Source organism: Frankia sp. R43, assembly GCF_001306465.1.
In the GTDB taxonomy this organism is placed as follows: Bacteria; Actinomycetota; Actinomycetes; order Frankiales; family Frankiaceae; genus Parafrankia; species Parafrankia irregularis.
In genome coordinates, this window is sequence record NZ_LFCW01000002.1 from 1 (window position 1) to 461,373 (window position 461,373).

Below are 461,373 nucleotides of genomic sequence, written 5' to 3' on the forward strand. Positions count from 1 at the left end.
CGGTCCTCAAGAACTGGCACATATTCGACCGTTTCCGCGGCTGCCCACGCCGCGTCGGCATCTTCGCCCAGGCCGTCCTCGTCCTCTCCAGTGAGGGCCTTTAGGAAAATCGACTTTGAAAAGGCTCAATGTGGTGATCGCGCCGCGCAAACTAGCGAGGAAGAGGCTCCTCGGTCCAGCCGAGCTGCATCACTCCGATCGCCGGGCATTGTCCCCACAAGACACAGCCTTTGATCGGATGAATGCCCTGTGTCGCATGCGCAGGACGCTTTCGGACCTTGGCGGCCCCACCGTACCGGCCGACGGACACCAAGAGCGCCCCGACCTGCACCGAGTGGCGTTTCCGCAGGTCAACGACCTACCGGAGTGGAGTAACCCTGGCGGCGAGAGTGGCGGCGGCCACGGCCCGATCGCTCGCGGAGGTGATCGGACGACCGATCACCAGAAGGTCCGAACCGTCCGCGAGCGCCCGTTCCGGGGTTGCGACACGTGCCTGGTCGGCCTGCTCCGAGCCCTCCGGACGGACCCCAGGTGTGATGAGAGTCACAGTTTCGCCGAGCTCTCCGCGGACCAAGGAGGCCTCTTTCGGGCTGCAGACGAGAGCCCTCGCGCCGGCCTCCACGGCAAGCACGGCGAGTCTGCGAACGGCGTCCGAGGGCGGTCCCGACAGGCCGATGGAGGCGAGCGCGGCGGCATCCAGAGAGGTGAGAACCGTGACCGCGGTCACGTGGACCTCGGGCGCCGCCTCGACCGCGGCCCTGATCATCGCGGCCCCTCCGGCCGCGTGCACCGTCACGAACCGAGGCGCCAGGACGGCCAGCGAACGCATCCCGCCGGCGACCGTCGCCGGGATGTCGTGCAGCTTCAGATCGAGGAAGAGCTCCGGTGCGGATCCGGCCGGCCCGGCCGGATCGGCCGGACTCGACAGTGCGGAGTGGTCACCCTCCGTCAGGGATCCGAGGGTGTGGCCCGCCCCGGCAGACCCCACCGAACCCGCCTGAACCAGCAGACCTTCGTCACGCAGCGCATTCACCACCGCGCCACCCTCCCGAAGGAAGAGCTCCAGGCCGATCTTCAGGACGGCGCAGTGTGGCGCGACCGCGCGAGCCCAGTCCAGCGCGGTGGCCCCGTCCGGGGCGTCCAGCGCGACCGCGATCGGCGGCCGGCCGGCCGGTGGCACCCACAACCGGCCCGACCATGAATGGCTCTGTGACGTCACCGGTCGGCCCCCTGTCATCCATCCACCACCCATCCGAGCCAGCGCCGGTCCGGCCCGGCACCCATCCGAGCCGGTGCCCGCACGGGCGGCACCCGTGCGGGCACCGCCGTCACTTCTCCCAGGCCGCCCGCAGCGCGGCGTGGTAGTCCTGCAGCGGTCGCACCCCGAGCTCACCCCGAACGAGGGACTCGATACCCTGCACGCACGCGGCAGCCGCCTGGATGGTCGTGATGCAGGGAACCCCGGCGCTGACGCAGGCGGTGCGGATCTCGTAGCCGTCCAGCCGCGGTCCGACACCCCAGGGTGTGTTGATGACCAGATCGATCTGGCCAGAGGTGATCATTTCAACGCAGTCGATGAGGTCCTCGCTGGGAGCCCGATGCTTGCCCAGGACCACGGCCTTGACCCCGTTGCGTCGCAGCACGTCCGCCGTCCCGGCTGTCGCGTAGACGACGAAACCGAGATCCGCCAGCCGCTTGATCGGGAAGATCATCGCCCGCTTGTCGCGGTTCGCCACCGAGACGAACACCCGTCCGAAGGTCGGCAGCGACGCGTACGCGGCGGCCTGCGACTTGGCGTAGGCCGTCCCGAAGCCGTCATCGATGCCCATCACCTCACCGGTGGAACGCATCTCCGGGCCGAGCACGGTGTCCACTCCGTGGCCTCCCGCGTCGCGGAAGCGACCGAAGGGCAGCACGGCCTCCTTGACGGAGATGTGCGAGTCCAGCGGCAGTGTCGCGCCGTCACCATGCGCCGGCAGCAGGCCCTCGGCCCGCAGCTCGGGCACCGTCGCGCCGAGCATCACCCGGGCCGCGGCCTTGGCCAGCGGGACCGCCGTCGCCTTGGAGACGAACGGCACGGTCCGCGAGGCCCGCGGGTTGGCCTCCAGGACGTACAGGACGTCGGACTGCAGGGCGTACTGCACGTTGAGCAGCCCGCGCACGCCGACGCCCTCGGCGATCAGCCGGGTCGACTCGCGGATCCGGTCGAGCTCCGAACGCCCGAGGGTGATCGGGGGCAGCGCGCAGGCGGAGTCACCGGAGTGCACCCCGGCCTCCTCGATGTGCTCCATCACTCCGGCGAGGTACAGCTCGGAGCCGTCGTAGAGCGCGTCGACGTCGATCTCGATCGCGTCGTCGAGGAAGCGGTCGACCAGCACCGGGTGCTCGGGCGAGATCTGCGTCGCCCGCTCGATGTAGTCGCGCAGCATGGCGTCGTCGTAGACGATCTCCATCCCGCGCCCGCCCAGCACGTAGGACGGCCGTACCAGCACCGGGTAACCGATCCGGTCGGCGACGGTTCGTGCCTCCGCGTACGAGGTGGCCACGCCGTGCGGCGGCGAGGGCAGGTTCGCCTTGTCGAGCACCTGGCCGAACTGGCCGCGGTCCTCGGCGAGGTGGATGGCCTTCGGCGGAGTGCCGGCGATCGGCACGCCCGCGTCGGCCAGCGCGGCGGCGATGCCGAGCGGGGTCTGGCCGCCCAGCGAAACGACCACTCCGGCCAGCGGGCCCGCCTGCGACTCGGCGTGGATGACCTCCAGCACGTCCTCGACGGTCAGCGGCTCGACGTAGAGGCGGTCGGCGGTGTCGTAGTCGGTGGAGACCGTCTCCGGGTTGCAGTTGACCATCACCGCCTCGTAGCCGGCCTCGGACAGCGCCATCACCGCGTGGCAGCAGGCGTAGTCGAACTCGATGCCCTGGCCGATGCGGTTGGGCCCGCTGCCGAGCACGATCACCCGCGGGCGGTCGCTGGGCGCGACCTCGGTCTCCTCGTCATACGACGAGTAGTGATAAGGCGTCTCGGACGCGAACTCGGCGGCACAGGTGTCGACCGTCTTGTAGACGGGACGGATCCCGGCCCGATGCCGGAACGACCGGACCACGTCCTCCTTGGTGCCCAGCAGGGCCGCGAGCTGGGCGTCGGAGAAGCCGGCCCGCTTCGCCCGGCGGATCCCCTCCGGGTCACGGGTCAGCGACGCGGCGATCTCGTTGAGGTAGACGATCTGGTCGACGAACCAGGGGTCGATGCCGGTCTGCGCGGTCACCTCGGCCGGCTCGGCACCGGCGAGCAGCGCCTGCTGCACGCAGCGCAGCCGCCCGTCGTGCGGGACACGTGCCTCGGCGAGCAGGTCCTCGACGGACTCGGTCGGCGTGGTGAAGCTGAACGCGAGGCCGGGCTGCTCCATCGACCGCAGCGCCTTCTGCAGCGCCTCGGCGAAGCTGCGGCCGACCCCCATCGCCTCGCCGACGGACTTCATCGTCGTGGTCAGCGTCGTGTCCGCCCCCGGGAACTTCTCGAAGGCGAACCGCGGCACCTTCACGACCACGTAGTCGAGAGTCGGCTCGAAGGCGGCCGGGGTCGTGCGCGTGATGTCGTTGGGGATCTCGTCGAGGGTGTAGCCGAGCGCCAGCTTCGCCGAGATCTTGGCGATCGGGAAGCCCGTCGCCTTCGACGCCAGCGCGGAGGAGCGGGACACCCGGGGGTTCATCTCGATCACGACCTGGCGGCCGGTGGCCGGGTCGACCGCGAACTGGATGTTGCACCCGCCCGCGTCCACCCCGACCGCGCGCATGACCGCGATCGACATGTCGCGCATGCGCTGGTACTCGCGGTCGGTCAGGGTCAGTGCCGGCGCCACCGTCACCGAGTCGCCGGTGTGCACGCCCATCGGGTCGATGTTCTCGATCGAGCAGACGACGACCACGTTGTCGGCGCGGTCACGCATGAGCTCGAGCTCGAACTCCTTCCAGCCGAGCACGGACTCCTCGACGAGCACCTCGGTGGACGGGCTCGCCGCCAGGCCGAAGGCGGCCATCCGGCGCAGTTCCTCGACATCGTGCGCGAAGCCGCTGCCGGCGCCGCCGAGGGTGTAGCTCGGACGGATCACGACGGGGTAGGAGAACTCGTCCGCGGCGGCGAGGCACTCCTCGACCGTGGTGCAGATCGCGCTGCGGGCGGTCTCACCGTCCACCGAGGCGACGATGTCCTTGAACGCCTGCCGGTCCTCTCCGGAGCGGATGGCGTCGATGTTGGCGCCGATCAGGAGCACCCCGTACTGCTCCAGCACCCCGGCGTCGTGCAGGGCGACCGCGGTGTTGAGCGCGGTCTGGCCGCCCATCGTCGCCAGGATCGCGTCGGGGCGCTCCCGTTCGATGATCTTCGTGACGATCTCGGTGGTGATCGGCTCGATGTAGGTCGCGTCGGCGATCTCCGGGTCAGTCATGATCGTCGCCGGGTTGCTGTTGACCAGGATCACCCGCAGGCCCTCGGCCCGCAGCACCCGACAGGCCTGGGTGCCGGAATAGTCGAACTCGCACGCCTGGCCGATGACGATCGGCCCGGAGCCGATCACCAGCACGGACCTCAGGTCCTCGCGCCTGGGCATCAGGCTTCTCCCCGCTTCCGCCTGCCGGCAGCCATGAGGCCGCAGAACCGGTCGAACAGTCCGTGGGCGTCGTGCGGGCCAGGCGCCGCCTCCGGATGGAACTGGACGCTGAATGCCGGTACGTCCAGGCAGGTCAGACCCTCGACCACGTCATCGTTGAGGGCCACATGACTCACCGCCACGCGCCCGTAGGGCGTGTCGGTGGTCCCCGTGAGCGGTGCGCGCACCGCGAAGCCGTGGTTGTGGCTGGTCACGGCGATCCGGCCGGTCCGGGTGTCGGCGACCGGCTGGTTGACGCCCCGGTGGCCGTAGGTCAGCTTGTACGTCTCGAACCCCAGCGCCCGGGCGAGCACCTGGTTGCCGAAGCAGATCCCGAAGACCGGGACGCCCGCGTCGAGCACGCCGGTGAGCGTCTCGACCGCGTAGTCGGCACTGGCCGGGTCACCGGGCCCGTTCGAGAGGAAGACGCCGTCGGGCGAGAGCGCCAGCAGCTCCTGGGCGGTGCTGCGGGCCGGCAGGACGTGCACCTCGCAGCCCAGTGCGGCCATGGAGACGGGCGTGTTGCGCTTGATGCCCAGGTCGAGGGCCGCGATCCGGAAGACCGGCAGGCCCGACCGCGCCTCGACGACATACGGAGTGGTGGTGCTGACCTCCGGTGCGAGGTCGGCACCCACCATCTCGGGCGAGGCCTGGACCCGTTCCAGCAGCGAGTCGAGATCGGTGTCGGTGCTGCTGATCCCGCAGCGCATCGCGCCCCGCTCGCGCAGGTGGCGGGTGAGCGCCCGGGTGTCGATCCCGCTGATCCCGACCACGCCGGCGTTCTCGAGCTCCTCGTCGAGGGTGCGCTGCGCCCGCCAGTTCGACGCGAGCCGGCTCGGGTCGCGCACCACGAAGCCCGCGACCTGGATGCGCTCGGACTCGTAGTCCAGGTCGTTCACACCGGTGTTGCCGATGTGCGGCGCCGTCATGATGACGATCTGCCGGTGATATGACGGATCGGTGATCGTCTCCTGGTATCCGGTCATTCCGGTGGAGAAGACCGCCTCACCGAACGCCTCGCCGACCGACCCGAAGGCCTCCCCGGCGAAGCTCCGGCCGTCCTCCAGCATGAGCACCGCCTGCCGGCCCGTTCCCGGCCGCCCGCCGTCCGGCGGGGCAGGCTGCCTGTCGAAGCCGCTCACCGGCTCACCTCTGCCCTGTTCCTGCCACTCGTGCCGGTGATGTCGCTTGTCACCCGTCTGGTGGTCATCGTCGTTACTCCCATCCCGGCACCCGCTCGCCCGTCGGCGACGACGGCGGCGGGGGTACAGCGAACGCGTCGCGATCCGGGTCAGGGGACCAGCCCGCGGCCGGAGCGCCGGCCCACGGCTGGCGCGCGGCATCGGCGGGCTGACCGCCGTGATAGCCGGCCGCACCCGGCCCGGAATACTGCCCCGGCCGCTCCCGCTCGGGAAGGCGCCCCACCTCGTAGGCACCGGTGTCGTAGCCGCGGGTACCGGGCGGCACGGCGCTGTGGCCGGCCGTTCCATAGGCACCCGTGTCAAACCCGCCCTGGTCGAACCCGGCGGTGTCGTAGCCGGCGGTGTGGTAACCGCCCGTGTCGTACCCCTGCGTCTCATACGCGCCCGTGCTGTGCGCGCCCGTCGCAAACCCGTGCGCGCCCGTCGCATGCCCGCCGGCCACCGGGACGCCCCCCGTCTGCGCACCTGCGGGGTAGCCCCCGGTCGGATAGCCCCCGGTGGCCGGATAGCCACCTGTGGGGTATCCGCCTGTGCCGGGCACCGCCGTCTCCTGGGTGCCGCCGCCGGCGAGCGAACCGCCGTAGGAGACCACGCCGTGGGCCCCCGTACGCCGGATGCCGGTGGTGTGGGCCTCCACCTCGTGCGATCCCGTGTGGGCCGCGCTGGTCGGAACGGGTCCCGTCGAGACCGGACGGGTCGGGACGGGACCGGTCGGCATGGGACCGGTCGGCATGGGACCGGTCGGGACGGGCGACGTGCTGGTCGGCCCGCCCAGGTGGGGTGTCCCCACCGGATGGCCGGCCGTGCCGTTCGCGGGCAGCCTCGGCTGGTTCCCCGGCAGCGGATTCCCACTCCGCCGGCGGGGCTGGCGACCGATCACCGGAATCGGCATCGTGGCGGGACCGGGACCGGGACCGGGACCGGGAACGCGGCGGCCGGCCGCACCGGCACCAGCCGCCTCGGGACTCACCGCCCCGGGAGTGGGCGTCGGACGCGGCGTCGTGACGCGCGGCCTCAACCTGGCCCGAACCCGCGGCACCGCATGCGGCGAGGTGATGTCCCCGGGCAGTGGCGCCGTCGGCATCGGCCCGATCAGGTCGTGGACGGATCGCACGACCCGGGGCTGGCGCGCCCTGTCCTCGCCGCGGAACCCGGTCTCCAGCTCCCGGCCGTCAAAGGACCAGGCGACGACCACGAGCCGGCTCGGCGCGGCGACCTTCCCCGCATGCCCACGCTCGAGCCGGGCGCCACGCACGGCCTCGCGGGGAATCCAGAAGGCATGGCCGTCGCGGTCGACCCGGACGCCCTGCTCGTAGACGGCGATGTAGTCGCCGTCGTGCCCGGCGAGCCCGCGGGCCGCGATCCACTCCCGCCAGTGCCCCGCGTCGACGGTGCCGAGATACCTTCCGCGCAGCGGCGCGGCCAGCACGTTCCCGGTCTGCTCCGGCGGTTCGGGCAGGTCCGGCAGGTCCTCCTCCTGCTCCTGCGCCCGGCCGCTCCAGGCCCGTCGCATCGCGCCGACGAAGGCCACCGCGAGCAGCAGCAACCCGAAGGCGAGCAGGAGGTGCAGGGCCGCGCCACTCGGTCTGCCGACCGCGACGACCGGCCCGGCCAGGGCGAATGGCGCCATCCCCAAGGCGGGGGCTCCGCGGGACGTCAAGCTCATACGATCTTCCCGTCGAGCACGGTGGGACGGCCCCGGAGGAAGGTCGCGCGGATCACCCCGGGGAGCGTGCGGCCACGGTACGGAGTGTTCGTGCTCCGGCTGGCGAAGGCAGCAGGGTCGATCACCCGCTGCGCCTGCGGATCGAGCAGTGTGAGCGTCGCGGACGTACCCACCTGCGCGAACTGCGCGACGTCCAGCACGGTGTCGGCCACCCCGCCGATCCGCGCGGGCGCGGCTGCCATGCGGTCGGCCACATCGGACCAGTCGAGATGCCCGGTCGTGACCATCGTCTCGATCACCACCGACAGCGCCGTCTCGAGCCCGAGCATCCCCGGCCGAGCGGCGGCCCACTCGGTTTCCTTGTCCTCTGGTGCATGCGGGGCGTGATCAGTTGCCACACAGTCGATCGTGCCGTCCGCCAGCCCGGCTCGCAGTGCCTCTGTGTCGGCTTTGGTGCGCAACGGCGGATTGACCTTGTACACCGGGTCGTACGAAGCCACCAGATCTTCGGTGAGCAACAGGTGGTGCGGGGTCACCTCGGCGGTGACCCGCCACCCCTTCGCCTTCGCCCACCGGATGATCTCGACCGAGCCGGCCGTGGAGACGTGACAGACGTGCAGACGCGAGTCGACATGGCCGGCGAGCAGCGCGTCACGCGCGATGATCGCCTCCTCGGCGACCGCGGGCCAGCCGGGCAGGCCGAGGCAGGCGGCCATCGCGCCCTCGTTCATCTGCGCCCCGGCGGTGAGCCGAGGCTCCTCCGCGTGCTGCGCGACCACGCCGTCGAACGCCTTGACGTACTCCAGCGCGCGGCGCATGAGCAGCGCGTCGGACACGCAGTGCCCGTCGTCGGAGAACATCCGCACCGCAGCCGCGGACGTCGCCATGGCTCCCAGCTCGGCGAGCTGGGAGCCGGCGAGCCCCTTGGTCACGGCACCGACCGGACGCACCTCGCAGTGCCCGGCGTCCTGGCCGAGCCGCCACACCTGCTCCACCACTCCGGCGGTGTCCGCGACCGGGTCGGTGTTCGCCATCGCGAACACCGCCGTGTAACCACCCAGCGCCGCGGCCCGGGTGCCCGACTCGACGGTCTCGGCATCCTCGCGCCCAGGCTCGCGCAGATGTGTGTGCAGGTCGACGAACCCGGGCAGTGCGATGAGGCCCGCGCCGTCGACGATCAGCGGGCCGCGCCGGGTTCCGCCGGCCGCACCGTCGGCGGCGTCCGCGACGACGCTGGTGTGCTCACCGCCGCCGGGCGGCGTGACCGCGGCGATCCGCCCGCCCGCGATCACCAGGTCTCGGGGGTCGCCCCCCAGGGGACTGACGCCACGCAGCACGATCACCGATGTCATGTGGTCTCCCGGTCGGTGCCGCCACCCAGCAGCAGATAGAGGACGGCCATCCGGACGCTCACCCCGTTGGCGACCTGGTCGACCACCGTCGACCGCGGTGAGTCCGCCACGGAGGAGGCGATCTCCATGCCCCGGACCATCGGCCCGGGATGCATCACCAGCGCGTGCTCCGGCATGAGCGCGGCACGGTCCGCGTCGAGGCCGTAACGCCGGCTGTACTCCCGCTCGCTGGGGAAGAACGCCGCGGACATCCGTTCCCGTTGCACGCGCAACATCATCACGACGTCGGTCTTGGGCAGCACCGCGTCGAGGTCGTAGGAGACCCCGACCGGCCACCCGTCGATGCCCAGCGGGAGCAGGGTCGGCGGCGCGACCACGGTGACCTGCGCACCCAGCGTCGTCAGCAGCCAGATGTTCGACCGCGCGACCCGGGAGTGCAGGACGTCCCCGACAATCGTGACGGCGAGCCCGTCCAGCCGGCCGAGCCGGCGGCGGATCGTGAAGGCGTCGAGCAGGGCCTGGGTCGGATGCTCATGCGTCCCATCCCCCGCGTTCACCACGCTGCCGTGCACCCAGGATGCGAGCCGGTGCGGCGCGCCACTGGCCGAATGGCGACAGACCACCGCATCCGCCCCCATGGCCTCCAGGGTCTGCGCCGTGTCCTTCAGGCTCTCGCCCTTCGACACGCTTGACCCTCGCGCCGAAAAATTGATCACATCGGCCGAGAGTCTCTTGGCGGCGACTTCGAAGGAGGTGCGGGTGCGGGTGGAATCCTCGAAGAAGAGGTTGACGACGGTCCGGCCGCGAAGTGTCGGCAGCTTGCGGACCGGCGCGTCGGCGACCCGCGCCATCCGGTCCGCCGTGTCGAGCACGAGCAGCGCGTCGTCCAGCAGCAGGTCAGCGGTGGAGAGCAGGTGGCGTTTCACACCCACCGCCGAGGTCCGCTGCGGCGCCTGCTCGCGGGCGCGGTCACAGCGCGTCCGCGGAGACGATGAGCACGGCGTCCGCGCCGTCGACCTCACGCAGCCGAACGGCGACCGACTCGCGTCGCGAGGTGGGCATGTTCTTCCCCACGTAGTCAGCTCGGATCGGGAGCTCGCGGTGGCCTCGATCGACCAGCACGGCGAGCTGGACCGCACGCGGCCGGCCATAGGCCGAGAGCGCGTCGAGCGCGGCCCGGACGGTGCGGCCCGAGTACAGGACGTCATCGACGAGAACGACGACCATTCCGTCCACTCCGCATTCCGGGATCTCGGTCACCTCGAGCGGGCGAACCCCGCGCAGCCGCAGGTCGTCCCGGTACATCGTCGGGTCGAGCGAACCGACCGGCAGATTCACGCCTTCGACCGCGGCCACTCTGCGCGCCAGCCGCTGCGCAAGCGGAACACCACGGGTCGGGATGCCGAGCAGGAGCACACCGTCACCGCCCGAGGTCTTCTCCAGTACCTGGTGCGCCATCCGGCTCACAACCCGGTTCATATCGGCGGCGGAGAGCACAGTACGGCTCAATCCAGGCCGGTCGGCACGCCCGCGCGGCCCGGCCACGGCGTCATCGTCGCTGGTCCGGCCCACCACGTCCACCGCGCCGTCGGAGTCCTCAGCAGGTGGGCGCGAGGTGGCCCCGGGCATGTTTCCGGGTGTGTTACGGGCAGGATCGCCTTGCGCGGCCGCAGCCACGAGGTGTCCCTCCTTCCCCGCCTCACTGGACGGTCCTTAAAGGAGCGGTCTCCGCGACCGTACCAGCCAGGTCAGGAGCTGCGTAGCCGGTCAGTGCGGCATGGGGGGCGGCGGCGGGGAACACGTCGTCCTCACACGGACGGGTCCCGCACACGACTTCACAAACCTCGGCGAGCCGTTGCCGAGAGTGACGTGAATCACGATGCTCCGTATACCGAGGACTTCAATCGTCACTACACGTCACCGTAGGCAGACGACGAGCACAGATCCTCACCGTAGCCGGGAAGTGCCGACAGCGCTAATGCCGGCCGCAACCGGAAGGCTACAGAAAGTGGTACAAAGAAAGAGGCGACACGACCCCCCGGGTGTCGAGTCTCAACCCGGCGGGCACTACTATCGGTAACCGCCGGCGGCAAGAGCCCTCGGTTCCAACTGATCGACCACGACAGGAGTGGGCACTTCGATGTCCGACTATGCGAAGGCGCTCGGTGCTCGGCTGCGCGCGATACGCACCCAGCAGGGGCTCTCGCTCCATGGCGTCGAGGAGAAGTCGCACGGTCGGTGGAAGGCCGTCGTGGTGGGCTCCTACGAGCGGGGGGACCGCGCGGTAACCGTCCAGCGGCTCTCTGAGCTGGCCGAGTTCTACGGCGTTCCGGTCGGCGAGCTTCTCCCCGAGGGCTCGACCGTGGCGCCGCTGGAGCAGTCGCCGCGCATCGTCCTCGACCTGGAGCGTCTCGCGCAGGTTCCCAAGGAGCAGGGCGGTCCGCTGGCCCGGTACGCGGCCACGATCCAGAGCCAGCGCGGCGACTACAACGGGCGCGTGCTCTCTATCCGTTACGAGGACCTGCGCTCCCTCGCGGTGATCTACGACACCTCGCCGAGCAAGCTCACCGAGCAGCTCGTGTCGTGGGGCGTGCTTTCACCCGAGCAGGGCAGCGAGCCGGCCGCGTCCGACGCCTAGGTCCAGGTCCGGCACCTGACCGGGCGCACCAGAACGTCGCACCGCCAGAACATCGCACGACTCGCACGAGGGGCAGCTGGTTCCGGGGGGTACCGGCCGCTCAGCATTGAAACAGCAGGCGAACCAGCACACGTACGCCAGCACCAGTAGTGATCTTCTCTGGGGGAAGACCCGGTACGTCACAGCGGTGACGTACCGGGACACCACGGCTTCCGAGCCCGCCAGCCGGATCGAACCGTCACCCGGCTCGAAACCATCACCCGCGAGCGGACTCCCGCTCCGATCAGCTCACCGTCGGCTGATCAGCTCTCGGCCGGCTCCGTGCGCGTCGCACCTTCGGCCCGCGCCACATCCTCGCCAGCCTCCGCCGGCTCGGCCGATTCAGTGCCCTCCCGCAGCAGCTCGGGCTTCTCCTGCAGCAGGCTGGCCAGCAGACCGTTCACGAACGCGGGCGACCGCTCGGTGGAGATGGTCTTCGCCAGCCGCACCGCCTCGTCGATCACGACGCCGTCCGGCACGTCGGTCCGCCAGAACAGTTCGAGCACCGCGATCCGCAGGATGTTGCGATCGACCGGAGGCATCCGGTCGATCGCCCACCCCTGCGCATGGCTGGCGATATGGCGGTCGATGTCGCCAAGATGCGCGACCACGCCCTCGACCAGGTCGGAGGCGTAGTCAGGCACCGGGGGGTCGGACTGCGCACGGCGGGCGGCCAGGGTCTCCATCGGCCGCAACGACCGCATGTCCGCCTCGTAGAGAATGTCGAGCGCGCGCTTTCGCGCCTTGGACCTGGCGCTCAGTTCGTCACCCGACCGAGGTACCGACCATCGCGGGTGTCGACCTTGACCTTCTCACCCTTGGCGATGAACAGCGGAACCTGGATGTTCGCGCCCGTCTCGACGGTCGCGGGCTTGGTCCCGCCGGTCGACCGGTCACCCTGGACACCCGGGTCGGTCTCCGAGATGATCAGCTCGACGCTGGCCGGCAGCTCCACGTACAGCGGTGCGTCGTCGTGCAGCGCCACCGTCGCCGTCGTGTTCTCGAGCATGTAGTCCGCGGCGGTGCCCACCACGTCCGGCGGGACCGGAATCTGCTCGTAGGACTCACTGTCCATGAACACGAAATCCGCGCCATCCCGGTACAGATAGGTCATCTCGCGACGGTCCACCGTCGCTACCTCGACCTTGACGCCGGCGTTGAAGGTCCGGTCGACGACTTTGCCGGAAAGCACGTTCTTCAGCGTCGTCCGGACGAACGCCCCGCCCTTGCCCGGCTTGACGTGCTGGAATCCGACGACGTTCCACAACACCCCGTCGATGTCGAGCGTCATGCCGTTCTTCAGGTCGTTCGTTGTCGCCACTGCGCGTGTCTCTCCGTTCCGGTCGCCGCCCGGTCGATCGATCCGTACTCGATCGCCAGCCTGTCGCTCGTCACCGTTTCTGGCCGCGGCAAAGTCTACAGATCCGGATCGCCACTGCCGCACAGGCCAACTGGTGGCGCTTCGAGAGCTGGCGGCCGGTTCGCCCGCCGGACCGCTCGCTCCCAGTCCGCTCGCCGTCAGTCCGCTCGCGTCAGGCCTCCACCACGGGCGCGCTTCCCGCCGCGACGGCCCGATACGCTGCGATCAGGTGCTCCGGCTCCGGATCGTCGAACGACCGTGCCCGGCCCAGTGCCTCCAGCACGACGAAACGCAGGCGGCGCCCGCGTGCCTTCTTGTCGACCCGCATCGCGTCGAGCAGGCTCGGCCAGCGGTCCCCGCGGTACTCCACCGGCAACCCGATCTCCCGCAGCAGCTCACGGTGGCGCGCGGCGGTGGTGTCATCAAGGCCCGCGACCCGCCGGGAGAGCTCCGCGGCGAACACCATCCCGACCGAGACCGCGGCGCCGTGACGCCAGGTGAAGTTCTCGATCTTCTCGATGGCGTGCGCGAGGGTGTGACCGTAGTTGAGGATCTCCCTGCCCCCGGCCTCCCGGGGGTCCCCGGACACCACCGCCGCCTTGACCCGGATCGAACGCTCCACCAGCTCGGGCAGATGCGCCGCCCCGGTCGGATCGGCCTCCAGCAGCTCGAGGATGCGCGGGTCCGCGATGAAACCCGCCTTGACGACCTCGGCCAGGCCGGCCTGGACCTCCACCGCGGGCAGCGTCGTCAGCGTCGTGAGATCGCAGAGGACACGCAGCGGCTGGTGGAACGCACCGACCAGGTTCTTGCCCGCATCGATGTCGATACCGGTCTTGCCACCCACCGCGGCGTCGACCATCCCGAGCACCGTCGTCGGCACCTGGACCACGTCGACACCGCGCAGCCAGCCCGCGGCCACGAATCCGGCCAGATCGGTGGTCGCCCCACCGCCGAGGCCGACGACGAGGTCGTCCCTGGTGAAGCCGAGGCGCCCGAGGGTGTCCCAGCACTCACCGGCGACCCGGAGCTGCTTGGCCTCCTCGCCGTCGGGCACCTCCACCGCGTGCGCCTCCGCACCCGCCTGCGCGCGCAGCGCGGCGACAACGGTCGTGGCGGTGGCCCGCAACGCACGTGGGTGGATGACCGCGACCCTGGTCCGCCCCGCGGCGACCACATCCAGCTCGCCGAGCACCCCTTCGCCGAGCACCACCTCGTAGGAGCGGTCGCCGGCCGGGGCGACCTCGATCCGGACCACATCAGAGACCTTCGTCGCCGGCATCAGCGGCTCATCCTCCCCGCGAGTTCGACCAGGATCGCCGCCACGACGTCCTCGACCTCGAGGGCGCCGGTGTCAACCGTGAGGGCGGCCACCTCCTCGTAGAGCGGGCGCCGGGCCTTCAGCAACGCGGCCAGCCGGGTACGCGGACCCTCGACGAGAAGAGGCCGGTCACGGGCGAGCCCCACCCTCCTGGCCGCGGCGGAGGCGCTGACATCGAGGTAGACGACCCAGTGCCCGGCCAGCTCGGCGCGGACGTCGGCGTCGAGCACCGCCCCGCCGCCGAGCGCCAGCACGCCGGTGTGCTCCGCCAGGGCCGCCAGCACCGCGGACCGCTCGGCCGCGCGAAAGTACTCCTCGCCGTGCTCGACGAACACGTCGGAGACACTCATCCCGAGGTTGGACTCGACGTCCAGGTCGGTGTCACGGAACTCCACGCCGACCCGCCGCGCGAGCGCCACCCCGACCGTGCTCTTCCCCGCGCCCGGCGCGCCGACCAGGACCGCGAGCGGACCCGGACGAACCTGCTCCGTGGAGCCCACGGCCGCACCCGCCGCCGCCCCGCTGCCGGCCACCTCGCTACCCGCCTCCCCACTGCCGGCCACCGCGCTGTCCGTGGCCGCCGGGGCCTCGTGCCCGGTTCGCATCGTCAGCGCACCGCCAACGACTTCAGGTAGCCCTCGCAGTTGCGCCGGGTCTCCTCCACGGAGTCCCCACCGAACTTCTCCAGGGCCGCGTCGGCCAGCACCAGCGCCACCATCGCCTCCGCGACCACCGCAGCCGCGGGCACGGCGCAGACGTCGGACCGCTGGGCGATGGCCACCGCGGGCTCGCCGGTGGCCACGTCGATCGTTGCCAGTGGCCGCGACAGCGTCGAGATCGGCTTCATCGCCGCGCGAACCCGCAGTGGATCGCCGGTCGTCATCCCGCCCTCGACCCCGCCGGCCCGGTCGCTGGCCCGCCGCACCCGCAGGCCGGGCCCCTCGACCGGCTCGATCTCGTCGTGCGCGACCGACCCACGCCGCCGGGCGGTGCGGAACCCGTCACCGAACTCGACGCCCTTGATGGCCTGAATGCCCATGAGCTCGGCCGCGAGCCGCGCGTCAAGCCGGCGGTCACCGTGGACATAGCTCCCCAGCCCCGGCGGGCAGCCATAGGCGAGCACCTCGACGATGCCGCCGAGCGTGTCCGCGTCGCGGTGCGCGGCGTCGATCTCGGCGACCATGCGCTCGCTGGTGGCCGGGTCCGCGCAGCGCACCGGGTCGGCGTCGACCACGCCGAGCGAGACCGGCGGCGGCGTGCCCGGCGGGACCTCCACCGCGCCGATCGCCACGACGTGCGAGACGATCTCGATGCCATATGCCTGGCGCAGCAGCGCCTTGGCGACCGTGCCCAGCGCCACCCGCGCCGCGGTCTCCCGCGCGCTGGCGCGCTCCAGCACCGGCCGCGCGTCGTCGAAACCGTACTTCTGCATGCCGGCGAGATCGGCGTGACCCGGCCGCGGGCGGGTCAGCGGCGCGTTGCGGCCCAGACCCGCCAGCTCCTCCGGGTCGATCGGGTCGGGCGACATCACCTGCTGCCACTTCGGCCACTCGGTGTTGCGAACGACAATGCTGACCGGCCCACCGAGGCTGACCCCGTGGCGAATGCCACCGAGCATCTCGACCTCGTCACGCTCGAACTTCATCCGCGCGCCACGGCCGTGACCGAGCCGGCGGCGGGCGAGCTCGTCTCCGATCTCCGCGCTGGACACGCGGATCCCCGCGGGCAGCCCCTCCACTGTCGCGACCAGAGCGGGGCCGTGGGACTCCCCCGCCGTCAACCAGCGCACCATGGGACCAGTCTTTCACGGCGCTCAGCCGAGGGACGACCGCCCGATACCGCACATAGCCGGACTGACCAGGTAAATCACACAGACCAATCCGTCGGGGCACCCGTCAGCCTGCCGGGCCCCAGCCCGTGCCGAGCACCGCGACCAGCGCCCCGATCAGCAGAAACGGCCCATAGGCAATCGGATCACGCCGGGACACCCGCCGCAGGATCAGCAGGGTCAGCGCGGTGATCCCCGCGGACATCGTGGCCGCGACCAGCCAGAGCGCGACCGCCGGCCAGCCCAGCCAGCCCAGCGCGAGCCCGAGCAGACCAGCCGTCTTCACATCCCCGCGACCGAGCCCGCTTCCCGGCAGCAGGTACAGCACCCCGTACGCCAGCCAGGCCGCGAAGCCCGCGAGCAGCGCCCGTGACAGGCGGTCCGGGGAGCCCTCCGCCACCGTGGGAACGACGAGCAGTGCCGCCAGCACCGCGTACGACGGCAGGACGATCCGGTCGGGCAGGCGATGGACCCGCAGGTCGACCGCGGCCAGCACGACGCCGACGACCGCCAGGTACAGATAGGCGGGCAGCCGGCCCGTGTGCGGATAGACGGCCGCGCCGACCGCCGCGAGCACCGCGACGGTGACCACCCCGAGCGCGAGCCGGTCGGGCACCGCTCGCCGCGGCGGCACACCGTCCACCGGCCCGAAGGCACCGACGACCGACGGAAGCACGGGCACCGGCAGTGCCGCGCAGACGACGGCCGCAGCGGTCACCGCGGCCGTCATCGCACTCATCCGCCAGAACCCGGACCGGCGGCCACCGGATCACCCGCCGGACCAGCCGCCGCACGGTCCGCGTCCGTCCCCGCGGCCAGATCCGTCCCCGCAGCCAGATCCGTTCCCACCGCCGGGCCGGCGTTGCGCGCGGACAGGGCGGCGAGGCCGGCGGCGAGCAGAACACCCTCATCCACCGCGCAGCCGGTGAAATGTCGCACCTGGCCGACCGCCTGACCGGCCAGAACCTCCAGGCCGCCGATGACCCGGGCACCGGAGCGGTACGCCGACGCGGCCAGCGCTGTCGGCCAGGGGTGGTAAAGCAGCTCCAGCAGCGGGCAGGTCACCGGCCACGCCTGGCGGGCCAGGGTGTCGGTCACACCGGCCGGAGTCGTCGAGATCACCAGATCCGGGCCGGGCGGCACGCCGCCCGAGAGGATTCCCCAGGGCAGCGGCGTCACCGCGACTCCGAGCCGGGCACCGATCCCGACGAGCTCCGCGACCGCACCCGGGCGGCGGGCCACGATGGCGACCCGGGGTGTCCCCGCCCGCGCGAGCGCGGCGACGACCGCACGGGCGGTCCCGCCCGCCCCGAGCATCAGCGGCTGGAGCGGAACCGCCCGGCCCAGGAGCCGACGCAACGCGTACCCGACCCCGTCGACGTCGGTGTTGAACCCGGCCAGGTGGCCGTTCGACCGCACGACCACGGTGTTCACCGCGCCCAGCAGCGCGGCGGTGGGATCGACCTCGTCGAGCAGCTCGACCGCCGCCGTCTTCAGCGGCATGGTCAGCGAGACACCGGCCCAGCCGGGCTCGTCGCGCAGGCGCCCGAGCATGGCCGGCAGGCCGGCCTCGTCACATTCGATCGCGGTATAGGTCAGATCGAGACCGAGACGGGTGTAGGCGGCCATGTGCAGCGTCGGCGAGAGGGAGTGCCCCACCGGCGCACCGAGCACCGCCGCGCGGCGAGCGACCGGGCCCACCCCGATGGGCGCCGCGCGGTCGCCTGAGCTGATCGCCACGGTCTACTCCGATCCTCCCTGGCGGCGGTACTCCGCCATCGCCTCGTCGAACTCCGCCTGGGTGGCGGCGAACCTGGTCTCGTGGGTCTGGGGCATCGAGACGAAGTAGAACCAGGGCCCGTCCGCCGGCTTCAGCGCCGACTCCAGTGCCCAGGTGCTGGGGCTGGCGATCGCTCCGGGCGGGAGCCCCTGGACGGCCCGGGTGTTGTACGGGTTGTTGCTGCGCAGCTGCTCCTGGGTGAGCCTGCCCTCGTACTCGTTCAGTGCGTACCGGGTGGTCGAGTCCATGTCGAGCCGCCGGAAGCCGCCGGATTCGTCCGCCAGCCGGTTGTAGATGACCCGGGCGACCTTGGGACCCTCGTCCTTGTTCGCGACCTCCTTCTCGATGATGGAGGCGATGATGACGATGTCGTGCGGCGTCTCACCCAGCGCCCTGGCCTGGGCGACGAGATCGGTCTTCTGCGCGTAGGCGTTGAACCGGGCGACGGCGTCCTTGAGCACGTCGATCGGGTCGGTGCCCGGGGCCACGTCGTACGTGGACGGGAAGAGGTAGCCCTCCAGCGAGTTGCTCGCGTAGTCGGGCAGCCCCAGCGAGCTGGGATCCTTGGCCAGCGCCTCCAGCTCGGCCATCGGCCGGCCGGTCCGCGCGGAGAGCTCCTGGAGGACCTTCCGGACCGTGTCCCCAGGGTTGATGGTGTAGCGGAACAGCGCCGAGGACGCGTCGTCCAGCAGCGCGTCCAGTGCCGAGGCCGCGCTCATCTTCTCGCGCAGCCGGTAGGTGCCCGGCTGGATCGACAGGGCTCGGCTGTCCTGGGTCGCCACGTTCACGAAGGCCTGCCGGCTCGCCACCACATCTGCCTTGACGAGCGTCGCGGCGATTTCGGACGAGGTGGCACCCGCGGGGATCTGGATGACGACGATGCCCTCACCGCCGCCGGCGTAGTCCGCGGCGGGCTCGCCGCCGATCCGGCCGATGACCTTGCCGACACCGATGATCCCCGCTCCGAGAAGCACGGCGACCACGACCAGGACGCCGATGAGCCGCGGCAGCGCGCTGCCCGACCGGCGCTCCCGGGCGCCGTCCGGCCCACCGCGACGGCGGCGGCCGGAGCCGCGACCGTCGCCGGACGGGTCGTCGTCGTAGCCGTTCTCACCGTCGTAGGACCCGTCATCGTCGTAGTCGTCGCCGTCGTAGCCCTCAGCGCCGTCGTAGCCGTCGTAGGGCCCGTCGTCATAGCCGTCGACGTCGTCGTAGGGCCCGTCGCCGCGGACGCCCCGGCCACCGGCGGCGGCTGACGCGGCCTGCGGGCCGGTTCCCGGCGCCGGCCGACGCTGACCGGGCCCGGACGCCGCACCGGCGCGCCGGCGCCCCTCGCGGCGCCGGAGCTCCTCGAAGTCGTCGTACTCGTCGCCAGCGGCGCCGCCGAACAGGCCGTCGAATCCGTCCGCGCCGCGGCTCACACCGAATCCTGCGGCCGCGCGGCACCGTCCGGCGCGGCCCGGCTGGCCGCTTCCCGGGCCCGGCGGATGTCCAGGTGGTGCTGGAGGATCTGCACCGCTGCCTCCTGATCCACAAGCTCACGACGGGCCCGCGATCGCAGTCCGCGCTCAGCCATGCGGCGATGAGCCACGACCGTGGTGAGCCGCTCGTCAACGAGACGGACCGGTACGGGCGCGACACGCGTCGACAGCACCTCGGCGTACTGCCGTGCGCGGCGGACCGCCTCACCCTCCTCACCGGAGAGCTGACGCGGCAGACCGACGACAACCTCGACAGCGTGCCTGTCCCGAACGATGTCGGCAAGCTCGTCGACGTCCTTGTGACGACGACCTGACGCATCCCGACGCAGCGTGGTGACCGGCACGGCCAGCAGACCGTCCGGATCACTTGCCGCGACCCCTACCCGCACGGAACCGACATCGACGCCGATCCGGACGCCTCGGCCGGGTTCCTCGGCGCGGGGCGGCGCCTGGTCCGCCTCCCGCGCCGCGCCGGGGCCAGCCTCAACCCCGGCACCGGCGCCGGCACCAGCGCCGGAGTCGGGCGCGGCAGCGGGGTCAGGCCCGGGCACCGGGGTGTCGCTCACGCGCCCTGGTCGGCGACCAGCTCGCGGATCCGGGCGAAGACCTTCGGGATCATGGAGGCGTCGCCCCGGCCGCCCTGCGCGACATCGGGCTTGCCGCCGCCCTTGCCCCCGAGCGCGGCCCAGGACTGGCGGATCAGGTCACCGGCGCGCAGACCGCGCCCACGGGCGGCGTCATCGGTCGCCACCACGATGGCAGCCCCGTCGGCCTCGGTCACCACGACGACCGCCGGGCGCCCGGCCAGCCGGCCCCGGATATCCAGCGCCAGCAGCCGGACGTCGTCCGCAGATGTGCCGGCCGGCGCCTGGGCCGTCACGAGCGCGACCTCGCCGACGGTCTCCGCGCCGGCGGCGAGCGCCGCGGCCCCGGCCAGCACGGCCTGCGCCCGCAGCCGCTCCAGCTCCCGCTCCGCGTCGCGCAGCCGGCCCACGATGTCGGCGACCCGGTCGGTGAGCTCGTCCGGACGGGCCTTGAGCGCGGTCGACAGCTGCGAGACGAGCACGTGCTCACGGGCCAGGAACCGGAAGGCGTCGATACCGACCAGCGCCTCGACCCGGCGTGTCCCGGCGGAGATGGAGGACTCGGACAGGAGCTTGATCGCGCCGAGCTGGGCGGAGCTGGACACGTGCGTGCCACCGCACAGCTCGCGGGCGTAGTCGCCGACGTCCACCACCCGGACCTGGTCGCCGTACTTCTCGCCGAACAGCGCCATGGCGCCCAGCCGGCGGGCCTCCGCCTGGGTGGTGACGTACCAACGAACCTCCAGGTCGCGCAGCGCGACCTCGTTGACCTCGTCCTCGACGTCGGCGAGGACCGAGTCGGGCACCGCGCCGAGGGCATGGAAGTCGAAGCGCAGCCGGCCCGGCGAGTTCAGCGAGCCCGCCTGGGTCGCCGACTCGCCGAGCGCGCGGCGGAACGCGGTGTGGACGAGGTGCGTGGCGGTGTGCGAGCGGGACACCGCACGGCGCCGCTCCACGTCGACCTCGACGGCGACGTCCGCGCCGACCCGCAGTTCCCCGCGCAGCACCTTCACCCGGTGCATGACCAGGTCGGGCACCGGCCGTTGGACGTCGAGGACCTCGCACTCACCGCCGTCGAAGCGGATCACACCGAGGTCCGCCTCCTGGCCACCGCCCTCGGCGTAGAAGGGCGTCGTGTCCAGGACGATGCCGACCTCGTCGCCCTCGCCGACCGCGACCCGGCTGCTGCCGTCGCCGATGCCGACGATGCCGACGACGCCGGACTCCCGTGTCAGCTCGGTGTAGCCGGTGAAGGCGGTGGGCCCGGAGGCGGCCAGAATCGGGCGGAACGCCGACAGGTCGAGGTTCCCGATACGCCGGGAGGCCCGGTCCGCCTTCGCCGCCTGGCGCTGGCGTTCCATGAGCCGGCGGAAGCCGGCCTCGTCGACGGTGAGCCCCGCGTCGGCGGCCATGTCGATGGTCAGGTCGATGGGGAACCCGTAGGTGTCGTGCAGCCGGAACGCGGACTCGCCGCTGAGCTGCGCCGAACCGCTGGAGCGGGCCTGGGTCACCGCGGTGTCGAACAGCGTGGTCCCGGTCCGCAGTGTCTCCAGGAAGGCGGTCTCCTCCGCGACCGCGACCGCGGTGATCGCCTCGGCCTGGTCGACCAGCTCCGGGTAGATCGGCCCCATCGCCTGGCGGACCTCGGCGAGCAGCTCCGCCATCACCGGTTCGCGGGCGCCCAGCAGGCGGGCGTCACGAACCGCCCGGCGCAGCATCCGGCGCAGCACGTAGCCGCGGCCCTCGTTGGACGGGGAGACCCCGTCCGAGATCAGCATCGCGGCGGTGCGGGTGTGGTCGGCGACGACCCTCAGCCGGACGTCCGCGGCCGGGTCCGCGCCGTAGCGGGCACCGGTGAGCCGGCCGGCGGTGTCCAGCACCGGGCGGGAGATGTCGATCTCGTAGAGGTTCTCGACGCCCTGCAGGATGGTCGCCATCCGCTCGAGACCCATGCCGGTGTCGATGTTGCGGGCCGGCAGGTCCCCGACGATCTCGTAGCCGTACTCGCTGCCCTCACCTCGCGCGTACTGCATGAACACGAGGTTCCAGATCTCCAGGTAGCGGTCCTCGTCCGCCTCCGGGCCGCCGTCGCGCCCGTATTCGGGCCCGCGGTCGAAGTAGATCTCGCTGCACGGGCCGCACGGGCCCGGCACACCCATCGACCAGAAGTTGTCCTTCTTGCCCCGGCGCTGGATCCGCTCGGCGGGCAGCAGGGTGCGCCAGATCGACTCGGCCTCGTCGTCGTCGAGGTAGACGGTGGCCCACAGGTCGTCGGGGTTGAAGCCGTACCCCTCGGTGACGAGCTCGAAGGCGAACGGGATCGCCTCGGCCTTGAAGTAGTCACCGAAGGAGAAGTTCCCGCACATCTGGAAGAACGAGGCGTGCCGGGCGGTGCGCCCGACGTTCTCGATGTCCACGGTCCGCACGCACTTCTGCACGCTGGTCGCGCGGCTCCACGGCGGGGTGAGGTCGCCGACGAAATAGGGCTTGAACGGCACCATGCCGGCGTTGACCAGCAACAGCGTCGGGTCCTGCGCCACCAGGGACGCGCTCGGGACCACGGTGTGACCCCGCTCGGAGAAGTGGTTCAGAAAGCGGCGGCGGATCTCGGCCGTGTCCATCGGTTCACGTCGTCCAGGGTTGTCGGGATGTGTCGGCCGGCCAGGCGACCGGTGCCGGCTCCGCAGCCGGGATCGGCCGCCGCCGGATGGGAGATCAGGGCCTGCGTGCCCCCGGCACCAGGCGCATCGTCTGCTCCGGATCAAAGCCGACGGGCGCCGGGGCGGTGAGGTGCTGACCGCTTCCGGACGGCTCGCCACCAGCCAGGTCACCCGGCTGCCCGGGCGCCTCAGGCTCGTCGAGACCCAGTGCGGAGCGGATCTCCTCCTCCCGTTCGGCCATGGCCTGAGCCACGTCGGCGGCGAACTCCCGCATCGACTCTACGAGAGACCCCGCCAGGCTCGTCGGCGAGAGCGCCGACACGGCGCGAGCCGCCTGCCGCACCACGAGGACACCCGTGGCCGCGCCCAGCGCGACGTAGAAGACCCGGGTGACCATCAGCGCCCACCGCCCCGGCCGTCAGCTCCGACCGCGGTGGTCTCGGGCGCACGCCGGGCCGACCGCCGCTGCGCCTTCTCCGCCTTCATCTGGGCGGAGACCCGAGCCGTGACGTCCGCCTTCGTCCGCTTGGCGACCGCCTGGCGCACGCCGTAGCTGAACGCGGCCACCCGCACCACGGGACCGCCCAGCGTCGCGGCGAAGATCGACGTCAGGGACGAGACGTTGGTGGTCACCGTCTGCACGTTCGCCGTGATCGCGTCGATCCGCTCCAGTTCCTTGTTCACATGGGCAAGCGCGACGTTCACCTCGTCGACGGTCGCTCCCGCCTGCCGGACCCGGGCAGTGCCCTCGTCGATGACCACACCGGTCTGCCGCACCCGGGCAGCGGCCTCGTCGAAGATCTTGCCGAGCTTGAACAGGACATAACAGGCGAAGAGCACGAGCACCGCGAACGCCCCCGAGGCGATCAGGCCCGCGACCGCACCACCGGACATGTACTTCGCCTCCATTGCTTTCGGTAACGCCTTGCCCAGACGGCGCCCGCCGTCTGGATGACGCCTGGCCGTGCCCCGCCGAATCACACCTCTCACGGGTGACGTCGAGGTGACCGCACACCCGCCCTGAGGCGCGCCTGCGGCCGGACGGGTCCGACCGGCGTGCCGATGCTGCTCGTCAGTGACCTTACCGACCAGGGCGCGCAGACCTCCGGTAACCCCCGGGCCGTCCGTGTCCGTCCCGGACCGGGCAAGGCGGGGCCCGCTGTTCAGCCCGCCGGGTCCACCGGGGGCCCGGGAGGGCGTCCGCGCAGGACGCCCCGCAGGAACTCCACCCGCTCGGTGGCCCGCCGCTCGAAACCGTGCCCGGTCGGGCGGTAGTAGTCCGAGCCGGCGAGGACGTCCGGTGCGTACTGCTGACGGACCACCCCGTCCGGGTAGTCGTGCGGATACCGGTAGCCCGCGCCGTGGCCCAGTCGGGAGGCACCGCGGTAGTGGGCGTCACGCAGATGCGGCGGAACGGGACCGAGCCGACCCGCCCGCACGTCGGCCGTGGCGGCGTCGATCGCGGTGATGACCGTGTTCGACTTCGGCGCGAGCGTCAGGTGGATCACCGCCTGGGCCAGCGCGAGACGGGCCTCCGGCAGCCCGACCAGCTCCAGGGCCTGGGCGGCCGAGACCGCGACACCCAGGGCACCCGGGTCGGCCATACCGACGTCCTCACTGGCCAGGATGATCATGCGGCGGGCCACGAACCGCGGATCCTCACCCGCTTCGAGCATCCTGGCCAGATAGTGCAGTGCCGCGTCGACGTCGCCGCCACGCATCGACTTGATGAACGCACTCACCACGTCGTAGTGCTGATCGCCCTCCCGGTCGTACCGGACCGCCGACCGGTCGACCGCCCGTTCCAACAGCTCCAACCGGAGCGGGACCGCTTCTCCAGCGCTGTCACCACCACCGGTCGTGTCGATGTCGGCGTCGGAGTCGGCGTCGGCGTCGGCGTCGGCGGCACCGCCGGTGTCGGCGTCGCGGGCCGCGGCCAGAGCAGCCTCCGCTCCCGCCTCCAGCGCGGTGAGCGCGCGCCGGCCGTCACCGCCCGACAGCCGCACCAGGTGGTCACGGGCTTCCTCGGTGAGCGTGAGGCGACCGCCGTACCCGCGCGGATCGGCGACGGCACGCTCGACCAGATCCGCGATGTCCGCGTCGGACAACGGTTCGAGCGTGAGCAGCAGCGACCGGGACAGCAGCGGCGCGACGACACTGAAGAACGGATTCTCCGTTGTCGCGGCGACAAGGGTCACCCAGCCCTTCTCCACCGACGGGAGGAGGGCGTCCTGCTGGGTCCGGGTGAAGCGGTGCACCTCGTCGATGAACAGGACGGTCCGCACACCCGACATGAACAGCGTGTCCCGGGCCTCGTCGATCACGGCCCGGACATCCTTGACGCCCGCGGTGACGGCGGACAGCTCCCGGAACCGGCGGCGGGTGGCCCGGGAGACGATGTGCGCCAACGTGGTCTTGCCCGTCCCAGGCGGCCCCCACAGCACGACCGACGTCGTGCCACCGCCCTCGACCAGACGACGCAGCGGGCTGCCCTCCGCGAGCAGGTGGCGCTGCCCGACGACCTCGTCGAGACTGCGCGGACGCAGCCGGGCGGCGAGCGGGCCCGACGCGGCCAGCGTGTCCGTCACGTCGGCGTCGAAGAGGCTCACTCACGTACCGTACGGCCCGCCAGCCCGCCGCTCGTTCGGCGATCAGGAACCGGATGGGTAGGCGCCGGCCGTGCCGGTCCATTCCGTCGACGGCCGCACACCGGCCGGATCGACTCCCTGCGACCAGTCGGGCCGATCCGGCCAGGCCGGCTGCCCCTGTGCGCTCGGCTGCCCCTGTGAACGCGGCTGTACCGGTGCACTCGGCTGCACCGCGACCTGCGGCGGACCGGGTCGCTCAGCCCAGGCAGCCGGCTCGACTCGACCAGCCGGCTCGGTTCGGCCATGCTGCCCCGCTCGGCCATGCTGCCCCGCTCGACTGTGCTGCCCCGGTCGACCAGGCTGCCCTGCCGAGCCGGACCACGCCGCCGGACCGGACCGCGATGCGCCGGAATCCGCCCAGGACGACGGCGCCGCGTCGGGTGCCGCCGGGGCGGCGGGCCGACCACGGCGATGCTGGCTCTCCCGGTCCGCCCGCGCCCGCGTGAAGGGGTCGGTATATGTCACCCCGCCGAGCGCCGCGAAGATCACGACCGCGAGCACCGAAAAAGCGATCACACAGACCAGCAGGGCGAGCGTGATCGGGTCCGCACCCGATACCGGTTCGGGAAGGACTGTCGCCGAAACCCGCGTCGCAGCCATGGCCGTGTAGTGCATTCCGCACACCGCCACGGCCATGATCGCTGAAGCGACCACCACATGCCAGGCGGTCACCACCTGGAACGCGATCCACAGCGCCGCGAGCGCGGCACCGATCGCGATGGCGATGGACAGTGCCACCAGCGTGGGCCGATAGGTGACCTCGCTGCCGACGTGCATGGCCGCCATACCGGTGTAGTGCATGGCGGCAACGCCGAGACCCGCGATCACTCCCCCGGCCACCAGGCGCAGCACGCTGTCCGGACGCCGGGCGACCACGGAAAGGCCCACCGCGGAGAAAACTATCGCGATCAACAGCGACAGGCCGGTGAGCGGCATGTCGTAGCGTGGGTCACGATCCGCGACCTGGTAACCGATCATCCCGATGAAGTGCATGGACCACACCGCGCCGCCGCCGAGCGACACCGCGGCCAGCGCGGTCCAGGTAAGCCGGGCACGGCCGACCGCATAGGGCACACGCATCGAGCAGACCAGCGCGGCGAACGAGCCGATCGCGGCGAGCAGCACCGAGACCGCCACAAAGAGCAGGTCCTGGCTCGCATGTTGATGGGCGACCTGCGCCGTGATCAATTGTTCCCCCCATAGGGCAAGCGAAAAGACGCCCATTCCTAACACAGGTTCTCAGATAGCGGCAATGAGTCATCTGATTATGCCCAAGTGGTGCACTTGACTACTTTCCGTGACACCGGTGATCAAATTAGGGACTTCAGTCCTACCGACGACACCCCAGATGACCCTTGCATGGAGATCATCCGTGGCGCGACCCCGAAAATATAGTCACCCAAGGTAGCCATTAACTACTCTTCGCAATCATCGTGCGGTCTGAACTCCGTCTGCCGTCAGGGGACGTCGAATGTTTTTCACACGCACCCGGGCAGGGTATTCATAGCAGCATTGTTCAGCGCCACCCGAGCCGCCACGGGCGACGTTCCGTCGACAACCACCGAATCCGGGCCTGAAATGCGCCGCGACCGGGTGCGACAGGCGGTGGGGGTGCGCCCCCGGTCGCGCGTATTGGCCGCCGCGGAGCGGTCGGGGATTTGCGACATGAAGCGACATGTGGGATGCGCCTGGCCCAGAGGTGCCAGCCGCGTCCGCGTTCGCCGATGGGATGGGACACACGTCCAGAAGGACGTCGCACCGAACCGGCCGACCTGCCACGCCTCCCCAAGCGGGCCACCGGGTGCTGGTAGAAGCCAGCATCGCCAGTGGAAACCGCAGAGGTAGGTGCATTCCCTGCTGCGCGTGCATCGTCCGGTGACGCTTCTGGGCCACCATCGCACCGACCGCAGGACCTGCGCAGATGGCAATGAGTCGCCTGCTGCGCCCACACGGGTAGCTGCAATCGGTTGACTGGAGGCCCTTATCTGGAACACGCTGCCGAGGCCGGGGGGCAAAGGCCAGCGCCGGGAACCGGGAACTCTCCGGGGGCGGCGTGGAACACAGCCGGAAAGGAAACTCATCACACTGTGGGTGTCACCTGGCCCCGACCGCGACAGCGCGTCAGCGGCGAGGATGACAGCCCGCCGTCGGAGCAGTCATGGCCGCGTCGGAATGTCCACGCGGGCTAACGAGTACATCCGGAGGAAGAGCAGTGTCTGACGGTCTATCGCCGATCAGCCGGAATGCTGTGCCCGGCGCCCTCCACGGTCCGGTACGAAGCACTCCACGCGGGGGGGCACCAGTATCCGCGACGGGCATCGGTGGGCACGCCACCGGTGGTCGGCCCACCACGAACCGTCGTCCCATGCCCGGGCATCGCCCCGGCGGCCATCACAATGGCGGGCACCTGGACAACGGCCACCACCTCGATGACGGTGCCGTCAGTCTCGCGGTCGGCGGGCCCGGGGAGTTCACCTCCAGGCTGGGCCAGCGCACGCTCGCGTCCAGGCTGGCCCGCACCATCGAGCTGGAGATCATCCGACGCGGCTGGCCGGTCGGGGAGGGCCTCGGCTCGGAGGCCCAGCTCATGGAGCGCTATCAGGTGGGCCGGTCAGTGCTGCGGGAAGCGGTGCGGCTGCTGGAAAGCCGCTGGGTCGCGCGGCCCCGTCCGGGCCCGGGTGGTGGTCTCGTCGTCACCGCCCCCGACCATGACGGTGTCCGTGACGTCGCCCGGGTCTACCTGGACTTCGCCCGGGCCCGGCCTGAGCACCTCTGCGAGACCTGGTCGGCCCTCGAGGCGGTCGCCGTCCGCAGGCTCTCCGAGCAGATCGACACCGCGGGCCTCACCCGGCTGCGTGGCGCGCTGGAGCCCACCGCACCCGGCGCCAGGGCCGCCAGCCCACGGGCCCGCTCCCGATCGGTCGGCGCACGTTCCGGTCCGGTCACCGCGGGAACGCCCGGCGAGGCGTCCGTACTGCTGCACCTGGAAATCGCCCGGCTCGCCGGCAATCCGGCAGCGGAGTTGTTCATCCGGGTGCTTGCTGACCTCGCACACCCGCATGACGAGACCGAGCGGCTCGGGCAGTGGTGGCAGCACCCGCTTCACGCCGAGATCGTCGACGCGATCACCCGCGGGGAGGGCGCTCTCGCCGAGCACCTCGCCCGTTCGTGCATCCGGCGACATGTCGAAGAGGCAACAGCCCACAGGCACTGACATCGATGTCAGGTTCCGATGGCCACGCCATCGGCCCGCTCCCGGACAGGCGTTTTTGCGGACGCCGAATGCAGTTGTCTTCCGATGGCATCGAAGCGTGCCACCCGTCGTGGCCGGCAATGCGGACCACGACGGGTGGCACAGCCGGCCATGGTGCGCGAACGAAGCCCCCGAGCCGCGACGAGTAGTTCGCGGCACGGAGGCTGGTTCGGTGCCACGTGTGACGTGACGCGCCACCGATGTCGCAATCACCGGTGACATCGGTTGCCGGGCGGCGTGCCGGCCGCGGTGAAGCGGCCGTCGCGGCGAACAACCGGTCGTCGGACGACTGTTTTTTCCGACCGGCAGTGCCACCCGGCCGCGGTACCGGCTGCCGGGTATCCACGGTGCATTCACGAGCGGTGCGCCTTTTCCATCTCACGGGCCCGTGGTCCAGGGTTGCCATCGCGAGGCGGGGTGGGGCGGCGCGGCTACGAGTCCGAGGAGCCGAGAATTCTGGCTGTTCCAGCCACCAGAATCCTCAGGCCCTGCCCGACAGCAAACCGCGGGTCGAGGCGAGGCGGGACCATGTGTCCGAGGAGCCGAGAATTCTGGCTGTTCCAGCCACCAGAATCCCCAGATCTTGCCCGGCAGCAAACCGCGGGTCGAGGCGGGGCGGAACGACGAAAGGCCTCAGCTCTTCGAGTCACGACCGTGGTGTGATCAGTGCGTATGCACCAGGCGGTCAGCCGACGGCCCGGTGCACGCGCACCAGATCAGCGAGGTCCGGCGAGACGACGGCGAGCAGCTCGCGGACGCGGCCCGCGGCCGGGGCCGCCAGGCCGTCGTAGACCTCGGCGAAGACAGTCCGAGCCTCGCGCCGCGGCCAGCCACCGGGAAGGAGCTCGATCGGCAGGTCCGGATCGAGGGTGGGGAAACGAGCCCAGGACTCCATCACCGCGGTACGTGCGGCCAACGCCTCGGCACCGTGGACGCCCCCGCTGCGGACTCGTTCCAGCAGCGGCTCGTAGGCGCTGATGAAATCCTCGTAGGCGCGGGCCAGCTCGCTGAGGTCCCAGGCGGCCATGGGCGGGCGCGGGTCCGTACGGCGGGCCTCCGACGTCGTGATCAGAACGGTCGAGGCCGTGACGCCCAGCTCCGCGAACACCCGGCGCGCCGCCTCGCCGACAAGGCGCGGTGTCACCCACATGCCGTCATAGAGCGGGGCGAAGCCGAGCCAGCGCAGCCTCGCTCGCACCGCGTGCCGGACGTCCCGCTGCCCCTCGGGGATCGAGAAGGACGCCACCGTCCAACGCCCATCCCACGGATCGTGGCGAAGGCCGAACGTGAGGATCCGGTTCATCGACACGCGGATGGCCGCGCAGGCGTCCGGAGCCAGACCGTAGTAGGTGTTCCGCCCGATCCTGGAGGACTCGAGGAGACCACGCCGGGACAGCCGACTCAGCGCGGCTCTCGCCCCGACCGTGCTGACCTCGAAATCCGCGAGCAGGCTGACGAGCACGACGGACGGGATGTGCTCGAGACGGTCGACCCAGTAGTCCCCGAGCAGGGTTGTCAGCAGATGCTGTGGCTGCGCTCCGGCCTGCACACGGGGCAGATCGACGAGCTCGGCCGGTGGTACGTGCACCAGACTCTCGCTCGCCAGCTGAAGATGGGGCCCTCGGACAGCGGAGAGCCGGCCACGACCCGGATCGCGGTCGCGACCAGCAAGCCGCGTAGGCGCTGTCACGTCATCAAATTTTACGAGCCCTCCGGGGCGTTCCGTGCCCTTGGTCCGGATCTCCTGTGGTCTCGGTGCCATCGGTCACCGAGAGCGCAGCGCATCGGTGCGTTCCGCGACCGTGTACGGGCTCTGAAGCCGCCTGGTCACCGCCACCGGTGGTGGCCTGATTCGTGGCCTTGTTTGCGGCCCGGTCGTGGCCCGGGTCGTGGTTGGGACGGACCACGACCCGGGCCGGGAACCCGCCGGAGGGTGGGGGGATACCTCCGCCGGGTGGGCCGGGGATGCCGCTCGGACCGACTCCCCGAGGACATCACCGCCGCCCTAAGCGAGCCTTAAGAGCAAGTCAAAAGAGCCTTGGGCCGGCCGGAGCGTCACGCACTGTTGACCTTGCCGATGAGCAGCGTGACCGACGCGACCCTCCGCGTGGGCGACATCGACCTTTAATGGAGTCGATGTCTACCGACCGCTACATCGAGCGCGTTACGTCCCGGGAGGCGACGGTGAAGCGGCCCGCCACGATCCGGGAGGTCGCGGCGCTGGCCGGCGTCAGCGTCAGCACGGTCAGCAACGCCCTGGCGGGCCGCCGGTCGGTGAGCGGCGAATCCAGCGCACGGATCCGGGCGGCCGCACATCGGCTCGGCTATCGGCCGGGCGCAGCAGCCACCGGCGCGGCCCGGACCCAGACCCGACAGGCGATCGGGCTCATCGTCCCCGACGCCCGGAACCCCTTCTTCGCACAGGTCGCGCACGGGGTCGAGACGGTCGCCCAGTCGTTCGGCTGGGCCGTGTTCCTCGCCAGCACCGATCTCGACTCCGCGCGGGAGGCCGACTACCTCGACCGCCTGGCGGGTGCCGCCGACGGTGTCCTGGTCTGTTCGACATCCGGCCAGGCCGATCAGGTCCAGCACCTGGTGGACAGCGGTGTCGCGGTGGTGGTGTGCGACGAGCGCCTGGCCGTGCGGGGCGCTGGCGGGGTCTTCTCCGACGACGAGGAGGCCGGCCGGACAGCGGCCAGGCACATCCTCGACCGCGGAGCGCGCCGCATCGCGATGATCCGCGGCCCGGAGCACCTCGAGACCGCCCGCGCACGCCGGTCCGGCTTCCGGGCCGAGCTGGAGGTCGCGGGGCGTTCCCTGCCCCCCTGGAGGTCCCTCGCGAGCGACTACACGATCGATGGAGGACGCTGGGCCGCCGACCAGATCCTCGCCTCGGATCCGCGGGTCGACGCGATCTTCTGCGCCAACGACCTCCAGGCCGTCGGCGCCGCGCGGGCGATGCGCCACGCGGGCCGCGGGGTACCCGAGGACGTGCTGGTGATCGGCATCGACGGGATCGCCTGGGCCGAGCTCACCGAGCCGTCCATCACCTCGGTGAGCCGCCACCCGCACCAGCTGGGAGCCGAGGCCGCGCGGTTGCTGATCGAGATGGTCGGCGAGGACGCCCACGCCCGCGAGCTCATGCTGCCCGTCTCACTCGTCCAACGGGACAGCACGCGCCGAGTCGGCGGGAACGGTCGAACGGGCTAGTCGGCCCAGTCGGCCTAGACGGGCTGTGCGGGCTGTGCGGGCGAGGGTGCGGCGCCCGTGGGCCGGCGCCGAGGCCGGAGGAGGCGGTGGGAGCAGTCCACCAGATGGCGATGGAACTGTTCGTCGTCCAGCGCGGTGACTCGTGGGTCGAGCCCCGCGCCGCGTAAGCCGGCCAGCAGCATCCCCGCCGCCATCAACGCGCCGACGTCCGGACGCGGGCCGGTCAGTAATGTCATGAGGCGCTCCGCCAGTGCGGGATAATCGGAGCGGTCACGCAGAATTGCCGCGCAGGTCGGATCACCCTGCATCAGGCCGTACAACGGCCGATTTTCGATGACCAGATCGGCGAGGCCACCGATCACCGCCTCGACCTGTGCGGATCGTGACCGCTTGCTCTCCGCGACGGCGGCCACCTCCGCCAGCTGATCGAGCGCCGGCCGGACCACCGCGAGCACGATCTCGTCCTTGCTTCTGAAATGGTGGTAGACGGCGGCTTTGGTAACGCCCATCGCGTCCGCGATCATCTGGAGCGAGGTTCCGCTGACGCCTCTGTCGGCAAACAGATCCAACGCCGTGGCGCGCAGCTTCTCCCGACCGGCGCTCACTCCGTCCCTGTGATCGACCAGCTCGACCGCCATGATCTTCCTCTCCCCACCGATCAGGAAATGTGCCCGGCCCGGCCCACTCCCGCCGGCACCGCGACCGATCCCGCAGTTCACGGACCTGTCCAGGCGAGATCGGCGGGGCCCATTGTGGCGTACCACCTGCCTTTCCGGGGCCACACCCGCAGATAGAGCCCATTGCCGGACCAGGCACCGCGTGGGACGGCCGGCCGTGATCCGGGCCGATCGATCGACAATGCGCGGCGCCCACCGGCCAGCCCGATCGACCTGACCGACCGGTCGGCTGGTTCAACGCGCTTCAGGTCGGTTCCGGCCCGTTCTGGCGAGCGCCTGAACCGATTACGGGGACACCCGAAGCCACCATCAGGCACCGCCAGAGGGTCATCAGCGGGTGCCTATCCGAGGGTCCGGCCGGCCGACCGCGTGAAATCCGCGACGAACGCGGGCGATCCGCCGCGAGGAGATGAATTGTGGGCACCGTTCTCTACCGCCTCGGCCGGTCCTGCCACCGGCATGGACGGACCGTTCTGGGGCTGTGGCTCGCTCTGCTCGCGCTGGCCGGCGCTGGCACCGCGGTGTCCGGCGGCTCGCTCGACCAGTCATTTCCACTGCGAACGGAGCAGGCGACACAGGCCGCGCTGACCGGGGCGGCGGCGCTGCCCGGAACAGACTCCCGGCGCGGGGCGGACCTGCTGCTGCAACGCCGGGCCCCGACCCGGGCCGACGCCGCGACCGCCCGGATCGTCTTCAGCCTGGACGAGCGAGCCGAGGCAGACGCGGCCGCCGGGGCAGACGCAGCCGCGAAGGCAGGCGCAGCCGCGGCGCTGACCGACTCCCCCTATCGAGCGGTGATCAGCAGGGTCGTCGCCGCGCTGGGCCGGGCTCTGCTGGTGGCACACGTCGGCGACCCATTCGCCGCCACCAGCGCCGAGGCCGCGCAGGCCGGCCTCTCCGGTGATGGCCGGACCGCCTACGCCCTCGTCACCTACCGCGTCACCAGCCCCGAACTGACGGCGCAGGCACGCGACGCGCTGCTGACCGCGGCCGAGCCCGCACGGGCGGCCGGCATCACGGTCGATGTCGCGGGCACCGCGGTGGCAGGGCACCATCCGCTGCTGGACACCCGGCCCTCCGGGCTGATCGGAGCGGCGGTCGTGCTCCTGCTCCTCACCGGCGTTCTCCTCGCGTTCGCCCGGACCGGCGCGGCGCTGGCCACCGGGCTCCCGCTGGCCGCGGGCCTGCTCGGCCTCGTCGTCAGCCTGGGCGGGATCGGGCTGGCAGTCGGCCTGGCCGGCCTCGGCCCGACGGCCGCCATGCCGGCGTTGGCAGTCGGTCTGGCCACCTCGGTCGGCTGCTCGTCGTACGTCCTGGCCAGGCTGAGACAGGAACTCGCCGCCGGGCACTCGGGCGCCGAGGCGGCGGGACGGACCCTGCGGACCGCCGGGTCGGACGTGATCCTCGTGGGCCTGTTCGCGATGCTCACCTCGAGCACACTCGTCCTGCCCCGGGTACCGGTCCTGACCGCCCTGGCACTGTCGACGGCCGGCGCGGTGGCCCTCTCCGTCTGCGTCGCGCTCACCCTCCCGACGGCCCTGCACGGAGCCGGCAGGGCCGGCCGCGCCGGGAGAGTCGGCCACGCCGGGAACGCCCAGGTGGCCCACGACACCCACCGCGATCACGGCGTGAGCGGGGAACACGGCGGGGGCAGCGCTCGGGTGATGGTCCGCCGGCCGCTGCCAGCGCTGCTGGGAAGCCTGGTCGTGCTCGCCGTCCTCGCGCTCGCGGTGCCCGGGCTGCGGCCGGGCCCGGCCGATGACGGTTCCGCCGGGCCGACGAGCACGCAGCGTCGCGCCCACGACCGGATCAGCACGGCCTTCGGGCCCGGGTTCAACGGCCCGCTGCTCATGGTGATCGAGGCGACGGGCGGGGCCGACCCCGTCGCGGCGGCCGGCCGGATCCGCCCGACGATCGCCGCGCTGACGGCGGTCGCCCTGGTCGACGAGCCACAGAAGCTGCCCGGAACCGACCTCGCGACGATGACCGTGATCCCGTTGACCGGCCCGGACGACCCGGCCACCGCGGACCTGCTGCGCGCCGTCCGCGAACACGCGGCGGCCCTCGCCGTCACGACCGGGGCGACGATCACCGTCACCGGCCCGACCGCGATCGACCTCGACGTCTCCCAGCGGCTCACCGCCGCGGTGCCGCTGTGCCTCGCCCTGCTCGGTGGGCTGACGGTCGCCCTGCTGATGCTGGCGCTGCGCGGTGTCGCGGTGGCGCTGCTGGTGGCGGCGGGTTCGCTGGCGACCGCGGCCGCGGCCCACGGTGCCGCGACCGCGGTGCTCCGGTGGGGCCCGCTCGCCGAGGCACTCGGGCTCAGGCCGGCCGGATCCGTCACCGCGGTCCTGCCGCTCCTCGTGGCCGGGCCGCTGAGCGGCCTCGCGACCGGCCACCTGCTGCTCGGGCTGTACCGCCTCCGGGCCGAGCGCCCACGGTCGGGACACCCACAATCACGGCATCCACGGTCGAGACGTCCCCACGACGCCGTCGCCGCCCGGTACCGGGAGGAAGGCCGGGCCGCCCTGGCCGTCGCCGCGGTCGCCGTCGTCGTCTTCGCCGGGCTCGCCCGGTCGACCGATCCGATCATCCGGACGACCGGTCTCGTCCTGGCCTTCGGGCTCCTGGTGAACGCGCTGGTGGTGCGCCTGGTGACCGTTCCGGCTGCGCTTGCCCTGCTCGAGCGCGGCGCCTGGTGGCATCCGCGCCTGCGCGGCCTGCCCGGCCTGCGCGGCCTGCCGGGTTCTCCGGATTCCTCGGATTCTCCGCGAGCGGCGCCGGCGGCACCGGCGGCGCCAGCCGGGGAGACCGAAGGGCACCACGCCTTCGATGAAGCTTCGGACATCCCGGAGGCGGACATCCCGGAGGCAGCCGGCCACCCGGGCGGCATCGGCCAGACCGGCCAGGGCGACCGCACCGGCCAGGCCGCCCAGGAGCTCGTCCGCTCCTGAGCGCCCGGTCAGATCTCCCGGTCAGATCTCCCGGTCGACGGTGAACCGCCGCAGGCGCAGGCTGTTGCCGACGACGAACAGCGAGCTCGCCGCCATCGCCGCGCCAGCCAGCATCGGGTTCAGCAGGCCCGCCGCCGCCAGCGGAAGTGCTGCGACGTTGTAGGCGAAGGCCCAGAACAGGTTGCCCTGGATGGTGGCGAGCGTCCGCCGCGCGAGCCGGATCGCGTCGGCGGCGGCCAGCAGGTCCCCGCTGACCAGCGTCAGGTCGCTCGCCTCGATGGCGACATCGGTGCCGGTGCCCATCGCGAGCCCCAGATCGGCCTGCGCGAGCGCGGCGGCGTCGTTGACGCCATCCCCCACCATGGCGACGACCCGCCTGCTCTCCTGCAGGCGCCGCACGACCTCGATCTTGTCCTCGGGCAGGACCTCGGCGATCACGTCATCGGGCGCGATCCCGACCTGGGCCGCGACGGTCGCGGCCACCGTGGCGTTGTCGCCTGTCAGCAGGATCGGACGCAGCCCCAGGCCACGCAGCTCACGGACGGCAGCGGCGGACGTCGGTCGAACCGCGTCGGCGACCGTGAGCACGCCGCGGGCCCGCCCGTCCCAGGACACCGCGACAGCGGTACGCCCCTCGGCCTCGGCGTCCCGGGCGACCTGGAGCAGCTCGGCCGGCAACGGCTGTGAGCACCCGTTGAGCAGCCTGGGCCGGCCGACCAGCACGGCATGCCCGTCCACCATGCCCCGGACCCCGAGGCCCGCCCGGTTGGCGAACTGGTCGACGGCGGGCAGCTCCTCGTCACGCCGGGCGGCCGCACCCGCCGCGGCCCTGGCGATCGCACGTGCCACCGGATGCTCGGAGGCCCGTTCCAGCGCACCGGCGAGCCGGAGCACCTCGTCGCGGTCCTCCCCCGGGACGGTCACGACGTCCTGCAGGGTCATCTCGCCGGTGGTGACCGTGCCCGTCTTGTCCAGGACGATCGTGTCGGCCCGCAGAGTCGACTCCAGCACCTCCGGCCCGCGGATGAGGATGCCGAGCTGCGCGCCGCGTCCCGTTCCGACCATGAGGGCGGTCGGCGTCGCGAGCCCCAGCGCGCAGGGGCAGGCGATGACGAGCACCGCCACGGCGGCGGTGAAGGCGTAGGTGAGCCCGCTGTCCCGGCCGGCCCAGTAGCCGAAGGTCGCGACGGCCAGGGCGACCACGACGGGGACGAACACACCCGCGACCCGGTCGGCGAGGCGCTGGACCGGTGCCTTGCCGTTCTGCGCCTGCTCCACGAGCCGACCGATCCGCGCGAGCTGGGTGTCGGCTCCGACCCTGGTGGCCCGTACGACGATCCGGCCGCCGGCGTTCACCGTGGCGCCGGTCACGGCGTCCCCGGGGCCGACCTCCACCGGTACCGACTCCCCGGTGAGCATCGAGGCGTCCACCGCGGACGTGCCTTCGACCACATTCCCGTCGGTCGCGATCTTCTCGCCGGGACGGACAACGAACAGATCACCCGCCCGGAGCTGGTCGATACCCACCCGTGACTCCCGGCCGTCGCGGAGAACGGCGACGTCACGGGCCCCGAGCGTCAGCAGGGCGCGCAGGGCCGAACCGGCTGCCCGCTTCGCCCTGGCCTCCAGGTACCGGCCGGTGAGGATGAAGGCGGTGACGCCGGACGCCACCTCCAGGTAGATGTTGCCCCCACCGCCCCCGTGGGTCACGGTGACACTGAATCCGTGGGTCATTCCGGGCTCGCCCGCGTCTCCGACGAACAACGCGTACAACGACCATCCGAACGCGGCCAGTGTGCCCATCGACACGAGCGTGTCCATCGTCGTCGTGCCGTGGCGCAGGTTGGTCCAGGCGGCCCGGTGGAAGGGCCAGGCGCCCCACAGCACGACGGGTGCGGCCAGCGTCAGCGACAGCCACTGCCAGTAGTCGAACTGCAGGGCCGGGATCATGGCGAGCGCCACCACCGGCACGGTCAGCGCGCCGACGACGATCAGCCGCTCGCGCAGCGCACGCACCCGGGCCTCGGCGGCACTGTCCCGCAGCTGGACGGCGCTCGGAGCCGGCGGGGCACCGTTCCCACCGACAGCAGGAGCACCACCGGTGTCCGCCGCGCCGCCCGCCGCCGCCGTGCCACCCGCGTCCGGCACGGCGCCGGCGTCCGCCGCGCCTTCGGCCGGACCCGGTTCGGCGGCTACGAGCTCAGGCGGGACCGATCCGGGCGTGGATCCGGCGTCAGCCTGCGGTGGCACCGGGGGTGGGGGTGGGGGCTGGACGGGCACCGGCGGCAACGCGGCCGCGTACCCGGCCGCCTCGACCTGGGCGACCAGGCGCTCGGCGGGCAACGCGGCCGGGAAGCTGACCTTCGCGATCTCCGTCGCGTAGTTGACCGTCGCCGTGACGCCCTCGATCTTGTTCAGCCTCCGCTCGACACGGGCCGCGCAGGACGCACAGGTCATCCCGCCGATGACCAGGTCGACCTCACGTCGTTCGGTGGCCAGCGGGCTCATCGGATCTCCCAAAGGGACATGGAGTGGGGGGCAGGGTCAGGGTCAGTGCACGTGCGCTGGGGTGGCGGTTCCCGCGGGCCGGGTCGGGCTGGTGGTCCGGGTCGGGCTGGTGGTCCGGCCCGCCGCGACGTCCATCGTGATCTCGGCGGTACGTACCTGCCCGCCATGCTTGAAGTCGAGGTAGAGCCGGTAGGAGCCGGTCGACGGAAACCGCGTCGCGAAGGACAGCTCCGGGCTTTCGTCCGCCGCGACCGACGCACCGTCGGTGTGGACATGGCCGTCGCCGTCGTTGTCGCCGCCCCCGTCGCCCGGATGGACGTGCAGGTAGGCGAGATCGCCCTGGCGGATCACCACCAGATGACCGAGCGCGCCGAGGTACTGCTCGAGATCGGTGACCGGCCGCCCGTTGTGCGCGACCGTGAAGGTGAGGGTGCTCGATTCACCCGGCTCCGCCCGCCCCTGCATCGTCACGCTGTAACCGCCCGTCAGCGTCACATTACGTGTCGGCTCGGGAAGTACGGCGGGACGAAGGTCGCCGGCCACAGTGAGGTCGGTACCCAGTGTGATCCCGTTCGTCGCTTCGGCGTGACTCCCGGTTCCCGTCGACGCCGGGACGAAGTCCACGAACACCCGGTAGACGCCCGCCGCGGCCAGCCGGAGCGGGACGCTCCACGTTCCGGCGGCGTCACGGGTCGGGTGCAGGTGCTGGTAGCCGGTGAGATCCCGCCGGACGACGATCAGGTGGAGGTCGGCGTCGTGGGCGCGGGTGAAGGCCGTCACGGGTCGGCCGTCGGCACCGAGGATGCGGAAGGTGTAGGCGCTCGAGCGCCCGGCGGGCCAGGTGAGCTCAGCGGGATCGAGCGTGTAGCCGCCGGCGGAGATGGCCAGGCCACCCACGGCGGCCGCACCGTCGCCGGTGCCGCCTGTACCTGCCGCGCCGCCCCCCGCTCCGGCGGAGATCCCCTGCCCGGCGCCGCCGGCTGGCCCCGCCGAGTCCTGCGACGGTCCGATCGTCGTCCCGACCACATAGGAGACACCGAAGAGCACAGCCAACGCGAGGCCGAACCCGCCGATCCGGGTCATAGCGTTCATCGTGCGTCCCTTCGCGCGGGCTATCGAACTACTCGTCCGTACGGTACATACCCCCAGGGGGTATAGGTCAACGATACGGGCGGATCGGTGGCGGCACTCTCACACCTTCGGACAGCGCCTCACGCGCTCTGGCCGCCATGCCCGCCGGGCGGTCCGGGCGGGCCGGGCTGCGCCGGAAGTGGCCTCGCGGCAGGATCCGGACGGCAGGGAAAGGACAACGCACTGTCCCGCTCGGTACTAACACAGGACGCCCGGGGCCCCGGCGAACGACAATAGGAACCTCCGACGTTCCGGGCACGGAGGCCCGGGGTGAAAGGAGGGCATTCCTTTGCCTGAGGATTCTCGACCCTTTCCGCCGGGCACCCTGCCCGCCCGGCTGAACCCGGCGCTGCGCCAGCAGCTTCTCGCCCTCGGGGGGATACGCCACTACCCACACGGTGAGATGCTGATGCGGGAGGCCGAGCCATACGGCGAGGTCATCCTGCTTCTGGACGGCTTCGTGAAGATCACCGCCAACGGCGAGGAGAACAGGCTCGCCTTCCTGGTCATCAGGTCACGGGGTGACATCCTGGGCGAGATCAGCGCGATGGAGCAGGACACTCACACCGGAACCGCCACGGCAGCCGGCCCCGTGGTGGGCCGGGCGATGAGCGCCGCGGCCTTTCGATCGTTCCTCGAACAGAATCCGCCCGCCGCTTTCGCGGTCGCCGAGCTGGTCGCGAACAAGCTGCGCAACTCGATCCGGCGCAGGGTGGAGCATGTCGACGGCTCCGTTCGTGGCCGACTCGCCCGGGTCCTCATCGAGCTGGCCACGCTTTGGGGCCGGCCAGCCGCCCGCGGGGTGCAGCTCGCCGTCGGTCTGAGCCAGCCCGAGCTCGCGGCACTGGTCGCCGCCGACGAGCGATCGGTCAACCGCGCTCTCGCCGAGCTACGGAACATGCAGGTCGTGGACGTCGGCTACCGACGGGTCATCGTCCTGGACCTCGAGGGCCTCGAACGAGTGGCTTTCGGAAACAACAATCGACCGGGCGGGTCCAGCAGCTGAAGACGTAGAAAACATCTGGCAAAGAGAACCACGGAAAACCCACCACCTGGAGTACCCAGGGCGTTCACATGATCGCTTTTTGCCCGGAGGTCGTCGGATTGGCCTGGATGGCCGGCCGGCCGGTCCGCGTGACGGGGGATGTCGCGCGGGCCCTGGAGATTACGCGCGGGCGGTTGCGGCCCTGTGGGCGAGGGCCCGCGGCGCGGCGGTGGGGGCCCGCGGCGCGGCGGTGGGGGCCCGCGGCGCGGAGCTTGTCGCACGGCGGCATGGTGACCCGCGGGTCCGCATGGTCCGGGGCAGACTGCTTCCACGCTGGGGCCGGCGGCCGGGTCCGACGTTCGCCCGACCGGCCGACCACGATTCTCTCCATCGCCGCGCGTGGCCGAAGCGGCCGGTCTCACTCCTGCGGAACGGCACCGAGCAAGATCATTTAATCGTTCATGCGGGTGAGGCTCCCGCGGCTCGCGCTCCACGAACGCGGCTGGGCCTGAGCGCGGCGGCCCGGGTGGGCGAGTCCGCAAGAGTGAAGGATTTTGGTCGTTCCGACAACCAAGATCCTTCACTCTTGCGGATTACCAAGCGGCCCCGCATCCCTTTTGCGCCACTTGTGGCGATTCCTGGTGCTGCGTGGCGGTGCGGGATACCCGGTGGGTGGCCGGGTGACGGGTCCGGCCAGGCAGCCGGCCGGCGCTGACGACACCGGTCGACTGCCTACCCGTTCAGCCGCCCCTGGGCCAGGCGGCCCCAGCACTCGGACCGGGTGGCCACGGTTACTGGTCGGCAACCGTCACTGGTTGGCAACCACCACCAGCCGGCCCGGCCCCGGCGAACCCGACCCCGGCGAGCCTGGCGACCCCGGCGAGCCCGCCGTTCGAAAGGCCTCGGCTCAGGCCACAGGCGCCACAGCGGCACCGGCAGCGGCCCCCGGAACGGGGCCGGCGCCGAGCTCACTCGCGAACCATTCGATGGTCCGCAGCAGCCCGTCACGCACGTCGATCACCGGCTCCCAGTCGAGCTGGCGTCGCGCGAGGGTGATGTCCGGCCGACGCACCATGGGGTCGTCTCCCGGCCGGGGAATGAACTCGATGGGCACGTCGGCGCCGATGAGCTCGACCACGAGCCGAGCGGTGTCGATGATGGACATCTCGTGCGGGTTACCGAGGTTCACGGGGCCGGACAGGCCGCTGCGCAGCATCCGCACGATGCCTTCGACGAGGTCGTCGACGTAACAGACCGAACGAGTCTGCAGACCGTCCCCGGCCACCGTGACGGGCTCGCCGCGCAGGGCCTGCGAGACGAACGCGGGAATGGCCCGGCCGTCATCGGTCCGCATCCGCGGGCCGTAGGTGTTGAAAATACGGATGATCGCCGTGTCGATCCCGTGCCGGTTGCGGTACGCGGTGGTCAGGGCCTCGGCGAAACGCTTCGCCTCGTCGTACATGCTGCGCGGCCCGATCGGGTTGACGTGCCCCCAGTAGGACTCCTCCTGCGGGTGCACCAACGGGTCGCCGTAGACCTCCGAGGTGGAGGCGAGCAGGAAACGCGCGCCCTTGCTGCGAGCGAGGTCCAGGGCGTGGAGGGTGCCGTGCGAACCCGCCTTCAGCGTCTCGATGGGATATCTCGCGTAGTCGAGCGGCGACGCCGGCGACGCGAACTCCAGGATTGCGTCGACCGTACCCGGCACGGTCATCTGCTCAGAGACATCCTGCTCAAGCAGCTCGAAGCCGGGCCGGCCGAGCAGGTGCTCGATGTTGTTCTTCCTGCCGGTCAGGTAGTTGTCGACGCAGACGACTTCCTCACCGTCGTCAAGCAGCCGATCACACAGATGACTTCCGAGAAAGCCCGCGCCTCCCGCGACGACGACACGCATAGCCGAAAACCCCCAGTACTGTCTACTCAAACAAATTCCGACGGACTGCCTGGCGCCTACTGCCAGTCACCAGTCAGCCACAGCAGCGGGGCGTCCGGTGGGCCCGAACCACGAGACGATCTAGCCGCGGCCCCGGGCTGGACCGTGAACCTGGTGACGAGCGATCGCCTTGAGGTATACCTCCTCGCGGCGTGCCGCGATGACGTCGGGGTTGAGTTCGGCGGTGCCCGCCCGGCCGCGCAGACCGACCGTGGCCGCGTGAGCTGCGTCTGTCAGGAACGGCTCCAACGCATCGGCCATCGCGTCCGGATTCTCCGGCGGCACGACGGCGCCGCCGTTCCAGCGCGCAACCCAGGCCGAGACGCCGGTCGTCGCGGTGGCGACCACCGGGCGCGCGGAGGCCATTCCCTCCAGCCCCGCGATGGAGAAGCTCTCGAACCGGCTCGGCACCACGACCACACGCGCCTCCCCGTAGAGGCCGGGGAGATCGGTGCGCGCCACGTGGCCGTCGAAGCGGACCGGAACGCCCAGCTCGGCCGCCCTGCGCTCCAGCCAGGTCCCGGTCTCGACACCGTCGACCCGGCCGGACGACTTCCCGACGAAGATGACCTTGGCGTCGATTCCCCGCTTCTGCAGGCGGGACGTCGCGTCGAGCAGCACGTCGAGGCCCTTGCGCCATTCCAGGCGGCCCACGACCACGAGGTTGGGCCCGGTGTGCTCCGCCGTCGGAACCTCGGCGAACGACGCGTTCTCGAACGGGTACGGGATCACGTCGACGTCGGTGTCCGGCCGCAGCCAGTCGAGGTCGCGCAGCGTGTCGACGAGAAGCTGCGACGGCGAGGTCCGCGCGTCGGCGCGCAGCGCCGAGAACCGGTCGACCTTGTCCGCGATCTCACCCTTGCGGGTCAGCTCCGGATCACGCATCCGGACGTCCATCATCGTGGGCGTGTGGAGGTGGATCACCAGCGGAGTACGCCGGCCGAGCGCGGTGAACAGGCCGCGCGTCTCGCCGTCCTGGGTCTCGATGACGTCGGGCCTGATACCGCTCTGGCGCAGCCAGAACCCGTATGACACCGCCAGTGAGGCCCGCAGCGACAACGAATCCCGCGGGTGGTCCCGACCGGTGATCAGTTTTGCGGCGGGCCCTAGGTAGCGCGTTACCGGCGCCCGCAGCAACGGACGGCGGTGAACGTGCACGCCGTCGAAGACATCATCACGAACAGCGCGCCCCTGCGTGCACAGCACATGAACCTCGTGCCCCCGCCGCGCCAACGCGTGCGCGATGTCGTGCGTGTACACGCCAGCACCATCCCAGATGACTGGTGGGTACTGTTCGCACAAAAAAGCAATCCGCATGCACAACTCCAGGCGACCGTCAGGCCATGTATCTCCGGGAGGCACATGGTAGTACCGATGCCTGGGCTACCGATCGGCACCCACCACCAATCCCACGTCAATACCCTGACGTTAGGGACGGGTACATCTACTCGCTTGTAGAAGGTCCGGAGGACTTCCCTGGAAATTCTCCGCTCCGTATTCGAAACAAGCCTGGACGCACCCATTGCAGCGCCGGGGGAACAAGCCGCCACAAGGAAGAACGACGCAGCGCGGCGCCGTGTTCGGCGGCCCCACCGGACCGCCGGGAGCGCCGCATCCGACCGGGGGCCGAACCATTCCCCCAGCCACCGAAGGGCCGTCACAGGGACCACCGGAAAACACTATCCGCTACCTGTCACACACCCTCGGCTCCCACCGGGCCGCGCCGCGGCGGCCGGGGCACCTGGGCGCCACCACGCATCGTGATCCGCGCCACGTCGGCGGCCGAGGAACACCGGGCCGGCCGCGCGGGATCGCGGCCGCTTCGCGCACCTCGCCCGCGGGCAGAATGGGGTGTGCCCCCCGAGAGCCCGGACCCGGAACAGGAACAGGATGTGAACCTGGTCCTCGCCGCCGTGGGGCCACGCCTGCGCGCGCTGCGCAGGCAGCGCGGCCGGACACTCCCCGAGGTGTCACGCAGCACCGGCATCTCGGTCAGCACGCTGTCCCGTCTGGAGTCCGGCCAGCGCCGGCTCACCTTGGAACTGCTGCTTCCGCTTGCCCGGGCCTACCAGACCCCGCTGGACGAACTGGTCGGGTTGCGTCCCGCCGCGGACCCCCGGGTGCTCCCCCGGCCGGTCGAGCGAGCCGGGCTCGCCTTCGTCCCGCTGACCAGGCGACCCGGCGGGCTGCAGGCATTCAAGATGATCATTCCGGCGGGGTGGCCCCTCTGCGCGGAGGAGCCGCAGAGCCACGAGGGATACGAGTGGGTCTATGTGCTCGCCGGGCGGCTGCGGCTGACTCTGGGCAGCCAGACCGTGGTGCTGACGGCCGGTGAGGTGGCCGAGTTCGACACCCACCTCCCGCATGCTTTCAGCAATCCGGGGCCCGGCCCGGTGGAGGCGATCAGCATCTTCGGGCCGCAGGGCGAGCGCCTGCACGTCCGGGCCCGGCCGGCGAGGGCTTCCGCTGCCCGCGGCGAGCCGGCCCACGGCGCGCCAGCCCACAGCGCGCCAGCCCCGGACAGGTCGGCCAGGCCAGACAGGCCAGCACAGGGCGAGTCAGCCGGCGCCGACCGCTCCGTATAGCCGCGAGTAGGCGCCGCCGTCGGCGAGCAGCCCACCGTGGGTGCCTTCCTCGACGACCTGCCCGTGGTCCATGACGTAGATGCGGTCGGCGTCGCGGACCGTGGAGAGGCGGTGCGCGATCACCAGGCAGGTCCGGCCGATGGCAAGCCGGTCGAGCGCGGCCCGCACGGCCGCCTCGGAGACGGTGTCCAGCGCGGAGGTGGCCTCGTCGAGCACCAGCACCCGCGGTGCTTGAAGCAGCACCCGGGCGATGGCGAGCCGTTGCCGCTCCCCTCCGGAAAGCCGGTAGCCGCGGGCACCGACCCGGGTCGCGAGGCCCTCGGGAAGGCGGTCGAGCAGTGCCGAGAGATGCGCCGCGTCCAGAGCCTCGCGCAGCTCGTCATCGGTGGCGTCGAGCCTGCCGTAGCGCAGGTTGGCGGCGATGGTGTCATGGAACAGGTGCGGGTCCTGCGGGACGACGCCGACCAGCGCGTGCAGCTCGGCGGCGGGCATCTCGGCCAGATCCCGCCCGCCGAGCCGGACGGTTCCGCGCTGGGGCCGGTGAATGCCGCTCGCGAGATAGGTGATGGTCGTCTTGCCGGCACCGCTCGCACCGACGACGGCCGTGGTCGTGCCCGCCGCCGCCCGCAACGTGACACCCCGAAGGTTCCACGCCTCGTCCTCGGACGCCTGACCGGGCACAGCGCGGCCGGGAGCAGCGCGGCCGGGAGCAGCGCCGTCGGGGTCCGGCGTCGCCCGGTCGTAGGAGAACCAGACGTCGTCCAGGCTGAGGTCAAGGGCCTGGGCCCGCGTCCGCGGCCCCGCCGGCTCAGGCCCACGGGCGCCGACCCGGGCCACCGTTCCCTCCCGCGGCACCGCCCGGGCGGTGGGCGCTCCACCGACGGGACGGCTGCCGGCGGGAGGGCTGCCCGTGTGAAGGCCGCCGCTGTGACCACTGCCGGCGGGCTCGCCGTCGGTGGGGAGGTCGAGCAGGGCGAAGATCCGCCGGAACGAGGCTCCGGCCGACGACAGCTCCGACTTCAGCTCGACCGCCGACGCCAGCGGCCCGAAGGAGACCAGCAGGGCACCGCCGAGCGCCGCGACGGTGCCGAGCGTGGTGCGTCCGGTCGACACCAGCCAGGCACCCAGCGCAACGACGACGATCATCGTCACGACGATGCCGAGGTTGACCACGAGCCGTACCCGGGAGGTCAGCCGGGCCTGCTCCCGGGCCGCTGCCAGCAGTGCCTCGCCAGCCTCCTCGAACCGGGCGCACTCGTAGTCGGCCCGGTCGAACAGCCGGACGTGCAGGGCACCCGATACGGACGAGGTGTCCGCCACCTGGGCCATCAGCTGGCCGTCGAGCTCACGCTGGCGCTGGGACAGCACCGCGAGACGCCGCCGGCCCGCCTTCATGATCAGCAAGGTGGCCGGGGCGAACACCATCACCGCGAGGCTGAGACGCCAGTCGAGCACGAACACGACGGTCAGTCCGACGGCGATGTCCGCCACCCGGCAGACGACCGCCTGCACGATCGCCGAGATCGCGTACTGCGCGGAGACCACATCGGTGGACATCACCGTCATGACCTCGCCCTGCTGGCTGCGCGGGAAGAAGCCGAACGGCAGGTGCTGCAGGCGTGCGTTGACGGCCTGCCGCATCCGCACCGTGATCACCGCGCCGAGCCTGGCGATCAGCGCCATCCGGGTCGCCAGTACCGCCGACTCGAACACCAGCAGCGCGCACAGCAGCAGCACCGGGGCGACCAGGTCCTCGATCCGGCCGGTGGGCAGGGACCGGTCGATCAGGTGGCGCAGCAGGAACGGGCCCGCCGCGACCGCCACCGAGCCGATGACCGACAGACCGACCAGGGCGGTGACGACCCGGCCCTGGTCGGCGAAGAACGCCAGGCTCCGCGCGGCTTCCCCGGTGCCGGTCAGCCGAGCGACCACCTGGGCGTGCAGCCTGGTCACCCGGGTGGGCGGAACGGACCGTTGCGAAGGAAGCACGACGCCAGACACCACGACGCCAGACACTATGCCGCCCACGCCGTCCCATCGCCGCCTCCCCCGCCCGGTCCACGGGCTCCCCCACCCAGCCCGGGCAGAGGTGGTGATCAGGTCAGGTCAGGTCGGCATCGGCGTGAGGCGGGCGTGCAGGTCCGCGGCGAGGGCCGCGGCGTGTGGCTCGTTGAGCATCGTGTGGTGCTCGCCGGGGACCGTGACGACGGTGGTGTCACCGGTCAGGTGGCGGCTCCATCCGTCCCGTGCCGTGTCGTTGTTGTCCTCGGCGAGGTAGAGCAGGGTGCGGCCGGCGTAAGGGCGCACCTGGTAGGAACGGCTGACGACCCGGGCATGGTCGAAGAACGCGTCGAACTGGGAGAGGCCGGAGAAGCGGACGAGACCGGTGAGCGGCAGACGGGCTGCCTTGCGGACCTTCGACACGCTGGGCAGCAGCCGCTTCCACGGCGCCGGGGAGCGATCGGGACTGCGGGTGCCGGGCACGGTGCCGACCGCAGCGCCCCCTGGGGAGCGGGCACCGGAGCGGGCACCGGCCGCGGGCGCGTTCGCGTCGGCTGCGGCGGCCGCATCGGCGCCGGCCCCGCGTGCTGCCGGGGGCAGCCGGCTGTCGAGCAGCGCCAGCAGGGCGACCTCGGCCCCGGCGTCGGTGAGCAGGTGGGCCATCTCCAGCGCGACGAGGCCACCGAAGGAGAATCCGACGAGGTGGTAGGGCCCGTCGGGCTGGACCAGCCGGAGCACCTCGAGGTGGCGGCGGGCATGACGCTCGACGCTCCAGTCGGGGAACGCCCGGTTCTCCAGGCCCTGGGCCTGAAAGCCGTAGACGCGGCGGCCGGCGCCGAGACGGCGGGCGAGCGCGACGAAGTTGATGGCGAGGCCTCCGGCACCCGCGACGCAGAACAACGGCGGCCCGGACCCCTCGGTGCTCAGCGGGACGCAGGTCGGATGGGTGGGCAGCGCCCGGTGGGCCGCCGCGACCCGCGCGGCCAGGGCCTCTACGGTGGGTGCCTGCGCCAGGGTGGAGGTCGGCAGGCGCACTCCCAGCCGGGCCGAGATGTCGCTCAGCAGCTGTTGGGCCAGCAGCGAGTCACCGCCGAGCTCGACGAAGTCGTCGTCGAGACCGACATCGTCAACCTTGAGGGTCTGCGCGAACAGGTCGCGCACGGCGATCTCCCAATGGCTGCGGTCGGTCGGCGCGCGGCCCGGCGCCCGCGGTGGCGGCTCGGGCAGCGACGTCCGGTCGATCTTGCCTCGCTCGTTGCGGGGCAGCTCGTTGAGCAGCACCACCGAGGCGGGCACCATGTAGGCGGGCAGCTTCTCCCGCAGCAGGCCGCGGACCATGACCGCGGCTGCCTTGACCGTGCCGGCGCACACCACGTAGGCGACCAGCCGCGGGGGCTGGTCCGCCGGGCGCCGGGCCACGACCACGGCCTCCACGATGTCCGGCGAGGTCAGCAGCGCGGCTTCGATCTCGGCCGGCTCGACCAGGTAGCCGCGGATCTTCACCGCGGTGTCGGCGCGGCCCAGCAGCTCGATGCACCCGTCGGGACGTCGCCGCGCGAGATCACCGGCCCGGTAGGTGACCATCGGCCCGGCCGCGCCGGAATCGAGATCGCCGCGGGCGGGACGGAAACGGTCGGCGGTCATCCCGGCCGCGTTCCAGTAGCCGCCGGAAAGGTAGCGGGAGGTGACCGACAGCTGCCCGCTGGCGCCGTCGGGCAGCGATTCACCGGCCTCGTCGACGATGTCGATGTCCTTGCCGTCGACGGCCCATCCCGCCGGCAGCGGCCCGGTGGGAATCTCGTCATCGGACCGCACCGGAAAGAACGCCAGGGACGCGGTCTCCGTCGAGCCGGACCAGTTGTAGAACGTGCACGTTGCGGGCAGATGCGCGCGCAGCGCGGCCACCTCGCGGCCGTAGACGGCCTCGCCGGAGCTGGTCACCGCGCGCAGGCTGCCCAGGACACACCCGGGCTCCGCGGCGCCGGTCAGGGCCCGGATGAGTGACGGGGTGAGATGCAGGGTGGAGATTCCGCGGTCGAGCAGCCATCCGGGCAGCGCCGCGATCCCCCGGGTGCGCGGGTCGAGCGCGTGCAGGGTGGCGCCGACCAGCAGCCCCCAGAACATGACGGTGATGCCGGCCGCGAACGCGACCGGCAGGACCAGCGCGACCTGGTCCGTGGCGTTCATGCCGACCACGTCGATCCCGGCGCGCAGCTCGTGCAGCACCGTCTGGTTCCGCCAGACGACCCCTTTGGGGACACCGGTGGACCCGGAGCTGAAGACGACGAAGGCCGGATCCGCGGGCAGTGCGAACCACCCCGGCAGCGGATCCTCCGACACCGCCCCCGAATCCGCCGCCGAGTCGCCCGCGGCGGGAACCGGGCCGGACGCAGCTCCCTGCTCGCAGACGGCTCCGGCGGGGTCGAGGAGCACGGCCTGGACCGGTCCGGCCGCGGCGAGAAGACCCTGGTGCCGGGTGTCGGTCAGGCAGGTGGTGACGCCGGCGAGCTCGAGGATCTGCCCGAGCCGGGCCGGCGGCAGCACCGGGTCCAGCGGGACGAACGGCCGGCCGGCCTTCAGCACGCCGAGCATCGCGACCGTCGCGGGAACACCCTGCTCCAGCAGGATGCCGACCGGGCTCGCGACGCCATCCACGCCATCCACGCCGTTGACGCCTTTGACGCCTTTGACGCCTTCCATGCGGCCACCGGAGCCGACCAGCAGCCGGGCCAGCGCGGACGAGCGCCAGTCCAGGTCGGCATAGGTCAACGCGGTCGCGTCATCACATATCGCAAGCACGTCCGTACGGGCCGCGACGATTCGCGAGAATCGAGCCACGATCGACGGGTAGGGCGCCTCGAGACCGGCTGCCGGGATGACCAAGGGCTGTGTGCCCACCATTTCTCAGCTTCCCCGCCCATCTGCTCTGTTCACGGCCATTCGAAGCATCGCCGATCGTACGACCCGGATACATCCACGCCCACCCACTGGTGCCACCATCGACGCACCTGTCCGGCCCTTTCGTGAATATTCGCGGTGGCCAGCCGGGGCCTGTCAGATCCAGGACAGTCCGCATCTGGACGATCGAGCATCGGGAGGACGACCATGACGGAACCGCCCATGACCCACCGGGTCTGGGTCGACCTGGGTGAGCGCGGATATCCGGTCGAGATCGGCCCCGGTGTCCGGCGGCTTCTGCCGGACGTCGTGGGTCGGATCGGAGCGGCGCGGGTCGCGGTCGTTTCGGCCCGTCCCGACCTTGACGCGGTTCCCGATCCCGGGGTACCGGCATTGCGGATCACCGCACGGGACGGCGAGCACGGAAAGACCCTCGCCAATGTCCAGGAACTCTGCGAAGGATTCGCTTCCTTCGGTCTTACCCGCTCAGATGCTGTGGTCTCCTGCGGCGGCGGCACGACCACCGATGTCGTGGGCCTCGCGGCTGCTCTTTACCACCGCGGAATCGCGGTTATCCACCTGCCGACGTCGTTGCTGGCGCAGGTCGACGCGAGTGTCGGCGGCAAGACGGCGGTGAACCTGCCCGCCGGCAAGAACCTGGTGGGTGCCTACTGGCAGCCGAGCGCGGTGCTGTGCGACACCGACCACCTGCGCACGCTGCCCGCCCGGGAATGGACCAACGGCTACGGCGAGATCGCGCGGGCCCACTTCATCGGCGCGGGTGACCTGCGCGGACTCCCGGTCGCGGAGCAGATCGCCCGCAGCGTCGCGCTCAAGGCCTCGATCGTCGCCCGCGACGAACGCGACGGCGGGCTGCGCCACATCCTCAACTACGGGCACACGCTCGGACACGCGCTGGAGATCGTCACCGGCTTCGAGATGCGGCACGGCGAGGGCGTCGCCGTCGGGACGGTCTTCGCCGGCCGGCTGGCCGCCGCACTCGGCCTGATCGACGAGGCGCGCGCCGCCGAACACCTGGACGTGGTCGCGCACTACGGGCTCCCGACCGCGCTGCCAGCGGATGTGGACATCGCCGATCTCGTCACGGCCATGCGGCGCGACAAGAAGTCGACCAACACGGGCCTGACCTTCGTCCTGGACTCGCCGGAGGGGCCCCGGCTGGTTCCCGACGTCCCGCCGGACGTGGTGGTCAGCACCCTGGAGGCGATGGACCGCGACGAGGACCGGGACCATCACGGGGCCAGGGACAGGGCCCGCGACGGGGAGAGCGAACGATGCACGGTGTGACGACCCAGACCACCCCCGTGGCCCAGCCCGCCCACGCACCTGCGGCCGACCGGCTCCCGCGGACGATCACCGGGGCGACCCGGCTGTTCGTCGTCGTCGGTGACCCGGTCGTCCAGGTCCAGGCACCGATGCTGATGAACCCCGTCTTCGCCGAGGTGGGACTGGACGCCGTCCTCGTCCCGGTGCACGCCCGGCCGGAGGACTTTCCCGCCGTGCTGGCCGGGCTGCGGGCGATGGCCAACCTGGACGGCATCCTGATCACGATTCCGCACAAGGTGGCCGCGGCGGCGCTGGCGGACCTGCGCTCCCCCGCGGCCGCGATCAGCGGCAGCGCCAACGTGCTGCGGCGCGAGCCCGACGGGCGGTGGCTCGCCGACAACTTCGACGGCTCCGGATTCGTCCGGGGCCTTCGGCGGGCGGGGCACCGCGTCGCGGGCGCGAACGTGCGCCTGATCGGTGCGGGCGGGGCCGGCAGCGCCATCGCCGTCGCGCTGCTCGAAGCCGGCTGCGCCGGCCTGGCCGTCGTCGACCCCGACCGGGCCCGGCTCGCCGAGCTGCTGGGCCGGCTCGAGCCGCACTGGCCCGGTCAGGTCACCGCGGCACCACCCGAAGGGCCGGGCGCGCCGGGCACCGCGAGCGTGATCGATCTGATCGTGAACGCCACACCGCTGGGCCTGCGCCCGCAGGACCCGCTGCCGTTCGACCCGACGACGCTGCCAGCGGCCTGTGTCGTGGCGGACATCATCATGAAGCCGGCCCGGACCCGGCTGCTGCAGGCGGCGGACGAACGCGGCCTGCCGACCCATCCGGGCATCCACATGCTGGCGGAGCAGGTCGACCTCTACCGGGCCTTCTTCGACCTGCCCGGTGCCCGGTGACCGGCCGGCTTGGCATCGACGTCGGTGGCACCAAGGTGGCTCTGCGGCTCGAGGTCGCCGGCCAGCCACCGCGCGAGACGATGTTGCGCTGGGCGGCCGGGGCCACCGCCGAAGCGGACCTGCGCGCCCTGGGCGAGGCGGTCACCGGGCTGTGCTCCGGATGGGGCGAGCCGGTCGGCGCGATCGGCGTGGCAATGCCGGCAACAGTCGATCATGAGGGACGGGTCACGGCCTGGCCGAGCCGGCCGTCCTGGACCGGCCTGGACCTCGGGCCGGCGCTGCGGAACCTCGTTCCCGGCGCGGCGGTGGCCCTCGCCGACGACGGCGATCTCGCCGCGCTGGCCGAGGCGGAGCACGCGGGCGCGGCGAACCTGGTCTACCTCGGGGTCGGCACGGGCATCGGCGGCGGTCTCGTGCTGGACGGGCGCCTGTGCCCCGGGCCGGCCCGGGGCTCCTGCGAGATCGGGCATCTGATCATCGCCCTGGACGGACCGCTGTGCCGATGCGGACGTCGCGGCTGCCTGCAGGCCATCGCCTCCGGACCCGCCACGCTGCGCCGTGCCGGTGACCTGCGCGCGGGCAACCGGCGCCCGACCGACGGCGCCGAAACCGGCACCGGCACCGGCACCGCAGCCTCCGAGACCGCAGACGCCAGCACCGCAGACGCCGAGGTGGACTATCCGGAGCTGCGGGAGGCCTGGGGAGCGGGTTCGGACTGGGCCCGTACCGCGGTCGGGATGACCGCGGCGGCGCTGGCAGCCGCGGTGGCCGGTCTGACCGAGCTGGTGCGGCCCGACCTCGCGGTCATCGGCGGCGGCTTCGCCGACGGGCTGGCGGGATTCGTCGACGAGGTCGCCGCGCGGACCCAGGCCCTGTCCCGGCCCGGTCACCCCCCGGTACCGGTCCAGGCCGCCCAGCTGGGCGGCCTGTCGTCGCTGGCGGGCGCGTTGCTGCTGGCCCGCACCCTGGACGCGACGTCCGGCTGACAGGTCGGGCCGCGGAGTGCGGGCGGGGACTGGGCCTCAGACGGGCTGGTAGGGCCGCGCTGTGAGCAGGCCGAGTAGTTGCGCCGGGGTGTGGGTCACCCAGTCCGGGGCTGCTGCCAGCAGTTCGTCCTGGTCGGTCTCTCCCCACATCGCGGCGATGGCACGGACCCCGGCCGCTCGGGCGCTGCGGATGTCGGTGACGGCGTCGCCGACCATCACGGCCTGCGTCGGTGCGACGTTCAGGGTGTCGAGGGCGAGCTGGACGATGTCGGGTGCCGGTTTGGGGTGGGCGACCTCGTCGGAACCGATGACCCGTACGAAGCAGTCGAGGATGCCGAGCTGGGCGAGCAGGTCACGGGCCCGTGGGCCGGCCTTGCCGGTCGCGACGGCGAGGCGTGTCCCGCGGTCGAGCAGGCCGGTGAGCAGTTCACGGACGCCGTCGAAGAGCACGACCTGGGACGAGAGCCGGTAGCTTTCCCGGACGAAGGGGCCTTCCATCTCCAGGGGCAGCCCCATGATCTTCATGATGTCGGGGAAGTAGCGGCCGAGGTGCCGGTTGTACTCCTCGAACGGGGCCGGGCCCGGGCCGACGACCTCGGCGTAGGCGAGGGTGAAGGCCTGCCGCATGACGGCGTGGCTGTCGACGATCACGCCGTCGAGGTCGAACACGACAGCTTGGATGTCCATCAGGTGCTCTCTCCGGGCTTGGTCAGGACGGATTACGCCAGTCGTCCCGGTCAGGGCGCGACGGCGAACTGCGCCGGGTGCGCGTTCGCGGGCTGCCGGCTCCGCGCCGAGTCATAGATCCGTTCGATGGCGGCGATCGTCGACCGGGCCTGCGCCAGCGCGAGTCCGTGCCGGTCCGGGTCGCGTAGCAGCCCGGGGAGCTCGTCGAGCTGGCGGCGGTACTCGGTCCCGACCGGTTCGGTCGCGACGTCCACCGGGGTCGTGGTGCCGGCCCGGGTCCAGGACAGCGACGACGCGGGGCGGCGGTTCGGGCTGAACCCGAACGTGCAGTGCAGCTCGGCGGAGCCGGCGCTGCCCTCGACCCGGATCACCGTGGCGTCGAGGGGTTCATGCGACGCCCAGCTCGCCCGCAGGCTCACCGACACCCCACCGGCACTGACGAGGAACGCCCGGGCGGTGTCCTCGACATCACCACCCGAGCGGGTGGCCGCGCCGGCGGGCTGACGCCACACGGCGCCCCAGGCGGCGTCCGCGACGAAGTCACCGGAGATCGTTCCCACCGCCTCGACGAACCCTCCCGGCCCGGCCAGGGGCACGACCGCGTCCAGCAGATGCCAGCCCAGGTCGACCAGCGCCCCGCCACCGGCCAGGTCACGCCGGGTGAACCAGCCCCCCGCATCAGGAACCCCGTGCGCACGCACCCAGGACACATCCACATGGCGGAGGGTCCCGAGCTGCCCGGCCAGCGCGTAGAGCGCCCGCAGGTCGGCCCGCAGGCAGGCCGCGCTCCCGGCGAGCAGCACCGCACCACCGGCCCGTTCCGCCGCGGCGAGCCGGTCCGCCTCGGCGGTGCTCAGGCAGACCGGCTTCTCCACGAACACGGGGATCCCGGCCTGCAGCAGCCCCGCGGCGATCGGGCAGTGCAGATGGTTGGGCACCGCGACGACGGCGAGATCGACGTCGTGCCGGCTCAGCTGGTCGGGATGAGCGAACACGGCGACCGGCCCGGTGCTGTCGAGTTCGGCGCGGATGGCCGGGTCGGGATCGACCAGCGCGGCCACCTCGTACCCCGGATGCTCCCGCAGCCGGGGCAGCCAGATCGACCGGCCCGCCCAACCCAGCCCGACCACCGCCACCCGGATACGCCCAACCCCAGTCTCACGTTCACGTTCCGGTTCGGGGGACGTCGGGCTCACGCGGCGGCCAGGGCCTGCGCCAGGATCTCCGCGATCGCGTGCATCTGCTCCTCGGTCCCGAGCAGCGTGCGATGGTGCAGCCAGATACCGTCCGCGCCGATCGCCTCCACGTTCGGGCACCGCCCGGCGATCTGATCGACGGTCTCCTGCGGCGCCCCGGTCTCCCAGAAACCGGCAGACCGGTAGATCGCACGGAACGCCGCGAACGCGGGCAGCCCACGCTCCACCAGGTCATCCACCAGCGCGTTACGCCGATCCTCGTCGAACCCGGGCAGCCGGAACATCGCCATGTAGTGCGGATTGCGGTCGCAACGCGGGTCCCGGCCCTGCGGGACGACCCCGGGGATCTGCCCGAGCAGACCGGCGAGAAGCGGCCACCGCTGCTCCCGGAGGTCGATCTGCCCCCCGAGCCGGGCGAGCTGGGCCCGCAGCACCGACGCGGAGAACTCGTTCATCCGGAAGTTCGACCCCGACGTCTGGTGCAGGTACCGACGGTCGGTCCGCGGCCGGCCGCAGCTGTGACGCAGGAACGCCTGCTCGAACTGGTCCGGGTCGCAGAACGTCACCGCGCCGCCCTCACCGGCGGTCATCAGCTTGCCGTTCTGGAAGCTGAACGCCGCGATGCCTCCGTGCTCACCGACCCGGCGGCCCTGCCAGGTAGCCCCGTGCGCATGGGCTGCGTCCTGGATCAGCGGCACACCGGTGTTCGCGGAGATCTTGCCGAGCGCGTCCATGTCACAGAAATGACCAGCCATATGCACCGGCATGATCGCCGCGGTGCGAGGAGTGATCGCGGCCTCCACCGCGGCCGGGTCCAGGCAGTACGTGTCGGGATCGACGTCGACGGGCACCGCCACCGCACCCAGGCGCTGCGCCGCCTGCGACGACGAGATGAACGTGAAACCAGGCACGATCACCTCGGTACCCGGACCGACCCCGAGCACCTGCAACGCCAGCTCCAGAGCATGCGTGCCGTTCGTGACCGCCAACGCGTACGGCGCACCGTGGTACTCGGCGAACTCCCGCTCGAACGCGTCGACCTCACCACCACCCATCCGCCACCACTGACCCTGATCCAGCGCACGGACCAGCCCAGCACGCTCCGCGTCATCGAACTGCGGCCAGACCGGGAAGTCAGGAGCCGTCCGTGGGCTGTCGCTCATCGAGCCACCTCTTGTTGATGTGTACGGATGGATACCGGTCGGCGGTGCTGTCAGCCGCCCTGCCTGCCACGTCGACGCCCGCAATCAGGGCGGCACGATACAGGGCAATTCTTCCGGAACGTCAGACAACCAGTCCGAACTACCGGGCAACAGGAATGTTGCCGCGAAAGCCGACCACTGGCGCTGTCGCGATGTCGACACGGCCGGCCGCCAACACCAAGGAGCTTGCGGAGGTGGTCAGAACGGAGTAGAAGCGGTATCGCCCAGGCTCAGGTCCGGAACCGGCGGAAGCGCGTCCTGTTATAAACACCGTGCCCGGACCACGTGCCACACACCTGTAGAGGTCATCGTGAGCAGTCTTCTTCTCCTGAACGGCCCGAACCTGGGGATTCTAGGCCGGCGCCAGCCCGAGATCTACGGGACGGCCACCCTGGCCGACATCGAGGCCGCCGTCACCGCACGGGTGGCCGACCGGGGTTGGAAGGTCGTCTCGATCCAGCGCGAGTCCGAGGGCGAGCTGATCCACGCCATCCAGGACAACTACGACTCGGTCGGCGCGATCGTGAACCCAGGTGCGCTGATGGTCGCCGGCTGGAGCCTGCGGGACGCACTCGCCAGCTACCCGCGGCCGTGGATCGAGGTCCACCTGTCGAACGTGTGGGCACGGGAGGCGTTCCGCCACGAATCAGTGATCTCCCCGCTGGCCGCGGGGATCATCGCCGGGCTCGGCCCGCTCGGCTACGAGCTGGCCGCCGACGCCCTGCTGCGGCTCGCCCCGGAGTCCTGAGAACGGGCGTTCCAGGATTCGGCCCGCACAGCGCCGGCGGCGGTCACCCGATGGTGTCGCGGGCCCGAGTCGGCGGAGAAACGTCCGGAGGACCAACCCGGCACCGGGACACCACGCGGAGACGGGCACAGCGGGCCAGATCGCCGACCTCCGGTCCGGCGCGACGGCCGGAAAGACCGGTGCCGGACCGGGCGGTCGACCAGCCCAGGGCGGGCACCGGACCGGCCCGGCGCCGGCACCGGGCCAGGACAGGCGCCCACATCAACCGGCCGCCGGCCGGCCCGCCGGCGGCGACCGGCCCAGCGCCGCGGGCCCGGCCGCGACCGCCTGCGTCAGAATTCGTGCGCGCACCGCAAACGCACCAACATCGGCACGAATGTGTGTTGCCGGATCGTCACGCTCAGGAAGTACGGATCGCGCCGAAATGAGACGGTCGCCAGTAAAGTTTCGTGAGTGTTTCGACCGGACCTGGAAAGCCGTCAGATTTCCCTGCCCGAGCCCACCGTCGAGCTCCCGGCGGACCTCCTGGATCCGCTCGCGAACGTCATCGCGGAGGTTTTTCCCCAGCTGGTGGCACGGATTCCGCCCACGCCCGCGGCCGAGCTCGGTCGGATCGGCGCGGCGGAGCGGCCCACGGACCGCCCCGGAGCCCCGGTTCTCACCGCGCTGCGCTCGGTCGGACCACGCCTGCCCGAACGCCTGCTCGGTGCCCTTGAGCTGGTGGTCGACGAGATTCCGCTGCACGCCCCGCGCGGCCTGACCGCGGCGCTGGCGGGTGCCCCACCACGGCCCGCAACCGCGGCGGCCACCCGGGCACTGACTCCCGCGGACGAGCCCGAGGCGGTCACTGCCGTCGCGCAGCTCGACCGGATCAGCCCCGGTGCCTGTGCGCTCATCCATTCCTACCTGCACCGCCTGCTCGACCATCCGGAGATCGCCCCACTGCTGGTCGTGGACGACCGCGTGTTCGACGTCGACGACACCGCGGGCTGCGCGGGCGACCGGTTCGGCGTCGCCCGCGACAGCGCCCGCGACGACGACGAGGGGGTCGGGCTGGCCGGCGACGAGGCGGCCGACGGGCCCGCCGACGAGGCGACCCTCGCCGCCCGCCACGGTGCCGCCCACCTCGCGCTCGCGGTGGCCGTCGCCACCGCCGTCCTGCGCGAGCTGGCCCCGCCGTCGCTGGGTGCCGAGGCCCCGGTCGTCGTCGGCACCGCGGTCGGCTGCGCCGTGCTGGTGCTGCGGGGACGTCCCATGCCGGACGCCTACCCGGCGGCGCTGCTCATGCGCAGGCGCGCGGACTACCGGCTGCCCCGCCAGGTGATCGGCTGCGTGCACGTCGAGGGCCACACCTTCGGCCTCGTCGAGGACATCGTCGAGCCCGCAGCCGAGCCCGCGGCCAAGGCCGCCGTGGAGGACGCGGGCCGCGCGCGGCCGGCGCCGGACTTCCACCGCAACGGGCTCGTGGACGTCGTCGCCGGAGGGGCCCGCGTGCGCACCGGTGTGGGCACGGGCCGGGTGAACGTGTCCCTGCGGGTGCTGGCCGCGCCGCCCGGGACGCCCACGCCCGCCGAGGCCGCCGCGTGGGACGAGATCGTCGAGGTCAGCTGGACGGCCGGCGCCGGCGCCGCGTCGGTGGTGGGGGCCGTGACCAGCCGGGCGGCGGCACCGCCGGACGCGCGTTCCCTGTTCCACCAGACACCGCCCTGGCCCGGGGACTACCGCCTGCGCGTCTGCGCCCGCGGCCGGGACGGTGCCGGCGAGGACGAGACGTACGAGCTGGCGCTGTGGGGCGCACCCGCCGCGCCGGAGGTCGTCCACCAGCGCGGTGACCAGTTGGGCCACCGGCTGCGCGGCGAGGAGCTCCCGCCGGTCACCTCCCAGCCGGAGACCAGGTACCGGTGGGTACGCCGGCGCAGCGAGTTCCGCGAGGCCGCCACGTTCACCGTGGTCGTCGGAGCGACGCCGCAGGATGTCGTGCGCTACTTCGACGCCGACCCCGACGCCCCGTGCTCGCTGGCGCGGCTGCGCGCCGAGGGGCGCACCGACCCGTACCTGCTGGTCCTTCCGCTCGCGGGCGCCGAGCGCGCGGTGCTCGCCGTGGAGGCGAACGGCCTGCAGGGCTCGCGGCACGCGGTGCTGTCCTCGGTGTCCCGCCAGGGCCTGGCCGCGAGCATGTTCTGGAACATCAACGCGCTAACCCGGCTGTCACTGGCTCAGGGCGGCGAGGTGCTGGCCGCGTTCGAGCCCGGCCCGGACGCCGTTCCCGACGTCGTCCTCCCGCTCCTGCGCGACCTCGACCTGACCGGAGCGACCGACCGGGTCGCCAAGGGGCTCGTCGTCGTGGAACGGTTCACCGGCCACGAGATCCGCCCGGAGCAGGTGCAGCAGATGATCGACAACGACGTGGCCTATCTGATCAACCAGCCCTGACCCTTCAGAGCGGCTCAGTCGTCGTCCGGTGCCGGTCTCGGCACCAGCGGAAGGTCGTCCTCAACCGCTGGGCTGGGGCCGGGCACCGGCGACTCGACCTGAGCCGCGGTCCCACCGACCCGCGGCGGGCCGACCGGTTGCGGGCCCGCGGTGGCGAGCGCGCCGGGCTGGGGCTGATGGGCGCCCGGCTGGGGCTGATGGGCGCCGCGCAGCACCGACGCCACCGCGGCGATCAGCCCGAGCGCCGCGGACACGCCGAACACGACCACCAGGCCGTCCTGGAACGGGGCGGAGATCAGGTGCGGGAAGAACTCCCGCCCGGTGATCGTCGCCTGGTGCTCGGGAGCGAGCAGGTCCAGCGAGCCGGTTCCGGCCAGCAGATGCTCCACCGGATTCAGACCGAGCACGGCGGCGAACAGCGACGCGACCGGCGGCAGCGCACCGACCTGCTGCGCGACGTCCGCGGGCACCCCCTCGGCGCTCAGCCCCGAGGAGAAGGCACCGGGCAGGCTGCCCGCGAGCCCGGCGATCATCAGGGAGAAGAAGACACCGATCGACAGCGCGCTGCCGGCGTTCTGGAACGTCGTGCGCATGCCCGAGCCGACGCCCCGCACGGCTGCCGGGACGCTGCTCATGATGGACGCCGAGTTCGGCGCGGCGAACATCCCCGAACCGACGCCGATGGTGGCGATCAGCAGGGCGAACGTCCAGTAGGTGAAGTCGACCGGCAGCAGCATCAGGCCGACGTAGCCGCCGACGGTCACCAGCGCACCGGACGTCGACAGCCCCCGGGCCCCGAAACGGTCGGACAGGAAGCCCGACAGCGGGCCGGCGACGAGGATTCCCGCTGTCAGCGGGAGCAGGTAGATGCCGGCCCACAACGGCGTGTCCTCGAAGTCGTAGCCGTGCAGCGGCAGCCAGATGCCCTGCAGCCAGATGATCAGGACGAACTGCAGGCCGCCGCGGGCGATCGACACCGCGAGCCCGGCGATGTTGCCCGCGGTGAACGCCCGCAGCCGGAACAGCGCGAGCTCGAACATCGGCGCGGTGAACCGTCTCTCGATCACGACGAACGCGACGAGCAGCGCGGTGCCGCCGATCAGCATCGCGAGCACCGTGGGTTTCGTCCAGCCCATGGTGTGCCCGCGGTAGGGCTGCAGCCCCTCGGTCACGGCGACCAGGATCGCGCCGAGGCCGACGGCGAAGGTGATGTTGCCCCACCAGTCGAACGGCGCCCGCTCCGGCTGTTCCCGGCGGGCCGGCTCCCGCAGCTTGAGGTAGGCCCAGATGGTGCCGAAGACCCCGACGGGAACGTTCACCCAGAAGACGGCCCGCCAGTCCCAGACGGCGAGGACGCCGCCGGCGACCAGGCCGATGAACTGCCCGGCGATCGCCGCGACCTGGTTGATGCCGAGCGCGAGGCCGCGCTGGTCGGCGGGGAAGACGTCGGTGAGGATCGCCGCCGAGTTCGCCGCCAGCATGGAGCCGCCGACCGCCTGCAGCACCCGCCAGCCGATCAGCCACATCGCCGCCGACCCCCCGCGCAGCGGGTCGAAGGACAGCAGGATGGAGGCGACGGTGAAGACCACGAAGCCGGCGTTGTAGATCCTGACCCGGCCGAACATGTCGCCGAGCCGGCCCAGCGGCACCACGAGCACCGCCTGCACCAGCCGGTAGCCCATGATCATCCAGAGCAGGTAGCTGACGTTGCCCGGGGCGAGCGGGTCCAGGTCGATACCCAGGAAGATCGGCGGCAGCGCGATGAGGATGATCGACCCGTCCAGCGCGGCCATGAACACCGCCGCGGTGGTGTTCGCCAGGACGACCCACTTGTACCGGGAGTCGACCGGAGCACTGGCGGCCGCCATCGCCCTCACAGGGCGTGAGCCAGTCGCTCCAGCAGGGGCGCCGCGGCTTTCAGGCAGGCCAGCTCGGCGTCACTGAAACCGTCGGTGAGCGCCCGCGCGAGCTGCTCGATGCGAGCGTTGCGCCGCTCCAGCAGCGCGTCGCGACCGGCATCCGCCAGCGACAGGATGACCCGCCGCCCGTCACCCGGATCGGGCCGCCGCTCGATGAGGCCGCGCACCTCCAGACCGCTCAGGATCGCTCCCATCGACTGTGGGCTGATCGCCTCCTGCTTCGCGAGTGCCGCGGCCGTCGCCGGCCCGCCACGCTCCAGCCGGACGAGAGCCGCCGTCTCCCCCGCCGTCAGCTCGCCGGGTGGCCGCGTGATCCGCAGCCTGCGCACCAGCAGGCTGAGGCTCAGCCGGAGCTCGGAGGCGGTCTGGAGCACCTCGGCCGCGGCAGCGTCCGCACCGGAACCCGATCTGTCGCCGTCAGCCATATTGCCAGTATGAACTTATAAGTTCTAGCTGACCAGCAGTGAACCTCAGCAGTCCGTCGGGACGTCGCCGGGGTTGATGTTGCCTCCGGCGCACTCCACGAACGCCGCCGGACCTCCGAGCGCCCGGCGGCCCGGCGGCCCGGCGGCTCGGCGGCTCGGCGGCTCGGTAGCCCGGTTTGACGAGTCGCAAGAGTGAACGATTCTGGTCGTTGCGACGACCAGAATCGTTCACTCTTGCGGGCCACCAAGCGGCCCTGCGCCCCTTTTATCCCTTTTAAGCCGCTGCGCGGCGGTGCGAGATCCTCGATGGGTGGCCGTGCGGGTGCACCTGTGCCGATCGGGATGGATCGGGAGCGCCTGCCAGCAGCATCGGCATACGGTGCGAAGCATGTCTGACAACCCACCGGTCGTCCTGGTCCACGGCCTCGGCTCGTCGAGCGAGCACGGCTGGCGCGGCGCCGGCTGGATCGACATGCTGCAGGAGGCCGGCCGCGAGGTCCTCCTCGTCGACCTCCCGGGGCACGGCACCTCCCGCCGGGACACCGACCCGGAGTCCTACGCGGACGCCGCCGCCGAGATCGCCGAGGCCTTCGCCGGGCGCGGCCCCGTCGACGCGGTCGGCTTCTCCGCCGGTGCGCACCTGCTGCTGGAGTCGGCGGTGCGGGGGCTCGCGTCCTTCAACCGGCTCGCCCTGATCGGGCTCGGCCCGCGCATGCTGGAGTTCCGTCCCGAGCAGGGCCGTGCCTTCACCCCGGACGCCTCGGACGGCACCGACGTCCTGGCCCGGGTGATCAAGGGGCTCGCCCGCCGCGCCGGCAACGACATCGACGCCGTGCTCGCGTTCGCCCGCCGGCCGACCGCACCGCTGACCGCCGCCGGCCTGGCCACGGTCGCCTGCGAGGTGCTGGTCGTCATCGGCGAGCGGGACACCGCCGGCTCCCCGGACGAGTTCGCCGCCCTGTTCCCGAAGGCCACCGGACGGACCATCGACGGCGCCGACCACTACTCCGTGCAGGCCCACCCCCGGGCGATGAGCGCCGTCTTCGACTTCCTGGGCGTCTGAGTCCGGACGCCGGGTGGCGCCGCCGAGGACGCGGAGGAGGCGGAGGAAGCCGACGCGCCGGCTTCCGACCGCTGGCCACACCGGCGCGAAGAGGCGGCGCGGCGTCAGCTGACCGCCAGGACGATGGCGGCGCCGAGGCCTCCGAGGCCGACGGCGAACGCCATCTCGGGCAGCCCACCGTCGCGCCGACGGAAGAAGCGGTCGAGCGCGAGCCGCCCCGCGCCGATCGCCGCCACCGCGGTCGCGACCACCGCGATGCACAGCGGATACTCCATGCCGCCGTTGGTTTCCCACAGCCCGTGCGGCACGGTCACGATCATCGCATTGATCATCACACCGATCACGGCCGCCGCCGCCAATGGGGTCAGCAGGCCCGCGGCCAGGCCGAGACCACCGAGGAGCTCGCCCGCACCGGCCATTCCGGCGAAGAACGTGCCGGGGTGGTAGCCGAGCTGGGCGAACCCTCTGCCGGTCGCGCTGAGCCCCTCGCCGCCGAACAGGCCGAAGAGCTTCTGTGCGCCGTGCCCGGCAAGCAGCAGGCCGAAGGTCAACCGCAGGAGCAGCAGCCCGAGGTCGGCGGCGGACACGGCCGCGGGCCGCGAGACGCGGCGGGCCCCGAGGGTTGCGGCCGGGGTCGCCGACCGAGCCGGGAAAGCGGCCGGGGCCGGGGGGGGGGGTCGGGCCGGGGTGGCAGGCCGGGCCGCCGTGGCAGGTGGCGGATGGTGAGGCGTCCGGTGCCGCTCGAGAAGCTTCATGTCGAGACCTCGATTCTTCAGGCACACATGGCGATGCTCCGGTCACTGGGATGTTGCCCCGGGACCGGGGCGGTACCACCGCACCGCGTGGCACACCCGGTGGGACGAGCGCCACCTGGCTGTTCGGCTGCCGCGGAAGCCCGTCTGTGAATAAATCAGCGACATGTCTGCCATGTGCAGATCCCGTGTCACCCGATGGTTGACCATCCCGCCGATGCTGGTGGGGCTGGTGCTGGTGGGGGCCTGCGGATCAGATGGCCCGGCCGCCTCCGGCCCCGCGCCGTCGGCGCCCTCGTCGGCGACGACTCCGAGCGGCCCGGCCTCCCCGGCGGACACTCCGCCCGCGCCAACGACCGCGGCGGCGACATCCCCGACGTCCTCGGCCCCGGCGGCGACATCCACAGCAGCGACATCCCCGGCGGCGACGTCGTCCGGGACAGCGACGGCGACGCCGACCGGCCCGCCGATCCTGCGGCCCGGCGCGACCGGCCCGGAGATCCTGGAGCTGCAGCGGCAGCTGATGGCGGCCGGCTACTGGCTGGGCACCCCGGACGGCACGTTCGGCCTGCTCACCCAGCAGGCGGTGCTCGCCGTGCAGAAGACCGCCGGCATCGGGCTGGACGGGCTCGTCGGGCCGGCGACCCGAGCCGCGATCGCCCGCGGCGTGCGGCCGGACGCACGCAGCACGCAGGGCTTCGTCCTGGAGGTCGACAAGGGCCGGCAGCTGCTGAAGATCGTGCGGGACGGCCACGTCGAGACCACGCTCAACACCTCGACCGGCACCGAGCAGATCTACTACCACGACGGCGTCCAGTACCTGGCCGACACACCTCCCGGCACCTGGCGGATGTTCCGCCAGGTCAACGGGGTCGACCACGGCAGCCTCGGCGACCTCTACCGGCCGAAGTACTTCCACGCCGACGGCATCGCCATCCACGGGTACGCCTCGGTTCCGGCCCGGGCCGCCTCGCACGGCTGTGTCCGGGTGACCAACGCCGCGATGGACTGGCTGTGGTCATCGGGCAACGCCGAGATCGGCACCACCGTCCTGGTCTACTGACGGCCCGAGGCGGCGAGGGGCAGCCGGTGCGTGGTCGAGCGACCTGCCGCTCAGGTGGACAGGCCCGCCGCTCAGGTGGGCAGGCAGGTGTAGTGGGCGACGACCTTGGTGATCAGGCCGTCGGCGTCGACGAACAGGACGTCGGCGACGAGCCGGCCACCGACGCCCCGCATGTAGATCAGGATGCTGTCGAGGCCACGCATGACGTCGACGATCTCGAACCGCAGGCCGGGGTTCGCGGCGAGGGCGGTCTCGAAATAGGTGCGTGCCTCGCCCCGGCCCCGCACCAGGTTGCTGCCGACGAGCTTCTCGGCGAGCGGGGAGACGAATTCGACGTCCGCGCTGTACAGGGCGAGGATCCGGTCGACATCATGCGTGTTCCAGACCGCGATGTGGTGCTCGGCGAACTCGACTGCGCTCTTCTCCGTCCACGGCATGCCGGCAGTCTCCCCTGTTTCGCACCGCGGCGGTCCGCGGTCCGCGTCCGGCGATCTCGGCGGAGGTGTCGTGTGGGGCGCGGGTCATGGCGGGCCCTGGGCCAGCGCACGTGCCGGCGGGCGCTGGCATGCTGGGACGGGCGACGCGCGGCCACCACGCGCGGCCCACGCCGGAAGTCGTGCGACGACGCGATGACGCGATCAGGTGAGAAGGAGCCACAGCGAATGACGACGTCCGCTGCCGGTGCCGACCGTGCCCAGGTGATCGGGGACGTGTTCGGGGCGGCCTTCGGTGAGCTGATGGCCGCGGAGCCCGGTGCCTTCCGCCGCAAGTTCCGGAAGATGGCGGCCTCGCCGTTCGCCTTCTACCGGGGTTCGGCCGCGCTGTTCTACACCGATATCAACGGCCTGGACGACCCGTTCCTGAACGAGCGGACGAGCCGGGTCTGGATTCACGGTGATCTGCATGCGGAGAACTTCGGCACCTACATGAGCAGCAACGGCGTGCTCGTGTTCAACGTCAACGACTTCGACGAGGCGTACGTCGGGCCGTTCACCTGGGACCTGCGCCGCCTGGTGGCGAGCCTCGCCCTGCTCGGCCGGGCGAAGGCGCTCAGCGACGCCGTCATCACCGACCTGGTCGAGGCGTGCGTCGGCGCCTACCAGGAGAAGATCCGCGCCCTCGCCGAGGGCGGCTCGTCGGCCGACCTGCTGACCCGGACGTCCACCGAGGGTGTGGTGCACGCCTTCCTGCAGACCGCGCGGCGCGCCACCCGGGTCGCCCTGCTCGACGAGCTGACCGTGGTCGAGAACTACGACCGCCGTTTCGCCCACGTCGACGGCGTCAGCGCGGTGGATGACGAGACCCGCGCGAAGGTCATCGCCGCCTTCGACCGCTACCTGGCGACGGTGCCGCCGGGCCGGCGCACCCGCCCGGTGGAGCTGACGGTGAAGGATGTCGTGCTGCGGCGCGGTGTGGGTATCGGCAGTGCCGGGCTGCCGTCCTACAGCATCCTCGTCGAGGGGCACACCGAGGCACTGGACAACGACGTCGTGCTGTACATGAAGCAGGCACAGAGCCCGGCGGTAAGCAGGTTCGTCCCCGACGAGCGGATCGCCGGCTACTTCCACCACCAGGGGCACCGCACCGCGGTGTCACAGCGGGCGCTGCAGGCCGACAGCGACTCCTGGCTGGGCTACTCCGAGCTGGACGGGATCGGTCAGCTCGTCGCCGAGGTCTCCCCGTACGCCCAGGACCTCGACTGGTCCGAGGTCAACGAGCGCGACGAGATGCTGGGCCTGGTCGCCGACCTCGGCCGGTCGACCGCCCGGATGCACGCGGTCGCCGACGACGAGAGCGACCACGACCTGGTGAGCTTCTCCACCGAGGACGCCATCCACGAGGCGATCTCGGCGGACCCGAAGGGGTTCACCCTCGCCATGGTCGAGTTCGCCCACGACTACGGAGCCCAGGTCCACCGCGACCACGCCCTGTTCGTCGACATGTTCCGCAACGGCCAGCTCATCGACGTCGACTGAGCCTGCACCCCAGGACCTAGTGGTACCGTTTCCTGTACCACTAGGTCCTGGGAGTTGCCATGGCTGTCACCGCCAGCGAGGCCCGCAAGCGCCTGTTCCCACTGATCGAGCAGGTCAACGCGGACCAGGAGCCGGTTGAGATCGTCTCCAGGCACGGCACGGCCTTCCTGGTGTCCGAGCAGCAGTTCCGGTCCATGCAGGAGACCGCCTACCTGCAGCGCTCACCCGCCAACGCCGCACGCCTGGCCGCCAGCATCGCCGAGGCGGCGGCCGGTGCCGTGGAGGAACACGAGCTACGGGACTGATGCGGGTCGTTTTCACGTCCCAGGCCTGGGACGACTACACATCGTGGGCGGACGACCGGAAGATGCTGCGCCGCATCAATCGCCTGATCGAGGAGTCCGCGCGCGACCCGGCGATCGGCATCGGCAAGCCGGAGCCGCTGACGCAGAACCTGTCAGGCTTCTGGTCACGACGGATCACAGACGAGCACCGTCTGGTCTACCAGGTGCGCGGTGACGACCTGATCATCATCCAGGTCCGCTACCGCTACTGATCCTTCTCCCTCTCTCGCCGGGCGGGCGTAGAGGGCCGTGAGGGCCGCCGCGGCCATGGTCATCGCCTCGCGCAACTCCGGTGGCTCCAGGACCTCCACCTCGGCGCCGAGAACGAGCAGGTCTCCACGGGCGTGCCGGATCGACTCGATCGGCAGCCGCGCGCGGACCCATCCGTCCGCGTCCGGCGTCTGCGCCGTGCTCCGCAGGGCCCTCATCACGGCGGGTGCGAGCCGGAAAGGCGCCATCCGCAGGCCTTCCGGGGAGAACCGCACGGTGGCCGTCGCCCGGTAGACATCCGCCTCGTAACGAGCCGTCCACCCGGCCCAGAATGCAGCCAGATCGAAATCGTCCGGACGCGGGAACGTGCCCGGCAGCGTCTCCAGGTGGTGGATCTTCCCGACCCGGTAGACCCGGACGGCATCCCCGGCGGCGGCACCGGCACCGGCCTTGGCTGCCGTCGCCGTCGCCGTCGCCGTCGCCGTCGCGGCGACCAGGTACCAGGTACCGCTCTTGAGGACAACGCCGAGCGGCTCCACGTCCCGCACCACCTCCTGGGGGGAGCGCCAGCGCAGGTAGGTGAGCCGCAGCGGGCGGCACTCCCAGACCGCCCCGGCCACCTCGGCCAGGTGCGGCACGGGTTCGACGTCCCGGAACCAGCCCGGCGCGTCGAGGTGGAACAGTCGTCGGGCGTGCTGGGCCCGCTGCCGGTTACCGGACGGGAGCGCGGCGAGCAGTTTGCGTTCGACGGCGGCCGCGCCCGGGCCGAAGCCGAGCGCCTCGGCCGCGGCGGGGAGCCCGGCCAGCGGCAGCGAGTCCGACTCGCCCGCGGTCAGGCCCGTCAGGCTGGTGCGATAGCCGCCCAGCAGCCGGTAGCCGCCCGTCGACCCGCGCTCGGCCACCACCGGGATACCGGCCCCGGCCAGCGACTCCACATCCCGGTAGACGGTGCGGACCGACACCGCCAGCTCGTCGGCGATCTCCCGGGCCGTCAGCCGCCCCCGTGCCTGCAGCAGGAGCAGGACCGAGAGCAGGCGATCTGCGCGCACCGGCCCATCATCCGCCGCGATACCTGACAGAGGAAGTCAGATATCGCCGTCAGGATGGGACGGCGGCGGTGCTCCTGGTAGTGGCACCGGCGCGTTCCGACACCGTTGAGCAGAGACGAGCAGAGGTGGACCAGTGAGCGAAGCGACTGGACCGGTGGGAACAAAAGCGACGAGCACGGGCGTGAGCTGGCTCGGGCTGATGCTGGACTGCCCCGACGCGAAAGCCCTGGCGGAGTTCTACGGCGAGTTGACCGGCTGGGGTGTGGGCGGTGCTGACGAAGCGGGTGCCTGGGCGTATCTGACACCTCCGGGTACCGAGATCATGTTCGGGTTCCAGCGGGTGGAGGGCTACCAGCCGCCCCGCTGGCCGGACCAGTCCGCCCCGCAGCAGTTCCATCTCGACTTCCGGGTCACGGATCTGGCGGCCTCGCTTGAGCTGGCCGAGAAGCTCGGCGCGACGCAGGCCGAGTTCCAGCCGGGCGGGGACCGCTGGCGGGTGCTGCTCGACCCGGTCGGTCACCCGTTCTGCCTCTGCCCCCCGGCGCCTTCGGCCTGACCCCGAGCCCCACCGCCACTGCCGCCGACCGAGGCCGCTGCTCCCGAGCAAGAAGGGAGGACTACGGCTGCGACAGCAACCGAAATCCTCCCTTCTTGCGGCTTATCAAGCGACTCCGCGTTCCCTTTGTCGATATTGGTGTGAATTGCGCGCGCAGCGCCGTGACGCGGGATCCCCGGGCGGTCGGCGGGCGGCGGGTGGGCACGGACCACAAGGTCAGGTTTCGGTGGCCTGGGCTCCCGCCACTCCTCGGGGATCTCGCGACGCACTCCGGAACGACGAAGATCGCCCGCCCTTTCCTTTGTTTCCCATGCGCCGTGCCCCCCGTGTTTCCCGGGCCCCTGTTTCCCGTGCCGCGTGCCCCGTGCGCCATGGCCTCGTCAGGCCCGGGCCGGACTCGATCGGAGCCTCCGCGCCCGCGCGAACGGCTAACGTCCACGATGAAACGGTCGGGTCGGGTCGGGAATCGGGCCGGGATGCCGCGGCGGCGCTCGGAGCGGATGCGGGGGATGTGGGTGTCGGTACAGGCAGCGGGACCACGGGCCGGGGCGGCTCGGGCTTCGGCGGCGCGCACGGTGACGGTCGGCGTCGGCGGTGCGTCCAACGAGGTCATCGTGGTCGGGGATGGGGAGCCCGTGGTCCTGGTCGCGCATGCCTGGGGTGCGTCGGCGCGGGTCATGCTGCCGACCGCGCTGGGCCTGCCCGGGACGAAGGTCGTCGTCAACTTCCGCGGCTACGGCGGCTCGTCACCGCGACCCAACGGCTGGACGTACCCGGAGCTCGCCGACGAGCTGGCCGCTGTCGCCGCCGAGTTCGGGGCGACGGCCGCCCTCGGGCAGAGCATGGGGGCGGGCGCGCTGCTGGCGCTGGCCGCCCGGGAGCCGGGACTGTTCACGACGCTGGCGCTGCTGCTTCCACCGGCGCTGGACGAACCGATCCCGCCGGACGTCCTGGAGATCTTCCGGCGGATCCACCTCGCCCGGCACGGCGGTGACGAGGACGAGCTGCGCGCCGAGATCGCCACCTCCATGACCTCGCAGCTGCACGGAGTGCGGGGCTTCGACGTGTACCTGCGCGCCTACGCGCTGATGCTGACGGCATGCTCGCCGCCGACGGAGCTGCCGGGGAACGCCCCGCTCGCCGACCGCGCGGCGCTGGCCCGGGTGGGCGCGCGGGCGCTGGTCGTCGGGCAGGACGGCGATCTCATCCACCGCATCGAGGTCGTGGGCGAGGTCGCGGCTGCCCTCCCGCACGCCCGGACGCACGTCTTCCCGGCGACCGCGCCGATGTGGAGCGACCGCCGAGCCCTGCGCGCTCTGCTGACCGCGCACTTCGGCTGACCGCGCACTTCGGCTGACCGCGCACTTCGGCTGACCGCGCACTTCGGCTGACCGCGCACTTCGGCTGACCGCGCACTTCGCCACCGGGCCAGCGGACCGCTGACACCACCCCCGGCTGCCCTCGCAGCCTGCCCTCCCACCACGGCGAGGTCCGCCGGCCTGGGGCCGGTATGTGCCGATGTGGCCGCCGTCAGCCAGGTTCCGCAGGCCCCAAAGGGCACCGTGTAGGGTCTTGTGTCAGGTCGAGGGGCGCTGCAACGGACGGGTTCCGCAACGGGCCAAGGTCCGCCACGCTCGGCTGGAACCTCTCCGTAAGGGCGCCTCCCCCCACAGGGAGGTGTGTGTCTTGGCGGTGTCCGGAACCCTCGACAACCTGGTGAGCGGTGCCAGCGCGGATTCCCCCGGTACCGGCCCCTCCGGCACACCCGGTGCACCCGGCGCGGGTGCCATCACCGCGAGTGAGCGGGCACTGCGGGAGCTGCTCGGGCAGCGGGTCGCCGTCCTCGACGGGGCCTGGGGCACGATGCTGCAGAACGCCGGCCTCACCCCCGCCGACTACCGCACCGAGCGGTTCACGGACCATCCGAAGGACGTCACCGGTGACCCGGACCTGCTGAACCTGACCCGGCCGGACGTCATCCTCGACGTGCACCGGCAGTACCTGGCCGCGGGCGCGGACATCACGACCACGAACACGTTCACCGCCACCAGCATCGGGCAGGCCGACTACGGCCTGGAGTCGCTGGTGCGGGAGATGAACGTGCAGGGTGCGCGGCTGGCCCGCCAGGCCGCCGACGAGGCGGCGCAGATGTCCGGTACCCGGCGGTTCGTCGCCGGGTCGATCGGGCCGCTGAACGTCACCCTGTCGCTGTCGCCGCGGGTGGAGGACCCGGCCTACCGGGCGGTGACCTTCGATCAGGTGAAGGCCTCCTACGCCGAGCAGATCGCGGCGCTGGCCGAGGGCGGCGTCGACCTGCTCCTCATCGAGACGATCTTCGACACGCTGAACGCGAAGGCGGCGATCGCGGCGGCCCGCGAGGTCGCCCCGCAGCTGCCGCTGTGGATCTCCGTGACGATCGTCGACATGAGCGGGCGGACGCTGTCCGGGCAGACCGTCGAGGCGTTCTGGAGCTCGATCGCGCACGCCGAGCCGCTGGTCGTCGGGGTGAACTGCTCGCTCGGCGCCGAGGAGATGCGCCCGCACGTCGCCGACCTGGCCCGCCTCGCCGGCACGTTCACCGCCTGCCACCCGAACGCCGGCCTGCCGAACGCGTTCGGCGGCTACGACCAGACCCCGGAGGAGGCGGGCCGGCTCATCGGCGGGTTCGCCGCCGAGGGCCTGGTCAACGTGGTCGGCGGCTGCTGCGGAACGACGCCCGCGCACATCGCGCGGATCGCCGAGTCGGTGCGGGGCACCGCGCCGCGCGCGCTGCCGGAGCTGCCGGCGACAACCCGGTTCAGCGGCCTGGAGCCGTTCGAGATCGGCCCGGACACCGGCTTCGTCATGATCGGCGAGCGGACCAACGTGACCGGTTCGGCGCGGTTCCGCCGGCTGATCGAGGCCGACGACTACCAGGCCGCGATCGACGTGGCGCTGGAGCAGGTGCGCGGCGGGGCGAACCTGCTGGACGTCAACATGGACGCCGACCTGCTCGACAGCGAGCGGGCGATGACCACGTTCCTGAACCTGCTGGCGACGGAGCCCGAGGCCGCCCGCCTTCCCATCATGATCGACAGCTCGCGCTGGAGCGTGCTCGAGGCGGGGCTGCGCTGCGTGCAGGGCAAGGGCGTCGTCAACTCGATCAGCCTCAAGGAGGGCGAGGAGCCCTTCCTGGCGCAGGCGCGGCGCATCCGCGACTTCGGCGCCGGCGTGGTCGTGATGGCCTTCGACGAGCAGGGCCAGGCCGACACCACCGAGCGCAAGGTCGCGATCTGCGCCCGCGCCTACGACCTGCTCACGCAGAAGGTCGGCTTCCCGGCGACGGACATCATCTTCGACCCGAACGTGCTCGCGGTGGCCACCGGCATCGCCGAGCACAACGGCTACGCCAAGGCGTTCATCGACGCGCTGCCGCAGATCAAGCAGCGCTGCCCCGGGGTGCGCATCTCCGGCGGCATCTCGAACCTGTCGTTCTCCTTCCGCGGCAACGACGTCGTCCGCGAGGCGATGCACTCGGCGTTCCTGCTGCACGCCGTGCGCGCCGGGCTCGACATGGGCATCGTCAACGCCGGCCAGCTCGCGGTGTACGCGGACATCCCCGCCGACCTGCTGGAGCTGGTCGAGGACGTCCTGTTCGACCGCCGCGACGACGCCACCGACCGCCTCGTCGCGTTCGCCGAGACGGTGAGCGGCAGCGGCACGAAGCGGGTCGTGGACCTGTCCTGGCGCGAGGCGCCGGTCGCGCAGCGGCTCTCGCACGCGCTGGTGCACGGCATCGTCGACTTCATCGAGGCCGACACGGAGGAGGCCCGCGCGGCGGCGGCCCGCCCCCTCGACGTGATCGAGGGCCCGCTGATGGACGGGATGAAGATCGTCGGTGACCTGTTCGGCTCCGGCAAGATGTTCCTGCCGCAGGTGGTCAAGTCCGCCCGGGTGATGAAGCGCTCCGTCGCCTACCTGGAGCCGTTCATGGAGGCGGAGAAGCAGGCGCTGCTCGCCGCCGGCGGTTCCGTGGACGCCGACGCGGGCCGCCGCGGCAACGGCCGGGTGGTGATGGCGACCGTCAAGGGCGACGTCCACGACATCGGCAAGAACATCGTCGGCGTGGTGCTGGGCTGCAACAACTACGAGGTCATCGACCTGGGCGTGATGGTCCCGGCGAAGGTCATCCTCGACACGGCGGTGGCCGAGGGCGCCGACGCGATCGGCCTGTCCGGGCTGATCACCCCGTCGCTGGACGAGATGGTCGCGGTGGCCGCCGAGATGCAGCGCCGCGGGCTGAAGCTGCCGCTGCTGATCGGCGGTGCGACCACGTCCCGCCAGCACACCGCGGTGCGCATCGCGCCCGCCTACGACGGCACGACCGTCCACGTGCTGGACGCCTCCCGGGTCGTCGGTGTGGTCTCCGACCTGCTGGACGACGACCGGGCCGCCGAGCTCGCCATCCGCAACCGCGCCGAGCAGCAGGAGCTGCGTGAGGCGCACGAGCGGCGCCAGCAGCAGCCGCTGCTCACCCTGGCCCAGGCCCGGGCGAACCGTGAGCAGGTCTCGTTCGACGACCTGCCCGTGCCCGCGTTCACCGGGCTGCGGGTCGTGCGCCCGGGGCTCGCCGAGCTGCGCGCGATGATCGACTGGCAGTTCTTCTTCCTCGCCTGGGAGGTCAAGGGCAAGTACCCGGCGATCCTGGAGCAGCCGGTCGCCCGCGAGCTGTACGACGACGGGAACGCCCTGCTCGACCAGATCATCGCGGACGGCAGCCTGCGGGCCGAGGGCGTGTACGGCTTCTGGCCGGCCGTCGCCGACGGCGACGACATCATCGTCGACGTCGCCGCGGCCGGCGCAGGCATGTCGGGCACTGGCGCGTCCGGCACCACCGCCACGGTCGAGCCGACCGTCTCGGCCACCGACGGCCGGCTGCGGCTGGCGATGCTGCGCCAGCAGACCGCCAAGCCGGCCGGTCGGCCCAACCGCAGCCTCGCCGACTACGTGGCCCCGGCCGGCGACCACCTCGGCGCGTTCGCGGTGGCCATCCACGGCGCCGACCAGCTTGCCGCCGAGTACGAGGCCCGCCAGGACGACTACCGGTCGATCATGGTGAAGGCGCTGGCCGACCGGCTGGCGGAGGCCTTCGCCGAGTACGTCCACCTCGAGGCCCGGCGGGCCTGGTTCGAGCCGGGCTCCGAGCCCGCGCTGGAGGACCTGCACGCCGAGCGGTTCCGCGGCATCCGGCCCGCGTTCGGCTACCCGGCGAGCCCGGACCACAGCGAGAAGCGGCCACTGTTCGACCTGGTCGGCGCGGACCAGGTCGGCATGGGGCTGACCGAGTCGTTCGCGATGACCCCCGCCTCCGCCGTCAGCGGCATCATCTTCGCGAACCCGGCGGCGCGCTACTTCACCGTCGGGCGCATCGGCCGCGACCAGGTCGAGGACTACGCCACCCGGCGCGGCATGAGCATCGCCGAGGTCGAGAAGTGGCTGCGCCCCAACCTCGCCTACGACCCGCAGTAGTAGTCGGTCGTCGCACCGCGCTGCCGCGGGTCGTTGCGCCTGGCCGCTGCCATGGTGTGGGATCCGCGGTGGCGGGGTGGTCCGGGTGCCGGGGGCGGCCCGCGCCGGGCCCCTCCGGGCGGGAGGCGCCAGGTGGGCAGGTCGTCCGGACCGAACGAGCGGTCCGGCGGATCCCGGCGACCGGGGCGCTCCGACGCACCGGAGCCGCAGGAGCGGACGGAGTCCGCGGAACAGGCGCCCGATCGGCTGGGACGCTACCGGCGCAGGCGGGACTTCCAGGCCACCCCGGAGCCCGCTGGCGACGGTGCGGGCTCCGGTCCTGCCGGCGCGGCACGCTTCGTCGTGCAGCGGCACCGTGCCCGCAAACTGCACTACGACCTGCGGTTCGAGATGGGCGGGGTGCTTGCCAGCTGGGCGGTGCCCCGCGGCCCGACCCTCGATCCCGCGGTGCGGCGGATGGCCGTGCACGTCGAGGACCATCCCGTCGAGTACCTGGACTTCGAAGGGGTGATCCCGGCCGGGCAGTACGGCTCCGGCGATGTGATCGTGTGGGACATCGGCAGCTGGGTCCCGCACGGGACGGATGATCCGGTCGCGGCGGTCGCCGCGGGGGAACTGCACGCGGATGTGTTCGGGCGGAAGCTGCGGGGCCGGCTCGTGCTGATCCGTCAGCAGGAGCCGCGGTGGCTGCTGCTGCACAAGCGGGACGCACAGGCGGTGCCCGGCTGGAACCCGGAGCAGCACCCGCGGTCGGTGCTCAGCGGTCGTACCAATGACGAGGTCCGCGCCGTGCCCGACCGGATCTGGCGGTCCGGTGCATCCACGGCGCAGGCCACCGAGCGGACCCGCGCACCCGCGCCCGGACGCGCCGCCGACGCCACCATCACCACCACCGACGGCACCACCACCGACGGCACCGCCACCGACGCCTACGCCGCCACCGACGCGACGGATGGTTCAGGGACAGCGGGCGGCGCCGGGTCCGGTGCGGCGGCGCCCGCGGTGCGCCCCCCGGGGGACGACGAGCTGCGGGCGCTCGACGAGCTGGGGGCGAACGGTGTCTGGGAGGTCTTCGGCCGGCCGCTGCGCCTCACCAATCTCGACAAGGTGCTGTTCCCGGCGGGAACGGAACGGCCTGCGGCCACCAAACGGGATCTCGTGCGCTACGCGGCCCTGATCGCGCCGACCGTGCTGCCGTACCTCACCGGCCGGGCTCTGAACATGCACCGTTTCCCGAGCGGGGCGCAGGCTCCCGGTTTCTGGCACAAGCAGGTCCCGGCGCACGCGCCCGACTGGGTCACCCGCTGGCATCCCCCCGGGGCCACCGCCGGCCGGACCACCGAGCACCTGGTCGTGGACTCACCGGCGACGCTGGTCTGGGCGGCCAACTTCGGGGCGCTGGAATGGCACGCCTGGACGGCGCCGGTGACCGCCGCGGAGCAGCCGTCCTACGCGCTCATCGACCTGGACCCGGGGACGGGCACAGCCTGGGAGGACGTCCTGGTGCTGGCCCGGCTGCACCGCACAGCGCTCGCGCACCTCGCCGTGCGGGCCGGGGTCAAGGTCACCGGACGCCGGGGCCTGCAGATCTGGGTTCCCGTCGCGCCCGGGCCGGGCTTCGAGCAGACCCGGGACTGGGTCGAGCGGCTCTCCCGGGCGGTCGGCGCCGTCGTCCCCGAGCTGGTGAGCTGGAAGTGGGAGGTGCGCGAGCGGGCCGGGCGTGCCCGGCTCGACTACACGCAGAACGCGCGGAACAAGACGCTGGTCGCCCCGTACAGCCCGCGCGCCGCCGCGGGTGCGCCGGTGTCGGCGCCGATCGACTGGGACGAGCTCGACGACCCGACGCTTCGCCCCGACAGCTTCACGATCCGCACGGTACTGGCTCGTCTCGCCGAGCGCGGCGACCCCTTCCGCGTCGTGCTCGACGGCGGTCAGCCGCTGCCACCGGTGGCCTGATTCACGCAGACCAAGCACGCAGACCCAGGCACAGGCACAGGCGGCTGCACCGGAACCTCAGCCCGGGTCGCTCAGTCGTCGCCCTCGATCTGGCTGATCTGCATGACCGGGGTGATCGTGGTGTAGTTCGACAGGTCGGAGGCGATCGCGGTGCTGTCGGCCTTCATCGCCGTGCTGAGGGCGTCCATCGAGTCGAAGCGGAAGTGCGCCGCCGCCACGTAGGGCCCGCGGATGCCCCGGTCGACCTCCACCTGGGTCAGCCCCCACATCCTGCAGGCCATCGGGATGTGCTTGTTCAGGTAGTAGTCATGGTCGAACGTCGCGCCCTCGGTCTTCGGGTACAGCACGCTGAGCCGGATCACGGCGATGGCCTCCTCGCTCGCGGCGCGCGCCGGATGCGTCGCCTTTTTCCCAGCTTCCCGCAGATCCCCCGATCGGCGCATCTTTCGTGGCAGACCGGGCCCGCCCGGCGGCCGCGAAGTAGTCCAGCGTGGCGCGCGTCTTGGTCTGCTGCGGGCCGGTGAGGTCCACCCCGTGCCGGCGCAGGACGTCGGCGGTGCGGGCGGCGACCCGCAGGGCCTCGGTGGGGGCGCAGCGGGTCGACAGCTCGACGATGCGGGAGCCGTCGGGGTAGGTCCACCGCTCGACGAGCAGGCGGCGGCCCAGCCCGTCCGGGCGGATCTTGGCCCGGCGCACGTCCACCGGGCCGAACACCCGCAGCTGGTCGAGGTCGAGACCGGTGGGCAGGCGGGCGCTGAGCAGGCGCAGCTGCGGGCGGGTGAACAGGCGGTGCAGGCCCCGGCCCTGGGCCATCACCCGTTCGACGTCGTCGGCGCCGAGGCGGGCCCGCAGCGCGCCGGAGCAGACGTAGTAGCCGGGCATTCCGTCGACCTCGACGACGAAGTCCTTCGATCGGCGCAGCCGCCGGGAGACGTCGCCGGGAACCATCGGACGCAGCTTGACCACCGCGTCGTCCGGGCCGCCGACGATGCTGCGGACCCGGGCGACCGCGCCGTTGCGGTGCAGGGCGCGGTCCGCGGTGTCGAGGTAGAAGACCCGCTGCCGGCGGCCCCGGGTGAAGTCGACACCGAGCGCCGCGCAACAGCTGTCGTGGGCGTCCACCGGGACGACCAGCTTCAGCTCGACCCGGTCCACCTCGCTGGCGAGCTCCAGCAGCCGATCGAGCTCCTTGTCGGGCAGCTGCCAGAACCGCTGGGCGGCCAGCCGCCGCCGAGCCGACCGGGCTCCGCTCGCCGCCATGGACCCGGCCTGCGCCCGACCGCGGGAAGGACCACGCGACAGGCCGGGCAGGCCGGACGCGCGGGACACCCGCAGCACGCGCAGAGCGCCGGGACGGTGAGGTTTCATCGTGAATGATCGTAGAGAAGCGGGCGGCAATTCACCCAGCAAAGGGGCTCATTTTTCTTCCAGCCTGGGCTTGACAGGAGGAAATACGTGCACGGGCGGACGTGCCGCCCGTGGTCCCGGTCAGCTCCCCCGCGGATCGGGCTCAGTCGTCGGCGAGGCTGATGGCCTGCTTCGGGCAGGCCGCGACGGCCGCCTTCAGGTCGGCGCGCAGGTCCTCACTGGGCTCCTCGTCCAGGATCACCAGATAGTCGTTGTCGTCCAGCTCGAACACCGACGGCGCGATGCCCACGCACAGCGCGTTGCTCTCACACAGCTTGAAATCGACTACTACTCGCATGCTGACCTCCGTCAGACAGACAGTCCGGACCCGGATGACGCCCGCTGTCCCCCCGGCGCCGGCTTCCGCCGCCGCCAGGGTGTCCGATGGACGCCATCCTCGTCATCCTTGCGCGCACCTGCTCGGTGTGCGGAGGTCAGGCTACGACCTCTTCGCCTACGAGGGTGGTTCGGTGCATCAGTCTGCGGGACGTGGCCGTGTACGGAATTGCCCGGTGCAGCATGCCGGTGTTGTCCCAGATGACCAGGTCACCCGGGCGCCAGTGGTGGCGCAGGACGAACCGGGGCTCCGTCGACCAGGCCAGCAGCCGGTCGAGCAGGGCCCTGCTCTCCTCCTCCGGCCAGCCGACGACGTGGCTGGCGGTGACCCCGACCAGCAGGGACTTGCGGCCGCTGCGGCGGGTCCAGACCAGCGGGTGCTCCCGGCTGGGCACCCGGGCCCACAGCGCCCGGGTCCTCTCCGACGCGTCCGGCTCGGCGAGGCGCTGGGAGGCCGCGAAGCTGTGCACGACGCGCAGCGTGGCGAACTGGGCCTTCTCCTCGTCGGTCAGGGCGTCGTAGGCGGCGTAGGTGTTCGCGAACTCGGTGTCGCCGCCCTCGTCGGAGACCTGGCGCGCCGTCAGCAGGGTGGCCTTCTGCGGCAGCTCGTCGTTCGCGCCGTCGATGTGCCAGAAGAACGTGCCCCTGCGGTACGCGGCGAGCACGCTCTCGGCCGGGTCAAGGGTGATCTTCGAGACCTCGGGGAGCCCGTCGATCCCGCCCGTCGGCGCGACCACGACGGTGCCGAGCAGGCGGCTGAAGGCGACCAGATCGGCGTCGTCGATGTTCAGCTCGCGGTAGACCACCACGCCGTGCTTCTCCAGCAGCGCCTGGCACTGGGCCGCCGCCACCGGATCGACGAGCTGGTGACCCGCCAGGCCGGCGACCTCGACGCCGACCTCGGGGCTGATCGCGGACACGGTCGCGGCCATGGCAACTCCTACTCGGATCGTGCTGTCTGGATCGTCCGTGCGGTACCGCCCCGGCCGGGCGCCGGGGCGGCGGGCCGTTCTCGGCGGTGGCTCGCGACGCGCTCAGTCGTGGCTCTCGTGGAGGTCGTCGTCGAGCGGCAGGTCGAACGAGCTCATCATCATCGCCAGCATGTCGTAGGTGCCGGTCGTGAAGATGATGTCGAGCAGCTGCTGGACGTCGAGCTTGCCGGCGAGGAACTCCCACGTCGTCGCGCTGATCCCGCCGTCAATGATCAGCTCGTCGACGGCACGGAGCAGCGCCGCGTCCAGCGGGTCCAGGAAGGGGGCGTCCGGGCCCCAAGCGATACGCGCGATCTCGGCGTCGGTGAGGCCGAGATCGCGGGCCATGATCACATGCTGGGCCCACTCGTAGGCGACCTTGCGCACCGTCGCCACCCGCAGAACGATCATCTCCCGCTGGCGCAGCGTGAGCGTCGTGCCGCGCAGGATGTGGCCGTTGAACGTGAAGAACGCATGCGCCAGCTCGGGATGATGGGCCATCGTTCCCAGCGTGTTCAGGGCCTTCGAGCGGCCCTCGGTGGGCAGCGGAGGATGCCGGGGCGCCTCCGGGGTCATCGCCGCGAGGGCCGCGCGCATCTCCTTCGGCCACTCCCGCAGGGGACGCGGTTCGATCCGTGCCATGTCGACGGCTCCTCTGCCCTCAAACCCAGAACATGCCCTTGAACCCAGCACACGCCCGACAACCAACCGTGATAGCCGTCACACCGGACGCCTTCAGGCCATCATCCCCGAGCCCGGCCCCGGAGGCACGCGATTGATCGAGCCGGCCCGGCAGATCGATCGGAGCCCATGCGATCACAGCCGATTCGACCGACCCGCGATACTGCGGCCAAAAAATGCCTATCACCTGGGCTTCAGCTGGTCAAGAGCCGCGGATTCGACCTTCAGCCGGCCATCGAGACGGGTTCGGCAGCACCCGCACTGGCCGCTCTTACCATAGCGCTCCCAGCCGCTGTAAGGAAGTCTGAGAGAACCTCATATGTCTGGTTCGAGAATGACACCACCACGCACCTGTACCGCCACCCTGGGCTCACGGTGAGGCCTGGACCGGGGCCGAACCGCGCACCCCCGACAGGGCTCCGTAGCCGGCCGCGGACGACACCTGACCCGACTTCCTTCTGCCGATTTTGACATGTCAGTTGAATTCTTTGAATATGAGAAGCTTGTTTCCGCTCGGTGTCGAAGCATTTTTGCAGCCGCGCCCGTCGGCACGACAAGATCTCCGGGCGAAGTTTCCCGATCGGTTCTGGAGAAATTCTGCAGGAGCTCCTCGGCCGTATCGTCGCCAGCCACCAGTTTCATTCGGCGACGGCATCCAGGACGCTTCCCGGATTTCTGCACACTTCCTCACCGAGGCCTCCCCGGGAAGGCACGGGCGCCGACTCGCCCCCTGCCGACACCGGGGCAAGGACCCAGAGGATTTCGGCCGCCGGAGATCCTGCCGCACAATCCCCGCCGCACCCACCTAGCCACAGCTCGAAGATCCGACGATTCTGGCTGTTCTGACGACCAGGATCCTTCGATCTGTCCCGGCAGCAGCTGCAACCCGAAGACGCAGGCCGGAGATCCGACGATTCCGGTCGTTCTGACGACCATGATCCTCAGGCCTTGCCCGGCAGCAACGGCTGTCGGGGCTCAGGATTTCGCCACACGCTCTGGAAAGACCAGAATCTTCGACTCCTCCGGCTCCGGCCGTGGGGTGCGTGGGTGCCGCGGGTTCAGCCGCCCCGGACGAAGGGGTAGATCCGGGTGAAGTCGGCCCCGGCCTCGGCGGCGGCGAACTGCTTCCACAGCCGCGCCGTGACCGGAGCGACCACCGGGGTGCGGCCGACCTCGCCGACGGCCTCCAGCTCGCCGACGGCCTCCAGGTACAGCGCCACGTCCTTGGCCATCAGCGTGTTGGCGAAGCCGGCGGCGTAGCGCCCGGTGAGCACGTGGTGGGGGAACTTGTCGCTGGTCGCCGTGTTCTGGCCACTGGCAGCGTTCAGGACGTCCAGCATGGTGGCCATGTCGAGCCCGGCCGCGGTGCCGAACGCGACAGCCTCGCTGGTGGCGATGAGCGCGGTGGCGGAGAGGAAGTTGTTCGCCAGCTTGAGCGCCTGGGCGAGCCCCGGCCGCGCGCCGACCCGCCGGCACCGGTCGCTCAGACCGGCGAGTACGGGCCCGACCGCCGCGCAGTCGTCATCCGAGCCGGCGAACATCACCGCGATCGTGCGGGCGCGCGCCCCCGCGACACCGCCCGACACCGGGGCGTCGACATAGCCGATGCCCGCGCCGGCCAGCAGTGCCGCCACCTGCCGTGCCGCCGCCACCCCGATCGTCGAGGTGTCCACGACCCGGGTGACCCGCCGGGGCGACCGCCCGGCGATCCGCTCGGCGACCTGGTGGCTGGCCGCGCCGTCGGGAAGGCTGAGCACCACGACCTCGGCCCGCCCGGCGACCTCGGCGACCCCGCCGGCGCCGGCGGCACCGGACGGCACCCGCTCCGGACCGGCCGGGTCGAACGCCACGACCTCGTGCCCCGCGGCGACCAGGTTCGCGGCCAGGGCGCCGCCCATGCTGCCCAGGCCGACGAAGCCGACCACCGGCCGGCCACCCGAACCCGCGTCCGTCATCGCACGTCCCTCCCGCCACCGTCTCCCGCGGCCCCAGCCCCGGCGCAGCCACAGCCACAGCCACAGCCACAGCCAAAAGTACACGTCTACGTATATTTGACGTTCATCACAGCAGAGGCTGGCGGGGACGGCAAGCGGCAGGAGCCTCGCAGGCCGTCGCGCCGGACGATCAGCGCAACGGCTTGACAATAAGTATACGCATCGGTGTACTTATCGCATGAGGTCGGAGGCCGAGGCCATCGAGGTCGGCACCAGCGGAGCGAGTACCCCGCAGGCGCGCACCACCCGGGCCGGCGCCGCCAGGGCCGACACCAGCGGTCCCGACACCACCGATCCCGGCACCACCGGGGCCGGGGCGGCGGGGCGGTCCCGCACCGGGCGGCCGACACCGACCGAGGCCGCCGAGATCACCGCACGCCTCCGTCGGGCGGCCGTCGAGATCTTCCTGCGGGACGGCTACGACCGGACCACGATGGAGGCGGTCGCGCAGGCCGCGGGGATCACCAAGCGCACCCTCTACGCCCGCTTCCCCGACAAGCGGACCCTGTTCCTCTCCGTGATCTCCTGGGCGCTCGCCCGGCACGAGAACGACCCGGTCGAGCTCGACACGGTGCCCGACGACCTGGCCGAGGGCCTGACCGTCATCGCCCGGTCGCTGCTGGCCCGGGCGGTCGACCCCGACCTCGTCGCACTGCACCGGATGGCGATCGCCGAGGCGGCGCGGTTCCCCGAGTTCGCCGCACATTCCCGCACGCTCGCCTGGTCGCCGCGGCTGCAGGCGGTCATGAGCCTGCTGCGCCGGCACATCGAGCGGGGCACGATCGTCGTCGACGACGTCGAGATCGCCGCCGAGCAGTTCATCGCCCTCGTCAGCATGTCTCCGGCCTGGCTCGCCACGTTCGGCGTAACTCGGGATCCCGAGGTCAGCGAGCGGCACCTGCGCCACGCGGTCGCGCTCTTCCTCAACGGAGTGCGCCGCCGGGACGACGCCGGCCTCCCGGCGTCGCGGTCACGTTGACGTCTGACGCGCCGACGCGCCGGCGGCTTTCCTCGCCGGCTACTACCCAGGAAAGGACGTGATCGAGATGGCCGGGAACCCTGCCGGCAAGGTCGCCGTCGTCACCGGTGGCGCCTCGGGGATCGGCCGCGCCTGCGCGGTACGCCTCGCCCAGGACGGCGCCCGGGTGGCGGTGCTCGACCTCAACGGCGACGAGGCCGAGGGCGTCGCCGAGGAGATCCGGGCAGCCGGCGGGACGGCCCTGTCCGCCACGGTCGACGTCGCGGACCGCGCGAACATCGACCAGGCCCTGGCCGACGTCCGCGAGCGCCTCGGCCCGGTCGCCATCCTGGTCAACTCGGCCGGCAAGGAGGGCTTCAAGCGCTTCCTCGACATCACGATCGAGTCCTGGACGTCGATCCTCACCGTCAACCTGACCGGGACGTTCCACTGCTGCCAGGCCGTCGTCCCCGACATGGTCGAGGCCGGATGGGGCCGGATCGTCAACATCTCCTCCTCCAGCGCCCACAGCGGCCAGCCGTACATGACCCACTACGTCGCCTCGAAGGCGGGCGTGATGGGCTTCACGAAGGCGCTCGCGCTGGAGCTCGGTCCGGCCGGCATCACCGTCAACACGATTCCGCCCGGGTTCATCGACACCCCGATGACCCGCCGCAACGAGGAGCGGGGCTTCTTCGGCTCGACCGTCGACGAGCTCGCGGCCCGCACACCGGTCCGCCGCGCGGGGCTGCCGCAGGACATCGCCGCGGCCTGCTCGTTCCTCGTCTCCGAGGAGGCCGGCTACATCACCGGCCAGGTCATCGGTGTCAACGGCGGCCGCAACACCTGAGCCGGCCGGGCCGCCGACCACGCCGGTCAGCAGGCGGCTGACCGGGAGGACCGAGGATTGTGGAGCTGACCGGGCCGAGCTGACCGGGCCGAGCAGAACGAGCGCGGGCCCCGTCCGGAATGTTCCGGACGGGGCCCGCGTCGCTGTACAGGTGCGCGCCGGTCAGCGGCGGCTGGAACCGCCCCGCGGGACGTCGCGGAACGCGACCCCGCGGTCCAGCGCCTGCTCCCGCGGCATGCCGAGCACCCGCTCGGACACGACGTTGCGGGCCATCTCGGTGGTGCCACCGCCGATGCAGCTCACCTGCCGCAGCAGGTAGTCGTTGCCGCATTCGGCGGTCGCGCCGTCGGCATCCTCCCAGGCCGCGCCCGTGCCGCCGGCGATCTCGAAGGCCAGCGTCGTCGTCCGCGCGGCGACCACACCGGTGAACAGCCGCCCGACGGCCGCCGACTGGTCCGGGATCCGGCCGGAGCGCAGGCCGGCGGCGACCCGCTCCTGCAGGGCGTGGGTGACGACGTCGAGGGTGCGGCCCTCACCGATGAGGTCCCGGGCCAGCGGGTCGTCGAGGCGGCCCGCGTCCCGGGCGATCTCGACGAGGTGGGCGGCGCGGATACTGCCGCGTGCCCCGCCCTTGGGAATGGTGACCAGGGGCGAGTTGTGCAGCATGCGCTCGTGGAACATCCACCGGGTGCCGACGGTCCAGCCGTCGTCGATGTTGCCGACCCGGTCGGAGTCCGGCACCCGCACGTCGGTGATGAACTCCTGGCAGAACTCCTTGTTGCCGTTGAGCATCTCGATGCGGTTCACCTCGATGCCGTCCTGGTGGATCGGCAGGATGAAGACCGTCAGTCCACGGTGCTTCGGCACGTCCCAGTTCGTGCGGGCGAGCACCAGGCCCCAGTCGGACCACCAGGCGCCGGTCGTCCAGATCTTGGAGCCGTTGAGGATCCAGTCGTCACCGTCCCGGACCGCCGTGGTCAGCGCCGCGGCGACATCCGAGCCCGCGCTCGGCTCGGACAGGAACTGCATCCACAGTTCCTCGCCCCGCAGGATCGCCGGGATGTGGCGGCGCTTCTGCTCCTCGGTGCCGAAGTCCAGGAGCACCGCGGCGCACGGCGAGAAGGTCGGCGCCTGGATCTCCGACGGGTACTCGTACCCGGAGATCTCCTCGCTGAAGGCGGCCTGGTGCTCGGGGGTGAGGCCCTGCCCGCCGTACTCCTTGGGGAAGCAGATGCCGGCGAAACCCGCGTCGAAGAACATCCGCTGGATCTCGCGCTGGCGAGCGATGGAGGCGAGCTCCTCCTCATCGCTGTGGCTGGCCCGCATCACGCCGACCAGGGCGTCCGCTGAGAGCGGCGCCAGGTTCGAGCGGATCCAGTTCCGCGCCCGGAGCCGGAAGCTCTCGACGTCCTCGATGTCGCTCGCCGTCGCGGCGCTGCCGCCTGTCGCGCCCGTGCTCATGCTGACCTCTCCTTGAGGTGCTCGACCACACCGGCGATGCGCTGCCGGTGCTCGGCCGGTGTTCCGAACAGTGCCCGGTCAAGCACGACCCGGCGCAGGTAGAGGTGCAGGTCGTGCTCGAAGGTCACACCGATGCCACCGTGCATCTGGACGCAGTCCTGCAGCAGCTCGGACCCGTAGTCGCCGATGAACGCCTTGGCGATGCTGACCAGCTCGGCCGCGTCGGGCGACTGGGCGTCCACCGCGGCGGCCGCCTTGTCACTGATGGCGTGCGCCGCCTCCAGCCACGACTTCATGTCCGCGAAGCGGTGCTTGAGCTCCTGGTAGGAGGCCAGCGGCCGACCGAACGAGTAGCGCTCGAAAGCCCACTGGACGGTCAGGTCGAACGCGGTCTGCATCGCGCCGACGCTCTCCGCGGTCAGGATCACCAGCGCGATCTGGAGCTGGCGCTCCACCTGCTCCGCGGCACCGCCCAGCTCACCGACGACGGCGCTGCGCGGCACCCGCACACCGTCGAACCGCACCGTCGAGAAGCGCCGGGTCAGGTCGACCGTCTTCAGCGGGGTGATCGTGATCCCGGGTGCGTCGGTCGGGACCAGCACCTGGGTGAGGCCCTCCTCGGAGCGCCCGGTGACCAGCAGGTACCCGGCCTGGGCGGCCGACTCGACCGGCCGCTTCACCCCGTCGAGGACAATCTCGTCGCCGTCGACCCGGCAGGTCAGCGTGACCGTGCCCAGCCGGTCGTTCGGCGCCGGCTCCGTGTGCGCCCACGACGCGATGGTCTCCCCGGCCAGCAGCCCCTCCAGGACCGCCAGGTGCGCCTCACCGCCGGCCGCGCTCAGCGCCGCGGCGACGACGTTCGCCGATGCCAGCGGGCCCGGGGCCGACCGCACGCCGAACTCGTAGGCGGCGATCGTCAGGTCGACCAGGGGCGACCCGCTGATCGACCCACCGCCGTGTTCCTCCGACACCAGCAGGGACGTCCAGCCGAGCTCCGCCCCGGCCTGCCAGTAGCCCGCGTCGAAGCCGGCGGGGTCGTCACGAAGCGCCCTGATCCGGTCGACCGGGACGCGGTCGGTCAGATACCGGGCCGTCGCCTCCCGCAGGACTTCCTGATCAGCGTCCAACTCCAGCAGCACAGTCTGATACCTCCAACTTGCTCGAGCCCTCACGCGACATCCAGGTCCGCAGGAGGTGACAAAAACTTATAGGCGTATTTGACCGGCGTTCAACCCTTGCCGCGACATCGGACGTCCGGACCCGGAGCGGACCCCCCAGCAGCAGCGATACTGGCCTGCGCCGGGTGCCGCCAGCAGCCGACCAGCCCCGCAACTGGGACGCCGGTCAGCTCACCCGTCAGCCGTTCCGGCGGCAGCCTCGGCGGCGCTTCCGGCGACCGTCCCGGTGGCGCTTCCGGTGGCGCTTCCGGCGCTTCCGGCGGCGGTCCCGGTGGCGGCCTCGTCGTCCGCGCCGATCTCGAAGTCGTACTCCAGTGGGACGATCGACCGGTACGGCAGAAAGGCGAGCTCCTCGTACGCCCCGCGGTGGGCCGGGTACCGGCCGACGGCCCGCCAGTACACCCTGGCCCGGTCGATCCGCTCCATCACGGCCGCGGGATCGTCCTCGCACAGCAGCAGGTGCAACACCAGGTCGGAGGCGTCGGAGGCGCCCCGTTCCTGTGCCGACGGCCCCTGGCCCGGATCGACCCCCGGCGCGGCCCCCGAATCAGCCTCCGGACGAGCCGCGTCGTCGGCCCAGCCCAGCCGGACCGCGGCGAGCACGCCGGGCACCGCGGCCAGGTCGGGCAGGTGCACCCGCTCCCACCAGTCCACCGCCTCGCCCAGCCGGTCGGCCGACGGCGCCCGCCCCAGCGCCACGATCACCCCGCGGTGGGCCAGGTACGGCACGGCCACCGGACGGACCAGGCAGCCGGGGCGGGTCCACGCCGAGGTGACCCGCCACCGCGAGTTGTGCCGCGCCCGGCCGGGCCGCCAGAACCGGCCGGAACGCAGGATCGTCCGGTCCAGCGCGAGCCAGCCCTCGCGGGCCTGCTCCCCGCACATGTCGAGCGGCCCGCCGAACCAGTAGGTGGTCAGGTACGGCGGATGCCCGCCGAGCAGGTCCGAGCGGACGATCCCCGGCGCGGCGCGCAGGTCGCGAGCAGCCACGTAGCGGCGGCCGGCCAGCACGTCCGGTTTGGCGAGGTGCTCGGGCATGTGATCGAGGTCGTACCAGCGGTTGTACTCCGCGGTGAACTCCGCCGGGATCTCCAGCAGCGCGAGCATCATTCCGGTGATCTCCACACCAGCCCCTTCCAGTCGCCCGTTTCACCCTGGCACCCGGCGACCGCACGGGCCCGGGACGCCACCGGTCGCCGGTGTTTGGATCTGTTGACCCTCGGTGTGCTGGTGTGGGTCAATGCGGCATCGGCACCGAATTCCGGGGGCCGTCGATCACGGTTTGCATCCGTCCGCCTGCTTCCGGCGAAGGAGACCGATGCGTCCCGAGCATGTTGGGTACGACGTCGTCGACGATCACATCGGTGTCATCACGTTCCGCCGACCCCGCGCCGTCGAGGAGCACGGCGCCCGCGGCGCCCACCACGCGCAGCTCCTGCGCGAGCTGGACGACGCCTGGCAGACCGCCGCGGCGGACAGTCGGGCTCGGGTCATCGTGCTGAGATCAACCGGCCCGAACTTCTTCGCCGGGCCGGGCGGCTCCGGCGACCGCGCGGGAGCCGGTGCCCGCGCCGGAACCGGTGCCGGTGTTCGCGGCAGCGACAGCGCGGTGGGCGCCGCGGCCGGCGCGTGCGGTGGCGACCACGACTGGGAGGTCCGCCAGCAGCTCCACTACGCCCAGGTCTGGCGCGACATCCCGAAGCCCGCGGTCGCGGCGGTCCAGGGCCGGTGCATGGCCGGCGGGGTGTTGCTCTGCTCCCCCTGCGACCTGGTCGTCGCCGCCGACGACGCCGAGTTCGCCCGCCCCGTGACCGGCACGGGCGGCGGCACGGCCACGGCAGGCCGCACGGCCACGGCAGACTGCGCGGTCACGGCGGACGGCGCGGCACAGGCAGGTGACCCGGTCACGGCAGGCGGCCCGGCTTCGGTGGGGGGCCCGGCTTCGGTGGGGGGCCCGGCCGAGGCAGGCAGCTCGGCTTCGGCATGCGCCATCCTGACCGCCGCGCAGGCTCAGGACCTCGGCCTCGTCACCACGGTCGTGCCGCTCGCCGCACTGCATCGCACAGCCCTCGCGCTGGCCCGCGACCTGGGCGCGAGCCGGTGACCACCGAGGCCGTAGCCACCCGGCGAACGCCGCTGGACGCCTGAGCGTGATGGCCAGGGAGGCTCGCACCGCAACGCAAAACCGGTAGTTCACACCAAAAGGCCCGCAGACTTGCCTGGCGACCCGCAAGAAAGAAGGTTCTTGGTCGTCGGAACAACCGAAATCCTTCACTGCTGCGACTCGCCGAACCTCCGCTGGCCTCAGGCGGCGCGGGCCCGCCGGTCGTCCAGGACCACCACCAGCGCGACGAGCGCCCACACCGGCACTGCCGCCAGGACCGCGAACCAGGGCAGTGGCAGGCCCGCCGCGGCCGCGGCCGCGATGGCGGCCAGTGCGCCGCAGGCGATGATGACGACGCCGAGGCCGGTGATCGGGAACGCGTGCAACGGGGCGTGCAACACCCACACCAGCAGCAGGAACACGATGACCGGCAGCGCGATCGCGAATCCGACGACGCCGTCGGACACCTTGATGTGGTGGACGAGCGTCTCCGCCGCCACCTCCAGACCGGCACCCAGCGCGGCCAGCGCGGCGAAGACACCGTAGTGGCCGTAACCCCAGCCGAACGCCCGCTCCGGGTGGCGGGCCAGCCCGTGCCCGGCGGGGGCCGCGAAGTACAGCCACCAGCATCCGAAGAGCAGCAGCAGACCGCCGGCACCGAGCAGGACGGTGTCGGTGGTCGCGCCCGCCTCGACGGCCGGCGCGAGCGCCCGGGACGCGGCCAGCACGCTCTCCCCGAGCACGATGATGACGAACAACCCGTAACGCTCGGCGATGTGATGGGGATGCCAGGACGTCCGGGCGGCGCGCTCGGCCCACGGCGGGACGGCCAGCTCCAGCGGCACGAGTACGAAGAACGCGATCAGCCCGGCGGTGTCCGGCAGCGCGAGCCGGGCGAGCCAGCCGGCCTGGATCACGGCGGTGCCCAGCGCGTAGCGGTACGCGGTCGCCCGGCTGGCCCGATCGCCCCGACCGGCACGCACCCACTGCGTGACCATCGCGACCCTCATGATCACGTAGCCGACCGTGACGGCGGTGTAGTCGGTGTCGTCGAAGGCGGCCGGCACACCCGCCGCGAGCACCAGCACCCCGGCCATCTGCAGCAGGGTCAGCAGCCGGTACGGGACGTCGTCGCTGTCATAGGCGGAGGCGAACCAGGTGAAGTTCATCCAGGCCCACCAGATGGCGAAGAAGACCATCACGAAACCGACGACACCGTGGCCCAGGTGGTCGTCGGCCACGGCATGCCCGAGCTCCGCCGCCGCGGCGGCGATGGCCACCACGAAGGTCAGGTCGAACAGCAGCTCCAGCGGGGTGGAGGCCCGGTGCGGCTCCTCGGCGGAACGCGCACCCATCGGCAGCCGCCACCGGCGCCCGGCGGCCGGGCTCGCCGGTTCACTCGCCGGTTCAACGGTCTCCGGCATACACGCCCCCTTCGTGGTCGGTCGCTGTGGCATCGTCGCCTACCGGCAGCGAGACGCCGAAGGCGGCGCCGCCCTCCGGGGCGTGGCCGGCGAAGGGGGTGCCGCCGAGCCGGCGGGTCAGGCCTGCGACCAGCGCGAGACCCACCCCGGTCGAGACCGGCCGCCGGCCGCGGTAGCGCTCGAACAGCGCCGAACGCTCGAAGGCGACGGCGAGGTCGTCGTCGGTGAGGCCGGGACCACCGTCACGGACCTCGATCACGGCGGTGACCGGGGCGGCGACCGGGTCCGCGCGCAGCGCGATCACCACCGGCTGGCCGGCCGGCACCACCCGCAGGGCGTTCTCGGCCAGGCCGTCCACGATCTGGCGGAACCGCATCGGATCGGTGCGGGCGGTCACCGGTGCGCCGGGCAGCTCGACCCCGAGACGGACACCGGCAGCCTCGCAGCGGGGGCGCCAGACCGCGGCCGCCTCGGACACCAGTGCCCGCAGGTCGACCTCGGCGAGATCGACGCGGAAGTCGTCGGCGCCGAGGCGGGCCAGGTCGAGCAGGTCGCTGACCAGCCGGTCCAGGCGCTGGGCCTCGCCGAGAATGATGCGCCCGGTGCTGGTGACGTCGGCCGGTTCGGTCACGCCGTCCGCGAGGGCCTCGGCGAAGCCCCGCACCGCGGTCAGCGGTGTGCGCAGCTCATGCGAGACGGACAGCAGGAACCTGCGCTGGCGGTCCTCGCTCTCGGCGAGCGCGGCGGCGAGACCGTCGAGCGCCGCGCCGACGTCCGCGACCTCCGCCGGCCCGCAGCGGGTGGTCGCCGGCTCCGCGACCACCCGCTCCGAACGGCCCACTCGCCCCAGACCTCCCAGCCACCCGGGACTTCCCAACCACCCGGGACGGCCCGCCCGCCTCGGACCTCCCGCCCGCTCCGGGGCCACCTGCGCCGGGGCCGCATGCTCCGAGGCCAGGTACTCCGAGGCCAGGTACTCCGGGCGCACGGCGGCCCGCGGGTCACGGTCTCGGCGCCCGGCGGCGAGCTGGTCGGCGACCTCGGCGAGGCGCCGCAGCGGCCGGGCGAGCCGGCGGGCGAGCAGCAGCCCGACGGCCGTCGCCGCGGCGAGCCCGCCGGCCAGCGCGATCCCGAACCGCCGCAGCATCGCGCCGGCCAGCTCACCGTTCTCGGCCGCGGGCTGCACCAGCGCGATGGCCCCGCCGCCGTCGAGCGGCCTGGCCGCCACGATCACCCGCCGGCCACCGACCGTGCGCGCCGCGCCGACGTCCTGTCCGGCGCCGATCCTGGTGAGGACGTCCGTGGGCAGTGCGAGGCCGCGGCCGGCCCCGGGGCCCTGGCGGGTGATCGGGCGGCCGTCGGCTGTGACCCGCACGAAGGTCACCCGCTGGGCCGCGATCGTCCGGGCCACCCCGGCTCGCAGGTCCGCCGTGGCGTTCGGCCGGGCGAACAGGGTCGCGACGACGTCCGCCTGCCGGCCGAGCGCGCGGCGGGCCTCGTCGTCCGCGGCGCCCCCGACCAGACCGGCGAAGATCGTTCCGGTGAGCGCCACCGCCAGCACCGCGACGGCGGTGGTCGCCAACGCGATGCGCGCGGCGAGGCCCACGGGCCGCCGGCCGTCACGCATCGGCGGTGTAGCCGACGCCGCGGACGGTGCGCAGGGGGCTCGCCGGGCCGAGTTTCGCGCGCAGCTGCGCCACATGGACGTCGACGGTCCGGCTGCCGGCCGCCGCCTGGTAGCCCCAGACCTCCGCCAGCAGGCGGTCCCGGGTGTGCACCAGGCCGGGCCGGCGCATCAGCACCGCCAACAGGTCGAACTCGGTGGCGGTCAGGGTCACCTCCCGGTCGCCGGCCATCACCCGGCGGCGGTCCACATCCAGCCGGACCTCACCGGCGCGCAGCAGGCGGCCCGGTTCGGAGCCGAAGCCCGAGTCCGAGTCCGGGCGGCTTGGGCTTGGGCTCCGGTCGGGAGCCGGGTCCGGGCTTGCGCTCGACCTCGGGTGGTCCGTGACCGCGCCGGGCGACGACGAACCCCACGCTGGCGTATCCCGCGCCGGCGCTGCCCTGGCCGCCGCCGCGGGCCCGGACGTGCGCCGCAGGACGGCCCGCAGTCGGGCGACGAGCTCCCGCGGGGAGAACGGCTTGGTCAGGTAGTCATCGGCACCGAGCTCAAGTCCGACGACGAGGTCCACCTCCTCGTCCCGGGCGGTCACCATCAGCACCGGAACCCAGTCACCGTCGGCACGCAGGGCGCGCAGCAGCTCGCGGCCGTCCAGGCCGGGCAGGCGGACGTCCAGGATCACCGCGGCGGGCGCGAGGGCGCGCGCGGCGGCGAGGCCGGTCGGGCCGTCGGTGCGGATCTGGACCTCGAAACCCTCCCGGGCAAGGTACATGCGGATGAGCGCGGCGATGTGCGCCTCGTCCTCGATCACGAGGATCAGGTCGGCGCGGTCGGCGCTGTCCGCGGGCACGCGGGTATCCACCGGTCTGAGTGTGCTTGCCGTGGTCGGCCGCGCCGGCACCGGCTGCGCTCGCCTCCCTGTATCGACCTCGCGGTCCGTGCCCAACCGCCGCACGGCGACCCACCGGGGATCCCGCGCCCCCGCACAGCGCGCGCAATTCACCCCACTAGCCGCAAACAGGACAAATGGTCGCTTGACAACCCGCAAGAAGGAAGGACTTTGGTCGTTGCAGCAGCCAAAATCCTTCGTTCTTTGCTCGGTGGACGCGGCGGCCCGAGGCTCGGGATTCCGTGACCGGACCGGATGCACCCGCACGACAGGCCGGTCAGAGGAACGCCAGGCGGGGAAGGCGTGCGTCCGAGCCGAGGACGACGTCCGCCTCGGTGCCGAGCACGCCTTCCAGCAGGGTCGCGTACACCGAGCGGAAGTCGGTGGTCACCCGCAGGTCGCCGTCGTCGAGCGCGGTGAGGCTGGGCTGCTCGCCGAAGCAGCCGCCACGCACCGGGTGGCCCAGGATCAGCACGGGGCCCGCCGTTCCATGATCGGTTCCTCCGCTGGCATTGGGCACGACCCGCCGGCCGAACTCCGAGTAGACCATCGTCGTCACCGCGCCGGCCCGCGGGTCGGCGGCCAGGGCCCGGTCGAAGCGGGTCAGCGCGGCGTCGAGCTCGCCGAGCAGGCGGGCGTGGGTGCCGCTCTCGGCGGCGTGGGTGTCGAAGCCGCCGAGGCTCACCGAGTAGACCCGGGTCGGGACCCCCGCGGCGATCGCCCGGGCCACCAGGTCGAGCTGCACACCCAGCTCACCGCCATCACCGCCGTCATCCCCGGCTGCGCCGGCACCACCGGCACCACCGGAAGCGGCGTCGTCCCCGCCGGGCGCCGCGCCCTCGAGCTGGCCGGAGGTCCCCGCGGCGCGCTCGGGGGCGTCGGCCAGCACCGGCCCGAGCGCTCCGGCGACCGTGAACATGTCGGCCCCGGACCGCGCCACCCGGGCCCGCAGCGGGCTGTCGGCCGGGTCGGGGCGATACAGCGTCCGCAGCAGCTCCCCCGCCCGGCCGTCCGGCGCGGCGAACTGGCCGGTGGGGACGGCCGCGCCGACCGCGTGCTCCCCGACGAGCAGTGGCGGGAGCGTCGGCCCGATCGCCAGCGCGAGCAGCGGATCACCGCCGGACGACCCGGCCCGCGTCGCCGTGGCGTCCAGCCACCGCCCGATCCAGCCGGAGGTGGACGCCGTGCGTGGCGACGCCGACTGCCAGATGGCCATCGACCGGAAGTGGCTGTGGTCCGGATCGGGGTAGCCGACTCCGGACACGACCGCAAGCCGGCCCGCGTTCCACAACCCGGCGAGGCCGGACAGCGCCGGGGCGAGCGCGAGGCCGTCGGCGAGCGGGTGGACGTCCTGGGCCGCCGCGGCGAGGTCGCCGCGGGCGGTGCGGTACGCCGGGTCCTCGATGGGCACGACGGTGTCGAGCCCGTCGTTGCCGCCGTAGAGGGTGACGATCACGAGAATCCCGGTGCCGGCCGCGAGCGGTCGCCGGGTCGCCGCGTCGTGCAGGACATCCCAGCTGACGGCCCCGGCCCCGGCGGCGACGGCCGCCGCCCCGGTCACGCCGGAGGCGAGGAGGAAACGGCGGCGGCTCAGCGGCATGGCGGTCCTTCCGGTTCGGGACGGGGTCGCGGTTCGGCAAGGCCGCGGTTCGGAGCCGGGCCGCGGTTCGGAGCCGGGCCGCGGTTCGGAGCCGGGCCGGGGTTCGGAGCCGGAGCCGGGGCTGCGGAGCCGGAGCCGGGGCCGGGTTTCGGGGCTGGGATCGGGATCGGTCAGGTGACGACGTACTCGGGCGCGAGCAGGGCGAGGGTGACCAGCTGCCGCGGGTCGTCCCGGGCCGCCGACAGCGCGTCGCGGGTGCGGGTGCTCCACGCCGGCACCGAGAGCAGCCGGGCCGCGGCGTCGACCCGTTCACCGGGCGGGACGTCCGCCACCGCCGACAGGTCGGCCAGGCCGGTGACGGCGGTGGCGAACCGGGACCTGGTCAGGCTCGCCGCTGTCGTCAGCCAGGCGCCGCCGGCCGGCCAGCCACCGACGCTCGGCGGGATGAACGGGACCTGCCCGAGGCCGCGCAGCACCGCGATCAGGCGGCTCGGCGCCGCCGCCCCCGCCGCACCCGTCGCCGCCCCCGGCTCCGGCACCGTGAGCCGCAGCGCGCGGAGCACACCGACGACGTACTCCACCGGCTGGACGACCAGCTGCCCGGCGGTGGCGCGCAGGCCCGGCGCGAGCAGCAGCGCGCGCAGGGCCGCGCCGGTGTCGAGACCGGGACCATAGGCGGCCAGCAGCCCGGCGATGGCCGGATCGCCCGGTGCCACCGGTGCCGCGTACCGGCTCCACAGCCGGGAGCACACCCAGCGTGGGGACGCCGGCGTGTGCGTCACCAGGTCGATGACGTCCTCGCCGCCGAGGTTCCCGGTCTGCCCGAGCACGGTCTTGGTGCCGGAGTCATGCTGGCGGGCCAGCACGGTGAACCGCCCGGACCGGTCGGCCCGCCAGCCGGTGAACGCCCGCGCGGCCTCGCGGACGTCGGTCTCGCCATACGCGCCGATACCGAGGGTGAACAGCTCCATCAGCTCGCGGGCGAAGTTCTCGTTCGCGTTGGCCTTGACGTTGCGGCCGGCGTCCAGCCAGAGCAGCATCGCCGGATCCTGGGCGACCGCGAGCGTCAGCTCGTCGAACCGGCCGCGGCCGGCGCGGCGGAGGATCTCGTTCTGCGCCAGCATCAGGGCCGGTGACCGCACCTTCTGGATGGAGGTGGCGAAGTGGCCGTGCCAGAAGAGAGTCAGCTTCTCGGTGACCGGGTCGGCGGTCGCCACCATGCGGCGCAGCCACCAGCCGATCAGCGCCTCGGTGCGCTCCCGCAGGCCTTTCGCGTAGGCGGCACGGGCCGCCTTGTCGGCCAGGTCCGGGGGTCGGTGGTCGGCCTCCCGGTCGAGGTCGGGGGGTGCCACCGCGGCGGGATCCGGGCGGTCGCGTGCTCGTAGCAGGGCGTCGACGGTCGCCTCGAAGCCGGCCTTCTCGGCGGCGTCGAGCTCGTCCGGGCGGGCGCCGAAACCGGCCCGGCGGAACAGCAGCGCGAGGGCCGCCCGGCCCTCGGCCGGTGCGGGCGGGCTGGCGGCCCGGCCCGGTGTGGCGGCGGTTGGGCCGGATGTGGTGGCGAGAGCCATGGCACCGAGGATGGCGGCGCGACATCAGGAACCGGCGAGGGTCCTGTTCGGGTTCGGTAAGGATCCGAATCGGCCCATGCCGGGCGCGAGTCGCCCGCGTGAGGCGTTTCGCGACCGGGTCGGCTGCCGTCCGGGACGCTTCCGGACGTGGCGATCTCACCGTCTCCGGATCGGCGTCCCATCACCGGCGCCGGTTCCGGCACAGTCGACGAATGCGACGCCTTCGGGGCTCCCGCGTCGGCGACGGGTTTCCCCGAACGGCCCATACTGTCACACTCCGCCACCGATTAGCATACGGAATGCGATGTTCGTCTTTGGCGAATCAGATGCGCAGCGGCGCCCGGCGCGGGATTGTCTGTCATGGCGGATCCGCCGGGTCCCGCCGCCGTCCCGCTCAGCCTCGTCCAGTGGAAGGTCGACCGATGCACTTCGAACTCACGTCGGATCAGGAGCAGCTCAGGGCCGGGGCGCGCGAGCTCGCCCGCAGCTTCGGGGACGACTACTGGGCGGACAAGGACCAGAAGTGCGAGTTCCCGTGGGAGTTCTACAACGCGTTCGCCGAGGGCGGCTGGCTCGGCATCGCCATCCCGACGGAGTTCGGCGGCGGCGGGCTGGGCATCACCGAGGCGGCGCTGCTGCTGGAGGAGATCGCGGCGTCGGGCGCCGGCATGAACGGGTGCAGCACGATGCACCTGACGATCTTCGGACTGAACACCATCGTCAAGCACGGCAGCGCCGACCTGCAGAAGGAGATCCTGCCGAAGGCGGCGGACGGCTCCCTGCACGTCTGCTTCGGGGTCACCGAACCGAACGCCGGTACCGACACCACCCGGATCTCCACGTTCGCCCAGCGGGTCGACGGCGGCTACGTGATCAACGGCCGGAAGGTCTGGATCACCAAGGCCGGCGACTCGCAGAAGATGATCCTCATCACACGGTCGACGAAGCGTGAGGAGGTCACCCGCCCCACCGACGGCATGACCCTGTTCCTCATCGACATCGACCGGGACAAGATCGACCTGCGGGCCATCCCGAAGATGGGCCGCAACGCCGTCTCCTCCTACGAGGTGTTCATCGACAACCTCTTCGTACCGGACAGCGCCCGTATCGGCGACGAGGGCAAGGGCTTCAGGTACCTGCTGGACGGGCTCAACCCGGAGCGCATCCTGCTCGCCCACGAGGCGCTGGGAATCGGGCGCGCGGCCATCGAGAAGGCGACCCGGTACGCCAAGGAGCGGGTCGTGTTCGAGCGGCCGATCGGCCAGAACCAGGGCGTCGCCTTCCCGCTCGCCGAGGCCCAGATCCGCCTCGACGCCGCCGAGCTGATGGCACGCCAGGCCGCGTGGCGCTACGACCAGGGCCTGCCCTGCGGGCCGCAGGCGAACATGGCGAAGTGGCTGTGCGCCGAGGCCGGGTTCCAGGCCGCCGACCAGGCCGTCCAGACCCACGGTGGGATGGGCTACGCCCGGGAGTACCACGTGGAGCGCTACTTCCGGGAGTCCCGCGTCATGCGGATCGCGCCGGTCAGCCAGGAGATGGTGCTCAACTACGTCTCCCAGCACGTGCTCGGCCTGCCCAAGTCGTACTGAGCCCCAGGCCCCGGATGGCCGGCGGGTCCCCTCCCGCCGGCCCCGGGAGCGCCGGGCTCAGGCCCGGGTGGAGGAGACGAACTCCAGCAGGTCGGTGCTCAGGCGTTCCCGATGGGTGGCGGGCAGGCCGTGCGGACCGCCCTCGTACACCTTGAGCGTCGCATCCTTGATCAGCTCCGCCGAGCGCTTCCCGCCGACCTCGAAGGGAACCACCTGGTCGTCGTCGCCGTGGATGACGAGGGTCGGCACGTCGAACGCGGCCAGGTCCGGCCGGAAGTCCGTCGCCGAGAAGGCGGCCACGCACTCGTAGGAGCTGCGCAGGCTGGACAGCATGCCCTGGGCCCAGAAGGAGTCGCGGGCCCCCTGCGAGACGTTGCTGCCGGGCCGGTTCGCGCCGAAGAACGGGCCGTCGGCGAACTCACGGTAGGCCTGGGCGCGGTCGTTGACCAGGCTGGTGCGGATCCCGTCGAAGACCTCGATCGGCAGGCCCTCGGGGTTGTCGTCCGTCCGCAGCATGAACGGAGGCACCGCGGAGACCAGGGCGACCTGCGCCACCCGGAACGTGCCGTGCCGGCCGATGTAACGGGTGACCTCTCCCCCGCCCATCGAGAACCCGACCAGTGTCACGTCGTGCAGATCGAGGTGGTCGATCAGGGTCGAGAGGTCGTCGGCGAAGGTGTCCATGTCGTTGCCGTCCCACGGCTGCGACGAACGGCCGTGCCCGCGACGGTCATGCGCGACGACGCGGTAGCCGTGGGCCGCGAGCGCGGCCGCCTGGGACTCCCAGCTGTCCGCGTTCAGCGGCCAGCCGTGGCTGAGCACCACGGGACGCCCCGTGCCCCAGTCCTTGTAGTAGATCTCGGTTCCGTCCTGCGTCGTCACGGCCGCCACGATCGTCCCCTTCTCCGCGTGGGTGGGTGGGGGTTACCTCCCCCTCCCTCACGCTAGGCCCGCCCACGGGAGAACGCGCACCGATCAGGCACCGACCGGCACCGCTCGGGCGGGGCTCGGCGGGGCTCGGCGGGGCTCGGCGGGGCTCGGCGGGGCTCGGCGGGGCTCGGCGGGGCCGGCCGGCGGCTGCGCGAGCAGCCACCGGCCGGCTCAGGCGGCTGTCAGGCCGCGGCGGGGCGGCGGCGCCACGGCCGGAGCAGGCCGCCGGGATCGCGGGCGACCACGCCCGTCACCGCTCCCGAGACGGCACCGCTGACGGTGCCGGTCATCATCGCCGTCACCGCGGCCGCGGCGGTGGGCAGGCGCTGGGCCGGCACGCTGACCCGGGCCCGCGGGGCGCAGTCACGCAGCGCGGCGAGCTCGTCCAGCCACAGCTGCGCGAACCGGTCGTGGTTCGGCACGCTGTCGCTGGCGACGACCATGACGCCGACCCGGTCGTCGACACCGAACATCGCCACGGCCAGATGCTGGCGCCCGACCAGCAGCGGGCCCATGCCGATCAGGCCGGTCATCCGCCGGCCGGCGACGGACAGCGGGCCGCGGATGGTCCGCGCGTTGGTCGCGACCAGCGCCATCTTGCTGATCTGGGTCGGGTAGCTGCCGACACTTGCGAGCATGCGCTTGCTGGCGTACCGCGCCATGGCCGGGAAGTGGGCCCGCTCGACCAGGCCGAGGCCGCCCTTCTTCATCCGCGCGGTCGCCTCGGCGGTCCGGGCGAGACGCCGGGCCGGGTCGGGCTCGCCGCAGTACAGCGGAACCCGCACCCCGGTGTTGTAGTTCGACAGGACGTCCTGCTCGGCCAGCGTGCGGATGCTCACCGGCATGAGCGCGTGGACGGGGCGTGACCCGCTCTCCCAGTCGGCCGGTGACCAGGCGCGCAGCGCGCCGGCGACCGCGGCGAGGTACACGTCGTTCACGGTCACCCCGTGCTGGCGGGCGATCGACCGCAGGGTGCTCAGCTCGGTGGTGACCCAGCTGTGCCGCGCGGGGCCGGACGGCGGGCCGCCCCAGCCGGCGAGGCGGCGGGTCGGCAGCAGGCAGCCGATGCCGCGGCTGACGAACTTCGCGTACTCGACCGGGCGGGGGCGGCGGATCGTCTCCGGCAGGCCCAGGTCGATCCGGTCGCTCTCCCCGAAGAGCAGGTACATGACGCGGTAGAGCGCCATCCCGTCCTGCTGGATGTGGCTGGAGCGGTAGACCATCGCCGTCCGGGTCGCCGCCGGGTCCGGGTCGCGAAGCAGGTAGAGCTTCCACGGCGGCCGGGTCATGTCGACGGGCCGGCTGACGATGCTGTCGACGGCCGCCTGCAGCCGGGCGTCACCGAAGCCCGGGTCCCCGTCGGTGCATGCGTCGGCGGCGGCGCCTTCCCCTGCGCCGGCACCGGCGTCGGCACCCGCGTCGGCACCGGCACCCGCGTCGGCGGGCGGCAGGTCGACGACGACGATGTGGTGGTCGAGGTCCACCCCGGGGTCGGAGACCCAGCGGGTCTCCTTCGCCGAGGATCCCCGCTCGGGCGACCAGATCGTCACGGTCTCCAGCCGGTCGGTCAGCATTCGCGCCCGCGGGTCGCGCAGCCGTTCGGCGATGTGCGCCCGCAGCTCGTCGATGCCCACCTGGGGACCGTCGAAGAACAGCAGGGCGCCGATGTCCTGGTGCTCCCCCGGATTGCGGTCGACGAACGCGAGATACGCCCGGTCGCCGGGGGTCAGCGGGCGCACGTGCGCCGGCGTGTAGTCGGTCTTCCTGAGCGCGCCGAGCAGAGCCATCAGACGCTCCCCCAGCCCGTCCGCGGGCGGTGGGTACAGGTCTGGACCGTCCGGCCCTCAGCCCTGACAAATGAGCGCAACTGTGCGCAAAACGTACCTATACCCATGAACCAATTACAACTGGTCACTAACGCGGTGAGCGTGGCTGTGTCGGACGTCTCCACGCCAGCGTTGTGACACGCACGGCAAGAGGGTTGTCGCAAGTAGCGATGAAGAAGGGTGAGCTGCGGATACGCCGCGTTCCCTCATGACAACGGTACAACCGGCCCGCGGGCACCTAGGTGGCTCGGCACCGGCGCGGCGGCGGCGAGCGGCTCAGTTCCAGTGCGCCGCGGGGCTCATTCCCAGTGCACCGCGAGGCCGTCCCGACGCCCGAACCGCTCCAGGTGCGAGCCCACGACGTCCTTCACCACGTCGAGCTCCTCGGGTCGCCCTTCGGCGGAGCCAGGCGTTCCGGGCGGGTCCGGGCCTGGGCCCCGTCACCCCGACCACCTGCCCGGATATCCGCCGGTAAAAGACCCGGCCCGACCTGGGACGGGAAGGCGACAACACCGGAGGGCACCTTCGGCAGGCACTCCCGAGACGCTGGTCACAGCCCTCCAGAAGGCGCCGCAGAGCGTGTTCATCCAGGATTCCCTCCGGCGGGGGCCCCGATTCCCGGCCGCGCCGGACGAGCCGGCGGCCACGGCGCCTGCATCGCACCGTCCTAGGCCTTTCTCCCCGCGAACGGGCCGCCCAACCACGAGCCGCCAGAGCCCTGACCAGGCATAACCCATGCCCGCGCCGGGTTCGGGACGAACCCGGCGCGGCAACGGAAATCGGTTTCAGCCGCAGCGGCGACCTTCTTTTCCGGCAGCTTCCCGAGTTCCCCGGGCTTTCTTCCGACGGCCGGCCACACCATTCTCCGGCGATTTCCGGCACGGCTCCGCCCAGGCCCCAGGGTGATTCTGAACACGATCCGCCCCCGCACCCGAGGCGGAAAATCGGTTGGCAGCGACCGACCACCGCCGCAGTTCTGGTCCGCCACCACAACCGCCTCCGCCACCAACCGCCGAAGGTGGACCTTGACGATCCTCGACGCCAACACCACCCCCGGGCTCGCCGGGCAGCCGAGCTCCCACGGCCCGCGGCGCGACGCCGCGCCGCTGCTGCCCGAGCGTGAGCCGGTCCGCGTGCTCGGAACGGAGGCGGCCGGCACGGTCGACCCCGACCTGCTGCGCGATCTGCACCGCCGCCTGGTGCTGGGGCGCCGTTTCAACCAGCAGGCCACCACGCTCGCCCGGCAGGGCAGCCTTGCGGTGTACCCGTCGTCCACCGGGCAGGAGGCGTGCCAGATCGCCGCCGCGATGGTGCTGCGCGAGACGGACTGGCTGTTCCCCACCTACCGCGACACCCTCGCGGTGATGGCCCGGGGCGTGGCGCCGATGGACGTCCTGGCGCTGATGAGAGGTCACACGCACTGCGGCTACGACCCGCGCCGGTACCGGACGGCCCCGCTGTCGACCCCGCTGGCGACCCAGGCCTGCCACGCGGTCGGGCTCGCGCACGCGGCCCGGCTGCGGGCCGCCGGCGATCCGGGCGGTGGTCACGACGTGGTGGCGCTCGCACTGATCGGCGACGGCGGGACCAGCGAAGGCGACTTCCACGAGGCGCTGACCTTCGCCGGGGTGCTCAACGCGCCCGTGGTCTTCCTCGTGCAGAACAACGGCTACGCGATCTCGGTGCCGCTGGCCCGGCAGAGCGCGGCGCCGACGCTGGCGCACAAGGCGGTCGGCTACGGCATCACCGGCCGTCTGGTCGACGGCAACGACGCGCCCGCCGTGCATGCCGTGCTCGGCGCCGCCGTCGAGCACGCGCGGTCGGGCCGGGGCCCGGTCCTCGTCGAGGCCGTCACCTACCGCCTGGACGCGCACACCAGCGCGGACGACGCGACCCGCTACCGGACGTCCGAGGAGGTCGAGGCCTGGCGCGCCCGCGACCCGCTCACGCTGCTGGAACGGCACCTGCGCGGCGCCGGCCTGCTCGACGACGCGGGCCTGGCCGCCGTGACCGCCGCCGCCGAGGAGCTGGCCGCCTCGATGCGGGCCGCGGTGGCGCGGACGGAGGAGCCCGACCCGCGCTCCCTGTTCGCCCATGTCTACGCCGAGCCGACCAGCCAGCTCCGGGAGCAGGCCGCGGCCCTGGCCACCCGGCTCGCGGACGAGGCCGCGACCCCCACGACCCCCGCGATCCCCGCGACGCACACCGAGGCCCGGGCATGAGCGGCGCCGGCGGAACGACCATGGTGCAGGCCCTCAACACCGCGCTGCGCGACGCGCTGCGCGAGGACCCCGACGTGCACCTGCTGGGTGAGGACGTCGGCGCCCTCGGCGGCGTCTTCCGGGTCACCGACGGGCTCGCCGCCGAGTTCGGGACCCAGCGCTGCCTGGACACCCCGCTGGCCGAGGCGGGCATCCTCGGCACCGCCGTGGGCATGGCCATGTACGGCCTGCGCCCGGTCGTGGAGATGCAGTTCGACGCCTTCGCGTACCCGGCGTTCGAGCAGCTCGCGTCGCATGTCGCCAAGATGCGCAACCGCACGGCGGGCCGGCTGCCGCTGCCCGTCACGATCCGGATCCCGTACGGGGGCGGCATCGGCGGGGTCGAGCACCACAGCGACTCCAGCGAGGCGTACTACGCCCACACCCCGGGCCTGCATGTCGTCACGCCCGCGACGGTCGCCGACGGCTACGGTCTGCTGCGCGCCGCGATCGCCTCCGACGACCCGGTGGTCTTCCTGGAGCCCAAGCGCCTGTACTGGTCCAGCGAGCGGTTCCCTCCGACCGCGGTGGCGCCGATCGGCCAGGCGGTGGTGCGCCGGCCCGGCACCGACGCGACCCTGCTGACCTACGGGCCGTCACTGCCGGTGTGCCTGCGGGCCGCCGAGGCCGCCAGCGCCGAGGGCCTGGAGCTCGCCGTCGTCGACCTGCGCTCGCTGGTGCCGTTCGACGACGAGACGGTCTGCGCGGCGGTGCGCGCCACCGGGCGTGCCGTGGTGGTGCACGAGTCGGTCGGGTTCGCCGGGATGGGTGCGGAGATCGCCGCCCGGGTGACCGAACGCTGCTTCCACCACCTGGCCGCCCCGGTGCTGCGGGTGACCGGGCTCGACATCCCGTACCCGGCGCCGCTGCTCGAACATCACTACCTGCCCGGCGTGGACCGGATCCTCGACGCCGTCGCCCGACTCCAATGGGAGCAGTGACCTCCGTGGCCGCGGTACGCACCTTCACCCTGCCCGATCTCGGGGAGGGACTGACCTCCGCCGAGATCGTCCGCTGGCTCGTCGCGGTCGGGGACGTGATCGTCATCGACCAACCGGTGGCCGAGGTCGAGACGGCGAAGGCCGTCGTCGAGGTCCCCTGCCCACACGGCGGTGTGATCACCTCCCTGGCCGGGCCGGCCGGGAGCCAGCTCCCGGTCGGCGCGCCCCTGGTCACCGTGGCCGTCAGCGAGGCCGTTGACGAGGCCGCCGCGGGCGAGACGCCGGCCGGCCCGCCGCAGCCTCCGGTCGGCCCGGCACAGCATCCGGTCGCCCCGGCGCAGGATTCGGTCGCCCCGGCGCAGGCTTCGGTCGCCCCGGCGCAGGCTTCGGTCGGCCTGGCTGCCGCGCCCGACGCCGGCGGTCCCGATTCCGGGGGCCCGGGCAGTGGCGGCCCGGGCAGTGGCGGCTCGGGCAGCGTGCTCGTCGGGTACGGCGTCCGGGACGAGCTCGGTGGCTTCGGCACCGCGGGCAGCACCGCGGCCGTGACCGGTGCGCCGCCGCCCCGGACGGGCGCCAAGGTCATCTCACCGCTGGTCCGCCGGCTCGCGCGCGACCACGCCATCGACCTGACCAGGCTCACCGGCAGCGGACCGGACGGCCTGATCCGCCGTGGGGATGTCGAAAGCGCCATCGCCGCCAGCCGGTCCGCGCAGCCGACGACATCCACGCATCCGGCGGCATCCGGCCAGCCGGCGACGTCCACCCAGCCGCCGGCCGGAGCCGGGGCCGGCACGGGCGCCGGGACGGGCGCCGGGACGGGCGCGATCACCGGGCCCGTCGGTTCCGCGGAACCGTCCGTCGTCGCCCTCAGCCCGCTGGCCCGGCACGCGGCGGAGACCTTCGTCCGCAGCCGGCGCGAGGTCGCCGAAGCCACCTGCTGGGTCGATGCGGACGCGACCGCCCTGCTGGCGGCCAAGAAGGAGCTGAACGAGGGCACCGGCGCCGGAGCCGGGGCCGCGGACGGTGCTGCACCGGCGGACGGCCCCATCGGCCTGCTCGCGATCATCGCGCGGATCTGCGTCGCCGCGCTGCTGCGCTTTCCCGACCTGAACTCCCAGGTCGTCACCGATCTGGACGGGCGGGCGACCGCGGTGCGCCGCCACGGTGCCGTCCATCTGGGCTTCGCCGCGCAGACGCCGCGCGGCCTGGTCGTCCCGGTGGTCCGTGACGCGCACGCCCGCAGCACCGCCGCACTCGCCGCCGAGATCACCCGGCTGACCGCGGCGGCCCGGGCCGGCCGGCTCACCCCCGCCGACCTCGCCGGCGGCACGTTCACGCTGAACAACTACGGCGTCTTCGGCGTCGACGGTGCCACGCCGATCATCCACCACCCCGAGACCTCGATGATCGGCATCGGCCGGATCATCCCCCGGCCGTGGGTGGTGGACGGGGCGCTGGCGGTCCGCAGCGTCACACAGCTGTCGTTCACCTTCGACCATCGGGTCTGCGACGGGGCGACAGCGGGATCGTTCCTGCGGTTCGTCGCGGACGCCGTCGAGGCGCCCGCCCGCCTGCTGAGGTTCCTTTGACGACCCGCCCGGTCCTGCCGGTGTTCGACGTTCCCCGGCAGGCAGGCGACAGCCGCCGCCGGCCCCGTCCGGGAAAGGATCTTTTGCCTGCTCACCCGCAGCGATGCACCTACCTCGGGCCGGAGGGGACCTTCACCGAGGCCGCGCTGGGCACGCTGCCCGAGGCCACCACCCACGAGCTGTTCCCGTCCGCGACGGTGGCCGCCGCACTGGACGCCGTACGCGACGGCGACGCCGCGGCGGCGCTCGTGCCGATCGAGAACTCGGTGGAGGGGCCGGTGACCGCGACCCTCGACGAGCTCGCCACCGGCCAGCCGCTCACGATCCGTCGGGAGGTCCTGCTACCGATCAGCTTCGCGCTGCTGGTACGTCCGGGCACCACCCTGGACGACGTCAAGAGCGTCACCGGTCATCCGGTCGCCCAGGCGCAGGTGCGGCGCTGGCTCGCCCGGCACCTCCCGCACGCCGTGTGGGAGTCGGCGGCGTCCAACGCCGAGGGAGCCCGGCTGGTCCGGGACGGCCGCTACGACTGCGCCTTCGCCGGCGAGTTCGCCGCGCGCCGCTACGGGCTGGAGGCCCTGGTCACCGACGTCAACGACGCCGCCACCGCGACGACCCGCTTCGTCCTGCTCGGGCCGCCGGGCCGGGCCGCGGCGCCGACCGGCCGGGACAAGACCTCGGTGGTCGTGTGGCCGGAGGCCGACGGCCCCGACGCGCTGCTGGAGGTGCTGCGGGAATGGGCCGTGCGCGGGGTCAACCTGCTGCGGGTCGAGTCCCGGCCGACTGGCGAGGGCCTCGGCCGGTACTGCTTCTCCATCGACGCCGAGGGCCACATCGGCGACCGGCCGGTCAGCGAGGCCCTGATGGGCCTGCACCGCATCAGCCGCAAAATCCGCTACCTGGGATCATACGAACGCGCGGACCGGGCGGACGCGACGATGCAGGCCCGCCGGGCCGAGCGGAGGTTCGCGCTGGCGGCGGACTGGCTCGCCCGGTGCCTGCACGGTCTCGGCGACAACACGGAGCCCTGACCTGGGAGACCGCGGCGGGGAACGGGGGTGGGTGGCGTGGTCGGTGGCGGCCCGATGTCCGGGGTGCGCGTGCTGGAGGTCGCCACCCATGTGTTCGGGCCGGTGGCGAGCGCGGTCCTGGCCGAATGGGGTGCCCAGGTCGTCAAGGTCGAGCATCCCGGGACGGGCGATCCCTACCGGGCCCTGACCACCGTCGGCCTGCATCCCGAGTACCGGGGAGTCGATCCCTACTTCCAGTCCGCGAACCGGGGGAAGCGGTCGGTCGGCATCGACCTGACCCACCCGCGGGGACGCGAGCTGCTCGACCGGCTCCTGGCCGGCAGCGACGTGTTCGTGACCAACCTGCGTGAGGGCGCCCGGCGCCGGCTGGGCATCGACGTCGACGACATCCGCGGGCGGCACCCGTCGATCGTCTACGTCCGGGCCAGCGCGTTCGGTGCCCGCGGGCCGGACGCGCACCGCGGCGGCTACGACGCCGGGGCGTTCTGGGCCCGCAGCGGCATGCAGCACCTGCTCGGCGCACCGGGCACGGCGGGTGCGGCGGGTGCGGCGGGTGCGGCAGGCACGGCGGACGCGCAGTGGCCGGGGCCGCCGCGGCCGGCCTTCGGGGATCTGGTCGCCGGGCTGGCACTGGCCGGCGGGGTCAGCGCCGCCCTGTACCGCCGGGCGACGACCGGGGAGGGCGCGCTCGTCGACGGATCACTGCTGGCCGCGGGCCTCTGGCAGGTTCAGCCGGACATCATCAACGCCTGGATCGACCAGGCCGAACGCTCAGCCGCGGAACCCGCCGGCGGCTCCGCGGAACCGGACGGCAGCACCGAACCGGGTGGCAGCCTGGAACCGGCTGGCAGCCTGGAACCAGGCGGCTCCGCGGAGCCTGGCGACACCGTAGATCCCGGCGGCACCGTAGATCCCGGCGGCACCGCGGAGGAACCAGACGGCACCGCGGAACCTGGCGGCTCCACCGGCGCCCGGTCCGTCCGGCGCCGGGCCTGGAATCCGCTGATGCTGCCGTACCGGACCGCCGACGGCCGCTTCGTCGCGCTGATGATGCTGTCCCCGGACCGCAACTGGCCCGCGCTCTGCGATGCCCTGGGCCGGTCCGACCTGGCCACCGACCCGCGTTTCGTGGACCTCGACGCCCGCCGCCGCAACGCCCCCGCCTGCGTCGACGAGCTCGACGCGATCTTCGCCGCACGCCCGCTGGCGGCCTGGCGGGAGGCCCTCGCCGGATTCGGGGGCGAATGGGCGGTCACCCAGCATCCGGGTGAGGTGCACGATGATCCGCAGGTGGCCGCCAACGGCTATGTCACCGAGGTCCAGACGGGCGGCGGCTTCGGGATGCCGATGGTCACGACCCCCGTGCAGTTCGACGGACGTCCAGGAAGCCCTACCCGCGCGCCCGAACACGGCGAGCACACCGAGGACGTCCTGCTCGAACTCGGGCTGACCTGGGAGGAGATCCTGCGCCTCAAGGAACATGGCGCGATCCTCTGACAGCAGCTCCCCCGTGCCCGGCGGCCCGACCCACCCAGGCTCGGGCTCGGCTCGGGCTCGGCTCGGGCTCGGGCTCGGCTCGCCGGAAGAGTGAAGGATTTTGGTCGTTCCAAGAGCCAATATCCTTCGCTCTTGCCCGGCAGCAACAGCAATCCCGGCGGCAACCCTGAGCTCGCGAGTTGCTGTCGGCTCCCCAGCGACCAAGATCCCGGGCGGTGGCGGCCAGACGATCGGTTGGGCGCAACTACTCCCCTGTCAGCCACAATGTGGCTAATCTCACCGTCTATGACGCGGGACGAGCACAACGGGGCGCTTCGGCCGTACCAGGCGGTGCGGCCGTCGGAGGAGTTACCCGTCACGTCAGCGTGGTGGAGCCACCCACTCACCGGGCTCCTCGCCGCGATCCGCGCACGGCCCGCTGGTGCCGCGGTAACGGCTGGAACCCCTGGAACCACCGGAACCACCGGGGCCGGACGCTCCGAGGCGGGGGCCGGCCGTGCTGGCGCCGACCTGGCCGGCCGGACCTTCACCGGCCGGAACCTGCGCGGGGCAGACCTGCGCGGGGCCTTCCTCAGCGGCGCCGACCTGCGCGGAGCGGACCTGCGCGGGGCGTGCCTGCGCGGTGCCGATCTGCGGGACGCCGACCTGAGCAGCGCCGCGCTGTCCGGCGCGGACCTGCACGGGGCGCTGCTCGTCGGCACCTATCTCAGCCGCGCGGACCTGCGCGGCGCCGATCTGGGCCGGGTGTACCTGCGCCGGGCCGATCTGCGTGGCGCCTTTCTCGGGCGCGCCGACCTGCGGGGAGCGGATGCCGCCGAGATCGTCCTGCGCGGTGCGGTCCTGCGGGGCGCCGATGCGACGGACGCCGTCCTGGACACCGCGGACCTGCGGGGGGCGGACCTGCGTGGGCTCCGGCTGGCCGGTGCGCGCCTGCTCCGCGTCGATCTGCGCGGGGCGGACGTCCGTGACACCGACCTCGGCGAGGCTGTCCTCTGCGCCGCCCGGCTTGATCGACTGCGCTGGTCCACGACGACGACCTGGCCCCGCGACGAGTGGGCTCACCGGGTGCGCTCGGCCTCCCATCGGACCTCCCCCGACGTGTTCGAGGTCGTCGACGGCTCCGCGCGCTGACCCGCGCCGGTTCCCTTCCTCGCATGACGCTTCGGCCTTACCAGTCGAGTCCGAGACGGGTTCGTCCTACGATCTGCTGATGAGGCTGAGCCTGATGAAGCTGAACCCGCGGCGCACGACCACGGTGTGTGCTCCGAGGTCGGCCTGATGGGCCTGTTCCGGCGCCGCCCCGACGCGGCGCGTGACGACGATCCGGCCCCGACCTTCGGCGGGCGGACGCTGAGCCGGCTGTTCGGTGTCTCGTGCACCGAGTGCCGGCTCGGGCCGGCGTCGTTCACCCGGGTCGCGGCCGAAGCCTACGCCTGGGCCAACACCCACAACGAGCTGCACCACCCGGCCAGATCCTCAGCCCGGGTCGTCACGCACCGCTGACCACGGCTCACGACTCACGGACCGCTGACCACGGGCTCACCCGCCGCCGACGGCGACGGCAGCCGAGCGCGGTGCCTGGTGAGCGAGAGCCAGATGTTCGCCGGCGAGGTCGATCACGATACCCGACCCGTCCGCCACCTCGCCGGCGACCAGGGCCCGACCGATGCGGGTCTCGACCTCCCGCTGGATGAAGCGGCGCAGCGGCCGGGCGCCGAACACCGGGTCGAAACCCTCCCGGGCGATGAACTCCCGGGCCTCGTCGGTGATCTCCAGTGTGATCCGACGCTCGGCCAGGCGGACGCGCAGGTCCGCGAGAAGCAGGGTGACGATCCGCTCGATCTCGACCAGGGTCAGCGGCTTGAACAGCACGGTCTCGTCGAGCCGGTTGAGGAACTCCGGCCGGAACCGCTCCCGCAGCTCGGCCGTCACCCGGGAACGGGCCTCCTCGTCGATGTCCCCGTCCGGCCCCACCCCGTCGAGCAGCCACTGCGAGCCGATGTTCGAGGTCATGATGATGACGGTGTCGGAGAAGGAGACCGTGCGGCCGCGGCCGTCGGTGAGCCGGCCGTCGTCGAGGACCTGCAGCAGCGTGTTGAAGACGTCGGCGTGCGCCTTCTCGATCTCGTCGAGCAGAACGACGCTGTACGGCTTGCGGCGCACGGCCTCGGTGAGCTGGCCGCCCTCCTCGTGGCCCACGTAGCCGGGCGGCGACCCGATGAGCCGGCTGACGGTGTGGCGCTCCTGGTACTCGCTCATGTCGATGCGGATCATCGCGTCCTCGGAGTCGAACAGCGCCTCGCACAGCGCGCGGGCGAGCTCGGTCTTCCCGACGCCCGTCGGGCCGAGGAACAGGAACGATCCGACCGGGCGCCGCTGGTCGCGGATGCCGGCCCGGGCCCGGATGACCGCGTCGGCGACCAGCCCGACGGCCTCGTCCTGGCCGACCACCCGCTCGTGCAGGATGTCGTCCAGGCGCAGCAGCTTCTCCCGTTCGCTCTCGACGAGGCGGGTGACGGGGATGCCCGTCCAGCGGGACACGATGTCGGCGATCTCGTCCTCGGTGACCTGCTCGCGCAGCAGCGGCTGGCCCTGCTGGCGCCCGCCGAGCCGGTCCTCCTCGGCGGCGAGGCGCCGGCGCAGGTCGGGCAGCTTCCCGTGGCGCAGCTCGGCGGCGGTGTTCAGGTCGTAGGCACGTTCGGCCTCCTCGGCGCGCCGGCGTACCTGCTCGACCTCCTCGCGCAGGTCCCGCACCCGGCGGATCGCCTGGCGCTCGGACTCCCACCGGGCCCGCATGGCGTCCGCCTCGGCCCGCAGGTCGGTGAGCTCCTTGCGGAGCTGGTCGAGCCGGGCGACGCTGGCCGGGTCGTCCTCCTTGGCCAGCGCCGCCTCCTCGATCTCCAGCCGGGTGACCCGTCTGGTGGTCTCATCGAGGGCGGCGGGCATGGAGTCGATGTCGGTGCGCAGCATGGCGCAGGCCTCGTCGACGAGATCGATCGCCTTGTCGGGCAGGAACCGGTCGCTGATGTGGCGATGCGACAGCACCGCCGCCGCCACCAGGGCGCCGTCCTGGATGCGCACCCCGTGGAAGATCTCGAACCGTTCCCGCAGCCCGCGCAGGATCGAGATCGAGTCGGCGACGGACGGCTCGTCGACCGCCACCGGCTGGAACCGGCGCTCGAACGCGGCGTCGGACTCGATGTGCCGGCGGTACTCCTCCACCGTGGTCGCGCCGATCAGATGCAGCTCGCCGCGGGCCAGCATCGGCTTGAGCATGTTCCCGGCGTCCATCGCGCCTTCGGCCGCACCGGCACCGACGACCGTGTGCAGCTCGTCGACGAACAGCAGGATCCGGCCCTGCGCGGCCTTGACCTCGGCCAGCACCGCGGTGAGCCGCTCCTCGAACTCCCCGCGGTACTTCGCCCCGGCGATCAGCGCCGCCAGGTCCAGCTGGAACACGATCCGGTCGCGCAGCCCCTCGGGGACGTCCCCGTGGTGGATGCGCTGGGCGAGGCCCTCGACGATCGCCGTCTTGCCCACCCCCGGGTCACCCAGCAGCACCGGGTTGTTCTTCGTCTTCCGGGAGAGGATCTGGATCACCCGGCGGATCTCGGCGTCCCGCCCGATGACCGGGTCCAGGCGGCCTTCGGCCGCGGCGGCGACGAGGTCCTGGCCGTACTTCTCCAGCGCCTCGTAGGTCGCCTCCGGGTTCGGCGAGGTCACCCGCTGGTTCCCACGGATCCCGGTGAGGGCGGCGAGCAGCTTCTCCCTGGTCACACCGCTGCCGGTCAGCAGACGCCCGGCCGCGGTCGTCGGGCCCTCCTCGGCGAGGGCGAGCGCGAGATGCTCCACCGAGACGTAGTCGTCACGCAGCCGCGCCGCCTCGCGGGCGGCGGTGTCCAGCAGGCGGGCCATCCGCTGGGTCACGTACACCTCGCCCGGGCGCGCGCCCGGCCCGGACACCCGCGGCCGCCGGTCCAGCTCGGCCGTGACCGCCTCCGCCAGCGCGGCCGGGTCGGCACCGACATCCGCCACCAGCCGCCGGACGAGGCCTTCGGACGGTTCGAGCAGCGCGGCGAGCAGATGCTCGCCGTCGACCTCGGCGTTGCCCTGCCGGACGGCGCGGGCCTGGGCCTCGTCCAGCGCCTCGCGGGACTTCTCGGTCAGCCGATTCATGTCCATCGATGCAGCACCTCGCCTCGGGCGGGTCGGTCGGCTCGCAGCAGCCGTTCCAGATCGTCGATGCGGTCGAGCAGGTCGAGCACGACCCCGGACGCCGTGTAGGTGATCCCGAGATCGCGCCGCAGCCGTTCGATGCGCCCGGCGCGGGCCACCGCCCGCGCTTCCAGGACGTACCGGCCACCCGGGTCGGTCTCGGCGTCGAGCAGGCCCAGCGCGACCAGCCTGCGGACCAGGTCGGGATGCAGGTGGGTCACGGCGCAGAACGCGTCGAGCTCGAGGCGGTCGGGGCCGCCGGGACGGTCCGCGCCGCCAGGGCGGTCGGGGCCACCGGGTCTGTCGGGGCCACCGGGTCTGTCGGGGCCGCTGCCCGCGGGACGGTCGCCCCGCGGCTGGACCCGGACGAGCAGCGCGTTCATGCCGCCTCCCTCACCGTCATGCCGCCTCCCTGGGGTTGAAGGAGGAATCCCGGGCGAGCTCGCGGAACAGCTCCGTCTCACGTTCCGTCGGGCTGGCCGGGACCATGATCCGAACCTGCGCGTAGAGGTCACCGCCGCCCGGTTGTTTCCGTCCGGGCAGGCCCCGGCCTCGCAGGCGCAGCCGGCGGCCGCTGGAGGTGCCCGCCGGCACGGCGAGGCTCACCCGCTCGCCGTCCGGCGTGCCCAGGCTGACCGTGGTCCCCAGTGCGGCCTCCCACGGCGTCAGCGGCAGTTCGGTGTGGACGTCTCGCCCCTCGACCCGGAACCGCGGGTCGGGCAGCAGCCGCACCACCAGGTACAGGTCGCCGGCGCTCCCGCCGCCCCGGCCGCGCCCGCCCTGGCCGGCGAGCCGCAGCCGCTGGCCGTCGCGGATGCCCGCGGGGATCGTCACCTCGATCTCCCGCGGGCCGTCGGCGCCCGGTAGCGTCACCCGGCGCCGCCCGCCGTGGTACGCCTCGCTCAGGGTGGCCTGGATCTCCGCCTCCTGGTCGGCACCGGGCACCGGGCCGGCACCGCCCCGCCGGCGGGAGAAGGCATGCGCGCCCATGCCGAACAGGTCGCCGATGTCGAACCCCTCGAACCCCTCGAAGCCGCCGCCGAATCCCCCGTCGAAGCCGCGAAAGCCCTCGGCGTCCTCGAAACCGAACCGCTGGCCGGCTCCCCCACCGGCTCCACCGGCCCCGGCCCGACCGCCTCGGCGGGCGCCGGCCCGCGCCCCTGCCGCCCAGTGCTCCGCCCCTTCGGGGACGCGGCGGAAGTCGGCGCCGAACCGGTCGTAGCGGGCCCGGGCACCCGGGTCGGAGAGCACGTCGTACGCCTCGGACAGATCCTTGAACCGTTCCTCGGCCGACGGATCGGAGTTGATGTCCGGGTGGTACTTCCGGGCGAGCTTGCGGTACGCCCGCTGGATCGCGTCCGCGTCGGCGTCCCTGGGAACGCCGAGGACCTCGTAGAAGTCCTGGCCGGTCGCCCCGGTCGCGCCGGTCGCGCCGCCGCTCACGGCGACGTCCCCGGCGGCGTCCAGGCCGGTCGTCCCGCCGACCTCGGCCCCGCCGGCCTCGGCCCGTCCGGCCGCGGCGATTCCGGCCGCGGTGCTTCCGGCCGACGGCCCACCGTCCATGGCGTCTGCGGCGCACGTGGCGCCTGCGCTGTCTGCGGCGTCTGTGGCGTCCCCGTGTGCGGGCCGGCGCTCACCGCGACCGACGCGGGCCGCAGCACCCGGCCGTCCGCGGCGAACCCGGAACGCAGGACGTCCATCACGGTGCCGGCGGGTGGCGGGTCCGGTGTGGCCGAGATGTCGACCACCGCGCCCACCTCGTGCCGATTCGGGTCGAACGGGCCGTGCTCGTCGTCCAGCCGGACGACACCGCAGCGGCGCAGCGCCTCCAGCGCGAGCTGGCGCACCCCGCGCACCCCGTCGAGCAGCGAGCCGGGGTCAGCGGACGCGTGCGACAGTGCCAGCTCAAGGTGATCGAGCACGGGCAGCCAGGCGAGCACGACCCGGTCCCGCTCGGCGGTCCGGGCCGCCGCCAGCTCCCGGCCGGTGCGGCGGCGGAAGTTGTCGAAGTCGGCCAGCGTCCGCAGCTGTCGGTCCCGGCATTCCTCCAGCTCGACCGCCAGGTCCGGCGCCGCCGGTGCCTTCTCGGGACGCCCGTTCTCAGTCATCGCCGCGGGTGGTGAACTCGGCGTCGATCACATCGTCACCTTCCGCGCCGCCCCGTCCAGCACCAGCCCCGCCAGCCTCACCGGGCCCGCCGGCCGCTCCGGCTCCCGTTCCCGCTCCTGTTCCCGCGGAGCGACCGCCGCTCGGCGCCGACGCCGTCTCCCGCGCCGCCGCCGACGGCAGGCCGTAGAGCACCTGCTGAAGATCGTTCACCAGCGGGCGGACCCGGTCGAGATCGGCCCGCTCCTCCAGCGCCCGGCGGGCATCGGTGATCAGCTGATCGGCACGGGCCCGCTCGTGCACCGGCACCTCGTCGCCGAGTTCCGTCAGCCGACGTTCCACCTGGTAGACGATCGTGTCGAGCTGGTTGCGGGCGTCGGCGTTCTCGCGCAGCGCCGCGTCCTCCGCACGGTTGCGCTCGGCGTCGGCGACCATCCGTTCGATGTCCTCCGACGGCAGGTTCGTGTTCTCGGAAATGGTGATCTGCTGTTCCGCGCCGGTGTCGGCGTCTTTCGCGGTGACCTTCAGAATGCCGTTGGCATCGATGTCATAGGTGACGTCCACACGGGCCTCGCCGCGGGCCGCCGGGCGTATTCCCTCCAGCCGGAAACGGCCCAGCGTCCGATTGTCCGCGGCCATCTCACGCTCGCCCTGCAACACCACGATGTCGACGGCCGACTGGTTGTCCTCGGCTGTCGAGAACGTCTCCGTGCGCCGGGCGGGAATCGTGGTGTTGCGCTCTATCACCCTGGTGCTCACACCACCGAGCGTCTCCACTCCGAGCGAGAGCGGGGTGACGTCGAGCAGCAGCACGTCGGACACCTCGCCCTTGAGCACCGCGGCCTGCACGGCGGCACCGACGGCGACGACCTCGTCCGGATTGACGGTCATGTTCGGGTCCTTGCCGGCCGTGAACCGGCGCACCGCGGCCTGCACCGCCGGCATTCTGGTCGCACCGCCGACCAGAATGACCTCGTCGATGTCCTGCTCCGCGGTCTTCGCGTCCTTCATCGCCTGGCGCAGCGCGGGTGTGCACCGCTCCAGCAGGTCGGACGTGCTCGCCTCGAACTGCGCCCGGGTGAGCGTCGTGCTCAGGTGCTGGGGACCGTTCGCGTCGGCCGTGATGAAAGGCAGACTGACCTGCGTCTGGGTGACCGACGAAAGCTCGATCTTGGCTTTCTCCGCCGCCTCGAACAGCCGCTGCAGCGCCTGCGGATCCTTACGCAGATCGATACCGGACGTCTTCGCGAAGTCGTCCGCGAGGACGTCCACCAGGCGGCGGTCCCAGTCGTTGCCGCCCAGGTGGGTGTCACCCGCCGTCGCCCGCACCTCGACGATGCCGTCACCCACGTCGAGAACCGAGACGTCGAACGTGCCGCCGCCGAGGTCGAACACCAGGACGGTCTCATGTGACCGTTTCTCCAGCCCGTAGGCGAGCGCCGCCGCAGTCGGCTCGTTGATGATCCGCAGGACCTCCAGGCCGGCGATCCGGCCGGCGTCCTTGGTGGCCTGTCGCTGCGCGTCGTTGAAATAGGCCGGTACGGTGATCACCGCTTCGGTGACCCGCTCCCCCAGGAACCGGCCGGCGTCGTCCACCAGCTTGCGCAGCACCATCGCCGAGATCTCCTCGGGCGCGTACCGGCGCCCGCGCACCGCGATCCGGACGGCGTCGTCCTTTCCCGGCTCCAGATCGAAGGTGACGGTCTTGAGCTCACTGGCCACCTCGCTGTAACGGCGGCCGATGAACCGCTTCACCGAGGTGATCGTGCCCTTCGGGTTGAGGATCGCCTGCCGGCGCGCCAGCTCACCCACCAGCCGCTCGCCGCTCTCCGTGAAGGCGACCACCGACGGTGTCGTGCGCGAGCCCTCGGAGTTGGGAACGACGGTCGGCTGACCGCCCTCGACGACCGCGATAACCGAGTTGGTCGTCCCCAGGTCTATTCCAACAGCCTTTCCCACAATGTCCTCCCGCTGGGGGATCGTCCTGCGCAGCGTTGCCACCGAAAACGGGCGGTTGCCGCCGAAAGCCGTCACGGGCGCGCACCTGGCTCGCGGGTTTTCCAGCACCCGTGGGAGAACCACGATCACCGGCCGCCGTCGTCTGTGTCACCGGACCCGCCGATGCTGTCTCACCGGACCGATGGCGCCTGACTGTGCGATACCACTGGTTGCCGCCCCAAAACTCGGCGAGCGTTCGGTGGGCCGTAGCGGCTCCTGCCGTACCCGATCAGGCCGATCAGGCCGCCTGCGCCCGCCCGAGTTGCCGGTCGGACGGCGCGGACAGACCATCGCCAGGTAGCCGACCGAGGGCATCGAGGGAGGTACCACGATCATGTCTCATCCTGTGCGCGCCGGGGGCGACCGACCGCTCCCGACCGTCCGCTGGGACCCGTTCCGCGAGATCGAGGACGCCTGGAGCCGAATGGGCAGCCTGCTCGGTGACGTCGTCGGAGGCGAACGCCGGCCCTACGGCGTCCTGGCCGGCCGGACGCCCGGCCTGGACATCGAGGAGACCGACGACGCCTTCATCGTGGAGCTGGAGCTGCCCGGTGTCCGGTCCGAGGATCTGTCGATCGACCTGCGGGACAACGAGCTGACGGTGAGTGGCGAGGTCAGGGAACGGGAAGCCCGCGGAACCCTACGCCGCCAGGGCCGGCGCACCGGTCGTTTCGAGCACGCGATCGCCGTCCCCGGCGAGGTCAACCCGGATACGACAACCGCCAGCCTCGACTGCGGCGTCCTGACACTGCGCCTGCCGAAGGCCCACCGCAGCCAGCCCCGCCACATCAGCGTCTCCGAGCCGACGTCCACGGAGACGTCCACGGAAACGACGTGACGTTCCCGGGAGCGGGGCATCCAGATCGGGGTCAGGCTTCGCCGGGCGTCGAAGCGGACACCTCGGCGAGCAACGCCCTGGCGTTCCGCGTCGAAGGGTGATCGGGCCCGAGCACCCGCTCCCGATCAGCGACAACACCCTCGTACAGCGCAACCGCGCGGTACCGCGTCATCCCGCAAAAGCTGCGAGACCGCTGTCCAGAACACCAGGGAGGACGGCGCACCCCACGGGAGCGCCGCCGCCGGAAAGCCGGTGTCGACGAGCAGCACACGCGCTTACGCGGGATCAAGAAGCGGTCGGAGAGGGCTCGGATCTGTGGGCCCGACCGGCCTTGTTCCACCCCGCTGAACCGCTTCCGGTGCGGGTGATAAGTACCTGTTCGTGGCATTATTCGTCCGTCACCGCATCGACGCGACCATGGCTGACGTCCTGGCCGCCCTGCTCGCCGTGGCCATCGGGGCCATCGGGGCCATCGGGGCCATCGGGGCCATCGGGGCCATCGGGGCTACCGGGACTTGGTCCCGCACCCGCCGCCGGTCGGCGGACGTCTCCGGATCCCGGCTCACCACCGGTGCCAGCACCGGAGCCGCCAGGTGGGGACAGCTCGAGGACGGCCTGTTGTGCCTGTCGGTGCGGTCCGCCTTCCACCTGCTGCTTAGCGCCGCCGAGGTTCCCCACGGAAGCGAGGTCGCGATCTCCGCGGTGACCCACCCGGACATGGTGCGGCTCATCGAGCTGCACGGACTGCGGGCCGTCCCGGTGGACATCGACCCCAACACCCTCGCCGTTGACGAGCGGGCGCTGGACGCGGCCATCACCGAGCAGACCCGGGTCCTGGTCGTCACGCACCTCTTCGGCGCACGGTCATCGATGGACGCCGCCGCGCGGGCAGCGCGCGACCACGGTCTTCTCCTCGTTGAGGACTGTGCGCAGTCCCTCCAGGGACCGGACGACCGGGGTGATCCGCAGGCCGACGTGTCCCTGTTCAGCTTCGGGCTGCTCAAGACCGCGACCGCGATGGGCGGAGCGGTCGCCTGGGTACGCCCGCCCGGGCTCGCCGCCGCCATGCGGGCCCGGCAGGACGGCTGGCCCGAACAGTCCCGGCGCTCCTACGCATCGAAGGTGCTCACCTGCCTGGTGGCGCTCGTCGCGTCCCATCCGGTGCCGTACGGGCTCCTGTTCGGTGGGGGGCGGCTGGACCCGACCGCTCTGGTGCGTTCCCGGGTGCCGCGGGACGAACCCGGCTTCACCCGGTGGCTGCGGCGCAGGCCCTGCGACGCGCTGGCCCGCACCGTCGCCCGGCGGCTGGCCCGGTTCCCCTCGCACCGGCTGCGCCGCCGCACCGAGGCCGGCGAGGCATTCGCCGCCGCGCTCGGCCCGGGGGTGCTTCGCCCGGGTGCCGCCGCGCCGCAGCACACCCACTGGGTCTTCCCCGTCACCGTTGACGACCCGGATCGCGTGGTCCGTGAGCTGCGCGCCGCCGGCATCGACGCGACCCCCGCCACCAGTCAGATCGCCGCGGTCGAACCCGCGCCGCCGGGCGCCGCCCAGGTGCTCGCCGGCCTGATCTTCCTCCCGGCCTACCCCGGACTGCCCGCGGCGCGGCGGGACCTGATGGCTGCCGCTGTCGCCACCGGCGTGGCGTCAGGGGTGCGCGGCGGCGAGGGCCGGGTGCGGGATGCGGTCGTGGGCGGCGAGGGTGACGATCGCGCGCACCGTCACGATGCCGCGCCATTCCACCGTCTGCGCCGGTGACCATCCGAGCCAGCCGAATGTCCACCCGCCGTCCGTGCGCTGCCCCTGTTCGAGCTGGTCCAGCCCTGCACCGATCTGCTCGTCGCTGAACAGGGCCCGGCTGCGCAGCCCTGGCCGCGGGGACAGGTCCAGCGCGGTCAGCCGCTCGCCCTCGATGCCGCCGGGCACCGGAACCGAGCCGTCGGCTCCGATATGGGGCCGCAGTGCCTCGATCGATCGCCTGGCGCGTTCCGCGTCGGGTGCCCGGTCGAGAAAGTCCAGCGCGAACTTCAGCACGTAGCCGCCGAGCGACTCCGGATCCGCCAGGGCCGCCCAGCACCATTCGGTCGCACGCTCCAGCCACATCCGCGTGGCATCGGCGGCGCGTGCGCGCGGCTCGACACCGGAGAGCAGCTGCCCCAGAGCACCCGCGAACGCGAACGTCAGCTGGGATCCTCCTTCGCTGGGCACCATCCACGGCGCGTGCGGATGGGCCGCCGCACCGGGCAACACGAAGGGCACACCGCCATCCGGAAGGGCGATCGCCGCCACCCAGGCAGCGGCGCCGGCCACCATCGGATCGGCCGGCGCGCCCGCGGCTGCGAGCACCTCGATCGCCTGCAGGGCCGCGGTCGGCTCGCTGCCCGGGGTCCGGACGTCGGGTTCGAGGGCGTGCCCGAAGCCGCCGTCCGCGTTGCGGTAGGCACGCAGCGCGTCCAGCACCAGCGCCGCCGGCGCGCCGTGCAGGAGCCGGGCCAGTATGTGCCGCTCCAGCAGGCGGCCGTTGGCCAGCACGAACTGCTCGGCGGATGCGATGTCGACAGGCATGCGGGTGACGTTAGGCCGCGGTCACGGTGGCGTCTTCCAGAAATCGGACGGCCGTGGTCCCGGTCAGGCGGCGGACCTCGTCGTTCATGTGCGACTGGCTCGCATAGCCGGCGGCGACGGCGACGGATGCCAAGGAGAAGGAGAACGAGTCTGGCCCCTGGATGAGTGTCACCAGCCGTCTCAGCCGCGCGACCCGGGCGAACATCTTGGGGCCGTATCCGACCGCACCCAGCATTCTGCGGTGAAGCTGACGCTCGCCGACCCCGAGTTCCGCCGCGACGACCGAGACCCGCGCGCCCGGATACGTAAGGTGGCGCACCGCGGCCCGGACCAGCGGGTCCGGGCGGGCCGTGGCCCGGCGGGTCACCACGTCTACCAGCAGCTCCAACCTGCGCGCCGGGGCAGCCTCGGCCAGCCGGCCCCGAAGCTCGGCCGTGCTGTCGCCCGCGTTCCGGGACGCCTGACCACCCCAGAGAAGATCCACATCGATCTGGAGATCACGTACATCGCACGCGGGGGCACCGAGCACCACGCCTGCAGCGCCAGGACGCAGCCGGACGCCGGAGGACAACGCCCCCGCAGGCAGCGCCACGTCGCGGAAACGGGTGTCGGGCCCCGCCACCACCAGCTCACGCCCGGCGAGCCAGATCAGATCGACGCATCCGTCCGGCACCACCCGCTGGACGTGGTCACCGGCCGGCTCCTGCTCCCACAGGCAGGCCACCACCGGCGCCACGGCACCGGGTGGCTGATATTCGCGGTACACCGACATCACCTCACGGCATGCAATCACACGTCACACCCGAAGCCAGACGCCCGGAATCTCGGTATCAGCAATGCCGACCCACATAGGACCGGTTCCAGCCGAGTATGGTCCCTTCATTCTCCGGCCCAGCTTCGAGGAGACCACGGATGAACGCACGCCGGATTCTCTCCGCCATGACCGGTCTCGCCCTGGCCGGCGGGCTGGCCGCCTGCGGCTCCTCGACTGACAGCCAACCGGACTCCGCGCGCACCGCGGGGATGGCGGACTCCCGGGCCGCCGCGCCGACTCCCCGGCCAGCGCCACTGGAAATCTCGTTCGCCGGCCCTTCGTTCGACACCGGCACCGCCAGCGACGTCCGGTTCGCCACCGACGTCTCCTGCGGAGCGGACCGGCTCAACGCCTTCGACATCGCGCTTCCGGCATCCGCGCGGACATCCGCGACCGCGTCGGCGTCCACGTCGGCCCCTGCCCCTGCTGGCGCTGCGTCCGCTGTGCCGCTCGTCATCTATCTGCACGGAGGCGGGTTCATCAACGGGGACAAGTCCACTTTCTGGACGAACGGGTTCGACGACCCCGCAGCCACCGGTTCGACCCCGGCGCGGCTGCTGTCCGCCGGGACGGCGGTCGCCAGCATGAACTACCGGCTTCTCGGAGCCGAGGACGACGAGGGTGTCATCAAACCGATGACCGACGTGGCGCGCTGCCTGCAGTACATCCGCTACCACGCGGACTCGTTCGGCATCGATCCGAACCGGATCGCCCTCCTCGGTAACTCGGCGGGTGCTGGCACCGCGCTGTGGCTCGGCTTCCACGACGACCTCGCGGACCCGGACTCCACCGACCCCGTCGCCCGGATGTCGACCCGGCCACAGGCCGTCGCGGTGAACCAGACCCAGGCCACCTACGACATCGTGCGGTGGGGTGACGACGTCTTCGCCGACTACGCCGACCAGCTCAAACCAGGTCTCATGAAGCTCATCGAAGCCGTCCCCGAGGGCAGGCGCATGCTCGCCTTCTACGGGATCAAGCAGTTCGGCGACGTCACCCGGCCGGACATCGTCACCTATCGGCACAACGTCGACATGCTCGGCCTGATGGACGCCTCGGACGTCCCCTTCTGGGCGGCGAACACCAGAACGCCGGAGGCTCTGCCGCTGGGTGCCGACGTCATGTTCCACCACCCCTGGCACGCCCGTGCGCTCTCCGAACGCGCCGAGCAGGTGGGCCTCGACGCGACCGCCACCTGGGGAGAGGGCAGGACCCCGCCGATCTCCGCGGTCGACTACGTGCTCCGCGCGCTGAACCGCTGAACCAGCTGAGCGCACGAGCCGAGCCGCCTGTCAGCCCAGTGCCGCTCCGACGTTCCGACGCCAGACAGCGGGGCAGGAAGAAACGGGGGTTTTGCGCGGCGCAGGAGCAGTCAGCGGGTGGAAGGGAGGGGCGAGATGCTCTTCCAGAATCGCGAACATGCGGGGCAGGAACTCGGCCGACGACTGGCGTATCTCCGCGGCCAGCAGGTGGTGGTCGTCGGTCTTCCGCGAGGAGGTGTCGTCGTCGCCTACGAGGTCGCCCGGGCGCTCGGCGCACCGCTGGACGTCATCGTCGTCCGCAAGCTCGGTGTACCAGTGCAGCCGGAACTGGCGATGGGCGCCATCGCCGAGGGAGGCGTGCTGGTCGTCAACGACGAGACCCGGCTGCTGACCAGCATCACCCCGGCCGATCTCCACGCGGTGGAAGCCCGCGAACGGGTGGAGCTGGACCGCCGGATCCGACGCTTCCGTGGATCGCAGCCCCGGGCGCCGTTGGCCGGCCGCACCGTGGTCGTGGTTGACGACGGGATCGCGACCGGCGCGACCGCTGCCGCTGCCTGCCAGGCGGTCCGGGCTGCCGGCGCCACCCGGGTTGTCCTCGCCGCCCCCGTCGGTCCGCCGGAACGGATCGCGTGGCTGCACCAGTTCGCCGAGGAGGTGGTCTGCCTGGCCACCCCGGACGAGTTCTTCGCCATCGGCGCCTTCTACGTCGACTTCACCCAGACCGCGGATGAAGAGGTCACCGACCTGCTGCATCGGGCCGCCCTCATCGCCGCCCCGGCGGCCGGTCACACCGTGCATGCCAACGGGACCGCAGGCACCGCGAGGACCGGTGGCGCATCGCCGGCGCATGCCGTCGAGGTCCGAATTCCAACAGACACGACAAAACTGAGTGGCGATCTCACCGTTCCCGACCATCCGCACGGTCTGGTCGTGTTCGCCCACGGGAGCGGCAGCAGCCGCCAAAGCCCACGCAACCGGTACGTCTCCGACGTCCTGGTCGACGCCGGCCTGGCCACTCTGCTGTTCGACCTGCTCACGCCCGAGGAGGAACTCGACCGGGAGAACGTGTTCGACATCGACACCCTCGCCCGCCGCCTGATCCGCGTCACCCGCTGGCTGCGTGAGGAGCCCGATATCGCCTACCTTCCCGTCGGATACTTCGGTGCGAGTACCGGCGCCGCGGCGGCTCTGTGGGCGGCAGCCGAGTTCGGCCCGCCAGTCACCGCTGTCGTCTCCCGCGGCGGGCGACCAGACCTGGCTGCATCCCGGCTGGCTCGGGTGTCCGCCCCCACACTGCTGATCGTGGGTGAGCGCGACGAGCTCGTGCTCGACCTCAACCGGGAAGCGCAGAGTCAGCTGCGGTGTGAGAGCCGCCTCGCGGTGGTACCTGCTGCCACCCACCTGTTCACGCAGCCGGGCGCCCTGGAGGCGGTGGCGGTGCTGGCCCGTGACTGGTTCGTCCACCATCTGGCCCTGGTCGGACATTCCAGCTAGCGGACCTGCCGAAACGAGTAGGCGGCCCGGCACCACCCGCACGCGCAGGCCACTCACCACGGTTGATCGTTTTCGGTGGTGGTGCCGTGGTCGATGGTGGTGCTCTCCCCGTCGAGATACGAATGCGGTCGGACCTCATAGCGGCGGCCGGTCGGACTCGTCCAGCAGAACACCCCCGGCCGAGGCTGGACCACCCGCCACCGACTGTGATGACGCACCCGATGATGCCGCCGACACAACGGCCCCAGATTCTCCACCAGCGTCTTCCCACCCGCGGCGTACGGCCGAGTGTGGTCCAGATCGCAACGCCACGCCCCACGGGTGCAATGCGGAAACGTGCAACACGGGTTCCGGACCTGCACATGACGCCTCTGCCCCGGACTCGGATACCGCCGCTCTCCCAGCTCCACCAGAGAGCCCAGCCCATCGGTGAGCATCCGCCGCCACGTCGACGCAGGCCGTGACGCGATCTCCCGCGCCACCACCGCGGGAATCGGCCCGTACCCCACCAACTCACCGGGATCGGCGTCCAGGCCGAGCAACGTCCCGATCGGAACGATCACCTGCACATCCGCACCTGCCGCACCCGCCGGCCCGGGCTGCCCGTACCGGCCCAGGATCAGATCCATCAACGTGTCCGCACGCACCTCATCCCGACTCCGACCGTCCTCTTCGGCCCTGTCCACGATCGTCGCGTCGGCGATCCGTTCGATCCGCTTCCGGCAGGCCAACGCGCCGTCCGCGGGCAGCAACGCCCCCAACACCGCCATCCCGTCCTCCTCCGGCTCCACCCACACCCGCCGCTCCCGACACCGCTCCTCAGACCGCCGCGCCGCACCCTCCGGATCGATTTTGATCACCCCCCGGCGGCACGCCGCCGTGAACGACCTCCGATGCGCCCGCGGCCCCTTCGCGAGGACGTGGTCCACGACCCGGCCGGCAAGCCCGACATCCAACGGGGCGGTCGCACGTTCCAACGACGTCAGCCGCGGCAGGTCCAACACCCCCGCCGCCAACGCCTCCAACCCGGCCGGGATCCGGCGGACCACCTGATCGGCGAAATCCAGATGCCACTCCGCCGACCCCGTCGAGATCCGCATCACCCCCGCCACCTCACCCGCCACCACCGAACCGAACAGACCCAGCTCGTCATACCCCTCCGGCGGCCGGGCCGCGGCAAGCTCCGCCTGCACCCGGATCGCCACCGCCTGCGCCGCCGCGATCCCCGCCACCGCCACCCGAAGCCGCTCCAGACACTCGCTCAACCACCCCTCGAACACCCGATGAGCGACCGGAACCCCCACCTCCGGCCCGCCGCCGGGAACCGGCGGGCCGGTCGGGTCGGTCGGGTCGGTCGCGTTGATGACGATCGAGGGCGTGCGGGGGGCCATGGCACCACACCTCCGGTCCGGAAACACATCGAACGGGCGTTCGATCACACTGGTGATGCTAAACCCGGAAACGACCGCGAAGAACGAGCCGGAGAACGGAGGACACAACGAGTTCACCGGCCACCCAGACCGCCTTGACAGACAGATCCCCAGCCGGCAACCTCGCATCAAGCACGGATCCCACATCCGAATTTCGGCGGGTAATCAATGAAAAGCCGAGGCCCTCCGGCGACACCGGAACAGGAACACCACTAAATAGGTTAAATCTTCAGAAATCGATCAGATAGCCGTCTATCTCCAGTGCGCCGATTCGCCCTGCGGACCGACCTTGAGGTAGACCTCGACGAAGATACGGAACGCCCCTACCCTCCCGGAGATAACTGCCTGCGGGCTGCACATCAACCCAGCCGGTGAACTCGCATGAAATCTCGCCGTATTCCACCGAAGGAATCGACTTGTTAGCCCCCAAGATATTTCAGCATCTGAAGGACTATCGTCAGGCGTCGAAAATCCGACCGCCCCATCAACCAACTTTCGGTGAAGCGGGCCGGAAGAATTCCGGTCCGCTCGAGCTGGGCCCCAACTCGTCATGAACGGACTCTGGAGCGATGACGGTTTCCGGCGCGGGTGGTGCACTCGCCTGCAGGCTACGTCGGTACCCGGCGTTTCGCCCGACCTTTCGGCCACGGCGTCGCCGTTCTTGCGGCGAAGCCGGCGCTCACCCGGAAGCGGATGCAGAGGCCGAGGTCGCCGAAGCGGAGGCGAATCCGCCGGATGCCGGGGCAAAAGGTGGGCCGGATGTGGACGTGGCAGTGACAGTGGCGGCGACGTCTATCGCGGCACGCACCATGGCTGCGACAGCCGGCGAGCGGGAGTTTCGCGGCCAGGCCACGGCGAGGGTGGAAGGAGCAAGATCGCGGACAGACCGGTAGGCGATGTCCGGCCTGGGGTGGCGCCGGACCAGCGAGGCAGGGGGAAACCAGACGATCCTTCCCAGCTCGACCAGGCTGAAGATCTGCGCGAGGTCCCGAGGGCGGTCGGCGGCCGGAAGCACCGCCGGAGCCGCCACGGAAGCGACGGACGAAGCCGGGGACGGAGTGTCAGCCGCCGCAGGCCGGTACCCGCCGGCCCCACTGACCACCCCCGGACCTCCCACGCCAAAGCCTCCCGCCCCCGGGCTTCCCACAGCAGGGCTTCCCACAGCAGGGCCCCGCACGAGAGGGCCTCCCGGAGGGACACGGCTGGGATGGTCGGCCAGTCTCGAGTCGGCCTGGTCGGCCGGCGATCCGTCCGGTAGGAGCCTGCCGGCGAGGTCGGCCAGGTACAGGTCGGGGCGGGCGGCGAGCGGGTCGGTCGCCGCCAGCGCCACCAGGCGGGGTTCGGTCAGCAGCGGCTCGAACTCCAGGTCGCGATCGTCGAAAGGTGCGGGAAGCAGCGCGACGTCGGCCCGGCCCTCCCGCAGCGCCGGGGCCTGTTCATCCCGCCCGCCGAGGATCAGATCGACCGGGATGGCCACGTCCGCACGCTCGTAGGCAGCAATGATCCGCGGTAGCAGGCCGGCGTCGTAGTCGGCTTTGAGCGCGAGACGCAGCCGCGGTTCGGGCAGGCCGGCGTGGCGGGCTCGGGCCGCGGCGGCACCGACCGCGTCGAGGGCGATCCGGGCGTCCCGGAGCAGGCCCTCGCCGGCCGGGGTGAGCACGACGGAGCGGGTGGTGCGTTCGAGCAGCCGCACACCCAACTGACGTTCCAGGTCGCGGATCGCCCTGGAGAGCGGGGGCTGAGCGATTCCGAGCCGGTCGGCGGCCCGCCGGAAGTGCAGTTCCTCGGCGACGGGGAAGGCACACGAAGTAGCCTTTTAACATGACAAAGTTGGACGGACTGAAACTGGGCTTGTACCGCCGGTATTCGCAGCTCACCGGGGGTGACGACGCGCTAGAGCGCCAGGACGAAGACGGCCACGACTACGCCGAAGAGTTCGGCGGTGAGGTCGTGGAGGTCTACGAGGACAAGAAAAGCGCGTGGCGTAAGAAGCGGGTCGTGCAGCCGGACGGCACGATGGTCTTGCGGGTGATCCGGCCGGACTACACCAGGATGCTCGCCGACCTACGCGCCGGAGAGATTGACGGTGCCGTGGTCTACGACCTGGACCGTTTGACCCGAGACCTGCGCGACCTGGAAGACGCGATCGAGGTCGTGGAGCTGTACGGCCGTCCGATCGTGGGCCCTGGTGTTGATCTCACAACGGATCATGGCCGGGCGAACGCCCGCGCGCAGGCCGTCTCAGCGAACAAAGCGAGTCAGGACACCTCACGGCGGGTCAAGCGAGCGCACCGCCAGCAGGCCGAACGGGGCGTACCGGTCGGTTCACGCCGCCCGTTCGGCTGGAAGGCCGACAAACGCACCCTAGAGCCCGCCGAGGCCGAGCCGCTTCAGGCCGCGATCCGGAGGATTCTGGCCGGTGTACCGGTGGCCGCGATCATCCGGGAGTGGAACGACGCCGGTTTCCTGACTGCCCGGGGGGCCCGGTGGCGTAAGGCCACATTGGTGAAGATCCTGCGGAATCCACGGATCTGCGGTCTGCGTGGCCGGGGCGTGCAGACGGTGAACAAGCACGGTCAGATCTCCGAGCGGATGGAAGTCGTCACCCGCCGGATCCGCCAGGACGGCAAGACGATCACCGTGCCCGTCGTGGGCCAGTGGGAACCGATCATCAGCGTGGAGGAATGGGAAGCGTTGACCGCCATCATCGGCGACCGCACGAACGGCGACGCCAGGCACAACGCCCGCCGCTACCTACTCACGGCGATCCTGCGATGCGGGCTGTGCGGAGGGGCCATGCGATGCTGCCCACCCGCCGGAACCCGCAAGTCGAACACCTACCAGTGCTACGCCGTCACCAACGGTGGATGCGGACGCGTCGCACGCAACGGGCCCCTGACCGAGCAACACGTCCTTGCCGCAGTCTTCGCGAAAGTCGAGCTGGAGACCGCGCAGGCCACAGCCGACATCGCCCCGTGGGGCCGGCAAACCGAACTGGACGACGTCCGAACCACGATCGAGGAGACGAACGCGGCCTGGACAGCCCGCCCGCGCCGCATCGACCCGCAGGACTACTTCACCGTGCTGTCCGACCTCCGCGAGCAGGAACGCGGACTAGTCGCCGATCGCAACGCCTACCAGGTAGCCGCCGCCAAGGCCCATTCCCGCCCCGCCGACATCCGGGCCGAATGGGACGACTACACCCTGCCCCACCAGCGCGCGATCATCTCCGAGCACCTGCACGCCGTGGTCGTGCACCCAGCAGGTAAGGGCAAGCCGTTCAATCCCGATCTGCTCGAACTGGTCTGGCGCGACTAGCCACCGTCCTCCGCCAGGACCAGGCCCAGCAACGCCGCCACCCGCCGCCGTTTCTCCGCCGACCACACCGGAGCCTTAGCCGCCTGCACCCGCCCCCATTCCTCCGCAGAGAGCACCGCAAGCCGACTGTCACCGGAGGTAGAACGCCGCCGCCGCCGCGTAACCGGGCCGGTCGATCGCGGGTGATCGGCAGCCCGCCCGCCCACCCGCACCGTGGTCGGCTCCCGCGTCTCGGTATCGGCCGGGGCAGTGGCCACATCATCCGAAGAACGATCACCGGAACCGTCGGTGCTCTCCTGCTCGCCAGCCACCAGCCCAACCACGACCACCGGGCCCGTGCCAGCATCGTCGAGGTCATCGAACAGCGACGACTGAACAGAACCTCCGGAACTCATCGTTCGGCCCGCCACGTGCCCACCAGGCCAGCAGCCGCCCGTGACGATGGCAACTCGGGAGGGTCAGCCCCGTACCCGCCGAGATGCAGCCCCCGACCGGCATACGTCCACGCCCCGAGAACGATCGTGTTCTCATCACCCTCCAACCGGCCGAAAGCGTCCACCGGGATCCGGCCCGCCATCGCCGCCCCGATCGTGCGGGACCACACCCGCCGCACCGCCCGCAGCGCCGTGAAGGTGGTCGAGTACGCCCGCGACTTCGACAGCCAGTGGCCGCCAAACCCCATCTGGTGAGCCCAGCGGATCAGCCGGGGAATCTCGCCGGAGTCCCGGCCCAGCGCCGCATCCAACGCCGCCGCGAAGGCCACGTCACGACCCAGCCGCCAGCAGGTCTCCACCAGCCGCCGCAAGTGCGGAGGCAGCGTCAGGCGCGCCAGCGCGGCCAGCGACCGCACCGGATGATCCAACGCCCCACCAGCCGCCGCCGACTTGGTGATGTACTTCGCCAGGTAGTTCGCCACCGCACCGCTAGCCGCCGCCCCGTCCAGGGTGATCCGACGGATATCGACCTGCGCCCCCCAGCGCACCGCCCAGCCGACATCCGCGACGGCGCCGAGCGTGTCCACATCCGGATCAGGGGCAGGCACCGCCACCGCACCCACAACACCGCGCAGCGCGTCCGCGACCAGCTCACCCGCCGCCCAACCCGGAGGAGCCGAGCCCGGCCCGCCGGGACCGTCCACCCGGATCACGACATGCAGGTGCACCACGCCCCGAGCCTGCATTTCGGCGACCTTCACGAAGCTCATCCGGGCCGAGCGGCGTAGCCCCGCCACGGTCAGACCGGCCGACGCCGCCACCGCGGATTCCGTCGCGTCCCGCGTGACCTTCCACAGCTTCGGAACCAGCGCGTTCCACACCACCGACCGGCCGTAGCCGTAGCAATCCGGGCAGAGCGGGGACCCGAGCCGGGAATCCGCCTCATGATGCCGCTCATGACAGCCCGCCGGACGCCCGTGCGGGCACAGGCCCCGCCGAGGATGACACGCCCGCACCGGCCCGCCCTTGCCGCCCTTCTGACGGCGGGAATGCACCGGCCCGAAGGACGGCGCGGTCAGAGTGACGAACCACGCCGGATGCGTCGTGACCGTGTCCGGCACGCCCTTGCCACCCGCGAGCCCGGCCAGGACCAGCCGCCGCGCATCCCGCTTATAGGTGGCCGAGCAGGCCGGGCAGGCACTCTCCCGCCGGTTGCCGCACCGCACATGCAGCACCCCGCCCGGTTGATCCGAGCTGGTGAACGCCCGGCGGATCTCACCGGTCCCAACATCCACGTGATCGACATGGCCCGACAGGCGGATCGGCCGGGAACAGCCACCCGCGACCGGCCGGTTTTCAGGCAGGCTCACGCCCACATCCACGGACACCACACCGCGCCCTTTCACCCGCACAGCCCCCACCAGCCCAGACCCGGAAACCTCACAGGTCAGGCCAGCCGGAGACACGCGGAAAGAAAGCAGGAACGAGAACAGGGGAAACCGGAACGGAAACCGAACCCGACGGGCTTTCCGCCGTACACCCATCCCACACCGAAACGCCGGCACCATGCCACACACAAGAACGTGCTAATAGTCGGCACACGAATGGCACACGAAAAGGCATTCCGACCGGCGCCAGACCGGCACCGGGACAGGTGAACGCGCGGAAAAGCCGCGCAGGCTCAGCAGTCCCCGGCTACCCGCTCACCCCACACGCGGCGGCACCCGGCAACAGCAGCGGAACACGGCACATGCGCACCCCAGACGGAACATCGACACGACTGGACGTGGGGCACCGACGGTGACCCACGGTGCAGCAGCCCGAGCCCGGTCCGTGCCGCTCCCAGGCGGCGCAAGGTGGACAGCCCGACAAATGGCGTACTGCCGTACACAGAAGAAGACCATCACGGCGCAGGGTTCAGAACCCTCAGGCGCCAATACCCACTATACCCGGGCCAGCCGAACAGAAACCAGCGAAACGGCGAAAACGCCACCACCACACACCACAGCCCCGGGGCTGTCCCACGTCCACGCACGATGACGACCCCGGATCACCTCCGGGTGCCAGCACCGCACCACGGCAGATCAACGGGGTCGTCAGCTCAGACGATCACACACCTGTGTCACACGGCGGAGAACACCGCACGCCACCGTCAGGAACCCACACCACCGCCAGCCCAGGCGACAGGCCGAGGAACGATGATCTCCACCACCGTCACGAGCCGATCCGCCTCCCTCGTGACCACCCGCACCGGATACTCGACAACCTTCAGGTCAGGCGGAAGCTCGTCCTCCGACAGCAACCGTCCCGCCGTCACCACCTTCCCGTCGGCACCCACCTCAAGTCTCATCGCGCGAAGCACCGCCGCCATATCCAACGCGATCGCGGACTCCTCCGGCGTCAGTCCCGGGAGATGGACGACCACCACGCCGACGAAACTCAGCCCGATGACACCCACGCCCGCCCGGATCAGATCCACCTCGTCCAGAGGGAGGAAATCGAAACCCGCTATCGCCTCGCCGATCTGACCACGTCCGCGCTCCAGACCACCGATCAGAAGCCCTTCACGGTCCGGAACCTGGGGTCTCACCAGGTCCTCAGCCCGAACCTTCCAGGAACCTTCCACCTCAAGAGGCACAGTCTCACCACCACATGGTCGTAGGCGAAAATCCTTGTCCACAAGCACACCGCCGGCCCGTACCAGGCCCAGACACCCATCCTGAGAACGGCCAGGGATCACGCGGTGACGGCGGCCCCGAACCCGCCGGCCAAGGGGGGAAGAGGCCGGACACGTTCAGGGCCGCCAGCTCAACAGGCGGGTCACCCCACCGACGACGGCCACCGTTCCCGGAACCTGTCACCAGGCGACACCCGCGTCCGGAGCATGCCGCCAGCGGCGACGTAGTGAATCTCCCAGACGTCGAACGGCACGACGATCCCGTTGTCGGCTATCCGCACGCGATGCGTCGTGAGCGTCACCCCGGGCGGGGTCACGTCCGGATTCGGTCGCGTGGCCGCCATCACCACCCGCGACCCGTCCGAGCCCCGCAGCCGCCGCAGCTCCACGCCGACCGCCCACGCCGCCCGCGACGCCATCAGCGGCGTGAACCGCCGATGCAGCATCACCAGATCAGCCGAGTCGAAGTGCGAGATCCTGATCGCCGCCCCGACACTGACGTCCTCGGCGACCTCCATCTTGACGGACGCCACCATCCCCTCACCGTCGAACGCCTCCGGTCCGGAGAACACCCCGACGATCAGCCCGTCGGACGGCACCGGCACGAACGTCGGCAGGCTCCCGGCGTCGAACCGCCAACGGGCCTTCACCAGATCGACCCGGCCTACAGGGTCGCGATGACCCCCCGTCCATAGAACGGCAGCACCCGGTACGTCTCCGGTGGAATCGCCAGGTCCGCCGCATAGCTGGCCATCGCCCCCAGGTCCGGAAAAGGAGCCACCACCCGAGACCCGGGCACCACCAACGCCCACGCTCCAACCGGCCACACCAGCCCCGACCTGACGATCAGACTGCCCGGACCCGGACGCAGACCCGTCATCGCCGTCATCGCCGGTCGGACTCGTCGTCCTCGTCGTCCTCGAATACCGGGCAGTCGTCGTCATCATCACCCCACCCCCGAACATCGTCCTCGTCGTCATACGGCTCCTCCTCCCGCCCATCGTCACCCCCCGGATCCGCCAGCCCCCCGAACTCCCCGGCACGCAGGGCTCTCAGGAACGCCTGCCACTCCACCTCCGGAACCAGCAGCGGAGGCACGTCCGCACGGCCCGCCTCCCGCAGCGCCACCCCCAGCCCGCAGACCGACGCGACCTCCAACGCCGCCGGACCAGCACCCGACGCCCGACGCCACACCAGCGGCTCACCGCACCACGACGGCAACGGCACGTCGAACGCCGCGCCCAGCACCTCCAACAGGTCATACGTCTTCACACACACCCCCAGGACTCAAGGACGCAGGCAGCCGACGCCACCCGCCAGGACAGCGGCCCCGAGCACAGCCAGGACATGGGTGGAGTCGTCGCCCGACACCGCACCCAGGACCGCCCAGGAAACACGCCGGCACCAGCCATCCGGACCAGCACCGGCATGCCCCCTGACACGGCGCCAGCCGAGGAGCCGACCTCAGCCCGACCAGAACCGCTGGCATCACCATGCGCGACCACAAAGGAGCATTACAGTGACGCCTCGGGTGCGCTTCCGGGTCATCTGCGTGACGGCGCCTTCGGGCCATTCGGGCGACATGGCATGCCTTTTGGATGTCACTTTGGTGTCATCTGAATGCCGGCTGCGCCTCATCCGTGTCCTTGGGTGACTTTCGGTGCGCCTGTCGGCAGCATGGCCCTACCTGTAGCCAGCAGCGGAACCCCCGCCTGACCCTCGGGAGGCGATGTGACCACGCCACGTCACGGCAGCACCGAAACCCAGCTCGCCCGACTCGTCCGAGACCGGAACTGGACCGTCGACGACCTCCGTCATACCTACACCGCGACCAGCAAGAAGATGGAACTGAACAACACGGTCAGCGATCGGCAGGCCAAGCGGTGGCTGGCCGGTATGTCCACCCCGCATCCGTCAGCCCGTCGGGTCCTTCAGGAGATGTTTCACCTCCCAATCAGCGATTTGCTCGCCCCCGCAGACCCTGGTTACCGTGAAAGCCAAGGTCCAACCCCGCCAGCCCTGTCACCCCGTCGCCACCCGACACACGTACAGTCGGAAGACGAGCCGCAGGCGCGCGAGGAGGTGAGTCCGTCGCGACGACGTGATCTGCTCGGCACCGGCGTCATCCTCGCCGCATCCGCCACCACCGCAAGCGCCGCAGCGCCTGTGGATGCCACTACCAGGGCCGCCGCAATCTCCCGCGCCATCGCCACATCCGAGCCCGACCCGCTCAGCGTCGCCCAGCTCCAGCACGGCATTCAGCGCCTGAACCAGATCTACGCCACCACCCCGCACACCGCTCTCATCGGTCCCGTCGAAGATGCCTGGGATTTCGCCGAAGCCCACCTCGAATCACGGGTCACCGGCACGAGTCGCCGCGATCTCGAACTTCTCGCAGGCCAGTACTCCTTCTACCGGGGCTACCTCGCGTTCGACACCGGCGACGACGACGGTGCCCTTACCTTTCTCGTCCTCGCCGCACAGCATGCCCGGGCAGCCGGGAACCCTCTGCTGGCCGAGTCCGCCGCCCTCATCCGTTCCGCCGTCGCGTTCTTCCAGAACGACTTCGACACGGCCGCCACCGTCGCCGCGAGCGCCCTTGAAACCGCGCAGCCTTACACCACCCCCCTGCTAGCGGCCGCCGCAGCCCGAGCGCACGCCCAGCGCGGCGACGCAAACAGCGCTCAGCAAGCTCTCGACACTATGCGCGACAACGTGTGGACCGGGCGACCGCTGTTTGGTGGAGAAATCGGTGACGAGGAGCACTGCGAGGGCTACACCGCTGTAGTTCTCGGCTACCTCCGACGCGGGAGCGAGGCCGAACCACACGCACGACGATCCCTTACCCTCCTTGAGGGCACCGGCCGTTACATGTCGGCAGCGGGATCACATCTCGCACTCGCCCGCGCACTTCTCTATCGCGACCGACCGGACCCCGAACAAGCAGCCGCAGCCGTCATCGACGCCATCAACATCACCGACGGCAAGGACTCCACCATCCGCCGCGCCTCAGGCATCTACCATCGCCACCTCTCCACCAGACCAGCATGGGCAGCGCTCCCATCAGTTCGAGATCTTGGCGACCGCCTACCCGCCCCACGTGAATCCTCAGGTAAGACGATCGTCTGACACAGACGGACGCCACAGCAGGACATGGCGCATCATGATCGCCGTCGCTAATCTTCTGTACGGTTTCAAGGCGCCCCTACGGGGCGCGCGGATGCCCTGCCGCACACGCCGTGCGCGCCGCACTCGCCACGCCCGGCCGGGCTCGCCGCACGCGGCGGGGCCCCGCCTCCCTTCGGTCGGCTCCCCACCGGTGCGTCGGCCTGCCGGGTGTGTCGGTGCGTCGGCCCGTCGGAGCGTCAGACCACCCGCCGCACGCCGGGAAAGGCCGTAGCCTGCGGTTCGTGAGAGATACGGACGCCCTTCGGGCGCCTCATACCCGGGGCTACGCCCCAAGGCCGCGGGACCTGACGGAGCGCGGTGTGTGCGGTTGACGCTGGTGTTTTCTGGGGCGCTGCCCCAGGCCCCGGCCCTCTCTCTGGAGGAGGGGGAGGGAGGGGCGGCGGATGTCCGCTGATCGCCTCCGCCGGACGGACACCCAAGGGGTTACCCCGGAACCCCCGACCGCGCAAGAGCGCACAGCACCCAGCAGGCACCGGCAACGTTGGCGCTCATGCACGGCCGGAGAACCCGGGGTAAGGCGCGGCCTGCCCGACCGACGGAGGAGATCAGCTCAGCCCGGAGTATGTGAAAGACAAAACCTGTCGTGGCGTAGAGTTCCGCCGACGACAAACGGCCGGTAACCGTGATCCGGGTTACCGGCCGTTCGGGTGTCACCAGGCATTACACGGTCAGAAGCGAGGCGACCAGCTCAGCGCCGACCGGATCAGCCGTGTCGGTTCCGTCCCGGGCCACGAGCAGCCGAACCCCGGCACGTCGCACCATCGCAAGCGCGGCCAGCTGGCCCGATTCCGTCTCGGCAAGGCGGTCGATGCTGTCGACCACGACCACGTCATACCGGCCCGCCCGGACCAGCCTCAGCGCCGCCCACCAGGCCCGCAGCCCCGACCCGAACTCACGCACCGCACCACCAGCGGCCCAGCCCCGCGCCGCACACGCCGAGGTGAACACGTCCCGCTGCTCGGCACCGTCCCCAGGACCGGTGTGCCGGGTGAAACTCAGCGCCCGCACCACACTGCCGGCCATCACCGGCCCCCGTCCCGACGATGCCGACCACCCGGGAACCCGGACACCTGCGCCCGGTACCACAGAGAGGCCATCGTGCCGGCCAGGGTCACCGAGTCCCACCACTTGCCCGCCACGTCCAACGGCGCGTTCGGGTCCACCATCACCCGCACCCCGCCCGGCAGCAGGAGCACCGGACGCAACGCGGCGTACTGGGTGTGCTTCGGCAGCTGAATCTCAGCGTCCTCCGCCGGATGCGCCTGCAACAGCACCTGTAGATGGGACCGGCTATCACCGGCCGTCCCGTATGGCATCATGACCATGGGTTCCACTCTCCTGTTCGCGCAGGATTTGGGATCAAGGCCCGGGAATGGTGCTACCAACACCGTCCCGGGCCGCTCTATTCAATTCCCTTTCATGATACCGGCCCACGGCGCGAAAGTCCGCGATTCCGGAAATTCGCAGAGCCAGGCAATTCCTACCTGCCGGCCGCAGACAGGGAGCCCCCGCGCGTCCGGCCGACCGACGCCGAGCGATCAAGCCGACCCGAGACCCACCGGCCGATAGACCCCGAGACGGCCAGCACCTCGACAGCCCATCTTGTGATCCCCATCACTCGCGATGGTGAATATGCAGGTCAGAGCCCTGTAGATCGGCCCGACCAGAAACCTACTTCGCGATCCTTGTGCACGGCAACGAAGTACCGAAGCTGACGCACCTCCAAGTCACTCATATCTGGAGGGTATCAATGGGGATCGAGATGATCCTTCTGGTTCGCCTCCTCCCGACGTTGACTGAGCCTGCGTGGGGCGCCGCGCATCGCACGACAACCGGGAGTCATTCATGATCGTTGTCACCACACCCACGGGCAACATCGGCCGGCAGGTGCTCGCGAACCTGCTGCGCGACGGGGAGGCCGTCCGAGTGATCGTCCGTGATCCCAGTCGGCTCCCTGGCCAGGTACGCGACCGCGTGGAGGTCGTCCGCGGCTCACACGGTGACGCCGACGTCGTGAACGAGGCGTTCGACGGTGCCGCGGCCGTCTTCTGGCTGGTACCGCCCGACCCCAAAGCGGAAGATCTCAAAGCCACCTATCTGGAGTTCACCCAGCCGGCATGCGACGCGTTCCTCCGCCATCAGGTGCAGCGGGTCGTCGGCGTCTCGGCCCTCGGTCGCGGAACCGCACCGGCGCTCGCCGGGAACGCGGGCCTGGTGTCGCTCTCACTGGCGATGGACGATCTGATCGCCGCCACCGGCGTGAGTTATCGGTCGCTGGCACTGCCGTCATTCATGGAGAACATGCTGCGCCAGGCCGCCGTCATCCGCGGCCAAGGGGTGTTCTTCCTCCCCCTGGACGGAGATCGGCGCCTCCGGGCATGCGCCACCCGCGACATCGCCGCTGTCGCGAGCCGGCTGCTTTCGGATGCGTCCTGGAGCGGGCAGGAAAGCGTCGCCGTACTCGGTCCCGAAGACCTGTCCGCCAACGACATGGCGCGCATCATGTCGGAGGTACTCGACCGGCCGATCCGCTTCCAGCAGCTCACGGAGGAGGAGTTCCGGGCGACGCTCGCCAGTCAGGGCCAGTCCCAGGCCATGATCGAGGGCATGGTCGACATGATGCGGGCCAAGAACAGCGGCCTCGACAACGCCGAACCGCGAACGCCGGAATCCAGCTCACCGACCAGCTTCCAGCGCTGGTGCGAGGAGGTGCTGCGTCCGGCCGTTCTGGGCTGAGAACCAGTCCTTCGCCAGTCAGCTTCGTCAGGCAGCTTCGTCAGGCAGCGCGGCCGGGTAGCGCAGCGAGCTGCCCGGCACGCACCCGCTCCAGCATGGTCGCGACCGTTCGGATGATCTCGGGGAGCGTGTCGCGCATCCCGGCCGCGGCCGACTGGTAGCTGTCCAGATCGACGACGCCGGCACCGGCGAGCAGGCACACCGGGTCCGCGAGCCTGGATTCCAGCCAGATGACGGGATCGTCCGGAAGCCGCCGCCGCGACTCCGGAAGATCCACCCGGAACACCGCATCATCGCCAGCGGCCCGCCGTGCGGCAGGAACCGATCCGAACCGCGAGAACCGCGACTGACGTTCGATGAGCCGAAGCTCCACCCGCACACCCCGCTGGGGCTCCGGCTCCGGCTCCGCGTCCGGCGGCGACTCAGGCGGCGACTCGAGCTGAGGCTGAAGCCCCAGCCCCATCTCCAGCTCCCGTTCCGGCGGCGAATGCGGCGGCAGCCCGGGTTGCGGCCGCGGACCGGATCCCGGGCCTTTCTGGTTGCGAGCAGCCTCGGATTCGGTGAAGCAGAGATCTTCGACGATGACGGCAAGCCCGTCGAAGCAGAACATTGTCAGCATGTCCCCCGCCCTTCTATCGGCGTCGAGCCGGCACCTTGCGGCGTCCGACCCGTCGGCCCGATGCTGGCACGCTACGCGCAGGCCCGTCCGCCGCACACGGCACCCTTCACCGACCCGAAACGACCTGGTTGCAAAGACCAGCGGCACGACCTCCGCCCGAGGAGCGGTCCGCCGCTCCGCGCAACACCACGGTCACAACACGCCGCCCCCGACAGACGGCACCGCGGCGAAACGCCGGAATCAGTACACGTCGCGGACATAGCGCCGATCGGCGGCAAGCTGTCGGACGTAGGCCACCGCATCGTCGGCATCGAGATTGCCGTAGGTAGCGACGACATCGCGCAATGCCTGATCCACGTCCCGGGCCATTCGGGCCGCGTCGCCGCAGACATACACATGGGCACCGTCGTTCAACCAGGTCCACAGCCGCGCGCCCTGTTCACGCATCCGATCCTGCACGTAGATCTTGGCCCGCTGATCGCGGGAGAACGCCAGTCCCAGCCGGGTCAGGGTGCCGGCGGCGGTGAACGCGGCCAGCTCGTCGGCGTAGTAGTAGTCGGTGGCCCGGCGCTGTTCACCGAAGAACAGCCAGTTCGGGCCGGAGGCCCCGCGGGCCTGGCGATCCTGCAGGAACCCGATGAACGGCGCGATGCCAGTCCCCGGACCAATCATGATCACTGGCGTCGCGTCATCGGCTGGCGGGCGGAAGTGCGGTGCGGGTTTCAGGAAGACCCGTACCGGACATCCCGGCTCCGCGGCGGCAAGAAAAGTGGAGCACACGCCGCCGCGGGGGCGGTCGTCACTTCCCGTGAATCGAACAACGGACACGGTCAGGCTCACCGTCCGCGGATCCACCAGCGGCGAGGACGAGATCGAATACAGCCGCGGCCGCAGCGGGCTCAGCACCGTGAGCCAGTCTGCGGCATCCGCACGCACCGGGTGCTCGTTGAGGACGTCGACGGCCTGCCGTCCCCATCTCCATTTCTCCAGCTCGAGCTGGTTGCCGGGCCGCAACAGGGTGCGCAGGTGAGGGTCGTCGGTACGGTCGGCGACAAACCGGAGCAGATCGGGCCGGACCGTGGTGATGTCCAGGCTGTGACGCAATGCCGCCAGCAGCGGCAGTCGCCCGTTGTCGCCGGTCTGGACGTCGGTGTGCGGGTCGAGACCGGTCGCGGCGAGCCACTCGTCCACCAGGGCGGGACTGTTCGTCGGCCAGACGCCCAGGGCATCACCCGCCCTGTATTCCAACTCACCGCCGGTCAGGTCAAAGGTGACCTTTCGCACCTCCTTGCTCGAACGATCCGTGGTCAGAAGACGGTTGCCGAGCAGCGTCACCGTCCGGGCGGCGCCAGCCGACGCTGACCCGGACGTGACCCCGGCGCCCGCCCCAGCGCCAGCGCCAGCGCCGACCCCGGCCCCAGCCCCAGCGCGAACGCCCGCCCGAGCGCCGACGCCGGCCGCAGACTCGGTCACGGCCGCGGTCGCGGTCCCGGCCCCGAACCCGGTTGCAGTCGTGGTCGCCGACGGATCACAGCTCGCGCCGGCCGGCCCTGGGGACGCCGCCCGCAGCGCCGCCATGACCTCCTCCAGCCAGTCGTCCAGGGTGCCGATGTAGTCGGGTTCGCAGTCGACCCGGCCGACGAGCCGCGCCGCGCCGAGCTCGGCCAGGCGTCGGTCGAGACGACGCCCATGGCCGCAGAAGTCCGCGTAGCTGGAGTCGCCGAGCGCCAGCACGGCGAAACGCCGACCGTCCAGGCGCGGTGCGTCCGCGGCACTCACCGCGTCCCAGAAGCGCGCGCCGTTGTCCGGGGCGTCGCCGTCGCCGAAGGTGCTCGTCACCACCAGCAGGTCACCCGGAGCGAGGAGCAGGTCGCCGGCCGGAGCGGCCATGTCGTGGAGGTGCACGTGCCATCCGGCGTCCCGCAGCCGATCCCGCACGGTGGCCGCGGCGTCTTCGGCGTTGCCGGTCTGGGAGGCCCACAGCACTCGAACCGTGCTGTCCCCGCTGGCCCCCCTCTCCCCCCGCACGTCCGGGTCCGCGGTCGCGACGTCCGGGATCTCCCGCCTGACCTGGCTTGGCACCGACGGAACTCGCGGCGCGGGTGCGGCCAACCCGGCGGCGAGGAAGCCGTTCACCCACTGCAGACGCCCCGCGTCGAAGGGTGCGTCGGTGGGCAGGCGCGGCGGCTGGCCCGTGGCCGGCGGCATGGTCGCCAGCGCGGAGAGGAAGCCGGCGAGGTACTGGCGCTGCGGGTCGGTGAGGTCCGGTGGGCCGAGGCCGACACCGAGCGCCGCGCCAAGCGTCTCGATCACAACTCGCGCCACGGGTGCGGCAGCCGGCGCATCTGCCGCACCCGCTCCGGGCCCTGGTGCAGCCATCGGCCCCGCTGGCCCCGCAGGCCCCGCAGGTGCCGCTGCTGCCGCTGCTGCCGCAGGCCCCGGTGGCCCCGGTGGCCCCGGTGGAGCCGATGGAGCCGATGGAGCCGATGGAGCCGAAATGGTCACCGATGGTGCTGGTTCGGTCACCAGCGAAGCCGGTGCGGCGACCCTGGTCAGGGAGACCGCGCAGACCTTCAGCTCGGGCTGGAACGAGACCGGGTCGACGGCGTCGCTGGTCACCGCGTTGATGCTGAGCTGGGCGCCGAACAGGTCGTTCCAGTGAAACGGCGCGAAGCAGCCGCCTGGCAGCACCCGGTCCGAGACGACCACGGGCAGCACGGCGCGGCCACGGCGCGAGGCGATCTCGATCCGGTCATCGGCGGTGACCCCGAGCGCGGCGGCGTCCAGCGGGCTGATCTCGACGAACGGTCCCGGATTGAGCCTGTTCAGTTTGGCGACCTTGCCAGTCTTGGTCAGGGTGTGCCACTGGTGCGCCAGCCGCCCGGTGTTCAGCAGGAACGGGTAGTCGTCGTCGGGCAGCTCGGCCGGCGGCAGGTGCGGCCGGGGATGGAACATGGCCCGGCCGGTCGGCGTCGGGAAGCGCAGCGCGGGGCGGGTGCCGTCGGCTCGTTCCAGCGTCGGCTGGCTGACACCGTCGTTGCGGTAGCGGATCGGGTTGCGGTCCGCGGAGCCGGGGGCGGCCGGCCACTGCACCGGCCCCGCCCGCAGCCGTTCGTAGCTGACGCCTCGCAGGTCGTAGCCGGTCGCGGGGTTGCGGAAGGCGCGGATCTCGGCGAAGACCTCCTCGGCGCTGGCGTAGTCGAAGGCGTCGGCGAAGCCCATCGCCGCCGCGACCCGGGCGATGAGCTGCCAGTCGGGCAGGGCCGCACCGGGCGGGTCGACGACCGCGCTGGTCAGGGTCAGGTTCCGCTCAGAGTTGATCATTATGCCGTCCGTCTCCCCCCACATCGTCGCGGGCAGGAGAACGTCGGCGTGGGCTGCGGTCTCGGTGTCGGCGTAGGCGTCCTGGACGACGACCAGCTCGGCCGCGGCGAGGCCGTCGAGCACCGTCGAGCGGTTGCCGACCGACGCCACCGGATTGGTACAGATGATCCAGCAGGCCTTGATCTGACCGGCGGCCATCCGTTGGAACATCTCGACGGTGCCCTGACCACCGACGTCCGGCCGCAGGGTGCCGGCAGGCAGGTCCCACTGCCGCTCGACGAACGCCCGGTCGGCCTCGACCTGCACCGAACGCTGACCGGGCAGGCCTGGTCCCATATAGCCCATCTCCCGGCCGCCCATCGCGTTGGGCTGGCCGGTCAGCGAGAACGGCCCGGCGCCGCGCCGGCAGATCGCCCCCGTCGCCAGATGCAGGTTGATCAGCGCGTTGGTGTTCCAGGTGCCGTGGGTGCTCTGGTTGAGACCCATCGTCCAGCAGCTCACCCAGGTCGCGCCCGCGTCGGCGATCCATCCGGCGGCGCGGCGCAGGTCCGCTTCGGTGAGCCCGGTCAGTTCGGCGACTGTCGACGGCGGGTAGTCGGCCAGGAACCCGGGCATCTGCTCCCACCCGTCGGTGTGCTCGGCGATGAAGGCCGCGTCGAGGTGACCGCCCTCGACAAGCAGGTGCAGCAGCCCGTTGAGCAGTGCGAGATCGGTGCCGGGACGGATCTGGAGGAACAGGTCCGCCTTCTCCGCGGTGGCGGTACGCCGCGGGTCGACGACGATCAGCCGCGCACCGGCATGAACCCGTTCCATCAGGCGCAGGAACAGGATGGGATGGCAGTCGGCCATGTTCGACCCGATGACCAGGAACACCTCGGCGTGGTCGAAGTCGTCGTAGGAACCGGGCGGGCCGTCGGCGCCGAGAGACAGCTTGTAGCCGCTGCCCGCGCTGGCCATGCACAGCCGGGAGTTCGACTCGATCTGGTTGGTACCCAGGAAACCCTTGGCCAGCTTGTTCGCGAGGTACTGCGCCTCCAGGGTCAGCTGACCCGACACGTAGAGCGCGACCGCATCGGGGCCGTGCTCGTCGATGATCGACCGCAGCCGGTGGGCGACCGTGCCGACGGCCTCGTCCAGCCCGACGTCGACCGGCTCGCCGCCGCGCCGTGGACGAATCCGTGCCGTCCCCAGCCGGCCCGGGGCCGCGAGCATGTCGGCGCTGGTCGCGCCCTTCGTGCACAGTCGGCCCCGGTTCGCTGGGTGCGCCTTGTCCCCCTTCACCCGGCTGACCTGGCGACGGCCGTCCGGCCCCGCGGCGATGTCGAGGACCATGCCGCAGCCGACCCCGCAGTACGAGCACACTGTCCTCGTCGTCCCGGACGCGGTCACCTACTCCCCCTCCGCAAGAAGTCGACACCCGGAATGACACATCGACGGCACCACCCGAATCCAGCCGATCCCGGCCCGAATCCGGCCCGAATCCGGCCGGGACTGCCGGAACAGCCGGGCCGGTGCGCCCGGATCAGACCATAGGATGAGCGCGTTTCACCGGTGTCACACCGACCCGGTCCGCCGATTACCGCCACCGCACACCGACCGTCATGGCATTGTGAACCCACCGGCTCTCACCGCCTGCCCTCGCCCGGTGAGAGCACTGTTTTCCCGCCGTGTAATGACCGGCCAAGCGCCCCGAAACAGCCGGCTCCTAACGTGCTGTCGCGACAGGTTCTGCCCGACGTGTTTCGCGAATCTCCCCCGAGGAGCCCCCATGAGCGCGCCCAGCACCGGCAGGAATCCGGACCGGCGCACCAGCCGGTCCGGACGATGGATCGACGACTGGCATCCGGAAGATCCCGTGTTCTGGAACGAGACCGGGCGCCGGATCGCCCGGCGCAACCTGGTGCTGTCGGTCATCGCCGAGCACTTCGGGTTCTCCGTATGGGTCATGTGGAGCATCCTGGTCGTCAAGATGGGCGCGAACGCCGACGGCGGCCCGGGCCCCGCCGGCTTCGCGCTGACGATCGACCAGCAGTTGTGGCTCGTCGCGGTGCCGTCCGGGGTCGGAGCCTTCCTCCGCCTGCCCTACACCTTCGCGGTGCCCGTCTTCGGCGGCCGGAACTGGACGGTCTTCTCCGCGCTGCTGCTGGTCGTCCCGTGCGCGCTGATGATGTGGGCGGTGCGCCACCCCGAGCTCTCCTTCGGGACGCTGCTGATGATCGCGGGAGTCGCCGGGGTCGGCGGTGGGAACTTCGCCTCGTCGATGACCAACATCTCCTTCTTCTACCCGGAGAAGGAGAAGGGCTGGGCGCTCGGGCTCAACGCGGCCGGCGGCAACCTCGGAGTCGCCGTGATCCAGAAGCTCGGCGCGGTGGTCATCGCGGGCGGAACCGGAGCGGCACTCGCCCAGATCGGGCTGATCTACATTCCACTGGCGATTGTCGCAGCGGTCGGCGCACTGCTGTTCATGGACAATCTCTCCGAGGCGAAGGCGGACTTCGGTTCCACCGCGTCGGCGGCCCGGCGCGGCCAGACCTGGATCATGTCCTTTCTTTACATCGGCACCTTCGGCTCCTTCATCGGATATTCGTCGGCGTTCCCCGCGCTCCTGAAGAACCCGGCGCTGTTCAACCGGCCGGATTTCGCTCTCGGCTACGGATTCCTCGGCGCGCTGGTCGGTTCGGTCGCCCGCCCGCTCGGCGGGAGGCTCGGCGACCGGATCGGCGGCGCGAAGGTGACCGTCGCGGCCTTCGCGGTCATGACGCTGGGCGGTCTCGGCGCGGTGGCGTCGATCGGCCGCCGGGGCGGAATCCTCGACAGGCCGAGCTTCGGGCTCTTCTTCGCCTCGTTCATGCTGCTGTTCCTCGCCAGCGGCATCGGGAACGGCTCGACCTACCGGATGATCCCGGCGATCTTCGCCGCCCGCGGGGCCCGCAACGGCGGAACCGCCGAGGCCATGCTGCGGGCCCGGCGGGAGGCCGCCGGTGCCATCGGCATCTGTTCCGCGGTCGGAGCCTTCGGCGGCTTCCTCGTGCCGATCATCTACGCCGAGTCGAACAAGGCCTACGGGACGATCGCCCCGGCCCTGTGGGTCTATGTCGGCCTGTTCGTCGTGATGGCCGTCGTCACCTGGCTGTGTTACCTGCGCCGCGGCGACATCGGCGCCCGGCCGAGCCCCGCGGCGACACCGTCGCAGGTGCTGGCGGCGAGCACGCACTGACCCAACGGGAACACCCTGGGCCGGAACGAGGCGGAACGGAGGGGTGGACAGCTGCGCGGCGGGCTGTCCGCCCTCCTTTCAGTAGCCGCGGCGTCAGTAGCCATGGCGTCAGTGGCCGTGGCGTCAGTGGCCGCGGCGCCTCAGTCGGAGATGCGGTAGACGGTGACCCGTTCGAAGGAGACCGTGGCACCCGGACCAGGCAGCATCACCCGGTACTCGTACTGGTCGTCCACGCTGTCGCAGGTGAAGCCGATCTCGAAGAAGGCGAACGTGGGCGTGAGCTCACCCGCCCGCAGGTCGCGGGTGGCCAGTTTCTCGCGCCGCAGGTGCACATACACCTCGATGCGGGCGATCGGCGTGTCGGCGGGGAGGTCGACATCCGGGTCGAGCTCGGCGGCGAGCCGGAACGTCGCCCGGTATGAGCCGCGCACCGGCAGCGTCTCGCGCGGCCCGTAGACGAGGGCCTTGCGGCTCTCCGAGATGTACCCGCCGCGGATGACCCGCCCGACACCGATGTCCGGCAGGTCGACAAGCTGGCCGACCGCGGTCTCCATCGGCGGCATCTGGCTGCCGAAATACCGCATGACCACCCTGCCGACCAGGGGCGGGGTGTCGGACCGCTCGGGCAGCAGGCTGTCGCAGATCTGCATGATGCTTCGGGCGTAGCCCTCGGTGGTGGTGTCGCGGTTGCTGTCGTAGATCGACCTGGCCAGGTCGCGGATGCTCGTGGTCAGCCGGTTCGTCAGCCGCCGGGCGTTCTCCGCCTGCCGGTTCACCCAGATCGCGTAGCCGAAGGACAGCACGCCGATCACACCGAAAGCGAAGTTGAGCGCGTCCACCGTCAGCGCCCCCAGGCCCTCGACCGCGGACGCACCGCGGCTATCGGAAAACGGGCCCGGCACCGACACGAAAAACGTCCGAACCCCACATACCTGATCGTAGTATCCCGATCGCCGACGCAGGTCGCGGAGCGGTCGCGGCTGCCGCCCCTGCCCCGCCTTCACGAGCGGGGCGGTTCCGCGGGTTGGCGCGAGTTGGCATGATGGCCTTCTCATCGCCGAGACCGGCCATCGGGGCTGGTCTCGTGCTGCGCGGGCGGAAAGGTGCGGTCTGATGCCTGCTGCCGGCTATTCCGGGACTCCGCTGGCGCGCAAGCTCGGGGTCAGGGCGGACAGCCGGCTGGTGCTGGCTGCCGCTCCGCCAGGCTGGACCGTTCCCGACCTACCGGGCGGCGTCGAGTACAGCAGCGTCGCGCGCCTGGACGACCTGGTCCCCGGACCGGTCGACGTCTGTGTGGCCTTCTGCCGGGAGGCGAGGGACGTGCGCCAGGCCGCCGATTCCTTCCGCGAGTGCGTCCGGCCGGCCGGCGCGCTGTGGTTCGGTTGGCCGCGCAGGGCCGCCGGGCATCGCAGCGACGTCACGGAGAACCTCATCCGGGAGGTCGTTCTCCCGCTGGGGCTGGTCGACGTCAAGGTCGCGGCGATGGACGCGGACTGGTCGGGTCTGAAGGTCGTCTGGCGCAAGGAACGGCGCTGAGCGGTTACCAACCCGGGGTCCGTGCCGAGGCCGCCCTCCGAGGAGCCGGCGAGAAGGCCGGCTCCTCGGGGTGGTGAACAGGCCGTTGAACGAACAGGGCCTTGAACAGAGTGGTGACCTCGCCGGTCGCGGCGGCTAGAGGCGGCCGGGGGTACGGATGTCCTCGGGGACCCAGTCGGGGTTGCGGCGCTGGGAGAAGGCAAGCCAGCCCTCGCGGGCCTCGGAGCCGAAGACGCTGCGGTCCATGGTCATGCGGTCGTAGGTGCCGTAGTGCGCCGCGATGACCCGCTTGACGTCGGCACGCGCCCGCGGGGCGCCGCGGCAGCAGGCGCGCAGCGCGTCGAGCGCGACATCGCGCACCTGCTCGTGCGGGACGACCCGGGCGACCAGACCCCAGTCCAGCGCCTCCGCGGCGGTGACGACCCGGCCGGTGTAGAGCATGTCCTTGGCCCGGGCGGGGCCGATCTGGGCCGGCAGGTACTGCGCGTAGCCGGTGTCGGCGATGCCGCGGTAGACCTCCGGCGCCCGGAACGTGGCCCGCTCGCTGGCGACCGCCACGTCGGACATCATCGCGATGAGCAGGCCACCACCCTGGGCGATGCCGTTCACGGCGCTGACGACCGGCTTGCGGGAGTGCCGGATCGCGTCGAACGGGGTGTTGTCCATGCCGAAGAGCATCGGGCCGCCCCAGTCGTCGGGGGCGTTGTGGCCCAGGTCGCCACCGGGGATGAAGACGTCGCCGGTTCCCGTGATCAGCAGGCCGGCCAGCTCCGGGTCGTGGTTGACCCGGTCGACGGCGTAGCGGATGCCGAAGTACATCGCCGCCGTCAGCGCGTTGCGGGCCTGCGGCCGGTCGACCGTGCAGACCGCGAGGCTGCCGTGCCGCTCGAAGCGCAGGAACGGCGTGCCCAGCCAGTCCCCCTCCGGAGGGAGCGGCCTGCCCGCCTGTTCCGCCGACCTCGCACCGCTGGCTTCCTCGCCCATCCGCCCACTCCCGCGAAGTTGGATAATAAATTCAATGTAGCCTGCCGGCCGGATCGAGCGCACGCTCCCGCCAGGGCCCAGCCGTCGCGGGTGACCGGGGCCGCCGACAGCGACCCGCCGGCGGCCACGTCCAGGTCGCCGCCCGGCGGGCACGGCAGCGGGCAGCGGGCAGCGGGCGATACGGACACCTCCTACTCGCCCGGTAAACAGGGTCGGAAGGCCTCCTCCGGAGCTTCCGGCGCCAAACCTCGAAAACCCCTCCGGCGACTTCGAAAAAATCATCATGAGGGCCACCCTGTTCCCGTATCGCGGGAATGCAAACAAGGAATTCCGGCGCTACCGTCAGGCTATGACCCAGAGCAAAGTGGCGCCGCGCCACGGAACGATCTCCGAGCCGGCCTCCCGGGCGAATATCTATCTTGAGGATTGGCAGGCCAACGAACTCGAATCAGGGAAGTTCTTCCCGGCGACCGAGGGCGGGCTGAACGACCCGTTCGCCCCGGACGACATCCCGAACGAACCGCCGCCCGCCGACGGGAAGATCGCGAGCGCTGGCCAGGATTTCGCCGCCCAGCTGGACAGGCCGGGATCGGACTGGCAGAAGCACCCGGTCGGCGCCGGCCAGGAGCTCTCCGTCACCTGGACCTTCCACGTACCGCACCGGACCCGGCGGTGGAACTACTTCCTCACCCGGCAGGGCTGGGACCCGAGCATGCCGCTGAGCCGGTCCCAGTTCGAGACGGCTCCGATCGCCGTGTTCCAGAACAGCGGGCAGCCGTACTGGTCGGCCGAGGATCTCGAACCGGCGGACCCGACCCGGCACACGTTCACGCTCCCGCAGCGGCAGGGCTACCACGTCCTGCTCAGCGTGTGGGAGGTCGCCGACACCGCCAGGGGCTTCTACCAGGTTATTGACCTCGATTTCACCGGGTGAGACCACCGCCCTGTCCGCCGGCCGGCCTCCCGGTCGGCGGACAGCGTTCTGCCCGGGCCGGAAGGGCAACAGCCAAAGCGGCAACAGTCAAAGCAGAAAAGGGGTTGGTAGTAATGCACGACGTCGACCACGGACGACTGGCATGACCGCGCGAACCGCCGCCGACGCGCTGCGCGAGGCGATGATCGGCCGGGGCGGGCCGGAGGCGACCGGCTGGGCGGGTCCGCTCGAGCTGCCCCCCGCGCCGCGCGCGGGAGCCACCGTCGCCGTTCTCGGTGCCGGGGTCGGCGGGCTGACCGCGGCCTACGAGCTCGGCCGGCTGGGCTACCGGTGCACCGTGCTGGAGGCCTCGGACCGCGTCGGCGGCCGCAACCGCACGGCCCGCAACGGTGACGTGCTCCGCGAGATCGGCCCGACCGGGGAGCTGGTCGTCACGCACGAGTGCGTCTTCGACGACGATCTCTACCTCAACCTGGGCCCCGGCCGCATCCCGTATCACCACCGCCGGATGCTGGACTACTGCCGGGCCTTCGGGGTCGCCCTCGAGCCGTACATCATGGAGACCACGGCGAACGTCATCCACCTTGCGGACGGCCGGATCGTCCGATGGCGCAACCGGCAGGTCGCCAACGACACCCGCGGGCACCTCGCGGCGATGCTCGCCGAGCACCTCGTGCGGCGGGACGCCGCGACCGGGGAGCTGCTCGACCTGCTGCGGGTGTTCGGCCAGCTGGCGGGCGACCACAGCTACCAGGGCTCGACCCGCTCCGGGTACGTCGAGGATCCCGACGTGCACGACTGGCCCCTCCCGGCAGAGCCGATCCCCTTCGCGGACCTGTTGGAGTCGGGTTTCTGGAAGCACAGGTTCTACCAGCCGCTGGACTATCTGTGGCAGGCCACGATGTTCCAGCCGGTCGGCGGGATGGACCGCATCGTGACCGCGTTCGAGCGGGAGATCAACGACAGGTTCGGCGACATCATCGAGCGCAACGCCGAGGTCACCGCGATTCGGCTGCTCGGCGAGGGTGGGGTGGACGTCGAATACGTGCGGGAGGGCAGCGCCCGGAAGCTGACCGCGGACTACTGCGTCAGCAGCATCCCGCTGCCGGTGCTGCGGAACATGTCCACCAACTTCTCCGCCGAGTTCGACGCGGCGCTCCATGCCGTCGAGTTCGCCGACACCTGCAAGGTCGGGTGGCAGGCGGAGGAACGTTTCTGGGAGAACGACACCGACCAGATCTACGGCGGGATCAGCTGGACGAACCATCCGATCACCCAGGTCTGGTATCCGAGCAACGACTACTTCTCCCCGGCGGGAACGGGCACCGTCACCGGCGCCTACAACTTCGCCGACGTGGCCAGGAAGTTCGGCGATCTGGAGCCGCTGCAGCGGCTGGACCAGGCCCGCGCCGGCGCGGCGGAGCTGCACCCGACGTTCGCCGACAAGAACATCGTTCCCACCGCGAAGGGCCTCACGATCGCCTGGCAGAAGGTGCCCTACCAGCTCGGGGGCTGGGCCGACTGGGACCCGGCGGACGCGGAGCACATGGTGGCCTACAAGGAGCTCCTCGAGCCCGAGGGCGACGGGCGCTTCTTCATGCTGGGCGACCAGTGCTCACCGCTGCCCGGCTGGCAGGAGGGGGCGATGATGTCAGCCCACTACGTGATCGGCCAGATCCAGGGCGTCATCCCGCTCACCGTGCCCGAAACGGTTCGGGTGCCCGATTCGGTCGCCCTGACCCAGGGTTCCCGCTGACCCGCTGACCTGACCCGCTGACCCGCCGACATCCCCGGCCCGTTCAGTCCCGACGGTCGGGTTCAGTAGTGCCAGTCGTCACCGGCGGCGGTGTCGACGGCCCCGCGTTCAGGTTCGAAGGCCAGCCGGTAGCCGCGTTTGGCCACGGTCTGGATGATGCGGGGGTCCCCGAGCGCGGAACGCAGGCGGCCCACGGCCACCTCGACCGCGTGCTCGTCTCCGCCGCCGGGCGGCAACAGCTCACGCCGGGTGATGACATGCCCGGGCCGGGCCGCGAGGCGGCGCAGCAGCGCCATGCTCGTCCGGCTGAGCGGGACGAGCCGCCCGTCCACGACGACGGCCTGGCCGCGCAGGTCGAGCCAGTGGTCGGCGACCGGCAGCACCCGGCCGCGCCGGCGCGGGATCTGCTCGACGATCTCGCGCACGAGGGCGCCGAGCCGCGCCCGGGGCGGCGCGATCACCGGAATGTCCCGTTCCAGCAGCGGTCCGGCGGTCACCGGACCGACGCAGGCCGCCACCACCGGGCCGAGCAGCGCCTCGCGCACGGCCTCGCCCAGCCCCTGCTCGTCCGCGCTGCGCAGGAAGCTCACCGCGGCCGGCGCGCTGGTGAACGCGACCGCGTCCAGTTCGGTGGTCGCGACCGCGTCGATCAGCCGCCGCAGCGGGGTGACGTCCTCGGGCCCGATCCACCGGTAGACGGGGACCTCGATGACGTCCGCGCCGGCCAGCCGCAGCGTCTCCACCAGGTCCGGAAGCGGTTCCCCGTGCTGCTGCACCGCGATGCGCCGGCCGTCGAGGTCGTCCCGCTCGATCAGGTGCTCCAGCACCTCGCTGGACGACTCCGATTCCGGCGACCAGGCCTCCCGCAGCCCGCTCGCGCGGATCGCGCCGCGGGCCTTGGGGCCGCGGGCCAGCAGGGTCGCCGAGCCGATCGCCTTGGTGAGCGGATCCAGCAGATCCCAGGCGTCGGCGGCCTCCATCCAGCCGCGGAAACCGATCCCGGTGGTGGCGACGACGACGTCCAGCGGCGCGGACAGGCACCGCTCGGTCGCCTGGCGCAGCTCCGTGTCGTCGGCCAGCGGGACGATCCGGATCGCCGGGCCGTACAGGACCCGTGCCCCGCGGCGTTCGAGCGCGGCACCGAACTCCTCCCGGCGGCGCGCCGCGGTGATCCCGATGGTGTAGCCGGCCAGCGGCTCGACGCCGGTGGAGCCACCAGTCACGTCGCATTCACCTCAACCATTCCCTCGCGGCTGCGCACCTCGTAGACGGGTACGGTGACCCCTTCCGCGTCCAGGCACTCTCCGGTGCGCAGATCGAAGACCTGCTTGTGCAGTGGAGACGCTACCGTCCGCCGCCCCGCCCGGCTCCCGACGATGCCCCGGGCGAGCACGCAGGTGCCGGTGAACGGGTCCCGGTTGCCGAGGGCGAACAGCTGACCGTCGTGGCAGCGGAACAGCGCGACCTGGACATCGCCGACGAGCGCGGCGACACCGCGCTCCGGCAGCAGGTCGTCGTACCGGCAGATCGCGGCCCACGTCATGGTTGCGTCCTTTCCCGTCATCGGGCCGGTACCCCCGCCGGGACGCCGGTAGCCGGAACAGAGGTGGCTGGGGCAGAGGTGGCTGGGACAGAGGCGCCTGGGGCACCGGCAACCGGGAGGCCCAGGAGAACCGGCCGGGGCTGGCCGCGTTCCGTCACGAAGGTGATGGTCGGGTCGGGGGTGTCCGGGGCGTTCACGAACGAGACGAACCGGCTCAGCCGCGCCGGGTCGGCCAGGACCGCCGCCCATTCGTCCTCGTAGCCGCCGACGTGTCGCTCGATCGCCGCGTCGAGCTCCGCGGCGATGCCCAGGGCGTCGTCGACGAGCACCGAGCGCAGGTAGTCGAGGCCGTCCACCTGCTCACCCCCGGGGCCGGTGGACAGCGACTCGACCCAGCTCGACGTCCGCTGCAACCGGTCGGCGGTGCGAACGTAGAAGACGATGAACCGGTCGATCGTGCGGACCAGGGTCTCGGTGTCGACGTCGGTGAGCAGGAGGTCCGCGTGCCGGGGCCGGAACCCGCCGTTGCCGCCGACGTAGAGGTTCCACCCGTTCTCGGTGGCGATCACGCCGATGTCCTTGCCACGGGCCTCGGCACATTCACGCGCGCAGCCGGAGACCGCGGCCTTGATCTTGTGCGGTGACCGGATGCCGCGGTAGCGCAGCTCCAGCGCGATGGCGAGGGCGAGGGAGTCCTGCACGCCGTACCGGCACCAGGTCGAGCCGACACAGGACTTCACCGTGCGCAGTGCCTTGCCGTAGGCGTGCCCCGACTCGAACCCGGCGTCGACGAGACGGCGCCAGATCGCCGGCAGCTGCTCCAGCCGGGCTCCGAGCAGGTCGATACGCTGCCCACCGGTGATCTTCGTGTAGAGGTCGAAGTCCCGGGCGACCGTGCCGATGGCGATGAGCTTCTCCGGCGTGATCTCACCGCCGGGAATCCGCGGCACGACCGAATAGGTGCCGTTGCGCTGGATGTTGGCGAGGAACGCGTCGTTGGTGTCCTGCAGCGCCGCCTGCTCGCCGTCGAGAATGTGGCCGTTGCCGAGGCTGGCGAGAATGGATGCCACGACCGGTTTGCACACATCGCAGCCGCGGCCCCGACCGTACCGGTCGACGAGCTCGCTGAACGTCGCGATCCGCTCGACCCGGACCAGGTCGAACAGCTCCGCCCGCGAACAGTCGAAATGCTCGCACAGCGCCTTGCCGACGGTGACTCCGCTTTCGGTGAGCAGCGTCGAGAGCAGCGGAACGCACGACCCGCAGCCGGTGCCGGCCTTCGTGCACGCCTTGACCTCGGCGACGGTGGTGAGACCGGACCCGGCGATCGCGGTGTCGATCGCCTCCCGCGTCACGGCGTGGCACGAGCAGACCATCGCGTCGGCGGGCAACGCCCCGACGGACCCGTCACCAGGCCCGCCGCCGGCACCGGCACCGCGCGGGGCGAGCATCGCGAGCGGGTCCCCGGGCAGCGGGCGGCCGACCAGCGGACGCAGGGCGGCGTACCTCGACGCGTCCCCCACCAGCACTCCACCGAGCAGGGTGGTCGCGTCGTCGGAGACGACGAGCTTCGCGTAGGAACCGGCGACCGGATCGTTGACGGTGACTTCCAGCGCGCCGTCGGTGGTGGCCAGCGCGTCGCCGAAACTCGCGACGTCCACGCCGAGCAGTTTGAGCTTCGTGGCGGTGTCCGCGGCGCGGAACTCCGCGTTCCCGCCGGCAAGCCGGTCGGCGAGCACCGAACCCATCGCGTAGCCGGGAGCCACCAGCCCGTAGACCGTGCCGTCGATGCAGGCGCACTCCCCGATCGCGTGGACGGCGGCGTCGGCGGTGCGGCAGCCGGCATCGACCAGCACCCCGCCCCGTGCGCCGACCGCCAGCCCCGCGTCCCGCGCGAGCTGGTCACGCGGACGCACCCCGGCGGCGAACACGACCAGGTCGACGGGCAGCTCGGTGCCGTCCCCCAGGGTGACGAGCCTCGGTGCGGCCTGGTCCGGCGCGGCCTGGTCCGGTGCGGCCTCCGTCACCGCGGCGGCGAAGGTACCGAGATGGACGGTGACGCCGAGCTCCTCGACCAGCCGGCGCAGCAGCGCGCCGCCGCCGGAGTCGACCTGCAACGGCATGAGCCGCGGGGCCATCTCGACGACGTGCACGGCCAGCCCGAGCAGCCGCAGCGCGCGGGCGGCCTCCAGCCCGAGCAGCCCGCCGCCGACCACCAGCCCGACTCGCGTGCGTGCCCGCCGGGCGGCCGCGTGGATCGCCTCCAGGTCGTCGAGCGTGCGGTAGACGAAACAGCCCGGCAGGTCGGCGCCGGGCACCGGCGGGACGAACGCGGCGGAACCGGTCGCCAGTACGAGCGCGTCGTAGCCGACGGTCCGTCCGCGGCTGGTGGTGACGGTCCGTGCCGCGCGGTCGACCGCGATGACGGCCTCGTCGAGATGCAGCCGGTAACCGTTGCCGTCGTAACAGCCCGAGGCGACGAGATCCAGGCTCTGCGGGCTGGCTCCGTCGAAGTAGGACGACAGTGCGACCCGGTCGTAGGCTCGCCGCGGCTCCTCCCCGAAGACGGTGACCTGCCAGTGGCGGTCGACGTCCCGTTCCCGCAGCGCCTCGACGAAATGCTGGCCGACCATGCCGTTGCCGACCACGACGAGACGGCGGCCCGAGTTCGTTTCCATGACCAGTCCCCACGCGCCCGGATCCGTCAGGCCCGGCTGCGGCCATGGTCGCCAGGCCCTGTTATGCCGAGCGCGCGCAGGCGTTAACTCGTGGGCAAGGAGATCTCACCACCGCCGGGCGGGCGCTGTGCGCGCACTGCTGTACGCGCACGCTGTGCGCGGCACTGCTATACGCGGGTTCCGCTGTACGCGGGTGCTGCTGTACGCGGGTTCCGCTGTACGCGGGTGCTGCTGTACGCGGGTTCCGCTGTACGCGGGTGCTGCTGCGCGCCGGTGTCAGTGGCCGGTGGGGAGCCGGCTGGTGACGCCGTCTAGGAAGATCGCCATGCTGTGCGCGAAGACGGCGTCGACCGGCGCGGACAGGTAGACGTCCCCGGTCTCGCGGAGCGCCGCGACATCATCGGGGGGCAGGCGGTCGAGCAGCTCCTCGAAGCCGGCGCCGGCCGGGACGCCGCTCGGGCTGCGGCCGGAACGGCTGCGCTGGATGGTCGCGGCGCCCGCCACGAGCTCGATCATGGCGATGGTCGTGTACACGGCCTCCGCCCTGGGCAGCCCGGCGGAGTCGAAGGCGGTCACCGCCGCGTTGACGAAACGCAGCATGTTGGGGCCGTAGCCGTGCATGTTCCGCCCCGCCGCGTCGGGAAGCGGCTGGTTGAGAATGACCCTGCGCATCTCGCTCATGAGCACTTCGATGTCGGCTCGCCAGCCGCGGCCGGTGCGCCCGATCCGGATGTCGCCCATGACGTGGTCCCCGATCAGCGCGATCAGTTCGTCCCGGCTGGCGATGTGCCGGTAGAGCGAGGCGTTGCTGGTGCCGAGCCGCTCGGCGACGGCGCGCACCGTGAGGGCGTCCAGCCCGTCCTCGCGCAGGACGTCGAGGGCGGCTCCGATGATCCGCTCGGTGGACAGCCCGCCGAGCCGCGGCCGCCGGCGGCGTTCGAGGTCCGAGCGCTGGATCCACCAGCGGGCCGAACCGGGCTCGTAGCCCACGGATGCGCACGCCACGAGGCCGTCCGAGTCCACCTGGACAGTATGCAAGATCCGCTCCGATACTCACACGGCAGATAGGTGAATGCTGGTCGCATTGGGGCCGGCCGGCCCGGGCTGCCACCCGGATCGGCCACCCCGGCCGGCCGCCCTAGCCGGCCCGGTGTGCGGCGGCGAACGCACGCAGCTCGCGGGCGACGTCGGGGCCGGACGGCTGGTACATGATCTCGCTGAAGCCGGACGCGGCCAGCCTGTCGAGCCCGTCGCGGATGTCCGCGGGGGCCCCGACCATCGTCCGGGTGTCGATGTGGCCCAGCAGAAGGTGGTCCCGCTCGGTGAGGTGCGTGACGTGGCCCTCGAAGCTGAGCAGGTGGCGCTCACCCTCGGGTGCGAGGGCCTCCAGGGCCGCCCGCCACTGCTCGCCGCCGGGCAGCCGGTCCACCGCCGACGCTCCCCCGACGGCGTGGGCGGTGTGCCAGGGGATCACCCGCCAGGGCCCGATGGCCGCACGCACCCGGGCACACTCGCGGTCCTCGCCGGCGTCCAGCACGGTGCCGGTGACCATCGTCGCGGTCGGCAGCGTGGGGTGCACGGGGCCGATCGTCCCGTCCGCCACCTCGGGGGCCCGCCGGTTGCCTCGCGGTCCGAGCACACTGAGCCACAGCGGGACCTCGACCGGCCGGGGCGCGGCCATGCCGGGCCAGTGCAGCATCCGGGCCGGCGCTCCGTCGAGCACGACGGTCTCGCCGGCGAGCAGCCGCCGCAGCGAGCTGACATAATCGACCATGGCGTCCAGGGGCATCGCCGGCTGGCCGATCGCCATCCGGGCGGTGTAGCCCGTTCCGAAGCAGGCGCGGAACCGGCCGCCGGACAGCCGCGCGATCGTGGCGATGCCGGACGCCATGGTCATGACGGAGCGCTGGGTGGGAATCAGGACGGCGGTCGCGAGCCCGATCCGCGTCGTGCGGGCCGCGGCGAGCGCCAGATGGGCGAACGGATCCTCCCACAGCGGGGCCGAGTCGAAGATCCACACCCGGGTGTACCCGAGCTCCTCCGCGAGGACGGCGAGCTCCGCGAAGTCGGGGCCCGGCGGCAGCCCGCAGGATAACTCGTACTCGCTCACCGGAGTCATGAATCCGTTGTACCGGTCCGGGCATCCGGTCGGAAGCCGAACCGCCGATTTTCCGGACCGCTGGTCCGTTTTCTGTGGCGGCTGCCGGCGTGGCGGGGCATACTCCCAGCACCGGCCAGCCTGGCCTGCCGGTCGCACGGTAGGCCCAATCGGTGACAGCATTCGACCATGAACGTACGTTCAGGTGAGGAGCCGCCGGTGCCCAAGGGGTATGTGATCGTGACCGAGACCATCCACGACCCGGCCGGCATGGCGGCCTACAGCCAGCTCTCCGGCCGGTCGCTCGCCGAGTACGACGGCCGGGTCCTGGTGGTCGACGACGCTGTCGAGATCCGTGAAGGGTCCTGGCCGGGCAGCCGGACGGTCGTCATCGAGTTCGCCTCGGTCGACCAGGCACGTGCCTGGTACGAGTCGGAGAGCTACCAGGCCGCCGCCCCGCTGCGCCAAGCCGCGGCCGACTGCAGCGTCGTCATCGCGGCGGGCTTCGTCCCACGGCCCACCCCGGCCCCGACCGCGACCGCGACCGGCTGACCCGCCCTCCCCCACGCCCCCGCACCCCTACACCCACCGACGGGATGAGGATTCTGACAACGATGATGACGAGCCCTTCTGCCACCCGGTGCCAGCGATGACGGCGGAGTCAGCGCGCATCTCGCCGCTGCCGGTCGAACAGTGGAGCGACGACGCGGCGCAGACCCTGCCCCGCTACTTACGCCGGCCGGAGCTGTTCGCGCCGGACCGCCCGAACGCGCTCCCGATGCCGACCTCGCTGCGGCTGTTCGCCCACCACATCCGGCTGACCGAGCCCTGGCTCGCCTTCTCCGAGGTCCTCGTCGGCAAGGATTCGGTGCTGGACCCGGCGCACCGCGAGCTGCTCGTACTGCGAGTGGCCTGGCGAACCCGCTCGCAGTACGAGTGGATCCACCATGTCCGCATCGGTCGGGCCTGCGGCGTCACCACCGAACAGATCCACGCCATCCCCCAGGGCGCCGAGGCCGAGGTGTGGACGCCACTCGAACGCGCGATGATGGCCGCGGTCGACCAGATGATCGACCGGTTCCGGGTGGACGACGAGACCTGGCAGGTGCTCGCGTCCCATCTCGACAAGCCGCAGCTTCTTGAGCTCTCCTTCGTCGTCGGCAGCTATCTCTGCCTGGCGCAGGTGTTCAACAACGTCGGTCTGGAGGCGGACCCGCCCTCCGAGCCCCTGGACGCACCGGCACTTCCGGCGCTGGGGGACTGACCGCCTATGACGACGAATCAGACGACCAACCAGACGACGCATCAGCGGACCGCGACGAGGGAGTCGACGACACGCGACCAGCTGCTCGACGCCGCCGAGCAGCTGCTGCTGGAGGAGGGCTACGCCGCCGTCACGTCGCGCCGCGTCGGCGCGCGGGCCGGGCTCGCCCCACAGCTGGTGCACTACTACTTCCGGACCATGGACGACCTGTTCCTGCAGGTCTTCCGGCGGCGCGCGGACGTCGGGCTGGAACTGCTCCGCGAGGTGCTGCGCTCCCGCCCGACCCTGCGGCAGCTCTGGGACCTGCGCGAGGCCGGGATCAACACGACCATGCGGTTCAACCTGGAGTTCATGGCGCTGGCCAACCACCGCAAGGCGATCCGCTCCGCGATCGTCGAGTACTACCGGCAGTACCGGCAGCTCCAGCTGGACGCGTTCACGGCGGCCCTGGCGGATCTCGGCGTCACACCGGAGCGGTGCCCCCCGCTGGTGGCACAGCTGGTGATGGTCGGCGTCACCCAGCTGGTCGCCATCGACGAGGAGTTCGGGCTGGGGGCCGGCTACGACACCGTCCTGGCCTACCTCAATGATCAGATCGGCGATCTCACCCGCGGCCACGCGCAGGCACAGGCGCAGGCGCAGGCACAGCAGCCGCCGGGGCCGTGAAACGAGCGACGGCGGCCCGACAGACGGGTGAAAGCGGCGTGCAGGTGCGGTGAAACCGCGGGCAACTACCGTCCCGGGTGTCAGTTTCCCTCCCTTCCCACCCGGAGGAACCCGCTTTGGGAGCCGTACCCGCAGTCCAGGCCCGCGGCCTGGTCAAGACGTTCCGTGAACAACGCGCGGTCGACGGAATCGACCTCGACGTCCGCCAGGGCGAGATCTTCGGAGTTCTCGGCCCGAACGGAGCCGGCAAGACGACGACCCTGAAGATGCTGGCCACCCTGCTGCCGATCGACAGCGGGCAGGCCGAGATCTTCGGGGTCGACGTCGCCGCGCATCCGAACCGGGTGCGGCAGCTCATCGGTGTCACCGGGCAGTACGCCTCGGTCGACGAGGATCTCACCGCCACCGAGAACCTGTGGCTGTTCGGACGTCTGCAGGGGCTGCGCGCCGCCGACGCACGTTCGACGGCGCGGCGCCTGCTGGAGCAGTTCGGCCTGCAGGAGGCCGCCGACCGCAGGATCGCCGAGTTCTCCGGCGGTATGCGCCGCCGCCTCGACCTGGCCGCCTCCCTGATCACCCGCCCGCCCCTGATCTTCCTGGACGAACCGACCACCGGCCTCGACCCGCGCACCCGCGGCCAGATGTGGGACACCATCCGCGGCCTGGTCGCCGACGGCTGCACCGTCCTGCTCACCACCCAGTACCTCGACGAGGCCGACCAGCTCGCCGACCGGGTCTGCGTCATCGACCACGGCCGCAAGGTCGCCGAGGGCACCCCGGACGACCTGAAGTCGCAGGTCGGCGAGTCGACCCTGCAGGTCCAGCTGGAGTCGGGGGCCGACCAGGCCGCCGCCGCCGAGGTGGTGCGCCGCGTCCTCGCCGAGGAGCCGGTGCTCACCCCCGAGGCCGGCCGGCTCAACGTCCCGCTCCCGGACGCCGACCGGGCCGCCGACGTGCTGCTCGGCCTGCGCGCCGCCGGGGTCTCCATCCGCTCGGTCAGCGTCGCGCGGCCCACGCTCGACGAGGTGTTCCTCGCTCTCACCGGTCATGACGTCCCGGCGGACGGTTCCGGCACCGACAGCACCGACGACATCGGCGACGCTGATCACGCTGACCCCGCCGGCTCCGCTCTGGAGGCTGCACGATGAGCACCACCACCGACGCCGCCACCACGGCCGCCGGCACCAGCTCCGTCATCGGCGCTCCCGCGGCTGCGCCGCTCGCCGGCCGGTCACCGGTCAGGCCGCTCGACACCGAGGCCGCGTTCGCCCGGACCAAGGGCCGGGTCGGGGCCGGGGACACCGTCGTCCAGACGTTCGCGATGGCCTGGCGGGCGCTGAAGAAGATGCGCCGCAACCCGGAGCAGTTCTTCGACGTGGCCCTGCAGCCGCTGCTGTTCACGGCGATGTTCGCCTACGTCTTCGGCGGCGCGATCTCCGGCGACGTCGACAGCTACCTGCCGTTGCTGATTCCCGGCATCGTCGCGCAGACGGTGCTCACGACCTGCATGGCCACCGGGACGCAGCTACGCGAGGACATGGACAAGGGCGTCTTCGACCGGTTCCGGTCGCTGCCGATGTCCCGGGTCGCGCCACTGGCCGGTCCGATGGTCGCCGATCTGGTGCGTTACGTGACCGCCGCCGTGCTCACCTACCTGATGGGCCTGCTGCTCGGGTACCGGCCGGGTGGCGGTGTGCCGGGGGTCGCCGGTGCGGTGGTGCTGGCGGTGTTCACCGGCTGGGCGATCGCGTGGGCGTTCACCTGGATCGGCACGATCGCCCGCAGCGCCCGCAGCGTGCAGGGCATCTCGATGATGATCCTCTTCCCGCTGACGTTCCTGTCCAACGCGTTCGTCCCGGCGGACACCCTGCCGGGCTGGCTGGAGACCTTCACGAAGGTCAACCCGGTGTCACATCTCGTCTCCGCGACCCGGGACCTGGCCAACAACGGAACGGTCACCGCCCAGGTCGCCTGGACGCTGCTCACCGGACTCGCGGTGATCGCCATCTTCCTGCCGCTGTCCGTCGCCAGCTACCGGCGAAACCTGTGAGTGCGGGACGAGGCACGAACTCCCGGCGTGCTCCGTCGTCCTCGCCAGACCCGTAGTCCCCGCGTTACCCACCAGACGCAACAGTGTGTCCCGAGCCTCATCGAACAGCTCCGCACCGCGACGCTCGCCGAGGCCTGCCTCGACCGCCGACAGCAGGCCCGGCGCGCATCGCTCGAGCAGCTCCGCCACCCACTGCCAGTGCAGCGGGCTGACGACCGACACGTAGTCGAACCGCCGCGCGGCCACCAGCAGCCGGACGACGTCCTCGATAACGCAGTCCGCCGCGCCAGTCCTGCCGACAGCATCACTGGCGTCGCCAGCGCCGCCGGCGCCTTCTGCCGCACCGGCACTGTCTGCCCACGTCCGAAGGCTCCAGGCCGCGGTCGCGAACAGCGTGGTACCCACCACCGGGTAGTCGAGGTAAGCCGACGCAGCCTCCAACAGCCTGGAGCACCGCGTCAGGCAGGACGTATACAGCTCACGACCAACCGAGACCTGCTCGTCGCCGGCCGCGTACCGGCTGAACGCGGCCAGCGCCACCGCCTCACCGAACAGCAGCCAGGGCTCCAGCCCACTCTGCGACACCCCGGGCAGCGTGATCAGCCGCGTCCGCCGCGCCACCATCAGGTACTCGCGCAGCCCGTCCGATACCTGGCCGCGGGCGGTCATGAGCTCCGCCCGGGCCAGGCCCACCATCATCCCGCCGAGCAGCAGCTCGTTCTCCGGCGCTGCCGCTCCGCGGGCAGCCTCCCCGGCCTCGACACCCAGCCCGGCCAGGAACTCCTCGGCCTCGTCGAACTGACCGCGGCTGATGGCGTCGACCGCGAGCAGGGTCCGCAGGTTGGCGGCGTCGTCGAGGGCACCGAGCCGGCGCAGGACGGGCAGGGCCGCGCGGGCGTGGACCCGCATCGCGGCGGGCTGGCCACGCCGCAGGCTCAGGTTGGCGAGCTGGGTATGCATACCCGCCGCCAGCCACGGACCGTCCTCGGGCCGGGTCAGCTCCAGAGCCCGCCCCGCGGCCTCCACAGCGGCCGCCGAATCGCCGGCGTTCTCGTGCAGATGCGTCAGCCAGACCAGGGCGAGCATGGCGCAGTGGCGGTCACCATCACGAACGAGCCGTTCGAGGGCCTCCCGATTGTCACTGTACGTGTGCCAGCTGGGCTGGTCGGGAGCCGGATCGACGGCCAGCAGCAGGCGCACACCGGCGGCGACCCGCGGATCGCCGGCCGCGTCCGGGCCAAGTCTCGTCAGCAGCTCGCGAATCTGCGCGGCGTCGCTGTCCCCGAGGGCAACCGCACTGCTCAGCACCGCCAACGCCGCGGCCCGGGTGACCGGCACCGCCCGGGGCGGCGGCTCCCAGCCACCGAACGCGTCGCCGATCGCCCCGGTCAACGTCAGGATCCGCGTGTGCTCACCGCGAATGTCCCAGAACCCGGCCAGCACCGCGACCAGGGCCATCACCGATTCGAGATCACCCTCGGCCAGGGCCGCCCGGAGCTCGTCGGTGAGGTTCGCCTCCTCGGCGGCCACCGCATCGACCGCGTCGAACTGCCCCGCGCCGTAGAGGCTCTCGCCCTGGCGCAGCGCGTAGCGCACCGCCCAGGAGCGCCGCGACCGGCGGGCCGCGGCGAGACCGCCGGCCTGGGTCAGCCGCAGCAGGCCGAACTCGCGGACGGTCTCCAGCATCTGGTACCGCACGCCACCGACCGCCTCGCGCACGCTGAGCAGCGACTGGTCGACGAGGCTCTGCACCACGTCGACGACGTCGACGTCCAGCTCCGGCGCCTGTTCCGCTTCCGGCCCCGAACCCGGCCCCGGCCCCGGCCCCGGCCCGAGGATCTCCTCGGCCGTGTCGAGGGTGAAGCCGTCCTGGAAGACCGCGAGCCAGCGCAGCGCCTGCCGCTCAGGCTGATCGAGGAGGTTCCACGACCAGTCGATCACCGCGAGCAGGGTCCGGTGCCGGTCCGGCGCGCTGCGGTCCCCGCCGCGCAGCAGGGCGAAGCGGTCCGCGAGGCGCCGGTCGATCTCCTCGACCGACATGACCCGCACCCGCGCCGCCGCCAGCTCGACGGCCAGCGGCAGGCCGTCCAGCCGGGCGACGACCGCCGCCACGGCCGCGTCGTCGAGGCGGACACCGGGCCGCGCCGCCACCGCACGTTCACGGAACAGCTCGAGCGCGTCCGCCGACGAAAGCGCGCCCAGCGGATACACCCGCTCACCGCTGATCGACAGCGGCGCCCGGCTGGTGGTCAGCACCCGCAGGTCCGCGGTGGTCGCGACGAGAAAGGCGACCAGCTCCGCGACGGCGGCCACCAGATGCTCGCAGTTGTCGAGCACGAGCAGGCTGGGCCCGCTCGACAGCTGCTGGGCGATCCGGGCCCGCAGGTCCGCACGCTGCGGCGGTGTCAGCACGGTACGGCTGCTGACCGAATCGCGGACGCCGAGCGCGGAGCCGACCTCGCCGAGCAGATCCTCCGGCGCGGCGACACCGACCAGCTCCACCATCCGCACCACGGGCAGCGTGCTGTCCCGGGCGAGCACGTTCGCGAGCCTGGTCTTGCCGAGCCCACCGGGACCGACGATCGACACCACCCGCGCCCCGGTGAGCATCGCCCGCAGCCGCTCGATGTCCCGGTCGCGCCCCAGCAGCGGGGTGGCATCGTGGCGCAGGCCGGTCCGCACGGCGGGCCGGTCCGCCGCGAGCAGCTCCTGGTGCACCCGGGCGAGCCCCGGACCGGGACCGGTGCCCAGGCGATCCCGCAGGTCGCGGCGGTAGAACTCGAAACGCTCCAGGGCGGCGGCGGGGCTGCGGACCACGGCCTCGCTGCGCAGCAGATCGGCCAGCAGTGCCTCGTCGTCCGGCCGGCCGGCAACCGCCTCCTCGAGCAGCGGCAGGGCCTCGGCGTGCTCCCCCGCGCGGCCGCGGGCCTGGCCGAGCACGGCCCGGGCCGTCGCCAGGTCGGCGGTGGCGGATCGGCGGACGTCCGCGAGCGGGCCGTCGGTCAGGGCGCTCTCCTGCGCTGCCCGCGGCCGGGCCGCCCCCGGCTGGCCCGCCACCAGCTGGGCCCCCACGAGGGGCTCACCCAGCGCGAGCGCCTGGCGGGCCGCGACGGCGGCGGCGAGGGGATCACCCGGCAGCAGCTGGCCGGCCTGGACCGCCAGCGCGGCCAGCAACGAGCTGTCGATCTGGTCGGGTGCCAGGTCGAGGCGGTAGCCGCCGCCGTCGCGCACCACCAGACCGGCGCCGAGGATCGTCCGCGTTCGCGACACGACGACCTGCAGGCTCTTCACCGCGTTGGCCGTCGGCTCCCCGCGCCAGATCAGGGCGGCCAACTGCTCGGCCGGCACCGGCCGCCCACCGGCGGCTGCCAGCGCCGCGAGCAGCGCCTGCGGGCGGTCGCCAGCGACCGGAGTGCCGTTCCAGCGCACCCCGTCAAGCAGGATGAGGCTCACGCCGCCCACGCGGATCAGTCTAGGCGGGCCCTCCGCTGTCGAGCCCAGGCCCGCCACCGCCCGCCCGAGCCCATCTCAGGCCGGGAGGAGGTCGATCGAACCGGGACGGAAGGAGTCGGGGTCGGCGGCGGCCCAGTCCGCCGCCCAGGCACGCGGCGGATCGGCGAGGAGCTCCCCGGGCTCCAGCCAGTCGAAAAGCTCGGCGTAGCTGCGGGTGTCGGTGTGGCTGACCCGGCGCAGCAGCATCTCGGGGCCGAGCTCGCCGGGGCCGGCACAGCCGAGGGAGGCCATCACCCGCACCGCCTGCTCGACGGTCGCCGCCTGGTAGCGCCGCACCCGCTCGCTCTTGTCCGCGACGTCCAGTGCACGTGCCCGGCGCGGGTCCTGGGTGGCCACTCCGACCGGGCAGGTGTTCGTGTGGCAGCGCTGCGCCTGGATGCAGCCGGTCGCCATCATCATCGCCCGCGCCGCGTTGGTGTAGTCGGCGCCCTGCGCGATCCGCTTCACGATGTCGACACCGCTGGCGACCTTGCCGCTCACCCCGATCCGGACCTGCCCGCGCAGGCCGACGCCGACCAGCGCGTTGTGCACCGTGATCAGGCCTTCGGTCAGCGGAGTGCCGACATGGTCCTCGTACTCCAGCGGAGCCGCGCCGGTACCGCCCTCGGAGCCGTCCACCACGACGAAGTCGGGGGTGACCCCCTCGACGACCATCGCCTTGCAGATCGCCAGCAGCTCCCGCCGGGTTCCGACACACAGCTTGAACCCGACCGGCTTGCCCGCCGCCAGCTCCCGCATCCGCGCGATGAACAGGACGAGCTCGCGCGGGGTGGAGAACACCCGGTGATGCGCCGGGCTGATGCAGTCCACGCCGAGGGGCACCCCGCGGGCCGCCGCGATCGCGGGGGTCACCTTCGCCGCCGGCAGCACGCCGCCGAGGCCGGGCTTCGCGCCCTGGCTCAGCTTCAGCTCGACCATCCGCACCGTCGGCAGCGCGGCGACGTCCTTGAAGCGGGCCGGGTCGAAGTCGCCGTCCGGGGTTCGGGTGCCGAAGTAGCCGCTGCCGATCTCCCAGACCAGGTCGGCGCCGTGCCGCAGGTGGTACTCGGTCAGGCCGCCCTCACCGGTGTCGTGGGCGAAGCCGCCGGCCGCCGCGCCCCGGTTCATCGCCAGCACCGCGTTCGCCGACAGCGCCCCGAAACTCATCGCGGAGATGTTCAGCAGTGCCATGTCGTACGGCTGGGTGCAGTCGGGCCCACCGATCCGCACCCGCGGCGGCGGCGCGCCGAGGTCGACGGGCACCGGGGCGGTCGAATGCGGCAGGTACTCGTAGCCGACCTCGTTGACGTCCCGCTCAGTGCCGAACGCCTGGTCACCGTGGATGCCCTTGGCCCGCTGGTAGATCACCGTCCGGGTGTCGCGGTCGAACGGGCGCCCGTCGTAGTTGCGTTCGATGAAGTACTGCTGGATCTCCGGGCGGATCTTCTCCAGGGCGAACCGCAGATGCCCGAGCACCGGGTGGAAGCGCAGGATCGCGTGCCGCCGCTGGGTCACGTCATGCACCGCGAGCAGCAGCAGTGCGGCGGCGACGCCGACACCGGCCCACCAGCCCGCCGACACGAACAGCGCCAGTACGGCCCCCACCGCGACCAGCGCGGCGAGGAGGAGAACCGTCGCAACGGGCAACATCGCGAACCGTGCCCTTCCTGCCCCGGATTCCGACCGACGCCCCGTTGCACCCATCGGTCTGATCGGGCCCGGTTCGCCAGTGTCCGCGGCAGGTCCGACGGTATCCCCGCTTTGCTCCGGCCGGGCTGCGCCGACAGCGGACGGCCTGCCGCCATCGACCTCGCTCGACGCACCATCGACACCGGTCTCCGCCGCTCACCGCCGAATCAACAGCGGTCGCCACCGATCCGCTCTGCTCACGGCGAATCTGCCTCAGGCAGAGACCGCCCCGGGGCGCGAGCGGCGGTGCCTACCGTGCCGGCATGGACGTCGTCGAGCTGGTCCCGGACCTCTACTTCCTGCGCTTTCCCGTCGGGCACGTCTACCTGTGGCGGGACCCGGACGGCCTCACCGTGATCGACGCGGGTCTGCCCGGCTCCGGGCCGCACATCGCCGAGGCGATCCGCGGGCTCGGCTGGCATCCGCGGGACGTCCGGCAGCTCGTGCTCACCCACGGTCACGTCGACCACGCCGGCGCGGCGGCCGAGGTCGCGGCCTGGGGCGAGGTGACCGTGCTCGCCCACCAGGCGGACGTCCCGCTGGTCGAGGGGCGCGCCGCGGCCCTGCCGCCGGATCTCGCCGACTGGGAGCAGGCCCTGTACGACCAGGTCCAGGCCGGCCTGCCAGCCGCGGCCGCCGAACCCGTTCCGGTGCGGGTCGATCGCCCGCTGGCCGACGGCGACATCGTCGACATCGCCGGCGGGGCGCTGACCATCGCCACGCCGGGGCACACCGCCGGCAGCATCGCTCTTTACCTGCCCGGGCCGCGGGTGCTGTTCGCCGGCGACATCATGGCCCGCGACCCGCAGTCCACCGACCCGCGGACACCGGTCTTCCCCGGCGTGTTCAACGTCGACCGGGCCGAGGCCCTCGCATCCTTCGCCAGGCTGGCGGCACTCGACGTCGAGACCGCCTGCTTCGGGCACGGCGACCCCCTCGCGAGTGACGCCGGAACCTACCTGCGCGCCGCCACCGAACGCCTCTCCAGGCCCACGCTGTGAGCACGGGCCTGGAAGGATGAATCACTGTGACGGATGAATCTGCGGCCTTATCCGCTGCCGTTCCCGGTGGCCCCGACTTCGGCCGGTTCGTGGAGAACCTGCGCGAGCTGCTCGACGCGGTGGCCGACACCCGCCCGCCCGCCGCGGTCGTGACCCAGGTCGCCGACCAGTTCGCGCAGCTCAGCGCACAGCTGCGGCAGTTCGCGGTGCCCGAGGCCGAGCGCGTCACCGGGATGCGGCTGGACCTGGACGGTCGCGGCCAGACGATGGTCCCCCCGGTGATCTGGGACGAACGGGGCGGCGACCGCGCCCTGGCCCGGGTGACGTTCGGGCGGCACTACCTCACCCTCGGCGGGGCGGTGCACGGCGGCGCCATCGGGCTGGTGTTCGACGAGGTGCTGGCCATGCTGGCCAACCATGAGCGGCCGTTCGCGCGGTCGCTCTACCTGAACGTCAGCTACCGCGCGCTCACCCGGGTCGAGGTGGGGCTGCGGGTGGAGGCGACGGTCGACCGAGTCGAGGGCCGCAAGCTGTTCCTCAGCGGCCGGCTGTTCGACGGCGAAACCCTGTGCGCCGACGCGGAGAGCCTGTTCATCCAGCTCAGGCCCGCGGGGGCGTAGGCGACGCCCCCGGTCAGGGGGCAGCAGGTCAGGGGCGGACGAGGACCTTGAGGGCGGTGCGGGAGTCCATGGCACGGTAGGCGTCGGCGACGTTGTCGAGGGTGACGGTGCGGTCGAACACCCTGCCAGGGTTGATCACGCCTTTGAACACCTCGGGCAGGGCCTGCTCGAGGTAGGCGCGCACGGGTGCCGGCCCGCCGGTGAGGTAGACGTTCTTGCCGAACAGGGAGCCGAAGCCGACCGGCGCCTCCTCGTACTGCGGCACGCCGACCCGGGAGATGATCCCGCCCGGACGGACCACGCCGTAGGCCTGCTCGTAGGCCGGCAGGTAGCCGACGGCCTCGATCACCACCGGGCTGCCCTCCCCGCCGGTGAGGTCGAGCACCCTGGCGACGCCCTCCTCGCCACGCTCGGCGACGACGTCGGTGGCACCGAACTCCCGGCCCAGGTCGGTGCGGGAGGTGTGCCGCCCCATCAGGATGATCCGCTCGGCGCCCAGCTGCTTCGCGGCGAGAACCGCGGACAGGCCCACCGCGCCGTCCCCGATCACCGTCACCGTCGAGCCGGCGGCCACCTTGCCCATGTGCGCGGCGTGCCAGCCGGTCAGGTAGACGTCCGACAGGGTGAGCAGGGAGGGCAGCAGTGCCTCGTCGACGTCGCTGGGGATCTTCACGAGGGTGCCGGCGGCCTGGGGCACCCTCGCCAGCTCGGCCTGCACTCCCCCGGCGCCGCCGCCGCCGTACCAGCCGACGTTGAGGCATGAGGTGTGCAGGCCGTCGCGGCAGAACACGCAGGTGTTGTCGGAGAAGGAGAACGGGGAGATGACGAGGTCGCCCGGCGCGAGACCGGTGACCTCCGCGCCGATCTCCTCCACGATGCCGATGAACTCGTGGCCCATCGGGACACCCTGCTCGGCGGCGGGCATCGAGTGGAACGGGTGCAGGTCGGACCCGCACACGCAGGCCAGCACCATGCGGACGACGGCGTCGGTCGGTGCCTCGATCTGCGGGTCGGGCACGTTCTCGACGCGGACGTCGCCGGCTCCGTACATGAACGTCGCGCGCATGTGCTGTCCGCCTCCTGATCCCGGGGTCCCGCACCGGGTGGGCGGGTCGACCTCAATGTAAGAGACCTCTAACATTGAGGTCAAAGCGGGATGGAACACATCCTGACCAGGCCTTTCGCGGCAGATGATCGGCAGATGAGCGACAGATACGAACGAGAGCGGGGGCATCGGGCGTGGCAAGGCGGGCGACCTACCACCACGGCGACCTGCGGGCAGCGCTCGTCCAGGCCGCGCTCGAGCTTGTCAGCGCGAACGGGGTCGCCGGCCTCTCGGTCGCCGCCGCGGCCCGCCGGGCAGGCGTCAGCGGCGCCGCTCCCTACCGGCACTTCGCCGGCCGGGCCGAGCTGCTGTCCGCCGCCGCGACCTTCGCGGCCCGCCAGCTCTCCGAGCTGATGCGTGACGCCGTCGAACGAGTCGGACAACCAGCGACCGGCGGGATCACACCCGCCGTCGAGGTACTCGCCGAGCTCACCCGGGTCTACGTCCGGTACACCCTCACCCACGGCGCCGGCTTCGAGCTCATCTTCGCGGACGAACTCCAGGACTTTCCCGACCCGCCGCGCCGCGACGCCACTCGCGAGCTGCATGACCGCCTGCTGTTCCCCGCGCTGGCCGTCACCGGCGATCCCGACGACGCGGGCCATCTGCTGCGGGCGCTGGTCGCCACCGCGCACGGCTACGCCTACCTCCCGCGCAGCGGGTTCATGCGCGGCTTCGACACCGGTTCCGCCCGGGTGGCGGACGAGGCCGCCGAGGCGGTGCGCACGCTGGCCCGGGCAGCGGCCGGCAGCCCACCCGACGGCCACGGCGGGGACTGATCGGCCTGCGGATACGGTCGTTCACCGTCGGCATCCCCCACCTGCCGACGCACCAGGAACCCGCATGCCGCCGCACCACGAGAAGGAGAACCGGTGCCGACCATTTCCCCGAGCCACCGCGACCTGCTGGAGTCCGGCCACACGATCAGCCTCGCAACGGTCGGAGCCGACGGGCTGCCGCAGGTCACCGCGATCTGGGCGATGCTGGACGGTGATCATGTCCGCACCTCGCTGCACCCGAGCCGGCAGAAGTACCGGAACCTCGTCGCCCGGCCGCAGGCGACCATCTTCGTGATCGACCCGGCCAACCCGTACCGCACGCTGGAGGTCCGCGGCACCGTCGAGATCACCGAGGACACCGATCTGGTGTTCCTCCAGCGCCTGCTGGCCGTCTACGGCAGCGACCTGGAGCACTTCCAGGCGCCGGTCGACGGGCGAGTGGTGGTCACGCTGCACCCCACCCGCGTCGTCGAGCTCGGATAGCGGATGGCGCCGGGCGCGACGCGACGCGGTTCCGCGGAACCGCGCCCGGCTCCGCGGAACCGGCGCGGCACCGCCGGCCGGGTGTCAGAGCACGACGGGCAGCCTGTGGTAGCCGCGGATGGTCGCGGTGTGGATCAGCTCCGCGCCGGACAGGTCGACATCCCAGCGCGGGAAGCGGTTCAGGATCTCCTCCAGTGCGATCCGGCCCTCGATCCGGGCCAGGGCGGCACCGAAGCAGTAGTGCACGCCCTTACCGAAGGTCAGGTGCGCGTCGATCTTCCGGTGGATGTCGAACGTGCCCGCGTCGGGGAAGGCCCGCTCGTCCCGGTTCGCCGAACCGGTCAGCAGGGTGACGATCTTCCCTTCCTCGACGTGCTGCCCGTACAGCTCGACCGGTTTCGCCGCCACCCTGATCTGGATCGGTGACGGCACCTCGTACCGCAGCGTCTCCTCGACCGCGTTCGGGACGAGCGACCTGTCGGCCACGACCTGGGCCCGCTGGTCGGGGTGCTCGGCGAGGACCTTCCCGAGCCAGCCGATCAGCCGGGCGGTCGTCTCGACCCCGGCCGCGTAGAGCATGCCGACGTAGTTGAGGATCTCGGCGTCGCTCAGCCCGCGTTCCTCGCCGGTGAAGACGTCGGTGAAGCGGGCCTGGATGAGGGTGGTGAGGAAGTCGTCCGCCGGGTTGGCTCGACGGAACTCCAGGAACGGCGCGTACGGTGCCCCGATGCTGGGCAGCCGCTGCTCCTCCTGCGGCTTCTCCTCGGTGAGCCGGGCCGACTCCTCCACCTTGTCGCGCAGGCTCAGCAGGTACTCGTCGGGAATGCCGACGAGGGCGCCGATGACCCGCATCGGCAGGTGGCCGGCGAAATCCTGCACCAGGTCGAAGCCACCGCTGCCGACGAGCGGGTCGAGGTACTCCGCGCACAGCTCCCGGATCCGCTCCTCCAGGACCTGCACCCGCCGCGGGGTGACGGCCCGGCTCAGGATCAGCCGGTGCATGTCGTGCTCGGGCGGGTCCTCGGCGATGAAAAGCCCCGGCGGTGTCGGTAAGCCGGCCTTCACCATCTCCATCAGGATGCCCTTGGCGGACGTGTAGCTCTGCCAGTCGACCGAGGCGGCCTCGACGTCGGCGTACCGGGAGAGCGCGTAGAAGTCGTACCGCTCGTTGTAGTAGAGCGGCTGTTCCGCCCGCATGCGCTTCCACACCGGGTAGGGGTCCTGGTCGATGTCGAAGTCGTACGGGTCGTAGTAGATCTCGGTCGCGGTGCTCACGCTGTGCTCCTGGCTTCCGTCGACGTGCGTCTGCGCGGGTGTGCGGGTGTGCGGTACCGGCCCCGGGGGGTCACACGGGCTCGCACAGGGTCTTGATCTGGAGGTACTCCTCGAAGCCCAGCTGGCCCATCTCACGGCCGATGCCGCTCTGCTTGTACCCGCCGAAGGGGACGTCCGGCCCGTAGTAGATGCCGCCGTCCACGATCATCGTGCCGGCGCGGATCCGGCGGGCGACCGCCTTGGAACGCTCGTGGTCGCCGGAGAAGACCGCGCCGGAGAGGCCGAAGATGCTGTCGTTCGCGATCCGCACGGCGTCGTCCTCGTCGTCGAACGGCAGCGCGACGAGCACCGGCCCGAAGATCTCGTTGCGGACGATCTCGGCGTCCTCGGGCATGTCGGCGAACAGGGTCGGCTCGAAGTAGTAGCCACGGTCGAACCGCGACGGGCGCCGCCCGCCGAGGACAGGCGTGCCACCGGCCGCCTTCGCCCGCTCGACGATGCCCTCGACGCGGTCGCGGTGGCGCTCGCTGTTCAGCGGGCCCATCACGTTCGCGGGGTCGAGCGGATCACCGTAGGGCACCATCGACAGCATCTGGGCGGCGAGCTGGACGCCCTCCTCGAACCGGGAGCGCGGCAGCAGCAGCCGGGTCAGCGTGGCGCACCCCTGGCCGGCGTGGACGCAGACCATGAAGGTCGACATCCCGATCGCGGTCGCGAGGTCGGCGTCGGCGAAGACGATGTTCGCCGACTTCCCGCCGAGCTCCAGGAAGCACTTCTTCACCGTCTCCGAGCCCAGCTTCATGATCCGCCGCCCGACCGCGGTGGAACCGGTGAAGCTGATCAGGTCGACGCGCGGGTCGGTGATGAGCTCCTCACCCCGGTCGTTGACCGAGCTGGTGATGATGTTGAGAACGCCGGGCGGGATGTCGGTGTGCTCCGCGACGATCTTTCCCAGCGCGCTGGCACACCACGGGGTCGTCGGCGCGGCCTTCAGGACGACGGTGTTCCCGGCCGCGAGCGCGGGGGCGACCTTCGCGAGGTTCACCTGGGTCGGCTGGTTCCACGGGGTGATCGCGCCGACCACCCCGTAGGGCTCGCGCTCCGTCCAGCGGCGGGAGCGGAACTGCTCGATCTGGCCGATGCCGTGCGCCTGCGTGAACTCGTAGTTCTCCAGCAGGTCGGCGACCCAGCCGATGCCTTCGACCGGCCGGTCGAAGGTGGAGCCGGAGATCCTGCTCGGCAGGCCGACCTCGGCCGTCGACATCGCCTTGAACGGCTCGGCGTGCTTGGACAGCGCGTCCTGCAGCTGGCGCAGGCAGCGGACCCGCAACGCGACGTCGGTGCTCCATGTGGTCTCGTCGAAGGCCCTGCGGGCGGCCGCGATCGCCGCGTCCACATCGCCGGCGGAGGCGTCCGCGGCGACGCCGATGGCGGCCTCGGTAGCCGGGTTGATGTTGTCGTACGTGGCCCCGCCGTCCGCGTCGACGAGCTGGCCGTCGATGAGCAGTTTCGCGATGTCCAGGCCCGCGTAGGTCATGTCCTTGCTCCTGTCAGGTGAGACGTGTTTCAGGCGAGCGGCGTGTCAGGCGAGCGGCGTGTCGGGCGAGCGAGGTGTGCTCGTGGCGGACGACGTGTGCTCGTGGCGGACGACGTCGGAGACCGCCCATTCGGTCTGGCGCTTCGCCGCGGCCGACGGCGGGCTCAGGCAGTCGGGCATCGCGACGGTGCGGCCGGGGCGGACGTCCGCCGACCAGGTGACGGCGTTCCCGCCCTCGGCCCAGGTCAGCTCGGCCCGGGTGCCGTGCACCGACCCGCTGCGGGGGCGGTCCAGCACACCCCAGCCCTCCCGCCGCAGGACCTCCAGCTCGAGTGCCTGCACCTGCGGGTCCGCGAGGCCCGAGCAGCCCCGGTAGTGGCCGGCGAGCCGCTCCGGGTCACCGGAGCGGCTCAGCACGGAGTCGACGAGATCGAGATCGGCGAAGGCCCAGCCGGTTCCCTCCGGGAGCACCAGGCACACCGGCGCGAACCGATGCCCACCGAGATGACTGGCCCGCCACAGGTTCACCCCCGGCCGCACCCCGGCCGCCTCCAGTTTCACGGCCAGGCCCGCGCCGAGCCGGCCGCAGCAGGCGTCGCGGCGGCCGTGCCCGCACACCAGGACGTCGACAGCGGGGATCTCCAGCGCCGACGGGCCCGGGTCGGCCGCCGCCGCGACCAGCTCGCCGACGGTGTCGTACAACGAGCAGCCGACCGCGCTCTCGAACCTGCGGTATCCGGCGAACCCGGCCTCACCGGGCCTGCGGGCATGCAGAATCACCCGCCGTTCCTCCCCGGCAGGGCGCTGCTGGGCGGGGACGACGGCCTGCAGCCGGTAGCCGGGCGGACCGACGAGTGGCTCCAGGGCGGCGGCCTGGGCGCTTTCACCGACGTCCCGTGGCCATGGCAGCGGGATCTCGACGAGCAGGAAGCCCGGGTACGTTCCGGCCGTGCCCGCCGGCGACATGGCCGCCGCCCGCGCCCAGTCGGAGCATCTGATCTTCGCGTCGGGGTCGACGTCGGGTGGGCGGACCCCTGCCGTCACGTCCATGCCGTCAACCGGCCGGATGGGCGTTCGGCGCCGGGGCCTGGACGAGGTCTCGGCGCGAGGGCGGGACCGGCGGACTGGTCCGCCAGTCGGCGACGCCCTGGTCACCCGGCTGGCCCACCGGCATTCCGCCCTCGTGCACCCAGGCCCAGTGGGAGTGGTTGAGCTCGTGGAGGGTGAAGCAGGCGTTCAGCGCGTTGTAGAAGCCCATGTTGTCCACGCTCTGGTTCACCGACTCCTTGATGAGCAGGGCCGCCATGGTGGGGATCGAGGCGATCCGCCGGGCGAACCGCAGTGCCGAGTCATGCAGCTCGGCACCCGGGAAGACCTTGGAGACCATCCCGAGGCGCCAGGCCTCCTCCGCGTCGATCGAGTCGCCGGTGAGGAGTAGCTCCTTGGCCCGGCGCGGGCCGAACTCCCAGGGGTGCGCGAAGTACTCCATGCCGCACATGCCGAGCCTGGTGCCCACCATGTCGGCGAAGGTGGTGCCCTCGGCCGCCACGATGAGGTCGCACGCCCACATCAGCATGAGGCCCGCCGCGTAGACCTCGCCGTGCACGGCGGCGATGGTGATCTTCCGAAGGTTCCGCCAGCGGCGGGTGCTTTCGAAGAAGTGGTGCCACTCCTGCAGCATCAGCTTCTCGGCGCCGTGGCGGGTTCCGCCGTTCACCTTTGCCGAGGGATGCTGGTTCGGCCCCGGGTGCATGTCCTCGCGACCCTGGCGCGAGCCCATGTCGTGGCCCGTCGAGAACATCGGGCCGTGGCCTCCGAGAATGACGACACGGACGGTGTCGTCGGCCTCGGCGCGCAGGAACGCGTCGCCCAGCTCCACCAGCAGGCCGCGATTCTGGGCGTTACGGGTCCCGGGGCGGTTGAGCATGATCCGCACAATCACCCCGTCGTCAAGCTCCTCGTAGGTGAGGTATTGGTAGCGCGAATCGACGGGTGCTCGACGCGCATCAGTAACAGCACAGTTCGAATCGGTCATCGAGTATTGCGGCTCGCTCATGGATGCCCTTCCCTCCGGGCGGCGCGGTCCGCTCGTACCAGTCTCCCAACACCGGAGGAGACAGGTCCCCCACCTGCCGCCTTACCGTCCATATTTACACTAGGTTCAAGTACATGTACTGTCAACCCGGTCGCGGGCAGGACCGGCATGGCCCCATTTCCCCACGGGGGGTCGAGATGCCGATCCGCCCCGGAGCAGACCTGGGCAGGAAGAATCGGAGGGCGCGGAGCATGACCGAGACAGCAGCATTTCGCTACGACGGAAAGCGGGTTCTTGTGGTCGGGGGGGCCACCGGTATGGGCGCGGCGGCGGCCCAGGCGGTCAGCGCGCTCGGCGCGGAGGTCGTGGTCATGGACCGCGCCCCGGTCGACTATCCGGTCGCCCGGCAGATCACCGTCGACCTCACCGACCCCGACGCGCTGGACACCGCGATCGACCAGGTCAGCGGGCCGCTGCACGCGGTGTTCTCCGCGGCCGGCATCGCCGGCGGGCCGGCCGTCATGCGGGTCAACTTCATCGCCCACCGCCATCTCGCCGAGCGGCTGGTCCAGGACGGAACACTGGTCCCCGGCTCGGCGATCTGCATGATCTCGTCGGTGGCCGGGCTCGGCTGGCAGAATCACCTGCCACTGCTGGTCGATTTCCTCACGACGCCCGACTACGCGTCCGCCGATGCCTGGGTTGACGGTCATGACGGCACCTGCACCTACATGTTCAGCAAGCAGGCGATCAACGCCTACGTCGCCCGCGAGTCCTATCCGCTGCTGGCGAAGGGAATTCGGATCAACGCGGTCTGCCCGGGGCCGACGGACACCCCGCTCGCCCGTGCCAACACCTGGCTCGGTTTCGACGAGCAGTACCGCAAGGCGACCGGCACAGCGCCGTTGCGGGCGGACGAGATCGCCGACGTGATGGCGTTTCTGAACAGTTCCGCGGCCGCCGGTGTGAGCGGCGTCAGCCTCCTCGTCGACTCCGGTCACGTGATGTCCTCGATCGGCGGCTCGTGGGAGACCGGCCGCCCGGTCATCGAGTTCCTGATGACCCAGCGGTCGGTCTGACCCCGGCCGACAAAAGCGGCGGCCCACCGGTTTCCGGTGGGCCGCCGCTTTCTTTTCTAGAACCGCGGGGCGGCCGGATTTCTCGACGGGAACGGAGGGAGGTCCAGCAGCGACAGCACCCCCGGCTCGGCCGCGCAGACCCGCGGAACGGCGTTGACGACGCTCATCGCCGACGCCACGGCCACCGGGTCGCCCGAGTAACCGGCCGGCGAGGAGATCTTCAGGTCCAGGGTGATGCCGGGCAGGCCCTCGACGACCGCCCGGTAGCCGTCGCCGGAGAATCCCAGCTCCGCGAAGTCGTTCTCCCGCAGTTTCTCGACATGCTCGACGACGACCTTGGCCACGCCGCCGACCAGGCCCTTGACGCGGTACCTGACCCCGGCGATCGTCCCGGCCGGAATGTGGCCCGACGCCACGTCGAATGCCTCGTCCGCGTAGCTGAGCGTGTGGTCCTCGACGATCTCCTCGATCGTCACGCCGATGGCGTCGGCCAGCAGGTGCAGCGTCGTCGCGTGGTACCTGGTCGTCACGCCGGGCGCGAGGATGGGCGAGCGGGCCGCATCCCGCTGGCCGAAGCCGAAGAACTTCGTGATGCCCTCCCCCTCCCAGTAGGCGTTGTTCATGAACTGGTACATGTGCACGCTGCTGACCTCACGGGCGAGCGCCAGCGCGGACAGCGCGAGGCCCGCGGTGCCGTAGCCGGGGTCCATCCCGACCGTGACGATCGACGACCCACCGTCGAGGCAGGCCTGCTCCAGCTCCTTGTAGAGGTCGTCGTCCTGCGCCTTCGGGTACACCAGGGTCGGCCACCACAGGTTCACGACGTTCTTGCCGGACCGCAGGATCCGCAGCAGGTCCCCGAACGTCTCGCTCGGGTCCTCCACCCAGTTCCGTCCGACGGTGAAGCAGACGCAGTCGGCGGGCGTGGCCAGCAGCGCTTCCTTGTCGCGGGTCGCGGCCACGCCCAGCGGGCCTAATCCGCACAGTTCGCCGACATCCCTGCCGTCCTTGTGCGCGGAGTGGGCCCAGGCGCCCACCAGCTCCAGATCGGCGTGGCCGAGGATGCCCGCCACCGCCTCCCTGGCGACGGTGCCGGTTGTCCATTGGATGACGCGGTACGTCACGGTGTCCTCCGCTGTCCGAGGGGCTGGGGTGGTCCGGGGGGCTGGGGTGGTCCGGGGGGCTGGGGTGGTCCGAGGGGGTGCGCGGGGCTCACCGGTCAGGTGACGGCACCGTCGATCTTCATCTGGATGATCTGCTCGTCGGTGTGCCCGAGCTCCCGGAGCAGGTCGTCGGTGTGCTCGGCGAACTGGGGGGCGCGCCGGGTGTCCGGCGGCAGGTTGTCGAACTGGACGGGGTTGGCGACCAGCGAACGTTCCTTGCCCTCGCTGTCGGGAAACGTGCTCAGGTAGCCGTTGGCCTGCATCTGCGGGTCGTCGAGGATGTCGAGCGGGCCCTGGACCGGGGCCCACGGGCCCTCCATCGTCTGCAGGTGGTCGATCCAGTGCGCGTACGGCTTCTCGGCGATCGCGTCGGCGATGTACCGGCCGGCCTCGGCGGAGTTGGCCATGAGCTTCTGCGCGGTGTCGAAGCGCTCGTCCGTGACGAGATGCTCGAGACCGAGGTGGCGGCAGACATCCGGGAAGTAGCGGAAGGCCTGCGGCATCGTGAAGTTGATCCACCGCCCGTCGGACGTCCGGAAATGGCCCACCGTCGGGTTCAGCGCCACGTTCATCATGGTCTGGTTGAGCGGCACGGGCTCCTTCGCGGCGCCGGTGAGCGCCGCGTTGCCCAGGTCGAGCCCGAAGGCCCAGGCTCCGACGCTCATGAGGGAGACGTCGACGACCGAGGGCTGGCCGGTGGTCGCGCGGCCGTAGAGCGCGGCGGCGATGCCGCCGGCGATGGTCATGGCGCCCATCGAGTCGCCGTAGGCGCCGGCGGGCATGCTGACGACCCGCGGGCTCTCCGGCGGGGTCACCCCCCAGGCGCTGCCCATCCGGCACCAGAAGGCGGAGCCGTCGTAACCACCCTTCTCCGCCCACGGCCCACGCTGCCCGTGCGCGGACCCACGGACGAAGATGATGTCCGGGTTCGCCTTTCGGATGTCGTCGACGTCCAGCCGCAGCCGGCGGCGCGCGGCCGGGAGGAAGTTGGTGAGAAAGATGTCCGCGTCACGGCACAGTTCGAGCAGGACGTCGTAGCCCGCAGGGGTGGCGAGATCGAGGCCGATGCTGCGCTTCCCGCGGTTGGGATGATCCATGATCGGCTGGAATGTGCCGTCCTTCGGGTGGTTCACCATTCCCCGCTGGGCGTCACCCGCCACGGCATGCTCGACCTTGATCACATCGGCACCCCACTCGGCAAGAATTCCGCCTGCCGCAGGGGTGAACGTGAACTGGGCGACCTCAACCATCTTGACGCCCGCCATCGGCTGATGCACTGGCTCGCACTCCCTTCCCTAACGGCCTGAAAGCCCGCCGGACGCCGGCCACCCCGGCCACTCCCTCGACACCATAGTTAGACTGAGTCAAAGTATGCAAGGGCCGTCCGCACCCCGGGGACGGGCGCGGCGCCAGCCCGGCACCGGACCCCCGAGCTGCACCGGGCCCCTGCCGACAACAGGGAGGCCCACGAGCCGACCCGTGCGACCACGGCACCCGGACCGAGCCGGGTCGCGCCTCGGAGGCGGGGCAGACGCCACCAGCCCTCCCAGCACATCGGACCTGGACAGAGGGTTGTGCGACCCGCGCCCACCTGTTAAAAAGTAGATCTCGCAAAATTTGACTCAGTTCAAAACTGAGATTCCTCCAGAGACGGAAACGGACAAACCGCACCCGACGGGCCGGCACGGCCCTCAGCGTGGGGCGGGCCAGTCTGCGGCGGGTCAGTGCGCGGCGGGAAAACCTGCCGTGGCCGATGAGCGCTGCCCAGAAAACACCGATGAGCCTGCGCCTGGCGTGTCCCGGGCCAGGCCAGCCGGAAACAAAGGAAACCGGCCGAAACGCCGGTTCCGTGCTGCCGTCACAAGAGTCTCCCGTTCCTTTTCACCGGGAGAACACCGGGAAGGGAAGTCCGATCATGAAGAATCGCAGGGCACTCGCGGTGATCGCCGCGGCCGGTCTGTTATCGGCCGCACTCGCCGCCTGCGGTGGCGGCTCCGACGACGAGGCCGCCGCCGACACCGCCGGCCTGGCCGGTGACCCGATCGTCGTCGAAGTGATCACGCCGCTGTCGAGCGTCAGCCCACCCGTCGAGGTCTACCACGGAGCGCTGGCCGCGGCCTCCGCGGTGAACGCCTCCGGCGGCATCAACGGCCGGCCGCTCACCGTCAAGGTCTGCGACGCCGGCGGCACCGACGGGCCGGCGAAGGCCGTCGAGTGTGCCCGCGACCTGGTCGCGGACAAGACGATCATCGCCGAGGTGGGCGACTACGAGGCCTACCAGGAGCAGGTCAACACGATCCTGGCCGCCGCCGGTGTTCCCAACATCGGCCCGCCGCCGCAGAGCCAGTCGGTGCTGAACTCCACGAACTCCTTCCCACTCGCCGGTTCCGAGGGCGCGGCGCTGGGCACCGTCCTGGCCGACGCCGGAGCCAGGAAGATCCAGGTCGCCTACACCAACATCGCGCAGGCCGCCTCCGCGGTGCAGTTCAACGAGGTCTCCCTGGAACGCGGCCGCGACATGAAGATCACAGGCAGCATCCCGATCGACCTGACCGCCACCGACCTCACTCCGGCCGTGACCCGCGGCGCCGACGGCGACGGGGTGGCCCTCGCCGCGATGCCCACCCACCTCGCCGCCTGGCTCACCGTGGCCCGCGGGGGCGACTTCGACCAGAAGATCTCCGCCAGTGCGTCCTCGCTCGTGCCCAGCGCGCTGTCCGCGCTCGGCGACAAGGCCGACGGTGTCCTCGTCTCCGCCGGGCTGCCCATCGTGACCAGCGACGAGCCGGGCATCGTCCGGTTCCGCGACGAGATGGCCAAGTACCAGCCCGGCAAGATCATCGACCAGGTCAGCCTCTACGGCTGGCTCGACACCTGGGCGTTCGCACAGGTGGCCCGCACGATCGACGGACCCGTCACCCGCGAGTCCACGCTGAAGGCGTTCAGCAACCTCAACGACTTCAACGTCTTCGGCCTGCTGCCGGACGGCTTCTCCACCACAAAGCCCTTCGACACCCTGCCCGGGATGCCCCGCCTGTTCAACCAGCAGATCGTCGAAGGCGTCGTCAAGGACGGCAGGCTCCAGCAGACATCCGAGGGCTACGTCCCCATCTTCACCAAGCCGTGACCGCGACCAGCGCGGGCGGCGGGAACCGAGGGGTAGCGCAACGATGATTCGCTTCGCCTTGCTCGGCCTCGGCCTGGGAGCCATCTACGCCCTCGCCGGCCAGGGCCTTCTCCTCGTCTATCGAGGCTCCGGCGTCGTGAACTTCGCGCAGGGCGCGTTCGCCGCGGTGGGCGCCCTGGCCTTCTACCAACTGCACATGGAGGCCGGCGTCCCAACCGCGCCCGCCGTCGCGCTGGCGCTGGCGATCTCGGGGGCCGTCGGCGCCCTCATGCACCTGGCGGTGATGCGCCCACTGCGCGACGCACCACCGCTGACCAGGGTGATCGCGACCCTCGGTGTGATGGTGGTGCTGCAGCAGGCGGGCCGCATCGTCTTCGGCACCGAGGTGCACATCGTGGGGTCGTTCCTTCCCACCGACAGCGTCCGCCCGTTCGGCGGGCCGGCGGTGGGCGCGGACCGGCTGGTCCTGCTCGCCATCGCGGTGGTGATCTCGGCGGTCCTGTGGCTGGTCTACCGGTACAGCAGGTTCGGCGCCGTCACCGCCGCGGTGGCGGAGAACGAGCGCGCGGCACAGCTCACCGGCCACTCCCCGGACGTGGTCGCCGTCATCAACTGGACGCTCGGTGCCATGCTCGCCGGGGCGGCCGGCATCCTCATCGTCCCGATCACCGGGCTCGACATCAACACGCTCATCCTGTTGATCATCCCGGCCCTGGCCACCTGTGTGGTCGCGGCGTTCGCGTCCTTCCCCATCGCGTTCGCGGCCTCGATGGTCATCGGCATCACCCAGTCCGAGATCACCAACTACGTGAGCGCCGCGGGCTGGGGCGAGGCCGTCCCGTTCCTGGTCGTCGTACTGGTGCTGGTCGTGCGGGGTCGCGGCCTGCCGCTGCGCAGCCACGTCAACGAGGTGCTCCCCGAGATCGGGACCGGTGTGCTGCGGCCCGGCCGGGTCGCGGCCGTGGTCGCGGTGGCGACCGTGGTCATCCTGTCGACGCCGGACAGCTGGACGGACGCGTTCACCACGACCATCATCGGCGCGATCGTCTGCGTCTCGCTGGTCGTGGTCACCGGCTACGGCGGGCAGCTCTCGCTGGCGCAGTTCGCGTTCGCCGGCTGGGGCGGCTACGTGGCCTCGCGCCTCGCCGCCGAACACGGGCTACCGTTCCTGCTGGTGCTGGTCATCGGCGTGGTCGCGGCGGTCCCCCTGGGCGTCGTGGTCGGCCTGCCCGCGCTGCGGACCAGGGGCATCCACCTGGCCATCGCCACCTTCGGCCTCGCCTACTCCCTGCAGGCCGTCCTCTTCCAGAGCGTCCCGCTGACCGGCGGTCTGGAAGGAACCGTCGTCGAACCCGCCTCGCTGTTCGGCTGGGACGTCGACCCCGTCAGCCACCCGAAGCGGTACGCCGTCGTCTGCCTGGCCGCGCTGCTGCTGGCCGCCGTGGCAGCCGGCAACATCAGACGCGGGCGGTCGGGCCGGCGGCTGGTGGCCGTGCGCGGCAACGAACGCGCGGCCGCCTCGCTGGGCATCAGCGTGTACGGCGCCAAGCTCGTCTCGTTCGCGCTCTCGGCGGCCATCGCCGGGCTCGGCGGCGTCCTGCTGGCCTTCCAGTCGAGCTACGTCGACTTCAACCAGTTCAACGTGTTCAACTCGATCGCCGTCGTCATCAACACGGTCATCGGCGGCGTCGGCTTCCTGCTCGGCGGCGTCATCGCCGGTGCCAGCACGTCGGGCGGGCTCACGTCCAAGATCTTCGGCGAGATCTTCCCGAACGGTGACATCAACCAGTACGTGACGCTCGCGCTGGCCGCGCTCCTCGCGCCCACTCTGATCAGCTTTCCCAACGGTTTCGCGGCCCGCATCGCGGGCTGGCGGCCCCCGGCGGCACTCACCGCCCGCCTCCGCGGCGGAGCCAGCCATTCCAGCGGCGGCGCCAGCCGTTCCAGCGGCGGAGCCGTCCCGCCCGCGGTCGCGCACCGGGTGACACCGAAGGTGCTGCGGGTGCAGGACCTCGCCGTCCGCTTCGGCGGCGTCCACGCTCTCGGCGGTGTCTCGATGGAGGTCCGGCCCGGCGAGATCGTCGGCCTCATGGGTCCCAACGGGGCCGGCAAGACCACCTTCATCGACGCCGTCACCGGCTTCACCCGGCTGTGGAGCGGCACCATCCAGCTTGACGACAGTCGGATCGACGCCCACAACCCGCGCCGGCGGGCCCTGCTCGGCATCGGTCGCACCTTCCAGTCGCTGGAACTGTTCGACCAGCTCAGCGTGCTGGAGAATCTGCGCACCGCCGCCGACCCGCGTGACTCGATCGCCTACGTCACCGATCTGGTGCGCCCCAGGCGCACCCAGCTCACACCGGCGGCGCGCTCCGCGGTCGAGATGTTCGCGCTCGCCGACGATCTCGACCGCCTGCCGTCCGAGCTCTCCTACGGGCGCCGGCGCCAGGTGGCCATCGCCCGGGCGATCGCGGCCGAGCCCTCGGTCCTGCTGCTGGACGAACCGGCCGCCGGCCTGAACGAGTCGGAGACCCACGAGCTCTCCGACCTGCTGCGCCGACTGGCGGACGAATGGGGCATCGGCATCGTCCTGGTCGAACACGATGTGCCAATGCTCAACCGGGTCTGCGACCGGCTGGTGGTCATGGACTTCGGCAAGGTCATCGCGACCGGGACCCCGGCCGAGATCCGCTCGGATCCCCGGGTGATCGCCGCCTACCTCGGCACGGAAGAGCCGGAGATCGAGGGGTCCGCGGAGCACAGCGGTTCCGCGGAACCGCCTGAAGCGGTCCACCCGGCCCGGCCGGCAGGTGCGGCGGAGCCGGCCGCCGGCCAGGACGTCGCCGCGGTCGGCCGGGAGCTCTCCGGGTGAACGGAGCCCGACAGCCAGTGAATCGGATCAGGGAAACCGAAGGGCCGGTGTGAGCATGGAAAAAGAAGACATGATCCTCGTCAGCATCGACGATCATTCGATCGAGCCGCCGGACATGTACGAGCGGCACGTGCCCGCCAGGTACCGGGATCTGGCGCCGAAGGTCATCCGCAACGACGCGGGAATCGACCAGTGGGTGTTCCAGGGCGTGGCGACGTCCACGCCCTTCGGGATGGCCGCCACGGTGGGCTGGCCGGCCGAGGAATGGGGCCGTGACCCCGGGACCTACACCGAGCTGCGACCCGGATGTTTCGACCTGGGCGCGCGCGTCGACGACATGAACGCCAACGGCGTCCTCGCCTCGATGTGCTTCCCCAGCATGGCCGGTTACAACGCCCGGACGTTCGCCGAGGCACCGGACAAGAAACTCTCCATGATCATGCTGCAGGCCTACAACGACTGGCACATCGACGAGTGGTGCGCGGGCGCCCCCGGCCGTTTCATCCCGATCGGAATGCTCCCGATGTGGGACGCGGAGCTCGCCGCGGCGGAGGTGCGCCGGCTCGCCGCGAAGGGCTGCCGGGCCGTCAGTTTCCTGGAGGCGCCGCACGCGCAGGGCTACCCGAGCCTGCTGTCCGGCTACTGGGATCCGATGCTGCGGGCCGTCGTCGACGCCGGCACCGTGCTCTGCCTGCACATCGGCGGCGGGATGGGCCTGCTGAAGCTGCCGCCGGAGGCCCCGCCGGACCACTCGATCATCCTGTCGACGCAGATCATGACGCTGGTCGCGCAGGATCTCCTGTTCGGCCACGTCCTCGAGAGGTACCCGACCCTGAAGATCGCCTTCTCCGAGGCCGGGATCGGGTGGATTCCCTTCTACCTCGAACGAGTCGACCGGCATGTGAGGAACCAGGTGTGGCTGCACAACGACTTCGGTGGGCGGCTGCCGTCGGAGATCTTCCGCGAGCACGTGCTGGGGTGCTTCATCACCGACCTCTCCGGGCTCAAGGCCCGGCATGACATCGGCATCGACATCATCGCCTGGGAATCCGACTATCCGCACACGGACACCACCTGGCCCGAATCGCCCGAGCTGCTGTGGGGCGAGCTGACCGAGGCCGGCGTCACCGAGCTGGAGACACACAAGATCACCTGGCAGAACGCGTGCCGTTTCTTCGAATTCGACCCGTTCACGACGATTCCGCGTGAGCAGGCCACTGTCGGCGCGCTGCGGGCCCGGGCCCGGGCCGCGAACATCGACACCACCCGCATGCCGAAGGACGAATGGCGGCGGCGCAACGAGGCCGCGGGAATCGGGGTGCTGGCCCGATGAGTCAGCTCGCGGGAAGGAGTCAGCTCGCGGGAAGGAGTCAGCTCGCGGGCAAGGTGGTCGCGGTCACCGGGGCGACCAGCGGATCGGGCCTGGCCGTGGCCAGACGCTTCGCGGCCGAAGGCGCCTCGGTGGTGCTGCTGGCCCGGGGGCCCGACCGCCTCAAGGCCCTCGTGGACGAACTCGGGCCGGGCACCGTGGGCGTGGCGACCGACGTCGGTGATCCGGACAGCGTGCGGAGCGCCTTCGGTGCCATCGAGGAGCGGTTCGGAAAGCTCGACATCCTCATCAACAACGCGGGCCTGCACCGCCCGTGCCCGTTCGACGCGCTTTCCGACGGCGACATCATGGCCCAGGTCCGCACCAATCTGCTGGGCCCGGTCTACACCTGCCGGGCGGCGATTCCGCTGCTGCGGGCGGCCGGTGGCGGCGACATCATCAACACCTCGTCCGAGGTGACGATCGAGGTCTTCCCCTTCGAATCCGTGTACCGCCTCACCAAGGCGGGGCTGGAGGCGCTCGGCCAGGCCCTGAACCTGGAGTTCGAGAAGGAGGAGATCCGGGTGACCACCCTCATCCAGGGCGTCGCCCTGGGCGAGGGCGGCGGGTCGACCGACTGGGAGAACCACGGGTCGCACAGCGACCTCGTGTGGCCGCGGCTGCAGGAGGAGGGCACGATCCGCCGGGTCATGGGCAAGCACGGCGGCCAGACCGTCGAAAGCGTGGCAGACGTCCACGTCTTCATCGTCACGCGGCCGCGCGGCCAGAAACTCGACGTCATCCGCGCCCGCAGCTACTGACCGTCATTCAGGAGAAGCCGTGGCTGATTTCCACGACGCCGTGCCGGTTGACTGGATCGGTCCGGGCGAGACCGCGACCGTCATCGTCGACGGATTCCCGGTGGCTGTCGCCAACGTCGACGGCGAGTACTTCGCCTTTCAGAACCTCTGCCCGCACCAGGGCAGCGTGCTGGGCGGGCGCCCCCTGGACCAGGGGTGTTTCATCATCTGTCCCCAGCACGCCAGCCGGTACGACGTCCGTACCGGCGCCTGTGTCCGGCCCTCGTCCTCGGACGGGTTCAACCAGGATCTGATGGTGTTCCCGACCCGGGTCGAGGACGAGGTCGTGCAGATCCAGATCTGACCCGCATCTGGATCAGTCCCGGGTGGCTGGCCGGTCGGTAACCACACCGGCCGGCCAGCCACCCGCAGGTCACGCCGCGGTCGCCCCGCCGAGGTAGGCGCCCTCGATCCGGCGGATGTCCCGCGTCGCCTCCTCGGCCGGCCCCGACCACACCACCCGTCCGCGCCTGAGCACGCAGGCCCGATCGGCGACCGCCAGTGCCTGGCGGGCGTGCTGCTCGACGAGCAGGACTCCCGCACCGCGGTCGGCGGCCTCGCGCAGCGCGCGCATGAGACGCGTGACGATCTTGGGTGCCAGGCCCAGCGACAGTTCGTCGGCGAGCAGGACCGCGGGTTCGGCCGCCAGCGCCCGGGCCGTCGAGAGCATCTGCTGCTCGCCCCCGGACAGCAGGCCGGCCCGGCGCCCGAGCAGCCGTTCCAGTTCGGGAAACAGCTCCAGTGCCCGCTCGACGGGCCCGGGACCGATCCGGAGGTTGTCACGCACCGAAAGCCGGGAGATGACGGAGCGTTCCTCGGGCACGACACCGAGTCCACCCCGCACACGGTGGTGCAGAGCCGCCGTGGTCGGCTCGCCCCTCCATCGGATCTCACCACCGAGCGCCGGCAGTGCGCCGGAGAGGGTGAGCAGGGTGGTGGTCTTTCCGGCCCCGTTCGGGCCGAGCACGACGACGATCTCACCGGGCCGGACGTCGAGATCGACATCCCGGACGCAGGGGACCCGTCGATACCCGGCGCAGAGGTTCTTCGCCTGCAGGACGGGAGGCTCTTCCGCGCTCATCTCAATCCGTTCCCTCGAAAGAATATTTAGACCAAGTTGAATTAGTGTGAGACCTCGCACGCGGCGGCGCAACCGTGGCCCGACAGCCCTCCGGAAGCCTCACCACCCGAACCCACCGGGCATGGAGATCGAATCCCCAGGCCGCCGCCCACAGCCACAAGGATCATGGAGTGACTCTTGCATACTTAGACTCGGTTTAACTAAGCTCGCGAAGCGGACAGGCGGGCGGAACGCCCGGGAGCCGAACCGACATCTCCTACCCGCGGGACAACACCGCGCGGACTACACAAGGAGCCACCGCACGTGAGCTTCACGATCGATCTGAGCGGAAGGACGGCCGTCGTCACCGGCGGCGGTCAGGGCGTGGGCCGCGCCGCCTGCCTGACCCTGGCCGCGGCCGGCGCCAGGGTCCTCGTGAACGACTTCGTCGCCAACCGGGCGGAATCGGTCGCCAAGGAGATCGAACAGGCCGGCGGCGCCGCGGCGGCCGTCCCGTTCGACGTCTCGGACTACCAGGCGGTGACCAGGTCGATCAGCGACGCGGGCGTCGACATCCTGGTCAACAACGCGGGTAACGCGGGGCCGGCGATCGGGGACGCGACCGCGCCGGCGTCAGGCGGGCGCGGCCCCTCGGTCAGCCTCGGCGAGTTCACGAACACCGAACCAGCCGACTGGGAGCGCTACTTCGCCGTGAACCTCTACGGCGTCATGAACTGCACCCGGGCGACGCTCCCCCACATGATCGCCGCCGGTCACGGTCGGATCATCACGATCGTCTCCGACGCCGGCCGGGTCGGCGAGCCGCAGATGGCCCCGTACGCCGCGGCCAAGGCGGGTGCGGCGGGGTTCACCCGAGCGATCGCCCGGGAGGTGGGGCGGGACGGGATCACCGTCAACAACATCGCGCTCGCCACCGTCGACACCATCGGGCTCGCGGACATGGCTGCCGGGTCACCCGAGATACAGCGCCGCGTCGAGCGCCAGCTGCGGCGTTACATCGTGCCCCGGCTCGGGCAGCCGGATGACGTCGCCGGGCTTGTCACCTTCCTCGCCAGCCCCGCCGCGTCCTGGATCACCGGTCAGACCTATCCCGTCAACGGCGGTTACTCGGTCAACCTCTGACCACGCCCACCACTGACCGCCCCCACCACTGACCACGTCCACCACTGGCAGGCGCGGCACCAGCCCCCGAAGGGAATGAGAACCGGCATGGATCCCGATCTCTCCCCCGATCAGCGGCTCCTGCGGGAGACCGCCGAGCGGTTCATCGAGGCGAGCCTCCCGCTCGGGAAGCTGCGCGAGCTGATCGACGCCGGCGGTGAGGTCGGCCCGGCCTACCGGCGTGCGGCGGCGGAGGTCGGCTGGTTCGCCTTCCTGGCTCCGGAGTCCCTCGGCGGCGGGAGCGTCTCCGATGCCGGTGTCCTGGACACCGTCGTTCTCGCCGAGCTGCGCGGCCGCTACCTGCAGCCGGGTTCGTTCATCGACACGAACCTGGCCGTGGCGACACTCAGCCGCGAGGGCTCCGAGGAGCAGCAGGCGAAGATCCTGCCCGACCTCATCACGGGCGAGGCGGCCCTCGCGTGGGCCGTCGCCGACCCGTCCGGCGACTGGTCCGGGCCCGCGGGAGCGCACGCGCAGACGGTGTCCGGGGGGTACCGCCTGACGGGGCGCAAGGGGCTGGTGGTGGAGGCGCAGTCGGCGCAGTGGCTGCTGCTGACGGCGAACACGACCGAAGGGCTCACCCAGTTCCTGCTCCCGGCGTCCGCACCAGGCGTCGGGGTGGAGGTTCTGTCCGGGCTGGACCTGACCCGGCGGCTGTGCGAGGTCCGTCTCGACGACGTCGTGGTGGACGACTCCGCCGTGCTGGGCCGGCCCGGCCAGGCCGGTGCCGCCGTCGACGCGCAGATCCGGCTCGCCGCGGTCCTGGGCGCGGCGGAGTCCGCCGGCGCCATGCAGTACCTGTTCGACCTCACCCTGCAGTACTGAGTCGAAAATGACTCAGGGTGAGGCTGTCAGGGTGACCTGGTGGCCGAGCTGTTGGAGCTGGTGGACGAGCTTGCGGGTTTGACGTTCGGGGTCCTGGCGGCGTTGGTAGTAGTCGGGGCCGAGGTCGCGGTAGGTGGTCTGGTCGTGGAGCAGGTGCCAGGCGATCACGAGCATGGTGTGGGAGACCGCGACGAGGGCGCGTTTGCTGCCGCGGCGGGTGGCGATCCGCCGGTAGTGGGCGGACAGGTAGGTGGTCTTCGACCGGGACGCGGAGGAGGCGGCCTCGCCGAGGGCTCCGCGCAGCCAGGTGTCACCGCGGCGGGTGCGGCCGGAGTAGTGCTTGCCGGCCGACTCGTTGTTCCCGGGACACAGCCCCGCCCAGGACGCCAGATGTCCGGCGGTGGGGAACCGGGTCATGTCACCGCCGGTCTCGGCGATGATGATCTGCGCGATGCGGGCGTTGATCCCGGGGATGCCATCGAGGCGGTCGACCGCGGCCGCGAACGGGGCGATCTCGGTCTCGACCTGGGCGGTGAGGTCGGTGATGGTGGCGGTCGCGGCGTCGATGCGGCCCAGCATGGTGGTGCAGAGGAAGGCATGGTGGTCGTCGAACCGGCCGGTGAGCGCGTCACGCAGAGCGCCGATCTTCCGGCGCATTCCGGTGCGCGCCAGGTCCGCCAGGACATGTGGGTCGCGTTCACCGGCGATGAGGGCATCCAGCATGGCCCGGCCGGAGACACCGAGAATGTCGGAGACGAACACCGACAGCTTGATCCCGGCGTCCTCCAACACCCGGTGCAGACGCTGGATCTCGCGGGTGCGTTCCTGGGTGACGACGGTGCGGTAGCGCGTCAGGTCCCGTAATCGCCGGATCGGTGGGGGCGGAACGAAGCTGGGCCGGACCAGGCCGTGTTCGATCAGCCTGGCGATCCAGGCGGAGTCGGCAACGTCGGTCTTGCGGCCGGGGACGTTGCGCATGTGCCGGGCGTTGAGGAGCTGGCAGTCGAAGGCGTCCTCAAGCAGGTAGAACACCGGCTTCCAGTAGTCGCCGGTGGCTTCCATCCCGACCACGGTCACCTGATGCGCGGCCAGCCAGTCCCGTAACTCCAGCAGCGCTGGTGTGGTGGTGGCGAACGTGCGGACTTCCTGCCGGCGGCGTTTCCCCGGACCGGGGATCCGGATGCAGGCCTTCACGTCGGCCTTGCCGATGTCGAGACCGGCGCACCGCTCGACGAGTGTCTCCACTGGCCACCTCCCACCGTGTGTCAGGCGGGACGTCCGGGGAGACCGACCAGGCGAAGAAGAAGCTGAGTCACGTGCTCGCAGCAACAGTCACGGGTGCCTGAAGGCGGCCTCCAGCGTCCGACTGCAACCCGGGCTCACAGCACCAAGTACTAACGACGTCGACCGAACGCCCCACCACATTTTCACCCTGTCCCGGGTGGCCCCACCAGGGGCCATGACGGACTGCAACGCTTGAGCGAACTCGGTGCCGTGGTGCGCATGGAGCGATCTATCGGGGGAGTGCGGGCCGGAAGCCAGGGCTTCGTCTACGGAATCGCCGGCCTCGGCCAGGCGGTACTCGCACTCGACGCATCCGCGGCCGGCCGGCACCGCCGAACCTGGGAGACCAGCCCCGCTCACCAGAACCATGTGCTGGCGATTACCGAACTGGCGGTGTCGCTGGTCGTGGCCACGCGCGCCGGCCGGCTCGAACTCCTGGACTTCCAGCCGGAGCCGGCCTGCTGGCGTACGTTCAGCGGCTCCGCGGTTGAGTCGGTCACGCTCAAGCCTGATGCCTTCGTTCGGCTGGTTATCGGTGACCTCGAGCGCAGCGCCTTCGTCGAGATCGATCTGAGCAGCGAGAGCCGGACCGTGATCGCCCGCAAAGCCCGGGTTTACGCGGCTTACTGGCAGACCGGCCTGGAAGCGCAGCGTCACGGCGTCTTCCCCGAAGTGCTGTGGCTGGTACCGGATGAGCGGCGTGAAGCCCGGATGCGTGAGGTGCTCAGCCGGCTGCCCACAGCTGCTCAGGCGCTGTTCGCGGTCGCGCGCCGCAGCGACGCGGTGTCCTACCTCGGCACGTTGCCGGATGCGGCGACGGAGGCCGGGCGATGACGGTGCGCACAGATCAACTGCGCCGAAACCAGGTGATCGTCGGGGACGCGCTCACCCGGCTCGCCGAGCTGCCACCGTCGTGTATCGACTGCGTGATCACTTCCCCGCCCTACTTCGGGCTCCGTGACTATGGGCATTCCGGGCAAATTGGGCTGGAGTCGAACGTCGAAGCCTGGGTGGAATGCCTACGGGTGGTGGCCCGCGAGGTCGCTCGGGTGCTCAAGCCCGGCGGCAGCTTCTGGCTAAACCTGGGAGACCAGTATGCGAGCGACGCTGCGGAGGGGGCGATCAAGAAGAGCCTGCTGCTCGGACCGCAGCGGCTGGCCGTGGCGCTGGCCGCAGACGGCTGGATCGTGCGCAATCAGGTGATCTGGGCCAAAACGAATCCGATGCCCTCCAGCGTGGCCGATCGCCTGAGCCCAACACACGAGGTGCTGTACTTCCTGGTCCGCGCGCCCCGATACTTCTTCGATCTTGATGCCATCCGAGTGCCGCCGACCAGCCGGCCGCCGCGTCCGCGGCCGGCGGTGGCTGCTCGGGAGTATCCGCCCAGGGAAGCGGCGCCCGAGCGATCCGGCCTGAGCCGCAACACCGGGCTTGATCAGCTGAAGCGTCTGGGTCGGGGTAGCCATCCGCTCGGGCGCAACCCCGGGGATGTGTGGTCACTGGCGACTGGCGGGTATCGGGGCGCGCACTTCGCCACGTTTCCGATCAAGCTTGTGCAGCGTCCGCTGCTGGCGACGTGCCCGGAGCAGGTATGCGCCGCCTGCGGTCAGCCATGGCGCCGTGTGCCGCTCGACCGGCAAGCGCTGCGGCCGAAGATCGGGCAGCTCAAGCCGGACTGCGGGTGCGACAGCGAGGTGGTGCCCGGCGTCGTCCTCGATCCCTTTATGGGCAGCGGCAGCGTTGCGCTCTGTGCGCAGGCGCACGGCCGGGACTGGGTCGGTATCGAGCTGAACCCGGTGTACGCGGCGCTGACGAGGCGGCGGCTGGCGGATGCCCGTCAGCCCCAGGCTCAGCGGTGATGGCAGCTCACCCGAGGTGCCGCGCCGGGCGCCAACGGTCTCCTTGGGGCGCATTCGCGTTCGATTTTCGTGCGTTGCTCGTCTTGTCACGTTCCGTGATGTGTGTAAATATAAAGGGAGTTAACGAGGAAATTTTCATGTCAAGCGGTGCAACGCCCACCCCATTTTCCAAGCTGCTGCGGCAGCGACGAACGGATGCCGGTCTCAGCCTCTACGAACTGGCGAGGCGCAGCGGCATCGATCGTTCGCGGATCAAGCGCATGGAAGACGGGGATATCAAGGTCCCGATCGTCGAGATCGTGCACAAGCTGGCGCTCGCGCTCAATGCGGACATTGAAGATTTCTACGATGCTTGCTGGGAGACGTCGGGGCAGCCGCTACCCAGCATGCCCACGTACTTTCGAGCGAAATTTGACCTCCGATCCGACCAGATCGAAGAGGTTGAGCGCTATGTCGATCGCCTCCGCGAAGGCCAAGGGCCCGGCGCGCCAGGCCGCGAAGCACCAGACGGGTAGCTCCTCGGCGAATACGCCACTCTTCTCTAATTAAAGAAAGGAAACTGCCTATGGATCCAAAAATCCAGAGCGGGCTGCTGCATGCCGTCCGCGAGATCATGCCCCGCCGGGCACTGACGTTTCGTGAGGCCCTGGCATCCGCGGAAGCGCAGGCCAATAAGGTACTGCTCTCCCTCGACGTCACCGAGCCGCCCCTGCCCGATCACCTGATCGAGGAGCTGCCGCAGGTGGAGGTGGTGCGGCGTGCCTGTGACGAGTCGGGGCGGACTGCCTGGGCGCACGGCCACTGGCTGATCCAGCTGGACAGCGGCGACTCGCTGACCCGGCAACGGTTCACGCTGATGCACGAGCTGAAGCACGTGCTCGATGCTCCGCTCGCTGACTGTGTGTATCCCGAGCTGAGTGTGGCTCAGGTTGAACGGGTGTGTGATCACTTTGCGGGGTGCTTGCTGATGCCCAAGCGCATGGTGAAGCAGCTGTGGTGGCGCGGTATCCGGGATCCCGAGGATTTGGCCGATTTCTTCCAAGTGAGCCGTGCGGCTATGGCGGTTCGGTTGCGGGTCTTGCGGTTTTCGTTGGGACGGGTCCGGGCTGTCCGCCATTTGGTCCGAGATTCTTCAAAACTCGCCGGAAGTGGGATATCCTGCCAGGTCCCGTGAATTCGATTTGGGGGCATGGAAAATATAATTCAGACGAAAGGGTGAAAATATGGACGAAAAAGATTTGCCGATCTACACCGAGCATGAACAGGGGCTTGACCAGGACCGGGATGCCCGTGCCCCGGCGACTCATCGTCGTTCGGCGTACGGATCGATCTGGGCAAGTGAGCGCAAGGCCCTGATCGCGCAGCTCAACGGCGGTGATGGGGCTGCCGCTGATGCCCTGCAGTTGCTGCGGGGGCGCAAGCGCCTTGGGGCGGATATCGCCGCCGACTACATGCCGAAGGCGGTCACCTACTACCGGGTCAGCACCGAGGAGCAGGCGCGTAAGGGTGGCGAAGCCTTGGGCTACTCCATCCCCGAGCAGCGCGACGACTGCCGGGCCAAGGTTGCCCGACTCGGGGCAACGCTAGTCAAAGAGTTCGTCGAGGCCGGTGACTCGGCACGGAGCATGAACCGCCCGCAGCTACAGGAGCTGCTCAAATACATCAAGCGGCACCGGATCGACTTCCTGGTCGTCCACAAGATCGACCGCTGGGCGCGTCAGAAGGAAGACGACGTGGTGCTCGGGATGCAGCTGGCCAAGGCGGGCGTCAAGCTGATCTCGGTCAAGGAGCAGATCGACGGAACCCCGTCCGGCAAGCTGCTCTACAACGTGCTCGGCAGCGTGGCTCAGTACCAGTCCGACAACTTGGCGCACGAGGTGCTCAAGGGTATGAGCCGTAAGGCGAAGGGTGGTGGCACGCCGTTCCGGGCGCCGCTGGGATACCTCAACCACCAGGAGTTTTTGGATGGGGCCGACATCCGGACGATCATCACCGATCCTGAGCGTGGCCCGCTCATCCGGTGGTGCTTCGCCGAGTTCGCCACCGGCCAGTGGACACTGCGCACGATGTGCGATGCGCTGGAGGAGAAGGGGCTGCGGACCCGACCGGTGGGATCGGCGATGCCGGCGCCAGTGAGCATCAACAGCCTGTTCAACATCCTGCACAATCCGTACTACATGGGCATCGTGATGTATCAGGGGATGTATCACGAGGGCAAGCATGAGGCACTGGTGGATCCGTCCACCTGGCTGCGGGTGCAGGATGTGCTGAGCGCTCACCACCTCGCGGGGGAGAAAGATCGGAAGCACCCGCATTATCTCAAGGGCACGATTTGGTGCTCAGCATGCGGACGAAGATTGGTGTATAGCCGCAACACCGGCAACGGTGGCACCTATGAATATTTCATCTGCACCGGACGGAAAACCCGGCAGAAGGGCTGCGAGCGGCGGCAGGTCCGGCTGACCGCCATCGAAGCCGGGGTTGCCCGGTTCTATGAGGGCTTCCAGCTCTCGCCGACCCGGGTGGCGCAGATCCGCGAGGCGGTGCGGCAGGAGCTGGCAGTGGAGCGGGCCGAGGCTGAGCGGACTCGAGTGCGAGCGGCCCGGCAGATGACTCGGATCGATAGCGAGCGGCAGAAGCTGCTCGGCGCCCACTACGCGGGCGCGGTGCCCTTGGACCTGCTGAGCAGTGAGATGGAGCGGTTGACCCGAGAGAAGGCGGCGGCACAGCGGGAGCTGACGTCGGCTGACGCCACCTTGAGTGATCTTGAGCTGCAGCTGGAGCGGGCGTTGGTGGTGGCGGGCAGCTGCGAGGAGCAGTACCTAGTGGCGCCGCCGGCGGTAAGGAGATTGATCAACCAGGGTTTGTTCGTCAAGTTGTTCATCGGCAGTGACGGCGCTGTGGAGCGGGTGGCTTTGACGGAGCCGTTCGCGGCGCTGGTGGGAGAAGAAGGAAGCGCCTTCGCCGGGGCCGAGGGTGCGGTGGTTGATCGTGTGGTGGATGAGGATGTGCTGGCGGAGGGTGGCCCCAGCGGGCGGGCGCCTGAGGCTAGGCTGCAACCAGCGGCCGTGTTCGAACGTATGTTTGAAGATGAGGGCGATAGTGGGACAGGGAGGACATGTCTTGGTGTGCATGTCCAATTTGTGGTACCCCGGGGGAGGCTCGTACAGCATCTACGCAGAACCAGCTCAAAACGAGCCTGATCGTGTCGGCCCGCGTACCCGCGCCTATCACGCCCAGTGACGGATCCCGGCCGGTAGCGGCGCGGGCGCTGACCGGGGGCGGTGCCTGATGGCCGCGGATGGCGCCGCCGTGATGGACGGTCCGGCTGGGGTGCGGTCGGCGGCAGGAAGTGACGTGGCGGTCACCCTGGTCACGGTGATCATGATTGTGGTCGTCGGGCTGACGTTCGCCTTCGGATTCGGCAACGTCTTCCAGCTCGGGCTGCGTCTGGGAGTGCCGGTCTGGGTCGCGCCCCTGGTGGCTCCGGCGGTCGACTTGTCTGTGGTGGGCCTTTTGCTGGGCACGCGGCAGCTGGCGTTGCAGGGTGCTCCGCCGGAGCTGCTGCGTCCGGCGCGGCGGCTGCTGGTGTTCTCGCTGGTTATCTTGAGCTTCACTATTGATCAAGGCTGTGACCTGGGTGTTCGCGTCGAGGACGATGTCGTCGACGCGAACACCCGAGATCGTTTCCTGCTGTTCAGCACGGTCCGATCGTTGTGGGAGAGTTTTCTGGGATGTTCCGGCGTGGTCGGCTGTCCGCGTGTCCGGTGGGTGGTTTTCGCTGGTCGCCGAGGGCGTGGGCGAGTTGGCGGCGTAGCCGCTGGTTGTCGTCGGCGAGTTCCCGGTTCCGTTGCAGGGCTGCTTCCAGCCGGGCGAGCAGCGCGGCCTCGGAGGCGCGCTGGCGGGTGGGGACGGGCGGGGATGGTGTCTGCCTGGTGGCGGCGCGGAGGCGTTCGACCTCGGCGCGCAGGTCGGGCTGGGTGTAGAGCCAGGACCGGGAGACGCCGGCTGCGGCTGCCGCGGACCCGAAGGTGACGGGGGCGCCGGCGCGGTCGAGCTCGCGCAGCGCCTGGGTAGCGCGGGCGCGGGCCTGGTCGTGCCGGCGGCGGGCGGCGGCGGTGATGGGGGCGGTGTTGTCAGGACGCATCGGCGACCGTGTCTTTCTGCCTGCTGTCTTCGGTGAGGGCGGTGATGATTTTCTCGAGGTTTCCGGCGACGCGGCGGTTCATCTCGGCCAGGCGCTGCTGGCCGCGGGCTTCGGCGGCGGATATGATGTGCAGGGTCTGCTGGTGCTGCCGGCGGTGTTCGGGTAGGAATTCCGCGGTGGTGAGGAAAGTCGGGCAGGTCAGGCAGGCGTTCGCGTGCGGGCAGTTTTTCTGTACCGGTAGGCCGCAGTAGCCGTTCGGCAGCGCCTGGGTGGCGCGGGAGATCCGCTGTTTCGCCCAGGCCGCCTCGGCCAGGGGCCCGTCCGGGTCGAGTGTCACTTCCTGACCGTGGGCGTTGACTTTGCGGGCTTTTTCCCAGTGGCGGCGCACGGTGGTGTCGTGTAGCCGGGCGTAGTGGGCGGTCATTTCTGGGGAGGTGTGGTCGAGTATTTTCCGGACGACTTCCTGGGGGACGTCTCGGTTTATCAGTCTGGTTCCGAGGGTGTGGCGCCATTGGTGTGGGGTCAGGTGAGCTGGCTGGTTGTGTTCGTCGCGGATGTCGCAGCGGGTCAGCCAGCGGGCGAGTGCGGTGCGGTAGGTGGAGCTGGCGAGTGGTTTCCGGCCGTCCGGGTTGGCTTTCGTCTTGGGAAACAGCGTCGGGGTGGTGTCGGGCCACCGGTCGGTGACGCGGCGCTGCTGCCGGGTGATCTCGGCTTCGAGTTCTTCGTCGATGGGGACCAGCGCCTCCCGTTTCATCTTGTGGTTGAGATAGCGCAGGTAGGGGGCGCCGTCGGTGTCCCGGACGATGCAGTCGACCGGGAGTTGCAGTGCGTCGCCGATGCGTAGGCCAGTGTGGATGAGGATGAGGGTGACGACGCGGCTGGCCGGGTCGTGCCAGCGGGCGAGGTTGTCGGGGTGTTCGACCTGGGCCATGACGTGTTCGGCCAGGGCACGGGGAAGCAGCTGGGGCGGGGCCGGGTAGTCCTCGGTGAAGAAGACGGCGCTCGCCGGCAGCGAGGTGTCCCAGCGGTGCCGGCGGATGGCCTGGAAGAAGGCGCCCAGGTAGCCGATGGTCGTCCCGTGGGACGACTTCCCGCCCAAGGCCTTGTGCACCTCGGCGAGATAGCGTTCGAGGATCGGCCTGTCCACCTGGGCCAGGGAGTCGATGCCCTTCGCGGCGAGGAACACGGCGAAACGCACCAGGGCCGCCAGCGACTGCCCGGCCGCGTTCTCACTCAGGCCGCCGCCGAGCCGCCAGCGCAGCCACCGCTTCGCGAGCCCGCGCAGCCAGGGCTGGGGTATCCGGTCGAACCGCAGGTGCCGGTGGAACTCGGTGATCCCGAGGTTGTGCAGCCGCCAGACGTCGCGGGGATATTCGACGTCCCAGCCGCTGCCATAGGTGAGCTGTTCGATCTGGCGGTGCCCGAACAGCAGCAGGGCCCGGGCGGAGGTGCCCGAGTTCGGTCCGCGGGGCCCGAACCGGTCCCGCCAGGTCTGCTCCGTGTGGTCGAGCAGGGACGTCGCGCCGCTGCGGGCCAAGAAGTGCACGACGGTCTGGACCAGAGTCGGGGTGGTGCGGATCTGCGCGTCGTCGCGGCGCCGCTGGATGACGTACTGCATCTCCAGCCGCAGCTGGGGGCCGAGCCGGCGCAGATCGATCTGCTCGACGCGCGGTGTCCAGTCGCCGTAATCCCGGGCGAACTGTTCGACGTCGGGTTTCCCGGCCTGGCTCCACCGCGACGCGTGGGTGACACACAACGGGACGCTGCCCTGCGCCCACAGGTCGCAGTAGGTCACCCGGCAGGGCTCGCGTGGCACCGAGGGGTCGACCGACGGCAGCTGGCCCAGCCAGGTCGCAAGCTCCGGGCGGCCGGCCCGTGCGTAGACGTGCTCGTGCGCCGTGCACAGGCCGTAGGCATGACGTCCGTTACGGCAGGTCTCCACCCGGCACGAGGCCAGGGGCGCACGGCCGCGCAGCGCCGGTGCGGTGGTGACGAGGAACGACGTCAGGTCGGGCCTTCCCGCGCGCAGCCATCGCTGGTTGTGGCCGACGCACAATCCTTGGCTGCGACTGGTCCGTTCGCAGCCGGCGACCGTGCAGGGTGGGCCGCCGAAGACCGGGTCGGCCGGGTCGATGGTGAGGACCTCGACCCGGAACTCCGCGCGGACCGCGGCCATCAGCGTGGCCGACAGCCCCGCCCGGCCTGCCGCGGGCGCTCCGCCCGCCGGCCTGGAACCGGCGTGGGGGCGGCTCATCGCACATCGCCTTCGTCGTCGTCGCAGACGGTGGCGGACAGCGTGACCCGGACCCGGTTGCGGTAGGCCGCCGCGTGCAGATGGGTCACCCCTGCGCCGGTGCCGGGCTGGTGCTCGCCGAGCGCCAGCGCGGCCCGCCAGGCATCGAAATCCGCCCGCACCCGCGCCGCCGGCACCAGCCCGCCGACCCGGCCGGACAGCGTCGCCCCGGCCGGCCCCACGGTCCAGGCGAGCGCCGGTAGGCCAGGGTGCTCGGCCAGGATCCGCCCCAACTCGGCGGCGGCACGGCGCTGCCAGCCAGCCTGCTCGGCGTGGATGATCTCGTAGGCGGTCACAGGGCCACCTCGGTCCCGGTGAACCAGCCCGCCGCCGCAAGCGCCCGCCGAGCGTCTTCCACGGTCAGGTGCCCGTAAACCGTCTGCGTGGTGGTGACGCTGGCATGGCCAAGTAAAGTGGACACCACTTCGACAGGCACCCCGTCGCGAAGCAGCCGGGTGGCATAGGTATGCCGGTACCAGTGCGGGTCAAAATCGATCCCGGTGCGTTTCCGCAGCCTTTTCACCAGATCGTAGGCGGCCGGGTAGGACAATGCCTGCCCACGCGGTTCGGCGAACAGGTTGACGAACACATAGTCGGAGTCCAGATCCCCGTACTCGCCATGCAGGTAGTCCGCATAAAGGCGGACCAGGCCGGCGCTCACCGGGACCACCCGCCGCCCCCGGGATTTCGACCGTGCACCGTTATCGTTGTCCCGCGGGACAACGATAACCTCGCAGGCAGCCGCGTCGATATCGTCATGCCGCAGGCCCAGCGCCTCGCCGACCCGTATCCCGGTGTCGTAGAGAACAGCGAACAGGAAACGGTCCCGCAGCCGGGTGCAGGCGTCCAGCACAGCCTGCACCTCGGCCGCCGCCAGGACCCGCGGCAGCTTCTTCGCGGTCTTCAACGCGATCGTGCGCCGCGGCTGCGGCCTGCCTTTGCCGATGTGATGCAGGAACGGCTTCCACCCGCCGCGACGGCCCGGCGGCCCCCACGTCGTCAGCAACTCGCCCAGATCCACGCCATGGCGCACCTGGTAGGCGTAGAACGCGGCCAACGCCGACAGCTTCCGGTTCACCGTCGACGCCGACACCGCCGGCTCCACCGACGGCAGCACCGCCACCCGCCCGTCCCGGCCCGCCGGCGACAGCCGCAACCAGGCCACGAACTCGCCGATGTCCTCCAGCCGCACCTCCCGCCAGTCCAGCCCCCGCCACCCCAGAAAGACCCAGTAGTCCTTCAGATCATGGGCGTAGGCCTTGACCGTGTTCGGAGACCGCTCGATATCGCTGAGATAGGCCAGATACCGCTCGACCGGTTCGACCGGAGCGTCGTCGACACCCAGGACAGTCCACGAATCCACCCGGGAACCGGGCAAGGCCACCCGCTGGACATGCATCCGCTCCTCCTCCACCTCATCCACGTGCTGGACGAGGTGGAGATAACCATGTCCACAAGGCAGATCATCGGGCCTCGAACGCCCGTCCCGGACACCGAAGACAGAGCTACGACAGCTTCAGATAACCAGCGTGGTGACGCTGGCGTTGAACATCGCCGAGCCGGTGATCGCAGGGGACTACGGGAAGGCCGCGTTCGACGCGGTCGGCCCGGCGCTGCTTATCGGCTGGTCCGAGGTTGGCCCGGGGCTCTTGCGCGCGATGCGCCACCCCACCACCCTCCACCCCGTCGTACAGGACGCAGCGATCTCTCAGTCCGGGTCCCAGCCGGAAGAGCCCGAGGGGGTAAGGGTGTCCACCACCGTGTCGGCGCCATCCGGAGGCGAGATCCCCCAGGCCGAGGCGGCGGCGGTTCCGTCGCAGCGCGCTCCCGGCCGGCCGAGCACCGTGGTGCTCGACGGGTCGCTGTTGGAACGGGCGCGGCGTGAGGATGCCCGCTACTGGGAGGAGCACCGCCGGCCGATCTCCTCGGATGAGCTGCGCAAGCGGCTGAAGGTCGGCTCGAAGCGGGCTCGGGCTCTGGTCGCGCAACTACGCACCGAGGCCCATCGAGTGTTGGAAGAACACGCCCCCAACGCCGACCTGCCCGAGGTCGGTACGGCCGCGCTCGCGTCGGATGCCGACGACGGGGCCGCGGACAGGTTGCTGGCGGCGGTCGGGCCGGCTGACGACATGGTTGATCTCGGTCCGGTGGATCCGGCCGGGACGGGTGTGCTGGCCGCGGTCGGATGACGGCCCCTGCCCTGACGGGTGGGACGGGGGTGGACCTCGTGCGCGTGTGGGCGGCGTGTCCGGGCGCGGACACGCCAGCCCGCTCACCCCCCGACCGGTCCCGGCTGTCGGCCGGTTCTGCCTACCTGTCCGTCCACCGCCGCTCGCATGATCAGCTCTTTGGGGAGACCCTCGACGTGATCACGAATCCTCCGCAGCAGACCTACCTCGGCCGCCGCACCTACACACGACCCGCCGCCCGCGTCGTGTCCAGCAGTGAGCATCAGTTGTGGCTGGTCCGCCATCTCACCCCCCGGGACCGGTGGATCACGCGGATGATCCACGAGCATCGGGTGCTGACCACCCACCAGATCGTCGAACTGAGCTGGGTCACCCGCCGGTCAGCGAACCTGCGCCTGCTGGAGCTCTACCGCTGGCGGATCCTCGACCGGTTCCAGCCGCTGGCCGTCAGTGGCTTGTCGCCCATGCACTACGTCCTCGACGTCGCCGGCGCCGCCGTCCTCGCGCACGAGGACGGACTGGACCCGAAGAAGATCGGCTACCAGCATGACCGGGCCATGGGCATCGCCCACTCGTTGCACCTGGCGCATCGGGTCGCGGTCAACGGGATGTTCACCCGGCTGGTCCTCCACGCCCGCCAGCCCGAGGCCGCGGGCCGGCTGGCGGCCTGGTGGTCGGAGGAACGCTGCGCCCGCTCGTTCGGGGACATCGTGCGACCTGATGCGTATGGCAGGTGGGCACACGGCCGCGCCGAGGTCGAGTGGTTTCTCGAACTGGACTTCGGCACCGAAGCGCTCCGCCGTCTCACCTCCAAGATCGACGCCTACGACCGTCTCGCCAAGTCGACCCGCATCCACACGCCGGTCCTGATCTGGACCACCACCCTGCGCCGCGAAGCCCGCCTCCGCGAGGTCCTCACCGAGGCGCTGCGCAACCTTGATGACCCGGCGCGGGTACCGGTCGCAACGACGGCCGCGGACCTCGCCGAACCCGACCAACACCTGGACGCCACCCTGACCCGCTGGCTACCCCTCACCCGGCCCGCTACCGGTCGCCTCAGCCTGGGCCAGCTGGCCGACCTCTGGCCTCCCACCGCTAAGCCCTTGACGGACAACTCCATAGCCGACAGCGACCCCGGACGCCCGACACGGCTCCATCCGCCCCAGCCGATGCCACCTGCCGGTCCTGATCCCCAACTGCGCGCGGCCTGACCGCAACTAGCATGGCCTGAAGGGGCGCTGCCATCTGCGCACCGCGCCAGGTGGCAGCGCCTCTCGGCTCGAATGGGCATGGCTGCCGCAACTGGCAGGCCGGTCCGCCGGGTCTTCGGCCCGGATGTCTGATGCCGTCTGGGCGGGTGGGAGTATCTGGATGTGCGGTAGCGAGCCACGAGGATGGCGGTGATCGTTTACGCCGCCGGCGCGCTCGCCTGCCGCAGGACCTTGCGTACGGACTGCCGCCGTTACTATCTGAGGTGATAGCTGTTGTCTCCCTCGCTGGGGCCGAAGCCTCGGCGCTGCCGCGGAACACAAAGCCGCTGCCGTCGGGCGTCGGATCGATATCGGTGTCGCGCTCTGCAGCGCGAGCGTTCGTAGTGCCCCGATCGCAACCTGTTCGATGGGGGTGTCGTGCACGTGGCGTCGTGATCCCCGGAGCACCGTAGGCTCGGGTGCGTTCACACACGTCCGCAGGCAAGCGCCTTGCCTGGCTGAGGCAGCATCGCGAGTCCTCTCTCGTCGAGCGCCGGGACGCCGGTCTCGAAATGTGGGGGTTTTCCGTGGTGGACTCGGCGCCGCTCGATCGCCTGGTTCGGGCGGGCCTTCGACGGGGTGATGGACAGCAGGCGTTGGGGTCTCCACTGACAGCGGCCGCTGAGCAGTTCCAGGCACGTCGAAGCGGTCTGTTCGTCCCGGCCAGCTCCGCTCCGTGGCCCATCGATCTGATCCAGTCGTTCGCCACCGGGACCGAGCTCCTTGGGCAGCCGATGCCGCCCGACGACGTTGTTGTCCTGGTCAGACGGCGGTCGGTTGCGCAGACGCTGGCGTTCTGCGGCTATTGGTTGGCCGCCATCGAGGCGGCCGACGACGACGTGGCTATTGATCGGGAGTACGTCGAGAAGTACTTCGTGCAGTTCGACGACGCGGACATCGCGCCGCGTGCCAGGAGGCTCATCCGGCAAGGCAGTCGGATCTTGATTCCGCAGGCTCTTCTCCTGCTGGCGAAGCTGGCGCTGCTAATCAGCCCAGGCGAGCCACCGGCCGACCATCCCGATACCGACATGCCGCTCGTGGGGGCGCTGGTGGGCATGTCCGACTACCTGGACGGCAGAGGGAAGCACCGCTTGGCTGCCGCCGGCAGCCCGTGGGGATCGGTGCCGGCCGATCTGTCTCTGGAGCTGGTGGCCAACCAGTACTTCAACTCCGGCTACGACGACAAGTCACTGCTCGCACGGTTCCGGCGGATCTACCTGCAGCTCATGCCCGAGCTGGCAGCGCAGGAGCCGCAGCGGTACCTCGACTTCGACCGCGAGTTCCTCCAGACGACCGGACTGCCCCTGCGGAACGTCATCATCGTTGCCCTGACGGCGTGGGCATTTGCTACCAGGAGGCTGCCGTTGGTCGGGCTGAACGCCTTCGAGGGTCTGCTGCTCCCGGCGGACGAGATCAAGGCGGTCCTGGACCTGCTCTCGACCGATCGCGCCGCCGCAGTCGCGAAAGTCACCAAGGACGAGAACGAGTTCGGCTTCGCCTGGACGTTCTCGGTCTTCAGCCGGCACCCCCTGTTCCGGCTCGGCGACGACACCTACATCGTGGTGTCGCCGCGGCTGCTGGCCGACCGGGTGCTCGGGGGCCTGATCTACTGGGACGTCGCAGGCTGGGACGGCACCCACCTGAACACCCAACGCGGGAACAAGCTGCGCAACCTCGTCGCCGACGCGGTCGAGGCCTACGTCGGGGAGGTGCTGCGCGCGATCGCCCCGTCAGCCGGCGGGCAGCCGCGGGTCTACTCGGAGCAGGACCTGCTGAAGGCGTTCAGCATCAGCAAGAAGGGCGGCCAGAAGGTCTGCGATTTCGTCGTCGACTATGGCGACGCCTTCGTGCTGGTCGAGGTGAACTCCCACCGGCTCACCCGCGCGAGCGCCGTCGGAGGATCGACTACGGCCGTTGATCACGACCTCGAGATGTTGATCTTCAAGCGGAAGGCCAAGCAGTTCGAGGCCACGATCAAGGCGTTGCGGGAGGGCGAGTCGAGGCTGACCGGACGCCCGGCCCCGGCGAGCCGCCGCTACCACCCGGTGCTGGTCACCGACGACCAGTTCCCGAACTCCCCGGTCACGCACAGCCGGATCCAGGAACGCCTGGCCACCGAAGGTTTTCTGCAAGGAGCCGGCATCACCCAGCTGGAGGTGCTGTCGCTCGAGGACGTCGACCTTCTGGAAGGGATCGCCGAGAGCGGCGGTCCGACAATGGCCGACATACTTGCGCGCAAGGCACAGGGAAACCTGCGCAGCATGGACCTGGCCAGCTTCGTGCGGCGGGAGGCACAGATCGCGGTCCGTTACTCCGATCGGGTGTCGCGGCAGTCCTCGGAACTGCTTGCCGAGACGCTCGGTGCCGTCAGGCTGCCCGAGGATCGTCTCCTTGACGGCGAACCCGAAGCGCCGAATACTATATAGGGTGGTGTTGCCGCTACCATCCGCTAGATGGGTGATGATCGCACAGATCCGGCTGCCCCGCTGCACGTACCAAAGCCGCCCGACCCGGCACGCGAAGAACAGGTCCTCACCGACTGTCGGAGCTGCTTCAGGTTCGCGGTCGCCTACCGCGAACGGGTCATGAACGCCCTGCGCCAGGCCACCCGCTGCGACCAGGCCTCCAAGGCGATCTGATCGCCTCGCATCCGCAGTGTGAGGCCACTGCGCGAGACCCACTAGATCGCCAACGCGCTGAGGTGGTCGCCTCCGTGCCCCCGTCGCGCGCCCCGGCCGGACCGCCCGCGCCACCCAGGAGCGCTCAGGCGCGGGCACGGCGATCCTGCGAGGAGATGTCGGCTGTTTCCGGTCCCTTCGCCTTGAGTCGATCCTCGGCGTGCGGGTAGACGCCGCCGCGACGCAGAGGTTGCCGCGCTGGCCCGCAGCAATGTCCGCGAAGCTATCGGTCCTGGATTTCTCGCCCGGGCGCACCAATGTCTGAGGCCGTCACTGGCTGAGGAGGAGATCGAGCAGGGCGCGGGTGGCGCCGGCGATCAGGCCGGTAACGGCGGCTCGGGCGAGGGCGTGGAGGTCGCGGTGACTTGGCGGGGTGGGGCGGGAGGTCGTCATGGGATGGCTCCTTGCTGTTCCGCGTCGAGCGCGGCTATCTCCAGTCGACCGGCCGGCTGGTGTGATCGTCGTGGTGGCAGAGACGGACCGGAGATGCGGTGCAGAATGGCACTAGGCGCGGGGTTTCCGATGTTCCGGTGACCGGAGCAACACCGGAATCGCTGAGTACCGGGCGGGGGCAACGGGGTGGCAGACGACGAGCCTGTGGGGCCGGTCCGTGACATGTGCGTCCTGCTCAAACGAATCATGCATTCGGGTCATCGCAGCGTCGAGTCGGTGCGCGAGGCTTGTGGATACGGCAGCGACTCGCAGGTTTACGAGATTCTCGCCGGGGGGCAGCGGCTGAAGTCGCCGCCGCCGGAACGACGGGTGCTGGCCTGGATCGCCTGTTGTGCCCGTGGAGATGAGACGCTGTCGGGTCCGTGGGAGCAGGAGTATCGGGAGCTGCTCGCCGAGTACCGACGGCAGAAGGACCGAAGACGGGTCGCCGGCCCTGGCCGGGCTTCCCTTCTGGCGTCGGACGGTGCGGGCGGTGTGGATGGTGACGGCCCGCCGTTGGGTTGGCGGCGGGTGGCGGACACGGACCCGTATCGGCTGGGTGTGCACCGTCCGATCCGGGCGGGCGGGTTGTCGGACCTGGATTTGCCGGCGTACGTGCAGCGTGACGTAGATCAGAGTGCGGACGGCGTGCGTGCCAGGCTCGCTGCTGCCGCTGCTGCTGGATCGAGCGGCTTCGTGCTGTTGGTTGGGGACTCGTCAGTTGGCAAGACCCGTACCGCCTATGAGGCGGTTCGTGCCGAGCTGGCCGACTGGTGGCTGGTACATCCGGCTGACGCGGTGGGGGCCGCGGCGCTGGCTGGCCTGCGGCCAGCCAGGCTGGTCGTATGGCTGGACGAAATTCAGAAGTACCTGGAGCAGGGCGACCGGCTGACTGCCGCGATGCTGGGTGAGTTGCTGGACGGGCCGGGGCCTGTCGTAGTGGTCGCGACGATCTGGCCGGATCGGCTCGCGCGTTACCTTCGGCGCCCTGAGCGGAACAGCGACCAGGACCCCTGCCGCGAGAAGCGCGAGCTGTTGGAGCTGGCCTACCAGGTCCAGATCGCCCCCGATCTCAGCCGCGCCGAATACGCCCGTGCCGACCATGCTGCCCAGACTGATCCCCAACTGCGCGCGGCGCTTGCCACGACGGGCTACGGGCTGACCCAGACCCTGGCCGCCGCTCCGCAGCTGGTCGCCCGCTGGGAACAGGCCAAGAGCATGGACGGCCCCAGCCGTGGGCCCTACCGCTGGGCGTTGCTGACCGCCGCATTGGACGCTGCTCGCCTCGGTGCCCGTGCACCCCTGACCGTCGACCTGTTGCACGCCGCCGCGGCCGGCTACTGCACGGCCCGAGAACAGGCGCGTGCCCCTGACGACTGGTTCGAAGACGCTCTCGCCTACGCCACCGACAACACTACGATGCACGGTGCTGCCGCGGTCCTAGACCCGGTCGGCCCTGGCGGCATGGGGGAGATCAGCGGTTACGCACCCGCCGACTACCTTGTCCAGTACGCCACCCGCACCCGCCGCGCCGAGCGGCTCCCGGCCAGTCTCTGGATTGCGCTGCGCGAGCACCTCACCGACTCCGCAGACATCAGCCGTATTGCCAGCGCCGCATACAACCGGCGCATCTATGCCGTCGCTGTCCCCCTCTTCAAGGCCCGCGTCGACGCCGGCGACAGTATGGCCGCGTACTGGCTGGCCGGGCTGCTTGCCGATGCCAGCGACATTAAAGGCCTGCGGGTTCTCGCCGCTCGTGGAAGCCCGGAGGCCGCGTACAGCCTGGCCAGCCTGCTTACGGAAGCCGGGGACCGCGAGGGAGCGATCGACGTACTAAGCATCCGTGCCGACGCCGGCGACAACCAGGCCGCACACCGCCTGGCCGGAGTGCTGGCCGACGCGGGCGACCAAGAGGGCCTGCGTGCTCGCGCTGATGCCGGCGACCGGATGGCCGCCGGCCGGCTGGCCGACCTGCTGGCCGATGCCGGCGACGTCGAAGGTCTGCGCATCCGTGCCGACGCCCACGAGTCGCGAGCCACCGATCATCTGGCCAGCCTGCTGGCCCAAGCTGGGGACATTGAAGGCCTACGCGCTCGCGCCGCCGCCGCCGACGAGCCAGCCTCCGATCAACTGGCACGATTGCTGACCGAAGCTGGGGATCGCGAGGGAGCGATTGCCGTCCTACGCAAGGTCGCCGGCACCGACACTGGCCTTCGCACCTGGTCGGCCGCGAGCCAGCTGGCCCAGTTGTTGGCCGATGCTGGTGATGTGGAGGGCCTGCGGGCTCGTGCTGACGCCGGCGACCCGATGGCCGCCGACAAGCTGGCCGACCTGCTGGCCGATGCTGGCGACATCGAAGATCTGCGCATCCGATTTGAGGCTGGCGGCTGGCAGGTCGCTAACCACTTGGCCAGGTTGCTGGTCGATGCCGGGGACCGTCAGGGAGCGATCGACGTTCTCCATGTTGTCGCTGATGAGGGCGACGATCTCGCCGCTGACCGGGCAGCAGCGCTGCTAGTGGAGGCTGGTGACATAGAGCGCCTGCGTGCTCGCGCTGATGCTGGTGACCCGATGGCCGCCGGCCGGCTGGCCGATTTGCTGGCCGATGCCGGCGACGTGGAGGGCCTCGTCGCTCGCGCCGATGCCGGTGACGAGCAGGCCGCTGAAGTACTGGCGAAGTTGCTGGCTGGTGCCGGTGATGTGGAGGGCCTGCGCGGTCGCGCTGACTCCGGCGACCAGACGGCCGCCTACTGGCTGGCCGACCTGCTGGCCGACGTCGGCGACGTTGATGGTCTGCGAGTCCTTGCTGACGCCGGCGACGGACCTACCACCGACCGACTCGCCAGACTCCTCGCGGAGGCTGGCGATGAACGGCTTCTCCGTTTCGGATTCAACCCGGACGGTACCGTAGCGAACAGCAGAACCTGGTGAACCGGCCTAAAGGCCCCGGCGGACAGCACTGGTCATGGCGCCTCAGTCGACCACGTAGTGGTGAAGCAACGATGGGCTGGTCGTAGTACTGGCGGTCGGATGGTAGAGCAGCCAGCCGACGGTGTGCTCGTCAGGTAGGTCGACGTTGGTACCCCTCATCCCAGTCGCGCGTGGCCCGGGTGTGTGGACCGGGAGCAAAGTCCGGACCGGTGCCCTCGTCGCTGTCCGGGATGCCGCAGGGATGTACCGGAGATTGGCGGAGCTCGACCATGGTCCTTTGCCCCGGACGTCGATGGCTCACTGAGTAACCTCACCGGCCGGCAATTGGATGCTGGAGAGCGAACCGAAGTGGTGGCCGTTGCCTGCGAAGCCGGTGACCTGCCTGCCAGTTGGCTGGAACGGATCCGAGCGGGCTCGGTAGCAGCCTGGCACGGGCACCGACGACCTTCCCGACGTCCCTACGGATGCCGGAGAACCAGCAGGCCCGAAAGGCGTGGACGAGGCCAAGATGCACTCGTTACACCGCAGCCGCGGTGTGGGGGACCGCGAATGGTGTCTTCCCGGTCCGTCGTCTATCGTGTGTCCGGCCCGGCGTATGGAGTTGGCCCAAGCCGCACGCAACTGCGTCAGCGGAGTTCCGCCGAAGGCGCACAATGGGCGAGTGCAAACAGATGGGTCGATGACCCTTGAGATCGTCGACGGCGACGACAGGTCAACTGTCGAACGTCTGATTGGCTTTGAGAGATTCGAGTGGCTCCACCTTCCGGCGAGAGTTGGCCCCACTGGAAGGGTCGGTCGGGCTGGTTCGGTGAGTTGTGGCCCCACCTGGAGCGATGACGGTGGGTGACGGCCAGTAGGCCGGGTGTGGGCCGTCTTGCCGAGTTCGGCGCGGCGGGTCCGGGACGGCCCGATGATCGGCGTGCACGGCGGTGGAGAAGGGCCGGTCGGTGGCGCCGAAGTCAAAGGTCGAGTTGTTCGCGGCGATCCGTCGGGACTCGCGGGTCGAGGGCCTGTCGGTGCGTGCGTTGGCGGCCAAGTACGGGGTGCATCGGCGGGTGGTGCGGGAGGCGTTGTCGGGAGCGTGGCCGGCGCCGCGGAAGAAGATGGCGCCTCGGGGTTCGCGGTTGGATCCGTTCAAGGCGACGATCGACGAGATCCTGCGGGCGGATCTGGATGCCCCGGTGAAGCAGCGGCATACGATTCGGCGGATCTTCGATCGGTTGGTCGCGGAGTGCGAGATGGAGGGCGTCTCCTATTCGACGGTCGGTGACTACGTCACGAAACGGCGCAGAGAGGTCCGCGTCGAGGCGGGACGGGGGCCTGCCGAAGTGTTTGTCCCGCAGCGCCACGCTCCCGGGATGGACGCGGAGGTCGATTTCGGCGACGTCTGGATCGTGCTTCGTGGGGTATCGACGAAGTGTTTCCTGTTCGTGTTCCGGATGTCGTACTCGGGGAAGGCGGTGCACCGGGTTTTCGCGACCTGCGGTCAGGAGGCGTTCTTCGAGGGGCATGTCCACGCGCTGCGCACGTTGGGCGGGGTTCCGCGGGGCAAAGTGCGTTATGACAACCTGACGGCGGCGGTGTCGCGGGTGACGTTCGGGCGGACCCGAACCGAGACGGATCGGTGGGTTGCGTTCCGGTCGCATTACGGGCTGGACGCGTTCTACTGCCTTCCCGGCCGTGAGGGCGCGCATGAGAAGGGCGGGGTCGAGGGCGAGGTCGGCCGGTTCCGCCGCAACCGGATGGTCCCGGTTCCCGAGGTCGACTCCCTCGACGAGCTCAACGCGATGATCGACGGGTGGGATGTCGAGGACGACGGCCGGCGGATCGGAGCGCGGGCGCGCACGGTCGGGGAGTACTTCGCCGTCGAGGCGCCGCTTCTGGCCCCGCTGTCAGACGACGAGTTCGCGACGGCGCGGCTGTTCACCCCGCGGGTCGACCGCTACGCGCTGGTGACGGTCCGGATGAACCGCTACTCGGTGCCGGTCCGCCTCATCGGCCGGCAGGTGAGGGTCCTTCTTTCAGCGTCCGAGCTGGAGATCTACGACGGCCGGGCCTTGGTGGCTCGTCATCCCCGGCTGATCGCCAAGGGGCAGAACAGCCTCGATCTTGATCATTACCTGGAGGCGCTGGTGCGCAAGCCCGGCGCACTGCCGGGGGCCTCTGCACTTGAGCAGGCCCGCGCGGCAGGCCGGTTCACTCCGGTCCATGACGCCTGGTGGAAGGCCGCCCGCGCCGCCCACGGCGACGCGGCCGGCACCCGCGCCCTGGTCGAGGTGCTCCTGCTGCACCGGACGATGGCCCACGAGCATGTCGTCGCTGGGATCGCCTCAGCGCTGACCGCCGGCGCGCTGACCGCGGACGCGGTCGCCGTCGAGGCCCGCCGGGCGGCCCAAGCCGACACCGACGCCGAGCTGGCCGCGCCGCCGGTCGACAGGACAGCACCGCAGGTGACCTCGCTGACCGCGAAGCGCCTCGCCACCCTGCCCGTCGACAGCCGGCCGCTGCCGTCGGTCGCCGCCTACGACCAGCTGCTTCGTCATCCACGCACCCGCCAGGGAGGCACGTCATGACCGTCCAGCGCACCCGCGGCTTGACCGACCAGGCCGCCGACGCCGCCGTCGACACCGCCTGCCGGGTCCTGCGCCTGCCCACGGTGCGCACCGTGTTCCCCGCCACCGCGGACGCCGCCGAACGTGAGCACCTGTCCTACCGCGGCTTCCTCGCGGAACTACTCATGGCCGAGTGCGACGACCGCGACCGGCGCCGTTCCGAACGGCGCGCCAAGGCCGCCGGTTTTCCCCGCCAGAAGCTGCTCAAGGACTTCGATTTCACCGCGAACCCCGCGATCGAACCCGCCGTCATCCACACGCTGGCGAAGTGCGACTGGATCCGCAAAGGCCTGCCGCTATGCCTCATCGGCGACTCCGGCACCGGCAAGTCCCACCTGCTCATCGGTCTCGGCACCGAAGCCGCCCTCGCCGGTTTCCGTGTCCGCTACACGCTGGCCGCGAAACTCGTCAACGAGCTCGTCGAGGCCGCCGACGACAAACAGCTCAACCGCACCATTGCCCGCTACGGCCGCGTTGACCTGCTCTGCATCGACGAACTCGGATACATGGAACTCGACCGGCGCGGCGCCGAGCTGCTCTTCCAGGTCCTGACCGAACGCGAGGAGAAGAACAGCGTCGCGATCGCCTCCAACGAGTCGTTCTCCGGCTGGACGAAGACCTTCACCGATCCGCGGCTCTGCGCCGCGATCGTTGACCGCCTCACCTTCGGCGGAAACATCATCGAGACCGGGACCGCCTCCTACCGCTGGGCCACCACCCGCGGCGGCAAGCAGACCACCGGCTGAACGCCGTCAGGAGATAATGACCGCGTGGTCGGTCGGGATCTCGAACACCTCGCCGCGGATGATGACGGGAACATCCTGCTCGCGTTCCACCCGGCCGGAGACGATATCGGCGTCCGCGACGCACCGCTGACCGTCTCGCTGGTCGCACTCTGGCACGACGGCCGCCTGCTGCTCGTGTTCAACCGACAGCGCGCCTGCTGGGAACTGCCGGGCGGGATGATCGACCTAGGCGAAACACCACGCCAGGCAGCCATTCGCGAGCTGCACGAGGAAGCTGGCTGCCAGGTCGATGATCTGACCTTCGCTGGCTACGCGCGGTTCGCGCTTGGCCCCGAGTAACGCGCCGAATACGCCGCGATCTACGCCGCGCACGCGACCCCGAACAAACGCCTTCGCCCCCGAACGACGAGATCACCGCGATCACGCTCGCCCGAGCCGCATTGCCCTAGCAACCTGGGCTTCCGCACACCGATCAGAATCACTCTGGCTGCCTGATCTCGTTGCCAACCGGGCAGCGGCAGACAGCGGCGAACACGCACCGTCACGGCCAGGTGGGGCCAAAACTCGTTCCCCAACCAGCCCCGGAAGATCGACAAGTGGGGCCAGGAGCCGCTGGAAGATGGGGCCAGAATTCGCTACCGGAGCCACTCGCCGGGACCCTGATCAAGCCAGGGGCGGACGGCGTCCAAGAGGTCAGAGCCGGTGAGCAGATCGGTCCCATCCGGGTGGGGACTGGAGAGGTCGCTGCGGGTCGTGTCAAGGACCGATTTGACGACTGCGTCCGGGTGCCAGGGTAACTGGACACCGCGCTGGCCTGGCGAGACGGAGTCCATACCGATGCTGGCGCGGTCGAGGGGCTTGGAAAGGCCGCATAGCCTGGTGAGGGCTTCAGCGAGGAGATCGGGCATGACGCCGCGGGGCTGCTCGCCGGAGACCCACCGGCTGATCCGGGAGCTGTCGGGCGCGGCGTTCACCGGAGGGCGGCGCTGTCGGGCGAGGCGGCATACCTCGTCGGCGACCTGCTGGTAGCTGCGGCCCGACTTACCGATCCAGTGCGCGAGAGCGTGATTGCGTTGCCGGTGGGTACCCGTCACCCGCGCCTCCGACGGGGTCGATTGCATGGTGGGAGCAGGAGACGTCTGTCGACGTGTACGGGTCTAGCCAGACGTCCGGCCACCGACCGGCGGTGCCGGCGACCAGACACCACAAGGATCCCGCACAGCACCCCACCACACATTCCACGGAATGAGAAGATTTCGTTCCACCCACGGCAGGCCCATGACCTGCGACAAGAGCTTGTGGCACGGCGAATTGTTCGTGTTCGCGAGCGGGAATGGTCGCCCATTCTCCGAGTTCGCCACTGACACGGACGGTTGGACGCGCGGAGTCCCGATCTGCCGGTGTCGGTGGTGCCGACCGCTCGCCAGCTCGTCGTGAGCTGATTAGCCGACTGTCAAGACCGTCCCGACGCGGTGGGCTCGGATGCGACGAATCGACGATGGGTCGCCATACGCGCGGTCGGTCGGCCCGATTCGCAGCGGACTCCGCAGTGACAGCTCGCCAGGCGCAGCGTCGGACGCAAGACGTGTCCGCAGGCAACCCGCAGTGGCGGAAGGACTCGGAAGGCAGCGGCCTGGCGGGTTCTGCTCGTTCTGGGCCCGAGAAACGGGATCGAGTCAGGCCGAGGAAGGCGATTTCCGTGGACGCGATCAGTGACATGGTGCCGGAGCATGCTCGGGAGCTGCTCAGGTGGGATCGCGAGCATCTGTGGCATCCGTGGAGCCCGGTCGACGCCCGGTGGCCGCTGATGGTGAGCGGCGAGGGATGCTTCGTCACCGATGCCAGCGGGCACCGGTATCTGGACGCGCGTGCCTGCACGCTGAACGCCGCGCTCGGTTACGGCCACGCGGCCATCATCGACGCCGTCACGGCGCAGATGACCCAGCTGATGACCTACGACCTGTCCTACGGGGCGACCAGTCCCGCGATCACGCTCGCCCGACGGCTGGCGGCCATGATGCCAGGCCCGCTCACCCGGACGTTCTTCACCGGGTCAGGGGCGGAGGCCACGGAGGCCGCGATCCGGATCGCCCGCGTGTACCACCAGCTCACCGGCGAGCCCGAGCGGCGGGTGGTGCTCACCCTGCACGACGGCTACCACGGGGCGACGCTCGCGGCGCTGGCCGCGACCGGCTCGGAGTTCCGCCGCGCGGGCGCGGGCCCGCTGCCAGAAGGATTCGCGACGATCCGGACGCCCCGCTGCTACATGTGCGCTGGCGGAGTCCCGCACGAGCAGTGCGACGTGCCGGGTCCCGACGATGTGACTGACATGATCGCCCGGATTGGCGCTGACCGGGTCGCGGCGGTGATGATCGAGCCAGTCCTTGGCGTGGGTGGGATCATCCCGCTGCCCGACGGCTATCTGGCCGGGGCGCGGCGGACGTGTGACGAGCACGGTGTGCTGCTGATCGTCGACGAGGTGATGACCGGTCTCGGCCGGACCGGCCGGATGTTCGGTTTCCAGCACGATGACGGGGTCGTCCCGGACATTGTGACGACTGGGAAGCACCTGACCGGCGGGCACTTCCCGCTTGCTGCGGTCACCACTACGCAGGCGGTCTACGAGGCGTTCGCCGGCGACCCACTGCTGGGCGGGCTACGGCACGGGCACACCACCTCGGGCCACGCCACCGGCTGTGCTGCGGCGCTGGCATGCCTGGATGTGATCGACCGTGACGGCCTCGTCGGGCGCGCCCGCCAGCGCGGGACCGTTCTTCTCAGTGAGTTGGAGCGGTTACGGCGGCATCCCGCCGTCCGGGATGTCCGAGGCCGGGGGCTGCTGGCCGGGGTGGAGCTGGCCAGCGACGCACTCGCAGGGCAGGTGGCCGAGCAGTGCATGCGCCGGGGCGTGCTGGTCCGGCCGATGGGCGCGGTGCTGCAAATCGCGCCGCCGCTGATCATCACCGAGGAGCAGGTCCGTAGGATCGCCGCCGTCATCGGCCAAGCCTGCGCACACGTTGTGGCTGGCGTCCGGTGACCTCCCAGAGATCGACCGTGGTCCTGCCTTGCGCAGGGGCTGGGACCCGCCTCGGCCTGCCGTTCGGCAAGGAGCTCCTGCCGCTCGGACCTGGGTCCACGCCGCTGGACGAGACCCTCGCCCTGCTGTTGCCTCACGCCACAGCGCTGCGCTTGGTCATGGTCCTCGGGCCCGGAAGGGAGGCCACCGCCCGGCACGTCATCGCCAGGACCGCAGCCGCGGGCCTGCCGGTCGCGTTCACCACCCAACGCCCGGAATTAGCGGAGTGCACGGGCGCAGTGCTCTCCGCGCAGCCTTGGTTCGCCGAGCGGAACATCGTCCTGCTACCCGACCAGGTTCTGCGGTTCCCGGTTGCGGATCTGATCGGCCGCGCCCTGGATGCCCTGGACGACGCGCCCTTCTGCTTCCTGGCCGCTCGTGAGAACGACCCTGCCAGGATCAGCCGCGACGGCGCGCTTCTCACTACCGGCGGCGCACCCGCGCGGCTCGCGGACTACGCCGAGCACCCTCCCCTGGCCGACGCGGGCCGGTTCAACGCCACGTGGTTCGGCTTCGCCTTCCGCCATGACGCAAGCGAGGCCCTGTCCCTCGTGCACCGGGCCGTCACCGGCGGCCCCGTCACCACGGCCGATGTGGCGGCCAGCCCGCTCGCCGGATGTCCCGTCATCGAGACCGGTCCCTACCTGGACCTCGGCACTTGGCCGGCCGTGCGCGCCCGCTGGACCGACCACACAGAAAAGGAACAGGAGGCCCTGCTGTGAGGATCACGGTGCTCTGCGGCCCGTACCCGGTGGACGAGCACCTGGGCGGTACCGGGCTGCGCATGTGGGAGCTAGCCCAGGCCCTGGCCGGAGACGGCGCGGAGGTCACCCTCGTCGTCCCCCGGCCGTCCACCTTCGCCTGGACAGGTATCACGATCACCGAGTTCACCGAAGACGCCTGGCCGGAGCTGATCGCCTCCGCCGATGCGATGATCACCACGGACCTGCCCGACACGCGGCTACTGCTGCACGCCTATCACTGCGGCGTGCTGACCATCGTGGAGAACGCCCCGCCCATCGAGCACCTCCACTACGCCGAGCTGCGCGCCGCCGCGGATCCGCAGGCCCTCTACGACGAGCTCGCCGACCGTTACCGCCTCCAGCTCCTCGTCGCCGACCACCTGCTCGTCCGCTCCGCGCCTGAGCGGGCCTCGACCCTCGGCGCGCTGGTGGCCACCGGTCGGCTGGGCTGGCTCCACCACCAGCAGTCACCGGCCATGAGGCACCTGATCACCCTGCTGCCCGTCGGCTACAGCCGCAACGCCGACCGGCACGCCGCTGCCGCGAACCCCGGTGACCCGGTCGACCTGGTATGGAACGGCGGGATTTGGGACTACTGCGAGCCGTCCCCGCTGTGGCCCGCGCTCGCCATGCTCCGCGACGCTGGGCAGCCGCTGGCGCTGCGGCTGCTGTACCCGCCGCCCCCGCACGCTCGGGACGCCATCACCACCGCGATCCGCCAGCACGGCCTCGACGGCCTCGTGGAGATCCCCGGCGACCCGGTTCCCCATCACCTGCGCGACGGGCTGCTGCTCTCCGCGCGGGCGATCGTGTGCACCGGGAAGGACGGAGCCGAGACCCAGACCTGCCACCGGCTCCGGCTGCGCGATGCGTTCCTGCACCGGCTCCCCGTCGTTATCGACCACTACGGCGCCTCCGCCGACCTCGTCGCACAGCACCACATCGGCACCGTCGCCGACCCCCGCGACACCCCCGCCCTCGCAGCCGCGCTGACGACCACCGCCCGCGGCGGCACGGCCCGGGACGGATTCCTCGCCGCGTTGGAGAGCATGCGCGACCAGTTCACCTTCGAGGCCAGCATGGGCGGCCTTCGCGACTTCCTGTCTGCCGGGCGGCACGCACCCGATATCGGCACTCGCCGGCACAAGGAAGCCCTCGCTGATCTACTCGCCCGCCGGCCGCTCCTGGCCGAAGCCCCGACCCACCTCGTCTGAAAGGACCACGCCCGTGACCCCTGCGGCTGCCATCACCAGCCTGAGCATGCTCACCTGCACGGTCCCCGCCTTCCCCACCCAGCACGCCCGGCCAATCCCCGTCGGCGACTGGGAGCACATCCCCGCCACGACGAACGGCGAGGTGGCCGCCCGTCTAACCGCGCACGGCTACGCGGTGCTTGAAGGCAGCGGCGTTCCCGGCCCCGGCCCGGCCACCTGCCTCGCCCAGGTGCTCGGCCTCGGCCCCGCATACATACCGCCGCAGTACCAGGGCCACGCCTACATGGACGACGGAGGCGTCACCCGGATCACCGCAGACGCCACCACCGCCGGGCACCCGGCCTTTGGGCAGACCACCAGCCAGCCTTTACACACCGACGGGACTCTGCAACGTATCGGCGAGATCAAGACGACCCTGATGCTGTGCGCCCGGCCCGCAGCTTCTGGCGGCGCCTCCCAGTTGTTCAACGCCGCCGGCGCGTTCGCAGCTCTCCTCAACGCCGACCCCGCCGCGGCTGCGGCCCTGACCGCGTTGGAAGTCCTCGTCCGGACTTCCAACCTCCCCGACAGCCACGGCCAGACCTCGATCGGCCCGGCGTTCGCCATCGCCGACGGCCGGATCCTCTCTCGGTACTCCGTCACCAGCACCGACCACTACGACCCGGCCGCCGTTGCCAGCCCCGCAGCACTTGACCGAGCTCTTGAGTTCCTCCGCGGCACCGCCCAGCCCGGCACCAGCTACTACACCGAGGTCACCCTCACCGCTGGGCAGGTGCTCCTGCTGGCGAACGACACCATCAGCCACGGCCGCGCCCCCTATCAGGACAGCCCGGCCGAGCCCCGGACGCTGTACCGCGCCCTGTTCACCACCAGCTGCGCCGCGATGAAGCAGGAAGCATGACCACTCACGCGACCACAGCGGCCGACGGACCGGTTGCGGGCGTAGACGCCCCCATCGGCATCGAGGAGGCGCTCAGTCTCATCGTCGCGCACGAGCAGCAGGCGGCCCGCGGCCTCAACATGATCCCTTCGGAGAACATGCTGCCTCCGTTGGCCAGGTTCCCGCTGCTCAGCGACCTGTACAGCCGGTATTTCTTCAACGATGCGCAGGACCCCGGAGACTGGCGGTTCCCCGCGGCCCGAGACGCTGCCGATTTGGAGACCAGGCTCACCATCCCGCTACTCCAGCAGCTCGCCCGCGCCAGCCACGTGAACGTCCGTCCCCTGTCCGGGCTCAGCGCCATGACCCTTGTCCTGGCCGCCCTCGGCGGCCCGCCCGGATCCCCTGTCGCTCTGCTTGACCCCGGTCTGGGTGGCCACTACGCCACTGCGACCCTCGCCGCGCGGCTCGGCCTGCGCCCAGCCCTGGTCACCGGCCCCAGCCCGCACGTCGCCGACTTGGATCAGGTCGGCGACCTCCTGCGGCGACACCGCCCGCCGCTGCTCTACCTCGACCAGTCCCACGGGCTCGCCCCGTTCGACCTCGCCGCCATCGTGAACGTCGCACGGCAGGCGTCGCCGGAGACCAGAGTCCACGCGGACGTGTCGCACTGGATGGGCCTCACCCTCGGCGGCGCGCTTCCAAACCCCCTGGATGCCGGAGCCGATAGCTTCGGCGGATCCACCCACAAGACCCTCCCCGGCCCGCAGAAGGGCATCATCGCCACCCGGGACGACGAGGTCGCCCGCCTGCTCCGCGTGGCCCAGCCGCACGTCATCTCCAGCCACCACTACGGCGCCACCTGCGCCCTCGGCTTGGCCCTCGCGCTGTTCGCCGAACGCTGCCCCGGCTACCCCCGCTCGATCATCGCCAACGCCCGTGCCCTGGGCGCGTGCCTGGCGGACCATGGCCTTCCCCCGGAAGGCGCCACGTTCGGCTACAGCAAAGGGCACCAGCTCTGGCTGCGGACCGCCCCGCATGGCATCCCAGCCGCCGATGCCGCCGGGCGACTGCACGACGCTGGAATCCTGGTCAACTTCCTCAACGACCTGCCCGGAATTCCCGAACCCGCCCTGCGGATCGGGGTCAACGAGCTGACCTGGCTCGGCCTCCAGCCCGACGACATCCCCGAAATCGCCAGCATCATGACCCGCGCGATCATCGGCACCGAGCCATCCCGCGAGCTGGCTGCGCACACGGCCAGCCTCCGCCACAGGCTTCCCAGAAGCCCCATTTCGGAGCCCCTGCGAGACCTCGCCTTCACCCTCCTTCAGACCGTCTTCGGTGGCCTCCTCGCCACGTCCAAGATTGCCGTGCTACGGACCTGAGCCCGCTCATGCTCGGCCCCGACGAGCTGATTCTCCAACAGGCAAGACGCCAAAGTCCGCGACGGCAAGCGAACTGGCCGATCACCAACTACCGCTACCGATCCAGCGGAGGTCAGACACTTCCCGGATGAGAGGATCATCCGCACGAACCGGCGTATGACCGCCGGTATAGATCTTTTAGGGGTGGGTTGTGTCAGACGGGGGCGTGGCGGTGCTGGGGCTAGAGGACGACGAGCGGATTCTCCTGAACCTGCTTCCTCCCGACGGGGCCACGATCGGTAACCGGGCGCTGCAGGTCAAGCTGGGCTGGGATACTGATCGTTACTATCGAGTCCGCGACGCTCTGGTCGATGCTGGTCATGCGGTGCGGGGCCGGGGTCGGGGTGGGTCGGTGCGCCGTTTCGTCGAGCCGGTCACGGCTCCCGAACCGGTGAACGCTCCCGTGGCCGCGCCGGTGCCCAACGTGGAGGCGGAGCTGCGTACCGAGCTCAGCCTGTACGAGCCGATGCGCCGTGTGATCGCGGGGGACTGGGCGAAGGACCATCGGTCGGACCTCCTCGCTGTGGAGATCACCGCGATGCAGGGCCGGCGTGCGACAGGCGGCACCTGGTCCCGTCCCGACATTGTCAGCGTCGAAGTGCGCACCTTCAGCTATGTGCCCGGGAAGTACCTCGAGGTCGTGACCTTCGAGGTGAAGCCAGTGACCGCGATCAACGTGCAGGCGGTGTACGAAGCACTGGCGCATCGCCGCGCGGCGACACACTCCTACGTTCTGCTTCACGTCCCACCCGCTGAGGCGGTCGGGCTGGAGGAGAACATCGCCGCGATCACCGATGTCGCCCGTTCCCACGGAGTCGGTGTCGTGCTCATTGGGGACCCCGACGACTACCAGACCTGGGAGGAACGCGAAGAAGCGCAGCGTGTCGAACCCGACCCCGAACGGCTGGATGCCTTCCTCGCCACACAGCTCGGCGACCACACCCGCGGTCGCCTCGCTCGAGCACTCCGATGACTCAGCATCTCCCGCACCGCTAACACGATCAACTGCGGGCGGGAATCGGAACCCGACGAACTCTGACACCAGCGCCGGTCCCGTTATCACCGAATGTGGACCAGGCCGTTATCTAGACAGTCCCAGAAATGGCTATACCGCGGTTGGCGGCGCGCCCCAGCGAGCGGTGGCTGGCGGGCGAAACCAGCCAGCCACCGCTCGATTCACGGTGCTGGGAGATCAGTTGCAGGTCGCGGCGTCTCCTCGAGGGACGCTGCTCATCCAGTTCGTCGGGACAACGGCGAGGCCGTTCTGTGGATACCGGGCGAAGAGGCAGGATGACAGTGTTGGGTTGTCGACGGCGTGCAAGGCCCCGGCCGCGTACAGGTACTGGCCGGGGGAGCCGACGGCGCGCAGCATCGTGTTCTCAGGTACCTGGGATGGTGCGTGGATCGGGTTGGCGACGTAGCCGACGGGGAGCTGGGTGTAGGTGCGAAGCCCTTCGCTGTCATAGGCGACCGCGTCGTCGTAGCTGAGCGGGAGCGCTGCCCCGCGGATGGAGATGTACTGGGCGAGCGAGCCGGTCTCGGTGAAGCGCGTGTGGTCGGGCAGGCTGCACGCGGCCTGAGGTCCGGTGGGCAGCGTGTCGGCCCAGCTCGCCGGCACCACGGCTACGCCGGGAAGGTTGAAGGCGAACACCAGGCAGGACGAGGTGGCCGGGTCACCGATTGGCTGCCGGACCCCGTTCACGAGGAGAAACTGGCCAGGTCGACCGACCGGACGCAGGACGACGTTGTTCGGTACCTGGGATGGTGCGTGGATCGGGTTGGCGACGTAGCCGACGGGGAGCTGGGTGTAGGTGCGCAGCCCTTCGCTGTCATAGGCGACCGCGTCGTCGTAGCTGAGCGGGAGCGCTGCCCCGCGGATGGAGATGTACTGGGCGAGCGAGCCGGTCTCGGTGAAGCGCGTGTGGTCGGGCAGGCTGCATGCGGCCTGAGGTCCGGTGGGCAGCGTGTCGGCCCAGCTCGCCGGTACCACCGCTACGCCGGGAAGGTTGAAGGCGAACACCAGGCAGGACGAGGTGGCCGGGTCACCGATTGGCTGCCGGACTCCGTTCACGAGGAGAAACTGGTCAGGTCGACCAACCGGACGGATAACGGTGGTGTTGGGCAGGGTTGCCGGAGGAAGGGGGCCGTTGTAGACACCGGTGGACCGGTTTCCTTCGGCGTCGAACGCGACCGCGTCGTTGTAGTTGATCGGCAGCGCGGCTCCGCGCATCGATAGGTACTGCTGGCCCGATCCGTTCCGGGTGAAGCGCGTGTTCTCTGGGGGAAGAGCGCTGCTCTGGACCGTCCCGAAGCGCCAGGCTCGCCAGTACCAGCCGGCGGGTGCGCCCGGTGCGGCGGTGGCGCGCCAGTCGGGTACTTCGGTGACGAGTCCGGCCCAGTCGGAGCGCCAGGTGCCGTTCACGTAGCCGGGCGCGTTCGACTGGACGATCGAGTAGAGGCCGCCGCCTTTGTTGGCGACGACTACGACGGTGTGGGCGAAGGACCAGTCGTTGTCTCCTCCGTTCGTGCGCTGCAGGACGTCGCCTTTCGCCGCCTCCGCGAGCGGAATCTCGACCGCTCCGGAGTTGGTGTATCCACTGTTGACACCACCAGCACCGAAGGTTCCGCCGGCGGCGGCAACCCACCGCTGCACCGATTTTATGCATTCACCGGGCTGGTTCCATCCGGTCGCCCTCCGGGTGCCGATCTCGTTCCTGCCGGCCTCCGCGACGCGGGCATTGTCGAATGCGCCGACGGCGCTGGCTGGCCGGGCTGTCGAAACCGCCACGAATATTGCCAGGGTTAGGGCGAGCAGAACGGTGCTGGCGACAGTCGTAACCGCGATTCGCTGGGGCGACCGCGGAGCACTGGACAAACATCTGGATTGGTGCGGTGCGCGCACCGTCCCGTCGGCATACGGTGAACCGATCGCGTTCAACTTCATCTCCCGAGGCTGGTGAGCCCCTGCGGCTGCGTGGGGCATCGCCAGCCAAACGTGAACGGACCTCTGCGGACAGCGACGGAGCGATGTCCGTGCAAGTCCGTACAACCGGCAAGCCGCTGACCAGCGCCTTGCGGCGGGGCGTATCCTGCGGCCGCCCGAGGCCTATGGTCTCGCTCAGGTGCAGGGGGCGCGGTAGGGAACGCCCGGGACGTTGCGTTCCCATTCCTCGCGTGTGATGGGGTCGCCGGAGACCGAACACACGTAGTCGATAACGCGTTCGGGATCGGTTTGCCAGAGTCGGATCACCGGATCGAGGCCGCCGGCCGCGAGAAGCTGACCGTCTGGACTGAATGCGACGGTGAGGACATCCTCGCTGGAGGCGTTCAGCGTCGCGAGTTCCTCGTGGCTGCTTGTCATTCCCCACAGTTTGATGGTGCTGTCCGTGTTGGCCGCCGCGAGTGTGCCGCCGTCGGGGCTGAACGCAATCCAGAACGGGTGACCACTCGAGGTGGTGAGTGGATCAGCCGCGGGGGTCGGCCGCTGGGGATTGGTGATGTCCCAGAGGCGCACGGTCTTGTCATCCGCGCCGGCAGCGAGAAGGTTTCCGTCCGGGCTGAACGCGACGGTGAATATGGATCCGTTCGGCTCGGTCAGCGGGGCGCCGACCGCGACTGGACGGTTCGGTCTGCTGACGTCCCACAGGCGGACTGTCGCGTCGACGCTGCCGGTCGCGAGCAGGGCGCTGTCCGGGCTGAACGCGACCTGGTAGATCAGCTGGGTGTGTCCGGTGAGGGTCGCGACCAGGCGGCTGCGGTGGGGACTGGTCACGTCCCAGAGCCGAACCGTCTTGTCGTCTCCCGCGACGGCGAGTGTTCGTCCGTCGGGGCTGAAGGCCACGGACTCGACGACCGCGGTGGAGCCCAGCAGCGGCGACCCGAGGAGCACCGGTTTACGCGGGTCGGTGATATCCCAGAGGTGGACCGGTCCTTGAAGGCTGCCGGCCGCGACGATGCGGCCGTTCGGACTGACTGCTGCCGCACCGCTGTAGGTGGTGTCCTTCTGGGCGCTGGTGATCGGCGGATTGATGGCGGAGAAGTGCCCGGAATCCGTCGCCTCGAAGAGGCGGATGGCACCGTCCGCGCCGCTGGTGGCAAGAAACCGCTGGTCCGGGGCGAACGCGACGGTGAAGACGCGGCCGGTTGGGCCGGCGAGGGTGGGAGCGGGGCGGGGCCACAGTCGGGTCGTACCGTCCGCTGCGCCCGTCACCGGCGAGCGGCCGTCACGGGCGAACGCGACAGCGGTGACCGGCTGGGGATGCGGCAGGGTCGCGGTGACCGCGCGGCTGTCGAGGTCCCACATACGTGCGTTGCCGTCCGATCCGCCGGCGAGCAGCGCGCGTCCATCCGGCGCGAACACGATGGCGTTCACGAAACTGGCGGCATCGGTCAGCGGCGCACCTGCGGCCACGGGTCGGTGGACATCGGTGATGTTCCAAAGCCAGACCCCGCTGTCAGCGCTGCCGGCGGCGAGCGTGTCACCGGAGGGACTGAACGCGACGGAGAGGACGCTGCGTGGGGGGCCGGTTATCGGCGTGCCCAGTTGGACTGGTCGCTGTGGATCGGAGACGTCGTAGAGCCACAGGGCTTTGTCTTCGCCGCCGGCCACGAGAGTGCGCCCATCCGGGGAGAAGCCGACGCTGTGCACGTCCTGTGTCGGTCCGGGCAGCCGGCTTCCGATCGGTACAGGCGGGCGGCCCGCGGGAATGCCCCAGAGGCGCACCGTCCCCGCCGCTCCACCCGAAGCCAGCATGCGACCGTCCGGGCTGAAGGAGAGGGAGTACACGGTGCTGTCGAGGGTGAGAGAGCCGCCGGGTACGGGACGGTCCGGGTCGGTCACGTCCCAGAGGTGGACGGACCGGTCCGCGCCACCGGACACGAGCACGCGTCCGTCAGGGCTGAACGCGAGAGCGAATACCGAGCCGGTGGCAGGCGGCAGGTGGGCCTCCAGCCGGGCGTGTCCTTGCGGATCAAGCTTCCAGAGGTGGATGTTCCCGTCGGTATAGCCGGCCGCGATCTGGGTGCCGTCGCGGCTGGTCGCGAGCGCCTGCCCGCCTGTGGCACCGGAACCGAGCAGGCGCGTGGCTGCCGGTATCGCCGAGGCGTCGAGCAGTCCGCCTCGTGCTTCGGCGGTCGGGGCGATCCGGTAGGCGGCAGCGTTGAGCTGCATCGCTAGGGATATGTCGCTTTCCCTGACCTGCTCGGCCCGGATGGCCACCTGGCGGGATAGGGCGAGGTCCCGCTGGTCGTGGGCCTGAGAACGCTGGTGGAACGCGTATCCCGACGACGCGCCCACGAGAAGGAGAAGGACGACGAGCGCGGCGATGGTCTGGTGTAGCCGGCGGGTCCGTCGCAGGCGCGCGGCCTCCTGCGCCAGCGCCGCTTCGACGCTCGCGTCGAGGAAGTCCGCCTCGAGCGGGCTCAGGTCGGCACGATGGGCCGGTTCGTCGGCCCATTCACGGGTCGTCGCCATGCGCGTACCCCTGTGAAGAAGGTCGGCGTCCCGCGCGGAATCAGCCCATTCACGCGCGGCGCGTGTGAGCTGACGATGAAGGAGCAGACCCGAACGATCAGCGTCGAGCCACGCCCCCAGGCGGGGCCAGGCCGTCAGCAGCGCCTCATGGGTGATCTCGACGGTCTCGGCGTCGACCGTGAGAAGCCGGTGATCGACGAACCGGTCGAGGATCTCTGTCAGTTCCCGGCTGTCCTCCTCCGGAAGACCGTCGACGATCTCCGCCCGTCGCAGTCGCCGGCGTGTGTGTGAGGCGCCCTCGTCGAGGTGTACGAGGCGGAGGAGGAGACGACGGACGACGGCCTGCTGCGCCGGAGAGAAGCCATTGAAAAGGTCTTCGGCGGTCCGCGCGACAGCTCCCTGGATGCCGCCGACCTGCTGGTAGTCGGCCACGGTCAGCGCACGGCGGGACCCACGTCGCCAGGTGGCGAGCAGAGCATGTGACAGCAGCGGCAACGCGCCCGCAGCGTGCGCCGCCGCGTCATCGTCCCACGAGGACGGGGCAACCTCCCGCAGGAGAAGCTCGACCAGCCCAGGCTCCGGATCGACGCCGAAGCACCGGGCCGGTTCCACGATCGCCCCACGCAACTCTGGTTCACCCATCGCCGGAATGATGATCGCGGACTCGGCCAGGGCTGCCGCCAGCGTCGGGAAGCGCAGCGCCTGATCGACGAAATCCGCCCGCATCGCCAGAATGACCAGCGGCGCGTACGGAACTCCGAGATCCACTTGCCTGGCCGCGATCTCATGAAGCAGCCTCACGAAGGCCTGCCGTTCCTCCGGATAGGGGCAGGCACGAAACAGCTGCTCGAACTGGTCCACGACCAGTATCAGCCGAGGCTGTCCCGCACTGGACGGGACCGGGCTGGCCTCCCGGTCCCGTCCGACAGGCCCGGCGTCAGTGCTGTCCGCAGCGCTTCCCAGCGCAACAGCCCCATCAGCCCGCCCGCGTGGATCGGCACCGCGCACGGCAGCGGACCATCCACCGATGGCCTCCGAAAGTCCACGGCGGAGCTCTCCGCAGGGATCGGGACCCGGCGTCAGGAATACATGCGGCCATAACGCCCCGTCCTCACCACGCTCCACCCCCAGGAGACTGGGTAGCAGGCCCGCGCGGAGAAAGGACGACTTCCCCGAGCCCGACGGCCCGAGAATGACGTACGGTCCGCTCGTCGATGAGGAGGTCATCCGCTGTGCGACGGACCGGACCAGCTGCTCCCGGCCGAAGAACAGTGCAGCATCATCCGAGGTGTATGTGGCGAGCCCCCGGTAGGGATCCGGACCGCCGACAGCAATCTTCCCCGGGCTCTTGCGGGCTCGCCGCAGCGCGAGCATCCATCGAGCCAGCTCGTCCGGATCCGACACTCCACAGGCTCGCAGCAGATTGGGAAGCGACTCAGCCGGCTCCATCGCGGGGAGATGACGGCCGCTGAAGTATCCGGCAACTGTCGTGTGCGGAACGCCCACTCTCTTCGCCAAATTGCGGATCGTGAGACCAGCCCGTTCTCGGAGCAGGCTCAGTTGCCGGGCGAAATCTTCCTTCGTCTTGATCGCGTCTGGATCAGGCGCGACATCGTCCAGAGACGTCTTTGTTTCAACCTCGGTCATTCTCGATTTCCCCCCGTACCGCGTGCGCCAGCGCGGCAAATCGCACCCAGCCGCACCAAGTCCATCGATCATAGCCGTACGGTGCTAGCTTGAACGCAAAGAGTGACGGCTTGGCGGAGGAACGCCCAGGGGCACTGTTGCATCCGCGGGTGCGCTGTCCCGACTCCTGATCACTCATGATCGGGTGATGCGTCGACGTCCTGCCTGTCCACCGGTTCTGACGTCGGAGTGCACGGGGTCCGGTTCCCGCCCGAGGTGATCGTGCTGGCGGCGCGGTGGTACCTGTACCTGCGGTTCGCCCTGTCGTACCGCGATGTGGAAGAGCTCCTCGTCGAACGCGGCCTCGATGTCGATCACGTCGGCGCTGTTGCGTCCGGCGAAGGCGGGGCATGCCAGAGACCGGGGCATCTGCTGATCAGACAACGGCGGTGAGTTCGGTGAACGCGGCTTCCAGTCGAAGCTCCGGTCTGGTGTCGGTGGCGAGTTCGTAGTGGCCGCGGCGGATGTTCTGGATCAAGGAGTGTCCGGCGCTGACAGCTTGGACCGAGCACAGCCGTTTCAGCCCGCGCGTCTGCTGTAGCCGGGCTTTCAACCGGCCTTGGTCGGCTTCGCTCCGTCTGTTTTCCCGGGCGGCGTCGACGTGCCAGGCCTCGGGGAGTAGTTCGTCCGGACATCAGGCCGGATTGGATTTCCCCGCCGGCGACCAGATGATCAAACTCTGTGGTGCCTACCGCGCGTGGCCGCGCCGTCGGCAGCACCGCCGTGTTACCGCACGGGCCGGCCATCCTGCCCGAGTGACAGCAGCACCTCGTCCGCGAGAGTTGGTACCGACAACCCGCCGTCGAGGATGATCGTGTCGCTTGGCAGGGTGTCCTCGGCGGAGGTGCACCGGTCGACCTGGGCCAGCCGCCATCGTCGAACCTCGGCATCCCGCTTCGGGTCGCCGGGGTGGATGACCTGCTCCGTGATCCGCTCCCGCAGCTGGGCGGCCGGCACTTTGAGGAAGAAATGCCGTACCGGGATCCCGTAAGCGGCCAGCCCGCCGAAGATCTCCCGCGCGTATCCCGGATCGACCACGGTCATGGGCGCGATGACGAGCTGGCCGTACTGCTGCGCCAGTACCCGCCCGGTCTCCACGACCAGGAGCCTCCAAGCGGGCAGGTCCTGGAAGTCTCCCGACGGGGCAGGGGAGACCATGTCGCGCAGCATGAACCCGACCTCCTCCGGGTCGAACATCAGCGCGTCCGAGCACTGTCGCCTCAACTCCTCGGCAAGCGTCGTCTTACCCGCCCCGAACGACCCATTGATCCAGCAGATCACGCTTGCTCCCTGCACCTGGCGTAGAGCCTGCACCTAGATACCCGAGTGTTCTCCCACCCGACGACTACTGTAAGTGCGCGGGATGATGGCCCCTGCTGTCAGGTCAGACGGCCGCCCGGCAGATGCGCCCGGCGGCGGACGGTTCAGACCTCACGGTCGCCGTATCAGGGACGAAGGCGAGATGCGTCCGCTGCTTCGCGTGGCTACCGCAGCCTGTCGGAAGACTTCTGGTGCCGCCGCGGACGGTCGGGCCGTCCTGTCCGCCGCATCGGAAGTAGCGGTCCTGCTCAGCTACGACAGCGGATCGCTCGGCCTCGGTGCGGCGGTCGGCGTCGCGTTTCTGCGGCTCTGATTCCGATGGTGCGGGTCCGGACCGCGCTCCGGGGCGGTTGGCGGACGGTTCGGCTGTCACGGTCGCCGTATCTGGGTGAGGACAAAGAAGCCGGCGCCGCATCACCCCGCCGTACCCAAGGCGGGGGAGGGGTACCGGCTGCGGACGGTCGGGCCGGCCCCTTTGCCGTACCAGAGGTGAAGGGCCAACTCCGGCCACGTCGGCCAGCCATCGGGCTCGCCGAGGGAACCTGGAAGGAAGGGCTGGGCTATGAACAGCGAAACCGTGGTCTTGGTCGAGGACATCACCGCCCGCGTGCAGCGGGCGGTCCGCGCCGGCGACTATCCGGCCATCGTGGGCCTGCACGGTGAGCGGAGGCTGATCCTCAGCGACTACGACTACCTGATCAGCTGGGCGACGGGCCTGGAGTTCGAGATCCGTACAGCCGCGAAGGCCCAGGCCAACGCCACCCACCGGTGGGTCTTCGCGGTCGCCCAGGTCTGGTACGACGACGGCGACACCATCCAGGCCCGGCCCCTGCACACCGCACCATTGCAGCCGGGCGAGATCGAGACGATCAGCTGGATGAGCTACGACGCCGACGATGGCATCGACTACGGCCGCGTCCAGTTCGCCCGCCGTCCCGATGGCGAGCCCGTCTTCGACGACGCCGAATACTTCGCCGAGCCGATGCAGCCGCTCAACCGTCTTCCCGGCTCGGCGATGCACCGCCTGCTCGTCGCCGGCATCCCCGATCTCGCCGCCGCTCTCCCGCAGCGGTGAGACTCCCACGATCAACGGTGTCGGCTGCGCGATGTGGGGTCCTGCCCGGAACGGGATACGGCCGTGGCGTGACCCCGAGGTGCCGGTTCCCGCGTGACCGCTTCGGGACGCTAGCGATCGAGGAAAGGGGGACGCAGGGGGGCGCCGAACGCATCGAGCGCGACATGTTCGTGGGTGTCGGTGTAGTAGTCGAGAAGGTCGGTGGCGTTGGCGCTCTGAAGGATGTCTTCGACGATCGGATCCGCGGGGGGTACGGGTTCGGCGCTGATCGAGTTCAGGATCCTGTCCACCGACGCGGCCGGGAGCCCTGCAGCGGCCAGCCCCCGCAGGAAGTCGCGGTAGCGAAGCCGGTGTTCGGGCCGCAGCCTGGCCGCTATGCCATCCCCGCTGCTGTGGTCGGACCCTTCGCTGGATGGTTCAGACCCTGGCGCGGTGAGCATGCCTGCGAACGCCCGCAACGAGGGATCGGCCAGGGCGGAGCGGATCTCTGCGAGAGCGCCCTGGCCCAGTCCCCGCAGCTCCAGAAGAGTGTCGTCAGGAACTGCGGCAACCTCCTCCACCGACAGGAACGGAACCAGCTGCAAGAGGTTGGCCGATCGCACGGACAGCAGCGCATACAGCGCATGAACAGGCGTCTGCTCGGCCGGGAGTTCGTGCAGCCGCCAGCCGAATATCTGGTTGTCTCGTAGGAGATCACGCATCTGGTCTGCGAGCCGGTTCTGTCCGATCACATGGATCTCTTGGGACTCGGCCAGGCCATACAGCGTCACGTCCAGGCCGGCCCGGTCCGCATGCTGCTCGCGGATCGTTGACGAGCGTGCTCGCCCTCTGAGGAACTGCGGCGCTACGATCACCAGCGCCTCGCGGGCCGACGTGCCGGCATACCCCGACGCGGAACCTGTGAAGTGAACCAGCCGAGGGGCGGTTCCGACGGTTTTTCGGCCCAGGCGGGACGCCTCCGCTGGGGGCTGTCGCGGGCGGGTCAGTAACCACTGAACCGCCTCACGGACGTCGGGCGGCAATGGCGCGGCATCAGCGACTATCGCCCGGACGTACCTGTCAATGTCGGTCAACGGCGGCTCGTCGTGGTGGCCCTGTGGCGGGTCGGGGGGCTCATCTGAGGGCTGGTGCGGTGCCAGAGGTTTCCCCTGTCTCGTGCGGGGCGGGGGAGGTTGCACCCGGGCGGCCTGCCACGGCGCCGTTCGGACGGGTAACCGGTGAGGCAGTAACGCTCGATGCGGCGTCCACGCCCGGTCCTACTCCCACTTGTGGAGCAGTGTAGGTCGGGTCGCTTTCGGCTGGTGCAATTTCAGCCGTGCGACGCATGGGCGTCATACATGATCCGGCATAGTCTGCGTCGTCCGGCCTGTGCATGCTTGCGGAACGCGCCTGGGGCTGAGCTGACCCGACTCCTCGGCCTCGGGCGCGCGCCAGCGGCCAAGCCTGCGTGGAGGTAGCCGTGGACAGCGGACCGACCCCGACACCCCCCGACCAGCGAACCGGCACGGACGGTGTACGGCTACATCAGCGTCGACCACACCGACGAAGTCGTCATCGACAGACTGCACGACCAACTCACCCACCACGCCCACACCGAAGGCATGAGCCTTGCCGAGATCTTCGTCGATCGCTGCATGCCACCAGGGCGTCTCGCCCGACCCGGCCTCAACGTTCTCCTCGACACAGTCATGCGGTCGGGCGGTGACGTCCTCGTGATCGACATCGACCACCTCTCGTCGCTGCCCGCCGCACGCCGGGCTATCGAGGTCGAGATCGAGGTTCTGGGGGCGCGTCTACACACCGTCACGGCCCGCTCTGCCCAACGCCACGCCAGCCTGCGTACCCCGCCCGTAGTGCGTTCGGCGATCGAGTAAGCCTCCCGCAACCGCAGTTCTGCCTCCGTCCGCGAGTGGTTGTTTCGAGCACCGGCTGTACTGCATCCGGCCAACTCGCGGGCGAGCGCGAGCCCTGGCTCACGCGGCGAGAACGTGGATCGCGCGCCCAACGTATAGAGAACTCGGCACCACGTACCGTGACGCATAGACTCCAGAGGTTAATTGATCCTTTGGTCCGTGCGGAGTGGGGGCGTCCATGGACGAGGGCGGACCACCTCGCCGCTACTGCCGCTGCGGCACCCGCCTTGCCCGAGACAACGCGGGCGCCCAGTGCGCCGCGTGCAGCCGCCGGGTTCCGGACCGCCTGACATCAGCCGTCGATGTTCCCGCGGACTTTTGGAGCACCGACCAGATGCAGGACGCGCTGGCAACCTGGCACATGGGCGAGGTGATCGCGGCTTACCGCACGCATCCCTTCCATGGCATGCCGTTGCCGCAGGAGCTCGTCGCGGGGTGGATGAAGCTCACGCAACCTCAGCTGTCTCGTATCGAGACCGGGAAGCCGATCACCGATCTGGTCAAGCTCATCCAATACGCCAGGGTCTTGCGCATTCCCGAGGAGCTGCTCTGGTTCAGGCTGCCACCGGGGACAGGAGTGGCGGCACCTACGCGTCCGGGGGCGGTCCGCTCTGAGCCCTCCGGCCCTGCGGACCACCTGGAGGACCTCCGCCGTCGCGCCGAAATTCACCTCACTACCGGTGCCCCGGCCGCGGCCACCCTCGAAGACTGGGAGCACCTGGTTGCCGTCCATGGCCGGGCGACACGGCATCTGCCTGCCGCCGTGCAACTGGAGGATCTGGCGGCCGACTTCGCCGACGTCCAGCATGCCCTGGCGATGCGGCAGCCGGCCAGCACGGCCAGGCAGCTGACTCGCATAACGGCGCAGCTGGCTGGGCTGATCAGCCTGTCGCTGATCAAGATGGGCCAGCGTGGCCCGGCTCGTGCCTGGGGCCGCACTGCGCGCCTGGCCGCTGGTGAAGCCGCTGATCCTGCCGTGGCGTCCTGGGTCCGGGCCCAGGACGCGTATACGTACTACTACGGCGGCTCGGTGCCCGAGGCCATCGTCGTTGCACAGGAGGCCCAGGCTCTTGCCGGGCGCAGCCCCTGCGTGGGGGCCGTGCTGGCGGCGGCGCTGGAGGCCCGCGCCTGTGCTGTTCTGGGCCAGCAGGCGGCAATGAACGCGGCGCTCCGCAGAGCGGAAACCATACTGGCAGGGCTGAAGCCTGAGGATGTGACTGCCTCCGCGTTCGGCTACAACGAGGCCCAACTGCGCTTCCACGAGGGAAACGCCGTCACCCACCTCCACGACCGCCGCCGGGCGTGGGAAGTCACGGACCGCGCGCTCGCGCTGTACCCGGCAACCGACTACATGGACCGAACCCTCATCCACTTGGACCGGGCCGACTGCCTCATCCATGACGGCGAGGTTGCCGAAGGGGCGGCACAGATCACCCACGCCTTTCTGGAACTACCACCCGAGCGTGACGAGCTCATCGTCCAGCGCGCCCGTGGCCTCGCGCAGGGCGTAGCCCACCACCAGGCGGTGCCAGCTGTCCGGCAGCTTTGTGACCTCCTCCAGCTCCCCGCCGGGGGCGTCCGGCGCGGCGCCTAAACTGGCGCTGGTGACGATCTCGGTAGCACCGGCCACCCTGGACGACGCCGAAGACCTGGCCGCCCTCATGGAGGAGCTGGACACCTACTACCAGGCGCCACCGGTCGAAGAGCTCGCCGTGCGCGTCGCCCAGATTCAGCGGCTGCTGTTCGGCCCCACCCCGGTGGCCTCCGTCCTGCTGGCGCGGGATGGAGCACGGCTGGTGGGGATGGCGTCGTACTCCTACCTGTGGCCCGCCGCCGGGGTGACGCACTCGCTGTTTCTTAAGGAGCTGTACGTTTCCGCTGCCGCCCGGCGGCGCGGGGTCGGGCGGGTGCTCATGGAGCACCTGCGGACCGTCGCCGAAGAGCGGGGCTGTAGCCGCGTGGAGTGGACGACGGATCAGGAGAACACCGAAGCTCAGACTTTCTACGACGCGTTGGGCGCGCACGTGCACGACGGCAAGGTGTTCTACCGGACACAGATTCCATCGTCGTAGCTGGCCTCGGCGCAGGCACCACCTCACCGATTTCGGGTGCGTGCGCGGGTGAGGCGACCGGAACGGTCAGCGACGGTCGAACTACACTGGCGCCTGTGAGCCTGGAGGCGGAAACCGCGTCAGCGGACAAGCTGAGGAACGCGATGGTCGACGGTCTGCGCCCGTGGGGCGCGGCTCTCAGCGGCCAGGTGGACGCGGCGATGCGGGCCGTGCCAAGGCACATGTTCGTGCCTGACGTCCCCTTGGAACGCGCCTATGGGCCCGACCCGGTGGTGACCCACCGCGACGGCGACGGAGTTCCGGTCAGCTCGGCCTCGGCGCCGGGCACGGTCGCGGGGATGCTGGAGAAGCTCGACGTCCGTCCGGGGCATCGGGTTCTGGAGATCGGCGCTGGCACCGGGTACAACGCGGCATTGCTCGCCCATCTGGTGGGTCCGGCTGGTTCTGTGACGACGATCGAGTACGACGAGGCTGTGGCGTCCGCGGCGCGCGCCGCGCTGAGCGGCATGGGTGCGGCCGTGACCGTGGTGCACGGCGACGGCATGCTCGGCGCGCCCGGAGGGCCGACGTTCGATCGGATCGTGGTCACCGCGGGCGCCTGGGATATCCCGAAGGCCTGGTGGGAGCAGCTCGCCGAGGACGGACGCCTCGTGGTGCCGCTGCGGATCCTCGGCCTGACCCGAACGGTCGTCTTCGAGCGCGCCGGAGCGGTTCTTCGGAGCCGATCGGTCATGGAGGACGGGTTCATGCCGATGCGTGGCGTCGGCGCCGTGCGCGAGCAGAACGTCCCGGTCGGGTCTGGCCCAGCCCTGGTGGTCCGGCTTGATGATGATCGCCCGGTGGATGCCTCGGCGCTGCAAGACGCGTTGGAGCATCCTGCGGCGGTGTACTGGACCGGGGTCGCCGTCCCGTGGGGCTGGACAGAGCATCTCGATTTCTGGCTGGCCACGCTGGAGGGCTTCTGCCGGCTCCTGGTGTCGCGGGCTGCGGTCGAGGATGGCCGGCTGATGGCACCGAAGGGACCGTGGGGAAGCATGGGTGTCGTCGAGGGCGGGACGCTGGCATATCTCACGACACGGCCGACTCCTGACAGCGACGCCGAAATGCCCAGCTACGAGATCGGCGCCTGTGGCTACGGCCCGCGGGCCGCTGAGCTGGCGGCGCGGCTCGCTGAGCGGGTCCGTGACTGGGACCGTGACGGTGGGCAGCGCGTCCGCTTGTGGATCGAGGCATACCTGGCTGACGCCGGACATCCAGAGCTGTCGGGCGTGCTGCTGGCGGTCGACAAGCGCGACAGCCGAGTTCTCGTCCGGCTCGCTGAGCCAGCGCCCGCTGCGGCCTGAAAAGGGAAGGCCGGCGGTTCGACCGCGCCCCTGCCCACCGTTTTGACCTGCGGAAATAGCGGGATTTGCCGATCGCCGGTTGATCGTTTTATGGCAACGAGTGTGGCAACGGAACCGTTTGATCTCGAAGATAGTCCGTTTGCGACCCCGGTTGACCTGCGAAAATGGCGGCGTTGACCATCCGCTTTCCGGGTGGGAGGTCACCAGGCTCGTGTCCACGGACGTTGCCAAAAGGCATGGGTCCCGTATGGCAACGGAGGTCGGCCGGCCCGGTCGCGTCGGCGCCATGACCTGCAACGATGGACAAGATCGGGACCGGTGGACCGTCCGCTTGTGCGGCGGACGGTCCACGAGGCGCTCTCCCCGTGGTGGCGCCTGCGCGGTTCCACGTTCGGCGCCGGGTTTCGAGTCGAGGACTCCGACGAGCCGATCAATGGCAACCAGGCCCCGCTGTCCCCTCGCCGATCAGCTTCCCAGGCCATGCGGTTGTTCCTGCGCAGGTGGTCGGGAGAGCCGGGAGGGTAACCAGGCTCAGATAGCGGCGGCATCGGTGCCCGGGCGGAGGCTCGTTTCACGAACCGGCGGTCAGCCGCTGGTGATTGATCGGGGTCGGCATGAGTCATGTGTCCGTTCGTGATCGCACCTCCGCATCGAGTCGCTCTCGGCGGTGGAGCCAGACCGCGTCCATGTCGGTCAGACACTCCCGTCGAAGGCGGATCCGTGCCTTCGAGTCAGACGATCAACGATTCGGCGGGTCTTCCTAACCGTGGCGGAAGCCGCTGCCGGTGCGGTCGAGCGGGTCGGGGTCGAGTCCGAGGTAGCGCCGGCGGAGGTGGTCCCAGGCGGCGAGGCGGGAGAAGTCCGGTGCGGAGCGCAGTTCCTGGGTGTCGGTGAGGAACGGGTTGGGGAGCAGGACGGTCATCATCTGCTCGCCGATGGCGTTGAACAGGCGCAGCCCCCAGGAGACGGGCGCCCCGTCCGGGCCGACGCGGCGGTAGAGCTCGGCGCGGGCGCAGCGGCGGATGCGGCCGAGTTCGGGGCCGCTGGCGGTGTGCTCGCCGATGCAGAGGTGGAAGTGCCAGGTGCCGAAGTCGACGGTGACGTACCCGTCATACATGACGATCTTCCGGGGTGGGTTCGGGGCGGCCACCTCCCAGGCGGCGCCTTGGACGATCACGCCGAAGCCGATCTGGCGCCAGTGGTCGGTGAAGACGTCCGTGATGATCGACAGGAGGGTGTCGGTGTCGGTGGGTAGGTCCCAGATGTGCAGGGTGCCGTTGCCCAGTTCGTCGACGGTGCGGTAGTCGGTGTCGGTGGCCATCTCCGGCTCCTTAGTGAGGCGTCCCGCGGAGTTCGAAGGTTCGGGTGGCGGGGTCGAAGCGCAGGTCGTCGTTGTCGAAGGTGGCGTTGACCGCACCTGTGCCGATCACCTCCTGCGGGCTGCCCGTGTGCAGGTTTCCCGCGCGGTCGAGGAGCCAGACCTGGTCGGCGACCCGCAGCGAGAGTTCCAGGTCGTGGGTGGAGACGACGACGGTGAGGTCGCGTTCGCGGGCGAGGCGGCGCAGGAGGGCGGTGACGGTGACGCGGCTCGGTGCGTCGAGGAAGGCGGTCGGTTCGTCGAGCAGGATGAGGGATGGTTCCTGCGCGAGTGCGCGGGCGATCATCACGCGCTGGCGTTCGCCGTCGGAGAGCTCGTCGGTGTCACGGTCGGCGAGGTGGGACGCGCTGACGGCGGTCAGGGCCCAGTCGACGATGGCGCGGTCGGCGGAGTCGAGGCGGCCGGTGGGGCCGGTGTGCGGGTGGCGGCCGAGGCCGACCAGGTCGGCGGCGGTGAGCAGGCCGATCTGGACGCGGTCGGTGAGGACGGTGCTGACGACTCGGGCCCGCTCGGCTCTGGAAAGCCGGCCGAGGTCGGAACCGTCTAACAGGACCCGCCCGCCGAAGGGCGGCTGCAGTCCGGCCAGGGTGCGTAGCAGGGTGGACTTGCCGACCCCGTTCGGCCCGAGCAGGACGGTCAGCGCGCCGCGGGGTGCGGTGGCGGTCAGACCGGCGAGAACAGGGCGCCGCGCGCGCCGGTGGCGGTAGCCGACCGCGAGTCCGTCCAGCCGTAGTTCCGAGCCCGGCCACGTGCTGGTGCCTGCCGGGTGGCCGCCGCCGGGGGCAGCAGTGCTTGGCAGGCCGCTGGGTCGGGGTTCGGAGGTGGCGTCGGGCCCGGGGGCGGCCGCGGCGCCTGGCCGAACCTGGTGGTCGGCGGGCATCAGGCGACCCCGGCGACGGCGGCGCGGGCCCGCAGCAGCACCGCGATGACGATGGGGGCGCCGATCAGGGCGGTGATGACGTTGATGGGCAGCACCTGGTCGGTGCCCGGCAGTTGGGAGCCGATCGAGCAGGCGAGGGAGAGTGCCGCTCCGGTAAGGATGGTGGCGGGGACGAGGACGCGGTGGTCGGCGGTGCCGAGCAGGCGGCGGGCGATGTGGGGTACGGCGATGCCGAGGAAGGCCACGGGCCCGCAGAACGCGGTGACCGACCCGGCGAGCAGAGAGGCGCCGAGGAGAGTGGCGGCGCGGACGCGGCGTAGCCGCAGGCCGAGGGTGCGGGCGTAGTTCTCGCCGAGCAGCAGCGCGTTGAGCGGCTTGACGGTCAGCAGCGCGACCAGCAGTCCTACCCCGACGATGGGCGCGAAGACCGCGAGGTCGCCGTTGGAGGTGCCGGCGAAGCTGCCCAGCGACCACATCCAGTACTGGATGGCGCGCTGTGGCGCCGTCCAGGTGAGCAGGAGGCTGACGAGGGAGCCGACGGCACTGTTCAGGATGACGCCGATGACGAGCAGGGTGACGACGGAGCGTACCCACTGGGCGAGGACGAGGGTCGCGCTGAGGACGAGGGCCGCGCCTGCGGCAGAGGCGACGACGATTCCGTACCGGCCGCTGCCGGCGGCGCTGGCGGTGAAGGTGCCGCCGGAGCCGCCGACGCCGGCGACGACGAGGGCGACACCGAGGCTGGCCCCGGAGCTGACACCGAGGGAGTAGGGGTCGGCTAGCGGGTTGCGGAACAGGGTCTGCATCTGCAGGCCGGCCACGCCGAGGGCGGCCCCGGCGAGTCCGGCGGTGAGCGCCCGCGGCAGCCGGATCTCCCGAACCACGACCGTCCACCGTGGATCGTGCGGGTCCCGCCCGGCGAGGACTCGCAGGGTTTCGTCGAGCGGGATGGAGACGGATCCGACCGCCAGCGCCAGCAGGAACATCCCGACCAGGGTTCCCAACATGGCGGCGAGGACGAGCAGGCCGCGCAACGGACGACGACCCGACCGGGCATCGCGCACCGCCCGGTCGGCCGACGGCACGGGGCCGCCCGGGCCGCCCGGGCCGCCCGGATCGCCCGGACGGTCCGGGCAGCGACCGTGGACGCGGGGGAGCGGCGCCGCCGGGACAGGGGCGGCGGCCGGGTCTCCCACTCGGGCGCGCGGGGCGGCGACCTGCTGGTTCGTCGTGCCCTGCGGGGCGGCGCCGAAGTCCGGCATCGCTATTTGATTTGCTGGTAGAAGGCGAAGGTGTGGTTGGGGAAGGCGTCGGGGTGGAGAATAGCGGCGAGGTCGCCGAGGACGAGGTCGGGCCGGGTGACGCCGCGTTCCCAGTAGTCGTTGCCTCCGCCGGCGCCGATGACGAGGTTGTTGCTCCAGACCTGGCCGTCGCGGAAGGCTGCGAACTGGCCGTAGCGGGCGTCCTCGGCGGTGATGTCGCCCCGCGTCTTCCACTCGCCGTCGGCGAGCCAGATTTTCGCGTCGCCTGACTTGGTGAAGACACTTTCGAAGTCGAGCTCGAGGCTGCCGGTGTCCTTCTCGCCTGACCAGGGGTAGCTGGCGCCGGCGTCGGCGAGCAGCTTGCCGACGTAGCTGCCTCCTGAGGGCATGTACCAGGTGCCCTGGTACATGGTGCCGATCAGCGTCGGGACCGGCTTGCTGTCGGGGACCTTGTCGACGATCGCGTCGTAGTCCGCCTCGATCTGGTCGAAGACCTTGCCGGCCTTCTCCTCGTCACCGGTGAACGCGGCCATGAACTTCACCCATTCGGCGCGCCCGAGCGGATCGCTCTCCAGCCATTCGGCGTTGGCGACGACGGGGATGCCGGCGTCGCGCAGCTTCTGATACGCGGGGTCGTCGGTGCCGCCGGTCATCAGGACGTCCGGCGCGGCGGTGACGACCTTCTCGGTGTCGAGCTGGCCGTTGCCGGCATATTCGACGACCTTGCCCGCGTCGATACGGCCGCGGATGTCCTTGTTGACCACGGAGGCGGCGCTGGAGACCCCGGTGAGGATCCCGGTGCGGTCGAGGTCGACCAGCAGCGGCAGGTGGGTGGTCGAGCCGGAGTAGAGGCTGTCGATCGGCGTCTCGATGCGCGGTGCGTCGGCGAGGTCGCCGGTGAGCTCCGGTTTGGGGGTGCCGCACCGGTACAGGACGTACGACTCGGGCTTTCCGTCCGGGTAGGGCTCCTTCACGGTGACGACCTGGTAGGCCTTCTCGTAGGTGATGGTGAAGTTCTTCGCGTGCTCGAGGGTGGAGCGCGTCGGGTAGTAGTCGGTGCCCTCGTCGAACGAGGTCACGCAACCTCGGGAGTCTGTGCCTGCACCCGCACCCGCGCCGGCGGTGGAGGGCGACGGATCGTCGTCGCCGCAGCCGGCCAGCAGAGCGGGGAGGAGAAGGAGGGTGGTACTCAGGGCCACCAGACGTGCGCGCATGCGAAGAAGGCCGCCTTCCAGCACCTCGTGGACGGATCGCATGCCGTGGCCGGTCTCCTGGCTGACGGGTGGTGCGTCACCGGCCGCCTTCCCAAGCGGCGACTCCGGCGCTCAGTGACTTCCCCGCCCGCAGGCGAGGACTGGCCGGTGACATCCCGATCACAGTGGCGAGGGCCGCTCCGGTTCCGCACCGGCTTCCCGAACACCACGGCGGGACGAACTGTACGAGAACGCCTGCTCATCTGCAAGGCAATGCAGATTTTTGGTCGAATGTGCTCGATGTCCTCCGTCGGGCCCGGACGGAGCCGTATCCTGCGCCCGCGCGGCACGTTTCCGGAGATCATTGGAGATCGCCGGGGAGGTCTGACGTGCTCGGACGCGCGGTCGGCGAATGTCCGGCGAGGGGGGGCGGGTGCGAGAATCGTCCCATGCACCGCTTGGACGCTCGGGCCGAGCACCGGATCATCGATCGTGACCGGGCGTGCGACGCGGTGGCCGCGATCGGGGACCGGGACGACGTCGCCCGCTGGGCCGGTGTCTTCGCGATGCTCGGTGAGCCGGGCCGGCTGGCGATCCTGCTCGCGATCCACCATGTCGGCCCGATCTCCGTGTCGGATCTCGCCGTCGCGGTCGGGATGAACGACGCGGCGGTCTCCCAGGCGCTGCGACTGCTGAGGCACCAGCAGGCCGTCGTCGCGGAGCGGGACGGCCGGGTGATCCGCTATCGGCTCGCGGATCCCGTCGTCGGCGAGCTGCTCACCCGGGTGCGCCCCGCTCCGCAGCTTCACCACGGTTCCGCTGCCGACGTCCACTGACCGCACGGTCCGGGGATCGCATGGTCGGCGGCTGGTCGGCACGTCGCGAAGGTCACAGCAGGCAGCCCACCTGCGCATCCGCGTTGACGTGCAGGTGACAGACCCCTACGCTTGCGGAACTCCAGGACAACGGTCGGAAGCCGGTGGAAATCCGGCACGGTCGCGCCACTGTGAACGGTGATCATCCTATCGATGGTGACCGTGAGTCAGGCCTGACGTTGTCCTGTCACCGGCTCGGGACGCGTCATCCAGGGAGGTCACGACATGGCCGTACGTCCAACTACCTGATCGAGACTCGTCGCTCCAGGCACGTCTCTCAGGAGCTGACCGGTTTCTGATCGAATTCCCGTAGCGGCGTCGCCCGGCACCGACACGGCTGGCCGGTGATCCGGCTCATTGGCCACGTATGTCGCGGACGCATTTCCTCTTCCTTCGGTGGTCGTCTTCGGCGTGGGAAGAGTGTTCTCCGGGCACCTCGGAAAGCGCTGTGAGTGCGATCTTCCAGTGCTTTCTCCTGCTGGTTTTACGTGCGTCCAACCGCCTTCCCGCATTCATCCATGCCGTGCGCCTGCGCGCTCGGAGACAGCTGAGGACCCCATGACCATGCGGCAGTCTCTGGCCCGGATCTTCCCTTCGCGGCCTGATCATCTCGAGGTGCCCACCGGCCGCCACCGCCACCGCCACCGCCGGAGGCGGAACGCGGCCGCGGTGGTGTTGGCTGCGTTCTCCCTGCTCTGCGCGGCGCTGGTGGGCTGCAGCCCCAGCCCGACCACCGGCGAGCCGGCCGCGGCGAGCGCTTCCCAGGCCGCCCGGCATGAGGTCGCGGTGGTCGACGACGCCGACCGCAAGGTCGAGATCACCGTTCCGGTGCGGCGGGTCGTCGCGTTCAACACGTTCAACGTCGAGTTCATTCGCGCGGTCGGCGCCTTCGACACGGTGGTCGGGCTCGACGGAGGTTCGGCGGGGGAGAACTACACGGGCTACTGGGGCGACTTCGACGTCACGAAGACCGCGGGCAAGGGCCAGGCCGAACCCAACTACGAGCAGCTGGCGACACTGAAGCCCGAAGTCGTCATCTTCCCCCGTAACGGAGCCTGGAAGGAAGCGGAAGGAAAGCTCGCGGCCTTCGGCATCAAGACCCTGGTCATCACCGGCTGGGACCAGAACGACCACATCTTCAACGTCGATCTGATCGGGAAGATCTTCGACCGGCAGGAGCAGGCGGCGAAGCTCAACGCCTTCTACACGAAATACCGCGACCTGCTGGCCGAGCGCCTCGCCGGTGTCACTCCCAAACGCGTCTACCTGGAGAACGACAAGGACTTCGCGTCGCCCGTTCCCGGTTCGGGCTGGCATGACATGGTCACGCTGGCCGGCGGCACGAACATCTTCGGTGACATCCGTTTCACCGACGCTGATTCGGCCCGGGGGTCGGTCCACCAGCTCGACATCGACCCCGAGGCCGTCCTCGACCGTGACCCGGAGCTGATCGTCCGCAACACCGGCGGCGGGTACGCCCTGGAGTCGGCGGGGGACCTGGCGGCGGAGCGCGCGAACCTGCTCGGCAGGGCCGGCTGGGACGGGATCACCGCCGTGCGCGACGGGCAGGTGTACGTCACCAGCTCCTTCCCGATGAACGCCTGCTCGAAGATCATCGGATCGCTCTACCTCGCGAGCTGGCTGCACCCGGACAAGATGGCCGGCGTCGACCCCGACGCCGTGATGAAGGAGTGGATCGAGACCTACCAGGGCGTCTCGCTGCCGGACCCGGCCGCCTACCGCCTGCATGCCAGCGCCTGACCACGGCGTGGCGATGACCAGCGAAGCTCCGACGGCCGGTTCCACCGATTCGGCGGGACCGGCCGAGCCGCCGGAAGACGACCCGTTTCGTCTCGCCGCTCGTCGAGCCCGCCGCAAGATTCTCATTCTGGCCGCCGGGGCCCTGCTGCTGGCGGTGACCAGCGTCGCGGCGGTCTCGGTCGGCGCGAGCGGGGTGTCGCTGCGCGACGTCGGCTGGGCGCTGTGGACGCGGGCCTTCGGGATCACCATCGCGGCCGACGACCTCGCCACCCAGACCGTGGTGTGGGAGCTGCGCCTGCCGCGCATCGGGCTGGCCGTGGTCGCGGGGGCGGGTCTGGCCATCGCCGGAGTCGTGCTGCAGGGCCTGCTGCGCAACCCGATGGTCAGCCCGTTCACCCTGGGCATCTCCTCGGCCGCGGCGTTCGGCGCGTCCGTGACGATCCTGTTCGGCGACTCGACCGGGCGCGGCGACGTCACGATGGTGGCCACCGCGCTCGCGGCGGCGCTGCTCTGCGCGGGCCTGCTGCTCGGCCTGTCCTGGCTGCGCGGCGCCTCGCCGGTCACCCTCATCCTGGTCGGGACGGCGCTGACCTACCTGTTCCAGGCGCTAACCTCGACGATGCAGTACATCGCCAGCGAGAACCAGCTGGCCGAGATCGTCCGGTGGAGCTTCGGCAGCGTCAACGCGGCGACCTGGGGCCAGGTCGCCGCGGTCGGGGTGCCGGTCGGTGTCGCGCTGGTGCTGCTGACCGGACAGGCCGCCAACCTCAACGCGATCGCGTTCGCCGGCGACGACGCCGCGCGCAGCCTGGGTGTGGACGTCACCCGCACCCGGCTGGTGTGCAGCCTGCTGGCGGTGATGCTGGCCGCGGTCATCGTCAGCTTCACCGGCGTGATCGGATTCGTGGGGCTGGTCGCCCCGCACATCGCCCGGCTGATCGTCGGGGCCGATCACCGCTTCCTGCTGCCGTTCGCCGCGATCGCCGGTGCCCTGCTGGTACTGGCCGCCGACACCGCCGGGCGCACCCTGTTCGCCCCGGCCGTCATCCCGGTCGGGATCGTCGTCGCCTTCCTCGGGGCGCCGCTGTTCATCAACCTCGTCCTGACCCGCCGCAGGCAGTTCCTGTGAGCGCCCCGGCTGCGAGCACACCGCCGGTGACCGCGCCGGAGCCCACCCTCGACATCCGCGGCGCGTGTTTCGCCTACGGGCGGCGGACGGTGCTCACCGACCTGGACCTCACCGTGGCCCGGGGGACCGTCGTCGGCCTGCTCGGCCCGAACGGCAGCGGGAAGTCCACCCTCATCCGGGGCGTCTGCCGCGTCCACCGCCCGAAGGCGGGAACGTTCCGGCTCGGCGGAACCGACCTGCACCGGCTGGCGCCGCGGGAGCTCGCCCGGATCGCCGCGTACGTCCCGCAGGGATCGCCCGGCCCGTTCGCCCTGACCGTCACCGAGGCCGTCATGCTCGGACGTACCCCGCACACCCGGCTGCGGCCATCGCGCGAGGACGCCCGCCACGTCCGCGAGGCGATGGAACTGCTGGACCTCACCGGCCTCGCGGACCGACATGTCGACGAGCTCTCCGGCGGCCAGGCACAGCGGGTCGTCATCGCCCGCGCCCTGGCCCAACAGCCCCGGGTGCTGCTGCTGGACGAGCCGACCAGCGCCCTCGACCTGCGCCACCAGGTCGAGACCCTGCACCTCGTGCACACCCTGGCCACCGAGCGGGACCTCCATGTGCTGATGGCCATTCACGACCTGAACCTCGCGGCCCGCTTCTGCCACCAGGTCGCCCTGCTGCACGGCGGCCGCGTCCTGACAACCGGCGCACCGGCCGACGTCTACCGCGCCGATCTCCTGGAACGGGTCTACGGCCTGCCGGTGGAGATCAGCCGCCACGACGGTGTGCCCGAGGTCCGGCCCCGTCTGCCCGAGACACGGCGGGCGGGGCCGCACCGGCGTGGCGACGGATGACGGGGCGACATCTCGGGCCGGATTCGGCCCTCCGGCCTGCCTTCCTTGTCGGGTGTCGCTATTGCGCATAACCTGGCCGCGCCGTGGTGTTCGGGAAGCCGGTGTGAAGCCGGTGCGGCCCTCGCCACTGTGATCGGAAGTCGCTGGTCGTTCCGCGGTGACGCGGAGGTCACTGGGCTGTTCGCAGCCTGGGAAGGCCGGGTCGGTGACGCGTTTTCCGTCAGCCAGGAGACCGGCCACGGCACCGAATGATGCTTCCACGAGGTGCTGGAGGACGATCAGCGTGAGCCTGCCCGCGTGTCCGTGTCTCGGATGCCCGAGGCCCCTGCCCGGGATCTCCCGCCCGGCGGGCGCCCGTCCCACCACCGCCAGGTCTGAAGGGTGAGGACAGGTGTGAACGCCATGGGATCCGTCGAGGCGCGCCCGCGTGAAGAGCGCCGGCCGGCCACGATGAGCGACTTTCTCGCCTCGGGGGTGACGTCGTACTCGTTCGAGTTCTTCCCGCCGAAGACCCCCGACGGCGAACGCCATCTGTGGACGGCGCTGCGTGAGATCGAGGCGTTGCGGCCGTCGTTCGTGTCGGTCACCTACGGGGCCGGTGGGTCGACCCGGGAGGGAACGGTGCGCATCTCCGAGCGGATCGCGGCCGAGACGTCTCTCACCCCGATCGCGCACCTGACCGCCGTGAACCATTCGCGGGCCGAGCTGCGCCAGGTGATCGGCGGCTACGCGGGTGCGGGCATCCGCAACGTTCTCGCGCTGCGCGGTGACCCGCCCGGCGATCCGCTAGGTGAATGGGTGCGCCATCCCGACGGATTCACCCACGCGGACGAACTGGTGGCGTTCGTCCGGTCGCTCGGTGACTTCTGCGTCGGGGTGGCCGCGTTCCCGGACAAGCACCCGCGCTCGGCCGACCTGGATGCCGACGCTCGCGTGCTGGCCGGGAAGTTCCGAGCCGGCGCGGGATACGCCATCACCCAGTTCTTCTTCGAGGCCGATGACTACTTCCGCCTCGTCGAGCGGCTCGCGCGGCTGGGCCGTGACGAGCCGATCGTGCCCGGGGTGATGCCGGTGACCAACGTCGCGCAGATCACCCGGATGGCGCAGCTGTCCGGAGCGGCCTTCCCGCCCGCGTTGGCGCGGCGGCTGGAGGCGGTCGCCGAGGACGCTGCCGCGGTGCGCGAGATCGGGATCGAGGTCGCCACCGCGCTGTCCGCCCGGCTGCTCGCCGGCGGAGCTCCTGGCCTGCACTTCATCACGCTCAACCGGTCGACCGCGACCCGTGACGTGTACCGGAACCTCCTCGGCTCGGCAGCGGGTACGGCCGCCTGACCAGGCGCCGCGATCAGCACGGCACCTCGCCCTGGCCGGCACCTCCCGCCGCGGGCACGTCCCGCCGGCCGCCGCCGGGACATCTGCCAGGCGGCCGGACCGTTACCCACCTTCTGCGTCATCGACAGTGAGAGAGATATGACGTCATCTGAGGCCCCTGCGCACAGCGACTTCTCCCTGAGCCGGAACTACCTCGCGGCCAGGGGCGCCGCGGCGGATCCGGCCGCGCTGGCCTTCTTCTCCGGGCTGGATGTCGTCGCCTCGGTGGACCCCACCGTCGCCGCGAACACGGTGCAGGAGCTGGTCGACCAGCGCGCCAACATCAAACTGATCGCCAGCGAGAACTACGCGTCGCTCGCCGTGCAGCTCGCGCAGGGCAACCTGCTCACCGACAAGTACGCGGAAGGAATCGCCGGCCGGCGTTTCTACGCGGGTTGTGACAACGTCGACCGGATCGAATCCCTCGGCGCCGGCTACGCCCGGGAGCTGTTCGGCGCCGACCACGCCTACATCCAGCCGCACTCGGGTGCGGACGCCAACATCGTCGCGTTCCTCGCGATCCTGGCCGAGCGGGTCGAGTCGCGCCTGCTGGAGAAGTTCGCCCACAAGAACGCCGCCGAGTTCACCCCCACGGAATGGGGCCAGCTGCGAGCGGAACTGCACGAACAGCGGCTGCTCGGGATGGACTACTACTCCGGCGGCCACCTCACCCACGGCTATCGGCTCAACGTCTCCTCGCGGCTTTTCGACGCCCACCAGTACACCGTGGACCGCGAGACCAAACTCATCGACCTCGACGCGCTCCACCGCCAGCTGCACGAGGTCAGGCCGCTCATCCTGCTCGCCGGCTACAGCGCCTACTCGCGGCTCATCGACTTCGCCCGGCTGCGCGAGATGGCCGACGAGGTCGGCGCGGTGCTGATGGTCGACATGGCGCACTTCTCCGGGCTCGTCGCGGGCAAGGTGTTCACCGGCGACCACAACCCGGTGGCCCACGCGCACGTGGTGACCAGTACGACCCACAAGACCCTGCGCGGCCCGAGGGGTGGCTTCGTCCTCAGCACCGCCGAGTTCGCGGACGCGGTCGACAAGGGCTGCCCCTCGATTCTCGGCGGCCCGCTGCCGCATGTGATGGCGGCGAAGACCGTCGCCTTCCGCGAGGCGTTGGAGCCGGCCTTCGCCGACTACGCCGCGCGGATCGTCGAGAACGCCCGCCGGCTCGCGGAGCGGCTGGTGGAGCAGGGCCTGCCGGTGCTGACCGGCGGAACGGACAACCACCTCATCGTCGCCGACCTGACCACCTTCGGTCTCAGCGGCCGCCAGGCGGAGGCCGCGCTGCGGTCGATCGGCCTGACCCTCAACCGCAACGCCCTTCCCTTCGACCCCAACGGGCCGTGGTACACCACCGGGCTGCGGCTCGGCACCGCCGCGATCACCACGCTCGGCATGGGCGCCGACGAGGTGGACGAGATCGCCGACGTCGTCATCTCGACCCTGCGGGCCACCAAGGTCAGAGGAGTGGAGGGCACGGGGCGGCCGAGCAGGGCGCAGTTCGAGATCGAGGCGGGCGCCGCCCAGGCCGCACGAGCACGCGTCGCGGACCTGCTGTCCCGCTTCCCGGTGTATCCGGAGATCGATCTCGACGCGGCCGGCTGGCCGGCCGGGAATGTGACCGAGAACTGACTCGTCACGGTCAGGAAGCGGATTCATCCTGACCGGAACCGACGAAACACGACCACCCGCCCGGTCACGGTCCTGACCGAGCGGGTGCTCTCGTTGTCGACGACGGCTGGGCGAGATCAGGGCGGAGACATGCGCTGACGTCGGGGAATCAGCGGCGCGTGCGTCGCCGCTTGTTGACCCGGCGAGTCGCCTCACCGGTGGGACGGTTGGTGAGAAGCGTGAGAAGTCTCCGCCGAGGGCAGTCGAGCTCGGTCGCCGAGCATTCGGCACCGGGGCATTCCGGGCACGCCGGCAGCTGGAGCACGTGAAGCATCAGATCATCGAGACAGGCATCGAGAAGTTCCACGCGGTGCCGTAGTTCGTGCATTCGGGCGGACTGGGCGCCGAGCTGCCTGTGGTGGGCGCGCAGCTGTTCGTAGACGGCCGCTTCAAGGAGCACCATTTCGGTGCCGTCGATCTCGACCTGGAGCGGTTCGGGATGCTTACCCATCAGCCTCACCCATCCCGCATAAGACCAGCTCACATCTTCACATATGTTCTGCTGTGCAGGCGTGGCTCCGGTCGGCGATGTGGGCGATACCGCTCGGTCAGGTGATCGATGCGGTCCGGTGCGGCGCCGAGGTGTGGGGGCGGAGCGTTCTCGGTGCCCGGCCCCCACACCCGCGCGAGCGGGATAAGGCGGTCAGACCTGTGTGCGCACCTGACGGGCCGCGGCGACCAGGTTGGTGAGGGTCTCGCGTACCTCGGGGTAGCCGCGGGTCTTCAGCCCACAGTCGGGGTTGACCCACAGCCGCCGAGCCGGGAACACGTCGGTCGCGACCCGCAGGTGCTCGGTGATCTCCGCGACCGAGGGCACCCGCGGGGAGTGGATATCCCAGACGCCCGGGCCGACCTCGTTGGGGTAGTCGGCGCGGGCGAGGTCGGCGACGATCGCCATCTTCGAGCGGGCGGCTTCCAGGCTGATGACGTCGGCGTCCATATCGATGATGGCTTGGAGCACGTCGCCGAACTCGGCGTAGCACATGTGGGTGTGGATCTGGGTCTCGTCACGCACGCCGGAGGTGCTCAGCCGGAAGGACTCGACCGCCCACGCCAGGTAGTCGGCCCGGTCGGCGTTCCGCAGCGGCAGCGTCTCGCGCAGCGCGGGCTCGTCGACCTGGATCACCCGGATCCCGGCGGCCTCCAGATCGGTCACCTCGTCGCGCAGGGCGAGCGCGACCTGCCGCGCGGTGTCGGCCCGCGGCTGGTCGTCGCGGACGAACGACCAGGCCAGCATGGTGACCGGGCCGGTGAGCATTCCCTTCACCGGCTTGTCGGTGAGGCTCTGGGCGTAAGTGGCCCACTCGACGGTCATCGGCTTCGGGCGGGAGACATCGCCCAGGATGATCGGCGGGCGGACGTAGCGGGAGCCGTAGGACTGCACCCAGCCGTCGGTCGTCGCGAGGTAGCCGTCGAGCTGCTCGGCGAAGTACTGGACCATGTCGTTGCGCTCGGGCTCGCCGTGGACGAGGACGTCCAGGCCGAACTCCTCCTGCTCGGCGATCACGTCCCGGATCTCGTCGCGCATCGCGGCGAGGTAGCTGTCCGGGTTCAGGGTGCCGGCGCGCAGCGCGGCCCGTGCCTGGCGCAGGCCCGGGGTCTGCGGGAACGACCCGATGGTGGTCGTGGGCAGCAGGGGCAGGTTCAGCTGCTCGGACTGGATCTGGTCGCGCTTTCCGTAGGGGCTGGCCCGGTGCAGGTCCGCGTCGGTGACGGCGGCGGCCCGGTGCCGCACGGCGTCGACCCGTACCAGCGGTGACGCGGCGCGCGCGGCGAGCCGCTCGGCACGGGCGTTCACGGCGTCGGCGACGGCCGCGCGGCCGGCGGTCAGACCGCGGGTGAGGGTGACGATCTCGTCGAGTTTCTGCCGGGCGAACGCGAGCCAGCCGGCGATCTCCGGGTCCAGGTCACGCTCGAGAGCGACATCGAGCGGCACGTGCAGCAGCGAGCAGGACGCCGAGACGTCGACCCGCCCGGCCAGGCCCCGCAGGCTCTCCAGGGTGTCAAGGGCGGCGGCTAGGTCGGCGGCCCAGATGTTGTGACCGTTGACCACACCGGCGACCAGGCGTTTGCCTCCGAGGCCGCCGGCCGCGGTGAGGGCGGCCAGGTTCGCCGCCGCCGGGCCGACGAAGTCGAGCGCGACGCCGTCGAGGTCACTGTCACGCAGCACTGGCAGCGCGTCACCGACCCGGTCGAAGTAGGTGGCGAGCAGCAGCTTCGGCCGGTCCACCACGGCGGTCAGGGTGGCGTACGCGCCGCGCAGCGCGTCGAGGACGACCGCGGGCTGGTCCTGGACCAGGGCCGGCTCGTCGAGCTGGACCCACTCCGCGCCCGCGGCGCGCAGGCGCTGGAGCAGGTCGGCGTACAGCGGCACGATCCGGTCCAGCAGCGACAGCGGCTCGAAGCCCTCGCCGGCGTCCGCCGCGGGCTTCGCCAGCAGCAGGAAGGTCACCGGGCCGACCAGTACCGGGCGGGTGATCACACCGGCATCCCTGGCCTCGGCGAACTCACGCAGCGGCTTGTCCGGGTCCAGAGCGAAGGCGGTGTCCGGGCCGAGTTCGGGCACCAGGTAGTGGTAGTTGGTGTCGAACCACTTCGTCATCTCCAGGGGCTCGACCTGGTCGTTGCCGCGAGCCATGGCGAAGTAGCGGTCCAGCCGGCCCTGGGGGGTGCTCACGTCCGGGACCGTCTCGCGGTGCCGCGGTGGGATCGCGCCGAGCAGGACGGCGGCGTCCAGCACATGGTCGTAGAGGGAGAAGTCGTTGCTCGGGATCTCCTCGATCCCGGCGGCGCGCAGTAGCTCCACCCGCTCTCGGCGCAGCTGGCGGGTCGTCGCCAGCAGCCGCTCCGGGTCGCTGGTGTCTGCCCAGTACGCCTCGGTGGCCTTCTTGAGCTCCCGGTTGCTTCCTTGCCGGGGATAGCCGTACACCGTCGCGAGGCTGGTCGGACTGGTCGTGCTCATGGGCTCTCCTTCGCGAGTCCACTCACCTCGCGACAGGCGCCGACACGGCACCGACACCCCCGCGCCGGCCTCCGGAAAACGCGGACCAGCAGGTGTGCCGACGGCGCGGACCCGCCCACGAGGTCACAGCCAAGCGCCCCGCGGTCGCGGGCACGCACAGCGGGCAGGTCTTCGGACTCGCGGGCTCTACCGGCCCATCCGGACCGGGATTCCTACTGGCCGTCGCTTCCCAAACCCGGCCCCAGCCGACTCATCACCAGCCAGGACGGTGCGGGTTCAGTGCTCTCAGGCCACACCCTGATGGGGCATGGCATCGGACGGCGTTCGTTCCCACTCACCGCTGCGGGGCAGCCCCGGATTCACACCGGGTTCCCTCTCACGTCTCCCACCGGCACCGCGCCCTGCGGGAACGGTGCCAATGGTCGAACCAGCTGTGTGCATGAGCCTAGCAATGCCGCGCGAGCGACTCACCGAGAGCACGACGTTGTCCTGGGACACGATCGCGGACGTCGGATGAGGCCGTGGTATGAGTGAGACGGCGCCCCGTATGATCGTGGCTGCGGTGGGTTCGTCCTCCCGTGCCGGTCGACGCGGGCGTGCCGCAGTAACCAGCGTGTCCGTTCGTCGGTTTCCTGCGGCGATGTGTCGGCTGGCCAGTGAGGACGTCGTAAGAGGGAACCCGGTGTGAATCCGGGGCTGCCCCGCAGCGGTGAGTGGGAACGAACGCTGCCAGTAGCACTGGGTGGGTACTCCGCCCGGGAAGCGGTGGCCAGTAGGTTCGCCGGTCAGTCGGCCGGTGGGCGCCCACGAGTCCGAAGACCTGCCCCCGCCCGCGCGCCGCCGGTGCGCGGAGGTCCGTGGCCTCGCGGGTGGGCCGGTGGCCGACGGTGTGTCGCGGGCTGTGGCCGCGGCCGAACGGGCGAGCCTGCCCGCCGCGCGGCGGGTTACGGCGAGGGTTGTGTGGGCCTCCCTGGCCTGTCAGCAGGCGACCCTGCGATCCCGGTCCGGCCGCCGAGTGCCCGCCGCCTCGCTGTCGCCGCTCCTGCCGCGTGCTGTCATTGGCCAGGGTGCGCCTCGGCGAGGGATGGAACCATGGCGGCTCGCGACGTCGACGACATCGGCGCGGTCAGCACGACTGTTCTCGGGTATCCACGCATCGGACGGGCCGGTGAGCTCAAGGCCGCGACCGAGGCGTACTGCGCCGGCCGTATCGATGCGACGGAGCTGGAGCTCCGGGCCGCGCAGCTGCGGGCCGGCGTCTGGGCGGAACTCGCCGGCGCCGGGCTGGACGAGGTGCCGTCCAACACGTTCTCCTTCTACGACCAGGTGCTGGACACCGCCGTGTTGTTCGACGCGGTCCCCGACCGGTATCGCCAGGCCGCCCTCGCCGGCGGGGTGAACTCACGGAGTTCCGCGGACCTGGACATCTACTTCACGATGGCACGGGGCGGCGGAGGCCTGCCGGCGCTGGGCACGGCGAACTGGTTCACGACCAGCTACCGCCATGTCGTGCCCGAGCTCGACCAGGGCACCAGGTTCCGGCTGGCCGGACGTAAGCCGTTGCGCGAGTTCACCGAGGCCCGAAGAGATCTCGGTCTGATCACCCGCCCGGTTCTCCTCGGCCCGTTGACCTTTCTCCTGGTGGCCAGAGCCTCGACCGTGGCGCTGGCCGGCTTCACACCGCTCGACCTGCTCGACGACCTCGTCGCCGCCTACGTGGAGCTGCTGGGTCGGCTGGCCGAGGCGGGCGCGGTGTGGGTGCAGCTCGACGAACCCGCACTGGCCCGGGACCTGTCCGAGGCCGAACTGGCTGGGCTGCGCCGCGCCTACCGGTCGCTCGCGGCCATGCCATCGCGGCCGAAGCTGTTCGTCTCCACCTGCTTCGGTGAGATCGGCGCGGCGCTGCCCGTTCTGGCCTCCGTGGGTGTCGACGCGATCGGGCTGGACTTCGTGGCCGGCCCCGGCAACCTCGTCGCGCTCGCCGGCATCGGTGGCATCGGCGCGACCACCATTGTCGCGGGTCTCGTCGACGGCCGGAACGTGTGGCGCACCGACCTGCGGGCGGCGCTGGCGACCTGCGTCCCGCTGCTGGGGCTCGCTGGCGACCTGGTGGTGAGCTCATCCTGCTCGCTGCGCCATGTGCCGCTTGACCTCACCCTGGAACGGGGGCTGGACGCCCGGCTGATCGACCGGATGGCGTTCGCCCGACAGAAGGTCGACGAGATCGTGCTACTCGGCCGGGCGCTGCGCGAGGACCTGCCCGCAGTGGCCGAGCAGCTCGCCGACGCGGACGCGCGCCGCGCCGCCGTGCCGGAAGGTCTCGTCGACGAGGCGGTGCGGGCCCGTGTGCTGTCGATCCACAGCGGGGAGCTGACGGTCGCCCGGGCGGAGCCCGAGGTGCGGGCCGCCGCCCAGGCGGGGAAGCTGGGACTGCCGGTTCTGCCCACGACAGCCGGATCCTTTCGACCGGATGGCGCCATCGGAGCACCGCGTTCCTCCTGGTGTGGCGGCACTGCCGGCGAGAGCATCCACGTCCAGGCGATGGCGGCCGAGATCGACCGGCTGATCGCGTTACAGGAGGACATCGGCCTGGATGTGCTCGTCCACGGAGAGCTGGAGCCGGACGACCTGGTCCGTGTTCTCGCCGAGCGGCTCACCGGCTACGCGACGACCGACCACGGTTGGGTGCAGTCCGACGGCATGCGGTATGTCCGACCGCCGATCCTGTTCGGTGACGTGGCGCGGCCTGGGCCGATGACGGTGCGCTGGGCCTCCTACGCACAGGCCCGCACGAGCAGGCCGGTGAAGGCGATCCTGCCCGGGCCCGTGACGATGCTCGCCTCGTCGTTCGTGCGCGAGGACCAGGCGATCGCCGACACCGCCCGCCAGCTCGCGCTGGTGCTGCGCGACGAGATCGATGATCTGCAGGTTGCCGACATCCGGATCATTCAGATCGACGAGCCCGGAGTCCCTGTGCTGACACCGCTGCGGCGCGGAAGCTGGAAGGAGTACCTGAGATGGACGACCGAAACGTTCCGGCTGGCGACCTCCGCGGCGGACGCCGGAACGCAGATCCATACGCGCCTGTGCTGCTCCGAGCCCGGTGACGTCGTCAGCCTGATCGAGGAGCTCGACGCCGATGTCGCCTGCGTCGAGGCGGCTGGCGCCGGCGCGTGGACCGACCTGGTCGCGGACCTCCGGCGGTCGGGATACCGCCGGGCGCTCGATGCCGGGGTGGGCGACAGGCGGGTGCCCCGGGCACCGACCGTCCAGGAGATCGAGGAGGCGTTGCGCCTGCGGCTGGCGGCGATCGAGCCCGCCCTGCTGTGGGTGAGCCCCGGATGGGGAACGACGACCCGGGACGAAGGCGAGATCGAGATCGCCCTGCGCAACATGGTCGCCGCGACCCGCCGGATCCGCGGAACGCTGCCGAGGACCTCCGGGCAGGGCTGATCCGCGCTGACGACGGCCCGACCGCCTGGCGGGTGAGAACGGTGTGGGCCCGGTGTGGCGAACCGCCGGGCCCACACCGTTGTGGGAGCTGCCTGTGCCTGGTTCAGGCCGGAGCGGCGGAGTCGCCGAGTTGGTGTTCTGCGATCGGTGTGGCACCCTCCGCTTTCCGGGAGGCGGGTGCCGGGGCGGCGGAGAGCCGCTCGGCGAGCTGGCCGAACACGAGTCCGATCGTCGCCCACATAATCATCTGTGCGATCAGGGAATAGAGCCGGAACTTGAAAAGGACATCCGCGGGGAATCCCGGATAGACGATCGTTCCGTCCGGTGCCTCCAGCGGCTGCGGAGTCTCGGTCGCGAAGTTGCCGTACTCCGCTCGGTTGGCCCCGAGATGACCGAGGGCGGGCAGGGCCGCCATCGCGATGCCGGTCAACACGACGAAACCCAGTGCGGCCAACAGCACCGCCCCCCACGCCCCGAAACGGGGCGCCAGCCGATAAGCGGCCACGGACGCGAGGACAAGGGCGACCAGGGACACCGCCACCATGGCCACGTACACGCCGCTGCGGGCGCCAATCGTGTCCTCATGGCCGATCGCGGGCGGATTGGCCGGGTACTTCACAAAGGGAACCAGGTAGAGCGCGACGAATCCGGCACCGGCGAGAAGGGCGGCGAGGACCCGGGGCCGGATCTGCGGGAACCGGCGGGAGACGATCAGGTAGGCGACGACGAACAGGCCGGCCATCGCGACACCGAACAGGACCATGCCGGTGGCGATGCCGATGTTGCGTTGCACCGTCCGGGTGAAGATCTCGGCCTCCGCGGCGGGAACAGCCAGCCCCGCGGCCTTGTCCAGAGCCTCCTGCGCGGCATCACGGCCCGACTCGTAGTCGATCGCCTTCTGGATGAACGGCTCGGCGAAGATCCGCGCGAAAACGAAGGCCAGCAGCCCGCCGAGAAGCCCCGTGCCGAGCGCGCGGTAGATGAAACGCTGCTCCATGATCAGTGACCCCCTCAGTGGCAGGGGAAGCCGATGAAATGGCGGGCGTCGTGGACGAGTTCATGAATGTGATGGTCATGCCCGAACACGGAGGTGGCTCCCTGGTCCACACCGATGAAGTAGTAGAGCAGGAGCGAGAGAGCGGTGATACCGAACAGCCACAGGGTGCGAGCGGTAAGTGGCAGAGGAATGGAACGATGCCGTGTCTGCGCGGCGGGTGTGACCATGGTGGCGCCCTTCTGGGAAAACTGCGTCCCGGGAAACAGCGGATCGTTCACTCTGGGTCTGACTCCCGGCCCGACCGTCGTCGCTTCCCGAACGGGCCGATCACAGTGGCGCAACCGTGCCGGATTCCCGCCGGCTTCCAGGGGTGAACCACTGAAGTATTGGCCTGTCCGGGAAGGCTGTCAACGGCCGGCCGCGGATGACTAATACGACACTCCGGCCTGGTAGACGGCCAGGCACCCCGGGGATCTCATGGCGAGCGTGGCCGGGCTCCGACCCGACCTCCTCGATCGGCGTGACGTGGCCGTGCCCGCCCGGCTCCACCCGCCGTCCCCGATGCTTCCGCTCATGCCGCGTCGTCGTACGGCGCTTCCAGAGAGCGGCGTTCGGCTGCGCCGGGTCCGGTGCCATAGGCTCGCGGGCATGTCCGGACAGTCACTGTTCCCTCTCCTGGAGCCACTGCTCCCACGGGTCCGGAAACCGGTTCAGTACGTGGGTGGTGAGGGAAACTCGGTCGTCAGACCGTGGGACGACACCGCCGTCCGCTGGTGCCTGATGTACCCGGACGCCTATGAGGTCGGCATTCCGAACCAGGGTGTGCAGATCCTCTACGAGATCCTCAACGAGCAGCCGGACGTCCTGGCCGAGCGCACGTACTCGGTCTGGCCGGACCTCGAGGCGCTCATGCGTGAGCACGGCATCCCTCAGTTCACCGTCGACGGCCATCGGGCGGTAGGCGATTTCGACGTGCTGGGTGTCAGTTTCGCCACGGAACTCGGCTACACGAACCTGCTGACCGCGCTGGATCTCGCCGGCATCCCACTGCGTGCCGCCCAGCGTGGCGACGCGGCGCCGATCGTCGTCGCAGGGGGGCATGCGGCCTTCAACCCGGAGCCGGTCGCCGAGTTTCTTGACGCTGTGGTCATGGGCGACGGTGAGCAGGCCGTCCTGCGGATCACCGACGTCACCCGGGTGTGGAAGGCCGAGGGCTCGCCCGGTGGGCGCGGTGAGCTGCTGCTCCGGCTGGCCCGCCTCGGCCTGGTCTACGTGCCGGCGTTCTTCGACGTGACCTATCGGCCGGACGGCAGGATCGCCGCCGTGACGCCCACCCGGGACGACATCCCGGCCCGCCCGTCCAAGCACACGCTGACGGATCTCGACTCCTGGCCGTATCCGAAGGCCCCGCTGGTACCGCTCGCGGAGTCCGTGCACGAGCGGATGAGCGTGGAGATCTTCCGCGGCTGCACCCGTGGATGTCGCTTCTGCCAGGCGGGTATGATCACCCGGCCGGTCCGGGAGCGCAACATCGCGACGGTCGGGGCGATGGTCGACGCCGGTCTTGCGGCCTCCGGCTTCTCCGAGGTCGGCCTGCTGTCGTTGTCCAGCGCGGACCACAGCGAGATAGGCGAGATCGCCAAGGCGCTGGCCGACCGCTACGAGGGCACGAACACGTCACTGAGCCTGCCCTCGACCCGGGTGGACGCCTTCAACGTGACGCTGGCCAACGAGTTCTCCCGCAACGGTCGGCGCAGCGGCCTCACCTTCGCCCCCGAGGGTGGTTCGGAGCGTCTGCGCAAGGTCATCAACAAGATGGTCAGCGCCGAGGACCTCATCCGCACCGTGAGCACGGCCTACGCGCACGGCTGGCGCCAGGTGAAGCTGTACTTCATGTGTGGTCTGCCCACCGAGACCGACGAGGACGTGCTGGAGATCGCGGACCTCGCCCGCGAGGTCATCCGGGCGGGCCGGAAGGCCAGCGGTCACCGTGACATCCGCTGCACCGTGTCGATCGGGGGATTCGTCCCCAAATCGCATACTCCGTTCCAGTGGGCCGGGCAGGCTTCGTACGAGGTGACCGACCACCGCCTCAAGCTGCTGCGGGACACCGTGCGGGCCGATCGTGAGGTCGGGCGGGCGATCGGGTTCCGGTACCACGACGGGCGTCCGGGCATCATCGAGGGCCTGCTGGCCCGCGGTGATCGCCGGGTCGGCCGGGTGATCGAGCGGGTGTGGCGCGAGGGTGGTCGCTTCGACGGCTGGAGTGAGTACTTCTCGTTCGCGCGCTGGGAGGCGGCGTGCGAGGCGGAGCTGGGCCCGCTGGGTGTCTCGCTGGACTGGTTCACCACCCGGGAGCGGGACGAGCGCGAGGTCCTGCCGTGGGACCATCTCGACTCCGGTCTCGACCGGGACTGGTTGTGGGCCGACTGGCAGGACGCGCAGCGCGAGGCGGAGCTCGACGACTGCCGGTGGACGCCGTGCTACGACTGTGGCGTCTGCCCGACGATGGGGACGTTCAACGAGATCGGCCCGACGGTGCGCAGTCTGCTTCCGGTGGTGTCGGTCACATCGTCCAGCCAGGTGGCCGCCGCCCCTGCTGTCCCAGCCATCCCCGCTCCCTCGGCATCACCCGAGGCGGAGAACAGTCAGGCCAGAAAGGTGGCGCCGGCTGTCGGTGACATGGTGTCCCCGCGCGGCCAGCTGGCCGCGCAGCCCTAACCTGCCGCGTTGTCCTGGTTTGGTGTGGGCATGGTGCGCGGCGTGCCGCCATGCCCCACACCGACCAGGACGATGCCCGCCCAGCAGGCTACCCGCGGTGGGCCGCGATGGCCGCGATCACGCGCGGGCGGATCTCCGCCGCGGGAATGATGGCGTCGACCGAGCCGACCTCGACCGCGCGTTGGACGCTGTGCACGCGGTCGAACTCCGCCGCGACTTCGACGAGCTTCTCGGCCCGGACCGACGCGCGTAGCTCGTCGAGATCCGCGGTCAGCGCGGTGCGTTCGTCGCCGGAGCGGGACAGGGCCCGGGCCTCAAGACTCCGGACGCGTGCATCGGCCGCGGTGCGGGCGTCGACCTCCCCCGCGAACACCACCGCGGCGGCGGGTGCTCCGCCGAGCACCGAGGCGAACGAACCATCCACCGCGAGCACGGTCATGCTCGGGTTCAGCGCTTTTGAGAAGACGACGAAGGCGCCGCCGTGATAGCGGGATATCACGCAGAACACGACGGGACCCCGGAAGTTGACAATCGCGCGGCCGATCTCGGCTCCGTACTCGAGCTGAAGCTTCCGCAGGGATTCCGGCGAGCCGTCGAAGCCCGACAGGTTCGCGAGCACCACCAGCGGCCGATTGCCGCTGGCCGCGTTGACCGCGCGCGCCACCTTTTTCGAGGAGCGGGGGAACAGGGTTCCGGCCGTGTAGGTGTCCGGGCCGTCTGTGGGCGGAAACCCGCGCCGAGGCATCGGCCTGGACTCGATGCCGATCAGGCACACCGGTCTGCCGCCGAGGCGGGCGTCCTGAACCACCGCCGTCTGCGCGTCGGCCATACCGGCCCACCGCTCCAGCACCGGGTGGTCCTGGTCCGAGAGGGCCCGCATCACGGTCCGGATGTCGAACGGCTTCTTGCGGTCCGGGTTGGCCTCGGCCGAGAAAATGTCGCCGACGGTGGTGAAATCGCTGCCCACCGCGGCGTGCGGGAAGCCGCGGATGTCGCGGTCGAGCGGATCGGTGGTCGGTGCCGGCCGCGGTGCCAGCTCTCCCGGCGCGACATACGTGTGGTCGTAGTGCGCCATGAGAACGTCCCGGGCCGCCAGGAGATTCGGTGCCCAGTACTGGGCCTGCCCGTTCGGGCCCATCACCCGGTCGTAACCGCCGATGCCGAGATTGTCCTCGGCGGACACGCCGCCGGAGAAGTCGAGTGACTGCTTGCCGGTGAGAACCATCGCGGAATCCGGTGTCATCACCAGAATTCCCCTGGTGTGCATCAGCATGGTCGCCTCCGCGTTCCAGTACGGCTGCGCGCCGACGTTGATGCCGGCGACCACGACGTTGATCTCGCCTCCGCCCTGGGTGAACTCGACGATCCGCCGGAGTACGGCGGCGACCCAGTCCATGTTCTCGGTGCCCGATCGCATGGAGATCCGTGCGCCGGAGGAGAGCGCGTACCACTCCAGCGGCACCCGAAGCCGCTCGGCCAGGTCCAGTGCCGCGATCACCCGGCGGCACTCCGGCTCCGACACCGCTCCAAGTGACCTGGTCGGGTCGCCGATCAGCACGACCCGGCACACGCCCTGCGGATGCAGTCGGGTCGGCGTCGTGACGACGCCCACGACGATCGCCGCCGAGTTGCCGCCCCTGGGCCGGTCGACAGGCACCAGCCGGCCATCCCCGTCGAGGTCGTGCTCGGCGAAGGCGCCCAACAGACCGGTCAGCTCGTACGGATAGACCGCGTTGCGGACACGCGCGCGCAGAACGTTCTGCCGGTACTCGTCGAGCGGCTCCACCGTGTCGTCCGGCGGCTCGCCGACGTCCAGCTGGGCGCGGCCGGTGGCGTCGAAGGAGACGCGCAGGGCCACCTGCCTCAGCGCGCCGCTGCGGCGATCCCGCTGCCGGGCGATGAACAGGATCTCCTCCAGCCCGGCACCCGAGGTGGTCGGCAGGATCCGTCCGGCGATCATCTCCAGGTCTGCGCGGGTGATCTCACTCGGTGGCCACACATAGAGCACGATCCGGTTGGTCGCCGACGAGCTCTTCGGTGACTGCCGTGACCGGGCGCGGCGGATGGAGTCGAGGCAGGTGGCGAGGGTGCCTTCGGCCGTCGGCAGCGCGACCAGCCGGCCGTCGGGCTCCCGGAGCTCGGTCAGGTCCCGTACCTGACTGAACGCGACGAGCCGCTCATCCGTCGGGTTCTCCCGCGCGACGCACCGGAAGAGGTAGACCTCCTCGTCCGACGAGGGCAGACGGGTGAGCTCGAACCGGCGCAGCCGGTCCATCCGCATCCGGCGCGCCAGCTGCGGATGAAGGCCACGGACCAGCCGCTCCTCGGCCATGCCCGTCGTGGAGGGGCGGAACGTGAAGTGGTGGTGCATCACGGCGCCACCGCGGCCCGCGACGGTGATGGTGACTCTGCGGACGGTGTCCGGCAGGGGATGCCTGCTGATGATCTCCTGCAGTGCCGCCGCCATCACGTCGAGGTCCTCCGGCTGCGAGGTCCAGGCGACATAGAGGTCGGCGTCGAGAGCCTCCTCACCGGCGGCGAGGCTCGCGAGCCCGCGAAGAGCGGCGCCGAGCCCCTCGAACCGCGCCGCGGCGGCGGCCACAAGTGAGCCGGCACGCTCGGCGGCCACGTACGTGCGGCCATCGAGCTCCCTCGTACGGATCTCACGAAGATCCTTGTTGCCGTAGTACCGGCGGGTGAGCACCTCCAACATGACGGCGTTGTCGTCGCCTCCCCGGACAAGCCGCTGCCCGAGCAGACGGGTCAGCGGCTCGGTGCTGCGCACCATCTCGGCGACGCGTTCGGCGCGGTCCGGAGCGTCCGGGTGGCCGTCGAGGTGACGCAGGTGCCGGCGGACCTGGGCGTAGACGCCCGCCCGGGTGCGGCGCAGCAGCGGCTGGGCGAACCAGGCGAACACCACACAGCGCGCGAGGTCACAGACCGCCGGCAGGCGGGTCTGCGCGACGTTCATCAGCCGATCCAGCACCGCGGCGGTCTGCTCACGCAGCACCCCGTCCGGTGGTGGCTCACGCAGCCACGCCCGCAGGAGCATCGTGACGACCAGCGCGTTCGCCGACAGACGCTGGTGAGCGAGAAAGACCCGGAACACCGCCGCCTCGAGCTCGGGGGAACGGGTGAGTTCGGTGATCCCGTAGTGCCGGAGAGCCCGCGAGATCCTGGTCTGGTACGCCTGCGGCAGCCCGGCCCGCTCGGCGTCGAGGCTCTGCAGGTAGGTATGGAAGAGCTCGCGCGCGCTCGGGGCGTGGCCCGCGCCCGGAGCGTCCAGCGGCCGGTCGTGACTCAGCTCCGACAGATCGGCGAACAGGGAGACAAGCTCCAACTCGTCGGCGAGTGGCTGATGGCCGGCCTCGATCGCGGTCCCGCGGGCGTCGCGATATTCGTCGAGTACGCGGTTCTCACCGTCCGGGTCGGCGTCGAAGCCCAGGAGCAGGCCGCGGAGAACGTGCTGGCTTCGCCTGAGGCGTTCCGGGCCGGAGACCTCGCCGGGCGATGCGGGCAGGTCGAGATCGTCGACCGGTGAACGTCTGCCGGAGGCGGCGCGGCGGTCGGTGCGGATGTCTGCGGGAAGGCCGGCGTCAGCGTCGCCGCCGCTGGGCGGCCGCAGGCGGATCAGCGGCGTACCGGCCTTCACCTGGCTGCCGACCGAGACGGCGAGCTCGGTCACCAGTGCCCTGAACGGCGCACGCAGTACTGTCTCCATCTTCATGCTTTCCAGCACCAGCAGTGGAGCGCCCGACTCGACCTCGGCGCCGATCTCCAGCGGTGTCGCGATCACCAGCGCGGGCAGTGGAGAACGGATGAGGCCGCCTTCGTCCCGGCTGACTCGGTGGGGGACGCCGTCCACGTCGACCAGGCGGACCGGACCGTCGGAGCTGGTGAGCAGGCGGTGGCGGCTGCCGTCGACGACGATCTGACCGGCATGCCGATCGAAGCGGTCGAGTTCGACGTCGACGGTGCGGATTGCGTCTCCGGCGTCGATCTGGACCCGGAACCGGCAGGCATCGGCCCGTCTGACGTGTACGCGGTAGTCGACGCCGCGCAGCCGCAACCGCAGGGGGCGGCTGCTTTCGTGCCGTACCTGGGGGCGCCCGCCGAACGCGGTGGACAGCAGCTGCTGGCGCTCGGTGGCCTCCTCGTCCTCGTAGGTTTCCACCGCGGCGGCCGCGAGGGCGACGGCGCGGTGCTGGCCGGAGACGAGGCGGCCCTCGGCGCGTTCGCGGTCGATCCAGCCGGTGTCCGCGGTGGAGTCGATCACCTCGCGTCGACCGAGCAGATCCAGCACGAAGTTCTTGTTCGTCGCACCTCCCTCGATCACGACGGTCGTCTGCGCCATCGCCCGCCTCAGCCGGGCGAAGGCCTCCTGGCGGTCGCGACCGTACGCGATGATCTTCGCGATCATGGAGTCGAACTCGGCGGGAATGGTGTCGCCCTCGCTCACACCCGTGTCCACCCGCACACCTGGTCCTGCGGGGAGCCCGAGCCGGGCGATACGGCCGGGGGCGGGCGCGAAGTCGCGGTCAGGGTCCTCCGCGTTCAGCCTGGCCTCGACGGCATGGCCGCGCTCGGGCGGTGCGCCACCTTCGAGCCGCCCGCCCCCCGCGACCAGCAACTGTGCCCTGACCAGGTCGAACCCGGTGGTGCACTCGGTGATGGGATGCTCCACCTGCAGCCGGGTGTTCACCTCCATGAACGCGGACTTTCCGGTGCCCGGGTGGTACAGGAACTCGACGGTCGCGGCGCCGCAGTAGTCGACCGCCACCACCAGCCGCTCCGCCGCCGACTTGAGCTCGTCGACCTGCCGCGTTGTGAGCAACGGTGACGCGGACTCCTCGATGACCTTCTGGTTGCGTCGCTGGAGCGAGCAGTCGCGGACTCCGAGCGCCCACGCGGTACCGGCGCTGTCCGCGATCACCTGGACTTCCACGTGCCGGGCTCCGAGTACCAGACGCTCCAGGAACACGGCGCCGCTCCCGAAGGCACGCCCGGCCTCCTGCCTGGTGCGCTCGTAGGCCTCCCTGAGCCCGGCCTCGTCCGTGATCACACGAATCCCGCGGCCGCCGCCGCCGGCCGCGGCCTTCAGCATCAACGGGTAGCCGATCTCACCCGCCGCCTCGGCCGCCGCCTCGAGAGTGTCGACCGCTCCTCGACTCCACGGAGCCACCGGCAGGCCGACCTCCTCGGCGATCAGTTTCGCGCCGATCTTGTCGCCGAGCCTGCGCATCGCGTCCGCGCTCGGGCCCACGAAGGTGACTCCGATCCGCTCGCACAGCTCCGCGAAGGCCGGGTCCTCGGCGACGAACCCCCAGCCGACCCACGCGGCGTCGGCACCGGTCTCGACAAGCGCCTTCTCGAGAATCTTCAGATCAAGGTAGGGGCGTGCGTGCGCCGGGCCGATCTCGCACGCCATGTCTGCCTCGCGTACGAACGTGGCCCGCCGGTCGACATCGGTGTGAAGCGCCACTGTTTCTGTCTTTTTCGCGGATTCCGCGGCCATGTCGCCGACGGCGTTGATAAGCCGCATCGCGGCTTCGCCACGATTGACGATGGCTATGCGTCGAAACACTCGAACGGCCCTTCTGCCCGGTCTACCGCTCGCTCGACCGTAGTTTCCGGGCGGTTCTCATCGCTGGCGAGAACGTAACGATGCCGAGTGTAGGTGCGCTTACCTCGAAGAGGGTCGAGCGTCCGGGTATGTTTCCGCCAGCGTGTGGACCGAACCCTGGAAGAAGCCCGGTGGGGCCGGCCGGACCGCGTGGCCCGGCCGACCCCACCGGCGAGAGATCGCCGATGACGCTCCTGCTACCGGCATCAGACGTCGAGGAGATGATCCCGATATGCTCGCTCCGTGATGAAAGTGGGCAGGCTTTCATCCAGCGCCCCGAACCGGACGAGATCGCGCAGCACCCGGATACGACCTTCAGGAAGGTCCGTTCGGCCGCGGGCGAGGGCCGCGAGCGCTCGTTCCAGCTCGGTCGCGACGGACAGCTCCGTGATCGGTTGGCCGGTGTCGAGCGCCGTGCCGTGGTGTATCCACTGCCAGAGCTGGCAGCGGGAGATCTCCGCCGTGGCGGCGTCCTCCATCAGGCCGTCGATGCCGACGGCGCCCCTGCCGTCCAGCCAGGCGTCGAGGTACCGGACGAGGACAGACGCGTTGGTACGCACGCCCCCGACGGTGACCGCGCCGGGTGTCTTCCGGACCGCGAGCAGATCGACGGCGGTCACCTCGACATCGTTCCGGGTGCGATGCACCTGGTTGGGCCGCTGCCCGAGCACGGCCGTGAACGCCTCCCGGCAGGTCTCGACGAGGCCGGGGTGGGCCACCCAGGACCCGTCGAACCCGTCGGCGGCCTCGCGGTCCTTGTCGGCACGGACCTTCGCCAGCACCTTTCTGGACGCCTCGGGATCCCGGCTGGGGATGACCGCCGCCATGCCCCCGATGGCGTAGGCACCCCGGCGGTGGCAGGTCCGGACCAGCAGCTCGGTGTAGGACCGCATGAAGGGCACCGTCATGGTCACCTCGCCGCGGTCCGGGAGCACGAAATCAGGGTCCCGGCCGAAATTCTTGATGATGCTGAAGATGTAGTCCCAGCGCCCTGCGTTGAGGCCGGCCGCGTGCTCACGCAGCTCGTAGAGGATCTCCTCCATCTCGAAAGCGGCAGTGATGGTCTCTATCAGCACGGTCGCCCGGATCGATCCCTTCCGGATTCCCAGCGTGCGCTGCGCGAAGATGAAGACGTCGTTCCAGAGCCTGGCCTCGAGATAGTTCTCGAGCTTGGGCAGGTAGAAGTAGATTCCTTCACCGCGGCCGGTGAGCACCCGGGCGTTGTGAAAGAGGTACAGCCCGAAGTCGACCAGCGCGGCCGGCACCGGCTCGGCGTCGACCCGAATGTGGCGTTCGAGCAGGTGCCAGCCCCGCGGGCGGACCACGATCGTCGCGACCTCGTCGGCGAGCGTGTACTCCCGGCCATCGGCGGCGACGTGCTCCAGGGTGCCAGCGACGGCGTCCTTCAGGGTGATCTGCCCCTCGATGATGTTCGCCCAGGTGGGGCTGGTCGCATCCTCGAAGTCGGCCATCCAGACGTTGGCACCGGAGTTCAGCGCGTTGATCGCCATCTTCGCGTCCGGCGGCCCGGTGATCTCCACCCGCCGGTCGGTCAGGCCGGGCGCCGCGGGCGCGACCCGCCAGGTCGGGTCGTCGCGGACGTGCCGGGTCTCGGGCCGGAAGTCGAGACCGTCGCGGGCCGGGTCGCGCCGGTCCCGGGCCTCCAGCAAAGCGTTTCTGCGGGCCGCGAAAGCACGGTGCAGGTCCCGCAGGAAGTCCAGCGCCTGCGGGGTGATGATCTCGTGGTACCGCGGGCCGTCGTGGCCGCTGACGGTGACGTGGCGGGTGGCGGACGGGGTGGCTGCCAGGACGTTCATCAGAACTGCGCCTCCTCGGTCGACCCGGCCAGCGCCGTGGTCGAGGAATCGGGGTTGACTGTTGTGCTGATCACGTCGAAGTACCCGGTACCGACCTCACGCTGGTGGCGGGTGGCGGTGTAACCGCGGCCCTCGGCGCCGAACTCGCGCTCCTGCAGGCCGACATAGGCGGTCATGCCCTCGCGGGCGTAGTCGTAGGCCAGGTCGAACATCGAGTAGTTGAGGGCATGGAACCCGGCCAGCGTGATGAACTGGAACCGGTAGCCCATGGCCCCGAGCTCACGCTGGAACCTGGCGATCGTCGCGTCGTCGAGATGCTTGCGCCAGTTGAACGAAGGCGAGCAGTTGTACGCCAGCAACTGGTCGGGGAACTCCTTCTGGATACCCTCGGCGAACTGGCGGGCGATCTCCAGGTCCGGCTCGGAGGTCTCCATCCACAGCAGGTCGGCGTATTCGGCGTAGGCGAGACCCCGTTCGATACACGGCTCCACCCCGTTGCGGACATGGTAAAAACCCTCCGAGGAACGCTCGCCGGTGAGGAACCTGCGGTCGCGCTCGTCGACGTCGCTGGTGATGAGTGTCGCGGCCTGGGCGTCGGTGCGGGCGATCAGCACGCTGGGCACACCCGCGACATCGGCCGCGAGGCGCGCCGCGTTGAGGGTCCGCTCGTGCTGCCTGGTGGGGATGAGCACCTTTCCGCCCAGATGCCCGCACTTCTTCTCCGCGGCGAGCTGGTCCTCCCAGTGCACTCCGGACGCGCCGGCCGCGATCATCGCCGTCATGAGCTCGTAGGCGTTGAGCGGGCCGCCGAACCCGGCCTCGGCGTCCGCGACGATCGGCACCACCCAGTCCCGGGTCACGCCGCCCTCGGAGTGTTCGAGCTGGTCGGCCCGCAGCAGCGCGTTGTTGATCCGCCGCACCACGGCCGGCACCGAGTTCACCGGGTAGAGGCTCTGGTCGGGGTAGGTCTGGCCGGCCAGGTTGGCGTCGGCCGCGACCTGCCAGCCGGACAGGTAGATGGCTCGCAGCCCGGCGCGGACCTGCTGGACAGCCTGGTTACCGGTCAGCGCGCCGAGCGCGTGGACGTAGGGCGGGGCGTCGGCGGCCTGGCCGGTGATCAGATCCCACAGCCCGCGGGAGCCCCGATCGGCGAGGGTGTGGGCCTCCTGGACGGTGCCGCGGAGCCGGACGACGTCCGCGCCGCTGTAGTCACGCCTGACGTTCGTCCAGCGCGGGTCGGTCGACCACTGCCGCTCCAGTTCCTCGGCGGTGGGTGCGGTGTTCACCATTGCGGTCTCCATCCGGGAGTGTGGCCGGCTGACGACAACAAGCACACCGCCATTCGGGGAGGGCGGCCATGCACGTACTCGGCGAAGTTCTGCCAACCACATCCGATCGTGTTGCGAAGGCTGCGAAAGGTGCCACTGCATGTCCGGAAATGACGCCTCGATCGGCGCCGACGCGGGAACTCCGTGCCGTCCCCGCCGATCTCTGTGGTCATGTCATATCTGAGCTGCTTTGCGTGACGTTGCTCCCAGGCGTGTGTGGGCCGCGAACTCTTCAGGTTAAAGTTTTCGCCTGTGGACAAGGTTTTTGCTGGGACGCGACTGCGCCGACTGCGTGAGGAGCGAGGGCTGAGTCAGGTCGAGCTCGCCCGTGTCCTGACCATTTCCTCGAGTTATCTGAACCAGATCGAGCACGACACCCGGCCGATCACCGCCACCGTCCTGGTGCGGCTGGCCGAGATCTTCACCATCGATCCTGCGTTCTTCACCCCGCGGGAGACCGCTCGCCAGCTGGCCGAACTGCGTGAGGCGCTCCCGGAGGCGACCGGGGGGCAGGCGCTCCCCCTCAGCGATCTCCAGCAGGTCGCGGCTTCCATGCCGGAGGTGACCGATGCGGTGATCTCCCTGCATCGCCGCTACCGCGACGCGATGACCTTTCTGGAAACGCTCACCGACAGCAGGGTGGAAGCCCCGGTCCTGATGCCGCACGAGCAGGTCCGGGACTTCTTCTACCGGCGGCAGAACTACATCGACGAGCTCGACCGGGCGGCCGAGGAGCTGGCCTCGGCGATCGGGACCCGCCGTGGCGAGGTCCGGCGGAAGCTTCGGGCGCACCTGGAGGACCGCCACGGCATCCGCGTCGTCACAAGGCGCGGTGGCGAGCCTGGTGAGACCCACGTCTACGACGGCGGCGAGCGCACCCTGACGCTGGCCGCCGATCTCAGGCCGGGGCAGCAGGCGTTCCGGATGGCCACCCACCTGGCCTACCTGGAGGCCACCGAGAAGATCGACCGGGTTCTCAACGCGGAGGAATGGTCCGACGAGACCACCCGAGGGCTTGCCAGAATAGGGCTGGCGCATCACTTCGCCGGTGCCTTCGTGTTGCCGTATGGCCCGTTTTTCCGGGCGGTGGAGGGTATGCACTATGACGTCGAGGTGCTCGCGGAATATTTCGGGGTGGGCTACGAGACGGTGGCGCACAGGCTGAGCACGCTGCAGCGGCCGACCCAGCGGGGAGTGCCGTTCATCTTCGTCCGCGTCGACCGGGCCGGGAACATCTCGAAACGACAGTCCGCCACCGGCTTCCACTTCTCCCGCAGCGGCGGCACCTGCCCGCTCTGGAACGCCTACGACGCCTTCGCCGCCCCCGGACGCGTCAACGTCCAGGTGGCCGAGATGCCCGACGGGCAGCGCTATCTGTGGGTCGCCCGAACGGTGACCCGCCGCCGTGGAGGCTACGGGAGCGCGGCGAAGACCTTCGTGATCGGCCTCGGGTGCGAACTGCGCCAGGCGAGTCGCCTTGTCTACAGCAAGGGTCTCGACCTGGCCCGGCCCGAGGTGGTGCCGATCGGCCCCGGTTGCCGTACCTGCGACCGCGGTGACTGCCCGCAGCGGGCCGCACCACCGATCGGCCGGCCGCTGCTGGTGGACGAGTCCCGGGGGAGCTTCAACCCGTACCCGCTCCGGCAGCGCTGAGAACGGACGGCTCCGATTCCGCCGACGGGATGGGTCGGCGCGGCCCGAGGTGCTTCGCAGCTGCCAACTGTGGCTTTCCGAAGTTTGCAGATTGGCTTCCTCCCACGTCCGTCACCGACCGGCGAGAGTTGGGGGAGTCGAGCCCGAGGCAGAGCGGCTCCATGGGGCCGGGTCGGTCTCCATGCCCCGATTCACGTCCCTGGCGAGGCCCGACCGTCTCGCCCCTGGAGGTATCCGATGGTTTCGTCCGTATCTCAGGCTGAGCGGATCGCTGTCGTTGTCGATGGCGACGTGGCGGTCATCACCATCAGCGACCCCGACTCCTGCAACGCGCTCACCCTGCGCATGTGGCGCGAGCTGCAGGTCGCGGTCGTCGACCTCGACGCGGATCCGCGGGTCAAGGCGATCGTGCTCCGTGGTGAGGGCGCGGATTTCAGCTCCGGTGCCAACATCAAGGAGCTTCCGGATGATCCCGCCGCCTTCCACGAGGTACATCTCGCGACGGAACGGGCGATCGCCCGCGTGACCAAACCCGTGATCGCCGCGATCCGCGGGCACTGCGTCGGCGGAGGATGCGAGATCGCCGTGGCGGCGGATCTGCGTTTCGCGGACCCCTCCGCCGTCTTCGGCATCACCGCGAGCCGGCTCGGGATCGTCTACCCGGCCGCCCCGACGCGCAGGCTCGTCGACCTGGTGGGCCTCGGCGCGGCGCGCCGGATGCTCTACGGCGGCGAGTTGTTCGACGCCCGGTGGGCCGAGCGGGTCGGGCTGGTGACCGAGATCGTCAGCGGCGACGTCGACGCCTGTGCCGTCGAGTACGCACGGCTCCTGGCCACCAGGGCGCAGAGCACGATCAGAGCAGCCAAAGTGCTCACCGACACTGATCGCGCTGAACCTACTGCCGTACCGTGCGACCTCCGGCGTGACTACGTGGAAGGGCTCCGCGCCTTCCGCGAGCGCCGAGAACCTTTCTTTCCCTCGTCGATGGGGCCCGTCGACTGATCCGCTCCCCGTCTGGCCTTCGCCCCGACGAGTCCCGGGGAGCTTCAACCGCTACCCGCTCCGGCGGGACTTACGGGTCCGGTCCTACCCGCCGCCGAAAGCGTAGATCACCTTCGAAGCGAGGAGGTTATCCTCCTCGGTCCGTAGGAGATTGGTCAGCGCGGTGGTGTAGTCACGTTGGAAGGCCTGCTTCTGCGTCGGAGTGAGCGTCGCGACCGCGTCGTGGTGCGGACCGCGTATGTGAGCTTCCCAAGCATGCTCCAGATCCCCCAGGGCGAAGCGGAGGGACTCCTCCACAACGTTGGACGGGATGATCCCAGCGTCCAGGAATGCCTGGTGGCACCGTCTCCGCGTCCCGAGGGCAGCGGACGGATCGGTGAGGGTCAGCCCATAGCGGCGTGCGTGGCTCCGAAAGAGAGTGGCTGCGAGGGGAAACCCTTCTCTCATCGTGGAGAAGCCGACAAGGCCGCCGGGCGCCAGCAGCCGGCGCCACTCTCGCAGCGCGGCGTTAACAGACATGTAGAGCAGGCCTGCAGAACACAGGATCAGGTCGAACGAACCCTCCTCGAACTGGGGAAGGGCAGCGGCGTCTGCCCTGATCAGTTCGATGTTCACCAGTTTGGCCTTCACGATCGCGTCCCGGGCGCGAGTGAGCATGCCTGAGGAGATGTCAACGCCCACCACCTGGCCTGCCGGGCCAGTGGCACGGGCCGCGGCGATCGCGGCGAGCCCCGTCCCGGTTGCGGCATCCAGGATTCGCATTTCCGAGGTGGGGGCGGCGAGCTCGACCAGCCGCTCGGCGTACCGGACATGCCAGGAATGGTTGCTGTACGTCGTGGCACGCGTATCGAATAGGGTCTCGACCCTGTAACGGGAGTTGGAAGCAGCCACAAAGATCATTCTAGATTTCAGGCGATCACTCGACTGCCCTTCGCGCAAGTTTTTGGTGGTGGAGAACCACGACGTCGGCCTGGACGCGGCCGCGATGGTCCCACCGCGGTGGCCACCCTGCCTGATCGCCCCGTAGCTCCCTGCGGACGGCGCGAGTGGTCCGGCGCACCAGCGCACTGGGGCTACCCAGCCGGACGATCGGGAGATCGCACGGGATACTCAGGCAGCGGATCGTCAGGACCCGGGATTGACACCGGTCCGTGCTTTCGTCCGCGCCGGCCCGACCGAGGAAGAAGACATGATCAACGGCGCGCACGCGATCATCTACTCCGAGGATGCGACCGCGACGCGGGCATTCTTCCGGGACGTTCTGGCGATGCCACACGTGGATGCGCACGGTGGCTGGCTGATTTTCAGGCTTCCACCGGGCGAGCTCGGGGTGCACCCGGCCGCGACTCCGGATGCGGCCTCGGGCGCTACGCCGAATCCGGCCGCGGGCGCGCCCGCGCAGGTGCTCACAGCTCGGTCCGGACACACCGAGCTCAGCCTGACGTGCGACGACATCCAGGCCGCTGTCGCCGAGTTGACCGCCAAGGGCGCGACGTTCACCTCGGACGTCGTCGACCAGGGCTGGGGTCTGGCGGCGACCTTCGCGGTCCCGGGCGCGGGCGCGACGAGCCTGTACCAGCCGCGCCTCCTCAACGCACACGACCAGCCCGGATGATTCCGCCCGGCTGCGCCGCCGCAGCCGGGCCCGGCCCGGCGGCATGGCGGCAACGGCCGGACCACTCCACGAACCCGGCCGAGACCCCCGGCAGCCCCCGATTCACCTGGCGAGTCGCAAGAGCGAGGGATTTTGGTCGTTGCAACGACCAAAATCCTCACTTCTTGCGACTCGCCAGGCCCTTTTTGCCGCTCTTACGGTGAATTGTCGATCCGGCCGCGCGGGTAGGCGTCCGCGTGTGGCAGGGGCCCAGCGCCTCAGGAGCCCAGGACCAGCAGCAGGTCGCCGACCTCGACGGACTCGCCGCTGGTGCGGACGAGCTCGGTGACGGTTCCGGCGGCGGGACTGGTGACAGCGGCCTCCATCTTCATGGCCTCGATGACGGCGAGCTTCTGGCCCTTCTCGATCGTGTCACCGACGGCGACGGCGAACGTGACGATGCCCGGCAGGCCGGCGCCGACGTGGCCGGGGTTGCCGGAGTCGGCGCGCCGGGCCGCGGCGGCGGTGGTGGTGATCGACTTGTCCCGGACGCGGACGGGCCGGGGCTGGCCGTTGACGCGCAGGTAGAGGGTGCGCATGCCGGCGTCGTCGGGCTCCCCGATGGTCTCGAGCTCGACGATGATCTCGACGCCGGGTTCGAGGAAGACGTGGGCGGGGCGGCCGGGCTGCAGGCCGAACAGGAACGCCTCGGTGGGGATGACGGAGGAGTCACCGTAGGCGGCGACGGCCTGGGTGTAGTCCTTCCACGGGCCGGGGAACAGCAGCCGGGACAGAGCCGCGCGCCGGGTAGCGCCGGGGTCGGCGATGGCGGCGGCGTCGTCGGGGGCGAGGGTGGCGGCCGGTGGTTCGGGGTGGCGCCCGGCCAGTGCCCGCTCGCGGAACGGCTCGGCGAACCCGGCGGGCGGGGTGCCCAGCTCCCCGGCGAGGTAGCCCAGGACGCTCGCGGGCAGGTCGTACTCCTCGGGGTGGTCACGCAGCCGGTCGACGTCGACGGAGCCGCCGGCGATGTAGAGGGCGAGGTCGCCGACGACCTTGGAGGTGGGGGTGACCTTGATGGGCTTGCCGAGCAGCTCGTTGGCGACGGCGTAGCACTCGGTGACCTCGGTCCAGCGGTCGCCGAGGCCCAGCGAGATGGCCTGCTGGCGCAGGTTCGTCAGCTGCCCGCCGGGGATCTCGTGCCGGTAGACCGCACCGGTCGGGGCACGCAGCCCGGCCTCGAACGGCACATACAGGTCACGGACCGCCTCCCAGTACGCCTCCATCGCGGACAGGGCCGCCAGCGGGATGCCGGTGGCGCGGTCGGTGTGGTCGGTGGCGGCGACGAGCGCGGACAGGTTCGGCTGGCTGGTACCGCCGGACATCGGCGCGGCGGCGGCGTCGACCGCGTCGACCCCGGCCGCGGCGGCGGCGAGCAGGGTGGCGAGCTGCCCGCCGGCGGTGTCGTGGGTGTGCAGGTGGACGGGCAGGTCGAACCGTTCCCGCAGCGCGGTGACGAGCTGGCTCGCGGCGGCGGGGCGCAGCAGCCCGGCCATGTCCTTGATGGCGAGCAGGTGCACGCCGGCGTCGACCAGCTGCTCGGCGAGGCGCAGGTAGTAGTCGAGGGTGTAGATCTTCTCGCCGGGGTTGGTGAGGTCGCCGGTGTAGCACAGGGTGCCTTCGGCGAGGGCCGTGCCGGTCTCCAGGACGGCCTCGATCGCGGGGCGCATCTGCTCGATGTCGTTGAGCGCGTCGAAGATCCGGAAGATGTCGAGGCCGGTCGCGGCGGCCTCGGCGACGAACGCGCGGACGACGTCGTCCGGGTACGGGGTGTAGCCGACGGCGTTGCGGCCACGCAGCAGCATCTGCAGGCAGATGTTCGGCACCGCCGCGCGCAGGGCGGCGAGCCGCTCCCACGGGTCCTCGGACAGGAAGCGCAGCGCCACGTCGTAGGTGGCCCCGCCCCAGCACTCCAGGCTCAGCAGGCCCGGTGTCGCCTCGGCGAACACCGGGGCGGCGGCCAGGATGTCGAAGCTGCGCAGCCGGGTCGCCAGCAGCGACTGGTGCGCGTCGCGCAGCGTGGTGTCGGTGACCGCGAGCTCGGTGCGGGCCCGCAGGTCGGCGGCCCAGCCGGCCGGGCCGAGGGCGACAAGGCGCTGGCGCGACCCAGCCGCGGGGTTTCCGATCAGTCCCCGGGCGGGGAGTTTCGACCGCGGGTCGGTCAGCGCGCCGCCGGTGGGGCGGGCGTGACCGTTGACGGTGCTTTCGGCGAGCCGGGCCAGCATGCGGCTGGTCGGGTCGCTGTCGTCGGCCGCGGTCAGCAGCCCCGGCCGCTCGTCGATGAAGGAGGTCGTCACCCCACCGGCGAGAAACGCCGGATCAGCGAGAAGCCGGCCGAGGAAGTCGATGTTCGTGCGGACGCCTCGGATTCGGAATTCGCCCAGGGCACGGCGCGCCCGCCGGGACGCCTTCTCCAGCGTCGCGCCGCGCGCGGTCAGCTTCACCAGGAGAGAATCAAAGAACGGACTGATCTCGGCGCCGGGGTAGCTTGCGTTGTCGAGCCGTATACCGGGCCCGCCCGGAGACTGGTAGAAGGTGATCGTTCCGGTGTCGGGCCGGAATCCGTCGGAGGGGTCCTCCGTGGTCACCCGGCACTGGATCGCCGTCCCCCGCAGGCTGACCGCGTCCTGGGAGAGGTTCAGATCGGCCAGGCTCTCCCCGGCCGCGATCCGCAGCTGCGCGCCGACGATGTCGACCCCGGTGACCTCCTCGGTCACCGTGTGCTCCACCTGGATGCGCGGGTTCATCTCCATGAACGTGAACGTGCCGTCCGCGCCGACCAGGAACTCCACCGTGCCGGCGTTGACGTAGCCCACATGCCGGGCGAACCGCACCGCCGCGTCACACAGCGCGTCGCGCACACCGGCGTCCAGCGCGGGCGCGGGTGCGATCTCCACGACCTTCTGGTGCCGGCGCTGCACCGAGCAGTCCCGCTCGAACAGGTGGATCACGTTGCCGTAGGCATCGGCGAGGATCTGCACCTCGACGTGGCGGGGCCGGTCCACGGCCTGCTCCAGGAACACCGTCCCGTCACCGAAGGCCGCCGCCGCCTCGCGCGACGCGCTGGTCACCGCGTCGGCCAGATCCTCGGGCCGCTCGACCCGGCGCAGCCCGCGCCCACCGCCGCCACCGGACGCCTTCACGAACAGCGGGAAGCCGACCGCCTCGGCCGCCGCCGCGAAACCGGTACCGTCCGGCAGCGGCTCCGAGGCCCGCAGCACCGGCAGCCCCGCCGCGATGGCCGCGTTGCGCGCCGCCACCTTGTCACCGGTCAGCCGCAGAACCGCCGGCGGCGGGCCGACGAACGTGACACCGGCCGCCGCGCACGCCTCGGCGAGCACCGCCGACTCCGACAGGAACCCGTAGCCCGGGTGCAGGGTGTCCGCATCGGCGATCTTCGCGACCCGCAGCAGCGCGTCGATGTCCAGATATCCCCGGACGGGATGCCCCGGCTCGCACAGCTCGTACGCCTCGGACGCCTTCGTCCGGTGCAGCGCCGCCACGTCCTCCGGGGTGTAGACCGCGACGGTGCGCAGCCCCAGCTCATACGCGGCCCGGAACACCCGGACCGCGATCTCGCCGCGGTTTGCCACTAGAATTGTGCGCATAGTCATCCCGTTTCGAGGCTGTGAACGGTGAAGGCCGCCCTGAAGGCCACCTGCACGGAACGGCGCCGAAAATTATTTTCGTGTCGCCTCGCAGTCGCGGCACCGTGTGCCGCCGGCCGTGAAAGGGAATTCTCACCTCTGGCCGTGAGACGGAAGAGAATCGCCGTTGCGCGGGGCGGGCAGCCCGCGCCGGGCTCCGGGAGATCGGAGTTGCCGAGATCCCTCGGCCCGGCGCGGATGAACCAGCTGGCGAGATAATTTGTCCGCCAGGCCGGCGACCTGGCCACGGGTCCGCGTGGCCAGAGAACGGGGCGCCGCTGCGAGCGGGCGCCGCCGGCCGGTGGTGCGAACCCGGCCGGAAACGCGAACGGTCAGCCGGTCAGCCGGCGAGCCGGTGGGCGGCGAGGGGGACGCTGCGCTCGGTGGAGCCGACGTAGCTCGACAGCGGCCGGATGAGGGCGTTCGCGGCGAGTTGCTCGATGACGTGCGCGGTCCAGCCGGTGATGCGGGACATCACGAAGATCGGGGTGAAGGTCGGGATGTCGAAGCCCATCAGGTGGTAGGCCGGGCCGGTGGGGAAGTCGAGATTCGGGTGGAGGTTCTTCTCCCGGATCATCACGCCTTCCAGCGCCGTGTACATCGCCATGATGTTCTCGCCGGCCTCGCCCTTCGCCTTGGCGAGGCGCTCCAGCTCGGCGCGCATGGTCGGTACCCGGGAGTCGCCGGACTTGTAGACCCGGTGGCCGAAGCCCATCACCTTGCGCTTGTTCGCGAGGGCGTCGAGCATCCAGCGCTCGGCGTCGGCGGGGTCGCCGATCTCGTCGAACATGTGCATGACGGCCTCGTTGGCACCGCCGTGCAGCGGTCCCTTGAGCGCGCCGATCCCGGCGGTCACCGCGCTGTAGATGTCGGACAGCGTCGAGGTGACGACCCGGGCGGTGAAGGTGGAGGCGTTGAAGCTGTGCTCGGCGTAGAGGATGAGCGAGACGTCGAAGGCCCGCACGGTCTCCGCGTCGGGCACCTCGCCGAAGCACATGTGGAAGAAGTTCTCGGCGAAACCGAGGGTGGGGTCGGGCAGGATCGGGTCCTGCCCGCGGCGGCGGCGCTGGTCGATGGCGACCACGGTCGGCAGCTTGGCCATCAGGTCCAGTGACTTGACCAGATTGGCCTCGACCGTGGCGTCGTCCTCGGTGGGGTCCTGGGCGCCCAGGTAGCTGACGGCGGTGCGCAGGACGTCCATCGGGTGGCAGGTGTCGGGCAGCCGGGCGAGCAGGCCCATCAGGGTCCGGTCGATGCCGCGGCGGGCGCGTTCGGCGTCGGTGAAGCCGCGCAGCTGCTCGGTGGTCGGCAGCTCACCGTGCCAGATGAGGTAGGCGACCTCCTCGAACGAGCATTCGGCGGCGAGCTGCTGCACGGGGTAGCCGCGGTAGGTCAGCGAGTTGGTGTCGGGGTTGACCATCGACACGGAGGTGGTGTCGACGACGACTCCGGCCAGACCCTTGCGCACCGCGGTGTCGGTGGTGGCCATGGCGGTTGTCCTTCCAGACGAAAGACCCGGACCGGTCAGATCCGGAAGTTGAAGATGTTGGTGTCGAAACTGTTGTAGGAGGCGTAGTCGAGCAGCTCGTAGAGCCGGGCCCGGGTCTGCATCCGGTCGACCACACCGGCCTGGGTGCCCTCGGCGAGGATGGTCCGCAGGCCCTCCTCCACCGCGCCCATGGCGAGGCGCAGCAGTGTGACGGGATAGATGACCATGTTCACCCCGGCAGAGTGCAGGGTGTCGGCGGTGAGCAGCTCGCCTTTGCCGAACTCGGTCATGTTGGCCAGGATCGGCACGTCGAGGGCCTTGCGGACGGCTTCGAACTCGCCGGCGTCGGCCATCGCCTCGGGGAAGATCATGTCGGCTCCGGCGTCGACGTAGGCGCGGGCGCGTTCGATCGCGCCGTCGAGGCCTTCGAGCGCGCGGGCGTCGGTGCGGGCGCAGAGGACGAAGTTGTCGTCCCGGCGGGCGGCGACGGCGGCGCCGATGCGCCGGACCATCTCGTCGACCGGCACGACCGCCTTGCCGTCGAGGTGGCCGCACCGTTTCGGGTTGACCTGGTCCTCCAGGTGGCAGCCGGCGAGACCGGCGTCCTCCAGGGTCTGGATGGTGCGGGCGACGCTCATCGGCTCGCCGAAGCCGGTGTCGGCGTCGACGAGGGCGGGCAGGTCGGTGACCCGGGCGATCTGCCCGGCCCGGCCCGCCACCTCGGTGAGGGTGGTCAGGCCGATGTCGGGCAGCGCCAGGTCCGCCGAGAGCACCGCGCCGGAGATGTAGACCCCCTCGAAGCCGAGCTCGGTGATGAGCCGGGCCGACAGCGGGTTGAAGGCGCCGGGGAAGCGCAGCAGCTCACCGGAGCGCAGCGCCTCGCGCAGTGCGGCCCGGCGGGCGTGGGCGGGTGTTCTCGCGTGCAGCATGGGTGGACGTCCCCTCGCTTCTTGTGGTTCCGGGCCTTAGAAGATTCCCTCGGTGCCGCTGGCAGTCAGCGCTGGCGTGGGGGTGATGGTGAGCCCGGTGAGCTCGTCGGGTCGCAGGTCGGGCAGCCGGACGGCGGTGTCGAGGAACCGGTCCTGCTCCTCGGTGGAGAGCAAACCCTCGGCGAGGTGGCGGAACTTGCCGATGTACTCGTCCCGGCCGAAGGGGCGGGCGCCGAGCGGGTGGGCGTCGGCGACGGCGATCTCGTCGGTGATCGTGGCGCCGTCGGCCAGCTCGACCACGACCCGGGCGCCGAACGCCTTCTCGGCCGGGTCGGTGGAGTGGTAGCGCCGGGTCCACTCCTCGTCCTCCACCGTGGTGATCTTCTGCCACAGCGCGACGGTGTCGGGGCGGGCGGCCCGCTCGGGGGCGTAGGAGTGGGCGTGGTGCCAGTCGCCGTCCTGCAGGGCGACGGCGAAGATGTAGGGGATGGAGTGGTCGAGGGTCTCCCGGCTGGCGGTCGGGTCGTACTTCTGCGGGTCACCGGAGCCGGAGCCGATCACGTAGTGCGTGTGGTGGCTGGTGTGCAGGACGATCGAGCGCACCTGGGCGAAGTCGCCGACGCGGGGGCCGAGGCGCCGCGCCAGGTCGATGAGCGCCTGGCTCTGGTACTCGGCCGAGTGCTCCTTGGTGTAGGTCTCCAGGATGCCGCGCTTGGCCTCACCGGCCGAGGGCAGCGCGACGACATACTGGGCCTGCGGGCCGGAGAGCAGCCAGGCGATGAAGCCGTCCTCACCCTCGTAGGCGGGCGCTGGGGCGCCCTCGCCGCGCATCGCCCGGTCCACAGCCTCCACCGCCAGTTTGCCGGCGAACGCCGGAGCGTAGGCCTTCCAGGAGGAGATGATCCCCTTGCGGGACTGCCGGGTGGTCGTCGTGGTGTGCAGCGCCTGCCCGACCGCCTGGTGGATCGTCTCGGTCGGCAGCCCGAGCAGGGTGCCGATGCCGGCCGCGGCGGACGGGCCGAGGTGGGCGATGTGGTCGATCTTGTGCTCGTGCAGGCAGATGCCCCGGACGAGGGCGACCTGGATCTCGTAGCCGGTGGCGATGCCGCGCGCGAGGGCGTTCCCGTCCAGGCCCAGGTGCTGGGCGGTGGCGAGGATCGGCGGGATGTTGTCGCCGGGGTGGGAGTAGTCCGCGGCCAGGTAGGTGTCGTGGAAGTCCAGCTCGCGCACGGCCACGCCGTTCGCCCAGGCAGCCCATTCGGGGGAGACCCGGGTGTCCGGGGACAGGCCGAACACGGTCGCGCCGTCCCGCCCCGGTGCCGGGATGTGGCGCAGCGCCTGGTCCCGCGCGGCGACGACCGGCCGGCGGGCCAGTGAGGCGGCGGCGACACCGGCGTTGTCGATGACCCGGTTGATCACCATGTCGATCACGTCGGTCTCGACGCCCACCGGGTCGGCCGCGACGGCCGCGATCTTCCAGGCGAGCTGCTCCTCCCGCGCGAGCCGCTCCGCGCTGCGGTAAACACGGACCTTGTGGTCGATCATGCGCTCAGTCCTTCTTCCGCGTAGTCGTAGTCGGTCGATCCGGGATAGGGATGGAAGCCACGCCCGGACTTGCGGCCGAGCAGGCCGGCATCCACCATCCGTAGCAGCAGGGGCGGCGGGGCGTACTGGGGGTCGCGCAGCTCGGTGTACATCGACTCCGCCATCGCCGCCAGGATGTCCAGGCCGATCAGGTCGGCCAGTGCCAGCGGCCCCAGCGGGTGGGCGCAGCCCAGCGTCATCGCCGCGTCGACGTCCTGCGCGTCGGTGATGCCCGACTCGACCATCCGGACCGCGGCGAGCAGGTAGGGAACCAGCAGCGAGTTCACCACGAAGCCGACGCGGTCGGTCGAGCGGACGACCCGCTTGCCCAGCACCCGGGTCGCGAACGACTCCACCCGGTCGCGCACCAGCGCACTGGTGAGCAGCGACGGGGCCACCTCGACCAGGGGCATGACCGGCGCGGGGTTGAGGAAGTGCAGGCCCAGCACGTGCGACGCTCGGCTTGTCGCGGTCCCCAGCTTCATGATCGGGATGGTGGATGTGGTCGAGGCGAGAATCGCGGCCGGGTCCACCACGACCTTGTCCAGCGCCGCGAAGACCTCCCGCTTCAGCAGCTCGTTCTCGCTGACGGCCTCGATGACGAGCTGGCGGTCGGCCATGTCACCGAGATCGGTGGTGAACCGCAGCCGCCAGGCGGCCCGGTCCCGCTCCCGCCGGGAGAGCCGGCCCCGGTGCACCGCGCGCTCCATCGAGGCGAGGATCCGCCGGCGGCCGGCCTCCGCCGCCTGCCCGGTCTCCTCGCACACCAGAACCTCGAGGTCGGAGCGGACGCACACCTCGGCGATGCCGGCCCCCATCCGCCCGGCACCCACGACGCCCACCAGGTGGATGTCGCTCATTCCGGCGGGGCCCCCGTTCCTGCGCATCATCCACTCCGATCGTTTTCCGTGTTCGGCGAGTGCTGCCGCGGTGGTTAGCCGCTCGCGAAAGCGGATGGTCCTCGACCACCGCTGATGGTGGACCGACTTTTGCACGGCCGGGAAAGGCTCGTCCAGCCAAGCGAAGATGCGAAGGCCTGCAATCTTTCGGCCGCATTCTGCGAAGGTTGCAAAGGCGTAGTTTTCGATGGTTCGACGTTCGGTTCGGGCAGGCTGCCGACCAGATAGGTGAACCATGATGACAAGTGATCCGGTCAGACGTGGGGAGAATCACTGCGAGAAAGGCGCTCGGCAGTGGTGACGCGCCCCGCGCCCCATGCCGACGGGCAGCAGGGCCGCACCGCGGTGGGCCCGATCGCCGTTCGCGGGACGGGAGCACGACCGCGGTCGAGACCCGGTTCCTTCCTGCTCTGCGCCGGGCGCCTGGCCACGGGAGTCGCCGAGGTGACCGACGATCTCCGTGCCCTCGACCGAGGTGGCTTCTGGGGGGTGGTCCTGGACTTCGAGGGCAACGCCCGTTGTGTCCGCTTCCGGCAGGTGACGTCCGCACCGCCGCCGGCTGACCTGGCCTCCGCACCCTGGGCGGGCCCCCGCCCGGAGTCGTGGACCACCTCGCTGGACCGTAACGGCTATCTCGGCGGCGTCGAGGTGATCCGCGGTCATATCGCGGCCGGGGACGTCTACCAGGTCAACCTCTGCCGCGTGCTGTCCGCGCCGCTGCCCGGGCCCGGTGGGCACCGCCCTGACGCGGCCGCACTCGCCGCGGTGCTGGCCGCGGGCAACCCCGCGCCGCACGCGGTGGCGATGGACGTCGCCGAGGCCGGGCTGTGGGTGGTCGGCGCCTCGCCGGAGCTGTTCCTCGCCCGGCGCGGCGACCTGGTCAGCTCGGGACCGATCAAGGGCACCGGGCGAACCGCCGCGGACCTGCGGGCGAAGGACTACGCGGAGAACGTCATGATCGTCGATCTGGTGCGCAACGACCTCGGCCGGGTCGCCCGCCCCGGGAGCGTGACCGTCACCGCCCTGTGCGCGGTGGAGCAGCACCCTGGGCTCGTCCATCTCGTCTCGACGGTGCGGGCGAGGCTGGCGCCCGGCGCCGGCTGGGCGGAACTGCTCGCCGCGAGCATGCCGCCGGGATCGGTGTCGGGCGCGCCGAAGTCCAGCGCGCTCCAGATCATCCGCCGGCTCGAGCCGGTGCCTCGCGGCCCCTACTGCGGCGCGGTCGGCTGGGTGGACGCCGACCGCGGCGAGGGCTGGCTCTCGGTGGGGATCAGGACGTTCTGGCTCGACGGCGACCGGCTCCGCTTCGGAACCGGAGCCGGGATCACCTGGGGCAGCGACGCCGAGGCGGAATGGGACGAGACCCGGCTCAAGGCCGCCCGCCTGATCGGGCTGGCCTCCGGCGCGGGCGAGACGGCTGGTGAGCCGATGCCCGGCCGAAAGGCCTGACCCCAGGCGCAGGGCCCGCCTGACCACGGGCTGTGATCGGCGTGGTCAGGCGGGCTGGATGCGGCGGCTGGAAGTGCCTGGAGGTCACTCGTCGCGGAAGACGGGCCTGCGCTTCTCGGTGAAGGCGGCCATGCCCTCCTTCTGGTCGGCGGTGGCGAACGTCGAGTGGAACACCCGCCGCTCGAACAGGACCCCCTCGGTGAGGGTGGTCTCGAAGGCGCGGTTGACCGCCTCCTTCACCATCATCGCGGCCGGAGTGGACATGGCCGCGATCTTCTCGGCGACGCCGAGGGCCTCGTCCAGCAGGCTGTCGGCGGGAACAATGCGGGAGACGAGGCCGGCGGACTCGGCCTCGATGGCGTCCATCGTCCGGCCGGTCAGGCACAGCTCCATGGCCTTGGCCTTGCCGACGGCCCTGGTCAGGCGCTGCGAGCCACCCATACCGGGCATGACGCCGAGGGTGATCTCGGGCTGGCCGAACTTGGCCGTGTCGGCGGCGAGGAGGATGTCGCACATCATGGCCAGTTCGCAGCCGCCGCCCAGGGCGTAGCCGGCGACAGCGGCGATCAGCGGGGTGCGGACCCGGGTGAGCGCGTCCCAGCCGGCGAACCAGTCGGCGGCGAAGACCTCGCTGAACGACTGGGGCTGCATCTCCTTGATGTCGGCGCCGGCGGCGAACGCCTTCGCCGAGCCGGTGAGGACGATGGCGCCGATCGCGCGGTCGCGGTCGAGGGCGGTGGCCGCGGCGGTCACCTCCTGCATGACCTGGGAGTTCAGGGCGTTGAGCGCCTTGGGCCGGTTGAGCGTGATCAGGCCGACGCCGGGCCGTGGCCGGCTGACCAGGATCGTCTCGTAGCCGGCCGTGTCCGTGGTCGCGCCGCCGGCCGAGGTGGCGGCGTCGGTCGTGGGCGCGGTCATGAGGTCTCCTCGGGGTTGGCGGGCGCCAGGGTCCCTGCGCTGATCCCGGTGATGACGGCGGAGAAGTCGCGGCCCGGCCCGTCCTGCTCGACGAACGCGCGGTAGAGGTCGGTCGCGTGCTGGCCGAGTGGCAGGTTGGCGCCGACTGCCGCGGCGGCGCCGGCAGCGAGGCGCAGGTCCTTGAGCATGAGGCCGGCGGCGAAGCCGCCGGTGTAGTCGCGGTTGGCGGGGCTGGTCGGTACCGGGCCGGGGACCGGGCAGTTCGTGTTCAGCGCCCAGCACTGGCCGGAGGAGACCGACGCGACGTCGAAGAGGGCCTGGGCGGACAACCCGAGCCGCTCCGCGAGAACGAAGCCCTCACTGACAGCGATCATGGAGATGCCGAGGATCATGTTGTTGCAGATCTTCGCCGCCTGGCCGGCTCCGGAGGTCCCGCAGTGCACGACCCGGCGGCCCATGGCCTCGAGCAGCGGGGAGGCGGCGGTGAACGCGGAGTCGTCCGCGCCGACCATGAACGTCAGGGTGGCGGCCTGGGCGCCGACGACCCCGCCGGAGACCGGGGCGTCGCAGGTGGGGTGACCGGCGTCCGCGGCCAGCTTCGCGGCGGCGCGGGCCTCGCCGACGTCGATCGTCGAGCAGTCGACGAACAGCGACCCGGGCCGGGCGTGCGGCAGAATGTCGGTGTAGGCGTCGAGGACGTGCCGCCCGCTGGGCAGCATGGTGAGGACGACGTCCGCCGTCTCGACTGCGGCGGTGCCGCTGGGCGTGACGTCGAGGCCGGCGGTGCGGGCGGCGTCGGCCGCGGCGGGGACGGGGTCGAAGCCGACGACGCGGTACCCGGCCTTCGCCAGGTTGCCGGCCATCGGGCCGCCCATGTTCCCCAGGCCGAGGAAGGCCACTGTCGCGGTCATGCGCTCTCTCCCTGTTCGGCGGACGTCAGGTCGCCGGCGGGAGCGAGGTCGCCGGCCGCGGGCACGGCGAAGTAGGCCGCCACGGCCTCCTCGCCGACCGCGTCCAGAGTCGGCGGATTCCACCGGGGGTTACGGTCCTTGTCGATGATCTGCGCGCGGATGCCCTCACGCAGGTCATGGGAGCGCAGGCTGGCGCTGGAGACGCGGAACTCGACCACCAGCGTGGCCCACAGGTCCGGTAGGTCCGCCGCCGTGCGCAGCGCCCGCAGCGTGGCTTTGAGCGCGCTCGGCGACTTCCCCGCGATCGCGTCGGCTGCCGCCGCGGCGCCCGGGGAGCCGTGCGCCCGCAGCCGTGCGATGATCGTCTCGACGGAGCGTGCGCCGTAGCAGCTGTCGATCCAGTCCGCCGCCGCGGCCAGCGAGCTCGCCGTCGTCGCTGACGCCGTCGCGGTGAAGCTCTCGAGGATTTTCGCCGGGTTGGTGGCGTCGGCCGCTGCGACGAACGCCTCGACGAGGTCGGGGAGTCGCTCGCTCGGGACCACATGGTCGGCGAGACCGGCGTGGACCGCGTCGGCGCCGGAGAGCTGGCCGGTGGTCAGCGCGACGTGGGTGCCGGACTCGCCGGGCATCCGGGCGAGCAGCCAGGTGCCGCCGACATCCGGCACGAAGCCGATGCCGACCTCGGGCATGCCCAGCCGGGTGCGTTCGGTGACGACCCGGACGTTCCCGTGCGCGGAGATCCCGACCCCGCCACCCATGACCAGGCCGTCCATGAGGACCACATAGGGCTTCGGGTAGCCGGCGATCCGCGCGTTCAGCCGGTACTCGTCCGCCCAGAAGTCCAGCGTCCCGGTGCCGCCCGTGCGGGCGTCCTCATAGATGGAGCGGATGTCACCGCCGGCGCACAGCCCGCGCTCGCCCGCACCGTCGACGAGCACGGCGTCGACCTGGTCGTCGTGCTCCCACTCCCGCAGCGCGGCGTCCATCGCGCGGACCATGGCATGGTTCAGGGCGTTGATGGCCTTCGGCCGGTTGAGGGTGAGCCGGCCGACCCGGCCCTGGACGGACCGCAGCAGCTCGCCGCCTCCCGCCGGAACGGCGTCGGGTACGGTTGCGGGCGTCATCGGGCCGTCTCCAGCATGGAGCGGGAGACGATGACCCGCATGACCTCGTTCGTTCCTTCCAGGATCTGGTGTACTCGCAGGTCGCGCACGATCTTCTCCAGTCCGTACTCGCTGAGATAGCCGTAGCCGCCGTGCAGTTGCAGGGCCTGGTTGGCCACGTCGAAGCCGGTGTCGGTGGCGAACCGCTTCGCCATGGCGCACAGCCGTGTCGCCTCCGGCGAACCGGCGTCCAGCGCGTTCGCGGCGTGCAGCAGCAGGGTGCGGGCGGCCTCCAGTTCGGTGCCCATGTCGGCGAGGCGGAAGCGCAGCGCCTGCGCGTCGGCGAGCGGGGCTCCGAACGCCTCCCGGGTGCGCAGGTGGTCCAGCGTCTTCGCCAGCGCGTGGGCCGCGCCGCCGAGCGAACAGGCGGCGATGTTCAGCCGCCCGCCGTCGAGCGCCGCCATCGCGATCCGGAAACCGCCGCCCTCCGTGCCGAGCAGGTTCGCCGCCGGTACCCGCACCCTGTCGAGGACGACCTGGCGGGTGGGCTGGGCGTTCCAGCCCATCTTCGCCTCGTTCGGGCCGAACGAGAGCCCGGGGCTGTCGGCGTCGACGACGAACGCGCTGATGCCACGCGGCCCGTCCCCGCCGGTGCGGGCGAACACCACGTAGACGGCGGCGGAGCCGGCACCGGAGATGAACTGCTTCACTCCGTCCAGTACGTACTCGTCGCCGTCCCGGCGGGCACGGCTGGTCAGCGCCGCCGCGTCGGAGCCGGCACCGGGTTCGGTCAGGCAGTAGCTGGCCAGGTGCTCCATCGAGCACAGGTCAGGCAGCAGGCGGCGGCGCTGGTCGCCGTCGCCGAAGCGGTCGATCACCCAGGCGACCATGTTGTGGATGGAGATGTAGGCGGCGATCGTCGGGCAGCCGGTGGCGAGCGCCTCGAAGATCAGGGCCGCGTCGATGCGGTGCAGCCCCGAGCCGCCCACATCCTCGCCGACGCAGATGCCGCCCATGCCGATCTTGCCCGCGTCACGCAGGGTCTCGACGGGGAAGTGCTTGGCCTGATCCCAGGCCACCGCGTACGGAGCGAGTTTTTCCGCGGCGAAGTCGGCGGCCGTCTCGTACAGCGCCCGCTGGTCGTCGGTGAGAGTCATCGTGGCCCGCCCGTCAGCTCATGGTCGGGATGACGAAGCTGGCGTCCTCCCGCATGCCGCTGGGCCAGCGCGACGTCACGGTCTTGGTCTTCGTGTAGAACCGCACGGAATCCGGCCCGTGCTGGTTCAGGTCGCCGAAGCCGGAACGCTTCCAGCCACCGAACGTGTGGTAGGCGATAGGCACCGGGATCGGCACGTTCACCCCCACCATGCCGGTGTCCACCCGGGCGGTGAAGTCACGGGCGGTGTCACCGTCCCGCGTGAAGATCGCCACCCCGTTGCCGAACTGATGCTCGCTCGGCAGCCGCAGCGCCGACTCGTAGTCACCCGCCCGCACCACCGACAGCACCGGCCCGAAGATCTCCTCCTGGTAGATCCGCATCGTCGAGGTGACCTGGTCGAACAACGTGGCCCCGACGAAGAACCCGCTCTCGTAGCCGGCGACCTGGTGGCCTCGGCCGTCGACGACCAGCCGCGCGCCCTCGTCGACACCGATCTGGATGTAGTCCCGCACCCGGGCCGCGGCGGCCGCGGTGACCAGCGGACCGAAGTCGGCCTTCTCGTCGTGCGACGGCCCGACCCGCAGCGTCCGGATCCGCTCGACGAGCCTGTCGACCAGCGCGTCGGCCGTCGCCGCACCGACCGGCACCGCGACCGAGATCGCCATGCACCGCTCCCCGGCGGAGCCGAAGCCGGCGCCGACCAGTGCCTCGGTCGCCAGGTCGAGATCGGCGTCCGGCATGATGATCATGTGGTTCTTCGCGCCGCCGAAGCACTGCGCGCGCTTCCCGTGCGCCGCCGCCGTCGCGTAGATGTACTCGGCGATGTCCGACGAACCGACGAACCCGACCGCCCGCACCCGCGGGTCGGTCAGCAGCGCGTCGACGGCCTCCTTGTCGCCGTTGACCACGGTGAATACACCCGGGGGCAGCCCGGCCTCGGCGAACAGCTCCGCCAACCGCAGCGGGACGGACGGGTCACGCTCGGACGGCTTGAGGACGAACGCGTTCCCGCAGGCGATCGCCGGTGCGGCCTTCCACAGCGGGATCATCGCCGGGAAGTTGAACGGCGTGATCCCGGCCACGACCCCCAGCGGCTGACGCATCGAGTACACGTCGATACCCGTGCCGGCGGACGTCGAGTACTCGCCCTTGAGCAGATGCGGGATGCCGATCGCGAACTCGACCACCTCCAGCCCGCGCTCGATGTCACCACGCGCGTCCGGAATCGTCTTACCGTGCTCGGACGACAGCAGCCGGGCGAGATCGTCGATCTCGGCGCGGACCAGGTCGACAAACCGCATGAGCACCCGAGCCCGGCGCTGCGGGTTCCAGGCCGCCCACTCCGGCTGCGCCGCGGCCGCGCTCGCCACCGCCGCCGCCACCTCGTCCGCGCAGGCGAGCGGCACCCGGGCCGCGACCTGACCGGTGTTCGGGTCGAACACATCCCCGAACCGCCCCGAGATGCCCGCGACGGCCTTGCCGTCGATGTAGTGCGTCAGTTCCCGTGTCATCCCTGTGCCTCACTCCCAGCTTGCTTCCGGTTGCCCGGCCGTCGGGTCGAGCCGCGGCGGTCGCGACGCAGGCGCAACTGATATCACAGATATTAGGCCCGCGCATAGTTGGACGTCATAAGATCTTGTAGGTTGGCGTCGCTGCATGGGCTGTCGCGGCCCGCGGGCTCCCATCTCTTGACCGTCACGTCTACTGTGGTCACATATAGCAACGATCTCGGGTGGACGTGTCGCCATCTGTAGTCGCATGGCTCGTCTGCGGCCTCCGGGAAAGGTGGGCTGGTCTCGAATCTCCTTGCTGGCCGCCTTGACGGGGTGTTGTCCCGCACCGTCTAATCATTTGGCATCTGATATATCAATCTGGAGGGGACCTGTGCCGACAGGACGGGACGACCAGCTCACCCTCGTCGCCTTCATGCAGGCGTCGAACGTGTCGGTGTACTCGGGGTCGTGGCGGTACCCCAGCTCGATGCCCGACTTCCTCGACCTGCGCTACTACCAGCGCATCGCCCGGGTCCTGGAGGAGGGCACCTTCGACCTGATGTTCTTCGACGACCGGCTCGCGATGCCGTCGATCTACGGCTCCTCGCCGGCCGACGCCGTCCGCTACGGCGCTCGCCCGATCAAGATGGACCTGACCGCGGTGCTCGGCGCGGCCGCGGCGGCCACCACGCACCTCGGCCTGGGCGCGACGTACTCGACGACCTACTACCCGCCGTTCCACGTCGCGCGGACCTTCGCGACCCTCGACCACCTCAGCGGCGGGCGGGCCGCCTGGAACGTCGTCACCTCGGTGAACGACTCCGAGGCCCGCAACTTCGGCGTCGACGCGCACCTCGGCCACGACGAGCGGTACGACCGCGCGGAGGAGTTCATCGAGGTCGTCACCCGGCTGTGGGACTCCTGGGAGGACGACTGGGCGGTGCTGGACCGGGAGTCGGGCGTCTTCGCCGATCCGGAGAAGGTGCACGAGCTCGACCACCAGGGCAAGTACTTCTCCGTGCAGGGCCCGCTGACCGTTCCCCGGCCGCCGCAGGGCCGGCTGCCGATCATCCAGGCCGGGCAGTCCGGCCGGGGCCAGCGGTTCGCCGCCCGCTGGGCCGACCTGATCTTCACCGCGGACCCGAGCCAGGCCATCGCGGCCGAGCACTACCGGGGCCAGAAGGAGCTGATCGCGGCCGAGGGCCGCGATCCGGGTGCCGTCCGGCTGCTCCCGATGGCGTACGTGATCGTCGGTGAGACCGAGACGATCGCCCGGGAGAAGGAGGACATCTTCCTCAACCAGCTCGTGCACCCGATGGCCTCGCTGACGCTGCTGTCCGAGCTCACCAACCACGACTTCTCGGGCTACTCGTTGGATGACGAGGTCACCGACGAGCTGATCAATTCGGTCTCCGGCATCCGCGGGCTCGTCCAGGGCGTGAAGAAGCATCTCGGGGACGGCCCGCTGACGCTGCGGACCCTCGCCAGCCACCGCGCGACCCTGCTGCAGGGCCCGCGGTTCGTCGGCACCGGCCCGCAGGTCGCCGACCAGATGCAGGACTGGTTCGAAACCCGTTCCTGCGACGGCTTCGTCATCGCGGCCACCCACTTCCCCGGGGCGTTCGAGGACTTCGTCCGCCTGGTGGTTCCCGAGCTGCGCCGCCGCGGCCTGTTCCGGACCAGCTACACCGGCGCCACGCTGCGGGAGAACCTCGGCCTCGATCGGCCGGCGAGCACCTACGCCAAGCCGGTCGCCGGCGGCGTCCATGCCTGAGCCGCACGGACCGGTCCGCGCCGGTGCCGCCGGCCAGCCCGAGGACGGCACGGGCACGGGAAACATGCTCTCGGGGCTGCGGGTCCTCGACATGGCCTCGCTCGCGGCCGCGCCGCTGGTGGCGACCTACCTCGGCGAGTTCGGAGCGGACGTCATCAAGCTGGAGCAGCCCCAGGGCGGCGACCCGATCCGCGGCTGGGGGGCGCAGAAGGACGGCGTCGGGCTGATGTGGAAGAGCGTCAGCCGTAACAAGCGGTCGGTCACCGTCGACCTGCGGCTGCCTGACGGGCAGGAGCTGGCCCGGCGCCTCGCCGCGTCCTGCGACGTCGTCATCGCCAACGCCCGCCCGCACACGCTGCGCCGCTGGGGCCTCGACTACGACCGGCTGCGCGCCCTCGACCCGCGGATCGTGATGCTGCACGTCACGGGCTTCGGGCTGAGCGGGCCGAAGTCGAGCCGGCCGGGCTTCGGCACCCTCGGGGAGGCCATGAGCGGCTTCGCGCACGTCACGGGCCCGGGTGACGGACCGCCGACCCTGCCGCCGTTCATGCTCGCCGACGGTGTCGCCTCGCTGAACGCCGCCTACGCGGTGATGACCGCGCTCTACCATCGCGACGTGCACGGGGCGGGCGGTCAGCTGATCGACGTGAACCTGATCGACCCGCTGGTCCGCCTGCTCGAACAGTCCGTCCTGGCCTACGACCAGCTCGGTGTCGTCGCGCGGCGGTCGGGCAACCGCTGGGACATCTCCGCGCCGCGCAACACCTACCAGACCAAGGACGGGCGCTGGCTGGCGATGTCCGGCAGCGCGCCGACAGTGGCGCTGCGGGTCTTCCGCGCGATCGGCCGCCCGGACCTCGCCGAGGACCCGGACTTCGCCGACCCGGTGCGCCGTCTCGCCCGTGCCCGTGAGGTCGACGAGGTCGTCGCCGAGTGGGTCGCCGGCCAGACCCTGGACGAGGCGATGGCGGTGTTCGAACGCGACGAGATCGCCGCGGCACCGGTCTACGACGTCGTCGACCTGCTGGCGGACGACCAGGTCCAGGCCAGGGAGGTCTTCCGGCGCGTCCCCGACGCCGAGCTCGGCTCGATGCTCGTCCAGGCGCCGGTGCCCCGCTTCTCGGGCCACGACGGCCGCGTCGACAGCCTGGGCCCACGGCTGGGGGAGCACACCGCCGAGGTGCTCGCCGAGGTGCTCGGCCTGTCGCCCGCCGCGGTGGACGACCTGCGCGCCCGCGGGATCGTCTGAGATGACGAACGGAACCAGGCCCGACGGCCTGTCCACGGAAGGAGCGGCCACGGTGCCGGACGTGACCCCCGGACCGGGATCGCTGCTGAGGCGGTCCGAGCTCGCCACACCGGCCACCAACGACCGGATGTTCGCCAAGGCGGCGGCCTCCGACGCGGACCTGGTGTTCCTCGACCTGGAGGACGCGGTCGCCCCGGCCTACCGGGAGGAGGCCCGGGGCAAGGCCGTCCGGGCGCTCAACGAGCTGGACTGGGGTGCGACCGCGCGGTCGGTGCGGATCAACGGCATCAGCACCCGCTGGGCCTACGGCGACATCATCGAGATCGTCACCGGAGCCCGGGAGAACCTCGACGCGCTCATCGTCCCGAAGGTCACCGCCGCCCGCGACGTCTGGTGGGTCGACACCCTGCTCACCCAGCTCGAGGAGACGATCGGGCTGGCGAAGCGGATCCGGCTGGAGGTGCTCATCGAGGACGTCGCGGGCCTGGCGCACGCGGAGGAGATCGCGCTGGCCAGCCCGCGACTCGACGCGCTCATCTTCGGTGCCGGTGACCTGTCGGTCTCGCAGCGGGCCCGGGTCGACACCAACTTCCAGCCGCGCGACCCCTACCCCGGCGACTTCTGGCACGGGGCCCGGCTGCGGATCCTCACGGCGGCGCGCATCGGTGGCCTGCGGGCGATCGACGCTCCGTTCCCGGACTACAAGGACGGCGCCGGGTACGAGCGGGAGGCCCGGTGGGCCGCCGCGCTGGGCTTCGACGGCAAGTGGGCGATCCACCCTTCGCAGATCGACATCGCCAACGAGGTGTTCGCCCCCAGCGTCGAGGAGGTCGTCCGGGCGCGCCGCAACCTGGCGGCGTACCGGGAGGCCGAGTCACGCGGCCTCGGGGCGACCGGCGTCGACGGCCAGCTGGTCGACGCCGCGCACGTCAAGCTCGCCGAGACGGTCCTGGAACAGGCCGGCGAGATCGAACGCCGGACCGGGCGGACGCTGGGATAGCCCCGCGGCCGGCCCCGCCGGTCAGCCGCCGGTCGGTCCGGTGCTGGGCGCGGGGCCGGTACCACCTGGCTCCGCGTCGAACATCCGGGCCACCAGCAGCTCGCCGGCGTTGATCACGTGTTCCTCGGAGACCCTGCGGGCACGGGCGGCGTTGCCGGCGGCGAGCGCGTCGACGATGTCGTCGTGCTCCCGCAGCGCGCAGCCGACCTGTTCGGGCACCAGGTCGAAGAAGGACCACGGCACGATGCGCCCGGTCTGACGGATCAGCGCGATCAGCCGCACGGAGTCACTGGCCCGGTTGATGGCCCGGTGGAAGCAGAAGTTAGCCGTCCTCGGATCGCCGCCCTGCTCGACCGCGTGCCGGACGTCGCCGGCCAGCCGCCGCACCTGGGCCAGCTGGGAGGCGGAGATGCGCTGCGCCGCCCACGCCGCCGCCGCTCCGGAGAGCATCGAGATCAGGGCGAAGTTGTCCTCGACGTCCCGGCGGCTCAGGCCGACGACGGTGATCCCGCTGCGGGGCGCGATCCGGACCAGGCCCTCATGCTGGAGGGCCAGGCACGCCTCCCGGATCGGCGTCCGGCTGGTACCGAGGCGGTAGGCCGTGTCGTCGAGGTCGAGACGCGACCCCGGGCGCAGCTGGCCGGTCATGATCTCGTCGCGCAGGACGTCGGCCACCCGGTCACGGGCGGTCGCGCCCAGGCGCAGGCGCCGGACACCCCCTGCGGTGTCCGGTCCCGCGCCGGAGGGCGACGTCAGCGCGTTCTCTGCCGCGCCGCCCAGGGCTGAGGCTCCCAGGGGAGAACGCTCAGATGCCGACACGGAATCCACGGTATATCAGAACATGATGATGTTGCTCAGGTCGCGTCGCCGATCCGGTGGAAACGGCGGCGGAAGTACACCGCGGGCGGATCCTCGCCGAGGCGGGTCCGGGTGACCCGGCCGATCAGGATCGAATGGTCGCCGGCCGGGTGCACCTCATGGGCGGCGCACTCGAGTGTCACGCAGGCCTCGTCGAGCACCGGCAGGCCCTGCTCGTCGGGGCGGAATCCCGCGTCGGTGAACTTGTCCGCGCCGCGGGTGGCGAAACGGACCGCGAGCGCCGCGTGCGCCGGCGGCACGACGTGCACGATGAACCGGGACGCCTGTTCGAACGCGGGGTGGCACTGCGCCGTCGCGGCGAGGCACACGAGCACCAGCGGCGGATCCATCGAGACCGAGCAGAACGAGCTCGCGGTGAAGCCCCACCAGCGGCCCTCGGCGTCCGCGGTCGTCACGATCGTGACCCCGCTCGGAAAGGACGCCATCGCCTCGCGGAAGAGGCGGGAGTCGTCCGCGGTGGCCGGGAGTGCGGTCACGGGCCGACAGCCGTTGTCGCCGCGGTGGGGGCTTCCTGTCGGCACATGCGGACCACCTTTCGATCTGCCGGCCCCGCCTCCCCAGGCGAGGTCACGGGGCACAGGCGAGACAGGTTCCGGGAGACCGAACCGCCGCTGGTTCGGCATCTGGACGTACGAGGACGACCGGGATCTACTCTGACATCTGATATATCAATCGTCAATCGGTTGGCGGCGCAGGTCCCGGCGGCTGACGGCCAGCGGTCGATGGCGGGGCGGTTGTCGGTCCCGGAGAGCCCGTGGACCGGGCCTCAGCGTGGCAGCACGGGGTAGGGCACGTAGGTGCTGCGGTCCTCGGTCACGGCCAGGTCGTGCCCGAGGCGGGGGAAGGCGCGCTGCGCGCAGTCGTCGCGCTCGCACACCCGGCACCCGGCACCGATCGGGGTGGCCGCCGCCGGGTCGTCCAGGTCGAGCCCGGTGGCGTAGACGAGGCGCGGCGCGTGCCGGATCTCGCAGCCCAGCCCGATCGCGAACATCTTGCCCGGCGCGCCCCATCGGCCGCGGCCGCGAGTGACCGTCCGTGCGATCCACAGATAACGCCGGCCGTCCGGCATGGACGCGACCTGGCGCTGCACCGTGCCCGGTGCGGAGAAGGCCAGGTAGACCGTCCACAGCGGGCACGTCCCGCCGCCGCGCGAGAAATGGAAGCCGGTCGCGGACTGCCGCTTGGACATGTTCCCCGCCCGGTCGACCCGGACGAACGAGAACGGCACCCCGGGCGCGGCCGAACGCTGGAGCGTGCTCAGTCGGTGCGCGGCCGTCTCGAATCCCACCGCGAAATGGTCGGCGAGCCGTTCGATGTCGTATCGGAACGCCTCGGCGGCCTGGTGGAACTCGCCGTAGGGCAGGATCAGCGCGGCCGCGAAGTAGTTCGCCAGGCCGATTCGGGTCAGCGCCCGCGCCCGCGGTTGCACGGGCCGAGCGAGGTCGTCGAGGAGCTCGTCGTGCTCCAGGAACGCGAGCTGGGTCGCCATCCGGAACGCCTGCTGGCCGGCACGCAGATGCCCGGCCAGGCGCAGGACCCGCTCCGCGGGGTCGTAACGATGAAGATCGGACGCCTGAGCCGAGCGGGGATCGCCGGCCGGGATGGAGCTGTCGTCCAGCCGGGCCAGCCGCACGCCGTGCGCGTCCCGCAGCCGGTCGGCCAACGCCCGGCGGACCTCCCCCCGCCGCACGCCGATTTCGGCGGCCAGGACCTCGGCGCGCTCCTCCAGCTCGGCCACATGGTTGTGCCGCCGGTAGAAGAAGTCCCGGACCTCCTCGTGCGGGACGTAGCCGGAATCACCCGCCGCACCGCCCACGGATCCGCCTGCCGCACCGCTTGCGGGACCGGTCGCGGCGGCCAGGTGCTCGGAGGTCTGGCGGTAGCGCCGGTAGAGCGCGATGACGGCCTCGGCGGCCCCGGGGGTGTCGCGGGCCAGCCGTGCCAGCTCGGCCGCCGGCACGGCGAGTTCCGGGGTCACCTCGGCGAAGACCTCGTGCAGCTCCGCGATCAGACGGGCCGGGTCCTGGGCGGCGAAGAACCCCGGGTCCACCCCGAACGTCTCGGTGATCCGCATCAGCACCGGCACCGTGAGAGGGCGGGAGCCGTGCTCGATCTGGTTCAGGTAGCTGGGGGAGATCGCGAGCAGCCGCGCGAGATCCGCCTGGCTCAGCGACCGGCCCTCCCGCAGACGGCGCAGCCGGGCCCCCGCGACAGCCTTGTCCACAGCCGCCAGCCTAACCAGGCGCTCGGCCGCCTCCTGGCCGGCGCGGAAGACGCTGATCGCGCCGTGCGGTGCCGCGGGCGGTCCTCCGCGCGGGTACGCGCGTAGCACCCACCCGCCTCGGCCTGACAGCGGCACGTCGGCAGGGACACAACATGTGGGCTACTTGCACAGATGTGATTCGCACATGTAGCGTCTGCGCCGCAGCTGGTTCGGCTGGCCGGCAAGTCCGGCCGGTCGTCGCAAGAGGGAACCCGGTGGAAGTCCGGGGCTGCCCCGCAGCGGTGAGTGGGAACGACCGCCGTCACAGGCACTGGGAGCGTGCTCCTGGGAAGCGACGGCCAGTAGGTCCGCCGGAGAAGGCGGGTGCCCGCGAGTCCGAAGACCTGCCAGCGCGCCGCGCGCACCCGCGCGCGGCGGTCCGACGGTCTCGAGGGGAGACCGGGATCCGCGAGCCGCACCTGAGTGCCATACCGCCATGTCCGTGGCGGCGTGGCCCGACCTCGTGCCGCCGCCGTTCCTGATCCCTCACAGTCCCGCCGGGCAGCGTCCGACCGGCCGCGAGGAGAACATCCCAGGTGACCCTGACCGACTCGGCTCCGCCCTCCGCCGACCACACAATGCGGGTGCGCCACCGCGACGGCTCCCTGGAGCCCGTGGACGTCACCCGCATCGTCGCCGCGGTGTCCCGGTGCGCGCAGGACCTCACCAGGGTCGACCCGCTGCGGGTGGCCACCCGCACCATCGGCGGCCTCTACGACGGGGCCACCACCGAGGAGCTGGACCGGCTGTCGGTGCAGACCGCCGCCGAACTGATCGCCGAGGAGCCGGAGTATTCCCGGCTCGCGGCCCGCCTGCTGGCCGCCGTGATCGCCGACGAGGCCGCCGGCGCCGGCGTCACCTCCTTCAGCACCGGCATCGAACTCGGGCTGGAACTGGGGCTGGTCGGTGACGACACCGCGCGCTTCGTCGCCGCCCACGCCGCCGAGCTGGACGCCCTGGTCGACCCGGCCGCCGATCACGGCTTCGAGTACTTCGGCCTGCGCACCGTCTACGACCGATACCTGATGCGCCACCCGCACACCCGCGCGGTTCTGGAGACCCCGCAGCACTGGCTGCTGCGGGTCGCCTGCGGCCTGGCCCGTGACGTCACCGAGGCCGCCGAGCTCTACCGCCTCATGTCCTCGCTCGCCTACCTGCCCAGCTCGCCCACCCTGTTCAACTCCGGGACCGCGCACTCCCAGATGTCGAGCTGCTACCTGCTCGACTCACCGCGCGACGAGCTGGAATCCATCTACGAGCGGTACTCCCAGGTCGCCCGGCTGTCGAAGTTCGCCGGTGGCATCGGGATCGCCTTCTCCCGGGTGCGCTCACGCGGCGCGCTGATCCGCGGCACGAACGGCCGCTCCAACGGCATCGTCCCCTGGCTGCGCACACTGGACGCATCGGTGGCCGCGGTGAACCAGGGCGGGCGGCGTCAGGGCGCCGCCTGCGTGTACCTGGAGCCGTGGCACCCGGACATCGAGGAGTTCCTCGAACTGCGCGACAACACCGGGGAGGACGCGCGGCGCACCCACAACCTCAACCTGGCGCACTGGATCCCGGACGAGTTCATGCGCCGCGTGCAGGCCGACGAGACCTGGTCGCTGATGGACCCCGACCAGGTCCCCGAGCTGCCCGACCTGTGGGGGGACGAGTTTGACCACGCCTACCGCGCGGCCGAGCGGGAGGGGCGGTACGTCCGCCAGGTGCGCGCCCGAGACCTGTACGGCCGCATGATGCGCACCCTCGCGCAGACCGGCAACGGCTGGATGACGTTCAAGGACGCCGCGAACCGGACCGGTAACCAGACCGCGGACCCGCGCAACGTCATCCACCTGTCGAACCTGTGCACCGAGATCCTCGAGGTCTCCACCGACAGCGAGACCGCGGTCTGCAACCTGGGCTCGATCAACCTGGCCAGGCACCTGCTGCCGCCGGAGGGGGCGGGCGTCGCGGTCGCCGCGGGTGCCGGGCGGCGCATCGACTGGGAACGGCTGCGCGCCACCGTCCGGACCGCGGTCACCTTCCTCGATCGTGTGATCGACATCAACTACTACCCGACGCCGGAGACCGCGGCGAGCAACCCGCGGTGGCGCCCGGTCGGCCTGGGCGTCATGGGCCTGCAGGACGTCTTCTTCGCGCTGCGCCTGCCGTTCGACAGCCCCGCCGCCCGCCAGCTGTCCACCCTGATCGCGGAGGAGATCGCGCTCACCGCGATGGAACGCTCGGCCGAGCTGGCCCGCGAGTACGGGCCGCACCCGGCGTTCGCCGAGACGAGGGCGGCCCGCGGCGTCCTGCACCCGGACCACTTCGACGTCACGCCGTCGCAGCCGGAACGCTGGGAACGACTGCGGGCCGCCGTCTCCGAACACGGGCTGCGCAACTGCCTGCTGATCGCGATCGCGCCCACCGCCACGATCGCCTCCATCGCCGGCTGCTACGAGTGCATCGAGCCGCAGGTGTCCAACCTGTTCAAGCGCGAGACCCTGTCCGGCGAGTTCCTGCAGATCAACACCTACCTTGTCGAGGAACTGCGCCGGCGAGGCCTGTGGACGGCCCCGGTCCGGGACCGCATCAAGCGTGCCGAGGGGTCGGTGCAGAGCATCGAGGAACTGCCTTCCGAGATCCGCGCGGTGTTCCGCACCGCCTGGGAGCTGCCGCAGCGGGCGCTGATCGACATGGCGGCCGCCCGGATGCCGTACATCGACCAGAGCCAGTCGCTGAACCTCTTCATGGCCGACCCGGCCATCGGCCGGCTGTCCTCCATGTACGCCCACGCCTGGGCCAGCGGGCTGAAGACGACCTACTACCTGCGCTCGCGACCGGCGACCCGCATCCAGCAGGCGACAGTCACCGGCACACGAGCCGCCCGGACACCGGAACCGGAAACGCCGGACGCCGACGCTGCGGCGCTCGCCTGCTCCCTGGAGAACCCCGAGATCTGCGAGGCCTGCCAGTGACCACCGCTCCCGCCCGCGTCGCCCCTTCAACCCCCGCGGCCATGACATCCGCCACCGTCGTGGCGGCGACTGTTGCCGGCGCGGTCACCGCCGGCCGACGGATGCTGCTCGACCCGGGCATGAACCTCACCCTTCGCCCGATGCGCTACCCGGACTTCTACGAGCGCTACCGGGCCGCGATCCGCAACACCTGGACTGTGGAGGAGGTCGACCTGCACTCCGACCTCGCCGACCTGGCCCGGCTCAGCCCAGCTGAGCGCCACCTCGTCAACCGCCTGGTGGCCTTCTTCGCCACGGGCGACACGATCGTCGCGAACAACCTGGTGCTCAACCTCTACCGGCACATCAACGCACCCGAGGCCAGGCTCTACCTTTCCCGCCAGCTGTTCGAGGAGGCGGTACACGTCCAGTTCTACCTGACCCTCCTCGACACCTACCTCCCCGACCCCGAGGAGCGGGCGCGCGCCTTCGCCGCGGTCGAGAACATTCCGTCGATCCGCGCCAAGGCCGACTTCTGCTACCGCTGGATCGACTCAGTCCACCACCGCACCGCCCTGCGTACCCGCGCCGACCGCCGGGCGTTCCTGCTGAACCTCGTCTGCTTCGCCGCCTGCATCGAGGGGCTCTTCTTCTACGGCGCCTTCGCCTACGTCTACTTCCTCCGCTCCCGCGGCCTGCTGAACGGGCTCGCCTCCGGCACGAACTGGGTCTTCCGCGACGAGTCCATGCACATGGCGTTCGCGTTCGACGTCGTGCGCACCGTGCGGGCGGAAGAACCAGACCTGGTCGACGACGAATTCGAGGCGGACGTGCGGAGAATGCTCGTCGACGCGGTCGACGCCGAGACGGTATTCGCCACGGACCTGCTCTCCGGCGGGGTCGCCGGGATGACCGTTCCGGACATGCGCCGCTACCTGGAGCACGTCGCCGACCGCCGGCTCGCCGAGCTGGACTTCCCGCCGATGTACGGATCAAGCAACCCGTTTCCGTTCCTGGAGCTGCAGGACGTGCAGGAGCTGTCCAACTTCTTCGAGCGGCGCGTCTCGTCCTACCAGGTCGGCATCACCGGCACGGTCAGTTTCGACGAGGACTTCTGAGCGCTGTGGACGATCGGATTTGTTCGATCGTGTCGGTGAGTGGCGTTCCCATCCGGCTCGGCAGTCCCGCCGGGGCGGCTGGTGGCCATGAGGGCCGACATCCTCCGCGAGGTCGCGTATGGGCAGACGACTGCCGGACAGAGGCGCGGAGCTCCCACCGCGGACCTTATTGCAAGATCTTCGCAATAGGGAGATAGTTGCATTCTGGCCGCACTGACCGGCCGGCGGGCGGCACCCTCCGGCTGGGCGCGCGTCTGGCTTGATCGCACGGAACCCCAGCGCAGCGGCTCCGTGTACGCGTCGCTGAACGGATGGGTTCTCCCGACGGGGCACACGGGGTGACCGCGGGCCTAGTGGGTCGGGTTCCGGTCCCGTGCCTGATGATCCGAGTTCCGTAACGAGGAGATGACACGTGGCTGATCCGGCGCCCGGCACCGTGGATCCGACGCTCGGGGCGCGGCTGGCTCAGTTCCGGCTGAGCCTCACGTCCACAGACAGGCGCTCTCTCGCCGGAATGGGCGGCTTCATCGTCCTGCTGCACGTGGTCGGTTTCGTCGTCCTGTTCGCCCGGGTCACGCCGCACGACTACCAGCTCGGCGGCGACCATCCCGTCTTCACGGCCGGAGTCGGTGTCCTCGCCTACACCTTCGGCCTGCGGCACGCCTTCGACGCGGACCACATCGCGGCCGTCGACAACACCACCCGCAAGCTCATCGCGGACAACGCGGCCCGGGAGGCGGAAGGGCACACCGGGCAGCGCAAGCCGTTGTCGGTGGGGTTCTGGTTCTCGCTGGGCCACTCGACGATCGTCTTCGTGCTCGCGTTCCTGCTGTCGGTCGGTGTCAAGTCACTGGTCGGCCCGGTCGAGGACGACTCGTCCCGGCTGCACACGATCACCGGTGTCATCGGCCCGTCGGTCTCCGGGGTCTTCCTCTGGGTGCTCGGGATCCTTAACCTTGTCGCCCTGATCGGCATCGTGCGGGTGTTCCGTGAGATGCGCCGGGGCCGTTACGACGAGCAGGAGCTGGAGCGACGGCTCGACTCCCGCGGCTTCATGAACCGGTTCCTGGGTGGCCTGACGAAGACGGTCACCAGGCCGTGGAATATCTACCCCATCGGGGTGCTGTTCGGGCTCGGGTTCGACACGGCCACGGAGGTCGGTCTTCTTGTGCTGGCCGGCGGTGCGGCGGCGTTCGACCTGCCCTTCTATTCGATTCTGGTGCTGCCGATCCTGTTCGCCGCCGGTATGTGCCTCATGGACACGATCGACGGTGTCTTCATGAACGCCGCCTACGGCTGGGCGTTCGCCCGTCCGGTGCGCAAGGTCTTCTACAACCTGACGATCACCACGATCTCGGTGATCGTCGCGCTTGTCATCGGAACCATCGAGCTCATCGGGGTCCTCGCTGACCGGCTTGGTATCGAGTCCGGGCCACTGGCCTGGATCGCCGACATCAACCTCGACTACGCCGGCTATGCCATTGTCGGTCTCTTCTTCGTTTCCTGGGCTCTCGCGCTGGCCGTCTGGTATTTCGGTCGGATCGAGGATCGCTGGACTGGCGGTCAGACCGCTTCCTCGACCGGGTCGGTCTGAACGCGCCGTTCACCGGGCCCGGTCGGTCCGCATCGTGGAAACCGGTGGCTCTCCGGCAGCGGTTGGTCGGTATCAGGATGTTCCGTGGGTGTGTCCTTCCGCCTGCCTCGGCTGGGCCTCGCCCACGGTGACAGGGCCGCGGGCCCGGGTCCGCGCCCCGCGGAATATCGAGGGGACGGGGCGGGTGGCCCCTATACCGTTGCGTAGCGCTGCCTGGGCGGTGCGGCGTTCCTCGCCGGTGAGCCGGTCGATGTAGAGCGTGCCGTCGAGGTGGTCTGTCTCGTGCTGGAAGCATCGGGCGAGCAGGCCGCCCGCCTGGTAGGTGATCGCGGCGCCGGTCGTGTCGAACCCGCGGATGGTGGCGGTGGCGGACCGGGTTGTCGGGTAGGCGTGGCCGGGCACGGACAGGCAGCCTTCGGAGCCGTGCTGCTCGTCCGGGCCGGTTTCCAGGACGGGGTTCACGACGACCAGGGGCCGGCGGGGGACGGTGATGTCGTCGGAGTCGTATTCGGTGTCGAAGACGAACACCCGCAGGCCGACGCCGATCTGGGGTGCGGCGAGGCCGACGCCGGGCGCGGCGTACATCGTCTCGATCATGTTGTCGACCAGGCGCTGTAGGGCGGTGTCGAAGGTGGTGACCGGCTCGGCCGGGGTGCGCAGGACCGGGTCGCCGAGGGTGCGGATGGGCAGCAGGGTCATGCAACACTGTTGCATATGCGCTCGGCTGGTCGTGCCTGCCGTTGGTCTCGGCCTGGCGGGTTCCGGTCGGAAGGCGGCTGCTGGAGGATGGCCTTGATGTCGGTGGAGGTCCGGTTTCAGTGAGTGGAGGCGGTCTGATCACGTCACCTGACGTGGATAGCGGGAAGGGTCCGGTCGGTGCGGGAATCGCGGCCCTGCGGCGGTGCGGTGAGCGGGTCACGCCGGCCCGGCGGGCGATCCTGGAGGTGTTGAGCGCGACGCCGGAGCATCTGTCCGTCGACGATGTGCTGGGCCGGGCGCTGGAGATCTCCCCGGGGCTGCATCGCACCACGGTGTACCGGGCGATGGAGACGCTTGGTGAGCTGGGGCTGGTCACGCATGTGCATACCGACCACGGTCCGGCCTTTTACCATCTGGCCGAGTCCCTGGCCGGTGGGCGGCATCTGCATGTCCGCTGCCGGGTCTGTGAGCGGATCGTGGACGTGCCCGCGGACCTGCTGGAGGACGCCGCGCGCCGGCTGCGTGACAGCGTGGGCTTCGTCCTGTTGGCCGACCACACGGCGCTCGCGGGTCTGTGTGCTCAGTGCGCCCAGGCTGGTGGGGTGCCTCAGGCCGGAGGAACGTCGCTGGATGGAGCCGGGTAGCGGTCGACCCGTTCCGTGCGACCGTGCCCGGCGGCCAGCCGCACCTCTGGCGGTCATCTGGTGGGTCTGCCCGCCCTAGCGGCAGCTGAGGTCGAGGCCACGGCGAGGAAGCGGTCCGGAAGGTCGAGGACCTGCGTGGTGTGCCACCCGGCGGCGCCGAGCAGCGCGGTGAGCCGCCGCGGAGCGAGCAGGTGGTCCTGGGCGTCAAGGCCGCTGTGCACCTCGATTAGCTGCAGGCGGGAAAGTGGATGGAAGACCGCCAGGGTGGCGTGCGGCCGGCACACGCGGCGGAACTCCGCCACGGCCAGTGCCGGTTCCCACAGGTGCGGCAGAACCCCGCCGGCGAAGACGACATCCACGCACCCGTCTGTGACGGGGAGCCGGCAGACATCGGCGAGAACCAGGTCGGCCATCCGGCCGCGGCCATGGCTCGCCGCGGTGCGCAGCATCTCCTCGGTGACGTCGAGGCCCACCACCCGCCCATGCGGGCCGATGGCCGCGCGCAGCGCCGGCTGGGCCCGGCCGGTGCCGCACCCCACGTCGAGGGCGACATCGCCGGGCCGGACCCCGATCACGCTCACGGCCCAGTCGATCAGGGCCTCGTCCGGCTGCCCGGGTTGTTCCCAGGACGCGGCCAGTGGTCCGAAGAATCGGCGGGTGGCGGCGAGATCGCCGACAGCCTGCCCGCCGTCGGCGGTATCCGGCGCGTTCGCGGTCACGGTGGAAGCGTAGCCTCACCTGCGACAGAGTTGCATCTGAACCCGTACCAGCCGTGGTCCCACGGCTGGTACGGGCGAACGGCCCTGCGCGTCCCACGGAGGAAACGAGCGATGTCGGTCGTGCTGGGCATCGAGACATCGTGCGACGAGACAGGGGTGGCACTGGTCTGTGACGGTGTCCTGCTCGGCGACGCGCTGGCGTCGAGCATGCGCAGCCACGCCCGTTACGGCGGTGTTGTCCCGGAGATCGCCGCGCGGGCCCATGTCGACGCGCTGGTGCCATGCGTCGCGCAGGCGCTGACGGCCGCGGGGCTCGACGTCACGGAGGTCGGCGCGGTCGCGGTGACGGCCGGGCCCGGTCTGGCCACGGCGCTGCAGACGGGGCTCGCCGCGGCGAAGGCGTACGCGCTCGCCTTGGGCGTCCCGCTGTACGGGGTGCATCATCTGGCTGGCCATCTCGCCGCCGATGTCGTCGACGCCGGCCCCCTCCCGAACCCGCTGGTGGCACTGATCGTGTCGGGCGGGCACACATCCCTGCTGCTGGTGGGGGATCTCGCCCGTGACCCGATCGTGCACCTCGGGGACACTCTCGACGACGCCGCCGGCGAGTGCTTCGACAAGGTGGCGCGGGTGCTTGGCCTGCCCTACTCGGGCGGCCCGGCGCTCGACTGGGCCGCCCGCGAGGGGGACGCCGGCGCGGTGGCGTTCCCCCGCCCGCTTCTCGGCCGGGCTGACGCGCCCTACACGTTCTCCTTCTCCGGCTTGAAGACCGCGGTGGCCCGGTGGGCGGAGCGCCACGGCGCTCCCGTCGGCGCGCGGCTCGCCGACGTGGCGGCGTCCTTCCAGGAGGCAGTCGTCGACGTTCTGACCGCGAAGGCGGTGCGTGCCTGTGTCGACCACGGCGCGCGGGATCTGCTGGTGGTCGGGGGCGTGGCGGCGAACAGTCGGCTGCGTGCGCTGGCCGCCCGGCGCTGCGAGGCCGCGGGCGTGCGGTTGAGGGTGCCCGCGCCCCGGCGGTGCACGGACAACGGTGTCATGATCGCCGCACTGGGGGACCTGCTGGTCCACGCGGGAGCGCCGGCGTCCGCGCTGGACCTGTCCGCGAATCCGGCGGCCTTCCTGCGCGGTGCCATGCTGGATTCGGACCCGGTCGCCTCTCCGCGGTGACCTCTCCGCGGTGACCTCTCCGCGCACCTGGCAGAAGCCGGCCGCAGCCAGATGCCTGTGTCAGTGGGCGTGCGACGCCGTCGGAATGGCGGGAGCCGCCTCTGGCCTGCGTGCTGCCGGAGGTACGTCGTCGGCGGGCGCTGGGCGTTGGACCTCGCGGCACAGGACCGCTCGCAGCAGGTTCGGTGTTCCGGCGGAATCCGCGGTACCGGCGCCGTAGCCGACCGCCTCGACCGTCATCTGCGGCGGCACCACCCCGGGCGGGATGGTGCCGGTCGCCTGGCAGGTGGCGGCGATGATCGCCATGCCGGTCGGGGTGAGCCGCTCGAAGGCGAGATCCCCGGGGGTGGACGGGATACCGCTCCGGCGGAGGATCTCAACGACGGCCGGGGCGGGCACGGGCAGTGTTCCGTGCACGGCCGAGGTCATCCCGAAGCCGGTGACGATGCCGGAGCAGGAACCGCGGGCCACGCCGAGGGCGTCGAGCGCGGCGGCGACGCCGACCACGTCGATGATCGCGTCGAGGGCGCCGACCTCGTGGAAGTGCACGCGGTCCACCTCGATGCGATGGACGTGCGCCTCCGCCTCGGCGAGCACCGCGAAGATCCGCAGTGCCCAGGACCGGACACCGGGCGCCAGTGGCGCGGCGGACAGATGATCGCGGATCCACGAGTAGTGGCGGTGCGCGGGGCCGATCTGCGCCCGCACCCGCGCGTAGGTCCCGGCCAGGCCTCCGCGCGTCGCCGGTTCGACGTCCAGGGACCAGCCGTCGAGCCCGAGCAGGTCAAGCTGCCCGCGTACGGCGTCCAGCGGAGCGCCGGCGTCGAGGAGGGCGCCGAGCGCCATGTCACCGGCGGCACCCGCTGCCGCGTCCCACCTGACCAGGAGGTCGGTGTCCGTCGAGGAGATCGTCACAGGTGCGATTCTGTCGCATCTGGCCCGCCGTCCGTGACGGAGGGCTCGTAGCTCGGTGGTGTCCGAGCCGTCCGGGCGTGACCACTCGCACCTCACGCTTCGTGCGCTGGCCGTCGTGCTCGAACGTGTCGCCGGGCCGACCAGCCGTACGCGGCAGTGGCGGCTTCCGCGAGAGCAACGCCCCGTGCCGGCCGGGTGGTCCGTGTTACCCACCCGGCCGCGAGGACCCTACGCAGGGTCAGACCGAGGCGATCTGCTTGGCGGCGGTGTAGCGGGTGGCGACGTCGGCCCAGTTGACGATGTCCCAGAGTGCGGTGACGTAGTCGGCCTTGACGTTCTTGTACTGCAAATACCAGGCGTGTTCCCAGGCGTCGAACGCGAGGAGCGTGGTGTTGCCGATGCCGACGTTGCTCTGGTGGTCGTAGACCTGCTCGACGAGGAGACGTCCGGAGAGCTGGTCGTAGGCGAGGATGCCCCAGCCGGAGCCCTGGACGGTGGTGGTGACGGCGGTGAGCTGGGCCTTGAAGCTGTCGAAGGAGCCGAAGGACTCGGCGATCGCGTCACCGAGGGCGCCGTCGGGCTTGTCGCCGCCGTCGGGGGAGAGGTTCTGCCAGTAGATCGAGTGCAGGATGTGGCCGGAGACGTTGAAGGCGAGGGTCTTCTCCAGGCCGACGATGGCGCCGAAGTCGCCCTTGTCGCGGGCTTCGGCCAGCTTCTCCAGGGTGGTGTTCGCGCCGGCGACGTAGGTCGCGTGGTGCTTGTCGTGGTGCAGCTCGATGATCTGGCCGCTGATCGCCGGCTCGAGGGCGGCGTAGTCGTACTGCAGATCGGGCAACGTGTACACGGCCACGTGATGTCCTTTGCTGTGAGTGGTGTGGATGGGCTGTCCGACGAGGCGGACGTGTCCGACGCGATCGGCGTCAGACGGGATCGGTGACGTAGGCGTTGCGGATCGCGGCGAGCAGATCCCGCGGCCCGGTCTCGGGCGCGGAGCGGTCCGCGAGATGGTCGAGGGTGATCCCGCACAGGGTCGCGAGGCCGAGGACGAGTTCCGCCATCGCCGCGGCGGGATTGGCGCGGTCGGCTCCGTCGGCCATCACACGCTGGACGGCGGTCCAGAAGAACGCCGGGTCGCTGGCGGAGTCGGTATACGCGGTCATGATCTCGATCGCCACCGGCAGGCACGCGGCCATCGGGTCGGTAGGGACGCTTCCCACGGATCCTGCTCCCCTCGGTCAGCCTGCGACTGAACAGTAGTTGCCTATGATTCGCAGCTGCAAACTAGAGGATCCTGTCAGGGGGTGTTGAGATGGTCGCGCCTTGTGGAAACCGCCACGTAGGGCGTTTGGTCGCGAACCATCCGCGACCCTTGTCGGCTCGACATGCAACCATGTTGCGTGTGGTCGTGTCCTCGCTTCCGGTGGTCGGCGGTCTCGCGGGTCCGAGTGACCACGGGCACCACGGGCCGGAGCGGATTCCGTGTGCGCGGGCGGTGCCGTGACGGGTCGACATCCCGTCCGCGTCGCGCCGCATCCGACTTCGCCGCCGGCGGGGAAGCCAGCGGGTCGGGCGCAGGCCGGTGTCGCGGAACTGCGCAGCCGCGGCGGACGGGTCGCCAGGGCTCGGCGGGCGATTCTGGAGGTGCTGGCGGGGACCTCGGAGCACCTCGGCATCGACGAACTGTTCCGGCGGGCCGTGGCGACCGCGCCCGGGCTGCACCTGACGACGGTGTACCGGGCTGTGGAGCGGCTGGAAGAGCTGGGCCTCGTCGTCCAGGTGCACGGTGACCGCGGCGCGGCCTTCTTCCACCTGTCCGAGGTGGTGGCCGGCCAGTCCCACCTGCACGTCCGGTGCCGGGTGTGCGAGCGGGTCTTCGATGTGCCCGCGGGTCTGCTGGACGAGGCGGCCCGCCGTCTCGACGAGAGCGCGGGTTTTCTGCTGACGCCCGAGCACACGGCGCTCGCGCGTACCTGTCGGTGGTGTCGCGCCCCACGGGACCTGTTCGTGGACGAGCTGCTGTCCGCCCCGCCCACCGCCGCCGCCCGGAAGGGGTGACGGCATAGCCGTGCCGACGCCCGGTGCCCCCGAGGCCACGGGCTCCCCCTGCACGACGGTGTTGTTGCGCCGCGACTCGGTGTTCGTCCGTTTCTGGTGCGCGCGGACGTCCTCACTGTCCGGCACCGCGGTGACGACGGTCCTGCTGCCGCTACTGGTGTTCGACCCGACGGGTTCGGCGGCGTGGACGGCGCTGCTCACCGCACTGGGGGCGCTGCCCTACCTGGTGTTCGGCCTCGTCGCGGGCACGTTCGCCGACCGGGTCGACCGCCGGCGGCTGATGGTCGGGTGCGACCTGGCCAGCGCAGGCCTGCTGGCCTCGCTGCCGCTGGCCGACGCGCTCGGCAGGATCTGTCGGTGACCGAGGTCAGACATTCGTGGGAATCGCGGGTGCTGGTACGGAGAGCTGGCGCCGCAGGCCGAAAACATACGTCCGCGGACGTTGAAATGACGGTCAGTTCGGCCTGACCGCCATATCAGGCGGGGTCAGGACAACAGCAGCAGGACGTCCCAAGTCGCGCGCAGATCCTCGGGAACGGGGAAGGCGGCATGCTCGGCGAGCGCGAGCGCCGTTCCGGCTGCGCCGGTGAGGAAACCGGGCCGGTCGGTGGCGATGCTGCCAGCGACGTGGGCGAAGCCGAAGCGGCGCGTGGGGTCGAACGCGTCGGCAACGGCGGCCGCGGCGTGCTCGGCGACAACTGTGCTGTGCATGGCGCCGGCGGAGCGGAGGACGCCGGCATATCCGTGACAGAGGGTTGGCCCTTCGGCATCCCAGCAGCCCGGCCGTTCTGCGAGGAGACGTAAGGCGTCGCGGGCGGCCTCCTCCACTGCGGGTTCTTGGGCGGCCTGGCCGGCGAGCGAGAGCGCGCGGCTGATGCCGGGAATGCCGTAGCACCAGGCGTCGGCGCGTCCGGTTGGCGGGGCGGCGTGGCCGGCGTCGAGGTCATCGCCGGTGATGTGCGGAGGCCAGGTCCCGGTGTGTTCGTCACGCCAGCGCAGCAACCATGCGGCGGCGTGAGTGATGGCGTCACGTTGACCGGCGACGGTGCATCCGGCCAGGTGCGCGGTGGCGAGGAACGCGAGGGGCCCCGCGATCCCATGGGCCATGCCCGTGGTCGCCGCGCCCGAGGAGTGCGCGGTGACGGCCTCTGGGTGGCGGTCGGCGGGCAGCCACCAGCCGGGGCGGCTTCCGGCCCTGTGGTTGATCAGCTTCGTGAGGGTGGTGAGCGCGGCCACCAGCCCCGGCTCGGCGGCGGCGTGCCCCGATCGGTGGGCGGCGAGCAGGACCCTGCCGGTCCCGGCGAGCCCCGTGATGACGTCGTAGACGTGCCAGGGCGTGTCCATCGCTCCGTGGGCGAAGGCTGCGCGGTGATGCTCGGCGAGGGCGACGGCCTGTGCGGACAGCCAGCGGGCGGCCCTGGCCGTGCTCGTGGCGTGGCTGGTCGGGTCCGGGAGGTAGGACACACCGATGATCAGCGACGCGGCCAGGCCAGCACCGGCGTGGAACACGCCCGTGCGGTGAAGGTCTCGCGGGGTCTGGCGGGCGGCATGGGTCCAGTGGTCCGCTGCTGCCGTCGCGAAATCCGGATGGACGACTGCCAGCCGAGCGTGGAGCAGCGCCGTTCCAGGCAGGCCGTCAGCGAGACTGCCCGCGGCCTCGGCCGGGAGAGCGGCCGTGACGGTCTCGGGACGCAGCAGTCGTTCGGCGACGGCAAGGCATTGCTGCTCAGCGTTGCCGCCCAGTGCATCGCTGGTCACCACGATGCTGTCTCGCGGGCGAGGAGGTTGGTAGCCAGAACCCTGGCGAGCCGCTCCTGGGCGGTGTCCCCGAGGAGCCGGTTGGCGTGCATGTGGAACACAGAAGACGCGCAGTCCGCGCGCCGGTCGGCGGGCAGACGATCATGATACGCGTGCAGTGCATTCAGGTATACGTCCCAGGCAGGGTGGGATGGGGGGAGGGCGGCTGTGCCGTCACGGGCCGCGTCGTTCACGAGACGGCGCAGATCGGCGAGGCGGCGGTGGGCGGCCCGGTCGAGGCGAGGCCGGCCAAGCGCGGTGCGATCACCGTTGGCGAGTGCGCGTGCCACCGTCGCCGCAGTCAGCGCGGCCATAACGAGCCGCTGATCAGGTTCATGGGCCGCGGTCAGCATGGCGAGAACCAGGTCGCTGTCGGCGGCGAAGACGTCCTCGGCTGCCTCGATCGCTGTCGGGCCGCCGTAGCGTTCGATCTCCTGGTCGTAGGGCTCGACGCTGAATCCGTGGGCGAGAGCGTCCGTCACCAGACTCGCGCCCCATTGGGAGACTTCGGGCAGGAGTTCGCCGCCGAGTACGGCCGGGACCCCGTGGAAGCGGACCCGCAGGTGTGGGCCGAGGGCCTTGGTGCGGTAGCGCAGCCAGAACCAGCGGTCGAACATGCCGCGCATGCGCGGGAGGAGCCTGGCGAGGTCGGTGAGGATCTCGTCGTGCTGGGCCGCCGGTGCGCCGATCGCGAGCGACAACCACGGGCCACCCGGCAAGTAGTGCCCGGCCCTCGCTGGCCGAGGCAGCGCGATGCGCGGACGAGTCGGGGTCGGCGGGGGCGCCGTGGCGGCGAGCGGGATGACGAGTTCGAGCAGATGGCGACCGGACCGCCCGGTTACGACGTCCTGGACCGTGCCGTCGCCGCCGGGCTGTTCGGTGATGGCCCGCAGGCCGCGTCGTACATAGCGGCGCAGCAGCTCCACGTCCCGCGGATCGTCGAGGTCGAGCGGGAGCTGCCGTTCGTCATCGTCGGTGACTACCACGGTCGGAGGCGGCGGGACGGTGGACGTCTGCCAAGAGCGCAGATGTGCCGGCCAGGCCGCGATGTCGCGCGCGGCGTCTGTCAGCGGCCTCGGCAAGCGCCACCGCGCAGGGGCGAGAATCGTCGACCGGTACCGCACCCGTGGCTGGAACGCGGTGTCACGCAGCGACCCCCAGGAGAACAGGCGCCACGGGCGGCACCCGGACCGGCTCAGCAGCGCCAGTAGTCGGGCCTCCGCCGGTAGGTAGCGAGGCCCGATCCGCGAGTTCAGGACCGGCATGACCTGACAGCGGCGATCCCGGGACCAGAGTGTGAGGCGCGTAGCGTCGGCCACGAGCAGCAAGTCGTCGAGGCGAAGATCACCTGGCCGGGCGGGGAACCCGACGGGAATACGGATCGGGGCGACACCGGTCGGCGGGGCGATTGTCGCCAGCACCGGAATGCGGGGCCGGGCCACCACCTCCGCGACGAGCGCGCCCGCTGGTGGGTCGGCCACGCGCGGCGTAGTACCCGGAAGCAGCGAGGTGAACCGGCCGGCGCTCGACCCGGCGTCCTGGGTGCCACCGACGTAGAGCGCCAGGTGCAGCCGGCCGGCGGCCAGGTCCTCCTCGGAGACGGCGAGAACACGGGCGTACGCCTCCGCGCCTGGCGGCGGTGGGTCGGTGCCGGGCACCGCGAGCGCGGCAACGGTGGCATCGTCCAGGATGATTTCAGTCCGTCCGTGGGCGGTCGCGTCACCGAGCAGAGCGGCGAGGACCGCGAGTCGTTCCGCAGGCACGTCCGCGGGTTCGATGCTGGTCTCGATGCCCTCAGCCCCCAACCCGATGACCGGATCGAGGACATCGACGAGCGGGACGAACCGGCCGTGGCCCCACCGGTCGACGAAACGGGCGTGGTAGGCGGCGAGCGTGGGCTTGGTACAGCTCATCATCCACAGCACGCTGACGGCCTCGGCGGCGTCCTCCAGCAGCGCGCGCGGCACGGTGATGGCCGCGTCGGCGGCGACGTCCACGCACAGCGGGTTGTCCTGGCCGCAGATGCGGGCGGATGCCTCCCGCGCGGCGGCCAGGGCCGCGAGACGGGGCGTTGACCCCAAGGGGAGCAGGTCAGCGGCGTGGAGGCGGGATAGGAGATCTTCCAACGGGCCGAGAACGTCGCAGCCGTCGGGCAGGCGGGAGAGCAGATGAAGGAGAGGATCGTCGCCCAGGTCGATGGGCAGTAGGTCGGTCAGCAGGAACCCCTGACGGGTCATCTCGATGACCATGCCGCGCAGCGTCGGCTCCGGGACGGCCGGCCAGCGCACACCGACGGCGGCGCTGACAGCGTTGTACCGGGCCCCTTGCTCACATGACCGCAGGACGAGGGCACTCGCCGCGGTTGCACGGATGGTCACAAGCTGCGGTGTGCCCGCACCGAGCGGCTGCTGCTCGTGCTCGAACCGCTGGCCCCGGCGCCGGACCAGGTTGTTCGTCGTGAACGTGAGTCGCTCCAGCACTCCGGGAACGTCCATGAGCTGGTCGGCGAGGGCGGTCAGCGATACCGGGCTCGGGCCGCTGCGGGGGCGGTGATCGCCGTCGAGACGCAGCGCGCAGCCACGCTCGCCGACGACCACCCTCTGGACACCAGCGAACACGGCTCGCGGTGTCGGACGCAGCCGTGCCCGACGGTCAAAGGCGCGAAGAGTCTCCGCGAGGCGCCCGGCGCCGGACGTGCCGAGGACCGAGGGAACAGCCCCGCGGGAGGTGAGCGTGATCCCTTCGACCACCAACGGGTCCAGACCGCGGCCCTCTCCGTCACCGCCATCCATAGGCAGCAGCGGGATGCGCGCCAGCACCGCGGCGCCCGGCAACGGCGTGAACAGCCGCGAACGCATGAGGGGACTCGCTAGCCGCAGTTCTGGCAGGTGGCCGAGCAGCCGACGCTTGGGCAGGTGGCCGAACAGCCGTCGTCCGTGCAGTCCGACGTCGTGTTCGACCCGGAGACGTCGGCCACCGGCACCGCCTGGGTATCGAGGTCGAACAGGTCCGCGGTGAGGCGATCAAGAACCGCTGCGTCCTCCGGCATGAGAACTCCCTTTACGATAGGCCGTCACATGGGCGGCCAAGTCCTACGCGAACTGGGACACGTCGCGACCCATTGCAGTCAGGGTGTGACAGCACCACCTCAACTGTGACAGTCAGAAGTCACGCTGGTTGGCCAATTCGGCGCTTGCGCGTCCTGACCCGGACAGCGCTCACGAAACGCCGGAGACGAGACACCCAGGCCTGAACACCTCGAGCGTTGCTTCTGTGTGGGGGAGATGGCTATGCCGGAGATCCGATAACAGGCATACACAACACGCATGGACATCGTCACCAGGAGTCCTAGTCTGCGCCGATAGTGATGCGCTGCGGACCAGGACCTGAGTGGGTGGAGATGGCGACGGCACGGATGAGCCTGCGCGAGGAGCAGGACGATCTTCGTTCCCGTATGCGGGCGCTGGGGATGGGACACGGTGAGATCGCGGCTGAGTTCGCGAGGCGTTACCGGTTGCGGCCACGGGCGGCGTGGCGTCATGCCCACGGCTGGACGTTGAGCCAGGCCGCGCGCCAGATCAACGATGCCGCTGCACGCACCGGATTCGACGAGGACGGGCGAGCTCCGATGACCGGGCCGCGCCTGTGCGAAGTGGAGAAATGGCCAGCTCAGTCCAGGGCACGGCCCACCCCGCGTGTTCTCGCGCTGCTGGCGGTTGCCTACGGTGCTCCGGTCGGCGGTCTTCTCGATCTCGACGACTATGAGAACTACACGGCCGCCGATCGTCTCGTCCTGAGCACAATGACCGGGTCGGGTACGCCGACCTCGACGCTACGTGGCTCCGTCCCGGAAACCCGGGGCGAGTCTGGCGTTCGGCTCACGGACGGGCCGCGTGACGGTAGCCTGGGGGCGAGAGATCATGAGCTTGTCCGCAGTGCCCATGGGGTGGTTGTTGTGCCCGTTGACCGGCGCAGCTTTCTCGCGGGAGCCGGGCTGGTCGCTCCGCTCGCGGCGATGGAGCCCACCCGCCACACGGTGATCACGTCGCTCGCGCCTGACGACGGCGTACCGGGCGTTGACGAGTGGCGAGCGATCGTGCACGACTACAGCCTGAGCTACGGCACCGACCCCGCCGCCGACCTGTTGCGGCGACTCGACGCCGACCTGTCGATCCTGAGTGAAGTCGCGCGAGACGAGACCGACAGCACGGTCGTGCGCGAACTACGCCGCGTCGGGGCCCTACTGGCGGCTTTCACGGCACATGCCGCCGCGGATGTCGGTGACCTGCCGTCGTCTCGTCGCTGGTGGCGCACCGCGAAGCGGGCAGCCGACGCTTCCGGCGATGTACACGCGCGGCTGTGGACCCGCGGGCGCGAGATCGTCCGCGCGCTGTACGAACAGCGACCTGTTGCGGATGTCCTCGACCTCGTCGCCGAAGCCGACGCGATCGCCACCAGCGTCCACGCACCGCCCGCAGCGGTGCAGGACTACCTGGACGGGAAAGCGCGCGTCCTCGTCAGGGCGGGACGCGACGAGGAAGCACGAGACGTCCTGACCGAGGTGCAGATCAACTTCGAGCACCTACCGCCCGAGGTTTCCGGGGACACCACGTCGTGGTTCGGGTGGTCCGAACGCGCTCTGCATCTCGCCGAGAGCTACACCTACTCCCACCTCGGCGACTGGACCCGCGCCGACGGAGCCCAGACCGCCGCCTTGCATCTGTTTCCCGCCGCGAACCGGCGCGGGCCGGTTCTGGTCGACCTTCAGCGTGCGCTGTGCCAGGTCCGCAGCGGAGACATCGACAGCGGGATCGACGAGGCGTACACCGCGATGGCCGGGCTGCCACGGGCCCAGTACAACAGCCCCATCGTCCAGGTCAGCCGTGACGTGGCCACCGCCGCGCCGCCCACCGAATCGGGTCGGGAGAGCGTGCGAGCGTTCAGGGCATACCTACGCGATCTTCAGGTCGCCTAGCGGGTGACGACCACTGTCCTGATCTACCTCGCCGAGCCGCGTCGAGAGCTGGGAAGAAGCGCCTACCGTCGCTGACAAAGTCAGATCATTCCGTTGGCGGACCGGCGGATCGTGAGCGTTGCCGGCCTGATCTTGCGATCGTGTGCTCAATGGCGCTGGCTGTGGCCCCGCGGCCGACGCGCCCCCGGCTCCCGCAGCTCGCGTACGGCGTCGCCTCGCAACCGCACACTCGTGGCGTTCCCAGGTGTGGCATCGGTTGTCGGTATTTTCGGGTATCCAAGCGCGGCGCAGATGACGAACCCGATGAGCAGGGTGCCGCAGGTGGTGAGCCAGCCGTCGCGGTGGATCAGTCCCTGGTGCCGGTTCTGGGGCGGACGACGTCCGGCAGGTCGTCCAGGATCGGGACGCGCTGGTGGGTGTCGGGTGGGCCGATCCAGTGGCGGTGGTGGGCGCAGACGTGGCGGCGGTGTGGAAGCAGCTGGATGGCCCGTTTGTGTTGGGTAGGCGGGACCGCGACGGGAAGATGCTCAATGTCGCGTACATCTGGCGCGCGATGCCATGTCCGAAGCCAGTCGGCTCCGCCGCGATGCGTAGTTGCACCTATGGCCTGGCTAAATAGTTAGAATCTATGGATTCTACTGCTTGATCGACAGCATAATTCCCAGGTCAGAGCTTGATCGATTGGTTCGATCCCTTTAACGGATCGCCGACGCTGACTACTGACGGTAGCTGGCGTCGGTGATACGTCGGTGCGGTGCTGGAGCGGTGGACATGAGTCTCGGCGAGCACGGCGAAAAGCCTTCTTGCCCGAGAGCGGATATCGGGTCCACCGATGTGGGGGTGCCAGTCGAGGGCGTCCCAGAGGGGTGCCGTCCATCGTGGGTGGCCGGTGAGAAGCACCGTAGCCGCAGAGAGTTGCCGAGTACGGCGAGGCTGGAGCAGGCCATCGCGGCGCCGGCGGCCCAGGTCGGGAGGATGCCGGCGGCGGCCAGGGGGATCATCACGATGTTGTAGCCGAAGGCCCAGGCGAGGTTCTGCCGGATGGTGCGTTCGACCCGGGCAGCGAGTGCGAGGGCGTCGGCGGCCGTGTGCAGGTCGGGTCGGACCAGGGTGATGTCGCTGGCGTGGATGGCGGCGTCGGCGCCGCTGCCCATCGCGATCCCCAAGTCTGCTTCGGCGAGGGCTGCGGCGTCGTTGACTCCGTCGCCGATCATCGCCACTCCGTGCCCGCTGTCGCGCAGGTGCCGGATGTGGTCGAGTTTGCCGGCGGGGGAGACGCCGGCGATTACTTCGTCCACGCCCACTGTGTTGGCGACTGTTCGTGCTGCGTGCGGGTTGTCGCCGGTGAGTAGTACGACGCGCAGTCCGGTGGCGCGCAGGCGGTGGATCGCGTCCCGGCTGGTGGGTCGTACCGGGTCGGCGAGGGTCAGGATGCCTCGTGCCCGTCCGCCCCAGCCGACGCAGACGGCTGTCTGGCCGCGGGTCTCAGTCTGGGCGAGGGACTCCTGCAGCGGGTGGGGGAGAGCTAGCCCGTGCTCCTCCATCAGCGCGGGAGTGCCCACGACGACTGGCTCGCCATTCACGGTTCCGGTCGCGCCTGCCCCTGGATGGGCCTGGAACGACTGGGCCGCGGCCACGGTCAGGCCTCGGGCGGCGGCTGCAGCGGTGACCGCCCGGGCGATCGGGTGCTCGCTGGCCTGCTCGACGGCCGCGGCCCGGCGCAGCAGCTCTGCCTCGCCGTCGTCCCTTCCGCTGTCGTGGGGGCCGGTGATGTCCGTGACCGTGATGCCGGTGACGGTGATCTGGCCGGTGGTCACCGTGCCGGTCTTGTCGAGCACCAGGGTGTCGATGCGGTGTGCGGCTTCCAATGCCGCCGGGCCGGAGATGAGTATTCCGAGGTGGGCGCCCCGGCCCGTGCCGGCGAGTAGTGCTGCCGGGGTCGCGAGCCCCAGGGCGCAGGGGCAGGCGACCAGCAGTACCGAGATCGCCGCCTCGACAGCGGTGGACGTCGCCGCGCCGGAGACGAGCCATCCGGCGGCGGTGGCCGCGGCGATGAGGAGAACCGCCGGCACGAAGACCGCGGAGAGCCGGTCGGCGTGCCGCTGCGCCGCGGCCCGGCCGGTCTGGGCGTCCTGCACGAGCCGGGTGATGTGCGCGAGCGCGGTGTCGGCGCCGACGCGGGTCGCCCGCACGACCAGCGCGCCGGTGCCGTTCACGGATCCGCCGGTGACCTCGGTGCCGGCGGTCACGTCGACCGGGATGCTCTCGCCGGTGAGCAGGGACAGGTCCACGGTGGACGTCCCATCGACGACCACGCCGTCGGCCGGGATCCGCTCGCCGGGCCGGACGAGTACCTGGTCCCCGACGAGGAGGTCGGCGGCGGGCCGTGGCCGCTGGCTGCCGTCGGGTAGCAGCACGGTCGCGTCGTGGGCGGCGAGCGCGGCCAGGTCGGCCAGCGCCGAACCGGTGCCGCGCCGGGCACGGGCCTCCATCCAGCGCCCGACCAGCAGGCTCAGGGTGAGCACGCAGGCGATCTCGGCGGCGTGCGTGGCGTGGCCCGCGTGCTCCGCACCGGCAGTGCCGCCCACCGGGCCGGCGGTGCTGTGATGATGGGAGCCCAGCCCGTGGACGTTCCCGGCTGGGAGGGTGCCGGAGGTCGGCCCGCCCAGCGCGTCCGCGAGGGTCACGGCCACCGCCCACCCGAACGATACGAGTACGCCGAGACTGACCAGAGTGTCCATCCGGGTCGCGTGGTGGCGCAGGCTTTTCCAGGCGGCCCGGTGGAACGGCCAGGCTCCCCACAGCACGACGGGCCCTGCGACCAGCAGTGTCAGCCAGCCCGGCAGGTCCGGGACGCCCGGCACCATCGCGGCGGCGACCACGACCACGGTCGGTGCGGCCACCACGAGAGCACGCCGACGCCAGCGCTCCGCCTCATCCTGCCCCGGGTCCCGCGGCTCGCCGCCTGGTTGCCCGGGTCCGGTACCTGGTTGCCGGCCGCCCGACTGCTCGGAAACCGGATGATCGGGATCGTCCGACGAGCCGGCATCCCCCGGATCACCGGGTGCCCGGTCGACGGACGCCGCGACGACGCTCCCGCGGACACCCGCGCTGTCCTGCGCGGGCCCGCTCATGGCGGGAGCCGCGACGAACTCCGGAATGGCTGCCGGCATGTCGGCGGCCGGGGCGGCGGGTGGCCGGCGCGGCGTGATGACCCTGGCCTCGTAGCCCGCACGCTCCACCGCGGAGACCAGCGCCGTGTCATCCGCCGAGGCCGCGTCGGCCCAGGTCACCGCTGCGCGGTGGGTGGCCAGGTTCACCACCGCCGACGCGCCCTCGACCCGGTTCAGCACCTTCTCGACCCGGCGTGCGCAGGCCGCGCAGGTCATCCCGGACACCGCGAGCTCCACGCGCGGCCCGGTCGCGGCAGGGCCAGCCTGCGGAGCTCGGGGCAGCGGGGCCGCCATCGCTCCTGAGCTGGCCGACCCGGCTTCGCTGATGTCGTGGGCTGTCGGAGTGGACATCGCGCTCCTGTGCCTGGTGGATCTCCGCACCGAGATCCCTGTCGCGAGCGTAAGCGAACGACCTACCCGGGGTAATGACTGGACGGATCGAGTGCCTGACACAGGCTTCGGTGGAGCACTCCGCTGAACAGGTCGCGAACGTCGTCGACGAGCGTCGGATCCGCCCCCGCTGGTACCGGCGTGACGGTCTCGGCCTGCAGGGACAGCGTCTCGGCGTACACGGCACCGCGCAGCCGTCCCACCAGGAGCAGCCTCAGATCGATACCGGCGGTGACCCGCCGCTGTGGCGTCCGCTGCCCGGAACAGGCGTCCGGGCAGCGGACGGGCGCCGCCTGGCTTGGTGTGGCCTCAGGAAGCGGGGCCGGGCCAAGTCCAGGCGGCCTTCTCCGCTCAGGCTGCCGTGGTCTCCTGCTGCTGTCGCGTCCGGCGGCGTGCCACGCCGACCAGGATGTCGATCAGGATGAAGACACCCAGGGACACGCCGAGAACAGGCAGTGCCCAGCCGATCGCCGCGGTCACCAGGACGGTGACCACCAGGGCCGGTTTCGAGAGGTGCCGCCAGGTGCCGCGGGCGGGCGGGGCACCGACGATCCGGGTGCGGTCGGCGCGGGTGGGGCGGCGCTGCCACCACATGCGGTAGCCCCAGACGATCAGGCAGATCAGGCCGAGCGCGAGGCTGGCCAGCAGGATCTGGTTCGGGAGGCCGAGCAGGATCCCCATGTGCGCCATGATCCCGAAGTAGCTGAGCTGGGCGAGCAGCGGCCAGTCCGAGAAACGCAGCTTGTGGACGACTGTTCCGTCGGCGTCGATGGCCACCTTGTCGCCCCGTATCGGCCAGGTGTTGTCGGTCTGGGCGACGGACCAGGCGGTGCCGGCCTCGGCGGGTGGGCTGATGTCGACCGGCCCGTCCAGGCCGGCCCTGCGGGCCGCCGTGAGCACCGTGTCCACGGGCTCTGTACCCGGCCCCTCCGCTGAGGTGTCGTCACCGGAACCGCTGCCCCCGTGCCCCTCGTGCCCCGCACCGCCACTGGCGGACGCGGTCGCGGCGGCCGGCAGGGTGGTGTCGAGGCTGGGCCGCTCGCCGTTCAGTTCCGCCTTCAGGTCGGAGAAGTGCCCGCCGGCGTAGGTGGACCATGTCAGGCCGGTCGCGGAGAGGAACAGCAGACCGGCGACGAGCCAGACCCCGAGGCTTCCGTGCCAGCCCAGGGTGCGCCGCCGCCCGCGGGCGGTCAGGTCGGGCAGCAGCACCGTGCGCGCCCCGCTCCGGCGGCGCCGGCGGGCCAGCCACAGCACCAGCCCGCCCAGCGCGATGACCCATAGCCAGCTCGCGGCGAACTCCGAGTAGTACAGGCCGGTGTCGCCCAGGTGCAGGTTGATGTGCAGCTGGTCCAGCCAGGTCGTCAGAGGGGTGCTCCCCCACCAGGTGACCAGCGCGCCCTGGACCTCGCCCGTGTACGGGTCGACGTAGACGGTGCGCTGCTTGTCGCCGAGTGCCTCCTCGAACAGGACCACCTGGGTGGTGCGGTCCGGGGCCTCACCGGTGTGCACCGAACCGAAGGCGCCGTCCGGGTACGCGGCCAGGGCGGCGTCGATCTGTTCGGCCAGAGGCCGCTGGGCGGAGCCCACCTCGTCGACGAAGAACTCGTCCGCGTAGACGAGCCTGTCCAGCTGTGGGGTGAACGCGTAGGCGAGGCCGGTCGTCGCGGCCACCAGCAGGAACGGGGCGACCAGCACCCCGGCGTAGAAGTGCAGCCGCATCAGCAGCCATCGCCACCCACCGGACGCCGGGTCACCGGGCCTGGACCCCCACGCCGTGTCAGGCGTGCGGGGGGCGGGGATGGCAGGAGTACCGGTCGGGTCGCCGGCGGAACTGTCGAACGAAGTGTCGGCCGAGGGATCGGCCGGCGAGGCGGTCGGGGTGGCCGACGCGGGTGAGATCTCAGGTGCCGCGGTGGTGGCGGGCGTCGTGTCGTCGGGGGATGCCCCCGGCGGTTCGACCATGGTCACAGTGCTTCTCCGAACTGGCTTGTCGAGGCATGCGGCATCGCCGCGGCGCCGCGCGGATCAGCGCGGTCGCGTTCGCGGTCGGATCCCGTCCGGCGGCGGATGCCAGGCGCGGACGGGCGGTGACAGACGGATCCGGGCAGCGTGAACGAGCCGTCCGGCTCACGTACTGCGGACGGCGTCGACGGTGCGGATCAGGCCGGTGTCAGGGGCGGCGGGCCTCGACGAACGACGAGATGGACCAGCTGCGCCAGGGCAGGAGCCCGCCCGGCGGGAGGACGGCAGCGCAGAACGGCGCGGGCGGGAAGGGGACACCCGGTCTGCGGACGCAGGCGGCGACGCAGGCGTACCGCCGCCCTGCGCGCGACCGCCGCGGTCCGGCGCGCGACCCGCCACAGCAGCCGCTCTCCCGTGGAGAGCCACCAGGACAGCAGGAAGGCGGCGCAGAGGTGGGCGAGTGCCATCCGAGGCCCACCGGGCAGGAGATCGATTCCGTCCGCGCGGTGGGTGACGCCCTCCACCCCGCCTGCGGAATGATGATGGGAGGTCACGCTGTGAGCCGACCGTGCCGTCATGGCGAAGGCGAGGTGCAGACCTGCCTGGACCGTGATGACCAGCCCAACGATGCGCCGCGGCGACATCTGCCGGCCGGAGCAGCCCCAGCACACGCGGAACGCGAGGGCGAGGCCACAACCGGTTACGGGCAGGCTCGGTAGCTCGCCGCAGGCCGCCAGGTGCGCGACCACGGCGAGGGCGACTGCCATGGCGGCCAGGACCGAGGCGCGCACACCACGCCCGTTCGGTGTCGCCGCCCAGCTCACAAACCCGGCATCCTAGTGGGAAAGCAAGCAGATCTCAGGCGATCACCGCCGCGGACGGGACCATCTTCGATCGTCGGCATGCGGACGCGGTCGGGGTCGGACAGATCCAGGTCGCCGGAAAAGGGGATCGGTCGGGTCGATGAGCCGATCTACACTGGGAGCGTGACCGCCGGGGTGCCCGATCAGCCGGTCGACGCGTGGTGCGAGCCGGCGGCGATCGCTGTGGGCGCAGGCTTGCCCTTGTGGGCGGCGACCCGTAGCGGGCGTACCGTACGCGGTGCCGTCCTTGCGCTACTGACCGTCGCGCTGGCCGTCCTCGCGCACAGCGGGACCGAGCCGGCCGTGCCGGATCCGGCGGTGACCGTCGTCGGTTTTCTGCTCACCTGGCGGGTCGGATGGGGGCTGGCCGCGAGGCAGATCAGCCGCCGCAGGCTGATCGGGCTGGTGGTCGCCGCGCAGGGCTGTCTGCACCTCGCGTTCGCCATGGCCTCCCCGCCGGGGCGACATCCCGGGGCTGGGACCGGCATGGGGCACATCGTCGCCCATCATCCGGAGTCGGTACCGGGCCCGGCAGGGGTGGACCTCCTGCACGGCGGGCCGAGGGTGCTCGGTCTACACCTGCTCGCGGCGGTCTGCCTGGCCTGGTGGCTGGCCGCGGGCGAGCGGTTGCTCTGGCGCGCGGGCCGGCGCGCGGCCACGGCCACCCGGCGGATCGTCCGGCGGGTACGCCGCCGCCTCGCGGCACCGCCGCGCCCCGTCATCGATCCTCGACCCACGTGGTCCCACTTCTCACGAGCGGGTGCCCAGCGGCTGGTGCTCCTGCGGTACGCGGTGGCGCGGCGCGGGCCACCGCGCGCTCAGGCCCTCTGACACACCACCTCCCCGTTCGCTGGCGCCCGTGCGTGCCTGATGACCGTGAGCCGGCCGCTGGCCGCTGGGATGGTGCTGTCTACCCTGCGCTGCCATGACGCCCGCGCGACCGCGACGGGCATCTGCGGCGAACCGCGCGAACCACGGGCATCGCCGAGCCGATCCTCGGGCCGGCGCGGGCCGGTGTTCGTCCACGCGCGCACCCGCCCTGCATCGGACCGCTCTGCCTTCATCTCGGGCCCGCTCCACGGCGGGCGGGGATCGATGGCGCCCGGCGTGTCCGACGGCTCGGCCCGCCGTGGGCAGCCGCAGCCGGGGTCACCGCCGCACGCCCACTGCCCAAGAAGGCCCGACAAAAGCAGGGGCCAGTACCGGGAGTTCCGCATGAGTACAGACATCGCCTCGCCGGCTCCGCTGGATCGAGGCAACCGACCCTGCCGGAACCAGACCGCCAGTACCTCCTTCCTCCGCTCCTCAGGGCCGACCAAGCCGACCAGGCCGACCGGGACGACCCGACCCTCGGTTGGACAGGCCCCGGCATGACCGCCACTGACCAGGCCACTCGCCGCGCGAAGGCCGCCGCGGCACGGGAGACCGCCGAGCGGCGGCAGCGCCGCCGCCGCACGATCACCATCTCGGTCTGCGTGGCCGCCGCCCTGCTGCTTGTCGGGGGTATCGGTTTCGCTGTGCAGAGCGCGCGGACCGACACCTCAGGAGCCCTGGTGCCGGTCGGAGCGGCCGGCTCGGACGGCGGGATCGTCGTCGGGGATCCGTCGGCGCCGGTCACCGTGGACGTCTATGAGGACTTCCAGTGCCCGGTCTGCCGCGCATTCGAGGAACAGAGCGGTGACACCATCGGCTCTCTCATGGCCGCCAAGAAGATCAAAGTCTTCTACCACACTCTGGCCTTTCTGGGGCCCGAGTCCGAGCGGGCCGCGAACGCCGCGGCGGCGGCGGCCAACGAAGGAAAGTTCGCCGAATTCCATGACCTGTTGTTCGCCAACCAGCCGGAGGAGCGCTCGGGCGGATTCCAGAATGCGGAACTGGTCCATCTCGGCAGCCTTGTCGGGCTGACCTCCGCAGCATTTGTCGGGGCTGTGCACAAGGGGACTTACGGCGACTACATCGCCCAGGTCAACGATGCCGCGTCCCGCCGGGGGGTCCAGGGAACTCCCACCGTCTACGTCGACGGCGAGCGCCTTCAGACGAACGCCCTGACGCCCGCCGGCCTCAACGCGGCCGTCGCGGCGGCACGCTGACGCGTCGGTCGCGGATGGGTGCGCCGCGAGGCCCGCGGCGCACCCAACCCTCTGCCTCACAGGTCCTGAAGTGCCCCGGTACCTGTGGATGCGTTCCCGAGGCCCGGGTGGCGAGTGACCCCCGGAGACCTCGCGCTAGCCGGCCGGGCGTCGTGTGGCGAAGTAACGCGGAACGTCGTCCGGGCGGTGACCATGATTCGGTGGGCCGAGCGTCTGCATGGCCGCGTGCTGTTCCACCCGCTGCGGGGGTGGTAGGCGAAGCCCTGGCCGTGCGGGGCCCGTCCGGCAAGCCCCTTCGTCCCGCCTGAACGAGCCGGAATTCTCCGGGACCCCACGCCCGGGTCATCCTGGAAAGAATTCATGGTGATCCCGGCGATGTGCGGGTACAGTTTTTCTGGGAAATGTCAGCCAGCTTGTTGGGAGTTCAGATGTCCGTGCAGGGGAAGCATCTGCTGACGTTCTGCGGGAAGTGCAGCTGCGGCTGCCCGGAACTGTATGTCGACCACGACGCGCCCGCGGACCGGCGGGTCGTCCTGACCGACGATTTCGGGCAGCGTATCCAGATGAGTGTCGAACAGCTCGCGGTGATCGTCGAGGAGGCGCGGGCCGGCCGGATCACCGAGCTGGTGAACGGCGAGCTCGGCGCCGCCCTGGTCTGATCCCCGGATCCCGGCGGTGGCACGGGCGCCCGGGCGAGCAGCAGACCGTGAGTGCCGGCCAGGTGCCCGCGCCGCCGTGCCTGGCGCGGTTCGGAGTCAGTGGTCACCCACGGCTTGCCGGGGCGCGGGGGCCTGGCTGGTCAGAGGCTGGGCGGTGTAGGTGATGCGGATGACGCCGTCGGAGTGCCGCTCGACGGAGCCCGTCACACCGAACACCGCGTGCAGCACGTCGGACGTCAGCGCCTCGAGAACCGGACCGGCGCTGGCGACGCGGCCCCGGTCGAGGACGACGAGCTGGTCGCAGTAGCGAACCGCGAGGTCGAGGTCGTGCAGAACCGCGAGCGTGGTGACGCCGGTCGCCCGGACGAGGTCGAGCAGCTCGAAGCGGGCGCGGATGTCGAGATGGTTGGTCAGCTCGTCGAGGACGAGCAGGCGTGGTCGCTGGGCGAGCGCGCGGGCGAGCAGTACCCGCTGGCGCTCGCCGCCCGACAGCGTGTCGTAGAGCCGGTCGGCGTGCCCCACCGCCCCGGTCCGCTCCAGGGCTTCCTGGATGATGTCCCGGTCGGCGTCGCCGTGCCGGCTGAACAGGCCGTGGTGCGGGGTCCGTCCGTCGGCCACGACCTCGGCGACGGTGAGGGCCGCGGGCGGCTGGCCCGCCTGGAGGACGGCGGCGGTGCGGCGCGCGGAGTCGCGGGCGGACAGCTTCCAGACGTCCGCGCCGGCGACGAGCACCGCGCCGGTGCTGGGCCGCAGCGAGCGGTAGACGGTGCGCAGCAGGGTCGTCTTGCCGCTGCCGTTCGGCCCGACCAGGCCGGTGAGGCTTCCGGGCGCCGCGGCCAGGGTCACCCCGCGCAGGACCGGCGCCTCGCCGAGCTCGACGGCCACTCCGTCCAGCGACAGCCCGCCGGCCGCCTCCTCCCGTTCGCGGCCCGGGTCCTCGCGCCCGTTGTCCGGACCCGGCCCGGGGCCCGGTCGCAGTCCCGGGCAGCCTGTGCGGCCTCTGCGGCGGGTCATCGCGTCACCGGCCCGCGAGCGCGTCGTTACGGCGCAGCAGCCACAGGAAGAACGGCGCGCCGAACGCGGCGGTGAGGATGCCCAACGGCAGCTCGTTGGGCCGGTCGACGGTGCGGGAGAGCAGGTCGACGCACACCAGGTATCCGGCGCCGACGAGCGCGGCCAGCGGCAGGAGCCGGCGGTGGTCGGCGCCGAAGGCGAGCCGGGTGAGGTGGGGGATCATCAGACCCACGAAGCCGATGCCGCCGGCGACGGCGATCAGCACGCCGGTGAGCAGCGACGCGGCGAGCAGCAGTCCCACCCGCAGCCGGGTGACGTCGACGCCGAAGGCGATGGCCTGCTCCTCTCCATGGGCCAGCGCGTTGAGGCGGCGCCCGAGCGGGGCGAGTAGCGCCGTCACGACGGCGACGGTGGCGGCGGCCGGGGGGAGCTGGTCCCAGGTGGCCCCGGCGACGCTGCCAAGCAGCCAGAACATGACCTGTCGCAGCTGGTTCGGGTCGGCGGAGAGCTGCACGTAGCTGGTGACGGCCAGCAGCAGGTACCCGACGGCGACGCCGGCCAGGACAAGCCGGGTCGGGGCGAGCCGGCCGCGCCGCTGGCCGAGCAGGAAGACGGCCACCGCGGCGACCATCGCACCTCCGAAAGCCGCGGACGACACGCCGACGCCGCCGACGGCCCCGGAGCCGGCCGTGATCACGATGACGGCGCCCAGCGACGCCCCCGGGGACAGCCCCATCACGTAGGGGTCGGCGAGCGGGTTGTCGACCAGGGTCTGCAGGACGACGCCGGCCACGGCGAGCCCCGCGCCGCACAGGGCGGCGAGCAGCACCCTCGGCACCCGGTACTCCCAGACGATCTGGTCGACGACCGGGTCGAGCCCGGCCGTCCGGCCGGTGAGGTGGCCGGTGACCACCCGCCAGGTCTGCGGCAGGGGCACCGTGACGGCACCGACGCAGGCCGCCGCCAACATGATCAGGATGACCAGGCCGGTGAGGGCGAGCAGACAGCCGGGCAGGCCGACCCGCCCCAACGGCGCGGTGCGGACCGTGCCGGCGGTGCGGGTCGGTGCGGGTGCGGCGGCGCCCGCGGCCGGCCCGCCGCTCAGAAGGTGTCCGGGTGCAGCAGCTTCGCGATCTTCTCGACGGCCACGTCGTTGCTCGGGCCGAAGTAGATCGAGTCGGCGAGCACCAGGTAGCGGTTGGCGCGGGTCGCGTCCCACTGTGGGAACTGGGCGAGGATGGCCTTGGCCGCCTTGTCCGGGTCGGGGTTCATGTAGTTGACCACCAGGACCGCGTCGATGTCGGTCGAGGCCAGCTTCTCCTTGCTCACGGTCAGGAAGGTGTTGCCCGAGCTGTCGAGGAAGGGGTTGACCGCCCCGGCCTTGTCGAGGATGTCGTTCCACACCCCGGCACCGGCGATCGAGCTGAAGTCGTCGGCCCCCATACCCGGGAAGACCAGCAGCACGTTCGCGTCGGGCTTGCCCGCCAGGGCCTTCGTCACCTCGCCGATCCTGTCCTTCGAGGCCGCGATCACCTCCTGGGCCTTCCCGGAGACGTCGAAGATCTTCCCGAAGTCCCGCAGGATGGCGTAGCTGTCCTCGATGGTCGGCGCGCCGGCCGTCATCCCGTCCGTGCCGCAGGCACTCGCCGGGACGTAGCTGTTGGCACCGAGCTTGAGTAGGTCGTCGCGGGTGGCGAAGCCCGACGCCGCGTCGAACCCGCCGCCGTAGGTGGAGATGACCAGGTCGGGCCGCAGTCCGAGCATGGCCTCGCGCGGGATGTCCTGCAGGTCGTTCAGGGTGACCCCGCCCGTGGGCAGGGCGTCGATCGCCTCCGCGCGGCCGGGGACGTCCGAGGCGCCGTAGTTCTGCGCGTTGGCGACGATCCGGTCGGACACGCCGAGCTCGATCAGCGAGGACACCTCCGCCACCGAGCCGCCGTTCATCACCACGACCCGGCTCGGAGCCTTGTCGAAGGTGTATTTCCTCCCGCAGTTGGTGATCGTCAGCGGGTAGGTCGTCCTTCCCTCGGCCGCCCTCTGCGCGGCGGCCGTCGAGGCCCCTGTTGTCCCGTTCGCCGAACCGCCTGTGGTGTCGTCCGAACAGGACGTCACCACCAGCGCCAGCAGCAGCGCCCCCGCCGCGAATACCGGCCTGCCACGCATCGTCTTCCCGAACCCCCACTGTTCCCAGACTCCGGCCCCGTGCCTCGGGCCAGGCCTTCGTCCCCGGTCAACCGTTCTCAGGGGTAGTCGTTGCGAGGGCCTCACTAGTTCCCGGCGAGGTTCGGACCCGGTCGCGCAGGACGCACAATGCCGCCGTGACAAGGGCGAGAACGGCGAGCAGCACGGTGGCTGCGGCGAAGGCCTGGACATGCGAGTCCCGGTCGGCCGGCGCGTCGGCGGCTCCCGGGGTGCCGCCGAGCACGAGGCTGTACCAGCTGCCGACGGCCGCGTAGCCGGCGGCGAGCCCGAACTGGGTGAGTGTTGACGCGGTGCCGGAGGCGGCGCCGGCGTCGTCCGGGGCGACCCGGCTGAGGATGCCGCCGATCAGCGGTGCCACGACCAGCCCCTGGGCCAGGCCGACGGCGCCCATGGCCAGGGCCAGCAGCACCCGCTGCGCGGAGGTCGGCCCGGCCGCGATCGCGGCCTGCGCCAGCAGGACCACCGCGAGCCCCAGGCAGCCGAGCACCGGTAGCCGCGGCCCGGCCCGCCCGGCGGCGAGCCGCCCGGACAGCGGTGAGCCGATCGCGAACCCGACCCCGAGCGGTACCAGCATCAGGCCGCCCACCAGCGGAGACGTCCCGAGGCCGGTCTGCACGTAGTAGGTGAAGACGAGGAACAGCCCGGCGTTGCCGGCGAAGAAGGTGACCAACGTGGCGAGGCTGGTCGGCATCCCGGGAGCGGTCAGCACCCGGGGTGGGAACAGCGGCTCCCCGCCGCGGGCCGCGAGCGCACGCTGCTGGCGGACGAGCAGCGCCACCGCGACGGCGGCGACCGGCGCGCAGGGCAGCGCCGAGGGGAGCCAGCCCCGGTGCGGGCCGAAGACGAAGGGCAGCAGGATCGCGGGGAAGGCGACCACCGTCAGCGCGGCCCCCGCCAGATCGAACCGGGTGGCACCGGTGGCGCGGCTCTCCGGGATGACGGCCCGGCCCGCAGCGAGGATCGCCAGGCCGATCGGGACGTTGAGCAGGAAGGCGGGCCGCCAGCCGAGCCCGGCCAGGTCGAGGTCGACGAGCAGGCCGCCGCCGGCGAGGCCGGCGATGACCCCGAGGCCGAGAGCCGTCCCGTACAGGCCGAGCGCGCGCCCGCGTTGGGTGTCGTCGCGGAACAGCGCGTGCAGGATCGCCAGTTCCTGCGGGATCAGCGCCGCCGCCGCCGCACCCTGGACGACCCGGAAGGCGATGAGCGCCGGGGCGTTCGGGGCGAGCCCGCAGGCCAGCGAGGCGAGGGTGAACACCGCCATGCCCGCCAGGAACACCCGGCGGCGGCCGAACCGGTCGCCGAGCCGGCCGCCGACGACCAGCCCGGCGGCGCACGCCAGCACGTAGCCGGCGCCGACGAGCTGGATCTCGTCGAAACCGGCGGGCAGCTCCCGTTGGATGGTGGGGCTGGCGAGGCTGACGATGAACCCGTCCACTTGGCCCATGAACGTCGCGCCCAGTACGACCACGAACCCCAGCCACTCCCGCCGCGTCGCCAGCGGGGCAGGAGCCTGGTCGGTGTCGGTCGCCGTCAAGGTGCCGGCTCCGGGCGGGGGCGGGCGGTCGGCGTGGGAAGGAAGCCGATGTCGACGAAGTAGTCCACATAGCGATCGACCATGTCGTCGTCCACCTCCGGTGCTCGGGCCAGGTCGGCTCCCAGCACCTCGATCGTGTTGCGCCGGGAGAAGACCGGCGCCGGATGTGTGTGGGTCGTGTCGGACGTGCGGGTCGTGCCGGCCGCGGTGAGCTGGGCCAGGTGTCCGGCGGTCACCGTGAGCGAGTAGTCCCCGCGCTCGGCCGCCTGCTCCGCGGCCTGATCGAGGCGTTCACGCCACTGCGGCGGGTCGAGCGCTTCCAGCGGGAAGCCACGAGCCCGCAGCCGGTCGAGTACGGCGTGGACGTCGGTGGGACGGGCGGCCGTGAGATGGAAAGTGGCGTATCTGCCGGTGCGCATCAGCTGGACGATCGAGGCGGCGACCCAGTCCACGGGCACCAGGTCGGCCGGCGCCGCGGAGCCGCCGGCCGGGGCCGCACCCAGCGCGATCATCGCCCGGACCTGCTGCCAGAAAGCGTCCTCGGTGCTGCCAGCACCAGTCCGTGTGTCGCCGCACACCCGGCTCGGGCGGTACACCGACACCGGCAGGCCACGGCCGGCCGCCGCCAGCACCAGGCCCTCGGCCACCCATTTGCTCGCCACGTACCCGTTGGCCATGAGTGAGGCCGGTGCCACCCGGCGCTCCTCGTCGAGCGCGGCGGGATTGTCGTCGACGGCCCAGGCCATGTCGCAGCTGGACACGTGGTGCACGGGGGTGGGCCGCCCGGTCATCGCCAGGCGGAGGATCTCCGCCGTGCCCGCGACGTTCGCCGCCCGCAGCCTGCGGTAGGGATCAAGGTGGTGGACCCGGGCGCCGTTGTGCACGATGACGTCCAGCTTGCCGGCCAGCCGGGTGAACACGGCCTCGTCGAGGCCGAGGGAGGGCTGTTCGAGGTCGCCCGGCAGCGCGACCACCCGCTCGGTGAGCACGTCGTCCGGGATCTGGATCCGCAGGCGGCGCAGTGCGTCGCGTAGCCGGTCCAGGGCCCGCGCGCCGTCGGGGGCGCGGACGAGGCAGTGCAGGGTGGCCGTCGTCTGATCGAGCAGCTCCCGCAGCAGGAACGTGCCGAGGAAGCCGGTCGCGCCGGTCAGCAGGACCTGGTGGGGGTCCGTGGCACGAGCCGGTTCGGTGGGCGCCGCATCGGAGGGCACGAGGGACGGGTCCAGCCGTGCCTCGGCGGTGAGATCGACGCCCTGCCAGGGGCCCGCCGCCCAGCCCTCGGGCGTCGCCGAGGGCTGGGCGGCGGGCCCCTGCGCGTTCCACGGTGCGGCGTCCTGTGGCGCGGCGGCGCCCTCCGCGGTGCCCGGCTGGGCCGGGCCGGGCAGCCGCTCGGCGAGTTCGGCCACCGTGGGCGCGTCGAAGACCGCCCGGATGCCCAGGCGAACCCCGGTGCTCGCCCGCAGCCGGGAGATCAACCGGGCCACCAGCAGCGAGTGGCCGCCGAGGGCGAAGAAGTCGTCGTCGACGCCGACCCGCTCCAGGCCCAGGGTCTCGGCGAACAGGTCGCACAGCAGCCGCTCACGCGCGTCGCGTGGAGGCCTGCCGGTGCCCGCGGCGGCACCGGTCGGTGGCGGTGGCAGGGCGGCCCGGTCCAGCTTGCCGTTCGTCGTGCGGGGCATGCGGTCCAGCAGGACGATGATCGGCGGGACCATGTAGTCGGGCAGCCGGCGGGCCAGGTGGCGACGCAGCCGCGCCGGACCGTCGGCCGGCGCCGTGTCGGCCAGCAGTGCTTCGGCCAGTGGGCTGTCCCCGGCCGGCACGGCGTACGCGACCAGCCGCTCACCGCCCGGGCCGTCCGAGCGGGTGATGACGGCCGCCGCCGCCACCTCGGGATGGTCGGTCAGGGCGGCCTCGATCTCACCCAGCTCGATGCGGAAGCCGCGGATCTTGACCTGGGTGTCGGCCCGGCCCTGGTACTCCAGCAGGCCGTCGGCGCGGCGGCGGACCAGGTCGCCGGTGCGGTACATTCGCGTCCCCGCGGGCCCGAACGGGTCGGTCACGAACCGCTCGGCGGTCAGCCGCGGCCGGCGGTGGTAGCCCTCGGCCAGAGGCAGGCCCGCGAGGTACAGCTCCCCGATCTGGCCCGGCGGGACCAGCCGCAGCGCGTGGTCGAGCACGTAGGCGCGGGCGCCGGTCACCGGCCGGCCGATGACCGGGGTCTCGCTGTCCGCGAGCCGGGCCCAGACGGTGTCGACGGTGCACTCGGTGGGCCCGTACAGGTTGTAGGCGTTCAGGCCGGGCACGGTCCGCAGCCGTGACCACAGCACGGGGCCGGCGGCCTCGCCGCCCAGCGCGATCACCGCGGGGACCCGCCGGCCCGGTTCGAGCAGCCCGGCGTTGATCAGTTCCTCGGCGTAGGTGGGGGTGATGTCGAGGAAGTCGATGTCCTGGGCGTCGATGTAGTCCAGCAGCGCGGCGGGCTCCCGGCGCTCGTCGTCACCGATCAGGTGCAGCTCGTGGCCTGCCAGCATCCACAGCAGCCCCTCCCACGAGGTGTCGAAGGACAGCGAGGCGGTGAGCGCGGCGCGCATCCGCCGGCCGGCCACCGCGGCCTCCGGCTCGATCATCGACACCCGGTGGTGGTGGAACAGGTTCACCATCCCACGATGCGTCAGGACGGCGCCCTTGGGCCGCCCCGTCGACCCGGAGGTGTGGACGATGCACAGGGGATGATCGGGTGTCAGGCTCGCCGATTGGTCACTGCCTGTCAGATCACCCGCCGGCGCGTGGTCGAGGGCCGACCGGACGTCGGGGTCGTCCAGTTCGATGATCCGGGTGGCGAGGTCCCGGGTGGCGTCGGTCGCCACGGCGGCGGCGAGTGAACCGACTGTCACCACGGCGGCCGGGCGGGTGTCGCCGAGCACGAAGGCGATCCGCTCCTCGGGATGGTCCGGGTCGAGCGGAACGTAGGGTGCGCCGGCCTTGAGCGCGGCCAGCAGGGCGACAACGGTGTCCCCGGTGCGGGGGAGCAGTAGGGCCACCGGCCGGTCGGGGCCGGCGCCCACCGTGAGCAGCAGCCGGGCCAGCTGGTTGGCCCGCGCGTTCAGCGCAGCGTAGGAAAGGCTGCCGTACCGTCCCTCGTCACCGGGCGGTTCCACCTCCTCCGGGCCGTCTCCTCCGCCAGGTGGCCGGTTGGCGGCCCAGACGCCTTCGACGGCGGTCAGGGCCGGCAGGTCCGGGGTCGCCGTCGCCGCCGCGGCGAACAGGTCCACGACGGTGGCCCGATACGCCTCGGGGCGTCCGGCGCCGGCCTCCGGTCCGGCCTCGGGTGTGGCCGCGGCGCCTGAGCTGGCGGCGAGCAGGGCTTCGCGCTCGCCGTCGAGGAGAAGGTCGACTGCGTCGACCGGGTCGGCCGGTCGGCGGGCGAGGCGGTGCAGGAAGGCCGCGAAGCGGCGGGCGTGTGTGGCCAGCTCGTCGCCGCTGTAGCAGTTCGGGTTGGCGTCGAGGAGGATCCGTAGCCCGTCGCCGTCGGCCCGGTTGTAGACATGGACCGCGAGGTCCTCGACGAGACCGGCGGACACGTTGCGGACGATCGCGGGATGTCCGTCGAACCGCAGTCCGTAGTCGAACGGCATGATGTTCGCGGACGGCCCGAACAGCTTGCGTTCGCCGCCCACCATCCGCAGGTCGCGGCGCAGCTGCTCGTAGCGGTACCGGTGATGACGCCGGCTGCCCCGCAGGTGGGCGGCGACCTGCCCCGCCAGGTCGAGCAGGCTGTCGCCCGGCTCGACGCGGACCCAGGCCTGGACGGCGTTGAGCACCATGCACGGCACCCGCAGGGCGACCGAGCCCGTCCGGCCCATCACGGGTACCGCCAGGGAGATCTGGGCCGGGCCGTCCGGTCGGCGTTGCTCGCTCATCCGGTACAGGTAGGCGGCCAGCGCGGCGACGAGCATGTCGCTCCACTGCGCCTTCGCCGCCCGGCCCGACTCGCGCAGCAGGGCCAGGGTGTCCGCGTCGACGTCCGCGGCCCGGCGCAGCACCTCGCGGGCGAGCGGGGCGGAGCGCCCGGCGAGGGTCACCGGTGCCGGGCGGCCGTCGTGGTAGTCGGCCCAGAATCGCTGGTCGCGGGTGAACTGGTCGGACGCGGTGTAGGCGTGGTCCTCGGCGACCACGGACACGAGTGAGCCGAAGGAGTGGGCCGGTGTCTGCTGGTCCTGTGCGAGTGCCGTGTAGATCTCGGCGACCCGGCGGGCGACCAGCGCCAGCCCGTACCCGTCGAGTGCGATGTGGTGCACGCGGTGGTACCACAGCACGCTGCGGTCACCCAGGCGGAACAGCGCATGGCCGAACAGCGGCCCCGTCCGCAGGTCGACGGGTCGCGCGACGTCCGCTGCCATCCACTCTTCGGCCGCGAGGGGCGGGTCGGGTAGGCCGCGCAGGTCCTCCTGGTGGACGGCGAACTCGACCGGGCCGATCTCCTGCCACGGCTCGTCGGAGCCGTTCTCGTCGCCGGAGCCGTTCTCGGTGGCGGCACCCGTGCCGAAGCGCACGCGGACGGCCTCGGTCTCGGCCACGGCTCCACGTACGGCCCGCTCCAGCAGGTCGAGGTGGATCTCGCCGTCGATGAGCACGTACTCGGCGGTGTTGTAGGCCGGTGTGCCCGGGTCGAGCTGCTGGCCGGTCCAGATCCCGCGTTGGGCGGCCGACAGCGGCAGCCGCTCACCCATCGGATGGCTCCGACCCGCCCGACGCACCGGGCGGCGGGCCGGACGGCGACTGGGTGGGCGCCGGTGGGCCGGACGCCGGTCGGGCCGCGGTCAGGACCCGGTCGAAGCCGGCGAGGGTCGGGTTCTCGGCCAGGTCGACGAAGGCGACGTCCGCACCCTTCTCTCGCCACTGCTCGACCAGGGTGAGCAGGGCGACGGAGTCCAGGCCGGCGTCGAAGAGGTTGTCGTCCGCGCCCAGCTCGTCAGGGGTGACGAACAACAGCTCGGCGACGTCGGCGCGGACGGTCCGCGGGTCGACGGGCAGCTGCTCGGCGGGGCTCATCAGTTGACCCGCCGGTCACGGCCGGCCCAGTAGGGCTCGCGCAGCTCACGCCGCAGGATCTTGCCGCTGGGGTTGCGCGGGATCCGGTCGACGAACTCGAAGCGGGACGGGATCTTGAACGTGGCGATCCGGTCCCTGAGAAACACCACGAGATCACGGGCCCGCACCTCCTGGCCGTCCCGGGGCGCTACGAACGCCTGGACCGCCTCGCCGAACCGGTCGTCGGGCACCCCGATCACGGCCACATCCGCCACGGCGGGATGGTGGGCGAGCGCGTTCTCGATCTCGTTCGGGTAGATGTTCTCGCCCGCGACGATGATCAGATCCTTCACCCGGTCGAGGATGTGGACGTACCCGTCGGCGTCGAGCCGGCCGGCGTCACCGGTGTGCACCCATCCGTCCACGAGGGTGCGGGCGGTCGCCTCCGGGAGGTTCCAGTAGCCGATCATCCGGGCGGGGGTGCGCAGGCAGATCTCGCCGACGTCACCGGTGGGCAGTGTGGACCCGTCGGGGCCGATGACCTTCGCCTCGATGCCCGGGTAGGGGCGGCCCGCCGCGCGCAGCCGCAGGCTGCCCGGCCGGTGGTCGACCGGTGGCAGGCACACGGCGGTGTTGCCGGTCTCGGTGAGGCCGTAGATCTGGGCGAACTCGCAGTCGAAGATCTCCAGCGACTCCCGCAACAGGCTCTCCGAGATCGGGGAGCCACCATAGACGATCTTGCGCAGGGTGCGGAACGCGGCGCGATCGGCCTCCGGTTCGGCGAGCATCAGCCGCAGCATCGACGGCACCACACAGGCGGTGGTCACGCCGAGGTCACGGATGAGCCGCACCGCCGTGCGGCCGTCGAACGCGGGCAGCACCACGTTCGTCACCCCCGCGGCGAGGTTCTGTGACGCCCACCAGATGCCCCCGACGTGAAAGCCCGGGATACCGACCAGGGCCAGGTCGCCAGGTCGCCAGTCGATCCAGTCCAGCCCGGCGCCCGCGAGTGCCTCCCGCACGGCGTGCAGGCTGCGCTGCGCCAGCACGACGCCCTTCGGTAGCCCGGTGGTCCCGCTGGTGTACAGCTGCAGGATTGGATCGTCCGGTCCACTGCTGGCTCCACCCGGGCCCACGCCCTCCACGGCGGCGGTGCTGTGGGACTCCTTCCAGACCGCCAGGTGGTGACCTCGGTCCGGGCCCGCGGGTAACCCCGCCGCCGCGCCAGGTGCTGGGCCGTCCACGACGACGATCCACACATCAGCGTGTGGCCCGATCGCCCGTTCGGCGGTGGCGCGCAGGTCAGTGGTGACGAAGAGCAGCTCGGATGCCGAGTCCCGCAGGATGTGCTCGATCTCCGGGGCGGTCAGGCGCCAGTTGATGGGGACGAGCACCATCCGGGCCTTGGCACAGGCGACGAACACCTCGTAGTAGTGCTCGGACTCGCGGCCGAGATAGGCCACCCGGCCGCCGGCCGGGATGCCGGAGCCGAGGATCGCCCAGGCCGTCCGGTTGCTCTCCCGGTCGAGCCGCTCGTAGTCGGTCGTGCGGCCGGCGCAGATGACAGCAGGGGTGTGGGGCTGCCTGGCCGCGTGCCGGGAGACCAGCTCGGCGATTCCAGGTGGCCGCGACGTGACCTGATGCGCGGCGGCCGTGGGTGGGGCCGCCTCCGTGGGCGCTTCGGGGGCCGTCACAGGCCTCGTCCCGTACGAGCCGGGTCCGGCGACGGCGACGGCGACGTCCTATCCGGGACAGGTGCCTCCGGGGATGTCGTCGCGGGAGGAGCGGAGTCGGGGACGACCGCGACGGCGGCGGTGCCATGGCATCCGTCGCCGGCCTGGTCCCAGTAACGGAAGGAGGTGCTCAGGGAGATCAGCGGGTCGCTGCTCGGACGCAGCCGGCGCGCGGTGGCCTGGTCCAGTCGGAACTCGCCGGAGAAGCCCCGCGCGTCCAGCCCGCGGGTGAAGACGCTCTGCATGCGGGCGATGAGCACCGATGGCAACTGGCGGCGGCGGAAATCCTCCATCGTCCAGCCCGCGAATACCGGCTCCGCCTTTTCTCTCACACAGGTCGCGATGGCGAGATAGAGCATCTGGTTGTAACAGATGTTGACCTCGACGGCGTTGAGATGCCCGGTGTCGTCGATGTAGCAGGACTCCGGGATTGAGAAGTCGGCGGTCAGCCGGATCCGCCCGTCATCGTCGAACGCGGCTGTCGCCGACCGCAGGTACCGGCAGTGCGGCTTGTAGCAGCGCAGCACCTGCTCCCGCAGCCGCGGGTCGTCGGCGACGACCCGCGAGGCCGTGAGGGTGGTCATGCCACCCCCGCGCCGGCCAGCTCCATCGAGCCGTCCGTGTCCGAGGCGGCCGGCGGGTCGTACACGGTCACCCGGTAGGACACAGCGGGCTCGTCGGTCGCGGTGTGCAGGGCCCGGTGCACCAGGGAGCGGTTGTCCCACACCAGCAGGTCACCCACGTCGAAGGTCTGCAGGTGAATGGCCGGATGGGTACAGGTGGGGTCGAGCTGCCCGCTGGCGGCCAGGAGCTCGGCGAGCAGACCGGGGCGTTCCTCGCCCTCGGCGTCCTCGATGGCCTGGGTGAAGCCCTCGCTGATGTAGAGGAGCTTCCGGCCGCTGTGCGGGTGGGTCACGACCGTCGGGAAGCGGACCGCGGGTGTGCGCTCATCGATCTCGGCCAGCACCTCCGAGATCGGCCGGTAGACGTCGCCGGGCCGGATCTTGAAGTAGCGCCGGACGCTGTGGCGGGCGAACGTGCCCTCGACCGCCGCGCGCAGCCGCCCGTCCAGCAGCTCGTAGGCGCGGGACATGTCGATGAAGAACGTGCCGCGGTTCCGGCTCGGCACGACCTGCGGAAGAATCAGGGTCAGGTCGAACGGGTCGGGCATGAACTGATAGTCCGAATGCCAGAACTTCCCGGTCCGGGGTACACCGATCTGTTCTCCGGCCTGCGGGACGTTCGACGAGACGAAGACCTCGGGAACGTCCGGGTGATGGTAGATGGGCTCGTAATAGGACTCAGGCCGCCCCAGCCGCCGCCCGAGGCGCAGGAAGGCCGCCGGATCGAGATCCTGGCCTTTCAGCACGGCGATGCGTTCCCGGTAGACGGTCCGTTTCAGCTCGGCCACCTCGGCGTCCGAGGCCGGGTCGAATCCCTCGACCACCACCCCGAAACCGTTGTCCGCAGGACGCGTTCTCACGACAGCGGGCTCCTCTCGTCGTCACCTCTGCCCGGGCCGTGTGAGCCACCCGGCAGGGACACCGCCACCACCTCGTCGATCAGGTCCGCGACACTGGAAATCCCGGCGATGCGCTCGTCCGGCACCTCCACCCCGAACTCACGTTCCAGCACGGTCAGCAGGTCCACGAGGCCGAGCGAATCCACATCGAGATCGCTCAGCAGAGCCTCCTGCGGGACACCGCCAGGCGGCACGGTGCCGTACTCGCCGACGAACACGGTCACCACCGCGCGGACATCGGCGGGTTCGATCCGGCTCGCCCCGATCCGACCGGCGTCACCGCTCACGGTGTGATCTCCGGCCAGATCAGCGCGACCGAGCCCCAGGTCGTTCCACCGCCGAAGGCCGTGAGCAGGACCCGGTCCCCTGGACGCAGCCGCCCCGACGCCCACTCGGCCGACAGCGCCAGCGGGATCGAGGCCGCGGCGGTGTTACCCACGTCAGCCAGCCGCACGGACACGTTCCCGGCCGGGATCCCGAGCCGCGCCCCGACCGCGGTCAGAATGCGCTCGTTCGCCTGATGCGCCACGAACAGGTCCACGGCGTCCGGCGGCCACCCCACGGACGCGAGGACAGCGCGCGCCGACGTCGTCATCCGCCCGACGGCATGCCGGTAGACGACCTGTCCCTGCATGGAGAACCATCGGCCGGATCCAGACCCGTCAGGCGCGGACGGTCCGCCGACCGGCAGCGGTGCCCGGGACCCGCCGGAACGGACTGTGATCAGGTCCTCCTGGGAGCCGTCACTGCCCAGGTCGAAGGCCAGCAACGCGCCGGCCTCGGAACGCTCACCTGCACGCAGCACGACGGCTCCCGCCCCGTCCCCGAACACCGCCCGCGTACCGCGATCCTGCGGGTCCAGGATGGTGGAGAAGGTGTCCGCCCCGATGAGCAGGACACTGTCCACCACGCCGGCGGAGATCAGTCCGTGGGCGGTGGCGAGCCCGTAGACGAAACCCGAGCACACCGCGCCCAGGTCGAAGGCGGGCACCTTCCCGAGCCCCAGCCGGTCGGCGACCACGGGAGCGGTCGCCGGACAGGGCCGGTCCGGGGTGGTCGTCGCCACGACGACCGCGCCCACCGCCTTCGTCCCGGCGGACTCCAGCGCCGCGGCACCGGCCAGCACGGCGAGGTCAGCGGTGGACTCACCCGGTGCGACGACATGCCGGGTGCGGATCCCGGTGCGTTCCCTGATCCAGGCATCGGAGGTGTCGAACCTGGCCGTCAGGTCGTCATTGGTCACGGTCTCCGCTGGCACGTGCCCGCCCACGCCCGCGAGGACCGCCGTCCTCGCGGACTGGACCGCGGGTGTGGAGGCTGCTGCGGGCGAGGTCCCGCGCCTGCGGCCGACGCCGTCCTCGATGCGATGCCTGCCGGTACCGGCGCTCCCGGCCTCGCCACCGCGCGAAGCTGTCGAGTTCATGTTCAGGTAGTCGGTATCGAGCCGCATCTGGTTCCCGACATGTCACACGTGACCGGACAGCGAGCGGCGTCCTCTGGGTGGGCGGGCAGGGTGAGCCGCCCCCGGCCGCACGGGCCGCCCCTGGCCCAACGCGACGGCTGGCGAACGTCAGGCGGCGTGCCGGTGGCCGCGCCGCAGACGGCTCGTCGACCGGGGAACCAGCCGCAATCGCTGCTGGGTCCGCACATCCGCCGGGGACGCGGCACCGTTGTTGGCACTTTCCGTGCCGTCGCGTGTGCCTCTCGTCCACGGCGCGCCTGGGTCTGTGGTCAGCTGGGTGAGCGCCAGGATCAGCAGGTAGCCCGCGAGGAGTACCGAGTGGGTGAGCAGGCGGTCGGCTGACACCTCGCCGCGGGTGATGTCGTTGATGGACAGCAACCCGAGGAGCCCGACGAACGCTGTCAGCAGCGGCACCAGCCCGTCCGCGATGGCGCGGCGTGCCGCGGCGGCCAGGAAGCCGACGCCCACCGCGAGGTTCCAGGCGGCCGACTCGTGCGACAGGTGTTCCCCATGTGTCGCGCTGGTGACGCCGTGATGCGTGGAGGGCAGGGCGGTATGGAATGGCCCCACCCCGAGCACCTGGAGCAGCCCGAGCGCCAGCTGCGCGAGCCCCAGCGCGGCCAGGCCCCAGCGCAGACAGACGAACAGTGGCGAGACCCTGACGCGGGCCGACCTGGCGAGGTGGGTGAAATCCGGCGAGGGAACATCGTGAGATGCCGTGTGGACGGCGGCGCGCCGAATCAGCGCCGCCTCGCGCTGCCAGGTGGCGCAGGCCGGGCACCGCTCGATGTGCGCGTCGATGAGGGCCGCTGACACTCCGGGCTCCTCACCGTCGAGCCGAGCGGACAGCGCCTCGCGCCAGGTCTCACACCCCATGGTCTGCATTGTCGTCCCGTGGAGGCGAAAAGTTCCAAAGCCCGGAAACGGCCGCGATGCCACCGGATACCCTTCCGGGCGTGTCATCAGCTGAACACGATGAGCAGAAGGTCACCGCTTGGGCGGTGGCCGGCGGCCGTGGTGACCAGGCCGCCGCGGCGGCGTTCATTCGCGCGACCCAGCAGCAGACCCACCGGTTCCTGCTGCACCTGACCGACCCGGGCTGCGCTGAGGACCTCTGCCAGGAGACCTACGCCCGCGCGATCCGGGCACTGCCCTCGTTCGCCGGCCGCTCCTCGGCCCGCACCTGGCTGCTCGCCATCGCGCGGCGGGTCGCCGCCGACCACATCCGCGCGCTGACACGCGGCCCGCGGCCCGCCTCGGAAACGGACTGGCGCCGGAGCGTCGACACCGAGCCCGCTGCCAACGGCTCCGTGGAGGACGGAGTCATCCTGCGGACGCTGCTGCAGGAGCTGCCCGTCGACCGCCGCGAGGCCTTCGTGGCGACACAAATGCTGGGCCTCACCTACGCCGAGGCCGCACAGGTCTGTGACTGCCCCATCGGCACCATCCGCTCCCGCGTCGCCCGCGCACGCGAGGATCTCCTCGCTGCCTACCGCGACAGCGGAGAACCGCCCCGGGCGCTCAGAGCAATCAGCTGAGAGACGCTAATTTCCCGCCGACCCAAGCTGTGGCGGCCCGTGGCGTTCGCCTCCGACGCTCGCCTACATGGTTCTCCGTGGCACAGACGAGATCGGAATCGCGGACGGCGGGGGGAGCGGCGTCCAGCGGTTCTATGACGAAGCCGGCCCGCTCGCCATGTAGCGCCGGACGCGCCACGTAGATCCGAACTTCGCCATCTTCGCCCGGACAGGACACGTGCGACAGTCGCTGGCGCTGCCCGCCCAGCGGCGAATGGTTCTTCTGGGTGATACGCCACCTTCTTTTTGGCTACCGCTCTTCTGGTCAGAACGGGTCAAATTGTGCTGGGTCTCCGTTCCGACTGTGAAGTTGGAACGGGTCTGGGCGGGTCTGGGCGGGTCTGGTCGGGCAGGCTGGAGGTGCGGTCCGCAGTGGGACCATGACCGATCGGCGCCGGATGGTGCGAGGTGGACGCGGTGGCTTCTCGTTGCAGACTTGATGGTCGCGGGCGGGCCGTCCGGCTAGCCAGCGGAGCGCTACTCGTCGTCGCCGTGGCACTGGTTTCGTGTTCGGACGATGGCTCGACGCCTGGTGCGGCTGGGGCCAGCAGCGCCGTTTCGTCGCCGGTGCGGTCGAGCGTCACGCCAACGCCGACGTCCGCGGCCGATATCGCGAGCGGCGAGGCGGTGGCCGCGTATCTGGGGATGTGGCAAGCGACCGCGATCGCCAGCCACACGTCGGACTGGCAGGCATCTGAGCTGTCCCGCTACGCCTCGGGTTCGGCGCTCCAGGTGATCACCGGTGCGCTGTATGCCGACCGCTACAACAAGGTCATCTCCAGGGGCCAGTCGGTGAACCATCCGACGGTGACCTCGACGGAGCCCTCTGCCGCGCCGACGACCATCCTGCTGGCGGACTGCGGAGACGATTCGGGATGGCAGAAGTACCACGCCAATCCCGGGCAAGCCGACGATGGGCAGCTCGTCGCGGGATCTCCTGGTGGCCGCCGGCAGATCAGCGCCGAGGTGAAGCTTCACCAGGACGGGGTATGGCGGGTAACCCGTTTCGCCGCCGGGTCGGTGGGCTCGTGCTAGTCCGGATCGCCAGCGTCCTCGCCATTGTGGGAGCCGTGTGCGCCGGCGGTGTCGGGCCGGCGAGAGCCGAGTCTCCGCCCCGCACAGGTCAGGATGATCAAGGTTTCTACGGGTCGGTGAACTGCGATCAGAACCCGCATCCGGGCTGCGAGCTGTTCGCGGGCGGCAGGTCCACGCCTGCGGCGCCTGCCGCGCCGCAGGACTCAGCACCTGACACCTCGGGAGGCGGTGAGGGGAGCAGCGCCGCGCCGGGCGACCAGAATCTCACGCCACCGGAGACGGCGAAATGCGCCTATGTCCGCAGCGACTATCAGCCTCCTGCGGCTGGTATACGGACAATTGTCTACCAGCGCCCGGCACGCGGGGGTCTGGTCGTGCTGGCGGCCCGGGCTGGGTCCGGGCTATCGGTGCAGACGGTGGCGTCCCAGCCGGGCCAGGGTCCGGGAGCCTGGTACCTGTACCAGTGCACCACCGACGGCGTCCGCGACGCGCTGTACCGCCCTCCGGTCTGGCTGGCCGACCCGCCGGCGCCGGGCCCAGCGGTAGATCCGGAGGCGCTGGCAGCACAGGCCCGCGACCATCTGGGACTCGCGGGCCCGGCGATCTCGATGAGCCCGGTCCGCGATCAGCTGGTGCGGCTGCCGACGTGGCTGTGGCTGGATACGGCCGGGTGGAACCCGGTGGCGGCGACCGCGGCGGCGGGTGGGGTGTCGGTCACCGCGGTTGCCAGACCCGTAGCAGTGGACTGGTCCATGGGAGACGGCGGAACCGTGACGTGTCTGGGCCCGGGCACGCCGTTCCCGGCCGGGGCCGATCCGAAGAGCGCCTCGCCGGACTGCGGCTACACCTACACCCACCGGTCACTGGACGAGCCGGGCGGGACGTTCACGCTGACGGCGACCGTGCGCTGGGATGTGACGTGGGCGGGCGCGGGCCAGACCGGCGCGTTCCCCGGGTTGACGACGTATTCGACGGTACAGGCCCGGGTGATCGACATTCCTGCGCTCGTGACAGGCGGGCGCTGAGGACAGGCCACGTCCAGGAACAGGCTCGCGGCGGGCGGCACCTGGTTTCTGTACTGAGGATCTAGAATTATGATGGAGAGTCCGCCTCTTGGACCGATCGGGCGGGAGATTCTGTCTGTGCGGGCCGAGTCGGCCTAGGCGAGTGACGTCGCGCCATGGCCGGCGGTTTTGCTGCGCAGGTCGGACCGCTGGCCACGAGCTGGCTGGGTGGCCCGGTAGGCTGCCGGGGAACCCGACCTGACCGGCGGTGTCGTCATAGGTGCCTGGAAATTTTGGTGTTTGGGTCCGGGTGGGGCAGACATGGGCACCGAAGCGTCGGCTGCGGCGCGCGGGCCGGTCGGCCAACGAGGCGTGCGCCGCAAGCTACACCCTCGCTGGCGCCGATACTCGCGGGCGTTTGTAAATGGGTAGCAGGTCCTGGGAGTTTGCGTCAATCTGAGCGACGCTCCAGGGGGTGCTGCGGGGTGATGCGCAGCGGATCGCAGGCCTCAGTGGTGCCCAGCACGTCTGCCAGCAAGGCGTATGACCTGGTCAGTCACCCTGTTCAAGGGGACCTGACCACGACTGCTCGTGCAGTGATCAGTGTTGGTAGCTGCTGCTCACCGTGATTCGATCCCTCTCGGCATACCCCCTGCCCGTCGAAGGGCCTGTCGGCTAGCCGTTCCGGTCTCCCATTTGAGGTGCTACCCCGCCCAGGTGTGTTGGTGCAGGTCACCGGCCCGCTGTCACTACCCAAAAACAGCCCGACTGAGTCCCCCGAGGAACGGGGAAATAGTCGGGACGGGGAATGGCGACTTCGGCGGGAGTCTGGTTGAACGACGCTGGATCGGTGCCATATTCACCGGGAATTCTTTGGTGTTTGCCGGGTGCGCCGTCGCTGTTTGTTCTTTTCTTTCTGGTTTCGTGCTTGCGTGTGGGGTTTTTCTTCGGCTTTTCTGTTGCTGTCTCCACTCTCTGGAAAATAGCCTCTGACCTGCGGAAACGTGGCCGGAAATGATCGCCGGAAGGGCAAGAAATCCGCGTTTTGGGTATTGATTTTCGGGTGAGCGGGAGAGACTATTAGAAATCGGCGCGTTGCGCGCGGCGCGCGGCGCTAAATCCCTCTCCTGCGATGGAGTTTTCCATGTCGCATTCCTTCGTTTCCCCTGTCTTTTCGCGAGACATTCCTTCGGCTGTGGCCGGTGAGGCTGTCACGGCGGAGGACATGGCGCGGGTAACCGACGCGGATTGGTCCGCGATCGTGGTGCACGCGCGGCGGTATTGCTGGAAGGTCGACGCGTCCCAGTCGCGCAAGCGTGCCGACGGGTCGGCCACGATCGCTCGGGACGGACAGGGGACCTACGGGCACGACGACGTGTCCGACGACGTTGCCCAGGACGCGGTATTGATCTACGCCCGACGGCTTGGCGTGATCATCCGTAGCTGTGTGGTCGCGTCAGTCGACGTGGCCACTCGCGAACCGGACCGGTGGCAGTACCAGCCGCAGGACGGAGAGATGTTTCTTGCGGATCGTGCTCTGATCCGCAAGTGGGCCGTTCAGGCTGCCGCCCGACGCAACGGCTACGGTGCCCCTAAGCCCACGTCTGAGGGCACGACACCGGAAGCGGCCGAGCAGCGTGCGCGGCATCTGGCTTCGGTGACGTACTTCGCGGCCATGTCCGAAGTGGTCTTCGCGTCGGCGTGGGGCGATGGCAGCGACTTCCCCACCCTTCGCAGGATCATGGACGTGGCGAACTGTGCCGATGACCTTGGTCGTGCCGGCGTGTTCTCGACAGTGGCTCAGCAGACGTACGGCGGCAAGTACGGATCACGCCGTGTCATGATCAAGACTCGGGACGCCGCACGCGCGGAGGCCCGCGAACTGTCTGCGCGCTGCGACGCCATCCGCGATGACCTCGCCCATCGCGACCGGCCAACGAAGCGCACCCCTGAGCACTGACCCCGTCTCTCGTCCTCACGGAGCCTCCGAGCGCCACGCTCGGAGGCTCCGCCCATTTCACCAGCGAATCCCGCCGCGCTGGCTCCGCTGGTCCCGCTGGCTCCGCTGGTCCCGCTGGCTCCGCTGGTCCCGCTGGCTCCGCTGGTCCCGCTGGCTCCGCTGGTCCCGCTGGCTCCGCTGGTCCCGCCGGCTCCGCCGGTCCCGCTGGCTCCGCTGGCTCCGCCGGTCCCGCCGGTCCCGCCGGTCCCGCTGGCTCCGCTGGCTCCGCCGGTCCCGCCGGCTCCGCCGGTCCCGCTGGCTCCGCTGGCTCCGCTGGCTCCGCTGGCTCCGCCGGTCCCGCTGGCTCCGCTGGCTCCGCCGGTCCCGCCGGCTCCGCCGGCTCCGCCGGTCCCGCCGGCTCCGCCGGTCGCGGTGGTCTGGTCGGGCCGGTCGCGTTGGCGCGCCGCGGTTCGTGCCTGGTCGCTTTCCTGCCCGCCCGCCTTCCTACCTTCCTTCTCGCCTCCGGGCTGTCCTGGGGTGGTGTGTTCCTACCGTCCGGTTCCGCCTGCTCGGCCGGGTTCAGCCCGGCATTGTCGGCTCCTGGCCGAGCGAGCTGGTTCCGCCGCGTCGCGCGGGCCGCCGATTCCGCGCGGCCGTCCGCCGTTCACGCTCGCGCCGGTCGCGTGTGGGCTGCGGTCGGGTTGATGTCCGGTCAGAGAGCGGCTGGGTCTGGTTGCTGACCGGGTCCGGGTCCGGGTCCGGACCCGGACCTTTGCTTCGAGTGGGGCCGGTCTGCGCCCCCGCTGGACGGTCGGGCCGGCGCTCGTGCCGTTCTTTGGGTAAGGCCGCTGGTTGATGCGGCGGCTGGGTAACCCGCTCGTCGAACAGGCCGCCGTCCGGCCGGCGCGGCGCTGCGCTCGGCGCTGGGTCCTGATCGGTCCGAGGCGTCGGGAGCTGTCTTGTCGGCGCGAGGCGTTTCCATTGCTGGGAAAGGGAAGCCATGTCTGCTGGGCACGCCTCCGGCAGTTCGGATGCCTGGTTTTCGCTGCCAGCGATCAATAGTCCAACCGAACTATTGATCGCTGGCATGTCGCGGCTGGTGTTATTGCGGTGAGCGAGAAGTCATTTTCCAGGATTTTTGGGAAGGTGCCGGCCGGGCCTGCCGCGCGGGCCGCTGGCACTATGCCAGCGGCTGCTGTGCACCGCCGACAAACTTCACAGCGTTGCAGGTCAGAGGACTGCTGGGCAGGTTGGAGTGTGCCGCTGCTGGCGGCCCGCCGCCGGGCGGACGAGCTTGCCTGGATGGGTCCGCTGTGCCGTTGCTGGCTGCCAGTGATCTTTGTTGGGCGTGGCGCGGAAGATCGTGCTGGCTTTTCGCTGGGCTCGATGTGGTTCGCTTAGGCCCTCCGAATCTCCGTGGCATCCGGAAAGGGACCCGCGCTATGTCCGATGAGAAGTTCTCCCTGTATCTACGCGAGCGGTTGGCACCTGGTTTGGCGCTCACGCTGTGCTGGAGATCGCCTGTGGCTGCTACACGGTGATCACCGTCGTCGTCCCAGCGTCCCTGGCCCTGGGCTGACCCAAAACGTTGGCCGTCGCGCGGATCTCGCGCCAGCGTGGTGGACCTGTCCGCCTAGCGGCCTACCTACTGCCCACGCGCGATGCGCGGTGATCGTCGCAGGCCCCTCGGCCGTCGCCGCGCGGGCCGCGGCTGGGCGGCGACGGCGAGCCGCGCAGGCGATCTTCGGACCGGGCTGGTCACCACGTCTGACGATCATCGCACCATCGGACTAGTTCATGCGCACTATTTTTCACCGTGAATGCACGTCACGGCATATTTCGATCTTTCAACCTAGTCCCCCGGTGGGCGGGCCCCATTTTTACTATCCGTGCCACGGAAATGACGCCTCCATGCGCTCCATTGCCCCTGCGGGCCTCGCGGTCGATTGAACAACGCTCGAACAACTCTGAAGATCGACTGACAAAAATAGGGCCAAAAACTGGATTCCTCTATAGCGGCGTTCCGTGCCGCGCGGAAGGAGGACCGCCTCGTGACCGACCCGGCCCACGTTCACTCGGACCGTCCCGACTCTCCCCACCCGTCGCCCCCGATGCGCCCGACATCGCCTGCGGCACCGCAGCCAGACGGCCCGCGCCCCGTCCCCTCGCCCTCAGGGTCGGCCCGGATGCCGGCCGATCCGTCGCCTGCAGGAAAGGACCTGGGAGGTGAGTCCGGGTCCGGACCCGGCCCCTTTCCCGGTCAGTTCTCCGACTCCGTCGTAGACGGGAATCCGGACTCGGCCGGAGCGGTGCTGTGCCCGCGATCCATTCCCGGATCGGAGTATTTTCCGTGCTTGTTGGGTTCCCTTCCGGCCCGTCCGGGTGTTACCTTTGTTGTCAATGAGCCGGATACTGCCCCGTGCCCTGCTGGGAGCGGCTGCCCGATCCTGGCCTCCTCTGCCTCTGACTCGTCCTTTCCTGCGACGTCTGGAGGCTCTGTGACGGCTGCCGGCACCCCCGCTCCCCTCGACAACCCGGACACCGACGGCGGCGAGCCGCCAATCGGCCAGCGCGACACTGGCCACCCTGGCCAGATCGGACAGGCCTCCGCCGTGGACGGCGCCCCGGCGGCAGACGATCCCCACGGGTCAATGGGGGAGAGGACGGAAGCGGAGGACGCGGGAGTCGTCGCGCTGCGACCCCCTTCGGAAGGCGGGCGGGGACGGCCGGGCCGGCGGTGGGTGTTTCACGGCGAGGTCGAGACGATCAGCGGCCCGGGGGCCGCCCGGCTCCGGGCGGAGTTCGTGGGCGCGATCCGGGACCTGCTGCTTTGGGACGCTGGCGAGGCCACCGGCAACAGTGGATCAGATGAGGAGGCGGCATGAACGATCCTGGCCGACCGTCCCGGATGGCCGGACGGGACCGTTCGGGACCCGGGCCGGCGAGCCGGGCGGCGGATCCGGCGAACCCGGCGCTGCGCGGGTTGTCGGATCTGGCAGTGTCGCCGTTCGCGTTGCCGCTGGCGGGGTTGGATCGGGAGATCCGGGTCGCGTTCGCCGGGCGGACCTCGACCGAGGAGCAGCAGGACCCCCGCCAGTCGTTGATCCGCCAGCTGGACCGGGCGAAGTCCGCCCTGCCGGAGTCGTGGGTGATCGTCGCGCACTTCTACGACGTGGAGTCGGGCCGCAAGGAACTCGATCAGCGCGGCCACGGGGCCGACGTGTCCCGGTTCGACATCCCGATTCCCCGCGACGGTGGCATCGACGACCTGCTGGCCGAGGCGGATCATCCGAACTGCCGGTTCGATGCGGTGATCTGCGAGTCGATGTCGCGGATCGCCCGGCGGATGTACGAGAACCTCGCGATCGAACGCCGGCTCGAACAGGCCGGCGTGGCGCTGCTGGCGTGGAACGAACCGATCAAGGTTGACGGGCCGCGGGCCTCCGCGATCCTGCAACGGCGGATCAACCAGTCGGTCGCCGAGTACGAGGTCTGGAACACCCTCGAAAGCAGCTGGGGTGGGTTGTGTACCCATGTCCGCGACGGCTGGAACATCGGCAAACCGCCCTACGGCTACCGGCCGAAGAACTACCGGCACCCGAACTCAATAAAGGCCGACCGGGGGGCGACCAAGACCCGCCTCGAACCCGACGGGGCACGCGGGGAGACGGTCACGCAGATCGCGCACTGGCGCTACTACCGCGGGCTTGGCTATGGCGAGATCGCCGAGCAGCTCAACGCAGACCTGGAGCGCTACCCCCCACCCGAGCCGCCCGGTGGGGCCCGCCGGGCACGAGGGGCATGGTCGAAGTCCACGGTGGCCGATCTGCTGCGTAACCCGAAATACACCGGCTATCAGGTGTTCAACCGGCGGGCGACCCGGTCCCGACATGGGGCGGTCAACGGGCCGGAGAAGTGGGTGTGGTCATCCGAACCCGTCCACGAACCCTTGATCCCGAAGTGGATGTACGACGAGTTCAACGCCAACCGGCAGACCCGACGAGGCTCCCGCGAGCACAACGAACTCAACCGCCACCCCGCGACCAAACGGACCTACGTGTTCCGGGGCATGATCCACTGCACCTGCGGGCGGCGGATGTTCGGAACCGTCCGCGATCCCAGCGCACCTGTCTGGTACAAGTGCTGGCCCCGAGCGAACAACCGGGGCCGTGACGACAAGTTCGCCGGACACCCCAAGAGCGTCCGTATCCGCGAAGACGTCCTTGAAGCCGCGATCGCCGACTTCTACGCCGAACGCGTCTTCGGGCGCGACAGGATCGCCCTCCTGAGCGCCGAACTCGCGACCTACGACGACCGAGCCGAGCGGGAACGAGCAGCCGAGCGAGGCCGGCTCCAGAAGAAGATCGACGAACTTGATCGCAGGCAGGGCAACCTGCTCCGCCAGGCGCAGGACGGCGACCCCGACGACCCGTTCACCCAGGGACTGCGCAGTAGCTACAACCAGCTCGACGCAGAGCGTAAGACCGCCCTCGGGAAGATCAAGGATCTCGAAGCGGCGGACGAAACCGAGCCCGACCGGCCAGGCCAAGACAGCCTCGCACTCCTCGACGCCCTCCCGGAGCTGCACCTCAAGCTCCGCCAGGCGCCGGAAGCGTTGCAGCGACGCCTCTACGAAAGTACTCAGCTCACCGTCCACCTCGACCACGAAAGGCAGGAGGTGCACATGATGATCAAGATTCCGGTGGCAGACCTCGACAAGGTCGCCCATCTGGCGGGAGTGACGGCCGCCGCCCCCGGGCCGCACCCGGCAGCCACTGGGCATCCACGGCGCGTAGATGCTGTACGTACCCCGGGTGGGATTCGAACCCACACTGTCGGTGGTTTGAGCACCGTCTCTCTGCCGTTGGAGTACCGGGGCCGGCACGGAGGTCTCCGACGCGGGATGCGTAGCGGAACCTCTCGTGGACGACTCTAGCCGGGTAGGGTGCGATTCGACCGCCCGACCCGGTCAGATTACGGGCGGGAGGGGTCGGGGCCCGCGTTCGCCGCCTGTTCGTGGTGATCGTGGCCGGACAACTGCAGAGCCAGATCACCGTAGAACCCAGGAGTTCGACTCGATGAGCCAGCCTTCCTCGACGCCGCGTCGGGTCTTGATCGCTGAGGACGAAGCGTTGATCCGGCTGGATCTCCGGGAGATGCTCCAGGAGGAGGGCTACGAGGTCGTCGGCGAGGCCGGCGACGGTGAGACGGCGGTTGCCCTGGCCGGCAAGCTGCGCCCTGACCTGGTGATCCTGGACGTCAAGATGCCGAAGATGGACGGTATCGACGCCGGTGCGAAGATCGCCAAGGATCGGATCGCCCCGGTGGTGATCCTCACCGCGTTCAGCCAGCGGGAGCTGGTCGAGCGGGCCCGCGAGGCGGGTGCCATGGCGTATGTGGTGAAGCCGTTCCAGAAGAAGGACCTGCTGCCGACCATCGAGATGGCGATGAGCCGGTTCACCGAGATCGTCAGCCTGGAGGCCGAGGTCGAGGACCTGCAGGGCCGCCTGGAGGCTCGCAAGATCATCGAGCGGGCGAAGGGTGTGCTGCAGACCGAGCACTCGATGACGGAGCCGGATGCGTTCCGTTGGATCCAGCGGACGTCGATGAACCAGCGCCGGACGATGCGGGCCGTCGCGGAGGCGGTTCTGTCGGGTGAGGCGCTGCCGGGCTCGTGACCCGGGACGACCCCGAGGATGTGGCCGCCAGCCCGGGCAGTCCCCGGGCGCCGCGGCACGGCGAGGACCCGGCATCTGAAGACCTTCAGGTGCCGGGCGACGTCCGGAAACCTGACGACGTCCAGGCGCCGGATGAGAATCAGGCGTCGGACGAGTTGCAGGCGCCGGATGACGTCCAGTCGTCGGGGGAGCGGGGTGCTCCGCCGGTCGGGCGTGCCCGGCTGATCGCCGGTGCCGTCATGGCGGCGGCTCGCGCGGTTCGGCGCTGGGTTGGCCGCTCGGCGCGGACCGGCCGTGGCCGGGTGCTGCTCGCGGCGGTCACGGCGGTGGCGCTGGCCATCCCGAGTGTGATCGGGTTTCTGCTGGTGTCGGCGGCCGATGACGGCGGCGGGGTCCCGGAGCGGGTCGCGTCGATCGGGGTGATGGCGCCGCTGTCCGGGGCGTCGGCGGATGCCGGGAGCAGTGTGCGCAACGCCGTCACGCTGGCGGTGGAGGAGGCCAACCGGGACGGTACCGTTCCCGGCTGGAAGCTGGAGGTCGTCGCGCACGACGATCTGTCCCGGCCTGATGGTGGCGCGGCCGGCGCCGACCTTTTTGCCGACAACGAGCGGATGATCGGTGTCGTCGGCCCGCTGAGCTCCAGTGTGGCGATGGTGTCGCTGGACAGGCTGGGCGAGGCCGGCCTGCCGGTGATCTCGCCGTCGAACGCGGAGCCGACGCTGACCGAGCGCCCGGAGGCTCCGGACGACCGCCCGTACCCGACCTATTTTCGGCTGAGCGGCACGGATGAGCAGCTCTCCGCCGTCGCGGCCGACTACGCGGTCCACACGCTGGGCCGGTCCAGGATCAGTGTGGTCGACGGCAGCCCCGACTACGGCATGATCACCCTTGCGGAGCGGTTCGCCCGGGACGCGCGTGAGGCGGGGGCGACGGTGCCGGCGGTGCACCGGGTGGAGGGCGGTTCGACCGACGACGACGAGATCGAGAAGACGGCGCGGGCCATCCGGGATGAGGCTCCGGACCTGGTGTACCTGGCCACGGGGGCCGCGTTCGCGGGGGAGCTGCGGCAGGCCTTCGCCGACGAGGGTGTGTCGGTGCAGGTGCTGGGCGCCGACGGGTTGCTCAGCCACGACTACGTCGAGCGCGCGCAGTCGCTCGCTGACGGTGATGTGATCACCGATCTTTCGGTTCCGGCGTCACAGCTGCCGTCCGCCGGTGCCTTCGTGGCGGCCTACACGAAGCGGTTCGGCGCGCCCGAGGGGCTGGACAATCTGCTGCCCGACGGCAGCAGCGCCGGATCTGCGTCGGAATCCGGTTCGACCGGCCAGAGCGGCCAGAACAGCCCGAGCAGCGAGAACAGCCCGAGCGGCGAGAACAGCCCGAGCGGCGAGAACAGCCCGAGCGGCGAGAACAGATCGAGCGGCGAGAACAGCCAGAGCGGGCTGTCCGGCGGGTCGGAGACGGCGACGCCCCAGGGCAGGGTCCAGCCGAGTGCCGACACCCGTTCCAACCAGCGGCGCGGTGACGGCGCCGCCGGTGCGGCGGCGGATTCGTCAGGTTCCTCGGATCTGTCCGAGCAGGAGCGTGCGGTACAGCGTTCGCGGGACGCGGAGCTCGCGGTGCTGCGCGCGGACGCGATCCCGCCGGTGGCGGCGTACGCCTACGACGCCGCCCGCGCGCTGATCCGGGCCGCGGCGGCGGTGCTGCCGGGGCGCACGGAGGTGACCAAGGCCGCCCGGGCGGCCGTCGTCGACGCGGTCGGGGCCGGTGAGTACGCCGGTGTCACCGGTCGGATCGCCTTCGACGCGCGGGGTGACCTGCGTAGTCCGCGGGTGGCCCTCTACTCGGTCCTGGCGGAGAGGTTCGTCCCGTTGCAGGTTGAAGCTGGTGATTGACGGTCCGAGGTCGGACGTCTGGTGGGGCAGGTGGGTAACACGTGAAGTCGCGACACGCTCACTTTGAGCTTTCGCGACTGAGGGTGAGCGACTAGTTTCCGCTCCGCGGAGCGCACCCGCGCGCCGTTGGAAGCAGCGGAAGGACGTTGCATGACGGCCACCCCACGGCCTCTTCGAACCAGACCCGCACGGACGGTGGCGCTGCGTCCGATGGCCGCCCTGGTCGCGGGTTTCGCCCTGGTCGGCGCGGCGCTGACCGCCTGCGGCGGCGACTCGGACGACGGCGGCAAGAAGGAATACCTGATCGGGTTCCAGGGCCCGCTGTCCGGCGACAGCCAGCAGCTCGGCATCAACGCCTACAACGGCGTCCTGACCGCCGTCGAGCAGCTGAACCAGGACAAGAGCCTTCCCTTCACGCTGCGCATCGTGGCCTCCGACGACCAGGGCCTGCCCGAGCAGGGTCCGACCGCCGCCCAGAAACTGATCGACAATCCCAAGCTGATGGCGGTCGTCGGCCCGGTGTTCTCCGGCCCGACGAAGTCCAGCGAGCCGCTCTACAGCCAGGCCGGACTGCTGTCGGTGAGCCCGTCGGCGACGAACCCGGCCCTCACCGATCTCGGTTTCACCAGCTTCTACCGGGTGATCGCCCCGGACACGGTGCAGGGTGCCGCCGCGGCCGAGTTCCTGGCCAAGGTCGTCAAGGCCAAGCGGGTCTACTCCCTCGACGACCGCAGCGAGTACGGGACGGGCCTGTCCGGCGCCATCGAGCGTGGCCTGGAGCAGGCCGACGTCCCGTTCACCCACGACGGGATCAACCCGACGAAGGACTACACCTCGCAGGCCACGAAGATCATGGCCGACGGTGCGGACGCCGTCTACTACTCGGGGTACTACCCGGAGTACGCGCTGCTGACGAAGGCGCTGCGCGGCAAGGGATACGACGGCGCGATCCTCAGCGGTGACGGGTCGAACGACGACCAGTTCATCCGCCAGGCCGGGACGGCGAACGCCGAGGGCGCACTCATCACCTGCCCGTGCTCGGACGCGAACACCGACCCGTCCGCCGCCGCCTTCGTCGCCGAGTACAAGAAGGTCAACAGCGGTCTGAAGCCGGGGACCTACTCGGGTGAGGCCTACGACGCCACCAACGCGATCGCTTCCGTGCTGCGCAAGCTCGGCACCGACGCGAACCGTGAGTCGGTCCGGACGGCGTTCGGGTCGGTGGACATGCCCGGCGTCACGAAGCGGATCAAGTTCGAGCGCAACGGTGACGTCCAGGGCTCGACCGTGTACGTCTACCAGGTGAAGGACGGCCAGCGGACGGTGCTCGGGCCGGTCAGCTCGCTCATCAAGCCGTGATCCTTCCCGATGCCAGCCCAGGTCCAGACCCGGCTCCGGGTCTGGACCTGGGCTTCGGCCCGGTTCCGGGCTCCAGGGGGCCTCGTGGGCTCGGCTGAGCAGATCAGCCAGCTGGCCGTCGACGGGCTGATGGTCGGCGCGCTCTACGCGGTGATCGCCCTCGGCTACACGCTGGTGTACGGAGTCCTCCAGCTCATCAACTTCGCGCACAGCGAGGTCTTCATGCTCGGGGCGTTCGGCGGGCTGTTCGCGTGCCGGGCGCTGGTGCCCGGTGACGGTGCGACCCCGGCCGGCCTGGCCGCCGCCGGGCTCGTCCTCGTCGGGCTCGTGGCGGGTGCGGCCGCCGGTGGCGCGGCCGCGTACACCCTGGAGCGGTGCGCGTACCGCCCGCTGCGCCGGCGCGGAGCCCCGCGGCTGGCCTACCTGATCAGCGCGATCGGGGCGTCCCTGTTCGCGTTCAACCTGGCGGGCAAGGAGTTCGGGCGGCAGAGCGTGCCCGTCCCCGACCTGTTCGCCAACCGCACGGTGGTGACCGTCCTCGGGGCGGAGATCTCGACCCAGTCGCTGGTCATCGCCGCGACGGCGCTGCTGATGCTGCTCGCGGTCGACCACCTGGTGGCCGGCACCCGCCTCGGGCTGTCCATCCGCGCCGTGGCCCAGGACGCCGAATGCGCCGGACTGATGGGCGTGGACGTCCAACGGGTCATCGTCGTGACGTTCGTGCTCGGCGGCCTGCTCGCGGGTGCCGGCGGCTTCCTCTACGCGATGACCTTCAACGCCTCGTACACGATGGGGTTCGTCCCCGGCATCAAGGCGTTCACCGCGGCGGTGCTCGGCGGCATCGGGAACGTGCGCGGCGCGGTGCTCGGCGGGCTGCTGCTCGGCCTGGTCGAGAGCTTCGGCGGGTACCTGTTCGACGCCTCCTACAAGAACGTCATCGCGTTCACCGTGCTCGTCGGCGTGCTCCTGGTACGGCCGTCCGGCCTGCTCGGGACCCGCCTGGGCCGGCCCGCGTGAGCGGTCGGCTGCGCAGCCTGCGGACCGCCGGCCTGCTCGCCGCGCTGGCGGCGGTGATGACGGGGCCGACGGGTGACGCGGACCATCCACTCGCCGGGATCCGCGGGTCCCTCGCGTTCCCGCGGGTGCTGTTCTTCGCCGCCGCGGCGCTGGTGCTGTGGGCGGCACTGCTGGGCCGCGACCGGCTGCGCGCCCAGACCCGCACGCTGCATGCGACGGCCCTCGGCCGGCTGGCGGGTCTCACCGGTGCCACTGCCGGTGTCGGTGCCGACGGTGCCGACGCCGACGGTGCCGACGGTGGCGGTGGCGGTGGTGCTGGCGCCGCCGCCCGGTCCGGCGCGACCTGGCTGTCCGGGCGGCGCGGGGCGGTGCTCGGCCACGCCGCGTTGCTCGCGGTGGCCCTGGCGGTTCCGCCGGTGCTGCCGACCGCCGCGCAGCAGGCCCTGGTGAGCGAGATCGGCATCTACGCGCTGCTGGCGCTGGGCCTCAACGTCGTCGTCGGCTACGCCGGGCTGCTCGACCTCGGCTACATCGCGTTCTTCGCGATCGGTGCCTACACGACCGCCTACCTGACCTCGGCCGACGCGATGCCCTGGCATGCGCCCTGGCAGCTCAACCCGTTCTTCGTGCTGCCCATCGCCCTGCTGGTGGCGGCGGTCGCCGGGGTCGTCCTCGGCGGCCCGACGCTGCGCCTGCGCGGGGACTACCTGGCCATCGTGACCCTGGGGTTCGGGGAGATCGTCCAGTTGCTGGCGAACAACGCCGACGGTGTCACCGGCGGGCCCCGGGGCGTCTTCGGCCTGCCGCCGCTGTCGGTGGATCTGCCCGGGGTCCGCTACTCCTGGGGCCTGGACCCGCTGCCGTACTACTACCTGCTGGTCGCCCTGATCGTGCTGGTGATGGTGGTGTTCGGGCGTTGGGAACGCTCGCGGACGGGACGGGCCTGGACGGCGATCCGCCAGGACGAGGTCGCCGCCGAGGCGACCGGCGTGGCGACCATGCGGATGAAGCTGCTGGCGTTCGCGGTGGGAGCGTCCGTGTCGGGCTTCGCCGGGGTGGTGGTCGCGACCAAGCAGTTCTTCAACCCGCAGTCCTTCGGCCTGCAGGCCTCGCTGCTCGTGCTCACCATCGTGATCTTCGGTGGGATGGGCTCCCGGCTCGGGGTGGTGCTCGGCGCGCTGGTCCTGCAGGGAACCGCCTTCCTGCTGCGGGACACGGTGCCGCCGGCCGACCGCTTCATCTACTTCGGCGCCGTGGTGGTGCTGATGATGATCTTCCGGCCGGAGGGGCTGCTCCCACCGCGTGCGCATCGGCCCCGCGGCTCCGGGCTGTCGCGCGAGGAGCCCGTCGAGTCCGCCAGGTCCGTCGATTCCGTCGATTCCGCCGGGGCCGCCGGGACGTCCCGTGGCGCGGCCGACCAGACGTCGCCGGAGGTGGTCTCTTGAGCGGCGCGACGGTTCCGCGGCCACTTCCGGCGCCGATCTCGCGGGCGATTCCGCAGCCGCGGCCGTCGGCGGCCGACCCGATCCTCGACGTGCGGGACGTCACCCTGCGCTTCGGTGGGCTGACCAGCCTCGACGGGGTCTCCCTGCGGCACGGCCGGGGAAGCGTCCTCGCTGTCATCGGCCCGAACGGGGCCGGCAAGACATCCCTGTTCAACTGCCTCACCGGTGCCTACCGGCCGCAGCAGGGCAGCGCACGGTTCTGGCCGACGGCCCCGACGGCCCCGACGGCCCCGACGGCCCCGGCAAGCCCCGCAACTCAGGCGGGCGCTTCGGCCCTGGTGGGTGTGGGGGAACGCGGCGTCGAGCTCGTCGGCCGGTCCCCGCACCGGGTCGCGCGGCTCGGCATCGCGCGGACGTTCCAGAACATCCGGCTCTTCCCCGAGATGTCGGCGGTCGAGAACGTGCAGGTCGGTGTGGAGGTCAGGGCCCGCGCGGGCGCGCTGCGCGGGCTGGTGCCGACCAGGGCCGTGCGGCGGGAGGAACGCGAGATCCTCGAGCGCAGCCATCTCCTGCTGGACTTCGTCGGGCTTCGGCACCGGGTGCGGTGGCCGGCCGGCAGCCTGGCCTACGGGGAGCAGCGGCGGCTGGAGATCGCGCGGGCGCTGGGCACGAGCCCGGCCCTGCTCCTGCTGGACGAGCCGGCCGCCGGCGCCACCGCGTCGGAGCGGCGCGACCTGGTGGCGCTGATTCGGGCCATCGTCGACCAGGGTGTCTCCGTGTTGCTCATCGAGCATGACATCCGACTGGTGGCCGCGGTGGCCCGCTCGATCGTCGTGCTCAACTTCGGCCGGGTGATCGCCACCGGGTCGCCGGAGCAGATCAGGTCCGACCCCGCAGTGATCGAGGCCTACCTCGGCGACCCCGACGACCGGGCCGACGACCGGGCCGGAGACCGGGCCGCCGGCCAGGCCGGCGATGGGACCGACGGCAGTGAGGGCCGACGATGACCGCCGCGACGACTCCGGCCAGGACCACCGACGGCCTCCATGACGTCCCGCTGCTCGACGTGCGGGACGTCGAGGTCGCCTACGGGGCGGTCACCGCCGTTCGCGGGATCTCGCTGCGGGTCCGCTCCGGCGAGGTGGTGGCCCTGCTGGGCGCGAACGGCGCCGGGAAGACCACGACCCTGCGGATGATCTCCGGGCTGCTGGCACCTGTGCGCGGATCGGTCTGGTTCGACGGCGCGCCGCTCGCCGGCGGACCTCAATCCAGCCCCAGCCCCAGCCTCGGCCCCAACGCTGGCCCCGGCCTCAGCCCCGGCCCCAGCCGCAACCCCGGGCGCGGCCCCGGCCTTCACCGCAGACCTCGCCGCGGGCCTCGTGGCAGCGGTCGCCCCGGCTCCGCCGAGCCGGTCCCGGGGCGTGACTCGGGGGAGAACCTGCCGGTGCATCGGGTCGCGGCGCTCGGTATCAGCCACGTCCCGGAGGGCCGGCGGATCTTTCCGGCCATGTCGGTCGCCGAGAACCTGACGCTGGGGAGCTTCCTCGACGCCCGCCGCTCGCGCGAGAGCACGCGCCGTGAGCTGGAGCGGGTGCACACGCTGTTTCCCCGGCTCGCGGAACGGTCCAGGCAGCCGGCGGGAACCCTCTCCGGTGGGGAGCAGCAGATGCTGGCGATCGGCCGTGCGCTGATGGCGCGCCCTCGCCTCATCCTGCTGGACGAGCCGTCGCTCGGCTTGGCCCCGAAGCTGGTCGCGACGATCTTCGCGGTGATCAGGGAGATCAACGCGGACGGTGTGACCGTTCTGCTGGTGGAGCAGAACGCGGCGGCCGCGCTTCGGATAGCCCATCGGGGCTATGTCCTCGACACCGGGAGCGTGGTGCTGGAGGGCACCGCCGCGGATCTCGCGCGTGATCCCCGGGTGCGTGACGCCTACCTGGGCGGCAGCCACGAGGCGGAGCAGGCCGCGCCGGAGTGGACGGTGTCGGAGGAGGTGCCGGAAGAAGAGGAGGTGCCGAAAGATGAAGTGGGGAAGAGACTTGCGGCGGAGACTGGTGCGGTGGAACTGGATGTGGAGGAGTCAGCCGGCTGACTCTGGCGGATGCCCGGGAAGGACTTTGGTGCCGTCCGAACCTTCCCCGTGCCCGGCGTTTTCTACTCGGCCGCCCCGGGCTCCCACCTGGGACGAAAGTAGCAGCACGGCCGGGCGGGCGGAACGCCGCGGGTGTGCCGAGGTGGCCTGAGTGTTCTGACGCAGCTGTTCTCGCCGGGAAGGCGGGGCACTGTCCGGGATCAGCGCGGGCGCCATCCGGGAACCGGGCGGGTGCTACCCGGGAACCGAGCCGGAACCGGGCGGGCGGTCCCGGAGCATGCAGGTCAGCCTGCAGGTGCACACCGGCCGGCCGGCCTCGTCGGTGATCCGGATGTCATAGGTGGCCAGGGTCGATCCCGCGTGGATCCGGGTGGCGACCGCGGTCACCGTCCCGTCGGTGGCCGCGCGGTGATGCGTCGCGTTGATCTCGATGCCGACGGCGATCCGGCCGGGCTGGGCGGAGAGCATCGAGGCGACCGAGCCGACCGTCTCCGCGAGGACCACGGAGGCGCCCCCGTGCAGCAGGCCGTAGGGCTGGCGGTTGCCGGCGACCGGCATCGTGGCGGACACGCGCTGCGCGCTGACCTCCGTGAGCACGATCCCCATGCGCTCGGCGAGCTCGCCCCGATGCTCGTTGAACGCCTTGAGCAGCTCGTCAGGATTCGTCGGCGGTGTGGGCACGCCCTGAACCCTAGTGCCGTGGCGGCGGCCGCGGGCAGGCCGGGGCGGGCGTAGCCGGGCGAACCTCGCCGGACGCCGCACTCGCCACCTGCCGGACGTCCGCGGACCTGTCGTACCCACGTCCTAGACTCGCCGCGTGCCTGCGACTACTTCGTCCCCGTCCGCCGCGTCCCCGGCTACCGTGGCGGATCGTCCCCGGCTGTTGCTGCTGGACGGGCATTCGCTGGCCTATCGCGCCTTCTTCGCGCTGCCGGTGGAGAACTTCTCGACGAGCACCGGCCAGCCGACCAACGCCGTCTACGGCTTCACCTCGATGCTGATCAACGCCCTGCGGGACGAGAAGCCCACCCACGTCGCCGTCGCGTGGGACCTGCCGACGCCGACGTTCCGCCATACCCAGTACGCCGAGTACAAGGCTGGCCGGTCGGAGACCCCGGCGGACTTCGTCGGCCAGGTCGCGCTGATCCACCAGGTCTGCGAGGCCCTCGCCGTGCCCGGGGTGAGCGCCCCCGGCTACGAGGCCGACGACGTGATCGCCACCCTGGCCACCCAGGCGTCGGGCGAGGGGATGGACGTCCTGATCGTCACGGGCGACCGGGATGCGCTGCAGCTGGTCAACGAGCACGTGACCGTGCTGATGACCCGCAAGGGCATCAGCGACATGACCCGCTTCACGCCGGACGAGGTGCAGGCGAAGTACGGCCTGTCCCCGATCCAGTACCCCGACTTCGCGGCGCTGCGGGGCGACCCGTCCGACAACCTCCCCTCGGTGCCGGGGGTGGGGGAGAAGACCGCCACCAAGTGGATCCAGCAGTTCGGCTCGCTGGCCGACCTGGTCGACCGGGCCGACGAGATCGGCGGCAAGACCGGGGCCTCGCTGCGGGCGAACCTCGCGAACGTCATCCGCAACCGGTCGTTGACGGAGCTGGCGCGCGAGGTGCCGCTGGAGCTCGGGCCGGCCGACCTGCGCCTGCACCCGTGGGACAGGGAGGCCGTCCACCAGCTCTTCGACACGTTGCAGTTCCGGGTGCTGCGGGAGCGGCTGTACGCCGCGCTGGCGGTGGCGCCCCCCAGCGCCGACGAGGGCTTCGAGGTCGACCTGGCCATGCTCGGGCCGGACGAGGTCGCCGGCTGGCTCGCCGCGCACGCCGCCGGCCCCGGCCGGACAGGCCTGCACCTACGTGGCTCCTGGGGCCGTGGCACAGGTGTGATCACCGCGCTGGCGCTGGCCGCCGCCGACGGCGCCGCGGCCTGGATCGACCCGACCGCGCTGACCGCGGCGGACTCCGCGGCCCTGGGCGGCTGGCTCGCCGACCTGGACCGGGCCAAGGCCGGGCACGACCTCAAGGGCCCGATGCTGGCGCTCGCCGAGGCCGGTTTCACTCTCGCCGGCGTCACCAGCGACACCGCGCTCGCGGCCTACCTGGCCCTGCCCGGCCAGCGCTCCTTCGACCTGGCCGATCTGACACTGCGCTACCTGCACCGTGAGCTCAAGTCGGACACGGAGACGAACGGCCAGCTCACCCTGGACGGTTCCGGCGAGGCGGACGAGGCCGAGACGGACGCGATCCGCGCCCGCGCCGCGCTCGAGCTGGCCGCCGCGCTCGATGGTGACCTGGAGCGCCGCTCGGCGGCCCGGCTGCTGCGGGAGATGGAGCTCCCGCTGGTGCACGTGCTCGCCCGGATGGAGCGCGCGGGCATCGCGGCCGACGAGGAGCACCTCACCGAGCTGCAGAAGCACTACAGCGCCGAGGTGGCGGACGTCGCCGGGCAGGCACACGGCCTCGTCGGGCGGTCGTTCAACCTCGGCTCGCCCAAGCAGCTCCAGCAGATCCTGTTCGACGAGCTGGCCCTGCCCAAGACCAAGAAGATCAAGACGGGCTACACCACGGACGCGGACGCGCTGGCGTGGCTGGCGACCCAGTCCGACCACCCGCTGATCCCCGTGCTGCTGCACCACCGGGACGTCGCCCGCCTCAAGACGGTCGTCGACTCGCTCATCCCGATGATCGACGACGCCGGCCGGATCCACACCACCTTCAACCAGATGATCGCCGCCACCGGCCGGCTGTCGTCCACCGATCCCAACCTGCAGAACATCCCGATCCGGACCCCGCAGGGCCGCCAGATCCGCCGCGCGTTCGTCGTCGGGCCGGGGTACGAGACGCTGCTGACGGCCGACTACTCGCAGATCGAGATGCGGCTGATGGCGCACCTGTCCGGCGACGCGGGGCTCATCGAGGCGTTCGCGTCCGGGGAGGACCTGCACACCTTCGTCGCCGCGCAGGCCTTCGACCTGCCGGTGTCGGAGGTCGACCCGGAGCTGCGGCGGCGCATCAAGGCGATGTCGTACGGCCTGGCCTACGGTCTGTCCGCGTTCGGGCTGGCCGGCCAGCTCGGTATCGCCCCGGACGAGGCCCGCGAGCACATGGACGCCTACTTCGCCCGGTTCGGCGGCGTCCGGGACTTCCTGCGCGGCGTCGTCGACCAGGCCCGGCGCGACGGCTACACCGAGACCATCATGGGGCGTCGCCGCTACCTGCCCGACCTGACGAGCGACAACACCCAGCGCCGGCAGATGGCCGAGCGGATGGCGCTGAACGCCCCGATCCAGGGGTCCGCCGCCGACATCATCAAGATCGCGATGTTGGGTGTCGACCGGGCGCTGCGCTCGCGGGACCTGCGCTCACGGCTGCTGCTGCAGGTCCATGACGAGCTCGTCCTGGAGATCGCGCCCGGCGAGCGGTCGGAGGTCGAGGCGCTGGTCCGCGCCGAGATGGGGGCCGCCTACGAGATGTCCGTGCCGCTGGAGGTGAGTGTCGGCTCCGGGCTCACCTGGGATGACGCCGGCCACTGACTCTGGCCGCTGGGCGCTGGCTGCCGGCGCCGCTGGGCGCTGACGCCCCCGCGTCCGGACGTCGGACGTCCGGTGGCCCGACGCGGGTCACCGAGGTGTCGGGGGCGTCGGGCGCGGGAATTCTCCAGGAGTGCCCAGCGGTCCGATCGTGGTTGACGGTCGCCGCCTGCTCGCGGTGCTCCTGGTCGGAATGGCCGGGTTTTTCCTGATCATCGTTTTCGTGCCGGCCTCTCCGGGCTATCTCCGGCCCGGAGCGCTCGCCGGTCTGGGGATCGCGCTGGCGAACCTCGCCATGATCCGGCACCTGGTCGAGGAGCGCGACGACCGGCAGTGGCTTCCTCTGATCTCCGCCATGTCGATGGCGGTCGGGCTCGGCCTGGCGGCGGCGGACGCCGATCCCCGCAGCGCGGGCGAGGTGTTTCTGCTGTGGTTCCCGTGGATCGCCAGCTTCGCCGGGCTGCTCCGGTTCCGGCTGGCTGTGGCACTGGGCGGGGCACTTGTCGCCTCGATGTTGCTCGCCGCCTGGGTCAATCCCGACCTGGCCAACCCACCCGCGATGCTGCTCACGGCGATGGTCAGCACGTTCGGCGGCTGCATGGTCATGTCCGGCCTCTTCCAGTGGGGCCGCCGGCAGGCCCATTCCGACCCGCTGACCTCGCTGGTGGCCCGCAGCGGGCTGGCCCACGTCGCCGACCCGCTGATCGCCGGTGCGCGTCAGCGGGGTGAGGAGGTCGCCTTCCTCCTGATCGACATCAACCGGTTCCGGGAGGTCAACGACGCACTCGGGCATGAGGGCGGGGACGAGCTGCTGCGCCAGTTCGCCCGTGCGCTGGCCCGGGTGAAGCCGTGCCCGTCGCTGATCGGCCGCCTGGGCAGCGACGAGTTCGCGCTGGTCATCACCGGCCCGCCGGGCGGCCCCGCCGGTCCGGGTGGCCCAGGTGTCCCGGACGCCGCCGCCGGCTCGGGCGGCACGGACTCGGGCGGCCCCGGGGAGCCCGCCGGCCCGGCGGAGGATCAGGTGGGGGACCAGACCCGGGCGACGCAGCGCCGGGACCGCAATCTGCGCGATCTCGCCATGTCGGTGCTGAGCCAGCTGGAGGGCCCGTTCGACGTGCGGGGCACCAGCGTCGGCGTCGAGGCGAGCGTGGGGCTGGCGGTCGCGCCGCGGGACGGGGAGACGACCGCCGCGCTGCTCCCGTGCGCCGACGTCGCGCTGTCCCGGGCGAAGCGGGAGGGCGAACGGGTCGGGCTGTGGGACGTCGGCATCGCCGGGGTGCGTTCCTGGGAGATCTCGCTCTACACCGAGCTGCGCACGGCGATCGCCCGCGATGAGCTCATCGTCTTCTACCAGCCGCAGGCCGTCGCGACCGGGCGGATCGTCGGGGTCGAGGCGCTCGTCCGCTGGCGCCATCCGACCCGTGGCCTGCTGCCGCCCGGTGCGTTCCTGCCCATCGCGGAGCGCTCGGCGCTGATCGGTGCCATGACCCGGTGGGTGCTCGACGAGGCGCTGCGTCAGTGCGCGGTGTGGCGCGGCCAGGGGCTGCACGTGCCGGTCTCGGTGAACCTCTCTCCCCGCATGCTCGTCCTGGACGATCTTCCCGACCTGGTGACCGCGGCACTGGCCCGTCACCGGCTGCCACCCGACCTGCTGACCCTGGAGATCACCGAGAGCGCACTGGTCACTCAGCCCGGCCGGGCCGCGGCGATGCTGCGTGAACTGCGCAGCAAGGGCGTGAAGCTCTCACTGGACGACTTCGGCACCGGCTACAGCTCGATGGAGATGCTCAAGGCCCTGCCGTTCGACGAGGTCAAGATCGACAGAGGCTTCGTGGTGGACGTCCGCGGCAGTCTGCAGGACGCCGCGATCGTCCGGTCGGTGCTCGACCTGGGCCACCGCCTCGGCCTGCGGGTCGTCGGGGAGGGCGTCGAGGACGAGCGGACTCTGCGCCTGATGACCGAGCTCGGCTGCGACATCCTGCAGGGCGACGCGATCTCCCGGCCTCGGTCACCCGACGGCCTCGCGAGCCTGCTCGCCGACCGGGCGGCGAAGACGAATGAGGAACCCACCGACGCGGGCGAGGTGCCCAGCGATGGGTGGGCGTCGCGGGCCGACCTGCCACAGGGGCCCGACCTGCCACAGGGGCCCGACCTGCGACAGGGCCCCGATCTGCCACAGGGCCCCGACCGGGGTAAGCCCCCGGCGCCGAGCACCATGAGCGTCACCTTCACGGCGGAGCAGGCGAGCAGGTTCGGGGTCCCGGCTCCGCTGACCGAGCGGGAGTCCGCCCGGGTCGCCGCCGTGCGCCGCTACGACATCGTGTTCCGGCAGCGGGCCTACCCGCTGGACGACGTCGCGGCGCTCGCGACCGCGATGACCGGCTGTGACGTCGGCTCGGTCATCATGGTCGACACCGACTCGGAGGTCTACGTCGGCCGTTTCGGCCACGAGATGCCCGATGTCCCGGCCAGGGTCGGCATCGCCGCACACACCGTCGCGGCCGGCGAGATGATGGAGGTCCCGGACGCCACGCTGGACACCCGATTCGCGCACGGCACCCGTGCGTTCCGGGCACGGATCGTGCGCTTCCTCGCGGGCGTGCCCGTGCGGACGTCCGACGGCCATGCGATCGCCGCCATCACGATCAGTGATCGCATCCCGCGGCGGCTCAGCCCGGGGCAGCGGGAGGCGCTGGAGAGCATCGCGCGGCACACCATCGCGATGATGGACACCCGAAGGGAGTGCGCGCTGCTGGAGGCGGTCACCGACACCACCCGGGCGTTGGAGCAGCTTGACGGCCGGGGAGACGTCCCGGCCGCGGTCTGGCTGCTCGCCGACGCGGTGCGTCACCTGACCGGCGCGGACGCGGCGACCGGGCTGGTCGCGGACCAGCCCGGCGCCGACTGGTTCACCGCCGTCGATTCCTCCACGGCTCCGGGGGTACGGGCCATCATCCGACCGGGGCAGAAGTTCGGTCGCCTGGAGCAGACCGCCATCGGGGCCGTGCTGCGGACCCGCCGCCCGCTGTTCGTGCCCGACGCGCTCTCCTACGCTGGATTCAACGCCGAGACAGCCCGAGCCGAGAAGATCGCCTCGGTGCTCATCGTCCCGCTGCCAGGCCCTGGCGGGGTGGTCGGTGCGTTGTGCCTGCGCTGGTCCAGGCCGTATCCCGTGATCGACCCGGCGCTCGACAAGGCGATCGGGCTGCTGACGGGGCAGGCCGGCCACGGGATCGGTCGCCTGCTCACCGCCGGGCGCCCCGGCCCCGGGCACCGGACTGACAACACCACCGGTCTCGCCACCAGATCGGCCTTTCTGAGCGAGCTCGGCCACTGCCCGTCCGGCACGGCGGTCTGCCTCGTCGACGTGCCCGGCGAGGCCGGTGAGCCTGGAGAGGCCGGCGGGGGAGAGGCCCGCGAGGCCGGAGAGTTCGGCGGGCCTGGAGAGGCCGGAGAGGCCGGCAGGCTCGGAGAGGCCGGCGGGCCTGCCGGCAACGGGCACTCGACGACGGCCCGGAGCCTTGGCCCGGACCAGCGACTCACCCGTTTCGCGCGTGATTTACGAGGCGTGGTGCAGGACCCGGTCCATTCCGCGCGCTGGGCGGAGCGGCAGTTCGTGCTGGCCGTTCCGGCTGGTGGCCGCGAAGGTGCCGAAACAGCCGTCGCGGCGCTGCGCCGGGCCTGGCGGCGGGAGTCGGCCGCTCCACTCGCCGTCGGGATCGCCGTCACCAGGAGCCAGGCACCGCTGAGCAGCGCGCTCGTGGATGCCGAGAACCAGGCCCTGGCGATGGCGGCGGCACGCGACTCGGCAGCAGACGGCAGCTCGGCTCCGGCCTCCTTCGTGGGTGTCTGACCGACACCCGCGAAGGCTGGTGGAGGACCACCCGCGAAAGACAGTTCAGACCGAGATGCCCACGGCGGCCCAGGCCTCCCGGACGCTCTTCGTCTCGTCCGCGCCGAACAGGACCTGCGCCTGCCTCGTCGTCATGGTGGCGAACGAGCGGAACGTGGCGTTCGGGCGCAGCTGAGGGGAGCGCAGCGCCTCGTACCAGATCTGACCCGCGCGCTCCCAAGCGTGGCCGCCGAGCGCGATCGCCACGTTGTAGAAGGCCTTGTTCGGGATTCCCGAGTTGATGTGCACCCCACCGTTGTCGGCATTGGTGCGCACGTAGCCGTCCATGTGCGCCGGCTGGATGTCGTCGCCGAGCACAGGGTCGTCATACGCCGTTCCGGGCTCCTTCAGGGAGCGCAGCGCCACGCCCTGCACGGCATCGGTGAGCAGGCTCGCGCCGATGAGCCAGTCGGCCTGCTCGGCGGTCTCGCCCCGCTGGAACTGCCGCACCAGGGAGCCGAACACGTCGCTCATCGACTCGTTGAGCGCACCCGACTGGTTCAGGTACATGAGCTGGGCCTCGTCCTCGGTGACGCCGTGGGCGAGCTCATGGCCGATGATGTCCAGCGAGACGGTGAAACGATTGAACAGCTCGCCGTCGCCGTCACCGAACACCATCTGGCGGCCATTCCAAAAGGCATTGTCGTACTGCTGATCACTCCAAGTCAAAAGGATGCCCCCCGGGTTGGCAGACCCAGGGGGCGGAGTGACCTTTCGGGAGGTCAACCCCATGATCAGCAGTGTACGACGCGCGCGCCCTGAAACGCCTGAGCTATCGAAGGATCCGGCGCCACCGGTCAGGAAGCCACGACGTCGCCTGACAGCTCAGGGCGTCGAGCGCGCGGCGTCCGTCGCTCTCCCGCTCACGCTCGGAGCTGCTGTCTTCGCTGTCGCGTTCGATCACGTCCGGGCAACCGCGACGTGGGCGGGGCAGGGTGGCTGGTACGCGCTGGTGATCGCGTCGACCGGTGAAGTCATGGCCGTGTCCGCGATGATCGAGATTCGCGCCCGTAGGCGGGCGGGCACCAAGGTCAAGTTCCCTGTGTTCGTCCTGGTGTCGTCCATCGGGTGGTCGGGCGCCTGCAACCTTCGTGCTGCTGCTGGACTGACAGGCGACCCCGGTGCATGGCGTTACATCGCCGCACTCTGGGTAGTCGCCGCGTTCGCGCTCGTGTCCGGGATGAAGAGCACCAGGACGCACGTCCCGGTGGCGGATGCGCCGGTGGTGGACAGCCCCGTGGATGCGCCGGTGTCTGAGCCGTCCGCGACGGTTGACGCCCCGGTTGCCGAGGTCGCTCCGGTGCCCGCCCCCGTGGCTGTGGACGTGCCTGTGGCTGCGCCGGAGGAAGCACCTACGCCCGCGCCGAAGCCTTCCGCCACGACGCCCCGGAAGATCACCCGGAAGACGTCAACGGCGCGTGCTGGCAAGCGTCCTACCAGCAAGAAGGCTGCGCTGACGGCTTACCTCGACGGTGTGTCCGCGGAGGACACCCGGACGGACGCCGAACTGATCAGGACGTACGCGCCGCTGGTGGGGCTTCACGAGAACACCGCCCGCCGCTACCTGGCGTCCTGGCGTGCTGCTCAGGCTGACGCGGCTCAGGCTGACGTGCCCGTGGCGGTGGCTGCGTGAGCGCCCCCGTGAAGCCGACGATCCGTCCGCAGGCGCGCCTGTGGTGGGCGTGGGACTTGGATCCCCGGACCGCGTCCGCGTGGATCGACTCACGGGGCACCGTGAACATCCCGGTGGGCTCCGACGTCGCGCCCCTGGTGGGGATCCAGGGCTACCCGACCGGCAACGGCAAGACGAAGCGTCGATGCGCCCTGAAGAACGTTCCGGACCTGCTGCGCCCCCTGGTCGACATCGCCGTGTCGCAGTGGATCACGCGCCCCCAGGATCACCCGATGGCTAGCCGGATCCTGACCAGTCGCCAGGCCGTCACCAGCTCCTGAAACGAGAAACGTCCGGGGGCATCCCAACTGCCCCCGGACGTCCCGAACCGCGTGTGTCACCACGCGATCACTCACAACAGACCACGAAGGATACCGCGTCATGTCTTTTGCTCTACAGCAAGCAGCGTGGGAGCTGCTTCCGGGCGTCCTGTCGCCACAGGAACGGGTTGTGCTCCTGGCGTTGGCTGAGGACTGCCGTACCTGGCGTGACGTCGCCTCACCCGGTCACAAGCTCCTGAGCGCCCGTACCGGACTCGCCAGGACACAGCTCAGCACGACGATTGCCCGTCTCGTCTCGCGGGGGCTGGTGGCTCTCGCGGAGCGTGCGAGACGGGGCAAGAACGCCGTCTACAGGCTCCTGTTCGCCCCGGTGGTGGCTTCCGCGGGTGTGCCTGTGGACAACCCGCGAGAGGCACCGGACGCCCGGACGCAGTCCACCGACACGGACGCCCCGACTGGTACCGATCATGAAGTCGAAAGCGTTCGGCCTGCCGGGACGGTCCCTGGTAGTGCTCTTCCCAGGAAGAACATCACCGCGCGTGCCGCGCGGGTGGTCGGGAAGATCGCAAAGAGCAAGGGCGCATCGAAGGTCGACTACTCGGCTACTCCGTGGAGGGCTCCGGCCTTCCTGCCTGATGCCCCCGTCCGCGAGAGCATCCCGCCCCGTCAGGGAGTGGGCGCTACGCCCCCTGGTTGGGCTGTGGACGAAGCGAAGCGGCAGATGGCAGGCAAGGTCTGCTCACCGTTGATGCTGGCGGCTCTGGCCCGTCAGATTGCGGGGGCATCGGCATAAGTGAGCCCGTGAACGACCCCCTGACTGGACCCCTGGCCAGCAAAACGACACTCAGGTTGGGCCCAGCAATACGGAACTTCCTGTCGTCCGCTGACCGATCCGCCGCGAAACCGTTATCAGCATTTGTATTGAAGTATTGACCATCCATACGCGGTGACACTGTAACTTTCCAAGTTCCAGTGGGTAATTGAGGTGAAACCGTAAAATGCCCACTGTGCTACCGTCGTAGACCCCTTGAAGCCATCTCCGTCCTGATTGTATGTGCCACCTATTACGGTAGGGCTTATGCCAAATGTGGCACTCCAAGAAGATCCAGCCGGTATGGTATGGCTGCTGTGCACCATTATCCAGGAGCATAGGGTGTCGGGTGCCGCGGAGGCGGGTTTTGCCGTAAAAACGGCCAACAGCATCGTCGATGCTATTGCAAAAATCTTCAGAGTCAACCGAGAAATTCTCGCCATGCGCCTACTCCCCTGCTTCCGTAAAATTTCTATTTATCGCGATAAAGAAAACTACTCAATAAACATGACAAAAGATTTGCATGCGCTGGAGTTTTCAATGGTTATCTCCAGTTGTAGGTACCTCTTTCCGTCGGAGTCGGTAATCATTTCCGGCTTTCCTGTCAGGCGTGCCCGGCCGGCGAAACCGTCTGCCGAGGAGGCAAATCCGGCCGGATTCCTTGGGTAGTCGAAATTTTCGTCGACAGGGCCTACCTTAATCGTGTATTTTCCGGGCCCCGTGATGTCTATGGGAAGTGATGCGTAGGCGTAGTCGCCAGCGTTCGCAATTTGAGTCCCAGATTCCCCGGCGGCCGGTGGCGGCGTTGCCAGCATGGTGCGCTTTTCCGCACGCATTTGAGCGAGTTTGGCCGGTACATCAGTTACCGTGGTGCAGGGAGAATCAGGGTCGCCTGACTGTGCAACGCTCGCAGCGGTGACTGTTCCCTCTTCACCTCCGCTACCACATCCCGCTGATAGGGCTATCCCGAGAGAACAGCTGACGACGACAAAAGAATGCGCGAGGCGCCTCATTCTCTCCCACTTTCGATCCGACAAGGGGCAGTTCATCGACATCAAAGGATGACGCCATTATTGCTGCATCACAATCAAATGTGATGTTGATCACCCCTTCGCTAAATGTCGCCCGTTGGCAATTTCTTGCACGCAGGTCGCTGAGCTGCGGATTCTTATCAAGCATCACGGAGTGTCGATTCTTCGATGAAATTGCAACCGAAAGTGATCGATGCAGGTAGGGGGCCCTATGGTCGGCGAAATGGCACTGCAATTGCAGATGCACGGTCGACCTTGCGATCACTGGTCATGCCCTGGAAGTCGCGCGAGACGAGAAGATCCACCTTGAAGTCCTGGCGGTCCGTCTCGCGGAGCTGCACCCTGACCGGTACACGGTGGACGGGGGCGAACCCTGGTCAGCTCAGCAGATCGGGGCTCACCTACGGACGGCCGGTGTCGTGGTGGATGACCAGGTGTGGGCTGTGGGCGTCCGTGGGAAGTCGACGAACGCTGTCGGAGTGACCCGCGAGTCTCTTCTACGGGCTGTAGAGGCTAGGGCGTGACCGCCTAGGGTCTAGGCCTGTCACGAGGTCGTGATCATGCCTCTGACCTGCGGTTCTAGGCTCTAGGGTGCCAACCGGCCGGATCTCCCGACGTGGCTGTCAGGGGGTCCGGCCGTTCGCGTTGGGCCTAGTCGAGGACCGTCACCGTATGTAGTCAACCGATTTGGTGGGAAACCCTGGTGGCGCTGGTTCCGACCTCGACGACGTCAGACCTCGACGGGACCCCGGTGCCAGTTCTCCAGTTCGGCGCCGAGTGTCATCACTTCGGGGTAGCTGTGCCGGTAGGGCCGGAGCGCCTTGACCAGGCTCGCGAGTGGAACCGTGAGCGCCCGGAACGGGTTGGCTAGCGCGATGGCACGTCGTGCCTCCACGAACGACCGATCAAGGTCCGTGGACACGGAAGCTGTCGCCAGGTGGGCGTGCACAACGGCCTGGAACCCCGGAGGAAGGTGCGGCATCGCGAGATCCGCGTACCCGTCAGCCCGGAACAGATCACCAGCCACCGCAGACGCCAGAGCAGCGTGATACGTGACCTCGACGGGGTTGACGGTGTTGGGGTCCTCATCGCCAGGTTGCCCATGGAAGGCAGCAGGAACGGCATAGGCCGCGGTGACTGCCCGATCCGACAGCGCGTTGACTCTGTCCGCACTGACACCGGCCAGAGCAGCACCACGGGCCCGCTGCACCAGGCAGGCGATACCGGCAGGGGTGGATTCGTCGATGCCCTCACCAGCGTGAGCCACCGCGTAGGCCGGACGCCCTTCGTAGAGTTCGATCCCGGACAGAACCCGGGAAGCGTTACTGAAGGTAGGTCCGTCAGTGGAGACCCGCGCCACGCTCACGGAGTGGTTGGCAACGCGCCGGGCGGTGTGCACCTGGCCGTCGTTGTAGAGCGCGTCAGCTCGGAGCGCTCCGACCGTGGCTGTCACGCGAGCAAGCTCCGTGCGCTGCCGGGGGTCTCCTCGACGGTGGGCAAGGAAGATCGCCCGATCGTGGAGCACCGCGAGAGCGGGAACAGACTCCGCCAACGGCGTTGTCTCGTAGACGGTCCGGAGCGCGGACAGCTCCTGGTCGATGCTGACGATGTCGTCAGCCATGGTCGGACTCACGAGCACGCCCGACACCGCAGCGAGACCAGCGAGCGTGAGCGTTTGCCGACGGCTGACAGGCGTGGGGGTATCCGACACCTTCTCAGTGTCCGTCCGTGGCCGCCCTGGTGTCGATAGTGAGTCACCATGCAAAGCGTGGTCGGACGTGCTGTCTAAGTCACTACCTTCCGAGCAAGGCGCCCGAAGTTCGTGGAAGTCGACATGACTGCTTACGAGCAAGTGTCAGGACTTCTCTCGCCATCCCGGACGGTGCTCGTCAGCCCAGACCTCTACCTCGGACACCAGCCACACGCGGACTCGCCCCACGGCCGGTAGGGGGTCCGGGAAGCCCTTGATGCGGGAGAGCTGATCGGCGCGTTGCTGGGTGATCCCGAGCATGCGCGCGATACCCGCGACGTTGATCACCGTGGGTCGTCCGGGGTGCTCGTCTCCCGCTGGCGATCCCACAGGCAGCATGCTTGCCCCTTGTGTTTCACCAGGAGAAACGCAAGGGTTGCTAGGCGTGCTTCGGAGCGTCCGGGGCGGTCGGGGGCAAGGGAGACGGACGGTGTACGACGAAGACGGGTACGACCTGGAAGACGGGTATGACGACGCCTACGGCTACCACGGGTACGGCGAAGATGACTTCGGTGAGGATGACGACCAGGAGCAGGACGACCAGGGGCAGGAGCTAGCCCCCGGCGTGACCTGGATCCCGAAGCCTGACGACGGACTCGATGGTTCGTTCATCAGCGCTCTCGGTGGGAGGGCCTGACGTGCCTTACCTGGTGTTGCAGCGTGACCAAGGTGAGCACGCTCCGGCCGGATCGGTGCCGTTCTACGTACCTCAGTGGCAGGTCACCCGGGGCATCGTGGATCTTCACGTGCTGGCGTCACGGGTGATGACGGAAGATCACCGTTACGTGGCGTACGCCCTGGTGAGCGACGATCACTCAAGCTCGGAACGGTTCACGAGGGACGGAACCCCGATCCCTGGTGGTGTGATGCCGGACGCCACTGCCTGACACTGTCCTCCGGAGTTCCGGGGAAAAGTGCGCGCGACACCTGGCATGGTCGCCTGGGAATGATCTTGTTAAGGGTAGGGGGGTCGTTACGCAAAGTAACCGTCAGTCATGGTGACTGACGGTTACGGAGCTTCGAGGCTAGCATGTGATGTGTCTCACGCAGCAGCGCGGGCCCGCGTGAGACAGCGGCTGACCGTGGTCGGGTGCCAACGATCACCGCGCTTCGGCCGGTGGCCTTCCTTCTCCAGCTCTGCGCAGATCTCCCGCAGGCTCTTCCCGTCGTCCGAGAGTTCGATCATGCGTGCAAGCGCGTCTTGCTCGCGATCGTCTTCCGTCAGCTCCTTGTCTACGGCCTTCTGTCCGTACGCGGGGGCACCGTAGGCGTAGCCCCCGGAAGCTGCCTTCCTCGCGCGGCCGGAGCGCAGACGAAGAGCGATCATCGCGCGCTCATACTCGGACACGGCGCCGAGCACCTGGCGGATGAGCTTCCGGGAGGGGTCCGCCGGATCGTCCACCAGGTAGTCAGCCTCGCTGGCGACAGCAGAGAAGACAGTCGCGCCCATCCGCCAGACTTCCGCGATGAGCTGCTCTTGCACCACCAGGTCACGAGCAAGCCTGTCGAGCTTGGGGACCACGATCCCGTCAGCCTGTCCGTCCTTCAGGGCCCGGAGCGCTTCCGCGAGTGCCGGACGCTCTTCGAGCTTCCCTGAGACACCTTCCTCAGTGAAGATCAGGACAAGGCGGTGACCGTTGGTCCGTGCCCATGCCCGGACGGCGTCACGCTGAACGTCAAGGCCGTACCCGTCGAGCTGCTTCTCAGTCGACACCCGAATGTAGGCGATGACTCGCATTGCGTGATCAACCTCTCTGACCTGCGGTGTTACATCTACTTGCATAAGTGTAACGGCGAGAGGGGCTGTAACAGGCATCGCTGTCGAGCGGGAACGCCCAAATCACGCACAACACGCCTGTGGGTCCACGCTCTGTGACAAGAAAGCTACGGACATGCCCAGGGGAGAGGTACCCCGGGATCGTCGAGCACGAGCGGCACCAGGCGCACGAGCGCAGACGAGACTGCCTACCGGAGCTGCACCAGGTCGTGGAGCCCCCGCCAGTTCACACGCACCACCACGCCCCCGGGGTAGTTGTTCACGAGCACCAGGCGCACGAGCACGAAGAGCACGACCAGGCGCACGGGAAAGACGTCTGTGTCTTCATGCTCTATGGAGTTCTTACTGAGCCCCTCACGCTCCCTGACGGTCGCTCCGGGGGGAGCCCCGGGATTCCCAGAAGGAGCGTGAGCAGACGTACGATCAAAGACAGATCAGGGTTCGGTAGGTAGAGCTGGGGCGTGGTCTGTGGAGGTCAGCCGTTCGTATTCAGCGCGGATACGGGGGTTGGCCTTCACGGCTTTCTGAACCTTCTCTCGTCCCCCCGGGGTCGCCTCCCACTCAGTCAGAAGACGCGCATGCTTCTCGCGGTTGCAGGAAGAGCAGATCGCGGACAAGTTGTCCACGGTATCAGGTCCCCCGCGGCTCAGAGCCCAAATGTGATCCGTCTCAGTGGCTGCCGAACCACAATACGGGCAAGGTTCTGCCTCCCGCACCAGGCGTCTTACGGCATCAGTAATCCCGCTTCCCCCGTTCACCCGGATGCGTTGCCGACGCGCTTCTTTCCCCCGTTTGAACTGAGCGCGCATCTCTTCGGGAGCGCGAGTCGCGCGATAGCACGTCCAACAAAGTGACCGCGTAGATAGATGCCGGCTGCCACAGTTCGGGCAAGGCTTCCCGACCTCGTAGACGGGTGTCTCTACAGGCTGTGGGTCTGGCTTCTTACTAGGCTTTCCCCGGGGCGGACATTCATCTACGCAGATGACCTCAGTATCTTTGACCCGCGGAATCTTGACGCCCGGGGTATCCAGGGCGGTCACGATGCCCTCGTGAAGTATCGTCCTCCACCCCCGGAGAACTGTTCGCGGTAGGGGTAGCGGCACTTCGTGCACTGTTGGAAGTCCTGCCGCGTAGCTGAGGTGCTACCCGTAGGAAGGGTCACGAGCGTAGAGCCGCACCGCGGGCAATCATCGCCCTGTGCAGACAGATGGGATGGATTCCCGACGCTTGATCGGAACTGCGCTTCCTCGTGTGCCTTGTCTGCAGCTTCCCGTTCTTCGAGCGCATCCATGATGGCGCGGTTCATCGCCAGGTGGTCAGGGAATCCCTGTGCCTTGTAGGTGGCTGCCCGTGCGCGTAGTTCTTCGTCTAGCGGGTCGGGCTTAATCTTCGTTTGCCAAAAATCGGTCGACATACAGTTTCCATGCCTTCAGTGGTTGAGTGAGTAACTATTGAATGCCCCGAATGAGTGCACATTCTCCACATTCTCCTTATGTTGCAGGGGTTTCCCTGCACCTTGGCTCAAATTGGCAACCAGTGGTCTTTTCCGTTTTACAGAACTGCCGTAGCAACTGCTGGTAACCCAAATTCCGTGTTCGCGTAATGGGTCGGTGTAGCGGTGTAGTTAGTATCAGCCGGAGAGCCCTAGTACTCCCGGTGGCAGGTTCTCCGTCTGCTGGTTGACGACGCCGGAGAAATGCTTAGTCCGGTTTCCCGTGGATGGCGCTGGGTCATTGAGCTCAGCACGGTCACGGGGGGCTGCTGAGGATTTCCCCGGGAACTGCCGGTCAGACAGAATCCCCGCGTCCGTGGAGGCGATGCCATGGACAATAACCGGAGGTCTTGTGCGCTCGCCCGCGAGAGGGTTGTAATTCAGCCTCTGCGGCCATACAGGGTGCGGCGCTGACGTCTCGTGCTTCACAGACTTCGGAGTCGGTAGCTGTGTAGAGAGCTCACCCCACGGGAAGGCTGGTTCTACCTGCGCGCCGGTCGGCACAGGCGCACCGAGTTCGGTCTTCAGCCTGCCATCCTGCTTGGATGTCTTTGTACGTCGTGCTGACGGAGGAATTAGGTCAGTCACTTTGGATCCTTCCATAGCCCCGCACCTTCACGCCAGAGCGAGACACCCTCACGAAAGGCAGTCTTGCGGGTAGTTTTCTTCTCTCCCCGGGATTTCGGAAAAGCCGAGGGCTTGAGCGTGATCTTCGGGTGTTCCGTCTTCGGACGCTTCGTCACCGCGCGTCCTTGGGAAAGACTCCGTGTGCAGCCGCGCCCGTGAACTGTGGCGCTGTGGCGATGTGTGCCGCGTTCGGTGGCTGTACCTCTACACGCATATCCCTGAGCGTTGACGCCCGCACGCCGGTATCTGCAGCATCTCGCGCGAGCAATGAAGCTGTGAGACGTGGGTTACTCACTGAACCTCCCGGTATTCCCCGGGCATTTCCCGGGCTGAATCAAGAATACCCCGCGGTGACAATGTGATGATAATCTGAGAATATATTCGTAGACTTGCATGGAGATTCATGATGCCAGCACAAGATAGGATCCGCCCATATGGCTCCTACGGAGCCCGTCGTTTCAGTGTCACAGTCACACCGGCACAGGATGAGTTCCTGACCAGCGTTACTGAGAACACCGGGCAGACAGTGTCAGACCTCGTTCGCTACGCCCTGGACATGTTCATGGATGCTTCCGCGGTCGCGGGTGCGCTCCGTCGAAATGGGGAAGTGGCAGCGTGACCGGCCTCTGCTGTCTCATTGACTGTGCTTCCCCGGACACGATCGTGGTGCCTACATGGATGGGTCCCCGGGTGCTTTGCGTGGATCACATCCCAGAGGGGATGACCCTCGCGTGGCTGTTCTCCGACCTGTACTCAGCGGATGAGCTGAGCGACTGGGAAAGCTCCAATGAGCGCGTGCGGGGATGTCAGCTATGAGATCACCGTGGGGTCGCTCTCGTGAAGCTGAGTTCCTACGAGACCTACCCGGGGGGTATGCAAGACCCGATGACCACCTACCTCGCTGGATAGGGACTAAAGAGCCCACAGCGCGCCCATTCTCGGGCTACGACTTCCAGGACGCAGAGCCGCTGGAAGATGGGGAAGACGCCACCGATGACAGCGTCAAGATCACAGTGAGCGTGCCGCGGGGGATGGCGGAGTGGCTGCGCGACGAAGCGATAGCCGAACGGACGACCGTGGATGATCTGGTGATCTTGGCAGTGTGTTTGCAGGTGCCCGACGACGTCCGCCCGTGGTGAGCCTGGTAGATCCTGTGAGCCTGTTGTCGGCGGGGCTCCCGGTGTCGTGCCAGAAGGCGCCCCGCTGACAGACTCAGACCCGCTTACCCTTTACCTCACCCTCGGATGGGGTATTCCGGGCGTCTACGTGGATGCTGGAGGCCTTTACGGGGGTCTTCGGTGCCGACACATCCGGCGCTGCTGCGTCCTGAGCGGCTGTGCGCTCTGTCTGGTCGTGCTCCGCCTGGTCGCCGTTCATCGACAGCCGCGCGGAAGCCCCCGTGCCCGGGGGAGCCGAGAACGGAAGCTGAGGATCCACCTATCCCGGTCGGTGCGCTCTCGGATCTGGACGCCGGGGGAACTGCTGGTTGGCTGGGAGTCTCCACGCTGGAAGCCACTGCTCCCCCGCTGGGAAGTGACTGCTGAGCGGTAGGTGATGGGGCTGGGAGTGGGGTGTGGGGTTCCGCAGTTGGTCTTTGGGTCTGGTCTTGGTCTTGCCCCTTCCCGTCTGCGACGCCGCAGGCGTTGCTAATACAAGTACCTCTTCAAGAACTTACTACTTCGAATTTTACTCATTCTGGTGCAGGGTGATTTGCCCTGCTCGCCAGCAGGGTGATTTCCCCTCCTCCTGGAGCAGGGTGATTTACCCTCCTCACCTCACGGAGGAGGGTCATTTCCCCTCCTATCGCGTGGGCGTCCGTTGTTGAAGTGGCACACGGGTTGGCACCCGGGTTGGCGGCCGTGCGGGTGTGACCGTGGTCGCTCGGAGGATGGTCGGACACACGAAAGCCCCCGATCCCATGCGGCGGTGGGCGCATCGGATCGGGGGCATTTCCGAGCTGTTCAGTTACGTGGCTCGGCTACGCGGCGAGATCGGCGTCAGAGTCCGCCTGAGATGGTTCCCACTCGGCTCGGGTCGCTTCCAGGTAGTCCGCCGGAAGCGGGATCTGCTCGCTGAGCTTGGAAAGCGTCCACAGGGGATGTGCGCCGTGCCAGTCGTCGCCGTAGGTGTCCGCGTAGACCCGATCTAGTTCTACAAGGTCGGGATATCTGATGAGCGAATTCCAAAAAGCAACCTTGGATTCATCTGAGGACCATTTGCTGTACTCGTCAAGCACCCTGCGGACTATCAATGCGGCATCCAGGTTGCCACTTTTTATTTTTTCCGGCGTACCTCCACCGATGCTCAATGGAACTTGAGCTAGAAGCTCTACCGCTTCGGATATCTCGCTCATGAACAATCCGGCTGGATTCTCCGGCGAACTTCTCGCTCTTTCGTACCGAGATTTCCACATAGCGACAGCGCCACTCATAACCCAGTATTTGTCTATCGGCGCGTCAAAGGAGATGCTACTTGCAAGAACCCCGGGGAAGATCTCTATTTCTTTGCTCGTGCGCACCAGGCGACTAGTGATGCTATCGATGTTTGGTGCTAGTTCCCCTTCTAGCCTCCCCCAGCGCCCATGCATCCATCCGGCTAGCTCGGTTGCCATGTCGTGCGCTTGCTTGCGGGAAATCCCGTGGCTGGTTCCCTGTTTCGCATTCTCAGCGAACCAGCTGATGTGACCAGCGTTGTCCTCCGCGCGAATCTCGGCATTCAGCTTCGCCGCTAGATTTCTCTCCTCCTGGTCGGCGTCACGCAGCAGTGTGATGACGTTGTTTCGCCGAGACCCGTTGTCGCGGGTATCTTTCTCCTGTCGCAGATAGCCTTTGCTTTCCAGGGACTTGAGGATCTTGCCGACTTCGGTTAGGTAGTTCTTACGCTGGCGGTCGGTCGTCTCCTCCGCGTAGAACGCGGGATACAGCATTGCTGCGATCGGTTCCCGCCCCCGGAAGTAGGTTGCCTCCTCGTCGTAGAGACAGGTCTCTAGGAAGGCGAGAACCTTCTGCTCATTCGGGGTCAGATCGGGGGCAGCTAGAGCTCTACGTACCCGCACCACACTCTTCGGCAGCTTGTCCGGGTCTTCCCCACGTAGGATCCAAGTCGACGTGTCGACCTTGGGTTCAGGCATGCTAAAGTTCCTTCAGGCGCATTTGGTGAGACGCCCCGGGGTTCCTGCCCCGGGGCATTTTTAGTTGTCAAGGATCATGGTCTCGCTGCAGGATCGTGTAGCGCAAAGCTAGACCCAGGTTTAGGTATTGACGGTCGGCACAATCAGATCGTGAGCGCTGGGTGAATCTCCCCGCTCGGGTTAGGGAGAATCCAAATGCCTTTGCCGACGTAGCCATCCGGCCACCGTCGACTCTCGGTGCGGATGTGCCCCTTGGCTTCGATCTGACAGAGCAGCTTCGCAACGTTGTCGCGACAGCCCCGCGCCCGAAGCAGGAACTCATCCCGGGTTTCGCCATCGGGCATGCCGTAGAGCATGACCCCCAGCAGAGTGAGACTCTGCCGGAACGGCTGTTCATACAGCGCCATCGTCGCGAGAGCCAGTCGCTCCATCGGGGTGAGGTCGGACCGGAGCACCGCATTTCGGGCGCCGTGCACAACCCGCGCGAGAAGAGTGTCGTGTACCTCGTGGGCGCACAGCTCCTCGTATGCCCTATCGATGTCGTCCATTCCTGCGCCTTCCTGCCACGTGCGCCACTCAGGGGCACTTCGGTGGGATGCGGCCATTTAAGCCGACAGGAAGCTGGTACGGAAAGGGTCTTCGGTGTCGTTGATCTCGCACCGAAAATGGGGAACGGAGAGGCTCGCTGCACCGTTGCAACGGGTGAGTTCAACAGCGGCGGACCATATACGTTCTAAATCTCGTAGGTGCCGCTGTCGGGGCCATGTTATCCCTTGCCCGCGGTTACGCACCGTTACTACTTTCATGATCAATGGTGCGTTCCGTATTTCCGGGGCGCCACCTGTGGCGTAACGGCCCTGATCTGGTCGCTGAGCCCACGAATACGGTCCCGGGGCTTCCGCTCTAGGCGCCTCGCGCTAGGTGCTCTCCGTGGTTCTCAGGGGCTCCTGTGGACTTTCCGCCGGGCGGACGGGTCTCCCTGACGCGTGGTTACGCTGTAGACGTCACTGTGTCCGCGAGTGGACTGCCCGGGGGATACCAGCTGTGCTCAGCTGACTACAGCTGCATGACCCCGGACACGACGAAGCCCCCGCCGGGCGCCTGGGGGCGACTATCGACGGGGGCTGTCTGGCGCGGGGATGCCTGCCGGGGAATGCCTCCGGGGGGACCGCGGCGGTCAGCGCTCCGTGACGTCGTAGAGCTCCTCCGGGTCGTACATCGGCTCTTCCGACTCCCGCGCTCGTCTCCGGAGCTCCTGCGACTTCAAGACCCCCTGCGCCCAGTACGGGGCAGCGAAGAAATCCCGCTTCCTGCCGTCAGCTTCAGTGGACGCGTCCGGAGAGGTATCGGAGTCTTCGTCCCACATCGATGCCCAGTACAGCAGGCGCTCCACCATGGAATCCGAGAGGGCAAGCTCGCCCGCGGCGTCACGCGGCGCGTCGGGGTCCTCTTTGATCCCCCGGAGCCACGCGGCCACCCGATCCCACCCTGGCGCCCGATCTACGAGAAGATCGTTCAAGGCCGGGCTGAGTTCCTCGGTGAAATGCGGAGTGAAGCGGCGCCGGTCCCATGGACCCCATCCCTGGGTTCCGGGCGTGATGTCGATGTACTTGAAGACTCCGAAGATGACGTTCCGGATCTCTTCGTAAGGAAGCGACCGCCAGGTTGCGGCTACCCCAAGACTTATTACCGGCTTCTCGCCTGCCCGGACACGATCCCGGGCTAGTTTAATCTCCCGCTCCTTTTGTTCGAGGGACTCCGCGCGGATCCCTGCAAGTCGGAGAGGTAGTCCTTTGTCGACCTCGGCGTTGAGTTCTTTGAGGTCGCTTTCAATCTTTGCGAGTTCTGCGTCGAAATCGCGAGCCTCTGCCGTACGGCGCCGGAGCGGGGCAGACAGAACGAATCGGTCGATGAGTTCGCCGACGTATTCCCAGGTCTCGTCATAGGACACTGTCAGCTTGTGATTCGCAGGGCAGGGGCGTGCGCGTCCTTTGGCGGGATGCCGGATATACGACGTCGTCTTGCTCTTTGACTGGTTGCGGTAGAGGGGCTGTTGGCACGCTGCGCAGCGAAAGAGCCCGGCTGTCTCGTTTACCCCGTCGTGCGGGTTGACACGGTTCGGGTTCTTGATCTGCCCCTTGATCACGTCCTGAGCGGTGCTCCAGGTCGCGTAATCGACGATCGGCGGGAACTGCTGTTCTTCGGGTTGGACGTCGGGAATTTCCCAGACCCCGTCAACCTTCACCGCGTAGAGCCCGCATGCCCGGGGGTTCGTGACGATCGCGGTAATTGTTCCGTCCGTCCAGAAGTCGCCCCGTCGTGGCTTCACGCCCGCGAGGTTGAGGTCTCTGGCGATCGTGTTCCGGGACTGTCCTCGGTTGATGGCCGCGAACATGGCTTCTACGTGGGTACCCTCGGTTTCCTCGACGTGCCACCGGAAACGGACCACGTGACGGTTACCGATCTGGACGGTGTACGGCTCTCTACGCCACCCGTAGGGGGCAGGTCCACCTGTCCAGCGCTGTCGTTCCCGCAGGCGCGCGTGAGACTTTGTGACCCGCTCCGAGACCTTCTCTGACTCCCGGATCGCGTCGTGCAGCTCCTGGCGGAAGCGGTTCCGGCTGTCCGGATCGGCGAAGTCGTACGTGGTGCCTTCCGGAACCTTCACCACCTTGCCCTTGATGCGGGTCATCAGGCCCATGAACGCCCCGCCGGTCTCGTCCTGGCGAGAGATGCGGGTGATCTCTGTGACCAAGAGCACCTTGACGCCGGTCGTCCGCAGCGCGTCGCACAGGCTGTCGAATCCAGGCCGGTCAACGTCGTATTTGCTCGCTGACACAGAGTTGTCGACGAAGTGTCGTAGGACGTCATAGCCAAGTCGCGGACTGTGTTCCTCGATGTCGGCTCGCTGCTCCTCGACGCGGCGTCGCTGCCCGTCGCGGTCCCGAGACAGCCGTTCGTACCCGAACGCGGGCTCAGGGTCCGGTGGGACACCGAACGGCATGAACACGGGCACGTCGGGGGGCGCGTCCGGGGGCGTGTCGCGGGGGGCATCGGCTGACATGGTTCACCATCATGCCGTAAGGTGGTAGTGATCGGTATTACGCGTTGTCGTAATGGCTGCCGTAGTGGACCGTCGCGAGTAGGGCCATACCGTCGTCGTCGATGGAATCCCGACCGTAGGTGGCTCGGAAGAACTCGAACGTGGCACCGAGCCCGTCATACGCCTCGTTCACGGCGGTGTCGTCGACCGGGTTGTCACCCTCGGCGCGCACCGTCACACCGGGCAGCTCCTCGGCTTCCTTCGCGTCGCCGACGGTGCGGCGCGGGCCGCTGGTCGGGCCGCTGGCCGGGGTGAGGCGAGGCGGTGCCGCCGTGCGCTGCGCCGCGCGCAGGAAGGCGTTGTGCACTCGCACGGTGCGATGGGACGCGTCCTGGGCCATGGTGGAAAGGGCCCAGGACCGCTGCTCGTCGTTTCCGTTGCGTGCGATGCGCTCCAACACGTGCGGCGGCACGGCACAGGGTGCGCAACGACGATGAACGCTCATCGGGAGACTCCTCATCAGGCGACGCTCCATCGGGTGACGCCGTCGCAGTGGGCAGTGCTCGCCGGGTCGCTCGGGATGGAATGACCCGTCGCAGTCGACCTTTGTCGCTACGCGGGTTGATGTCCAGACTGATCGTTGTGTCCCTTTGTGCCGCCCTTGTGGATTCGTCGGTTGATCAGTAGCGCCAGGGTGTGGACCGCCGCCACCGCGATCCCGCCGAGGATCAGCATCCCGGCATGGTCGTCCAACCAGCGGACGAGGTCCTGCGTCCAGGGTGCGAGCGCGCTGCCGGCTGACAGGTAGAGCGCGGCCGAGATGGCCGACCCGGGGACGACGAACCGCAGGAAGCGCCGTAGTGGCACGGACCCTGCGCCCAGCGCCGCGTCGACGGCGAGGTTGGTGTTCACGAGGCAGAACCACAGCAGGCCGCGCTGCGCTCCGTGCCGGGAGAGCGCGGCCACCAGCCGGCTGGTGCCGACCCGGCGCAACAGCAACGACTGAACGTTGTGGCGGGCGAGGCCGAAGTAACCGACGTCCAGCGCGGCCCGGAACACCGTCGCGACCAGCAGCGCGGGGACGAACGCGACCTCACCGCCGACGAGGAGCAGGACCGACACCGTCGGTCGCATCGCGATGAGCAGCAGTGGGGCGGAGCTCGCCAACGCGGGCAGGAACGCGAGGCCAAGCCCGCCGGCGCCCAACAGCGCGCCGGTCAGCAGCGTCGGCCACAGCCGGGTGATGAGCCGGGCAGGCACCCGACCGCCCTGGCCGGCGGCGCCGTCCCGACCGGTGAGGCGGTTGTGACCGGTGGCGCCGTGCGGGTCGGTGGCGCTGTGCGGGTCGGCGGCGCTGTGCGAGTCCGCGGCGCCGTGCGGGTCGGTGGCGCCATGCCGCCGGTTGGCGACGCCGTGCCGGCTGGTCAGGTCGTCCGGTGTCGTGCCGGTCGGGTGCGGCTCCACTCGTCCAGTCTTACCCGGCGTCCGGGCCTGTTCCGGTCCGCACCTCTGGTGGTCCTCGCCGCCTTCGGCTGACCTGCAGGACCGCCGCCGCCGTGCGCCGCCTGGCACACTCACCTACGTGCTGATGGTGGGCCTTACGGGCGGTATCGGGTCGGGCAAGAGCGCCGTGTCGGAACTCCTGGTGGGTTACGGCGCCTACCTGGTGGACGCGGACCGCATCGCTCGGGAGGTCGTCGAGCCCGGCAGCGAGGGCCTGGCCGCGGTCGTCGCCGCCTTCGGCCCGGCGATGCTGGGGCCGGACGGCGCGCTGGACCGGGCGGCTCTGGGCCAGGTGGTGTTCGCGGACGAGACGAGCCGTCGGCGGCTGGAATCGATCACCCATCCCCTGATCCGGGCGACGATGGAGCGGCGGATCGCCGCGGCCCCGGCGGACGCGATCGTGATCCATGATGTGCCGCTGCTCGTCGAGGGTGGCTCGCATGGAGGCTACGACCTTGTCCTCGTGGTCGAGGCGCCGCGGGAGCTCCGCCTGGAGCGACTGGCCCGACGTGGCCTTCCGCGTGACCAGGCCGAGGCCAGGATGGCGGCCCAGGCCACCGACGAACGGCGACGCGCCGTCGCCGACATCCTCATCGACAACGGCGGGTCGATCGACGACCTGGGCGCACGGGTGCGGGAGGTCTGGCAGGAGCTGCTCCGGCGCCGCGACGCCGCCCCCGCCGGCGCAGCCGGCCCCGCGTAGGCCGAGCCGGCCGCGCGCCGGTCCACGAGACGCCGGCCTACGCGCCAGCGGCCTACGAGACGCCGGCGGCGTCCATGCCGCGCAGCTCCTTCTTCAGCTCGCTGATCTCGTCGCGCAGCCGGGCGGCGAGCTCGAACTGCAGCTCCTTCGCCGCCTCGTGCATCTGGTCGTCGAGCTGGCGGATGAGCTGCGCCAGCTCTCCACGCGGCATCCCGGCGAGCTCGGCGGCGTAGCGGCCGACCGTGTCACCGGCCTTCGACTTCATGCCGGGCGCGGGAGCCTTGCCGCGGGACTGTGCCCGACCGCCACCGCCGATCATCTCGCCGCCCGCCGTCTCCCGCACCATGTCGTCGAGGATGTCGACGACCTTCTTGCGCAGCGGCTGCGGGTCGAGCCCACGCTCGGTGTTGTAGGCGATCTGCTTCTCGCGGCGCCGGTTCGTCTCCTCGATGGCATGGCTCATCGAGGGCGTGATCTTGTCCGCATACATGTGGACCTGGCCGGAGACGTTACGGGCGGCCCGCCCGATGGTCTGGATGAGCGACTTGTCCGACCGCAGGAAGCCCTCCTTGTCCGCGTCGAGGATCGCGACGAGCGACACCTCGGGCAGGTCGAGGCCCTCCCGCAGCAGGTTGATGCCGACGAGGACGTCGAACTCGCCGCGGCGCAGGTCGGTCAGCAGCTCGACCCGGCGCAGGGTGTCGACCTCGCTGTGCAGGTACCGCACCCGGATGCCGAGCTCCAGCAGGTAGTCGGTGAGATCCTCGGCCATCTTCTTGGTCAGCGTGGTGACGAGGATCCGCTCGTCGCGCTCGGCACGCAGGCGGATCTCATGGACCAGGTCGTCGATCTGGCCCTTGGTCGGCTTGAGGATGATCTCCGGGTCGAGCAGCCCGGTCGGACGGATGATCTGCTCCACGACGCCGTCACCGCGCCCCAGCTCGTACGGGCCCGGTGTCGCGGAGAGATACACCGTCTGCCCGATCCGCTCCAGGAACTCCTCCCAGCGCAGCGGGCGGTTGTCCACCGCGCTCGGCAGCCGGAAGCCGTGGTCGACGAGGTTGCGCTTGCGCGACATGTCGCCCTCGTACATCCCGCCGATCTGCGGCACCGTGACGTGCGACTCGTCGATGACGAGGAGGAAGTCCTCCGGGAAGTAGTCGAGCAGCGTGTGCGGCGGGGTGCCCGCGGCGCGGCCGTCGATGTGCCGGGAGTAGTTCTCGATCCCGGAGCAGAAGCCGACCTGGCGCATCATCTCGATGTCGTAGCTGGTCCGCATCCGCAGCCGTTGGGCCTCCAGCAGCTTGCTCTGGCGCTCCAGCTCGTCGAGCCGCCCGGTGAGCTCGGCCTCGATGCCGGTGATCGCCCGCTCCATGCGCTCGGGCCCGGCGACGTAGTGCGTCGCCGGGAAGACGAAGACCTCCTCCGCCTCGCGGACGATCTCACCGGTGAGCGGGTGCAGGTATGACAGGCGCTCGATCTCGTCGCCGAACATCTCGATCCGGACCGCGAGCTCCTCGTACACGGGGAACACCTCGACGGTGTCCCCCCGGACGCGGAACGTTCCGCGGGTGAAGGCGACGTCGTTGCGCGCGTACTGGACGTCCACAAAACGGCGCAGCAGCCGTTCGTGCCCGAACTCGTCGCCCACCCGCAGGCGCACCATCCGGTCGATGTACTCCTGCGGGGTGCCCAGGCCGTAGATGCAGCTCACGCTGGCCACCACGATCACGTCACGGCGGGTGAGCAGGTTCATCGTCGCGGAGTGCCGCAGGCGCTCGACCTCCTCGTTGATCGAGGAGTCCTTCTCGATGTACGTGTCCGTCTGGGCGATGTACGCCTCGGGCTGGTAGTAGTCGTAGTAGGACACGAAGTACTCGACGGCGTTGTGCGGGAGCAGCTCCCGGAACTCGTTCGCGAGCTGGGCCGCCAGCGTCTTGTTCGGAGCCATGACGAGGGTCGGCCGCTGCAGCCGCTCCACCAGCCACGCGGTCGTCGCCGACTTGCCGGTTCCGGTCGCGCCGAGGAGCACGACGTCCTTCTCCCCGGCCTGGATGCGGCGGGCGAGATCGTCGATCGCCGCCGGCTGGTCACCAGCCGGGGCGAACTCCGAGACGACCTGGAACGGCGCCGCCGAGCGTTGCAGGTCCGTCGTGGGGCGTTCGAACGTTGTGCTCACGATTTCCAGAACACCACACGCCACCGACAGTTTCCCGACCGCGTCGCCGGGCCCGCCCCGATCAGGTCGTTCCGACCGCCCGACCCGGCCGCCCGGGCGGTCGTCCGGCTTGATCAGCTGCCCGGATCGCCCGCCCGCCGCCGGAACGCGCCCTCCCAGTCGATCAGACGCGCGCCGATCACCGCGGTCTGCAGCACGTAACGGTCGGTCGGCGAGGTCGGGTCGTGCTTCGTCAGCGCGTGGATGCGGTCCAGCCGGTAGGTGAGCGCCCGGACGGACAGATGCAGCCGCCGGGCGGCCGCCAGTGCCACCCCGCCGGTCGCGAAATAGGCGTCGAGGGTCTCGATCAGCGGTGCCGCCCCGCCCCGCGCCGACCGCAGCGGGCTCAGCACCGTGTCGACGAGCTCCTCGAGCGGTTCCCGGTCCCGCAGGAGGACCTTGTAGATCAGCAGGTCGTCGGTGTGCACGACCTGGCCGTCCAACCGCATCCGCCCGGCGAGCTCGACGGCGTTGCGCGCCTCCTCGAAGCTGATCCGAACCCCGGCCACGCCGCTGCGGGCCCGGCTCACCCCGAGCCGCCAGACCAGTTCCGGCTCGACCGCCAGCCGCCGGGTGATCGCCCGGATCGCGGCGGCCGGAGCGGCCTCGGCTGGCGCGATGCCGGGCATCGGGACGAAGCCGACGTCCCCGGCCGCCGGCGGGTCCAGCCGCCGCCGACCGCGGGGCGCGGTGGTCCGGGGGGACGTCCGGTCGGCGGCGGTCGGACGGTCGATCCGAGGGTGTCCGGAACCACCGTCCGCGCGGGTGTGGACGGTGGGGCCGCGCCCGGGGGGCGGGGCGGCGACGACCTGGCCCGACCGGACCACGCCGCCTCCGGGTCCGGCGCCTCCGGGTCCGCCGCCTCCGGGTCCGGCGCCTCCGGGTCCGCCGCCTCCGGGTCCGGCGCCACCGGGCCCGGCCGAGTGGCCGTCGCCGTCGATCCCGCCGTGCTCGTGCCCGTGTTCCTGGCGGTGCGCGTCGCCCTGGTCGGCACTGTCGCTTCCGGCCTCAGCTCTGGTGGCAGTGCCAGAGCCGTCGTCGGCGTCGATCCCGGTGCCGGCGGCGTCCGCATGGAGGCCGGCCGCGCTCAGCGCCACCGGGAGGGTCAGCTCGGACTCCTGCGGTACGACGCAGACGAGCAGGCCGTCCTTCGTCGCGACCAGCGGCTCCGTCGGGCACTGCCGGCGCAGCGTCTCCTCGATCTCGCGGACCACGGCGCGGCCGTCCAGGAAACGCCGGCTCCCGGCGGACACGAGCAGGACATGGGGAGCCTCCAGCCGGAACCCGAACGCCGCGGCTCGCTCCAGCAGCAGCCCCACCTCCGAGGTGCCGGTCAGCAGGTCGTCGACCAGCTCGCGGCGCAGCGCCTCCTCCGAGCGTGCGCGGGCCGTCCGAGCGCGCTCATAGCCCTCGCACACCGCCGCGACCACGTCGTCGCTGGCACGCAGGACGGCGGAGGCCGCCGCGCGGGTACGTGAGACGGCGCCGACAGTCGGCCCTGTGCCAGTGGGCTTTCCGGTTGCCTCGGCGGACCCTCCGGTTGCCTCGGCGGGCCGGCCGGCCGCCTCGCGCGGCTGCGGGCCGTGCGCCGAGGACCGGGCCAGGCGATCGGCCTGCCGGACGGTGGGCAGCGACGGCCAGACCCGCCAGGTCGCCGACAGGTAGAGGTCGACGAGCGCGGGCAGCGAGGCTCCGGACTCGGCGGCGGCCTGGCCGAGGGCCCGGAACGTGTCGAGCTCGGCCCGGGTCAGCCTCCGCCCGCTGTCCGCGGTGGAGGCGAGAACGTCGAGGTAGCTGCCCAGCAGCCCGGCGTGCAGGCGGGCATCGGCGGCAGCCAGCACGGCAGCCCGGGGCAGCCGGGTGAGGCTCGTGCCAGGCAGCCCCGTGACCTGCACTTCGTGCTCGATGGGCCACCCAGGGCGTTGGTCGGTGTCTGCCACAGCTCTCGTGTCTCCCCCCGTCGGGCTGCCGAGTGTCGGCAAGGAAATCGTAGACAAAGTCGCGGAGTCCGGACGGTGTCTGCCGGGACGTCGAAGGGCAGGCTGAGCGTTGAGCCTGGTGACGGGCATTGGACGAGCCGCGGCGAGGCCTCGGCGCGGCGGTGCGCGGGCCCAGGTGCTGTGCGGGCCAGAGGTACCAGTGCCGCTGCTCGGCTTCTCGGGCGCAGGCAGGTGGCATCCACCGGCTCGACCGGAGGCCACCCGGCCCGACTCCTCGCAGGCGTAAGCAGCCCGGACGGAAGTGACAGAAGTGAAAGGGAAAGGATCAGACCGCGACATGTTCGCGAAGACCGGCCCACGTGACACCGCGCATACCCCCGTCGCGGTGCGCCCGGGTCTATTCGTGTCCGTAACGATCGTGACGGTCGTGCTGGCCGCGTTCACCCTCCCGGCAACCGCGCCGGACCGGCCGGGATTCGCGTACTTCAGCGGTGGCGTGATCGGAGCTGGCCTGCTGGTCGTGCTGCTGCTGGCGGCCGACCTCGCTCGTGCCGCAGCCGCGCGCCGTGCGGGGATCAAGGTGGTCGGCATCACGCTCGGTGCCTTCGGTAGCCGTCTCGTGCTCGCTCCGGCACAACGGGGTGGGGTCTCGGACGGCCTCGGTACCTCCGAGCCACTCACGCCCGGTACCGACGACCCCGCCGCCGACGCCGCCATCGCCCGGGCCGGCCTGACCGTCACCGCGCTGGTCGGAGCCGTCCTGGTCGCAGCCGGAGCGCTCGCGCCCGCCGGCACGCTGGAGCTGCTCGGCGAGGTCGCCCTGTGGGTCGGAACGTTCGCCCTGCTCATCACCGTGGTCGACCTGCTGCCAGCGCCGCGCAGCGCGGGAGGCCGCATCCTCGCGGCCCGCGTCGTTCGCCGTACCGGTGACAAGGCCGCCGCCGCGGCGGCGGTGGCCCGCGCCGGCGTCATCACCGGGTGGACGCTGATCGCTCTCGGTGTCGTGGCTGTCCTGCTGATCGGGCTGGTCGGCCTGTGGGCGGTTCTGCTCGGCTGGCTGGCGCTCGGCAGCTCACGGGTCGCGCAGGCGCAGCAGAAGGCGACGACCGCGCTGAGTGGCGTGTTCGTGCGGGATGTGATGGTGCCGGCGCCGCCTTCACTGCAGGCCTGGAAGACGGTGGGCAGTGCCCTGGAGGAGACCGTGATCCCCTCCGGCGGCTCGGTGTTCGCGGTGCGCGACTTCGCGGGTCCGCTGCTGGGAGTGGTACTGCTGCGGGATCTGGCCGCCGTTCCCGCGGACGATCGTGGCCTGGCCCGTGTCACCCGGGTGGCGATCCCGCTGGACCGGGTCGCGGTCGCCCGGCCGGACGAGCCGCTGGCCAGCGTCACCTCGCGGCTGGCGCAACGCCCCGCCGCGGGCGTGATCGTGGTCGTGGAATCCGGTGCCGACGGCGGGCAGGAGATGGTGGGCACCGTGGGGCCGGGTGAGATCGCCAGGGCTCTGGAGGCCTCGCCGCTGCACGGCCGCGTGGTCTCGCCTGTGGGCTTCGGCCGCCGCCGCTGAGCCCACCTCAAGAGCCTCTCACACCCTCAACGCCTCACACCCTCAACGGCTCTCGGGCCCTCGAAGCCCTTCAGCGAGCTGCCGCACCTTCGACGCACCCCTGCAGCGCTCCTTACGACCCAACGCATGCGGATGTCCCGTACCGCGTCGGCGGTGAACCTGCTCTGGCCGGCTGCCGGCAAAGGCGCCCGGCTGGCCAGAGCGATGACCTCCACGTCCCCGAGCCACCCGCATCTCAAGAAAGCATTCCGGAGGATTTTCCGTGCACGTACCAGTCTGGGCCTGGGCCGCCTTCGTCGGCGGCCTGCTCCTGCTCCTGGCGATCGACCTGCTGGCTCATCGGAAGGCGCATGTCATCGGCTTCCGTGAAGCCGCGTGGTGGAGTGTCGGATGGGTGTCCCTGGGAATCACCTTCGCCTTCGTCATCTGGGCGTGGCAGGGGCCGGGTGCCGCCGGCGAGTACACGGCGGCGTATCTGCTCGAGAAGAGCCTGTCCGTTGACAACCTGTTTGTCTTCGCGCTGATCTTCTCGTACTTCAAGGTCCCTCGTGAATATCAGCACAGGGTACTTTTCTACGGTGTGCTCGGCGCGCTCGTGCTGCGTTTCATCTTCATCGCCGCCGGCATCACGCTGCTGGAGCACTTCAGTTTCGTCATCTACATCTTTGGTGCATTTCTCCTGTTCACCGCGTTCAAGATGGTCCGTGACGACGGTGTGGACATGGACCCGGGTCAGAGCAGAGCGGTCAAGCTGCTGCGCAAGGTGATGCCGGTGACGGATTCCTACGAGGGCCAGCATTTCGTGCTGCGTAGGGCTGGGAAGCTCGTCGCCACCCCGCTGCTCGCGGTCCTGGTCGCCATCGAGACGGCCGACGTCCTGTTCGCCTTCGACTCCGTGCCGGCGGCGCTGGGCGTGACGAACGAGACCTTCCTCGTCTACACGGCGAACGCGCTGGCGATTCTCGGTCTGCGGTCGCTCTTCTTCCTGCTGTCCGGCCTGATGGAGAAGTTCCACCACCTTGCCACCGGTCTGGCCGTCATTCTCGCGTTCATCGGTGTCAAGATGCTCCTCACCGATGTCTGGCACATGCCGATCTGGCTGTCGCTGACGGTCATCGCCGTGGTGCTCGCCGGTTCGATCACCTGGTCGCTGGCGACGGCCCCGCCCTCCGATGCGGACGGCGACGGAGCCGACGGAGGTGCTGCTGGTGCCGGTGCTGCTGGTGCCGGTGCCGGTGCCGGTGCTGGTGCCGGCGTTGCGGCGGGATCCGGGCCCGCGGCGGTGACCTCGCCGGACGCGGCCGACTCCGCCTCCGACGGGCTCTCGAAGCGACCCGCGTCGCAGGTCGGCGAACAGGCCCGTTGACCTGTCCGGGTGTGTCCGGGTGGCGGTCGGCAAGGCTGCCACCCGGACCGGCGGGAGGCCCGGAAATGATTGATACGAATTAGTGGCTGGGTGACGCGCCGATTGTCCTGTGCTCGCCCGGGCAACGCTCACGTTAGTGTTTCGACACAGCAGGGATCGCCCGAGCGCCCTGAATCCGTCCCCTCCCGTCCAAGGCGGACTATGCACAACTTTCTGGCAGTCGTTGTTTCCTATGGTGGATCGCCGCAGCTGCACTGCCTGCTGTCGGCACTGGCCGGTGTCGCGGGATGCCGGGTAACCCTGGTGGAGAACCGGGGCGGAACGGAGCACGAGGGCCTGCCGGCCGACGTCGAACTATACGACGGGCACGGGAATGTCGGATATGGCACGGCTGTGAACATCGCCGTGCGGGGATCGCTGGCAGCGGACGGATCGCGCCGACCGGTGGGCGGCCCCGCCCCCGAGCGGCCCGAGTGGATTCTTGTCGTCAACAGCGATGTGACCGTTCCGGCCGGGACCTGCGAGCAGTTGCCCGAGCTGCTCGCATCGGTACCGGTGGGGACGGATGCCCTGGGATTTCCGCTGCGTGCCGAGAACGGGGGCCCCGGCCGGGGGACGGCAGTCCTGCCGAACACCCGCACGAACGCGTACGTCGCGGTGCGGGGCGAGGCCGCGGCAGTGGCCCGCTGGCCCGATCTCCGCTACCCGGTGGGTGCGTTCTTCGCGATCCGAACCAGTGCCTTCCTGCGGCTGGGGGGATTTGATCCGTCCTACTGGATGTACTACGAGGAGACGGATCTGTTCGCCCGGCTGCACGCGGCGGGGGGCAGGGTCGGCTGGGCCGACGACCGATGCCAGGTGGCCCATGTGGGCGGCGGGACCGTCGGCCGGGCCGGTTTGTTGTACGCCGAACTGGGCCGTTCCGCCGTGATCTACGCTCGTCGGCACCGTGCGACGCTGGGGCGCGGCTGGCTGGCGGTGCACGTCGGGCAGCTTGTCGTGCTCGCCCTGCGCAAGCTCGCCGCCGGCCGGACGCACGACGCGCGTCGCGCCATGCGGATCCTCGCCGGCCTCGCCGTCGGCATCGCTCAACCAGGCCGGGAGCCCGCCACCACGTCCCGGTGGCGCGCGGTGCCGTCGGCGCGACGTCGCGAGCTGGGTCGTATCGACCCCGAGACGTTGGGAACGGGCGCCGCGGTGAGGCTTCCCCGGCCCCGGTCCGCCGTCTCGCCCACGTCGTGGGTGACAGCCGACCACTGAGTCCGGTCACCACCAGCGTCCGGTCACCAGCCGCGGGCGCGCCATTCGGCCAGGTGCGGGCGCTCGACACCGAGCGTCGTGTCCTTTCCGTGGCCTGGATAGATCCACGTCGTGTCCGGGAGCGGGCGGAAGATCTTGGCTTCCAGGCCGCCCATCAAGGTGTTGAAGGCCTTCGCGTCGCCGAAGGTGTTCCCGGGGCCGCCGGGGAACAGGCAGTCACCGGTGAACAGGTGCGGAGCGCCGTCGCCCTGGTCGTAGAGCAGCGCGACCGAGCCGGGCGTGTGCCCGACCAGGTGCACGACCCGCAGGGTGACCTCACCGACCCGCACCTCGTCGCCGTCGGAGACCGGGTCGGTCGTCGGGACGGGGATCTCGGGCGCGTCCAGCGGATGCGCGATGGTCCGGGCGCCGGTGGCGGCCACGACGTCCACCAGCGCCTGGACGTGGTCACCGTGGCGGTGGGTCGTCACCACGGTGCCCAGCCCGGTGTCCCCGATGAGGCGCAGCAGGGTGCCCGTCTCGTTCGCCGCGTCGATGAGGAGCTGCTCGCCGGTGGCGGCGCAGCGCAGCAGGTAACAGTTGTTGTCGAAGGGGCCGACGGCCACCTTGGTGATCGTGAGGTCCGGCAGCTCCCGCACGTCGGCGGGCCCGCCGACGGTGACGTCGCCCGTGTAGCCGGCGCCGATGTTCATACGGTTCTCCTCGATCTTCTCCGTGGCCCCAGGCCGGCAGACCATGGCCGGGGACCGTCGCGGCCGCGACGGGCTGGGGCGGGAATGACTCGCGGGCTCCCTTCATTCTCATCGGTGTGTCTGCTGGGTGTCTCCGTCCGGGGGGCGCTCGGGTGTGGCCCGTCGGTCCGGCGCCGATGGGCTTGTGGCCTGGTTGTCGCCGCCCGTCCGGGGCGGCGGTGCTGTTGCGAGCCACTTCGGCGGGGCGTGTAGCGTCGTCGGTGTTCGAACGCGCGTTTGGTCGCGATCGGTAGCCGGCCAGGTTCGGGCGACCCCGACCAACGGCACCGGCGGCATCGCCGGCGCCGGCGCGACCAGCACCGACAGCGCCACCAGCACCGACAGCGCAACCACCGACAGCGAAGTCCAGCAACCGATCGAGGACGACGAGGGACCTGACGATGGCCGACCGTCTTGTCGTGCGCGGAGCACGCGAGCACAACCTTCGTGATGTCGATCTCGACCTGCCCAGAGATGCTCTGGTGGTCTTCACCGGCCTGTCGGGCTCGGGCAAGTCCAGCCTCGCCTTCGACACGATCTTCGCGGAGGGCCAGCGCCGGTACGTCGAGTCCCTGTCCGCCTACGCGCGCCAGTTCCTCGGCCAGATGGACAAGCCCGATGTCGACTTCATCGAGGGGCTGTCGCCGGCGGTGTCCATCGACCAGAAGTCGACGTCGCGTAACCCGCGATCGACGGTTGGCACGATCACCGAGGTATACGACTACCTGCGGCTGCTGTACGCACGAGTCGGCCATCCGCACTGCCCCCGGTGCGGTCGCCCGATCGCGCGCCAGACCCCGCAGCAGATCGTCGACCGGCTGCTGGAGCTGCCCGAGGGCACCCGCTTCCAGGTGCTCGCACCGGTCGTGCGCGGGCGCAAGGGCGAGTACGCGGATCTTTTCGCCGAGCTGCAGAGCTCCGGGTTCGCCCGGGTGCGCGTCGACGGCACCGTCGTGCCGCTGACCGAGCGCCCCAAGCTGGAGAAGCAGCGCAAGCACACGATCGAGGTCGTGGTCGACCGGCTCGCGGCGAAGGAGTCGGCCAAGCGCCGCCTCACCGACTCGATCGAGACGGCCCTGCGGCTGGGCAACGGTCTGGTGCTGCTCGACTTCGTCGACCGGGATCCGGCCGACCCCGACCGCGAGCGGATGTACTCCGAGCACCTCGCCTGCATGTACGACGACCTGTCGTTCGAGGAGATGGAGCCGAGGTCCTTCTCGTTCAACTCGCCGTTCGGTGCCTGTCAGGAGTGCTCCGGGCTGGGCACGCGCAAGGAGGTGGACCCCGAGCTGATCGTGCCCGACCCGACGCTCTCGCTGGCCGAGGGCGCCATCCAGCCGTGGTCCGGCGGGCACAGCAAGGAGTACTTCCAGCGGTTGCTGACGGCGCTGGCCGAGGACCTGAGCTTCCGGATGGACACGCCCTGGGAGGGGCTGCCGGAGCGGGCCCGCAAGGCCATCCTGCACGGCAGCGGCGAGACCGAGATCCACGTCGGCTACACGAACCGCTACGGGCGCAAGCGCTCGTACTACACCTCGTTCGAGGGCGTGCTGGCGTTCCTGCGGCGCCGGCACGCCGACGCGGAGTCCGACAGCAGCCGTGAGCGCTACGAGGGCTACATGCGTGACGTGCCCTGCACGGCCTGCCGAGGCTCCCGGCTCAAGCCGGAGTCACTGGCGGTCACCCTCGCCGGGCGCTCCATCGCCGAGGTGTCCGCCATGTCGATCCAGGAATGCGCGGAGTTCCTGCGGCACGTCGAGCTCAGCGAGCGGGAACAGGCCATCGCCGGGCAGGTTCTCAAGGAGATCGACGCCCGGCTGGTCTTTCTCCTGGACGTCGGCCTCGACTACCTCTCCCTGAACCGCGCCGCGGGCACCCTCGCCGGCGGCGAGGCGCAACGCATCCGGCTGGCGACCCAGATCGGCTCCGGGCTGGTGGGTGTGCTCTACGTGCTCGACGAGCCGTCCATCGGCCTGCACCAGCGGGACAACCGCCGCCTCATCCAGACCCTCATCCGGCTGCGGGATCTGGGCAACACCCTGATCGTGGTGGAGCACGACGAGGACACCATCCGCGCCGCCGACTGGGTGGTCGACATCGGCCCGGGCGCGGGCGAGCACGGTGGTCGGGTGGTCGTCTCCGGATCGGTCGACGACCTGTTGAGCAGTGCGGAGTCGGCGACCGGGGCATATCTCTCCGGCCGGCGGGAGATTCCCGTCCCGGCGATCCGCCGGGCGCCGACCAGGGGCCGTGCGCTGACCGTGCACGGCGCGCGTGAGCACAACCTGCGTGACGTGACGGTGTCCTTCCCGCTGGGCTGTTTCGTGGCGGTCACCGGGGTGTCCGGGTCGGGCAAGTCGACGCTGGTCAACGACATCCTCGCCTGCGTGCTCGCCAACCACCTCAACGGCGCCCGCGAGGTACCGGGCCGGCACCGTACGGTGAGCGGGCTCGACCACCTCGACAAGGCGGTGCGGGTCGACCAGTCACCGATCGGCCGGACTCCGCGTTCCAACCCAGCGACCTACACCGGCGTGTTCGACCACATCCGCCGGCTGTTCGCGGAGACGACCGAGGCGAAGGTCCGCGGCTACCTGCCCGGCCGGTTCTCGTTCAACGTCAAGGGCGGCCGCTGTGAGGCCTGCTCCGGCGACGGCACGATCAAGATCGAGATGAACTTCCTTCCGGATGTCTACGTGCCCTGTGAGGTCTGCGGGGGCGCCCGGTACAACCGCGAGACCCTCGAGGTGCACTACAAGGGGAAGAACATCTCCGAGGTTCTCGACATGCCGATCGAGGAGGGCGCGGAGTTCTTCGCCGCCGTCCCGGCGATCGCGCGCCACCTGCGCACGCTCAACGACGTCGGGCTGGGGTACGTCCGGCTCGGCCAGCCCGCGCCCACCCTCTCCGGTGGCGAGGCGCAGCGGGTGAAGCTGGCGGCCGAGCTGCAGCGCCGTTCCACCGGCCGCACCGTCTACGTGCTGGACGAGCCGACCACCGGCCTGCACTTCGAGGACATCCGCAAGCTGCTGGGTGTCCTCGGGCGGCTGGTCGACGCGGGCAACACGGTGATCGTGATCGAACACAACCTGGACGTCATCAAGACCGCCGACTGGATCATCGACATGGGGCCGGAAGGCGGCACCGGCGGCGGTCGGGTCGTCGCCGAGGGCACCCCCGAGGCGATCGCCGCCGTGTCCGCGAGCCATACGGGGGCATTCCTGCGCGAGATCCTGGGCGGCCGTGGTGCGACCGCAGGCGCGGCCCCGGTGGCCGACGGTCAGGTGGTGGCAGAGCAGATGGCGGCAGAGCAGGTGGCGGCGGGTCAGGAGGCGGGTGCTGCCGCCCCTGATGGAGCGGGCCCGGCGGCGAAGGGTGCCGGCGTCAGGAACGCGAGGGCGTCCAAGGGCCGTGACCGGTTGGCCGGTACCGCGTCGGTGACCAGCTGAGAGCCTGGCGGCCTGGCAACGGCGAGCGGCGGGGGTCGGCTGCCCCGGGCCTGCCTGGAACGGCTGGCCCGCCGCTGTCAGCTCTGGAAAAGATCGTCGAGGACGGCGTCCAGAGCGACCTCGGGGTGTTCCTCGCCGGCGGGCACGACCCGCTCCGTGCGGTCCAGGAAGCGGCGGACCGGTGCCGCGTCGAGGACGACCACCGACCGCCGATCGCCGTCAGCCAGTTCCAGGCGGATCCCGCCCCGGGTCGGCTCGGGGGTGATCCGAACATCACCGTCGCCTACCGGAGCCGGGCCGTCGAGGCCGGCCCGCAGCGCGTCCCGTGGGGTCACCCAGTGGCCCTGCGGGAGCGCGGGGTGGTCCGGCCGGGAGACGAGCACCAGGGCGACCGCCAGCGGGTCACAGCTCCGCCAGGTGACCTGGAGAACGGTGATTCTTCCGCGCCCGGGTGCGTCGTCGACGACGAACTCCGTCGTGACGTCATCCACCTGCACCCGTCGGCCCCCTTGGTCCCAGTCCGCCGGCTCCGTCGTGTCGAACCGTTGCGTGTCGAACGGCTGCGTGTCGCCCGTCTGCTGCGTCTGCGCCGCCCGTCTGCCGTGACGACCGTCCGCTGTGTCTACAACAGTGTCTCCTGCAGAGTCGACCGTCTTCGGCCGCCTGGCACCTGCAGTGTGACCTGCGGTGTCGACTGGTCAACAGCGGTGTCGGCCAGCCGAGGATCAACGGCTGTGACAGCCAGTCAGCGGCCGTGTCGACCAGCCACGGCCGCCTGTCGGCTGCCGCGCCGGTCGGCGTCGAGCCGCCGACCGTCATACAGCATACGGCGATGCGGCCTCAGCCGAGGCCTGATGGGAGATCATCCGCCTGGCAGCTCGTGGACGCGGGCCCGGGGAGTGGCTTTTCGCGGGCCGTTGACCGGCGTCCGGGGGCGTGCTCGCGGGCCGGTCGGCCGCGGCTCGACGCGGGGAGCTCCGGGGGTCCTCGACGACATGGAAGCTGAGCGTGATGAAATGGATACGTGCAGGCACCGTTCAGGTCGGAGGATGACGGCCGTAGGCTCGGTTCATGGCTGATCCGGCGACCTACCGGCCCCCGCCGCGCTCGATCCCCGAGACCCCGGGCGTGTACCGCTTCCGTGACGAGCATGGCCGGGTCATCTACGTGGGCAAGGCCAAGAACCTGCGCGCCCGGCTCGCGAACTACTTCGCCGACGTGCATACCCTGCACCCGCGTACCCAGCACATGGTCACCACGGCGAGCTCCGTGGAGTGGACCATCGTGTCCACCGAGGTCGAGGCGCTTCAGCTCGAGTACACCTGGATCAAGGAGTTCGATCCACGTTTCAACGTCCGCTACCGCGACGACAAGAGCTACCCGAGTCTCGCCGTGACGTTGTACGAGGAGTTTCCGCGGCTGCAGGTGATGCGTGGGCCCAAGCGTCGTGGCGTGCGGTACTTCGGCCCCTACGCGCACGCGTGGGCCATCAGGGAGACGCTGGATCTGCTGCTGCGTGTCTTCCCGGCCCGGACCTGCAGCTCGGGCGTCTTCAAACGAGCGGGCCAGGTGGGGCGTCCCTGCCTGCTCGGGTACATCGACCGGTGCTCCGCGCCGTGCGTGGGCCGGGTCGACGCGGCCACCCACCGGGAGATCGTCGAGGACTTCTGCGATTTCATGTCGGGGCAGACGGGCCGTTACCTGCGCCGGCTCGAACGCGAGATGCAGGCCGCCGCCGACGCCCAGGAATACGAGCGCGCCGCCCGGCTGCGGGACGATATCGGCGCGCTGCGCCGCGCGGTCGAGAAGCAGGCTGTCGTGCTGCCCGACGGGACCGACGCCGACGTGATCGCCTTCGCGCAGGACGAGCTCGAGGCCGCGGTCCAGATCTTCTACGTGCGGGCCGGTCGGGTCCGTGGCCAGCGTGGCTGGGTCGTGGACAAGCTCGACGACGTCACCACGGGAGACCTCGTCGAGAAGTTCCTGACCCAGGAGTACCTGGACGGGGCCGACGGGTCGGCGGCCGGTTCCAGCGACACGGGTTCCAGCGACACGGGTGCTGGTGGCACCGGCACCGACACCGGGTACGCCGGTGAGATCCCGCGCGAGATCCTCGTCCCCGAGCTGCCGCCGGACGCCGAGGCCGTCACCGAACTGCTCAGTCAGGCCCGCGGTTCGCGGGTCGACCTGCGCGTGCCGCGTCGGGGCGACAAGCGCAACCTGATGGAGACGGTGGAACGCAACGCCAAACAGGCGTTCACGCTCCACCGGACGAAGCGCGCCGGTGATCTCACCGCGCGCAGCCGCGCCCTGGCCGACCTGCAGGAGGCTCTGGAGCTGCCCGACGCCCCGCTGCGCATCGAATGTTTCGACGTGTCGAACATGCAGGGCACGAATGTCGTCGCGAGCATGGTCGTCTTCGAGGACGGCCTGCCGCGCAAGTCGGAGTACCGGCGGTTCGCGATCCGTGGCGTCGACGGGCAGGACGACGTCGCCAGCATGCACGAGACCGTTCACCGCAGGTTCTCGCGTTATCTGGCCGAGCGCGCGCGGACGGGAGAGCTCGCGGGTTACCCGGATGCCGAAGACGCTGACGGTGGCGAGGCCGAAGCGGCCGAAGCGGCCGAAGCGGCCGGAATGGCCGGAATGGCCGCATTGGCCGAGGACGTGGGGGGGCCGTCCCTGCGGGATCCGGAGACCGGACGGCCCCGCCGGTTCGCCTACCCCCCGAACCTCGTGGTGGTCGACGGCGGTCCGCCGCAGGTCGCGGCGGCCGCGCGGGCCCTCGACGAGCTCGGTGTCGAGTCCGGTCCGGGTGGCGTGGCCCTGTGCGGGCTGGCGAAACGCCTGGAGGAGATCTGGCTGCCGGACCAGGACGAGCCGGTCATCCTGCCGCGCACCAGCGAGGCGCTCTACCTGTTGCAGCGCGTGCGCGATGAGGCCCACCGCTTCGCGATCACCTATCACCGGCAGAAGCGGTCGGCCTCGATGGTCGCCTCGGCGCTGGACGGGGTTCCGGGCCTGGGCGAGACCCGGCGCAAGGCCCTGCTACAACAGTTCGGCTCGGTGACGAAGGTCCGCGCCGCGACGGCTGAGGAGATCGCCCAGGTACCGGGCATCGGGCCGCGGACGGCCGAGGCGATCGTGGCCGCGCTGGCCCGATCGGCTCCCGGAGAGGCCCAGGCGCCCCCGCCCGCCGTCAACCCGCTCACCGGCGAGATCATAGGGACCGGGACCACAGGTACCGAGACCACAGGGGCGATGTCCGATCCGGTGGCGGCGCCGAGCCCGGTCGACGAGTCGGCCGGGCACGCCGAGCCCGCCGCCGCGCAGGGCACTATCCGGGGGGTGGCTGGATGACCACCGCAACTCTTGACCTCGCGATCATCACCGGGTTGTCCGGTGCTGGTCGCAGCACGGCGGCGAAGTGCCTGGAGGACCTGGGCTGGTTCGTCGTCGACAATCTGCCGCCGGCGCTGCTGTCGACCATGGCTGAGCTGGGCCATCGTTCCGGCGGGGCGGTGAGCCGGATCGCGGTGGTCGTCGATGTCCGAGGCCGGGCGTTCTTCTCCGACCTGCGGGCCGCGGTCGAGGCGTTGGACTCGCGGGGCATGCATCCGAGGATGTTGTTCCTGGAGGCCTCCGACGACGCGCTGGTCCGCCGGTTCGACCATGTCCGGCGCCCGCATCCGCTGCAGGGCGACGAGCGGGTCGTCGACGGGATCAGCCGGGAACGGGCGCTGCTCGCCGAGCTGCGTGGCGAAGCCGACCTCGTGCTGGACACGACCGACCTCAACGTGCACGAGCTGCGGGCGAAGATCGATGTGGCGTTCGGCCAGCCACGCGCCAACCGGCTGAACGCGACTGTGGTCTCCTTCGGCTACAAGTACGGCCTTCCGCTCGACGCCGACTTCGTCGCCGACTGCCGTTTCCTCCCGAACCCGCACTGGGTCGAGGCACTGCGCCCCTACACGGGGCGCGATCCGCAGGTGCGCGACTACGTGCTCGCCCAGCCGGGCGCGGAGGAGTTCGTCGACCAGTACACGGCGCTGTTGCACCTGGTCGGCGAGGGCTACGTGCGGGAGGGGAAGCGCTACCTCACGCTGGCGGTGGGCTGCACCGGTGGCAAGCACCGCAGCGTCGCCGTGGCCGAGCAGCTTGGCGCACGGCTCGCGGCCGACGGCATCGGGGTGCGTGTGGTGCACCGGGATCTGGGCCGCGAGTGACCGGCGACGCTCTCGCGATCACCGCGTTCGGTGGCGGGCACGGACTGGCGGCGTCGCTGTCGGCGTTGCGGCGGATCACCGCACACCTGACCGCCGTCGTCACCGTGGGTGACGACGGCGGATCGTCCGGTCGGCTGCGGGCCGAGCTCGGTGCGTTGCCCATGGGCGATCTGCGGATGGCGCTGGCCGCGCTCGCCGGCACCGACGGCTGGTCCACCACGTGGGCCGACCTCTTCCAGCACCGCTTCGGGGGCGACGGGCCGCTCGCCGGCCACGCGGTCGGGAACCTCGTCCTGACCGCGCTGGCCGAACGTGCGGGTTCGCCGGTCGCCGCGCTTGACCTGGCTGCGTCCCTGCTCGGCGTCGACGGCCGGGTCCTCCCACTGTCCTGCGACGGCATCGACATCGTCGCGGATGTGACGGGCCTCGACGTCGGCCCGGGCGCCATCGCCGGTATCGGTGCCGGTACTGGCACCGGCACGGATCGGCCGGTGGAGTCGGGGGAAGCGGAGTCGGGGGAATCGGTGGAGGTTCGCGGTCAGGCCGCGGTCGCCACGACTCCGGGCCGGGTCGAGGGCGTGCGGCTGGTGCCCGCGGCGCCCGCGGCGTGCGGCGCGGCGCTGGCCGCCGCCGAGGCCGCGGACTGGATCGTCCTGGGACCCGGTTCGCTCTACACGAGTGTGCTTCCGCACCTGCTCGTGCCGGACATGCGCGCGGCGATCACGGGTTCCCGGGCCCGCCGCGTCATGGTCCTCAATCTCGTGGCGCAGCCCGGTGAGACCGCCGGGTACACGCCCGAGGCGCATCTGCACGCGCTGGCCACCCATGTCCCCGGTCTTCGCCTGGACGTCGTGATCGCGGATCCCGCCGCGGTCGATGATCCGGAACCGCTGGCCCGTGCGGCCGCGGATCTGGGCGGCAGGCTTCACCTTTCGTCCGTGCGGGCCGCCGACGAGCCGGCCCTGCACGATCCCGAGCGTCTCGCGGCCGCGTTCCGTGCCGTGTTCGCACCCGGCAGCCAGGCCGATGTGGGCCGGGCGGCGGTGCCGGTGCCCCCACGTCCCGTGGACGAGCGGTCCTGGCGGGACCGGGGTGCGGCATGCGTCGATCCCTCGGGCGTCGGGTGCTCAACGACCGGTGGCCGAGGCCATCGGATCCCCTCCGGTGAATGCAAGGAGTGATCGGTGTGGCGGCGATGACGGCCACCGTCAAGGACGAACTGAGCAGGCTGCGAGTGGCCAAGCCCTGCTGTCGGCGGGCTGAGATGGCGGCGCTGCTGCGGTTCGCCGGCGGCCTGCACATCGTCGGCGGGCGCATCGTGGTGGAGGCCGAGCTGGACACCGGCTCCACCGCGCGTCGACTGCGGCGTGAGATCGCCGAGGTCTTCGGCTTCCCGTCGTCAGTCGCCGTGCTCGCCGCCGGCGGGCTACGGCGGTCGGTGCGCTACATCGTCCGCGTGGAGCGCGACGGTGAGCAGCTCGCCCGCTCGACGGGGCTGCTGGACCAGCGCGGCCGCCCGGTGCGTGGCCTGCCACCGCAGGTGGTCACCGGGTCTGCCTGCGACGCGGCGGCGGCCTGGCGAGGCGCGTTCCTCGCGCATGGCTCGCTCACCGAGCCGGGGCGGTCATGCTCGATGGAGGTCACCGCGCCCGGCCCGGAGGCGGCGCTGGCGCTGGTCGGCGCGGCCCGGCGGATGGGCGTGCAGGCCAAGAGCCGGGACGTGCGCGGAGTCGACCGGGTGGTGGTCCGCGACGGCGACGCGATCGGCGCGCTGCTGACCAAGATCGGTGCGCATGACAGCCTGATGGCCTGGGAGGAGCGGCGGATGCGCCGCGAGGTCCGGGCGACGGCGAACCGGCTCGCGAACTTCGATGACGCCAACCTGCGCCGGTCGGCGCGGGCCGCGGTGGCGGCCGGTGCCCGGGTGCAGGCGGCGATGCGCATCCTCGGTGACGATGCGCCGGACCACCTGCTCGCAGCCGGACGGTTGCGGCTCGAACACGCACAGGCGTCACTGGAGGAGCTCGGTGCGCTCGCCGACCCGCCGCTGACCAAGGACGCCGTTGCCGGGCGAATCCGTCGACTGCTCGCGCTGGCGGACAAACGGGCCAACGCTCTCGGTATCCCGAACACCGAGGCCAGTGTCTCTCCGGAACTCTTTGAGAACGCCTGAGCACGCAATCAGGCGCCTGGACGGGGTACGTCGAGTGCGCGGACACGCGCCGTGTTCGCCGAGGCCCATGGGATAGGGTGTTTGGCGAAAGGCGCTGCATTCAACCAATTGCTGAGGGTGCTGGGTCCCCCGATGTGAGGAGACCGACATGTATCGGTTCGGATTCCCGCCGATGATGTCCGGACTCGCTAGGCTCCTGGCACACGACGGCACACGAGCATAGGGAGTCCTGGACGTGGCTACGCGGGTGGGTGTCAACGGCTTCGGGCGTATCGGTCGTAACTTCTGGCGGGCCCTTGCGGCAAGCCGGCGGAGCGATCTGGAGATCGTCGCCGTCAACGACCTGACGGACAACAAGACCCTCGCGCACCTGCTGAAGTACGACACGACCCTCGGCACGCTCGCCGAGCCGGTCTCCGTCGCCGACGACGGCATCCGGGTCGGCGACACCACGATCAAGGTGCTCGCCGAGCGGGACCCGGCGGCGCTGCCGTGGGGTGACCTGGGCGTCGACATCGTGATCGAGTCGACGGGCCGCTTCACGACCGCGGAGACCGCCGGCAAGCACCGGGAGGCCGGCGCCAAGAAGGTCATCATCTCCGCCCCCGCCAAGGGCGAGGATCTGACGGTCGTCATGGGTGTGAACGACGACGTGTACGACCCGGCGAACCACCACATCCTCTCGAATGCCTCCTGCACGACGAACTGTGTCGCGCCATTGGCGAAGGTGCTCGACGAGGCGTTCGGTATCGAACGTGGTCTGATGACCACCATCCACGCATACACGAATGACCAGGTCATCCTTGACTTCCCGCATTCCGACCTGCGTCGTGCGCGTGCGGCCGCGCAGAACATCATTCCCACCACCACCGGGGCTGCGAAGGCGACCGCGCTTGTTCTTCCGCATCTGAAGGGCAAGCTCGACGGTCTCGCGATGCGTGTTCCGGTACTCGACGGTTCGGTGACCGACCTTGTCGTGAATCTGGCCCGCGAGGCGTCGAAGGACGAGATCAACGCCGCCTACAAGGCCGCGTCCGAAGGACCACTGAAGGGTTACCTCGTCTACACCGAGGACCCGATCGTTTCCTCCGACATCGTGGGCACCCCGGCCTCCTGCACCTTCGACTCGCAGCTGACGATGTCCTTCGGCAGCCAGGTCAAGGTCGTCGGCTGGTACGACAACGAGTGGGGCTACTCCAACCGTCTCGTCGACCTGACCGGGCTCGTCGCCGGCCGGCTCTGACAGCACCAGGTCATCCGACCAACCTGACCACCTGACCTTCGCCTACACCGGAGTAGCCAGCGTGAGGACGATCGACGACCTGCAGGTCACCGGTCACCGTGTACTTGTCCGTAGCGATCTCAACGTGCCTCTGGACCGCTCGGGGGCCACGCCCCGCATCACCGACGACGGTCGGGTGCGGGCCAGCGTGCCGACGATCCAGGCGCTGCTGGACCGGCAGGCGAAGGTGGTGGTCTGCTCGCACCTCGGCCGCCCCAAGGGCGAGCCCGAGGCGAAGTACTCGCTCGCCCCGGTCGCCGAGCGGCTGGCCGAGCTGCTGGGAGTCCCGGTCGCCTTCGCCGGGGACGGTAGCGGCGACATCGCCGGTGACCGGGCCCGTGAGGTGGTCGGGCAGCTGGGCGAGGGGCAGGTGGCCCTGCTGGAGAACCTCCGTTTCCATGCAGGGGAGACCAGCAAGGACGCCGCCGCCCGGGCCGCGTTCGCGGACGAGCTCTCGGCGCTCGCCGAGTTCTACGTGGGTGACGCGTTCGGCGCCGTGCACCGGGCGCACGCGAGCGTGTCCGAGGTGCCCAAGCGGCTGCCGCACGCGGCGGGCCGGCTGGTGCTGACCGAGCTGGACGTGCTGCGCAGGCTCACCGCCGCCCCGGCCCGGCCGTACACGGTGGTGCTCGGCGGCTCGAAGGTGTCGGACAAGCTCGGCGTCATCCGGGCCCTGCTGCCGAAGGTCGACTCGCTCCTGGTCGGGGGCGGGATGTGCTTCACCTTCCTGGCGGCGCTCGGGTACCCGGTCGGCGCCTCGCTCCTGGAGAGCGAGATGATCGACACCTGCAAGGGGCTGCTGGCCGAGGCCGGCGACCGGCTCGTGCTTCCCACGGACGTCGTGGTCGCGGACCGCTTCGCGGCGGACGCCGAGACCGCGGTCGTCACCGCGGACGCGATTCCGGACGGCTGGCTGGGCCTCGACATCGGGCCGGCCTCGACCGCGGCGTTCGCCGGCGTGGTCGGCGGTGCGGCCACGATCTTCTGGAACGGCCCGATGGGTGTCTTCGAGTTCGCGCCGTTCGCGGCGGGAACGAAGGGTGTGGCCGAGGCCGTCGCCGCCGGTGACGGCTTCTCCGTCGTGGGCGGCGGGGACTCGGCCGCCGCCGTCCGTGCGCTCGGCATCCCGGACAGCGACTTCAGCCACATCTCCACCGGCGGTGGCGCCAGCCTGGAGTACCTGGAGGGCAAGAGCCTTCCCGGGCTCGCCGCACTCGACGTCTGAGCCCCGCCCGGGGCACGGGACGCCATTCGAGGCATCACCTCCGAGGCATCACCATCCGAAGCATCATCACCGACGAAGGGAAGCAGGGACGTGGCGAAGGGGGCACCCGCCCGCGGATCGGCCGGTTCCGGTCGGCGGACGTTGGTCGCCGGCAACTGGAAGATGAACCTCAACCATCTCGAGGCCATCGCGCTGGTGCAGAAGGTCGCCTTCGACCTGAAGCCGGCGGAGCTGGAGAAGGTCGAGGTCGTCTTCCTGCCGCCGTTCACCGACCTGCGCAGCGTCCAGACCCTGGTCGACGGCGACAAGCTCGCTGTCGGCTACGGGGGTCAGGACCTGTCGCCGCACGGCTCCGGGGCCTACACCGGTGACATCAGCGGAACCATGCTGTCGAGGCTTGGCTGCTCGTATGTTGTCGTCGGGCACTCCGAGCGGCGCACCTACCATCACGAGGACGACGCACTGGTCGCCTCCAAGGTCCTCGCGGCCTACAAGCACGGCATCACACCGATCCTCTGCGTCGGTGAGCACGAGGACGTCCGCGCGGCGGGCAACCACGTCGATCATGTGCTGACCCAGCTGGAGGGTTCGCTCGCCGGCGTCAGCGCCGAGCAGGCCGCGACACTCGTCGTCGCCTACGAGCCGGTGTGGGCGATCGGAACCGGTCGGACCGCCTCGGCCCAGGACGCCCAGGACATGTGTTCGGCGGTTCGTGGCCAGCTCTCGAAGCTGTTCGGGGATTCCGTCGCGGGCGGAATCCGGGTTCTCTACGGGGGCTCGGTCAAGGCCGCGAACGCCGCCGAACTGTTCACCATGCCCGATGTCGACGGTGGTCTCGTCGGCGGCGCGAGCCTTGTCGCAGAGGAGTTCGTGGGGATCGTCCGCGCTTCGCCGGCGGCCTGAGGCACCTGCGCGGGCACCGGGGCGGCGTGATGTACGTTGGCACGATCGTCGGGCCTGATCGGGTACGACGTTCGGGCCCTAACGACAGCGGGAGCTGGTCCAGATGACGGTCGGTCTGTCGATCGCACTCATCGTCACGAGCGTGCTGCTCATCTTGCTGGTGCTGCTGCACCGGGCCAAGGGCGGTGGTCTTTCGACCCTCTTCGGCGGAGGGGTGTCGTCGTCGCTGGGCGGCTCCTCGGTCGTCGAGAAGAACCTCGACCGCCTCACCATCGCGGTGGCCCTGTTGTGGGCCACCTGCATCATCGGCCTCGGTCTGCTGTTGAAGAGCTGAATAGTTGAGCAGCAGATCCCGGTGGTCGGGCACACTTCGTGCGCTGGTCGCTCTCCTCGCGGTCGCAATGGTCGCGGCCGCGGGGTGCACCGGTGAGCCCGATCCGGCACCAGGCCCGATGGCGGCGAGCCCGTCCAGCGCGCCGACGACCTCCGCGCCCGTCGAGAAGCCCGGCGGCACCCTCCGCCTGCTCACCGGGCAGATGCCCAGCGGCGATCCAGGCTGGGCCGACGAGCCGGGGGAGCGGGCGTTCGCCCGGCTCGTGACCCGGCAGCTCTACAGCTACCCCTCGGACCCGGATGTCACCGGCTCGACGATCCCGCGGCCGGATCTCGCGGTCGGCGCCCCCGTGGTGTCCGAGGACCGCCTGACCTACACGGTGCGCCTGCGTTCGGCGGCCCGCTGGAACACACCGAGCCAGCGCCGGATCACCGCGACCGACGTGGCCCGGGGATTCAAGCGGCTGTGCTCTCCGCCGACGCCCTCGCCGATGCGCGGCTACTACGCCGCGACCATCCGCGGCTTCGCCGAGTTCTGCACCCAGCTCGCCGCGGCGCCGGTCGCCGACGCCCCGGCCATGATCGAGAGCGGCTCGATCTCCGGTGTGGAGGTCGTCGGCGACGACACGATCGTGTTCCACCTGCTCAAGGCGTCCAACGACTTCGTCGACCTGCTCGCCCTGCCGGCGAGCTCCCCGGTTCCCCTGGAGGCGCTGGCCTACCCGGCGGACTCCCCGGAGTACCTCGACAACCTGATCTCCGCCGGCCCGTACCGCTTCGTGTCCGCACCCGACGGCAGCTACCTGCTTTCCCGTAACCCGTCCTGGAGCGGCTCGTCCGACAGCATCCGGCGGGCGCTGCCCGACCACATCACCGTCACGGACGGCCTCACGCCGGAGACCATCGCCGCCCGCATCGAGGCCGGGGAAGGGGACATGGCCCTCGACGGGGAGGTTCCCGCGGGCGTGCTGAGTGACCTGGCCGGCGACGGGGACGACCGGCTGGCGATCTCCTCGACCGGGTCGGTGACCGCTCTGGTCGTCGGGTTGAACGGGCCGTCCGCGGCCGCGCTGCGCGAGCAGCAGGTGCGCGCGGCACTGGCGTACTGCGTCGACCGGGCCGCGGTCGTCGACGCGCTCGGCGGGCCGACGCTCGCCAGTGAGACGTCCCAGCTGCTGCAGGCGCCGATGACCGGCTACGAGCAGTACGACCCCTATGCGGCGGGGGAGGGTACCGGCGACCCCGAGCGCTGCGGCGAGGGCCTGGCGAACAACCCCGGCGGGAAGGTGACCGCGCTGTCGCTGCTGACGACGGACAGTGCCACCGACGCCGCCGTCGCCCAGGCCCTGCGGACCGCGTTCGCCCGCGCCGGCATCCGGCTGGACGTGCGGATCCGCAACGCGGAGCAGTACCAGCAGGCGGTGAGCAACCCGCAGGCGCAGTTCTGGGACCTGGCGCTGACCACCATCGACCCGGACTGGTTCGGCGACGCCGGGCGCACCGTCTACCAGCCGCTGCTGGACGAGACCTGGGTCGGCACACGCCCGGCGGACGGCGGCTACCGGCTTGAGGACCTGCCGACCCGCCTGGACGGCGCCCTCACGACCCTGGGGAAGGACCAGGCCGCGGCGGACTGGTCGGCGTTGGAACGCACGGTTGTCAGCGACGCCGCGGTCGTGCCACTCGCGGTCAGGCACTCGGCCCGCCTCCACAGCGCGACCGTCGTGACCTTCACGATCGTTCCGTCGCTGGGAACCGCCGACCCCACTGCAGTCGCACTGGCACCCTGAGTGGCGTCGAGCATCTCGCAGCGCGCCGAAGTCCTCGCAGCGAGCAGAAACACACCCGGGCGAGGGCCCCAACGGGCCCTCCTGAAGCGATAGAAGCCCCGGTGGGGGTGGTCGGTGTAACCCGTGGTGGGCCTGGCGTCCTACACTCCGAAAAGACGTCCTCGGCGAGCCTTTCGGTAGGCGCCGGCACGTCAACGGTGGCGGTGCGGGCGTGGGTGGTCCGACCGCGGGGGGCCGACCGCCGAGCTACCACCCATGGGACGAGACGAAGGAGCACGCGGGCCGTGGCAGGTGGCAACGCCATCCGGGGGAGCCGGGTCGGGGCAGGGCCAATGGGGGAGGCCGAGCGGGGCGACACTGCGCCGCGGCAACGGATCTCCTTCTGGTGCGCCAACGAGCACGAGACGAAGCCGGCCTTCGCCGCCGACGCTTCCATACCGGACACCTGGGACTGTCCGAGCTGTGGTTTTCCCGCCGGCAGGGACCGTGACAACACCCCCGCGCCGCCGAAGACCGAGCCGTACAAGACGCACCTCGCCTACGTGCGGGAGCGCCGCAACGAGAAGGACGGCGAGGCGATCCTCGCGGAGGCCCTGGCGAAGCTGCGGGGTGCGCCGGTCACCTGAACCTGAGCCTTACCGCGGAACCGTCAGCTGTGCGAGTTCGAGGCCGGCCAGGTTGAGGCCGGCCACGTTGAGGGCGATCGCACGGTGGCCGATCGCACCGAGACCGGCCGGGGCGTGACCGGCCACGAGGAGGTCGACCGCAGTGCGGCCGGCCGCATGGTGGCCGGCCGGGTTCAGGCCGGTCACGTTGTGGCCGGCCGGTACCGCCTGCTGGAAACAATCGGCGCCGGCTCCATGGGCGTCGTCTGGCGCGCCTCGGACCTGCTGCTGCGGGTCGAGGTGGCGGCCAAGGCCATCTGGGTCGGTGGACGTCCGAGCGGGCCCGGTCCGGTCGACCCGGACCGGGCCCGGGTCGCCGCCGCGGTGCGGGAGGCCCGTAACGCCGCCCGGCTGCGGGGCAACCCGCACGTCGTCTCCGTGACCGACGTCCTCGAGGACGTCGGCATCCCGTGGATCATCATGGAGCTGATCGCCGCCACGTCACTGGACGCGGCGGTACGGGCGGGCGGCCCGCTGCCGAACACCCGGGTCGCGCAGGTGGGTCTGGCAGTGCTGGACGCCCTGATGGCCGGGCAGCGCATCGGGCTGCTGCACCGGGACGTCAAACCGGCGAACATCCTGCTGGCCGACGACGGCCGTGTCCTGCTCACCGACTTCGGTATCGCGACCCACGTCGAGGACACGACCTCTCCGGGTTCCGATGGCAGCGCGGGTACTCCCGCCTACCTGGCGCCGGAGCGCATCACCCAGCGTCCGGCCTCCGTGGCCGCGGACCTGTTCTCCCTCGGCGCCACGCTGTACTTCGCCGTCGACGGGGAGCCGCCGTTCGCGCGGGAGAACATCGTGATGACCCTCGGCGCGGTACTGCACGTGGATCCACCGCCGCTGGCGCGGGCGGACACCCTGTGGCCGGTCATCGGTGGCCTGCTCATCAAGAACCCGGAGAGCCGCCTGGGAGCGGAAGCGGCCCGTGCCCTGCTCCTGCGGGCACTGCGCCTGTCCGCCCCCGCGACGACTGGCGCCGCTCGGAGCCCCCTGCCCTTTCCGGTCTCTTCAGCCGTTCCGGCTCCGCCAGCCACTCCAACCCCGCCAGCGGTTCCGGCCCCGCCGGCCGCGTCGGTCTCTCCAGCCGTTCCGGCCCCGCCAACCGCCCCGAGTCCCCCGCCCGCGGCTGATCCGGGCCGTGCGGCGACTTCCCCGGTCCCGCGGGACTCGGTGCCCGTGCCATCGGTACAGGGCCTGGATCAGGCTGGTCGGATGGATCAGGTGGATCGGGCGAGCCCGATTCGGCGAGCGGCCTGGATGGCCCGGGCGTTACGGAGCCGTCCGTGGCTTGCCGGGGGGATCGCGGGCCTGGCGGTCATCGGGCTCGTCACCGTCACACTGTGGATCATGATGGGCGGTGCCGCTCCGCGTGGTGCTGGTTCGGCCGTACCCGCCGGAATGGTCGGTTCCTGGAGCGGTTGGGTGGTCCAGGGGCCGGTCGGGTTCGGAGTCGAGATCGTGCTCACCGATGGCGCGGTCGGCGACGACGTCGGCCACAGCTCCTATCCGACCGAGGGGTGCAGCGCGGACCTGCGCCTGCTGGAGGCCGGTCCGAACACCATCACCGTCCAGGAGCGGCTCGACGAGAAGGGGCTGCTGTGCCAGGGCGCTGACCGGCTGGTCCTGACGCTACGGCCCGGTGATCGGTTGGGGTACATGTTCCCGGCGACGTCGATCAACTCGATGGGCAGCGCCGATCTCACCCGGATCAGAGCTGAGGGCCTGAGCTGACAGTCGGAGCCGATCGGCGTGGGCGCGTTCGCCGATTCACCCGTGCCGGGTGAGCGCTGGGCGCGGCGTGGCGCGGCGAAGCGGGTATGAGTCGGTCCTGCTGGTAGGTGACGGTGAGAGGAGGCAAGGTGGATTCCGACTTCCCGCTCCTCAGCGTGTTCCTCTACATGCTGTGGTTCTTCTGTTTCGTGATGTGGCTTTTTCTGCTCTTTGCTGTGGTGACGGACGTCTTCCGCAGCCAGGACCTGTCTGGTTGGGGGAAGGCAGGCTGGACCGCGGCGATCATCCTCCTGCCGCTGATCGGTGTGCTGGCCTATCTGATTGTTCGGGGCCACAGCATGCACGAGCGGCAGAACCGCGAGGCGGCCGCCGCGGCCGACCTCTGGCGTGCCCAGGTCCGCTCGGCAGCCGGGCGGCCCAGCACCGCTGACGAGCTCAGCAGGCTGGCCGACCTACGTGACCACGGCGTCATCAGCAGCAACGAGTTCGAACGGGAGAAGACGAAGATCCTGGCCTGAACCCACCGGCCGCCCCACGGGCCGGGTTTCCGTCAGCGGACCCCGGCCTGTGAGGCGTGAAGGCGGGACGCGGCCGCCCGGTCGACGAGCCACAGGGTGGCTTCACGCCCGACAGCCCCGGCAGCGGGCCATTTCACCGGATCCGCGCCGGGGCGCAGCGCGGTCGCGACCGCCTCCGCCTTCTCCTCGCCCGCGGCGACCACCCACACCTGACGCGCTGACCGCAGCGTCGGCGGGGTCAGCGTCACCCGGGTCGGTGGCGGCTTCGGGCAGTCCCGCACCGCGGCTACCGGCTCGGTCGCCACGGACGCGGGGGAGTCGGGGAAGATCGAGGCGACGTGCGTCTCCGGCCCGAGCCCGAGCAACAGCACGTCGAAGACAGGCACCGGCGAACCGGGCTCTGCTCGGGCGGCCAGCTCGGCCGCGTACGCCACGGCCGCGGTCTCGGGCTCCTCGACGCCGGCTGGCCGGATCGACGCCAGCCGGGCCGCGTTGCCGGCGCCCTCGGCGGGGGCGCTGTCCGAAGCGGACTCGATGTCGCCGGCCGCCCGCGCCGGAGTGAAGGGCGCCATCGGGAAGACCCGGCTCGGGTCCAGCGGGATGTGTTCCAGCAACGCCTCCCAGGCCTGCCGGTCGTTGCGGTCGGGGGAGTCCGCCGGCACGAACCGGTCATCGCCCCACCAGACGTCCACCCGGGACCAGTCGACCGCGTCCAGCGCCGGGCTTCCCCGCAGCGCTCGCAGCAGCGCGATGCCGATGCCGCCGCCGGTGAGGACGACCGACGCCACCGAGCGCTCCGCCTGTGCGTCGACCAGTGCGGTGACGAGCCGGGCCGCCGCCGCGCGGACGAGCACCCCGGCATCGGCGTGGACGACCACTCTGGCCGGGGCGGAGGCCGCCGTGGTCGTCACGGTCGGGCTGGTCGCTGTGGTCGGGCTGGTCGGGGTGGCTGGCACGGGTTCGACCTCCGGGCCGGGTCTCCCCGCGGTCACGACGCCGCGGGCGGGGTTGTCGGGTTCGGGGCCGGAGCCGCGGGTGTGGCCGGGGACGCGGGTGTGGGCGCGGCTGGGGATACGGCAGCCGGCGTGGCGGTGATCGCGGCCATGGCGGCAGCGGGCTGCTCCAGCGCGGGGTCGCGCCAGATGTGGTCGCGATGCCGCGGCCGGCGGTTCAGGTGGGGAACGCCGCTCCAGGCCGAGAGCGCCTCCGCGTAGACGTAGTCGTCGTCGAGGCGGCGCAGTTCCTCGGCGAGCAGGTCACCGAGGCCTCGTTCCGGCAGCGGGAGGACCCGGGTGGGGTAGCCCGTGCGGGTGATGCCGGCCGAGCGGCTGTCCGTTCGGGCCAGGACGACCTCACCGTCGCCGACGGCGACCTGCACGCTCTGGATCCCCTTGCGGCCAGGAGCGTCCGTGATCGTGACCGGGATCCGCAGCTTGGCCTGCAGCCATCCGGCGAACAGGCGTGCGCTGGGGTTGTCGGGCTCGCTCACCACAGTCGCCGGGCCGGCGGGTTCGGTGACCTGGTCGAAGGCGGCGGCCAGCAGGGTGCGCCAGCCGGAGATGCGGGTCCAGGCGAGGTCCGTGTCACCGGGGACGAAGTCCTCGGCCCGCTGCAGCAGTGCGGCGAGCGGATCGGGCGCCGCGTAGGTGCCGGTGACCCGGCGGTCGGCGAAGACCCCGAGCGGGTCGTAGGCGATCTTCTCCGGCGGCGCGTCGTACCACCAGGTGACCACCGGTGCGTCCGGCGCGAGCAGCGGCAGGACGACCGACTCGGCGTGCAGCGCCAGCCGGCCCGACATCCGCATCACGACCGCCTCGCCGGGCCCGAGCCGCCCACCGATCGACACCTCGGCATCAAGACGCGGATGCGGAGCGTCGATCTGGCGGCGCACCACGATCAGCAGCCGGCAGGGGTGCGCCGCGGACGCCGCCATCGCCGCGCTTTCGGCCTGGCTGACATGCTGCTCGTCAACGACCACGACGAGTGTCAGCGCCAGGCCGAACGCGAGCGCGCCCGCGGCCCGCCGCTCGGCGGAAAGAGCCTTGACCACCGCTGATCCGGTGGTGTCCCACAGCGTGGTCATGCCAGGGTCCCCTCGACGTGGCGGTCACAGGTCATGGCCGGCGCCACCGTCGGCCGTCACGGCTGAGCATTTCGTCGGCGGCCGCCGGCCCCCAGGTGCCCGCCCGGTAGGCGTGCGGGGTGGTGCTCTGCCAGAAGTCCTCCAGCGGGTCGATGATCCGCCAGGACTCCTCGACCTCGGCGTTGTTCGGGAACAGCGTCGCGTCGCCGAGCAGGACGTCCAGAATCAGGCGTTCGTAGGCCTCGGGCAGTGCCTCGGTGAACGCCTCGCCGAACAGGAAGTCCATGGCGACGTCACGGACCTCCATCGACGAACCGGGCACCTTGGAGCCGAAGCGCAGCGTGACACCCTCGTCGGGCTGCACCCGGATCACCAGCTGGTTGTTGCCCAGCTCGGTCGTGTCGGTCTCGTCGAAGGGCAGGTGCGGGGCCTTGGTGAAGGTGATCGCGATCTCGGTGACCCGGCGCGGCAGGCGCTTGCCCGTCCGCAGGTAGAAGGGCACCCCGGCCCAGCGCCGGGTCTGCACTCCGAGCCTGACGGCGACGAAGGTCTCGGTGGCCGACGTCGCGGGGATGTCGGCCTCCTCCAGGTAGCCGCGGACCCGCTCGCCGGCGAGCCAGCCCTGCGAGTACTGCCCGCGCACGGCGTAGGTCGCGAAGTCCTCGGGCAGCGACACGGCGCGCAGGGCCTTCAGCTTCTCGGTCCGGATCGCCTCGGCGCCGAGGCTGACCGGCTCCTCCATGGCGGTGAGCGCGAGCAGCTGCAGGAGGTGGTTCTGCAGTACGTCCCGGGCCGCGCCGGTCTCGTCGTAGAAGCCGGCACGGGTGCCGATGCCGACGTCCTCGGCCATCGTGATCTGCACCGAGTCGACGAAGTGCGAGTTCCAGATCGGCTCGAACAGCGTGTTCGCGAAACGCAGCGCGAAAAGGTTCTGGACCGTCTCCTTGCCGAGGTAGTGGTCGATGCGGAAGACGTCCTCCGGGGTGAAGACGTCGTCGACGAGCGAGTTGAGCTGGCGCGCGGTCTCCAGATCGTTGCCGAACGGCTTCTCGATCACCACGCGGCGCCAGCCGCCCGCGGCCTCGTTGGAGGCCAGGCCCGTCCGCTGCATCTGCTTGAGAACCACCGGGAACGCGGCCGGTGGAATGGACAGGTAGAAGGCCGCGTTGCCGGGCACCCCGTGGCTGGACTCCAGATCGGCGAGCAGCTTCACGAGGCCGTCGAACGCGGCGTCGTCGGAGAACGAACCCGACCGGAAACGCACCGAGCTCGCCAGCCTGTCCCAGGTGTCCTCCCGGAACGGCGTGCGGGCGCCGCGTTCCGCGGCCTCCCGGGCGAACGCGGCGAAATCCTCGTCGCTCCAGTCCCGGCGGGCGAAACCGACCAGAACGAATCCCGGGGGCAGGAGCCCTCGGTTCGCGAGGTCGTAGACGGCCGGGATGAGTTTCTTGCGGGCCAGGTCACCGGTCGCGCCGAAGACCACCAGAGCACTGTTGTCCGGCAGCCGTGGCAGCCTCCGATCCCGTGGATCCCGCAGTGGGTTGCCACTAGCGGTGGACGCCACCCGTTCCCCCTTCACAGTTCGTGGTGTTCGCGAGGTCCGCCTGACCGACCCTCCTGACCGATCCTGCCGCCCGCGCGCCGAACCCGCCTGGGCTGGCGGCCCGTTGGCGGCTTCCGGGGCGGAGCGTCGGAGTGCGGCGTCAGGACGCGGCGGACCCGAGCTGATCGCGGATCGTGTCGAGCAGCTGGTTCCAGGAGTCCTCGAACTTGCGGACGCCGTCGACCTCCAGCACGTCGACGACATCGGCCATGTCCACCCCCAGATCGGCCAGCTGGGACATGACTGAGTGCGCCTCCTCGTAGTGCGGCGTGATCGTGTCGCCGGGGACGACCCCGTGATCGGCGAACGCTTCCAGTGTCGCCTCCGGCATCGTGTTCACCGTGCCGGGTGCGATCAGCTCCGCCACGTAAAGGGTGTCCGACAACGACGGGTCCTTCGTCGACGTCGACGCCCACAGTGGCCGCTGCGGCTTCGCGCCGGCCGCGGCCAGCCGCTCCCACCGGGCGGTGCCGAACACCTTCTGATGCAGCTCGTAGGCGAGCCGGGCGTTGGCGATCGCGGCCTTGGACCGCAGTGCGTCCGCCTGGGGTGTGCCGATCTTCCCGAGCCGACGGTCCACCTCGCTGTCGACCCGGCTCACGAAGAAGGACGCCACCGAGGCCAGGTCCGAGATGTCGCGACCAGCGGCCAGGGCCTGCTCCAGGCCGGTCATGAACGCATCCATGACCGCCTCGTACCGCTCCAGCGCGAAGATCAGCGTGACGTTGACGCTGATGCCCTCGGCCAGGGCCGCGGTGATGGCCGGCAGGCCGGCCAGGGTCGCCGGGATCTTGATGAACAGGTTGGGCCGGTCGACCAGCCACCACAGGGCACGTGCCTCGGCGACGGTGCGCTCGGTCTCGTGGGCGAGCCGCGGGTCGACCTCGAGGGAGACCCGGCCGTCCACCCCGCCGCTCGCGTCGTACGCGGGGCGCAGGATGTCGCAGGCGGCCCGGATGTCGTGCGCGGTGATCGCCCGGACTGCCTCGCCCACGTCGACCCCGCGGACGGCCAGGTCGCGCAGCTGCGCGTCGTAGGTCTCGCCGCCGCCGATCGCCTTCTGGAAGATCGTCGGGTTGCTGGTCACCCCGACGACGCTGCGGGTGCGGGCGAGCTCGGCCAGGTTGCCGGTCCGGATCCGCTCCCGGCTGATGTCGTCCAGCCAGACCGCGACACCCGCGGCCGACAGGTCGGACAGTGGCTTGCTCATCGGACGTCCTCCTCTGCGCGGCCGTGTCGTCGCGCCGCAGTGGTCCGTGGTTGCGGTGGTTCGAGGCGATGGGTAGCCGGGGTGCTGGGGGAGCCGAGACTGCTGGGGATGTCGAGGTTCTGCGGGAGCTCCAGGTTCTGCGGGAGCTCCAGGTGCTGGCGGAGCCGAGGTGCCGGGTCGTCGGGTGCATGCGGGACGGGAGTCCTGCCCCACAATGATCGCATCTCGGCGGACGGCCCTCCGCCGCCGTGACACGCGCGGACACTGTGAGGCGACGGACATACGGTGCCCCTGGCCGAGCTCGTCACTGCCTTCGTGCCGCCTTCCTTACTGCTTACGGCGACCGTGCCGGATGTCCCTGTCCTCCGCCCTACCCTGTCGCGTGATCCTCACCCCAGTGTCCGTGCCCTGCCGGCAGGGAGGGAACGTGCCGAAGAACACTGGACTCGTTACCCGGGCCGGCCGGCGGCCGACGTCATGCGCATATCGTCGCGCAGCGTGGCGGGTCTGACAGCCCGGACGCACCGCCAGCCCGCAGCCCCCGACGGACGTCGCCCACAGGCGGGTTCGGAGCACTGTCGGGACGCAGCCCACGCGCACTCCCCGCCTCGCGGCGGCTAGACTCCGACACGTCGTAGAACCCACCCCACGCCCTACTCCGGGCACCGTCCCGCGCGGTTCGCTGGATGACCGCGCCGATCGCGAGGTCGTTCTGTCTCCCGAGGCCGTTGTTCGCCACCGGCAGGGCCTGCGCCGCCGCCCGGTGACGTCGAGCGGTGGCCGTTCGGCCACGGCGGGATCCGCGCTGCGCGGCTCCGTGCCGGGCGCGGTCCAGCCGACGAGCGCCGCTGTGACCGCTGCCGTCGTCCCGACGCCCGCCGTGGCGGGTCTGCCCGCCGCCGGCGCCATGGGCGCTGTCGGCGCGGTGTCACCCGCCCCGGCGGGGCCCTCCGATCTTGATCTCGCCGGCCCCCGAAGCCGCTGGGCCCGGGCCGCCGGCCGGACCCGCTCGTACATCGCGCTGATGAAGCTGCGGGTCGTCGAGCTTCTCCTGGTCTCCACCGTTCCGGTCATGCTCCTCGCCGAGCGCGGCATGCCGTCATGGTGGCTGATCGTGGTGACGCTCGTCGCCGGCACCCTGTCGGCGGGCAGTGCCAACACCATCAACTGCTACGTCGACCGTGACATCGACCAGCTCATGGGCCGCACCAAGCGCCGTCCGCTGGTCCGCGAGACGGTCGAGCCGGCGCAGGCGCTCAGGTTCGGCATCGTGCTGGGCATCGTCTCCACCCTGATGTTCGGCCTGCTGGTCAACTGGATCTCCGCCGCGCTGTCCGTGGGCGCGATCGCGTTCTACGTCTTCGTCTACACGCTGGGCCTCAAGCGGCGCTCGCCGTCGAACATCGTGATCGGCGGCGCGGCCGGGTGCTTCCCGGTACTGATCGGGTGGTCCGCGGTGACCGGAACCGTCGGCTGGGCCGCGGTGCTGCTCTTCGCCGTCATCTTCTTCTGGACACCGCCGCACTTCTGGGCGCTGGCCATCCGCTACAAGGACGACTACGCCGCGGCCGGGGTGCCGATGCTCCCGGTGGTGGCCACGACGGAGGTCGTCACCCGCCGCATCCTGCTCTACTCGTACGTGATGGTCGCGGTCTCGCTCGCCGTCGGCCCGGTCGCCGACATCGGGCTGGTGTACACGGTGCCGGCCGCGCTGCTCGGGGCCTGGTTCGTCGCGGAGGCACACCGGATGGTGGCCCGCGCCCACCGCGGTGAGGACATCCGGCCGATGCGCCTGTTCCACATGTCGATCTCGTACCTCACGCTGCTCTTCGCCGCCCTGGCCGCGGCAGCGCTGGTCTGAGAGCCCTGGGCCGGCAGGCCGTGGCCTGCCGGGCCACGGCCTGCCGGTCGCGTGACGGCCGGTCGCGGTCTGCTGGGCGCACGGCCTGGCGTGGGCGCACGGCCTGGCGGCCGTGCGACGGCGGCAGCCATGGTGAGGCTCGCGCTCCACCGACCCGGTTGGACCTCTGAGCGCCCGGTAGCCGGCTAGCCAGGTTTGGTGAGTCGCAAGAGTGAGCGATTTCGGTCGTTCCAACGACCGAAATCCTTCTTTCTTGCGGGTCGCCCGGCCGCTTATGCCCCTTTTGTTCATCTTGGGGTAGGTTGTCGGTGCTACATGGCGGTGCGGGATCCTCGATGGGTGGCCGTACGGGTGCGGTTCGCATTCCGTCAGCACGGCTCCGCCAAGCCCATGCTGGTGGTCCGGATCCGCCGCGTCTCAGGATTCTGCTGCGAGCTCCAGAACGACCACGCTCCTCAACTCCTGCCAGCCAGCGGCGACTCCTGCCAGCCAGCGGTGACAGCCCGACGCGGGACGTTCTTCGCGCTGCGGCGCTGGACCCGCCTCCGCCGAAGGGCTGGATCTGACCGGCTCCCAACCGGCCCTCCCGATCGGCTGTCAACCGGCCGTCCCTCCAGCCAGCTTCTGGCCAGCCTGCCGGCCGAAGCCGTCCCGATCGGCCGCGCCGTCGTCTGGGAAGCCGGCGGCTGCACCGGATCGGAATGCCCAGCCGCGCGGAGGCCGAATCAGTCGACGGAACTCCGACGGTGGCCACTCCGATCCGGCCAAGAATGACACGTGGGCGCATCCGTGCAGGTCACAGTGTCGGCTACGGGTATCGAAAACGGCTGGTGGCGACGCTGGACGCACGGCCCGCCGGGGCGCATCCGCAGCTGGTGGCCGTGTTGCAGGTCACACCGCGCGCCGTTTCGTGCGGCTTGCGGGGAACACTGTGCGCATTCCCCGAATTCACGGCGGCCTTTCCGGTCGTCGCTGGATTCGCCGGTGGCCAGGCCGCCGTGCCAGGGTGACCGGCGGACGGAAGGATTTCCAATGGGCGGTACCGCGGCCGTGAACGTGAAAGCGACCTCGCCTTCGGCAATCGAGGACGTGATCGACACGGATCGCTATCCGCTGTGCTCGTGGCCCGACGGGGCCGCGGGTGAGCTTGTCGGGGACGTCCGCCGGCAGCTCGCGGATACCGGGTGCTGCGTGCTTCCGGATTTCGTCCGACCCAGCCTGCACGCCCGGCTGCGTGACGAGTGCACGACGCTCGCGCCGTCGGCGCACTACGACGCCGAGACCGTCAACGTGTACAACATCGACGCCGACGCGGAGCTGCCGCCGGGGCATCCCGGCCGGGTCGGAATGCTGCGCGGCAACGCCTTCGTGGCTCGCGACCGGATCCCCGCCGACCACGTCATCCACCGGCTCTACGTCAGCACCGCGTTCCGGTCGTTCGTCGCGGCCTGCTTCGGGCTACCGGCCGTGCACGAGCTCGCCGACCCGCTTTCGGGCCTGTGCCTGAACGTCGTCGTGCCTGGTCAGGAGCACCCCTGGCATTTCGACACGAACGAGTTCACCGTCAGCCTGCTCACCCAGGGTGCGGACGCCGGTGGGGTGTTCGAGTACTGCCCGGGTATCCGATCCGCCGAGGCGGAGAACTTCGACGACGTGTCCGCCGTTCTCGCCGGCGGAACCGAGGGGGAGCGTTTCGTCCACCGGCTGGACCTGCGGCCCGGTGATCTCCAGCTCTTCCTCGGGCGCTACTCGCTGCACCGGGTGAGCCGGGTCGCCGGCGCCACTCAGCGGCACAGCGCGATCTTCGCCTACAGCGAGCGACCCGGGGTGGTGGGCAGCGTGTCGCGCACGCGGCAGCTGTTCGGCCGGGTCCTGCCGGAGCACCTGGCGGCGGCACGCCGCGCCGTGCGGGTCGACGGACTGCTCGACTGAGTTCTCCGCGCGGTCGGACCGCGCATTCACCTCGCATCTCGGCCAGGTACCCGGCTGATCATCCAGCTTTCGTCGAGCGGATGGATCCGCTGAGTGGAAGGAGAGGAGCGCCAGCCATGGAATTCGACGCGACCGGAAAGGTCTCGCTCGAACACGTCTACACGCAGCCGGATCCGCGGGCCTATTTCCGTACGCTGCGGGTGCTGGGTTATCACATTCCGCAGCTTGCCAAGCCGTACTTCTCGAAGGTCGTCGACGAGTGCCGGGAGACCCGCCCTGGCCGGCCCCTGCGGGTGCTCGACATCGGCTGCTCCTACGGGATCAACGGGGCGCTGCTGAAGCTCGACGTCTCCATGGACGAGCTGTACGACCGGTACGACGGAGCCGACGTCGGGCGGTCCCGGGCGGAGCTGGTCGCCCGCGACCGGGCGCTGGCCCGCGACCGCGGCGGGCTGCCCGACGTCGAGGTGATCGGCCTCGACACGTCCCAGCCGGCGCTCGCCTACGCGTACGAGGCGGGCTTTCTCGACGGCGCCGTGCACGCCGACCTGGAGACCCGGGAGCTGACCGAGCCCGAGCGTGCCCTGCTCGCCGACGTCGATCTGGTCGTCTCCACCGGCTGCCTCGGCTATGTCACCGATCGCACGCTCGCCCGGATCGTCGCGGCTGTCCGTGACGGCGGCCGGCGCCCGTTGCCGTGGATGGCGCATTTCGCGCTGCGGATGTTCCCGTTCGACCCGATCGCCGAGCTCCTCGCCGGGTACGGGTACCAGACGGAGGCGGTGGGCCGGCTGTTCGAGCAGCGCCGGTTCGTCTCCCCGCGCGAGCAGGCGCAGGTGCTGGAGACGCTCGCCGGGGTCGGGGTGGACCCGGCTGGCCTGGAGGCCGACGGCTGGCTGTACGCCCGCCTGTTCGTCTCACGTCCACCCGAACCGGACCCGGGCGTGGCCGCGCTATGAGAGCGTTTCGTGGATTACTCCCGGTATCTGATTGTTTCGCAACGGCCTGACCGGCACGGCGCGGCCGGAGCCATCGCGCGACCGGACACCACGCGACCGAGACACCACGCGACCAGAGACACCACGCGACCGAGACACCATGCAACCGAGACGAGGATGACGCTGCGCATGACCGTCCAGACGAGCCAGGGACCGGCCGCGAACAGCGCCGCCACAGCGGCCGCCGCCGCTGCCGCTGGCACCTTCGACCACGAGGACGACCTGCCGCGCGTTCCGCTGCCCACCCTGGAGGACAGCTGCGCGCGGTTTCTCCAGTGGTGCGCCCCGCTGCTGTCCCCTGAGCAGCTCGCCGCGACCGAGGCCGAGCTGGCACGCTTCCGCGCGCCGGACGGCCCGGGCCCCCGGCTGCACGCCGAGCTCGCCCGCTACGACGTGAGCGACGGCGTGCACAGCTGGCTGGACGAGTTCTGGCCGGCCCGCTACCTCGGCCGCCGCGACCGGATCGCACTCAACGCCAACTTCATCTTCCTGTTCCGCGCTGCCACCGGGGCCGCCGGCGAAGGCGCCGGCTCGACCCCCGCCACCGCCGCGGGGCCGCAGCTGGAACGCGCCGCCGGCCTGATCGCGGCCGCGCTGGACTACAAGGTGCGCCTGGACGCGGAGCGGATCCCGCCGTTGCTGCGCCGCGGCCAGCCGCAGTCGATGGTGCAGAACCGGTACCTCTTCTCCACCACCCGCATCCCCGGCCTGGTGCAGGACACCGTCCGAGTGCCCTACAGCGCCGAGTGGCCGGGGCCGTCCGACGCCCGCCACATCCTGGTGTTCCACGGCGGCCGCATGTTCCGGCTGGACGTCCTCGGCCCGGACGGGTCGCCGCACACGCTCGACGAGCTGACCGCCGGCCTCGCCGCGGTGCGGGCGGCCGGCCCGGCGCCGGCGCCGGACGAGACCGCCGTCGGCCATCTGACGACCAAGGCCCGGGCCGCCTGGGCGGAAAGCCGCGCCGCGCTGCTCGCGCTCGACCCGGCGAACAAGGCCGCGCTCGACGAGGTCGAGACGGCGCTGTTCTGCGTGTGCCTCGAGGCCGTGACCCCATCCGATGAGCTCGCCGCCTGCGATCAGCTGCTGCACGGCAGCGCCGCCGGCCGCTGGTACGACAAGGCCGTGTCGCTGATCGTTTTCCCCGACGGCCAGGCCGGCATCAACGTCGAGCACTGCGGGCTCGACGGCACCACGATCCTGAGCTTCGTCGACGAGCTGCTCGCCGCGCCCGCCGCCGAGCTGTCGGCCCGCTCCGGGGCCCGCCCGCACGGGCAGCCGGCGGTGCGTCCGGTCGAGTTCGTGCTCGACGACGCGCTGCGCGCGGACATCCGGGCGGCGGCGGAGTCGTTCGCCGCGTTCGGCGCCGGCACCGACTCGGTGACGCTGTCGTTCCCGGACCACGGCGCGAGTCGGGCCAAGGCGTTGCGGATCTCCCCGGACGCGTTCGTGCAGATGGCCTACCAGCTCGCCCACCACCGGGCGAAGGGGTTCGCCGGAGCGACCTACGAGTCGATCGCGACCAGGCAGTGGCGGTACGGGCGCACCGAGGCGATGCGCGTTGTCACGCCGGAGGTCCTGACCTTCGTGGCGACGATGAACGACCCGGCGGCCGACGCGGACGCCCGCCGCGCCGCGCTGCGCGACGCGGCGGCCGCGCATGTGCGCCGCGCCGGCGAGTGCCAGCGCGGCGAGGCGCCCGAACAGCATCTGTGGGAGCTGGCGTTCATCCAGCGCCGGGCCGGTGCCGAGCTGGGCGTGCCCGACCCGTCGCCGCTGTACGAGACGCCCGGCTGGCTGGTGACGCGGGACGACTACCTGAGCACCAGCTCCGCGCCGTCGGAGAGCATCCGGTACTTCGGTTTCGGCTCGACCAGCGGCCACTGCATCGGCGTCGCCTATGTGCTGCTGCCCGACACGCTGAACATCTACCTCAGCACGCCGCGGCCGGCCGCCGCCGGGATGCACGCGTTCGCCGACCGGCTCCGCGAGGCCCTGCGCGAGCTCGACGAGCTGCTCGCCGGTGACCCCGCGGCAACCGGTTGATCCGGGGCGACGTGACCCGTGCCGGCAGCGACGTTCCCAGTCGCTGCCGGCCCAGTTGCTGCCGGCCCAGCCGCTGTCGGCGTTAGTCGCTGTCGGCGCGGGGGTGCTCGGCGAGCAGGGCGGTGAGGGCATCGAACAGCGGCGGGGGAGCGGCGACGACCAGGTCCTCGCCTGGCGCGCGCCCGTCGAGCCCACCGACCCGCAGGCCCGCCTCGGACGCGACCAGCGCACCCGCGGCGTGGTCCCAGGGATGCAGGCCACGTTCGTAGTAGGCGTCGACGGTGCCGGCCGCGGCGGCGCAGAGGTCCAGCGCGGCCGCGCCCATCCGGCGGATGTCGCGCACCCTGGGCACCACCCGGGTAAGCACCGCGACCTGCGCGGTGCGGCGCTGTTCGGTGTAGCCGAAACCGGTCGCGACCAGCGCGCCGCGCAGCTCCGTCACCGTGGAGCCGGTGAGCTTCTCGGGATCGGCCTCCCCGGGCGTGCCCGCGCCTGCACCCGCGCCCGGACCCGCGCTGATCCGAGCGGTGGCGGCGGCGGTGGTCCAGCGCAGGGCTCCGCCACCGCGGACGGCGGTGTAGGTGAGCCCGAGCGCCGGGGCGTGCACGACGCCCGCCACCACCTCGCCCGCGACCTCGGCGGCGATCGACACCGCCCAGTTGGGCAGCCGGTAGAGGAAGTTCACCGTCCCGTCGAGGGGGTCCACGATCCAGCGGACGCCGCTCGTGCCGGGCGTGTCCGAGCCTTCCTCGCCGAGCAGCCCGTCCTGCGGGCGCGCCTCGCGCAGCCGGCGGGCGACGAGGGCCTCGGACGCCCGGTCCAACGCGGTCACGATGTCGGTCGGGGAGGACTTCGTCGCCTCGGCCTCGACAGTTCCTTCTCGGCCGGCCAGCAGCAGCGCGCCGGCCTCACGGGCGACGTCCAGGCCTAGACCGAGCAGCTCGGCCGCGGCCGGCGGTGTGGTGATGTCGGGGGATGAGTCCACGGGCCCCATCCTGTCAAGGCGTCGGCCCGGCGCGGGGTCCGGTTGTGTCCGCCGCCCACCGTGCCGCCGCCGCCGTCGGGGAGACGATCGTGCGACCCGTAGGATTGGGCGCGTGGTGGCAACGGACAGTACAGAACGGCCGACCCGTGCGGTCCCCGCGAAGCCGACCCTGGATGGGCTCGAGGCGCGCTGGGCGCAGGAGTGGCAGGAGCGCGGAACCTATTCGTTCGACCGATCGGTTCCCCGGGAGCGCGTCTACTCGGTGGACACCCCGCCCCCGACCGTAAGCGGCTCCCTGCACGTCGGCCACGTGTTCTCGTACACCCACACCGACCTGATCGCCCGCTTCCAGCGGATGCGCGGCCGTGAGGTCTTCTACCCGATGGGGTTCGACGACAACGGCCTGCCGACCGAGCGGCGGGTGCAGAACTACTACGGCGTGCGCTGCGACCCGTCGCTGCCGTACGACCCCGACTTCGCCCCGCCGGCCAAGCCGGGCAAGGACCAGGTCCCGATCTCGCGGCGCAACTTCGTCGAGCTGTGCGAGAAGCTGACGATCGAGGACGAGAAGGGCTTCGAGGAGCTCTGGCGCCGGCTCGGTGTCTCGGTGGACTGGTCGTACACCTACGCGACGATCGACGCCCGGTCGCGGGCCGTCGCGCAGCGCGCGTTCCTGCGCAACCTGGCCCGTGGCGAGGCCTACCTGGCCGAGGCCCCGACGCTGTGGGACGTCACCTTCCGCACCGCGGTCGCGCAGGCGGAGCTGGAGGACCGAGAGCGCCCCGGCGCGTACCACACCATCGCGTTCCCGCGGCCCGGCGGCGAGCCGGTGGTGATCGAGACGACCCGTCCGGAGCTGCTGCCGGCCTGCGTGGCGCTGGTGGCCCATCCCGAGGACGAGCGCTACCAGCCGCTGTTCGGGCAGACGGTCCGCACGCCGCTGTTCGACGTCGAGGTGCCGGTGGTCGCGCACCGGCTGGCGGATCCGGAGAAGGGCTCCGGTATCGCCATGATCTGTACCTTCGGTGACCTGACCGACGTCACCTGGTGGCGGGAGCTGCGGCTGCCCGCGCGCGCGGTGATCGGCCGCGACGGGCGGCTCATCGCCGAGGCGCCGGATGCCATCACCTCGCCGGCGGGCCGCGAGTACTACACCCAGGTCGCAGGCAAGACGATCGCCTCGGGCCGGGTGGCCATCGTCGAGGCGCTGCGGGAGTCCGGTGCCCTGCTCGGCGAGCCGCGGGCGATCAGCCACCCGGTCAAGTTCTACGAGAAGGGCGACCGGCCGCTGGAGATCGTCTCCACCCGCCAGTGGTACATCCGCAACGGCGGCCGGGACGATCAGCTGCGTGAGCAGCTGCGGGCGCGCGGCGGCGAGCTGCGCTGGCACCCGGACTACATGCGGGTGCGGTACGAGAACTGGGTCGACGGGCTCAACGGTGACTGGCTGATCAGCCGGCAGCGTTTCTTCGGCGTGCCCTTCCCGGTCTGGTACCCGTTGGACGAGGCGGGCGACCCGCGCTATGACGAGCCGATCGTGGCAGCCGAGTCCGCGCTGCCGGTGGACCCGTCCAGCGACGTCCCGCCCGGGTACACCGCCGAGCAGCGCGGGGTGCCGGGTGGCTTCATGGCTGACCCCGACGTCATGGACACCTGGGCCACGTCGTCACTGACCCCGCTCATCGCCAGTGGCTGGGAGAGCGACGACGCCCTGTTCAACCAGGTGTTCCCGATGAACCTGCGGCCGCAGGCACACGAGATCATCCGAACCTGGCTGTTCTCGACCGTGCTGCGCAGCCACGCCGAGTTCGGCGCGCTGCCGTGGTCGGACGCCGCGATCTCCGGCTGGATCCTCGACCCGGACCGCAAGAAGATGTCGAAGTCCAAGGGCAACGTCGTCACCCCGATGGGCCTGCTGGAACAGCACGGTTCTGACGCCGTCCGGTACTGGGCGGCGTCGGGTCGGCCCGGCACGGACACGGCCTTCGACGTGGGCCAGATGAAGACCGGCCGACGCCTCGCCATCAAGATCCTCAACGCGAGCCGGTTCGTCCTGGGGCTGGCCGAGGCCGGGGAGGCCGACGGCGCGGGTGGTTCGGGCGAGCTGCCCGCCCCGCGGGAGGTCAGCGGCTCGGGCGCGGCGGCCGTCGGCGGCACTCCCGGCGTGGAGGCGATCACCGAGGCGTTGGACCGGGCGCTGCTCGCCGAGCTGGCGAAGGTCGTCGCGACCGCGACCGAGTCCTTCGACGGCTACGACTACACCCGGGCTCTCGAGGTCACCGAGACGTTCTTCTGGCGCTTCTGCGACGACTACGTCGAGCTGGTGAAGGGCCGGGCCTACGGTGCGCACGGGCCGGCCGGCGCCGCCTCCGCGCAGGCCACGCTTTCGCTCGCGCTGGCGACGCTGCTCACCCTGTTCGCGCCCTTCCTGCCGTTCGTCACCGAAGAGGTGTGGTCCTGGTGGCAGGAGGGTTCGGTGCACCGGGCTCGGTGGCCCGAGGCGGAGCGGATCCGCGCGGTGGCCGGTGACGGCCGTCCCGAGCTGCTGGACGCTGTCGGCGCGGCGCTGTCCGCGGTGCGCCGGGCCAAGTCCGAGGCGAAGGTCTCGATGAAGGCCGAGGTCGCGACCGCCCGGGTCGGCGGCCCGGCGCAGACCGTCGCACTGGTCGAGCAGGCGGCCGCGGACCTGCGCAGCGCCGGCGGGATCTGGGAGCTCACCCTGGACGCGACCGACGGCGAGCTGACGGTCGACGTCGTCCTGGTGCCGACGAGCTGATGGCGACGCGACCGCCGGCCGGCTGATGCCAGCAGGCCGGCGGTCGCCAGCAGGCCGGCGCTCTCCTGGGCGGTCGTGTCCCTGGGCGGCGGTGTCTCCTGGGCGGCGGTGTTTCGTGGGCGGCAGTGGTCGCGGGCCGGGGGCGGGTGCCGGGGCCATCGGGCAGGATGGAAGCGTGGCCATCTACGCTTTGGGGGATCTCGTCCCCTCCATCGACCCGTCCGCCTACGTCCACCCCGACGCCACGATCATCGGGAACGTCTCGATCGGGCCGGAGTCGACCGTGTGGCCGGGTGTCGTGATGCGTGGCGACCATGGCCGGATCATCGTCGGGGCGCGGACGTCCATCCAGGACGGAACGGTCATCCACACGACCGCCCTGCACCCCACGACCGTCGGCGACGACTGCGTGATCGGGCACATCGTGCATCTCGAGGGCTGTGTGATCGAGGACGGCTCGCTGGTCGGCTCGGGCTCGATCGTTCTGCACGACGCACGGGTCCGCAAGGGTGCGCTGGTCGGTGCGGGCGCGGTGGTGGGTAACCGGGTCGAGGTCCCGGAGGGGGCCATGGCGCTCGGCGTCCCGGCGAAGATCCGGGAAGGTGCCGCCTCCCAGGAGATGATCCGGATGGCGGCCGAGTCCTACGTCGAGAACGGCCGGCGCTTCCGCAAGGAGCTCCGCCGCATCGACTGATGCCGAGGCCGTGGTACCGGATCTCGCTGAGGCACTGCACGTCGCCGGGGCGCGAGTGCAGCGCCTCAGCAGTTCCCGGCCGCCGGCCACCTCTCCTGCCGCCGCTGCTTCCAGGCAAGAAGTGAGGATTTCGGTTGCTGCAGCAGCCAGAATCCTCACCTCTTGCGGTTTGTCAAGCGGCTCCGCGCCCCATAAATCCGATTTGGTGTGAATCGTTGGCGCTGTGTGGCGGCACGGGATGCCTGGTGCCCCGACGAGTACCGCCTCGGGTCAGACGTCCGTCTTCGGGCTTGTCGACGCCGGGCGCATGCCGGGTGGCAACGAGCCCGTCGCCCGGACCCAGCCACGTGCCGCCGTCCGCTCGGCGGCCAGCCGGCCAAGGCCCACGGCGAGCCCGGACACCGCCGCCCAGACGATCGCCTCGGACCAGGCGGTCTCCGGGTCGGCCGGGTTCTTCGGCGGGTCGGCCTTGCGCACCCTGCGGTACGCGACACTGGCCCCTCGGCTCGCCGCGGTGCCGGCGAGTGCGGTCGCCGCCCCGCCAACGACCTTCCATCCCATCTTCGACGCCGGTCCGGCCACCCCACACCTCTCGTCAGTCCGCCCCGGGACGCGGTCTCCGGGGCGCGTTGCCTGTCCGTCCTGGTAGTTCCCAGGCACTGCGTGTTCCGAGCGCAGCGCCGTTGCGAGCACTGCGCCGTCCCGAGCACTGCCCGTTCCAGCCACTGCGTGTTCCGAGTGCTGCCCGAGCATTACCCGCCAGGGCACGAATACCCCGCTCGGCCGGCCCCCGACCCCGCTCGTGCCTCTCACGCACGCCTCGCTGCGGTGTCTGAAGTGTCATGGCCCCGGGCCACCGGCCAGGCGCCGACTGCTGCCAGCCGGCGAGTCGTTAGTGTCGCGGACAGCCCCACCCGGGTGAGAACAATCCAGGAGAATCATGACCGCGACCACCCCCACGCCGCCGACCGCCCCACGCTCGGGTGAGTGGCCGACCGGCGAGCCGCCTCCGTCGTCGCCAGCCTCCCTGGAGGTGCTGGTGCACAGGCTGGATCCGGGCCTGCCGCTTCCCACCTACGCCCAGCCGTCCGACGCCGGTGCCGACCTGGCGACCACGCAGGACGTCACGCTGGCACCGGGAGAGCGGGCCATCGTCGGGACGGGGCTGTCGATCGCGCTGCCTGCGGGTTACGCGGCCTTCGTGCATCCCCGTAGCGGACTTGCCGCGCGTCATGGACTCACTGTGGTCAACGCCCCCGGTACTGTCGACGCCGGTTACCGTGGAGAAATCAAGGTGAATCTCATAAACACCGATCAGAGTGAGTCGATCACTCTACGTAGGGGTGATCGGGTGGCCCAGCTGGTGATCCAACGAGTGGAGCACGCGGTCTTCCGGGAGGTCGCCGACCTGCCCGAGTCCGTGCGCGGCACGGGCGGCTTCGGGTCGACCGGCGGGTTCGGCCACTCCTCCGACGGTGGACCGCGAAGGGAGGACCACGGTGTTCGGTCGCGGTCGTAAGGCTTCGGTCGAGGCCTCGGCGGATGCGGATGCGGCCCGCGGCACCAGCCGGGACGTCGATCGGGTCGGGCCCTTCGATGCCGGTGACGCGCCGCAGGACGACGTCCACCGCCTGGACCTCGGCGCGTTGCGGATACCGACGCTGCGCGGCGTGCAGATGCAGTTCCAGGTGGAGGAGGCGACCGGCCGGCCGGTGACGATCATCATCACGGACGGGCGCAGCGCGATGGAGGTGGCGGTGTTCGCCGCCCCCAAGACGACGCCCCTGTGGGACGAGGTCCGCGCGGAGATCCTGGAGACGCTGCAGGCGGTCGGTGGCGCGGAGGGGGAGGGCCCCTTCGGCCCGGAGCTGCGGATGCGCCTGCCCACGAACCGGCCCGGTGAGACCATCCCCGGGCGCATGATCGGTATCGACGGTCCCCGCTGGTTCCTCCGTGCGGTGGTGACCGGCCCCGCCGGGCAGGATCTCAGTGCGGGTCCCCTGCTGGACGAGACTCTCCGGCGAACTGTGGTGGTACGGGGCGACGAGGCCATGCCGGTCCGTGACCCGCTGCCGCTGCGGTTGCCGAAGGAGGTCGCGGAATCCGACGGCGAGCCCCAGGAAACGGAGCAGGGCGCGACTGCCCGGCCCGAGATGCCGGGCCCCGGCGTGCGGATCAGCGAGACGCGCTGATCCGAGGCGCGCTGATCAGCGAGCCTCTTCCGGCCCACGGCCCACGGCCTGGCAGGCCGCAGGTCCGAGCCGACGGTGGAAGGGCTCAGCGGTGTGGCCGAGCGTGGAACAGTCCGGTAACGGCGCTGGAACGCTCGGCCATCCACCGGTGGCGCTCCGCGAGTTGTCCCATCCTGGGCGGGATCAGTGGTGGCGGGGGTCCGTCCACCGCATAATCCCGGTTCAGGGCGCTGACGCATGGCCACGTGGTGGGACCTTCCTCACCCGTTGGCCCGGTGACGTCCCGAGGTTCGGATTCCGTCGCCCGGCTACGGGAACGGTCGATGATCGGAGGAGCCGTGGGCGAAGGGCGCGGCTGGTTGGGACGGCGGTTCCACCGGCTGACAGCGGACAATCAGGAGTTGGAGGACGAGGACCTGCAGCGGGCCTCGGTCGCCGCGGGAGCGGAGCCGATGCTTGCCTGCCGGGATCGGGAGGAGGCCTGCGTCGCCGGGTCGATACGCTCGGTCACCGTTCGGGCGCGTTCCGGGGGGCCGAGTCTGGAGGTCGACCTCTATGATGGATCCGGAACCGTGACCCTCGTGTTTCTCGGCCGCAAACATATCGCGGGCATTGAGGCCGGTCGGTCGGTCAAGGCATCCGGTCGAGTGGTCGTTCGTGACGAGCGGACCACGATCTTCAATCCGCGATACGAGTTGCTGCCGGTCTCGTCGACCAGCGCCTGAGCGGCGCCCGGAGGACAGGACGTCTTCACCTATGCCACCAGCTCTCCCGTCGGATCCCTCCCAGTCGCGCCCGGAGCCGGAGCAGGCTGACCTCGGTGCGGCGAGGGGCCCGCTCGCGGGCTCCACTGAGCTGATGGGCGGTCCGTTCGCCCGGGTCGCCCGTGCCGCAGCCGCGGGGGACCGGAGCAGGGCCAAGGGCGGTGACAGGGCCAAGGGCGGCGACAGGGACGACAGTGGCGAGGGCGCCGACGGCGCGGAGCCGGTACTGAGCCTCGCCGACGCCATCGGTGGGCCGCGCGGGATCATCGACAGCGCGATTCCGACGGTTGCCTTCGTCACGGTGAACGCCGAGAGCGGGCTGACCGCGGGGATCATCGTCGCCATCGCGGCGGCCGTGGGGCTGGTCGTCCTGCGGCTGGTTCGGCACGAGCCGCTTCAGCAGGCGTTCTCCGGGCTCTTCGCGGTCGGGTTCGCCGCCTTCATCGCCTCCCGGACCGGGCACGCGGAGGGCTTCTTCCTGCCCTCGATCGCCAAGAACGCCGTCTGCTCCGTCGCGGGGCTCGTCTCCGTGCTGGTGGGCCGGCCGATCGGCGGATACGTGATGGCCGGCTTCGACAAGCGCTATGCCGACTGGCGGGAGAATCCGCCCGTCCGACGGGCGGCGGTGTGGGCCACGCTGGTCTGGATCGCCGTGTTCGGGGTGCGGTTCGTCGTGCAGGGCCTGCTGTACCTCGCCGGTGAGACCGGTTGGCTCGCGGCGGCGAACATCGCGCTGGGCCTGCCGCTGTTCGGAGTCGCCGTGCTGGCGACCTTCGCGATCGTGCGGCGTCTCGCGCCGCCGGCGGACGAGGTCCCGGAGGCGGCTGCCGAGTCGGGGCAGCCTGCCCAGGGGATGGCGCAGCTGGCCGCTCCTGACGAGCGGGCCTCCGCCTCTCGCCCGGACTGAGGCTCCACCCCGCCTGCCACGAAACGGCGCCGGGAGTTCGCTCGCCTGCCACAGCGCCAGCCGCTCGCCTGCCTCGGTACCACCGCGGCTGAGCTGCCGCCGGGCTCGGGGCTCAGTGCAGACCGGGGCTCAGTGCAGGCCGGCAGCGTCCCGGGAGCGTTCCCCGGCCGGAACGGCACCGAGCAGCTCGGCGAGGCTTTCCTCGGCCTCGCTCGTGGTGGCGACGGCCAGCACCTCGTCACCCGGCTCCAGGGCGCAGTCCGCGGACGGGACGATGGCGTGCCCGTCGCGCAGGATGACGACCAGCGCCGAGTCGGGCGGAAGCGCGACGTCGCCGACGCGCCGGCCGATGACCGGGGCGGTCGCGGTCAGGGTGAGCTCGACCAGCGACGCGTCTCCCTGGCGGAACTTCATCAGGCGCACCAGGTCACCGACGCTCACCGCCTCCTCCACCAGCGCGGTCAGCATGCGGGGCGCGGAGACGGCGACGTCGACGCCCCACGAGTCGGTGAACAGCCACTCGTTCTTGGGATGGTTGACCCGTGCCACGACCCGTGGCACGCCGAACTCGGTCTTCGCGAGCAGCGACACCACCAGGTTGACCTTGTCGTCGCCGGTCGTCGCGACCATCACGGCGCACTCGTCCAGCCCGGCACCGTCGAGCGAGGACAGCTCACAGGCGTCGGCGAGCAGCCACTGTGCCGCCGGCAGCGCGTCCCGGCGGATCTTGACGGGATCCCGCTCGATGATCAGCACCTCGGCGCCGTTCTCCAGCAGCTCCGCGGCGATCGAGCGGCCGACCTTGCCCGCGCCGGCGATCGCCACCCGGCGTCCTCCGTGCGAGCTTGTGGTGGTCCGCTGGTGTTCGTCCGGTTCCAGTGTCATCGCGCGGTCTCCCGTCCCTTGTCGCTCAGTCGTGCCCGGGGCCGGCGTGGATGATGGCGTCGGCCTCGACGGCCCGCGCCTTCACCACCGCGATGTGCAGGACGTCCCCGTCCTGGACCACGGTGCGTGCGTCGGGGAGCAGGCCGTCACCGAACCGGGTCACGCACACGACCCGCACCTCGGCCCGCGCCTCCAGGTCGGCCAGCCGCTTGCCCACCCAGCCCCGGGCCGGGGTGACCGCGGTGACCAGCACCGAGCCGGACGTGTCCGTCCACTCGGGGGCGACGGCATCCGGGATGAGGCGACCGAGGATCTGGTCCCTGGTCCAGCGGACCGTGGCGACGGTGGGGATCCCCAACCGCTCGTAGACCTCGGCGCGCCGGGGATCGTAGATCCGGGCCACGACCCGCTCGACGCCGAACATCTCCCGCGCCACCCGGGCGGAGATGATGTTCGAGTTGTCGCCGCTGGACACGGCGGCGAACGCGGCGGCCTCCGCGATGCCGGCTTCGATCAGGGTGTCCCGGTCGAAGCCGACACCGGTCACCCGCCGGCCGCCGAAGCCGGGGGACAGCCGGTTGAAGGCTGCCGGGTTCTGGTCGATGACGGCCACCGAATGGCCGAGCCGCTCGACAGCACCGGCGAGGGACGAGCCGACCCGGCCGCAACCGAGGATCACGACGTGCACGGGAAGTGAGCGTAGTCCGGTCGGGGTTGTCCGGTCGATGCCCAGGCCGTGGCCGTTCCAGGCGCCTGGCCTCGCGACGGCCTGCGGACGGAGGATCGCGTGTTCCGTGTAGTGCCCCACGTCACACCGTTGAAGGAGCTGTGACGACGGTCGGTAGCATCGCCGCGTGGCGCTCACAGACCGACTGAAGCGCGGATTCGTCGGTCGTCCCATCGGTAGTGATCGGCTCGGGGAAACCTTGCTGCCGAAGCGGGTCGCGCTTCCCGTCTTCGCCAGCGACGCGCTCTCCTCCGTCTCGTACGCGTCGGAGGAGATCCTTCTCGTCCTCGCGCTCGGCGGGATCACGCTGCTGCACTACACGCCGTGGATCGCGGCTGCGGTCGTGATCCTCATGCTGACGGTGGTGGCCTCGTACCGGCAGAACGTGCACGCCTACCCCAGCGGCGGCGGCGACTACGAGGTGGCGTCGGTCAACCTGGGGCCGCGGGCCGGTCTGATGGTCGGCAGCGCGCTGCTCGTCGACTACGTCCTGACCGTCGCCGTGTCGGTGTCGGCCGGTGTCGCGAACCTGACATCCGCCGCGACCGGGCTCGCCGAGCACAAGGTGCTGCTGGCCAGCCTCCTGGTCGTGCTGCTGACGCTGGTCAACCTGCGCGGCGTGCGGGAGTCCGGCACGGCCTTCGCGGTTCCGTCCTACGCCTTCATCGTCGGCGTGCTGGTCATGATCGTCACCGGGCTGGTCAAGACCGCTCTCGGTGACGCTCCGCGTGCCGAGAGTGCCGAATACCACATCCATCCGGAACAGAGCTTCACCGGCCTGTTCCTGATCTTCCTCATCCTGCGCGCGTTCGCCTCGGGCTGCACGGCGCTGACCGGGGTCGAGGCGATCAGCAACGGTGTGCCGGCGTTCCGGCGGCCCAAGAGCCGCAACGCCGCCACGACCCTGTTCCTGATGGGCGCCATCGCCGTCACGATGTTCGCGGGCGTGACGGCGCTCGCGCTCATCTCGGATGTGCACGTCGCCGAGAACCCCGCCGATCTCATCGGCAGCAACGGCGAGGAGCAGCGGACGGTCATCGCCCAGATCGCGGCCGCCGTGTTCGGTGACGGCTCGCCGGGTTTCGTCTACGTCGCTGCGGTCACCACGCTGATCCTCATCCTGGCGGCGAACACGGCCTTCAACGGCTTCCCGGTCCTCGGCTCGATCCTCGCCCGGGACGGATACCTGCCGCGCCAGCTGCACACCAGAGGCGACCGGCTCGCCTACTCCAACGGGATCATCCTGCTGGCCGGGTTCGCGATCCTGCTCATCGTCGTGTTCGACGCGCAGGTCACCGCACTGATCCAGCTGTACATCCTGGGCGTGTTCATCTCCTTCACCCTCAGCCAGACCGGAATGGTCCGGCACTGGGCACGTCTGCTGCGCGGCTCGGTGGCCGCGGACGCGGACGCGGGCGCGGGCGCGACCGGGGCTGGTGCCGCGGCCGGTGCTTCGGCCGGCTCCGGTGACAGCGGGGAGAAGCTGGACGACCAGCTCACCGGGCGGGTGCCGCTGGAGCCCCGCATGCGTGGCCGGGTCCGGCGCTACCAGGTCGTGAGCTTCCTGGGCGCCTGCATGACCGGCGCCGTGCTCATCCTGGTGCTCCTCACCAAGTTCACCCGCGGTGCCTGGATCGTCTGCATCGCCATCCCGGTGATCTATCTCTGCATGCAGGGCATCCAGCGGCACTACGAGCGGGTCGCCAGCGAGCTGACCCCCGAGCCGGGCCCGCCGACGCTGCCGTCCCGTGTGCACGGTGTCGTGCTGGTGAGCAAGATGCACGCGCCGACCCTGCGGGCGCTGGCCTACGCGAAGGCCACGCGCCCCCACACGCTGGTCGCGACGACCGTCGCCGTGGACCCGGCCGAGACGGAACGGCTGCGGCAGGCCTGGGAGGAACGCGACATCAAGATCGACCTCGTCGTTCTCGCGTCGCCGTACCGTGAGGTCACCAGGCCGGTCCTGGAGTACGTCGCACGCATCCGCCGGGAGAGCCCACGGGACGTCGTCGCCGTGTTCGTCCCGGAGTACGTCGTCGGGCGCTGGTGGGAGCACCTGCTGCACAACCAGAGTGCGCTGCGCCTCAAGGCCCGGCTGTTGTTCCAGCCCGGCGTCATGATGACCAGCGTTCCCTGGCAGCTTGAGTCCAGCTCACATGCTCAGACGAGGCGTGACCACGCTGGGGCCGGCGCGGTCCGGCGCGGTCGGGTGCTGCCTTCGGACCAGGTACGGCCAGGTAACGGGAGCGGGACGTGACCGGGCGTCCGCCGCGCCGTGGCGGCCCGAACCGCCGTCGGACGGACCAGGGCGCCGCGCCGGCGCGGGCCGACCGGACGGCCCCGCGAGACCAGACGCCGTCGCGGGGGCAGGCGCCGCCGCGAGACCAGGCAGCACCGCGAGACCAGGCAGCACCGCGAGACCAGGCAGCACCGCGAGACCAGAAGGCGCCGCGAGACCAGGCGCCGCCGCGCCGCCAGACACGCCCGCGGGCCCAGACACCCCCACAGCCTCCGACGCCCCCGGACGAGCTGGTCGAGCTGGAGATCGGACCGGTGGCGCACCACGGCCTGTGCGTCGCGCGGACTGACGGGCGGGTCGTGTTCGTCCGGCACGCGCTGCCGGGTGAGCGGGTCCTGGCGCGGATCACCGACGTCTCCCACGACCGCTACTGGCGGGCGGACGCGACGGAGATCCTGGTCGCCTCCCCGGACCGGGTCGAGCCGCCGTGCCCGCACGCCCGCCCCGGCCAGTGCGGGGGCTGCGACTGGCAGCACGCGACACTGGACGCGCAGCGCCGTCTCAAGGCCACGGTGGTCGAGGACTCGCTGCGCCGCATCGCGGGCCTGGAACGCGCCGTGCGGGTCGAGCCACTGCCGGCGAAGGCGGATGACGGTCTCGGCTGGCGGACCAGGATGCGTTTCGCGCGCACCCCCGACGGCGGGGTGGGGCTGCGCGCGCACCGTTCCCACCAGGTGGTCGCGACTCCGGACTGCCGGATCGCGCACCCGTCGCTCGCCCAGGTGATCGCCGACCCCGTGTTCCTCCAGGGCCCGGCCGCGCCGGAACGGACCGGGCAGGCCGTCGACCTCGTCGCGGCGAAGCTGACCGAGTCTGGGACGACGTCCGACGCGGTGGCCTTCTCCACCAGTTCCGGCAGCTGGCAGCTGGTCCGGCTGCGTCCCGAGGGAGGCCCGGAGCCGGCGGCGCCCGAGGCGGGCGCGGCGGCGGAATCCGCCGGCCTGGCGGGACCTGTCGACGTGGCGGAAGCCGTCGAGGTGGTCGAGACGGTCGAGGGGCGTTCGTTCCGTCTTGAACCGGGTGTTTTCTGGCAGGTCCATCCGGCGGCGGCCGCGACGCTGGTCGACGCCGTGCGGGCGGCGGCCGCGGCGGCGCCCGGTGAGACGGCCCTCGACCTCTACAGCGGTGCCGGGCTGTTCGCGGCGTTCCTCGCGGAGGCGGTCGGGCCGACCGGTCGGGTCATCGCGATGGAGTCCGACGAGGCCGCGGTGCGTTCCGCGGCCCGGAGCCTCGCGGATCTGCCCTGGGTGTCGCTGCGTTCGCTGCGGGTGACGCCCGCGACCGTGCGCGGTCTGGTCGGCGGGTCCGACCGGCAGGGCGGCGGCGTCGACGTCGCCGTGCTCGACCCGCCGCGCACCGGCGCCGGCCGTGAGGTCATGGCGGAGCTCCTCGGCCATCGGCCGCGCCGGGTCGTGTACGTGGCATGCGACCCCGCGGCACTCGCGCGAGATGTCGCGGCTGCCGCGGAGGAAGGCTACCGGCTTACCGCGCTGAGGGCTTTCGACCTTTTTCCCATGACCTCACATGTGGAGTGCGTGGCGACGTTGGAACCGGCGTAACCGGAACCGGTCACAGCCGTTTGTGACGGAATTTCCGGATCGCGCCTTTCCGGCGACGCCCGATGGCAGGCGGCCCGCGCGACTGTCGGCTCCGAGGTCCTCAGTCCCCCGGCCGGCAGTCCTGATTGCCTGCCGCGGCGGTCTTCCCGACGGTGTCCCCGGTGGCACCGATGGTGCCCCCTGTCGGCTTCGGCGGTACCGCTCATGGCCTTCGGAGGCCCGGCCCGTGGTCTTCAACCGTCCCGCCCATGGTCTTCGACCGTGCCTCTCGGGCGTCTCGGGCGGACTCCGTCGGAGGCCGCGACGCCGGGCCGGCGGCGGCAGGAGCCGGTCGGCCGGTCCACTCGGCCCGCATCGGGGCCGCGCGGACCGGCCGGAGCGACCGGCTCCGGCGGCGGTTGCTGACACTGGGTAGTCGCGGAAGTCACGATCAGGGGTACTCGTAACGGCCGTCGGGATGTCACGAGAATGTCACGAAAAGATGACGCGGGTATGGAAGACTGACCGACGAACCCATGAGCCCGAGAAAGAACCCCGCCGGGCGGCTCGTTCCGCCGCCGCCGTGCTGGGCCGAGGCGATCGGTCTGTCACCGCCGCCAACGCGTCACGCCTGGTTCATGCCGTCTCTTCCGCGGTTACCCGTCGCACATTCCCGACAGCGGGAGGCGGATTCTACCGCGACCGGGCAGAATACCTGACGCTCTTCGGGCAGCTCACATGTCGGGAGCCCGTCTGCGGAGCCCACGGCCTGCTGCGTAGACTTTGCCGGACCCGGACCGATCCCCTTTCGGGGGAGGGAGAGCACGCCGTGTCGCTTCTGTCGACGATCGACAGCCCGCAGGACGTCAAGCGCCTCGACCACGAGGAACTGGTGGCGCTCGCGGCCGAGATCCGTGATTTCCTCATCCATGCGGTTGCCCGTACTGGCGGCCACCTCGGGCCGAATCTGGGCGCTGTCGAACTGACTCTCGCAATTCACAGGGTTTTTGACTCACCTTTTGACCGAGTCCTGTGGGACACCGGACATCAGTCATATGTCCACAAGATTCTCACCGGTCGTCGGGATGCTTTTGACCGCCTTCGCCAGCGCGGCGGGCTGTCGGGCTACCCGTGCCAGGCCGAGTCCGAGCACGACATCATCGAGAACTCGCACGCCTCGACCGCCCTGTCCTACGCGGACGGGTTGTCGCGCGCCTACGCGCTGCGCGGGGAGAACCGGGCCGTCGTCGCGGTCGTCGGTGACGGCGCGCTGACCGGCGGCATGTGCTGGGAGGCGCTGAACAACATCGCCGCCTCCGACCGGCAGGTCGTCATCGTCGTCAACGACAACGGCCGGTCCTACTCGCCGACCATCGGCGGGCTGGCCGACCACCTGGCCTCGCTGCGCCTGGCGCCCGAGTACGAGCAGGTCCTCGACGTCGTCAAGCAGGTCCTGGGGCGCACCCCGCTGGTCGGGGCGCCGCTGTTCGACGCCCTGCACGGCATCAAGCGGGGCATCAAGGACGTCGTGACCCCGCAGGGCATGTTCGAGGACCTCGGCCTCAAGTACGTCGGCCCGATCGACGGCCACGACGTGGTCGCGATGGAGTCGGCGCTGCGCCGGGCCAAGGACTTCGGCGGCCCCGTGATCGTCCACGCGATCACCCGCAAGGGCTTCGGCTACCCGGCGGCCGAGCAGGACGAGGCCGACAACTTCCACGCCGTCGGCGTCATCGACCCGGCCACCGGCAAGCCGGTCGGGGCGGCCAAGGGCACCACCTGGACGTCGGTCTTCTCCGACGAGATCGTCCGCATCGGTGCGGAGCGCCCGGACGTCGTCACGATGACGGCCGCCATGCTCCAGCCGGTCGGCCTGAAGGCGTTCGCGAAGGCGTTCCCGGACCGGGTCTTCGATGTCGGCATCGCCGAGCAGCACGCGGTCACCTCCGCGGCGGGCCTGGCGATGGGCGGTCTCAAGCCGGTCGTCTGCATCTACGCGACCTTCCTGAACCGGGCCTTCGACCAGGTCCTGATGGACGTGGCGATGCACCGCCAGCCGGTGACCTTCGTGCTCGACCGGGCCGGCATCACCGGTGAGGACGGCGCGTCGCACAACGGCATGTGGGACATGTCCTTCCTGCAGGTCGTGCCCGGCCTGGCGATCGCCGCGCCGCGTGATGAGGCGACCCTGCGCGCCGAGCTCGACGAGGCGATCTCCAACGTCGACGGGCCGACGGTCGTCCGCTACCCCAAGGGCAAGATCGCTCCGGAGACCCCGGCGATCGACCAGGTCGGCGGGGTGGACGTCCTGTACCGGGCGCCGGCGGTGGCGCGCCACCGCGAGGTGCTGCTGGTCTCCGTCGGGGCGATGGCCACGACCTGCCTCGACGTCGCCGCCCGGGTCGCGAGCCAGGGCATCGGCATCACCGTCGTCGACCCGCGGTGGGTCAAGCCGCTGGACCCGGCGCTGGTCGACCTGGCCCGTGAGCACGACCTCGTCGTCACCGTCGAGGACAACGGCCGCGTCGGCGGCGTCGGCGCGTCCGTCGCGCAGCTGCTGCGTGACGCCGACGTCGACGTCCCGGTGCGGGAGTTCGGTGTGGCCCAGCGCTTCCTTGACCACGGCAAGCGTGACGAGGTCCTCGCCGAGGTCGGCCTGGCCCCGCAGGACCTCGCCCGCAAGGTGATCGAGGCCGTCGCCCGGCGCCAGAACGCGCTGGTGGACGCCGAGGTCGGTGCGTCCGGCGCAGACGAGCCCAACCAGACGCCCGCCGCCGGCCAGGCCTGATCGCCATCCGGCAGGCATAGCGCAGCGCACTGCGGCAGGCACAGCGCACCGCGGCAACCGGGCCACGTCCTCGTCACGTGGCCCGGTTGCCGCGTTTTCTGGCTGCTTGTCTGCCGGCGCCCGGTGTGCGGCACGGCTGGCCCTTCTGACCCGGCTGACGTCTGCTGGCACCGTGGTGGGCGGCCACGACGGCGGTGCGCCGACCCCATAGTCTGACCAGGTGAGTCATGTCGACGGGGCGGGCCCGCGAGGGAAGAAGCAGGCCGCGCAGCCTCGCCGCCGGGGCGCGCGTTGGTGGGCGGTGCGGGGCGCTCTGCTGCTCGCGGCGGTGCTGCTGGTCGTCGCGCTGGTGGGGCAGTGGAACGACGTCCGCGACTCGGTCGGTGAGCTGACGGCGGCCGGCCTGGCCGGGTCCGCCGCCGCGACGGTGCTCGCGGTCGGCGCGACGGTGCTGTCCTGGCGGTCGGTGCTCGGCGGGCTCGGCGCGTCGTTGCCGCTGCGCGCGGCCGTTCGCATCTTCTGCGTCGGCCAGATCGGTAAGTACATCCCGGGCAGTGTGTGGCCGGTGCTCGCGCAGATGGAGCTGTCCCGCGACTACGGGGTCTCCCGGCCGAAGTCGGCGTCGGCGAGCCTGGTGGTGCTGGCCCTGGCGGTGCCGTGCGGGGGAGTGACCGCGGCGGCGACCCTCCCGTTCGTCTCCCGCTCGGCGCTCGCGGACTACTGGTGGGCGCTGGCGGTGGTGCCGCTGTTCGCGGTGGTTCTGCACCCGCCCGTGCTTTCGAGGCTGCTCGACCTCGCGTTCCGCCTGCTGCGGCGTCCGCCGCTGGACGAGCCGCTCACCGCGCGGCCGATCCTGGCCGGGGCCGGCTGGCTGATCGCGGGTTTCGTCTGGTACGGCGTCGGGACCTGGCTGCTGGTGCGTGACCTCGACCCGGCCGTCGGCGGGGCCCGGCTGGTGGCGCTGTGCGTCGGCGCGTACGCACTGGCCTGGACGGCCGGTTTCCTGGTGTTGGTGCTGCCGGCGGGGGCCGGGGTGCGCGAGGCGGTCCTGGTGCTGGCACTGGCCCCGGCGCTGGCCAGCGGCCCGGCCACCCTCATCGCGGTCGTCGCCCGGCTGCTGGCCACGATCGCGGATGTCGTCTGGGCGCTCGTCGGGGTCGCGCTGCGGCCCCGCGGCACGTCGACGGCGGGCCGTTACGCCGACGCCGCCGCCCACGCGGGCGCCGGCGTCAGCACGGATCTCGCCGAGGCGGTCGAGCCCGGTTCCGCCCGCCTCAGCGCGCGGCAGACGGGCGGAACCGGACCGGGGAGCCCGGGAGCCGCGGCCGTCTCCGGGACGGCACCTGGCGGCCGCTGAGGGCCACCAGAGGCCACCGAGGAGGGCCGCCCGCGCCGGCCGTCGCGCAGGCGGTTCCTCGGTGGCCGGAGACGGGTCCGAGACGGGACGGGTCAGGAGATGGTGGCGGTTCCGGGCGGGCTGAACCGCCGGCCGGTCACCCGCTCGCTGATGCCGGTGCGGTCCAGGTAGGGCGTGATGCCGCCGAGGTGGAACGGCCAGCCGGCGCCGAGGATCATGCACAGGTCGACGTCCGCGGGCTCGGCGACGACCTTCTCGTCCAGCAGCAGCCGGATCTCCTGCGCGAGCGCGGACAGTGCCGCGTCCCGGACCTGCTCCGGGGTCAGCGCCGCGCCTGTGCCTGAACCGTCGGATCCGGTGCCTTCGCGGACGAGCGCGGCGGCCTTCGGGTCGACGATCTGCCGGCCCTGCGGGTCCGTCGTGTAGAAGCCGCCGAGCCCCGCGTCGACCAGCCGGGCCAGGCCCGCCGGTGAGCGGAACCGGTCCGGCATCGCGGTGTGCAGCGTCTCGGCCACGTGCAGCGCGACCGGCGGCCCGACCAGCGACAGCAGAACGAGCGGCGACATCGGCAGGCCGAGCGGGTCCAGCGCGGTGTCGGCGGTGTCGATCGCGGTGCCGGACTCCGTGGCGGCGAGCACCTCGCCCATGAAACGGGTGAGCAGCCGGTTCACCACGAAGGCGGGCGCGTCCGCCACCAGCACGGCGTTCTTCTTCAGCTTCTTGGCGACGTCGAGGGTGGTCGCGATCGTGGCGTCGTCGCTGCGCGGCGTGCGGACGACCTCGACCAGCGGCAGCACCGCCACCGGGTTGAAGAAGTGCAGCCCGGCGACCCGCTCGGGATGAGTCAGCTCGGCCGCCATCTCGGTCACCGACAGCGCGGAGGTGTTGGTGAGCAGCAACGTCTCCGGCTTGACGTAGGTCTCCAGCTCGGCGAGCACCGACTTCTTGATCGCCATGTCCTCGAAGACGGCCTCGATGATGAGGTCGGCGTCCGCGAAGGCGTCCTTGGTGAGCGAGCCGGTGACGTTGGCCTTGAGCCGGTTGGCCCGGTCCGCGGAGATCCGCTTGCGCTGCAGCAGGTTGTCGAACTCCTGGTGGACCCGGGCGACACCGGCGTCCAGGCGGGCCTGGTCGAGGTCGGTGAGCACCACCGGTACCTCGAGGCGCTGGGCGAACAGCGCGGCGAGCTGGCTGGCCATCAGGCCGGCACCCACCACACCGACCTTGGTCACCGGTCGCGCCAACGAGCGGTCCGGCCCGCCCACGGGCCGCTTGGCCCGCTTGTTCACCAGGTCGAACGCGTAGAGGCCGGCGACCAGCTCCTCGCCGGCACCGAGGTCGGCCAGCGCCGCGTCCTCCGCCGCGTACCCGGTGTCACGGTCCGCGGTCTCGGCCAGCGCCAGCAGCTCCAGCGCCCGGTAGGCGGCCGGCGCCGCTCCGTGCAGCCGGGCGTCCGCCAGGGTGCGGCCACGTTCGAGCGCCGCCGCCCAGGCCGGGCCGCGCTCGACGGTCGGGCGGCCCGCGGTGGGGTCGACCTCGCCGCGCAGCACGCGGCCCACCCAGCGCAGCGCCTCCTCCAGGAAGTCGGCCGGCTCGAGCAGGATGTCGCCGATGCCGAGCTTGAAGGCCTGCGCGGCGCGCAGCGTCCGGTTCTGGCTCAGCGCGTTGTCGATCATCACGGTGACGGCGTTGTCCGCGCCGATGAGGTTCGGCAGGAGCTGGGTACCGCCCCAGGCCGGCACCAGGCCGAGGAACACCTCGGGCAGCGCGAGCGCGGCGATGTCGGTGGACAGTGCCCGGTAGTCACAGTGCAGGGCCAGCTCGAGGCCGCCGCCGAGCGCGGCGCCGTTGACGAGGGCGAAGGTCGGCACCTTCCGGTCGCCGAGACGTCCTTCGCCGACCCGCCGCAGGGCGGTGTGCCCGAGCTCGCCGAGCGCGGTGAGCTTGGGTCGTACCTCCGCCGGGTCGGTCAGCGACGACCGGTACGACAGGTCGGCCCCGACGCAGAAGATGAACGGCTTGCCGGTCACCGCCACCGCGGCGACCGGCGGGTCGTGCGCCTCGATCTCGTCGACCGCGGCGATCAGGGAACGCAGTCCCGCCGGGCCGAAGGTGCTCGGGCGGGTGTGGTCCAGCCCGTTGTCGAGGGTGATGAGCGCGACGGGTCCGTCCACGCCGGGAAGCCGCGCGTACCGGACATGGGCCTGTGTGACGACCTCGTCCGGATGCTCAAGAGTCACCGCGGCGCTGCTCATGCTCCGTCTCCCATTCGGGCGAAGATTTCGGGGTGCGGGGTGCGGGGGTCGGGGTTCGAGGTACGGGCTTCGAGGTGCGACATGTGGGCCACCGGTCAGACGGCCTGGTGGTGCGGGTTCTCCCAGATCGTCGTCGCGCCCATGCCGATGCCCACGCACATCGCGGTCAGGCCGTAGCGGACCTCGGGGTGCTCCTCGAACTGCCGGGCGAGCTGGGTCATCAGGCGCACGCCGCTGGAGGCGAGCGGATGCCCCAGCGCGATCGCGCCGCCGTAGGGGTTGACGCGCGGGTCGTCGTCGTCGATGCCGAAGTGGTCGAGGAACGCGAGCACCTGCACGGCGAACGCCTCGTTCAGCTCGAACAGCCCGATGTCGTCGATGGTCAGGCCGGTGCGGGCGAGCGCCTTCTCCGTGGACGGGATCGGGCCGATGCCCATCACCTCGGGGGAGACACCCGCGAAGCCGAAGCCGACCATGGTCATCTTGCGGCTCAAGCCCAGTTCGGCGGCGACGTCGGCGGCTGCCAGCAGGCATCCGGTCGCGCCGTCGTTGATGCCGGCGGCGTTGCCCGCGGTGACCCGGCCGTGCGGCCGGAAGGGCGTCTTGAGCCCGGCGAGGCCCTGCAGCGTGGTGCCGGGTCGCGGCGGCTCGTCCGCGGTGACCAGCTCCCACCCGTTCTCGACGTGCCGCGCGGCGACCGGGACGAGGTCGGGCTGGATCTGGTTGTTGGCGTAGGCCTTGGCCACCTTCTCCTGCGAGGCGACGGCGTAGGCGTCGGCCCGCGCCCGGGTGATGCCCGGGTAGCGGTCGTGCACGTTCTCCGCCGTCATCCCCATGACCAGCGCGGACGGGTCGACGAGCTTCTCGGAGACGAACCGGGGGTTGGGGTCGACCCCCTCACCCATCGGATGGCGCCCCATGTGCTCGACGCCGCCGGCGATCGCGACGTCGTAGGCGCCGACCGCGATGGCGGACGCGGTCGTGGTCACCGCTGTCACCGCGCCCGCGCACATCCGGTCGATCGCATAGCCCGGGACGGACTTCGGCAGACCGGCGAGAATGCCGGCGGTCCGCCCGATCGTCAGGCCCTGGTCGCCGATCTGGGTGGTGGCCGCGATCGCCACCTCGTCGACCCGCTCCGGCGGCAGGCCGGGATTGCGGCGGATGAGCTCCCGGATGACCTTGACCACCAGGTCGTCCGCCCGGGTCTCGCTGTAGACGCCCTTCGCCTTGCCGAACGGCGTCCGCACGCCGTCGACGAACACCACATCACGCACCGAACCCCGCGCGCTTACGAACACACCGGCCTCCTCGACGCCCTTGTCCGTCGACGGCGCGTGTCCGACCCGCCGCCACCGGTGTCGGGCCGGATGCCTGAAGGTGTGTGCCGGCCGCGACGGGCACCAGCCTACGACAGGAGTTACCCGTGGGTAGGTAAGAGGTGTCACGATCGCGGACGGATCGGTGGTCGTATTTGCGAGGTAAAATCCGGCGCCCTCGGCGAACGCTGAACCGCCGCCGGGCCCTGGCGGTACGTCTCAGTGGTTCTTTTCTCGCATCTGGTCACGATGCGTGATGTGAGGTGCGGATTCTGGTCGTTGGGGAGTCCGCCGCGAGATCCCGGACCTCTGGCTGTCGTTGCTGCTGAGCAAGATCTGAGGATTCTGGTCGCGGGAACGACGAAAAGCCTCAACGCTTCGCGCCGCCGCTTCGGGCGGTCGCCGGCGACGTCGCTGCTGCCGCTGCTACCGAGCAAGCGTGAAGGATTTCGGTCCCGAGAACGACCGAAATCCTTCACGCTTCGGCCGGGCGGTGGCGGTCAGGAAGCGGAGGGCTCGTCGCTCGCCGCGGGCTGGGTCGGTGAGCGGCGAGGGCGCGTCGCCCGCCGCGGGGCGGCCCGGCGAGGAGCGCCGCCGGCGTCGGGCTCGGGACGTCCTCCTACCAGGCCTTCCGCCGCGCCGCCCGGGGCAGCAGAGGCGCCCGGGGCCGTGCTGTCCGCTGTCGTGTCGTTCGCGGCCGGCCCGGCCGTCGGCGTCGACGTCAGCGTCGGCAGCGGTGTCGACGGTGTCGACGGCAGCGGTGTCGGCGACGTCGACGGAGCGGTGCCCGTCGCCGGAGGGTCGACCAGCGCGGTCGCCACGGCGGTCGCCGTGAGCTCCACCTGCCAGGAACGTGCTCCGCCCGCGACCAGCGCGGCCGTCACCGACGCGGTGTCGCGCGACGCCGGCGGCGTCCAGGTGACGCGGCGGGCGAGTGCCGGCTCCAGCAGGTTCTCCACCGGCATGCCCTGCGCGGTGGCGATGGTGTTCAGAGCGGCCCGCACCCGGGCCAGCCGGGCGGCAGCCACCGGATCACGTTCGGCCCAGCGGTTCTGGGGCGGAAGCCCGTCTCCGCCCGGCCCGGCCGTGCTTGGGAGCTGGCTTTCCGGTAGCTCCGCCGCTGACCGCAGCGCGTCCATCCAGGTCTGCGCCGAGCGACGGATCTTCGGCCCGGAGAAGACCGGCAGCCGGGTCAGCGCGGCGACGTCCGCGGGCGCCTTGAGGACGGCGTCCATGATCGCGCCGTCGGGCAGCACCCGCCCTGGCGCGAGGTCACGGGTCCGGGCGACCTTGTCGCGGGCCTGCCACATCGCGCGGACCGCCGCGAGCTGGCGCCGGGTGCGTGCGCGGTGGATCCCGCTGGTGCGACGCCACGGCTCGGCGCGCGGTTCCCGCGGGGGAGCGGCGGCGATCGCCGCGAACTCCTGCCGGGCAAAGGCGATCTTGTCGCGTTCGACGAGCTCCGCCTCCAGCCGGTCGCGGAGCTCCACGAGCAGCTCCACGTCCAGCGCGGCATAGCGCAGCCACGGCTCGGGCAGCGGCCGGGTGGACCAGTCCGCCGCGGAGTGCCCCTTCTCCAGCGCGAAGCCGAGCACCCGCTCGACCATGGCGCCGAGCCCGACCCGCTCGTAGCCCAGCAGCCGCCCGGCGAGCTCGGTGTCGAACAGGCTGGTCGGGTGCAGGCCCAGCTCGGCGAGGCAGGGCAGGTCCTGGCTGGCCGCGTGCAGCACCCACTCGGTCGGGCCCACCACCTCCTGCAGGCTGGTGAGGTCGGGCAGTGCCACCGGGTCGATGAGGATGGTGCCGGCGCCCTGGCGGCGGATCTGCACGAGATAGGCGCGCTGGCTGTAGCGGTAGCCCGAGGCGCGCTCGGCGTCGAAGGCGATCGGGCCGGTGCCGGCGGCCAGGCGCTCCGTCGCGCGCGCGAGATCCTGCGGATCGTCGAGGACGGGCGGGACGCCGTCGGCCGGCTCCAGCAGGGGGATCGGGACGGGCGCTGACGGCTCGGCGGCAGCATCGGCTGCCGCACCCTCGCTGACCAGGTGCGTTGAGTCAGGAACCGTCGACGTCACGATCGGCGATGGTACGTGTGAATGAGCGGGCTGGCAGCCCAGTCGGCCGAGCATTCCGACTAATTATACGCTTAGTGTTCGTCTTTGGCGTCGAGGTAGTCATCCCGGACGCGTTCTGTTGACATAGCGGGTGCGCTGTGTCTCCGCACTGAGGTGCCCGGCGGCTCAGGCCCGGCGCGCAGGTAGCGGAACGACCCCGGAGAGACGTGGTGGAAGGCCTGCCATCGCGGCCAGCAGATCGGCGAACGAGTGCAGATGCGCCGCGACGTCCGAATGGTTGAGCCCGCCCGCCGGTTCGGCCCCCCCGGCCGGGCCGGCCTGACCGGGCTCGGTCGCGTCCGTGCCGGCCCAGGTGGGTGACCACGAGCAGCGCAGCTCCACGTCGAAGTTGTCGCCATCGGTGGCCAGCACCCCGAAACGACGCGACGACGTGGTTGTCACCGTCCCGCCGAGGGCGTGGGTCTCGGCACCGTGCGACTGGAGCGACTCCCGCAGCCAGGACCAGGCGACACCGGGCAGCAGTGGATCGTCGGCCACCTCCGGGTCGACCGAGGCCCTCGCGTAGCAGACGACTCGGGCCAGCCCTTCCCAGGCGTCCTGGCCATCAGGGTCGAACAACAGCACGAACCGCCCGGACGCCGCCTCGTCATCGTTGGTGAGACCACCGGCGAGCGCGAAGGCGAACGGCGCGATGCGAGTCGGCGCGGGGATCTCCCGAATGGTGACGTCGGGCCGGAGCTCGTCCAGCGAGCTCCGCAGCGCGTCGGTGGCTGCGACGAAGAGGGCAGGCGCGGTGAGCTGCAGCCGTGTTCCCCCCATGGCCGCAACGTTAGGTGCTGCACCGTGATCACGCTGGTCGGACGTCGGAGAGTGCCGCTTGGAACCGTCCGTGCGGGTCTGGCCGGTTCGGGCGGGACGCAGCGGCGGGCGGAACGAGTCCGTGGGCTCGGCGGTGCCCGGCTCCGTGCTGTGCAGGCTCACGCCGGGCTCCTGCCGGTGCTGCTCTCGAAGCGCCGGTCACGCCCGCAGTCCGCGCGGTCGCGGATGTGATCGTCCGGGCTCACCAGGACCTGGTCCACTCGCGTCACTCCCCGGGCACGCCGTTGGCCGGCCGGAAGTGGGCGACGTGGGACATCGCGGACCGGGTGGGCATCGCGGACCGTTGTCGCACATTCCGACTGGACTGACGGTGCCACGGGTGGTGCGGTTCTCCGCGCATTCCCACCGGCGTGTCGCGTGCGGGCGGCTGTGCGCGGTGCGGGGCCGAAGCCCCATCCGCGAGAGTGCGGGTGATTCAGGCGGTTGCGCCGGACGCACCCGGTCCGCTCGCGGTGGAGGCGTCGAGCGGCCGCAGCCAGTGGCGTTCCACGAAGAAGGGCGCGAAGGGCACCACGGACGCACCGAGGGCGAGCAGGGTGCGCCCGATCTTCCACTGCCGCAGCACCGACACGTACAGCACCAACAGGCAGTACGCGATGAACAGGGTGCCGTGCGTCGGCCCGAGGATCCGGACCCCGATCGGCTCGTCGGCGCCGTACTTGATCGCGCTCGCCACCAGCAGCAGCACGAAGGAGACGGCCTCCGCCAGCGAGACGACGCGCGTGGCGCCCACCGGCCAGAAACCGTCCCGAGCGGAAGGGTCGGTCATCGGGAATCTCCTCGACGGTCGCCGCGGTCGGACCGCGGCCCGCTGTGGTCTCTGCGGGGTCGGTGACGGGCTCGGCGCCCAGTGGTGCCCTGGCCGCCCGGCTACCGTTCACCCGATTGGCTTCTACTGTCAGTAGAAGATATCGCACACAGTCGTGTGCCCAACCCGGCATCTGCTCGCCCGTCGTGCAACGATCGGGCTATGTCCCTCGGAAACACCGCCGTCGCGCCGCCCCGTGAGGGGGCTCCGCCCCGACGTCGTGACATCGTCGCGACATCGCCGTTTCTGCGCGCCGCGGCAGGGGACCGCCCGGACCGGGTACCTGTCTGGTTCATGCGGCAGGCCGGTCGGGTGCTGCCCGAATACCGCGCGCTGCGCGCCAACACGGCGATGCTCGACTCCTGCCGGAACCCGGACCTGGTCACCGAGATCACGCTGCAGCCGATCCGTCGGTTCCGCCCCGACGCGGCCATCTTCTTCTCCGACATCGTGCTGCCGCTCGCCGCGGTCGGGGTGGACGTCGACATCGTCGCCGGAGTGGGCCCCGTGGTGGCCCACCCGATCCGGTCCCGGGCCGACCTGGACATCCTGCGCCCGCTCGAGCCGGACGACGTGCCCTACGTGCAGACGGCCGTGGGCTCGCTGATCCGCGAGCTCGGCACGACACCGCTGATCGGTTTCGCGGGCGCCCCGTTCACCCTGGCCAGCTACCTCATCGAGGGAGGGCCGAGCCGCAGCCACATCAGGACCAAGGCCCTGATGTACTCCGAGCCCGAACTGTGGCACGACCTGCTCGGCCGGCTGGCCGACATCACCGCGGCGTTCCTGCGAGTGCAGGTCGACGCGGGCGCGGACGCCGTTCAGCTGTTCGACTCGTGGGCCGGCGCGCTCAGCGAGGACGACTACCGGCGCTACGTGGCCCCGCACAGCTCCCGGGTGCTGGCGGCCTTCGCCGACGACGGCATCCCGCGCATCCACTTCGGCGTGAACACCGGGCAGCTGCTCGGCGCGATGGGCGAGGCCGGCGCGGACGTCGTCGGGGTCGACTGGCGGGTCCCGCTGGACGAGGCCGTCAAGCGCATCGGCCCCGGCCGGTCCGTGCAGGGCAACCTCGACCCCGCCGCGGTCTTCGCGCCGGCCGACCTGCTGGCCGAGAAGGTGCGCGACGTCTGCCGCCGCGGCTCCGCGGCGCCCGGCCACATCTTCAACCTCGGCCACGGCGTGCTGCCGGAGAGCGACCCGGGCGTGCTCGCGCACATCGTGGACCTCGTCCACCAGTTCTGATCGTGGACCTCGTCCACCGGTTCTGATGGCCCCTCCGGGGGATCGCCCGGAGGGGCCAGCCGACGCGCGCGGCGGCGCGGCCGTGGCGGGTACCGGGACGGACACCCGTGGAGCGGGCCGCCCGCGCGGGCGAGCGGTGTGCTGAGGAGACCCGCGGCACCGCGGAACCGGATCCACCGACAAGACTGAAGGTCGACCGCGGCACCCGACGGGTCCGTCAGCGCGAGGCCGCCGCCTTCGCGCTCGACGGGCACACGTCGGAGGCGGCCGGACCGGTGACGGCTGAAGGGGCTGGAGACACGTGCGGGTCGTGATCATTGGTGGGGGCATCGCGGGCCTGGCGGCCGCGAACGCTCTGGCGGGCAAGGCCGAGGTCACCGTGATCGAGGCTGGTGACCGGGTCGGCGGCAAGCTGCGCACGACCCCGATCGAGGGGCTCGCCGTGGAGGAGGGCGCGGAGTCCTTCCTGATGCGCGTGCCGGAGGGGCTGCGGCTGGCGCGGCACGTCGGTCTCGGGCACGCGATCGTCCATCCGGCCACGACCGCCGCCGCGCTGTGGGTGGGTGGCCGGCGTCGACCGATTCCGCCCAACACACTGCTGGGCGTCCCCACGGACGCCCTCGGCCTGGTGCGGTCGCGGGTGCTCTCGCCGTGGGGGCTGCTGCGGGCCGCCGCCGATCTGGTGCTGCCGCGGACGACGCTGCCCGACGATCCGACCGTGGGCGGGTACGTCGGTGCCAGGGTGGGGCGGGAGATCGTCGACCGGCTGGTCGATCCGCTGCTGGGCGGGGTGTACGCCGGCCGGGCCGACGCGCTCTCGCTGCAGGCGACCGTGCCCCAGCTCACCCCGATCGCGACGGAGGACCGGTCGCTGCTGCTCGGCGCGCACCGGGTGCGGGCACGGACCGGCCCGGCACCGGCGCACACGCCGGTGTTCGCCTCGCTGCGCGGCGGGCTCGGCGCGTTCGCGCAGCGGGTGTCCGACACCAGCGGCGCGATCGTGCGCACCGGCCTGATGGCCCGCGAGCTGCGGCAGACCTCGGATGGCTGGCAGGTGCGCTGCGAACCGATCGGCGGTGGGGAGGCCCCACCTCCGTTCGCCGCCGATGCGGTGATCATCGCGGTGCCGGCCGGCGCGGCGCGGGACCTGCTCTCCCCGATCGCGCCGCACGCGGCGGCGCCGCTGGCCGGCGTGCCGTACGCATCGGTGGGCCTGGTCACCCTGCTCTACCGGGGGGTGACGCCGCCCGCGGGCAGCGGGCTGCTGGTGCCGTCCCGAGCCGGGTTGTCGATCAAGGCCGTGACCTACATGTCCGCGAAGTGGCCGCACGTGGCCGCTGGCAGTGATCTCACGGTCGTGCGGGCCAGCGTCGGCCGTGCCGGCGCCGAGGGCGAGCTACGGCGCGGCGACACCGAGCTGATCGGGGTGGTCGCGGCGGAGGTCGCCCAGGTGACCGGGATGATCGCACGTCCCGTCGCCGGCCGGGTCAGCCGTTGGGGAGGTGCGTTGCCGCAGTACCTGCCGGGCCACCTGGGCCGGATCGCGGCCGTTCGCCGGGCGTTGCCCGCAGGTCTCGCGCTGGCCGGCGCGGGCTACGACGGGGTCGGCATCCCCGCGTGCATCCGGTCCGGGGAGGCCGCCGCGGCGGCGGTGGCCGTCGGGCTGCCCGCCGGAGGCGCGGCGGCGACGGAATCGGAGCCGGCGGGAGCCTGAGCGCCGGCCAGGTGCCTGAGCGCCGGCCGGGAGTCCGAGGGCCGGCCGGGAGCCCGGGCGCCGGGCGGGGGCGGGAGCACCCGCGCGGTGGTGGGCGGTGACCACTCGCCACCGGGCGGCCGGGGTGGACAATGGTGTCATGTCAACAGGCGACGACGTCCAGCGCGGCGGTACCTCACCGCAGCACAGTGGTACCTCCTCGGCGCGGGAGCTCAACGACGAACTGCTCTACACCGGTTGGTCGGTCTTCGCTGCCCGGCGTCCGCTGCCCGCGGACCGTGCGGAGATCGTCACGGAGGTCGCCGCGCTCCTCGAGGGTGCGCTGGCCAAGGACGTGTACACCCGCGGTATCTACGAGATCTCCGGCTACCGGGCCGACGCCGACGTGATGATCTGGTGGACCTCGCCGAATCCGGATCTTCTGCAGGAGACCTACCAGCGGTTCCGGCAGACCGGCCTGGGTCGCTGCCTGGAGCCGGTCTGGTCCTCGGTCGGTCTGCACCGGCCGGCCGAGTTCAACCGGAACCACATTCCGGCGTATGTCCGCCGGGAGGACCCGCGCGACTACATCTGCGTCTATCCGTTCAACCGTTCGCTCGAGTGGTATCTGCTTCCGGACTACGAGCGGCGCGGTCTGCTCGCCGAGCACGGGATGATGGGCCGCGAGTACGAGGATGTTCGTGCGAACACGGTCGCGGCCTTCGGTCTCGGTGACTACGAGTGGCTGCTCGCCTTCGAGGCCGACGAGCTGCACCGGATCGTGGACTGCATCCGCCACCTTCGTGCCAGTGCGACGCGGCGTCATACCCGGCTCGAGACGCCGTTCTACAGCGGGGCACGCAAGCCCCTCGCGGATGTCGTCGCGGCGCTCCCGTAGCGGCCTGAAGGCCTCGTCGCATTCCTCCTCAGGCGGGCCGATACCGCCTGTGTGACAGGAGAGGTCGGCACCTGCCCGGGCGCCCCCACCCGTCCGGCAGGCGCCGACCGCCCCGTTGCTGCCCCCACGGCCAGGTGACGCAGTCGACCTGGGCGGGCAGAGCCCACCGATCTCCGCCGGGCCCGTCGGGGCCCGGGTGATCGATGGTCGGCGGCCGGGTGCGCCCCGGACCGGCCATGACTGACAGTAGCATCGCCGTGGGTTTCTGTCTGCTACTCGTCAATGCGTGGAGCCGCAGGGTAGGTGCATTGCACCGCATTTCGGGTGATCGGACGCCTGTTTTACACAGCGTTACTGGCTGGTAATTCAACTGTCGTCACTGTTGGTTACCAGTGTTCCGGTGGGGTCTGTCGGCCAGCTGTCGTGAAGAAGGCGTTCGGGCTGGGCGGGGCGATGGTCCGCTGTGGTGCGCGTGCCGGTAACGTGGCCGCCTGACCATCGAGCGCCGCATGTCGGGGCTGGCGCAGGCCGTCGTCGGCCCAGGCCGGGCGCTGGTTTCGCGTCGGTTGCCCAGACCGCGCGCGCCAGGCCTGTCGCGACGTCCGCGCGGCTGCCCGGGTCACACGATCGCTGGAGGGCGGAGTCGGTGAAGCCGCGAGTGGACAGGCCAGTGGGGAATACGCGCCCGGCAGCCGCCGGGGCGTGGGGGGGCCGCGCCCGCGCGTACCGACTACAGGACCGGACGTGTATGAGTGAACCGCTACACCGGCAGGTGAGTCCTGATCGACAATTGGCCCGGCGGGGGGGTACCTGGGGGGTCGTCGCCGCGCGCCCGGTCCGTCGATCAGAACTGACATGCCGAAGGCCAGGGGGGGTCCTGCAGTGACGGATGTGTCCGGGGGAACGAGATCATTCGGGGGTGGGCGGCGGCGGTCTGACGAGCCCAGGCCGTCCGGCAGCCCGTGGCCGGCCAGCGCGACGGGCGTGGTGCCCCAGGCTCGCGGCTACTACGACCAGGACGAGCGCGGCTACGGCGAGCCTGGTTACGGCGAGCCTGGTTACGACGAGCGCGGCTACTACTACGACGAGGACGGCCCGGGGCGCGCCGGGCCTTCGGCGCGCCACGACTGGGCGGCCGCACCGGCCCCGCCGGCGTGGCCCGTCCCGCGGGTCGGGCCGGACGGGCCTGGCGGGCCGCGAGGGTTCGGCGAGCCAGGGCGTCCCGCCGGGGGGCGCCATACCGGCCCGGGGGCCCAGCAGTTCGCGTTCTCGCAGGTCCAGTCGTCGTCCGATCCGAAGAACTACCGCGCGCAGGTCGGCTGGGAACGTCGCTACGTGCGGTTGCTGGTGCTCTTCGACGCGGTCGCCTGTGTGGTCTCGGTGGGCCTCGCCTACTTCGTGCGTTTCGGTGACGTCGTCGAGTTCGACACCAAGCCCGTCTCGTCGACGCCCTACATCGTGATGACGGTCCTGCTGCCGCTGGCCTGGGTGCTGTCGATGTCGCTCAACCGGGCCTACGAGAGCAGGTTCCTCGGCGGCGGATCCGAGGAGTTCCGGCGGGTCGTGAACGCCGCGGCCCGGCTCACGGCGCTGGTGGCGGTCGCCTCGTACGCCACCAAGGCGGAGATCGCCCGAAGCTACGTGCTCATCGCCTTCCCGGCCGCGACACTGCTCTCGGTCGCGGGGCGCTCCGCCGGGCGCGGCATCCTGCACAGGATGCGGCGCCAGGGGCGTTGCCTGCACCGGGTGCTGGTCGTGGGTGCGGGTGAGTCCGCGGCGACCCTGGTCCGGCTCGCGCAGCGTGACCCCACCACGGGCTGGTCGGTCGTCGGGGTCTGCCTGGACCGGCTGCCCGGCCGGCACAGCCACGACCGACCCGAGCGCAGCGGCTTCGACCTGCTCGGTGTCCCCATCGTCGGCACTTCGGAGAACCTGCACACCGCCATTCAGGCGACGCACGCGACCACGGTCGCGATCGGCCCCCAGATGGACGGCGAGACGCTGCGACGGGTGCTGTGGGCGCTGGAGGGAAGCGATGTGGACGTCCTGGTCAGCTCCGCGCTGACCGACGTGACGGGCCCGCGGATCTCCATCCGGCCGGTCGCCGGCCTGCCGCTGCTGCACATCGAGGAGCCCGAGCTCAGCGGGACACGGCGGCTGATGAAGATGGCCTTCGACCGTCTCGTCGCCACCGTCGCGATCCTCCTCTTCTCACCGCTGCTGATCGGGCTGGGCCTGGCGGTGCGGCTGACCAGCCGCGGCCCGGCCATCTTCAAGCAGACGCGGGTCGGCCGCGGCGGTGCCGAGTTCCGGATGTACAAGTTCCGCTCGATGTACGTCGACGCCGAGGCGCGCAAGGCGGAGCTGGAGTCCCACAACGAGCGGGCCGAGGGCCTGCTGTTCAAGATGCGCGACGACCCGCGGATCACCAAGGTGGGCAAGTTCCTGCGGAAGTGGTCGCTTGACGAGCTTCCCCAGCTGTTCAACGTGGTCAACGGAAGCATGTCGCTGGTCGGTCCGCGGCCGCCGCTGCCGTCGGAGGTCGCCCGCTACGAGGACGACGTCTACCGCCGGCTGATGGTCAAGCCCGGCCTCACCGGCCTGTGGCAGATCAGCGGCCGCAGCGACCTGGAATGGGATGAGTCGGTCCGGCTCGACCTCCGGTACGTCGAGAACTGGTCGTTGGCGATGGACTTCGTCATCCTGTGGCGGACCCTGTTCGCGGTGCTGCGCCGCGAGGGTGCCTACTGAGGCGGCTCCTCGTCCCGAGGCGCCTGCTCGACCCAGCCGGCCTGGACCAGATGGGCGACCACCTGGTCCACGGCCTCGGTCGCGGACAGATCCGCCGTGTTCACGACGACCTCGGCGTCCACAGGTTCCTCATAGGGGTCCGACACGCCGGTGAAGGCGGGAATCACACCTGCCCGTGCCTTGGCGTAAAGGCCCTTGCGATCCCGCCCCTCGCACACCTCGCGTGGGGTCGACACGTGGACGAGGACGAATCCCGCCCCGCGGGCGGTGCTCATCGCCCGCACCTGCTCCCGAACCGCGCCATAGGGGGCGATCGGGGCGCACACCGCCGTCCCGCCGGCGCCCGCGACCTCGGCCGCGACGAAGCCGATGCGGCGCACGTTCGTATCCCGGTCGGCGCGGGAGAAGCCCAGTCCCTGGGACAGATGTGTCCGGACGATGTCCCCGTCCAGCAGGGTGACTCGCCGGCCCCGTTCGAGCAGCCGGCAGGCCAGCAGCCCTGCCAGCGTCGACTTGCCCGCGCCGGACAGCCCGGTGAACAGGATCGTGAGACCCCGCCGGGAACGTGGTGGCACGGCACGGACCAGCTCGGCCGCCACCGTTGGTGGGGTCAGCTCGGCCGGCAGCGGTGCACCGGCGTCCAGCAGGGCGGTGATCTCGTCGGAACCTGGAGCGCCGATGGCGGGCCCGGTCAGACTGCCGGCGCAGCCATACACCTCGGCCAGGTGCGCGCGCAGCGCGGTGAGCTCGGCCATCGCATCCAGCGCCGGTCCGCCCGCGTCGAGCTCGTCGGTGAGGCCGCCCGGCGAGGTGGCGCTCATCGTCGGCTCGCGGGGAGCCGCGAGCTGACTCGCCGGGACGACCGGCACGAGCACGAGCATGCCGCGTTGCTGCGGCGGTCCGGGCGACTGCGTTGCCCGGCTGGTGGATGATCCGTGACCGGAGGGACCTGCCTGGCCCGTCGGCGGCAGGTTCCGTCGGCCGCCCCTGGCGACCGCCTCCGACGCGAGTGGCTCGTGGGCCAGCGTGGCCTCGGTCGGGCGCAGCGGCGCGTCGATCGCGTCCAGCGCGGCGAGCAGGCAGCGCACGCGGAGGTGATGGGTGGCATCCGCCGGATCCGTGCCGCCGACGGGGACGAGGATCACGCAGTGCTTGCCCCGGCGGGTCAGCGCCCGGATCCGACCCACGTCCGCGGTGTGCAGCAGACCGTCGGCCCACACCGCCCACGGCGCGCCGGTGCCGGACGCCGTCCAGCCCCGCGCGGCGAGCTGGGCGCGCAGCTGCGGTGGGGTGAGGCGCAGCGCCGGATAGTCGGGGTGCCCGGGCAGCTCGAGACCCTGCACGGTGCCGACCAGGAGAGCCTGCCCCGTGCCGTCCGCGGCGGCTTCCGACGGGCCCGGGGTTTCCGACGGGCCCGGGGCTTCCGCCGGGCCCGGGGCGGCCGGCGGGGCAACGGGCTCGACCGCCAGCAGCCGCAGCGCGGCGATCATCACCCCTTCTCTGTCACGCAGGGCCACCTCGGAGCCGACGGTCAGGCCGGCGGCGACGTCCGCCGCGACGGGGAGGCTGGGTACCGGCGGGCCGTCGGGCTGCCGAAGCTGGCCGAGGTAGCTTGGCGCGGGCCCGAACACGCCGAGCAGCATCAGCTCGAGGTCGGCGAGCTGATGCGGGTCCAGCGTGACCGAGGGCCAGGCGATGGACGCCTCCCGCAGCTCGCGGGCTCGTCCGGGATCGACAAGCGCGAGAGCCTGGCCCGCGGACCCGGCGATCTGGTCGGACTCGATGGACGTGGCGGACAGACCGGCTGCATCATGCCCTCGGCGTGGCGTCCGGGCGAAGGCGCCGACGTCGTTGTCGGAGGTGGCGCTCACACTCGCGACGGTAGCGGCTCGGCCACTCGGCCGCGTTCCGGGTCGCGACACGCTCGCGGCAGACCGGTGCGGTGCGGGAGTATCCGCACATGGATCTTCCCGTGATGCCGCCGGTGAAGCCGATGCTCGCGCGGGCCGCGTCCGCGATCCCACCGGGCATGCTGTACGAGCCGAAATGGGACGGATTCCGGGCGCTGGTGTTCCGTGACGGCGCGGAGCTGGAGATCACCTCCCGCAACACCCGGCCGATGACCAGGTACTTTCCGGAGCTGGTCGAGATCCTGCTGGCTGTTCTGCCGGAACGCTGTGTACTGGACGGCGAGATCGTGGTCATCGCCCCCGGCGGCCTCGACTTCGAGGAGCTCAGCCAGCGCGTTCATCCGGCGGCCAGCCGGGTGGATCGGCTCGCCCGGGAGACACCGGTGTCCTTCGTGGCCTTCGACCTGCTCGCGCTCGGTGACACGGCACTGGTCGGGGAGCCGCTCGCGCGGCGGCGCGCAGCCCTGGAGGACCTGCTCGCGGGCCGGACGGGCCCGGGCGTGGCGAGCTCGACCCCGCCGGGGTCCGGGCCGGCCGACACACAGCTCCCGCCGGGCCGCCCTCCGGCTGGTGTCTACCTCACCCCGGCGACGGACGACCCGGACCTGGCCGCGGACTGGTTCCGGCGCTTCGAGGGCGCCGGGCTCGACGGCCTGGTCGCCAAGCCGCCGGCCGGGCATTACGAACCAGACAAACGAGCCATGATCAAGGTGAAGCACGAGCGCACGGCGGACTGCGTCGTGGCCGGCTACCGGCCGTACAAGAACGACCCGGCGGCGGTCGGCTCCCTGCTGCTGGGGCTCTATGACGGATCGTCGCTGCTGTCGGTCGGGGTCACCTCGGCGTTCCCGATGGCGCGCCGCCGCGAGCTGGTCGGCGAGCTCGCGCCCCTGGTGACGGTGATCGACGATCACCCGTGGGCCCGGCCCGGCGGCCCGGACGGCACCGAGGGCGCGGACGGCGCGGCGACGCGGACTCCGTGGGACGCCGGGGAGAGCAGGTGGGCCCGCGGCCGGGACCTGTCGTTCGTCCCGCTGCGCCCGGACCGTGTCGTCGAGGTGCGCTACGACCACATGGAGGGCCCGCGGTTCCGGCACACCACCCAGTTCGTTCGGTTCCGCCCGGACCGTGATCCGCTCGAGTGCACCTACGAGCAGCTCGAACGCCCAATCGGGTTCGAGATCGCCGACGTCCTGAGCGGTTCGGGTGGCTGACCGAAAGGTCGGTTGACCGGCCTGGCCGCGGACACCGGCCTGGCCGCGGACACCGGCTTGGCCGCGGGCACGGAACGAGGCGCGCGGACCCGGGCTGCCGGCGGTCACGGCCGGGCCCAGTCCGGCGCCCACCCGGGCACCACGTCCGAGGGCAGCACGCCGAGTATCGAGGCGACCCGGTCGTTGTTCGCCACGATCGCGGGGCTGGCCAGCCAGCGCTCGTAGGCCGCCCGCTGGCCGCGGCTCATGGCCTCGACGGCGATCGGCTCGTCCGTGGGGCCGAGGAAGTCGTCCGCCGGGCCCGCGATGAAGCCGTCGGCGCGGGGATCGCCGGTGTAGACGCGGGTCGCGCCGTCGGCCGTCGTGACCAGGACCGGGCGGAGCGGATCGCTGCCACGGCGCCGCCACAGGTCCGCGACCGAGGCACGGTAGCGGGCCTGCCAGTCGGGGAAGCGCCGCAGCCCGGCCCGAAGCTCCTTGAGAACCGCCTGGGCTGGCCCGGTGGGCTGGTTCGCGGCGGCCCGCCGGATCCGGTCCTCGACGATCTCGACCGTCAGGCCACGGGCGAGATTCGCCAGGGTGCGCACGAGGCTCGTGGGGTCGATCGATTTCACGGTCTCCGCCAGCACGTCCAGCAGCACCGCGGTGCGCCGCTGGTGCGCCGCCTCGTTCGCGGCGTGGTCACGAAGCTCCGCCTCCGCCACATCCGTGAGAGCGGCCCCGAAGAACGTCGCCACCTCGTTGGACTGGTGGTAGGCCAGGGCACGCGGGCTGGCCGGGTAGTAGCCCGTGTTGGGCCGGTTGTAGCCGCGGGTCTGCTCCCACGCCCGCAGGTCGAGACCGGCGGCGAAGGTCACCGCGTCGGCCGCCAGCAGCGGGGCGCTGGCACCACCGCGCAGGCTCTCGCGGAGCAGCGTGGCCCACTGGCCCGGCGTGAGGCCCAGGCCCGGCGCGCCCGGTGCCGAGGTGTCGGGCGGCAGCGGAGAGGTCACCGCGGCGTAGAGATCATCCCGCCAGGCGTGGAGGATCTGGCCGAAAGCGGCCCGCATGTGCGCGGACACGTGCGCGGCATCGGGCCGGGCCGTCATCTCGACGAGCCGGACGACGAACTCCCGCGCCGCGGCGGGCTGGTCGTGGCGCGCCGCCGAACCGCCTGCCGCGGCTATCAGGGCCGCGCGCGCGGGCTCGAGCTGCGCGGACCAGGCGTCGCCGTCCGGGCGCAGGGCGCGGGCCAGGCCACCACGCTGCAGATGGGACGCGGACAGGACTTGGGAGAGGTGGCGGGTGGCGAACTCCGTAGCCAGTCGCGGCTGTGCCGCGATCGCCCGCAGAAGTGCGGCGGCGTAGTCCCGGTGCATGGAACCGGCGGTCCACCGGCTCCCGTCGGCGGTCCCCCGCGGGCCCGGCCGCAGGCCGGCGTCGTGCAGCGAGCCGTCGGCCGTGCCGAAGAACAGATCCCCGAGGCGCTCGAGCAACGCGGGCGCGAACTGCCCGTGTGCCAGCAGTGGACCCAGCAGGGATGTCTCGACCTCGCCGGGACGGCCCGCCCGACTGAACCCACGCAGCCACGCCCCGGCCAGATCCCGCACCCCGCTGTATGTGGCGAGCCCACGCCCGAGGATGACCGCCGCCCGCTCCTGCGCGGCCGGCCCCGCCGGCACGAACAGCCGGTACAACAGGCGGGCGAGGCCGGTGGGACCCAGCCGGTCGAAGAACCCGGCCACGAAGTCCGGGTCGGTGACCCGTGCCCCGAGGTCGGTGAGGGCGGCGGTGATCCGCTGGCCGCCCGGGCGATCGGGATCGGGGCGCAGCAGTTCCTCCGCGAGCGCTCGGCCAGCGCCTGACGCCTGCTCGGAGGTCTCATACCGGTCGGACGAGGTGGGCATGAAGACCAGACGTGGACTGTCCCGGACCGCGGGGTCGGCGGCCTCTGCCAGCACCAGGCGGCGGTGCAGCCGGGCCTCCTGCTCCGCGGCCCAGGTGTCGACGGCCCGCAGCCGGTTCGGTGTGTCCACTGCCAGCGGAACGGCGGCGACCTGCGCCGTGAGTACCTGCGCCTGCGCCTGCAGGGTGCCACGGAGATCACCCAGCCTGCTGATCATTCGTTGCAGCGCCTCGGGATCGACGACGACGCGGTCGTCTGACATGGGCATGGACGTGGACCTGGCCCGCCGCCTGCGCTGCCTACCGGCGCCCGGCTGGCGCCATGGGCACCGCCCGGGCCGGGCCGGGATGGCGTGCCCGGGGGTCGTCGAGGCCCACCAGCTCGGACTGGCCGGCGAGCAGGCCGCGGCACTCGGTGACGCACGCCTCGAGATTGCCGAGGGCGGCCGCGCGCTGGTCCGCGGCCTGGCGCCACCAGTCGTCCGCCACCCGGCCCTGCCAGCCACCCGCGGTGGCCTCGACGAACAGCACGTCGAACGCGTCGGACACCGCTTGGCGCCCCGCCACCGCGACCGCCAGCGCGGCCTCGACCGCCTGCAGATACCGGTTCGGGACGCTGGGTTGGGGTGCTGTGCCGATCTGGGGTGCTGTGTTGATCCGGAGTGCCGCGCCGGGCTGAGGTGAGGGCATTGTGCCGCCGTCCGTAGCAGTGATCCGTCAGGGCGGGGCCGGCGTTCCGCGGTGCGGTCGCGCGGCCCCGAAGGACGTGATCGACGCTAGGCGTGGCCGATGGTGGCGGCCCGCTTCAGACCCGGACTGTGGACAACGTGAAGTCGTCCAGAGACCGCGTCCCGGGATTCACCGCCCGGCCGAGTCGGAATCGGCATCGGGCGTCCGGGCGAGCCGCAGGAAGAGGACGTCGCTCTCCTCGAGCACGTGCACGAGCCGCAGGCCGAGCGGTGCCGCCCAGGCTGGACCGGTCATCATCCCGAGCCGCCCCGGGCCGGCCAGCACCGGAGCGAGCGTCACGCAGGCCTCGTCCAACAGCCCGGCCCGGGCGAACTGGGCATGCAGGCTCGGGCCGCCCTCGGTCAGCACCCGCAGCAGGCCCCGGGCGGCGAGCGCGGCGAGCACGGCCGGCGGCTCGACGGTCCGTTCCCCACAGATCACGATGTCCGCGACCGGCTCCAGGGCACGCCGCGCCTGGGCCGGCGCCGCCTCGGAGGTCAGCAGCAGCGGGCGTACCGCCCCGCCGAACAGCCGGGCCTGCGGGTCGAGGTCGAGCCGGCCGCTGACGACGGCGACCGGGGGCACGGCCGCAAGCCCCGCGGCGACCCGCCGCTCCTGGCGTTCGGCCGGCACGGGAACGGGGCCGTAGTCCTCGACTCGGACGGTGCCCGCGCCCACCAGCACCACGTCGGACAGCCAGCGCAGGGTGCGGAACACCAACCGGTCGGCCGGTCCGCCGAGCCCGCCCGACCGGCCTTCGATCTCGATGGCTCCGTCGACGGAGGTGACGAAGTTGGACCGTACGTGGGGGACGCCCGGCACCGGCTCGGGCAGCGCGTACGCGGTGTCGAGATCGACGGTTCCGGTACCGCTCGCCTCGGTGTGTGTACTCCCGAAGGCACCCGCGGCAGCAGGGGCGCTGGTGGACAGAAGGACACGCATCTGCCCGACTGTAGCCGCCACCCGGTGGTACCGGTGTCCGGCCGCAGGTGCTTTCGCCAGGCCCGCCAGACGCCCGCGGACACCCGGCGAAGGCACCGCGGACACCCGGCGAAAGCACCGCGCCGCACGGGCCGCCGCCGTCGGTGTCCCCGCGGGAGTGCCAGGATGAATGCGTGAACACGTACGTGCTGCTTCTGATCTGTGTTCTGATCGTCAGCCTTGCCGGGCTCGGCTCGCTGTACTACCTGCTGAACCGCAACGCGGCCCGCCGTCGAGCCGCCCGCCGACCCGGCCGTTGAGCCGCCCGCCGGCCCGGTCGTCGATCGGGCTGCCGACCGGACCGTCGGGCCGGCCAGGCCGGCGAGTGGGTCAGGCCGTCGGCAGCAGGCGCACCACGACGACGGACTCGCCCGCCAGTTCGACCCGGCCGGGCATGTAGGTGAAGCCGGGCCGGGAGGCCGCCGGCGCGTCGAAGGGCACCCCGTCCACCGGCACACTCTGCCGCTCGGTACCCAGGTTGCACACCACGGCGACGTCACCGTCGCGGGAGAGCCGGCGCAGCACGAACCAGTTCGCTCGCTCGTCGTAGGAGCAGCGCACGGAATCCAGCGCGGGATCACTGAGCTGCGGGAGCCGCCGGCGCAGGGCGATCAGGCGCCGGTGCCAGTCGAGCAGCGAGGCAGGACCGGGCTGGTCACGTTCGACCCAGTCCAGCCGGGACCGTTCGAAGGTCGCCGGGTCCTGCGGGTCGGGGACGTCCTGGGGCCCCCACCCGTGGGCGGCGAACTCGCTGCGCCGCCCGGTCCGCACCGCCTCCGCGAGCCCCGGGTCGGTGTGGTCGGTGAAGTACTGCCACGGTGTGGTGGCCCCCCACTCCTCGCCCATGAACAGCATCGGGGTGAACGGCGCGGTGAGCAGCAGCGCGGCTCCGATGCGCAGCCGGCCGTCGCTGAGCGTGGCGCTGGCGCGGTCACCGGTTGCCCGGTTGCCGATCTGGTCGTGGTTCTGCAGGAACGTGACGAACCGGTAGGCCGGTGTCCGGCGTGGCACCGGCCGGCCGTGGGCCCGGCCGCGGAACGTCGAGTACTCGCCGTCGTGGACGAACGCGGAGCTCAGCGCCTTGCTCAGCGTCTCGAACGAGCCGAAGTCCCCGTAGTAGCCCTGCCGCTCCCCGGAAAGGGTGGACCACAGCGCGTGGTGGATGTCGTCCGCCCACTGCCCGTCGAGACCGTGGCCGCCCGCCTCGGGTGCGGTGATCATTCGTGGGTCGTTGAGGTCGGACTCCGCCACCGCGAACAGCGGCCGGCGTTGCTGGGTGCCGAGCCGGTGCACCGCGTCGGAGATCTCCTCCAGCAGGTGCCGGGCCCGGTTGTCGACGAACGCGTGCACCGCGTCCAGGCGTAGCCCGTCGCAGTGGTAGTCCCGCAGCCAGGCCAGCGCGCTGTCGATGATGAACGCGCGGACCTCGTCCGAACCGGGGGTGTCCAGGTTGACCGCCGGGCCCCACGGGGTGCTGTAGCGGTCGGTGAAATAGGGGCCGAACCGGCCGAGGTAGTTGCCGTCCGGTCCGAGATGGTTGTAGACGACGTCCATGATCACGCCGAGGCCGCGGGCGTGTGCGGCGTCCACGAAGCGTTTGAGGCCCTCCGGGCCGCCGTAGGGCTCGTGGACGGCGAACAGCCCGACCCCGTCATAACCCCAGCCGTGCCGCCCCGGGTACGCGTTGACCGGCAGCAGCTCGACGATGTCGATACCGAGGTCCGCGAGGTGGTCGAGCCGCTCGATCGCCGCGTCGAAGGTGCCCTGCGGCGTGAACGTGCCGACGTGGAGCTCGTAGAGCACGCTGCCGGCCAGCGGCACCCCGCGCCAGTGGACGTCCGTCCAGGGGAAGCGGGCGTGGTCGACGAGCCGGGAGCGGCCGTGCACCCCGTGCGGCTGCCAGGCTGACCGCGGGTCGGGCAGCTCCTGCTCGCTGTCATCGAGGACGTAGGCGTAGTCCGTCCCGTGCCGGGCGGACGGCACCTCGACGGTCCACCACCCGCCGGGGGCACCGGCCATCTGGTGCACCGTGTCCGACACGACCAGGCTGACGGTCTTCGCGGCCGGTGCCCACACCCGGAAGTAGCTCATGGTCTCCTGTCCTGAAACCGCGGATGTCCTGCAACCACGGATGCCCTGGAACTACGGATGCGCTGGAACCACGGATGCTCCGCAACCACGGATGATCCGGAACCACGGCGACTCTGGAACTACGGGGTGCGGATCAGCAGGCTCACCGGGAAGTCACGCAGCAGTCGCAGCACGTAGGCGGTCCCACCGTCGTGCCGGCGGCCGGTGAGCACGTCGGCCCAGCGGCCCTCGGGCAGCGTGACGGTGGTGTCACGCCAGCCGCCGCCGCGCCGCAGACCGAGCACGAGCCGCGGGACGACGGTGACCACCGACTCCGCCCGGCAGAAGGCGACCACGTGCTCGGCGGCCGACCCGGACGCCCACAGCGGCCGGTAGCTGCCGTGCTCGCCGAACCACTCCGGATGGTCCCGGCGGATGCGCAGCGCCCGCGCGACGACCAGCAGCTTCGCCGCGCCCGAGTCGTCGAGCAGGGGCGGGCGTTTCGGTGCGGCGAGCTCGGATCCGGGCTCCACGCCCAGCTCGGTGAGCATCTTGGTCCGCTCACCGAAGTTGACCGGACGCCGGTTGTCGGGATCGACCAGCGAGTGGTCCCACAGCTCCTGGCCCTGGTAGACGTCCGGTATGCCGGGCATCGTGAGCTGGAGCAGCTTCTGCGCGAGGCTGTTCTGCCGGCCGAGCTCCACCAGCGTCGAGACGTAGGTGTCGAGGGCCGCGACGAAGTCCTCGTCCTCCAGGGCGCCCTCGATGTAGTTGGTCAGCGCCGCCTCGTACGCGGGGTCGGTGTCCGCCCAGGTGGTGAAGTGCTTGGCCTCCCGCACCGCCTTGACCATGTACTGGGACACCCGTTCGGCCGAGATCGGCCACGCGCCGACCAGGGTCTGCACCAGCAGGTACATCGTGACCGGATCGGGCCAGCCCGCCTCAGGGTCGGCGTGCCGCTCGCCCAGGCGGGCCAGCCGCCGCACGATGTCGGCCCAGCCCCGCGGGTCCTCCGACAGCACGGCGAGCCGGGCCCGCACGTCCTCGGAGCGCTTGGTGTCGTGGGTGGACAGGGTGGTCATCGTCAGCGGCCAGGTGCGCTGGGTGCTGATGTTGGCTTCGTGGAACTCGTTGACGGCGCTGCGCGGATGCCCGGTCGGGTAGGCCGGGAAGTCGCCCGGAGCGCCCCCGACCTCGTTGAGCGCGACCATCGGGACGTACCGGTAGAAGGCGGTGTCCTCGACGCCCTTGGCCATCACCGGGCCGCAGGTCTGCTGGAAGCGCACCACGAACTCGGGTGGCCCGGCCAGCGCCAGATCCTCGATGAGATCGATCTCGCTGGTCCGGCCGGGCAGTGTCAGCCGGGCCTGCTCGCAGGCCCGGACGATGTGCCCGCGGGCCTCCAGGCTCGGTGTTCCGTCCGGTCGGATGTAGGCGCGGTACACCTCGAAGGCGGCGAGGACCTCCCGCAGCGCCTCCCGCAGACCGGCCCGGGTGAGGTCGGCGCGGTCGCGGCGGGCCTCGGCCAGCGCCAGGCCGGTGAGCCGGTCGACCTCGGGCCGCAGCACGCTGGTCAGGACGTCCATCTTGGCCTGCCGGGCCACCAGCGCGAAGTCGGGGGAGCGGCCGGTGACCTCGGCGTAGAGGGTGCCCATCGTGCGGGCGGACACCGGGTCCAGGAAGAGCCGGGTCAGCCGGTTCAGCGCTTCGTAGCCGGTGGTGCCGTCGCAGGCCCAGTTGTCCGGCAGGGCCTCCTCACGCTCGATGATCTTCTCGATCACTGTCCAGACACCGCCCGTCGCGTCGGACAGCTGGCGCAGGTACTCCTCCGGGTCGGCGAGGCCGTCCGGATGATCGATGCGCAGGCCCTCCAGGTTCCCGGAGCGGACCTGCTCGATCAGCAGGCGGTGGGTGGCGGCGAAGACGTCGGGGTCCTCCTGCCGCAGCCCGGCGAGCGAGGAGATGTCGAAGAAACGGCGGTAGTTCAGCTCCGTCCCGCCGACGCGCCACCAGCACAGCCGGTAGTACTGCGCGTCCAGGGTCGCTGCGACGTCGGACGGGTCGGCCGTGCCCGCCGCGACCGGGAGCACGTGGTCGTAGTAGACGATGACCCATTCGCCGTCCTCGTCCTGCTCGACGCTGATCTCGTCGGCGGCGAGGCTGTCGGCGAGCGACTGGCCGAGCAGGGGCAGCAGCACCCGCCCCGGGTTCTCGGGGGAGTCCCAGTCGATGTCGAACCAGGAGGCGTAGGGGGAGTCCGGCCCCTCGCGCAGCACCGACCACCAGGCCGTGTTCGTCGTTCCGGGAGTCAGCACGGCCATGTGGTTGGGGACGACGTCCGCGATGAGGGCCAGCCCGGCGCGGCGGGCGGCCGCCACCAGCCGGCGCAGGCCGCCGAGCCCGCCCAGCTCGGGGTTGATCTGGGTGTGGTCGACGACGTCGTAGCCGTGCGTCGACCCGGGCGCCGCCTCGAGGATCGGCGACAGGTAGAGGTGGGAGACCCCCAGCGCCGACAGGTACGGAATGATCACGGCGGCGTCGGTGAACCCGAACTCCATGTGGAGCTGGAGCCGGTAGGTCCCGGTGGGGATGCCCCGGCGCTCGCCGCCGTCGTGTGGGCCGCCCTGCCCGGGCCCGCCGACCCGCCCGGCCCCGCCGTCCCGACGGCGGTCGGGGGCGTGTCGCTCGGCGGGCCCGGTCCGGTCCGGGCCGCCGGGCCAGTCAGCTGACACGGCGCAGCACGAGGGTGGCCCGAGCGTCGATCTCGAGCGGGTCCTCGGCCTTGATCACCTGCTCGGCGTCGGTGGCATAAGCCCCGACGCCACCGAGCATCGCCGCGATCTCGGCGCTGGATGAGCGCGTGTCCACGATGATCTCCCAGGTGGTGCCGAAGTTGCCCGGTGGTACCACGAACCTGATCGGCTCGTGGTGGGCGTTGAAGAACAGCAGGAAGGAGTCGTCGACGATCGCCTCTCCGAGCGCGTTGGGGTCCGGTATGCCGTGCCCGTTCAGATAGCAGCCGAGCGAGCGCGCCGTGCCGGACTCCCAGTCGGTGTCGGACATCTCGCTACCGTCGGGACGAAGCCAGACTATGTCCTTCGCGGCCGGGTCGGAGGTTTCCGCGCCGCCCGGCTGTTCACCCGCGTTGGGGTCGCCGGCTGCGTCGCGGGTGCCAGCAGCGTGGTAGCCGCCACCGGTCGAGCCGCGGCCCGCCTCGCCCTGGAAGTACCGGCGACGCTGGAAGACCGGGTGCGCCCGCCGTAGATGGGCCACCTGGGCGGTGAACTCGACGAGATCGGCGTTGCGTTCGGCGTCCGCCCAGTCCAGCCAGGAGACGGCGGTGTCCTGGCAGTAGGCGTTGTTGTTCCCGTGCTGGGTGCGGCCCATCTCGTCGCCGGCCACCAGCATGGGCACCCCCTGTGAGAGCAGCAGGGTGGTGAGCAGGTTGCGCGCCTGGGCGCCCCGCAGACGGTTGATCACGGGATCGTCGCTGGGCCCCTCGACCCCGCAGTTCCAGGACCGGTTGTCGTCCGAGCCGTCCCGGTTCTCCTCGCCGTTGGCCTCGTTGTGCTTGTCGTTGTAGGAGACCAGGTCCCGCAGGGTGAAGCCGTCGTGGGCGGTGATGAAGTTGATGGATGCCCACGGCCGCCGGCCGCTGCTCTCGTAGAGGTCCGAGGAGCCGGTCAGCCGGGAGGCGAACTCGGCGATGCCGTGGTCCTGACCGCGCCAGAAGTCACGGACGGTGTCGCGGTACTTTCCGTTCCATTCGGTCCACAGCGGCGGGAAGTTGCCGACCTGGTAGCCGCCTTCGCCCAGGTCCCACGGCTCGGCGATCAGCTTGACCTGGGAGACCACCGGGTCCTGCTGGACGAGGTCGAAGAAGGAGGACAGCCGGTCGACGTCGTAGAACTCCCTGGCCAGGGTCGCCGCGAGGTCGAAGCGGAATCCGTCCACATGCATCTCGGTCACCCAGTACCGCAGTGAGTCCATGATCAGCTGAAGGACGTGCGGATGCCGGACCCGCATGCTGTTCCCGGTGCCGGTGTAGTCCATGTAGTACCTCTGGTCGTCGTCGACCAGCCGGTAGTAGGCCTGGTTGTCGATGCCGCGGAAGCACAGCATCGGGCCCATGTGGTTTCCCTCGGCGGTGTGGTTGTAGACCACATCGAGGATCACCTCGATGCCCGCCTCGTGCAGGTTGCGCACCATGGACTTGAACTCCTGGACCTGCCGCCCGTCGCCGCCGGCGGACGAGTAGCCGTTGTGCGGCGCCAGGAACGCGATGGAGTTGTAGCCCCAGTAGTTACGCAGGCCGCGGCGGACGAGGTGCTCGTCGTGGACGAACTGGTGGACGGGCAGCAGCTCGATGGCCGTCACGCCCAGACGGTGATAATGGTCGATCATCACCGGATGCGCCACCCCCGCGTAGGTGCCGCGGTACTCCTCGGGCAGGCCCTCGTGGCGCATGGTCAGACCGCGCACGTGGGCTTCGTAGATCACCGTCTCGTGGTACGGGCGACGGGGCGGGCGGTCGCCGTTCCAGTCGAAGAACGGGCTGATCACCACCGACTTCATCATGTGCGGCGCGGAGTCCGCGGTGTTCACGCTGTCCGGATCGCCGAAGTTGTAGCCGAAGACGGCCTGGTCCCAGTCGACCTCGCCGTCCACCGCCTTGGCGTACGGATCCAGCAGAAGCTTGCTGGGGTTGCACCGGTGGCCACGTGCGGGATCATGAGGCCCGTGGACGCGGTAGCCGTACCGCTGCCCGGGCAGCACGGCGGGCAGGTAGGCGTGCCACACGAACGCGTCGCGCTCCCGCAGCTCGATCCGCCGCTCGGTGCCCGCGGCGTCGAACAGACAGAGCTCGACACGCTCGGCGACTTCGGAGAAGATCGCGAAGTTGGTGCCCGATCCGTCAAAGGTGGCGCCGAGGGGGTAAGGGCTGCCTGGCCAGACCTGCGACATACGCACGAAGCCTACGGCTCGCCACCCGTCGCTGACCGGCTGGCGCGCGAACCGCGGGCGGCCGTTGGCTGCCACCACTGCGTTTCTTGTTGATCGTTTGACTGGTCGCCCTGTCCGGCGCCCGGTTGTTTCGCCGATCGCTGCTGTGGTGGCCGCGGGAGGGGGAGTCCCATGGCGGATGAGGTCGTCTGGGTCGTCGTGGCCGGTGCCCTGCTGGTGGGGGAGCTGTTCACCCTGAACCTGATACTGATCATGTTCTCGGTCGCCGCTCTGCTCAGCGCGGGCGTCGCCGCCCTGGGCGGGAATCTGATCGCACAGCTCGTCGTCTTCGCCGCCGCTTCGACCGGCCTCACCCTCGGCCTGCGGCCGGTCGCGCGGCGCCACCTACAGCACGGGCCGGAGCTGCGGACCGGAACGGAGGCGCTGGTCGGTGCGCGAGCGGAGGTCCTCGAACGGGTCGACGGGCGGGACGGACGGGTGCGGCTGGCCGGCGAGGTCTGGTCCGCGCGATCGTTCCCGGACACCGACGTGCTGGACGTCGGCGCGACCGTGCTGGTGCTGCGGATCGAGGGCGCCCGGGCCGTCGTCTGCCGCAGCGAGCCGAACCTGCCGCCCGGCCTCGACCTGCCCGGCCTCGACCCGCCCGACCCGGGTTCCGGCGGGCCCGGTTCCGGGGGGCCCGGTTCCGGCGGGCTGGGCGCAGGCGGGCCGGTGACTCCCGCCTAGGCCGGTTCCGGGCGTGCCGTTGCATCGTCTCGGACGTATGCCGGGGATCGGGACCTCGGCCTTGACCAAGGAAAGGAGTAGAGATGGGCGGAGTCATCGCGGCCGCGGTGGTGGCGCTGGTAGTTCTGATCTTCCTGGTTCGGTCCGTGCGGATCGTTCCGCAGGCGCGGGCGATGGTGGTGGAGCGGCTGGGCCGCTACCACCGCACGCTGACACCGGGGCTGGCGATCGTGGTACCGATCATGGATCGGATCCGGGAACGCATCGACCTGCGGGAGCAGGTCGTGAGCTTTCCGCCCCAGCCGGTCATCACCGAGGACAACCTGGTCGTGGGCATCGACACGGTCATCTACTTCCAGGTCACCGACCCGCGTGCGGCGACGTACGAGATCGCCGACTTCATCCGCGCGATCGAGCAGCTCACGGTCACCACGCTGCGTAACGTGATCGGCGGCATGAACCTGGAGGCGACGCTGACCTCGCGGGACCAGATCAACGGGCAGCTGCGCGGCGTCCTCGACGAGGCGACCGGCCGGTGGGGCATCCGGGTGAACCGGGTGGAACTGAAGGCGATCGACCCGCCGCGCTCCATCCAGGACTCCATGGAGAAGCAGATGCGGGCCGAGCGGGACCGTCGGGCCGCGATCCTGACCGCCGAGGGGGTGAAGGCCAGCGAGATCCTTCGCGCGGAGGGTGAGAAGCAGGCCGCGATCCTGCGAGCGGAAGGCCACCGGGAGGCACAGATCCTGGCCGCTGAAGGTGAGGCGAAGGCGATCGGGACGGTCTTCGGTGCCATCCACGAGGGCGACCCGGACCAGAAGCTCCTCGCCTACCAGTACCTGCAGATGCTGCCGCGGCTGGCTCAGGGGCAGGCGAGCAAGCTGTGGATCGTGC

348 protein-coding genes, 1 tRNA gene, 7 pseudogenes and 7 riboswitches (1 of these 363 only partly in view) are annotated in these 461,373 nt (G+C 70.9%); of the genes and pseudogenes, 168 read left to right on the forward strand and 188 right to left on the reverse strand.

Annotated features, from left to right (window positions below):
- Positions 1-358 precede the first annotated feature (358 nt).
- The 7 genes from pyrF to pyrR all read right to left on the reverse strand — a co-directional run bounded on the left by pyrF (position 359) and on the right by pyrR (position 10,540).
- Positions 359-1,237 (reverse strand): orotidine-5'-phosphate decarboxylase, encoded by an 879-nt coding sequence (gene pyrF, locus ACG83_RS07670; protein WP_054565514.1) that lies wholly within the window; start codon positions 1,235-1,237, stop codon positions 359-361.
- A gap of 91 nt (positions 1,238-1,328) precedes the next feature.
- Positions 1,329-4,604 carry a carbamoyl-phosphate synthase large subunit gene (carB, locus tag ACG83_RS07675; RefSeq protein ID WP_054565515.1) on the reverse strand — a complete coding sequence of 1,092 codons (3,276 nt, stop codon included), beginning with the start codon at positions 4,602-4,604 and terminating at the stop codon, positions 1,329-1,331.
- Entirely contained in the window at positions 4,604-5,785 is a 1,182-nt protein-coding gene (carA, locus tag ACG83_RS07680) for a glutamine-hydrolyzing carbamoyl-phosphate synthase small subunit (protein WP_198955710.1), read from the reverse strand. Before carA ends, carB begins: the two co-directional genes overlap by 1 nt.
- 73 nt (positions 5,786-5,858) lie before the next feature.
- A complete protein-coding gene (locus tag ACG83_RS07685; RefSeq protein WP_054565516.1) occupies positions 5,859-7,511 on the reverse strand; it encodes a hypothetical protein in 1,653 nt (550 codons plus the stop codon).
- Entirely contained in the window at positions 7,508-8,863 is a 1,356-nt protein-coding gene (locus ACG83_RS07690; RefSeq protein WP_054565517.1) for a dihydroorotase, read from the reverse strand. Before ACG83_RS07690 ends, ACG83_RS07685 begins: the two co-directional genes overlap by 4 nt.
- Complete coding sequence (locus tag ACG83_RS07695; RefSeq protein WP_054566465.1) at positions 8,860-9,789, reverse strand: aspartate carbamoyltransferase catalytic subunit; 930 nt, start codon at positions 9,787-9,789, stop codon at positions 8,860-8,862. Before ACG83_RS07695 ends, ACG83_RS07690 begins: the two co-directional genes overlap by 4 nt.
- 43 nt (positions 9,790-9,832) lie before the next feature.
- Entirely contained in the window at positions 9,833-10,540 is a 708-nt protein-coding gene (pyrR, locus tag ACG83_RS07700) for a bifunctional pyr operon transcriptional regulator/uracil phosphoribosyltransferase PyrR (RefSeq protein ID WP_083473084.1), read from the reverse strand.
- A gap of 463 nt (positions 10,541-11,003) precedes the next feature.
- On the opposite strand from pyrR, the gene ACG83_RS07705 reads away from it, so the two are divergent.
- Positions 11,004-11,501: a transcriptional regulator gene (locus ACG83_RS07705; RefSeq protein ID WP_006540108.1), complete on the forward strand. Its 498-nt coding sequence runs from the start codon at positions 11,004-11,006 to the stop codon at positions 11,499-11,501.
- Positions 11,502-11,803: 302 nt separating this feature from the next.
- Here the strand turns inward: ACG83_RS07705 and nusB are convergent, their stop codons facing one another.
- From nusB to ACG83_RS07775, 14 genes are all read right to left on the reverse strand, one after another.
- Entirely contained in the window at positions 11,804-12,301 is a 498-nt protein-coding gene (nusB, locus tag ACG83_RS07710) for a transcription antitermination factor NusB (RefSeq protein WP_076833167.1), read from the reverse strand.
- Positions 12,298-12,861, reverse strand: a complete 564-nt coding sequence (gene efp / locus ACG83_RS07715; protein WP_054565519.1) for an elongation factor P — start codon at positions 12,859-12,861, stop codon at positions 12,298-12,300. Before efp ends, nusB begins: the two co-directional genes overlap by 4 nt.
- Positions 12,862-13,072: 211 nt before the next feature.
- Positions 13,073-14,182 carry a 3-dehydroquinate synthase gene (aroB, locus tag ACG83_RS07720; protein ID WP_054565520.1) on the reverse strand — a complete coding sequence of 370 codons (1,110 nt, stop codon included), beginning with the start codon at positions 14,180-14,182 and terminating at the stop codon, positions 13,073-13,075.
- Entirely contained in the window at positions 14,182-14,826 is a 645-nt protein-coding gene (locus tag ACG83_RS07725; protein ID WP_083473085.1) for a shikimate kinase, read from the reverse strand. The genes aroB and ACG83_RS07725 overlap by 1 nt, the downstream gene beginning before the upstream one ends.
- A gap of 2 nt (positions 14,827-14,828) precedes the next feature.
- Positions 14,829-16,013: a chorismate synthase gene (gene aroC / locus ACG83_RS07730; RefSeq protein ID WP_054565521.1), complete on the reverse strand. Its 1,185-nt coding sequence runs from the start codon at positions 16,011-16,013 to the stop codon at positions 14,829-14,831.
- A gap of 103 nt (positions 16,014-16,116) precedes the next feature.
- Positions 16,117-16,779 carry an A24 family peptidase gene (locus ACG83_RS07735; protein WP_054565522.1) on the reverse strand — a complete coding sequence of 221 codons (663 nt, stop codon included), beginning with the start codon at positions 16,777-16,779 and terminating at the stop codon, positions 16,117-16,119.
- A gap of 5 nt (positions 16,780-16,784) precedes the next feature.
- A complete protein-coding gene (locus tag ACG83_RS07740; RefSeq protein ID WP_054565523.1) occupies positions 16,785-17,789 on the reverse strand; it encodes a shikimate dehydrogenase in 1,005 nt (334 codons plus the stop codon).
- 3 nt (positions 17,790-17,792) lie between these two features.
- On the reverse strand, positions 17,793-19,250 hold the full coding sequence (gene mltG, locus ACG83_RS07745) for an endolytic transglycosylase MltG (protein WP_054565524.1): 1,458 nt from the start codon (positions 19,248-19,250) through the stop codon (positions 17,793-17,795).
- Positions 19,247-19,876 carry a Holliday junction resolvase RuvX gene (gene ruvX, locus ACG83_RS07750; RefSeq protein WP_235497773.1) on the reverse strand — a complete coding sequence of 210 codons (630 nt, stop codon included), beginning with the start codon at positions 19,874-19,876 and terminating at the stop codon, positions 19,247-19,249. The genes mltG and ruvX overlap by 4 nt, the downstream gene beginning before the upstream one ends.
- A complete protein-coding gene (gene alaS / locus ACG83_RS07755; protein WP_054565525.1) occupies positions 19,873-22,515 on the reverse strand; it encodes an alanine--tRNA ligase in 2,643 nt (880 codons plus the stop codon). Before alaS ends, ruvX begins: the two co-directional genes overlap by 4 nt.
- Positions 22,516-22,609: 94 nt before the next feature.
- Complete coding sequence (locus ACG83_RS07760; RefSeq protein ID WP_054565526.1) at positions 22,610-22,951, reverse strand: DUF6167 family protein; 342 nt, start codon at positions 22,949-22,951, stop codon at positions 22,610-22,612.
- Positions 22,951-23,448: a DUF948 domain-containing protein gene (locus ACG83_RS07765; protein ID WP_006540096.1), complete on the reverse strand. Its 498-nt coding sequence runs from the start codon at positions 23,446-23,448 to the stop codon at positions 22,951-22,953. Before ACG83_RS07765 ends, ACG83_RS07760 begins: the two co-directional genes overlap by 1 nt.
- A 269-nt stretch (positions 23,449-23,717) precedes the next feature.
- A complete protein-coding gene (locus tag ACG83_RS07770; protein WP_054565527.1) occupies positions 23,718-25,163 on the reverse strand; it encodes a replication-associated recombination protein A in 1,446 nt (481 codons plus the stop codon).
- A gap of 42 nt (positions 25,164-25,205) precedes the next feature.
- Positions 25,206-26,390: an MHYT domain-containing protein gene (locus ACG83_RS07775; RefSeq protein WP_235497774.1), complete on the reverse strand. Its 1,185-nt coding sequence runs from the start codon at positions 26,388-26,390 to the stop codon at positions 25,206-25,208.
- Positions 26,391-27,567: 1,177 nt separating this feature from the next.
- Between ACG83_RS07775 and ACG83_RS07780 the strand changes: the two genes are divergently transcribed.
- Positions 27,568-28,416 carry a FadR/GntR family transcriptional regulator gene (locus tag ACG83_RS07780; RefSeq protein WP_226931346.1) on the forward strand — a complete coding sequence of 283 codons (849 nt, stop codon included), beginning with the start codon at positions 27,568-27,570 and terminating at the stop codon, positions 28,414-28,416.
- 724 nt (positions 28,417-29,140) lie between these two features.
- On the opposite strand, the gene ACG83_RS07785 is transcribed toward ACG83_RS07780, so the two are convergent.
- A complete protein-coding gene (locus ACG83_RS07785; RefSeq protein WP_054565530.1) occupies positions 29,141-30,043 on the reverse strand; it encodes a PaaX family transcriptional regulator C-terminal domain-containing protein in 903 nt (300 codons plus the stop codon).
- A 548-nt stretch (positions 30,044-30,591) separates the two neighbouring features.
- Here ACG83_RS07785 and ACG83_RS07790 point away from each other — a divergent pair.
- Entirely contained in the window at positions 30,592-31,665 is a 1,074-nt protein-coding gene (locus ACG83_RS07790) for a LacI family DNA-binding transcriptional regulator (RefSeq protein WP_235497775.1), read from the forward strand.
- Positions 31,666-31,679: 14 nt separating this feature from the next.
- Here the strand turns inward: ACG83_RS07790 and ACG83_RS07795 are convergent, their stop codons facing one another.
- Positions 31,680-32,303, reverse strand: coding sequence for a TetR/AcrR family transcriptional regulator (locus ACG83_RS07795; RefSeq protein ID WP_054565532.1), 624 nt, complete (start codon positions 32,301-32,303; stop codon positions 31,680-31,682).
- A 455-nt stretch (positions 32,304-32,758) separates the two neighbouring features.
- Here ACG83_RS07795 and ACG83_RS07800 point away from each other — a divergent pair, with 455 nt between their 5' ends.
- Positions 32,759-35,296 carry an MMPL family transporter gene (locus ACG83_RS07800; RefSeq protein ID WP_054565533.1) on the forward strand — a complete coding sequence of 846 codons (2,538 nt, stop codon included), beginning with the start codon at positions 32,759-32,761 and terminating at the stop codon, positions 35,294-35,296.
- 21 nt (positions 35,297-35,317) lie between these two features.
- Here ACG83_RS07800 and ACG83_RS07805 read toward each other — a convergent pair whose 3' ends face one another.
- Positions 35,318-37,804, reverse strand: coding sequence for a cation-translocating P-type ATPase (locus ACG83_RS07805; RefSeq protein ID WP_054565534.1), 2,487 nt, complete (start codon positions 37,802-37,804; stop codon positions 35,318-35,320).
- A gap of 42 nt (positions 37,805-37,846) precedes the next feature.
- Positions 37,847-38,896 carry a hypothetical protein gene (locus ACG83_RS07810; protein ID WP_054565535.1) on the reverse strand — a complete coding sequence of 350 codons (1,050 nt, stop codon included), beginning with the start codon at positions 38,894-38,896 and terminating at the stop codon, positions 37,847-37,849.
- Between the two features lie 328 nt (positions 38,897-39,224).
- Here ACG83_RS07810 and ACG83_RS07815 point away from each other — a divergent pair, with 328 nt between their 5' ends.
- Positions 39,225-39,941 carry a Crp/Fnr family transcriptional regulator gene (locus ACG83_RS07815; protein WP_063793026.1) on the forward strand — a complete coding sequence of 239 codons (717 nt, stop codon included), beginning with the start codon at positions 39,225-39,227 and terminating at the stop codon, positions 39,939-39,941.
- A gap of 886 nt (positions 39,942-40,827) precedes the next feature.
- Here the strand turns inward: ACG83_RS07815 and ACG83_RS07820 are convergent.
- Together ACG83_RS07820 and ACG83_RS07825 are read right to left on the reverse strand one after the other, a co-directional pair.
- Complete coding sequence (locus ACG83_RS07820; protein ID WP_054565536.1) at positions 40,828-41,811, reverse strand: UDP-glucuronic acid decarboxylase family protein; 984 nt, start codon at positions 41,809-41,811, stop codon at positions 40,828-40,830.
- A gap of 120 nt (positions 41,812-41,931) precedes the next feature.
- Positions 41,932-43,167: a glycosyltransferase family 4 protein gene (locus ACG83_RS07825; RefSeq protein WP_054565537.1), complete on the reverse strand. Its 1,236-nt coding sequence runs from the start codon at positions 43,165-43,167 to the stop codon at positions 41,932-41,934.
- A 536-nt stretch (positions 43,168-43,703) separates the two neighbouring features.
- Here ACG83_RS07825 and ACG83_RS07830 point away from each other — a divergent pair.
- Positions 43,704-44,435 (forward strand): helix-turn-helix domain-containing protein, encoded by a 732-nt coding sequence (locus ACG83_RS07830; RefSeq protein ID WP_235497777.1) that lies wholly within the window; start codon positions 43,704-43,706, stop codon positions 44,433-44,435.
- Here ACG83_RS07830 and ACG83_RS07835 read toward each other — a convergent pair.
- Together ACG83_RS07835 and ACG83_RS07840 are read right to left on the reverse strand one after the other, a co-directional pair.
- Positions 44,409-46,424 (reverse strand): ABC transporter ATP-binding protein, encoded by a 2,016-nt coding sequence (locus tag ACG83_RS07835; RefSeq protein WP_235497779.1) that lies wholly within the window; start codon positions 46,422-46,424, stop codon positions 44,409-44,411. The two genes, ACG83_RS07830 and ACG83_RS07835, sit on opposite strands and share 27 nt — an antisense overlap.
- A 117-nt stretch (positions 46,425-46,541) precedes the next feature.
- Positions 46,542-49,337: an alpha/beta fold hydrolase gene (locus tag ACG83_RS07840; protein ID WP_054565538.1), complete on the reverse strand. Its 2,796-nt coding sequence runs from the start codon at positions 49,335-49,337 to the stop codon at positions 46,542-46,544.
- Between the two features lie 204 nt (positions 49,338-49,541).
- Here ACG83_RS07840 and ACG83_RS07845 point away from each other — a divergent pair, with 204 nt between their 5' ends.
- Genes ACG83_RS07845 through ACG83_RS07855 form a run of 3 tightly spaced genes read left to right on the forward strand, consistent with a single transcriptional unit; the run spans position 49,542 to position 52,506 of the window.
- The gene (locus ACG83_RS07845) at positions 49,542-50,642 is read left to right on the forward strand and encodes a 3-dehydroquinate synthase (RefSeq protein WP_054565539.1); all 1,101 of its coding nucleotides are present in this window, start codon (positions 49,542-49,544) and stop codon (positions 50,640-50,642) included.
- Positions 50,630-51,520: a shikimate dehydrogenase gene (locus ACG83_RS07850; RefSeq protein WP_152991280.1), complete on the forward strand. Its 891-nt coding sequence runs from the start codon at positions 50,630-50,632 to the stop codon at positions 51,518-51,520. Before ACG83_RS07845 ends, ACG83_RS07850 begins: the two co-directional genes overlap by 13 nt.
- Positions 51,517-52,506, forward strand: a complete 990-nt coding sequence (locus ACG83_RS07855) for an ROK family protein (protein WP_054565540.1) — start codon at positions 51,517-51,519, stop codon at positions 52,504-52,506. Before ACG83_RS07850 ends, ACG83_RS07855 begins: the two co-directional genes overlap by 4 nt.
- 36 nt (positions 52,507-52,542) lie before the next feature.
- Here the strand turns inward: ACG83_RS07855 and ACG83_RS07860 are convergent, their stop codons facing one another.
- The 3 genes from ACG83_RS07860 to ACG83_RS07870 all read right to left on the reverse strand — a co-directional run bounded on the left by ACG83_RS07860 (position 52,543) and on the right by ACG83_RS07870 (position 55,552).
- Entirely contained in the window at positions 52,543-53,193 is a 651-nt protein-coding gene (locus tag ACG83_RS07860; protein WP_054565541.1) for an HAD-IA family hydrolase, read from the reverse strand.
- A 50-nt stretch (positions 53,194-53,243) separates the two neighbouring features.
- The gene (locus ACG83_RS07865; protein ID WP_369812866.1) at positions 53,244-54,323 is read right to left on the reverse strand and encodes a Gfo/Idh/MocA family protein; all 1,080 of its coding nucleotides are present in this window, start codon (positions 54,321-54,323) and stop codon (positions 53,244-53,246) included.
- A gap of 62 nt (positions 54,324-54,385) precedes the next feature.
- On the reverse strand, positions 54,386-55,552 hold the full coding sequence (locus ACG83_RS07870; RefSeq protein ID WP_054565542.1) for a DegT/DnrJ/EryC1/StrS family aminotransferase: 1,167 nt from the start codon (positions 55,550-55,552) through the stop codon (positions 54,386-54,388).
- Between the two features lie 349 nt (positions 55,553-55,901).
- Between ACG83_RS07870 and ACG83_RS07875 the strand changes: the two genes are divergently transcribed.
- Positions 55,902-56,339, forward strand: coding sequence for a type II 3-dehydroquinate dehydratase (locus tag ACG83_RS07875; protein ID WP_054565543.1), 438 nt, complete (start codon positions 55,902-55,904; stop codon positions 56,337-56,339).
- Between the two features lie 453 nt (positions 56,340-56,792).
- Positions 56,793-58,772, forward strand: coding sequence for a DUF6461 domain-containing protein (locus tag ACG83_RS07880; protein ID WP_054565544.1), 1,980 nt, complete (start codon positions 56,793-56,795; stop codon positions 58,770-58,772).
- Positions 58,773-58,786: 14 nt separating this feature from the next.
- On the opposite strand, the gene ACG83_RS07885 is transcribed toward ACG83_RS07880, so the two are convergent.
- Positions 58,787-60,640, reverse strand: coding sequence for an MFS transporter (locus ACG83_RS07885; protein ID WP_054565545.1), 1,854 nt, complete (start codon positions 60,638-60,640; stop codon positions 58,787-58,789).
- Between the two features lie 5 nt (positions 60,641-60,645).
- Entirely contained in the window at positions 60,646-61,116 is a 471-nt protein-coding gene (locus tag ACG83_RS07890) for a MarR family winged helix-turn-helix transcriptional regulator (protein ID WP_054565546.1), read from the reverse strand.
- A gap of 388 nt (positions 61,117-61,504) precedes the next feature.
- On the opposite strand from ACG83_RS07890, the gene ACG83_RS07895 reads away from it, so the two are divergent.
- Positions 61,505-62,179 carry an alpha/beta fold hydrolase gene (locus ACG83_RS07895; RefSeq protein ID WP_054565547.1) on the forward strand — a complete coding sequence of 225 codons (675 nt, stop codon included), beginning with the start codon at positions 61,505-61,507 and terminating at the stop codon, positions 62,177-62,179.
- Between the two features lie 104 nt (positions 62,180-62,283).
- Here the strand turns inward: ACG83_RS07895 and ACG83_RS07900 are convergent, their stop codons facing one another.
- Complete coding sequence (locus tag ACG83_RS07900) at positions 62,284-62,934, reverse strand: DoxX family membrane protein (RefSeq protein ID WP_054565548.1); 651 nt, start codon at positions 62,932-62,934, stop codon at positions 62,284-62,286.
- Positions 62,935-63,106: 172 nt separating this feature from the next.
- On the opposite strand from ACG83_RS07900, the gene ACG83_RS07905 reads away from it, so the two are divergent.
- Positions 63,107-63,994 carry a L,D-transpeptidase family protein gene (locus ACG83_RS07905; RefSeq protein ID WP_054565549.1) on the forward strand — a complete coding sequence of 296 codons (888 nt, stop codon included), beginning with the start codon at positions 63,107-63,109 and terminating at the stop codon, positions 63,992-63,994.
- Positions 63,995-64,065: 71 nt separating this feature from the next.
- Here ACG83_RS07905 and ACG83_RS07910 read toward each other — a convergent pair whose 3' ends face one another.
- The gene (locus ACG83_RS07910) at positions 64,066-64,431 is read right to left on the reverse strand and encodes a nuclear transport factor 2 family protein (protein WP_054565550.1); all 366 of its coding nucleotides are present in this window, start codon (positions 64,429-64,431) and stop codon (positions 64,066-64,068) included.
- Between the two features lie 225 nt (positions 64,432-64,656).
- Here ACG83_RS07910 and ACG83_RS07915 point away from each other — a divergent pair, with 225 nt between their 5' ends.
- From ACG83_RS07915 to ACG83_RS07925, 3 genes are read left to right on the forward strand one after another with little or no spacing between them, the layout of a single operon-like run.
- Positions 64,657-65,970 (forward strand): DUF2252 domain-containing protein, encoded by a 1,314-nt coding sequence (locus ACG83_RS07915; RefSeq protein WP_054565551.1) that lies wholly within the window; start codon positions 64,657-64,659, stop codon positions 65,968-65,970.
- Between the two features lie 59 nt (positions 65,971-66,029).
- Positions 66,030-66,275, forward strand: coding sequence for a type II toxin-antitoxin system Phd/YefM family antitoxin (locus ACG83_RS07920; RefSeq protein WP_054565552.1), 246 nt, complete (start codon positions 66,030-66,032; stop codon positions 66,273-66,275).
- Complete coding sequence (locus ACG83_RS07925; RefSeq protein WP_054565553.1) at positions 66,275-66,526, forward strand: Txe/YoeB family addiction module toxin; 252 nt, start codon at positions 66,275-66,277, stop codon at positions 66,524-66,526. The genes ACG83_RS07920 and ACG83_RS07925 overlap by 1 nt, the downstream gene beginning before the upstream one ends.
- On the opposite strand, the gene ACG83_RS07930 is transcribed toward ACG83_RS07925, so the two are convergent.
- Positions 66,440-67,573, reverse strand: a complete 1,134-nt coding sequence (locus ACG83_RS07930; RefSeq protein ID WP_235497784.1) for a YafY family protein — start codon at positions 67,571-67,573, stop codon at positions 66,440-66,442. The genes ACG83_RS07925 and ACG83_RS07930 overlap by 87 nt on opposite strands.
- Before the next feature lie 199 nt (positions 67,574-67,772).
- Here ACG83_RS07930 and ACG83_RS07935 point away from each other — a divergent pair, with 199 nt between their 5' ends.
- The 4 genes from ACG83_RS07935 (at position 67,773) to ACG83_RS07950 (ending at position 75,593) form a co-directional block, all read left to right on the forward strand.
- The gene (locus ACG83_RS07935; protein WP_083473201.1) at positions 67,773-68,129 is read left to right on the forward strand and encodes a VOC family protein; all 357 of its coding nucleotides are present in this window, start codon (positions 67,773-67,775) and stop codon (positions 68,127-68,129) included.
- Between the two features lie 575 nt (positions 68,130-68,704).
- Positions 68,705-69,469 (forward strand): alpha/beta fold hydrolase, encoded by a 765-nt coding sequence (locus ACG83_RS07940; RefSeq protein WP_054566474.1) that lies wholly within the window; start codon positions 68,705-68,707, stop codon positions 69,467-69,469.
- Positions 69,470-69,707: 238 nt separating this feature from the next.
- A riboswitch (S-adenosyl-L-homocysteine riboswitch) is annotated at positions 69,708-69,799 on the forward strand.
- Between the two features lie 118 nt (positions 69,800-69,917).
- The gene (metH, locus tag ACG83_RS07945) at positions 69,918-73,637 is read left to right on the forward strand and encodes a methionine synthase (protein ID WP_152991364.1); all 3,720 of its coding nucleotides are present in this window, start codon (positions 69,918-69,920) and stop codon (positions 73,635-73,637) included.
- A 246-nt stretch (positions 73,638-73,883) separates the two neighbouring features.
- Positions 73,884-75,593 carry a DNA polymerase ligase N-terminal domain-containing protein gene (locus ACG83_RS07950; RefSeq protein ID WP_054566475.1) on the forward strand — a complete coding sequence of 570 codons (1,710 nt, stop codon included), beginning with the start codon at positions 73,884-73,886 and terminating at the stop codon, positions 75,591-75,593.
- Positions 75,594-75,664: 71 nt separating this feature from the next.
- Here the strand turns inward: ACG83_RS07950 and ACG83_RS07955 are convergent, their stop codons facing one another.
- The 6 genes from ACG83_RS07955 to ACG83_RS07980 form a co-directional block, all read right to left on the reverse strand.
- On the reverse strand, positions 75,665-75,955 hold the full coding sequence (locus ACG83_RS07955) for an EthD family reductase (RefSeq protein WP_054565556.1): 291 nt from the start codon (positions 75,953-75,955) through the stop codon (positions 75,665-75,667).
- On the reverse strand, positions 75,900-76,961 hold the full coding sequence (locus tag ACG83_RS07960; RefSeq protein WP_235497786.1) for an adenylate cyclase: 1,062 nt from the start codon (positions 76,959-76,961) through the stop codon (positions 75,900-75,902). The genes ACG83_RS07955 and ACG83_RS07960 overlap by 56 nt, the downstream gene beginning before the upstream one ends.
- A 142-nt stretch (positions 76,962-77,103) precedes the next feature.
- Positions 77,104-77,298 carry a ferredoxin gene (locus ACG83_RS07965; RefSeq protein ID WP_054565557.1) on the reverse strand — a complete coding sequence of 65 codons (195 nt, stop codon included), beginning with the start codon at positions 77,296-77,298 and terminating at the stop codon, positions 77,104-77,106.
- Positions 77,299-77,434: 136 nt separating this feature from the next.
- Positions 77,435-78,268: a TauD/TfdA family dioxygenase gene (locus tag ACG83_RS07970; RefSeq protein ID WP_054565558.1), complete on the reverse strand. Its 834-nt coding sequence runs from the start codon at positions 78,266-78,268 to the stop codon at positions 77,435-77,437.
- A gap of 102 nt (positions 78,269-78,370) precedes the next feature.
- The gene (locus ACG83_RS07975; protein ID WP_054565559.1) at positions 78,371-78,949 is read right to left on the reverse strand and encodes a carboxymuconolactone decarboxylase family protein; all 579 of its coding nucleotides are present in this window, start codon (positions 78,947-78,949) and stop codon (positions 78,371-78,373) included.
- 1,097 nt (positions 78,950-80,046) lie between these two features.
- Entirely contained in the window at positions 80,047-80,943 is an 897-nt protein-coding gene (locus ACG83_RS07980; RefSeq protein WP_054565560.1) for an NAD(P)-dependent oxidoreductase, read from the reverse strand.
- Positions 80,944-81,160: 217 nt separating this feature from the next.
- On the opposite strand from ACG83_RS07980, the gene ACG83_RS07985 reads away from it, so the two are divergent.
- Together ACG83_RS07985 and ACG83_RS07990 are read left to right on the forward strand one after the other, a co-directional pair.
- Positions 81,161-81,961: a TetR/AcrR family transcriptional regulator gene (locus tag ACG83_RS07985; protein ID WP_083473088.1), complete on the forward strand. Its 801-nt coding sequence runs from the start codon at positions 81,161-81,163 to the stop codon at positions 81,959-81,961.
- 67 nt (positions 81,962-82,028) lie between these two features.
- Positions 82,029-82,790: an SDR family NAD(P)-dependent oxidoreductase gene (locus ACG83_RS07990; protein ID WP_054566477.1), complete on the forward strand. Its 762-nt coding sequence runs from the start codon at positions 82,029-82,031 to the stop codon at positions 82,788-82,790.
- 162 nt (positions 82,791-82,952) lie between these two features.
- Here the strand turns inward: ACG83_RS07990 and ACG83_RS07995 are convergent, their stop codons facing one another.
- From ACG83_RS07995 to ACG83_RS08005, 3 genes are all read right to left on the reverse strand, one after another.
- A complete protein-coding gene (locus ACG83_RS07995; protein ID WP_054565561.1) occupies positions 82,953-84,251 on the reverse strand; it encodes an acyl-CoA dehydrogenase family protein in 1,299 nt (432 codons plus the stop codon).
- Complete coding sequence (locus ACG83_RS08000; protein WP_054565562.1) at positions 84,248-85,390, reverse strand: acyl-CoA dehydrogenase family protein; 1,143 nt, start codon at positions 85,388-85,390, stop codon at positions 84,248-84,250. Before ACG83_RS08000 ends, ACG83_RS07995 begins: the two co-directional genes overlap by 4 nt.
- A 210-nt stretch (positions 85,391-85,600) precedes the next feature.
- Positions 85,601-86,554, reverse strand: a complete 954-nt coding sequence (locus tag ACG83_RS08005; protein WP_235497787.1) for a hypothetical protein — start codon at positions 86,552-86,554, stop codon at positions 85,601-85,603.
- Between the two features lie 193 nt (positions 86,555-86,747).
- Here ACG83_RS08005 and ACG83_RS08010 point away from each other — a divergent pair, with 193 nt between their 5' ends.
- On the forward strand, positions 86,748-87,533 hold the full coding sequence (locus ACG83_RS08010; RefSeq protein WP_054565563.1) for an enoyl-CoA hydratase-related protein: 786 nt from the start codon (positions 86,748-86,750) through the stop codon (positions 87,531-87,533).
- A gap of 200 nt (positions 87,534-87,733) precedes the next feature.
- On the opposite strand, the gene ACG83_RS08015 is transcribed toward ACG83_RS08010, so the two are convergent.
- The 5 genes from ACG83_RS08015 to ACG83_RS08035 form a co-directional block, all read right to left on the reverse strand.
- Positions 87,734-88,957, reverse strand: coding sequence for a low temperature requirement protein A (locus ACG83_RS08015; protein ID WP_054565564.1), 1,224 nt, complete (start codon positions 88,955-88,957; stop codon positions 87,734-87,736).
- Positions 88,941-90,584, reverse strand: a complete 1,644-nt coding sequence (locus ACG83_RS08020; RefSeq protein ID WP_054565565.1) for a HAMP domain-containing sensor histidine kinase — start codon at positions 90,582-90,584, stop codon at positions 88,941-88,943. The genes ACG83_RS08015 and ACG83_RS08020 overlap by 17 nt, the downstream gene beginning before the upstream one ends.
- Positions 90,577-91,350, reverse strand: coding sequence for a response regulator transcription factor (locus ACG83_RS08025; RefSeq protein ID WP_369812875.1), 774 nt, complete (start codon positions 91,348-91,350; stop codon positions 90,577-90,579). The genes ACG83_RS08020 and ACG83_RS08025 overlap by 8 nt, the downstream gene beginning before the upstream one ends.
- A gap of 394 nt (positions 91,351-91,744) precedes the next feature.
- On the reverse strand, positions 91,745-93,067 hold the full coding sequence (locus tag ACG83_RS08030; protein WP_054565566.1) for a DUF1501 domain-containing protein: 1,323 nt from the start codon (positions 93,065-93,067) through the stop codon (positions 91,745-91,747).
- A 170-nt stretch (positions 93,068-93,237) separates the two neighbouring features.
- Positions 93,238-94,635 (reverse strand): DUF1800 family protein, encoded by a 1,398-nt coding sequence (locus ACG83_RS08035; RefSeq protein WP_054565567.1) that lies wholly within the window; start codon positions 94,633-94,635, stop codon positions 93,238-93,240.
- 422 nt (positions 94,636-95,057) lie between these two features.
- Here ACG83_RS08035 and ACG83_RS08040 point away from each other — a divergent pair, with 422 nt between their 5' ends.
- Positions 95,058-96,224, forward strand: a complete 1,167-nt coding sequence (locus ACG83_RS08040) for an acyl-CoA dehydrogenase family protein (RefSeq protein WP_054565568.1) — start codon at positions 95,058-95,060, stop codon at positions 96,222-96,224.
- 57 nt (positions 96,225-96,281) lie between these two features.
- On the opposite strand, the gene ACG83_RS08045 is transcribed toward ACG83_RS08040, so the two are convergent.
- The 3 genes and pseudogenes from ACG83_RS08045 to ACG83_RS47880 form a co-directional block, all read right to left on the reverse strand.
- On the reverse strand, positions 96,282-97,115 hold the full coding sequence (locus tag ACG83_RS08045; RefSeq protein ID WP_054565569.1) for an alpha/beta fold hydrolase: 834 nt from the start codon (positions 97,113-97,115) through the stop codon (positions 96,282-96,284).
- A 221-nt stretch (positions 97,116-97,336) separates the two neighbouring features.
- A complete protein-coding gene (locus tag ACG83_RS08050) occupies positions 97,337-98,941 on the reverse strand; it encodes a WS/DGAT domain-containing protein (RefSeq protein WP_054565570.1) in 1,605 nt (534 codons plus the stop codon).
- 338 nt (positions 98,942-99,279) lie between these two features.
- Positions 99,280-99,360, reverse strand: a pseudogene (locus tag ACG83_RS47880) (DUF2218 domain-containing protein); the annotation flags it as partial.
- Between the two features lie 645 nt (positions 99,361-100,005).
- Between ACG83_RS47880 and pdhA the strand changes: the two are divergent.
- The 7 genes from pdhA to ACG83_RS08085 all read left to right on the forward strand — a co-directional run bounded on the left by pdhA (position 100,006) and on the right by ACG83_RS08085 (position 107,802).
- Complete coding sequence (pdhA, locus tag ACG83_RS08055; RefSeq protein WP_054565571.1) at positions 100,006-101,202, forward strand: pyruvate dehydrogenase (acetyl-transferring) E1 component subunit alpha; 1,197 nt, start codon at positions 100,006-100,008, stop codon at positions 101,200-101,202.
- On the forward strand, positions 101,199-102,182 hold the full coding sequence (locus ACG83_RS08060; RefSeq protein WP_054565572.1) for an alpha-ketoacid dehydrogenase subunit beta: 984 nt from the start codon (positions 101,199-101,201) through the stop codon (positions 102,180-102,182). Before pdhA ends, ACG83_RS08060 begins: the two co-directional genes overlap by 4 nt.
- A 5-nt stretch (positions 102,183-102,187) precedes the next feature.
- The gene (locus ACG83_RS08065; RefSeq protein ID WP_054566480.1) at positions 102,188-103,771 is read left to right on the forward strand and encodes a dihydrolipoamide acetyltransferase family protein; all 1,584 of its coding nucleotides are present in this window, start codon (positions 102,188-102,190) and stop codon (positions 103,769-103,771) included.
- An 83-nt stretch (positions 103,772-103,854) separates the two neighbouring features.
- Positions 103,855-104,802, forward strand: coding sequence for a prephenate dehydratase (gene pheA, locus ACG83_RS08070; protein WP_054566481.1), 948 nt, complete (start codon positions 103,855-103,857; stop codon positions 104,800-104,802).
- Between the two features lie 54 nt (positions 104,803-104,856).
- Entirely contained in the window at positions 104,857-106,299 is a 1,443-nt protein-coding gene (locus ACG83_RS08075; RefSeq protein ID WP_054566482.1) for a CaiB/BaiF CoA-transferase family protein, read from the forward strand.
- 285 nt (positions 106,300-106,584) lie between these two features.
- Positions 106,585-107,430: a pentapeptide repeat-containing protein gene (locus ACG83_RS08080; protein WP_054565573.1), complete on the forward strand. Its 846-nt coding sequence runs from the start codon at positions 106,585-106,587 to the stop codon at positions 107,428-107,430.
- 147 nt (positions 107,431-107,577) lie between these two features.
- Positions 107,578-107,802, forward strand: coding sequence for a hypothetical protein (locus ACG83_RS08085; protein WP_054566483.1), 225 nt, complete (start codon positions 107,578-107,580; stop codon positions 107,800-107,802).
- Between the two features lie 36 nt (positions 107,803-107,838).
- On the opposite strand, the gene clpB is transcribed toward ACG83_RS08085, so the two are convergent.
- From clpB to dnaK, 5 genes are read right to left on the reverse strand one after another with little or no spacing between them, the layout of a single operon-like run.
- A complete protein-coding gene (clpB, locus tag ACG83_RS08090) occupies positions 107,839-110,481 on the reverse strand; it encodes an ATP-dependent chaperone ClpB (protein WP_054565574.1) in 2,643 nt (880 codons plus the stop codon).
- The gene (locus ACG83_RS08095; protein ID WP_054565575.1) at positions 110,472-110,897 is read right to left on the reverse strand and encodes a chaperone modulator CbpM; all 426 of its coding nucleotides are present in this window, start codon (positions 110,895-110,897) and stop codon (positions 110,472-110,474) included. The genes clpB and ACG83_RS08095 overlap by 10 nt, the downstream gene beginning before the upstream one ends.
- A 16-nt stretch (positions 110,898-110,913) precedes the next feature.
- On the reverse strand, positions 110,914-111,957 hold the full coding sequence (locus ACG83_RS08100; RefSeq protein WP_054566484.1) for a DnaJ C-terminal domain-containing protein: 1,044 nt from the start codon (positions 111,955-111,957) through the stop codon (positions 110,914-110,916).
- Positions 111,954-112,622 (reverse strand): nucleotide exchange factor GrpE, encoded by a 669-nt coding sequence (gene grpE / locus ACG83_RS08105; RefSeq protein WP_054565576.1) that lies wholly within the window; start codon positions 112,620-112,622, stop codon positions 111,954-111,956. Before grpE ends, ACG83_RS08100 begins: the two co-directional genes overlap by 4 nt.
- A complete protein-coding gene (gene dnaK, locus ACG83_RS08110) occupies positions 112,615-114,579 on the reverse strand; it encodes a molecular chaperone DnaK (RefSeq protein ID WP_054565577.1) in 1,965 nt (654 codons plus the stop codon). The genes grpE and dnaK overlap by 8 nt, the downstream gene beginning before the upstream one ends.
- 373 nt (positions 114,580-114,952) lie before the next feature.
- Between dnaK and ACG83_RS08115 the strand changes: the two genes are divergently transcribed.
- Positions 114,953-115,456 (forward strand): Hsp20/alpha crystallin family protein, encoded by a 504-nt coding sequence (locus tag ACG83_RS08115; RefSeq protein ID WP_054565578.1) that lies wholly within the window; start codon positions 114,953-114,955, stop codon positions 115,454-115,456.
- A gap of 381 nt (positions 115,457-115,837) precedes the next feature.
- On the forward strand, positions 115,838-117,211 hold the full coding sequence (locus ACG83_RS08120) for an aminotransferase class I/II-fold pyridoxal phosphate-dependent enzyme (protein ID WP_083473089.1): 1,374 nt from the start codon (positions 115,838-115,840) through the stop codon (positions 117,209-117,211).
- Here ACG83_RS08120 and ACG83_RS42110 read toward each other — a convergent pair.
- Positions 117,101-118,018 (reverse strand): hypothetical protein, encoded by a 918-nt coding sequence (locus ACG83_RS42110; RefSeq protein ID WP_083473090.1) that lies wholly within the window; start codon positions 118,016-118,018, stop codon positions 117,101-117,103. The genes ACG83_RS08120 and ACG83_RS42110 overlap by 111 nt on opposite strands.
- A 10-nt stretch (positions 118,019-118,028) precedes the next feature.
- Complete coding sequence (locus ACG83_RS08125; protein ID WP_054565579.1) at positions 118,029-118,790, reverse strand: helix-turn-helix domain-containing protein; 762 nt, start codon at positions 118,788-118,790, stop codon at positions 118,029-118,031.
- 140 nt (positions 118,791-118,930) lie between these two features.
- Between ACG83_RS08125 and ACG83_RS08130 the strand changes: the two genes are divergently transcribed.
- Together ACG83_RS08130 and ACG83_RS08135 are read left to right on the forward strand one after the other, a co-directional pair.
- The gene (locus ACG83_RS08130; protein WP_054565580.1) at positions 118,931-120,094 is read left to right on the forward strand and encodes an alpha/beta hydrolase; all 1,164 of its coding nucleotides are present in this window, start codon (positions 118,931-118,933) and stop codon (positions 120,092-120,094) included.
- Positions 120,095-120,229: 135 nt separating this feature from the next.
- Positions 120,230-121,591, forward strand: a complete 1,362-nt coding sequence (locus ACG83_RS08135; protein WP_054565581.1) for a phosphoribosyltransferase family protein — start codon at positions 120,230-120,232, stop codon at positions 121,589-121,591.
- Between the two features lie 53 nt (positions 121,592-121,644).
- Here ACG83_RS08135 and ACG83_RS08140 read toward each other — a convergent pair whose 3' ends face one another.
- Both ACG83_RS08140 and ACG83_RS47715 read right to left on the reverse strand, forming a co-directional pair.
- Positions 121,645-122,982 carry an HNH endonuclease signature motif containing protein gene (locus ACG83_RS08140; RefSeq protein WP_054565582.1) on the reverse strand — a complete coding sequence of 446 codons (1,338 nt, stop codon included), beginning with the start codon at positions 122,980-122,982 and terminating at the stop codon, positions 121,645-121,647.
- A 718-nt stretch (positions 122,983-123,700) separates the two neighbouring features.
- Entirely contained in the window at positions 123,701-124,801 is a 1,101-nt protein-coding gene (locus ACG83_RS47715; protein ID WP_054565583.1) for a LysR substrate-binding domain-containing protein, read from the reverse strand.
- Positions 124,802-124,842: 41 nt separating this feature from the next.
- Between ACG83_RS47715 and ACG83_RS08150 the strand changes: the two genes are divergently transcribed.
- The gene (locus ACG83_RS08150) at positions 124,843-126,339 is read left to right on the forward strand and encodes a recombinase family protein (protein WP_063793028.1); all 1,497 of its coding nucleotides are present in this window, start codon (positions 124,843-124,845) and stop codon (positions 126,337-126,339) included.
- Positions 126,340-126,730: 391 nt separating this feature from the next.
- On the opposite strand, the gene ACG83_RS08160 is transcribed toward ACG83_RS08150, so the two are convergent.
- The 5 genes from ACG83_RS08160 to ACG83_RS08175 all read right to left on the reverse strand — a co-directional run bounded on the left by ACG83_RS08160 (position 126,731) and on the right by ACG83_RS08175 (position 130,722).
- Entirely contained in the window at positions 126,731-128,164 is a 1,434-nt protein-coding gene (locus ACG83_RS08160) for a replication initiator (RefSeq protein WP_054565586.1), read from the reverse strand.
- Positions 128,165-128,925: 761 nt separating this feature from the next.
- Positions 128,926-129,363, reverse strand: coding sequence for a hypothetical protein (locus ACG83_RS08165; RefSeq protein ID WP_152991281.1), 438 nt, complete (start codon positions 129,361-129,363; stop codon positions 128,926-128,928).
- Between the two features lie 230 nt (positions 129,364-129,593).
- A complete protein-coding gene (locus ACG83_RS08170; protein ID WP_063793029.1) occupies positions 129,594-130,100 on the reverse strand; it encodes a hypothetical protein in 507 nt (168 codons plus the stop codon).
- 14 nt (positions 130,101-130,114) lie between these two features.
- On the reverse strand, positions 130,115-130,339 hold the full coding sequence (locus ACG83_RS45765) for a hypothetical protein (RefSeq protein ID WP_063793030.1): 225 nt from the start codon (positions 130,337-130,339) through the stop codon (positions 130,115-130,117).
- Positions 130,336-130,722 carry a DUF397 domain-containing protein gene (locus ACG83_RS08175; protein ID WP_054565588.1) on the reverse strand — a complete coding sequence of 129 codons (387 nt, stop codon included), beginning with the start codon at positions 130,720-130,722 and terminating at the stop codon, positions 130,336-130,338. The genes ACG83_RS45765 and ACG83_RS08175 overlap by 4 nt, the downstream gene beginning before the upstream one ends.
- 459 nt (positions 130,723-131,181) lie before the next feature.
- On the opposite strand from ACG83_RS08175, the gene ACG83_RS08180 reads away from it, so the two are divergent.
- The gene (locus tag ACG83_RS08180; protein ID WP_083473094.1) at positions 131,182-132,579 is read left to right on the forward strand and encodes a hypothetical protein; all 1,398 of its coding nucleotides are present in this window, start codon (positions 131,182-131,184) and stop codon (positions 132,577-132,579) included.
- A 720-nt stretch (positions 132,580-133,299) separates the two neighbouring features.
- Here the strand turns inward: ACG83_RS08180 and ACG83_RS08185 are convergent.
- Both ACG83_RS08185 and ACG83_RS08190 read right to left on the reverse strand, forming a co-directional pair.
- Positions 133,300-133,662: a recombinase family protein gene (locus ACG83_RS08185; protein ID WP_054565589.1), complete on the reverse strand. Its 363-nt coding sequence runs from the start codon at positions 133,660-133,662 to the stop codon at positions 133,300-133,302.
- Positions 133,662-133,964: a hypothetical protein gene (locus tag ACG83_RS08190; RefSeq protein WP_054565590.1), complete on the reverse strand. Its 303-nt coding sequence runs from the start codon at positions 133,962-133,964 to the stop codon at positions 133,662-133,664. Before ACG83_RS08190 ends, ACG83_RS08185 begins: the two co-directional genes overlap by 1 nt.
- Before the next feature lie 520 nt (positions 133,965-134,484).
- Between ACG83_RS08190 and ACG83_RS08195 the strand changes: the two genes are divergently transcribed.
- Entirely contained in the window at positions 134,485-135,375 is an 891-nt protein-coding gene (locus ACG83_RS08195; RefSeq protein ID WP_054565591.1) for an NAD(P)H-binding protein, read from the forward strand.
- 40 nt (positions 135,376-135,415) lie between these two features.
- Here ACG83_RS08195 and ACG83_RS45960 read toward each other — a convergent pair whose 3' ends face one another.
- Together ACG83_RS45960 and ACG83_RS08205 are read right to left on the reverse strand one after the other, a co-directional pair.
- Positions 135,416-135,994, reverse strand: a complete 579-nt coding sequence (locus ACG83_RS45960; RefSeq protein ID WP_054565592.1) for a hypothetical protein — start codon at positions 135,992-135,994, stop codon at positions 135,416-135,418.
- A gap of 240 nt (positions 135,995-136,234) precedes the next feature.
- Positions 136,235-140,650 carry a bifunctional nitrate reductase/sulfite reductase flavoprotein subunit alpha gene (locus ACG83_RS08205; RefSeq protein ID WP_083473095.1) on the reverse strand — a complete coding sequence of 1,472 codons (4,416 nt, stop codon included), beginning with the start codon at positions 140,648-140,650 and terminating at the stop codon, positions 136,235-136,237.
- A gap of 436 nt (positions 140,651-141,086) precedes the next feature.
- Here ACG83_RS08205 and ACG83_RS08210 point away from each other — a divergent pair, with 436 nt between their 5' ends.
- Entirely contained in the window at positions 141,087-142,535 is a 1,449-nt protein-coding gene (locus ACG83_RS08210; RefSeq protein ID WP_054565594.1) for an MFS transporter, read from the forward strand.
- 140 nt (positions 142,536-142,675) lie between these two features.
- Here the strand turns inward: ACG83_RS08210 and ACG83_RS08215 are convergent, their stop codons facing one another.
- Positions 142,676-143,437 (reverse strand): hypothetical protein, encoded by a 762-nt coding sequence (locus ACG83_RS08215; RefSeq protein WP_152991282.1) that lies wholly within the window; start codon positions 143,435-143,437, stop codon positions 142,676-142,678.
- Between the two features lie 211 nt (positions 143,438-143,648).
- Here ACG83_RS08215 and ACG83_RS08220 point away from each other — a divergent pair, with 211 nt between their 5' ends.
- On the forward strand, positions 143,649-144,071 hold the full coding sequence (locus ACG83_RS08220) for a hypothetical protein (protein WP_054565596.1): 423 nt from the start codon (positions 143,649-143,651) through the stop codon (positions 144,069-144,071).
- A gap of 135 nt (positions 144,072-144,206) precedes the next feature.
- On the opposite strand, the gene ACG83_RS08225 is transcribed toward ACG83_RS08220, so the two are convergent.
- On the reverse strand, positions 144,207-145,055 hold the full coding sequence (locus tag ACG83_RS08225; protein ID WP_054565597.1) for an enoyl-CoA hydratase/isomerase family protein: 849 nt from the start codon (positions 145,053-145,055) through the stop codon (positions 144,207-144,209).
- Between the two features lie 349 nt (positions 145,056-145,404).
- Here ACG83_RS08225 and ACG83_RS08230 point away from each other — a divergent pair, with 349 nt between their 5' ends.
- On the forward strand, positions 145,405-145,989 hold the full coding sequence (locus tag ACG83_RS08230) for a lytic polysaccharide monooxygenase auxiliary activity family 9 protein (RefSeq protein WP_054565598.1): 585 nt from the start codon (positions 145,405-145,407) through the stop codon (positions 145,987-145,989).
- 142 nt (positions 145,990-146,131) lie between these two features.
- A complete protein-coding gene (locus ACG83_RS08235; protein ID WP_054565599.1) occupies positions 146,132-147,745 on the forward strand; it encodes an FAD-dependent oxidoreductase in 1,614 nt (537 codons plus the stop codon).
- Between the two features lie 62 nt (positions 147,746-147,807).
- On the opposite strand, the gene ACG83_RS08240 is transcribed toward ACG83_RS08235, so the two are convergent.
- The 5 genes from ACG83_RS08240 to ACG83_RS08260 all read right to left on the reverse strand — a co-directional run bounded on the left by ACG83_RS08240 (position 147,808) and on the right by ACG83_RS08260 (position 154,085).
- Positions 147,808-148,968, reverse strand: coding sequence for a uroporphyrinogen-III synthase (locus ACG83_RS08240; RefSeq protein ID WP_054565600.1), 1,161 nt, complete (start codon positions 148,966-148,968; stop codon positions 147,808-147,810).
- On the reverse strand, positions 148,965-149,288 hold the full coding sequence (gene nirD, locus ACG83_RS08245; protein ID WP_083473096.1) for a nitrite reductase small subunit NirD: 324 nt from the start codon (positions 149,286-149,288) through the stop codon (positions 148,965-148,967). The genes ACG83_RS08240 and nirD overlap by 4 nt, the downstream gene beginning before the upstream one ends.
- Before the next feature lie 17 nt (positions 149,289-149,305).
- Positions 149,306-151,966, reverse strand: coding sequence for a nitrite reductase large subunit NirB (nirB, locus tag ACG83_RS08250; RefSeq protein ID WP_054565602.1), 2,661 nt, complete (start codon positions 151,964-151,966; stop codon positions 149,306-149,308).
- A gap of 276 nt (positions 151,967-152,242) precedes the next feature.
- Positions 152,243-153,004 (reverse strand): TetR/AcrR family transcriptional regulator, encoded by a 762-nt coding sequence (locus tag ACG83_RS08255; RefSeq protein WP_054565603.1) that lies wholly within the window; start codon positions 153,002-153,004, stop codon positions 152,243-152,245.
- A 100-nt stretch (positions 153,005-153,104) separates the two neighbouring features.
- The gene (locus ACG83_RS08260) at positions 153,105-154,085 is read right to left on the reverse strand and encodes an LLM class flavin-dependent oxidoreductase (protein ID WP_054565604.1); all 981 of its coding nucleotides are present in this window, start codon (positions 154,083-154,085) and stop codon (positions 153,105-153,107) included.
- A 168-nt stretch (positions 154,086-154,253) separates the two neighbouring features.
- Between ACG83_RS08260 and ACG83_RS08265 the strand changes: the two genes are divergently transcribed.
- From ACG83_RS08265 to ACG83_RS08285, 5 genes are all read left to right on the forward strand, one after another.
- The gene (locus ACG83_RS08265) at positions 154,254-154,616 is read left to right on the forward strand and encodes a DUF1330 domain-containing protein (protein WP_083473097.1); all 363 of its coding nucleotides are present in this window, start codon (positions 154,254-154,256) and stop codon (positions 154,614-154,616) included.
- A gap of 97 nt (positions 154,617-154,713) precedes the next feature.
- Positions 154,714-155,328, forward strand: a complete 615-nt coding sequence (locus ACG83_RS08270; protein WP_054565606.1) for a carboxymuconolactone decarboxylase family protein — start codon at positions 154,714-154,716, stop codon at positions 155,326-155,328.
- Between the two features lie 6 nt (positions 155,329-155,334).
- Positions 155,335-155,994: a TetR/AcrR family transcriptional regulator gene (locus ACG83_RS08275; protein WP_054565607.1), complete on the forward strand. Its 660-nt coding sequence runs from the start codon at positions 155,335-155,337 to the stop codon at positions 155,992-155,994.
- A 116-nt stretch (positions 155,995-156,110) separates the two neighbouring features.
- Positions 156,111-157,142 (forward strand): ATP-binding cassette domain-containing protein, encoded by a 1,032-nt coding sequence (locus ACG83_RS08280; RefSeq protein WP_054565608.1) that lies wholly within the window; start codon positions 156,111-156,113, stop codon positions 157,140-157,142.
- Positions 157,139-158,044, forward strand: coding sequence for an ABC transporter permease (locus ACG83_RS08285; protein WP_116437581.1), 906 nt, complete (start codon positions 157,139-157,141; stop codon positions 158,042-158,044). The genes ACG83_RS08280 and ACG83_RS08285 overlap by 4 nt, the downstream gene beginning before the upstream one ends.
- A gap of 1,935 nt (positions 158,045-159,979) precedes the next feature.
- On the opposite strand, the pseudogene ACG83_RS46530 reads toward ACG83_RS08285, so the two are convergent.
- Together ACG83_RS46530 and ACG83_RS08295 are read right to left on the reverse strand one after the other, a co-directional pair.
- Positions 159,980-161,554, reverse strand: a pseudogene (locus ACG83_RS46530) (BTAD domain-containing putative transcriptional regulator); the annotation flags it as partial.
- 18 nt (positions 161,555-161,572) lie between these two features.
- Entirely contained in the window at positions 161,573-163,186 is a 1,614-nt protein-coding gene (locus ACG83_RS08295; RefSeq protein ID WP_054565609.1) for an FMN-binding glutamate synthase family protein, read from the reverse strand.
- Between the two features lie 302 nt (positions 163,187-163,488).
- Between ACG83_RS08295 and ACG83_RS08300 the strand changes: the two genes are divergently transcribed.
- Together ACG83_RS08300 and ACG83_RS08305 are read left to right on the forward strand one after the other, a co-directional pair.
- Positions 163,489-164,226, forward strand: a complete 738-nt coding sequence (locus ACG83_RS08300) for an MBL fold metallo-hydrolase (protein ID WP_054565610.1) — start codon at positions 163,489-163,491, stop codon at positions 164,224-164,226.
- A 26-nt stretch (positions 164,227-164,252) separates the two neighbouring features.
- On the forward strand, positions 164,253-164,846 hold the full coding sequence (locus ACG83_RS08305; protein WP_054565611.1) for a PaaI family thioesterase: 594 nt from the start codon (positions 164,253-164,255) through the stop codon (positions 164,844-164,846).
- A gap of 28 nt (positions 164,847-164,874) precedes the next feature.
- Here ACG83_RS08305 and ACG83_RS08310 read toward each other — a convergent pair whose 3' ends face one another.
- Positions 164,875-165,912 carry an alcohol dehydrogenase catalytic domain-containing protein gene (locus ACG83_RS08310; RefSeq protein ID WP_200931287.1) on the reverse strand — a complete coding sequence of 346 codons (1,038 nt, stop codon included), beginning with the start codon at positions 165,910-165,912 and terminating at the stop codon, positions 164,875-164,877.
- Positions 165,913-166,085: 173 nt separating this feature from the next.
- Between ACG83_RS08310 and ACG83_RS08315 the strand changes: the two genes are divergently transcribed.
- Complete coding sequence (locus ACG83_RS08315; RefSeq protein WP_054565612.1) at positions 166,086-166,730, forward strand: TetR/AcrR family transcriptional regulator; 645 nt, start codon at positions 166,086-166,088, stop codon at positions 166,728-166,730.
- Positions 166,731-166,823: 93 nt separating this feature from the next.
- Complete coding sequence (locus tag ACG83_RS08320) at positions 166,824-167,213, forward strand: PPOX class F420-dependent oxidoreductase (RefSeq protein ID WP_054565613.1); 390 nt, start codon at positions 166,824-166,826, stop codon at positions 167,211-167,213.
- Between the two features lie 84 nt (positions 167,214-167,297).
- Here the strand turns inward: ACG83_RS08320 and ACG83_RS08325 are convergent, their stop codons facing one another.
- The 4 genes from ACG83_RS08325 to ACG83_RS08340 form a co-directional block, all read right to left on the reverse strand.
- Complete coding sequence (locus tag ACG83_RS08325; RefSeq protein WP_054565614.1) at positions 167,298-168,488, reverse strand: cytochrome P450; 1,191 nt, start codon at positions 168,486-168,488, stop codon at positions 167,298-167,300.
- A gap of 70 nt (positions 168,489-168,558) precedes the next feature.
- Positions 168,559-170,025 carry an aldehyde dehydrogenase family protein gene (locus ACG83_RS08330; RefSeq protein ID WP_054565615.1) on the reverse strand — a complete coding sequence of 489 codons (1,467 nt, stop codon included), beginning with the start codon at positions 170,023-170,025 and terminating at the stop codon, positions 168,559-168,561.
- 45 nt (positions 170,026-170,070) lie between these two features.
- Complete coding sequence (locus tag ACG83_RS08335; RefSeq protein WP_054565616.1) at positions 170,071-171,075, reverse strand: sucrase ferredoxin; 1,005 nt, start codon at positions 171,073-171,075, stop codon at positions 170,071-170,073.
- 4 nt (positions 171,076-171,079) lie between these two features.
- Positions 171,080-172,060, reverse strand: a complete 981-nt coding sequence (locus ACG83_RS08340; protein WP_054566488.1) for an enoyl-CoA hydratase — start codon at positions 172,058-172,060, stop codon at positions 171,080-171,082.
- A 251-nt stretch (positions 172,061-172,311) separates the two neighbouring features.
- Here ACG83_RS08340 and ACG83_RS08345 point away from each other — a divergent pair, with 251 nt between their 5' ends.
- On the forward strand, positions 172,312-173,139 hold the full coding sequence (locus ACG83_RS08345) for an SDR family oxidoreductase (RefSeq protein WP_054565617.1): 828 nt from the start codon (positions 172,312-172,314) through the stop codon (positions 173,137-173,139).
- Between the two features lie 56 nt (positions 173,140-173,195).
- Here ACG83_RS08345 and ACG83_RS08350 read toward each other — a convergent pair whose 3' ends face one another.
- On the reverse strand, positions 173,196-174,263 hold the full coding sequence (locus tag ACG83_RS08350) for a dihydrodipicolinate reductase (RefSeq protein WP_054565618.1): 1,068 nt from the start codon (positions 174,261-174,263) through the stop codon (positions 173,196-173,198).
- A 95-nt stretch (positions 174,264-174,358) separates the two neighbouring features.
- Positions 174,359-175,579, reverse strand: a complete 1,221-nt coding sequence (locus tag ACG83_RS08355) for a CaiB/BaiF CoA-transferase family protein (RefSeq protein ID WP_054565619.1) — start codon at positions 175,577-175,579, stop codon at positions 174,359-174,361.
- Positions 175,580-176,217: 638 nt separating this feature from the next.
- On the opposite strand from ACG83_RS08355, the gene ACG83_RS08360 reads away from it, so the two are divergent.
- From ACG83_RS08360 to ACG83_RS08380, 5 genes are read left to right on the forward strand one after another with little or no spacing between them, the layout of a single operon-like run.
- On the forward strand, positions 176,218-177,429 hold the full coding sequence (locus ACG83_RS08360) for an ABC transporter substrate-binding protein (RefSeq protein WP_054565620.1): 1,212 nt from the start codon (positions 176,218-176,220) through the stop codon (positions 177,427-177,429).
- Positions 177,430-177,472: 43 nt separating this feature from the next.
- A complete protein-coding gene (locus tag ACG83_RS08365; protein WP_054565621.1) occupies positions 177,473-180,301 on the forward strand; it encodes an ATP-binding cassette domain-containing protein in 2,829 nt (942 codons plus the stop codon).
- A 55-nt stretch (positions 180,302-180,356) separates the two neighbouring features.
- Entirely contained in the window at positions 180,357-181,634 is a 1,278-nt protein-coding gene (locus tag ACG83_RS08370) for an amidohydrolase family protein (protein WP_054566489.1), read from the forward strand.
- Positions 181,631-182,431 (forward strand): SDR family oxidoreductase, encoded by an 801-nt coding sequence (locus ACG83_RS08375; RefSeq protein WP_054565622.1) that lies wholly within the window; start codon positions 181,631-181,633, stop codon positions 182,429-182,431. The genes ACG83_RS08370 and ACG83_RS08375 overlap by 4 nt, the downstream gene beginning before the upstream one ends.
- Before the next feature lie 19 nt (positions 182,432-182,450).
- Positions 182,451-182,774 (forward strand): Rieske (2Fe-2S) protein, encoded by a 324-nt coding sequence (locus ACG83_RS08380; protein ID WP_006539186.1) that lies wholly within the window; start codon positions 182,451-182,453, stop codon positions 182,772-182,774.
- Between the two features lie 69 nt (positions 182,775-182,843).
- Here the strand turns inward: ACG83_RS08380 and ACG83_RS08385 are convergent, their stop codons facing one another.
- Positions 182,844-183,551 carry an ABC transporter ATP-binding protein gene (locus tag ACG83_RS08385; RefSeq protein ID WP_054565623.1) on the reverse strand — a complete coding sequence of 236 codons (708 nt, stop codon included), beginning with the start codon at positions 183,549-183,551 and terminating at the stop codon, positions 182,844-182,846.
- Positions 183,552-183,854: 303 nt separating this feature from the next.
- Between ACG83_RS08385 and ACG83_RS08390 the strand changes: the two genes are divergently transcribed.
- Both ACG83_RS08390 and ACG83_RS08395 read left to right on the forward strand, forming a co-directional pair.
- A complete protein-coding gene (locus ACG83_RS08390) occupies positions 183,855-184,673 on the forward strand; it encodes an SDR family NAD(P)-dependent oxidoreductase (RefSeq protein ID WP_054565624.1) in 819 nt (272 codons plus the stop codon).
- A gap of 87 nt (positions 184,674-184,760) precedes the next feature.
- Positions 184,761-185,537 (forward strand): acyl-CoA dehydrogenase family protein, encoded by a 777-nt coding sequence (locus ACG83_RS08395; RefSeq protein ID WP_235497788.1) that lies wholly within the window; start codon positions 184,761-184,763, stop codon positions 185,535-185,537.
- A gap of 12 nt (positions 185,538-185,549) precedes the next feature.
- Here ACG83_RS08395 and ACG83_RS08400 read toward each other — a convergent pair whose 3' ends face one another.
- Positions 185,550-186,782, reverse strand: a complete 1,233-nt coding sequence (locus ACG83_RS08400; protein WP_054564112.1) for an IS110 family transposase — start codon at positions 186,780-186,782, stop codon at positions 185,550-185,552.
- Positions 186,783-187,013: 231 nt separating this feature from the next.
- Between ACG83_RS08400 and ACG83_RS08405 the strand changes: the two genes are divergently transcribed.
- The 6 genes and pseudogenes from ACG83_RS08405 to ACG83_RS46535 form a co-directional block, all read left to right on the forward strand.
- Complete coding sequence (locus tag ACG83_RS08405; RefSeq protein WP_083473099.1) at positions 187,014-187,655, forward strand: replication-relaxation family protein; 642 nt, start codon at positions 187,014-187,016, stop codon at positions 187,653-187,655.
- Positions 187,652-188,680, forward strand: a complete 1,029-nt coding sequence (locus ACG83_RS08410) for a site-specific DNA-methyltransferase (protein ID WP_054565626.1) — start codon at positions 187,652-187,654, stop codon at positions 188,678-188,680. Before ACG83_RS08405 ends, ACG83_RS08410 begins: the two co-directional genes overlap by 4 nt.
- A gap of 137 nt (positions 188,681-188,817) precedes the next feature.
- Positions 188,818-189,195: a helix-turn-helix domain-containing protein gene (locus tag ACG83_RS42120; protein ID WP_161934725.1), complete on the forward strand. Its 378-nt coding sequence runs from the start codon at positions 188,818-188,820 to the stop codon at positions 189,193-189,195.
- 50 nt (positions 189,196-189,245) lie between these two features.
- A complete protein-coding gene (locus ACG83_RS08420) occupies positions 189,246-189,854 on the forward strand; it encodes an ImmA/IrrE family metallo-endopeptidase (protein ID WP_054565628.1) in 609 nt (202 codons plus the stop codon).
- A gap of 49 nt (positions 189,855-189,903) precedes the next feature.
- A complete protein-coding gene (locus ACG83_RS08425; protein ID WP_054565629.1) occupies positions 189,904-191,883 on the forward strand; it encodes a recombinase family protein in 1,980 nt (659 codons plus the stop codon).
- 112 nt (positions 191,884-191,995) lie between these two features.
- Positions 191,996-192,286: pseudogene (locus ACG83_RS46535) on the forward strand (hypothetical protein); the annotation flags it as partial.
- Positions 192,287-192,377: 91 nt separating this feature from the next.
- Here the strand turns inward: ACG83_RS46535 and ACG83_RS08430 are convergent.
- From ACG83_RS08430 to ACG83_RS08445, 4 genes are read right to left on the reverse strand one after another with little or no spacing between them, the layout of a single operon-like run.
- A complete protein-coding gene (locus tag ACG83_RS08430; RefSeq protein ID WP_023841883.1) occupies positions 192,378-192,827 on the reverse strand; it encodes a DUF6262 family protein in 450 nt (149 codons plus the stop codon).
- On the reverse strand, positions 192,817-195,081 hold the full coding sequence (locus ACG83_RS08435) for a site-specific integrase (RefSeq protein ID WP_051623938.1): 2,265 nt from the start codon (positions 195,079-195,081) through the stop codon (positions 192,817-192,819). Before ACG83_RS08435 ends, ACG83_RS08430 begins: the two co-directional genes overlap by 11 nt.
- Positions 195,078-195,416 carry a hypothetical protein gene (locus tag ACG83_RS08440; RefSeq protein WP_043591750.1) on the reverse strand — a complete coding sequence of 113 codons (339 nt, stop codon included), beginning with the start codon at positions 195,414-195,416 and terminating at the stop codon, positions 195,078-195,080. Before ACG83_RS08440 ends, ACG83_RS08435 begins: the two co-directional genes overlap by 4 nt.
- Complete coding sequence (locus ACG83_RS08445) at positions 195,413-196,519, reverse strand: site-specific integrase (RefSeq protein WP_054565389.1); 1,107 nt, start codon at positions 196,517-196,519, stop codon at positions 195,413-195,415. Before ACG83_RS08445 ends, ACG83_RS08440 begins: the two co-directional genes overlap by 4 nt.
- A gap of 130 nt (positions 196,520-196,649) precedes the next feature.
- Here ACG83_RS08445 and ACG83_RS45770 point away from each other — a divergent pair, with 130 nt between their 5' ends.
- From ACG83_RS45770 to ACG83_RS08465, 4 genes are all read left to right on the forward strand, one after another.
- Positions 196,650-197,309, forward strand: coding sequence for a hypothetical protein (locus ACG83_RS45770; protein ID WP_054565630.1), 660 nt, complete (start codon positions 196,650-196,652; stop codon positions 197,307-197,309).
- Positions 197,310-197,485: 176 nt separating this feature from the next.
- Positions 197,486-198,520 (forward strand): replication-relaxation family protein, encoded by a 1,035-nt coding sequence (locus ACG83_RS08455; RefSeq protein WP_054566490.1) that lies wholly within the window; start codon positions 197,486-197,488, stop codon positions 198,518-198,520.
- Positions 198,521-199,155: 635 nt separating this feature from the next.
- Entirely contained in the window at positions 199,156-200,985 is a 1,830-nt protein-coding gene (locus ACG83_RS08460; RefSeq protein ID WP_054565631.1) for a hypothetical protein, read from the forward strand.
- A 27-nt stretch (positions 200,986-201,012) separates the two neighbouring features.
- Positions 201,013-201,198 (forward strand): hypothetical protein, encoded by a 186-nt coding sequence (locus ACG83_RS08465; RefSeq protein ID WP_054565632.1) that lies wholly within the window; start codon positions 201,013-201,015, stop codon positions 201,196-201,198.
- Positions 201,199-201,507: 309 nt separating this feature from the next.
- Here ACG83_RS08465 and ACG83_RS47570 read toward each other — a convergent pair whose 3' ends face one another.
- A complete protein-coding gene (locus ACG83_RS47570) occupies positions 201,508-201,630 on the reverse strand; it encodes a hypothetical protein (protein WP_255354708.1) in 123 nt (40 codons plus the stop codon).
- 186 nt (positions 201,631-201,816) lie between these two features.
- On the opposite strand from ACG83_RS47570, the gene ACG83_RS08470 reads away from it, so the two are divergent.
- The 4 genes from ACG83_RS08470 to ACG83_RS47720 all read left to right on the forward strand — a co-directional run bounded on the left by ACG83_RS08470 (position 201,817) and on the right by ACG83_RS47720 (position 208,297).
- Positions 201,817-204,600: a hypothetical protein gene (locus ACG83_RS08470; protein WP_152991286.1), complete on the forward strand. Its 2,784-nt coding sequence runs from the start codon at positions 201,817-201,819 to the stop codon at positions 204,598-204,600.
- Between the two features lie 947 nt (positions 204,601-205,547).
- Positions 205,548-207,173 (forward strand): IS21 family transposase, encoded by a 1,626-nt coding sequence (istA, locus tag ACG83_RS08475; protein ID WP_054566491.1) that lies wholly within the window; start codon positions 205,548-205,550, stop codon positions 207,171-207,173.
- A complete protein-coding gene (gene istB, locus ACG83_RS08480; RefSeq protein ID WP_054565634.1) occupies positions 207,170-207,958 on the forward strand; it encodes an IS21-like element helper ATPase IstB in 789 nt (262 codons plus the stop codon). Before istA ends, istB begins: the two co-directional genes overlap by 4 nt.
- Positions 207,959-207,982: 24 nt before the next feature.
- Positions 207,983-208,297, forward strand: coding sequence for an NUDIX hydrolase (locus tag ACG83_RS47720; RefSeq protein WP_054565635.1), 315 nt, complete (start codon positions 207,983-207,985; stop codon positions 208,295-208,297).
- 296 nt (positions 208,298-208,593) lie between these two features.
- Here ACG83_RS47720 and ACG83_RS08490 read toward each other — a convergent pair whose 3' ends face one another.
- Positions 208,594-209,052, reverse strand: coding sequence for a hypothetical protein (locus ACG83_RS08490; RefSeq protein WP_152991287.1), 459 nt, complete (start codon positions 209,050-209,052; stop codon positions 208,594-208,596).
- Between the two features lie 605 nt (positions 209,053-209,657).
- Here ACG83_RS08490 and ACG83_RS08495 point away from each other — a divergent pair.
- From ACG83_RS08495 to ACG83_RS08520, 6 genes are all read left to right on the forward strand, one after another.
- Entirely contained in the window at positions 209,658-210,995 is a 1,338-nt protein-coding gene (locus tag ACG83_RS08495) for an aspartate aminotransferase family protein (protein ID WP_200931288.1), read from the forward strand.
- A gap of 17 nt (positions 210,996-211,012) precedes the next feature.
- A complete protein-coding gene (locus ACG83_RS08500; protein WP_200931289.1) occupies positions 211,013-211,756 on the forward strand; it encodes a hypothetical protein in 744 nt (247 codons plus the stop codon).
- Entirely contained in the window at positions 211,753-212,991 is a 1,239-nt protein-coding gene (locus ACG83_RS44010) for a hypothetical protein (protein WP_054565638.1), read from the forward strand. Before ACG83_RS08500 ends, ACG83_RS44010 begins: the two co-directional genes overlap by 4 nt.
- Before the next feature lie 13 nt (positions 212,992-213,004).
- A complete protein-coding gene (locus ACG83_RS08510; RefSeq protein ID WP_054565639.1) occupies positions 213,005-213,892 on the forward strand; it encodes a TauD/TfdA family dioxygenase in 888 nt (295 codons plus the stop codon).
- A complete protein-coding gene (locus ACG83_RS08515) occupies positions 213,889-215,259 on the forward strand; it encodes a hypothetical protein (protein ID WP_054565640.1) in 1,371 nt (456 codons plus the stop codon). The genes ACG83_RS08510 and ACG83_RS08515 overlap by 4 nt, the downstream gene beginning before the upstream one ends.
- Before the next feature lie 190 nt (positions 215,260-215,449).
- Positions 215,450-216,271, forward strand: coding sequence for a hypothetical protein (locus tag ACG83_RS08520; RefSeq protein ID WP_152991288.1), 822 nt, complete (start codon positions 215,450-215,452; stop codon positions 216,269-216,271).
- Between the two features lie 219 nt (positions 216,272-216,490).
- Here the strand turns inward: ACG83_RS08520 and ACG83_RS08525 are convergent, their stop codons facing one another.
- From ACG83_RS08525 to ACG83_RS08545, 5 genes and pseudogenes are all read right to left on the reverse strand, one after another.
- Positions 216,491-217,951 carry a hypothetical protein gene (locus ACG83_RS08525; RefSeq protein ID WP_054565642.1) on the reverse strand — a complete coding sequence of 487 codons (1,461 nt, stop codon included), beginning with the start codon at positions 217,949-217,951 and terminating at the stop codon, positions 216,491-216,493.
- Positions 217,952-218,416: 465 nt separating this feature from the next.
- Positions 218,417-222,490, reverse strand: a complete 4,074-nt coding sequence (locus ACG83_RS08530; RefSeq protein WP_083473101.1) for a helix-turn-helix domain-containing protein — start codon at positions 222,488-222,490, stop codon at positions 218,417-218,419.
- A gap of 102 nt (positions 222,491-222,592) precedes the next feature.
- Entirely contained in the window at positions 222,593-222,826 is a 234-nt protein-coding gene (locus tag ACG83_RS46545) for a hypothetical protein (RefSeq protein ID WP_235497790.1), read from the reverse strand.
- A 7-nt stretch (positions 222,827-222,833) separates the two neighbouring features.
- A pseudogene (locus tag ACG83_RS08540) lies at positions 222,834-223,085 on the reverse strand (DDE-type integrase/transposase/recombinase); the annotation flags it as partial.
- 98 nt (positions 223,086-223,183) lie between these two features.
- The gene (locus ACG83_RS08545; RefSeq protein ID WP_054566493.1) at positions 223,184-223,738 is read right to left on the reverse strand and encodes an AAA family ATPase; all 555 of its coding nucleotides are present in this window, start codon (positions 223,736-223,738) and stop codon (positions 223,184-223,186) included.
- Positions 223,739-224,339: 601 nt separating this feature from the next.
- On the opposite strand from ACG83_RS08545, the gene ACG83_RS08550 reads away from it, so the two are divergent.
- On the forward strand, positions 224,340-224,852 hold the full coding sequence (locus tag ACG83_RS08550; protein WP_054565645.1) for a hypothetical protein: 513 nt from the start codon (positions 224,340-224,342) through the stop codon (positions 224,850-224,852).
- A 110-nt stretch (positions 224,853-224,962) separates the two neighbouring features.
- Here ACG83_RS08550 and ACG83_RS08555 read toward each other — a convergent pair whose 3' ends face one another.
- Entirely contained in the window at positions 224,963-225,925 is a 963-nt protein-coding gene (locus ACG83_RS08555; RefSeq protein WP_152991290.1) for a DNA-directed RNA polymerase subunit alpha C-terminal domain-containing protein, read from the reverse strand.
- A 438-nt stretch (positions 225,926-226,363) separates the two neighbouring features.
- Here ACG83_RS08555 and ACG83_RS08560 point away from each other — a divergent pair, with 438 nt between their 5' ends.
- The 4 genes from ACG83_RS08560 to fxlM all read left to right on the forward strand — a co-directional run bounded on the left by ACG83_RS08560 (position 226,364) and on the right by fxlM (position 230,180).
- Positions 226,364-226,726: a recombinase family protein gene (locus tag ACG83_RS08560; RefSeq protein ID WP_054565647.1), complete on the forward strand. Its 363-nt coding sequence runs from the start codon at positions 226,364-226,366 to the stop codon at positions 226,724-226,726.
- A gap of 373 nt (positions 226,727-227,099) precedes the next feature.
- Positions 227,100-228,359: a helix-turn-helix transcriptional regulator gene (locus ACG83_RS08565; protein WP_054565648.1), complete on the forward strand. Its 1,260-nt coding sequence runs from the start codon at positions 227,100-227,102 to the stop codon at positions 228,357-228,359.
- Between the two features lie 10 nt (positions 228,360-228,369).
- Positions 228,370-228,837, forward strand: a complete 468-nt coding sequence (locus ACG83_RS08570) for a GNAT family N-acetyltransferase (protein ID WP_054566494.1) — start codon at positions 228,370-228,372, stop codon at positions 228,835-228,837.
- A 95-nt stretch (positions 228,838-228,932) separates the two neighbouring features.
- Positions 228,933-230,180, forward strand: a complete 1,248-nt coding sequence (gene fxlM / locus ACG83_RS08575) for a methyltransferase, FxLD system (RefSeq protein ID WP_054565649.1) — start codon at positions 228,933-228,935, stop codon at positions 230,178-230,180.
- A gap of 760 nt (positions 230,181-230,940) precedes the next feature.
- Here fxlM and ACG83_RS08580 read toward each other — a convergent pair.
- From ACG83_RS08580 to ACG83_RS08595, 4 genes are all read right to left on the reverse strand, one after another.
- Positions 230,941-231,501, reverse strand: a complete 561-nt coding sequence (locus tag ACG83_RS08580; protein ID WP_054565650.1) for a hypothetical protein — start codon at positions 231,499-231,501, stop codon at positions 230,941-230,943.
- Positions 231,502-231,511: 10 nt separating this feature from the next.
- A complete protein-coding gene (locus ACG83_RS08585; RefSeq protein WP_152991291.1) occupies positions 231,512-232,438 on the reverse strand; it encodes an ABC transporter ATP-binding protein in 927 nt (308 codons plus the stop codon).
- The gene (locus ACG83_RS08590; RefSeq protein WP_083473206.1) at positions 232,438-233,445 is read right to left on the reverse strand and encodes an iron ABC transporter permease; all 1,008 of its coding nucleotides are present in this window, start codon (positions 233,443-233,445) and stop codon (positions 232,438-232,440) included. The genes ACG83_RS08585 and ACG83_RS08590 overlap by 1 nt, the downstream gene beginning before the upstream one ends.
- Before the next feature lie 257 nt (positions 233,446-233,702).
- Complete coding sequence (locus ACG83_RS08595) at positions 233,703-234,956, reverse strand: ABC transporter substrate-binding protein (protein ID WP_235497792.1); 1,254 nt, start codon at positions 234,954-234,956, stop codon at positions 233,703-233,705.
- Positions 234,944-235,139: riboswitch (cobalamin riboswitch) on the reverse strand. It overlaps the preceding gene by 13 nt.
- Positions 235,140-235,342: 203 nt before the next feature.
- On the opposite strand from ACG83_RS08595, the gene ACG83_RS08600 reads away from it, so the two are divergent.
- From ACG83_RS08600 to ACG83_RS08625, 6 genes are all read left to right on the forward strand, one after another.
- The gene (locus tag ACG83_RS08600) at positions 235,343-235,729 is read left to right on the forward strand and encodes a metalloregulator ArsR/SmtB family transcription factor (RefSeq protein ID WP_054565651.1); all 387 of its coding nucleotides are present in this window, start codon (positions 235,343-235,345) and stop codon (positions 235,727-235,729) included.
- Between the two features lie 75 nt (positions 235,730-235,804).
- A riboswitch (cobalamin riboswitch) is annotated at positions 235,805-235,960 on the forward strand.
- A 372-nt stretch (positions 235,961-236,332) separates the two neighbouring features.
- Positions 236,333-237,529 carry an ABC transporter substrate-binding protein gene (locus tag ACG83_RS08605; RefSeq protein WP_161934727.1) on the forward strand — a complete coding sequence of 399 codons (1,197 nt, stop codon included), beginning with the start codon at positions 236,333-236,335 and terminating at the stop codon, positions 237,527-237,529.
- A gap of 13 nt (positions 237,530-237,542) precedes the next feature.
- Positions 237,543-238,658 (forward strand): iron ABC transporter permease, encoded by a 1,116-nt coding sequence (locus ACG83_RS08610; protein WP_083473207.1) that lies wholly within the window; start codon positions 237,543-237,545, stop codon positions 238,656-238,658.
- Complete coding sequence (locus ACG83_RS08615; protein ID WP_054565653.1) at positions 238,655-239,503, forward strand: ABC transporter ATP-binding protein; 849 nt, start codon at positions 238,655-238,657, stop codon at positions 239,501-239,503. Before ACG83_RS08610 ends, ACG83_RS08615 begins: the two co-directional genes overlap by 4 nt.
- A gap of 56 nt (positions 239,504-239,559) precedes the next feature.
- Positions 239,560-239,759, forward strand: a riboswitch (cobalamin riboswitch).
- A gap of 194 nt (positions 239,760-239,953) precedes the next feature.
- A complete protein-coding gene (gene metF, locus ACG83_RS08620; RefSeq protein WP_083473208.1) occupies positions 239,954-240,835 on the forward strand; it encodes a methylenetetrahydrofolate reductase [NAD(P)H] in 882 nt (293 codons plus the stop codon).
- A gap of 138 nt (positions 240,836-240,973) precedes the next feature.
- Entirely contained in the window at positions 240,974-242,518 is a 1,545-nt protein-coding gene (locus ACG83_RS08625) for a glycine hydroxymethyltransferase (RefSeq protein ID WP_083473102.1), read from the forward strand.
- Between the two features lie 148 nt (positions 242,519-242,666).
- Here the strand turns inward: ACG83_RS08625 and ACG83_RS08630 are convergent, their stop codons facing one another.
- Both ACG83_RS08630 and metE (ACG83_RS08635) read right to left on the reverse strand, forming a co-directional pair.
- Positions 242,667-243,008 carry a hypothetical protein gene (locus ACG83_RS08630; protein WP_054565654.1) on the reverse strand — a complete coding sequence of 114 codons (342 nt, stop codon included), beginning with the start codon at positions 243,006-243,008 and terminating at the stop codon, positions 242,667-242,669.
- A gap of 192 nt (positions 243,009-243,200) precedes the next feature.
- On the reverse strand, positions 243,201-245,519 hold the full coding sequence (gene metE, locus ACG83_RS08635) for a 5-methyltetrahydropteroyltriglutamate--homocysteine S-methyltransferase (RefSeq protein WP_054565655.1): 2,319 nt from the start codon (positions 245,517-245,519) through the stop codon (positions 243,201-243,203).
- A 165-nt stretch (positions 245,520-245,684) separates the two neighbouring features.
- Positions 245,685-245,896, reverse strand: a riboswitch (cobalamin riboswitch).
- A gap of 252 nt (positions 245,897-246,148) precedes the next feature.
- A riboswitch (cobalamin riboswitch) is annotated at positions 246,149-246,362 on the forward strand.
- A gap of 249 nt (positions 246,363-246,611) precedes the next feature.
- Between metE (ACG83_RS08635) and metE (ACG83_RS08640) the strand changes: the two genes are divergently transcribed.
- The gene (gene metE, locus ACG83_RS08640) at positions 246,612-248,972 is read left to right on the forward strand and encodes a 5-methyltetrahydropteroyltriglutamate--homocysteine S-methyltransferase (RefSeq protein ID WP_054565656.1); all 2,361 of its coding nucleotides are present in this window, start codon (positions 246,612-246,614) and stop codon (positions 248,970-248,972) included.
- Positions 248,973-249,075: 103 nt separating this feature from the next.
- Here the strand turns inward: metE (ACG83_RS08640) and ACG83_RS08645 are convergent, their stop codons facing one another.
- Positions 249,076-249,969 carry a CbtA family protein gene (locus ACG83_RS08645; protein ID WP_054565657.1) on the reverse strand — a complete coding sequence of 298 codons (894 nt, stop codon included), beginning with the start codon at positions 249,967-249,969 and terminating at the stop codon, positions 249,076-249,078.
- A gap of 14 nt (positions 249,970-249,983) precedes the next feature.
- Positions 249,984-250,196 (reverse strand): CbtB-domain containing protein, encoded by a 213-nt coding sequence (locus ACG83_RS08650; RefSeq protein ID WP_054566501.1) that lies wholly within the window; start codon positions 250,194-250,196, stop codon positions 249,984-249,986.
- Positions 250,197-250,617: 421 nt separating this feature from the next.
- Between ACG83_RS08650 and ACG83_RS08655 the strand changes: the two genes are divergently transcribed.
- Positions 250,618-252,690 (forward strand): TIGR03960 family B12-binding radical SAM protein, encoded by a 2,073-nt coding sequence (locus ACG83_RS08655; RefSeq protein WP_054565658.1) that lies wholly within the window; start codon positions 250,618-250,620, stop codon positions 252,688-252,690.
- 88 nt (positions 252,691-252,778) lie between these two features.
- On the opposite strand, the gene ACG83_RS08660 is transcribed toward ACG83_RS08655, so the two are convergent.
- From ACG83_RS08660 to aceA, 3 genes are all read right to left on the reverse strand, one after another.
- Positions 252,779-258,274 carry a carboxyl transferase domain-containing protein gene (locus ACG83_RS08660; protein ID WP_054565659.1) on the reverse strand — a complete coding sequence of 1,832 codons (5,496 nt, stop codon included), beginning with the start codon at positions 258,272-258,274 and terminating at the stop codon, positions 252,779-252,781.
- A gap of 245 nt (positions 258,275-258,519) precedes the next feature.
- The gene (aceB, locus tag ACG83_RS08665) at positions 258,520-260,130 is read right to left on the reverse strand and encodes a malate synthase A (protein ID WP_054565660.1); all 1,611 of its coding nucleotides are present in this window, start codon (positions 260,128-260,130) and stop codon (positions 258,520-258,522) included.
- Positions 260,130-261,419, reverse strand: a complete 1,290-nt coding sequence (aceA, locus tag ACG83_RS08670; protein WP_054565661.1) for an isocitrate lyase — start codon at positions 261,417-261,419, stop codon at positions 260,130-260,132. The genes aceB and aceA overlap by 1 nt, the downstream gene beginning before the upstream one ends.
- A gap of 291 nt (positions 261,420-261,710) precedes the next feature.
- Here aceA and ACG83_RS08675 point away from each other — a divergent pair, with 291 nt between their 5' ends.
- Together ACG83_RS08675 and ACG83_RS08680 are read left to right on the forward strand one after the other, a co-directional pair.
- Positions 261,711-263,111, forward strand: coding sequence for a short-chain fatty acyl-CoA regulator family protein (locus ACG83_RS08675; RefSeq protein WP_054565662.1), 1,401 nt, complete (start codon positions 261,711-261,713; stop codon positions 263,109-263,111).
- A 237-nt stretch (positions 263,112-263,348) separates the two neighbouring features.
- On the forward strand, positions 263,349-264,113 hold the full coding sequence (locus tag ACG83_RS08680) for an enoyl-CoA hydratase/isomerase family protein (protein WP_054565663.1): 765 nt from the start codon (positions 263,349-263,351) through the stop codon (positions 264,111-264,113).
- 84 nt (positions 264,114-264,197) lie between these two features.
- On the opposite strand, the gene ACG83_RS08685 is transcribed toward ACG83_RS08680, so the two are convergent.
- A complete protein-coding gene (locus ACG83_RS08685) occupies positions 264,198-265,013 on the reverse strand; it encodes a class I SAM-dependent methyltransferase (protein ID WP_083473103.1) in 816 nt (271 codons plus the stop codon).
- Between the two features lie 289 nt (positions 265,014-265,302).
- Here ACG83_RS08685 and ACG83_RS08690 point away from each other — a divergent pair, with 289 nt between their 5' ends.
- Entirely contained in the window at positions 265,303-265,728 is a 426-nt protein-coding gene (locus ACG83_RS08690; protein ID WP_054566503.1) for a VOC family protein, read from the forward strand.
- 257 nt (positions 265,729-265,985) lie between these two features.
- Here ACG83_RS08690 and ACG83_RS08695 read toward each other — a convergent pair whose 3' ends face one another.
- From ACG83_RS08695 to ACG83_RS08715, 5 genes are all read right to left on the reverse strand, one after another.
- Positions 265,986-269,372 (reverse strand): pyruvate carboxylase, encoded by a 3,387-nt coding sequence (locus tag ACG83_RS08695; protein ID WP_054565664.1) that lies wholly within the window; start codon positions 269,370-269,372, stop codon positions 265,986-265,988.
- Between the two features lie 379 nt (positions 269,373-269,751).
- On the reverse strand, positions 269,752-270,900 hold the full coding sequence (locus ACG83_RS08700; RefSeq protein ID WP_054565665.1) for a bifunctional 2-methylcitrate synthase/citrate synthase: 1,149 nt from the start codon (positions 270,898-270,900) through the stop codon (positions 269,752-269,754).
- A gap of 35 nt (positions 270,901-270,935) precedes the next feature.
- Positions 270,936-271,829, reverse strand: coding sequence for a methylisocitrate lyase (prpB, locus tag ACG83_RS08705; protein ID WP_054565666.1), 894 nt, complete (start codon positions 271,827-271,829; stop codon positions 270,936-270,938).
- Positions 271,830-271,865: 36 nt separating this feature from the next.
- Complete coding sequence (locus tag ACG83_RS08710; protein ID WP_054565667.1) at positions 271,866-273,374, reverse strand: MmgE/PrpD family protein; 1,509 nt, start codon at positions 273,372-273,374, stop codon at positions 271,866-271,868.
- Entirely contained in the window at positions 273,371-274,300 is a 930-nt protein-coding gene (locus ACG83_RS08715) for a 3-hydroxybutyryl-CoA dehydrogenase (RefSeq protein ID WP_304438427.1), read from the reverse strand. The genes ACG83_RS08710 and ACG83_RS08715 overlap by 4 nt, the downstream gene beginning before the upstream one ends.
- A gap of 309 nt (positions 274,301-274,609) precedes the next feature.
- Here ACG83_RS08715 and ACG83_RS08720 point away from each other — a divergent pair, with 309 nt between their 5' ends.
- Positions 274,610-275,761: a chorismate-binding protein gene (locus ACG83_RS08720; RefSeq protein WP_369812867.1), complete on the forward strand. Its 1,152-nt coding sequence runs from the start codon at positions 274,610-274,612 to the stop codon at positions 275,759-275,761.
- 84 nt (positions 275,762-275,845) lie between these two features.
- Here the strand turns inward: ACG83_RS08720 and ACG83_RS08725 are convergent, their stop codons facing one another.
- The 5 genes from ACG83_RS08725 to ACG83_RS08745 are packed head-to-tail and all read right to left on the reverse strand — an operon-like array spanning position 275,846 to position 281,363.
- On the reverse strand, positions 275,846-276,679 hold the full coding sequence (locus ACG83_RS08725) for an enoyl-CoA hydratase (protein ID WP_054565669.1): 834 nt from the start codon (positions 276,677-276,679) through the stop codon (positions 275,846-275,848).
- Complete coding sequence (mmsB, locus tag ACG83_RS08730) at positions 276,676-277,590, reverse strand: 3-hydroxyisobutyrate dehydrogenase (protein ID WP_054565670.1); 915 nt, start codon at positions 277,588-277,590, stop codon at positions 276,676-276,678. The genes ACG83_RS08725 and mmsB overlap by 4 nt, the downstream gene beginning before the upstream one ends.
- Positions 277,587-278,714, reverse strand: a complete 1,128-nt coding sequence (locus ACG83_RS08735; protein WP_054565671.1) for an enoyl-CoA hydratase/isomerase family protein — start codon at positions 278,712-278,714, stop codon at positions 277,587-277,589. Before ACG83_RS08735 ends, mmsB begins: the two co-directional genes overlap by 4 nt.
- Positions 278,711-279,850, reverse strand: a complete 1,140-nt coding sequence (locus ACG83_RS08740) for an acyl-CoA dehydrogenase family protein (protein WP_054565672.1) — start codon at positions 279,848-279,850, stop codon at positions 278,711-278,713. The genes ACG83_RS08735 and ACG83_RS08740 overlap by 4 nt, the downstream gene beginning before the upstream one ends.
- 13 nt (positions 279,851-279,863) lie before the next feature.
- Positions 279,864-281,363: a CoA-acylating methylmalonate-semialdehyde dehydrogenase gene (locus ACG83_RS08745; RefSeq protein ID WP_054565673.1), complete on the reverse strand. Its 1,500-nt coding sequence runs from the start codon at positions 281,361-281,363 to the stop codon at positions 279,864-279,866.
- Positions 281,364-281,778: 415 nt separating this feature from the next.
- On the opposite strand from ACG83_RS08745, the gene ACG83_RS08750 reads away from it, so the two are divergent.
- The 3 genes from ACG83_RS08750 to ACG83_RS08760 all read left to right on the forward strand — a co-directional run bounded on the left by ACG83_RS08750 (position 281,779) and on the right by ACG83_RS08760 (position 285,368).
- Positions 281,779-283,119: an LLM class flavin-dependent oxidoreductase gene (locus ACG83_RS08750; protein ID WP_054566505.1), complete on the forward strand. Its 1,341-nt coding sequence runs from the start codon at positions 281,779-281,781 to the stop codon at positions 283,117-283,119.
- A 64-nt stretch (positions 283,120-283,183) separates the two neighbouring features.
- Positions 283,184-284,368 carry a CaiB/BaiF CoA-transferase family protein gene (locus tag ACG83_RS08755; RefSeq protein WP_054566506.1) on the forward strand — a complete coding sequence of 395 codons (1,185 nt, stop codon included), beginning with the start codon at positions 283,184-283,186 and terminating at the stop codon, positions 284,366-284,368.
- A gap of 1 nt (position 284,369) precedes the next feature.
- A complete protein-coding gene (locus ACG83_RS08760; RefSeq protein ID WP_083473104.1) occupies positions 284,370-285,368 on the forward strand; it encodes a CoA ester lyase in 999 nt (332 codons plus the stop codon).
- Positions 285,369-285,389: 21 nt separating this feature from the next.
- On the opposite strand, the gene ACG83_RS08765 is transcribed toward ACG83_RS08760, so the two are convergent.
- The 3 genes from ACG83_RS08765 to ACG83_RS08775 all read right to left on the reverse strand — a co-directional run bounded on the left by ACG83_RS08765 (position 285,390) and on the right by ACG83_RS08775 (position 288,471).
- Entirely contained in the window at positions 285,390-286,187 is a 798-nt protein-coding gene (locus ACG83_RS08765) for a GntR family transcriptional regulator (RefSeq protein ID WP_235497795.1), read from the reverse strand.
- Between the two features lie 35 nt (positions 286,188-286,222).
- The gene (locus ACG83_RS08770) at positions 286,223-286,672 is read right to left on the reverse strand and encodes a flavin reductase family protein (RefSeq protein WP_054566509.1); all 450 of its coding nucleotides are present in this window, start codon (positions 286,670-286,672) and stop codon (positions 286,223-286,225) included.
- A gap of 341 nt (positions 286,673-287,013) precedes the next feature.
- A complete protein-coding gene (locus ACG83_RS08775; RefSeq protein ID WP_054565674.1) occupies positions 287,014-288,471 on the reverse strand; it encodes a short-chain fatty acyl-CoA regulator family protein in 1,458 nt (485 codons plus the stop codon).
- Between the two features lie 241 nt (positions 288,472-288,712).
- Positions 288,713-288,856: riboswitch (cobalamin riboswitch) on the forward strand.
- 232 nt (positions 288,857-289,088) lie between these two features.
- Here ACG83_RS08775 and ACG83_RS08780 point away from each other — a divergent pair.
- The 3 genes from ACG83_RS08780 (at position 289,089) to ACG83_RS08790 (ending at position 294,161) form a co-directional block, all read left to right on the forward strand.
- Positions 289,089-291,470: a ribonucleoside-diphosphate reductase subunit alpha gene (locus ACG83_RS08780; protein ID WP_083473210.1), complete on the forward strand. Its 2,382-nt coding sequence runs from the start codon at positions 289,089-289,091 to the stop codon at positions 291,468-291,470.
- A 41-nt stretch (positions 291,471-291,511) separates the two neighbouring features.
- On the forward strand, positions 291,512-292,567 hold the full coding sequence (locus ACG83_RS08785) for a ribonucleotide-diphosphate reductase subunit beta (protein ID WP_054566510.1): 1,056 nt from the start codon (positions 291,512-291,514) through the stop codon (positions 292,565-292,567).
- A 412-nt stretch (positions 292,568-292,979) separates the two neighbouring features.
- Positions 292,980-294,161, forward strand: a complete 1,182-nt coding sequence (locus tag ACG83_RS08790) for a HoxN/HupN/NixA family nickel/cobalt transporter (RefSeq protein WP_054565676.1) — start codon at positions 292,980-292,982, stop codon at positions 294,159-294,161.
- Positions 294,162-294,233: 72 nt separating this feature from the next.
- Here the strand turns inward: ACG83_RS08790 and def are convergent, their stop codons facing one another.
- Positions 294,234-294,860, reverse strand: coding sequence for a peptide deformylase (gene def / locus ACG83_RS08795; RefSeq protein WP_054565677.1), 627 nt, complete (start codon positions 294,858-294,860; stop codon positions 294,234-294,236).
- A gap of 152 nt (positions 294,861-295,012) precedes the next feature.
- On the opposite strand from def, the gene ACG83_RS08800 reads away from it, so the two are divergent.
- Positions 295,013-295,504, forward strand: a complete 492-nt coding sequence (locus tag ACG83_RS08800) for a Fur family transcriptional regulator (RefSeq protein WP_235497799.1) — start codon at positions 295,013-295,015, stop codon at positions 295,502-295,504.
- A gap of 53 nt (positions 295,505-295,557) precedes the next feature.
- Here ACG83_RS08800 and ACG83_RS08805 read toward each other — a convergent pair whose 3' ends face one another.
- The gene (locus ACG83_RS08805) at positions 295,558-296,223 is read right to left on the reverse strand and encodes a methyltransferase domain-containing protein (protein ID WP_054565679.1); all 666 of its coding nucleotides are present in this window, start codon (positions 296,221-296,223) and stop codon (positions 295,558-295,560) included.
- 111 nt (positions 296,224-296,334) lie between these two features.
- Between ACG83_RS08805 and tsaD the strand changes: the two genes are divergently transcribed.
- The gene (tsaD, locus tag ACG83_RS08810; protein ID WP_054565680.1) at positions 296,335-297,390 is read left to right on the forward strand and encodes a tRNA (adenosine(37)-N6)-threonylcarbamoyltransferase complex transferase subunit TsaD; all 1,056 of its coding nucleotides are present in this window, start codon (positions 296,335-296,337) and stop codon (positions 297,388-297,390) included.
- A 60-nt stretch (positions 297,391-297,450) separates the two neighbouring features.
- Here tsaD and ACG83_RS08815 read toward each other — a convergent pair whose 3' ends face one another.
- The 3 genes from ACG83_RS08815 to ACG83_RS08825 all read right to left on the reverse strand — a co-directional run bounded on the left by ACG83_RS08815 (position 297,451) and on the right by ACG83_RS08825 (position 299,522).
- The gene (locus ACG83_RS08815; protein ID WP_054565681.1) at positions 297,451-298,305 is read right to left on the reverse strand and encodes a LarC family nickel insertion protein; all 855 of its coding nucleotides are present in this window, start codon (positions 298,303-298,305) and stop codon (positions 297,451-297,453) included.
- 238 nt (positions 298,306-298,543) lie between these two features.
- Positions 298,544-299,155, reverse strand: coding sequence for a superoxide dismutase (locus ACG83_RS08820; protein WP_054565682.1), 612 nt, complete (start codon positions 299,153-299,155; stop codon positions 298,544-298,546).
- A gap of 70 nt (positions 299,156-299,225) precedes the next feature.
- Positions 299,226-299,522, reverse strand: coding sequence for a hypothetical protein (locus tag ACG83_RS08825; protein ID WP_054565683.1), 297 nt, complete (start codon positions 299,520-299,522; stop codon positions 299,226-299,228).
- A 280-nt stretch (positions 299,523-299,802) separates the two neighbouring features.
- Between ACG83_RS08825 and ACG83_RS08830 the strand changes: the two genes are divergently transcribed.
- Both ACG83_RS08830 and ACG83_RS08835 read left to right on the forward strand, forming a co-directional pair.
- Positions 299,803-300,360, forward strand: coding sequence for a Fur family transcriptional regulator (locus tag ACG83_RS08830; RefSeq protein WP_083473106.1), 558 nt, complete (start codon positions 299,803-299,805; stop codon positions 300,358-300,360).
- A gap of 10 nt (positions 300,361-300,370) precedes the next feature.
- Positions 300,371-300,721 carry an MFS transporter gene (locus ACG83_RS08835; RefSeq protein ID WP_054565685.1) on the forward strand — a complete coding sequence of 117 codons (351 nt, stop codon included), beginning with the start codon at positions 300,371-300,373 and terminating at the stop codon, positions 300,719-300,721.
- Between the two features lie 125 nt (positions 300,722-300,846).
- Here ACG83_RS08835 and ACG83_RS08840 read toward each other — a convergent pair whose 3' ends face one another.
- The 3 genes from ACG83_RS08840 to ACG83_RS08850 are packed head-to-tail and all read right to left on the reverse strand — an operon-like array spanning position 300,847 to position 305,206.
- Positions 300,847-302,121 carry a lanthionine synthetase C family protein gene (locus ACG83_RS08840; protein WP_054565686.1) on the reverse strand — a complete coding sequence of 425 codons (1,275 nt, stop codon included), beginning with the start codon at positions 302,119-302,121 and terminating at the stop codon, positions 300,847-300,849.
- Positions 302,115-305,015, reverse strand: a complete 2,901-nt coding sequence (locus ACG83_RS08845; RefSeq protein WP_054565687.1) for a lantibiotic dehydratase — start codon at positions 305,013-305,015, stop codon at positions 302,115-302,117. Before ACG83_RS08845 ends, ACG83_RS08840 begins: the two co-directional genes overlap by 7 nt.
- Positions 305,016-305,026: 11 nt before the next feature.
- Positions 305,027-305,206 carry a hypothetical protein gene (locus tag ACG83_RS08850; protein WP_054565688.1) on the reverse strand — a complete coding sequence of 60 codons (180 nt, stop codon included), beginning with the start codon at positions 305,204-305,206 and terminating at the stop codon, positions 305,027-305,029.
- Positions 305,207-305,557: 351 nt separating this feature from the next.
- Here ACG83_RS08850 and ACG83_RS08855 point away from each other — a divergent pair, with 351 nt between their 5' ends.
- A complete protein-coding gene (locus ACG83_RS08855; protein ID WP_235497874.1) occupies positions 305,558-307,132 on the forward strand; it encodes a hypothetical protein in 1,575 nt (524 codons plus the stop codon).
- Between the two features lie 716 nt (positions 307,133-307,848).
- Here the strand turns inward: ACG83_RS08855 and ACG83_RS08860 are convergent.
- The 4 genes from ACG83_RS08860 to ACG83_RS08875 all read right to left on the reverse strand — a co-directional run bounded on the left by ACG83_RS08860 (position 307,849) and on the right by ACG83_RS08875 (position 313,481).
- Positions 307,849-310,656, reverse strand: a complete 2,808-nt coding sequence (locus tag ACG83_RS08860; RefSeq protein ID WP_054565690.1) for a cation-translocating P-type ATPase — start codon at positions 310,654-310,656, stop codon at positions 307,849-307,851.
- Positions 310,657-310,718: 62 nt separating this feature from the next.
- A complete protein-coding gene (locus tag ACG83_RS08865) occupies positions 310,719-310,898 on the reverse strand; it encodes a hypothetical protein (protein ID WP_054565691.1) in 180 nt (59 codons plus the stop codon).
- A gap of 148 nt (positions 310,899-311,046) precedes the next feature.
- Positions 311,047-312,657: a PepSY domain-containing protein gene (locus ACG83_RS08870; RefSeq protein WP_083473212.1), complete on the reverse strand. Its 1,611-nt coding sequence runs from the start codon at positions 312,655-312,657 to the stop codon at positions 311,047-311,049.
- A gap of 197 nt (positions 312,658-312,854) precedes the next feature.
- A complete protein-coding gene (locus ACG83_RS08875; protein WP_054565693.1) occupies positions 312,855-313,481 on the reverse strand; it encodes a hypothetical protein in 627 nt (208 codons plus the stop codon).
- Between the two features lie 234 nt (positions 313,482-313,715).
- Here ACG83_RS08875 and ACG83_RS08880 point away from each other — a divergent pair, with 234 nt between their 5' ends.
- The 3 genes from ACG83_RS08880 (at position 313,716) to ACG83_RS08890 (ending at position 316,269) form a co-directional block, all read left to right on the forward strand.
- Positions 313,716-314,351, forward strand: a complete 636-nt coding sequence (locus tag ACG83_RS08880) for a hypothetical protein (protein WP_235497800.1) — start codon at positions 313,716-313,718, stop codon at positions 314,349-314,351.
- 539 nt (positions 314,352-314,890) lie between these two features.
- A complete protein-coding gene (locus ACG83_RS08885; protein ID WP_054565695.1) occupies positions 314,891-315,610 on the forward strand; it encodes a thioredoxin domain-containing protein in 720 nt (239 codons plus the stop codon).
- A 428-nt stretch (positions 315,611-316,038) separates the two neighbouring features.
- Positions 316,039-316,269, forward strand: coding sequence for a hypothetical protein (locus ACG83_RS08890; protein ID WP_054565696.1), 231 nt, complete (start codon positions 316,039-316,041; stop codon positions 316,267-316,269).
- 96 nt (positions 316,270-316,365) lie between these two features.
- Here the strand turns inward: ACG83_RS08890 and ACG83_RS08895 are convergent.
- The 12 genes and pseudogenes from ACG83_RS08895 to ACG83_RS08950 form a co-directional block, all read right to left on the reverse strand.
- Positions 316,366-317,082 (reverse strand): annotated as a pseudogene (locus ACG83_RS08895) (ABC transporter ATP-binding protein); the annotation flags it as partial.
- A 205-nt stretch (positions 317,083-317,287) separates the two neighbouring features.
- On the reverse strand, positions 317,288-318,286 hold the full coding sequence (locus ACG83_RS08900) for a FecCD family ABC transporter permease (protein WP_369812876.1): 999 nt from the start codon (positions 318,284-318,286) through the stop codon (positions 317,288-317,290).
- Positions 318,287-318,384: 98 nt separating this feature from the next.
- Complete coding sequence (locus ACG83_RS08905) at positions 318,385-319,446, reverse strand: ABC transporter substrate-binding protein (RefSeq protein WP_054565697.1); 1,062 nt, start codon at positions 319,444-319,446, stop codon at positions 318,385-318,387.
- Between the two features lie 67 nt (positions 319,447-319,513).
- Positions 319,514-321,019 (reverse strand): MFS transporter, encoded by a 1,506-nt coding sequence (locus tag ACG83_RS08910; protein WP_054565698.1) that lies wholly within the window; start codon positions 321,017-321,019, stop codon positions 319,514-319,516.
- The gene (locus ACG83_RS08915; RefSeq protein WP_054565699.1) at positions 321,016-325,749 is read right to left on the reverse strand and encodes a non-ribosomal peptide synthetase; all 4,734 of its coding nucleotides are present in this window, start codon (positions 325,747-325,749) and stop codon (positions 321,016-321,018) included. Before ACG83_RS08915 ends, ACG83_RS08910 begins: the two co-directional genes overlap by 4 nt.
- Positions 325,742-326,071, reverse strand: a complete 330-nt coding sequence (locus tag ACG83_RS08920) for a phosphopantetheine-binding protein (RefSeq protein WP_063793031.1) — start codon at positions 326,069-326,071, stop codon at positions 325,742-325,744. Before ACG83_RS08920 ends, ACG83_RS08915 begins: the two co-directional genes overlap by 8 nt.
- Positions 326,071-327,744, reverse strand: a complete 1,674-nt coding sequence (locus ACG83_RS08925; RefSeq protein WP_235497801.1) for a long-chain-fatty-acid--CoA ligase — start codon at positions 327,742-327,744, stop codon at positions 326,071-326,073. Before ACG83_RS08925 ends, ACG83_RS08920 begins: the two co-directional genes overlap by 1 nt.
- A complete protein-coding gene (locus ACG83_RS08930) occupies positions 327,741-328,367 on the reverse strand; it encodes an FcoT family thioesterase (RefSeq protein WP_063793032.1) in 627 nt (208 codons plus the stop codon). The genes ACG83_RS08925 and ACG83_RS08930 overlap by 4 nt, the downstream gene beginning before the upstream one ends.
- Positions 328,364-329,266, reverse strand: coding sequence for a TauD/TfdA family dioxygenase (locus tag ACG83_RS08935; RefSeq protein ID WP_054565700.1), 903 nt, complete (start codon positions 329,264-329,266; stop codon positions 328,364-328,366). The genes ACG83_RS08930 and ACG83_RS08935 overlap by 4 nt, the downstream gene beginning before the upstream one ends.
- Entirely contained in the window at positions 329,263-329,592 is a 330-nt protein-coding gene (locus ACG83_RS08940; protein ID WP_054565701.1) for an acyl carrier protein, read from the reverse strand. The genes ACG83_RS08935 and ACG83_RS08940 overlap by 4 nt, the downstream gene beginning before the upstream one ends.
- The gene (locus ACG83_RS08945; protein WP_235497802.1) at positions 329,589-330,755 is read right to left on the reverse strand and encodes a beta-ketoacyl-ACP synthase III; all 1,167 of its coding nucleotides are present in this window, start codon (positions 330,753-330,755) and stop codon (positions 329,589-329,591) included. The genes ACG83_RS08940 and ACG83_RS08945 overlap by 4 nt, the downstream gene beginning before the upstream one ends.
- 120 nt (positions 330,756-330,875) lie before the next feature.
- Positions 330,876-331,652, reverse strand: coding sequence for a zf-HC2 domain-containing protein (locus tag ACG83_RS08950; RefSeq protein ID WP_054565702.1), 777 nt, complete (start codon positions 331,650-331,652; stop codon positions 330,876-330,878).
- Between the two features lie 47 nt (positions 331,653-331,699).
- On the opposite strand from ACG83_RS08950, the gene ACG83_RS08955 reads away from it, so the two are divergent.
- From ACG83_RS08955 to ACG83_RS46555, 6 genes and pseudogenes are all read left to right on the forward strand, one after another.
- Complete coding sequence (locus ACG83_RS08955) at positions 331,700-332,305, forward strand: sigma-70 family RNA polymerase sigma factor (RefSeq protein WP_054565703.1); 606 nt, start codon at positions 331,700-331,702, stop codon at positions 332,303-332,305.
- 606 nt (positions 332,306-332,911) lie between these two features.
- Positions 332,912-333,379, forward strand: coding sequence for a hypothetical protein (locus ACG83_RS08960; RefSeq protein WP_235497804.1), 468 nt, complete (start codon positions 332,912-332,914; stop codon positions 333,377-333,379).
- Between the two features lie 416 nt (positions 333,380-333,795).
- Entirely contained in the window at positions 333,796-334,404 is a 609-nt protein-coding gene (locus ACG83_RS46550; protein WP_235497805.1) for a hypothetical protein, read from the forward strand.
- Positions 334,405-335,527: 1,123 nt separating this feature from the next.
- Positions 335,528-336,343: a hypothetical protein gene (locus tag ACG83_RS08970; RefSeq protein ID WP_054566515.1), complete on the forward strand. Its 816-nt coding sequence runs from the start codon at positions 335,528-335,530 to the stop codon at positions 336,341-336,343.
- A gap of 2,477 nt (positions 336,344-338,820) precedes the next feature.
- Positions 338,821-339,207 (forward strand): hypothetical protein, encoded by a 387-nt coding sequence (locus ACG83_RS44025; protein ID WP_054565706.1) that lies wholly within the window; start codon positions 338,821-338,823, stop codon positions 339,205-339,207.
- A 23-nt stretch (positions 339,208-339,230) separates the two neighbouring features.
- A pseudogene (locus ACG83_RS46555) lies at positions 339,231-340,508 on the forward strand (recombinase family protein); the annotation flags it as partial.
- A gap of 620 nt (positions 340,509-341,128) precedes the next feature.
- On the opposite strand, the gene ACG83_RS08990 reads toward ACG83_RS46555, so the two are convergent.
- Positions 341,129-341,201 (reverse strand) — tRNA-Leu (locus tag ACG83_RS08990).
- 199 nt (positions 341,202-341,400) lie between these two features.
- Between ACG83_RS08990 and ACG83_RS08995 the strand changes: the two genes are divergently transcribed.
- From ACG83_RS08995 to ACG83_RS09025, 7 genes are all read left to right on the forward strand, one after another.
- Complete coding sequence (locus ACG83_RS08995; protein ID WP_006541716.1) at positions 341,401-342,000, forward strand: ANTAR domain-containing response regulator; 600 nt, start codon at positions 341,401-341,403, stop codon at positions 341,998-342,000.
- A complete protein-coding gene (locus ACG83_RS09000) occupies positions 341,997-343,895 on the forward strand; it encodes a branched-chain amino acid ABC transporter substrate-binding protein (protein WP_054565709.1) in 1,899 nt (632 codons plus the stop codon). Before ACG83_RS08995 ends, ACG83_RS09000 begins: the two co-directional genes overlap by 4 nt.
- Positions 343,896-344,105: 210 nt before the next feature.
- Positions 344,106-345,254, forward strand: coding sequence for a branched-chain amino acid ABC transporter substrate-binding protein (locus tag ACG83_RS09005; RefSeq protein ID WP_226932040.1), 1,149 nt, complete (start codon positions 344,106-344,108; stop codon positions 345,252-345,254).
- 84 nt (positions 345,255-345,338) lie between these two features.
- Positions 345,339-346,271, forward strand: a complete 933-nt coding sequence (locus ACG83_RS09010) for a branched-chain amino acid ABC transporter permease (RefSeq protein WP_054566517.1) — start codon at positions 345,339-345,341, stop codon at positions 346,269-346,271.
- Positions 346,268-347,716 (forward strand): branched-chain amino acid ABC transporter permease, encoded by a 1,449-nt coding sequence (locus tag ACG83_RS09015; RefSeq protein ID WP_054565710.1) that lies wholly within the window; start codon positions 346,268-346,270, stop codon positions 347,714-347,716. Before ACG83_RS09010 ends, ACG83_RS09015 begins: the two co-directional genes overlap by 4 nt.
- Positions 347,717-347,751: 35 nt before the next feature.
- Positions 347,752-348,723, forward strand: a complete 972-nt coding sequence (locus ACG83_RS09020; RefSeq protein ID WP_054566518.1) for an ABC transporter ATP-binding protein — start codon at positions 347,752-347,754, stop codon at positions 348,721-348,723.
- Positions 348,720-349,808: an ABC transporter ATP-binding protein gene (locus ACG83_RS09025; RefSeq protein WP_054565711.1), complete on the forward strand. Its 1,089-nt coding sequence runs from the start codon at positions 348,720-348,722 to the stop codon at positions 349,806-349,808. The genes ACG83_RS09020 and ACG83_RS09025 overlap by 4 nt, the downstream gene beginning before the upstream one ends.
- Before the next feature lie 234 nt (positions 349,809-350,042).
- Here the strand turns inward: ACG83_RS09025 and ACG83_RS09030 are convergent, their stop codons facing one another.
- Positions 350,043-350,489, reverse strand: a complete 447-nt coding sequence (locus ACG83_RS09030; protein ID WP_054565712.1) for a PaaI family thioesterase — start codon at positions 350,487-350,489, stop codon at positions 350,043-350,045.
- A 181-nt stretch (positions 350,490-350,670) separates the two neighbouring features.
- Between ACG83_RS09030 and polA the strand changes: the two genes are divergently transcribed.
- On the forward strand, positions 350,671-353,346 hold the full coding sequence (gene polA / locus ACG83_RS09035) for a DNA polymerase I (RefSeq protein WP_235497807.1): 2,676 nt from the start codon (positions 350,671-350,673) through the stop codon (positions 353,344-353,346).
- A 190-nt stretch (positions 353,347-353,536) separates the two neighbouring features.
- Positions 353,537-357,196 (forward strand): EAL domain-containing protein, encoded by a 3,660-nt coding sequence (locus tag ACG83_RS09040; protein WP_369812877.1) that lies wholly within the window; start codon positions 353,537-353,539, stop codon positions 357,194-357,196.
- Between the two features lie 45 nt (positions 357,197-357,241).
- On the opposite strand, the pseudogene ACG83_RS09045 reads toward ACG83_RS09040, so the two are convergent.
- Positions 357,242-357,883 (reverse strand): annotated as a pseudogene (locus ACG83_RS09045) (M4 family metallopeptidase); the annotation flags it as partial.
- A gap of 58 nt (positions 357,884-357,941) precedes the next feature.
- Between ACG83_RS09045 and ACG83_RS09050 the strand changes: the two are divergent.
- The 3 genes from ACG83_RS09050 to ACG83_RS44030 all read left to right on the forward strand — a co-directional run bounded on the left by ACG83_RS09050 (position 357,942) and on the right by ACG83_RS44030 (position 360,668).
- The gene (locus ACG83_RS09050; protein WP_054565715.1) at positions 357,942-358,868 is read left to right on the forward strand and encodes a hypothetical protein; all 927 of its coding nucleotides are present in this window, start codon (positions 357,942-357,944) and stop codon (positions 358,866-358,868) included.
- The gene (locus ACG83_RS09055) at positions 358,865-359,188 is read left to right on the forward strand and encodes a hypothetical protein (protein ID WP_054565716.1); all 324 of its coding nucleotides are present in this window, start codon (positions 358,865-358,867) and stop codon (positions 359,186-359,188) included. Before ACG83_RS09050 ends, ACG83_RS09055 begins: the two co-directional genes overlap by 4 nt.
- A 1,153-nt stretch (positions 359,189-360,341) precedes the next feature.
- The gene (locus tag ACG83_RS44030) at positions 360,342-360,668 is read left to right on the forward strand and encodes a hypothetical protein (protein WP_152991295.1); all 327 of its coding nucleotides are present in this window, start codon (positions 360,342-360,344) and stop codon (positions 360,666-360,668) included.
- A gap of 1,092 nt (positions 360,669-361,760) precedes the next feature.
- Here ACG83_RS44030 and ACG83_RS09060 read toward each other — a convergent pair.
- Together ACG83_RS09060 and ACG83_RS45775 are read right to left on the reverse strand one after the other, a co-directional pair.
- Complete coding sequence (locus ACG83_RS09060; RefSeq protein WP_152991296.1) at positions 361,761-362,651, reverse strand: hypothetical protein; 891 nt, start codon at positions 362,649-362,651, stop codon at positions 361,761-361,763.
- Between the two features lie 234 nt (positions 362,652-362,885).
- A complete protein-coding gene (locus ACG83_RS45775) occupies positions 362,886-363,119 on the reverse strand; it encodes a hypothetical protein (protein ID WP_063793033.1) in 234 nt (77 codons plus the stop codon).
- A 91-nt stretch (positions 363,120-363,210) separates the two neighbouring features.
- Here ACG83_RS45775 and ACG83_RS09070 point away from each other — a divergent pair, with 91 nt between their 5' ends.
- Complete coding sequence (locus ACG83_RS09070) at positions 363,211-363,417, forward strand: hypothetical protein (protein WP_054565719.1); 207 nt, start codon at positions 363,211-363,213, stop codon at positions 363,415-363,417.
- A gap of 405 nt (positions 363,418-363,822) precedes the next feature.
- Here ACG83_RS09070 and ACG83_RS09080 read toward each other — a convergent pair whose 3' ends face one another.
- From ACG83_RS09080 to ACG83_RS09100, 8 genes are all read right to left on the reverse strand, one after another.
- On the reverse strand, positions 363,823-364,518 hold the full coding sequence (locus ACG83_RS09080) for a recombinase family protein (protein WP_054565721.1): 696 nt from the start codon (positions 364,516-364,518) through the stop codon (positions 363,823-363,825).
- A gap of 473 nt (positions 364,519-364,991) precedes the next feature.
- Positions 364,992-365,366: an HNH endonuclease signature motif containing protein gene (locus tag ACG83_RS47885; protein WP_083473113.1), complete on the reverse strand. Its 375-nt coding sequence runs from the start codon at positions 365,364-365,366 to the stop codon at positions 364,992-364,994.
- A 1,267-nt stretch (positions 365,367-366,633) separates the two neighbouring features.
- Positions 366,634-366,792: a hypothetical protein gene (locus tag ACG83_RS45255; RefSeq protein ID WP_161934728.1), complete on the reverse strand. Its 159-nt coding sequence runs from the start codon at positions 366,790-366,792 to the stop codon at positions 366,634-366,636.
- A 1,862-nt stretch (positions 366,793-368,654) separates the two neighbouring features.
- Positions 368,655-369,806, reverse strand: coding sequence for a hypothetical protein (locus tag ACG83_RS44035; protein WP_152991297.1), 1,152 nt, complete (start codon positions 369,804-369,806; stop codon positions 368,655-368,657).
- A gap of 143 nt (positions 369,807-369,949) precedes the next feature.
- Positions 369,950-370,354 (reverse strand): hypothetical protein, encoded by a 405-nt coding sequence (locus tag ACG83_RS09085; protein ID WP_054565722.1) that lies wholly within the window; start codon positions 370,352-370,354, stop codon positions 369,950-369,952.
- A 629-nt stretch (positions 370,355-370,983) separates the two neighbouring features.
- Positions 370,984-372,870: a recombinase family protein gene (locus ACG83_RS09090; RefSeq protein WP_054565723.1), complete on the reverse strand. Its 1,887-nt coding sequence runs from the start codon at positions 372,868-372,870 to the stop codon at positions 370,984-370,986.
- Between the two features lie 37 nt (positions 372,871-372,907).
- Positions 372,908-373,354, reverse strand: coding sequence for a hypothetical protein (locus ACG83_RS09095; RefSeq protein ID WP_369812868.1), 447 nt, complete (start codon positions 373,352-373,354; stop codon positions 372,908-372,910).
- Between the two features lie 107 nt (positions 373,355-373,461).
- Complete coding sequence (locus ACG83_RS09100; RefSeq protein ID WP_054565724.1) at positions 373,462-374,313, reverse strand: hypothetical protein; 852 nt, start codon at positions 374,311-374,313, stop codon at positions 373,462-373,464.
- 124 nt (positions 374,314-374,437) lie between these two features.
- On the opposite strand from ACG83_RS09100, the gene coaE reads away from it, so the two are divergent.
- Positions 374,438-375,055 carry a dephospho-CoA kinase gene (gene coaE / locus ACG83_RS09105; RefSeq protein ID WP_083473216.1) on the forward strand — a complete coding sequence of 206 codons (618 nt, stop codon included), beginning with the start codon at positions 374,438-374,440 and terminating at the stop codon, positions 375,053-375,055.
- Positions 375,056-375,107: 52 nt separating this feature from the next.
- Here the strand turns inward: coaE and uvrB are convergent, their stop codons facing one another.
- Both uvrB and ACG83_RS09115 read right to left on the reverse strand, forming a co-directional pair.
- Entirely contained in the window at positions 375,108-377,234 is a 2,127-nt protein-coding gene (gene uvrB, locus ACG83_RS09110) for an excinuclease ABC subunit UvrB (protein ID WP_054565726.1), read from the reverse strand.
- Positions 377,235-377,347: 113 nt separating this feature from the next.
- Positions 377,348-379,213, reverse strand: coding sequence for a helix-turn-helix domain-containing protein (locus ACG83_RS09115; RefSeq protein WP_054565727.1), 1,866 nt, complete (start codon positions 379,211-379,213; stop codon positions 377,348-377,350).
- Between the two features lie 337 nt (positions 379,214-379,550).
- Between ACG83_RS09115 and ACG83_RS09120 the strand changes: the two genes are divergently transcribed.
- From ACG83_RS09120 to ACG83_RS09130, 3 genes are all read left to right on the forward strand, one after another.
- A complete protein-coding gene (locus ACG83_RS09120; protein ID WP_054565728.1) occupies positions 379,551-380,777 on the forward strand; it encodes a hypothetical protein in 1,227 nt (408 codons plus the stop codon).
- A 262-nt stretch (positions 380,778-381,039) separates the two neighbouring features.
- Positions 381,040-382,143: a TerC family protein gene (locus ACG83_RS09125; RefSeq protein WP_054565729.1), complete on the forward strand. Its 1,104-nt coding sequence runs from the start codon at positions 381,040-381,042 to the stop codon at positions 382,141-382,143.
- A 201-nt stretch (positions 382,144-382,344) separates the two neighbouring features.
- Positions 382,345-383,403: a glycosyltransferase gene (locus tag ACG83_RS09130; protein WP_054565730.1), complete on the forward strand. Its 1,059-nt coding sequence runs from the start codon at positions 382,345-382,347 to the stop codon at positions 383,401-383,403.
- Positions 383,404-383,426: 23 nt separating this feature from the next.
- Here the strand turns inward: ACG83_RS09130 and ACG83_RS09135 are convergent, their stop codons facing one another.
- A complete protein-coding gene (locus tag ACG83_RS09135) occupies positions 383,427-384,095 on the reverse strand; it encodes an MBL fold metallo-hydrolase (protein ID WP_054566519.1) in 669 nt (222 codons plus the stop codon).
- A gap of 440 nt (positions 384,096-384,535) precedes the next feature.
- Here ACG83_RS09135 and uvrA point away from each other — a divergent pair, with 440 nt between their 5' ends.
- Positions 384,536-387,583, forward strand: a complete 3,048-nt coding sequence (gene uvrA / locus ACG83_RS09140; RefSeq protein ID WP_054565731.1) for an excinuclease ABC subunit UvrA — start codon at positions 384,536-384,538, stop codon at positions 387,581-387,583.
- A 77-nt stretch (positions 387,584-387,660) separates the two neighbouring features.
- Here uvrA and ACG83_RS09145 read toward each other — a convergent pair whose 3' ends face one another.
- A complete protein-coding gene (locus ACG83_RS09145; RefSeq protein WP_006538983.1) occupies positions 387,661-388,080 on the reverse strand; it encodes an SsgA family sporulation/cell division regulator in 420 nt (139 codons plus the stop codon).
- Positions 388,081-388,654: 574 nt separating this feature from the next.
- Here ACG83_RS09145 and uvrC point away from each other — a divergent pair.
- The 12 genes from uvrC (at position 388,655) to ACG83_RS09205 (ending at position 402,435) form a co-directional block, all read left to right on the forward strand.
- The gene (gene uvrC, locus ACG83_RS09150; protein WP_054565732.1) at positions 388,655-390,943 is read left to right on the forward strand and encodes an excinuclease ABC subunit UvrC; all 2,289 of its coding nucleotides are present in this window, start codon (positions 388,655-388,657) and stop codon (positions 390,941-390,943) included.
- Positions 390,940-391,809, forward strand: a complete 870-nt coding sequence (rapZ, locus tag ACG83_RS09155; RefSeq protein WP_006538985.1) for an RNase adapter RapZ — start codon at positions 390,940-390,942, stop codon at positions 391,807-391,809. Before uvrC ends, rapZ begins: the two co-directional genes overlap by 4 nt.
- Positions 391,806-392,990: a 2-phospho-L-lactate transferase CofD family protein gene (locus ACG83_RS09160; protein WP_054565733.1), complete on the forward strand. Its 1,185-nt coding sequence runs from the start codon at positions 391,806-391,808 to the stop codon at positions 392,988-392,990. The genes rapZ and ACG83_RS09160 overlap by 4 nt, the downstream gene beginning before the upstream one ends.
- On the forward strand, positions 392,978-393,982 hold the full coding sequence (whiA, locus tag ACG83_RS09165; RefSeq protein WP_193209709.1) for a DNA-binding protein WhiA: 1,005 nt from the start codon (positions 392,978-392,980) through the stop codon (positions 393,980-393,982). Before ACG83_RS09160 ends, whiA begins: the two co-directional genes overlap by 13 nt.
- A gap of 235 nt (positions 393,983-394,217) precedes the next feature.
- On the forward strand, positions 394,218-395,225 hold the full coding sequence (gap, locus tag ACG83_RS09170) for a type I glyceraldehyde-3-phosphate dehydrogenase (RefSeq protein WP_006538988.1): 1,008 nt from the start codon (positions 394,218-394,220) through the stop codon (positions 395,223-395,225).
- 61 nt (positions 395,226-395,286) lie between these two features.
- Positions 395,287-396,489: a phosphoglycerate kinase gene (gene pgk / locus ACG83_RS09175; RefSeq protein ID WP_054565734.1), complete on the forward strand. Its 1,203-nt coding sequence runs from the start codon at positions 395,287-395,289 to the stop codon at positions 396,487-396,489.
- Positions 396,490-396,579: 90 nt separating this feature from the next.
- Positions 396,580-397,392, forward strand: a complete 813-nt coding sequence (tpiA, locus tag ACG83_RS09180) for a triose-phosphate isomerase (RefSeq protein ID WP_054565735.1) — start codon at positions 396,580-396,582, stop codon at positions 397,390-397,392.
- A gap of 103 nt (positions 397,393-397,495) precedes the next feature.
- Positions 397,496-397,726 (forward strand): preprotein translocase subunit SecG, encoded by a 231-nt coding sequence (gene secG, locus ACG83_RS09185; RefSeq protein ID WP_006538991.1) that lies wholly within the window; start codon positions 397,496-397,498, stop codon positions 397,724-397,726.
- Between the two features lie 67 nt (positions 397,727-397,793).
- Complete coding sequence (locus ACG83_RS09190) at positions 397,794-399,515, forward strand: ABC transporter substrate-binding protein (protein ID WP_235497876.1); 1,722 nt, start codon at positions 397,794-397,796, stop codon at positions 399,513-399,515.
- A 284-nt stretch (positions 399,516-399,799) separates the two neighbouring features.
- Entirely contained in the window at positions 399,800-400,141 is a 342-nt protein-coding gene (locus tag ACG83_RS09195; protein WP_006538993.1) for an RNA polymerase-binding protein RbpA, read from the forward strand.
- A gap of 84 nt (positions 400,142-400,225) precedes the next feature.
- The gene (locus ACG83_RS09200; protein ID WP_235497810.1) at positions 400,226-401,917 is read left to right on the forward strand and encodes a serine/threonine-protein kinase; all 1,692 of its coding nucleotides are present in this window, start codon (positions 400,226-400,228) and stop codon (positions 401,915-401,917) included.
- Positions 401,918-402,045: 128 nt separating this feature from the next.
- Positions 402,046-402,435, forward strand: a complete 390-nt coding sequence (locus tag ACG83_RS09205; protein WP_054565738.1) for an SHOCT domain-containing protein — start codon at positions 402,046-402,048, stop codon at positions 402,433-402,435.
- Between the two features lie 32 nt (positions 402,436-402,467).
- Here the strand turns inward: ACG83_RS09205 and pgl are convergent, their stop codons facing one another.
- From pgl to tal, 4 genes are all read right to left on the reverse strand, one after another.
- A complete protein-coding gene (gene pgl, locus ACG83_RS09210) occupies positions 402,468-403,346 on the reverse strand; it encodes a 6-phosphogluconolactonase (protein ID WP_054566521.1) in 879 nt (292 codons plus the stop codon).
- A gap of 77 nt (positions 403,347-403,423) precedes the next feature.
- Complete coding sequence (locus ACG83_RS09215) at positions 403,424-404,518, reverse strand: glucose-6-phosphate dehydrogenase assembly protein OpcA (RefSeq protein ID WP_054565739.1); 1,095 nt, start codon at positions 404,516-404,518, stop codon at positions 403,424-403,426.
- Between the two features lie 31 nt (positions 404,519-404,549).
- Positions 404,550-406,082 (reverse strand): glucose-6-phosphate dehydrogenase, encoded by a 1,533-nt coding sequence (gene zwf, locus ACG83_RS09220; protein ID WP_054566522.1) that lies wholly within the window; start codon positions 406,080-406,082, stop codon positions 404,550-404,552.
- 139 nt (positions 406,083-406,221) lie between these two features.
- On the reverse strand, positions 406,222-407,331 hold the full coding sequence (gene tal / locus ACG83_RS09225) for a transaldolase (RefSeq protein WP_054565740.1): 1,110 nt from the start codon (positions 407,329-407,331) through the stop codon (positions 406,222-406,224).
- An 850-nt stretch (positions 407,332-408,181) separates the two neighbouring features.
- On the opposite strand from tal, the gene ACG83_RS09230 reads away from it, so the two are divergent.
- The 4 genes from ACG83_RS09230 (at position 408,182) to ACG83_RS09250 (ending at position 414,168) form a co-directional block, all read left to right on the forward strand.
- Complete coding sequence (locus ACG83_RS09230; protein ID WP_054566523.1) at positions 408,182-409,192, forward strand: heme o synthase; 1,011 nt, start codon at positions 408,182-408,184, stop codon at positions 409,190-409,192.
- 1,032 nt (positions 409,193-410,224) lie between these two features.
- Positions 410,225-411,124 carry an ArpA protein gene (locus ACG83_RS09240; RefSeq protein WP_054565742.1) on the forward strand — a complete coding sequence of 300 codons (900 nt, stop codon included), beginning with the start codon at positions 410,225-410,227 and terminating at the stop codon, positions 411,122-411,124.
- A 116-nt stretch (positions 411,125-411,240) separates the two neighbouring features.
- Positions 411,241-412,083, forward strand: coding sequence for a trans-aconitate 2-methyltransferase (locus ACG83_RS09245; protein WP_054565743.1), 843 nt, complete (start codon positions 411,241-411,243; stop codon positions 412,081-412,083).
- 168 nt (positions 412,084-412,251) lie between these two features.
- Positions 412,252-414,168, forward strand: coding sequence for a choline/carnitine O-acyltransferase (locus ACG83_RS09250; protein WP_200931294.1), 1,917 nt, complete (start codon positions 412,252-412,254; stop codon positions 414,166-414,168).
- A gap of 82 nt (positions 414,169-414,250) precedes the next feature.
- Here the strand turns inward: ACG83_RS09250 and ACG83_RS09255 are convergent, their stop codons facing one another.
- Positions 414,251-415,162, reverse strand: coding sequence for an inositol monophosphatase family protein (locus tag ACG83_RS09255; RefSeq protein ID WP_054565745.1), 912 nt, complete (start codon positions 415,160-415,162; stop codon positions 414,251-414,253).
- Positions 415,163-415,265: 103 nt separating this feature from the next.
- Here ACG83_RS09255 and valS point away from each other — a divergent pair, with 103 nt between their 5' ends.
- Both valS and ACG83_RS09265 read left to right on the forward strand, forming a co-directional pair.
- Complete coding sequence (gene valS, locus ACG83_RS09260; protein ID WP_054565746.1) at positions 415,266-417,929, forward strand: valine--tRNA ligase; 2,664 nt, start codon at positions 415,266-415,268, stop codon at positions 417,927-417,929.
- Positions 417,930-418,104: 175 nt separating this feature from the next.
- On the forward strand, positions 418,105-418,623 hold the full coding sequence (locus ACG83_RS09265; protein WP_006539007.1) for a gamma carbonic anhydrase family protein: 519 nt from the start codon (positions 418,105-418,107) through the stop codon (positions 418,621-418,623).
- Positions 418,624-418,893: 270 nt separating this feature from the next.
- On the opposite strand, the gene ACG83_RS09270 is transcribed toward ACG83_RS09265, so the two are convergent.
- A complete protein-coding gene (locus ACG83_RS09270; RefSeq protein ID WP_054565747.1) occupies positions 418,894-419,205 on the reverse strand; it encodes a DUF4235 domain-containing protein in 312 nt (103 codons plus the stop codon).
- Between the two features lie 358 nt (positions 419,206-419,563).
- Here ACG83_RS09270 and dut point away from each other — a divergent pair, with 358 nt between their 5' ends.
- The 4 genes from dut to ACG83_RS09290 all read left to right on the forward strand — a co-directional run bounded on the left by dut (position 419,564) and on the right by ACG83_RS09290 (position 422,486).
- Entirely contained in the window at positions 419,564-420,142 is a 579-nt protein-coding gene (dut, locus tag ACG83_RS09275; RefSeq protein WP_054565748.1) for a dUTP diphosphatase, read from the forward strand.
- Complete coding sequence (locus ACG83_RS09280; RefSeq protein ID WP_054565749.1) at positions 420,123-420,815, forward strand: DUF3710 domain-containing protein; 693 nt, start codon at positions 420,123-420,125, stop codon at positions 420,813-420,815. The genes dut and ACG83_RS09280 overlap by 20 nt, the downstream gene beginning before the upstream one ends.
- A 338-nt stretch (positions 420,816-421,153) precedes the next feature.
- A complete protein-coding gene (locus tag ACG83_RS09285; RefSeq protein WP_054565750.1) occupies positions 421,154-421,540 on the forward strand; it encodes an OB-fold nucleic acid binding domain-containing protein in 387 nt (128 codons plus the stop codon).
- Between the two features lie 31 nt (positions 421,541-421,571).
- Positions 421,572-422,486: a DUF3159 domain-containing protein gene (locus ACG83_RS09290; protein ID WP_054565751.1), complete on the forward strand. Its 915-nt coding sequence runs from the start codon at positions 421,572-421,574 to the stop codon at positions 422,484-422,486.
- A 129-nt stretch (positions 422,487-422,615) separates the two neighbouring features.
- Here the strand turns inward: ACG83_RS09290 and ACG83_RS09295 are convergent, their stop codons facing one another.
- Positions 422,616-423,371, reverse strand: a complete 756-nt coding sequence (locus ACG83_RS09295) for a TrkA family potassium uptake protein (RefSeq protein WP_054565752.1) — start codon at positions 423,369-423,371, stop codon at positions 422,616-422,618.
- 25 nt (positions 423,372-423,396) lie between these two features.
- Complete coding sequence (locus tag ACG83_RS09300; protein ID WP_054566524.1) at positions 423,397-424,059, reverse strand: TrkA family potassium uptake protein; 663 nt, start codon at positions 424,057-424,059, stop codon at positions 423,397-423,399.
- A 166-nt stretch (positions 424,060-424,225) separates the two neighbouring features.
- Between ACG83_RS09300 and ACG83_RS09305 the strand changes: the two genes are divergently transcribed.
- From ACG83_RS09305 to ACG83_RS09320, 4 genes are all read left to right on the forward strand, one after another.
- Positions 424,226-426,355, forward strand: coding sequence for an APC family permease (locus tag ACG83_RS09305; protein WP_054565753.1), 2,130 nt, complete (start codon positions 424,226-424,228; stop codon positions 426,353-426,355).
- A complete protein-coding gene (locus tag ACG83_RS09310; protein ID WP_369812869.1) occupies positions 426,352-427,956 on the forward strand; it encodes a class I SAM-dependent RNA methyltransferase in 1,605 nt (534 codons plus the stop codon). The genes ACG83_RS09305 and ACG83_RS09310 overlap by 4 nt, the downstream gene beginning before the upstream one ends.
- Before the next feature lie 808 nt (positions 427,957-428,764).
- On the forward strand, positions 428,765-430,723 hold the full coding sequence (gene dxs / locus ACG83_RS09315) for a 1-deoxy-D-xylulose-5-phosphate synthase (RefSeq protein WP_054565755.1): 1,959 nt from the start codon (positions 428,765-428,767) through the stop codon (positions 430,721-430,723).
- A gap of 220 nt (positions 430,724-430,943) precedes the next feature.
- Positions 430,944-432,080 (forward strand): lysylphosphatidylglycerol synthase domain-containing protein, encoded by a 1,137-nt coding sequence (locus ACG83_RS09320; RefSeq protein ID WP_054565756.1) that lies wholly within the window; start codon positions 430,944-430,946, stop codon positions 432,078-432,080.
- A gap of 92 nt (positions 432,081-432,172) precedes the next feature.
- Here ACG83_RS09320 and ACG83_RS09325 read toward each other — a convergent pair whose 3' ends face one another.
- The 5 genes from ACG83_RS09325 to ACG83_RS09345 all read right to left on the reverse strand — a co-directional run bounded on the left by ACG83_RS09325 (position 432,173) and on the right by ACG83_RS09345 (position 439,374).
- Positions 432,173-434,335 (reverse strand): 3-hydroxyacyl-CoA dehydrogenase NAD-binding domain-containing protein, encoded by a 2,163-nt coding sequence (locus tag ACG83_RS09325; RefSeq protein ID WP_054565757.1) that lies wholly within the window; start codon positions 434,333-434,335, stop codon positions 432,173-432,175.
- Positions 434,336-434,430: 95 nt separating this feature from the next.
- Positions 434,431-435,636 carry a thiolase family protein gene (locus ACG83_RS09330; protein ID WP_054565758.1) on the reverse strand — a complete coding sequence of 402 codons (1,206 nt, stop codon included), beginning with the start codon at positions 435,634-435,636 and terminating at the stop codon, positions 434,431-434,433.
- Between the two features lie 518 nt (positions 435,637-436,154).
- Positions 436,155-437,780: an HRDC domain-containing protein gene (locus tag ACG83_RS09335; protein ID WP_054565759.1), complete on the reverse strand. Its 1,626-nt coding sequence runs from the start codon at positions 437,778-437,780 to the stop codon at positions 436,155-436,157.
- A gap of 111 nt (positions 437,781-437,891) precedes the next feature.
- The gene (locus tag ACG83_RS09340) at positions 437,892-438,545 is read right to left on the reverse strand and encodes a DUF3000 domain-containing protein (protein WP_054566525.1); all 654 of its coding nucleotides are present in this window, start codon (positions 438,543-438,545) and stop codon (positions 437,892-437,894) included.
- A 475-nt stretch (positions 438,546-439,020) separates the two neighbouring features.
- Positions 439,021-439,374, reverse strand: a complete 354-nt coding sequence (locus tag ACG83_RS09345) for a DUF3817 domain-containing protein (RefSeq protein ID WP_054565760.1) — start codon at positions 439,372-439,374, stop codon at positions 439,021-439,023.
- Positions 439,375-439,575: 201 nt separating this feature from the next.
- Here ACG83_RS09345 and hemE point away from each other — a divergent pair, with 201 nt between their 5' ends.
- From hemE to ACG83_RS09370, 4 genes are all read left to right on the forward strand, one after another.
- The gene (gene hemE / locus ACG83_RS09350) at positions 439,576-440,658 is read left to right on the forward strand and encodes a uroporphyrinogen decarboxylase (RefSeq protein ID WP_054565761.1); all 1,083 of its coding nucleotides are present in this window, start codon (positions 439,576-439,578) and stop codon (positions 440,656-440,658) included.
- Between the two features lie 301 nt (positions 440,659-440,959).
- The gene (gene hemG, locus ACG83_RS09360) at positions 440,960-442,372 is read left to right on the forward strand and encodes a protoporphyrinogen oxidase (protein WP_054565763.1); all 1,413 of its coding nucleotides are present in this window, start codon (positions 440,960-440,962) and stop codon (positions 442,370-442,372) included.
- 139 nt (positions 442,373-442,511) lie between these two features.
- Positions 442,512-443,249, forward strand: coding sequence for a hydrogen peroxide-dependent heme synthase (gene hemQ, locus ACG83_RS09365; protein ID WP_054565764.1), 738 nt, complete (start codon positions 442,512-442,514; stop codon positions 443,247-443,249).
- Between the two features lie 855 nt (positions 443,250-444,104).
- Entirely contained in the window at positions 444,105-446,000 is a 1,896-nt protein-coding gene (locus ACG83_RS09370; RefSeq protein WP_235497812.1) for a sugar transferase, read from the forward strand.
- On the opposite strand, the gene cysC is transcribed toward ACG83_RS09370, so the two are convergent.
- Complete coding sequence (gene cysC / locus ACG83_RS09375) at positions 445,994-447,871, reverse strand: adenylyl-sulfate kinase (RefSeq protein ID WP_054565766.1); 1,878 nt, start codon at positions 447,869-447,871, stop codon at positions 445,994-445,996. The genes ACG83_RS09370 and cysC overlap by 7 nt on opposite strands.
- A gap of 89 nt (positions 447,872-447,960) precedes the next feature.
- On the opposite strand from cysC, the gene ACG83_RS09380 reads away from it, so the two are divergent.
- On the forward strand, positions 447,961-449,124 hold the full coding sequence (locus ACG83_RS09380) for an ATP-dependent DNA ligase (protein ID WP_054565767.1): 1,164 nt from the start codon (positions 447,961-447,963) through the stop codon (positions 449,122-449,124).
- A gap of 104 nt (positions 449,125-449,228) precedes the next feature.
- On the opposite strand, the gene ACG83_RS09385 is transcribed toward ACG83_RS09380, so the two are convergent.
- The 3 genes from ACG83_RS09385 to ACG83_RS09395 form a co-directional block, all read right to left on the reverse strand.
- Positions 449,229-451,277, reverse strand: a complete 2,049-nt coding sequence (locus ACG83_RS09385) for a hypothetical protein (RefSeq protein WP_054565768.1) — start codon at positions 451,275-451,277, stop codon at positions 449,229-449,231.
- 31 nt (positions 451,278-451,308) lie between these two features.
- A complete protein-coding gene (locus ACG83_RS09390; protein ID WP_054565769.1) occupies positions 451,309-451,698 on the reverse strand; it encodes a hypothetical protein in 390 nt (129 codons plus the stop codon).
- 168 nt (positions 451,699-451,866) lie between these two features.
- Positions 451,867-452,679 carry a pyrimidine reductase family protein gene (locus ACG83_RS09395; protein WP_054565770.1) on the reverse strand — a complete coding sequence of 271 codons (813 nt, stop codon included), beginning with the start codon at positions 452,677-452,679 and terminating at the stop codon, positions 451,867-451,869.
- A gap of 173 nt (positions 452,680-452,852) precedes the next feature.
- Between ACG83_RS09395 and ACG83_RS47575 the strand changes: the two genes are divergently transcribed.
- A complete protein-coding gene (locus ACG83_RS47575; RefSeq protein WP_255354713.1) occupies positions 452,853-452,978 on the forward strand; it encodes a hypothetical protein in 126 nt (41 codons plus the stop codon).
- A 70-nt stretch (positions 452,979-453,048) separates the two neighbouring features.
- On the opposite strand, the gene treZ is transcribed toward ACG83_RS47575, so the two are convergent.
- The 3 genes from treZ to glgX all read right to left on the reverse strand — a co-directional run bounded on the left by treZ (position 453,049) and on the right by glgX (position 459,753).
- Positions 453,049-454,809, reverse strand: coding sequence for a malto-oligosyltrehalose trehalohydrolase (gene treZ / locus ACG83_RS09400; protein ID WP_054565771.1), 1,761 nt, complete (start codon positions 454,807-454,809; stop codon positions 453,049-453,051).
- 119 nt (positions 454,810-454,928) lie between these two features.
- Complete coding sequence (gene treY, locus ACG83_RS09405; RefSeq protein ID WP_054566526.1) at positions 454,929-457,346, reverse strand: malto-oligosyltrehalose synthase; 2,418 nt, start codon at positions 457,344-457,346, stop codon at positions 454,929-454,931.
- A gap of 163 nt (positions 457,347-457,509) precedes the next feature.
- Positions 457,510-459,753, reverse strand: coding sequence for a glycogen debranching protein GlgX (glgX, locus tag ACG83_RS09410; protein ID WP_054566527.1), 2,244 nt, complete (start codon positions 459,751-459,753; stop codon positions 457,510-457,512).
- 171 nt (positions 459,754-459,924) lie between these two features.
- On the opposite strand from glgX, the gene ACG83_RS09415 reads away from it, so the two are divergent.
- Both ACG83_RS09415 and ACG83_RS09420 read left to right on the forward strand, forming a co-directional pair.
- On the forward strand, positions 459,925-460,479 hold the full coding sequence (locus ACG83_RS09415; RefSeq protein ID WP_054565772.1) for an NfeD family protein: 555 nt from the start codon (positions 459,925-459,927) through the stop codon (positions 460,477-460,479).
- A gap of 83 nt (positions 460,480-460,562) precedes the next feature.
- Positions 460,563-461,373, forward strand: partial view of an SPFH domain-containing protein gene (locus ACG83_RS09420; protein WP_054565773.1) — the 5' portion only. Its footprint extends 149 nt past the window's final position; the window shows 811 of its 960 coding nt (coding positions 1-811); its start codon is at positions 460,563-460,565; the stop codon falls past the right edge of the window.

Excerpts from the sequence above, each read along its gene's own strand:
- pyrF (WP_054565514.1), bottom strand. The coding sequence starts at position 1,237 with ATGACAGGGGGCCGACCGGTGACGTCACAGAGCCATTCATGGTCGGGC.
- carB (WP_054565515.1), bottom strand. The coding sequence starts at position 4,604 with ATGCCCAGGCGCGAGGACCTGAGGTCCGTGCTGGTGATCGGCTCCGGG.
- ACG83_RS07685 (WP_054565516.1), bottom strand. The coding sequence starts at position 7,511 with ATGAGCTTGACGTCCCGCGGAGCCCCCGCCTTGGGGATGGCGCCATTC.
- ACG83_RS07690 (WP_054565517.1), bottom strand. The coding sequence starts at position 8,863 with ATGACATCGGTGATCGTGCTGCGTGGCGTCAGTCCCCTGGGGGGCGAC.
- ACG83_RS07705 (WP_006540108.1), top strand. The coding sequence starts at position 11,004 with ATGTCCGACTATGCGAAGGCGCTCGGTGCTCGGCTGCGCGCGATACGC.
- aroB (WP_054565520.1), bottom strand. The coding sequence starts at position 14,182 with ATGCCGGCGACGAAGGTCTCTGATGTGGTCCGGATCGAGGTCGCCCCG.
- ACG83_RS07725 (WP_083473085.1), bottom strand. The coding sequence starts at position 14,826 with ATGCGAACCGGGCACGAGGCCCCGGCGGCCACGGACAGCGCGGTGGCC.
- aroC (WP_054565521.1), bottom strand. The coding sequence starts at position 16,013 with ATGGTGCGCTGGTTGACGGCGGGGGAGTCCCACGGCCCCGCTCTGGTC.
- ACG83_RS07735 (WP_054565522.1), bottom strand. The coding sequence starts at position 16,779 with ATGACGGCCGCGGTGACCGCTGCGGCCGTCGTCTGCGCGGCACTGCCG.
- alaS (WP_054565525.1), bottom strand. The coding sequence starts at position 22,515 with ATGGACACGGCCGAGATCCGCCGCCGCTTTCTGAACCACTTCTCCGAG.
- ACG83_RS07760 (WP_054565526.1), bottom strand. The coding sequence starts at position 22,951 with ATGGTCACCCGGGTCTTCTACGTCGCGCTGGGCGCGGCCACGGGTGTC.
- ACG83_RS07765 (WP_006540096.1), bottom strand. The coding sequence starts at position 23,448 with ATGTCCGGTGGTGCGGTCGCGGGCCTGATCGCCTCGGGGGCGTTCGCG.
- ACG83_RS07780 (WP_226931346.1), top strand. The coding sequence starts at position 27,568 with ATGCCCGGGCATCGCCCCGGCGGCCATCACAATGGCGGGCACCTGGAC.
- ACG83_RS07790 (WP_235497775.1), top strand. The coding sequence starts at position 30,592 with ATGTCTACCGACCGCTACATCGAGCGCGTTACGTCCCGGGAGGCGACG.
- ACG83_RS07795 (WP_054565532.1), bottom strand. The coding sequence starts at position 32,303 with ATGGCGGTCGAGCTGGTCGATCACAGGGACGGAGTGAGCGCCGGTCGG.
- ACG83_RS07805 (WP_054565534.1), bottom strand. The coding sequence starts at position 37,804 with ATGAGCCCGCTGGCCACCGAACGACGTGAGGTCGACCTGGTCATCGGC.
- ACG83_RS07810 (WP_054565535.1), bottom strand. The coding sequence starts at position 38,896 with ATGAACGCTATGACCCGGATCGGCGGGTTCGGCCTCGCGTTGGCTGTG.
- ACG83_RS07820 (WP_054565536.1), bottom strand. The coding sequence starts at position 41,811 with ATGCGTGTCGTCGTCGCGGGAGGCGCGGGCTTTCTCGGAAGTCATCTG.
- ACG83_RS07825 (WP_054565537.1), bottom strand. The coding sequence starts at position 43,167 with ATGCGGATTGCTTTTTTGTGCGAACAGTACCCACCAGTCATCTGGGAT.
- ACG83_RS07840 (WP_054565538.1), bottom strand. The coding sequence starts at position 49,337 with ATGGTGGGCACACAGCCCTTGGTCATCCCGGCAGCCGGTCTCGAGGCG.
- ACG83_RS07845 (WP_054565539.1), top strand. The coding sequence starts at position 49,542 with ATGACGGAACCGCCCATGACCCACCGGGTCTGGGTCGACCTGGGTGAG.
- ACG83_RS07850 (WP_152991280.1), top strand. The coding sequence starts at position 50,630 with ATGCACGGTGTGACGACCCAGACCACCCCCGTGGCCCAGCCCGCCCAC.
- ACG83_RS07860 (WP_054565541.1), bottom strand. The coding sequence starts at position 53,193 with ATGGACATCCAAGCTGTCGTGTTCGACCTCGACGGCGTGATCGTCGAC.
- ACG83_RS07870 (WP_054565542.1), bottom strand. The coding sequence starts at position 55,552 with ATGAGCGACAGCCCACGGACGGCTCCTGACTTCCCGGTCTGGCCGCAG.
- ACG83_RS07885 (WP_054565545.1), bottom strand. The coding sequence starts at position 60,640 with ATGGCGGCCGCCAGTGCTCCGGTCGACTCCCGGTACAAGTGGGTCGTC.
- ACG83_RS07890 (WP_054565546.1), bottom strand. The coding sequence starts at position 61,116 with ATGGCTGACGGCGACAGATCGGGTTCCGGTGCGGACGCTGCCGCGGCC.
- ACG83_RS07895 (WP_054565547.1), top strand. The coding sequence starts at position 61,505 with ATGTCTGACAACCCACCGGTCGTCCTGGTCCACGGCCTCGGCTCGTCG.
- ACG83_RS07900 (WP_054565548.1), bottom strand. The coding sequence starts at position 62,934 with ATGAAGCTTCTCGAGCGGCACCGGACGCCTCACCATCCGCCACCTGCC.
- ACG83_RS07905 (WP_054565549.1), top strand. The coding sequence starts at position 63,107 with ATGTGCAGATCCCGTGTCACCCGATGGTTGACCATCCCGCCGATGCTG.
- ACG83_RS07910 (WP_054565550.1), bottom strand. The coding sequence starts at position 64,431 with ATGCCGTGGACGGAGAAGAGCGCAGTCGAGTTCGCCGAGCACCACATC.
- ACG83_RS07915 (WP_054565551.1), top strand. The coding sequence starts at position 64,657 with ATGACGACGTCCGCTGCCGGTGCCGACCGTGCCCAGGTGATCGGGGAC.
- ACG83_RS07920 (WP_054565552.1), top strand. The coding sequence starts at position 66,030 with ATGGCTGTCACCGCCAGCGAGGCCCGCAAGCGCCTGTTCCCACTGATC.
- ACG83_RS07925 (WP_054565553.1), top strand. The coding sequence starts at position 66,275 with ATGCGGGTCGTTTTCACGTCCCAGGCCTGGGACGACTACACATCGTGG.
- ACG83_RS07935 (WP_083473201.1), top strand. The coding sequence starts at position 67,773 with ATGCTGGACTGCCCCGACGCGAAAGCCCTGGCGGAGTTCTACGGCGAG.
- ACG83_RS07960 (WP_235497786.1), bottom strand. The coding sequence starts at position 76,961 with ATGAAACCTCACCGTCCCGGCGCTCTGCGCGTGCTGCGGGTGTCCCGC.
- ACG83_RS07965 (WP_054565557.1), bottom strand. The coding sequence starts at position 77,298 with ATGCGAGTAGTAGTCGATTTCAAGCTGTGTGAGAGCAACGCGCTGTGC.
- ACG83_RS07970 (WP_054565558.1), bottom strand. The coding sequence starts at position 78,268 with ATGGCCGCGACCGTGTCCGCGATCAGCCCCGAGGTCGGCGTCGAGGTC.
- ACG83_RS07975 (WP_054565559.1), bottom strand. The coding sequence starts at position 78,949 with ATGGCACGGATCGAACCGCGTCCCCTGCGGGAGTGGCCGAAGGAGATG.
- ACG83_RS07980 (WP_054565560.1), bottom strand. The coding sequence starts at position 80,943 with ATGACGGACGCGGGTTCGGGTGGCCGGCCGGTGGTCGGCTTCGTCGGC.
- ACG83_RS07985 (WP_083473088.1), top strand. The coding sequence starts at position 81,161 with ATGAGGTCGGAGGCCGAGGCCATCGAGGTCGGCACCAGCGGAGCGAGT.
- ACG83_RS07990 (WP_054566477.1), top strand. The coding sequence starts at position 82,029 with ATGGCCGGGAACCCTGCCGGCAAGGTCGCCGTCGTCACCGGTGGCGCC.
- ACG83_RS07995 (WP_054565561.1), bottom strand. The coding sequence starts at position 84,251 with ATGAGCACGGGCGCGACAGGCGGCAGCGCCGCGACGGCGAGCGACATC.
- ACG83_RS08010 (WP_054565563.1), top strand. The coding sequence starts at position 86,748 with ATGCGTCCCGAGCATGTTGGGTACGACGTCGTCGACGATCACATCGGT.
- ACG83_RS08015 (WP_054565564.1), bottom strand. The coding sequence starts at position 88,957 with ATGCCGGAGACCGTTGAACCGGCGAGTGAACCGGCGAGCCCGGCCGCC.
- ACG83_RS08020 (WP_054565565.1), bottom strand. The coding sequence starts at position 90,584 with ATGCGTGACGGCCGGCGGCCCGTGGGCCTCGCCGCGCGCATCGCGTTG.
- ACG83_RS08025 (WP_369812875.1), bottom strand. The coding sequence starts at position 91,350 with ATGTACCTTGCCCGGGAGGGTTTCGAGGTCCAGATCCGCACCGACGGC.
- ACG83_RS08030 (WP_054565566.1), bottom strand. The coding sequence starts at position 93,067 with ATGCCGCTGAGCCGCCGCCGTTTCCTCCTCGCCTCCGGCGTGACCGGG.
- ACG83_RS08035 (WP_054565567.1), bottom strand. The coding sequence starts at position 94,635 with ATGGCTCTCGCCACCACATCCGGCCCAACCGCCGCCACACCGGGCCGG.
- ACG83_RS08040 (WP_054565568.1), top strand. The coding sequence starts at position 95,058 with ATGCACTTCGAACTCACGTCGGATCAGGAGCAGCTCAGGGCCGGGGCG.
- ACG83_RS08050 (WP_054565570.1), bottom strand. The coding sequence starts at position 98,941 with ATGGCTCTGCTCGGCGCGCTCAGGAAGACCGACTACACGCCGGCGCAC.
- ACG83_RS08060 (WP_054565572.1), top strand. The coding sequence starts at position 101,199 with ATGAGCGGCGCCGGCGGAACGACCATGGTGCAGGCCCTCAACACCGCG.
- ACG83_RS08075 (WP_054566482.1), top strand. The coding sequence starts at position 104,857 with ATGTCCGGGGTGCGCGTGCTGGAGGTCGCCACCCATGTGTTCGGGCCG.
- ACG83_RS08080 (WP_054565573.1), top strand. The coding sequence starts at position 106,585 with ATGACGCGGGACGAGCACAACGGGGCGCTTCGGCCGTACCAGGCGGTG.
- ACG83_RS08085 (WP_054566483.1), top strand. The coding sequence starts at position 107,578 with ATGGGCCTGTTCCGGCGCCGCCCCGACGCGGCGCGTGACGACGATCCG.
- clpB (WP_054565574.1), bottom strand. The coding sequence starts at position 110,481 with ATGGACATGAATCGGCTGACCGAGAAGTCCCGCGAGGCGCTGGACGAG.
- ACG83_RS08095 (WP_054565575.1), bottom strand. The coding sequence starts at position 110,897 with ATGAACGCGCTGCTCGTCCGGGTCCAGCCGCGGGGCGACCGTCCCGCG.
- grpE (WP_054565576.1), bottom strand. The coding sequence starts at position 112,622 with ATGACTGAGAACGGGCGTCCCGAGAAGGCACCGGCGGCGCCGGACCTG.
- ACG83_RS08115 (WP_054565578.1), top strand. The coding sequence starts at position 114,953 with ATGTCTCATCCTGTGCGCGCCGGGGGCGACCGACCGCTCCCGACCGTC.
- ACG83_RS42110 (WP_083473090.1), bottom strand. The coding sequence starts at position 118,018 with ATGCCTGTCGACATCGCATCCGCCGAGCAGTTCGTGCTGGCCAACGGC.
- ACG83_RS08125 (WP_054565579.1), bottom strand. The coding sequence starts at position 118,790 with ATGTCGGTGTACCGCGAATATCAGCCACCCGGTGCCGTGGCGCCGGTG.
- ACG83_RS08130 (WP_054565580.1), top strand. The coding sequence starts at position 118,931 with ATGAACGCACGCCGGATTCTCTCCGCCATGACCGGTCTCGCCCTGGCC.
- ACG83_RS08135 (WP_054565581.1), top strand. The coding sequence starts at position 120,230 with ATGCTCTTCCAGAATCGCGAACATGCGGGGCAGGAACTCGGCCGACGA.
- ACG83_RS08140 (WP_054565582.1), bottom strand. The coding sequence starts at position 122,982 with ATGGCCCCCCGCACGCCCTCGATCGTCATCAACGCGACCGACCCGACC.
- ACG83_RS08150 (WP_063793028.1), top strand. The coding sequence starts at position 124,843 with ATGACAAAGTTGGACGGACTGAAACTGGGCTTGTACCGCCGGTATTCG.
- ACG83_RS45765 (WP_063793030.1), bottom strand. The coding sequence starts at position 130,339 with ATGACGGCGATGACGGGTCTGCGTCCGGGTCCGGGCAGTCTGATCGTC.
- ACG83_RS08185 (WP_054565589.1), bottom strand. The coding sequence starts at position 133,662 with ATGGCCGGCAGTGTGGTGCGGGCGCTGAGTTTCACCCGGCACACCGGT.
- ACG83_RS08190 (WP_054565590.1), bottom strand. The coding sequence starts at position 133,964 with ATGGTCATGATGCCATACGGGACGGCCGGTGATAGCCGGTCCCATCTA.
- ACG83_RS08195 (WP_054565591.1), top strand. The coding sequence starts at position 134,485 with ATGATCGTTGTCACCACACCCACGGGCAACATCGGCCGGCAGGTGCTC.
- ACG83_RS45960 (WP_054565592.1), bottom strand. The coding sequence starts at position 135,994 with ATGCTGACAATGTTCTGCTTCGACGGGCTTGCCGTCATCGTCGAAGAT.
- ACG83_RS08205 (WP_083473095.1), bottom strand. The coding sequence starts at position 140,650 with ATGGTCCTCGACATCGCCGCGGGGCCGGACGGCCGTCGCCAGGTCAGC.
- ACG83_RS08210 (WP_054565594.1), top strand. The coding sequence starts at position 141,087 with ATGAGCGCGCCCAGCACCGGCAGGAATCCGGACCGGCGCACCAGCCGG.
- ACG83_RS08220 (WP_054565596.1), top strand. The coding sequence starts at position 143,649 with ATGCCTGCTGCCGGCTATTCCGGGACTCCGCTGGCGCGCAAGCTCGGG.
- ACG83_RS08225 (WP_054565597.1), bottom strand. The coding sequence starts at position 145,055 with ATGGGCGAGGAAGCCAGCGGTGCGAGGTCGGCGGAACAGGCGGGCAGG.
- ACG83_RS08230 (WP_054565598.1), top strand. The coding sequence starts at position 145,405 with ATGACCCAGAGCAAAGTGGCGCCGCGCCACGGAACGATCTCCGAGCCG.
- ACG83_RS08235 (WP_054565599.1), top strand. The coding sequence starts at position 146,132 with ATGACCGCGCGAACCGCCGCCGACGCGCTGCGCGAGGCGATGATCGGC.
- nirD (WP_083473096.1), bottom strand. The coding sequence starts at position 149,288 with ATGACGTGGGCCGCGATCTGCCGGTACGACGACCTGCTGCCGGAGCGC.
- nirB (WP_054565602.1), bottom strand. The coding sequence starts at position 151,966 with ATGGAAACGAACTCGGGCCGCCGTCTCGTCGTGGTCGGCAACGGCATG.
- ACG83_RS08260 (WP_054565604.1), bottom strand. The coding sequence starts at position 154,085 with ATGACTCCGGTGAGCGAGTACGAGTTATCCTGCGGGCTGCCGCCGGGC.
- ACG83_RS08265 (WP_083473097.1), top strand. The coding sequence starts at position 154,254 with ATGAACGTACGTTCAGGTGAGGAGCCGCCGGTGCCCAAGGGGTATGTG.
- ACG83_RS08270 (WP_054565606.1), top strand. The coding sequence starts at position 154,714 with ATGACGGCGGAGTCAGCGCGCATCTCGCCGCTGCCGGTCGAACAGTGG.
- ACG83_RS08275 (WP_054565607.1), top strand. The coding sequence starts at position 155,335 with ATGACGACGAATCAGACGACCAACCAGACGACGCATCAGCGGACCGCG.
- ACG83_RS08285 (WP_116437581.1), top strand. The coding sequence starts at position 157,139 with ATGAGCACCACCACCGACGCCGCCACCACGGCCGCCGGCACCAGCTCC.
- ACG83_RS08295 (WP_054565609.1), bottom strand. The coding sequence starts at position 163,186 with ATGTTGCCCGTTGCGACGGTTCTCCTCCTCGCCGCGCTGGTCGCGGTG.
- ACG83_RS08300 (WP_054565610.1), top strand. The coding sequence starts at position 163,489 with ATGGACGTCGTCGAGCTGGTCCCGGACCTCTACTTCCTGCGCTTTCCC.
- ACG83_RS08310 (WP_200931287.1), bottom strand. The coding sequence starts at position 165,912 with ATGCGCGCGACGTTCATGTACGGAGCCGGCGACGTCCGCGTCGAGAAC.
- ACG83_RS08330 (WP_054565615.1), bottom strand. The coding sequence starts at position 170,025 with ATGACCTACGCGGGCCTGGACATCGCGAAACTGCTCATCGACGGCCAG.
- ACG83_RS08335 (WP_054565616.1), bottom strand. The coding sequence starts at position 171,075 with ATGGACGTGACGGCAGGGGTCCGCCCACCCGACGTCGACCCCGACGCG.
- ACG83_RS08340 (WP_054566488.1), bottom strand. The coding sequence starts at position 172,060 with ATGACCGATTCGAACTGTGCTGTTACTGATGCGCGTCGAGCACCCGTC.
- ACG83_RS08345 (WP_054565617.1), top strand. The coding sequence starts at position 172,312 with ATGACCGAGACAGCAGCATTTCGCTACGACGGAAAGCGGGTTCTTGTG.
- ACG83_RS08360 (WP_054565620.1), top strand. The coding sequence starts at position 176,218 with ATGAAGAATCGCAGGGCACTCGCGGTGATCGCCGCGGCCGGTCTGTTA.
- ACG83_RS08365 (WP_054565621.1), top strand. The coding sequence starts at position 177,473 with ATGATTCGCTTCGCCTTGCTCGGCCTCGGCCTGGGAGCCATCTACGCC.
- ACG83_RS08370 (WP_054566489.1), top strand. The coding sequence starts at position 180,357 with ATGGAAAAAGAAGACATGATCCTCGTCAGCATCGACGATCATTCGATC.
- ACG83_RS08375 (WP_054565622.1), top strand. The coding sequence starts at position 181,631 with ATGAGTCAGCTCGCGGGAAGGAGTCAGCTCGCGGGAAGGAGTCAGCTC.
- ACG83_RS08385 (WP_054565623.1), bottom strand. The coding sequence starts at position 183,551 with ATGAGCGCGGAAGAGCCTCCCGTCCTGCAGGCGAAGAACCTCTGCGCC.
- ACG83_RS08395 (WP_235497788.1), top strand. The coding sequence starts at position 184,761 with ATGGATCCCGATCTCTCCCCCGATCAGCGGCTCCTGCGGGAGACCGCC.
- ACG83_RS08410 (WP_054565626.1), top strand. The coding sequence starts at position 187,652 with ATGACGGTGCGCACAGATCAACTGCGCCGAAACCAGGTGATCGTCGGG.
- ACG83_RS42120 (WP_161934725.1), top strand. The coding sequence starts at position 188,818 with ATGTCAAGCGGTGCAACGCCCACCCCATTTTCCAAGCTGCTGCGGCAG.
- ACG83_RS08420 (WP_054565628.1), top strand. The coding sequence starts at position 189,246 with ATGGATCCAAAAATCCAGAGCGGGCTGCTGCATGCCGTCCGCGAGATC.
- ACG83_RS08425 (WP_054565629.1), top strand. The coding sequence starts at position 189,904 with ATGGACGAAAAAGATTTGCCGATCTACACCGAGCATGAACAGGGGCTT.
- ACG83_RS08430 (WP_023841883.1), bottom strand. The coding sequence starts at position 192,827 with ATGCGTCCTGACAACACCGCCCCCATCACCGCCGCCGCCCGCCGCCGG.
- ACG83_RS08435 (WP_051623938.1), bottom strand. The coding sequence starts at position 195,081 with ATGAGCCGCCCCCACGCCGGTTCCAGGCCGGCGGGCGGAGCGCCCGCG.
- ACG83_RS08445 (WP_054565389.1), bottom strand. The coding sequence starts at position 196,519 with ATGCATGTCCAGCGGGTGGCCTTGCCCGGTTCCCGGGTGGATTCGTGG.
- ACG83_RS08465 (WP_054565632.1), top strand. The coding sequence starts at position 201,013 with ATGGGTGATGATCGCACAGATCCGGCTGCCCCGCTGCACGTACCAAAG.
- ACG83_RS47570 (WP_255354708.1), bottom strand. The coding sequence starts at position 201,630 with ATGACGACCTCCCGCCCCACCCCGCCAAGTCACCGCGACCTCCACGCC.
- istB (WP_054565634.1), top strand. The coding sequence starts at position 207,170 with ATGACCGTCCAGCGCACCCGCGGCTTGACCGACCAGGCCGCCGACGCC.
- ACG83_RS08515 (WP_054565640.1), top strand. The coding sequence starts at position 213,889 with ATGACCACTCACGCGACCACAGCGGCCGACGGACCGGTTGCGGGCGTA.
- ACG83_RS08530 (WP_083473101.1), bottom strand. The coding sequence starts at position 222,490 with ATGATCGATGGACTTGGTGCGGCTGGGTGCGATTTGCCGCGCTGGCGC.
- ACG83_RS46545 (WP_235497790.1), bottom strand. The coding sequence starts at position 222,826 with ATGCCCCGGTCTCTGGCATGCCCCGCCTTCGCCGGACGCAACAGCGCC.
- ACG83_RS08550 (WP_054565645.1), top strand. The coding sequence starts at position 224,340 with ATGAACAGCGAAACCGTGGTCTTGGTCGAGGACATCACCGCCCGCGTG.
- ACG83_RS08565 (WP_054565648.1), top strand. The coding sequence starts at position 227,100 with ATGCAGGACGCGCTGGCAACCTGGCACATGGGCGAGGTGATCGCGGCT.
- ACG83_RS08580 (WP_054565650.1), bottom strand. The coding sequence starts at position 231,501 with ATGGCCACCGACACCGACTACCGCACCGTCGACGAACTGGGCAACGGC.
- ACG83_RS08585 (WP_152991291.1), bottom strand. The coding sequence starts at position 232,438 with ATGCCCGCCGACCACCAGGTTCGGCCAGGCGCCGCGGCCGCCCCCGGG.
- ACG83_RS08590 (WP_083473206.1), bottom strand. The coding sequence starts at position 233,445 with ATGTTGGGAACCCTGGTCGGGATGTTCCTGCTGGCGCTGGCGGTCGGA.
- ACG83_RS08595 (WP_235497792.1), bottom strand. The coding sequence starts at position 234,956 with ATGCGATCCGTCCACGAGGTGCTGGAAGGCGGCCTTCTTCGCATGCGC.
- ACG83_RS08600 (WP_054565651.1), top strand. The coding sequence starts at position 235,343 with ATGCACCGCTTGGACGCTCGGGCCGAGCACCGGATCATCGATCGTGAC.
- ACG83_RS08605 (WP_161934727.1), top strand. The coding sequence starts at position 236,333 with ATGCGGCAGTCTCTGGCCCGGATCTTCCCTTCGCGGCCTGATCATCTC.
- ACG83_RS08610 (WP_083473207.1), top strand. The coding sequence starts at position 237,543 with ATGACCAGCGAAGCTCCGACGGCCGGTTCCACCGATTCGGCGGGACCG.
- metF (WP_083473208.1), top strand. The coding sequence starts at position 239,954 with ATGAGCGACTTTCTCGCCTCGGGGGTGACGTCGTACTCGTTCGAGTTC.
- ACG83_RS08625 (WP_083473102.1), top strand. The coding sequence starts at position 240,974 with ATGACGTCATCTGAGGCCCCTGCGCACAGCGACTTCTCCCTGAGCCGG.
- ACG83_RS08630 (WP_054565654.1), bottom strand. The coding sequence starts at position 243,008 with ATGGGTAAGCATCCCGAACCGCTCCAGGTCGAGATCGACGGCACCGAA.
- metE (WP_054565655.1), bottom strand. The coding sequence starts at position 245,519 with ATGAGCACGACCAGTCCGACCAGCCTCGCGACGGTGTACGGCTATCCC.
- metE (WP_054565656.1), top strand. The coding sequence starts at position 246,612 with ATGGCGGCTCGCGACGTCGACGACATCGGCGCGGTCAGCACGACTGTT.
- ACG83_RS08645 (WP_054565657.1), bottom strand. The coding sequence starts at position 249,969 with ATGGAGCAGCGTTTCATCTACCGCGCGCTCGGCACGGGGCTTCTCGGC.
- ACG83_RS08650 (WP_054566501.1), bottom strand. The coding sequence starts at position 250,196 with ATGGTCACACCCGCCGCGCAGACACGGCATCGTTCCATTCCTCTGCCA.
- ACG83_RS08655 (WP_054565658.1), top strand. The coding sequence starts at position 250,618 with ATGTCCGGACAGTCACTGTTCCCTCTCCTGGAGCCACTGCTCCCACGG.
- aceB (WP_054565660.1), bottom strand. The coding sequence starts at position 260,130 with ATGAACGTCCTGGCAGCCACCCCGTCCGCCACCCGCCACGTCACCGTC.
- aceA (WP_054565661.1), bottom strand. The coding sequence starts at position 261,419 with ATGGTGAACACCGCACCCACCGCCGAGGAACTGGAGCGGCAGTGGTCG.
- ACG83_RS08680 (WP_054565663.1), top strand. The coding sequence starts at position 263,349 with ATGGTTTCGTCCGTATCTCAGGCTGAGCGGATCGCTGTCGTTGTCGAT.
- ACG83_RS08685 (WP_083473103.1), bottom strand. The coding sequence starts at position 265,013 with ATGATCTTTGTGGCTGCTTCCAACTCCCGTTACAGGGTCGAGACCCTA.
- ACG83_RS08690 (WP_054566503.1), top strand. The coding sequence starts at position 265,303 with ATGATCAACGGCGCGCACGCGATCATCTACTCCGAGGATGCGACCGCG.
- ACG83_RS08695 (WP_054565664.1), bottom strand. The coding sequence starts at position 269,372 with ATGCGCACAATTCTAGTGGCAAACCGCGGCGAGATCGCGGTCCGGGTG.
- ACG83_RS08700 (WP_054565665.1), bottom strand. The coding sequence starts at position 270,900 with ATGGCCACCACCGACACCGCGGTGCGCAAGGGTCTGGCCGGAGTCGTC.
- prpB (WP_054565666.1), bottom strand. The coding sequence starts at position 271,829 with ATGCTGCACGCGAGAACACCCGCCCACGCCCGCCGGGCCGCACTGCGC.
- ACG83_RS08710 (WP_054565667.1), bottom strand. The coding sequence starts at position 273,374 with ATGATCGACCACAAGGTCCGTGTTTACCGCAGCGCGGAGCGGCTCGCG.
- ACG83_RS08715 (WP_304438427.1), bottom strand. The coding sequence starts at position 274,300 with ATGCGCAGGAACGGGGGCCCCGCCGGAATGAGCGACATCCACCTGGTG.
- ACG83_RS08725 (WP_054565669.1), bottom strand. The coding sequence starts at position 276,679 with ATGACCGCGCCCACGACCGACGCCGCCACCTCGGCCGGCGGCGCGACC.
- mmsB (WP_054565670.1), bottom strand. The coding sequence starts at position 277,590 with ATGACCGCGACAGTGGCCTTCCTCGGCCTGGGGAACATGGGCGGCCCG.
- ACG83_RS08735 (WP_054565671.1), bottom strand. The coding sequence starts at position 278,714 with ATGACGCCCGCAACCGTACCCGACGCCGTTCCGGCGGGAGGCGGCGAG.
- ACG83_RS08740 (WP_054565672.1), bottom strand. The coding sequence starts at position 279,850 with ATGACTCTCACCGACGACCAGCGGGCGCTGTACGAGACGGCCGCCGAC.
- ACG83_RS08745 (WP_054565673.1), bottom strand. The coding sequence starts at position 281,363 with ATGACACGGGAACTGACGCACTACATCGACGGCAAGGCCGTCGCGGGC.
- ACG83_RS08750 (WP_054566505.1), top strand. The coding sequence starts at position 281,779 with ATGCAGGCGTCGAACGTGTCGGTGTACTCGGGGTCGTGGCGGTACCCC.
- ACG83_RS08755 (WP_054566506.1), top strand. The coding sequence starts at position 283,184 with ATGCTCTCGGGGCTGCGGGTCCTCGACATGGCCTCGCTCGCGGCCGCG.
- ACG83_RS08760 (WP_083473104.1), top strand. The coding sequence starts at position 284,370 with ATGACGAACGGAACCAGGCCCGACGGCCTGTCCACGGAAGGAGCGGCC.
- ACG83_RS08770 (WP_054566509.1), bottom strand. The coding sequence starts at position 286,672 with ATGGCGTCCTTTCCGAGCGGGGTCACGATCGTGACGACCGCGGACGCC.
- ACG83_RS08780 (WP_083473210.1), top strand. The coding sequence starts at position 289,089 with ATGCGGGTGCGCCACCGCGACGGCTCCCTGGAGCCCGTGGACGTCACC.
- ACG83_RS08785 (WP_054566510.1), top strand. The coding sequence starts at position 291,512 with ATGACATCCGCCACCGTCGTGGCGGCGACTGTTGCCGGCGCGGTCACC.
- def (WP_054565677.1), bottom strand. The coding sequence starts at position 294,860 with ATGACCCTGCTGCCCATCCGCACCCTCGGCGACCCGGTCCTGCGCACC.
- tsaD (WP_054565680.1), top strand. The coding sequence starts at position 296,335 with ATGTCGGTCGTGCTGGGCATCGAGACATCGTGCGACGAGACAGGGGTG.
- ACG83_RS08845 (WP_054565687.1), bottom strand. The coding sequence starts at position 305,015 with ATGCGTTCGCGGCTGTTCACGCCGTTGCCGGGCGCCGCGGTGCTGGCG.
- ACG83_RS08850 (WP_054565688.1), bottom strand. The coding sequence starts at position 305,206 with ATGCCGGAGGACGCAGCGGTTCTTGATCGCCTCACCGCGGACCTGTTC.
- ACG83_RS08855 (WP_235497874.1), top strand. The coding sequence starts at position 305,558 with ATGGCGACGGCACGGATGAGCCTGCGCGAGGAGCAGGACGATCTTCGT.
- ACG83_RS08860 (WP_054565690.1), bottom strand. The coding sequence starts at position 310,656 with ATGTCCACTCCGACAGCCCACGACATCAGCGAAGCCGGGTCGGCCAGC.
- ACG83_RS08870 (WP_083473212.1), bottom strand. The coding sequence starts at position 312,657 with ATGGTCGAACCGCCGGGGGCATCCCCCGACGACACGACGCCCGCCACC.
- ACG83_RS08885 (WP_054565695.1), top strand. The coding sequence starts at position 314,891 with ATGACCGCCACTGACCAGGCCACTCGCCGCGCGAAGGCCGCCGCGGCA.
- ACG83_RS08890 (WP_054565696.1), top strand. The coding sequence starts at position 316,039 with ATGTCCGTGCAGGGGAAGCATCTGCTGACGTTCTGCGGGAAGTGCAGC.
- ACG83_RS08905 (WP_054565697.1), bottom strand. The coding sequence starts at position 319,446 with ATGCGTGGCAGGCCGGTATTCGCGGCGGGGGCGCTGCTGCTGGCGCTG.
- ACG83_RS08915 (WP_054565699.1), bottom strand. The coding sequence starts at position 325,749 with ATGGGTGAGCGGCTGCCGCTGTCGGCCGCCCAACGCGGGATCTGGACC.
- ACG83_RS08920 (WP_063793031.1), bottom strand. The coding sequence starts at position 326,071 with ATGAGCCCCGCCGAGCAGCTGCCCGTCGACCCGCGGACCGTCCGCGCC.
- ACG83_RS08930 (WP_063793032.1), bottom strand. The coding sequence starts at position 328,367 with ATGACCACCCTCACGGCCTCGCGGGTCGTCGCCGACGACCCGCGGCTG.
- ACG83_RS08945 (WP_235497802.1), bottom strand. The coding sequence starts at position 330,755 with ATGCGGCTCGATACCGACTACCTGAACATGAACTCGACAGCTTCGCGC.
- ACG83_RS08950 (WP_054565702.1), bottom strand. The coding sequence starts at position 331,652 with ATGCAGACCATGGGGTGTGAGACCTGGCGCGAGGCGCTGTCCGCTCGG.
- ACG83_RS08955 (WP_054565703.1), top strand. The coding sequence starts at position 331,700 with ATGCCACCGGATACCCTTCCGGGCGTGTCATCAGCTGAACACGATGAG.
- ACG83_RS08970 (WP_054566515.1), top strand. The coding sequence starts at position 335,528 with ATGTCGCATTCCTTCGTTTCCCCTGTCTTTTCGCGAGACATTCCTTCG.
- ACG83_RS08995 (WP_006541716.1), top strand. The coding sequence starts at position 341,401 with ATGAGCCAGCCTTCCTCGACGCCGCGTCGGGTCTTGATCGCTGAGGAC.
- ACG83_RS09005 (WP_226932040.1), top strand. The coding sequence starts at position 344,106 with ATGGCCGCCCTGGTCGCGGGTTTCGCCCTGGTCGGCGCGGCGCTGACC.
- ACG83_RS09025 (WP_054565711.1), top strand. The coding sequence starts at position 348,720 with ATGACCGCCGCGACGACTCCGGCCAGGACCACCGACGGCCTCCATGAC.
- ACG83_RS09040 (WP_369812877.1), top strand. The coding sequence starts at position 353,537 with ATGGCCGGGTTTTTCCTGATCATCGTTTTCGTGCCGGCCTCTCCGGGC.
- ACG83_RS09060 (WP_152991296.1), bottom strand. The coding sequence starts at position 362,651 with ATGGCTGACGACATCGTCAGCATCGACCAGGAGCTGTCCGCGCTCCGG.
- ACG83_RS45775 (WP_063793033.1), bottom strand. The coding sequence starts at position 363,119 with ATGCTGCCTGTGGGATCGCCAGCGGGAGACGAGCACCCCGGACGACCC.
- ACG83_RS09080 (WP_054565721.1), bottom strand. The coding sequence starts at position 364,518 with ATGCGAGTCATCGCCTACATTCGGGTGTCGACTGAGAAGCAGCTCGAC.
- ACG83_RS47885 (WP_083473113.1), bottom strand. The coding sequence starts at position 365,366 with ATGCGCGCTCAGTTCAAACGGGGGAAAGAAGCGCGTCGGCAACGCATC.
- ACG83_RS44035 (WP_152991297.1), bottom strand. The coding sequence starts at position 369,806 with ATGCCTGAACCCAAGGTCGACACGTCGACTTGGATCCTACGTGGGGAA.
- ACG83_RS09085 (WP_054565722.1), bottom strand. The coding sequence starts at position 370,354 with ATGGACGACATCGATAGGGCATACGAGGAGCTGTGCGCCCACGAGGTA.
- ACG83_RS09090 (WP_054565723.1), bottom strand. The coding sequence starts at position 372,870 with ATGTCAGCCGATGCCCCCCGCGACACGCCCCCGGACGCGCCCCCCGAC.
- ACG83_RS09095 (WP_369812868.1), bottom strand. The coding sequence starts at position 373,354 with ATGAGCGTTCATCGTCGTTGCGCACCCTGTGCCGTGCCGCCGCACGTG.
- coaE (WP_083473216.1), top strand. The coding sequence starts at position 374,438 with ATGGTGGGCCTTACGGGCGGTATCGGGTCGGGCAAGAGCGCCGTGTCG.
- ACG83_RS09120 (WP_054565728.1), top strand. The coding sequence starts at position 379,551 with ATGTTCGCGAAGACCGGCCCACGTGACACCGCGCATACCCCCGTCGCG.
- ACG83_RS09130 (WP_054565730.1), top strand. The coding sequence starts at position 382,345 with ATGCACAACTTTCTGGCAGTCGTTGTTTCCTATGGTGGATCGCCGCAG.
- ACG83_RS09135 (WP_054566519.1), bottom strand. The coding sequence starts at position 384,095 with ATGAACATCGGCGCCGGCTACACGGGCGACGTCACCGTCGGCGGGCCC.
- uvrA (WP_054565731.1), top strand. The coding sequence starts at position 384,536 with ATGGCCGACCGTCTTGTCGTGCGCGGAGCACGCGAGCACAACCTTCGT.
- uvrC (WP_054565732.1), top strand. The coding sequence starts at position 388,655 with ATGGCTGATCCGGCGACCTACCGGCCCCCGCCGCGCTCGATCCCCGAG.
- rapZ (WP_006538985.1), top strand. The coding sequence starts at position 390,940 with ATGACCACCGCAACTCTTGACCTCGCGATCATCACCGGGTTGTCCGGT.
- whiA (WP_193209709.1), top strand. The coding sequence starts at position 392,978 with ATGCAAGGAGTGATCGGTGTGGCGGCGATGACGGCCACCGTCAAGGAC.
- secG (WP_006538991.1), top strand. The coding sequence starts at position 397,496 with ATGACGGTCGGTCTGTCGATCGCACTCATCGTCACGAGCGTGCTGCTC.
- ACG83_RS09190 (WP_235497876.1), top strand. The coding sequence starts at position 397,794 with ATGGTCGCGGCCGCGGGGTGCACCGGTGAGCCCGATCCGGCACCAGGC.
- ACG83_RS09215 (WP_054565739.1), bottom strand. The coding sequence starts at position 404,518 with ATGACCACGCTGTGGGACACCACCGGATCAGCGGTGGTCAAGGCTCTT.
- tal (WP_054565740.1), bottom strand. The coding sequence starts at position 407,331 with ATGAGCAAGCCACTGTCCGACCTGTCGGCCGCGGGTGTCGCGGTCTGG.
- ACG83_RS09240 (WP_054565742.1), top strand. The coding sequence starts at position 410,225 with ATGGGCGGTACCGCGGCCGTGAACGTGAAAGCGACCTCGCCTTCGGCA.
- ACG83_RS09245 (WP_054565743.1), top strand. The coding sequence starts at position 411,241 with ATGGAATTCGACGCGACCGGAAAGGTCTCGCTCGAACACGTCTACACG.
- ACG83_RS09250 (WP_200931294.1), top strand. The coding sequence starts at position 412,252 with ATGACCGTCCAGACGAGCCAGGGACCGGCCGCGAACAGCGCCGCCACA.
- ACG83_RS09255 (WP_054565745.1), bottom strand. The coding sequence starts at position 415,162 with ATGGGGCCCGTGGACTCATCCCCCGACATCACCACACCGCCGGCCGCG.
- dut (WP_054565748.1), top strand. The coding sequence starts at position 419,564 with ATGACCGCGACCACCCCCACGCCGCCGACCGCCCCACGCTCGGGTGAG.
- ACG83_RS09290 (WP_054565751.1), top strand. The coding sequence starts at position 421,572 with ATGCCACCAGCTCTCCCGTCGGATCCCTCCCAGTCGCGCCCGGAGCCG.
- ACG83_RS09295 (WP_054565752.1), bottom strand. The coding sequence starts at position 423,371 with ATGACACTGGAACCGGACGAACACCAGCGGACCACCACAAGCTCGCAC.
- ACG83_RS09325 (WP_054565757.1), bottom strand. The coding sequence starts at position 434,335 with ATGAGCAGCGCCGCGGTGACTCTTGAGCATCCGGACGAGGTCGTCACA.
- ACG83_RS09335 (WP_054565759.1), bottom strand. The coding sequence starts at position 437,780 with ATGCTCGGCCGACTGGGCTGCCAGCCCGCTCATTCACACGTACCATCG.
- ACG83_RS09340 (WP_054566525.1), bottom strand. The coding sequence starts at position 438,545 with ATGGGGGGAACACGGCTGCAGCTCACCGCGCCTGCCCTCTTCGTCGCA.
- ACG83_RS09345 (WP_054565760.1), bottom strand. The coding sequence starts at position 439,374 with ATGACCGACCCTTCCGCTCGGGACGGTTTCTGGCCGGTGGGCGCCACG.
- hemE (WP_054565761.1), top strand. The coding sequence starts at position 439,576 with ATGTCCCTCGGAAACACCGCCGTCGCGCCGCCCCGTGAGGGGGCTCCG.
- hemQ (WP_054565764.1), top strand. The coding sequence starts at position 442,512 with ATGTCAACAGGCGACGACGTCCAGCGCGGCGGTACCTCACCGCAGCAC.
- ACG83_RS09370 (WP_235497812.1), top strand. The coding sequence starts at position 444,105 with ATGCCGAAGGCCAGGGGGGGTCCTGCAGTGACGGATGTGTCCGGGGGA.
- ACG83_RS09380 (WP_054565767.1), top strand. The coding sequence starts at position 447,961 with ATGGATCTTCCCGTGATGCCGCCGGTGAAGCCGATGCTCGCGCGGGCC.
- ACG83_RS09385 (WP_054565768.1), bottom strand. The coding sequence starts at position 451,277 with ATGCCCATGTCAGACGACCGCGTCGTCGTCGATCCCGAGGCGCTGCAA.
- ACG83_RS09390 (WP_054565769.1), bottom strand. The coding sequence starts at position 451,698 with ATGCCCTCACCTCAGCCCGGCGCGGCACTCCGGATCAACACAGCACCC.
- ACG83_RS09395 (WP_054565770.1), bottom strand. The coding sequence starts at position 452,679 with ATGCGTGTCCTTCTGTCCACCAGCGCCCCTGCTGCCGCGGGTGCCTTC.
- treZ (WP_054565771.1), bottom strand. The coding sequence starts at position 454,809 with ATGAGCTACTTCCGGGTGTGGGCACCGGCCGCGAAGACCGTCAGCCTG.
- treY (WP_054566526.1), bottom strand. The coding sequence starts at position 457,346 with ATGGAGTTCGGGTTCACCGACGCCGCCGTGATCATTCCGTACCTGTCG.
- glgX (WP_054566527.1), bottom strand. The coding sequence starts at position 459,753 with ATGTCGCAGGTCTGGCCAGGCAGCCCTTACCCCCTCGGCGCCACCTTT.
- ACG83_RS09415 (WP_054565772.1), top strand. The coding sequence starts at position 459,925 with ATGGCGGATGAGGTCGTCTGGGTCGTCGTGGCCGGTGCCCTGCTGGTG.